Annotated in this window: 401 protein-coding genes, 3 tRNA genes and 2 riboswitches (2 of these 406 only partly in view); of the genes, 200 read left to right on the top strand and 204 right to left on the bottom strand. The window is 52.5% G+C overall.

Going from position 1 to position 461,373, the window contains the following annotated elements; translation table 11 throughout:
* The 3 genes in view from HU175_RS23410 to HU175_RS23400 are tightly spaced (at most 59 nt apart) and all read left to right on the top strand, a layout consistent with a single transcriptional unit that may run on beyond the window.
* On the top strand, positions 1–1,554 hold the 3' portion of the coding sequence (locus tag HU175_RS23410) for a M61 family metallopeptidase (protein ID WP_176568876.1). Its footprint begins 9 nt before the window's first position; the window shows 1,554 of its 1,563 coding nt (coding positions 10–1,563); its start codon lies beyond the left edge, outside the window; the stop codon is at positions 1,552–1,554.
* A 59-nt stretch (positions 1,555–1,613) separates the two neighbouring features.
* Positions 1,614–2,720, top strand: coding sequence for a glycoside hydrolase family 130 protein (locus HU175_RS23405; protein ID WP_176568875.1), 1,107 nt, complete (start codon positions 1,614–1,616; stop codon positions 2,718–2,720).
* A 26-nt stretch (positions 2,721–2,746) separates the two neighbouring features.
* Positions 2,747–4,258 carry an amidase gene (locus tag HU175_RS23400; RefSeq protein ID WP_176568874.1) on the top strand — a complete coding sequence of 504 codons (1,512 nt, stop codon included), beginning with the start codon at positions 2,747–2,749 and terminating at the stop codon, positions 4,256–4,258.
* 24 nt (positions 4,259–4,282) lie between these two features.
* Here HU175_RS23400 and HU175_RS23395 read toward each other — a convergent pair whose 3' ends face one another.
* Complete coding sequence (locus HU175_RS23395; protein ID WP_176568873.1) at positions 4,283–5,422, bottom strand: sensor histidine kinase; 1,140 nt, start codon at positions 5,420–5,422, stop codon at positions 4,283–4,285.
* Between the two features lie 182 nt (positions 5,423–5,604).
* Between HU175_RS23395 and HU175_RS23390 the strand changes: the two genes are divergently transcribed.
* Positions 5,605–7,992 (top strand): outer membrane beta-barrel family protein, encoded by a 2,388-nt coding sequence (locus HU175_RS23390; RefSeq protein WP_176568872.1) that lies wholly within the window; start codon positions 5,605–5,607, stop codon positions 7,990–7,992.
* Positions 7,993–8,003: 11 nt separating this feature from the next.
* Here the strand turns inward: HU175_RS23390 and HU175_RS23385 are convergent, their stop codons facing one another.
* Positions 8,004–8,783, bottom strand: coding sequence for a LytR/AlgR family response regulator transcription factor (locus HU175_RS23385; RefSeq protein ID WP_176568871.1), 780 nt, complete (start codon positions 8,781–8,783; stop codon positions 8,004–8,006).
* A gap of 230 nt (positions 8,784–9,013) precedes the next feature.
* Here HU175_RS23385 and HU175_RS23380 point away from each other — a divergent pair, with 230 nt between their 5' ends.
* Complete coding sequence (locus HU175_RS23380; protein WP_176568870.1) at positions 9,014–9,739, top strand: hypothetical protein; 726 nt, start codon at positions 9,014–9,016, stop codon at positions 9,737–9,739.
* A gap of 226 nt (positions 9,740–9,965) precedes the next feature.
* Entirely contained in the window at positions 9,966–10,409 is a 444-nt protein-coding gene (locus HU175_RS23375) for an energy transducer TonB (protein ID WP_176568869.1), read from the top strand.
* 17 nt (positions 10,410–10,426) lie between these two features.
* Here HU175_RS23375 and HU175_RS23370 read toward each other — a convergent pair whose 3' ends face one another.
* Positions 10,427–12,637 (bottom strand): TonB-dependent receptor plug domain-containing protein, encoded by a 2,211-nt coding sequence (locus HU175_RS23370; protein ID WP_176568868.1) that lies wholly within the window; start codon positions 12,635–12,637, stop codon positions 10,427–10,429.
* Positions 12,638–12,652: 15 nt separating this feature from the next.
* Positions 12,653–13,282 carry a hypothetical protein gene (locus HU175_RS23365; protein WP_176568867.1) on the bottom strand — a complete coding sequence of 210 codons (630 nt, stop codon included), beginning with the start codon at positions 13,280–13,282 and terminating at the stop codon, positions 12,653–12,655.
* 122 nt (positions 13,283–13,404) lie between these two features.
* Positions 13,405–13,611: riboswitch (cobalamin riboswitch) on the bottom strand.
* Between the two features lie 246 nt (positions 13,612–13,857).
* Between HU175_RS23365 and HU175_RS23360 the strand changes: the two genes are divergently transcribed.
* From HU175_RS23360 to HU175_RS23330, 7 genes are all read left to right on the top strand, one after another.
* Complete coding sequence (locus HU175_RS23360) at positions 13,858–14,427, top strand: DUF4256 domain-containing protein (protein ID WP_176568866.1); 570 nt, start codon at positions 13,858–13,860, stop codon at positions 14,425–14,427.
* Between the two features lie 59 nt (positions 14,428–14,486).
* Positions 14,487–15,896 carry a cobyrinate a,c-diamide synthase gene (locus HU175_RS23355; RefSeq protein ID WP_176568865.1) on the top strand — a complete coding sequence of 470 codons (1,410 nt, stop codon included), beginning with the start codon at positions 14,487–14,489 and terminating at the stop codon, positions 15,894–15,896.
* Between the two features lie 12 nt (positions 15,897–15,908).
* Positions 15,909–20,234, top strand: coding sequence for a cobaltochelatase subunit CobN (cobN, locus tag HU175_RS23350; protein WP_176569335.1), 4,326 nt, complete (start codon positions 15,909–15,911; stop codon positions 20,232–20,234).
* An 11-nt stretch (positions 20,235–20,245) separates the two neighbouring features.
* Positions 20,246–22,192: a magnesium chelatase subunit D family protein gene (locus tag HU175_RS23345; protein ID WP_176568864.1), complete on the top strand. Its 1,947-nt coding sequence runs from the start codon at positions 20,246–20,248 to the stop codon at positions 22,190–22,192.
* A gap of 99 nt (positions 22,193–22,291) precedes the next feature.
* Entirely contained in the window at positions 22,292–22,495 is a 204-nt protein-coding gene (locus HU175_RS23340) for a hypothetical protein (protein WP_176568863.1), read from the top strand.
* The gene (locus HU175_RS23335; RefSeq protein WP_176568862.1) at positions 22,474–22,869 is read left to right on the top strand and encodes a type II toxin-antitoxin system VapC family toxin; all 396 of its coding nucleotides are present in this window, start codon (positions 22,474–22,476) and stop codon (positions 22,867–22,869) included. Before HU175_RS23340 ends, HU175_RS23335 begins: the two co-directional genes overlap by 22 nt.
* Before the next feature lie 89 nt (positions 22,870–22,958).
* Positions 22,959–24,431, top strand: a complete 1,473-nt coding sequence (locus HU175_RS23330) for a cobyric acid synthase (RefSeq protein WP_228724256.1) — start codon at positions 22,959–22,961, stop codon at positions 24,429–24,431.
* A 19-nt stretch (positions 24,432–24,450) separates the two neighbouring features.
* On the opposite strand, the gene HU175_RS23325 is transcribed toward HU175_RS23330, so the two are convergent.
* A complete protein-coding gene (locus HU175_RS23325; protein ID WP_176568861.1) occupies positions 24,451–24,864 on the bottom strand; it encodes a putative toxin-antitoxin system toxin component, PIN family in 414 nt (137 codons plus the stop codon).
* Positions 24,861–25,103 carry a hypothetical protein gene (locus tag HU175_RS23320; RefSeq protein ID WP_176568860.1) on the bottom strand — a complete coding sequence of 81 codons (243 nt, stop codon included), beginning with the start codon at positions 25,101–25,103 and terminating at the stop codon, positions 24,861–24,863. The genes HU175_RS23325 and HU175_RS23320 overlap by 4 nt, the downstream gene beginning before the upstream one ends.
* Positions 25,104–25,278: 175 nt before the next feature.
* Here HU175_RS23320 and HU175_RS23315 point away from each other — a divergent pair, with 175 nt between their 5' ends.
* The 3 genes from HU175_RS23315 to HU175_RS23305 are packed head-to-tail and all read left to right on the top strand — an operon-like array spanning position 25,279 to position 27,777.
* Positions 25,279–26,292 (top strand): pyridoxal phosphate-dependent aminotransferase, encoded by a 1,014-nt coding sequence (locus HU175_RS23315; protein WP_176568859.1) that lies wholly within the window; start codon positions 25,279–25,281, stop codon positions 26,290–26,292.
* On the top strand, positions 26,280–27,227 hold the full coding sequence (gene cbiB, locus HU175_RS23310; protein WP_176568858.1) for an adenosylcobinamide-phosphate synthase CbiB: 948 nt from the start codon (positions 26,280–26,282) through the stop codon (positions 27,225–27,227). The genes HU175_RS23315 and cbiB overlap by 13 nt, the downstream gene beginning before the upstream one ends.
* Positions 27,220–27,777 carry an RNase adapter RapZ gene (locus tag HU175_RS23305; protein ID WP_176568857.1) on the top strand — a complete coding sequence of 186 codons (558 nt, stop codon included), beginning with the start codon at positions 27,220–27,222 and terminating at the stop codon, positions 27,775–27,777. Before cbiB ends, HU175_RS23305 begins: the two co-directional genes overlap by 8 nt.
* Here HU175_RS23305 and HU175_RS23300 read toward each other — a convergent pair whose 3' ends face one another.
* From HU175_RS23300 to hemA, 14 genes are all read right to left on the bottom strand, one after another.
* Complete coding sequence (locus HU175_RS23300; protein ID WP_176568856.1) at positions 27,778–28,347, bottom strand: cob(I)yrinic acid a,c-diamide adenosyltransferase; 570 nt, start codon at positions 28,345–28,347, stop codon at positions 27,778–27,780.
* Between the two features lie 48 nt (positions 28,348–28,395).
* Positions 28,396–29,622 (bottom strand): ABC transporter substrate-binding protein, encoded by a 1,227-nt coding sequence (locus tag HU175_RS23295; protein WP_176568855.1) that lies wholly within the window; start codon positions 29,620–29,622, stop codon positions 28,396–28,398.
* Between the two features lie 28 nt (positions 29,623–29,650).
* A riboswitch (cobalamin riboswitch) is annotated at positions 29,651–29,870 on the bottom strand.
* Between the two features lie 24 nt (positions 29,871–29,894).
* Complete coding sequence (locus tag HU175_RS23290; protein WP_176568854.1) at positions 29,895–31,079, bottom strand: acyltransferase family protein; 1,185 nt, start codon at positions 31,077–31,079, stop codon at positions 29,895–29,897.
* 31 nt (positions 31,080–31,110) lie between these two features.
* Positions 31,111–32,349, bottom strand: coding sequence for an MFS transporter (locus HU175_RS23285; protein WP_176568853.1), 1,239 nt, complete (start codon positions 32,347–32,349; stop codon positions 31,111–31,113).
* Between the two features lie 104 nt (positions 32,350–32,453).
* Entirely contained in the window at positions 32,454–34,151 is a 1,698-nt protein-coding gene (locus HU175_RS23280; protein WP_176568852.1) for a sodium:solute symporter family transporter, read from the bottom strand.
* Positions 34,152–34,357: 206 nt separating this feature from the next.
* On the bottom strand, positions 34,358–34,774 hold the full coding sequence (locus HU175_RS23275) for a hypothetical protein (protein WP_176568851.1): 417 nt from the start codon (positions 34,772–34,774) through the stop codon (positions 34,358–34,360).
* A gap of 116 nt (positions 34,775–34,890) precedes the next feature.
* Positions 34,891–36,159, bottom strand: a complete 1,269-nt coding sequence (locus tag HU175_RS23270) for an MFS transporter (RefSeq protein WP_176568850.1) — start codon at positions 36,157–36,159, stop codon at positions 34,891–34,893.
* A 63-nt stretch (positions 36,160–36,222) separates the two neighbouring features.
* Entirely contained in the window at positions 36,223–37,233 is a 1,011-nt protein-coding gene (locus HU175_RS23265; protein WP_176568849.1) for a hypothetical protein, read from the bottom strand.
* Positions 37,234–37,266: 33 nt separating this feature from the next.
* The gene (locus HU175_RS23260; RefSeq protein ID WP_176568848.1) at positions 37,267–37,767 is read right to left on the bottom strand and encodes an NADH-quinone oxidoreductase subunit B; all 501 of its coding nucleotides are present in this window, start codon (positions 37,765–37,767) and stop codon (positions 37,267–37,269) included.
* Between the two features lie 73 nt (positions 37,768–37,840).
* Positions 37,841–38,311: an NADH-quinone oxidoreductase subunit A gene (locus HU175_RS23255; RefSeq protein ID WP_176568847.1), complete on the bottom strand. Its 471-nt coding sequence runs from the start codon at positions 38,309–38,311 to the stop codon at positions 37,841–37,843.
* Positions 38,312–38,356: 45 nt separating this feature from the next.
* Positions 38,357–38,968, bottom strand: a complete 612-nt coding sequence (locus tag HU175_RS23250) for a porin family protein (protein WP_176568846.1) — start codon at positions 38,966–38,968, stop codon at positions 38,357–38,359.
* 154 nt (positions 38,969–39,122) lie between these two features.
* A complete protein-coding gene (locus HU175_RS23245; protein WP_176568845.1) occupies positions 39,123–39,683 on the bottom strand; it encodes a YqgE/AlgH family protein in 561 nt (186 codons plus the stop codon).
* 115 nt (positions 39,684–39,798) lie between these two features.
* Positions 39,799–40,392 carry a DUF4230 domain-containing protein gene (locus HU175_RS23240; protein ID WP_176568844.1) on the bottom strand — a complete coding sequence of 198 codons (594 nt, stop codon included), beginning with the start codon at positions 40,390–40,392 and terminating at the stop codon, positions 39,799–39,801.
* 110 nt (positions 40,393–40,502) lie between these two features.
* On the bottom strand, positions 40,503–41,780 hold the full coding sequence (gene hemA, locus HU175_RS23235) for a glutamyl-tRNA reductase (RefSeq protein WP_176568843.1): 1,278 nt from the start codon (positions 41,778–41,780) through the stop codon (positions 40,503–40,505).
* A 339-nt stretch (positions 41,781–42,119) separates the two neighbouring features.
* Here hemA and HU175_RS23230 point away from each other — a divergent pair, with 339 nt between their 5' ends.
* Entirely contained in the window at positions 42,120–43,313 is a 1,194-nt protein-coding gene (locus tag HU175_RS23230; RefSeq protein WP_176568842.1) for a sensor histidine kinase, read from the top strand.
* Between the two features lie 48 nt (positions 43,314–43,361).
* Here HU175_RS23230 and HU175_RS23225 read toward each other — a convergent pair whose 3' ends face one another.
* Complete coding sequence (locus tag HU175_RS23225) at positions 43,362–43,907, bottom strand: hypothetical protein (RefSeq protein WP_176568841.1); 546 nt, start codon at positions 43,905–43,907, stop codon at positions 43,362–43,364.
* 39 nt (positions 43,908–43,946) lie between these two features.
* On the opposite strand from HU175_RS23225, the gene HU175_RS23220 reads away from it, so the two are divergent.
* Positions 43,947–45,044 (top strand): acyl transferase, encoded by a 1,098-nt coding sequence (locus tag HU175_RS23220; protein WP_176568840.1) that lies wholly within the window; start codon positions 43,947–43,949, stop codon positions 45,042–45,044.
* An 81-nt stretch (positions 45,045–45,125) separates the two neighbouring features.
* Here the strand turns inward: HU175_RS23220 and HU175_RS23215 are convergent, their stop codons facing one another.
* Positions 45,126–46,277 carry a sigma-54-dependent transcriptional regulator gene (locus HU175_RS23215; protein ID WP_176568839.1) on the bottom strand — a complete coding sequence of 384 codons (1,152 nt, stop codon included), beginning with the start codon at positions 46,275–46,277 and terminating at the stop codon, positions 45,126–45,128.
* Between the two features lie 353 nt (positions 46,278–46,630).
* On the opposite strand from HU175_RS23215, the gene HU175_RS23210 reads away from it, so the two are divergent.
* Positions 46,631–47,578: an alpha/beta hydrolase gene (locus tag HU175_RS23210; protein WP_176568838.1), complete on the top strand. Its 948-nt coding sequence runs from the start codon at positions 46,631–46,633 to the stop codon at positions 47,576–47,578.
* A gap of 244 nt (positions 47,579–47,822) precedes the next feature.
* On the opposite strand, the gene uvrB is transcribed toward HU175_RS23210, so the two are convergent.
* Positions 47,823–49,844: an excinuclease ABC subunit UvrB gene (uvrB, locus tag HU175_RS23205; RefSeq protein WP_176568837.1), complete on the bottom strand. Its 2,022-nt coding sequence runs from the start codon at positions 49,842–49,844 to the stop codon at positions 47,823–47,825.
* 318 nt (positions 49,845–50,162) lie between these two features.
* On the opposite strand from uvrB, the gene HU175_RS24905 reads away from it, so the two are divergent.
* Both HU175_RS24905 and HU175_RS23170 read left to right on the top strand, forming a co-directional pair.
* Positions 50,163–61,616 carry an ExeM/NucH family extracellular endonuclease gene (locus tag HU175_RS24905; protein WP_228724255.1) on the top strand — a complete coding sequence of 3,818 codons (11,454 nt, stop codon included), beginning with the start codon at positions 50,163–50,165 and terminating at the stop codon, positions 61,614–61,616.
* Positions 61,617–61,823: 207 nt separating this feature from the next.
* Complete coding sequence (locus tag HU175_RS23170) at positions 61,824–62,792, top strand: Na/Pi cotransporter family protein (RefSeq protein WP_176568836.1); 969 nt, start codon at positions 61,824–61,826, stop codon at positions 62,790–62,792.
* A 51-nt stretch (positions 62,793–62,843) separates the two neighbouring features.
* On the opposite strand, the gene HU175_RS23165 is transcribed toward HU175_RS23170, so the two are convergent.
* The 7 genes from HU175_RS23165 to HU175_RS23135 form a co-directional block, all read right to left on the bottom strand.
* Positions 62,844–64,667: a cytochrome c peroxidase gene (locus HU175_RS23165; RefSeq protein WP_176568835.1), complete on the bottom strand. Its 1,824-nt coding sequence runs from the start codon at positions 64,665–64,667 to the stop codon at positions 62,844–62,846.
* A gap of 89 nt (positions 64,668–64,756) precedes the next feature.
* Positions 64,757–66,223, bottom strand: coding sequence for a hypothetical protein (locus HU175_RS23160; protein ID WP_176568834.1), 1,467 nt, complete (start codon positions 66,221–66,223; stop codon positions 64,757–64,759).
* A 212-nt stretch (positions 66,224–66,435) separates the two neighbouring features.
* Positions 66,436–67,929 (bottom strand): Fe-S cluster assembly protein SufB, encoded by a 1,494-nt coding sequence (gene sufB, locus HU175_RS23155; RefSeq protein ID WP_176568833.1) that lies wholly within the window; start codon positions 67,927–67,929, stop codon positions 66,436–66,438.
* Positions 67,930–68,134: 205 nt separating this feature from the next.
* The gene (locus HU175_RS23150; RefSeq protein ID WP_176568832.1) at positions 68,135–68,845 is read right to left on the bottom strand and encodes a hypothetical protein; all 711 of its coding nucleotides are present in this window, start codon (positions 68,843–68,845) and stop codon (positions 68,135–68,137) included.
* Between the two features lie 75 nt (positions 68,846–68,920).
* Positions 68,921–69,310: a DoxX family membrane protein gene (locus HU175_RS23145; RefSeq protein ID WP_176568831.1), complete on the bottom strand. Its 390-nt coding sequence runs from the start codon at positions 69,308–69,310 to the stop codon at positions 68,921–68,923.
* A gap of 66 nt (positions 69,311–69,376) precedes the next feature.
* Entirely contained in the window at positions 69,377–69,631 is a 255-nt protein-coding gene (locus tag HU175_RS23140; protein ID WP_176568830.1) for a hypothetical protein, read from the bottom strand.
* A 23-nt stretch (positions 69,632–69,654) separates the two neighbouring features.
* Positions 69,655–69,918: a hypothetical protein gene (locus HU175_RS23135; RefSeq protein WP_176568829.1), complete on the bottom strand. Its 264-nt coding sequence runs from the start codon at positions 69,916–69,918 to the stop codon at positions 69,655–69,657.
* Between the two features lie 88 nt (positions 69,919–70,006).
* Here HU175_RS23135 and HU175_RS23130 point away from each other — a divergent pair, with 88 nt between their 5' ends.
* Positions 70,007–70,819 (top strand): alpha/beta fold hydrolase, encoded by an 813-nt coding sequence (locus HU175_RS23130; RefSeq protein ID WP_176568828.1) that lies wholly within the window; start codon positions 70,007–70,009, stop codon positions 70,817–70,819.
* A 15-nt stretch (positions 70,820–70,834) separates the two neighbouring features.
* On the opposite strand, the gene HU175_RS23125 is transcribed toward HU175_RS23130, so the two are convergent.
* The 3 genes from HU175_RS23125 to HU175_RS23115 form a co-directional block, all read right to left on the bottom strand.
* Positions 70,835–71,179, bottom strand: a complete 345-nt coding sequence (locus HU175_RS23125) for a hypothetical protein (protein WP_176568827.1) — start codon at positions 71,177–71,179, stop codon at positions 70,835–70,837.
* Positions 71,180–71,435: 256 nt separating this feature from the next.
* Complete coding sequence (locus HU175_RS23120) at positions 71,436–71,936, bottom strand: GbsR/MarR family transcriptional regulator (protein ID WP_176568826.1); 501 nt, start codon at positions 71,934–71,936, stop codon at positions 71,436–71,438.
* 82 nt (positions 71,937–72,018) lie between these two features.
* A complete protein-coding gene (locus tag HU175_RS23115; RefSeq protein ID WP_176568825.1) occupies positions 72,019–72,663 on the bottom strand; it encodes a peptidoglycan DD-metalloendopeptidase family protein in 645 nt (214 codons plus the stop codon).
* A gap of 121 nt (positions 72,664–72,784) precedes the next feature.
* Here HU175_RS23115 and HU175_RS23110 point away from each other — a divergent pair, with 121 nt between their 5' ends.
* Together HU175_RS23110 and HU175_RS23105 are read left to right on the top strand one after the other, a co-directional pair.
* A complete protein-coding gene (locus tag HU175_RS23110; protein WP_176568824.1) occupies positions 72,785–74,281 on the top strand; it encodes a peptide MFS transporter in 1,497 nt (498 codons plus the stop codon).
* Positions 74,282–74,284: 3 nt separating this feature from the next.
* On the top strand, positions 74,285–75,193 hold the full coding sequence (locus HU175_RS23105; protein ID WP_176568823.1) for an Rpn family recombination-promoting nuclease/putative transposase: 909 nt from the start codon (positions 74,285–74,287) through the stop codon (positions 75,191–75,193).
* Positions 75,194–75,197: 4 nt separating this feature from the next.
* Here the strand turns inward: HU175_RS23105 and HU175_RS23100 are convergent, their stop codons facing one another.
* From HU175_RS23100 to HU175_RS23090, 3 genes are all read right to left on the bottom strand, one after another.
* Positions 75,198–75,533, bottom strand: coding sequence for a translation initiation factor (locus HU175_RS23100; protein ID WP_176568822.1), 336 nt, complete (start codon positions 75,531–75,533; stop codon positions 75,198–75,200).
* 76 nt (positions 75,534–75,609) lie between these two features.
* Positions 75,610–76,392 carry a LytR/AlgR family response regulator transcription factor gene (locus HU175_RS23095; protein WP_176568821.1) on the bottom strand — a complete coding sequence of 261 codons (783 nt, stop codon included), beginning with the start codon at positions 76,390–76,392 and terminating at the stop codon, positions 75,610–75,612.
* Positions 76,393–76,404: 12 nt separating this feature from the next.
* The gene (locus HU175_RS23090) at positions 76,405–77,880 is read right to left on the bottom strand and encodes a histidine kinase (RefSeq protein WP_176568820.1); all 1,476 of its coding nucleotides are present in this window, start codon (positions 77,878–77,880) and stop codon (positions 76,405–76,407) included.
* Positions 77,881–78,188: 308 nt separating this feature from the next.
* On the opposite strand from HU175_RS23090, the gene HU175_RS23085 reads away from it, so the two are divergent.
* Positions 78,189–78,770 carry a lactate utilization protein C gene (locus tag HU175_RS23085; protein ID WP_176568819.1) on the top strand — a complete coding sequence of 194 codons (582 nt, stop codon included), beginning with the start codon at positions 78,189–78,191 and terminating at the stop codon, positions 78,768–78,770.
* 64 nt (positions 78,771–78,834) lie between these two features.
* On the top strand, positions 78,835–79,374 hold the full coding sequence (locus HU175_RS23080; RefSeq protein ID WP_176568818.1) for a hypothetical protein: 540 nt from the start codon (positions 78,835–78,837) through the stop codon (positions 79,372–79,374).
* 13 nt (positions 79,375–79,387) lie between these two features.
* Here HU175_RS23080 and HU175_RS23075 read toward each other — a convergent pair whose 3' ends face one another.
* Positions 79,388–79,861: an anthrone oxygenase family protein gene (locus HU175_RS23075; RefSeq protein WP_176568817.1), complete on the bottom strand. Its 474-nt coding sequence runs from the start codon at positions 79,859–79,861 to the stop codon at positions 79,388–79,390.
* Between the two features lie 261 nt (positions 79,862–80,122).
* Between HU175_RS23075 and HU175_RS23070 the strand changes: the two genes are divergently transcribed.
* The 8 genes from HU175_RS23070 (at position 80,123) to HU175_RS23035 (ending at position 100,647) form a co-directional block, all read left to right on the top strand.
* Positions 80,123–80,671: a GNAT family N-acetyltransferase gene (locus HU175_RS23070; RefSeq protein ID WP_228724254.1), complete on the top strand. Its 549-nt coding sequence runs from the start codon at positions 80,123–80,125 to the stop codon at positions 80,669–80,671.
* A 102-nt stretch (positions 80,672–80,773) separates the two neighbouring features.
* The gene (cmk, locus tag HU175_RS23065; RefSeq protein WP_176568816.1) at positions 80,774–81,490 is read left to right on the top strand and encodes a (d)CMP kinase; all 717 of its coding nucleotides are present in this window, start codon (positions 80,774–80,776) and stop codon (positions 81,488–81,490) included.
* A complete protein-coding gene (locus tag HU175_RS23060) occupies positions 81,487–82,539 on the top strand; it encodes an NAD(P)/FAD-dependent oxidoreductase (RefSeq protein WP_176568815.1) in 1,053 nt (350 codons plus the stop codon). The genes cmk and HU175_RS23060 overlap by 4 nt, the downstream gene beginning before the upstream one ends.
* Before the next feature lie 114 nt (positions 82,540–82,653).
* On the top strand, positions 82,654–85,920 hold the full coding sequence (locus tag HU175_RS23055; RefSeq protein WP_176568814.1) for a hypothetical protein: 3,267 nt from the start codon (positions 82,654–82,656) through the stop codon (positions 85,918–85,920).
* Between the two features lie 747 nt (positions 85,921–86,667).
* Positions 86,668–96,249: an SdrD B-like domain-containing protein gene (locus HU175_RS23050; RefSeq protein WP_228724253.1), complete on the top strand. Its 9,582-nt coding sequence runs from the start codon at positions 86,668–86,670 to the stop codon at positions 96,247–96,249.
* Between the two features lie 5 nt (positions 96,250–96,254).
* Entirely contained in the window at positions 96,255–97,229 is a 975-nt protein-coding gene (locus HU175_RS23045; RefSeq protein WP_176568813.1) for a type IX secretion system membrane protein PorP/SprF, read from the top strand.
* 89 nt (positions 97,230–97,318) lie between these two features.
* The gene (locus HU175_RS23040; RefSeq protein WP_176568812.1) at positions 97,319–99,661 is read left to right on the top strand and encodes an OmpA family protein; all 2,343 of its coding nucleotides are present in this window, start codon (positions 97,319–97,321) and stop codon (positions 99,659–99,661) included.
* Between the two features lie 74 nt (positions 99,662–99,735).
* Positions 99,736–100,647 carry a type IX secretion system membrane protein PorP/SprF gene (locus tag HU175_RS23035; protein ID WP_176568811.1) on the top strand — a complete coding sequence of 304 codons (912 nt, stop codon included), beginning with the start codon at positions 99,736–99,738 and terminating at the stop codon, positions 100,645–100,647.
* Here HU175_RS23035 and HU175_RS23030 read toward each other — a convergent pair.
* Positions 100,644–101,111: a thioredoxin family protein gene (locus tag HU175_RS23030; RefSeq protein ID WP_176568810.1), complete on the bottom strand. Its 468-nt coding sequence runs from the start codon at positions 101,109–101,111 to the stop codon at positions 100,644–100,646. The two genes, HU175_RS23035 and HU175_RS23030, sit on opposite strands and share 4 nt — an antisense overlap.
* Positions 101,112–101,150: 39 nt before the next feature.
* The gene (locus HU175_RS23025; RefSeq protein ID WP_176568809.1) at positions 101,151–101,657 is read right to left on the bottom strand and encodes a low affinity iron permease family protein; all 507 of its coding nucleotides are present in this window, start codon (positions 101,655–101,657) and stop codon (positions 101,151–101,153) included.
* Between the two features lie 50 nt (positions 101,658–101,707).
* On the opposite strand from HU175_RS23025, the gene HU175_RS23020 reads away from it, so the two are divergent.
* From HU175_RS23020 to HU175_RS25160, 3 genes are all read left to right on the top strand, one after another.
* Positions 101,708–102,388 (top strand): TetR/AcrR family transcriptional regulator, encoded by a 681-nt coding sequence (locus tag HU175_RS23020; protein WP_176568808.1) that lies wholly within the window; start codon positions 101,708–101,710, stop codon positions 102,386–102,388.
* Positions 102,389–102,426: 38 nt separating this feature from the next.
* Positions 102,427–102,813 (top strand): hypothetical protein, encoded by a 387-nt coding sequence (locus HU175_RS23015; protein ID WP_176568807.1) that lies wholly within the window; start codon positions 102,427–102,429, stop codon positions 102,811–102,813.
* A 118-nt stretch (positions 102,814–102,931) separates the two neighbouring features.
* Positions 102,932–103,021 carry an SMR family transporter gene (locus HU175_RS25160; RefSeq protein WP_218037015.1) on the top strand — a complete coding sequence of 30 codons (90 nt, stop codon included), beginning with the start codon at positions 102,932–102,934 and terminating at the stop codon, positions 103,019–103,021.
* 187 nt (positions 103,022–103,208) lie between these two features.
* Here HU175_RS25160 and HU175_RS23005 read toward each other — a convergent pair whose 3' ends face one another.
* Positions 103,209–104,588, bottom strand: coding sequence for a thioredoxin family protein (locus HU175_RS23005; RefSeq protein WP_176568806.1), 1,380 nt, complete (start codon positions 104,586–104,588; stop codon positions 103,209–103,211).
* Between the two features lie 127 nt (positions 104,589–104,715).
* Between HU175_RS23005 and HU175_RS23000 the strand changes: the two genes are divergently transcribed.
* Positions 104,716–106,566 carry an ABC transporter ATP-binding protein gene (locus tag HU175_RS23000; RefSeq protein ID WP_176568805.1) on the top strand — a complete coding sequence of 617 codons (1,851 nt, stop codon included), beginning with the start codon at positions 104,716–104,718 and terminating at the stop codon, positions 106,564–106,566.
* 5 nt (positions 106,567–106,571) lie between these two features.
* Here HU175_RS23000 and HU175_RS22995 read toward each other — a convergent pair whose 3' ends face one another.
* Together HU175_RS22995 and HU175_RS22990 are read right to left on the bottom strand one after the other, a co-directional pair.
* Complete coding sequence (locus tag HU175_RS22995; RefSeq protein WP_176568804.1) at positions 106,572–106,967, bottom strand: HEPN domain-containing protein; 396 nt, start codon at positions 106,965–106,967, stop codon at positions 106,572–106,574.
* Positions 106,964–107,287, bottom strand: a complete 324-nt coding sequence (locus HU175_RS22990; protein WP_176568803.1) for a nucleotidyltransferase domain-containing protein — start codon at positions 107,285–107,287, stop codon at positions 106,964–106,966. Before HU175_RS22990 ends, HU175_RS22995 begins: the two co-directional genes overlap by 4 nt.
* Before the next feature lie 117 nt (positions 107,288–107,404).
* On the opposite strand from HU175_RS22990, the gene HU175_RS22985 reads away from it, so the two are divergent.
* Genes HU175_RS22985 through HU175_RS22975 form a run of 3 tightly spaced genes read left to right on the top strand, consistent with a single transcriptional unit; the run spans position 107,405 to position 108,567 of the window.
* Positions 107,405–107,659, top strand: coding sequence for a type II toxin-antitoxin system Phd/YefM family antitoxin (locus HU175_RS22985; RefSeq protein WP_176568802.1), 255 nt, complete (start codon positions 107,405–107,407; stop codon positions 107,657–107,659).
* A gap of 2 nt (positions 107,660–107,661) precedes the next feature.
* Positions 107,662–107,916: a Txe/YoeB family addiction module toxin gene (locus HU175_RS22980; RefSeq protein ID WP_176568801.1), complete on the top strand. Its 255-nt coding sequence runs from the start codon at positions 107,662–107,664 to the stop codon at positions 107,914–107,916.
* A 45-nt stretch (positions 107,917–107,961) separates the two neighbouring features.
* A complete protein-coding gene (locus HU175_RS22975; protein WP_176568800.1) occupies positions 107,962–108,567 on the top strand; it encodes a hypothetical protein in 606 nt (201 codons plus the stop codon).
* Positions 108,568–108,626: 59 nt separating this feature from the next.
* Here HU175_RS22975 and HU175_RS22970 read toward each other — a convergent pair whose 3' ends face one another.
* The gene (locus HU175_RS22970; protein WP_176568799.1) at positions 108,627–109,391 is read right to left on the bottom strand and encodes an NIPSNAP family protein; all 765 of its coding nucleotides are present in this window, start codon (positions 109,389–109,391) and stop codon (positions 108,627–108,629) included.
* A 147-nt stretch (positions 109,392–109,538) separates the two neighbouring features.
* On the opposite strand from HU175_RS22970, the gene HU175_RS22965 reads away from it, so the two are divergent.
* A complete protein-coding gene (locus HU175_RS22965; RefSeq protein WP_176568798.1) occupies positions 109,539–110,501 on the top strand; it encodes an alpha-E domain-containing protein in 963 nt (320 codons plus the stop codon).
* A 55-nt stretch (positions 110,502–110,556) separates the two neighbouring features.
* On the opposite strand, the gene HU175_RS22960 is transcribed toward HU175_RS22965, so the two are convergent.
* The 6 genes from HU175_RS22960 to HU175_RS22935 form a co-directional block, all read right to left on the bottom strand.
* Entirely contained in the window at positions 110,557–111,315 is a 759-nt protein-coding gene (locus HU175_RS22960; RefSeq protein WP_176568797.1) for a hypothetical protein, read from the bottom strand.
* 218 nt (positions 111,316–111,533) lie between these two features.
* Entirely contained in the window at positions 111,534–113,531 is a 1,998-nt protein-coding gene (glgB, locus tag HU175_RS22955; RefSeq protein WP_176568796.1) for a 1,4-alpha-glucan branching protein GlgB, read from the bottom strand.
* A 96-nt stretch (positions 113,532–113,627) separates the two neighbouring features.
* Positions 113,628–115,295: a putative maltokinase gene (locus HU175_RS22950; RefSeq protein WP_176568795.1), complete on the bottom strand. Its 1,668-nt coding sequence runs from the start codon at positions 115,293–115,295 to the stop codon at positions 113,628–113,630.
* Between the two features lie 195 nt (positions 115,296–115,490).
* Complete coding sequence (locus HU175_RS22945; protein WP_176568793.1) at positions 115,491–115,751, bottom strand: hypothetical protein; 261 nt, start codon at positions 115,749–115,751, stop codon at positions 115,491–115,493.
* A 38-nt stretch (positions 115,752–115,789) separates the two neighbouring features.
* Entirely contained in the window at positions 115,790–117,277 is a 1,488-nt protein-coding gene (locus tag HU175_RS22940) for a S8 family peptidase (RefSeq protein WP_176568792.1), read from the bottom strand.
* A gap of 29 nt (positions 117,278–117,306) precedes the next feature.
* Complete coding sequence (locus HU175_RS22935; protein ID WP_176568791.1) at positions 117,307–117,753, bottom strand: hypothetical protein; 447 nt, start codon at positions 117,751–117,753, stop codon at positions 117,307–117,309.
* A 307-nt stretch (positions 117,754–118,060) separates the two neighbouring features.
* Here HU175_RS22935 and HU175_RS22930 point away from each other — a divergent pair, with 307 nt between their 5' ends.
* From HU175_RS22930 to HU175_RS22915, 4 genes are all read left to right on the top strand, one after another.
* The gene (locus HU175_RS22930) at positions 118,061–118,672 is read left to right on the top strand and encodes an NADPH-dependent F420 reductase (protein WP_176568790.1); all 612 of its coding nucleotides are present in this window, start codon (positions 118,061–118,063) and stop codon (positions 118,670–118,672) included.
* 43 nt (positions 118,673–118,715) lie between these two features.
* On the top strand, positions 118,716–118,997 hold the full coding sequence (locus tag HU175_RS22925) for a GNAT family N-acetyltransferase (protein ID WP_176568789.1): 282 nt from the start codon (positions 118,716–118,718) through the stop codon (positions 118,995–118,997).
* Between the two features lie 178 nt (positions 118,998–119,175).
* Positions 119,176–120,180 carry an alpha/beta hydrolase gene (locus tag HU175_RS22920; protein WP_410528572.1) on the top strand — a complete coding sequence of 335 codons (1,005 nt, stop codon included), beginning with the start codon at positions 119,176–119,178 and terminating at the stop codon, positions 120,178–120,180.
* A 113-nt stretch (positions 120,181–120,293) separates the two neighbouring features.
* A complete protein-coding gene (locus tag HU175_RS22915) occupies positions 120,294–120,653 on the top strand; it encodes a nuclear transport factor 2 family protein (protein ID WP_176568787.1) in 360 nt (119 codons plus the stop codon).
* Between the two features lie 69 nt (positions 120,654–120,722).
* Here the strand turns inward: HU175_RS22915 and HU175_RS22910 are convergent, their stop codons facing one another.
* Entirely contained in the window at positions 120,723–121,316 is a 594-nt protein-coding gene (locus HU175_RS22910; protein ID WP_176568786.1) for a Crp/Fnr family transcriptional regulator, read from the bottom strand.
* Between the two features lie 262 nt (positions 121,317–121,578).
* Positions 121,579–121,992 carry a hypothetical protein gene (locus HU175_RS22905; RefSeq protein ID WP_176568785.1) on the bottom strand — a complete coding sequence of 138 codons (414 nt, stop codon included), beginning with the start codon at positions 121,990–121,992 and terminating at the stop codon, positions 121,579–121,581.
* Positions 121,993–122,201: 209 nt separating this feature from the next.
* Between HU175_RS22905 and pgeF the strand changes: the two genes are divergently transcribed.
* The 4 genes from pgeF to HU175_RS22885 all read left to right on the top strand — a co-directional run bounded on the left by pgeF (position 122,202) and on the right by HU175_RS22885 (position 126,129).
* On the top strand, positions 122,202–122,969 hold the full coding sequence (gene pgeF, locus HU175_RS22900) for a peptidoglycan editing factor PgeF (protein ID WP_176568784.1): 768 nt from the start codon (positions 122,202–122,204) through the stop codon (positions 122,967–122,969).
* A 68-nt stretch (positions 122,970–123,037) separates the two neighbouring features.
* Positions 123,038–123,280, top strand: coding sequence for a GlsB/YeaQ/YmgE family stress response membrane protein (locus tag HU175_RS22895; protein WP_176568783.1), 243 nt, complete (start codon positions 123,038–123,040; stop codon positions 123,278–123,280).
* A gap of 465 nt (positions 123,281–123,745) precedes the next feature.
* The gene (locus HU175_RS22890) at positions 123,746–125,077 is read left to right on the top strand and encodes a UDP-glucose dehydrogenase family protein (protein ID WP_176568782.1); all 1,332 of its coding nucleotides are present in this window, start codon (positions 123,746–123,748) and stop codon (positions 125,075–125,077) included.
* Positions 125,078–125,148: 71 nt separating this feature from the next.
* Positions 125,149–126,129, top strand: coding sequence for a UDP-glucuronic acid decarboxylase family protein (locus tag HU175_RS22885; RefSeq protein ID WP_176568781.1), 981 nt, complete (start codon positions 125,149–125,151; stop codon positions 126,127–126,129).
* A 120-nt stretch (positions 126,130–126,249) separates the two neighbouring features.
* Here HU175_RS22885 and HU175_RS22880 read toward each other — a convergent pair whose 3' ends face one another.
* From HU175_RS22880 to HU175_RS22870, 3 genes are all read right to left on the bottom strand, one after another.
* On the bottom strand, positions 126,250–127,656 hold the full coding sequence (locus tag HU175_RS22880) for a right-handed parallel beta-helix repeat-containing protein (protein ID WP_176568780.1): 1,407 nt from the start codon (positions 127,654–127,656) through the stop codon (positions 126,250–126,252).
* Between the two features lie 64 nt (positions 127,657–127,720).
* Positions 127,721–128,869 (bottom strand): carboxynorspermidine decarboxylase, encoded by a 1,149-nt coding sequence (gene nspC / locus HU175_RS22875; protein WP_176568779.1) that lies wholly within the window; start codon positions 128,867–128,869, stop codon positions 127,721–127,723.
* Positions 128,870–128,981: 112 nt separating this feature from the next.
* Positions 128,982–130,190 carry a saccharopine dehydrogenase family protein gene (locus HU175_RS22870; RefSeq protein ID WP_176568778.1) on the bottom strand — a complete coding sequence of 403 codons (1,209 nt, stop codon included), beginning with the start codon at positions 130,188–130,190 and terminating at the stop codon, positions 128,982–128,984.
* A gap of 392 nt (positions 130,191–130,582) precedes the next feature.
* Between HU175_RS22870 and HU175_RS22865 the strand changes: the two genes are divergently transcribed.
* Complete coding sequence (locus HU175_RS22865; RefSeq protein WP_176568777.1) at positions 130,583–131,014, top strand: hypothetical protein; 432 nt, start codon at positions 130,583–130,585, stop codon at positions 131,012–131,014.
* Positions 131,015–131,566: 552 nt separating this feature from the next.
* Positions 131,567–132,256, top strand: a complete 690-nt coding sequence (locus tag HU175_RS22860; protein WP_228724252.1) for a TetR/AcrR family transcriptional regulator — start codon at positions 131,567–131,569, stop codon at positions 132,254–132,256.
* Between the two features lie 72 nt (positions 132,257–132,328).
* Here the strand turns inward: HU175_RS22860 and HU175_RS22855 are convergent, their stop codons facing one another.
* Positions 132,329–133,624 carry an aminopeptidase P N-terminal domain-containing protein gene (locus HU175_RS22855; protein ID WP_176568776.1) on the bottom strand — a complete coding sequence of 432 codons (1,296 nt, stop codon included), beginning with the start codon at positions 133,622–133,624 and terminating at the stop codon, positions 132,329–132,331.
* Between the two features lie 133 nt (positions 133,625–133,757).
* Between HU175_RS22855 and HU175_RS22850 the strand changes: the two genes are divergently transcribed.
* The gene (locus tag HU175_RS22850) at positions 133,758–135,311 is read left to right on the top strand and encodes a S8 family serine peptidase (protein WP_176568775.1); all 1,554 of its coding nucleotides are present in this window, start codon (positions 133,758–133,760) and stop codon (positions 135,309–135,311) included.
* Positions 135,312–135,318: 7 nt separating this feature from the next.
* Here the strand turns inward: HU175_RS22850 and rfaD are convergent, their stop codons facing one another.
* Entirely contained in the window at positions 135,319–136,284 is a 966-nt protein-coding gene (gene rfaD, locus HU175_RS22845; RefSeq protein ID WP_176568774.1) for an ADP-glyceromanno-heptose 6-epimerase, read from the bottom strand.
* A gap of 271 nt (positions 136,285–136,555) precedes the next feature.
* Here rfaD and HU175_RS22840 point away from each other — a divergent pair, with 271 nt between their 5' ends.
* Entirely contained in the window at positions 136,556–136,972 is a 417-nt protein-coding gene (locus HU175_RS22840) for a 6-pyruvoyl trahydropterin synthase family protein (RefSeq protein ID WP_176568773.1), read from the top strand.
* Positions 136,973–137,019: 47 nt separating this feature from the next.
* Complete coding sequence (lpxB, locus tag HU175_RS22835) at positions 137,020–138,135, top strand: lipid-A-disaccharide synthase (protein WP_176568772.1); 1,116 nt, start codon at positions 137,020–137,022, stop codon at positions 138,133–138,135.
* 32 nt (positions 138,136–138,167) lie between these two features.
* On the opposite strand, the gene HU175_RS22830 is transcribed toward lpxB, so the two are convergent.
* Both HU175_RS22830 and hisB read right to left on the bottom strand, forming a co-directional pair.
* The gene (locus HU175_RS22830) at positions 138,168–138,752 is read right to left on the bottom strand and encodes a 1-acyl-sn-glycerol-3-phosphate acyltransferase (protein ID WP_176568771.1); all 585 of its coding nucleotides are present in this window, start codon (positions 138,750–138,752) and stop codon (positions 138,168–138,170) included.
* Between the two features lie 253 nt (positions 138,753–139,005).
* Positions 139,006–140,154 carry a bifunctional histidinol-phosphatase/imidazoleglycerol-phosphate dehydratase HisB gene (gene hisB, locus HU175_RS22825; RefSeq protein ID WP_176568770.1) on the bottom strand — a complete coding sequence of 383 codons (1,149 nt, stop codon included), beginning with the start codon at positions 140,152–140,154 and terminating at the stop codon, positions 139,006–139,008.
* 261 nt (positions 140,155–140,415) lie between these two features.
* On the opposite strand from hisB, the gene HU175_RS22820 reads away from it, so the two are divergent.
* From HU175_RS22820 to HU175_RS22805, 5 genes are all read left to right on the top strand, one after another.
* Positions 140,416–141,456 carry an NYN domain-containing protein gene (locus tag HU175_RS22820; protein ID WP_176568769.1) on the top strand — a complete coding sequence of 347 codons (1,041 nt, stop codon included), beginning with the start codon at positions 140,416–140,418 and terminating at the stop codon, positions 141,454–141,456.
* 2 nt (positions 141,457–141,458) lie between these two features.
* On the top strand, positions 141,459–142,769 hold the full coding sequence (pabB, locus tag HU175_RS22815; RefSeq protein ID WP_176568768.1) for an aminodeoxychorismate synthase component I: 1,311 nt from the start codon (positions 141,459–141,461) through the stop codon (positions 142,767–142,769).
* A 239-nt stretch (positions 142,770–143,008) separates the two neighbouring features.
* A complete protein-coding gene (locus HU175_RS25040; protein ID WP_317167768.1) occupies positions 143,009–143,533 on the top strand; it encodes a carboxypeptidase regulatory-like domain-containing protein in 525 nt (174 codons plus the stop codon).
* 18 nt (positions 143,534–143,551) lie between these two features.
* Complete coding sequence (locus tag HU175_RS22810; RefSeq protein WP_317167767.1) at positions 143,552–145,852, top strand: TonB-dependent receptor domain-containing protein; 2,301 nt, start codon at positions 143,552–143,554, stop codon at positions 145,850–145,852.
* Between the two features lie 36 nt (positions 145,853–145,888).
* On the top strand, positions 145,889–146,647 hold the full coding sequence (locus tag HU175_RS22805; RefSeq protein WP_176568767.1) for a GLPGLI family protein: 759 nt from the start codon (positions 145,889–145,891) through the stop codon (positions 146,645–146,647).
* An 89-nt stretch (positions 146,648–146,736) separates the two neighbouring features.
* Here HU175_RS22805 and HU175_RS22800 read toward each other — a convergent pair whose 3' ends face one another.
* On the bottom strand, positions 146,737–150,183 hold the full coding sequence (locus HU175_RS22800) for a ThuA domain-containing protein (RefSeq protein ID WP_176568766.1): 3,447 nt from the start codon (positions 150,181–150,183) through the stop codon (positions 146,737–146,739).
* 162 nt (positions 150,184–150,345) lie between these two features.
* Positions 150,346–151,158, bottom strand: a complete 813-nt coding sequence (locus HU175_RS22795; RefSeq protein ID WP_176568765.1) for an META domain-containing protein — start codon at positions 151,156–151,158, stop codon at positions 150,346–150,348.
* An 88-nt stretch (positions 151,159–151,246) separates the two neighbouring features.
* On the opposite strand from HU175_RS22795, the gene HU175_RS22790 reads away from it, so the two are divergent.
* Positions 151,247–152,149: an LEA type 2 family protein gene (locus HU175_RS22790; RefSeq protein WP_176568764.1), complete on the top strand. Its 903-nt coding sequence runs from the start codon at positions 151,247–151,249 to the stop codon at positions 152,147–152,149.
* Positions 152,150–152,228: 79 nt separating this feature from the next.
* Here HU175_RS22790 and HU175_RS22785 read toward each other — a convergent pair whose 3' ends face one another.
* Positions 152,229–153,464 (bottom strand): MFS transporter, encoded by a 1,236-nt coding sequence (locus HU175_RS22785; RefSeq protein WP_176568763.1) that lies wholly within the window; start codon positions 153,462–153,464, stop codon positions 152,229–152,231.
* A gap of 275 nt (positions 153,465–153,739) precedes the next feature.
* On the opposite strand from HU175_RS22785, the gene HU175_RS22780 reads away from it, so the two are divergent.
* The 7 genes from HU175_RS22780 (at position 153,740) to HU175_RS22750 (ending at position 159,524) form a co-directional block, all read left to right on the top strand.
* Positions 153,740–154,879 carry a Gfo/Idh/MocA family protein gene (locus tag HU175_RS22780; protein ID WP_176569328.1) on the top strand — a complete coding sequence of 380 codons (1,140 nt, stop codon included), beginning with the start codon at positions 153,740–153,742 and terminating at the stop codon, positions 154,877–154,879.
* A 65-nt stretch (positions 154,880–154,944) separates the two neighbouring features.
* Positions 154,945–155,331, top strand: coding sequence for a four helix bundle protein (locus HU175_RS22775; RefSeq protein ID WP_228724251.1), 387 nt, complete (start codon positions 154,945–154,947; stop codon positions 155,329–155,331).
* A 110-nt stretch (positions 155,332–155,441) separates the two neighbouring features.
* A complete protein-coding gene (locus tag HU175_RS22770) occupies positions 155,442–156,590 on the top strand; it encodes a Gfo/Idh/MocA family protein (protein WP_176568761.1) in 1,149 nt (382 codons plus the stop codon).
* A 33-nt stretch (positions 156,591–156,623) separates the two neighbouring features.
* A complete protein-coding gene (locus HU175_RS22765) occupies positions 156,624–157,001 on the top strand; it encodes a four helix bundle protein (protein WP_176568760.1) in 378 nt (125 codons plus the stop codon).
* A gap of 46 nt (positions 157,002–157,047) precedes the next feature.
* The gene (locus HU175_RS22760; protein WP_176568759.1) at positions 157,048–158,100 is read left to right on the top strand and encodes a sugar phosphate isomerase/epimerase family protein; all 1,053 of its coding nucleotides are present in this window, start codon (positions 157,048–157,050) and stop codon (positions 158,098–158,100) included.
* 131 nt (positions 158,101–158,231) lie between these two features.
* Positions 158,232–158,609 (top strand): hypothetical protein, encoded by a 378-nt coding sequence (locus tag HU175_RS22755; RefSeq protein WP_176568758.1) that lies wholly within the window; start codon positions 158,232–158,234, stop codon positions 158,607–158,609.
* A 48-nt stretch (positions 158,610–158,657) separates the two neighbouring features.
* Positions 158,658–159,524 (top strand): YDG/SRA domain-containing protein, encoded by an 867-nt coding sequence (locus HU175_RS22750; RefSeq protein WP_176568757.1) that lies wholly within the window; start codon positions 158,658–158,660, stop codon positions 159,522–159,524.
* A 717-nt stretch (positions 159,525–160,241) separates the two neighbouring features.
* On the opposite strand, the gene HU175_RS22745 is transcribed toward HU175_RS22750, so the two are convergent.
* A complete protein-coding gene (locus HU175_RS22745; protein ID WP_176568756.1) occupies positions 160,242–161,474 on the bottom strand; it encodes an MFS transporter in 1,233 nt (410 codons plus the stop codon).
* An 88-nt stretch (positions 161,475–161,562) separates the two neighbouring features.
* A complete protein-coding gene (gene msrA / locus HU175_RS22740; RefSeq protein ID WP_176568755.1) occupies positions 161,563–162,222 on the bottom strand; it encodes a peptide-methionine (S)-S-oxide reductase MsrA in 660 nt (219 codons plus the stop codon).
* 88 nt (positions 162,223–162,310) lie between these two features.
* On the opposite strand from msrA, the gene HU175_RS22735 reads away from it, so the two are divergent.
* Both HU175_RS22735 and HU175_RS22730 read left to right on the top strand, forming a co-directional pair.
* Positions 162,311–163,156, top strand: coding sequence for an AraC family transcriptional regulator (locus HU175_RS22735; protein ID WP_176568754.1), 846 nt, complete (start codon positions 162,311–162,313; stop codon positions 163,154–163,156).
* A gap of 109 nt (positions 163,157–163,265) precedes the next feature.
* Positions 163,266–163,670, top strand: a complete 405-nt coding sequence (locus HU175_RS22730; RefSeq protein ID WP_176568753.1) for a hypothetical protein — start codon at positions 163,266–163,268, stop codon at positions 163,668–163,670.
* A 71-nt stretch (positions 163,671–163,741) separates the two neighbouring features.
* Here HU175_RS22730 and HU175_RS22725 read toward each other — a convergent pair whose 3' ends face one another.
* The 6 genes from HU175_RS22725 to HU175_RS22700 all read right to left on the bottom strand — a co-directional run bounded on the left by HU175_RS22725 (position 163,742) and on the right by HU175_RS22700 (position 172,936).
* The gene (locus tag HU175_RS22725) at positions 163,742–165,256 is read right to left on the bottom strand and encodes a Gfo/Idh/MocA family protein (protein ID WP_176568752.1); all 1,515 of its coding nucleotides are present in this window, start codon (positions 165,254–165,256) and stop codon (positions 163,742–163,744) included.
* 154 nt (positions 165,257–165,410) lie between these two features.
* Positions 165,411–166,472 carry an NAD-dependent epimerase/dehydratase family protein gene (locus HU175_RS22720; protein ID WP_176568751.1) on the bottom strand — a complete coding sequence of 354 codons (1,062 nt, stop codon included), beginning with the start codon at positions 166,470–166,472 and terminating at the stop codon, positions 165,411–165,413.
* 89 nt (positions 166,473–166,561) lie between these two features.
* Positions 166,562–168,505, bottom strand: coding sequence for a KUP/HAK/KT family potassium transporter (locus HU175_RS22715; RefSeq protein ID WP_176568750.1), 1,944 nt, complete (start codon positions 168,503–168,505; stop codon positions 166,562–166,564).
* A gap of 601 nt (positions 168,506–169,106) precedes the next feature.
* Positions 169,107–170,486 (bottom strand): alkaline phosphatase family protein, encoded by a 1,380-nt coding sequence (locus tag HU175_RS22710; RefSeq protein ID WP_176568749.1) that lies wholly within the window; start codon positions 170,484–170,486, stop codon positions 169,107–169,109.
* A gap of 54 nt (positions 170,487–170,540) precedes the next feature.
* Positions 170,541–171,773: a metabolite traffic protein EboE gene (gene eboE, locus HU175_RS22705; protein WP_176568748.1), complete on the bottom strand. Its 1,233-nt coding sequence runs from the start codon at positions 171,771–171,773 to the stop codon at positions 170,541–170,543.
* Positions 171,770–172,936 (bottom strand): 3-dehydroquinate synthase, encoded by a 1,167-nt coding sequence (locus tag HU175_RS22700; RefSeq protein ID WP_176568747.1) that lies wholly within the window; start codon positions 172,934–172,936, stop codon positions 171,770–171,772. The genes eboE and HU175_RS22700 overlap by 4 nt, the downstream gene beginning before the upstream one ends.
* 205 nt (positions 172,937–173,141) lie before the next feature.
* Here HU175_RS22700 and HU175_RS22695 point away from each other — a divergent pair, with 205 nt between their 5' ends.
* On the top strand, positions 173,142–173,888 hold the full coding sequence (locus tag HU175_RS22695; protein ID WP_176568746.1) for an SDR family NAD(P)-dependent oxidoreductase: 747 nt from the start codon (positions 173,142–173,144) through the stop codon (positions 173,886–173,888).
* A gap of 6 nt (positions 173,889–173,894) precedes the next feature.
* On the opposite strand, the gene HU175_RS22690 is transcribed toward HU175_RS22695, so the two are convergent.
* Entirely contained in the window at positions 173,895–174,443 is a 549-nt protein-coding gene (locus HU175_RS22690) for a hypothetical protein (RefSeq protein ID WP_176568745.1), read from the bottom strand.
* A gap of 189 nt (positions 174,444–174,632) precedes the next feature.
* Here HU175_RS22690 and argS point away from each other — a divergent pair, with 189 nt between their 5' ends.
* The 4 genes from argS (at position 174,633) to HU175_RS22670 (ending at position 178,515) form a co-directional block, all read left to right on the top strand.
* Positions 174,633–176,417 carry an arginine--tRNA ligase gene (gene argS, locus HU175_RS22685; RefSeq protein WP_176568744.1) on the top strand — a complete coding sequence of 595 codons (1,785 nt, stop codon included), beginning with the start codon at positions 174,633–174,635 and terminating at the stop codon, positions 176,415–176,417.
* 65 nt (positions 176,418–176,482) lie between these two features.
* Positions 176,483–176,773: a hypothetical protein gene (locus HU175_RS22680; RefSeq protein ID WP_176568743.1), complete on the top strand. Its 291-nt coding sequence runs from the start codon at positions 176,483–176,485 to the stop codon at positions 176,771–176,773.
* 98 nt (positions 176,774–176,871) lie between these two features.
* Positions 176,872–177,489, top strand: coding sequence for a glutathione peroxidase (locus HU175_RS22675; RefSeq protein ID WP_176568742.1), 618 nt, complete (start codon positions 176,872–176,874; stop codon positions 177,487–177,489).
* 132 nt (positions 177,490–177,621) lie between these two features.
* Complete coding sequence (locus HU175_RS22670; protein WP_176569327.1) at positions 177,622–178,515, top strand: 1,4-dihydroxy-2-naphthoate polyprenyltransferase; 894 nt, start codon at positions 177,622–177,624, stop codon at positions 178,513–178,515.
* 12 nt (positions 178,516–178,527) lie between these two features.
* Here the strand turns inward: HU175_RS22670 and HU175_RS22665 are convergent, their stop codons facing one another.
* The 3 genes from HU175_RS22665 to ileS all read right to left on the bottom strand — a co-directional run bounded on the left by HU175_RS22665 (position 178,528) and on the right by ileS (position 185,138).
* Positions 178,528–180,861, bottom strand: coding sequence for a metallophosphoesterase (locus tag HU175_RS22665; RefSeq protein WP_176568741.1), 2,334 nt, complete (start codon positions 180,859–180,861; stop codon positions 178,528–178,530).
* A 78-nt stretch (positions 180,862–180,939) separates the two neighbouring features.
* Positions 180,940–181,353, bottom strand: a complete 414-nt coding sequence (locus HU175_RS22660; protein ID WP_228724250.1) for a hypothetical protein — start codon at positions 181,351–181,353, stop codon at positions 180,940–180,942.
* Between the two features lie 368 nt (positions 181,354–181,721).
* Complete coding sequence (gene ileS, locus HU175_RS22655) at positions 181,722–185,138, bottom strand: isoleucine--tRNA ligase (protein WP_176568740.1); 3,417 nt, start codon at positions 185,136–185,138, stop codon at positions 181,722–181,724.
* Between the two features lie 104 nt (positions 185,139–185,242).
* On the opposite strand from ileS, the gene HU175_RS22650 reads away from it, so the two are divergent.
* The 3 genes from HU175_RS22650 (at position 185,243) to HU175_RS22640 (ending at position 188,307) form a co-directional block, all read left to right on the top strand.
* Positions 185,243–185,503 carry a hypothetical protein gene (locus HU175_RS22650; protein ID WP_176568739.1) on the top strand — a complete coding sequence of 87 codons (261 nt, stop codon included), beginning with the start codon at positions 185,243–185,245 and terminating at the stop codon, positions 185,501–185,503.
* Between the two features lie 424 nt (positions 185,504–185,927).
* Positions 185,928–186,920, top strand: a complete 993-nt coding sequence (locus HU175_RS22645) for a nucleoside hydrolase (protein ID WP_228724249.1) — start codon at positions 185,928–185,930, stop codon at positions 186,918–186,920.
* A 28-nt stretch (positions 186,921–186,948) separates the two neighbouring features.
* Positions 186,949–188,307 (top strand): AGE family epimerase/isomerase, encoded by a 1,359-nt coding sequence (locus HU175_RS22640; RefSeq protein WP_176568738.1) that lies wholly within the window; start codon positions 186,949–186,951, stop codon positions 188,305–188,307.
* Between the two features lie 374 nt (positions 188,308–188,681).
* On the opposite strand, the gene HU175_RS22635 is transcribed toward HU175_RS22640, so the two are convergent.
* Positions 188,682–190,520: a glycoside hydrolase family 15 protein gene (locus tag HU175_RS22635; protein WP_176568737.1), complete on the bottom strand. Its 1,839-nt coding sequence runs from the start codon at positions 190,518–190,520 to the stop codon at positions 188,682–188,684.
* A gap of 46 nt (positions 190,521–190,566) precedes the next feature.
* Complete coding sequence (locus tag HU175_RS22630; protein ID WP_176568736.1) at positions 190,567–191,610, bottom strand: helix-turn-helix transcriptional regulator; 1,044 nt, start codon at positions 191,608–191,610, stop codon at positions 190,567–190,569.
* A 624-nt stretch (positions 191,611–192,234) separates the two neighbouring features.
* Here HU175_RS22630 and HU175_RS22625 point away from each other — a divergent pair.
* Positions 192,235–193,365 (top strand): slipin family protein, encoded by a 1,131-nt coding sequence (locus tag HU175_RS22625; RefSeq protein ID WP_176568735.1) that lies wholly within the window; start codon positions 192,235–192,237, stop codon positions 193,363–193,365.
* Between the two features lie 62 nt (positions 193,366–193,427).
* Positions 193,428–194,969 (top strand): RtcB family protein, encoded by a 1,542-nt coding sequence (locus tag HU175_RS22620; RefSeq protein ID WP_176568734.1) that lies wholly within the window; start codon positions 193,428–193,430, stop codon positions 194,967–194,969.
* An 80-nt stretch (positions 194,970–195,049) separates the two neighbouring features.
* On the opposite strand, the gene HU175_RS22615 is transcribed toward HU175_RS22620, so the two are convergent.
* From HU175_RS22615 to HU175_RS22570, 11 genes are all read right to left on the bottom strand, one after another.
* Entirely contained in the window at positions 195,050–195,472 is a 423-nt protein-coding gene (locus tag HU175_RS22615; RefSeq protein ID WP_176568733.1) for a hypothetical protein, read from the bottom strand.
* Positions 195,473–195,658: 186 nt separating this feature from the next.
* Entirely contained in the window at positions 195,659–196,294 is a 636-nt protein-coding gene (locus HU175_RS22610) for an MCP four helix bundle domain-containing protein (protein WP_176568732.1), read from the bottom strand.
* Positions 196,295–196,436: 142 nt separating this feature from the next.
* Positions 196,437–196,790 carry a TerB family tellurite resistance protein gene (locus HU175_RS22605; protein ID WP_176568731.1) on the bottom strand — a complete coding sequence of 118 codons (354 nt, stop codon included), beginning with the start codon at positions 196,788–196,790 and terminating at the stop codon, positions 196,437–196,439.
* A gap of 60 nt (positions 196,791–196,850) precedes the next feature.
* Positions 196,851–197,825: a hypothetical protein gene (locus HU175_RS22600; RefSeq protein ID WP_176568730.1), complete on the bottom strand. Its 975-nt coding sequence runs from the start codon at positions 197,823–197,825 to the stop codon at positions 196,851–196,853.
* Between the two features lie 394 nt (positions 197,826–198,219).
* A complete protein-coding gene (locus HU175_RS22595; RefSeq protein ID WP_176568729.1) occupies positions 198,220–198,609 on the bottom strand; it encodes a hypothetical protein in 390 nt (129 codons plus the stop codon).
* Between the two features lie 80 nt (positions 198,610–198,689).
* Positions 198,690–199,346, bottom strand: coding sequence for an RNA polymerase sigma factor (locus tag HU175_RS22590; RefSeq protein WP_228724248.1), 657 nt, complete (start codon positions 199,344–199,346; stop codon positions 198,690–198,692).
* 193 nt (positions 199,347–199,539) lie between these two features.
* Positions 199,540–199,647, bottom strand: coding sequence for an Hsp20 family protein (locus tag HU175_RS24900; protein ID WP_255433079.1), 108 nt, complete (start codon positions 199,645–199,647; stop codon positions 199,540–199,542).
* A gap of 8 nt (positions 199,648–199,655) precedes the next feature.
* Complete coding sequence (locus tag HU175_RS22585) at positions 199,656–199,988, bottom strand: hypothetical protein (RefSeq protein ID WP_228724247.1); 333 nt, start codon at positions 199,986–199,988, stop codon at positions 199,656–199,658.
* 54 nt (positions 199,989–200,042) lie between these two features.
* Positions 200,043–200,321: a hypothetical protein gene (locus HU175_RS22580; RefSeq protein ID WP_176568728.1), complete on the bottom strand. Its 279-nt coding sequence runs from the start codon at positions 200,319–200,321 to the stop codon at positions 200,043–200,045.
* A 278-nt stretch (positions 200,322–200,599) separates the two neighbouring features.
* On the bottom strand, positions 200,600–202,210 hold the full coding sequence (locus HU175_RS22575; protein WP_176568727.1) for a RagB/SusD family nutrient uptake outer membrane protein: 1,611 nt from the start codon (positions 202,208–202,210) through the stop codon (positions 200,600–200,602).
* A gap of 14 nt (positions 202,211–202,224) precedes the next feature.
* Positions 202,225–205,359 carry a SusC/RagA family TonB-linked outer membrane protein gene (locus HU175_RS22570; RefSeq protein ID WP_176568726.1) on the bottom strand — a complete coding sequence of 1,045 codons (3,135 nt, stop codon included), beginning with the start codon at positions 205,357–205,359 and terminating at the stop codon, positions 202,225–202,227.
* 571 nt (positions 205,360–205,930) lie between these two features.
* Here HU175_RS22570 and HU175_RS22565 point away from each other — a divergent pair.
* The 5 genes from HU175_RS22565 to rhaT all read left to right on the top strand — a co-directional run bounded on the left by HU175_RS22565 (position 205,931) and on the right by rhaT (position 213,118).
* On the top strand, positions 205,931–208,090 hold the full coding sequence (locus HU175_RS22565) for a bifunctional aldolase/short-chain dehydrogenase (protein WP_176568725.1): 2,160 nt from the start codon (positions 205,931–205,933) through the stop codon (positions 208,088–208,090).
* Positions 208,091–208,233: 143 nt separating this feature from the next.
* Positions 208,234–209,508 carry a sugar isomerase gene (locus tag HU175_RS22560; protein WP_176568724.1) on the top strand — a complete coding sequence of 425 codons (1,275 nt, stop codon included), beginning with the start codon at positions 208,234–208,236 and terminating at the stop codon, positions 209,506–209,508.
* A 124-nt stretch (positions 209,509–209,632) separates the two neighbouring features.
* Positions 209,633–211,033, top strand: a complete 1,401-nt coding sequence (locus tag HU175_RS22555; protein ID WP_176568723.1) for an FGGY-family carbohydrate kinase — start codon at positions 209,633–209,635, stop codon at positions 211,031–211,033.
* 12 nt (positions 211,034–211,045) lie between these two features.
* Entirely contained in the window at positions 211,046–212,062 is a 1,017-nt protein-coding gene (locus HU175_RS22550; protein WP_176568722.1) for a GntR family transcriptional regulator, read from the top strand.
* Positions 212,063–212,083: 21 nt separating this feature from the next.
* Positions 212,084–213,118 (top strand): L-rhamnose/proton symporter RhaT, encoded by a 1,035-nt coding sequence (rhaT, locus tag HU175_RS22545; RefSeq protein WP_176568721.1) that lies wholly within the window; start codon positions 212,084–212,086, stop codon positions 213,116–213,118.
* A 305-nt stretch (positions 213,119–213,423) separates the two neighbouring features.
* Here rhaT and HU175_RS22540 read toward each other — a convergent pair whose 3' ends face one another.
* From HU175_RS22540 to HU175_RS22530, 3 genes are all read right to left on the bottom strand, one after another.
* Positions 213,424–216,678 (bottom strand): TonB-dependent receptor, encoded by a 3,255-nt coding sequence (locus tag HU175_RS22540; RefSeq protein ID WP_176568720.1) that lies wholly within the window; start codon positions 216,676–216,678, stop codon positions 213,424–213,426.
* Between the two features lie 199 nt (positions 216,679–216,877).
* The gene (locus HU175_RS22535) at positions 216,878–218,329 is read right to left on the bottom strand and encodes a RagB/SusD family nutrient uptake outer membrane protein (RefSeq protein ID WP_228724246.1); all 1,452 of its coding nucleotides are present in this window, start codon (positions 218,327–218,329) and stop codon (positions 216,878–216,880) included.
* Positions 218,330–218,371: 42 nt separating this feature from the next.
* On the bottom strand, positions 218,372–221,548 hold the full coding sequence (locus tag HU175_RS22530) for a SusC/RagA family TonB-linked outer membrane protein (RefSeq protein WP_176568718.1): 3,177 nt from the start codon (positions 221,546–221,548) through the stop codon (positions 218,372–218,374).
* A 137-nt stretch (positions 221,549–221,685) separates the two neighbouring features.
* Between HU175_RS22530 and HU175_RS22525 the strand changes: the two genes are divergently transcribed.
* Positions 221,686–223,035, top strand: coding sequence for an amidohydrolase (locus HU175_RS22525; protein ID WP_176568717.1), 1,350 nt, complete (start codon positions 221,686–221,688; stop codon positions 223,033–223,035).
* 64 nt (positions 223,036–223,099) lie between these two features.
* On the opposite strand, the gene hemH is transcribed toward HU175_RS22525, so the two are convergent.
* Together hemH and HU175_RS22515 are read right to left on the bottom strand one after the other, a co-directional pair.
* Positions 223,100–224,164 (bottom strand): ferrochelatase, encoded by a 1,065-nt coding sequence (gene hemH, locus HU175_RS22520; RefSeq protein ID WP_176568716.1) that lies wholly within the window; start codon positions 224,162–224,164, stop codon positions 223,100–223,102.
* A 50-nt stretch (positions 224,165–224,214) separates the two neighbouring features.
* Positions 224,215–224,991, bottom strand: coding sequence for a hypothetical protein (locus HU175_RS22515; protein WP_176568715.1), 777 nt, complete (start codon positions 224,989–224,991; stop codon positions 224,215–224,217).
* 128 nt (positions 224,992–225,119) lie between these two features.
* Here HU175_RS22515 and HU175_RS22510 point away from each other — a divergent pair, with 128 nt between their 5' ends.
* A complete protein-coding gene (locus HU175_RS22510) occupies positions 225,120–226,061 on the top strand; it encodes a hydrogen peroxide-inducible genes activator (RefSeq protein ID WP_176568714.1) in 942 nt (313 codons plus the stop codon).
* Between the two features lie 2 nt (positions 226,062–226,063).
* Here the strand turns inward: HU175_RS22510 and HU175_RS22505 are convergent, their stop codons facing one another.
* Both HU175_RS22505 and HU175_RS22500 read right to left on the bottom strand, forming a co-directional pair.
* Positions 226,064–226,879: a hypothetical protein gene (locus tag HU175_RS22505; protein WP_176568713.1), complete on the bottom strand. Its 816-nt coding sequence runs from the start codon at positions 226,877–226,879 to the stop codon at positions 226,064–226,066.
* 45 nt (positions 226,880–226,924) lie between these two features.
* Positions 226,925–228,187 (bottom strand): protoporphyrinogen/coproporphyrinogen oxidase, encoded by a 1,263-nt coding sequence (locus HU175_RS22500; protein ID WP_176568712.1) that lies wholly within the window; start codon positions 228,185–228,187, stop codon positions 226,925–226,927.
* A gap of 227 nt (positions 228,188–228,414) precedes the next feature.
* Here HU175_RS22500 and HU175_RS22495 point away from each other — a divergent pair, with 227 nt between their 5' ends.
* From HU175_RS22495 to HU175_RS22465, 7 genes are all read left to right on the top strand, one after another.
* Positions 228,415–229,047, top strand: coding sequence for an anthranilate synthase component II (locus tag HU175_RS22495; protein WP_176568711.1), 633 nt, complete (start codon positions 228,415–228,417; stop codon positions 229,045–229,047).
* Entirely contained in the window at positions 229,028–229,804 is a 777-nt protein-coding gene (locus HU175_RS22490; RefSeq protein ID WP_176568710.1) for an alpha/beta fold hydrolase, read from the top strand. The genes HU175_RS22495 and HU175_RS22490 overlap by 20 nt, the downstream gene beginning before the upstream one ends.
* Positions 229,805–229,953: 149 nt before the next feature.
* Positions 229,954–230,622, top strand: a complete 669-nt coding sequence (locus HU175_RS22485) for a CBS domain-containing protein (RefSeq protein ID WP_176568709.1) — start codon at positions 229,954–229,956, stop codon at positions 230,620–230,622.
* A gap of 90 nt (positions 230,623–230,712) precedes the next feature.
* Positions 230,713–231,588 (top strand): NAD kinase, encoded by an 876-nt coding sequence (locus tag HU175_RS22480; RefSeq protein WP_176568708.1) that lies wholly within the window; start codon positions 230,713–230,715, stop codon positions 231,586–231,588.
* Positions 231,589–231,771: 183 nt separating this feature from the next.
* Entirely contained in the window at positions 231,772–232,782 is a 1,011-nt protein-coding gene (locus HU175_RS22475) for a DUF6089 family protein (RefSeq protein WP_176568707.1), read from the top strand.
* 36 nt (positions 232,783–232,818) lie between these two features.
* Positions 232,819–233,490: a DUF6089 family protein gene (locus tag HU175_RS22470; RefSeq protein WP_176568706.1), complete on the top strand. Its 672-nt coding sequence runs from the start codon at positions 232,819–232,821 to the stop codon at positions 233,488–233,490.
* Between the two features lie 153 nt (positions 233,491–233,643).
* Positions 233,644–234,435: a M23 family metallopeptidase gene (locus HU175_RS22465; protein ID WP_176569323.1), complete on the top strand. Its 792-nt coding sequence runs from the start codon at positions 233,644–233,646 to the stop codon at positions 234,433–234,435.
* Between the two features lie 10 nt (positions 234,436–234,445).
* Here the strand turns inward: HU175_RS22465 and HU175_RS22460 are convergent, their stop codons facing one another.
* The 4 genes from HU175_RS22460 to HU175_RS22445 form a co-directional block, all read right to left on the bottom strand.
* Positions 234,446–234,652 (bottom strand): hypothetical protein, encoded by a 207-nt coding sequence (locus HU175_RS22460; protein ID WP_176568705.1) that lies wholly within the window; start codon positions 234,650–234,652, stop codon positions 234,446–234,448.
* Positions 234,645–236,204: a CCA tRNA nucleotidyltransferase gene (locus tag HU175_RS22455; RefSeq protein ID WP_176568704.1), complete on the bottom strand. Its 1,560-nt coding sequence runs from the start codon at positions 236,202–236,204 to the stop codon at positions 234,645–234,647. Before HU175_RS22455 ends, HU175_RS22460 begins: the two co-directional genes overlap by 8 nt.
* Before the next feature lie 58 nt (positions 236,205–236,262).
* Complete coding sequence (locus tag HU175_RS22450) at positions 236,263–236,799, bottom strand: L-threonylcarbamoyladenylate synthase (RefSeq protein ID WP_176568703.1); 537 nt, start codon at positions 236,797–236,799, stop codon at positions 236,263–236,265.
* Between the two features lie 158 nt (positions 236,800–236,957).
* Positions 236,958–237,965 carry a nitrilase-related carbon-nitrogen hydrolase gene (locus HU175_RS22445; RefSeq protein ID WP_176568702.1) on the bottom strand — a complete coding sequence of 336 codons (1,008 nt, stop codon included), beginning with the start codon at positions 237,963–237,965 and terminating at the stop codon, positions 236,958–236,960.
* 253 nt (positions 237,966–238,218) lie between these two features.
* On the opposite strand from HU175_RS22445, the gene bshB1 reads away from it, so the two are divergent.
* Entirely contained in the window at positions 238,219–238,938 is a 720-nt protein-coding gene (gene bshB1 / locus HU175_RS22440; RefSeq protein WP_176568701.1) for a bacillithiol biosynthesis deacetylase BshB1, read from the top strand.
* Between the two features lie 356 nt (positions 238,939–239,294).
* Here the strand turns inward: bshB1 and HU175_RS22435 are convergent, their stop codons facing one another.
* From HU175_RS22435 to rpe, 13 genes are all read right to left on the bottom strand, one after another.
* Complete coding sequence (locus HU175_RS22435) at positions 239,295–240,323, bottom strand: hypothetical protein (RefSeq protein WP_176568700.1); 1,029 nt, start codon at positions 240,321–240,323, stop codon at positions 239,295–239,297.
* A 45-nt stretch (positions 240,324–240,368) separates the two neighbouring features.
* Positions 240,369–243,071 carry a hypothetical protein gene (locus HU175_RS22430; protein ID WP_176568699.1) on the bottom strand — a complete coding sequence of 901 codons (2,703 nt, stop codon included), beginning with the start codon at positions 243,069–243,071 and terminating at the stop codon, positions 240,369–240,371.
* A 113-nt stretch (positions 243,072–243,184) separates the two neighbouring features.
* Positions 243,185–244,588, bottom strand: a complete 1,404-nt coding sequence (locus HU175_RS22425) for a protoporphyrinogen/coproporphyrinogen oxidase (RefSeq protein ID WP_176568698.1) — start codon at positions 244,586–244,588, stop codon at positions 243,185–243,187.
* A gap of 77 nt (positions 244,589–244,665) precedes the next feature.
* Positions 244,666–245,427 carry a glycosyltransferase family 2 protein gene (locus HU175_RS22420; protein WP_176568697.1) on the bottom strand — a complete coding sequence of 254 codons (762 nt, stop codon included), beginning with the start codon at positions 245,425–245,427 and terminating at the stop codon, positions 244,666–244,668.
* Positions 245,428–245,629: 202 nt separating this feature from the next.
* Entirely contained in the window at positions 245,630–246,799 is a 1,170-nt protein-coding gene (locus tag HU175_RS22415; protein WP_176568696.1) for an acyltransferase family protein, read from the bottom strand.
* A 164-nt stretch (positions 246,800–246,963) separates the two neighbouring features.
* A complete protein-coding gene (locus tag HU175_RS22410) occupies positions 246,964–248,712 on the bottom strand; it encodes a hypothetical protein (protein WP_228724245.1) in 1,749 nt (582 codons plus the stop codon).
* Positions 248,713–248,724: 12 nt separating this feature from the next.
* Positions 248,725–249,636, bottom strand: coding sequence for a transketolase family protein (locus tag HU175_RS22405; RefSeq protein WP_176568695.1), 912 nt, complete (start codon positions 249,634–249,636; stop codon positions 248,725–248,727).
* Between the two features lie 50 nt (positions 249,637–249,686).
* Positions 249,687–251,690: an NAD-dependent epimerase/dehydratase family protein gene (locus HU175_RS22400; RefSeq protein ID WP_176568694.1), complete on the bottom strand. Its 2,004-nt coding sequence runs from the start codon at positions 251,688–251,690 to the stop codon at positions 249,687–249,689.
* 76 nt (positions 251,691–251,766) lie between these two features.
* Complete coding sequence (locus HU175_RS22395; protein WP_176568693.1) at positions 251,767–252,579, bottom strand: transketolase; 813 nt, start codon at positions 252,577–252,579, stop codon at positions 251,767–251,769.
* A gap of 33 nt (positions 252,580–252,612) precedes the next feature.
* Positions 252,613–254,436: a glycosyltransferase family 39 protein gene (locus HU175_RS22390; RefSeq protein ID WP_176568692.1), complete on the bottom strand. Its 1,824-nt coding sequence runs from the start codon at positions 254,434–254,436 to the stop codon at positions 252,613–252,615.
* A gap of 30 nt (positions 254,437–254,466) precedes the next feature.
* The gene (locus tag HU175_RS22385) at positions 254,467–256,509 is read right to left on the bottom strand and encodes an OmpA family protein (protein WP_176568691.1); all 2,043 of its coding nucleotides are present in this window, start codon (positions 256,507–256,509) and stop codon (positions 254,467–254,469) included.
* Positions 256,510–256,537: 28 nt separating this feature from the next.
* Entirely contained in the window at positions 256,538–257,944 is a 1,407-nt protein-coding gene (locus tag HU175_RS22380; RefSeq protein ID WP_176568690.1) for an alpha-amylase family glycosyl hydrolase, read from the bottom strand.
* A 44-nt stretch (positions 257,945–257,988) separates the two neighbouring features.
* Entirely contained in the window at positions 257,989–258,660 is a 672-nt protein-coding gene (gene rpe / locus HU175_RS22375; RefSeq protein WP_176568689.1) for a ribulose-phosphate 3-epimerase, read from the bottom strand.
* Positions 258,661–258,878: 218 nt separating this feature from the next.
* Here rpe and ligA point away from each other — a divergent pair, with 218 nt between their 5' ends.
* On the top strand, positions 258,879–260,963 hold the full coding sequence (gene ligA, locus HU175_RS22370; RefSeq protein WP_176568688.1) for an NAD-dependent DNA ligase LigA: 2,085 nt from the start codon (positions 258,879–258,881) through the stop codon (positions 260,961–260,963).
* A gap of 172 nt (positions 260,964–261,135) precedes the next feature.
* Positions 261,136–262,032, top strand: coding sequence for a 4-hydroxy-tetrahydrodipicolinate synthase (gene dapA, locus HU175_RS22365; RefSeq protein ID WP_176568687.1), 897 nt, complete (start codon positions 261,136–261,138; stop codon positions 262,030–262,032).
* Between the two features lie 70 nt (positions 262,033–262,102).
* On the opposite strand, the gene HU175_RS22360 is transcribed toward dapA, so the two are convergent.
* The 3 genes from HU175_RS22360 to HU175_RS22350 all read right to left on the bottom strand — a co-directional run bounded on the left by HU175_RS22360 (position 262,103) and on the right by HU175_RS22350 (position 267,388).
* Positions 262,103–262,291, bottom strand: a complete 189-nt coding sequence (locus HU175_RS22360; RefSeq protein ID WP_176568686.1) for a hypothetical protein — start codon at positions 262,289–262,291, stop codon at positions 262,103–262,105.
* A gap of 96 nt (positions 262,292–262,387) precedes the next feature.
* Positions 262,388–264,640: a carbohydrate binding family 9 domain-containing protein gene (locus tag HU175_RS22355; protein WP_176568685.1), complete on the bottom strand. Its 2,253-nt coding sequence runs from the start codon at positions 264,638–264,640 to the stop codon at positions 262,388–262,390.
* A 141-nt stretch (positions 264,641–264,781) separates the two neighbouring features.
* A complete protein-coding gene (locus HU175_RS22350) occupies positions 264,782–267,388 on the bottom strand; it encodes a M14 family metallopeptidase (RefSeq protein ID WP_176568684.1) in 2,607 nt (868 codons plus the stop codon).
* Between the two features lie 183 nt (positions 267,389–267,571).
* Here HU175_RS22350 and HU175_RS22345 point away from each other — a divergent pair.
* Together HU175_RS22345 and HU175_RS22340 are read left to right on the top strand one after the other, a co-directional pair.
* Positions 267,572–267,643: transfer RNA gene (locus HU175_RS22345), tRNA-Glu, on the top strand.
* A gap of 341 nt (positions 267,644–267,984) precedes the next feature.
* Entirely contained in the window at positions 267,985–269,328 is a 1,344-nt protein-coding gene (locus HU175_RS22340) for a tyrosine-type recombinase/integrase (RefSeq protein ID WP_176568683.1), read from the top strand.
* A 36-nt stretch (positions 269,329–269,364) separates the two neighbouring features.
* Here the strand turns inward: HU175_RS22340 and HU175_RS22335 are convergent, their stop codons facing one another.
* Positions 269,365–269,610, bottom strand: a complete 246-nt coding sequence (locus tag HU175_RS22335) for a helix-turn-helix domain-containing protein (RefSeq protein WP_176568682.1) — start codon at positions 269,608–269,610, stop codon at positions 269,365–269,367.
* 3 nt (positions 269,611–269,613) lie between these two features.
* Positions 269,614–269,946 (bottom strand): hypothetical protein, encoded by a 333-nt coding sequence (locus HU175_RS22330; RefSeq protein WP_176568681.1) that lies wholly within the window; start codon positions 269,944–269,946, stop codon positions 269,614–269,616.
* A 60-nt stretch (positions 269,947–270,006) separates the two neighbouring features.
* Here HU175_RS22330 and HU175_RS22325 point away from each other — a divergent pair, with 60 nt between their 5' ends.
* The 4 genes from HU175_RS22325 (at position 270,007) to HU175_RS22310 (ending at position 272,535) form a co-directional block, all read left to right on the top strand.
* On the top strand, positions 270,007–270,864 hold the full coding sequence (locus tag HU175_RS22325) for an RNA ligase family protein (protein WP_176568680.1): 858 nt from the start codon (positions 270,007–270,009) through the stop codon (positions 270,862–270,864).
* A gap of 98 nt (positions 270,865–270,962) precedes the next feature.
* The gene (locus tag HU175_RS24705) at positions 270,963–271,670 is read left to right on the top strand and encodes a hypothetical protein (RefSeq protein ID WP_218037014.1); all 708 of its coding nucleotides are present in this window, start codon (positions 270,963–270,965) and stop codon (positions 271,668–271,670) included.
* 63 nt (positions 271,671–271,733) lie between these two features.
* A complete protein-coding gene (locus HU175_RS22315) occupies positions 271,734–272,156 on the top strand; it encodes a hypothetical protein (RefSeq protein WP_176568679.1) in 423 nt (140 codons plus the stop codon).
* Positions 272,131–272,535, top strand: a complete 405-nt coding sequence (locus HU175_RS22310) for a hypothetical protein (protein ID WP_176568678.1) — start codon at positions 272,131–272,133, stop codon at positions 272,533–272,535. The genes HU175_RS22315 and HU175_RS22310 overlap by 26 nt, the downstream gene beginning before the upstream one ends.
* Before the next feature lie 55 nt (positions 272,536–272,590).
* On the opposite strand, the gene HU175_RS22305 is transcribed toward HU175_RS22310, so the two are convergent.
* Positions 272,591–272,941 (bottom strand): hypothetical protein, encoded by a 351-nt coding sequence (locus HU175_RS22305; RefSeq protein WP_176568677.1) that lies wholly within the window; start codon positions 272,939–272,941, stop codon positions 272,591–272,593.
* Between the two features lie 326 nt (positions 272,942–273,267).
* Here HU175_RS22305 and HU175_RS22300 point away from each other — a divergent pair, with 326 nt between their 5' ends.
* The 4 genes from HU175_RS22300 to HU175_RS22285 are packed head-to-tail and all read left to right on the top strand — an operon-like array spanning position 273,268 to position 279,672.
* Positions 273,268–273,762 carry a hypothetical protein gene (locus HU175_RS22300; RefSeq protein WP_176568676.1) on the top strand — a complete coding sequence of 165 codons (495 nt, stop codon included), beginning with the start codon at positions 273,268–273,270 and terminating at the stop codon, positions 273,760–273,762.
* Positions 273,759–275,774 (top strand): hypothetical protein, encoded by a 2,016-nt coding sequence (locus HU175_RS22295; RefSeq protein WP_176568675.1) that lies wholly within the window; start codon positions 273,759–273,761, stop codon positions 275,772–275,774. Before HU175_RS22300 ends, HU175_RS22295 begins: the two co-directional genes overlap by 4 nt.
* Position 275,775: 1 nt before the next feature.
* Entirely contained in the window at positions 275,776–279,081 is a 3,306-nt protein-coding gene (locus HU175_RS22290) for a hypothetical protein (protein WP_176568674.1), read from the top strand.
* A 45-nt stretch (positions 279,082–279,126) separates the two neighbouring features.
* Positions 279,127–279,672, top strand: coding sequence for a DUF4468 domain-containing protein (locus HU175_RS22285; protein ID WP_176568673.1), 546 nt, complete (start codon positions 279,127–279,129; stop codon positions 279,670–279,672).
* 55 nt (positions 279,673–279,727) lie between these two features.
* On the opposite strand, the gene HU175_RS22280 is transcribed toward HU175_RS22285, so the two are convergent.
* The gene (locus tag HU175_RS22280) at positions 279,728–280,075 is read right to left on the bottom strand and encodes a hypothetical protein (RefSeq protein ID WP_176568672.1); all 348 of its coding nucleotides are present in this window, start codon (positions 280,073–280,075) and stop codon (positions 279,728–279,730) included.
* A 115-nt stretch (positions 280,076–280,190) separates the two neighbouring features.
* On the opposite strand from HU175_RS22280, the gene HU175_RS22275 reads away from it, so the two are divergent.
* From HU175_RS22275 to HU175_RS22130, 30 genes are all read left to right on the top strand, one after another.
* Positions 280,191–281,384, top strand: a complete 1,194-nt coding sequence (locus HU175_RS22275) for an ATP-dependent Clp protease proteolytic subunit (protein ID WP_176568671.1) — start codon at positions 280,191–280,193, stop codon at positions 281,382–281,384.
* Positions 281,385–281,419: 35 nt separating this feature from the next.
* Positions 281,420–282,499, top strand: a complete 1,080-nt coding sequence (locus tag HU175_RS22270) for a hypothetical protein (protein WP_176568670.1) — start codon at positions 281,420–281,422, stop codon at positions 282,497–282,499.
* Between the two features lie 56 nt (positions 282,500–282,555).
* Entirely contained in the window at positions 282,556–283,149 is a 594-nt protein-coding gene (locus HU175_RS22265; protein ID WP_176568669.1) for a hypothetical protein, read from the top strand.
* A 1-nt stretch (position 283,150) separates the two neighbouring features.
* Positions 283,151–283,606: a hypothetical protein gene (locus HU175_RS22260; protein ID WP_176568668.1), complete on the top strand. Its 456-nt coding sequence runs from the start codon at positions 283,151–283,153 to the stop codon at positions 283,604–283,606.
* A gap of 20 nt (positions 283,607–283,626) precedes the next feature.
* Complete coding sequence (locus tag HU175_RS22255) at positions 283,627–284,802, top strand: hypothetical protein (RefSeq protein WP_176568667.1); 1,176 nt, start codon at positions 283,627–283,629, stop codon at positions 284,800–284,802.
* A complete protein-coding gene (locus HU175_RS22250; RefSeq protein WP_176568666.1) occupies positions 284,777–285,343 on the top strand; it encodes a hypothetical protein in 567 nt (188 codons plus the stop codon). Before HU175_RS22255 ends, HU175_RS22250 begins: the two co-directional genes overlap by 26 nt.
* A gap of 15 nt (positions 285,344–285,358) precedes the next feature.
* Positions 285,359–285,850, top strand: coding sequence for a terminase small subunit (locus HU175_RS22245; protein WP_176568665.1), 492 nt, complete (start codon positions 285,359–285,361; stop codon positions 285,848–285,850).
* Positions 285,851–285,852: 2 nt separating this feature from the next.
* Positions 285,853–287,235, top strand: coding sequence for a terminase large subunit domain-containing protein (locus HU175_RS22240; protein WP_176568664.1), 1,383 nt, complete (start codon positions 285,853–285,855; stop codon positions 287,233–287,235).
* Positions 287,232–287,381 carry a hypothetical protein gene (locus tag HU175_RS22235; RefSeq protein WP_176568663.1) on the top strand — a complete coding sequence of 50 codons (150 nt, stop codon included), beginning with the start codon at positions 287,232–287,234 and terminating at the stop codon, positions 287,379–287,381. Before HU175_RS22240 ends, HU175_RS22235 begins: the two co-directional genes overlap by 4 nt.
* Positions 287,382–287,383: 2 nt before the next feature.
* Positions 287,384–287,617, top strand: a complete 234-nt coding sequence (locus HU175_RS22230; protein WP_176568662.1) for a hypothetical protein — start codon at positions 287,384–287,386, stop codon at positions 287,615–287,617.
* Entirely contained in the window at positions 287,614–288,333 is a 720-nt protein-coding gene (locus HU175_RS22225; protein WP_176568661.1) for a hypothetical protein, read from the top strand. The genes HU175_RS22230 and HU175_RS22225 overlap by 4 nt, the downstream gene beginning before the upstream one ends.
* 98 nt (positions 288,334–288,431) lie before the next feature.
* A complete protein-coding gene (locus HU175_RS22220; protein ID WP_176568660.1) occupies positions 288,432–288,878 on the top strand; it encodes a hypothetical protein in 447 nt (148 codons plus the stop codon).
* Positions 288,869–289,336 carry a hypothetical protein gene (locus HU175_RS22215; RefSeq protein ID WP_176568659.1) on the top strand — a complete coding sequence of 156 codons (468 nt, stop codon included), beginning with the start codon at positions 288,869–288,871 and terminating at the stop codon, positions 289,334–289,336. The genes HU175_RS22220 and HU175_RS22215 overlap by 10 nt, the downstream gene beginning before the upstream one ends.
* Positions 289,337–290,347: a carboxypeptidase-like regulatory domain-containing protein gene (locus tag HU175_RS22210; protein ID WP_176568658.1), complete on the top strand. Its 1,011-nt coding sequence runs from the start codon at positions 289,337–289,339 to the stop codon at positions 290,345–290,347.
* Positions 290,340–292,757 (top strand): hypothetical protein, encoded by a 2,418-nt coding sequence (locus HU175_RS22205; RefSeq protein ID WP_176568657.1) that lies wholly within the window; start codon positions 290,340–290,342, stop codon positions 292,755–292,757. The genes HU175_RS22210 and HU175_RS22205 overlap by 8 nt, the downstream gene beginning before the upstream one ends.
* Positions 292,754–293,275 (top strand): hypothetical protein, encoded by a 522-nt coding sequence (locus HU175_RS22200; protein WP_176568656.1) that lies wholly within the window; start codon positions 292,754–292,756, stop codon positions 293,273–293,275. Before HU175_RS22205 ends, HU175_RS22200 begins: the two co-directional genes overlap by 4 nt.
* Positions 293,275–295,434, top strand: coding sequence for a hypothetical protein (locus HU175_RS22195; protein WP_176568655.1), 2,160 nt, complete (start codon positions 293,275–293,277; stop codon positions 295,432–295,434). The genes HU175_RS22200 and HU175_RS22195 overlap by 1 nt, the downstream gene beginning before the upstream one ends.
* A complete protein-coding gene (locus HU175_RS22190; protein ID WP_176568654.1) occupies positions 295,431–299,411 on the top strand; it encodes a discoidin domain-containing protein in 3,981 nt (1,326 codons plus the stop codon). Before HU175_RS22195 ends, HU175_RS22190 begins: the two co-directional genes overlap by 4 nt.
* Positions 299,412–299,416: 5 nt before the next feature.
* Positions 299,417–301,138: a hypothetical protein gene (locus tag HU175_RS22185; RefSeq protein WP_176568653.1), complete on the top strand. Its 1,722-nt coding sequence runs from the start codon at positions 299,417–299,419 to the stop codon at positions 301,136–301,138.
* Complete coding sequence (locus HU175_RS22180) at positions 301,135–302,334, top strand: hypothetical protein (protein ID WP_176568652.1); 1,200 nt, start codon at positions 301,135–301,137, stop codon at positions 302,332–302,334. Before HU175_RS22185 ends, HU175_RS22180 begins: the two co-directional genes overlap by 4 nt.
* A gap of 2 nt (positions 302,335–302,336) precedes the next feature.
* On the top strand, positions 302,337–302,768 hold the full coding sequence (locus HU175_RS22175; RefSeq protein WP_176568651.1) for a hypothetical protein: 432 nt from the start codon (positions 302,337–302,339) through the stop codon (positions 302,766–302,768).
* Positions 302,749–303,129 (top strand): hypothetical protein, encoded by a 381-nt coding sequence (locus HU175_RS22170; protein WP_176568650.1) that lies wholly within the window; start codon positions 302,749–302,751, stop codon positions 303,127–303,129. Before HU175_RS22175 ends, HU175_RS22170 begins: the two co-directional genes overlap by 20 nt.
* Positions 303,130–303,134: 5 nt before the next feature.
* On the top strand, positions 303,135–303,464 hold the full coding sequence (locus HU175_RS22165) for a hypothetical protein (RefSeq protein ID WP_176568649.1): 330 nt from the start codon (positions 303,135–303,137) through the stop codon (positions 303,462–303,464).
* Positions 303,439–303,714 carry a hypothetical protein gene (locus HU175_RS22160; RefSeq protein WP_176568648.1) on the top strand — a complete coding sequence of 92 codons (276 nt, stop codon included), beginning with the start codon at positions 303,439–303,441 and terminating at the stop codon, positions 303,712–303,714. The genes HU175_RS22165 and HU175_RS22160 overlap by 26 nt, the downstream gene beginning before the upstream one ends.
* Positions 303,696–304,358: a hypothetical protein gene (locus tag HU175_RS22155; protein WP_176568647.1), complete on the top strand. Its 663-nt coding sequence runs from the start codon at positions 303,696–303,698 to the stop codon at positions 304,356–304,358. The genes HU175_RS22160 and HU175_RS22155 overlap by 19 nt, the downstream gene beginning before the upstream one ends.
* A gap of 256 nt (positions 304,359–304,614) precedes the next feature.
* Positions 304,615–304,998, top strand: a complete 384-nt coding sequence (locus HU175_RS22150) for a hypothetical protein (RefSeq protein WP_176568646.1) — start codon at positions 304,615–304,617, stop codon at positions 304,996–304,998.
* 38 nt (positions 304,999–305,036) lie between these two features.
* Entirely contained in the window at positions 305,037–305,750 is a 714-nt protein-coding gene (locus HU175_RS22145; RefSeq protein ID WP_176568645.1) for a hypothetical protein, read from the top strand.
* Positions 305,751–305,798: 48 nt separating this feature from the next.
* Complete coding sequence (locus HU175_RS22140) at positions 305,799–306,248, top strand: hypothetical protein (protein ID WP_176568644.1); 450 nt, start codon at positions 305,799–305,801, stop codon at positions 306,246–306,248.
* 277 nt (positions 306,249–306,525) lie between these two features.
* Positions 306,526–306,909: a hypothetical protein gene (locus tag HU175_RS22135; protein WP_176568643.1), complete on the top strand. Its 384-nt coding sequence runs from the start codon at positions 306,526–306,528 to the stop codon at positions 306,907–306,909.
* 80 nt (positions 306,910–306,989) lie between these two features.
* Positions 306,990–307,556, top strand: a complete 567-nt coding sequence (locus tag HU175_RS22130) for an N-acetylmuramidase family protein (RefSeq protein WP_176568642.1) — start codon at positions 306,990–306,992, stop codon at positions 307,554–307,556.
* A 47-nt stretch (positions 307,557–307,603) separates the two neighbouring features.
* Here the strand turns inward: HU175_RS22130 and HU175_RS22125 are convergent, their stop codons facing one another.
* The 27 genes from HU175_RS22125 to HU175_RS21995 all read right to left on the bottom strand — a co-directional run bounded on the left by HU175_RS22125 (position 307,604) and on the right by HU175_RS21995 (position 322,681).
* The gene (locus HU175_RS22125) at positions 307,604–308,419 is read right to left on the bottom strand and encodes a helix-turn-helix domain-containing protein (RefSeq protein WP_176568641.1); all 816 of its coding nucleotides are present in this window, start codon (positions 308,417–308,419) and stop codon (positions 307,604–307,606) included.
* Positions 308,416–308,739, bottom strand: coding sequence for a hypothetical protein (locus tag HU175_RS22120; protein WP_176568640.1), 324 nt, complete (start codon positions 308,737–308,739; stop codon positions 308,416–308,418). Before HU175_RS22120 ends, HU175_RS22125 begins: the two co-directional genes overlap by 4 nt.
* 79 nt (positions 308,740–308,818) lie before the next feature.
* Entirely contained in the window at positions 308,819–309,124 is a 306-nt protein-coding gene (locus HU175_RS22115; protein WP_176568639.1) for a hypothetical protein, read from the bottom strand.
* A 332-nt stretch (positions 309,125–309,456) separates the two neighbouring features.
* Positions 309,457–309,750: a hypothetical protein gene (locus HU175_RS22110; protein WP_176568638.1), complete on the bottom strand. Its 294-nt coding sequence runs from the start codon at positions 309,748–309,750 to the stop codon at positions 309,457–309,459.
* A gap of 43 nt (positions 309,751–309,793) precedes the next feature.
* Entirely contained in the window at positions 309,794–310,036 is a 243-nt protein-coding gene (locus HU175_RS22105) for a hypothetical protein (RefSeq protein ID WP_176568637.1), read from the bottom strand.
* A gap of 42 nt (positions 310,037–310,078) precedes the next feature.
* Entirely contained in the window at positions 310,079–310,480 is a 402-nt protein-coding gene (locus HU175_RS22100) for a hypothetical protein (RefSeq protein WP_176568636.1), read from the bottom strand.
* Position 310,481: 1 nt separating this feature from the next.
* Complete coding sequence (locus tag HU175_RS22095) at positions 310,482–310,838, bottom strand: hypothetical protein (protein WP_176568635.1); 357 nt, start codon at positions 310,836–310,838, stop codon at positions 310,482–310,484.
* Positions 310,835–311,317, bottom strand: coding sequence for a YopX family protein (locus HU175_RS22090; protein ID WP_176568634.1), 483 nt, complete (start codon positions 311,315–311,317; stop codon positions 310,835–310,837). Before HU175_RS22090 ends, HU175_RS22095 begins: the two co-directional genes overlap by 4 nt.
* Positions 311,318–311,358: 41 nt before the next feature.
* On the bottom strand, positions 311,359–311,571 hold the full coding sequence (locus HU175_RS22085; protein ID WP_176568633.1) for a hypothetical protein: 213 nt from the start codon (positions 311,569–311,571) through the stop codon (positions 311,359–311,361).
* An 816-nt stretch (positions 311,572–312,387) separates the two neighbouring features.
* Positions 312,388–312,549 (bottom strand): hypothetical protein, encoded by a 162-nt coding sequence (locus HU175_RS22080; protein ID WP_176568632.1) that lies wholly within the window; start codon positions 312,547–312,549, stop codon positions 312,388–312,390.
* A 151-nt stretch (positions 312,550–312,700) separates the two neighbouring features.
* The gene (locus HU175_RS22075; RefSeq protein WP_176568631.1) at positions 312,701–313,189 is read right to left on the bottom strand and encodes a hypothetical protein; all 489 of its coding nucleotides are present in this window, start codon (positions 313,187–313,189) and stop codon (positions 312,701–312,703) included.
* 636 nt (positions 313,190–313,825) lie between these two features.
* Complete coding sequence (locus tag HU175_RS22070) at positions 313,826–314,245, bottom strand: hypothetical protein (RefSeq protein ID WP_176568630.1); 420 nt, start codon at positions 314,243–314,245, stop codon at positions 313,826–313,828.
* The gene (locus HU175_RS22065; protein ID WP_176568629.1) at positions 314,242–315,054 is read right to left on the bottom strand and encodes a DNA adenine methylase; all 813 of its coding nucleotides are present in this window, start codon (positions 315,052–315,054) and stop codon (positions 314,242–314,244) included. The genes HU175_RS22070 and HU175_RS22065 overlap by 4 nt, the downstream gene beginning before the upstream one ends.
* Positions 315,055–315,157: 103 nt before the next feature.
* A complete protein-coding gene (locus HU175_RS22060) occupies positions 315,158–315,553 on the bottom strand; it encodes a hypothetical protein (protein ID WP_176568628.1) in 396 nt (131 codons plus the stop codon).
* Positions 315,532–315,810, bottom strand: a complete 279-nt coding sequence (locus HU175_RS22055) for a DUF6948 domain-containing protein (RefSeq protein WP_176568627.1) — start codon at positions 315,808–315,810, stop codon at positions 315,532–315,534. Before HU175_RS22055 ends, HU175_RS22060 begins: the two co-directional genes overlap by 22 nt.
* A 48-nt stretch (positions 315,811–315,858) precedes the next feature.
* The gene (locus tag HU175_RS22050; RefSeq protein WP_176568626.1) at positions 315,859–316,134 is read right to left on the bottom strand and encodes a hypothetical protein; all 276 of its coding nucleotides are present in this window, start codon (positions 316,132–316,134) and stop codon (positions 315,859–315,861) included.
* Positions 316,135–316,199: 65 nt separating this feature from the next.
* Entirely contained in the window at positions 316,200–316,838 is a 639-nt protein-coding gene (locus HU175_RS22045; RefSeq protein ID WP_176568625.1) for an ERF family protein, read from the bottom strand.
* A 2-nt stretch (positions 316,839–316,840) separates the two neighbouring features.
* Complete coding sequence (locus HU175_RS22040) at positions 316,841–317,206, bottom strand: hypothetical protein (protein ID WP_176568624.1); 366 nt, start codon at positions 317,204–317,206, stop codon at positions 316,841–316,843.
* A gap of 11 nt (positions 317,207–317,217) precedes the next feature.
* The gene (locus HU175_RS22035) at positions 317,218–317,502 is read right to left on the bottom strand and encodes a hypothetical protein (RefSeq protein WP_176568623.1); all 285 of its coding nucleotides are present in this window, start codon (positions 317,500–317,502) and stop codon (positions 317,218–317,220) included.
* Between the two features lie 369 nt (positions 317,503–317,871).
* Positions 317,872–318,174, bottom strand: coding sequence for a hypothetical protein (locus tag HU175_RS22030; RefSeq protein WP_176568622.1), 303 nt, complete (start codon positions 318,172–318,174; stop codon positions 317,872–317,874).
* A 1-nt stretch (position 318,175) separates the two neighbouring features.
* The gene (locus HU175_RS22025; protein ID WP_176568621.1) at positions 318,176–318,991 is read right to left on the bottom strand and encodes a hypothetical protein; all 816 of its coding nucleotides are present in this window, start codon (positions 318,989–318,991) and stop codon (positions 318,176–318,178) included.
* A gap of 110 nt (positions 318,992–319,101) precedes the next feature.
* A complete protein-coding gene (locus HU175_RS22020; protein ID WP_176568620.1) occupies positions 319,102–319,701 on the bottom strand; it encodes a hypothetical protein in 600 nt (199 codons plus the stop codon).
* The gene (locus tag HU175_RS22015; RefSeq protein ID WP_176568619.1) at positions 319,698–319,952 is read right to left on the bottom strand and encodes a hypothetical protein; all 255 of its coding nucleotides are present in this window, start codon (positions 319,950–319,952) and stop codon (positions 319,698–319,700) included. The genes HU175_RS22020 and HU175_RS22015 overlap by 4 nt, the downstream gene beginning before the upstream one ends.
* Complete coding sequence (locus HU175_RS22010; RefSeq protein WP_176568618.1) at positions 319,949–321,307, bottom strand: replicative DNA helicase; 1,359 nt, start codon at positions 321,305–321,307, stop codon at positions 319,949–319,951. The genes HU175_RS22015 and HU175_RS22010 overlap by 4 nt, the downstream gene beginning before the upstream one ends.
* Positions 321,304–321,525, bottom strand: coding sequence for a hypothetical protein (locus tag HU175_RS22005; RefSeq protein ID WP_176568617.1), 222 nt, complete (start codon positions 321,523–321,525; stop codon positions 321,304–321,306). Before HU175_RS22005 ends, HU175_RS22010 begins: the two co-directional genes overlap by 4 nt.
* 2 nt (positions 321,526–321,527) lie before the next feature.
* Positions 321,528–322,418: a hypothetical protein gene (locus tag HU175_RS22000; RefSeq protein WP_176568616.1), complete on the bottom strand. Its 891-nt coding sequence runs from the start codon at positions 322,416–322,418 to the stop codon at positions 321,528–321,530.
* 17 nt (positions 322,419–322,435) lie between these two features.
* Entirely contained in the window at positions 322,436–322,681 is a 246-nt protein-coding gene (locus tag HU175_RS21995; RefSeq protein ID WP_176568615.1) for a hypothetical protein, read from the bottom strand.
* A gap of 152 nt (positions 322,682–322,833) precedes the next feature.
* On the opposite strand from HU175_RS21995, the gene HU175_RS21990 reads away from it, so the two are divergent.
* From HU175_RS21990 to HU175_RS21980, 3 genes are all read left to right on the top strand, one after another.
* Positions 322,834–323,499, top strand: coding sequence for a hypothetical protein (locus tag HU175_RS21990; protein ID WP_176568614.1), 666 nt, complete (start codon positions 322,834–322,836; stop codon positions 323,497–323,499).
* Between the two features lie 298 nt (positions 323,500–323,797).
* Positions 323,798–324,082: a DUF4160 domain-containing protein gene (locus tag HU175_RS21985; RefSeq protein WP_176568613.1), complete on the top strand. Its 285-nt coding sequence runs from the start codon at positions 323,798–323,800 to the stop codon at positions 324,080–324,082.
* The gene (locus tag HU175_RS21980; RefSeq protein ID WP_176568612.1) at positions 324,042–324,416 is read left to right on the top strand and encodes a DUF2442 domain-containing protein; all 375 of its coding nucleotides are present in this window, start codon (positions 324,042–324,044) and stop codon (positions 324,414–324,416) included. The genes HU175_RS21985 and HU175_RS21980 overlap by 41 nt, the downstream gene beginning before the upstream one ends.
* Positions 324,417–324,509: 93 nt before the next feature.
* On the opposite strand, the gene HU175_RS21975 is transcribed toward HU175_RS21980, so the two are convergent.
* Positions 324,510–328,247: a PAS domain S-box protein gene (locus HU175_RS21975; protein WP_176568611.1), complete on the bottom strand. Its 3,738-nt coding sequence runs from the start codon at positions 328,245–328,247 to the stop codon at positions 324,510–324,512.
* Between the two features lie 285 nt (positions 328,248–328,532).
* Here HU175_RS21975 and HU175_RS21970 point away from each other — a divergent pair, with 285 nt between their 5' ends.
* Genes HU175_RS21970 through HU175_RS21960 form a run of 3 tightly spaced genes read left to right on the top strand, consistent with a single transcriptional unit; the run spans position 328,533 to position 330,532 of the window.
* Positions 328,533–328,871, top strand: a complete 339-nt coding sequence (locus HU175_RS21970) for a PKD domain-containing protein (RefSeq protein WP_176568610.1) — start codon at positions 328,533–328,535, stop codon at positions 328,869–328,871.
* Between the two features lie 5 nt (positions 328,872–328,876).
* Complete coding sequence (locus HU175_RS21965; protein WP_228724244.1) at positions 328,877–329,713, top strand: hypothetical protein; 837 nt, start codon at positions 328,877–328,879, stop codon at positions 329,711–329,713.
* A gap of 15 nt (positions 329,714–329,728) precedes the next feature.
* On the top strand, positions 329,729–330,532 hold the full coding sequence (locus HU175_RS21960; RefSeq protein WP_228724243.1) for a hypothetical protein: 804 nt from the start codon (positions 329,729–329,731) through the stop codon (positions 330,530–330,532).
* A gap of 93 nt (positions 330,533–330,625) precedes the next feature.
* Here HU175_RS21960 and HU175_RS21955 read toward each other — a convergent pair whose 3' ends face one another.
* The 7 genes from HU175_RS21955 to HU175_RS21925 all read right to left on the bottom strand — a co-directional run bounded on the left by HU175_RS21955 (position 330,626) and on the right by HU175_RS21925 (position 341,188).
* Positions 330,626–332,014 carry a WG repeat-containing protein gene (locus HU175_RS21955; protein ID WP_176568609.1) on the bottom strand — a complete coding sequence of 463 codons (1,389 nt, stop codon included), beginning with the start codon at positions 332,012–332,014 and terminating at the stop codon, positions 330,626–330,628.
* A 77-nt stretch (positions 332,015–332,091) separates the two neighbouring features.
* A complete protein-coding gene (locus tag HU175_RS21950) occupies positions 332,092–332,664 on the bottom strand; it encodes a TIGR02281 family clan AA aspartic protease (RefSeq protein WP_176568608.1) in 573 nt (190 codons plus the stop codon).
* Entirely contained in the window at positions 332,657–334,042 is a 1,386-nt protein-coding gene (locus tag HU175_RS21945; RefSeq protein ID WP_176568607.1) for a hypothetical protein, read from the bottom strand. The genes HU175_RS21950 and HU175_RS21945 overlap by 8 nt, the downstream gene beginning before the upstream one ends.
* A 2-nt stretch (positions 334,043–334,044) precedes the next feature.
* Complete coding sequence (locus HU175_RS21940; protein WP_176568606.1) at positions 334,045–337,479, bottom strand: hypothetical protein; 3,435 nt, start codon at positions 337,477–337,479, stop codon at positions 334,045–334,047.
* Between the two features lie 18 nt (positions 337,480–337,497).
* Positions 337,498–338,988 carry a hypothetical protein gene (locus tag HU175_RS21935; protein ID WP_176568605.1) on the bottom strand — a complete coding sequence of 497 codons (1,491 nt, stop codon included), beginning with the start codon at positions 338,986–338,988 and terminating at the stop codon, positions 337,498–337,500.
* Positions 338,989–339,156: 168 nt separating this feature from the next.
* A complete protein-coding gene (locus HU175_RS21930) occupies positions 339,157–339,600 on the bottom strand; it encodes a hypothetical protein (RefSeq protein WP_176568604.1) in 444 nt (147 codons plus the stop codon).
* A gap of 82 nt (positions 339,601–339,682) precedes the next feature.
* Positions 339,683–341,188: a hypothetical protein gene (locus HU175_RS21925; RefSeq protein WP_176568603.1), complete on the bottom strand. Its 1,506-nt coding sequence runs from the start codon at positions 341,186–341,188 to the stop codon at positions 339,683–339,685.
* A 214-nt stretch (positions 341,189–341,402) separates the two neighbouring features.
* Between HU175_RS21925 and HU175_RS21920 the strand changes: the two genes are divergently transcribed.
* The 4 genes from HU175_RS21920 (at position 341,403) to HU175_RS21905 (ending at position 346,558) form a co-directional block, all read left to right on the top strand.
* Entirely contained in the window at positions 341,403–343,145 is a 1,743-nt protein-coding gene (locus HU175_RS21920) for an Ig-like domain-containing domain (RefSeq protein WP_176568602.1), read from the top strand.
* A 47-nt stretch (positions 343,146–343,192) separates the two neighbouring features.
* Positions 343,193–343,999: a 16S rRNA (adenine(1518)-N(6)/adenine(1519)-N(6))-dimethyltransferase RsmA gene (rsmA, locus tag HU175_RS21915; RefSeq protein WP_176568601.1), complete on the top strand. Its 807-nt coding sequence runs from the start codon at positions 343,193–343,195 to the stop codon at positions 343,997–343,999.
* 111 nt (positions 344,000–344,110) lie between these two features.
* Positions 344,111–345,463, top strand: coding sequence for a magnesium transporter (gene mgtE / locus HU175_RS21910; protein ID WP_176568600.1), 1,353 nt, complete (start codon positions 344,111–344,113; stop codon positions 345,461–345,463).
* Positions 345,464–345,667: 204 nt separating this feature from the next.
* Complete coding sequence (locus HU175_RS21905; protein ID WP_176568599.1) at positions 345,668–346,558, top strand: sugar phosphate isomerase/epimerase family protein; 891 nt, start codon at positions 345,668–345,670, stop codon at positions 346,556–346,558.
* 154 nt (positions 346,559–346,712) lie between these two features.
* Here the strand turns inward: HU175_RS21905 and HU175_RS21900 are convergent, their stop codons facing one another.
* The 4 genes from HU175_RS21900 to HU175_RS21885 form a co-directional block, all read right to left on the bottom strand.
* A complete protein-coding gene (locus HU175_RS21900) occupies positions 346,713–347,993 on the bottom strand; it encodes an acetyl-CoA hydrolase/transferase family protein (RefSeq protein ID WP_176568598.1) in 1,281 nt (426 codons plus the stop codon).
* Between the two features lie 88 nt (positions 347,994–348,081).
* A complete protein-coding gene (locus HU175_RS21895; protein ID WP_176568597.1) occupies positions 348,082–348,495 on the bottom strand; it encodes a DUF2267 domain-containing protein in 414 nt (137 codons plus the stop codon).
* Positions 348,496–348,580: 85 nt separating this feature from the next.
* The gene (locus HU175_RS21890) at positions 348,581–349,978 is read right to left on the bottom strand and encodes a GH1 family beta-glucosidase (RefSeq protein ID WP_176568596.1); all 1,398 of its coding nucleotides are present in this window, start codon (positions 349,976–349,978) and stop codon (positions 348,581–348,583) included.
* Positions 349,979–350,122: 144 nt separating this feature from the next.
* Entirely contained in the window at positions 350,123–350,524 is a 402-nt protein-coding gene (locus HU175_RS21885; protein WP_176568595.1) for a hypothetical protein, read from the bottom strand.
* Positions 350,525–350,893: 369 nt separating this feature from the next.
* Between HU175_RS21885 and HU175_RS21880 the strand changes: the two genes are divergently transcribed.
* The 3 genes from HU175_RS21880 (at position 350,894) to HU175_RS21870 (ending at position 352,684) form a co-directional block, all read left to right on the top strand.
* Positions 350,894–351,208, top strand: a complete 315-nt coding sequence (locus HU175_RS21880) for an ArsR/SmtB family transcription factor (protein WP_176568594.1) — start codon at positions 350,894–350,896, stop codon at positions 351,206–351,208.
* Positions 351,209–351,210: 2 nt separating this feature from the next.
* Complete coding sequence (locus HU175_RS21875) at positions 351,211–351,717, top strand: SRPBCC domain-containing protein (protein WP_176568593.1); 507 nt, start codon at positions 351,211–351,213, stop codon at positions 351,715–351,717.
* Positions 351,718–352,276: 559 nt separating this feature from the next.
* Positions 352,277–352,684, top strand: a complete 408-nt coding sequence (locus tag HU175_RS21870) for a DUF4332 domain-containing protein (RefSeq protein WP_176568592.1) — start codon at positions 352,277–352,279, stop codon at positions 352,682–352,684.
* Positions 352,685–352,693: 9 nt separating this feature from the next.
* Here the strand turns inward: HU175_RS21870 and cdaA are convergent, their stop codons facing one another.
* From cdaA to HU175_RS21835, 7 genes are all read right to left on the bottom strand, one after another.
* Positions 352,694–353,497: a diadenylate cyclase CdaA gene (gene cdaA, locus HU175_RS21865; RefSeq protein WP_176568591.1), complete on the bottom strand. Its 804-nt coding sequence runs from the start codon at positions 353,495–353,497 to the stop codon at positions 352,694–352,696.
* Positions 353,498–353,608: 111 nt separating this feature from the next.
* Positions 353,609–354,559, bottom strand: a complete 951-nt coding sequence (locus tag HU175_RS21860; RefSeq protein ID WP_176568590.1) for a ribonuclease Z — start codon at positions 354,557–354,559, stop codon at positions 353,609–353,611.
* A gap of 11 nt (positions 354,560–354,570) precedes the next feature.
* Entirely contained in the window at positions 354,571–354,981 is a 411-nt protein-coding gene (locus tag HU175_RS21855) for an STAS domain-containing protein (protein ID WP_176568589.1), read from the bottom strand.
* A 106-nt stretch (positions 354,982–355,087) separates the two neighbouring features.
* Positions 355,088–356,026, bottom strand: coding sequence for a phosphoribosylaminoimidazolesuccinocarboxamide synthase (locus HU175_RS21850; RefSeq protein WP_176568588.1), 939 nt, complete (start codon positions 356,024–356,026; stop codon positions 355,088–355,090).
* Positions 356,027–356,037: 11 nt separating this feature from the next.
* Positions 356,038–357,213, bottom strand: a complete 1,176-nt coding sequence (locus tag HU175_RS21845; RefSeq protein WP_176568587.1) for an acetyl-CoA C-acyltransferase — start codon at positions 357,211–357,213, stop codon at positions 356,038–356,040.
* A 19-nt stretch (positions 357,214–357,232) separates the two neighbouring features.
* A complete protein-coding gene (locus tag HU175_RS21840) occupies positions 357,233–357,925 on the bottom strand; it encodes a tetratricopeptide repeat protein (RefSeq protein WP_176568586.1) in 693 nt (230 codons plus the stop codon).
* Positions 357,926–357,977: 52 nt separating this feature from the next.
* Positions 357,978–358,940, bottom strand: coding sequence for a vWA domain-containing protein (locus HU175_RS21835; protein ID WP_176568585.1), 963 nt, complete (start codon positions 358,938–358,940; stop codon positions 357,978–357,980).
* Positions 358,941–359,105: 165 nt separating this feature from the next.
* On the opposite strand from HU175_RS21835, the gene HU175_RS21830 reads away from it, so the two are divergent.
* The 3 genes from HU175_RS21830 to HU175_RS21820 all read left to right on the top strand — a co-directional run bounded on the left by HU175_RS21830 (position 359,106) and on the right by HU175_RS21820 (position 360,513).
* A tRNA-Ser gene (locus tag HU175_RS21830) sits at positions 359,106–359,192 on the top strand.
* Between the two features lie 77 nt (positions 359,193–359,269).
* Positions 359,270–359,343 (top strand) — tRNA-Pro (locus HU175_RS21825).
* Between the two features lie 795 nt (positions 359,344–360,138).
* The gene (locus tag HU175_RS21820) at positions 360,139–360,513 is read left to right on the top strand and encodes a hypothetical protein (RefSeq protein WP_176568584.1); all 375 of its coding nucleotides are present in this window, start codon (positions 360,139–360,141) and stop codon (positions 360,511–360,513) included.
* Positions 360,514–360,607: 94 nt separating this feature from the next.
* On the opposite strand, the gene HU175_RS21815 is transcribed toward HU175_RS21820, so the two are convergent.
* The 5 genes from HU175_RS21815 to HU175_RS21795 form a co-directional block, all read right to left on the bottom strand.
* Entirely contained in the window at positions 360,608–360,751 is a 144-nt protein-coding gene (locus HU175_RS21815; RefSeq protein WP_176568583.1) for a hypothetical protein, read from the bottom strand.
* Between the two features lie 44 nt (positions 360,752–360,795).
* Positions 360,796–361,194, bottom strand: a complete 399-nt coding sequence (locus tag HU175_RS21810) for a response regulator (protein WP_176568582.1) — start codon at positions 361,192–361,194, stop codon at positions 360,796–360,798.
* A gap of 101 nt (positions 361,195–361,295) precedes the next feature.
* Positions 361,296–361,730, bottom strand: a complete 435-nt coding sequence (locus HU175_RS21805) for a response regulator (RefSeq protein WP_176568581.1) — start codon at positions 361,728–361,730, stop codon at positions 361,296–361,298.
* Positions 361,731–362,059: 329 nt separating this feature from the next.
* Positions 362,060–364,603: a PAS domain-containing protein gene (locus HU175_RS21800; RefSeq protein WP_176568580.1), complete on the bottom strand. Its 2,544-nt coding sequence runs from the start codon at positions 364,601–364,603 to the stop codon at positions 362,060–362,062.
* 121 nt (positions 364,604–364,724) lie between these two features.
* On the bottom strand, positions 364,725–365,147 hold the full coding sequence (locus HU175_RS21795) for a BLUF domain-containing protein (RefSeq protein ID WP_176568579.1): 423 nt from the start codon (positions 365,145–365,147) through the stop codon (positions 364,725–364,727).
* Between the two features lie 301 nt (positions 365,148–365,448).
* Between HU175_RS21795 and HU175_RS21790 the strand changes: the two genes are divergently transcribed.
* A complete protein-coding gene (locus tag HU175_RS21790) occupies positions 365,449–366,114 on the top strand; it encodes a type IV secretory system conjugative DNA transfer family protein (protein WP_176568578.1) in 666 nt (221 codons plus the stop codon).
* 69 nt (positions 366,115–366,183) lie between these two features.
* On the opposite strand, the gene HU175_RS21785 is transcribed toward HU175_RS21790, so the two are convergent.
* From HU175_RS21785 to HU175_RS21775, 3 genes are all read right to left on the bottom strand, one after another.
* Complete coding sequence (locus HU175_RS21785) at positions 366,184–367,038, bottom strand: oxidoreductase (RefSeq protein WP_176568577.1); 855 nt, start codon at positions 367,036–367,038, stop codon at positions 366,184–366,186.
* A 32-nt stretch (positions 367,039–367,070) separates the two neighbouring features.
* On the bottom strand, positions 367,071–367,910 hold the full coding sequence (locus tag HU175_RS21780) for an oxidoreductase (protein ID WP_176568576.1): 840 nt from the start codon (positions 367,908–367,910) through the stop codon (positions 367,071–367,073).
* An 82-nt stretch (positions 367,911–367,992) separates the two neighbouring features.
* Entirely contained in the window at positions 367,993–368,895 is a 903-nt protein-coding gene (locus tag HU175_RS21775) for a helix-turn-helix domain-containing protein (protein ID WP_176568575.1), read from the bottom strand.
* Positions 368,896–369,075: 180 nt separating this feature from the next.
* Here HU175_RS21775 and HU175_RS21770 point away from each other — a divergent pair, with 180 nt between their 5' ends.
* From HU175_RS21770 to HU175_RS21750, 5 genes are all read left to right on the top strand, one after another.
* Positions 369,076–370,074, top strand: a complete 999-nt coding sequence (locus tag HU175_RS21770) for an FHA domain-containing protein (protein WP_176568574.1) — start codon at positions 369,076–369,078, stop codon at positions 370,072–370,074.
* A gap of 141 nt (positions 370,075–370,215) precedes the next feature.
* Entirely contained in the window at positions 370,216–371,709 is a 1,494-nt protein-coding gene (locus HU175_RS21765) for a PP2C family protein-serine/threonine phosphatase (RefSeq protein WP_176568573.1), read from the top strand.
* Positions 371,706–373,307, top strand: a complete 1,602-nt coding sequence (locus HU175_RS21760) for a serine/threonine protein kinase (protein WP_176568572.1) — start codon at positions 371,706–371,708, stop codon at positions 373,305–373,307. Before HU175_RS21765 ends, HU175_RS21760 begins: the two co-directional genes overlap by 4 nt.
* A 38-nt stretch (positions 373,308–373,345) precedes the next feature.
* Positions 373,346–377,323 carry an FtsW/RodA/SpoVE family cell cycle protein gene (locus tag HU175_RS21755; protein WP_176568571.1) on the top strand — a complete coding sequence of 1,326 codons (3,978 nt, stop codon included), beginning with the start codon at positions 373,346–373,348 and terminating at the stop codon, positions 377,321–377,323.
* A gap of 20 nt (positions 377,324–377,343) precedes the next feature.
* Complete coding sequence (locus tag HU175_RS21750) at positions 377,344–378,342, top strand: FHA domain-containing protein (RefSeq protein WP_176568570.1); 999 nt, start codon at positions 377,344–377,346, stop codon at positions 378,340–378,342.
* On the opposite strand, the gene HU175_RS21745 is transcribed toward HU175_RS21750, so the two are convergent.
* Both HU175_RS21745 and HU175_RS21740 read right to left on the bottom strand, forming a co-directional pair.
* Entirely contained in the window at positions 378,339–381,119 is a 2,781-nt protein-coding gene (locus HU175_RS21745; protein ID WP_176568569.1) for a PAS domain-containing protein, read from the bottom strand. The genes HU175_RS21750 and HU175_RS21745 overlap by 4 nt on opposite strands.
* Before the next feature lie 114 nt (positions 381,120–381,233).
* On the bottom strand, positions 381,234–381,533 hold the full coding sequence (locus tag HU175_RS21740; protein ID WP_176568568.1) for a hypothetical protein: 300 nt from the start codon (positions 381,531–381,533) through the stop codon (positions 381,234–381,236).
* A gap of 760 nt (positions 381,534–382,293) precedes the next feature.
* Here HU175_RS21740 and HU175_RS21735 point away from each other — a divergent pair.
* Both HU175_RS21735 and HU175_RS21730 read left to right on the top strand, forming a co-directional pair.
* The gene (locus HU175_RS21735; protein WP_176568567.1) at positions 382,294–383,334 is read left to right on the top strand and encodes a glutamine synthetase beta-grasp domain-containing protein; all 1,041 of its coding nucleotides are present in this window, start codon (positions 382,294–382,296) and stop codon (positions 383,332–383,334) included.
* Positions 383,335–383,505: 171 nt separating this feature from the next.
* Positions 383,506–384,069 (top strand): hypothetical protein, encoded by a 564-nt coding sequence (locus HU175_RS21730; protein WP_176568566.1) that lies wholly within the window; start codon positions 383,506–383,508, stop codon positions 384,067–384,069.
* Between the two features lie 74 nt (positions 384,070–384,143).
* Here HU175_RS21730 and HU175_RS21725 read toward each other — a convergent pair whose 3' ends face one another.
* From HU175_RS21725 to HU175_RS21715, 3 genes are read right to left on the bottom strand one after another with little or no spacing between them, the layout of a single operon-like run.
* Positions 384,144–384,737, bottom strand: a complete 594-nt coding sequence (locus tag HU175_RS21725) for a DNA mismatch repair protein MutT (protein ID WP_176568565.1) — start codon at positions 384,735–384,737, stop codon at positions 384,144–384,146.
* 7 nt (positions 384,738–384,744) lie between these two features.
* Positions 384,745–385,275 carry a dCTP deaminase domain-containing protein gene (locus tag HU175_RS21720; RefSeq protein ID WP_176568564.1) on the bottom strand — a complete coding sequence of 177 codons (531 nt, stop codon included), beginning with the start codon at positions 385,273–385,275 and terminating at the stop codon, positions 384,745–384,747.
* On the bottom strand, positions 385,259–385,963 hold the full coding sequence (locus HU175_RS21715) for a dCTP deaminase domain-containing protein (RefSeq protein WP_176568563.1): 705 nt from the start codon (positions 385,961–385,963) through the stop codon (positions 385,259–385,261). The genes HU175_RS21720 and HU175_RS21715 overlap by 17 nt, the downstream gene beginning before the upstream one ends.
* Positions 385,964–386,082: 119 nt before the next feature.
* Between HU175_RS21715 and pepT the strand changes: the two genes are divergently transcribed.
* The 7 genes from pepT to sppA all read left to right on the top strand — a co-directional run bounded on the left by pepT (position 386,083) and on the right by sppA (position 393,656).
* Entirely contained in the window at positions 386,083–387,330 is a 1,248-nt protein-coding gene (pepT, locus tag HU175_RS21710) for a peptidase T (RefSeq protein WP_176568562.1), read from the top strand.
* Between the two features lie 78 nt (positions 387,331–387,408).
* Positions 387,409–388,368: an MBL fold metallo-hydrolase gene (locus HU175_RS21705; protein ID WP_176568561.1), complete on the top strand. Its 960-nt coding sequence runs from the start codon at positions 387,409–387,411 to the stop codon at positions 388,366–388,368.
* 151 nt (positions 388,369–388,519) lie between these two features.
* The gene (locus HU175_RS21700; RefSeq protein WP_176568560.1) at positions 388,520–389,158 is read left to right on the top strand and encodes a viroplasmin family protein; all 639 of its coding nucleotides are present in this window, start codon (positions 388,520–388,522) and stop codon (positions 389,156–389,158) included.
* Entirely contained in the window at positions 389,158–389,862 is a 705-nt protein-coding gene (locus tag HU175_RS21695; RefSeq protein WP_176568559.1) for a tRNA1(Val) (adenine(37)-N6)-methyltransferase, read from the top strand. Before HU175_RS21700 ends, HU175_RS21695 begins: the two co-directional genes overlap by 1 nt.
* Positions 389,863–389,931: 69 nt before the next feature.
* Positions 389,932–390,924 carry a glycosyltransferase family 2 protein gene (locus HU175_RS21690; RefSeq protein WP_176568558.1) on the top strand — a complete coding sequence of 331 codons (993 nt, stop codon included), beginning with the start codon at positions 389,932–389,934 and terminating at the stop codon, positions 390,922–390,924.
* Between the two features lie 186 nt (positions 390,925–391,110).
* Entirely contained in the window at positions 391,111–391,722 is a 612-nt protein-coding gene (locus HU175_RS21685; RefSeq protein ID WP_228724241.1) for an inorganic pyrophosphatase, read from the top strand.
* 164 nt (positions 391,723–391,886) lie between these two features.
* A complete protein-coding gene (sppA, locus tag HU175_RS21680) occupies positions 391,887–393,656 on the top strand; it encodes a signal peptide peptidase SppA (RefSeq protein WP_176568556.1) in 1,770 nt (589 codons plus the stop codon).
* A gap of 266 nt (positions 393,657–393,922) precedes the next feature.
* Here the strand turns inward: sppA and HU175_RS21675 are convergent, their stop codons facing one another.
* On the bottom strand, positions 393,923–394,666 hold the full coding sequence (locus tag HU175_RS21675) for a hypothetical protein (protein WP_176568555.1): 744 nt from the start codon (positions 394,664–394,666) through the stop codon (positions 393,923–393,925).
* A gap of 181 nt (positions 394,667–394,847) precedes the next feature.
* On the opposite strand from HU175_RS21675, the gene HU175_RS21670 reads away from it, so the two are divergent.
* On the top strand, positions 394,848–395,633 hold the full coding sequence (locus HU175_RS21670; RefSeq protein WP_176568554.1) for a UDP-2,3-diacylglucosamine diphosphatase: 786 nt from the start codon (positions 394,848–394,850) through the stop codon (positions 395,631–395,633).
* A 59-nt stretch (positions 395,634–395,692) separates the two neighbouring features.
* On the opposite strand, the gene HU175_RS21665 is transcribed toward HU175_RS21670, so the two are convergent.
* Positions 395,693–396,424 (bottom strand): carboxypeptidase-like regulatory domain-containing protein, encoded by a 732-nt coding sequence (locus HU175_RS21665; protein WP_176568553.1) that lies wholly within the window; start codon positions 396,422–396,424, stop codon positions 395,693–395,695.
* Positions 396,425–396,710: 286 nt separating this feature from the next.
* Here HU175_RS21665 and HU175_RS21660 point away from each other — a divergent pair, with 286 nt between their 5' ends.
* A complete protein-coding gene (locus HU175_RS21660) occupies positions 396,711–397,856 on the top strand; it encodes a TlpA disulfide reductase family protein (RefSeq protein WP_176568552.1) in 1,146 nt (381 codons plus the stop codon).
* A gap of 58 nt (positions 397,857–397,914) precedes the next feature.
* Here the strand turns inward: HU175_RS21660 and HU175_RS21655 are convergent, their stop codons facing one another.
* The 3 genes from HU175_RS21655 to HU175_RS21645 are packed head-to-tail and all read right to left on the bottom strand — an operon-like array spanning position 397,915 to position 399,962.
* Complete coding sequence (locus HU175_RS21655) at positions 397,915–398,748, bottom strand: phosphatidate cytidylyltransferase (RefSeq protein ID WP_176568551.1); 834 nt, start codon at positions 398,746–398,748, stop codon at positions 397,915–397,917.
* On the bottom strand, positions 398,729–398,947 hold the full coding sequence (locus tag HU175_RS21650) for a putative signal transducing protein (protein WP_176568550.1): 219 nt from the start codon (positions 398,945–398,947) through the stop codon (positions 398,729–398,731). The genes HU175_RS21655 and HU175_RS21650 overlap by 20 nt, the downstream gene beginning before the upstream one ends.
* Before the next feature lie 49 nt (positions 398,948–398,996).
* A complete protein-coding gene (locus HU175_RS21645) occupies positions 398,997–399,962 on the bottom strand; it encodes a CPBP family intramembrane glutamic endopeptidase (protein WP_317167763.1) in 966 nt (321 codons plus the stop codon).
* Positions 399,963–400,101: 139 nt separating this feature from the next.
* On the opposite strand from HU175_RS21645, the gene dusB reads away from it, so the two are divergent.
* The 8 genes from dusB (at position 400,102) to eutC (ending at position 408,576) form a co-directional block, all read left to right on the top strand.
* Positions 400,102–401,094 (top strand): tRNA dihydrouridine synthase DusB, encoded by a 993-nt coding sequence (gene dusB, locus HU175_RS21640; RefSeq protein ID WP_176568549.1) that lies wholly within the window; start codon positions 400,102–400,104, stop codon positions 401,092–401,094.
* A gap of 196 nt (positions 401,095–401,290) precedes the next feature.
* On the top strand, positions 401,291–402,025 hold the full coding sequence (gene pyrH, locus HU175_RS21635) for a UMP kinase (RefSeq protein WP_176568548.1): 735 nt from the start codon (positions 401,291–401,293) through the stop codon (positions 402,023–402,025).
* Positions 402,026–402,143: 118 nt separating this feature from the next.
* Positions 402,144–402,704: a ribosome recycling factor gene (gene frr, locus HU175_RS21630; protein ID WP_176568547.1), complete on the top strand. Its 561-nt coding sequence runs from the start codon at positions 402,144–402,146 to the stop codon at positions 402,702–402,704.
* 118 nt (positions 402,705–402,822) lie between these two features.
* Complete coding sequence (locus HU175_RS21625) at positions 402,823–403,221, top strand: hypothetical protein (protein WP_176568546.1); 399 nt, start codon at positions 402,823–402,825, stop codon at positions 403,219–403,221.
* 130 nt (positions 403,222–403,351) lie between these two features.
* Positions 403,352–405,949, top strand: a complete 2,598-nt coding sequence (locus HU175_RS21620) for a YfhO family protein (RefSeq protein ID WP_176568545.1) — start codon at positions 403,352–403,354, stop codon at positions 405,947–405,949.
* Between the two features lie 102 nt (positions 405,950–406,051).
* On the top strand, positions 406,052–407,434 hold the full coding sequence (locus HU175_RS21615) for an ethanolamine ammonia-lyase subunit EutB (protein WP_176568544.1): 1,383 nt from the start codon (positions 406,052–406,054) through the stop codon (positions 407,432–407,434).
* A gap of 3 nt (positions 407,435–407,437) precedes the next feature.
* Positions 407,438–407,761, top strand: coding sequence for a DUF4377 domain-containing protein (locus tag HU175_RS21610; protein WP_176568543.1), 324 nt, complete (start codon positions 407,438–407,440; stop codon positions 407,759–407,761).
* Positions 407,758–408,576 (top strand): ethanolamine ammonia-lyase subunit EutC, encoded by an 819-nt coding sequence (gene eutC / locus HU175_RS21605; RefSeq protein WP_176568542.1) that lies wholly within the window; start codon positions 407,758–407,760, stop codon positions 408,574–408,576. Before HU175_RS21610 ends, eutC begins: the two co-directional genes overlap by 4 nt.
* Here the strand turns inward: eutC and dprA are convergent.
* A complete protein-coding gene (gene dprA / locus HU175_RS21600; RefSeq protein WP_176568541.1) occupies positions 408,509–409,618 on the bottom strand; it encodes a DNA-processing protein DprA in 1,110 nt (369 codons plus the stop codon). The genes eutC and dprA overlap by 68 nt on opposite strands.
* Before the next feature lie 154 nt (positions 409,619–409,772).
* Here dprA and HU175_RS21595 point away from each other — a divergent pair, with 154 nt between their 5' ends.
* The gene (locus tag HU175_RS21595; protein ID WP_228724240.1) at positions 409,773–411,239 is read left to right on the top strand and encodes a PhoX family protein; all 1,467 of its coding nucleotides are present in this window, start codon (positions 409,773–409,775) and stop codon (positions 411,237–411,239) included.
* A gap of 26 nt (positions 411,240–411,265) precedes the next feature.
* Here the strand turns inward: HU175_RS21595 and HU175_RS21590 are convergent, their stop codons facing one another.
* Positions 411,266–411,634, bottom strand: coding sequence for a MerR family transcriptional regulator (locus HU175_RS21590; protein WP_176568540.1), 369 nt, complete (start codon positions 411,632–411,634; stop codon positions 411,266–411,268).
* A gap of 138 nt (positions 411,635–411,772) precedes the next feature.
* Between HU175_RS21590 and alaS the strand changes: the two genes are divergently transcribed.
* The 3 genes from alaS (at position 411,773) to HU175_RS25155 (ending at position 415,179) form a co-directional block, all read left to right on the top strand.
* Positions 411,773–414,436, top strand: a complete 2,664-nt coding sequence (alaS, locus tag HU175_RS21585) for an alanine--tRNA ligase (protein WP_176568539.1) — start codon at positions 411,773–411,775, stop codon at positions 414,434–414,436.
* Between the two features lie 121 nt (positions 414,437–414,557).
* The gene (gene mntA, locus HU175_RS21580; protein WP_176568538.1) at positions 414,558–414,842 is read left to right on the top strand and encodes a type VII toxin-antitoxin system MntA family adenylyltransferase antitoxin; all 285 of its coding nucleotides are present in this window, start codon (positions 414,558–414,560) and stop codon (positions 414,840–414,842) included.
* Between the two features lie 94 nt (positions 414,843–414,936).
* Positions 414,937–415,179, top strand: coding sequence for a DUF86 domain-containing protein (locus HU175_RS25155; RefSeq protein ID WP_410528569.1), 243 nt, complete (start codon positions 414,937–414,939; stop codon positions 415,177–415,179).
* Here the strand turns inward: HU175_RS25155 and HU175_RS21570 are convergent.
* Positions 415,133–416,095, bottom strand: a complete 963-nt coding sequence (locus HU175_RS21570) for an alpha/beta hydrolase (RefSeq protein WP_176568536.1) — start codon at positions 416,093–416,095, stop codon at positions 415,133–415,135. The genes HU175_RS25155 and HU175_RS21570 overlap by 47 nt on opposite strands.
* A gap of 664 nt (positions 416,096–416,759) precedes the next feature.
* Here HU175_RS21570 and HU175_RS21565 point away from each other — a divergent pair.
* Positions 416,760–419,951 (top strand): SusC/RagA family TonB-linked outer membrane protein, encoded by a 3,192-nt coding sequence (locus tag HU175_RS21565; protein ID WP_176568535.1) that lies wholly within the window; start codon positions 416,760–416,762, stop codon positions 419,949–419,951.
* Positions 419,952–419,977: 26 nt separating this feature from the next.
* Positions 419,978–421,627, top strand: coding sequence for a RagB/SusD family nutrient uptake outer membrane protein (locus HU175_RS21560; RefSeq protein WP_176568534.1), 1,650 nt, complete (start codon positions 419,978–419,980; stop codon positions 421,625–421,627).
* Positions 421,628–421,756: 129 nt separating this feature from the next.
* On the opposite strand, the gene HU175_RS21555 is transcribed toward HU175_RS21560, so the two are convergent.
* Positions 421,757–422,737, bottom strand: a complete 981-nt coding sequence (locus HU175_RS21555) for a GlxA family transcriptional regulator (protein ID WP_176568533.1) — start codon at positions 422,735–422,737, stop codon at positions 421,757–421,759.
* Positions 422,738–422,909: 172 nt separating this feature from the next.
* Between HU175_RS21555 and HU175_RS21550 the strand changes: the two genes are divergently transcribed.
* Together HU175_RS21550 and HU175_RS21545 are read left to right on the top strand one after the other, a co-directional pair.
* The gene (locus tag HU175_RS21550) at positions 422,910–423,332 is read left to right on the top strand and encodes a DoxX family protein (RefSeq protein ID WP_228724239.1); all 423 of its coding nucleotides are present in this window, start codon (positions 422,910–422,912) and stop codon (positions 423,330–423,332) included.
* Positions 423,333–423,386: 54 nt separating this feature from the next.
* Positions 423,387–423,788 carry a VOC family protein gene (locus tag HU175_RS21545; RefSeq protein WP_176568532.1) on the top strand — a complete coding sequence of 134 codons (402 nt, stop codon included), beginning with the start codon at positions 423,387–423,389 and terminating at the stop codon, positions 423,786–423,788.
* 178 nt (positions 423,789–423,966) lie between these two features.
* Here HU175_RS21545 and HU175_RS21540 read toward each other — a convergent pair whose 3' ends face one another.
* The 3 genes from HU175_RS21540 to HU175_RS21530 all read right to left on the bottom strand — a co-directional run bounded on the left by HU175_RS21540 (position 423,967) and on the right by HU175_RS21530 (position 428,685).
* On the bottom strand, positions 423,967–426,888 hold the full coding sequence (locus HU175_RS21540) for a PQQ-dependent sugar dehydrogenase (protein WP_176568531.1): 2,922 nt from the start codon (positions 426,886–426,888) through the stop codon (positions 423,967–423,969).
* 7 nt (positions 426,889–426,895) lie between these two features.
* Positions 426,896–427,870, bottom strand: coding sequence for a sugar phosphate isomerase/epimerase family protein (locus HU175_RS21535; protein ID WP_176568530.1), 975 nt, complete (start codon positions 427,868–427,870; stop codon positions 426,896–426,898).
* Positions 427,871–428,013: 143 nt separating this feature from the next.
* Positions 428,014–428,685 (bottom strand): M20 family metallopeptidase, encoded by a 672-nt coding sequence (locus HU175_RS21530; RefSeq protein ID WP_228724238.1) that lies wholly within the window; start codon positions 428,683–428,685, stop codon positions 428,014–428,016.
* Between the two features lie 283 nt (positions 428,686–428,968).
* Here HU175_RS21530 and HU175_RS21525 point away from each other — a divergent pair, with 283 nt between their 5' ends.
* Positions 428,969–429,640 (top strand): response regulator transcription factor, encoded by a 672-nt coding sequence (locus HU175_RS21525; protein WP_176568529.1) that lies wholly within the window; start codon positions 428,969–428,971, stop codon positions 429,638–429,640.
* 53 nt (positions 429,641–429,693) lie between these two features.
* Positions 429,694–431,061: an ATP-binding protein gene (locus HU175_RS21520; RefSeq protein ID WP_176568528.1), complete on the top strand. Its 1,368-nt coding sequence runs from the start codon at positions 429,694–429,696 to the stop codon at positions 431,059–431,061.
* Positions 431,062–431,126: 65 nt separating this feature from the next.
* Here HU175_RS21520 and HU175_RS21515 read toward each other — a convergent pair whose 3' ends face one another.
* Positions 431,127–432,140, bottom strand: a complete 1,014-nt coding sequence (locus tag HU175_RS21515) for an alpha/beta fold hydrolase (RefSeq protein ID WP_176568527.1) — start codon at positions 432,138–432,140, stop codon at positions 431,127–431,129.
* 205 nt (positions 432,141–432,345) lie between these two features.
* On the opposite strand from HU175_RS21515, the gene HU175_RS21510 reads away from it, so the two are divergent.
* The 5 genes from HU175_RS21510 to HU175_RS21490 all read left to right on the top strand — a co-directional run bounded on the left by HU175_RS21510 (position 432,346) and on the right by HU175_RS21490 (position 439,977).
* Positions 432,346–432,633: a hypothetical protein gene (locus HU175_RS21510; RefSeq protein ID WP_176568526.1), complete on the top strand. Its 288-nt coding sequence runs from the start codon at positions 432,346–432,348 to the stop codon at positions 432,631–432,633.
* A gap of 118 nt (positions 432,634–432,751) precedes the next feature.
* Entirely contained in the window at positions 432,752–433,843 is a 1,092-nt protein-coding gene (locus HU175_RS21505; protein WP_176569314.1) for an efflux RND transporter periplasmic adaptor subunit, read from the top strand.
* 25 nt (positions 433,844–433,868) lie between these two features.
* The gene (locus tag HU175_RS21500) at positions 433,869–437,075 is read left to right on the top strand and encodes an efflux RND transporter permease subunit (protein ID WP_176568525.1); all 3,207 of its coding nucleotides are present in this window, start codon (positions 433,869–433,871) and stop codon (positions 437,073–437,075) included.
* The gene (locus HU175_RS21495) at positions 437,065–438,501 is read left to right on the top strand and encodes a TolC family protein (protein WP_176568524.1); all 1,437 of its coding nucleotides are present in this window, start codon (positions 437,065–437,067) and stop codon (positions 438,499–438,501) included. The genes HU175_RS21500 and HU175_RS21495 overlap by 11 nt, the downstream gene beginning before the upstream one ends.
* Before the next feature lie 201 nt (positions 438,502–438,702).
* Complete coding sequence (locus tag HU175_RS21490) at positions 438,703–439,977, top strand: M20/M25/M40 family metallo-hydrolase (protein WP_176568523.1); 1,275 nt, start codon at positions 438,703–438,705, stop codon at positions 439,975–439,977.
* A 55-nt stretch (positions 439,978–440,032) separates the two neighbouring features.
* Here the strand turns inward: HU175_RS21490 and HU175_RS21485 are convergent, their stop codons facing one another.
* The 3 genes from HU175_RS21485 to HU175_RS21475 all read right to left on the bottom strand — a co-directional run bounded on the left by HU175_RS21485 (position 440,033) and on the right by HU175_RS21475 (position 443,620).
* Entirely contained in the window at positions 440,033–441,511 is a 1,479-nt protein-coding gene (locus tag HU175_RS21485) for a tetratricopeptide repeat protein (RefSeq protein WP_176568522.1), read from the bottom strand.
* The gene (locus HU175_RS21480; protein ID WP_176568521.1) at positions 441,511–442,875 is read right to left on the bottom strand and encodes a hypothetical protein; all 1,365 of its coding nucleotides are present in this window, start codon (positions 442,873–442,875) and stop codon (positions 441,511–441,513) included. Before HU175_RS21480 ends, HU175_RS21485 begins: the two co-directional genes overlap by 1 nt.
* Positions 442,876–442,963: 88 nt before the next feature.
* Positions 442,964–443,620, bottom strand: a complete 657-nt coding sequence (locus tag HU175_RS21475) for a DinB family protein (RefSeq protein WP_218037013.1) — start codon at positions 443,618–443,620, stop codon at positions 442,964–442,966.
* Positions 443,621–443,810: 190 nt separating this feature from the next.
* Here HU175_RS21475 and murI point away from each other — a divergent pair, with 190 nt between their 5' ends.
* From murI to HU175_RS21445, 6 genes are all read left to right on the top strand, one after another.
* Positions 443,811–444,647 carry a glutamate racemase gene (gene murI, locus HU175_RS21470; protein ID WP_176568520.1) on the top strand — a complete coding sequence of 279 codons (837 nt, stop codon included), beginning with the start codon at positions 443,811–443,813 and terminating at the stop codon, positions 444,645–444,647.
* 57 nt (positions 444,648–444,704) lie between these two features.
* Complete coding sequence (locus HU175_RS21465; RefSeq protein WP_176568519.1) at positions 444,705–446,336, top strand: ABC-F family ATP-binding cassette domain-containing protein; 1,632 nt, start codon at positions 444,705–444,707, stop codon at positions 446,334–446,336.
* A gap of 14 nt (positions 446,337–446,350) precedes the next feature.
* Positions 446,351–446,566 (top strand): hypothetical protein, encoded by a 216-nt coding sequence (locus HU175_RS21460; protein ID WP_176568518.1) that lies wholly within the window; start codon positions 446,351–446,353, stop codon positions 446,564–446,566.
* Positions 446,548–446,925, top strand: coding sequence for a type II toxin-antitoxin system VapC family toxin (locus HU175_RS21455; RefSeq protein ID WP_176568517.1), 378 nt, complete (start codon positions 446,548–446,550; stop codon positions 446,923–446,925). Before HU175_RS21460 ends, HU175_RS21455 begins: the two co-directional genes overlap by 19 nt.
* 106 nt (positions 446,926–447,031) lie before the next feature.
* A complete protein-coding gene (locus tag HU175_RS21450) occupies positions 447,032–447,379 on the top strand; it encodes a winged helix-turn-helix domain-containing protein (protein WP_176568516.1) in 348 nt (115 codons plus the stop codon).
* A gap of 110 nt (positions 447,380–447,489) precedes the next feature.
* On the top strand, positions 447,490–448,842 hold the full coding sequence (locus tag HU175_RS21445) for a dihydrolipoyl dehydrogenase family protein (RefSeq protein ID WP_176568515.1): 1,353 nt from the start codon (positions 447,490–447,492) through the stop codon (positions 448,840–448,842).
* Positions 448,843–448,896: 54 nt separating this feature from the next.
* Here the strand turns inward: HU175_RS21445 and pyrE are convergent, their stop codons facing one another.
* From pyrE to HU175_RS21395, 10 genes are all read right to left on the bottom strand, one after another.
* Positions 448,897–449,535, bottom strand: a complete 639-nt coding sequence (pyrE, locus tag HU175_RS21440; RefSeq protein ID WP_176568514.1) for an orotate phosphoribosyltransferase — start codon at positions 449,533–449,535, stop codon at positions 448,897–448,899.
* Positions 449,536–449,568: 33 nt separating this feature from the next.
* Complete coding sequence (locus tag HU175_RS21435) at positions 449,569–450,855, bottom strand: hemolysin family protein (protein WP_176568513.1); 1,287 nt, start codon at positions 450,853–450,855, stop codon at positions 449,569–449,571.
* 43 nt (positions 450,856–450,898) lie between these two features.
* Positions 450,899–451,129, bottom strand: coding sequence for a hypothetical protein (locus HU175_RS21430; protein WP_176568512.1), 231 nt, complete (start codon positions 451,127–451,129; stop codon positions 450,899–450,901).
* Between the two features lie 63 nt (positions 451,130–451,192).
* Entirely contained in the window at positions 451,193–453,877 is a 2,685-nt protein-coding gene (gene ccsA / locus HU175_RS21425; RefSeq protein ID WP_176568511.1) for a cytochrome c biogenesis protein CcsA, read from the bottom strand.
* Positions 453,874–454,143 (bottom strand): hypothetical protein, encoded by a 270-nt coding sequence (locus HU175_RS21420; RefSeq protein WP_176568510.1) that lies wholly within the window; start codon positions 454,141–454,143, stop codon positions 453,874–453,876. The genes ccsA (HU175_RS21425) and HU175_RS21420 overlap by 4 nt, the downstream gene beginning before the upstream one ends.
* Positions 454,140–454,337 (bottom strand): hypothetical protein, encoded by a 198-nt coding sequence (locus HU175_RS21415; RefSeq protein ID WP_176568509.1) that lies wholly within the window; start codon positions 454,335–454,337, stop codon positions 454,140–454,142. Before HU175_RS21415 ends, HU175_RS21420 begins: the two co-directional genes overlap by 4 nt.
* Complete coding sequence (locus tag HU175_RS21410) at positions 454,334–454,774, bottom strand: cytochrome c maturation protein CcmE (RefSeq protein WP_176568508.1); 441 nt, start codon at positions 454,772–454,774, stop codon at positions 454,334–454,336. The genes HU175_RS21415 and HU175_RS21410 overlap by 4 nt, the downstream gene beginning before the upstream one ends.
* Positions 454,775–454,799: 25 nt before the next feature.
* The gene (locus HU175_RS21405; RefSeq protein ID WP_176568507.1) at positions 454,800–455,036 is read right to left on the bottom strand and encodes a CcmD family protein; all 237 of its coding nucleotides are present in this window, start codon (positions 455,034–455,036) and stop codon (positions 454,800–454,802) included.
* 80 nt (positions 455,037–455,116) lie between these two features.
* Complete coding sequence (gene ccsA, locus HU175_RS21400; RefSeq protein ID WP_176568506.1) at positions 455,117–455,776, bottom strand: cytochrome c biogenesis protein CcsA; 660 nt, start codon at positions 455,774–455,776, stop codon at positions 455,117–455,119.
* A gap of 58 nt (positions 455,777–455,834) precedes the next feature.
* On the bottom strand, positions 455,835–456,488 hold the full coding sequence (locus HU175_RS21395; RefSeq protein ID WP_176569312.1) for a heme exporter protein CcmB: 654 nt from the start codon (positions 456,486–456,488) through the stop codon (positions 455,835–455,837).
* A gap of 109 nt (positions 456,489–456,597) precedes the next feature.
* Between HU175_RS21395 and HU175_RS21390 the strand changes: the two genes are divergently transcribed.
* The gene (locus HU175_RS21390) at positions 456,598–457,362 is read left to right on the top strand and encodes a sulfite exporter TauE/SafE family protein (RefSeq protein ID WP_176568505.1); all 765 of its coding nucleotides are present in this window, start codon (positions 456,598–456,600) and stop codon (positions 457,360–457,362) included.
* Positions 457,363–458,006: 644 nt separating this feature from the next.
* Here HU175_RS21390 and HU175_RS21385 read toward each other — a convergent pair.
* Both HU175_RS21385 and HU175_RS21380 read right to left on the bottom strand, forming a co-directional pair.
* Positions 458,007–458,825 carry a hypothetical protein gene (locus HU175_RS21385; RefSeq protein ID WP_176568504.1) on the bottom strand — a complete coding sequence of 273 codons (819 nt, stop codon included), beginning with the start codon at positions 458,823–458,825 and terminating at the stop codon, positions 458,007–458,009.
* Positions 458,826–459,108: 283 nt separating this feature from the next.
* Positions 459,109–461,373: the 3' portion of a putative Ig domain-containing protein gene (locus tag HU175_RS21380; RefSeq protein ID WP_176568503.1), read on the bottom strand. It continues 858 nt past the right edge of the window; only the last 2,265 of its 3,123 coding nucleotides appear in the window; its start codon lies off the right edge, out of view; the stop codon is at positions 459,109–459,111.

Genomic DNA, 461,373 nt, shown 5'->3' with positions numbered 1-461,373 from the left:
CGCCTGTCTGCCGACCGTACCAGTGCCCCGCACTACATCGCCGTTGAGGCTCAGCTAACGAACATTACTACGCCGACTGTTGAGTTGCAACTACCTGCCTGGCGGCCGGGGCGGTATGAACTCCAGCATTTTGCCAAAAATATTCAGCGGTTTGCGGTGGTCGATGGTACAGGAAGGCCGTTGCCCTTCTGGAAGACGACAAAAGACCGCTGGCTGGTGGAGATGGGAGGGGCTACGGAATTAATGGTACACTACAACTACTACGCTTTATTACCCACACCAAACCTACTTAATGCGGGCAGCAGCTTTATCAGCGATACGTTGCTGTACGTCAATCCGGTCAACCTCTGCCTCTACGCAGAAGGCCGCATCGACGACCCCTGTACGCTCGAACTGGCGATTCCAGATACCTGGACAGTAGCCTGCGGACTGAAGCAGGTCAATACCCGCACCTGGCAGGCTGACGATTTTTACGAATTAGTCGATTGCCCGCTGATTGCGGCTCCGGTGATGCAGCACGTTGAGTACAGCGTTGGCGATACGCTCTTTCACGTCTGGATTCAGGGGGGGCGACGGACCAACGGCGATCCTACCTTCGACGCCGACCGGATCATTCAGGATTTCACGCGCTTCTCCGAAAAACAGCTTGCCCTCTTTGGGGAGTTTCCCGAACGGGATTACCATTTCCTGACCATTATCCTACCGGTAGCGTACTACCACGGCGTCGAGCACCGCAACTCAACCATGCTGGTGCTGGGACCAAACGACGAGGGCGAAGGGCTGTATCAGGATCTGCTGGGTGTAGCCTCGCACGAGTTATTCCACGCCTGGAACATTATCCGAATTCGTCCAACGGAGTTACTGCCGTATGACTTCACGAAAGAAAACTACTTCCCCACCTGTTTTGTCGCCGAGGGCGTTACGACGTATTACGGCGATCTGATGCTGCGCCAGTCGGGCGTGTTTGACGATGCGGCTTACCTGAAAGAACTACAGGTGCTTTTCAAGCGCCACTTCGAGAGCAACGGCCGGGCGTTTCAGTCGCTGGTGGAGTCGTCCTGGGATCTGTGGCTGGATGGCTACGAGAAAGGCGTGCCCGATCGGAAAGTGTCGGTGTATCACAAAGGCGCTATTGCCGCACTGATTCTGGATTTGCACATTCGCCAACTGACCAACCATACCCACTCGCTGGATGACGTTATGCGGCAAATGTGGCAGCAATTTGGAAAACCGTTCAAGGGCTATACGTTGGGCGACTACCGGGAAGAGACCGAAGCGGTGGCCGGTGAGTCGCTGGGCTGGTACTACGACCTGTGTATTTTCGGCAATCAGCCGCTCGAAATGACCCTGAACAGCTATCTGGCCTGGGTGGGGCTTCAGGTTGTGTACGAGGAACCCACGCCCGACCAGCCCGGCGGTATTCGGTTGCTGGAACTGGACGACGAAGACGGACGACGACAACGGTCGCGGTGGTTTGAGGGGCGGGGCGTTGAACTTCCGAGCGAAGGTCCGGTGTCGCTGGAGCAGCCCGGCCAAAATGCCTTACTTAACTAGACAGGTAGAAAACGAGGTTCGACCTGCTTACTCATAAAACTTGTCAATTCTTTTCATTCATGCGTCGCCTTACTGTTTCGTACGTATTTCTCTTTATCACCGCCTGTCTGTCATCAGGATGGGCGCAGGTTGCTCCCGAAAAATCGTGGATGATCGGGCCATTCAGGAAGCAGACCGCCGATAATCCTATTCTGGACGCCAAAGCGAATACTACGTTTTTCTGCCCCATTCGAAAAGATACGGTTCGCTGGGAGGAAAAAGACGTATTTAATCCGGCCACTGTGGTACGTAACGGGAAAGTATATATGATTTATCGAGCCGAGGACACCGTCGGTAAACACGCTGGTACGTCGCGGCTAGGGCTGGCTAGTAGCGACGATGGCGTTCATTTCAAGCGGATGCCAAAACCCGTTTTTTGTCCGGCTAACGATGACATGAAAACCTACGAGTGGGAGGGGGGCTGCGAAGACCCGCGCGTTGTCGAAAGTCCGAATGGGGTGTACGTAATGACCTACACGGCCTACGATGGCGATAAGGCCCGACTTTGCGTCGCTACGTCGAAGAACCTGACCAACTGGACAAAACACGGAATAGCCTTTGACGAGTATGACAACGGTAAATACCGGAATCTCTGGTCGAAATCCGGGGCTATCGTCTGCAAACGGGTTGGTAGTAAGTTGATCGCTCATAAGATCAACGGCAAATACTGGATGTACTGGGGTGATCAGGCGCAACTGTATATGGCTACCTCAACAGATCTGATTCACTGGACGCCCCTGGAGGATGAAAAAGGAACACTGCTGGCCGCTGCCGAGTCGCGCCGGGGTAAGCACGACTCCCGCCTGATTGAACCCGGTCCCTTTGGTATGGTAACTCCCGCCGGTATTCTGCTTATTTATAATGGGATGAACGCGGACCAAAACGGCGACCCAAACCTGCCCAAAGGTGCCTATACGGGCGGTCAACTGCTTTTTGATGCGAAAGACCCAACCCGGCTGGCGGATCGCTCAGAGAATTATTTCATCCGGCCTGATCAACCTTATGAGATTACAGGGCAGGTGAATCAGGTTTGTTTTCTGGAAGGGATGGTCCCCTTCAAGGGCAAATGGTTTTTGTACTACGGTACGGCCGATTCGAAAATTGCGGTAGCTGAAGCCAAGCAGTAATGTAGATTTTCCTTCCTGACCTGTTCATGCCTACTCCATCTGCTGCCTTACCCTTTACTGACTACATCGCGCGCGATGCTACGGCGCTGGCCGAGCTGGTTCGTTCGGGTGACGCAACACCGGCTGAACTATTGGAAACGGCCATTGCTCGCGCTGAAGCTGTTAATCCACAACTCAATGCGATCGTGACGCCCCTCTATGAGCAGGGGCGCGTCATGGCCGAACAATCGCCTAACGATAAACCATTCGGGGGTGTACCATTTCTGCTTAAAGACCTCGAATTTGAATGGAGTGGAACGCCCATGAAATCGGGCAGTCGGGGGTACCAGAATTATGTTTCGTCGGCAGATAGCGAGGTTGTTAAACGACTTAAAGCGGCTGGACTCGTCTTTTTCGGCAAGACAAACACCCCCGAGTTTGGTCTGACGCCTTATACCGAATCGAAACTGTACGGACCGGCACGTAATCCCTGGAAGCTGACGCACTCGCCGGGTGGATCGAGTGGCGGGTCGGCTGCTGCTGTAGCGGCTGGCATCGTTCCGGCGGCTACGGCTTCGGACGGGGGCGGTTCGATTCGAATTCCAGCTTCCTGCTGTGGATTGTTTGGGCTAAAGCCCTCGCGGGCACGCGTTACGTTGGGGCCTCGCTTCGGCGAACTCTGGAACGGTGCGGTCGTGGGACATGCCGTTACCCGTAGCGTTCGTGACAGTGCCGCGTTGCTGGATGCGACGGCGGGTCCACTGGCGGGTGATCCGTATGGCATTGCCCCACCCGAGCGACCTTTCGTTGAGGAAGTAAGGCGGGAGCCGGGCAAGTTACGGGTTGCTTTTTCGACGCAATCACTGATGCCCTCGCAGACAACCGACGCTGAATGTAGTAAAGCCGTGCAGGAAACCGTCAAATTACTCGAAAGCCTGGGGCATACCGTCGATGAAATTCCGCTGCCGTACGAAAAGACGATCGTTACGGAAGCTTTCTTTTTGAACGTCCTGAGCGAAACGGCCGCTACGCTACGTGAACTGGGACACTACCTTGGTCGTCCCGCCCGACGTGACGACGTTGAACTGAATACCTGGGCGCAGGCCCGCCTGGCCGAAGGCTTCTCCGCGACGGATCTCGCTTTTCAGAAACGACGGTGGAATTCGTTAAACCGGACAATGGGACAACTGCACGAAACCTACGACGTATTCCTGACGCCTACGCTGCCCCGCCCGCCTATCGCCATTGGTACGTTCCAAAACACAGCATCAGAACAGCGCCTGCTTAAACTGGTCGATACAGTCGGGGGTTTGAAATACCTGAACGGTAGCAAAATGGTGGACGAACTGGCCGAGCGGTCGCTGGGCTATATTTCATTCACAGTTATCACGAATATGACGGGCCAACCATCCATGTCGGTACCGCTGCACTGGTCGCCCGATGGCTTGCCCATCGGCGTCATGTTCGCGGCCAAACTCGGCGACGAAGCCACACTGTTCCGCCTGGCTGGCCAACTGGAACAGGCGCGTCCCTGGTTTGACAAACGCCCAGCTATCTGAGCATTTCGAGATAGCTTTAGCCGATTAAGCCACGAACGGCAAGGTCAAATCAACGCTATACTGATCCAGGTCGTTGGTGACCCGCAGCGAGTGTGCTGGATATAATAAGTTCAATCGTTTTTGGACGTTCGTTAGCCCCAGCCCCCCGACGCTGGCTTCGGGCATTGCTGGTTTGCTGTTGCTGATGGTTAGCTGCAGGGCCGTCTCATTGACCGCGACGGTCAGGTTGACCCAGGATTTACGCGCACTCCGTTGCACGCCGTGTTTGAAGGCATTCTCCACAAACGGGATCAGCAGAAACGGAACGATCTGTACGCGTTCGTCGACTGTTTCGGGAAGTGATACCTGAATGTCAGCCCGTTTTCCCGTTCGGATTTTTTCCAGGGCTATATAATCCCGGATAAATTGAAGCTCCTTTTGCAGCGGAACGGTCGGTTCGGTCGTTTCGTACAGTGTGTACTGCATCAATCCCGACAATTGGTGGACCAGTTGAGCGGCTGGCGGGCAGTCTTCTTCCGTCAGCGAATAGACGCTGTTGAGCACATTAAACAGGAAGTGTGGGTTGATCTGGCTTTTCAGGTAGTTGAGTTCGAGCTGCATGTTTTGCTCTTTCAACTGCGCATTGTTCACCTGTGAGGACATGTTGTCATAGAGGCCCTTGAACGCCAGCAACAGTGATGGATAGGTGAACGAAAGCAGGAAGTTCCAGCCGAATAGCGAAGCATTGGCAAAAAGACCCAGTGGGCCATGCTGCTCCATACGATGCCACATGGTGACCGTGTTCGACCAGAAATTGGCGCGAAACGGGAGTATGGGCGTATTGTCCGGGAAGTTGACGGTTTGGTGAAGCCAGGCAAATCCCGCGTAGTTCGCCAGGTATGCAATGGTATAGGAGAGAAGAATAATCGCCAGTAATGAAACGGGCCTGAACCGGTAGAGATAACGGGGGAACAGCCAGTATCCCCAGCCGTAATAGATCAATAGCTGAAGCAGAAACTGACCGTAGGTGTACCACCGACCGATGGTACCATACTGGTACGTTAGGCCAGCGGACAAGCCATCTGCGCTGACCAGCACGTATAGCGTACTGATAATAATGCCGTGCAGGAGTATCCGGCGGATCGATGGAGTCAGGAAGGGAAGCTGGATAGCTGGAAATTTCATGCATCAAACATCGGGGGTTCCCCGCAAGTACCGGTTCTTTTTCGATGAAAACGCCAAATTTTTCGACGAAAATGGATTAGTACGCTTGGTCGAATAGGACGGCTGATTCGCCGAATAAAGGAAAGGCAGCCGGTGGGGCAGGGCTAGGTTTGCATCATCAATCACGCAACACAAACTGCCCCATGAACGCACGGCTAATTATCTTCCTCTTTCTTTTTTCAGTACAGGCACTGGCCCAACATCAACTAACCGGCCGGGTTACGGACACGGCAAAACAACCTGTTGCCTACGCAACCGTAGCCCTGCTGAGGGACACTGATTCAACGGTGGTTAAAGGGGCTATTTCTGATGAATCAGGTCTATTCGTGATGGACAAGCTCGCGTCGGGAACGTACCGCACACGTATCAGCGCTGTTGGATTTAAAGACGTTTATTCATCTGTCGTTACGCTAAGCGCCGAAACGGCGACGGCTGACGTTGGGCCCCTGATACTGGAAGCCAGTGCCCAAAACCTGTCCGAAGTTACGGTAAAAGCGCAGCCATCGCTGGTGCGTCAGCAGGCCGACCGGCTTGTTCTGAACGTAGAAGGCAGCGTCATTACGCGGGGTAACAAAGCCGAAGATCTGCTGCGGTACATTCCCCGCGTCCGGTACGAGGGCGGAGCAATCAGCGTAGGTAACAAATCGAATGTCCTCCTACAGGTCGATGGCCGGCAGATGGGCCAGGGAAGCCTGGCTAGTTTCCTGCAAACGTTCTCGGCAGAAGATATTGTGCGTATCGAGGTGATCACAAACCCGTCAGCCCGTTATGATGCCACCGTCGACGCCGTAGTCAACATCGTTACCAAAAAGAGCCGGGAGCAGGGCATAAGCGGTCGGTCGACGCTGACCTATTCGCAGGGGCAATACAGTCGTTCGTCGGCCAATGGATCGCTGACGCTCCGGCAGGGGAAATGGACCGTCTTCGGCAGCCTTAACGCGACGCTGCCGTCAACAGCCTATTCGACCCAAACTCTCGATCGAACCTTTCCCGGTGCCACCCAACAAAATACGTTACTGACGCTGAATACGTACCGGTCGCTGGCCACCAATCTAAATGCTGATTACGCTATTAATGCCCGGCACGTCTTGAGCCTGCGTTTAAACGGCAACTGGCGCCGGGGGAACACCGACACCGATACACGAACCCGCTCTACGGTGGCTGCCCTTGCCGACTCGACAATCCGTACGGAAAACTTCGGACGGGAAAAGGCGAACGTGTATGATCTGAACCTGAGCTACAAGGCAACACTCGGATCGGATAAGTCTAAGGAACTGACGGTATTTGTAACGGAATCATTGCTGAATAAGGACGCTTCGCAATTCATCAACTATCAGCGTATCGGCCTGAACGATGCGCCTGATGGGCCTGTAACCCGGCTCCGTATCCTGAATCCGAGTCAGCAGCGTAACCTGATTGGCCAGCTCGACTACGCTACCCCAGTACTAGGTAAAAAATGGCGGCTGGACGTGGGGACAAAGTACGTTTTCATCCGCAACGACAATACCCTTCAGCAGGACAACTTCGTCAACGGCCAGTACCAGTTTGATCCAACATACAGCCAGGCAGGACTCTACCAGGAGCATACCTATGCTGCTTATTCAAACCTGAGCCGGTCGTGGGGGAAAGGCTGGTCGTGGCAGGGGGGCTTGCGCATCGAACGTACGGAGCAGCACCTGGCCCAGTCGGCGCTGGCGCGTACCTATGCCGGTCTGTTTCCCAGCCTGGGGCTGAACCGGAGCCTGGCAAACGGTCACTCGTGGGGCGTTACGCTCAGTCGGAAAGTGAGCCGCCCCAGCCTGAGCAGCCTCGTTCCGTACCGTAACCTGATCGATCCGTACACAATCATTGAAGGAAACCCGATGATCCGGCCGTCTTTTGCGCACACACTGGATGCCTTTTACGCACTCGGTAGCCTGAACCTGTTCGCTAATTATTCGTACATCCGCGACCAGATCACAACGGTGCTACGCGCTGACCCGGCTACGTTACGGTATACGCAGGTGATGGACAACCTTCGGAACGGCAATGATTTTTACGTGGGAGCGACCTACGCCAAAAGCATAACGAAAACCTGGCAGACGAACACGACGCTGATGGGGATGGGCAACCAAACCAGTACGGCTATCAATGAGCTAAGTCAGTACCGGGCAGCGGGTTTATGGGTGATGCTTACTTCGTCGAACATCATTTCCCTGCCCCGCGACTGGAAGTACGAACTGACTGGGCAATACATGTCGCCCGCCCGGATGGGCCTGTTCACGCAGAAAGGATTTGGCGGGGTATCAATGAGTCTGACGAAATCGCTGCTGGCTAAACAGGTTAACCTGCGGATTGACGTGAGTGACGTATTCCGGACGATGACCAGCCGGCTGGAGTCGAACTACGGACAGGTAAACTTCACCATGCGGAGTTACAACGACAGCCAGCGCGTCAAGGTGTCGTTCAGCTACAACTTCGGCAAGAAGACCGTAAAGGCAGCCCGGGCGGGGAGTCTGGGTAACGACGAGGAAAAGAGCCGGATGCGTTAAACCGCTTGTCACTAGCCAATCTGCTCCCGTCGGATCCGCTCTTTAACGGCATCCCGATACCTCGGTCCGATGATCAGACTGTCGCCGGTCGATAGTCGGACCGAGTTGCCTTCCAGCACTTTGACGTGACGAAGCTGGATGATAAACGACCGGTTGATCCGCAGAAAGCGATCAGTAGGGAGAACTTCGGCCAGCTTGGTCATCGTGAGGTGCGTAACCACAAATCGATCCGGCAGAAAAACCTTGATGTAATCGCCCAGCGCTTCGGCATAGACCAGCTCATTGAGGTGAATCTGTTCGAGTTTCTTATCCGTTTTGAGATAGATAAAATCAGCCGCTGGTGGTTCCATTGTTGCCGGGCTGGGAATGGGCAGGCTGACCGAATCGGCCAATGAGTTGTTGGCTGGTGGGGCCTGTGCCGGTTTAGGTACTCGTTCCTTGACCCGGCCAATGGCTTTAAGAAACCGATCGAAGGCAATGGGTTTCAGTAGATAATCCACCACGCCCAGATCAAAACCTTCGATGGCATGATTGGGGTTTGCCGTGGTCATGACCACTAAGGGATGGGGTGACGGGTAGGCCTGTAGAAATTCCAGCCCCGTCATTTCGGGCATATTGATGTCTAGGAAGATAACCTCGGGCTGCTGAGCGGGTAGCTGCTCGAACGCGCTGATGGCATCATCGAAGGTGGCAATCAGCTGAAGCGAGGGAACACGACGGACGTACTTTTCGAGTAATTGCTGCGCTAGCGGTTCGTCTTCGATAATGGCGCAGCGGAGCGGACTAGTCATACAAAAAGGGCAGCGGAAATAGAATTACATAGCCAAAAATAAGGAAATGCTGTTCAACGAGCGTGGTTGTCTGGCAGAGTGCTGTCAGGAATCGACTATTTTTACAATGCTGTACAGCTCGCGATTGCCCGGAAGTTATAGTAAATACCCTGAAATCACCGTTAGAAATTGCCTGGCTGATCCTTTTTCGATTAAGTCTGAGAAATGTCAATTTACGCGCATCAACGATCATGAAAACGCTGCTTTACTCCGTCTTACTGGCGCTGGTATTATCCTGTAAAGGCATAGAGCCCGATACCGTAGCACCCGAATACCAGGACTGGTACACCCTTCGCGCTCCCGTTGATGCCGAGATTCAGGGCGTGTGGGGAAGCTGGGAGAAAACCCTGCTGATTGCGACAAGAACTAACGTATTCCGCTCAACTGACCAGGGGAAAAACTGGCAGGAGGTGTTACCCTTCCAAAGTCATGGCATGTTCAGCGTTGTTAAACAACAGGATACTCTGTTTACGATGACGGGTTTAGCGAACGGACAGTTTTTAACCAACGCCAGCAATTACAGTGTTGATGATGGCAAGACTTGGAAGGCTTATACGCGCCATAATCCAGCCTTTGAGATTTCCTCGTCTTCTGGTCAGGCGATCAATAAGTTTTCGATTAGCCCTGTTGTCAACTCGTCCGGGGTAAGCTACAAAATCAATCAGGTGTTCCTGAATGGTCCGACGGCTACGACCGGCATTTTTGAAACGCCGGGTATCGTTACGTCTGCTGGCCGTCGAATTGACCTGCCCCAATTACACCAGCTGCGTAGTCTGTATCTGGATAGTCAGCAACGACTATATATTTCCGCTACCGATGCCGTCTGTGGACGAGGACATTCGGGTGAGGGCTTCTCGTTTTGCAACAGCAAAAACGGGCGGGGTGTCGTCTACATATCCAAAACATCTCTACTCTGAGATGCCTCTCTCAAGCATTACTTTGGCCAGTTGAGCCTGTTTTGGAAGAGAATAAAGAAGAACAGGAGAATTGCTCCACCAATTAGTTTAGATGCTTCCGATTTATCCGTGTCCCACTGGGTGGCGTTCCAGTCGCCAGTCCAGAAAGCAACAATACCGTAACTCAGAACTAAGGATAGAAAAATCAGAAAAAAGATTCTCATCTCACCAGAAATAGACTTTTTGTATGCTAAACGATAACCCCCGAACTGTCTACTCCGTTTGGAAACGTTACGTACTGGCGGTCTGCCTGATGATGCTGACGCTGATGTGTTCCCGGAAAAATGTTGATCCGAACCCATCCGGACTAGTTGGTGAAGTGTACACCGTTGTCGATCAGCCACCGGCGCCGGTCGGCGGGCAAACAGGGTTGAATACGTATCTCATGCAGAATCTCCGGTATCCTGCCGCAGCACAGCGCGCCGGAATTCAGGGCAAGGTGATCGTGGGTTTTGTCGTGACCAGCACTGGTAAGATTACCGACGTACAAGTCACGCAGAGTGTAGGTGGCGGTTGCGACGAAGAAGCCGTGCGGGTTATTAAGGGCATGCCGGACTGGATTCCCGGTCAGAAAAACGAGCAGGCTGTCAACGTACGGACCAGCCTGCCCGTTTTATTTACGATCCTGTAAAAACGTACTTGTTCATCTCAAAACGAAAACCGGTAGCGGACCGACAACGAGCGACCGGGCAGGTTGTAGCCCCGTTTTTCGTAGTAATTCTCGTCGGTCAGGTTAGCGATCTGTAGTCCCAGCGTATGATGTTTAGCCAGCGTGTAGGATGCGCTCAGGTCGAGCACCAGGTATTCCGGATACTGGATCTCCGGGTTGGCAGCATCCGTAAAATCTGTGTCTTTGCGATGTCCTATGTACCGGCTCAATAAACGCAGCTGTAACCCCCTGAACGAATCGTATTCAAGACCAGCGTTCAGGTTCATTTTCGCTACGTTGGCAATGTCCCGCTGGGTAGCACTACCGTCGGTACTAACAAGAGTTTCGCTGTAACGAAGCATGGTTGTGGCGTTACCGAACAGCCGAAGCGAATACCGATAGGCGGTCAGGGCGCCAAAATCGTAGCTGATTTCCGATTCGATTCCCCGCAGGTCCGAGTCGGCCGCGTTGACGTAAGTAGCCCGCGCGACGATCACATCACCGTTGGCCTGTTTCTCGTTCACCTGCGTCACGATCCGGGCGATCCGATCGCGTACGTCCGTGTTGAAGTAGGTGACACCGGCCCGGAAACCCGCTTTGTGCCGACTGAACGTCAGTCCCAGGTCATAGCTGATGCTGTTCTCGTTGGTCAGATTGGGGTTGCCCGTCGTGATCGTGATACGCCCGGTCGAGGTGCGGGTTTCTGAATAACCGGCTACGTTGAACGCATCAGGCGTGACGAACGCCCGACCCACGGTTCCTTTCAACTGCCAACTGGGTGCCAGCCGCAACGACGCGCCCAGATTAGGGCTAACGAACGGATTGGTTGTTTTGCCCGGCTTGAACGTAGTGAGCAGGGGCGTTTCCTTGACGGAGAAGGTAATATCATCCACCCGCAGACCGGGCTGCAACAGGAAACGATCTCCGCCGAAGGCCAGCTGTCCCTGCGCGTAGAACGCCGACGACCGAATCGAGTAGTTGGGCTGCGTAGGCGCTTTTTCGGTAACGCCGTCGCTCCAGCTACGAGACGACGTACTGGAATTTAGATAATCGTAGCCAACCGTAAGCTGATGACCCCCCAGTTGCCAGTTATCTTGGAGCTGAACGCCCTGCCAGCGGTTCGCAGTATTTGACGACAGGAACGGGGTAACCGGCTTGCCCGATACGTTGGTTGTCTGGTTGAAATTGTTTTCGCCGGAAGCAAAGACCCGTAACGTCGGTTTGTGAGCCGCCAGTTGACCCCGCAGGGCAACCTCTCCCGCCTGCCGATTAACATCTTTCAGGCTGGCCTGCGTGGTGCCGTAGGTAATGTCGCCGGGTGATTCAACGTCGTCGGCAATGAATTTTTCGCCCCGTACGTCCACTCGCCAGTTAGTACTGATCTGATAGCCCAGCCTTAGCGAACCGGAATAGTAGGTGAGCTTGGTGTTGGGCCGGATCTGCCCATCGTCCTTGCGATCATCGATCGTTTCGGCCGGTTTGTTGCTGTAGTATTTTACGGCCTGATCGCCTTTTAACCAATTCCGGAACAGGTTACCTTTTCCGATTCGGTAATCCTGCGCCCGCCGGAGGTAGTTGACCGATGCATCGAAGTCGAGCCGGTTGGTTAGACTGCCGCCAACATTTCCCCCCGCCTGATATGTCTGGAACGAACCATACTCAGCGAAGGCATTGCCCCGCAGCGGTCCCGTGGAGCGCCGGGTGATGACGTTAATGACGCCCCCCATGGCCTGCGAGCCATACAGCGCCGATGCGGGCCCTTTCAGCACTTCGACCCGCTCTACGTTGTTGAGTCCAATGGTCGACAAATTCGTGGCCCCCGCCGGACGCCCGTCAATCAGCAGCAGCGTTCGCTGGTTCAGTCCCGAGAACTGCGGACGGAATCCCCGGATGCCAACGCCCGACGATAAGTTAGGATACTGAATGACATTGACAGCCGCTAGCTTCTTGACCAGATCTGTTACGTCGGTGGCCGGCGTTTGCTCGATGTCACGTCGGGTGATGATGTCGATTTGCTGCGGAACCCGGTCGCGACGGGTTTCCGAACGGGTGGCTGTAACGATCGTTTCTTCCAGCGCCCGGCTTCGTAGTGTGTCGGCAGGGATCGATTGCGCCTGTAAAGAGTTAAGTATACTAAGCGTTGCTGTTGCACCCAGACAAGCAAGGGTCTGGATCGAGCTACCTAGAACAAGATAGTAGCGGTGTTTCATGAATACTTGTTACGATTAAAGAATGTCGACCAGCGTGTAAATGCCGATCGCAATGGAGAAGATGCCCACCGCATAGTTGATAACCCGAACCGCCGTCTGCCACCGGTCGACTACTTTGGTCAGTGAAAAAGCCAGCAGGCAGCCGTAGAGAGTCATGGCGACGATGATGCCCGCGCTTTGCAGCACAATAATCCAAACGGCTGTGGCCGCATCGCTGGCCGCCAGCGTCAGAGCTACCGTGCAGGCACCGCCCGTACCGGCCAGGCCGTGGACCATACCGACCCAGAACGACCGGCTGAACGTAGTGGACGGTGCTGGATGTAAATGCTCGTGCGTCTGCTGGTGATTCCGCCGGATGGCCACAATCCCCAGCCAGATCATCAACGGGCCGACGGCCAGTTCGACCTGCTCGGCAATGTTGAGCGACAGCGCTGATTTGACCAGCAGCACCAGACAGGCAAACAGAATGAGGGTGAACGAATGGCCCAGCGCCCAGTGCGACGATCGCCAGATGATACGCCATATGTGATGCCCTCCTGACTTGCCTTTTTCGGAGGCCAGCACCGACACGGCGGCCATATGGTCGGGTTCGAAGGAGTGCTGCACACCCAGCAGTAACGAATCGATAAGTAGCGGATTGATCATGCGCTTGTTCGGTTGATGTGGTGGCAAACCCGTAAAAAGCGCGTACAAAAAGCAGGGGTGTCCGCCGGTTAGTAGGCGCACCCTATCTGACTTCCTGTCTGCCTTTCGTCCCGAAAGCACACCGGTTTATGACGTTTCTGGGCAGGTCTTCTGGCTCGTTCGATCCCAACGCCTTCCCATTCCTGATGAGGAACAGTGGCCTGATTGTCAGAATGTTTGTGTGAACTATACAGCAGCGGGGACTGCTCCGATTAACACTGACGGGCAGCGCGACGGATTCCCTTTTAAGCGCTTCCCGGCGGAAGCGCACCTAAAAACAGGGGCAAAAGTATAGTTTTCGCTGTACTTCTGTCCTATACGGACTGAGTTACTTTTCTTGACTCAATCGTTTTACGTTTCCCGCGAGCACTTATCTTATTCATCAACTGCCCTTTACAAAATAATCAGATTGTACGTTGATCAGAAAATGGCTCGCCTTTGCCTAAAGATGCATTGAGTTACGAGCTTCGTCTATTTCCTTTACAACCTTGATCATCGAGGCCCATCTACGACCCCTCGGAAGCAGAAAAGACATAATGACAACAGCCAACAAAAAGGAACTGTCGCCCGAACAGCGTGACGAACTACTCCGCCTTTTGAAAGCCCGTTTCGAGAAAAACAGAAACCGGCACAAGAATCTTGACTGGGCTGATGTACAGAAAAAGCTAGATGCCAATCCCGAAAAACTGTGGGTGCTCGATGATATGGAAGTGACCGGCGGGGAGCCTGATGTTGTCGGGTATGATTCGAAGACGGGGGAGTATATTTTTTATGACTGCTCAGCCGAGAGTCCCAAAGAACGTAGAAGTTTTTGCTATGATCGGGAAGCGCTGGAATTGAGAAAAGATAATCGCCCCGAAAATAATGTTGATGCTGCTGCTGCTGCCATGGGTGTCGAACTCCTGACGGAGGAGCAGTATCGGCAGTTGCAGCAGATTGGACCGTTCGACCTAAAAACGTCAAGCTGGATACAAACACCTGCTGCCATTCGTAAACTAGGCGGAGCTTTGTTTTGCGATCGGCGCTATGATACGGTTTTTGTGTACCATAATGGTGCTTCCTCATACTACAGCGCCCGAGGGTTCCGTGGTTCGTTACGGGTCTAGGGACGTAGTGAAAAGTCATTAGGAATGATGCCTGGACCAGTTCTCTAGCTGCTTGTTGAATGTCAAATCAGAGTATATTTTCTCAGTTTCTGCTGGCCGCTCCGGCCAGCGGTTCCGGTAAGACGACACTGACACTCGGGTTGCTTCGGGCGCTGGCGAATCGAGGATTACGGGTGCAGCCGTTCAAATGCGGTCCGGACTATATCGATACGCGGCATCATCAGACTGCCGCCAGCGGGGAGGCACATAGCGGAGTGCCGCCCAGCATCAATCTGGATTTGTTTATGTCGTCACCTGAACACGTAGTGGATTCCTACCAACGGTACGCCAGCGGTGCCGATGTGGCGATCACGGAAGGGGTGATGGGCCTGTTCGACGGGGCCGACCGGATGCAGGGTAGTAGCGCATCGATTGCCGAATTGCTGGATATTCCGGTCGTACTGGTTGTCAATGCGAAAGCGATGGCTTACTCGGTAGCGCCACTGCTGTACGGCTTCAAGCATTTCTATACAGGTATCAATCTGGTCGGAGCCATTTTCAATAACGTCGGCTCAGCGTCGCATTATCGGTTCCTGGCTGATGCCTGCGCCGACGTGGGCGTGGAACCGCTGGGTTACCTGCCTTCAAACCCGCGCTTCACCATTCCGTCGCGGCATTTGGGGCTGCATATTTCTGCGGAAACGGACTATGAACAGATCATTCAGGCTATTGCGGAGGAACTGCCTAAAACGATTAATCTGGATCGACTGCTGGCGGTTACCCAAAGACCTAACCCGAGCCCCCAATCCTACACCCCACCCCCCCAGCCCTCCGCCCAAAGCAACCTTCGCATTAGCGTCGCGCGAGACGAAGCATTTACCTTTACGTACGAGCAAAACCTGGACGTACTGGCTCGTTGGGGTAGGGTTACATTCTTCAGTCCTTTACACGACAAGGAGTTACCTGAAACAGACTTTCTATACCTGCCCGGTGGTTATCCCGAACTATATGCTCAGCAACTGAGTGAAAACATAGCCATGCGTACCAGTATAGGCGATTATTGTCAGGCAGGTGGCCTCACGTACGCGGAATGTGGGGGGCTGATGTATCTGAGTCAGTCAATCCAAACGGAGTCAGTTCAACGCAATAACAGTACGGCATGGCCAATGGTGGGCGTACTGAACATAACCACCTCTATGCTTTCTCCGAAGTTAACGCTCGGCTATCGCATCGTTGACTGGGATGGTATGACGCTAAAAGGGCATGAATTTCATTATTCGACGCAACAGGAGCCAATGCTCCAGACTTCCATAGCGTCGGTGACTAACGCCAAAGGTGTACCCGTCAACACAAAGCTTTACCGTACGCACAATACCGTTGCCTCCTACGTTCATTTGTATTGGGGCGACAAACCGGAATTTATTCAGCACCTGCTGTCTTCCTCGTTCCGTACCGACAATCACATAAAGCCCGAACTGGCAATCCAATAACTTATGTCTGAAATGAAACGCCAGCGGGTAACCCGGTCCGATGGGAAAGCCATCAACCTTGTGCAGCGTCGGGGGCATCTGTCGTACTGCTACAACGCCTGCTGCTGCGGCCGGGTTGATCGGGGGTACGCACCGATTCCGGTCGAGCTGTACAAGAGCGAATGGATGCGCCGAAAAATCCGTAACGTGGTGCACATGACCAAAGGCGGTTGTCTGGGGCCCTGTACGTTGGCTAACGTGGTAACGTTGCTGTTCGATGGGCACTCGGTCTGGTTTCATTCGATTAACAGCAACTGGCAGATCATCGCCATTTTCGACTATATTGATAGCATGATTGCCGCCGACGGGTTTCTGCCTCCGCCTACTGAGCTGTCGGAGTACGTCTTTCAGTTTTACACCTGGAAAGGTTCCGAAGCAGCTACCCAACTGGGCCAGCCAGCTATGCCGACAGGGGGGATTGTTTTTCTGACGCACGCTGATACGGATCTGTTGACGATGAACCGCGTGTTGCAGGAGTTGCCGGACGAGTTTCCGAAAACGTCGGGGATCAGCCTGCTCGCCATAAAAAGTGAAGCCCAGATGGCGCAACTCCTGGATCGGGAGATTGGGGCAGCTCAGATTATCATCCTGCGGATACATGGTCGACCAAGCAGCGTACCCGGCTTTAGCGAGTTGGTTCGCCGGGCGAAAGAGAAGGGCCAACACCTGATTGTCATCAGCGGTACAGGTGAACTGAACCCCGAATTTGCGGCTGTTTCGACCGTATCACCCGCTATTCTGCACGAAACATTAGCTTACGTCCAGGCAGGAGGGTACCAGAACCTAACGTCGCTGCTGTATTTTTTATCCGATCACCTGCTCATGACAGGCTTCGGAGCCGATGCGCCGATGCAGTTGCCCGAGCACGGCATCTACCATCCCGACCTGCCCGAAAACGCCGAGCTAACGGACTGGGTGCAACGTCATGATCCTGACCAGCCCACCGTCGGCATTACGTTTTATCGTTCACACTGGATCAGCGGCAACACGGCTTTCGTGGATGCGCTGGTACGTTCGCTCGAAGAGAAAGGCCTCAATGCGCTGCCTGTATTTACCTCCTCGCTAAAGTCGGTCGAGCCAAGCACCAACGAACCGGTTGCTTTCTCTTATTTTCAGGCCGAGCGGGGCGGCATAGCCATTGCTAACCTCATCAATACCATCTCGTACGCCATGACCGACGTGCGGACGGATGGCAACGAACTGTATCGCCAGCCGCTGGACCGTCAGCGGCTGGGTCGCCAGCTGACAACCTCACAGCAGGCCTTATTGCGACTAAACGTTCCTATTTTTCAGGCAATCACACCGGGTATGGCACGAGGTCCCTGGGAATCGTCGAGCCGGGGGCTGAACCCGTTGGATACGGCCATGAACGTTGCCATTCCCGAATTTGATGGCCGGATTATTACGGTACCGGTGTCATTTAAGGAGAAAGAACGTACCACGAAAGGGTACGTGCCACTGGACGATCGGGTGGAGCGCGTAACGGGACTGGCCCTACGATTTGCCCGCTTGCGTCACTTGCCGAACGCGCAAAAACGGGTAGCGTTTATCTTTACTAACTCGAACACAAAGGCCTCGCAGATTGGTAATGCGGTTGGGCTGGATGCCCCCGCGTCGCTGATGAATATGCTCTACGCGATGCAGGCCGAAGGGTACCAGATTGAAAACCTACCCGCTACGGGGACGGAATTGATTCACCAATTGATCGACCGTTGTTCGTACGGCCAAACGTATCTAACGCCCGAGCAACTGGCCAATGCCGCGGGTCAGGTGCCGGTGGCTCAATACGCTGATTGGTTTAAAGAACTCCCTGAAGCGATTCAGAAGAAGATAGAAAAACAGTGGGGACCGCCACCGGGTGAAACCTACGTTCACAACGGGCACATCGCGCTGGCGGGTCTCGACCTGGGCAACGCTTTTGTGGCGTTACAGCCCCCCCGCGGCTACGGCATGGACCCCGATGCTATTTACCACCAACCCGACCTGCCACCGACCCACCATTATTACGCCTTGTACCGCTGGCTCCGCGACGACTGGCAGGCCGACGCGATTGTGCACGTTGGCAAACATGGTACGCTGGAATGGTTACCGGGCAAAGGGATTGGTCTATCGGCTAACTGCTTTCCTGATGCGTTATTGGGTGATCTGCCGCTCTTTTATCCGTTCATTATCAACGATCCCGGCGAAGGCTCGCAGGCGAAACGACGGGCTCATGCGGTTGTTATCGACCATCTGACGCCCCCCATGACCTCCGCCGACAGCTACGGTGAACTGGCTCAGTTGACACAATTGGTTGATGAATACTACCAGGTTGAAACGATGGACCCGGCCAAGTTGCCCTTGCTGCAACGGCAAATCTGGACGCTCATCAAACAAACCAATCTGGACATGGACCTCTCGGCCATGCTTAGCCGCGACCACGGCGACCATAAACACGATTGGGACGACGAGATGACGCCCGAGGGTGTACCAGTTAGCTTAACTGAAATGGACGGCAAAGACGTAGCGCACCTGATCGAGGACATTGACGGCTACCTCTGCGAACTGGGAGCGGCTCAGATTCGCAATGGCCTGCACACGTTGGGCGAGATGCCGATGGGTGATGCGCTGGTCGACATGCTGCAATCGCTCACCCGCTTACCTAACGCGTCGGCACCGAGCCTGTCCGCCGAAATAACCCAGCTGTTCGGCTTCGACCTGCATGATTTACAAACCGCCAAAGGTGCCCGGCTCGCAACCGTACCCGCGCCCTTTACCGAGTTAGCTGGTCGTCCTGTAGTGACCGCTGCCGACGCGCTGGAAGTGATGGATGAGTTGAGCAACCACCTACTCCGGGTAGCGCAACAGCATCGGTTTCGCGTTGATAAGATCGACCAGATTCTATTCGAGACGTTCAACGAGTCGCCCGCACAGCCCAAATTTGACGGTGTTCGGCAGGTGTTGACGTATGTCTGTGAGCACCTGCTGCCCAATCTGGCCCGTACGGACGACGAGATTTCGAACCTGCTGCATGGGTTGTCCGGCGGTTATGTACCGGCGGGGCCCAGTGGTGCCCCCACGCGGGGTATGGCGCACATCCTGCCAACGGGCCGTAACTTCTACGCCGTCGACCCGCGGGCGCTACCCTCACAGGCGGCCTGGGAAGTGGGGCAGCAACTCGCCCGCGAAGTCCTCGACCGGCACTGGAAAGAAACGGGCCGCTATCCCGAAAACGTGGGTATCAGCATCTGGGGCACCAGCGCTATGCGGACTAGTGGCGACGATGTCGCTGAGGTGCTGGCGTTGCTGGGCGTTCGGCCCGTCTGGCAGGCTGAAAGTCGGCGGGTGACGGATGTTGAGGTAATTTCGCTGGAAGAACTTGGTCGGCCCCGCATCGACGTAACGACGCGCATCAGCGGCTTTTTTCGGGATGCGTTTCCCCATCTGATCGACCTGCTCGACGACGCTATACAACGCGTTATCGCGCTCGACGAACCCCTGGAGCAGAACTTTATTCGCAAGCATTACCTGGAAGAGCTAGCCCAATTGCAGGCGCAGGACATGTCGCTTGACGAAGCCGAAGAACGGGCAAGTTACCGTATTTTTGGCGCAGCTCCTGGCTCGTATGGTGCCGGAATTTTGCCGTTGATCAATGAAAAAAACTGGCATTCTGATGCTGATTTCGCCCAGGCGTACGTCAACTGGGGTGGCTATGCGTACTCCCGAACGGCTCAGGGGACCGATGCCCGGACCGAGTTCAGACAGCGTTTGTCGAGCGTAGAAGTAGCGCTCCACAACCAGGATAACCGCGAGCACGACATCTTTGACAGCGACGACTACCTACAGTTTCATGGTGGTATGATTGCGACAATCCGCAGTCTGACCGGCCAGCAGCCGAAGCATTATTTCGGTGACTCGCAGAATCCGGCCCAGCCCGTCGTACGCGACCTAAAAGAAGAAACCCTTCGCGTGTTCCGTTCACGGGTCGTTAACCCCAAATGGATCGAGAGCATTAAAAAACACGGATACAAAGGGGGGCTTGAACTGACTGCTACCGTCGATTACCTGTTTGGGTACGACGCTACGGCGCAGGTCATTGATGACTGGATGTACGAAAAAGTCGGCGAGACCTACGCCCTGGATCCGGCCATGCAGCAGTTTTTTGCCGAAAGCAATCCGTGGGCACTCAACGCCATTGCTGAACGACTCCTCGAAGCCGCCCAGCGTGGCATGTGGGCCGAGCCGTCGCCCGAAATGCTGCGGGCTTTGCAGGAGGTCTATCTAAAAAGCGAAAGCCTACTGGAGGTGCGGAGCGAATAAAATCTTACACAATGAATTACCCATTTTCGGCCCTGGTTGGTCAACCCAAACTGAAACAGGCGCTGCTGCTTTGCGCGGTCAATCCGGGCATTGGCGGGGTGCTGGTTCGGGGCGACAAGGGAACGGCGAAGAGTACGGCGGTACGGGGCCTGGCAGCCGTGATGCCTTCCATCCAGCGGGTGGCGGGCTCGCGCTTCAACTCCTTACCCGACGAGCCGTTTGACGAGTGCGAAGCCTGCCAGCAATCCGATTGGCGGGTGGAGGAAATAGCCGTTCCGTTTGTTAACCTGCCGCTCGGCGCGACTGAGGATCGGGTGCTCGGAAGCTTAGATCTGGAGGGCGTCCTGGTTGAGCGAAAAAAGAAATTGCTGCCGGGTTTACTGGCGTCAGCCCATCAGGGGATCCTGTACATTGATGAAGTAAACCTGCTGGCCGATCATCTGGTTGATAGCCTGCTGGATGTCGCGGCTATGGGCGTGAACACCGTTCAGCGGGATGGTCTTTCGATCAGCCACCCGGCCCGGTTTATGCTCATCGGCACGATGAATCCCGAGGAGGGCAGCTTACGACCGCAGTTTCTTGATCGGTTCGGTTTGGTTGTCGACGTAACGGCTCCCCGCGACGTGACCGAGCGAACCGAAGTCGTCCGTCGACGGATGGCGTTCGAGGCTGATCCAGAATCATTTGCCAGACAATGGAGTGGAGAGCAACAATTATTACAGGCCCAGCTCCAGAAAGCCCGACTGTTGCTCCCCTCTGTTCGGTTGGCCGATGGCTTGTTGACAATGATCAGTCAGCTTTGCACGGACTTGCACGTAGCGAGCCTGCGGGCCGACCTGGTTATGTATAAAACGGCCAAAACGCTGGCGGCTCTGGCCGGACGTCTGGACGTAACACCAGATGATATTCGGCAGGCAGCCGAATTAGCCCTACCGCATCGGCAGCGTAAAAAGAACGCCCAAAGCAATTTAACCGATACCACTAAACTAGACGAGTTACTTCAACAGAACTTACCTCGCCAGCATTCCGGTCCTGCCCAACCTCAATCGGATTCATCAGCGCCTTCATCACTGTCGTCCGGCGCCGAAACGCCTGATAGTGGCGTACCTCCCAGCGCTACTGAGCCACAGTTGGAGCAAACGTTTGGTGCGTTACCTGATGTTGCTTCACCTACGCTCGTTACCGAACCAATTAAGCAACGAACATCCACGCCCGAGGGACAGCGGAGTCAGATGAGCGACACAGTACGAGGCAATGCGCTGCGGGCGGTTCGTGATCCGGCCCCTACCGATCTGGCTGTCACCGCAACCTTACAAAGCTCTTTCATGCGTAGTGCTGATGACTGGACGCTCACGCGCGACGATCTGCACCAGACGATACGAACCGGCAAAACAGGTAACCTAATTCTGTTTGTCGTCGATGCGTCGGGATCGATGGCAGCTCATCGCCGGATGGAAGCTGTAAAAGGATGCATTCTCAGTTTGCTACAGGACGCCTATCAGCACCGGGACAGCGTGGGCATGATTGCCTTCAAGGGCGTTGAGGCCCAAGTTTTACTACCTCCTACCCGCGACGTCGAACAGGCTGAACAGGCGTTGCACCAGCTGCCCACTGGCGGGCGAACGCCTTTACCCCATGCTCTCCAACTGGCGGGCGAGGTTATTCAGCAGACAACTCAATCGGGAAACGCTAAGCCGTTCTTGGTCCTTCTCAGCGATGGTAAAGCGAATGTCCCACTGCCAGGCGGTGGTGATGCCTGGCAGCAGACGATCCAGCTGGCCACGCAGTTGCGGGAGCAACAAATCTCGGCGTTGGTGTTGGATACCGACACTGATTATCTGCGATTAGGACGAACGGCAGACCTGGCCATAGCCTTAGGTGCCGATTGCCTCTCACTTGACGACCTATCATCGCAGACGCTTACGGAGACGGTGAAGAGCCAGGTTTATCCGAATTAGTGAAGGTAACCTTCACGGCAAGTACCAACGAAATTGATAGCTTTTTTGCCCCTTATTTATGTTGTAGTTTTGTTTCGTGCAGATTTAATCAGCTAGACTATGAATACGCTTGAAATCGAACTTGTCAATCAAAAAGCGTTGAAGCTCCTACAGGATATGGAAGAGCTAAACCTGATACGGGTGTTGAAAAAAAAATCGGGGGTGTCTGCGCTACGTAAACAAATTCAAACCAGAATGAGCGAGACAGAAATAGATAATCAGCTCCTGTCAGTCCGCGCCGAATGGAAGAGAAATATATCATAGATAGCAGTGCGGTTATCAAATACCTGAATGAGACGTTCCCTGTGGCGGGTATTCATTTCATGGATGAACTTGTTGATCGAGAGTGTGTAATATCTTTTGTTTCCGAAATAGAGTTGCAGGTTTGGCAACCGTCTAACCCTGCTGACTCAGCAGTGTATTCTGCCTTTGTCTCCGGTTCAACTATCCTTGGTATTTCACCAGCTTTGATTCACGAAGCCATTCAAATCCGCAAAACGTATAACATAAAACTTCCCGATGCGCTCATTGCAGCCACGGCTATCGTAAATAACCGGATACTTGTCGCCGATAACGACAAAGACTTCACTAAAATAGCCACGCTTAGGTACATTAATCCCAGGACTATTGACCAGTAGGCATAAACCAAGTAAGAACAAGCCACACTGTTGCTCCATTCTACCGGCTAGCATGTTCATCATCTCAGTACATCGTATTGGCTACTCCATTGTCTAGACTTCGCCCCATCATGTTCGTTGGTACGGCCTCTGACGTTGGGAAAAGCGTTATCACGGCCGGATTTTGCCGGATCTTTAAGCAGGATGGCTACCAGCCAGCCCCGTTTAAAGCGCAGAATATGTCGCTGAATAGTTATGCGACACCCGATGGTCTGGAAATCGGCCGGGCACAGGCGGTGCAGGCAGATGCCGCCGGAATCGCTTGCCATACTGATATGAATCCGGTCCTGCTCAAGCCAACCAATGATAAAAGCTCGCAGGTCATCTTAAACGGCAAACCTGTTGGGAATCAGTCGGCTTATGAGTATTTTATGGGCAATGACCGCGCCCAGCTGTTTTCCGCTGTGAAAGAGGCATTCGACCGGCTGGCGGATCAGTATTCGCCAATTGTCATGGAGGGGGCTGGTAGTATTTCGGAGCTCAATCTCAAACACCGTGACATCACTAATCTCCGCATGGCTCACCATGCTGGAGCCGCTACGTACCTGATTGGTGACATTGACCGGGGCGGGTTATTTGGTAGTGTGTATGGCACCATCGCTCTGCTGACCCCCGACGAACGCTCCCTTATTAAAGGCATCATTATCAATAAATTCCGAGGTGACGCCCGGCTGTTTGACGATGGGCGGCGGATGCTGGAAGAATTGACCGGCGTTCCGGTGGTTGGTGTACTGCCCTATTTTCGAGACATTTTCATCGAGCAGGAAGACTCGGTATCGTTGGAGAAAAAGTTTCGTTCAACCGTTGCGGGTAAGGTCAACGTAGCGGTCATTCTTCTGAAACGGTTGTCCAACTTCACCGATTTCGACCGACTGGAGCGAGACCCTCGGGTGAATCTGTTCTACACAAATCAACCGGATGATATTGCAAAAGCCGACATTATTGTCCTGCCCGGCAGCAAGAACACCATCGAAGATTTGTTGACGATCAAAAATAACGGCGTAGCGTCGGCGATTGTAGCGGCTCATAAGCAGGGTAAAACGGTCATCGGCATCTGCGGGGGATACCAGATGATGGGCGAAATCGTTGAAGACCCGGATCATCTGGAAGGCTCGATTGAAGTCCTGCCTGGTTTAGGCTTGTTACCCGTCCGTACGGTAATCCAGCCTACCAAGACCACGCAGCAACGCCAATTCACGTACCGTCAGTCGACGGCTTCGTGCCTGGGTTATGAGATTCATATGGGACAAACTACCGTTAACGGCCAGCCGAGTCCCGTTGCCCAACTGGATAACGGCGATCCTGACGGTTACTTTCTGAACCGTCGCTGCTGGGGTACCTACCTGCATGGTATTCTGGATAACGATACGGTTGTCAACGACCTGCTGGCTGACTACGCATCCTCGTCGAGCGAGTCTAATTTCAACTTTCAGCAGTTTAAAGAACAGCAATATGACCGATTGGCTGACGTAATCCGAGAGCATATCGATATGGAGCAGATTTACGCGTCGCTGCGATACTAATAATTCTTGGTCGTTAATATTATCGATTCAGGATTTGCCTGAATTCTTCAAACGAGCAGATGGGTACTGGAGGGAAACGATTCTCGTCTCGTAGCAAGTTTAGGATGTGGTGATCGTCGGATACTAACCAGTCAGCGCCAGCGGCAATAGCACAGTCTATGAATTTGTTATCGTCGGGGTCATCTTTGATCTGCTCAAAACGGAAGTATGGCTCCTGCCTCAGGTGGTTCGGAGCCGATAGTAAGAGCGAAGTAACTAACTCGGCCGCTGTAGGACTAAAGTAATACGCTGTCATCTCAGCGTATTCAAGCATGATTTCATTACTGACTACCCAGGTGAATTGTCCAGCTTCGAACGCATTATACAACCAGCGATATGAACCGTTGCGGGGAACTGATCGAAGTAACCCGTTTGTATCAACAACAACCTTCACTTAGTATCCCGGATTTGACGTAGTCGCTTGGTGCGGTTATCGAACATCATTTTCGCTTCGAGTTGCTCTAGGCTCACATTCTTCTGCTCCATAGCCTGTTGGGCTTCGTTTTCAAGCCGCTGCCTAAAATGCTGCATAAGCGTCTGACGCATCGCCAACACTTCCGTTTCGCTCATGTCAAAGCTAAATAGCTCCAATAGAGCTTGTTGAGCTTTTGTTAGTCGTTGGGCTGCAATCATAGTAGAACGGGGTGAACTTACACAAATTTATTACGAATGACCTGTAGGTTGTTAACAGCCTATCTAAATAAACGGCGTAAATCATTAAAAAATTAAGTGCCGCTACGTGCCCCTGCTTGAATGTAGTATTTTCATGACCTATTACGTAATTGCTTCGCTTGTCGAAGCCTGATTTATGCTCCACGGACATGGCGACGATCGCTACCGCTACGCAACTGATGTTCGCGCCGACTTTAGCACGAACGTCTGGTACGGAGGTGAACCAACTGGGTTGAAGGAATACCTTTTCAGCCAGTGGGATAGCATCAACCGCTACCCGGAAGTACTGGCCGAAAGCCTGGCCCGGCAGATCGCTTATCACCATCAGGTTGACACCGATCAGGTACTAGTCAATAGTGGCACTACCGAAAGTATCTACCTGATTGCGCAGGCCTATGCCCGCCGAACAACAACCATTGTGATACCCACCTTCGCTGAATACGAAGATGCCTGCCGGATGCATGGGCACTCGCTGCATTTTATGAATTGGGATCAGCTAGCCCAGTTACCCCAAATGACGAGCGATCTGGTATTTATCTGCAATCCAAACAACCCGACCGGTGCCGTTTTTGGACAGTTGGCGGATTGGATCGCCCAAAATCCACAGACGCTGTTTGTTGTTGATGAAGCTTTCATTGAGTTTACCGATCAGCTTGACACTGCTATTTCGTTGTTGAATCAATTCAGTAACGTAGTCATCATGCGGTCGCTGACGAAAGCTTACGCTATTCCCGGCTTACGACTGGGCTACGTCGTTGGCTCGTCGTTACTAATTGATCGATTGAAGGCCGTCAAACAACCCTGGACGGTAAACGCGATGGCCCTGGCCGCCGGACGGCATATTTTTGACAATTTCGATTCTGTTCAACTGCCGCTGAGTCAGTTGCTGGCGGATAAACAACTATTCATAAATGCGTTGTTACGTAACTCGGCAATACAAGTTTACGATAGTGGTACCCATTTCTTTCTTGCCCGAACCCAGAAAGGTACAGCTGCTCAGTTGAAGACGTATCTGATCGAAAACCACGGTCTATTGATTCGGGACGCGAGCAATTTTCGGGGTTTGGAAGCGGGTCATTTTCGGGTTTGTACGTTATCACCCGAAAAGAACGCTTTACTCCTTGACGCGCTGACAGCATGGAACAATTAGGGCTCTTTGCATTACCGCTACTGCTGGGCTATGTGCTGGACCTGATAGTTGGTGATCCTGACAACTGGCCGCACCCCATTCGAATCTTTGGCAACCTAATTGCCAAGGGGGAGCGGCTTCTTAACAAAGGAAAACTCCGATTCTGGAAAGGAGCCGCCCTGGCCCTTAGCTTGTGCATACTGGCTTGCTTATTTTTTCTTGGCCTGAACCAACTCACGTTGTCCATCCATCCGGCGCTGTTTGTGCTCACCAATGCCCTTTGGGTGTGGTACGGCCTCGCCAATCACAACTTGATCCGTGAGGGGAAAGCCGTTTTTCGGGTGTTGGAACAGGAAGGTGTAGAGGCTGGCCGTCGACAACTGTCGCGGATTGTGGGTCGTGATACATCACAGCTAAGTCCACAGCAGATTCGGATTGCGGTGCTGGAAACGATGTCCGAAAACCTCAGCGACGGTGTTATTGCACCACTGTTCTTCTACGGGCTGGCGGGCGTTCCGGGAATGATGACCTACAAAATGATCAATACGCTGGATTCAATGATTGGCTACCGGAGTGAGCGGTACGAACAGTTTGGTAAATTTGCCGCCCGTCTGGACGATGTAGCTAATGTCATCCCTGCCCGGTTGACGGCGCTACTCATGGTGTTGGTTACGGGTAGTAAGCGCGGATTAAAGTTTGCGTTGCGGTACGGTAATCGGCATAAAAGCCCCAACGCGGGTTATCCCGAAGCTGCCCTCGCTGGGATTCTCAATTGCCGCTTTGGTGGGCCGAACATGTACCATGGTGTACTAGTCGAAAAACCGTATATCGGTGAACTGGATCGCCCTATTGCACCAAACGAAATTGACCAGGTAAGTCAAATCAACCACCGAACCTGCCTGCTCGTGGTGACTGGTCTGGTGGGTCTTCATTACCTGTTACGTATCTATGGCTAGATTTATTATCTCCGGCGGACCCGGCGCTGGCAAAAGTACCCTGCTCAATGCCTTACGCACCGCCGGTTTTTTATGCGTTGACGAAGTATCCAGACAACTGATTCAGGAGCAGGTCATGCTTAGCAGTAGCTGTCTGCCGTGGATCGATCTGGACTGTTTTGCCAAGTTGGCGCTCCAGCGAATGATCGACCAGTATGAAAAGGCTTCTACCGATGATGATACGTCCATTACGTTCTTCGATCGGGGTATTCCCGACATAATCGCTTACCTGCGAGTGGGCGGCTTACCGGTCGAAGAAGCCTGGTATCGGGCTGCCGGGCAGTTTCCTTATGATCCACTGGTGTTTATGGCTCCCCCCTGGGAAACCATTTATGTGAACGACAGCGAGCGCTGGCAAACGTTTGAAGAAGCCTCAGCGCTGCACCAGGCGCTGGTTGAAACGTATCAGGCACTTGGGTACAAAATTCAAGAGTTGCCCCAAACCAGCGTAGCCGACCGCGTTACGTTTGTTCGTAACGCGGTCGGCCTTTTACCACGGTTTGCTTCCTGATTACTTAAAGCGTTTGTAAAGAAAGAGTTGCCATTTCTCTTCGGCCACACCAGCTTTGTCCATTTCGGCACGGGCCAGCGTGAAAAACAGATCCGACAACCGGTTGATATAGGCCGGAATGGCATCGTGTACGTCGTCTGTCTTTATGAGTGATACCAACCGGCGTTCGCCCCGGCGAATCTGCGTGCGCGCTACGTGGCAGAGGGCTGAAATCTCGTTGCCACCCGGTAAGAGAAAATAATCTGATGGCGACGACATGCCCGCTTCCAGTTCATCGATCCACTGTTCGCAGAAATCCGAGCCACCTTCCGGCATGGGGTTGGTATTGACTTTCTTGGCGGTGGACGGCCGGGCCAGATGGGACATCATGTCCATTAAATCCTTCTGAATCTTGTGCAGGTTCGGTTGCCACGGGTGGTCATTGCCAAGCTTGACCCGTAGCAGACCGATGGTGGAATTAGCTTCGTCCAGTGTGCCGATGCAGTCAACCCGGACATCGTCTTTGTCGACCCGGCTGCCGCCGAAAAGTCCGGTCGTTCCTCTGTCGCCTTTTTTTGTGTAGATCTTCATGACTTATTGTCTGTTACGTAATAATGGACTCAGTTCCGGCAGCGCCTGTTAGTTCAACTGTTTGTAATAAACCAGCTGGTGTTTGGGAAGTAATTTGGGGTGCATAATTTTGATCAAGTCGGCCAGTACCACGTGCGGGTTTACAGCGCCCGATTCCCAGTAGTCGTTGGCGCCCCGGTTGTTCATGCGCTTGCCGTAGCTGTACATCTGACCCGATTTAAAGGGGGCGAAATCGGCATACCGACTGTCTTTGGCCAATACGTCTTTTTTTGAGCTCACGCCGTTCAGACCGATGTTGAGCCAGTAATCAGCGTTGAGGGCAATGGGATAAACCGCTTCAAAATTCAGGGGTAGACTACCCGTTGTTCGTCGGTTCGACCAGGGGTAGCTACCGCCCGCGTCCAGGAAGAAGCGGGTAATGTAGCTATCGCCGTCGGGTACGAACCAGGCGTCTTTCGCGTTCATCCCGCTGATGATGCTGGGTTTACTGGCAACGTTTCGTGCCAGGGCCGCCAATCGGTTGTACTCCCGTTCGACCTGCGCAAATTTTTGGTTAACCAGCGCTTCTTTGTTGAGCAGGGCCGCCATCAGCTTTACCCATTCGGCCCGCCCCAGAGGGGTCGTTTCTACCCATTCCGAATTGATTAGCACGGGGACTCCAGCATTACGTAATGTCTGATACCGGTTCATTTGTGCGGTTGGGCTGCCTGTTGCCATCAGCAGGTCAGGTTGCAGGCTAACCAGTTGTTCCTCGTTCAGCGTCTGGTCGTGGCCAACTTCCTGCACTTTCCCCGCGTCGATACGCTGGATGACTTTAGGCGACGATACGTATTTCAGATTACCAAGTCCAACAATCTGCTCTTCGGCCTCCAGAAAACCGGCTAGGCCAACGTGCATAGAGGACATGAGCACCATACGTCGAAGCGGAATCCGGATAATCTGGCTGGGTGCATACCCTTTGGGCGCGGGTGTGCCCCGTTGCACCAGTACGTAACGCACTGTATCGGTCTTTTTTTCGAATGGGCTAATAATGGAAACCAGTTTATAGTTTCCAAAATATTGGATGGTGAATCCACGGGCGTAACGAACAGTGATCCGGTCTGGCGTGACCCGGTTGGATGCTGATCTTTTGGATGGTGCAATTGATTGATTCCGAACGGCCGATGGCTGGGCAAGCGTAGAGAATCTGGTCAGACTAACCAGAACGAGACAATACAGAAAAAGGCGGGCTAAATGCGTACGCTGCCCGCTACTGGAGAGATTTTTAGAAAACATACATCGATGAGCCTTTCTGCCGAAAGCTATTGATCAACGCGACAAAGGCAGGTCTTCTGACTTCCCCAGCGCCCCCGCCTTCCCATTCGATGCCGAACAGTGGCTAAGTAATGGAGCGCCTTGATTGTGGGGTTACAGCAGCGGAGACTGTTCCGGATTTTCACCGAGTCGGCAGGCCGACGGATTCCCTATTAAAACAAGTTCGTTTCAGTCAGAAACGAACTGTTACCTCTGTGCTTTATACGGCAAAAGTACAATAAATAAGCAGACGCCTATACCCGCTCCGGGTTAGCAACTTTGACGGGTTTATCACCGGGGGCAAAACGGTCCTTTAGTTTCAGGAACTGCTTCTCGAAATACTCGTAGGACAGCCAGGCTACCAGCGTCGTGAGGGCATAACTGGATACGTAAAGCATCACCGAAAAGCCTGTGCTGTAGGGTATGAACTGCCGGATAACATACAAGCAAAGGACGATAACAACGGGGTGGTACATATAAACGCCGTACGAAATCTTGCCCATGAATGTGCAGAACCGGTTTTCGAGGTTGATGATCGAATTCGGATTACGCGCCAGGTTCATCAGCAGAAAGACGAAAAACAGGGCGTACCCTTCGTAATTCAAACCCGGAATCCGGTAGCCTGTTGCCAGCAGATAGACCAGTATAGCGTACACAACCACCTGCACCCACTTCTTATATAGAAAGGTTAGAACAGGATGCTCAATGAAGATCAGGTAAGCACCGATGCCGCCAATCGCCATTGCGCCGATGCGAAAATGCGCCAGAAAATCGGAAAGAAGCAGTTGGGTAGTTCCGGCGGTGGGCTGTATTGAGCCAGGACCGAAACGTATCCAGAAAAAAGCTCCTGCCAGGATGAGGGCAATACTGCCCAGTATCAATAGCGTTCGGCGTGGACGTACGCTGCCGATCAGCCACGGCCAGATCAGGTAAAACTGCTCCTCGACACCAATCGACCAGGTGTGGGAGCTGAACGGCATTTCGTGGTACAACGTAATGGCAATGTTGGGCATTACCAACAGGAAAAATCCCAGCTTGGGCCAGAAGTAATCGTAAGTGTGCTCCGACCAGCCCGGTACGTATAGCGCCGGAATATGAGGAAAGACAAAGAAGCTCAGCCCGATAATCAGGAAATAGAGTGGCCAGATGCGCAGAATCCGGCGGACGTAGAAATTACCCGTGGCAATCCGGCCTGCGTATTGCTTTTCGGCCAGGAGCAGGTACGTAATAAGAAAGCCACTCAGCACGAAAAATAACGCTACCCCCAGCCGACCAGCCTGGTAAATCTGCGGATACTCGTTGGTGCGGTCAAAGGCGTCCGTAAAGCCAAAGATTGATTTGAACTGCTCGATGTGGTGAAATACCACTGCCGATGCGGCAATAAAGCGAATGCCGTTGAAACTAGGGAAGTACACCTGTGCCGGGGAGGCTGGACGCATGGTGTTGGGCAATTGGTTGAAAAAAATAGACCTAAAGTTCTACATAATCCAAGTCTTTGCCAAATGTCTCGTCGAGTTGGGTGAGCGACCAGAAGCCTACCGCGAAGCAAACTGCCGATACAACAGCCCCAGCGCCAAGTACGCCAATAAGCGGTTTCATAGCCTGAAAAGCAGGAATGGAGATCAGCGTTGTGGCCCGTACGTTGTTGGCTACCGACGTGGTAGCTGTTGAACGCAGGTTCGTGCCGAAACTCTCGGCGGTGATGGTCAGGAACATAGCGATGTAACCGATCCCAAAACCCATACCCATGCAGATGGCATAAAAAGCATCTGTCGTTTTGAGAATACCTGAGAGATAAACACCCACAAAAACCAAGGTCAGCCCCATCATCAAGCCGATTGCCTGTCGACGTGAGCGGAGGTACTGGCTGAAAATACCGCTCAGCAAATCGCCAACGACGATACCAATGTAGGTAAACATGACGCAACGACCCGGCGGCACGGCGGCTTCCAGCCCCATCGCCTGGGCAAACTCGTTGCCGAACGTTGCCAGCAGGCCAATGACCAGATAGGTTGGTAACGAAATTCCCATGCAATAAACGTAACGCATCAGCCGCTCACGCGGACTAAACAACGACCAGAAGTTGCCCCGGCTCGTAGCGGTTTGCTGTACGCGGGTAAACATGCCCGACTCAAAAATGCTCACCCGTAGCAACAATAGGCCCAGCCCCAGGCTACCACCGATGAAATACGTCGTACGCCAGGTATACAGCGTAACGGTGAAGTAGGCCACTACCGCTCCAAACAGGCCAACGCTGGCCACCAGCGAGGAGCCATAGGCGCGCAGTTCCTTGGGCAAAATCTCATTAACCAGCGTAATACCGGCACCCAGTTCACCCGCCAGACCAAAACCGGCTACGAAGCGTAACACCGAATACAAGGTGGGGTCGTGGACAAATCCGCAGGCAATATTTGCCAGCGAGTACGTCAGAATCGAGCCGAATAATACCGACAACCGCCCCCGCTTGTCGCCTAGAATACCCCACAGAATCCCCCCCAGCAACAGACCGGCCTGCTGGAAATTCAGAATCCGCCCCCCAATCAGCGAAACGTCTGTATTCGATAAGCCTAGTTCCTGTAAGCTCGGTACGCGGACAATGTTGAACAGCAGTAAGTCATAGACATCGACAAAATAGCCCAGGGCAGCCACAATAACGGGCAGTGAAAACAAGGGACGGAGCGAAACGGAAGGCGGGGCGGGTTGGGTCATGCTGAACTGCGAAAATGAAAGAATAAAGAACCGAAAAGAGCCTCAAAAATACGTGCCTTTACCAGCATGTATTTTTGAGGCTCCCAACGAAAACCAGCGACTAACTACCAGAACCGGACGTAGAGCGCCGAGATGATGAGCATCACAACCGTAATGAGCGCGACATGATTTGGGGCCAGACGGAACATGCTGGCGTCGATCTGAAACGCTTTTTTGCTGATCGCTGGGCCGGCTAGACTAATCGCCACCATCAGCAGAATCGTAAATACGAACGTCCAGCCCATGCAGATCAGAAAGGGAATCTCGTAACCACCATTACCAGTTGGGTAAGCAGTATAAAGAATTGTGTCATTCCCGAATAGGGCAGGAGCGTAGTTGTTGAATAGAATCGCCAGCGCAAAGCTGGCCAGAATACCGATTACAGCGGCTGAGCCGGTTGTCCGCTTCCAGAAGAAACCGAGAATGAAGACAGCAAAAATACCGGGGCTCAGGTAGCCCGTATATTTCTGAATAAATGTAAAACCACCTTCGGCGCCAATGCCCAGTGTATCCTGCCAGGTCAGACCGATCGATACCAGCATCGCAGCCAGAATCGTAACCCGGCCGGCCCAGACCAGTTGTTTTTCGGAAGCGTCCTTGCGGATATATTTCTGGTAAATATCCAGGGTGAAAATCGTCGAAATGGAGTTGGCTTTGCCTGCCAGTGAGGCCACGATAGCGGCTGTCAGGGCGGCCAGCGACATGCCGCGCAAACCCGATGGCAGGAACGATAGAATCGCCGAATAAGCGTTATCGGCCAGAAGCACACCGTTCGGTGCCATTTCCTGTTGCAGGCTTCCGTTCTTGTACAATACGTAGGCAGCCATACCAGGAACCATAACGATGAGCGGCATGAAAATCTTCAGGAGAGCCGCGAAAAGAATACCTGTCCGGGCCGTTTTCAAATCGGCCCCCAACGCCCGTTGCGTAATGTACTGGTTACAACCCCAGTAGTTCAGGTTCACGATCCAGATACCGGCAACGTACATGCCAATGCCCGGTAGCGTCAGGTACTTGTTGATGTCGGCCTGCGACGCGTTCGGACCTGGCTTTTCGTAGATCATGTGAAAATGGTCTTCTGCGTCGTTCATCATGGCTTTGAAACCAGCAATAACGTCGTTGCCGAGGCCAAACTTTTCGCTCACCAGCGTCATCGCGATGTACGTCGTTACCAGACCACCAATGACCAGTACCAAAACCTGGATAACGTCCGTGAAGCCAATTACTTTCATCCCGCCCAGCGTAATCAGCAGGGCAAAAATGCTGAGGCCGATAACGATGGCGTGAAAGTAATCCGGTCCCGCCAGGTTACTGATTGCCAGTGCACCTAGAAACAGAATTGATGTCAGGTTGACGAATACGTATAAAAAAAGCCAGAAAATGGCCATAATTAGACTGACAGTCTCGTTGTAACGCGTCTTCAGGAACTGCGGCATGGTGTAGATGTGGTTCTTGAGGTAGATGGGCATGAACCACACCGCCACAATGATGAGTGCGATAGCCGCCAGCCATTCGTACACCGCTACGGCTACCCCGAAGGTGAAGCCATTTCCCGACATGCCGATAAATTGTTCGGCCGAGATGTTCGACGCAATCATGGATGCGCCAATGGCCCACCAGGTGAGCGATCCTTCGGCCAGGAAGAAGTCTTTGGTATCGAGGTTGGTCGACTGCTTTTTCTTGTAAATCCAGTATCCGTAGGAGGACACCCCGATAAAATAGAGAAAGAATATAATGTAATCAATCAGGCTTAGCTGGTTCATTGCGGCACGCAGAAATGAGTTTGGATAATAAGCGGTAAAAAAGCAATTATTTCTTGAAAAAGACGAGATTTAGCAAAATCATTTCCTAATAATTCTGTTTTCTGCCGATATGTCATACACATGAATACGGTTTGTTTGTAGAGCCGGCAGACAATAAAAAAGCACGGAACGAAGTCCCGCGCTGGTAAGCCAAAAGAAAAGAGTATTTACTTCATCGTGACGAAACGGGTAGCCGTTTGCTGAACCACCGTTGGCGTGGTCAGGTTGAACGTAACTTCCTCGGTCTGATTTCCGCTCGATAGCCGGAACGTGTATTTCCCGTCGGGAATTCCGCTCAGATCGAATTGCTGACGATACGTGTTACGTTTGCCTGCTTTTTGGGGGAGCGTTTCGGAGAATAACTGTTTGCCGCGTTCGTCGTATAATTCAACGTTGATTTTGTCGGTCAGCTTAAACTTCTCAAGGTGTAACCACACTTTAGACGTCGCAGCAGCCGGATACATGACGGCTGCGAATGATTTCTGAGCGGATGGTGAGCCATCAATTGGGCTCGCCGATGCAGCAGTGAAGATAGTAAATGCTACAAGTAAACTGCTGGTAATCAGACGGAAGTAAGTTTTCATGGGAGTGCGATTTAGTTAGTGTTACAGAACTGAATTCACTCCAATGATGCACTTGACCAGGCGTAACGCTGCCGTTTAGGAACAACGGCCGATTCGGCTGATGGACGGCGAAAAGCTTAATCTTCCAGGTAATTCAGGTCCTTGCCGTGCGTCTCAGGTATGCTGGCAATGGAATAAAAACCGATGAGAAACGCGATTAGACCAACGACGGCGCCCGAATTGATAACGCCTATGGGGGACTTCAAGACCTGATACGTCAGCGTCATCGGAATAACCAGCCCCCGTACCATATTCGGAACAGTCGTGGCAGCTGTGGCGCGGAGGTTGGTGCCAAACTGCTCGGCGCCAATGGTAACAAACATGGCCCAGTAACCAATACCAAAGCCCATAACCAGGCAAAGACCATAGAGCAGTGTGGCTGTCTTAATGCCGAAAAACAGATAAACGACGCTGAAGATCAACGCTATGCTCATGAGTACGGCAACGCCTTTTTTCCGGGAGTGCAGTGCGTGACTAATGAAACCGCTGCTCAGGTCGCCAAGGGCCAGACCAACGTAACACCACATGATGGCGAGACCCGGCTGAATTTCGTCGGGAATTCCCAGCGCGACCCCGAATTCGTTTGAGAAGGTTGACAGAATACCGATGACAAACCAGGTCGGCAAACCAATGCCGATACAGCGTAGGTAACGCCCCAGCCGATTCGCGTTGGTGAAGAAGGAAAAGAAGTTACCGCGGCTAACGCCTACCTGCCCCGTTACGTCTTTGAAGATACCGGATTCAACCACACCAACCCGCATCAGCAACAGGCCAACCCCCAGTAAACCACCCACGAAAAAAGCCATCTGCCAGTCGAACAGCTTTACGGTAAAGTAAGCCACAACCGCCCCCGACAAACCGATTCCGGCAACCAGGGAGGTACCAATGGCCCGTTTTTCCTTCGGCAGAATCTCGCTGACCAGCGTAATACCCGCTCCCAGCTCACCCGCCAGGCCCACGCCCGCAATAAAACGCATGATGGCGTAGTACGTAGCCGGGTCCATGAACGTAACGTTTTTAACGAAGCCGCAGGCAATGTTGGCAATGGAATACGTCAGGATCGAACCGAATAAAACCGACAGGCGACCTTTTTTATCGCCAATGACGCCCCAGAGAATACCGCCGATCAGCAAACCGCCCATCTGCCAGTTCATTATGGCTGTACCGACCGAGGAAATCTGTTCGGCATTCAGACCGAGGTCCTGTAAACTCGGCACCCGAACAATTCCAAACAGAAGCAAATCGTAGATGTCAACGAAGTAGCCAAGGGCCGCTACGATAACGGGTAAACTAAATAGACCAGCTTCGACGGTCTCGGATTTTTGCGGAATAGTTGGAACAGCCATGCGGCAGAATTAATTGAAGACATTCAACAATTCTGCAATAATACGAAATGACCAAAGAAAGCACTACTCCTTGTCGGTTGGTGTACCCGTCTCAGGAGAGTACATGCCGGCACTGTCCGGGGCGGGCGAGTCACCGGATGCGTCATCGGCAGCGATTGCTGTATAGGCGGACTCATGAGTAGGAATAACCGTCGGTACGGGTCGAGCGACGGGTGCCGGCTTTGGCAGAATTTTATACACGTTGTAGGCCAGTCCCAGCGACCAGACTTTCAGGGCTGCCCGAACGAAAATAACAGCCTGCTGTACCAGAAAAAGCAGGCTAATCGTCAGCCAGCCACTCATCGTTACATGCTCTTCAACCAGAAAATACAATCCGAAAACAGCTGTACCGATCAGAATCAGCAACCAGTAAAGACCATACGTTTTTCCCGGATTTTTCAGAACCAGCCGACCGGCGCGACCAAAGGCCCGAAAGGCACGTTGATCGTCCTCTTCAAAAAGAATCACCTTTGCGTAGTCACCGACACAAAGTAGCAGTGTCGTTGTGAGCATGAACAGCGCAAAGGCAGTGATACCAATCCAGAACTGACCGCGTTCGGTGAGGGGATCGCTCACGGCCATGATTGCCAGACTGCCCGCAAGAACCCAGATGATGGTGTTGACCAGCACAAAGAGAATTGTAACGCCTGCAACTTTCAGAAACCGGCCAAAGTAGTGGCTACAGGCCTGCCAGAACGTACCAATATGAAACCGGGAGCCTGCCTGAGCCTGGCAGAAGAGGATACCCCCTGAGAAGAAAACGCTCAGGAAAAGATGGAATACACCCAGCCAGCGACCAACGCTAAAGAGCGGGTATAGCGTTTGCTGACTCTGCCGCATGAAATCGGAAAAGACAGTATAGTCGAAGCCATCCAGCAGCTTTATGAACTCCAATGAGTCGTGATATTCCGATTTAAGCGTGTTGTAAAACGGTAGCGCGGCCAGTAAACCGAGCACCAGTGTCACAGCATACAGAAACCCCACCAGCCGCAGCAAGCCGAGGAGTTGGCGAAAAGATACAGACAGGGCGTTCATGGGTAAGGCGCCAGAAGAGTAGAGTTCGAGGAGTTATTCCGCCGAATGTACAACATCTTTGGCTCCCAAGAGCGGATGTTCAGTTCTGATTTTTTCCTGTAGTTTCAGGAAACCATCGATCAGCGCTTCAGGGCGGGGGGGGCAACCCGGCACGTACACATCCACCGGAATGATTCGGTCAACGCCTTTCACGACGTGGTAGCCGTGCTGCCAGTAGGGACCGCCACAGTTTGAGCAGGACCCCATCGAAATAACGTAGCGGGGCTCGGGCATCTGCTCATACAGCCGCCGGATACGATCGGCCATTTTGTAGGTAACGGTGCCCGACACGATCATAATATCCGACTGGCGGGGGGAAGGCCGGGGGAAAATGCCAAACCGCTCCAGATCATAAGACGACGCAAACGACTGCATCATTTCGATGGCGCAGCAGGCCAGGCCAAACGTCATGGGCCACAGCGATTTTTCCCGTGACCAGTTCAGAAGTTCTTCGGAGTGCATCAGAATGATGCCCGCGTCGCCGGATTTATCCATGTCGATCGATTACGTAAAACAGCGTCCTTCTAGGCAACCACAACTGAGCGTGGATCGGTTCCTGATCAGAAGTCTAGCGTCGTTCGTATTTTTTGTTGACTTGCTCGTAGAGAGTAGTTGGAACGCGCGTATCTGTAGTCGGAGTTTTTGGCTGCGGCTTCACCCAGTCCAGGTACCCTTTCACCCACACGTAGGCTAAACCCAGCGCTAGAATACCAACAAACAGAAACGCTTCAGATAAGGCAAACCAGCCCCAGAGCCCATCCGTTTCAGCGATCAGGTCAGCCCGTCCGAATACAGTAGCCCAGGGGAACAGAAATACCAACTCCACATCGAACAGCACGAAAACCAGCGCAATAACGTAGAAGCGGATGTTGAACTGAATGTTGGCGTTACCAATCGGTTCCTCGCCCGATTCATACGTACTGTTTTTCTCCACGTTTGGGCGATCCACACGTAGCAGTTTTGCGCCGAACAGAATCAGGCTCAGGAAGGCAAAAGCCGCCAGAATAAACAGCAGAATAACGCCAAAGTCAGACAGCATAGGCCGGGTGAGACTAGTGATGGGCCTGGTAAACAGAGGCCGTTCTTACTTCTTTTTCTTCGGGTACAGGTTGTACACGATGGATGCCTGCAACTGCCGGTTCAGGTACGTTGCCTGCGCCACGGGCGATACGTTGGCAAATCCGTACACATACCGTACGTGCAGACTGAATTTGTTCAGCATATCCAGAAAATCGTAATGCGCACCGACGGCCAGGCTCACATCGTATCGGTTGCCGGGTCCGTTGGTCTTTCCGGCGTTCAGAGCATAGCCAAGTTCCGGGCCCGCCTGCAAGGTCAACCCCTCGGTTGGAATGTACCCCAGTAGCAGCGGGACATTGACGTAATAGTAGTTGATGGCAGTGGTCGTACGCTCGGTTTGACCCACAATGGGAGTTTGAAACGTAGCGCCTTTCATGGCCAGCAGAAGTTCGGGCTGCGCCACAAATTTATGGTATCTATACCGATACATAGCCCCAATGTGCGGTTGCAGACTCCGTTTGGGAATGTTGGCATTAACCCCTGTAATATTAATCTGACTGAGGGCTGCACCAATTTTTAAACCGAAATGACCACCGACCGGATTGTCACTCTGAGCGCTGGAAAGAAGCGGGAAAGTAAAAAGAGAAGAAAGAAGAAGTAGTCGAAAAAAATGCATACAGGCTTTGATTGGAAGATAATTCACCTTCCGATAACGCGTGATCTTAGGAAACATTGGACGATTTGCCGGGGCCAATCCATCTGATGCTGCCAAACTGCCCGTAAAATTGGTTAAAAAAAGTTAAGAAGCCGCTAACCCCTCTAGCCGAAGGTTAGTTGAGCCGGGGATCGACGGGGTAGTGGGCAATGGATTTGTATTCGCCACCCATCCGTTTGAGCACCCCGCGCCAGAACTGATCAACGGGCGTATCGAACAGGAAACTGGCATCGGCCTGGCTGATGATCCACGATTTTTTCAGTAATTCATCGGCTAGCTGACCCTCGCTCCAGCCCGAGTAGCCAATAAAAAAGCGGGCATCGCGCTCGGTCAGCGTTCCCAGATTGACGGCGCGCTTAATCTGCTCGAAATTGCCGCTCCAGTATAAGCCTTCTGCGATCCGGATGGAATCGTCGATAAGGTCGGGGCGACGGTGAATAAAATGCAGGGTGTTTTGCTGAACCGGCCCGCCAATGAATAGCGGGAGGTCAGCCTGAACTTCGTCGATTACATCACCCAGATGAATATCCGTTGGCTGGTTCAGAACCAGCCCGAACGTACCGGCGTCGCTGTGTTCGCAGACCAGCACAACGCTGCGGTCGAAGTTATTATCGCCCATGAATGGCTCAGCAATTAACAGGTTGCCATTTGTGATGCGAGGAGCTTTTGCGTTCATAGGTAGACGAGTGTTTAGGTGTCACATGGAGGCAAAACGGGAAGCTGATGTGTCTCTTCCCGTAGATCAGATATCCAACGTAGGGGTATTCTCAAAAACTGTACCCGAATCGGCGCTATCTCGTGAAAATAAGACCTACTTTTTTACCGGACAACTGGCTCAACAAAGGGAGTAGCATTCGGTTAGCGTTCTGCCGGGTCTGCTCCAGGATTCCACCATCAAGCGCCGATTGCCGGATCTGTTTTTCGGCCTGCTGGTAGGCGTTGTCCACCAGTTTAGATTCCTCCAGAAAGGTAAACCGTGTATCGTACACTTTGGAATGATCGTGGTTGATACGCCAGTTGCATAGTTCCGGTGCTGGCAGCCGAATCGTTAACGAATCATTCTCAAGTACAATATCACTGGGCTGTATCTTCGTCAGATCGACGCAGCCAGTGGCCTCTCCTTCAACGACCAGAATGGCATTGCCATTGGGCAGAAAGGTGTTAATCTGTTCGTGTTCAACGATATCTTTGAACGTATATTTGACCAGTTCCAGTTTGCCCAGCGCCGTCACTTCTTTCAGGACGATACGCTGCGTTGTCGTGTCGTTCCGCCGGAAACGGCTCAACGCGTCGCTGCCGCGAACCAGTTCCCAAAGCGCAATCAGGCCAATCACCAGCAGCACAACAATAAATAACCGAAGTAAGGTACTAAGCAATCTGGACATTAAGCGCGAAACAAACCTGACGATAGTGGTAAAATAAGAACTCCCAAATCAATAACGATTTGGGAGTCCGGAACGTGTAAAAAAACGCTTTATCGTATACCTTACGCCAATCAGGCGGGTTGTTTTTCGAGGTCAAAGAGATCGTTTAATACGTCGATCAATGTTTCGGCTTCTCCGCGTTTGCAGGCTGCTTTGAGCTGCAGTACAGGTAATTTGATGATTTTCTGCATAATACCCCGTGTAATTTTGTCGATTTTCTCCGACTCGTTGGGGGTGAGGTGCTTCATGTGCCGGGCTACTTCGTCGCGACGAATCTGCTCCAGCGCGTTTTTCAGTTTGTTGATCGTCGGCGAAACAATCATCTCTTTCGACCAGTCACCAAATTCACTAACCGCCTGATCGATGATTGCTTCCACCTGCGGAATAGCGGCCAGCCGCTGGTTCAGCGCTTCGTCAGTCCGGTTGCGGATGTGGTCAATGTTGTAGACCAGCACGCCCGGAATCTGCTCGACAGTGGCATCAACGCTACGGGGTACCGACAGGTCAATGAAATATTTGTAAGTCAGTACGTTGATCTCGCTGAGCGAAGCCGGCGTAAAGAGTGGCTCGTCGCGCATTACCGACGAGATAATCACATCGGCCCGGCGAATCTCGTTCGTAAGGTCAGCAAAGTCAGCCACCCGAAAACCGTGTTCAGTTGCGATTGCTTCCGATTTTGCCAGCGTGCGGTTACAAAGGGTAATGTTGCTCAAATCCTGACCGGAAACGGCATTTGCTGCCAGATTCTTGCAGACATCAGCGCCAATCTCACCCAGACCAACGATCAGCACGTTCGGGCGGTGGTGGTTCCCAACCAACTCGTCGATGAGTTCAACGGCTGCGTACGAAACCGAGGCCGCTCCGTCACGGAATGAGGTTTCCTGAGCAACGCGCTTGTTGGTAAAGAAGATGGTATGCATCAGCCGGTGCAGGAATGGCCCCGCCATATCCAGATCGGCCGACCACTGATAGGCTTGCTTTACCTGATTCGGGATCTGCATGTCGCCTACAACCTGCGAATGCAACCCAACGCACACTTCAAACAGATGCCGTACAGCCGCATCGTGCGTGCCGAAGAACTGAAAATAGGGTACGTACTGGTCAGTATCCGTCAGCCCTTTTTCGATAAGCAGGAGCTGAGTAATCTCAGTATTGAGATCCTGCTCAAACGCATAATATACCTCCGTACGGTTACAGGTCGAAACAACCAGCAAGTCCGAAAGCCCAAAAAAGTCGCGCAGGCGCAGCATGAGCCGCTTAGCTTCGTCTTCGTTGAGTGCAATTAGCTCCCGAACACGGAGAGGTGCCGTTTTATGGGATAGGCTAATCGATTTGAACGTATCTAACATTTCAGAAAATCACAAGGAACGGCAGTTGCCAATACAAAAATACGGCGCAATCCCGGAGATAGAAACGCCGGTCTGCGTTGGTTATACTATTTAGAAAGTATCCAAATAACTTTGATCTTTCTTCCCTCAATCCTATTTATCTGATTAACACCGCTCATCGAGTCCGCGTTCTGCGTTTGCATCAAAATTGACCGTTTTTTCGTTTACTAAGGGGGTAAATTTGCCAATTGGACAGTTTTGCACTTGGCTGGGTTTAATGAGCGAAAGGCCAGTGTGTTACCGAAAGGGAACAATGCTTTTAGTCAACGGTCGTTGGTTACCCTCACCACACAACACAGTATGCTGAAGTCATTTGATATTTACAGCCAGAATAATATTCTCAAGATCATTGTGGCCCTCAACCTGCTGCTGGTCGGAACCGGATCGTTGCTATACACAAACCGCCTGATTCGGCAGTTGGAAGATCGGGAGGAGCACTATGTACAGTTGTACGCTAAAACCATTGCTTACTTGGTTGATCCGGCCCACTCCGACGCCGGTGATCTGACTTTTGTGACCAGCGAGATACTGGAAGCTAACCGGTCAATTCCAGCTATTTATGTAAATCCGGACGGGCAAGTGGCTCAACGTCGGAATATTGATACGCCGGAGGGACTCAGTGAGGAAGAAGATAACAAGTTTATCCGGCAGAAAATCGCTGAAATGCGTAAGAATCACATTCCATTGCCTGTTGATATGGGCAATGGTGTGCGGGGATTAGTCTACTATAATAATTCTAAGCTGCTACGTAAGTTAACTTATTTCCCTTACGTGCTCTTAGCCATTCTGACTGCACTGGGTGTGCTGGCTTACCTGGCGTTCAGTTCGTCGCGCCGGGCCGAGCAGAACCGGGTTTGGGTGGGACTGGCCAAAGAAACGGCTCACCAACTGGGAACACCCATGTCGTCGCTCATGGCCTGGGTGGAGTTCTTTCGGTCCGATCCCGACCAGTATGATACGTCTATTACGGACGAGATCGAAAAAGATGTCATGCGTCTGGAAACGATTACGGCCCGTTTCTCCAGCATCGGATCGGTGCCCACGCTGAAAGAGGAAACAATCAACGAAGTCGTTAAACAATTCGCCGACTACCTGTCGAAACGGATTTCGACGAAAGTAAAGATGAGCGTAGCCAGCCAGATTCCGGCTGGTCAGCAGGTGAGGATCAATAAACTGCTGTTCGAGTGGGTCATCGAAAATATCTGCAAAAACGCCGTCGATGCCATGAAAGGCGTGGGCGAACTGCGGCTGAATATGCTATTGTTACCAAACAAACAGGTGGCTATCGACATCACTGACACCGGGAAAGGGATTTCGAAAGCAAACATGCAGAAAGTTTTCTCGCCGGGGTTCAGTACTAAAACGCGGGGGTGGGGGCTGGGCCTGACACTGGCCAAACGAATTGTTGAAGAATACCACGACGGGCGGCTGTTTGTCAAAAGCTCCGAGGTGGGAAAAGGTACCACGTTCCGAATTGTGCTGGATCAGGCATAAAAAAAAGTCTGCCGGTAGGGGCAGACTTGTACGTCAAAAATGATCGGCTTAGCGCTGGAAGGGAACGGTAACCGTGTCGGTTTCGATGACGTTGCTCACGTTTAAATCCCGGTCTCGAATCTGAATCTGGAACTTAACCGGATAAAGCCGGAAAGAGGTCCCATACTGAAATGTCGAGTTGAAATCCAGCGTTCCCTCAATCGGTCCTGCCGGCCGGCCCTTGGCCAGGTTGGGGAAGATCAGTGTCTGGTTGACAGCGAGAGGAACTTCTTCATAGCGGTTATTCACCAGTCGCAGGGTCGTAATCTTGTAGTTTCCCCAGCCGCCGTTAGACGCATACCGGGCCGAGTCGGCTTTGGCCAGAGGTAAATCGTTACCCAAGTTGCCATCGCCATCGCGGAAACCAATGGTAATGACGACCGAATCCCGGCGGCTCTGCCCAACGCCCGTTCCCCCTGCCAAATTCTTGTAGGGGAAAACGGCGACACTGGTAATTTCTGGTGTATTGGAATAATTAGGCTCGTTGAAACAGCCCATTGCCAGCAGGGCAATACCCAGGATAAAAAGATAGGGTTGAATTTGTTGCCGTCGCATACTGTTGTACTCGTGTTGCAATAAAACGCTTTTACTGTTTTGTCTTTTTTATCAACGCTTCCGGACGACGTATTCGCCCGGCGGCAATCGCTCCGCGAACAGATTCTGACCGTTACCGACACTACGTTCGATGAACTGACGCTAGCGGTGTTTCAATACCAGGCTGCGTACAACCCTGTGTATCGCGAATATCTTCGTTTATTGAATAGCTCGCCCGCTACGGTGACAGAAATTCGTCAGATTCCGTTCATGCCCATCAGCTTTTTCAAGACCCATTCTATTCTGACAGGGTTGCAAGCCGATAAAGATATGTTGGATGCTCCGCTGACGTTTGCCAGTAGCGGGACAACCGGTCAGCAGACGAGTCGCCATCTGGTTGTCGATCCTGAGTTATATGATGCCGTCAGTGTCCGGATTTTCGAGGAGACGTATGGCCCCCTCCGCGATTTCCATATCCTGGCGTTGTTACCATCCTATCTTGAACGAAATAATTCGTCGCTGGTGTATATGGTTCAGCGATTTATGGCGCAGATAAATCCTGACAATACTGGTGGGTTCTATTTGAACAACTATTCTGAATTAACGACTGAATTGCGCCGGCTGGCAAGCCAGCGTAGCGAGGAGTCTGATTGGAGAAAGCGGGTCCTGCTGATTGGAGTAACATTTGGGCTGCTGGACTGGGCCGAGGATACTCAAGAAGATTTGTCGTTCCTGAAAGAGTTTGGTTCGGACCTGGTTGTTATGGAAACGGGGGGAATGAAAGGTCGTCGGAAAGAACTGCTTCGGGAAGAGGTACACGAAATCCTGAACCGGCAACTGGGGATAAAAACCATTCATTCTGAATACGGCATGACCGAGCTGCTCTCGCAGGCGTATTCGATGGGCAGCGGAGTTTTCCGCAACAGCGCTACGTTACGGGTGCTGTTGCGTGATATAAACGACCCTTTCTCGATGTATGACGAGGGAAATGAGCGTCGGTCGGGGGGAATTAATGTTATCGACCTGGCCAATCTGGATTCCTGCTCGTTCATCGAAACGCAGGATCTGGGGCAGTACGTCGAAACCGACGGTAGTTTCCGTGTTATCGGCCGCTTCGATAATTCCGACGTGCGAGGATGCAACCTGATGATTTCATAAGGAGCGAATGAGTGAAAGAATGAAAGAGCGAATTAGGCGTCAGCAATCTTTCGCTCTTTCATTCTTTCACTCATTCACTCTTTATGCATATAGCTTGACATCTTCCAGCGTGATATCGTCTCCGCACATGATGACCAGACGCTCGACTACGTTACGTAGCTCGCGGACGTTACCGGTCCAGGGCAGCGACTGCAGGTAGGCCATAGCGGGTTGCGTCAGATTTTTTACCGGCGAGCCATACTCCCGTGCGATGTCGTGCAGAAATTTATTCGCCAGCAGGATAATGTCCGACCGGCGTTCAGCCAGGGGCGGTACGTGAATGACAATGACACTTAGGCGGTGGAATAAATCTTCACGGAAATTACCATTGGCGATCTCCTGACGCAGGTCTTTGTTGGTAGCCGCAATGACCCGTACGTTGACTTTTACCTCCTTATCGCCCCCAACACGGGTAATCTTACTTTCCTGCAGAGCACGCAGTACTTTTGCCTGTGCCGACAGACTCATGTCTCCGATCTCATCGAGAAACAGCGTTCCACCGTCGGCCTGCTCGAACTTGCCCGTCCGTTTCGCACTAGCTCCCGTAAAGGCACCTTTCTCGTGGCCAAATAGCTCACTCTCAATGAGTTCGCCAGGTATTGCTGCGCAGTTCACTTCAACCAGGGGCATATTGGCCCGGTTGCCTTTTTCGTGAATCTGTTTAGCTACCATCTCTTTACCTGCTCCGTTGGCGCCGGTTATCAAGACCCGTGCTTCGGTAGGTGCTACGCGATTGATGGTGTCCTTGACGCGCCGGATCGGCTCTGACTCGCCAACGATTTCGTTGATCTTATAGATCTGTTTCTTGAGCGTTTTGGTTTCCTGAACCAGTTTGGCGTGCTCAATGGCGTTGCGAACCGTGATGAGCAGCCGGTTCAGATCGGGTGGTTTGGTGATAAAATCGAAGGCGCCCCGTTTTGTTGCTTCAACGGCGTTATCGACGTTACCGAACGCTGAAATCATGACAAACTGAGCGTTGGTGCCCATTTCATTTGCTTTGAGCAGCAGTTCCAGACCGTCCATTTTGGGCATCTTGATGTCGCATAACGCTACGTCGTAGGTTGTGCGGGAGATCATATCAAGCCCTTCTTCGCCGTCTTTGGCTTCGTCCACATCGTAGCCTTCGTATTCTAAAATATCGCGTAGAGCTGCCCGAATGCTTTTCTCATCATCCACGATAATCAGTTTGGCCATAAAGAAGCGATATTATTGAAGTATGGGTTAGTATACCCCGAAAGTAGGCGTTTTACTGATCTAACTACAATCGGATATGACCAAAAAAATGTTTATTTTGACGTAATGGGATCGATCTGGTGCGAAACGACAATTTATTAGTTGCGTAATCGACTCCGATAGAAACCTATGAAAGACGAGTTGTAACTAATAAAGTAACTCAACACATCTCGATTCTATCCGAAAATTAATTCATTTTGGGAAAGATTGTATTCACTTCTCCACCAGATCTGTAAAAATAGATGCACCGAAGGGTGTTTTCGTTCGTTACGTCAATATACCCGTTTGTCCCAGCTTCAGGTGACTCTACCCCCATGTTTGTGCGAAGTTTACTCATAAATCTTTTACTGTTGCTGGTGCTGATCGACGTATCGGCACAGTCACGTCGACGTCAGAAACTGACAACTCCTCAGGAAACCGGCCCCGTTCCAGTTGTGACGCCCCCGCAGATTCGTCTTCTGGAAAGTATGCAGTTGAATAGCTCTTTGTTGAATCGGCCGGTCAAGTATTCAATTTATCTGCCACCCGATTATTACGTATCGAATCGACGCTATCCAGTGGTGTACTTATTGCATGGCTATGGCGACAATGAAACCAGCTGGGTGCAGTTCGGAGAAGCCAATCGCATTGCTGACGAACTGATTCAGTCGGGCGAATTGCCCCCCATGATTATCGTCATGCCCGATGCAGGGGCGAGCTGGTATATCAATGATTACCAGAGCAAGGTACGTTACGAAGATATGTTCGTCCAAGAATTCATTGCCCATGTCGATTCGATGTACCGCACCCGGCCCCAGCGGGAATACCGGGCTTTGTCGGGTTTATCGATGGGTGGGTATGGCTCGCTTGTATTGGCCATGCATCATCCGGACCTGTTCAGTTCCTGTGCCGCTCTGAGTGCTGCTGTTCGTACCGACGAAACCTTTGCTGCCGTACCCGATGAGCGTTATAATACAGTCTACGGTCCCGTTTTCAGTGGTCCTGTAAAAGGAGAGAACCGGCTGACGCTCACCTGGAAACGTAACAGTCCGATCGTACTCGCCAGGTCGGCGCCCGAAAATGACCTGAAACGGGTTCGCTGGTACCTGGATTGTGGGGACGACGATGCGCTTTCCATGGGGAACGCGGTACTGCACCTGGCCTTCTTAGAGCGCAAAGTAGTTCATGAATACCGGGCTCGCGACGGTGCCCACACCTGGCCTTACTGGCGAAGCGGTTTGCCAGATGCACTGAAGTTCATTGGAGAAGGGTTTCGACGGTAAACAAACGAAATTTGTTAGGCTAATTACAGTTGCTTAGGGTGGAGCAGGAGCCGTTGTTAACGAAACGATTAGCCGTAAAATACAATGAGGTAATGCTAGTACCGGCCGGGCTAGCGTGCCCCGGTTGCATTACCTCAAGGAACGGTCGAGGTTATCACCCCAATCGCTATAAAAACCAATAAATCTGGCTGAAAATCAAACGGTTCTACGTAAAAAGCGTAGACGTTCCGCTTGATTCAGGGGCCTACGCCATCTCTTTCTTTAGCTTATCGCGTAGCTGAAACAGTTCGTCGCGTAGACGGGCGGCTTCGAGGAAGTCGAGGTCTTTAGCGGCCCGTTCCATCTTGGCCTGGGTTTCGTTGATGACTTTTTCCAGATCATTTTTACCCATGTACTGAACCACAGGATCAGCAGCGATGCGAATATCTTCGGGTTCGACGTAATACTGTTTCGCTTTCGAATCGGCTACTTTGGTTTGTCCCATAATGGCTTCGCGTGATTTCAGCACGGTTTGTGGGACGATGCCATGATCCGTGTTGTACTCCATCTGGATAGCCCGGCGACGGTTGGTTTCTTCGATGGCCTTCTGCATGGACCCCGTAATAGTGTCGGCATACATAATTACCTTGCCGTTGGCGTTCCGGGCGGCCCGACCAATGGTCTGAATCAGTGATCGGATATCGCGCAGGAAGCCTTCCTTGTCGGCGTCCATGATCGCTACCAGCGATACTTCGGGCAAGTCAAGGCCTTCTCGTAGCAAGTTCACACCAACAAGTACGTCGAAATTTCCCAGCCGCAGATCGCGTAAGATTTCCACCCGGTCAAGAGTTTTGACTTCGGAGTGAATATAGCGGGTTTTGATACCCACCCGCTCTAGGTATTTGGTCAACTCCTCCGCCATTCGCTTGGTCAGCGTCGTCACCAGGACCCGTTCGTTATTCTTGATCCGGGCATCAATGGATTCGAGCAGGTCATCAATCTGATTCAAGCTGGGCCGTACCTCAATTTCGGGATCAAGTAAGCCCGTTGGGCGGATAAGCTGCTCAACCACAACGCCTTCGCTCTTGCGTAACTCGTAATCAGACGGAGTAGCCGATACGTAAATGGTCTGACCCGACAAATCTTCAAACTCCTGGAAGGTCAACGGTCGGTTGTCCATAGCAGATGGCAGTCGGAAACCGTAGTCAACCAGCGCCGTTTTGCGGGAGCGGTCACCGCCCCACATCGCCCGAATCTGCGGAATCGTTACGTGGCTTTCGTCGACAACCAGTAGGAAATCGTCCGGGAAATAATCGAGCAGGCAGAACGGCCGCTGACCAGGCTGGCGACGGTCGAAGTAGCGGGAGTAATTCTCAATACCCGAGCAGTACCCCAACTCGCGCATCATTTCCAGATCGAACTCGGTACGTTCCTGAATCCGGGACGCTTCCTGCTCCCGGAACTCTGATTCGAAATACCGGATCTGGGCGACCAAGTCATCCTGAATCTCATGAATGGCATTATTCAGCGTATCGCGACCCGTCACGAAAAGGTTTGCCGGGAAAATCGTAACCAACCGCTCTTCGGAAATCTTCTTCCCCGTCGATGGGTCGATGCGCTGAATGGTTTCAATCTCGTCGCCGAAGAAAATAACCCGGTACGCAAAGTCTGCGTAGGCAACGTAGAGATCGACGGTGTCTCCTTTGACCCGGAAATTTCCCCGCTGGAAATCCCCCTCGGTGCGGCTGTAGAGAATACCAACCAGTTGGTGCAGGAACTGATTCCGGCTCATCTGCTCGCCAACCCCGATGCGTACGACATTCCGCTTGAATTCTTCGGGGTTGCCCATGCCATAAATACACGACACCGACGCGACCACAATGACATCGCGCCGTCCACTCATCAGGGCTGACGTAGCCGACAGACGTAATTTGTCGATTTCTTCGTTGATCGCCAGATCTTTCTCGATGTACGTATTGGTCGTGGCGATGAACGCTTCGGGCTGATAATAGTCGTAGTAGGAGATAAAATACTCGACGGCGTTATCGGGGAAAAACTGCTTGAATTCGCCGTAGAGCTGGGCGGCCAGCGTTTTGTTGTGGCTCAGGATCAGGGTGGGACGGTTGAGCTGAGCAATCACATTGGCAACGGTGAACGTCTTACCGCTACCCGTTACCCCGAGCAATACCTGCGACGGTTCGCCCTCTTTGAGACCCGCCGTTAGCTTCTCAATGGCTACGGGCTGATCGCCGGTTGGCCGAAATTCTGAAGTTATGTTGAAGTTCATCAGTGCTGCTTGGAATCTGGCTAATTTACGAATAAACGAGCAGGATTGCAAAGCAGTTTCGATTCCTGGAAGGTAGCCGGCTAAGGCATTTTCAGTTGCGTGATTATCAGGTTGCAACGGGCTACTAGTCACAGGCTGCAAGCGTAAACCAGCACGGTAATATTAGGGAATTGTAAATTATGCAAGTTTCATATTAACAGATTGTTAAGTAACGGGATGGTGTAGAAAGGGCTACTAATTTTGCCGCGCCCTGGTAATCTGACGAAGTAATTCAATACCATCAGATTACCAGGACATCAACTAACTCAATTCCTTTATATGAAGCACTTTTTACCAAGCTGTGTTTTGCGGGTTTGTCGTCTGTTTCTACTACCTCTTCTGGCTATCAATGTCGGCTGGGCGCAGACTACGCTCGTACAATGGAACTTTAACTCAAATCCGCCCGACAATGCCCCGGCGACGGGAACCACGGCACCGTCCGTTGGTGTAGGTACCCTAACCAATGTTGGGGGAACATCATTTACGTATGCTGCTGGTTCTGGGTCGACCGATCCAATTACAACGGACAATTCCGGGTACAGTATCTCAACTTTCCCGGCAGCTACGGCTCGGAACAAAACCGCCGGGATTGAATTCCGGACAAGTACAACAGGGTTCCAAAGTTTGACTATTTCCTGGGATCAGCGTTTCAGTAACACTGCCGCCAATCGTTCTCGTCTACAATATTCTGTTGATGGTGGAACAACCTACACGGATGTAGCCAATCCGCTGACCGTTACGGCGGGAGACCGGTTTTACAATGGTAATGCATACGATCTATCCGGAGTTGCCGGCCTGAACGACAAGGCAGATGTTCGTTTTCGAATTGTTGCTGAATTTTCAACGCCCACGGCTAATCCAACCAGCTACACAGCGGCTGCGCCTACATCGGCCTATGGGACATCGGGAACCTGGCGATTCGATATGGTAACCGTTCGGGGAACTGCCCTACCAAAACCCGATTTAACCGTTTCTCTTGCGGGACCTGTTTCAGGGACTATAGGACAGCCAGTCACCTATACGCTGGTTGCCAGTAATGGGGGAGAGGCAACAGCTACGAACGTACCGCTTTCGTTTACCTTACCCACGGGCGTTACGTATAGCAATGCAGGAACTGCGAATAATTTTACGGCTTCACAAACGGATGGCGTCGTACTCTTCACCGGAGGAGAAATTACGCCAGGTAACAGCGCGACGCTGACTGTTACGGTGAGTCCGCAGGCCAGCGGTGCTGTGACGATACAACCCGGCGCGGCTGTTGTCGATCCTGCTAACACGATTGCTGAAAGTAACGAAACGAATAATAGCTCGACCGCGACGGTGACAACGACGGTCGAAGCGGCCAACCAGCCACCAGTTGCGCCTGCGTTTGCTAATCAGACAGGCGTTGTAGCCGTACCTTATTCATATACGGTTCCTGCTTTTACGGATCCCGAAGGGCAGGCGATTTCGTATCTAATAACGGGCGTGCCGGCTGGCTTGAGTGCCGATAATACTACATTGGTTATCAGCGGTACACCTACCGTAACGGGAGCTTCGACCATAACCGTAGTGGCAACCGATGCGGCTGGAGCCTCAACCAGCGCTACGTTCGGACTAACAATCAACGCAAACCAGGCACCTGTTGCCGCTACGGTTAGTGATCAGACCGCTACGGTCGGGACGGCATTCAGCTATGTCGTTCCTGCTTTTACCGATCCTGAGAACCAATCGCTAACGTACACAGCAACGGGACTGCCCAGTACGCTTACCTTCGATCCGGCTACCCTGATTATCAGCGGTACGCCCGATGCGGCTGGAATCTTACCGGTTACTATTACGGCAACCGATCCAGCCAGTAACACAGCCAGTGCATCTTTTACCATAACGGTAGCGGCTCCGGCGCCCACTCTGGCAGCTACGCCAGTCAGCCTGGCCTCGTTCAGTACAACGGTTGGTACAGTTTCGGCGGCTCAGACCTATAACCTGTCGGGAAACAACCTGACGGCAGACGTAGCGGTGTCGGCCCCAACTGGTTTTCAGGTAAGTTCTAACGGTACTACGTTCCAGAACCAGCTGACGCTGACACCCGCTTCGGGCGCTGTAACGGCTACGATTTCGGTACGTCTGACCGGCGCTACGCAGGGAACGTTTACAGGAAACATAACCAACAACAGCGGAGCCGTGTCTTCGGCGGTTGCGGTTAACGGAACCGTATCGGCAGCTCCGGCTGTGAACGGTCCCGTGCCGGTGCCACTGGCTTCGCAGCCTAACTTTACGTACACCGAAACTTTCGCGGCCATCAGCACCTGGGCAAACAGCTTCACGGCTGGTACCGGCGCGAACCGCTTTGCCCCAGTAGCAGCGGGCGGAACGGGAACGATTCCTGACCCAAACCGGATCACTGCATCATCTGCGACGTTTGCGTCAGGTACATCAGGTGGCGTGCAGAAAGGTACCGAAAACCTGGTGTTGCTTTCTACGGGCTCATCTGACAACACAAGCAGCACGGCGGTTGACTTCCTGGTTGACTTCACAGGTGTAAGAGCGGGCCGGTTAAGCTTTGATGCGGCCGAAGTCAACAACTCAACCGGCAACCGGCCGGGTAGCCTGAAAGTGTACGGCTCTACGGATGGCACGACCTTTACGGACTTGGGAGCTACCTTTTCCGTCATCAACAACGTAGCCAGCACGACAGCGATTTTGGTAACGCTGCCCACTACGTTTGATAACGTAGCCACGGCTCGTTTTCGCTTCTACTACTATAATGGAGGTCCCAGCACAGGTTCGGTCAGTGGATCACGCCCGAAAATTTCGATCGATAACCTGACCATTACGGGTACGCAACTGTCAACCAATCCGGCACTGACCGTATCGCCAACTACGCTGGTAGGTTTCAGTACGACGCAGGGAACGCCTTCGGCTCCACAGACGTACACCGTAACAGCCAGCAATCTGGTGGCCCCTATTACGGTGACGGCTCCGGCCGGGGTTGAAATCAGCCTGACCGCCGGGACGGGCTACACCACCGCTCTGTCGTTACCCACCACGACATCATCAACGACGGTGTACGCTCGTTTGACCGGTACAACAATTGGTGCAGTGAGTGGAACCATTACCAATACCAGCAACACCACGCTGACCGCGTCGGTAAGCATTAGTGGTCAGGTCAATGATCCGAACACGCCAGTGCTGGCCGCTACGCCAACGACCCTGTCGGGTTTTTCGGCCATTCAGGGGAATGCGTCAGAAACACAGACATTCTCGATTACGGCCAACAACCTGGCCGGGCAGACTATTACGGTAACAGCCCCCACCGGTTTTGAGCTAACGACAGGTTCGGTTTACAGCACCAGCCTGACGGTTACGCCGACGGCCAACGCCAGCACGATTCCGGTAACGATCCGGACCACGGCGTCGGCACCAGTCGGTACCGTGAGCGGAAACGTAGCCATCACGAGTGGTGCGCTGCGTGCCAATGTGGCGGTGAATGGTACAATCAACCCTACCGTAGCCATTACACGTATTTCATCCATTCAGGGTAGCGGCTCTACGTTCAATACAGCGTTCGGCGGTAGTCAGACCATCGAAGGGATCGTCACCCGCACGTTCGCCGGTTCGAGCCGGCTGAATGGTTTCTACGTTCAGGAAGAAGATGCCGATAGCGATGGTAACCCCGCTACGTCGGAAGGGATCTTTGTCTACGACCCTAGCGGTTTGTTCACCGGTAACGCTGGTGATAAGATTCGGGTGACGGGAACCGTTGGTGAGTTCACCAGTTCAAATGGTGGCAACAGCAGCAGCCTGACCCAGCTGACTACGCTAACCAGTGTTATCAACCTCGGGGCCAGTACGCTGCCGACGGCTACGCCGGTGCAGTTTCCGGTAACGAACGTATCCGATCTGGAGCGGTACGAGGGGATGCTGATAACGGCCAGTGCTGCGTCGGGTAATCTGACGGTTACGGAGTATTTCCAACTGGGTCGTTTCGGTCAGGTAGTACTGGCGGCTAACGGAGCCAGCAACAACCCCGGCACCGATGCTCGACTGGATCAATACACTCAGTTCAACGCGCCTAGTGTGAGCGGTTACTCGGCTTACCTGGCCGAAATCGCCAAACGCCGGATCATCCTGGATGACGGTAGTACGGCGCAAAACCCCGATCCAATCATCTTCGGTCGGGGCGGTAACCCGCTTAGTGCATCAAATACATTACGGGGTGGGGATGAAGTGGCCAGTATTACAGCGGTTCTGGATGAACGTCTGGAAGGATACCGGCTGCAATCAACGACCGGCGTTAACTTCCTGCCGGCGAATGCGCGACCAACGACTCCGCCTGCCGTTGGCGGCTCGCTGAAAGTTGCGGGCTTCAACCTGCTTAACTATTTCAACGGTAACGGTCAGGGCGGGGGCTTTCCAACATCCCGCGGAGCCGATACGCAGGCTGAGTTTACCCGGCAACGTAACAAAACGATCCAGGCGATTGTCCAGTCGGGCGTTGATATCTTCGCACTCAACGAACTGGAGAATGATGGATACGGTGCAACCAGCGCCATTCAGGATCTGGTGAACGGCGTCAATGCCGTAGCCGGTCCGGGTTCGTTTGCGTTCATTAATCCGGGTACCAGTATCTCGAGCGACGAGATTACGGTAGCTATGATTTACAAACCAGCGAAAGTAACGCCCGTTGGTGCAGCCGCTACGCTGACCACCAGCGCTGCGTTCACTACGGTGGGTCGTTTCCCGCTGGCACAGACGTTCCGGGAGAACGCAACCGGTGGCGTATTCACGGCGGTGGCTAACCACTTCAAATCGAAAGGGTCGAGTTCGGGTGGAGCGGGTGATGCTGATGCCGGAGACGGGCAGGGACAGTCGAACGGCACCCGGACCCGTCAGGCGCAGGATCTGGCAGCCTGGCTTGCTACGAACCCAACGGGAACTACCGATCCGGACATTCTGGTGCTGGGTGACCTGAACGCGTACGCGCAGGAAAATCCGTTAACGGCACTGGCCAACGGCGGCTTCACCAACCTGCTGCCCAATACGTCGTATTCGTACGTGTTTGATGGTCAGGTAGGTTCGCTGGACCACGCCCTAGGCAGTGCCAGTCTGCGGGCGCAGGTAAGTGGTGCCGAGAAATGGCACATCAATTCCGACGAGCCCAGTGTGCTGGATTACAACGTTGAGTTCAAAACGACCGGTCAGGTTAGTTCGTTATATAATGCTGATCAGTTCCGCACATCAGATCACGATCCGGTTATTGTTGGCCTGTCGCTGACGTCGCCATCGGCTCCGCTGGCGTTGACACTGACGGCGACTCCGTCAAACCTGCTGACGACTGAGACAACAACGCTGTCGGCGGTTGTAACGGGCGGCTCCGCGCCGTACAGTTACACGTTCACGGGCCCCGGTACGGTTACGCCGAACGGAAATACGGCCTCGGTATCGGCTATACCTACGGGAGTACAATCCTTTACGGTGATTGTCCGCGATGCCACTGCGCCAACGAGCCAGACTGCATTTGCTACGGTAAGTGTGATGGTAACGGCTCCGAATCAGGCTCCGGTAGCGCCAACCGTTTCCAGCCAAACCGCAACGGTTGGTCAGGCGTTCAGCTATACGGTACCCGCCTTTACGGATCCTGAAAATCAAACGCTGACCTATACCGCAACGATCAATCCGGCCAATGGTCTGGTGTTCAATCCAGCTACGCGGGTTATTTCGGGTCAGCCAACGACGACCGGCGTATCAACCGTTACGGTAACGGCGACTGATCCGGGCAGTCTGTCGGCGAGTACGACCTTCACCATTACGGTGAATCCTGTACCAAACACCGCGCCGACGGTTGCGAATGTAATACCATCCCAGACTGCAACGGTTGGTCAGGTGTTCAGCTATGTCATTCCTGCGAACACCTTTGCTGATGCCGAAACGCCGAGCGCGTTAACGCTCAGTGTAACGGGTTTGCCGGCTGGGTTAAGCTTTACCAGTCCGAATACGATCTCGGGTACGCCAAGTACAACTGTTGGATCACCGGTTTCGGTTACGGTAACGGCTGCTGATCCGGGTAATCTATCAGCATCGACAACGTTCTCGCTGTCGATCAATGCGGCCCCGGCTGGTTTGATCCGCATTACGGAGTACATGTATAACGGTACGCCCGGTGAATACGTCGAATTGACGAACGTAGGTAACGCGCCAGTCGATATGACAGGCTGGAGTTACGACGATAATACCCGTACGGCGGGCTCGTTCTCGCTCAGTGGTTTCGGTATTGTGCAGCCGGGCGAATCGGTTGTCTTTACCGAAGCCGACGCTACCGTTTTCCGTACGGCCTGGTATCTGCCAACGTCGGTGAAGGTGGTAGGCGGCAGCAACCAGAACCTGGGTCGCAGTGACGAGATCAACATTTATGATGCCACTGGCTCGCTGGTGGACCGCCTGACCTACAACGATCAAGGGATTGCCGGTTCGGTACGGACGGCTGACATCAGCGCCTGGACGGAGCGTGCTAATCTGGGTCAGAACCTGGCTGCCACCTATAAACTGTCAGTCGTGGGTGATGTACAGAATTCGTATTTGGCCACAACCGGTAACCTGGGTAACCCAGGCGGCTATTTCATTCCGCTGAATCGCGTTCTCGTGGTGGAATCAGGTGCCAGCACGACAGTTGCCGAAGGTGGGGCAACGGATACGTATACAGTAGCCCTTAACAGCCGTCCATCAGCAGACGTGACGGTAACGATTAACGCGGGTAGTCAACTGACAACGAATCCCGCTGCGTTAACCTTTACGCCAGCCTCCTATAGTACCGCTCAGACGGTAACCGTTGCAGCTGTGGATGATAATCTGGTTGAGGGAACTCATACGGCGCAGATCATACATAACACAAGCAGCGCCGATGTTGCCTACAATGGCATCGCCACTAATCCAGTTAGCGTTACGATTACGGACAACGACAATCCGGTAACGGCTGTACCGGCGATTCAGGTAGCTGCATCGACAACACCGTACCTGAGTCTGTCGGCGACGGGGGCTGGTTATGTGAGCGGTGTTATTAACGATCCGACGGATCCTGCTGCTACGCTCGGCATTAATTTCACCCTGAGCGATACCGATACACCGGTTAGCAGCCTGACCGTAACGGCCAGCAGCAGCAACTCGGCTGTAGCTTCTACGCTGACACTGACGGGAACGGATGCTGCGCGTAACCTGAAGATCACGCCAGCCGGTGTTGGGTACTCGACGATCACTGTAACCGTAACCGACGGAGTTAACAACGGCTCGTACGTTGTCAACTATGCCGCTTCGGCTGCTGCGTTAACCCCGTCAACGACGCGCTTTCATACGGGTACCAGCGATGCATCGACCGCGATCCGGATTGATGATAACTACATGCTGGTAGCCGACGATGAGAACCAGGTGTTGCGGTTGTATAACCGTCAGAATTCGGGCTTGCCGGTTGCTGGTTTTGATTTTACCTCGTCGCTGGCCCTGACCGACATTTCGGGTGGGGTACCGCGTGAAGTGGATCTTGAAGCGTCTACGCGTCTGGGCAACCGCATTTTCTGGATGGGTTCGGAAAGCAATGCCGATGGTGGTAACGACCGGCCTAACCGGAATCGGGTATTTGCCACGGACGTGGCCGGTACGGGTGCTGCTGCAACGCTGACTTACGTTGGTCGGTATGACTTCCTGCGCAATGACATCATTGCCTGGGACGTAAATAACCGTCACGGTAAAGGAGTCAACTATTATGGTCTGGCTGCCAGCGCTGCTGCGGGTGTTGGTTCGAAACAGACAACTGGTTTCAACATCGAAGGTGTAGAACTGGCTCCCGACAACGCAACGGCTTACGTATCGTTCCGGGCTCCGCAGGTTCCGCCAACGGATCGTAAGAATGCACTGGTCATTCCGGTAACGAACTTCACGACGCTACCTGTATCGGGTAACGGTGGTACGCAGGGAAGCGCAACTTTCGGTGCGCCAATCGAACTTGATCTGGGAGGACGTGGTATTCGGGAGATTCGCAAGAACGCCAACAACGAATACATTATTATTGCCGGGGCTGCCGGTGACGCCGGAGCCGCGCCTAATGATTTCCGCCTGTACACCTGGACAGGTAATGCTGCCGACGCTCCAGTAATACGGACGACTGATCTGATGGCGCTGAACGCCAATGGAAGTTTCGAATCCATTGTTGAGGTGCCCAGCCCGCTGATGGATGCCAGCGCAATTCAACTGCTGGTTGATAATGGAGATGCTGTATTCTACAACGATGGTGTAATTGCGAAGGAACTGACTCAGAATAATTTCAAGAAGTTCCGATCGGAAATCGTACCGCTGGGAGCCGCTGTCAATACAGCGCCAACGGTTGCCAATACGATCGCTCCGCAGAGCGCAACGGTGGGTCAGGCTTATACCTTATCCCTAGCTGGTGTGTTCACTGATGCTCAGACGCCGAATGGGCTGACCTTGGCGGTAAGTGGTCTGCCGGCAGGCTTGAGCTTCGTAGCACCGGCTACGATCTCGGGCACACCATCGGTGAGTGGAGTAAGCACCATCACCGTGACGGCCACTGACCCAGGTAGCTTGTCTGCCAGCACCAGCTTCACCTTGACAGTGAGTCCTGCCCCGGTGGTCAACACGCCACCGACCGTAGCGAACGCAATTGCTCCACAGAGCGCGACGGTGGGTCAGGCTTATACGTTGTCTCTCGCTGGTGTGTTCACCGATGCCCAGACGCCGAACCAACTGACGCTGTTTGCGAATGGTCTGCCAGCGGGCTTGAGCCTGTCGGGTACGACCATCAGCGGTACGCCATCGGTGAGCGGAGTAAGCACCATCACCGTGACGGCCACCGATCTAGGTAACCTCTCCACCAGCACCAGCTTCACCATTACGGTGAGCCCTGCCCCAGTGGTCAATACAGCGCCAACGGTGGCAAATGTAATTGCTCCACAGAGCGCGACGGTGGGTCAAGCTTATAGGCTGTCTCTGGCTGGTGTGTTCACGGACGCCCAGACGCCAAACCAGCTGACCCTGTTTGCGAATGGTCTGCCAGCAGGATTGAGCCTGTCGGGTACGACCATCAGCGGTACGCCGTCGGTGAGTGGAGTAAGCACGGTGACTATCCTGGCTACCGATCCAGGTAACCTCTCCACCAGCACCAGCTTCACCTTAACGGTGAGCCCTGCCCCGGTGGTCAACACGGCTCCAACGGTGGCGAACGCAGTTGCTCCACAGAGCGCAACGGTGGGCCAAGCGTATATGCTGTCTCTCGCTGGTGTGTTCACTGATGCTCAGACGCCGAACGGGCTGACCTTGGCGGTAAGTGGTCTGCCGGCAGGCTTGAGCTTCGTAGCACCGGCTACGATCTCGGGCACAACATCGGTGAGTGGAGCAAGCACCATCACCGTGACGGCCACTGACCCAGGTAGCTTGTCTGCCAGCACCAGCTTTACCTTAACGGTGAGCCCTGCTCCGGTGGTCAACACGCCACCGACCGTAGTCAACACAGTTGCTCCGCAGAGCGCAACGGTGGGTCAAGCGTATACGCTGTCATTGGCAAACGTCTTTACTGATGCCCAGACGCCGAACCAGCTGACGTTGTTTGCGAATGGTCTACCAGCGGGCTTGAGTCTATCGGGCACGACTATCAGCGGTACGCCGTCAGTGAGTGGGGTGAGCACGGTGACTATTCTGGCCACTGATCCGGGCAATCTCTCCACCAGCACCAGCTTTACCTTAACGGTGAGCCCTGCTCCGGTGGTCAACACGCCACCGACCGTAGCGAACGCAGTTGCTCCACAGAGTGCGACGGTGGGTCAGGCCTACGCGCTGTCCCTGGCCGGTGTGTTCACCGACGCTCAGACGCCAAACCAACTGACGTTGACGGTTAGTACACTGCCAGCAGGTCTGAGCTTTATGGCACCGGCTACGATCTCGGGCACACCTTCAATGAGTGGGACAAGCACCATTACCGTGACGGCCACTGATCCAGGTAGCCTCTCTACCAGCGCCAGCTTCACCTTAACAGTGAATCCAGTTGCTGTGCCACCAACCCAGCCGTTTGCCTTGACTGGGGTGACGACGGTGAGCTGCGAAAGCGTATCGGCAGGCGCCCGCCGGGTGAGCTTTGTGCCCCAGTACACGGGTCTGACAGGTGAGCCGGTGAGCTTCTCGGTCGTCAACGAACTGTCACCGACAATGGCCGCCGGTCCTTACTCGCTGCAGTTGTACACGGACAATCCGGTTATTACACTGGTAGCCCGCCAGGGGGCGGTGGTGAGTCAGTTCAGCTACAACTGGCTGGCCAACTGCGGGGGCACAACTCCGCCGGTCAACACGGCCCCAACCGTAGCGAACCCAATTGCGGCACAGAGTGCGACGGTGGGTCAGGCGTACGCGCTGTCCCTGGCCGGTGTGTTCACCGACGCCCAGACGCCAAACCAGCTGACCTTGTCCGCGAGTGGTCTGCCAGCGGGCTTGAGCCTGTCGGGTACGACCATCAGCGGTACGCCATCGGTGAGTGGGGTAAGCACCATCACCGTGACGGCGACCGATCCAGGTAACCTGTCATCGAGCACCAACTTCGTACTGACGGTAAGCCCCGCCGGTACCACTCCGCCAACCCAGCCGTTTGCCCTGACTGGGGTGACAACGGTGAGTTGCGAAAGCGTATCGGCAGGCGCCCGCCGGGTGAGCTTTGTGCCCCAGTACACGGGTCTGACAGGTGAGCCGGTGAGCTTCTCGGTCGTCAACGAATTGTCGTCAACGACGGCCGCCGGTCCGTACTCGCTGCAGTTGTACACGGACAATCCGGTCATCACGCTGGTAGCCCGCCAGGGGGCGGTAGTGAGTCAGTTCAGCTACAACTGGCTGGCCAATTGTGGGGGCACAACTCCGCCGGTCAACACGGCCCCAACCGTAGCGAATCCGATTGCGGCACAGAGTACAACGGTGGGTCAGGCCTACGCGCTGTCCTTGGCCGGTGTGTTCACCGATGCCCAGACGCCAAACCAGCTGACCTTGTCCGTGAGTGGTCTGCCAGCGGGCCTGAGCCTGTCGGGTACGACCATCAGCGGTACGCCATCGGTGAGTGGGGTGAGCACCATCACCGTGACAGCTACTGATCCGGGGAACCTCTCGACCAGTACCAACTTCGTACTGACGGTAAGCCCCGCCGGTACCACTCCACCAGCCCAGCCGTTTGCTCTGACTGGGGTGACGACGGTGAGCTGCGAAAGCGTATCGGCAGGCGCCCGCCGGGTGAGCTTTGTGCCCCAGTACACGGGTCTGACAGGTGAGCCGGTGAGCTTCTCGGTCGTCAACGAATTGTCGTCAACGACGGCCGCCGGTCCGTACTCGCTGCAGTTGTACACGGACAATCCGGTCATTACGCTGGTCGCTCGCCAGGGGGCAGTGGTGAGCCAGTTTAGCTACAACTGGCTGGGTGTCTGCGGTAGTGGCAACGCTCGTGTGACTGCTGAATCAGTAGAGCGCCTATCGGTACTTGTACTTGGTAACCCGACACCAGCCGAAGCGGTAGACATAGAGATTCGGGGTGTGGCTGGTCAAGCAGTTCAGGTTCAGCTAATTAATGGCCAGGGGCAACCGGTGAGTCAGCAAACTATCGAGCAGGCCGGTGCGGTTGAACGCCCAACAATTCGACTGGGTAAAACGGCTGGTATATATCTGCTCCAGGTTAGCACGGCAACGCAAAAACAGACCGTGAAGATTGTGAAGCAATAGAATCACGTAGACTCCTGGCAGTCAGGAGATCACTGTAAAAGAAACCTTCCCGCAGGCCCCGGTTCAGCAGACCGGGTGCAGACGGGAAGGTTTTGTTTGTAGCTGATCAGGCAGGCGAGCCTGGGTTTGATAACAAATGGATAACATGAGATCGGCTTGATCCAGAACTGTGCCGCGTAACTTTAAATAACGCTAGCCAATACGTGTATGCCTTATCTGAAGATTAGTCTATTGGTGCTGGCCGGTCTGGTCCTGTTTCTGTTTGCACTCAACTACCTGGCTGATGGCTTGAAAGCTATTTCGGGTGAACGACTGCAAGGCTGGCTCAGGAAGTTTACACAGAACGTTTTTACGGGCATCCTGACGGGATTGGTCGTCACTACGTTGCTGGATTCGTCATCGGCTGTCATTATCATGACCATTGCGCTGGTAAATACGCAGGCCCTTACGTTTCGGCAGGCAATGGGCGTTGTGCTAGGGGCTAATATTGGTACAACCTTTTCGTCTCAGCTGATCGCTTTCGATATCGGCCAGTGGGCGGGTGTACCGATGGCTATCGGGTTAGCCCTTCTGTTACTGGCTAAACGGGATATTGTAGCCCAGTGGGGTCAGGTATTGCTGGGGTTTGGGATGTTGTTTCTAGGCTTATTTCTGATGGAGGAAGCCGTTCAGCCGTTAAAGGGATTGCCGCAGGTAGTGAACTGGATGAAAGAACTGGCCGATCCCCTTCGGGGAGCGCTGACGGGGGCCGGAATAACGGTCCTGCTGCAATCCTCATCGGCAACGGTCGGTATGGCGGTGGTGCTGTCCGGTCAGGGGCTCATGCAACTACCGGCTGGTATTGCTCTGATGATGGGGGCCGAGTTAGGAACCTGTTCCGATACGTTAATCGCGTCGTTGGGCCGAACGCGGGCTGCCCTTCGGACGGGATTATTTCATCTGGCGTTCAATTTTATTTCCATTATAACCGGATTGTTGGTGATTGAGCCATTTACCCATCTGGTGGAATGGCTGTCGGCGGGCGCACCAGTTGAGCGGCAACTGGCCAATGCCCACGTGCTGTTCAACGCACTGGGTGTTCTGGTTATCGCACCGTTTGTCCCCTGGCTAGCTGATCACTTTGAGCAGTGGATTCCCGACGCGAAAGAAAAATCGACCGTTGCTGCCGCCAGTTAGTACCTGAGTTATCAGGTGGAACGAAGTGTTGAAAACATACGTAGGAGATTGTCAAAGCGCTTTCATAAACGCGACCAGAGCGGCCTGCTCAGCTTTGGTTAACGCTAATTTACTATCGGGCAGCGTCTGGTTGGGGATACCGAATCCTAGTCCATTACCGCCCCCTTCATTGTAAAAATCAACAACCTGTTCAAGCGTCTGGTAAACGCCGTTGTGCATGTACGGTGCCGTTTTAGCCGTCTGCCGTACGGTTGGCGTCTTAAAGGCATACCGGTGCGGGTCCATCGTTGTCGTGTGAAACTTACCCAGATCCGGATCAAGCTGCCGATTGGCCGACGTAGCGGGCGTACCCAGCACTTCGCTTTCCGTTTTCTCGTAGGCCGGGGGTACTGTGCCGTTGAACAGCGGATAAAAATGGCAGGTCGCGCACTGCGCTTTACCCATGAACAGGTTGAAACCCAGCTTTTCCTGATTGGTCAGGCTGGCCGTCTGCCCTCTTAAGTAACGATCCACCCGTGAGTCGAAATAGGTGAGCGAGCGGACATAACTGGCCAGCGCATTTTTAAGGGTATGCTCGGTAACACCCTCTTTGTAAGCACTGGTAAACTGACGCCGGTACGTTTCCTGATGCTGCAATTTTTTTACCGCCACCGGCAATGAACCGTGCATCTCCGATACGTTCTGAATCACATCGCTGGCCTGGTCTTCCAGAAAAACAACTCTGGAGTCGGTGAACTGCGTGGCCTGCAGGGCCGAATTCATTAGTGTAGGGGCGTTACGTCGAACGCGTTGGCCGCCAATGGCCAGGCTGCGAGATTCGCCGTCGGTAAAGGCCTTGTCGGGCTGATGGCAGGTGGCGCAGGTGCGTTGCCCATCACCAGATAGGATTGGGTCATAGAACAGCAATTTGCCGAGTGCGATACGTGCCGGTGTGGCCCGATCATCGATTGAATTGACAAAATGGTTTGGATTGAACGCATCAGGGTCGGAGAGGGTCCGGGCGGAAGGAGAGAGTAGCCGACTTTCCTTAAATACGGGAATGGACAGGCGCTGCTGAGCATCCAGCAGCAGGGCGCTGAGGACGTTTGCGTGATGCGTGATGAAGTTTAAGCGGTCAAACTGGTTGAAGTCTGGCGCCTGTTTCAGTTGATCAATAGCTCCGGTAAACGTACTGTCTAGCCGACGGGCAAGTTGGGTATCGTGGTCACCCAGATTGTAGAAAGACAGATGGTGTTGCAGGCTCGCCAAAGCCTCACTGGCTTCGGGCAGGGAGTGGTGCGAAACAGGCGAGTCGAAGCCCGTAATACTTAACGAAATCAACCGGAATACTTCGAGCCGCATCCCATCGAAGACGTGGCTATCGGTCAGTTCATTCGTCGTGGCTACTTTCCCAAGTCGACCGACGTTTGATACCAGAACAGAAGCCTGCTGAATGGCTTTTTCCTGCTGCGCTGGATTGTAGGGAAACAGCAACTCTTCCAGCACCTGAAAGCCTTCGGGCTGCTCGACTTTTCGGTCGGCTTCATCCACTTCCGGAATGTTCGCGCCGTTGATACTTTTGGCCGTTTCCGGAAAATACAGTTCTGTCAGAAACTCAACGCGTTTGTAACGGAGCCTAGCCCGCCGGAACTGTTCCTGCAGAACGTCGGCTGACTGACTATGCTGAATACTCCGCTGCAGTTGGTGGACGGCGGAATCCAACTGAGCAATGTCATTCAGGTACTGCGTCTTTACCTGTTCCAGCGGTGTCTGTCGGGGACGTAGGTAGCCGTACAAACCAATGAGCCAGAGCAATACGGCTGCCGACACAACAAGCGGCCAGGCTCGAAAAGACGGTTTTGCGTTGGGTATAGGCTGCGTTTCCTGGGTAATCATAACCGAAACAGGGCAAATGAACTGGTAAGTAAAAGTAAACACCTGGCCAGACGAAGCCAGCCAGGTGCTTGATACTACGTAGCGGGCGCCTAGCGGGCTAAGCCTTTGATAACGATAAGCTGGCTCGCCTGATTTTCATTGAGCCGTTTAGAACCCCCATCAACACCTTTGTATTTCTCGCCGGTCCAGGTGTGCGACTGTAAACCAACGGTGAACGTGTTAGGAATACCAATGATGTCAGACACGTCAATCATACCGCTGATCTCCCATGAACCGATCGATGACGTACCACCTACGTTATATTTAGCCGCGTCGGCTTCGGTCCGGCGGTGATCAATAACGAAAACTGGTTTCAGTTCACCCGATTTCAGGTTATACTGGTACAGATACGCATCGTGTTTCTCGTCGCCGTATCCGTTCGGGTCTTCCTGAATATAAGCATAATTTTCCGTAACGGTGATGTTGTCAGGATCCTGGAAAGTTTTGGCTACACCATTCCGGTCGTCGCCGTCCAGCAGCACTTCCAGCATACCTTTCGTCGGGTCGGCAGCGTCCATCGTGATTTTATACACCCGGCCGTATTTAGAGCGCGAGTAATCGGCATTGGCGCCACTGGTATTCTGGCCTGTTACGGTGAAATACACGTCACGACCTTTGGCCGCATCAGTTCCCTTGCCGTAGTCAACGTCCTCAACCCGGCCAAATTTGATGGCTTTCAGGTCGTTTACTTTCTCGTTGATCTGCCGGCCCGTCAGGGTTTTCTGGTTGTCAATTTTAGCAAACTCAACGGGGTATTTCGTGCCGACTTTCATGTCCATTTCCCGCTGGTTTCCGTCGGTACGCTTCAGCATATACAGCGAACCGTTCTCCAGATCACCAACCGTATTCGACATATACATGGCGATCTGTCCACCGTAGGTGTCCGAATCATCGTCGCCAATGACCACGATCGTTTTGCCGCTGTACGCCGTTTTAGGCAGCGGAACGGCGTTTTCCGCGCTCCAGCGACCCAGACCCGCTACTTCTTTCGTGATACCCGCCGAGCTGACATCGGCATACGGATTCAGCGCGTGTGTCCGGGACTCCTGACCGCTTTCACCGCAGGTAATAAACGTCGGACCAAAGCCGTGCTCAGCGGGCGTTGCCAGCGTAGCCGAGCACAACCGCCACTGACCGCCGTCTGAATTAAGCAGGTATTCGCCTTTAACGGGCTTGAAGGTTTTGTCCAGGATCAGGCGCGATACGGCAAAGTTATCTTCATTGTTCACCAGCATAGTGTACGTACCATCTGGATTTTTTAGCAGACCCGCGCCATCGGCCGAACCACCAAATACATACTTGGGCGACTGTTCCAGTACGTCATCGCTGCTGACGAGCGAATATAGGTTAACGTTTTCGAAGCCGGGCTGCAGCTTGGCCAGTACGGGTGTTACCGACCGATTTTGCAGCACGATGTCCGACTGGGGAACGCCCGGATTGGTATGGTCGGCGCAGGAGGCTACCGCAAAGAGCGACAGCAACACCGCCGAAGAAAGGTAAAGATTGGTCAAACGCATAGACATTGGAGGATTAGTTACCTGAATCAGTGACAAAAGTATTGGTCAGCTTTTACCCCAATGTGAAGGCGGTGTTATCAGTTTACGATCAACGAGTTACTAGAAATAACATAGAAATGATGGATTCACTGCTTTACGTACTACTGTAGAATAAATAAAAATAGCCCCTGCCGACGGACAGGGGCTATGTAGGTAATCTAGTTCGAATCGAATTAACCAACTGAGCCTTCCAGGCTAATTGCCAGCAGTTTTTGAGCCTCAACGGCGAACTCCATGGGAAGCTGGTTCAAGACTTCTTTCGCGTATCCGTTGATGATGAGGGCGACCGCCTGCTCAGTTGGGATACCGCGCTGATTGCAGTAGAACAGCTGGTCTTCGCCGATTTTCGACGTAGTAGCTTCGTGTTCAACCGTAGCCGATGGGTTGTTAACTTCCAGATACGGGAAGGTGTGCGCTCCGCACTTATCGCCCAGCAGCAGCGAGTCGCACTGCGAGTAGTTCCGGGCGTTTTCGGCGCGCTTCAACACCTGAACCAGACCCCGGTACGAGTTCTGGCTCTTACCCGCCGAAATACCTTTCGATACGATCCGGCTTTTCGTGTTTTTGCCGATGTGTACCATCTTGGTACCCGTATCGGCCTGTTGCATGTTGTTGGTGACAGCAACCGAATAAAACTCGCCAATCGAGTTGTCACCTTTCAGAATAACCGATGGGTATTTCCAGGTAATCGATGAACCCGTTTCTACCTGCGTCCACGAAATCTTGGCGTTCGGACCGTCGCAGATGCCTCGCTTGGTTACGAAGTTATAAATGCCACCCACGCCGTCTTTGTCGCCCGGGTACCAGTTCTGAACGGTCGAGTATTTGATTTCGGCGTCCGCGTGCGCTACTAGCTCAACAACGGCCGCATGGAGCTGATTTTCGTCACGCATCGGTGCCGTACAGCCTTCCAGATAGCTTACGTACGACCCTTCGTCGGCGATGATCAGCGTCCGTTCGAACTGCCCGGTTCCGGCGGCATTGATCCGGAAATAAGTCGACAACTCCATTGGGCAGCGAACGCCTTTCGGAATGTAGCAGAACGAACCGTCGGTAAAGACAGCCGCGTTCAGCGCAGCGAAATAGTTGTCTTTCGCCGGCACGACTGATCCCAGGTATTTCTTCACCAGCTCAGGATGCTCGTGAACGGCTTCTGAGATCGAGCAGAAGATAATGCCCCGCTCGGCCAGATCTTTCTTAAACGTAGTCGCTACCGAAACAGAGTCCATAACGGCATCGACAGCAACTTGTGGCCGCTCGCCCATAGACGTATCGCCGATCGTTGGATCAACGACACCCGCCAGTCGTTTCTGCTCGCTCAGCGAAATGCCGAGCCGGTTGAACGTATCCAGCAGTTCGGGGTCAATCTCGTCGAGCGAGTTGACGGTTTTCTTCTGTTTAGGAGCCGAATAGTATTTAATCGCCTGGTAGTCAATCTTAGGATATTTGACGTTTGGCCAGTGCGGTTCGGTCATTTCCTGCCACATTCGGTAAGCCTTCAGGCGGTTTTCAAGCAGCCATTCGGGTTCGTTCTTTTTGGCAGAAATAAACCGGATAATATCTTCATCCAAACCCACCGGAGCCTCGTCGGCCTCAATCAGGGTTTCGAATCCGTATTTATACTCGGAATTGGTTATACTTTCTAAAATCTCAACGTCCTTGCTCATAGTCAGTTGGTCGCGTGGTTAATTGCGCCGATGCAGTACTGTTTTAACAATTGGCCAGGTAGGTACGTTCCGGGCAGTCTGGACAAATATCGTAAACTTTCGCCTATTCCGTCTATCGACGGGGCGTCTGCGCTAGTTTAGAGCGATTACAAAAAACGCCATCACGGTTGGGTGATGGCGCTGGAGGATGTGAGCGTAAGAAGGGCTAACGGGCCGTTACGTTGATTTTGCTGTAGTAGAGCGTAGTGAGCCCTTCAAAGCCGGAGTCGGTGCCAACAATCAGCCAGAGTTCACCGTTGGCATTGGTTCGAACGGTAATTGGTGCGTTGGCATTGGTGCGGGTAATGAGTTGATACCCTTCGGTATCGTTGCCTGTGCCGACGTTGCCCAGCAGCGTCAGATTTTCACCATCCTGCAACTGATTACCCTTATCGACGTTTTCCAGTGTGTACTGACCATCTTGCAGAACCTTTTTAGGTTCGAACGAAACCCCACCGGCTTTTAGATAGACACTGCCGCCCGGCGATCCGCCAATACCAATGGAATTGCTGGGATACTGGGACGCCAGTTCAATATCGAAGATGAGGGAGTAACTGGTATTTGGTAAAAGTCCCGACAGTTTTTTGGTCACGTACATAAACGCATCATCGCTGCGGTTCATGCTGCTGAGCATCAACGACTGGCGCGTCGTGTCGAGTGGGGCCGGTAATTTGCTACGCCCAAATTTGAACTCCATAATGCTGTCCTGCGCGGTGCTGTAATCAACGATGTCAGCTGTCCAGCTATCGGTGCCTGTCTGAAAATAGGATTCATACGGCAGGTCGGACGGAACTACTGCATCGTCGGGCGTATTACAGGCGGAAAGGAAAAATAAACTACTTGCCAGAGCGGCTGCTTGAAACAACGTTGACTTCATTACGTACTAAATTGGTTTGTTCTGATGACCCTGCCGGATAACCATTCGTTGGAATCAGAACGAAAATTTGTTGATTTAACGGTTCCTTTCTACTGGCTCCAGTCCGCGTAGCGCCAGATAAAAAGCGATGAGGTAAATCATCTGCGTAGCGGCACCAGCCCAGTCCTGTTTGAGGGTCGTTCCGAAAAGCAACGCGCTGATGATCAAACCACCCAAGAAATAGCCCCACTTGATTGTCCGACCACCCAGCAGAATCAGGAGGCCCGTTGCGATCTCAATGAAAGGAAGGGCAAATAAAAAGCCGCGCGTTATAGCCGCGGGGAGAATCGTTTCGGCAAAGCCGGGAGCCATTTTGGCCACAAAGCCATTCAGCTTAGGAAGGCGGGTAAGGCCGTGCATCAGCATGTTGATACCGATGCCGAGACGAATGACGAGCTGGGCTAATTGATTAGGCGAGAAATTCATGGTAAACGTAAAATGCAGGTTGAAACACTCAGTCCTGCATTTTACGCATCGTTTCAGACAAAACGACTAATTCCCGTCTATTTCTACATCGCTGTTCGCTACGTCCTCCTCAGCTAGTTCGTCGTCGTTGATACCCGTATCGGGCGTATCGGAGTCATTGACCTCTTCCTTAATCGGCTCTGGTCCCTGCGCGGTTACAGGGCTCATGTTCTCAACCTGCGCCACGCCCGGACTGGCTTCTTCACCCTGTGCCAGCAGTTGAGCGACACCCTGGTTGTCGTCGTCGGCCGGGTTATATTCGTTCTTATTAACTGGATTCATGCCATCGTTGGTTTATAAGTTCGTTAAACACTTCCTGAACGGGTTACGTGGCCGCCGAGGGCGTAGTTGTCGTCCTGGTGATGATCGTGTTCGCCGGTGGGGTCGCCGTCTTCATCAGTCGGCTCGTCGGTCTGTTCACGTTCTTCGTCTTTATCGTTGATCAGGTCGCCCTCATCGTCAATGGCGGCACCGCTCTGGTTGCGAAACGTATTGGGATAAAGATGGGAAAGGCGCGATTGTGCTGGCGTTGCGTTGTCTATAGTCGGAAAATCGAGTACTGCCTCCATAACGTTACGATTTAGTTTGTAGCTAAATTAACTCGCCGAACTGGCTAAAAGTTAAAGACATTCCTGTACCTTACCTTTTTCGATTCGCATGAGCTTTTTCAGAAAAATACTTCTCGTCATGGCCTCGGTGCTAGGGTCCCTACCGGGGCACGCGCAGGCCAACCGGGACCCCTTGTTCGTCTCATTTGACAAGACGAAGATTCACTATGATGTAGTCGGGGAAGGGCAACCCGTTGTCCTGCTGCACGGGTTTCTCAACACGGGCGAGACCTGGAAACGGTCTCCACTGCGACAGGCTCTGGTCGATGCGGGTTTCAAAGTCGTTACGCTTGACCTACGTGGAAATGGGCTGTCAGACAAACCCCACTCGGCAGAAGCGTACCAGGACAACGCCGAGCTAAAGGACGTAACAGCCCTGATGAAACACCTCGGACTGACGCAATACGACGTAGTAGGCTACTCCCGGGGGGCTATCCTAACTGCCCGAATGCTGACGCTGGATAAACGGATTCGCCGGGCAGTGATGGGTGGCGTCAATGCCGACTTTACCGATCCTAACTGGCCGCGACGTAAAGCATTTCAGGAAGTTTTCACGGATTCCAGCACCCATCCGGAGTTTAAAGGTGCGGTGCGTTACGCCCAAAAAATAGGTGCTGATCTGACGGCTATGGCCCGGTTGCAGGAATTTCAACCGTCGACCCCGTTAACGGCTCTGGCGCGGGTACGTGTTCCGGTGCTGGTGGTTAACGGAAAAGAGGACGCTGATAATCCGAAGCCGGAAGTTCTGGTCAACGCGATACCCGGCGCCAAACTGGTCATCGTTCCCGGCGATCACGGTGGTGCCATGCACAGACCGGAGTTCGCAAAAGCTGTGGTTGAGTTCCTGACAAGCAAGCGCTGATTGGGACGCTGAGCGTCAGACATAGTCGGAGTAGCGCCTGAATACCATGAATCCACTTAGACTGTTCGCCACCAGACTAATGGACGGATAGAAAATCCACAAAGCAAAATTGGACGCACTGGCACCGAGAGAGAAAAAAACGCCCACGAAGGTGTTGTACAGGATTAGCCAGATTGCCAGAGCCGTCAAATGACCAAGGAACCAGCCAATGCTAGTATCAATGGTGTTTTCGTCGCTCATAGACGAGATAAAGATGGTATTAATGAGTTGACAGACGTAATAGGCAATCACGCCATCAACGATGCCACCGGGAATAGAATAGTCTATGTGTGGTCCCCATTTTACCCAGGCGGTCATCATGAAGGGTATGGTTGCAAGCCAGATTTTGGGGCGAGTGAAAGCAGATTGCGCTCGAAAAAACAAGTAATAGGATACAGTTACGAAAACCGGAAACGTAATAATTGCGGACAAACCTGTCATACAACTGGCCCAGTGAGCAACTACGGGGGCAAAGACCCAATACTGATAGGGACGTTTGTCTTCGGACGAAATTTCAAAATAGTTTTCCATAATTATGAACTTTCAGAAATTATTGAAATGTAAAAACAAAAAATAATCACTTAAAAACTTTCATAAATTGACTCATTAGCCAGTTTTCTTCAGCCTTAATAACGGCATTCAGCGTGGAATCAGCAAAACCAACAACGTTACTTAGACCCGTCATAACCCGCTGAAATTCCTGCGCTTCGGGGGTGTTAGTAGGTATAGACTTCAGCTCGTTCAGCACCTCGACAACAGGAGTGATTTCCCGGCGACGGCGCTCCTTCGCCACTTGCCGGGCTACTTTCCAGATGTCTTTTTCCGCCCAGAAAAACTCTTTCCGTTCACCAGGTTTGAGTTGCTTAAAGATCAGTCCCCAGTCCATGAGATCCCGTAGCGTCATACTGGCGTTCCCCCGCGAAATTTGAAGTTGCTCCATGATTTCTTCAATGCTGAGGGGAGTCGGGGCAATCAGCAACAGCGCGTGTAACTGCGCCATCGAACGGCTGATACCCCATTGCGTGGCCAGCGTACCCCAGGTATGAATGAATGTATCTTTCGCTTCCTCAAATGTCATGGAACAAACGTAATTCTTTCTTTTCAAACTTTCAAAATATTTTGAAAGTTTGAAAAGAAAATTGTTTTGCAACAAAGACGGTTTAGGGTAGCCCTGGAATGGAGAGCAGTACGTTTGGGTTGGGGCAGATAGCCAGAAATCGCTCCCGGTCAGCTACCGAGCAAACGCCGGGAAAGTCACCTTTGCGACCCAGCATATCGGTCATGAGCTGAAAGTGTAGATGCGGTGGCCAGTCGCCGTTTTCGGGGTAGGGGCCAACCTCAGCTATTTTCTCTCCAGTCCTGACAGACCTGCCTTCGTATAGACCATTCAGCGATTGTCGCGTCAGGTGACCGTACAGACTGTACAGCGGTCTACCGTCGACCTCATGTTCCAGAATAATTGTTGGTCCGTAGTCGCCGAACCCGGTATTATCCTGAAAGCTATGAACGACGCCGTCCAGCGGAGCAAAAACGGGCGTACCGGCTTCAATCCAGAGATCAATCCCCAGGTGGATTTCGCGGGGTTCGGCCGGTTCCTGCTGGAAATGCGGACTACGTCGGTAAATGACCCGGTGCTCATTATAACCGCCCACACCAACCACTGCCTGGGCCGCTTTTAATTTGCTGAATACGTAATCCGTGAATGACGCCGTGTCGGTCAGGGCCAGGGTAGACAGCTCAGGATTGGTGGCTGAGAAATCAAGAAACAGCAAACGATCTTTTTGAAAATCAACGGGTAAGAGCATACAGGACTACGGTTGGCAGCGCAAGTTAGTTGCCGGTTTCGACCGGCGTCGGTATATTTACAACTATTTTGTTTGTCTATACTCTACTTTATTTCGTCAACCGACCACTTAACCGATACCCATGGAAGCTACGATTGATAAACCCAGTACCCGTTCCGGCCACCCGACAGGCCTGTATGTCCTGTTTTTCACCGAGATGTGGGAACGTTTCAGCTACTACGGTATGCGGGCTATTCTGCTGCTGTTTCTGATCGATAACGTTCGGGGCGGAATGGGCCTGACAACCAGCGAGGGGGCGGCCATCTACGGTATTTATACAGCTTCGGTTTACCTGCTTTCGCTGCCGGGGGGCTGGATTGCCGACAACCTGCTGGGACAGCGTAAATCCATCTGGTATGGCGGGCTGATCATCATGCTGGGGCACATTATTCTGGCTTTCCCATCCGACAAAGCCATTTTCTACCTCGGGCTCGCTGTGGTAGCGATGGGTACCGGGCTGCTGAAACCAAACATCAGTACCATCGTTGGCGAACTGTATCCCGAAGGGGGAGCGCGCCGGGATGCGGGCTTTTCGATCTTCTACATGGGCATCAACCTGGGCTCGTTACTGGGTATTACCATTGTTGGGTATCTGGGCCAGAAAGTCGGCTGGCATTACGGCTTCGGCGCAGCTGCGGTGGGGATGGGATTAGGAATGATCACATTCCGTACGCTGGGACAACGGTATTTAAGCCAGCACGGGAACGAGCCTCGAAAAGCCGAAACCAGCGAGGCTACAACATCCGGCGGCAGCAAAGCTCTGATTGGATTTATGGGCGCTGTCGTGGCCATACTCGTGGCACTCCAACTGACCGGCGTTCTTGACCTGACAACGGCACAGGGCCTGGCGCAGGCAATGGGAGCTATTATTTCGCTGACGGCGCTGGGCTATTTTGCCTACATTCTCTTGGCAGGCGGTCTGGATACGGTCGAGACAAAACGAGTCTCCGTCCTGTTCATTTTCTTCCTGGCTGCGGCTGTGTACTGGGCTGGCAATGAACAGCAGGGCTCATCGCTGCAAATCTTTGCGGATCGGCATACTGATCTGACGTTCTTCGGCTGGCAGATTCCATCCAGCTGGTTTCAGAACCTGAATTCGGGTTTTATTCTGCTGTTTTCACCGGTGCTGGCCGGCCTGTGGATTTTTCTGGCGAACCGAAATATCAATTATTCTGTGCCCGCTAAAATGGCAACGAGCCTGTTGCTGCTGGGTATGGCCTATGTCGTGATGATCTTTGCGTCTGAACAGGCAATTACCGGGGTTCGTACGTCGCCCTTGTATTTAGGGTTCACTTATTTACTCTTTACCCTTGGCGAACTGTTTCTAAGCCCGGTAGGATTGAGTTCGTTTACCAAATTAGCTCCCAAACGCTACGCCAGTCAATTGATGGGGATCTGGTTCGTAGGGTCATCGCTGGGTAACCTGGTTGCCGGGTTGTTTGCGGGTGGTTTTGACGAAGAAAACGTAGCACAGATGCCTTCGTTGTTTCAGAGTGTAGCGATCTTCTCGCTCGGGGCTGGTGTTCTGCTGCTGCTGTTTGTCAAGCCACTACGGAAGTGGATGGGTGGCATTCAATAGGCCATGAATAATCCGCACGACAAACTGTTCAAAGCCACTTTCTCGCATCCGGAGGTGGTTGCCTCGCTCATCGAGGACCTGTTTCCGTCGGAACTGAGCAGGCATCTTCAGCTAGATTCTCTGGTGTTGACAACGAACTCATATATCGACGATGAGCTGAATGAGCACTTTGCGGATCTGGTCTATGACTGTGCGTTTGATGACGGCATAACCATTCAGATCGCGCTGTTGCTGGAACACAAGAGTTACGTCGTTGCCGAACCACATCTGCAGTTGTTACGGTATTTAGGCAACCGCTGGCAGCAGGACAGTGAACACCGTCGCAAATTGACGCCTATCATTCCAGTGATCATTTATCACGGAACGGATGCATGGCAACAGCAACCATTCGCTTCGTCTCTGGTCGGAACGAACAGTCTGCTACAAACCTTCTTCCCGGAATTTGATTATGTTCTTATCAATCTGACTGCCCTGAAAGAAGAGCAGATTTTCGCTTTTCGGAATCGCTTCTTAGCGCTGTCGGCTGCGTTAATGAAACACCGGCAGGACAAGCGTTTTGATGAGTACGTTCGTCAGAACATTCGCCCATTGATGCAGGGGCTGGCGGATAATGAACTGGCTGGAGTTGTTATCCCGACGTTTCTGTATTTACTGGAAACAACCCGCTTGACCGGAGACGATATTGTTCTTATTTTTAGTACCGTATCCAAACAAACTGAAGAGGCCGCTATGAATGGAATTGAGAAACTGCATCAGGAAGGCTGGCTTAAAGGCCACGCAGAAACCGCTCGTAAGTTCATCAAAGGAGCGCTGAAGCTGGGTATGGACGCTAAAACCATCGCTGATACGTTCGAAATGGATATTGCTGAAGTATCGGCCATCATTGAGAAGATCCGTCAGGAAAAGGCCTGAACGATCAACCTCCTGCCTTTTTCGCTTTATAGCCTTTGCCGGTGAGCCACGTCAGTACTTTATCGCGGTGGTCGCCCTGGATTAGAATTTCGTTGTCTTTTACTGAGCCGCCTGCCCCACAGGCGGCTTTTAGTTGCTTGCCTAAATCGGCTAGATCAGCGTCGGTGCCGATGAACTCCCGAACCGCCGTAACAACTTTGTTCCCGCCGAGCTTGACGAGCCAGATCTTTAGGTTCTGCTGCACCGGAGCCAGCGTTTCAGCCTGGGGTGCATCGTCGGACTGGTAGTTGAAATCGGGATCGGTCGAGTAGACAATACCGGTGAATTTTTTCTTGCTCATCGCCGTAACGTTTTCGGCAAAAATACACGCTTTCCTCAAATCAGTAGTGGGCTGTCAATCGGTATGCTACTCGCGATCAGAGTTCGAGGAGCTGCCGAACCGTATCGACATAGGTGCTGCCGGTAGTCAGGCGGGTGGTTTTCTTATCGGTCATGACCAGTTGAAATTTTCCGTCGAAATGCTTATGGACTTCGCTGATTTTGTGCCGATTGACCATGATGGATCGACTGACGCGCACGAACGTATCGGGGAGCTTTTCGGCCAGTGTGGTCAGTGTATAGTTCGTCAGGAATTTCTGACCGTCCAGCGTTGCGAGAAAAACATACTTGTCTTCGGCTTCAAAATAAGCAATGTCGGAGAGCGGAACCAGCCGGATTTTGTCGCCGGTTTTTACCGATATGGAGTAAATCTCTTTCTTGGGCTGCATCTGCGCGAGCAGCCGCATGACGTTTTCCGTCGAAACGGCCGTTCCGGTTGACGTGTGGTCATTACGTTCAACCAGCGTCCTGATCTTCTGCACCGTTCGAGTCAGGCGGTCGGCTTCGATAGGTTTGAGCAGGTAATCTACGGAGTTCTCCTCGAACGCCCGAATAGCGTACTGATCAAAGGCAGTAGCAAAAACGACCAACGGCATAGTCGTTAGGCGTGATAGCATCTCGAACCCATTCAGCAGTGGCATTTCAATATCCAGGAAAATCAGATCAGGTTGCCGGGCCTCCACAAGCGTCAGACCTTCGGCGCCGTTCGCGGCCTCGCCAACAATGGCAAAGGTGTCGGAATGTTTCGCCAGCAGGCGCCGTAACCGGCTAATGGCCAACGGTTCATCGTCAATGAGGATTGTTTTTAGTGGGAATTGCATAATGTAAGTTCGCTAAACTGCGGTAAAGGAAGCTGAGGTAGTTGCGCGCACCTTATTCATACGAATCGACAGGAGTACCTGCTTGATGGGCCAGTTCTGAAGCTCGACCCGAGCGTCATCGCCGTATAGCAACTTCAGCTTGTCCTGAATGCTACGCAGGCCATAGCCACCACCCATATCGTCGGGAAAGGCGGGTCCGTTATCGTGGACGCACAGGTGTAACTCCTCTTTTTTTTCGTAAATCCGGACATCGATACGGCCGGCATCGGCTCGTTTAGCTATACCGTGTTTGATGGCGTTCTCGACGATAGGCTGGAGCAGAAACTGCGGTAGTTTCAGATCGTTCAACGCCGGATCGCTGACTTCGACGCTGAACACCAGCCGGCTACTAAAGCGAACCTGCTCAACCTGGAGGTACGTTCTGACCATTTCCAGCTCGTCGGTCAGCGAAGCAAATAGCTCCCCGTTACGTCCAGTTGAATAGCGAAAAAGCTTCGACAGCAGGAGGGTCATTTCCTCGGCTTTGTCCGGATCTTCGTGCACCAGGCTGGCAATGCTGTTGAGGGAATTATACAGAAAGTGCGGGTTGATTTTGGCCTGCAGTGCATCCAGTTCTGCCCTGGTTTTTAGCTTCTCCAGATTAAGCAGCTGGAATTCCTGTTCCGATAGTTTGCGGGTAAGCTGACGCCCCTGTTGCAGTACGTACAAAAAAACATTGGCAACCAGAATGTTGCCTAGCGCATAAATGGGCCAGGGCGCATCAGCATCAAAATAATCCGGTCGAAGGGCAAGCTGATCAACGAACGTTTTGCCCAGGAAGAGAAACAGGATCGTGTTGATCACGAAAAAATTGAGCAGAACGGCTATACTGACGAGTACATGGCGTTTCCAAGCTTCCGGATACCGGCGGGTAAGCCAGCCAGATAATGACCAGGTAATCAAGAAACAGAGTATACCATCAATGCAGTTCTGGACAATAATATACCGATATAATCCCGCAATGGTGCGGTCCTGGGCCCTCAGGATCAGGTTCGTAAAGTAGATGATGCCGCTGCATCCATATACCAGTAAAGCACCAAGCAACGCACCGATGAGCGTACCCCAGCCGGGCTTTTGCAGAATGGTAGTCAACGTAATGGGCTCAGGCCGAATGGGTCTTTCCGGCTTGTAGGCACTACGGCCCGAAAAATTGAATCTGGCTCCTTCGACATTGGCACCGTCCAGGTTTACGTTTTGTAAACCGGAAAAGCTAAAATTGGCTTCGTACAGATCGGCGTCAGTAAAATCGGCTCCTTTCAATTCCGAGAAACTCAGATTGGCTTCCCGTAGAATAGCCCCCCGGAAATTGGCTCGCGACAGGTTGGAAAAACTCAGATCGGCCTTGGTTAAGTCAAGCCCGCTGAAATCAAAGTCAGACAGGTCGGAAGCCCGCATACTGACTCGCCGACCGTTGCGGCCCATGGTACCAATTAATTGTTCGCGCGTCATGAATTTGTAACGGAATCAGACTGTTAGCTACCCGCAGCCGGATGCCTCAGATGAGGTACGCATTCGGTACGTTGGCAGCGCACGGGCCAGCAGAGTTAAATATAGTGTTTTTCCGGACGTTGGCTGGTAATAGCCCCTACGTTGTCAGCCGTCCGATTTTTGATCCGACAGCTATGAGGTAAAACTAGTGACGATACGGCCCGGAAATGCGCCTTTTCTGACCAACTTCCCAAAACGGGGGGTGAACCAGTGGCAGGTTAGGATGAAGTTATTTTGTAGTATTGACCCGTCAAACGAAATGCACGTATATGAGCAGCCGCGATCAGATTCTCAGCCGGGCCCGGCAAAACAAACCCGACCTGTTGCCACTTCCGGAAGTACCTACCTTCGTTGACGAGACCGATGATCTGATTGACCGGTTTCAGAAAGCGCTGGCGTTCGTTGGCGGAACACAGCTCGACCTGGCCGATGGTATGTCATTGAGCGATCAGATCCGTCAGACGTTCCCTGATGCCAGACGGATTACTTCGTCGCTGGAATTGCCTGGTATTGAGCTGGTAGCGATTGATGCTAATACGGAGAAAACTGTGCTCGAACAGGTCGATCTGGCCATTCTGGCGGGCGCGTTTGCCGTGGCCGAGAATGCCGCCATCTGGCTGCCGGAAGCCAACATGATGAACCGGTCTCTGCCGTTCATTACGCAGCACCTAGTGCTGGTAGTGGCGAAAGACCAGCTTGTGCCCAATATGCACGTGGCTTACCAGCGTATCGACCGGGCGTCGCTTTCCTATGGTGTATTTATTGCGGGACCATCGAAAACCGCTGACATTGAGCAGTCGCTGGTGGTGGGTGCCCACGGCGCCCGGAGCCTGATGGTCGTGTTGGTATAGGCTAAAATACTGGGCTTAATTCATCGGCTCAGCATACAAATTTGTGCAAGTTACTATTATGAAAATGAAGCTCAGACAAGCAATTGGAATGGGTCTGGCCGTGGGCCTGATGGCCTGCAATCGTGCGGAAAAATCAGCCGATACGCCGACCGGAGCGCCCCTGTACATCAATACGGCCGTGCGCCCTTTTTCGGATGCCAAACTGGCTGATACGATGACTGTTTCCCTGAATGGAGAATCAATCCTGACGGGGCAAGTCTATCTGCAGATCAGAAATCATACGGGCAAGGACATCTACACCGCTACGTTTCCGGCAAGTAATCTGGTAACACACGCTGGTCCTGTTGACCCAAGTCAAGACGAGGAGGTGGTAACCAAACAGTTGAGAGCCTTTTTTCGTGATGAACATTTTTCATCGGCAACCGCTGTACCGCTGACATCGTCAACCCTACCCGATTCGTTAAAAACTGCCTGGAAGGCCGTGCAGGCTGATTCTGGCGCCGTGTGTTTTTCGTATCCGGCTGGCGGTACATCGGAAAACCGGATCGCCTATGCCAAACGTCTGGGAAAGGTAATCAACGTAGAAACTACCGCTGGTAAATAGCTTTCAGACGCGATTAAACCGACAGGGCTTCCAGGGTCAGTAACCAGGCTGTCAGGTTGAGCGCCAGACGGACGTAGTTCAGCCGAATCCATGCCTGAACTAGGCGACGGGGGTTGGCAATAGGCTGGACATCGGCCTTCTGAAACCGGATGGCCGTTGGAATAAAAAAGGTGAACGTACTTAGTCGTTCGACAAGCGTCAGTAACGTAGCGGCAAGCCACCAATCGTGTTTGGGCGGGGCCGACTGCCAAGCAACGACAAGGTTGGCCAGGGTAAGTAGCGTAAGCGGGCCGGTGCTGACAAACGCCCAGAAGCTGCGCCCCACGTCGGTTTGCCGCATAGCGTCTACATTGATGGAATAGCTCGACGTAGCTGTTTTGGGAAACCAGCGGGGCAGAATGATTTTTGTCTCATATAGCCCGGCGCCAAAGGCGGTACCCAGGTTGATGATAAACAGGAACAGCAGAAGATCTGGTACGTAGCTCATGAACAGACGGTAACTAAATCGGGGCAGGTTATAGCCTCAAACCTAGCCGCTTGAGTAACTCAGAACCCGAAAATGAGCGCAAATCCGACAGAAACGCGGACGAACAAAGTAAACCAGCTGATGAATTGACTTCCTGCAGAAGGGCTTGATGAGAGACTGGCTACCAAAGCAGACTGTTTCTGTTTTAGCTTGTTCTGGTATTCATCAACATTTAACCACGAATCAGGTTACTACTCTGACACCGTATCCATTACGCTTTCTTTGACAACTACGTTGATCACGTTCGCACTGTCTACTGGCCGACTCCGTCCCTGGCGTGAGGGCGACGAAGATTCGTTGTCCAGACACGCCAGCAACCGCCATATCTGGAATAATGTCCGCGATTTCTTTCCTTATCCCTATACCCCCCGCGACGCGCATTCCTGGGTACGATCCAACAAATCGTATCATCAGCCCACGAACTTTGCCATCGAAATAGAGGGACAGGCTGTTGGGAATGTCGGGTTCACCGTCAAGGACGACATCTATCGTTTCAACGCAGAGATTGGCTACTGGCTGAGCGAAGATTATTGGGGTCGGGGAATCATGAGTGAGGCTGTGCCCATCGTGACCCGGTATATTTTCGACCAGTTTCAGGTCAACCGGGTGTTTGCCTGCGTCCTGTCGGGCAATATGGGCTCAATGCATGTTCTACGGTCGGCGGGCTATCGGCACGAAGCGATTTTACGGCAGGCAGCCACCAAAAATAACCAGTATTTCGATGAACATATCTTCGCAATTCTCCGCGAGGAATGTACTGGCAATGAGTAAGATGCTGAAATTACCCGGAGGGTGATGCGTATGCATTAGCGGACCCTGGCCCATTTTGTGGTTATTTTGTCAAAAATTTGCCGCACTGGCGGACTAAATTTCATGCCCAAGATAGTTATTGCCATTGATGGCTATTCCAGCTGCGGTAAAAGTACAACCGCTAAGGCCGTGGCCGCCCGAATGGGATACGGTTACATCGACACCGGAGCCATGTACCGCGCCGTTAGCCTGTATTTTATTCGTGAACGGATCTCCCTGTCCAACCAGCGGGAAGTCCTGGCCGCTTTGGATGCTATTCATATTACGTTCAACCACAATAAACGCACGGGCCGGAACGAAACCTGCCTTAATGGGCTGAACGTCGAAGAAGAAATCCGGAAGATGTACATTTCTAATATCGTCAGCGAAGTAAGTGCCATTCCGGAAGTGCGCTGGGCAATGGTCGCGCAGCAGCAGAAAATGGGCCGTCGGCGGGGTGTTGTCATGGACGGTCGTGACATCGGCACGAAAGTATTTCCGGATGCGGAGGTGAAAGTCTTTATGACAGCCGATACGTACACCCGCGCCCGGCGTCGGCAGGAGGAACTGCTCGAAAAGGGGGAAATGGTTAACCTCGATGAAATTATTCAGAATCTGGAAAAGCGCGACAAGATCGATACGACCCGCACCGAAAGCCCGCTTGTTCAGGCGCCCGATGCCGAGTTGCTCGATACGTCGCATATGACTATTGAGGAACAGGTTGACTGGGTGATCGAACGAGCCGACCGCCGACTGGCCGAAATTCATCGGTTGTCGGGCAGCCAAACGAAGAAGGCATGAACGCCGATTTTCTCATCGTAGGACAGGGAATTGCCGGATCGGTACTGGCCTGGACGCTCGACCAGCGGGGCTGTTCCGTAATTCTGGCTGATGATCCGGGCCTGCCTTCGGCCTCAGCCGTGGCTGCGGGTATTGTTAACCCCCTGACGGGGCGAAAACTCGTCCGGACCTGGAATGCCGATGAGCTCTTCCCCTTTCTGCACCAGTTTTATCGCTCCATTGAGCAGCAGCTGGGCGTTCAGTTTTTTCATTCCAAAACCATTTATCGACCGTTTCGCTCCGACGACGAGCGGAAGACGTATCAGGAGCTCACGGCTGACCCGGCAGTACGTCCTTACGTGACGGAGTCGCCGGAAGATGCGTCTTACAGCCAGTGGATTAATAACCCGTTTGGCGGGCTGAGTGTTGCTCAGGCGGGTTGGGTGGATCTGAACGAATTCGTCCGGCTGATCAAAGGGTATTTCATTCAGAAAAATCAGTATTACGAAGGTCGCGTTGAGCAGACCGATCTGGTTGTTGGCGATACGTCGGCGGCCTGGAAAGGGATTACGTTCAACCGGGTTATTTTCTGCGACGGTGTGCAGGCGCAGCAGAATCCGTTATTCAACTGGCTGCCCTTCAATCCGGTAAAAGGCCAGATTCTGACGGCCCTGGTGGATGGCTATTCTATTCCCGACATTGTCAACCAGGGCGTGTTCATTCTCCCCGTCCGGCCCGGTCTGATCCGAATTGGCGCTACGTACAGCTGGCACGATCTTGACTGGGAAATCAGCGACGACGGACGAGAATACCTGGAAGCAAAGGTGCGGGCCGTCCTGAAAATTCCGTACGAAATTGTTAATCAGCAGGCGGGAATCCGGCCGTCGACCAAAGACCGTCGCCCCTTTGTCGGACTCCATAAGGGCAAGCCGGTAGCGGGTATTTTCGGGGGAATGGGCACCAAGGGTGTATCGCTGGCCCCGTACCTGGCCGAGCAGTTTGCCCGGCATTTACTGGACGGTGAAGAATTAGATTCGGAAGCGAATATTAGCCGTTGTGTTTCGTTATAGTATCGTTACGTAAATTACTGGCAATTTCGGGCTGAATTCGGGCAATACATTGCTGTTTTAAAGACTGAAAACCAGTCGGGCCGGCGAACCGGTCAGTTGCTATTACCGATTGTTATGCGAAACAAATACTTTCTGCTGTTGGCCCTGCTGCTGGGGGGAATGCGCATGGGCGTGGCGCAAAACTATCCATCGCTCGAACGGTTCGGAAAAAACCGGATTCAATACAAGAACTTCGACTGGAAGATTGTCCGTACGTCGAACTTCGAAATCTATTACAACCAGAACGGCAGCCAGATCGCAAACCTGACGGCGCAGTACGCCGAGTCGGAGTTTGACCGCATCACTGAAATGCTGGGCTACACGCCTTACAATCGGGTCAAGATATTTCTCTTTAATTCGCCCCAGGAGTTAGCGCAGAGCAACATTGGTCTGACAACGCAGGGCGGCCTGAACAGCAACGAAGTAAATCTGTCGAAATCCCGCATCGAACTGGCATTTACGGGCGATCAGACTAGTTTTCGCCGGCAGATCGTACGCGACATCGCGATGCTGTTCGTCTACGATATGCTCTACGGCGGCAGCCTGAAGGACGCCCTCCAAAGTTCCCTGTTGCTGACCCTGCCCGACTGGTTTATGCCGGGTATTGCCGCGTACATCGCCGACGGCAACAGCATCGAACTGGACGATTACATGCGCGACGTGTCCCTGACGCACCCGGTCAAGAAACCTCAGCTGCTGTCGGGTATTGAGGCCGAACGGATCGGTCAGTCGATCTGGAATTACATCGTACAGCGTTACGGCCGGGACAATATTTCCAACATCCTGAACCTGACCCGGATTATCCGCGACGAAAATCGTAGTATCTCAAGTACGCTCGGTATTACCTACGCCCGGTTCCTGCGGGAGTGGCGCGACTACTACGCGGGTATGGCCAACACCGTAGCACAGGCCTACCAGGCTGGTGCCCCGGATTTTCAGATCAAAATAGGCTCGCTCGACAAAAAAACGGTACTGACAAGTCTGAAACTCAGCCCGGACAAACAATTTTTTGCGTACTCGGTGCTGCGCGACGGCAAATTCAGCGTAGAGGTCGTCAACACGTCGAACCGGAAACGAGTCGGCGTTCTGTCGGGAGGGTACCGGCTTGATGGACAGGCTGACCGGACGAGCACACCACTGCTGGCCTGGCAAAAGGATAACCAGTTGCTGGTAATGACGAACGAGCTGGGGAAAACAAATCTGTATCAGTTCATCAATTTTGAGAAGAGTCCTAAGCAAAAATTCAAGCGTCAGGTAAATGGCCTGTCGCAGGTGGTCTGGATGGATGCGTCGGATGATGGGGGCAGCCTTATCCTCAGCGCCGACCGGCAGGGGCAGAACGACCTGTTTCTGTACAGCATCAACCGGGGGTCGTACCAGCAACTCACCAACGATCTGTACGACGACCTGTATCCGCGGTTTGTTGGCCGGAACGCCCAACTGGTTGTGTTCAGCTCGAACCGTCTGCAGGATACACTGGGCGTGGACAAAGGATCGTACAAAACCATGCGTGAGCAACTAAGTCTGTTTACGCACGAAGGCAGCGCCCGTAACTTAAACGTAGAGCGTCTGACCGATTCACTCTCGTACGCTACGCAGCCCATTCCAGCTGGCGAAAACACGGTGTATTTCCTCAACGAGGTCAATGGTATTCGGAATATATACCGGCTCAACGCTGAAAGCGGCTCAATCAGTCAGGTAACCGCGCTGCAACAGAGCATCAATCAATACGATCTGATTCCCAGTAACGGTGGGTTCGTGTACAGCAGCCTGCGCAATGGTGAAGAATATATCGGCTACAAGGCCGAGCTTAACCTGAATCAGCGCCTGGCTACAACGCCAACTCCGCGTAGTGCCACTATGCGTCAGTCGGCGGTAGTTAGTAAAGGACGCGCTGGCCAGACAGCTCAGGCGGTTAAAGTTGACACTACGGCTCAGGTTGCCAAAAGGGATACCGTGCCGCAGCCTGCCACCCCCGATTCGACACGTAGTAAACTGGCGCTGGCGCCGGGCGAGGTTGATACCGATAATTATACCTTCGATCCGGATGTTGTGAAAGCCACCGAGAATCGGCAACGCCGGATTACGGGAGCCACGGCCAACCTGACCCCGACGCTGCCCCGCAACCGGCGCCGGGAAAACATCACCATTCGCGGACCCTTCAACTATAAAGGTCAGTTTGGCGTAAACGATGCCCAGTCGAACTGGCGGGTTGATCCGTTGCTCGGCTTCGGTTACGCGCAGGACGTAACACTGACAGATCTGCTGGAAAATCACATGATTCGGGCGGGGGGCTTTCTGTCAACAGCGGCCATGCTGCGCAACAGCAACCTGTTTGCCGAATACATGAACTACACGCACCGGATCGATGTGGGGGCGCGGGTCGAACGCCGGACGCTATTCGCCGATGGGATTGGTCTTACCCAGAAATACCGGTTCAACCGGGTCGATCTGACGGCATCATACCCGCTATCCGTCAACAGCCGGTTCTCGCTCTCGCCGTTCTACGCCATTACCCGTCTGATCGACATGACGACCACGGCCGAGCCGGATCGGGTATCGGACTACGCTGGTCTGCGGGCTGAGTTTGTGTTCGATAATACGAAAGCGGGTGGTCTGAATACCATCATCGGTACCAAGCTGAAACTCCGTTTTGAGGAATATGCGGGCATCCGGTCGTCGGCCGAAAGCTTCCGACGGCTCTCGCTCGATCTGCGACACTACCAGAAAATCCACCGTAACCTGGTACTGGCAACCCGCTTTGCCCTGAGTCAGTCGGGGGGACCGGCGCCCAAGAAGGCAACGCTGGGCGGTATGGAAAACTGGATTGCGGCTAACCGGCTGGAGCGCGTAGCCTCCAACCCGCTGCTGGTGCCGAATGATGTGCCCGCCGAAATTCCGTATGATTACCGGGATGTTTTCTTCCTCGACTTTGCCGCTCCGCTGCGTGGTTTCCGGCAGGGCAAGCTGACAGGTAATAGCTACATGCTGTTCAACGCCGAACTCCGCCTGCCGTTTATCCAGTACTTATACAAAGGAAATATTACGTCGAATTTTCTGCGAAATCTCCAATTGGTAGCCTTCACCGATATTGGTACTGCCTGGGCGGGTACGGGCCCGTTCAGCCAGCAGAACAGCCTGAATACGGAGATCGTAGGTGGCGGTAGTATTCCCTTCCGGGCCGTTGTAACAAATTTCAAAAATCCATTCCTAATCGGCTACGGCGCGGGCGTCCGGACGACATTGTTTGGGTATTTCGTTAAGCTGGATTATGCCTGGGGCCTTGAAGACAAAGTAGTCAATTCGCCGATTGCGTACCTGACGCTGGGTTACGATTTCTAAGCAGAAATCTGAGTCTACAAAAGCCGCAAAGCCACTCCCTGATCGGAGTGGCTTTGCGGCTTTTAGCTGTCCAGTGTTACACAAAAGGTCAATTAACGCATAATTAATAAATTTAGACTTCCCCAATGGTTACATCCTGGTTGGCATAATTTTCGCAGTTGGGATGCGACTCATGCCAGTTCGGATAATTTTCTCCAGATTAATCGCGCTGACTGGATAAGCTGTGGTTTCCTTCCTCCTTCCTTGGGCTAACCCTTTAAAATAGGGGGTTTGGCATAGTTTTCGATGATTTCAGGCTGACCAGTACCGTCTTGTCTTTCACAGAAAAAGCAAGCTGCGACTTGTCATGGGTTTGCAGGCTCTATACCTCCCGACAAAGGAGGGGGGCTGCATTAAATAACGCCCCAAACTAAGTACCAGATGGCAGTACTCTCTACGCTACGTTCTTTATATAGTACAAGCACTTCCCGACTCATAGCCTCTTGGTTGTGGGGCTGGACTCTTTTTCAACGTACAATGCATCTGCTGCTTCGGGTTCTGGGCGATTCAGGCCCGGCGGGTCGGCTCGGCGCTCCGGGGTTGTCGGCTTCTCTTCCCGCTTCCTCTTCTCAACTAGCTGCATCTACTCCGTGTCCTACAGCTTCGCTAGTGTCGCCCCAATCGACACTGGCGGATGCCGTGAACAGTTTACAAAACCACCGTACTTATTTCAATTCATCATGCACTACGCGTTCATCCAGACGGTCAATGAATGAGTCAATTCTACGAAGCAACCTGCCATACGAACCATTAGTCCGGCCAATGGCCGATGGGGCGGAGGTTTTCAGGAAACGTCCTGACCGGCAACCCGCATTTATCGACAATCTGCTTGATCGTCTGTTGGGTCTGTTCAGAATGCTCCCCGCCCTACAGGGCTTTTGTGCGTTCTGGGCTGTCCTGCTAACCGGACTTGTTACATCAGCCCAGGCGCAGGACATGCAGACTATTGATCTGAGTCTGCGCCAGAGTATTAGCAATCAGAGTCCGGCTATTGGCAACGCTGTCGCGTATACGCTGGTTGTTGCTAACGCGCCAGGGTCGGTTGCGGCTACCAACGTGGTGGTTAAGACTGATCTGCCGGCAGGCGGGGTTACCTACATACCCGGCTCGGCAAATATTCTGCGCGGTGGTGGATCGTATAATGACGCAACCGGCACCTGGACGATCAACAGCATTGCTCCCCTCGATTCGGCGGTGCTGGTTATCAGCGCTACGGTGCAGGAACGCGGGGTTTGGTTCAGCAAAGCCGAAATCATCGGTGCAGGACAGCAGGATTTCGATTCGACGCCGAACAACCAGCACTTGCTCGAAGACGATTATAGCTCGGTCTGTTTCTCGGTGCCGCTGCTCTGGTATCCGGGTGACGAATACACCATTACGATTCCAACTGGCTATAACCAGATTGTCTGGTATCGCAACGAAACACCGATCAGTACAACAGCTGTTTCCGCTGACCTGGCTCAGGTGAACAGTGATTTTTCGCTGACAATCAAGAGCCCCGGTACGTATCGGTTCGTTATGTATATGGATGGCTGCCCGGTGTCGAACTGCTGCAACATTCAGGTTGATGCGGCTCCAGTGAGCAGCGTGGGCGACAAAGTTTTTGCTGACCTGAACAGAGATGGTCTGCAACAAACGAGTGAACCTGGTATTTCGGGGGTAAGTGTATCCTTATTAGATGGGACGGGGCAAGTTGTGGCAACGACAACAACGAATGCCTCGGGCATTTACAGCTTTACCAGTTTGACGCCGGGTGTTCCGTACTCAGTGAGTTTTGCCACACCAACCGGTTACGTCTCAACCAGCGCGCTGGTCGGCACAGACCGTACGATCGATTCAGATGCTGATCCGATCACTGGCCGAACCGCGAGCTTCACGTTGGCACCGGGCGAAAACAATACGACTATCGACGCTGGTTTCTACGTACCGAGTGCCAGTCTGGGAGACTTTGTCTTCTACGACAACAACGGAAATGGAGTTCAGGATGGCGGCACCGAAACGGGTGTGTCGGGCATTCGTGTATCCTTATATATAGACGGCCAGGCAACACCGGTAACCAGTCAGCTTACAGACAGTAACGGTAAGTACCTGTTCACGAATCTGACACCGGGCACCGGCTACTACGTTGTCTTCGACACAACGGGGCTGGGCGCCCGTAACCTGAAGCTGACGCTGGCCGGGCAGGGGATCGACGGTACGAACAGCGTTGCTGATCCAGTCACCGGTCGGACACCCGTGTATGTGCTGTCTCCGGGCGAAGTTCGCCTGACGGTTGATGCTGGTTTAGCACCACGTTGCCCAACGAACTTTAACCTGATCGTTTCGTCGAACACGACGGTCTGCGTTGGAGGAACTGCCCAACTGATCGCGTCGACATCAGCGCCGGGCGCTTCGATTCGCTGGTATCTGTCGGCAACGGGCGGCACCGCCATTGATACAGTGGCAAGTGGTGCTCCATTCACGGTCGTCCCGGTAGCGACGACGACCTATTACGCGGAAGCTGTATCGGCTGATGGTTGCGCCAGTACGCGTCTGCCAGTCACGGTGACCGTTACGGATCTGGCAGCACCAGTCATTGCCGGTACCGCTCAGAATGTCTGCCCCGCTACGTCGGTTAATCTGACAACGGTTCAGATCACAAACCAACTGCCTGGGCTGACTTATGAATGGTACACCAGCATAAACCGCGCTCCCGGAACGCAGGTAACGAATCTGACCTCGGTAGGCACCGGAAATTATTACCTCTTCGCCCGGTCGGCCGACTGCTACAGCGATCCGACGGTATTGTCGGTAAATATCATCGACTGTAACTGCCAGAACGTAGCGGGCGTAACCGTTGGTCCTGGCGTGGCCGTCTGCGCTGGCGACATCATTCCGCTGCGGGCGATCCTGTCCGGATCGGCCACAAGCGTAACCTGGTCGACAAACGGTTCGGGTACGTTTGGCAGTGCAACAGCGCTTGAAACGATCTATACCCCATCGGCAGCTGACCTGGTAGCAGGATCGGTACTGCTGACGGCAACGACTAACAATCCAGGCGGAAACTGCACGGCTTCCAGCAGCTCGCTCGTTGCCCGGATTAATCCCCGTCCAGTACCGCCAGTGGGCGTTGCCTGCGACGATACGCTGGTTTGTCAGGGCAGCAGCACCAAACTGATTGGTTTTGCACCGGGTGCCCGGATCAATTGGTATGATCAGAACAACCAGTTGATTGCAACAACCGAAAGCGGAGAAAAACTGCTCGTTACGCCAGCCGGAATTGGCGCCGTCGTTTACTCGGCCGAAGCTATTAATGCAGACAACTGTGTTAGCAGCCGCACCTCGCTGACGATTACGGTTGGGCAGTGCCGGGCCGATCTGGCAGTGGCCAAACGCGTTGTGACGCCAGGACCCTACGCGCTGGGTCAGAAAGTAACCTACGCCATTACGGCCTCGAACAACGGACCAATCACCGGTACGAATGTAACGGTGCGCGATGTGCTGCCAGCTACGCTGACCTATGTTAGTTCAACGCCAGTCGGCGAGTACAATCCGGCTACGGGTATCTGGACGGTTGGTGCGTTGACATCGGGATCCAACCGGAATATTTTGATCGAAGCAACGATCAATTCGACCGGTACGCTACGTAACACGGCTACCATCAGCGGGGATAACAACGATCCCGGCAAAATGACCAACGATACATCCACGGCGGTTATCCTGATTGATCAATGCGTCGTTCAACCACCAGTTATTGCCAGCTCGGCCAGCGAAATCTGCCGGGGAGCTATGGTGACGCTGCAAGCAACGGGTTGTGCCGGTGGAACGGTTCGCTGGTCGGATGGTCAAACGGGTCTTTCGGTCAGTGTATCGCCAACGGCAACGACGATCTACTCGGCCACCTGTATCGTTGGGCGTTGCGTGAGTGCCGCGTCGAACCCGATCACGATTCAGGTCAACGATCCGCAAACACCAACCATTACGGCAAGTGCGGCAAGCGTGTGTGCGGGATCGTCAGTGACGTTGACCGCAAGCGCCTGTGCGGGCGGTACGATTCAATGGTCTACGGGGCAGACGGAAGCATCTATCGTGGTTACCCCAACCGTACGGACGACCTATACCGCGCAGTGCCGCGTCGGTACCTGCCTGAGCCAGTCAGCTACGCAGATTATCGAAATAACCCCAACGCTGGTTGCGCCAACGATTGCCAGCACAGCGACGGAGGTTTGTCCGGGCGAATCGGTTACGCTGACCGCCGGTGGCTGCCTGGGTACGCCAGTCTGGAGCACGGGTGCTACGGGAGCCAGCATCGTGGTTCGGCCAACGAATAGCAACAACAGTTATACCGTATCCTGCCAGAGCGGTGCCTGCACCAGCCCGGCTTCAGCGCCCGTCGTTATTAACGTCGTGAGTCCGACTATCCCAACTGTAACGGCCAGCGTTGACTCGATTTGCGCAGGTGGTCAGGTTGTGCTGACGGCAACGAACTGCAACGGTACCCTAGTCTGGAACACCGGTGCCACGGGAGCCAGCATTACGGTGAAACCAACCGCGACCACGAGCTACTACGCCCAGTGTCGGGTTCGTACCTGCCTGAGTGAAGCATCGCCATCGGTACCGGTTACGGTGCTGACCCCATCGGCACCAATTATCAGTGCAAACAAAACATTCATCTGTAGCGGAGAAGCCATCACGCTGTCGGCTCAAGGCTGCACGGGCACGGTGAAATGGTCGGGTGTGAACCTGACCGGTTCAACCATCACGTTCATGCCGACAGAAACGAAAGAATACTACGCTACCTGCCAACTGGCTACCTGCACCAGCGACGTCTCGAATCGGATTCGCGTAACGGTCAACACAGCTGGTACGGCTCCGAGAATCACCGCATCAACGACGGCTACCTGCGACGGCGGAGTTGTATCGCTCTCGGCTACGGGCTGTAACGGTACGGTAATCTGGTCGGATGGTCAGACGGGACCGGTTGTGTCAGTAACGGCAACGGCCAGCGTCCACCAGTTCTACGCCGTATGTAAAGTAGGAACGCAATGCGGCAGCGGCCAGTCGAACGTCATTGATATTAACGTAACGCCATTGCCAGCACCGACCGTCGTGGCCAGCACCAGCGTAACCTGCGGTAAAGACCCCGTAACGCTGAGTGTGAGCAACTGCGCCGGTACACCAGTCTGGAGCACGGGCGAAACCACGTCATCGATCACAGTGACTCCTGGCGCAACAACAACCTACTCAGTCTACTGCCAGGTGGGCGCTTGCCGCAGTGCGACGGCCGGTACCTACACCATCACCGTGGTACCGGTTGCCGCCCCAACCATTGCTGCATCGGCTACGTCGGTAGCGCCGGGTGGTACGGTTACGCTGACGGCTACGGGCTGCAACGGTACGGTAGTGTGGTCGGCGAATGGCATCAACGGCAGCAACACGGGTACCAGTATCGTCGTGCAGCCAACGGGTACGCAGACCTACTACGCCCAGTGCCGCGTGGGTACCTGCCTGAGCGATCCGTCGACCTCGATCACGGTGACCACCAACACGGATTGTACAGTTAGCGCCGGTACGCTCGTTGCGGTGAGCCCAACGGTTTGTGCCGATTCGAACAGTACAACGGTAGCTGCCCGCGCGAACGGCGGTCTGGTGCAGCCAGCCGGTTACTCAGTACTGTACATATTGACGAAAGGGGCCAGCAAGGTGGTTGAACAAACCAGCGCGACACCAAGCTTCAACGTACCGGCTCAGTCGGCGGGTTACACAATCCATACACTGGTCTACAACGCCAACGCATCGGATAAAAACTACCTGGACGTATCGGCGATCCGGCCTGGCCTGTCAACGGCGCAGGACGTGTCGCTCCTGATTAGCAGTCGAAACCTCTGTGCCGCATTCGACGGAACAGGGGCTGCGGTAAACGTTCGTCACGTAGAGCCGCCACGCCTGGTAGCCGGTCCATCGCTGACGGTTTGCTACGGAACCACAGCTACGCTCGAAGCCCTCGGCTGCGACGGTGGCATCGTGACCTGGTCGGATGGTACCGTCGGTGCAAAAATTACAAAAGTCGTTACCAGCGATCTGTGGCTGATGGCAACCTGCACCATTGATGGTTGCACCAGCGAGGAGTCGGCCAGCATCGATGTCATTCTGGGGACACCAGGTACACCAACCGTTGCCGTGAGCAAGCCAAGCGTTTGCCCAGGCGAAACGGTAGTGCTGACCGCAACGGGCTGTGACATGGGAAGCTACATCTGGTCGGATGGCTCAACGGGCAACACGCTCACGGCGGCACCAACGGCTACCACTCAATACCGCGTGAAATGCAAAGTAGCTGGTTGCGAAGGCGACTGGTCACCATACAGCACCATCACGGTAGGCTCGCCAGCTCCGCCAACCATTACGGTATCGGGCGTGACGGGCAGCGGCAGCAGCGTAACCGCCTGCTTCGGCGCGCCAATTACCCTGACGGCGCAGGGCTGCGGACCGGGTTCGTACGTAACCTGGTCGAACGATCTGGTTGGAAATTCGATCACGATCTCGCTGGCCAAAAGCGGCACGTACACGGCTCGTTGCTGCAGCTCGGACTTCTGTAAGAGCGAGGCCTCGAACCCAATCACTATAACGGTACTGCCGAAAGTAGCAACGCCAACTGTGGCTGACCGGACCAACATCTGCCCGGCGACAACAGTGAATCTGGTATCGGGTGTAACCAGTAAAGTGAGCACAGCGGGTGGTGTCTTTGAGTACTACACCAATGCATCGTTGAGTGCCGACTCGAAAGTAGCGAATCCCGCCACCGTGGGTACGGGTACGTACTACGTCGTCGAACGGACAGTCAACGGTTGCTACGGCCTGCCAGCGATGATCCACGTGCTGATCAAATCCTGTGAAACGCCGATTGCCTGTGATCCAACCAGTCCGGCAACGGCCAACGCCGGTGCTGACGCGACCATCTGCGCGGCTAAGACGTACCAGCTGAACGGAGTGATTGGCGGTGCTAATGCCGTAGCGCACTGGACAACGAGCGGTACGGGTACGTTCAGCAACCCATTCTCAGCCAACCCAATCTATACGGCCAGCACCGAGGACGTTATGGTCGGCAAAGTCACGCTGACCCTGTCGGTGAGCCTGAACAATGCCGCCTGCCCGGTTGCGAAAGACGATGTTGTACTGACGATTGGCGGTATCAAATCGGTACCAACCATCGCGGTTATTGGTAAAACGACTTTCTGCTACGGTGATTCGGTGATTCTGCAGGCACCAGCCGGTGCTGCGGGGTACCTCTGGAACAGCAAAGCCACAACGCAGACCATTGTCCTGAAAAACAGCGGTACGTATAGTGTACAACTGGTGGATGCCAACGGTTGTACATCGGTGAAATCGGAGGATGTGGTACTGACCGCGTCGCTGCCTGCCGAAATGCCGGTGGTGCAGAACCTGCGGAATACCTGTCCGTCGCCAACGGTTAACCTGGCGAACGCGCTGTCGTACACGGCAGTGGGGCATTCGTATGAGTTCCGGGTGGGTAAAACGATAACCTCACCGCTGGTGATTCGGACGGATTCGGTCGGGGCCGGTACGTATTACGTGTTCTCGCGGTCGAACGCGGGCTGCGTCAGCGCACCAGCCGCCGTAACGGTGAGCATCTTCAACTGCACCGCCGATTCGCTGACAACCGATCTGGCCGTTACTAAAACGGTTAGCAAAACGGCCGTTCAGCAGGGCGAGATTGTAACGTATACCATCCGGGTAACCAACAACGGCAACTACACAGCGAAAAACATCGATGTACGTGACGTACTGCCGAAAGGACTGGAACTGGTGACCGAAAGCGGTATCGGTATCTCGGGTGGCGTAATCAACAAACGGATTGACAGCCTGCGGGCCAAACAAGCGTCGAGCTTTTCGTTCAACGCCCGGATTCTGTCGAAAGGCCGGATTGTCAATAAAGCCGAGATTACGTACTGCGACATGCGGGATAGTAACCCGGCCAACGATACGTCGAGCGTAACGGTAACCGACCTGACGCCCTACAAACCAAGCTTGATTGGTCTGGCGAAAGCGGTGACGGGTACCCCAACGCTGGTGGGTGATTCTTTGATGCGGGTAACGTACCGCTTCGTGGTGACTAACTTCGGCGACGATACCCTGCGTAACGTACAGGTGACGGATAACCTGGCTGGTGTCTTTGCACCGGGTCAGGTGGTGTCGACCAGCGTAGCTGCCGGTTGCACATCGGCTAACTGCCGGACGATCACGGTGAATCCGGCCTACACGGGCGCGGCTACGGCGAGCATGCTCACGTCGGCAAGCTATCTGCTGCCGGGTAATTCACAGACGTTCTCACTCGACGTGATTGTAAGACGCAGGGCGGGTGATACGACCCGGACCTACCGGAACCAGGCTGTGGCAACCGCCATGAACAGCGTAACGATGGTGTCCGATCAGTCGGTGAGCGGCAGCAGTGCCGATCCGGACAATGACGGTAACCCGAACAACAACAGTGGTTATACGTCATTCACGCTGGGCGCACCACAAATAAAAGGACCGGCTATTGCGCTGTCGCTGGCGGTGACCAACAACCAGAAACAAGCGGATAACAGTTACCTGGTACGATTCCGGGCGACGGTGAAAAACGTGGGTGATGTGTCGCTCTTCGGCCTCACGCTGACGGATAGCCTGTCGAAAGCCTTTGCGTCGCCGGTATCGTTCACCGTGATTGGCGTACCGAAAGTAGGCACTGGCAGCAACCTGGTTGCGAACAGTGGCTTCAACGGCAGCTCGCAGCCCAACCTGCTGACTGCGGCCAGCTACCTGTCGGCAGGTGAGCAGGATACGCTCATGTTCATCGTGCGGATTCTGCCAAACGGCAATAACGGACCGTTCTTCACCAGTGCTACCGTAACGGGCAAAACGTCGAACGGCAGCCAGACGGTACGCGACATTTCGAACGATGGTCTGGTACCAATCATGAATACGGCCAGCTCAACGGCGGTGCGGTTCAGCCTGCCAAGCGGATTACTGGGCGTCGCGAAATCGGTTGGCACACCCGTTGCTGTACCGGGTAGTGAAGGCGTCTACGACGTACCGTACACCATCCGCCTGCGCAACATGGGCAGCGTACCGCTGAAGAAAGTACAGGTAGTCGATAATCTGTCGGAAACGTTCCGGCGGGGTGCGCTGATCGTGGGCAATCAGATTGCGGTAACGGCCGACTCTGGTCTGCGTGTTGATCCAGCTTATACGGGTCAGGGCCTGATCACGAAAATGCTGATTGACTCGATGAGTACACTGGCCGTCGGTGCCAGCCGGGATCTGAAGTTTACGGTTCGGGTTGACGTGAAAAACGCCGACACGACGGTCTTCAACAACCGGGCAACGGCAACCGCCCTGACGCCAACGAACGAAGTTGTTCAGGATGTGTCGACCTCAGGTACCAACCCTGACCCGGACAACGATCTGGATCCACGAAACAACAATGTTCCAACGCCGGTTACGCTGAACTACCGGTCGCTGTTACCACGCATTGGGGTAGCGCTCGCCGTTCGCGACACCGTCCGCCAGGCCGATGGAAGCTACAACGTAACGTACCAGGTTGTGGTGAAAAACTACAGCGGAGTTACGCTGCGGAACGTCATGCTGACCGACTCGCTGGAGAAAGGATTCAACCGCCAAACCGGCGCTGTCTGCAAGGTGACGAACGCACCGGTAGCGATTTCAACGGGATGTACACTGCTGCTGAACCCACGGTTCAACGGTATGGAAGATACCCGACTTTCGCTCGACGACAGCACCAGTATGCTGGCTGCGGGTAAGGTCGATACCTTGATCTTTACGGTGAATGTGCTACCGGATGGCAGCAACAGCACCTTCTGGAACACGGTTCAGGTAACGGCGAAAGCGGGAACGGTACGGATCCGCGATACGTCGACCAATGGGCTGGAACCCGATCTGAACGGCAACGGCAACCCATCTGACAGCAACGAAAGCGAACCAACGCCGTTGACGCTGCAGGTGGCACCATCGTCGCTGTTTATTCCGGAAGGATTCTCACCAAATGGTGACGGCATCAACGATGTCTTCGTCATACGGGGAGCAGCCGGATTGACGATCAGTCTGGAAGTGTTCAACCGCTGGGGCCATATGATCTATAAAAACGAAGATTACCAGAATGATTGGGATGGTAAACCAAATACTGGTATCGTTGTGGGAGGAGATGCCAATGGAGTACCAAGCGGCACGTATTACTATGTGATCAAGCTAAGTGATGGACGCCGGTTTGTACACTATATGATAATTAATCGCTAAAACGAATGGGAAACCTTTCAGGAATAAAACGCTGGACCGTTGGGCTACTGCTGCTGTTTAGCAGTAGCCAGGTCTGGGCGCAGCAGGATAAAATGTTCTCGCAGTACATGTTCAACCTGATGGCGCTGAACCCGGCCTATGCGGGTAGCCGTGACGTACTGAGCATGTCGGCGCTGTACCGGAACCAGTGGTCGGGGCTGCCGGGCTCGCCACAAACGGGAACGTTCACAATGGATATGCCCCTGAACCGGGAGCGTATCGGAGTGGGGTTACAGATATACGGCGACAAAGTTTCTGTTTTTGAAGAAGCAGGCGCGTTTGCGTCCTATGCCTTCCGGATCAAAGCAGGCGAACGCACTACGCTGGCGCTGGGATTACAGGCCGGCGCATCCAGCTTCCGGGCTAATCTGACCGATGTACGCCTTACGCCGGACGGAACGACGCAGACCGACCCGGCGTTTTCGCAGAACGTATCGAAAGTGCTGCCAAACTTCGGAACCGGTATCTACATCAGCAATGACCGGGCTTACCTGAGTCTGTCGGTTCCCCGGCTGATCAAAAACCGGCTGAATGAGTATGACTCCGATCAGCTGCGTTCCCGCCAGGTCCGGCATGCCTATCTGGCTGCTGGGTTTGTGATTGGCGTGAGTCCGGCTGTCAAAATCAAGCCCTCTATGCTGGCGAAATACGCGGAAGGGGCCCCGCTGGGTTTCGACGGGAACATCAACGTCTGGTTTATGGACCGGTTCGCCATTGGCGCGTCGGTACGAAAAAACCAGTTCTCGAGCTGGACGCCCTATACTACCGATGCTATCGTAGGACTGCTGGAGATTCAACTGACCGACCAGTTCCGGTTCGGGTATGCCTATGACCATACCATGAACGATTTGCGCACGGTGGCACCAAGCTCGCACGAGATCCTGTTACGTTATGAATTTGGTTTCGGTAAAAACCGTATTCTGACGCCCCGTTACTTCTAAAATTCGGCCTAGTATTTGCTAGGGTCAAAGTACCTTCTTCATGAACTGGGGAAGGGCTTTGTGTTTGTACTCCTGTAACAGCCCGTACTATGAACTACCGTCTTTACCTGCTTCTGGGTATAGCCTGTCTGTTGGGTAAGCCATTACCATTACTGGCCCAGTCGCTCATTGCCGAAGCGAACCGCCAATTCAATCAGTCTTACTACGACAATGCGGCCGCGTTGTATGAGCAGGTGCTGGCAAAACCCAGTGAACTTTCCGACAAGAACCGCCTGACGGCGAAGATGAACCTGGGATACAGCTACCAGCAGCTGCATAACTCCAAAAAAGCAGAGCAGGTTTTTCGGGAATTACTCTACTCCGAATCAATTCCGCCCGAAGATGCTGACTGTTATCTACGCTACGCGCAGGCACTGGCCAGCAATGGTAAGTACAAGGAAGCCGAGATCGCGTTTGAGAAATACGGCAAACTGAAACAGCAGGAAAAACCAGAAGGCATTACGGATAACCGGTACGGTAATACGGATGAGTTGCTTCGGAAACCGGCTAATTACAAGCTTGATTTTTTGCCCTTGAATACGCAGAACGCCGAATTTAGCCCGGCGCTGTATCAGGGCGGGCTGGTGTTCGTATCAGCGGGCGGCAAGAAACGGCTGAAGAAAGCCTTCTCGCAGAAGAATACCCCTTTCCTGGATCTGTTTTTCCTCCCTGCCGACGAGCAGAACGCAAAAGGCAAGCTGAAGCAGGTGCCGCTGGGCAAAGATGCTTACACCAGTCCTACGGCCAACGACTCGAAGATGCAGGGAATCTACGCCGGTACCCAGCTGCATCTGGGCTATAACGAGCGCCCCACCAGCCGCTCCGAGCGTTTCTACGAAAGCCTCAATACCAAGTATCACGAAGGGCCAGCTACGTTTACCAAGGATGGGTCGCGCATTATTTTCACCCGCAACAACTACAACGAGGGGCGCTACCAGCAGAGTACGGACCGGATCAACAAACTAAAGCTGTACACGGCCAGCCAGTTGGATGGTCGCTGGAGCAAAGCCGAAGAATTACCTTTCAATAGTGATCAGTACTCGACGGGTCACCCCGCTTTGTCACCCGATGATCAACTGCTGTATTTTGCCTCCGACCGGCCGGGCGGGTTTGGCGGTACCGATATTTACGTATCGCGCTGGACCAACGGCAAATGGAGCGAACCTATTAACCTGGGGAAAGAAGTCAATACGAAAGGAAATGAGCTATTCCCGTTCGTTGATGAAACCGGTAATCTGTATTTCTCCTCAAATGGTCTGAAAGGCCTGGGCGGACTCGATCTGTTCTATGCGCAGCTGAACGGCAGTGACCAGGTGAAAAGCGTGTACAATCTGGGGCAGCCGCTGAATTCGGAAAAAGACGATTTTGGGATTGTAACGGATAAAAATCGGCAGACGGGTTACCTGAGTAGCAACCGCAGGAACGGGGGCGCCGATGACGATATTTATCGCTTCACGCGTCAGGGTTCGCTGTACCCCTGCCGGGAACTGACGGTTGGCGTGTTTGATGCTGATTCGAACACCCCTCTGGACAATACGATTATTGCGATCAACGCAGCAAACGGACAGGACGTAAAACAGTTGAAAACGAATGACAGTGGCTTACTGCGGTTCTGTCTGGATGCTGAAAGCGATGCTACGTTTCTGGCGAGCCGCGACGGGTATCTGACGAACAAAGTAGGGTTCTCGACGAAAAACCTGGCCGACAACCAGCCGGTACGGCTGGACATTTCGCTGGCAAAACCGCAGCTTCGTTCCAGTGAGGTATTTGGCCCTTCGACGACCACCTTACGCGGACGGGTGACGACACAGGCGACGCAGGCAGGAGTTGTTGGCGCGAAGATAAAACTCATCAACATGTGCGACGGGATTGTGCAGGAAACCACCACCGACGCCAACGGGCAGTACGAACTAATGGTCCTACCGGGCTGTGATTACCGCCTGGAAAGTAGTAAAGAGGGCATGGCTGCCCTGTCGAGCCTGATAACCAGCAAAGGCACAGGCTCCCCCGACTTAGTGATGTTCACCAAGGGCGATGTGGTCAAGATCAACAATATTCACTACGGCAAGAACAAAGCGACGATTCAGCCAGCCGCTGCTGCCGAGCTGGATAAAGTGGTTGCACTACTGAAACAATATCCGGCCATGACCATCGAACTCCGGTCGCATACCGACAGCCGGGCCACGACGCAGTATAACAAAACGCTGTCGACAAACCGGGCTAAGTCTGCTGTCGCCTACCTGAAATCGAAAGGAATTGCCCCCGCACGGATTACGGCAAAAGGATACGGTGAAAGCGAACCGCTCAATAAGTGCAAGGACGGCGTAACCTGCACGGAAGAAGAACACGAACAGAATCGCCGGACCGAAATCAAAATCCTGAGTCTGAACTAGCGGACTGGATCGTCGGCGTTCAGGTTAGGTTTTTAGGGTAAAAGCCTGCAATTTGTTGGCTATTCCGAACCGTTATGAAAATTCGTTACCAGGCAGGCATTTTTTTGGGCGCCGTATTGAGTCTTGTGTTGTCTCAGACGGCATCGGCCCAAAAAGAAGTGCTTTACTCGCAGTACCTCATTAATCCCATCAGTATAAATCCGGCAGCTGCTGGCAGCGCCGAAACATTTCAGCTGTCGGCCTCGCTTCGACGCAAATGGTTTGGCATACGGAATGCCCCACTCACGCAAACGGTAAGCGTCGACGGAGCGGTAGCCAATGGCCGGGTCGGGCTGGGATTTCAGGCGTTGAACGACCGCATGGGGTTGTTTGCGGCAACGGGAGCCTACGGGAGTGTTGCGTATCGGTTTAACATGCCAGCGCTGGCCAAACTATCCATCGGGGTACAGGGGGGCGTTAGCGTATTGCCTCTGTATGACTACAGCACAGCCGCAGCAATCAACCGGCCCATTGCCAGCCTGGGTCTGGGAATCTACTATAAAGGCGACCGCTTTTTCGGCGGACTTTCGGTGCCGGAATTGGTTGGCCGGGCGCTGGATCTGTCGGAACGCTACTTATACCAGAGCGTACGGCCTGTGATGCTACAGGCGGGTACCCGAATTGATCTGAGTGACAAAACCGTACTGATTCCGTCGGTACTGGTATCCAAAATCGCCGAACGATCGCCGGGCGTTGATCTGAACGCCCGTGTCTGGATCAATGAGCAACTGGGCCTGGGCTTATCGTATCGCTACAACAGCCCTGGGTTGGTTTCAGCCAATTACCTGTATGCGCTGGCTGAGTTTCAGATAAGCAATGCGATACGGTTAGGCTATACGTTCTATTCGCAGACGCCTGAGAATCCGACGGCTAACCTTTATTTTCAGCCTAGTACGCACGAGGTAACGCTACGCTTCACGCCGAATGCCCTGACGTTTACGTACTAATCGGCCGCTTGCTTTCGGTTTTTCAACTTCCGAAACTGGCGCAGTTTGGGTAAGTGCAGAGCATGGTCGGCCTGCGTGATCATCGATTCAATACCCCCGTAGCCAATAGCCCGGTGAACCAGTTCGCCGGTGGGCGTCATGAACAATGAGGTTGGGTAGCTCTGCACGCCATAGGCCCTTGCTACGTTCAGCCCTTCGCCAAACTCAGCGTTGACCTGGTAGCAGATAAAATACGTATTGAATTTCTCGCCTACTTTCGGATTGGGAAAGGCTTCCCGCGCCATACGTCGGCAGGGGGGGCACCAGTTGGTATAAATGTCGACAAAGATGGGTCGGTTCTGGAGTTTCGCTTCGGTCAGAACCTGCTGCCAGGAACCCTGAAAAAACTGGATCCCCGTTGGTTCTTCGGCGTGGACAGGAAGCAGGAGAAGACAAAAAAGAAGCGTAGCCCAGGCGTAGTTCATGGACTAAAGGTAGGCAATATTGAGGCAATGAAAGGCGTATCAGGCTGCTGTTAGCTGGTTGCCGTTTGGTTTCGGGCGATGTTTGCGGGTCTGCTGCCGTTTTTCCAGTTCTTCAACTTTCTCCTCGTGAATCTCCTCGGCTTCCTCAACGGAGTGCGATTCTGATAAGGTAGCTTCGGCCTTCGCTTTTTCGGCTAAGCGGCCAAAAAATTCGTGGAGGGAACGTAACTCGGCTTCGCTGAGGTCTTCTATGTTCAGGAGTCGGTTGCTGGCTTTCCGGTTAACCGCGATCAGTTCGTTGAGCTTGATCTGCATGGCCATCGAATCCTTGTTCTGCGATTTCTGGATCAGAAAAACCATAAGGAACGTAATGATGGTCGTTCCGGTATTGATGATCAGCTGCCAGGTATCAGAGTAGCCGAAAATAGGCCCCGTAATCAGCCAGATGATGACGGTTAGCAGGGCAATGATAAAAGCCGTTGATGAACCCGTGGCGCGGGTGGCTTTGGAAGCAAACGTTTCGAAAAACTGCGTGAATGATTTCATGGTGGTAAGGTAACTGTTAGGTGTACCATAAACGATTCTGGCGCAGCTTTGTGGTATTAATTCGTTTTAATGTATTTACCCCCGTTTTCCCGAAAGGGGTCAAGAAAAAACAAGATTTAAAAAATACTTACCTTACAAAGGAACCATATGGTCGGTTTCTTTGTAAGGTAAGTATGGAGAATAGCAATAATTATAAACGAAAGAAGGAGCCACAAGAAAATCGACAGCTCATCCTAGAAGCGGCTACAGACATTATCAATCGTAAAGGGATTGAGAGTATGAGCTTAGATGCGGTGGCCAGGATGGCTAACCTTAGCAAGGGAGGATTGATGCACCACTTTCCCAAAAAAGAAGCACTTATTGATGAGTTGTTTCAGAATCGGCTGGACCAATTCACTCAAGCTTTCAAGCAGGAACTAGCCCTTAATCGGTCGTCCGCTATCGCTTTCTTAAAGACAGTTGTCAATGAAGAGTTTGATGAACAACAAAAGCGGTCGTTAAACGTGATGACCCAGGCTTGTTTCAACAGTGAGTATTACCGGCAATTGTTCAGCCAATGGTACCGGGAACATGTGATTGCTGATCCAAACGATACTTCGGTTGCCAATCTAACGGCTATTCTGGTTGCAGATTCGCTGTTGCTATCTAACGTATTTGAATTTTATCAGATCAGCAGTGAGCAGAAGCAACGTCTTGTCGCCTACTTGGAAAAGCTGGAAAGGGATTTATAAAGTCCTTTTCATATCTCAACTATTTACCAAAAACAACCATGAATCTTTCTCATAAATCCGACAACAAATCAACCACTCCTTTGCTGGACAAACACCTGCTCTTCAGCCTGATAATAACAGTGTTTACCAGCGCTGTGATCCTATATGTGATTAAGACCACTGAACGTAATCACTTGCTTCACCTCAGTTATTTCGTGGCCTCGATGGCAGCTAGTCTACTTGGTGTAATTGAGCCACGTAAAGGATGGTTATTAGCCATAGCACAAGTCATTCTTCTGCTGGTTGGTTACTACCTGATTAGTCCTGCTGCTACTGAAAGTGGTCGGATAGAAATTGAACACTTTGGCCTTTATGGGGCAATCATTCTGACGTTTATCGTAAGCTTGCTCGGCGGCTTTGTGAAGCGTGCCTTGAGTAAGTCATAAAAGCATTAACTGCCTTGTCAATCAGAAATACTTATTTTTAGCTATCGCAATAGTAAGCAAAGACATTGCTACTACGGCTCTCAATGCATCGCAGCAATTCACCAAATTATAGCCTAGCGTGGTGTGGGCGATCGGCTATTTGCTAGCGTTTTATTTTTTAAGCTTAACGTTGCGTAATATGCCCGTTAGTGTAGCTTATGTCTTTTGAGCCGGGCTATACAAGTATCGCTTGTCCTAGAGATTAAAGCAGTTGGTAGTACCCCTTGTGTATTGCTCTGCTCTTCAAACGCTCCTTTTTTGCTACATACCTTCTAAAAGTAAATGGCGGATTTTACGGTCCGCCATTGTGATATGAAATATTAATGCCCCCATTAACATGGGTGGCACTAAAGGAGCTATCGCTGTCTAATTTCGGCCAAGCTCTTTTCGTAATCGTCGAGGTCACCGCCCTCTGCTTTTACCAGTGCGATCGCTTCTTGCTGCGCTTTAATTGCCTCAGCTTTGTGGCCCAACTTACTGAGCAGATGAGCATAGGTGTCCAGATTTGCTCCACTTCGGCTGTAGACCAGCGATTTTGCTGACCAGGCCAGCGCCTGTCTCAAATCGGCCTGATCGGATAAATGCTGATAATAGTCCCACGCCAGGCTATTCAGCTGGGTCGCGATCCGGTTTGTTTCGGCATTTTGCATGCTGGCCGCGTACTGTTTGAACTCCGCCTGTTGTTTGGCTGAATCGGGCATAAAAGCGGACTGCTGCTGAAAACGTTTTAGGAGAAGTTCATCCTTGGCTTTCAGCGAATCGGCGGGAATTGCCAGCAGGCGGGCACCTTCCTGAGCCGCGAGCTTCCGGTAGCCATCCATGTCCTTGGTTTGGAGGTAAAACGTCCGGCGGTACGTGCTTTCCCGTTCATCGGCGCTAACGTTACCGTCAATAGGCACAACCGCCGTCAGCCGCCGACGATTGCGGAGCATGGCGTCAAGCAGACGTTCGTCGGCTTTCTGAATGGCTTTCTGATAGTCTTTTCGTTCGGCCCGTTGCAGTCCGCTGATGATTGGGCGGGCTAATGCCATTTTATCCTGGTCCATTCCCAGTTTGGGAATAGCCTGAATGAGGAGATCATAGGCTTTTGAATTGGTTGACCCAATATTGCCGCTAAGAATGGTCAGGTTCTCGACCGAAAACCAATCGGCGTCGGGGACCAGCTGCATGTACGATTCCAGCGCTTCCGGATCAGGCAGGCCAACCTGACCCCGCTTGGTTAGATAAAGGGCCACAAAAGCCGGGTTGTTCTTGTTGCTGGCGTAGTGTTTCTCCAGCGCTGACAGTGGATTTGGGTCAGCCGCTGCCGCAATGGCTTTGTCGGCTTCCGTCAGCATGGCCTCGATACCGCCGTAGCCAACAACCCGGTGGATGAGGTCACCATCGGCCGACACGAACAGGGTCGTTGGGTAGGCAGTAACCGTGTACTTTCTGGCGATCTGAACACCTTCACCCCGTTCGGCGTCGAGCTGATAACTGATAAAATTGGCGTTGAATTTTTCGCCAACCTTCGCGTCCGGGAAAGCCTGTCGGGCCATCTGCTTGCAGGGACCGCACCAGGTCGTGTAGATATCGACGAAGATTGGTTTATTCTGCTTTCTGGCTTCGTTCAGGACTGCCTTCCAGGAGCCTTTAAAAAAACTGATGCCCGTTGGGCCTTCGGCCTGTACCGTAAACGAGGCTGTAAGCAGGACAAAAAAGAGGGCGCGGTTGAGCCCGTAACGTAACCGTTTCATAGAGGAGTGGTTGCTATAAAGTAAGAAGGTGAACAGGGCAGAAATATAAGAATATATGATCGTTGGTGGTTGCCGTTCAGGAAATTTTCAACGAACTAAACCCCGCGTCTACGTGTCTTTTTTATGTATGACAACAAAGACTAAATCGAATGCTAAGACCGCTGATACTAAGCCAGACGTGAGTTGGCGCGAACGCTTTGCCGCGCTTGGAAACCTGCCTGCTTTTTTTCGCCTGATATGGGAAGTGTCGCCGGGCCTGTTCCTGGGAAATGCCTTCCTGCGACTCATCCGGGCGGCCGTGCCAGCGGCTACACTTTACGTCGGTAAACTGATCATTGATCAGGTGGTCGCCCTCACGAATAATACGGGTTCGGATGATACAACTTTCCTGTGGTGGCTCGTAGCCGCCGAGTTCGGGCTGGCCGTTTTGTCGACGGCGCTGGGCCGGGCCGTATCACTCATGGATGGTTTGCTGGGCGATCTGTTCGCTAATCAGATTTCCGTCCGCTTGATGGAACACGCGGCTACCCTTGACCTCGAACAGTTTGAGGATGCTACGTTCTATGACAAACTCGAACGCGCCCGGCGCCAGTCGACCGGACGAACGGTACTGCTGTCTGGGGTATTCGGCCAAATACAGGAATTGATCTCGGTGGGTTTTCTGGCGGCCGGACTAGCCGTATATAACCCCTGGCTGTTGCTGCTGATTCTGATTGCTGTGACTCCCTCGTTCATTGGCGATAATTATTTCAACCAGCGCAGTTATTCGCTGTCCCGCTCCTGGACGCCCGAACGACGGGAACTGGACTACCTGCGCTACGTAGGGGCCAGCGACGAAACGGCCAAAGAGGTTAAGATTTTTGGTCTATCCGATTTCCTGATCGACCGGTTCCGGAGCCTTTCCTGGGAATATTTTACGAAGAACCGCACGCTGGCTATCAGCCGGGCGGGTTGGGGAACGATGTTAACCATACTTGGAACGGCGGGCTACTACGGTGCCTACGTCTGGATTGTGGCGCGGGCGGTTAACGGGACAATCTCACTGGGCGATCTTACGTTTCTGGCGGGTTCGTTCCGGCAGGTGCGCAGTTCGCTGGAGGGAATTCTACTTCAGTTCAGTAGTCTGACGCAGGAGGCTATTTACCTGCAGGACCTCTTTGATTTCTTTGCTATCAAACCGTTGATCTACTCGCCTGCTACGTTCCGGCCTTTTCCGAATCCCATTCAACAGGGCTTTACGTTTGAGAACGTCGGTTTCAAATACACGAACTCAGAGCGCTGGGCGGTGCGAGACCTGTCGTTTACGCTCCGGGCCGGTGAAAAACTGGCGCTAGTAGGCGAGAACGGAGCGGGCAAAACCACGCTGGTCAAACTACTGGCCCGGCTGTATGACCCGACGGAGGGGCGAATCCTGCTGGACGGCTACGATCTGCGTGAGTATGACCTGACCGTATTACGTCAGAATATTGGCGTTATCTTCCAGGATTACACCCGATTTAAAATGTCGGCCGGGACCAACATTGCCGTTGGGGACGTGAGCGAACGGATGAACCAGTCGCGGATCGAAACGGCCGCGCAGCAGTCGCTGGCCGATACGGTCATTGCCAAGCTGGAGGGCGGTTACGATCAGCAGCTGGGACGCTCGTTTGGCAAAGGGGTTGAACTCTCGGGTGGAGAGTGGCAGAAAGTAGCCCTTGGTCGCGCCTACATGCGCGACGCCCAGTTGGTTATTCTGGACGAGCCCACGGCCGCCCTCGACGCCCGTGCCGAATACGATGTATTCCAGCGATTCGCCAAACTAACCGAAGGTCACTCGTCGGTAATCATTTCGCACCGCTTCAGTACGGTCCGCATGGCCGACCGCATTCTGGTGCTTGATAAAGGAACGTTGCTCGAGATCGGCAGCCACGACGAGCTGTTACGTCAGGATGGTCGCTACGCCGAGCTGTTCAAGCTGCAGGCGCGGGGGTATCAGTAGCAGGGCTACTGGCTAACAATCTTGTCGATATATGCTTTTGTCAGTAAATAAAACTGACGAGCATTATCGAGCGATTGTTTGGCTTCCTCCATAGATATATCGGTTTCCAGGTCATAGTCACCTGCCTGACGGAGTTGGAAAGCAGCCTGTATCCAGTTAATCGTTTCATGGGGAAAGCGAGCCGTGCGAATAAACAATTCGTGAAATTTACCCTGTGCGCCAGAGTGCCGCTTCGTCTGCACTCCCTCTGTGTATAGAAGTGCTGTTAGACAGTAAAAAATAACGTAATAAGCTCGATTTGCAGTTGCTGTAGTGAAGCCGCCATCTAGGTTATGGACGGATTCTTCGAGTGTATCTTCCGCTCGCTCAAGGGCGAGTTGAGCTTCGTATAATTTGCTCATAACTGGATTCCTTCATTCCGGATAGCTTCGTAAACACCCTGCCCGGATGTATTTAGCTTTTGTTCCGAGACTGGTAATACAGAAATTAGAAGCCCATATTTAAGGCTAAGCTCAGCGCTGAGGGGAGCCAGACGAAATATTTCTGCTGATGGGCGCGTAGCTGGATCTTTTAATACGATAGCAAAATCTACGTCAGATTCTGGCTGAAAGTCACCTCGTGCATAGGAGCCAAACAAAATCAGACTAGTCAACTGACTGCCGTAGATTGCTTGCAAGCCTTCTTTGAATTCGCTTCCCAGAGTGTCAAGAGGAGTTATCATAGCTGTAAGGTGTTAGGCTAAGTTATAAAATTCGTCGTATCACGAAGACCCGATAGTTAATAATTTAAAATTCTCGTAAATAAGTACGTATTTTTGTACGTAATCACGTAAAGTAACATGCAGGTAGTCAATTACTCCGAATTTCGCCGGTCAATGAAGGCCAAGCTCGATCAAGTCAGTGATGATAATGATATGATTGTGATCAATCGCAGCGAAAACAAGAACGTTGTGTTGATCTCGTTGCGGGAATACAACTCGTTAAAGGAAACACTTCACCTGCTGAGTTCAGAAAACAATCGCAATCGCCTGATGAGCGCCGTAGAACGTGCAAATTGGGGAGAGCAGGAGGACCACGACCTGATCGACGAATAAGGATGAATCTGTCGTGGGATAAGAATGCGCGGGAAGACTATGTATATTGGCAGCAAACCGACAAGAGTGTGTTGCGTCGCATTAACGAGCTCGTTAAAGAATGCATGCGGACGCCGTTTGATGGGAAAGGGAAACCCGAACCCCTGAAGGAAAACTTATCCGGCTTTTGGTCGCGTCGCATTACAGATGAGCACCGGCTCGTTTACCGCGTTGAAGCAGACCGGCTTCATATTATTCAATGCCGGTTTCACTACTGATCTGAACTGCTTTTTCAATACGTTCCCTATAAATCACGAACCTTCATGAACGCTCAATTTCTATTCACTATTGCCTTACACGGGCTGTATATTAATGCGATGGCCCAGACGCCTGCGGTTCCTTCGCCTGAGGTGCAGATAAAAACGGCGGTGCTGGCCGCTCCGGAAGACAAACGCGCCGGGGCAGCTATTTATGGTTACTCGGCAAAGAACGAATTTGTGCTGTTACGCAAGGGCACGAATGAGCTGGTTTGCCTGGCCGATGATCCTCGCCAGAAAGGACTCAACGTTTCCTGCTACCACCGCGATCTGGAACCCTTTATGGAACGCGGCCGGGTGCTGAAAGGCGAAGGCAAGAAACCCGACGAGATTCTGAAAATTCGCGAACAGGAAGTGAAGGATAAGAAACTGAAAATGCCGGATCATCCATCGTCGCTGTTTTCGTATACAGCTAAAGCGGAAGACTTCAACGCCGAAACCGGTGATGTAAAGAATGGCTATCTGCGTTACGTAGTCTACATTCCGTACGCTACCGCCGAAAGCACCGGTCTGCCGCTCAAACCCGAAGCACCCGGGATGCCCTGGATTATGGATCCCGGTACGCACCGCGCTCATATTATGATCAATCCACCCGCGGCAGCTGATAAATAGTCAATACAAAAGGGCTCCTATAACGCGCAGGAGCCCTTTTTGCGTTGACAAAGAGATGATTAGCGAATTGGCGAATAATCCGTGGCGTTCATGTAAACGGATTCTACTTTATCGGTCAGCTTACCATTCGCTTCCGATTCCTTGAGTGCTTTCTGCCAGGCAGGGTCATTGCCAAAGTCCTTGAAATGTTGTTTGCCTTCGGCTTCGCTGGGGTGAGCCAGGATATAGAGCAGCCGTGGCTGAACGCCTTCTTTTTCCTGCGTGATCCAGTAGCCAATGTGCGTCATGTCGTGTTTGCTGAACAGTTTCAGCGTATGATCCCGGAAGCGAGTAAGCAGAGCGTCCAGTTTGCCCGGCGCGGCTGTGTAGGAGCGTAGCTCGAATGTCCGCGGCTTCTTGCCTGCCTTTGTTTTAATGGCTAGTGACAGATCTGACTCAGTCATGAAGATCTGATCGACGTGGTTGACTAGCTTGCCGTTCTCCTCAGACGCATCGCGTGCCTTGATCCAGTCCGGATCACTGCCGAACGCTTTCCAGGAGGCATCGCGGGCTTCGCGGTTTGGATATGCCAGGATGTAGATGAGTTCCTTCCGGCTGGTGTCGGTGGGCGTCCAGTAGCCAATGTTTTCCATGCCATGTTTGGCGAACAGCTTCGTCGTGTGCTGCCGGAATCGATCGACAATAGCTTCGTACTTTCCAGGATTTGGGTAGTAAATACGCATCTCATACAGACGAGAATCAGGCTTTGGGGGGCGGGGTGCACCCATACTTGTGGTGCTGGCCAGTAGTGTGCCGCACAGGATTAAGAAATAAAGTTTTAACATAAAGCAGTTAATAGGAATAAAGAGGTAAAATAACCTATTTTTTCAGGATTATGGATGAATGAAGGGGCGATCGTTAGCGAAATATTGCAAAACTGCGTGAACGACCTATTTTTGTTGATTACCCATGCTAGCCCACTTACTTCGTTTATGCTAAGCCGCGTCGCCAATTCTATCTACTGGATGCATCGTTACATCGAGCGGGCCGAGAACTACGCCCGTTTTATGAGCGTGAATTTTAATCTGGAACTGGATCTTCCACCGAACGTAGATCAGCAATGGGAACCGCTTCTGACGGCTACCGCCGACAATTACCTTTTCTTTAAATATTACCAGCAGCCCACGCGGGAGAACGTTATTCAGTTTTTGACGTTCGATAAACGGAACCCGAACTCCATCGTAGCCTGCCTGAGTAACGCCCGCGAGAACGCCCGGACAGTACGGGAAACGATCTCGAAGGAAATGTGGGAACACCTTAATCAGTTTTACCTGATGGTGCGGGATACGGCTCCCAAGCAGCAGTTAGGCCAGAGTCAGACGCAAAGCTTTTTTACCGAGATTCGGAATAGTATTCAGTTGTTCTACGGCATTATCGATGCGACGATTACCCGTAACGATGCCTGGCACTTTGGACGGCTGGGCCGATTTCTGGAACGGGCCGACAAAACGTCGCGCTTTCTGGACGTGAAATACTTTACGCTGCTGCCCGAAGTGGAATCTGTAGGATCGACACTCGATCTAATGATCTGGTCGGCAGTGCTACGGTCGGTAAGTGCGTATAATATGCATCGTCAGCAATACCGCTCGCTGACGCCTTCCAGCATCGTTGAGTTTCTGATTCTGGATAAAATGTTTCCCCGCTCGGTGGCCCATTGTGTTCGACAGGCTGAGCTGTCGCTGTATGAGATTTCGGGCAATAATATTGCGCAGGGATTCGGTAACGCGGCCGAACGGGCGCTCAGCAAGCTCCGCACTGATATTGAATTTACCGAGACGACTGACATCTTTAAGATGGGACTGCACCAGTATCTGGATAATTTCCAGACGCGCACCAACGAAGCGGGAACGGCTATTTTCGAAACGTATTTCGATCTGAAACCGGTCGAAGTATAGATACAGGATAACACAGGACGGGATAGGTTGAGAGCCAACCTATCCCGTCCTGTCGTTAGTAAAACAGCGGCAACGTAACGGCCAGATAGGGCATACCCGTCCGGTTGCGGAATCGATTGTTATTGGCTACTACATCCCGGTTGACCATGCGCATTTCGGTGGTCTGCCACTGATAGCCGGCTTTGATAGCGACGCGCTGGCTGACGAAGAAACGAGCGAATACTTCGGTTGAAAGCGACCCTTGATCATTGTCGCCAAGCAGACGCAGGTTTCCTCTGGCCGGGGAGCCATCTTGTATAGCGTTGCTTCCGCTGAACGGTTGTGTCCTTGTTGAATCGATATTGAAACGACCATTCGCGGAGCGATAAAGACCCGTCCGGCGTTTGCCTACGGTAAGACCCAGCAGATCGGCGCTACCACCCAGTTCCACCCAGCCCAGATTGATGCGGCCCCGAATACCGAAGTTAAGGGACGTAGCAGTCATATAATCAAAACGGACGTTATCAATATTCTCGCTGACGAGCGGAGCCCCCAGTGCGCCCAGGCCCGACTTGCCGCGGGTGAGCCGGGAGGGAGCGGTGTAGAAATCAATGTTATCGCCGTAAAAGGCGCCCAGTCGTGCTGTCCAGCCCAGCGAAAAGACCTTACTTTCGCCAAGGCTGATCAGTTGGTAGTAAGCGATGGATGGGTTATATCGGTTTTTCGTGTAAGCCATACCCAGGTCGAAACCACTACTTAGCCGGGCGGCCACGGGCGATTGCGCAAAACCAGAGAGGGAAATTAGGGTCAACAGGGTGGCGAGAACTTTCTTCATGCAGACATTTACTGATCTTGCGCGCAAAGATAGACGAATTGATTGAGCGGAGGCACCCGTTGCTTGATTCGTTGCCCGAATCTACCGTTTTACTATTCAGTGACGTACCAACGACTTGAATCAGTATAGTCACTGATCAAAAAGCAGACGGTACCATGATGAAGCATAACACCTCATACTCATGGTACCGCCTGCCTTTCTGATTATCTACTGCTGTATTAGCTTCGTTTCAGCACGACAGCTCCCAGCGGGGGGATGTTGAGCCGTAGTGACTGAGGGCGGCCCTGCCAGCCTGTTTCTTCGCTTTGCATGGCGTTGGTATTACCGACACCGCTACCATGAAAATCAACAGAATCGCTGTTGAATACCTCGTAGTATGTACCAGCCGTTGGAATACCGATGCGGTAGTCCAGTCGCGGCATGGGCGTCATGTTCAGGACAATGAGCAACGTATCGTCCGGGTTTTCGCCTTTCCGCACGTAGCTGATGACACTGTTCTCCCGATCGGTCGTGTCGATCCACTCAAAGCCTTCGGCCGAGAAGTTACGCTCATGCAGGGCAGGCTCGTTGCGATACAACTGATTTAGAGCACGCACGCAATTCGCCATGCCTTTGTGGGGAGCAAACTCCAGCAGGTGCCAGTCCAGGCTACTGTCGAACTTCCACTCCGACGTTTGCCCAAACTCGCCACCCATGAATAGCAGTTTCGTGCCCGAGTGCGTAAACATATACGAGAACAGGAGCCGCAGGTTCGCAAACCGCTGCCATTCGTCGCCCGGCATTTTACCAATCAGGGAGTGCTTGCCGTACACCACTTCGTCGTGAGAAAGTGGCAGCATAAAATTCTCCGTATAGGCATACACCGTACTGAATGTCAGCTCGTCCTGGTGGAATTTTCGGTAAGCCGGATCGCGCTCGAAGTACCGTAACGTGTCGTTCATCCAGCCCATCATCCACTTCATACCGAAGCCCAGGCCGCCCATGAATACCGGCCGCGAGACGCCGGGAAAAGCGGTCGATTCTTCAGCAATGGTCTGCGTATCCGGGAATTCCAGGTACACCGCTTCGTTCAGCTCTTTGAAGAGCGAGATAACTTCCAGGTTTTCCCGGCCGCCGAAGATGTTCGGTTCCCATTCGCCTGCGTTACGGGAATAATCTAAGTACAGCATCGACGCGACCGCGTCGACCCGGAGGCCGTCGGCATGGCAGCGGTCCAGCCAGAACAGGGCGTTCGAGAGAAGGAATGACCGGACTTCCGGCCGGGCGTAGTTAAAGATATAACTCTTCCAGTCCGGATGGTAGCCCTTCCGCATGTCCGGGTGTTCGTACAGGTGCGATCCGTCAAACTCATACAGACCGTGCGCATCGCCGGGGAAGTGGGAGGGAACCCAGTCCAGAATAACGCCAATACCCGCTTGGTGTAGTTTTTCGACCAGCGCCATGAATTCCTGCGCGGTACCAAACTGGCTGCTGGGCGCGTAGTAACCCGTGATCTGGTATCCCCACGAAGGCGCGTACGGATACTGCATGACCGGCATAAACTCGACGTGGGTGAAACCCATATCCTGCACATAGGGAACCAGCGCATCGGCAATCTCGCCGTAGCTCAACTCACGCTCGGGATTCGATGGATCACGACGCCAGGATGCCATATGGACTTCATACACCGAAATAGGCGCGTTCAGGGCATTTTTGGGGCCGCGGTTGGCCATCCAGTCCTGATCCTGCCATTCGTAGTACGTATCCCAGACGACCGAGGCCGTCTGGGGGGGAACTTCCCAGAGGTGCGCATATGGGTCGCCCTTTTCCAGCTCGCGACCGCTTTCGTGGACGATGAAATATTTGTAGACTTCACCCCGACTAACGTTCGGAACGAAGATTTCCCAGATACCCGATGAATCCCAGCGGACATTGAGCGGATTGCTTCCTTTGTTCCAGCCGTTGAAGTTACCGATTACCGCTACGTACTTTGCGGAGGGAGCCCAGACGGCGAAGTACGTACCTACGACGCCGTTGTGTTCAACGACGTGCGAACCGAATTTTTCGTATAGCCGGTGGTGTTTACCGGCCCGGAATAAATGAACATCGAAATCGGTGAAGCGGGAATAGTATTCGCTCGTTGGCTGAGGAGTATCTATAATCTCAGTGGTTGGTTGCTCAACAGTAGCCGGTGGAGTCACTTCGGCTGCGGGTATTGCAGTTTTACGTTTTGCCATGTGTTAGTAATCTCTTCGTTAGTGAACGCAATAAGGGTTGGAAAGTTAGAAAAAGTACCAGGAAGTACTTAGCTGACGCATGCCGGCAATAGCCGACTAATCCAGGATTTTCGTTTGCAGCATGGGTACATCATCGCGCTTTTGATTCTCGCTCAGTCGGATTTTTTCAATTTCGCGGATGACATCAATAATACCTTTGAGGGGTATTTTTACCCAGGAGGGGCGGTAACTAATTTCATAGCCCAGTTCATAAACGGCTTTCTCCAGCAGATAAATCAGCAGCAGAAAGTTGCTTTCGTTATTGTTATGAAAGAGCGGATGTGGGGTGCCGATAGCGTCGTAATACGCATTCAGATACGTATCGCGAATTAGCTTGAACCAGCGATCGGAAATGCGTTGCAGGTACTCGGCGCTAAGTCCTTCGGTTTCGGCCGAATTAAACAGCTTGGCCGAAACGGCGTAGTGATACGATCGAATCATGCCCGCTACGTCCTTGAGGGGGGAGTGTTTAACTTTCCGGTCCGAAATGCTGCTTTCCGGTTCACCCTCAAAATCGATAATGACAAAGTCGGAGCCGATGCCAACGTTGGGTGTATTGATCGCGAGAACCTGCCCCAGATGGTAATCGCCGTGAATCCGGACACGTAACGAGTCCAGTGGACGATTCCGGAAATCGTCAACAAAGGCTTCGATCATTTCGCGGGCTTCCATAAACACCCAGGCCAGCTTCTGCGCCTGCTCGTCGAGTTTGGTGTAGTTATCGACCAGCAGCGCGTACCGCCGTTCGAGCAGATCCTCAAAACGCTTGATCAGAAACTGCCGATACTCGTCCGTGAATGATTCAGGAGCAAACGTATCGTCGGCCTCGGGTTTATAAAGTGCCAGGTGCATCTCGCCGGTTCGCTGCCCGAGCAGGGCGACCTGCTCGAAAACGTCCTCCCGAATGGCGAACAGGCGCTGGGGAACAGCATACAGAAAATCGTTCAGGAAGTCACCGGTCTGCATCCAGGAGTCCTTATTGTTCGGCACCATGCGCTGCACCATACCCAGCGTTACGTCGGGAACGCCGGTTTGCTGCCAGCTCAGGCTACCCCCGAAGGCCGGAATATGCCGGAAATCGCTCTCGTCGGTCAGAAAGGCGACCATGTCAACCTCCGGGTTCGTTTCTTCGAATAATTTCCGGTAGAGTTTCAGGAAATACTTCTCGCCGAAGATCATCGCCGAATTACTCGAATCGACCCCCAGCACTCGCGACGGCAGAAACTCATCGCCCTCGTCCAGTCCTTTCCCGCGCTGGAATGTCAGCTGCCCGTCCGGTTGCGCCAGCTCCACATTCTGATAAATATTGGCGAAGATCGTTCGCCGAAACCGCTCATCATGAATGGCGTCGATCAATACACCCGGCTGGCTACCTATCACAACCTCGCCAATACGCCCCGTTTCCGGAATTGACGCCAGATTAAACGAAAACGTTTGGGCCAGGTCATCGGCAACAAACGTAACAGGTAGCAGGTACCGCTCGGGTTCGCCATCGGTATACGTTGCCCGGAGAATCAATAGATAAGCAACGTCATCGTCGGGTAGAGGAAGTGTATGAACCGTATCGATCGAAAAGCCACTCTGCTGACGCGCTTTACCCGCAAACCACCGGCATATATTGACAAAAGGAGGAATCAGCGTCTGCGAAAAGTTAGTCCAGAACGTAGTATCCTTCGACAAATCTTTCCAGGGGGTAGATGAGGTAACAGGCGTAAGGGTAGTCATATAGCATAAACGGTTGAGCCGGAGAAGGTACTCAGGTTCGGCTCCATACGATTCGACAAAGTCAAAGCTCTTTCAAGAAAAACAAAATCAGGCGGGTAATGTTGGCCCGGACCAGCGAATGAGGTCTTTGCCACGCAAAAAAGCCAGCCCTGAATCCTCAGGGCTGGCTTGGGTATGTACAAAAAGATTGTGTTGTTAAGACTTCGGTGGTTTCTGAACCGCAGGCCGGGTGGTTGGAACTGTATAACAGCTTTCTTTGCTAACGGTCCACTGAGGGAGTTTACGGGCCAGTTCGTTCATCACGGTTTCTTCGTTTCCTTCGACCAGCAGCGTTTTCCGGCTGGCGTCAACTAACTGTGTCTTCGACCGGATCAGTTTCATATCGTCGGCTGGCAGCGGGGGAATGCCCTTAAAGTTCAGTATATATCGACCGTGTGCCATAGCCTTGAGTGTCATTACGTTGCAATTTGTTATGCATAGTTAGCCAACAAATTTTAGACTAACAACATTCCAGTGCCTTCAAAGGTTGAGCCGAAGCCCATCGATTGTACGTGTTCAGCCAGTAACCGAATCATGGCTTCAGCGCGGGCTGCGCTACGGGGCTGCGCCAGTACATTGGGGGAGGCCGACAACAGCCGGGCGGCAACTCCCGCTGCCAGTGGACAGGCCATCGACGTACCGCTCATGGGGGCATACCCGCCCGGTACCGACGAAATGATGCCTACACCCGGTGCGATAAAGTCCACTTCAGGGCCAATATTCGAAAAGGCAGCCACGAAGTTTTTTCGGTCAGTCCCGAATGGAGCCTGTACGTTGGGCGCATCCGTTGTATTTGCCGGAAATGTTCCTTTTCGACCCATGGCACCGACCGCTAGGGAGAGCGAGTACGAAGCGGGGAAACTAACCGGCTGGCGACCGTCGTTGCCCGTAGCTACGAAGCAGATGGTTCCGTTTTCGTGCGCAAAACTGATGGCGTCTTCAGTGGCATCATCGCTCGGCCCACCGCCGAGGCTCATGTTGATGATGTCGCAACCGTCGGCCACGGCCTGCTCAATCGCCTTAATAATGGCAAAGTTCGAGGCCCCCGGATTATTCTGGCTGAATACCCGGTAAGCGTAAAGCTCTACCTCGGGCGCTGCCCCGCGAACTCCCGTTGGGGACGTACCGTGGGCGGCAATGATACCCGCGACGTGGGTACCGTGCTCGTCAACGTCGGCAAAATTGCTGGAATCTTCACCGGTTACGGTGCTGAGCCCACCCGCAACGGTGAGATCAGGGTGCGGTCCTACACCCGTATCGATTACACCAACCCGAACGCCTTTGCCAGCCGGCTGTCCTGTTACCGCGGGTGGGTAGAAGAACGTCTTGGCGTCTCTATAATCGAGCTTGACCGGCTGAAGCGTAATGATATCGTTCGTTTTAATAGCCAGATTCTGTTTCCAGAAACTCCAGTGCCCGGCTTTGGGGTAGATATAGATCTGGTCGAGGGTACGGTTGCCGATGTTTCTGAATTGCACTACGCCCTGAGCATTGGACGTCGCCTGTTCGCCTTCCCGCTGCTCAAAATTCGTGAAGGCTACCACAACAGCATCTGCAATTGGATTTCCGGTTTTTGCATCGTTCAGCAGAAGCTTTACGGTGACTCGCGCCTGTCCCTGCAGGGGCTTAACCTTATTACGTACCTCCTGCATCCAGCGCTGCGGGTAATAAAATACTTCGGGAACGATACGTACACCCGGCAGCTGGGCGCGCAGATCAGGTAATTCATCGGCCGCAACCCGGACCAGTTTGGCCCCGCTATGGCGGGTAGTGTCGAGAACGACGGCCTGCGAGCTAAGGTCGCCGTCGAGTACGTCGTCCAGATGAGTATCTACTGTCAGTCGGGAGAATGCCTGCCGGGTAGAGGTGGCAAGCGATTCGGCCGAAAAGCGCATGTCTGTTTTGGGCAACAGAATGTAATTCTGAGTGGGAGACTGGGCCATGATGAAAGCAGGAAGAGGTTGTGAGAATGCTATCGATTCAGCACAATTAACGCAATCAGGGTGTAAATGGGTATCAATATTGAGCCAATGAGCCGGATAATGGCTTCGTCCAGACCAAGCAGACCAAAAGGGCCGCCCAGACTAATGGCATAAACAACAAAAGCCCCCGCCGACAGGCCAATCTGCCGCCAGCTGCTCACTTTGCCGACGTACCGCAGGTAAAAAGGATTGATGACCGCCAGGAGAATAAACACTACCCAAAGCAGCCAGGCGTATACGGTTGGGTGGGCGGAGGGGAGAACGCTGCCCCGTAGTAATCCATCAATGGTGATGTAGGCACTGATGACCTCCACCGGCATCAGTTTTAGAAACTGCGTCTGGTAACCATCGGTTACGTCATTTCGGGGTAACGTTGGTCCATCAGCGAACGGGCCGGAGGTGGGTCTGTTCGATCGGGTAACAATCGTGCGATTCATGGACAGGTGGTCAGGTTGGAAGTGGTAAGTTGCCTAAAATCTGGTGATTCGCCAACAAAAAAGCCGGACCGATAGGGTCGGTCCGGCAGCAATGAACAGGTGGGATGAAACGGGATGATACTTAGTGGCTGAGCGGGGCATCTTGATATAGATCAACATCTTTAATTACCATAACTCAACATCCGGATGGAGCGGCCCATTGTAAGTTTGCCGAAGGAGCAACGTGAAACGGGCGGTCAGAGGAATACCGGTACCGAAGCGCAACAATTTTTATTTTCATTGAACTCAATAGTTTACCTCAGTGATTATGGACCACATTATCGGCATTATCGGAGCAGGGCACATTGGACGCGGCCTGGCCATCCATCTGGTCAAAACAACCTTCCCGGTGTTGATCGCCAACAGTCGGGAGCCGGAGTCGCTGAACGAACTGGTCGCTTCAATCGGCGGGTCTTTGAAGGCCACCGGGCTGCAGGAAATCATTGCGCAGGCCGACATTCTGTTTATCGCCATTCCCTGGTCACAGCTGCCCGAATTGGCCGGTGAACTGAAAAAGTATAGCGGAAAGATCATCGTTGACGCTACCAACAATATCGTTTCTTTCAACCCGTTTGTTCTGGCCGATACGGCGGGTAAAACAACAGGAGAGTATGTGGCCGCTTTATTCCCGGCCCAGCGAGTGGTAAAAGCGTTCAACACTCTGGCGGCTGCTATACTTACCCAGCCAGGGTCGGGCGACGCCGGGCGTACGGTCATTTTTATCAGCGGTGACGATAGCGATGCGAAGCGGGAAGTGGCCAGCCTTATCGAAGTCATGAGTTTTGAACCGATCGACATCGGCACATTGAAGGAAGGCGGTAAACTACAGGACGCTGGTGGGGCTTTGTCCGGAATTGAACTGATCCGGATAAAAAACTAAGCGTGAACTCTTATTTAGTGCAACAAGGAACAGGGATCTATGCATGGACATTCAGCACAAAGACAACGGGAAAATGGGGGTTTTTTACGTGGAAGCCGACGGCATGACAACGGCGGAAATGACGTACCTGTGGTCGGGCGACCGACGTATCATTATTGACCACACCGGCGTAAGCGAGGCCCTGCAAGGCCAACATATCGGCAAACAGCTGGTAGAGGCCGCCGTGGTATTTGCCCGGCAGAAGCAGCTGCGCATCCTGCCGCTATGTCCGTTTGCCAAAGCTATGTTTGACAAAACGCCTGAGTTTCAGGATGTGCTTTTTTGAGGGCTAGGTAGACAATTGAGAACATAAAAGACGTATCGTCCAAAGGAAGCGCCAAAGACCACCGTCTTTGTTGATTTACATCAACCGCGCTTTTTACCACACCATACTACCCAGGGAATTGACGAACCCTGGTTCTACGCCATTATCCGAACATAACCGTTTACTTATCATTAACACGATGACTAACACCATGAGCACCAGCGCCCAGGAGCGACCTTTCAAAGGCGAGCAGGACCCCCAGATTTTTTTGGAAGTCAGAACGTTTTTACAGGCTTTGAACGCGGGTGATGGCCAGCCGCTGGAAACGTTGAGTCCTGCCGATGCCCGGCAGGTGCTGACCGGTGCCCAACAATCGGTTGAGGTCGATTACGCCGGCATCACTGAAAGCGAAAAAACAATTTCCCAGAACGGCTACCAGGTAACTATTCACATCGTCAAGCCCGCAGGGGTCCGGGATGGAGCACCGGTTTTCCTTTTCATTCACGGTGGGGGCTGGGTGTTGGGCGATTATCCGACGCACCGCAGACTTGTGCGCGATCTGGTCGTGGCCAGCGGTGCCGTAGCCGTGTTCCCTGATTACACGCCGTCGCCCGAAGCCCAGTACCCAACCGCCATCAACGAAATTTATGCTACCCTGCAGTGGGTCGCCGAAAATGGAGCAGAAATTGGCGTAGACGGCAGTAATCTGGCCGTAGTGGGCAACAGTGTCGGCGGTAATATGTCGGCGGTCATGGCCCTGATGGCCAAGCGTAACAACGGTCCCAATCTTAAACTGCAAGTATTGCTGTGGCCGGTTACAAATGCCGATTTCGATACCGAATCCTACAATCTGTTTGCCAACGGTCGGTTCCTGACCAGGAACATGATGAAGTGGTTCTGGGACAACTACCTGCCCGATGCCGCCAAACGAAACGAACTATACGCATCGCCCCTCCAGGCGACTGCCGAAGACCTGCAGGGCCTGCCACCAGCTCTGGTGCAGACTGCCGAAAACGACGTGCTGCGGGATGAAGGCGAAGCCTACGCCCGCAAATTGAATGAAGCTGGCGTGCCGGTAACGCTCACCCGCTATGGCGGTATGATCCACGACTATGGTCTGCTGAACCCCATTGCCAGTGCACCAGCCGTACAAACCGCCCTGTTGCAGGCGGCTGCGGTGATCAAAAAGGCGTTGCAGGCGTAATCTTCTATGATGACCATGCGCCTTTTCATGGCTATACACCGACGTTCTGAACGCTCTCTCAAACTACGTTTGAGAGAGCGTTCAGAACCAGTTTACCCAACCAAATTCCACGTATGGATACCCAATTAATCAACCGTTTACAGGATACCCACCTGGCTATCTGGAACGAAAAAGATCGTACCAGGCGCGACGCGATGATGCCCGCTATCTACGCAGCGGATATCAGGATGTACGATAAGGATTTCACCCTCACCGGTACTGAGGCCATCTCTGATTTTATCGACAAACTGTTTGCCGACGACGCCAACTTTACGTTCAAGGCCGAAACGGCTATCGTCAATACGCAGCATGGTGCCCGGCTATTCTGGACTATCCAGACCGGCCCTCAACCCAATGTGCTGACCGGTATGGATTTTTTCATCGTTGAAAACGAGAAAATAGCGCATCTGTTCGTGTTTATGGATCCTCAATAACCCCGTCGGTTGGAACGACGCTGTTAAGCAAAAAAATGCGTCGATGTAAATCGACAGGCTCCGCGAAAGCTATCCTTGTTTTCTCACTGCCTGGTGCCGAATGCGACTAAGCGTCTCTTTCGTAATACCCAGATAGGAGGCTATGAGATGCTGGGGAAACCGCTGCAAAAACTCAGGATACAACCGCATCAGTTCTTCGTAGCGGACGTCGGCCGTGTAGTTAATCGACGCATGTAATCGCTTCTGAGCGGCCATATGCTGATTGTCATCCAGTTTTATCCGCATTTCGTTAAAGGCTGGTATGTTGTTGACCCGCTCGTAATAGTCATTCGTTTTCGGTAGAAGCAGTAATTCAGTCTGCTCCCAGGCATCGATGTTGTAGATAGAGGGTACCTCCTTGTGAAAGCTTTCCCGGTCAGATGTCCACCAGTTTTCAATGCACAGATTCAGGACGTGTTCATACCCTCTTTCGTCAACGGTATACTGGCGCGTAGCACCTTTTACGATAAAGGCGATGTATTTGCAGACTTCACCCTCCTGAAGCAGAAACTGTCGTTTTCGTAATTGTTTAGGTATGAATGCTTCTTCGATTAGGCCGATATCGTTTTTAGTGAGGGGGCTGGTCGATCGCTCCTGAATGTATCGGATGAGAGAGGTAAACATTAAATGGCGCAGTGGCTGTTATTGACAAAGATAGGATTCGATGAGCGTGAAAAGTTAGGAAAAGCGGTTTTCGGGATGGCGCCGAAGTTTTGTGCTGCATGCGAATGCGGGGCTGATCCGGCAATTAGCTACTATGCTCAAAACTATGGTGGCTGGTCAGTAGTGGTAAGTTGCCTAAAATCTGGTGATTCGCCAACAAAAAAGCCGGACCGATAGGGTCGGTCCGGCAGTAATGAACAGGTGGGATGAAACGGGATGATACTTATTTGCTGGCCAGTACGTCAGTCTGCACCAGGCGTTTGGGCACTTCTGGCTGATGGGTTGTCAGCGTGACGCTTTTACTGGTGGTACTGGTACCATCTGTGATATCCAGTTGATAGACGCCATCTTTCAGGCTGTCGACGTTGAAAGCCAGACGGCAGTTTTCGGCTTTCTTACCCAGACGTTGTGTGTACAAGGCTACACCTTTGTCGTTTTTCAGTTGAATCGTGACGACACGACCGGTTTGTTTATCGAGCGCAACATGCAGTTTACCGTCGTTGGATGTGTAAATACCCGATTTGAAAGAGGCCGAGTCCGTTGGCTGTTCGGGGTTGGTCGTGCCGGCGAATGATGCGAACGATGTAGCAACGCCCAAGGTCAGGGCAACGATGAAGGATTTAGCGAACGATTTCATGACTATGGAATTTTAAGTTGTGTATCTGATTTAAACCCGCCGTATTTCGGCTGATTGGTGAAACAAAGTTATATGGTTGCTATGGTACTATGTATTGCAAACTACCGGAACGGTTGCTGCGTAGGATGAGTGGACAGAAAAATGGACGACTGAGGGAATGGTCTGATCAGATTGTACCTTTGAGGGCGAAATCAGACGCTAGTATCACCATGCCGCAGACTATCGAATTAACTGCTTCTTATGTAAGGCCCGCTATTTTTTCGCTGTTTCCGGAGCTGGTCGGGGCCGAAAGCACCCGGCATGGAGGAGTGAGTCCTGAGCCGTTCTCTTCGCTTAACCTGGGAATCAATACTGCTGACGATATAGCGAATGTAGATGAAAACCGCCGACGCTTCCTGTCGGCTATTGGTGCCGAAGAGTTTGGATTTACCTCGTCGTATCAGGTGCACGGGCTGGAAATTCTGCTGGCCACCGAAGCTGGACGTTATGAAGGTTACGACGCCTTGGTGACTAACCAGCCGGGCCTGCTAGTGGGAGTGACGGTTGCCGACTGTGTACCTATATTGGTATATGACTCGGAGAAGCGGGTGGTAGCGGCTGTTCATGCTGGCTGGAAAGGCACAACAGGAAAACTGGTCGCAAAAACGATAAGCCTTATGAAAGACCTGTTCGGAACAAACCCCGAAGCTTGCTACGCCTATATCGGGACCTGCATTGACGAATGTTCGTTTGAAGTAGGCCCCGAGGTCGCCGATTTATTCGAGCCTGCCTTCCGCCGGGCGCAGTTGGGGACGGTTAAAAGCTACGTTGATCTGAAAGCGGCTAATCGGCAACTGCTTCTGAATGCGGGCGTACCGGCCGCGCACATTGAGGTATCGAGTTATTCGACCGTGTTAAACAACGACTCCTTTTTTTCGCACCGCGCCGAGCACGGCCAAACAGGACGAATGCTGGCAGTCATTGGCGTAAAGAAATAAACAAAACACGCCTTAGACGGTTATTATCATTGATTTAACAATCAGTTCACTCAACGAAAAATAAAGTCATGGGAATCTTAGTAACAATACTGGTAGGGGCCATTGCCGGTTGGCTGGCTGATCTTGTTTTTAAACGGTTTTCATTTTCACTACTCGTCGAAATCCTGCTGGGTATCGCGGGTGGGTTTGTTGGCGGCTGGATCTTCGGTGCTGGCGGCAGTTTCCTGGATAGCGTACTGACATCCTTTGTCGGGGCGGTAATTATTCTGGGTATCGCAGCGCTGATCAAGGGAGCGCGCAGAACGACCTAGTTTGGTCAATCTGGTTTGTACTTTTTTATTTCAGTACCAAGAGGGAGAACACACATCGGTGTTCTCCCTCTTTCGTTATAGTAATATTATTAGATTACTTAGTTTTTTTCTATTCTGTTGTTTGAACTAACCATGCCATTAAATAAACCAATAGCTGACAATTAACCTGTTTTCATAGGGTAGTACGCTCCGATAAAATTTGGTTAAATGAGTTATTAAAGTGACTATTTACCCGAAACTGGAGTCTTTATGTAACAGGGAGGTTGTCAAAGATGAGAAAAGCGGTACATAATACATGAGAGCCTGACGAGAGGTTACGCTGTGACCAATTCTATTACCAGTCAGTCAGTATTACTGATTAAGCGTAGGGTATCATTGAAAAACTCCTATTTTTGCGAGAACCAGTTGATGATTCTCAGAGCATTGATTTGTATATAATAATCGCAACTATTTAATCTTCGATTTATGAAATTGGCAGTCGTTGGGACCGGATACGTGGGTCTCGTTACGGGTACCTGTTTTGCCGAAACCGGTAATCAGGTGACGTGCGTTGATATTGATGAGCGGAAAGTTGAAAAACTTAAGAATGGTGTTATCCCTATCTATGAACCAGGTCTGGATACACTGTTTCACCGGAACGTTGAAGAAGGGCGGCTGCTGTTCACAACCAGCCTCGAAGAAGGTATAAAAGGAGCCGAAGTGATCTTCCTGGCGCTGCCAACCCCTCCGGGCGAAGACGGTTCGGCCGATTTGAAGTATATCCTGAAAGTCGCCAGCGACCTGGGTCCAATCATGGAGCAGTACGCCGTGATTGTTGACAAGAGTACGGTTCCGGTTGGAACGGCCGAAAAGGTGCACGCGCACATCGCCGACAACGCGAAAGTTGATTTCGACGTAGTGTCTAACCCCGAGTTTCTGCGGGAAGGTGTTGCCGTCGAAGACTTCATGAAGCCCGACCGCGTAGTTATCGGTACGAAATCCGAGCGGGCGAAAGGCGTTATGAACCGGCTGTATGCTCCGCTGGTGCGCCAGGGTAACCCGATCATCTTCATGGATGAGCGTTCGGCCGAAATGACCAAATACGCAGCCAACGCGTTCCTGGCGACGAAAATTACGTTCATGAACGAGATCGCTAACCTGTGTGAGCGGGCGGGGGCTAACGTGGACGACATTCGTCGGGGTATCGGAACCGACAGCCGGATTGGCAAACGCTTCCTGTTTGCCGGAATCGGCTACGGGGGCAGCTGCTTCCCGAAAGATGTGCAGGCGCTGGCCAAAACAGCCAAGGATTTCGATTACGATTTCAAAGTGCTGAAATCGGTGATGGAGGTTAACTACGAACAGAAAACAAAACTGGTTCCGCAGATACTGAACCATTTCGGTGGTGATCTGAAAGGTAAAACCATTGCTGTCTGGGGGCTGGCCTTCAAACCTTATACCGACGATATCCGGGAAGCACCGGCACTGGATAACATCAAGGCGCTGGTCGATGCGGGGGCGAAAGTAACGGTGTACGACCCTGAAGCGATGGACAACGTACGCAATCAGATCGGAAACATCGTTACGTATGCACACACGCAGTACGCGGCTCTGGATGATGCAGATGCGCTGGTTATTGTGACGGAATGGCCGCTGTTCCGCACGCCGGACTTTGACAAAATGAATCTGTTGCTGAAAAATAAAGTGATCTTCGACGGCCGCAACGTGTACGAAACTGAGCACATGCGCGATCAGGGATACACGTATTACAGCGTAGGGCGCGAGACTATTCTGGCTCCAGTAGAACAAAAAGTTTAGTTTATTCGTCAAAACGGCAACCCCGACGGGTTGCCGTTTTGACGAATTATCAGCCGAAAACCATAGATTGAATGAAGCGTATTTTAATCACGGGCGGAGCCGGATTTCTTGGATCGCACCTCTGCGACCGATTTATTAAGGAAGGCTACCATGTTATTGCTATGGATAACCTCATTACGGGGGACATCCGCAATATTGAGCACCTGTTCCATCTGCCTAATTTCGAGTTTTATCACCATGATGTGTCCAAGTTCATCCACGTACCGGGCGAACTGGATTACATTCTGCACTTTGCCTCTCCGGCCAGCCCAATCGACTACCTGAAAATCCCGATCCAGACCCTGAAAGTTGGTTCGCTGGGGATTCACAATTGTCTGGGCCTTGCCCGGGTGAAAGGCGCCCGCGTGCTGATTGCCTCTACGTCGGAGGTGTATGGTGACCCAACGGTCCACCCACAGCCCGAAGAGTATTGGGGGAACGTTAACCCAGTCGGCCCACGGGGTGTGTACGACGAAGCCAAACGTTTCCAGGAAGCGATCACGATGGCGTATCATACGTATCATGGACTGGAAACCCGTATCGTACGGATTTTTAACACGTACGGTCCCCGTATGCGCCTGAACGATGGCCGGGTACTACCAGCCTTCATTGGACAGGCGTTGCGCGGTGAAGACCTGACGGTATTCGGTGATGGTAGTCAGACTCGTTCGTTCTGCTACGTCGACGATCTGGTTGAAGGAATTTACCGCCTGTTGCTGAGCGATTACCCGCACCCTGTTAACATCGGTAACCCCTCGGAAATTACGATTAAGGAATTTGGTGAAGAGATCATCAAACTGACTGGAACGTCGCAGAAGCTGGTTCTCAAAGATCTTCCCAAGGACGATCCAAAACAGCGCCAGCCTGATATTACAAAAGCGAAAGCTATTCTGGGCTGGGAGCCACAGGTTCCCCGCGCTGAAGGATTGCGGATTACGTACGAATACTTCAAGAGCCTGCCGGAAGAGGAATTGTACCGGGCGGCTTACCACCGGGAGTTCGTTAAGAAATAAAAGAAAGGACTATACCTTTCCTTTATTTCTTAGTAAATTTACTGGCTAACTACCTCGTACAGTTAGCTTTTAGCTGTCTGATAAAAACCTGCAGCCCATATTGGGCGCAGGTTTTTTGTTTTACTGTTTAACCTGCACAGGCGCGGCTACGCGGGCAGCCGTTACGTTCTGTTGAGCTTTGCCGCCCCAGGTACCATTGCTCTGCCGATGAACTACGTTGGGTGTCACATTCTGTTCAATAACGTTATTTGAATTGACATCACCCCAGCAGTCATCGTTTATTCCGGTTTTAAAACCGCGAATGGTATTGTTGGTGACGCGGTTATTCTTGGACGGAAACTGCGCAGAGCGGTAATACATAAAAACGCCCCCCCGCTCATTCAGCCCCGAGCCGTCCGTTCCTGCATGGACAATTGTATTACCAGAAACTTCGCTGCCGCTCGACCCTTCCAGACTAACACCTATGGGACTGATGCCTGACAGAAGCGGGTTGTTAATGATCCGGAAGCGGTTGTTTTCCAGAACCCGAATAGGGACGCCATTCTTTCCTTCTGTAACAATGCGCATCCCCTGTACCAGAACGTCCTGAACAATACCTGATCCGACCGTAGCAAGCCCACAGGCATCGGGACCTTTGGTGCTGATGCTGCCGCCAATGAACGAAATGTTTTTGCTGAGCCCTTCGGCACAGAGACCAATGCCATTACCGTAGGCTGCGCCCTGAACCACTCTGTTGTTGACGAATTTGATATTCTCGCTGGCGAAAAAAGTGGCCAGGCCATGATTCTTACAATCTCGAACAACGTTGCCTATGGCAATTGAGTTGAACGAGTTTTCGAAATCAATGCCCACATCTCCGCACACCGCCACGTTGTTGGTCGTTACAGTAATCTTTCTGCCTTTGTAGCCCCAGATTCCACCGCCGTCGACCTTACGAACGATATTATTACGGATCGCTATATTTTCGCAGAATCCGTTCGTGTCATCACCCCACCATTGAATACCGTGCTGAGCATTCTCGACCCGGCAATTGGCAACCTGCACGTTCTGGGAAATAACCAGGTGGATTCCCTGGAACTGATCGATTCCCTTTGCTCCGCAGCCGGTAACGACCATATTGCGCAGAATAACCCCTTTGGATTTGACGACGTGGATTCCCTGTTCGGCAACTTCCTTAATGCGAAGTCCGTTGATGATTAGGTTATTGGCCTGGCTGGCTAGAACGCCCATGCCTTTAGTCCGTACTTTTCGATTGCCATCAACGACGCCCGTTCCCGTCAGCGTAACGCCTGCCTGTAGCTGAAGTACGGGTAGCGCTGTAGTTGTCGGTAAGCCACGCAGAATCGTTTTGGGACCAATGGTCAGCTTTGTCTGTTTAGATACGTTCAGCGTACTTACGTTAAACGTGCCTGCTGGCAGCGTCAGCGTCTTACCCGCATTTTTATTGAGCAGTTGCTGCAGCGTTTTCGTATTATCAACAACGCTTGGAGAAGCAGAAATAAACAGAAAAATGAAGGCTAGTATCATAAAGCGTTTAGTAGGTGATATATAGAACCGGTCTGACAAGTCCAGAATTTACCTGTTTGTCAAATTAACTCAGCCGATCTTTAAAACTCTCATAACCATACGACCGAACCAGCCGGAATGTTTCATCTTCCTGCCAGATTCCAATACTGGGAAGGTTGACCCCATTAAAGGTTGTGGTCTTGACCATGGTGTAATGAATCATGTCGTCGAAAACGATGACATCGCCCGGCTGAAGTGGGTTGTCAAAGGAATAATCGCCCATAAAATCACCCGCCAGACAGGTCATACCACCCAGGCGGTACGTATGTTTACCGGCAACGGGTTCCTGATAAGCACCCAGAATACGCGGTTTGTAGGGCATCTCGAGAGTATCGGGCATGTGGGCCGCAAAGGACGTATCCAGAATGGCAACCTGAATGCCCTGGCTGTCCAGTACGTCCAGTACCGTCGAAACGAGCACGCCCGTTTGCCAGGCAATAGCCGAGCCAGGTTCCAGAATGACATCGACGTTGTATTTCTCGCGGAAGGCTGTCAGTAAGCCAATCAAATGCTCCGTATTATAGCCTTCGCGAGTCATCAGGTGCCCACCACCGAAGTTGACCCATTTAACCTGATGCAACAGATCGCCAAAGCGAACTTCGAGGGCGTTGAGGGTGCGTTCCAGGGTGAATGAATCATTCTCACAGAGCGTGTGAAAATGAATGCCCTCCAGCCCTTCCGGGAGTTGGTCGGGCAATTGGTCGCGGGTGGCGCCCAGTCGCGAACCCGGTACGCAGGGGTTGTACATATCGGTAGCCACTTCCGAATATTGTGGGTTAACCCGAATCCCGCAGGAGACGGGTTTGCCGGCTACACGATCTTTGTACCGTTCCCACTGGCTCCAGGAGTTGAACGTTAGGTGGCTGCTACGTTCCACCACTTCGTCGAACTCATCATCGCGGTAGGCTGGTATATACGCGTGCGCCTTAACGTTCATGTACTCGTTAACGAGTTTGATTTCGTTCAGCGAACTGGCCGTTGCCCCGCTCAGGTACTCGCGTACTAGCGGAAATGCGCTGAACATCGAAAAGCCTTTAAGGGCCAAGATAATGGTAACGCCCGCTGCTTTCTGTACTGAATCGATCAATTCAAGGTTTCGGCGCAGATTCGCTTCTTCCAGGACGTAGCAGGGCGAGGGGATTGTATGAATATGTTGTACTAAGGTAGTTTGCATAAGACAAAGGTACGGTCTCTATATTCTCAACTGATTTGACCGACGCTGGTTTGCGGGGTAAAACGAAAATCCCGCCAGAGAGACGGGATTTTTAAAGAAGAACAATAAACGCTTAATACTCGTGCGGCAATGGGATATTTACGCGGTCCTGTACGGGTAATCCCTGTTTGTTCATCTGCTCGATGAACGGATCCGGATCCAGCTCTTCGCAGTTCCAGACGCCTGGTTTCATCCAGACACCCGTCAGCATCAGCATAGCACCGATCATAGCCGGAACGCCGGTGGTGTAGCTCACGGCCTGGCCTTTCACTTCTTTGTAGGTTTCGGCGTGGTCGCAGTTGTTCCAGATGTAGTACGTCCGTTCCTGGCCATCTTTCACACCCTTAATCTGACAACCGATGCTGGTCTGACCCGTATAATTCTCTCCGAGGGTTTCGGGAGCGGGAAGAACGGCTTTCAAAAATTCCAGCGGAACGATGTCCATTCCCTGAAATTTAACGGGATCGATGCGGGTCATACCCACGTTCTGGAGCACCTCCAGGTGGGTTAGATATGCCTGTCCGAATGTCATCCAGAAACGAGCCCGTTTCAGGGTTGGGAAGTTTTTAACCAGCGACTCCAGCTCTTCGTGATAAAGTACGTACGACTCACGAGGACCAATCTCCGGGTAGTCAATCGGCTTGTGAATGCTCATCGCCGGAATTTCGACCCACTCGCCGTTTTCCCAGTAACGACCGGGCTGCGTAATCTCCCGGATGTTGATTTCGGGATTGAAGTTGGTTGCGAAGGCTTTCCCATGGTTCCCGGCGTTGCAGTCGATGATGTCCAGATAATCCATCCGGTCGAACTGATGCTTGTTGGCATAGGCCGTAAACACCTGCGTAGCGCCGGGGTCGAAACCGCAACCCAGCAGCGCCATCAGGCCCGCCTGCTCGAAGCGCTCCTTATAGGCCCACTGCCAGCTGTATTCAAACTTCGCTACGTCTTTTGGTTCGTAGTTTGCGGTATCCATGTAGTGAACGCCCGCTTCCAGACAGGCATCCATGATTGGAAGATCCTGGTAGGGAAGTGCTACGTTGATAACCAGTACCGGATTGAAGGAACGAATCAGGGCTACCAGTTCGGGCACTACGTCTGCATCGACCTGGGCCGTCTGGATCGTTACCCCGTGCATCTCCTGAATTTCGCTGGCAATCCGGTCGCATTTACTTTTCGTGCGACTCGCCAGCATAATATCCGTGAAGACCGTACTGTTCAGCGCGCATTTGTGCGCAACGACACTACCGACACCACCCGCTCCGATAATGAGCACTTTTGCCATTGATCTGCTAATTAGAGTTCAAAATTCTATTCGTGCCGCAAAGATAGGGAAAGTCCGACAGTCACTATCCCCCTAAACGGTGGGGGCCATCACAAGTTATTTTTTCCTTAACATTAGGCGTATCAAATGCTAAATCACAATAATCTACAGTAGGTCAAACTACCTTTTTGGTCATGCTGACCGAGGAAGTATGATTCAAATAATCGGGTGTATTTTCAGCGACCCACTTAGCGATAAAGCCTTTTATCAAAGCCCTTTATCACTCCAACTGCTTATGAAAAGCCGTTCAATACGACGTATCGTACACGAAGGGGGAAGGTTTATTAAAAAATATTAAACAAATTATTAGTAGACTAGTTTTATAGGGAAAATGACACCTTGCGTAAAGCATTATGAAGCTGAGCTCCTCTACCGGCACCTTCGAACTGGCCATCCTGGGATATGGTCATAAATCGTCAAACTGGCGCGATCGTAATCGGTTGCAATGCCAGGTATCAACAAACTGGTTAAAACAGGTTGACAGTCAGTCGGCACCCCTGCAAACTTGGGAAGTGGGTCGCCTGCTAAGCGGACTACGGTCACTTTGGGACAAAGCCACTACGCATCTGGTAATGACATTCGCTGAATCAGGGCTGAGTCTCGAAGCGATTGCTATGCCCAATGATAAGTATCGGCTACAGATTCAGTTGAATAATGCACTGATGCCAAACTGGCATGCATACCCTGATTTTCCCTTACAAATGGATATGTTGCTGAACCGGCCACAATTACAAGCCGCCATCAACGACCTGGCTAGTCAGGCTGCCATTTATCCAGAGCGGTAGAAAATCGACCGTACAAACAATTTTGTTAGCAAGTCCTGAGCGTTGAATACCTCAGGACTTGTCTTTTATAGTGAGTTCACTTACCTTTCAGACGTATATTTACTACCGTTCATTCATTTTTTCCTCTATACCTATTCGTACGTCAGAATAGCGCTGATCATTGTGGTAGCGTGAAGGAGACTAAAAAGTTTGGGACAAGCCTAGTAGGGTTGTAATACGTAGGAAAAAGAGCTAACTGATCGGGTTATTATGTCAGGTAGACAAGTCAGCAACGCAGAACGAAATGTCAGTTGACTACCTTTTCGAACCGTGATTTACTTTCTCAATTCTGGCTACCTGCAGTTACTCTGTAAAATCAGCCAGCCACCACCGTCAGTCAGTTAGTAAACCAATTCATCAATTTTCATAACCGTTGGTAACGTTACCGCTTGGTAACATCGATCGTATTACACATATTTGTAGTATAAGCTACAAATTTTGTAGAGTTATGTTTGGCCTTAGGCCTGGTTCAGTGCATTATCACCTAATTACTATAAAAAAAACGGTCACAATATGAAAGTTGTCAAACGCAGAAATCGCCAGATGACTATGGAGCGTATCCTGCGTGCCATGGGCGAAGTTATGGCTGAGCGGGGTACCGAAAAAGCGGGTATCAATGCGGTTGCCGAACGGGCAGGTGTCAACAAAGTACTGATATACCGGTACTTTGGCGGTTGGAATGGCTTGCTGGAAGCGTACGTACAGCGGGGCTTTTTTCTGTCAATGTTCAACGAATCGTTCCTGGATTCGGTACCTGCTAATCTGCCTGCCGATGGACGTAGCAAGATCTGGTCGGACTATACCATTCAGTTTATGCGCGAGTTTCGCGGCCGGAAGCCCTCACAGGAACTGATCCGCTGGGAAATGTCGAACGGACAGACCGAACTCGCACGCCGGCTCGCCGAATTTCGGGATCAATCTTATAAAAACTTAACAGAGAAGCTGGCTCCTTTTTCTGAATTTGACCCGATTGCGATCACCAGTCTGATGATTTCGGCGGTGACGTACATGGTACTGACCAGTACGCAACGGGGGCAGATTGGAGATATTGATCTGACTTCTGATTCCGGCTGGGAGCGTATCGAAACGGCCATCCGTCGAATCTACGCTGGCCTGAGCATTGCGCTGGAGCGCGAAAATACGAAGTTACAAGGCGTGCCCCCTGCTCAAAATCAAAGTGTGCAGGCGGTTCAGGCTGCGTAATAGGATATACGTAGTACTCAGTCAGGGGCTATTTCGTGAACAATACTTTTGGCATGAAATAGCCCCTACTTTTTAGGTATTCATAAGGTCCTCGATATGGTCAGCTTCCAGCGGAATGTTGGCCATCAGATCGTCGCAACCGGCCTCGGTAATGACAACGTTGTTTTCCAGACGAATGCCCAGTTTTTCGGCGGGGATATAGATACCCGGTTCGACGGTGAAAACCATGCCCGGTTCCATCCGGCGGTATTTGTTACCCACGTCGTGCACATCGAGACCCAGGAAGTGTGACGTGCCGTGCATGAAATATTTTTTGTAGAGCGGAGCGTCCGGGTCCTGTTTCGCTACGTCATGCGCATCGAGTAAGCCCAATCCGATCAGTTCCGATTCCATAATCTTACCAACCTCCCGGTGGTATTCGTCCCAGAGGTTGCCCGGGCGTAGCATCTGCTTCGATTCGTTCAACACGCGAAGCACGGCGTCGTAAACTGCCCGCTGGCGCTGGGTGAAACGACCATTCACCGGAACCGAACGGGTCATATCGGCATTGTAGTTGGCGTATTCAGCGCCAATGTCCAGCAGAATGACATCGCCATCCTGACACTGGGCGCTATTGTCGATGTAATGCAGCACGCAGGCGTTGGCCCCCGACGCGATAATGGGCGTGTAAGCTGCCCCCCGCGACCGGTTCATCAGATACTCGTGCATCATCTCGGCTTCAATCTCGTACTCCCAGACGCCCGGTTTGATGAATGTCAATAACCGGCGGAACATTTTGTCTGTGATGTCGATGGCCGTTTGCAGCAGTGCAATCTCCTGAGGAGCCTTGATCGCCCGGAGCTGGTGCATGAGCGGGGCCAGTCGCTGCAAATGATGCAGCGGGTATTTATGCCGGAATTCGTCGATGTAGCGGGCATCCTGCGTCTGTACGACTATACTGGCGCGGGTATGCTCGTTTGTATTCAGGTAAACGTTTTCCGCTTCGAAGATCATCTGCCCGAAAATCTGCTCGAACTGATGCGTCCAGTAAACCTGCTTCTGCGAAATACCCGTCGTTTGTTCGGCTTCTGCTTTAGTCAGTTTATGCCCTTCCCAGATCTCGATCAACTCACTGGTTTCGCGCAGAAAAAGCACCTCCCGGAATTTTGGGTCTGGATGGTCCGGAAACAGCACCAGGCGGGTTTCTTCCTGATCGACGCCCGTCAGGTAAAACAGATCGTTATTCTGCCGAAAAACCATAGTGCCGTCGGCATTGGTAGGCATAATGTCGTTCGCGTTCACCACCACCAGCGACTTAGGCTTCAGTAAAGCCGTTAGTCGCTGCCGATTCTGAACGAAAAGCTGATTGTCAATGGGTAAATAGCGCATAGCATACCGGCCAGAGCCGCCTTTCTAATTAGTTTTGCAAAGTAAACCCAAAAGCTCAAGAGTTTTCAGCCGTTTTCGCGTTTACATAGCCAGGCCATTCCTGGCTCAACTGACCGAAATCGCGCGTTTTTTTATGTTAATTCGCCTGTTCATCCTTTTCTGTGTGCTGTCGCTACGTTGCCCAGCGCAGTCTATCTATTCATCAGCTGCCACTTCAGACTCCAGATACTGGATTCTGCTCACGGGTAAAGAGCAAACAGATAAACCAGCCCTGTCGGCCCAGTCGATGGCCCGGCGGGTTGCCCAGAATCTGCCCCTTGACGAAACGGACTTACCCGTATCCGGCCAGTACATTAAGCAGCTTCAGCAGACGGGTGTAGCGGTTGCTGCCCGCTCGCGCTGGCTGAATGCCGTATCAGCGCGGTTAACGCCTGAGCAGATAAAGAAGGTGCGCCAACTGCCATTTGTGGTCGGTATTGAGCCAATCGATCCGGCTCTCGTTATTACGTCTTTGGGGAAGCCGGACCGGGTTCATCTAGCGCCGGTTATGCGGCAGATCCAGGCCAGTGATTTTATGGAAGCGGGTTTGAGCGGGCGTTTCGTGACGATTGGCGTGATCGATGCCGGTTTCTTCGGGGCCGACTCTGTTAACGCGCTCAAGCACGTTTTCGAGCGGCAGGGGGTAAAGGAGATTCGGGACTACGTCCGTAAAAACAGCGCGCCAGTCAACCTGCTCCGGACGCTGGAATCCATGTCCGATACGCACGGCACGGAGGTTATGGCAGCCATTGCCGGAAATGATGCAGTCGACACCATCCAGTACGGACTCGCTACGGACGCTACGTTCTATCTGGCACGCACGGATCAGGGCAACCGCGAATACCGGGGCGAAGAAGACAACTGGGTGGCGGCTATGGAGTGGATGGATAGCCTGGGCGTTCGGCTGATTAATACATCGCTGGGCTACGCCAAAGGCATGAGCAATCCCAGAGAGAATTATGAGCCCAGCCAGATGGACGGGAAAACAAGCCTGATTAGCCGGGCGGCCCAACTGGCGGCTGATAAAAAAGGAATGCTCATTATTGTGTCAGCGGGGAACGAAGGTGACGACCGGCAATGGCGTGTGGTCAGTACGCCAGCCGATGCGAAGGGTGTGCTGGCGATTGGCGCGACCAATGCCAAGCTCTGGAACCGGATCGGCTACAGTAGCATTGGTCCCGAAAGTCTGCCGTACCTGAAACCGAACGTATCGTGTTTCTCGCTCTACGGTACGTCGCTGGCGGCTCCCATCATCACCGGCTTTGCCGCCTGTATCATGCAGGCGAATCCGAAATTGACCAACAAAGAGGTGATGGCGATTATTGAAAAATCGTCGCACCTGTATCCGTACGGGAATAACTACGTGGGCTATGGGGTGCCCCAGGCGTCGCGGGCACTTGCGTTGCTGCGCAATCAGCCGCTGGCAACGACCAGTCGTTCCGTAAAAGCGCAGGGGAGATCGGTAGAGGTGCCCGTGCCGTCCGCCGAAACGCTGATTTCAGTTTTTCACAAGAAAGACGCTACCCACGTACTGAGTCAGGATTCGCTGAAACCCAACAAAGGAAAACTTACCTTACGCCGGGGAAAAGACGAAAAGCAGACGACGGTAGACTTGAAAAATGAAGTGATCGAAGTGATCTGGGAGTAACGATTTTCTAGAGATACGCGTCCTTTTTGAGGTAGTTGACGACGTAATCGTGGATGCCTTCTTCCAGCGAGCAGAACGGCTTATCGTAACCGATAGACCGTAGCTTGGCCATGTTGGCCTGCGTGAAGTACTGGTACTTATCCCGGATGTCGACGGGGGTATCGATAAAGCCAATGTTGGGTTCGAGGTCGAGCGCCCGGAACGTATTGGCGGCCAGGTCGTAGAAGGTGCGGGCTTTGCCACTGCCCAGGTTATAAATCCCCGAGTTGCGCCGGTGATGCATCAGAAAGCTGCAGACCGAAAGCACGTCTTTGACGTAGACAAAATCCCGCATTTGCTCGCCGTCGGCAAACTCCGGATTATGCGACCGGAACAGGTTCATCTTTCCCGTTTTCAGAATCTGCTGATACGTGTGAAAGATAACCGACGCCATCCGGTCTTTATGGTATTCGTTAGGACCGTAGACGTTGAAAAACTTCAGACCCGCCCAGAAGAAGGGTTGCCGTTCCTGCTCCAATACCCAGATATCGAACCTATTTTTCGAATCGCCGTAGGGGTTAAGCGGCTGCAGTTGCGGGATGATCGACTCGTTATCATCGTACCCATGTTCGCCTAATCCATACGTAGCGGCCGAAGAAGCGTAGACGAGAGGTATCTGGTAGTCGATGCAGCGATTCCAGATTTGCTTGGAGTATTCGAGGTTGAGGTGCTCCAGGATATCCCAGTTAAATTCCGTCGTATCTGTGCGGGCACCGATGTGAAAAATGAACTCGACTTCCTGATAGTTCTGGTCCAGCCAGCCGAAAAAGCCTTCCCGGTCAACGTATTCCTGGATTCGTTTATCAACTAAATTGGCTTGTTTACGAGGGTCCGAAAAATCATCGACGGCAACGATGAAATTGAAATTTTCTGCATTTAACTGATTGATCAAACAGCTTCCAATAAAGCCTGCAGCCCCCGTAACGATAATCATATTTTATTGGCCGTAAACGTTTTGGTTTCTATAAAGAGGTAAATATCAACTAGAATAAATCTAAATTGGCTGTAAAGATACAGCTTTAGATAGGTACAAATGAATAGCCTATTTTCGGAATAATTTGCATTTTTTTAAGGTTGCTTTGGTGCTATATCAAGCAGTCTGACTTTTACCAAACCATTTTATAAGGCCTGGATAGTTCGTATCTTTGCACCCAATTTTTTCACCGGCGTTTCTGGCAACCGCCTTTTATAAATAAACCAGACGAATGGTATATATAAATCGAATTGAGCATTTTAACGCGGCCCACCGGCTTTATAACCCAGCTTGGTCGGAGGAGCGGAACAAAGAAGTTTTTGGTCCCTGCGCCAACATTAACTGGCACGGGCATAACTTCGAATTAATCGTTACCGTAAAAGGCGAGCCAGACCCCGATACGGGTTTTGTGATTGACCTTAAGGTACTGGGCGACATTATCCGGCGGGAAGTGATTGAAAAAGTTGATCACAAAAACCTGAATCTGGATGTCGATTTCATGCAGGGAAAAATGGCGAGCTGTGAGATTTTTATCATGGAAATCTGGAAAATTCTCGAACGCGCTCTGAGTGAGGTGACCGAAGCGCACCTGCATCAGCTTCGTCTCTACGAAACCCCAAAAAACTTCGTGGATTACTTCGGCGAGTAGGTAGCTGCCGCCCTCAATCGCCCTCAATGGCTCCATCTCAACAACCAATGACTTACTACCTGATTGCCGGTGAACGTTCGGGCGATTTGCATGGAGCCAATTTAATCAAGGCCATTCGCGAGCGCGATCCGGCGGCTCAGTGTCGGGCTTACGGTGGGGAGCAGATGGAAGCCGCCGGGGCTACGCTGGTACGACATTACCGTGACATGGCGTTCATGGGTTTTCTTGAAGTCGTGAAAAACCTAGGTACCATCCGGCGCATTATGCGCGAGTGCCAGGCCGATCTGCTGGCGCACCGCCCTGACGTACTTATCCTGATCGATTATGCTGGTTTCAACCTGCGAATGGCGCGTTTTGCCAGGAAGCACGGTATCCGGGTGTTCTATTACATTTCACCGAAAGTCTGGGCCTGGAACCAGCGCCGGGCGCTGAACATCAAGGCTAACGTCGACCGGCTTTTTACGATCCTGCCGTTCGAAACCGAGTTCTTCGCGAAATATGAATATAACGTCGATTACGTTGGAAATCCGCTGCTCGACGCCCTGGCTGCTTTCCAGCCTGATCCAGATTTCCGGCAGGAAAACGGCCTGGATGAGCGCCCTATTATTGCGCTCCTGCCCGGTAGTCGGCACCAGGAAATCACGTCGATTCTGCCGACGATGCTGGCTAGTACCCGCGGATTCGACACGTATCAGTTCGTTGTGGGAACGGTGAGCAACCTGCCAACAAGTTTGTACGACGCATTGCTGGCCGATTATCCGCACGTCCGGCGGGTGAATGATGCGGCCTATGATCTGCTGCATCTGGCAACGGCTGCGCTCGTTACGTCGGGAACGGCCACGCTCGAAACGGCGCTGTTCAACGTACCACAGGTGGTCTGCTACAAGACAACATTTATCTCGTATGCGATAGCCCGGCGATTGATTGCTGTTCCGTTCATCTCGCTCGTCAACCTGATTGCGAATCGTGAGGTGGTGAAAGAGCTGATTCAGGCAGATCTGACGCCAGCCAATGTGGCCAATGAATTGCGTGCTGTTTTACCAACCGGCGTAAAACGGTCTGATCTGCTGGCTGGTTATACCGACGTGCAGGAAAAAATGGGAGAGCCCGGCGCGTCCGAACGAGCCGGGCGGGCTATGGTGCAGGCACTACAACAGGGGTAAGTCAGTTTGCCTCGCTGGGCATTACGTACAGATCAGGAACGCGTTACCGGTTTCTCGATAACGCCCGTTTTCTCCCACTGCGTCAACCAATCTTTCTTTTCGCCCTGAACCGTAGAGAAGAACTCGTAGAAAGGAAGCATATCCCGTTCGTAATCGCCCGTGACATAGAGCGGCTCGCTAAGGAGAATGAGTTTTCGGGGCCAGTCGAAGCCAACCAGAATGAGAGGAACGTTCGCCTTCAGCGCGATGTAATAAAAGCCTGTTTTTAAACGCGAAACGTTGCTGCGAGTACCTTCGGGAGCGATGCAGATATGAAGTCGGTCGCTCTGGTTGAACGCATCGACCGTAGCATCAACCAGATTGTGCGCTTTGTCGCGGTAAACGGGTTTGCCACCCAGCAGCCGGAACAGCCAGCCGGAATACCAGGTAAATAAGGAGCTTTTGGCGAGGTACTGAATCCAGATATGGATCGTAGGACGAATGCCGAGTCCAAGCAGGAAATCCCAGTTTGTCGTATGGGGGGCAACAACCCAGATTGCCTTGGGCACATTGGGAACGGGACCAGCAATGCGCCAGCCCCATACGTTGAATAACCAGCGGGTCAGAGCGCCAAGCATGGTACTGAAAAAGAAAAAGTAAGTGGTTAGAAAACAGTGGATTATTCTATCAGCGACTGGTTTCTAACCACCGGCTTTCTAGTAATTACGATCCTTACGAACAAGCCATTTGCCGGTGATATAGGCAGCCGTCAGCAGAACAACGTAGAAGAGGATTGTTAACGGAGTTGATAAATCCATGTCAGTAGTCAATTGAATTTGCCACAAAAGTACATCGTAAAAACGGTTTGCCGAAGGGTTTACCGTCCCATTTTTACAAAACCCCCTTGGTACTGGGAAGGTTGTCGAGTTCGTTAATATCGCGCCGAACGGCCATTTTGATCGCTTTGGCGAAGGCTTTGAAAATTGCTTCGATCTTGTGGTGTTCGTTGTCGCCTTCTACTTTGATGTTAAGGTTACAAAGCGCCGTATCTGAAAACGACTTGAAGAAATGGAAGAACATTTCGGTCGGCATATCCCCAATTTTTTCCCGCCGAAAATCCGCATCCCAAACCAGCCAGGGGCGTCCTGAAAAGTCGATGGCTACCTGCGCCAGTGCTTCGTCCATCGGTAGTAGAAACCCATAGCGGCTGATGCCCCGCTTATCACCCAGCGCGCGTCGGTAGGCTTCGCCCAGGGCCAGCGCCGTATCTTCGATCGTGTGGTGCTCGTCGATGTGCAGATCGCCGTTAACGCGGATCGACAGATCGGCACCCGAATGTTTCGTCACCTGATCGAGCATATGGTCGAAGAAACCCAGCCCCGTGTGCATGTCAGCGCGGCCGGTACCGTCCAAGTTCAGCTCCACGCGAATCTGAGTTTCTTTGGTGTTACGGTCCACCGTGGCCGTCCGGGCGGGTAGGCGCAGAAAGGTATAGATCTGGTCCCAATCGTCGGTGGTGAACGCAATAGCGTCTTTCATTTCGTCGGTCATACCGCTCACATCCGCCATCTGTACCGCCGACAGGCCGCCCGGTGGCAGAAAGAGGATCGCTTTTGCGCCCAGATTGACAGCCAGTTGCACATCGGTGAGCCGGTCGCCAATAACGTAGCTGTTTGCCAGGTCGTAGTTTTCCGAGAAGTACTGCGTCAGCATGCCGGTACCGGGCTTGCGGGTCGTTGTGTTCTCGTGCGGAAAGTGGCGGTCGATATGAACGTCGGCAAAATTTATGCCCTCGCCGGCAAACGTGGCCAGCATTTTGTTGTGAGCAGGCCAGAACGTGTCTTCGGGAAAAGAGGCTGTCCCCAGGCCATCCTGGTTGGTTACCATGGCCAGTTCGTAGTCGGTTTCCTGGGCTATTTTACGCAGAGCCGAGAGAACTTTAGGAATGTAATCGAGTTTGGCGAGAGAGTCTACCTGTTGATCGGGCTGTGGTTCGACTATCAACGTACCGTCCCGATCAATGAACAAAACTTTTTGCATACTTGCGTCTAGAGAAGACACAAAGATAGTTTTCTGGTGGGTTCCACGCGAAAATGTGTTAATTTTGCGCAATAGATTCTATCTGCCGCTATTTAGAAAAACCACGACCAGTTCTGCTTTTGTTTATTAAGTTCATTTATACAAAGAGCCTGCCCGTAAATACGATTGTTTAGCTGTAAGTATCCATACCAAAAGCCTATCTAATAATAGACATCTTAAAAATTTCTCACCTACAATTTATTGTTTTCTTAAAGTTAACGTATGTCAGCAGAATCATCCCGGTTGACCCGGATTGGCGTTTTTTATGACGGAAACTATTTTTTACACGTAAGTAACTACTACAATTATTCTCACGAACGGCGCAGTCGCTTAAGTATCTCCGGGCTGCACGCATTTATCCGGCAGCAGGTTGCCAAAGAAGAGAACGCTAATGAGCGCCTGTGTCAGATTGTCGACGCCCACTATTTCCGGGGGCGGCTCAACGCGCACGAAGCAAACCAGCGCGGGAATCAACTGTTTTATGATCGCCTGTTCGACGATATTCTGATGTCGGAAGGGGTTATTACGCATTACCTGCCCGTTAAAACATACCAGGGGTACCGTCAGGAAAAAGGTATTGATGTCTGGCTTGCGCTGGAAGCCTACGAACTAGCGTTGTACAAGAAATTCGATGTGGTCGTGCTGATTACGTCTGATGGTGACTATGTACCACTCATTCGCAAACTGAACACGCTGGGTTCGCGCATTATGGTGCTGAGCTGGGACTTTGAATTTCTGAACGAGCAGGGCGAGAAACAGGTAACGCGCACGTCGCAGGATCTGCTGGCTGAAGTGTCGTATCCAGTGCCGATGCACGATAAAATCGAGGCTGGTATTCGTAAAAAAGAGACGACGATCCAGAATCTGTTCGTTAAGCAGGCGGTGAAGCCAGCATTTGTGGCACCCGCTGCTCCGGCACTGAATACGGGTAGCTACGAGGACAGTGACGATAATTACGATACCGACTACACGACGGGGGGCAGCAGTCTTTTCGACGATTATGATACGTCGGACGAGCCGAATTATAACCTGGCCGATGGGATTGATCCAGACCCAACGGGCCGAAAAATCAGTACGATCCGTAGTCTGAAGAGCGGCTACGGCTTCGTCAATTATCCGCCGAATAATCTCTTTTTTCATTACACCAGCCTGGTTGATACCGATTTTGATGAGCTGAATCTTGATGATGAGATTGAGTTTACGGTTGGGCAGAACCCGGAAGGAAAAGACATTGCCGTTGACGTTCGTCTGCTGCGGTCGTAAGGATGGAATTTGTTCGGTTGACGATTGACAACGTAGCCGTATGGCGCTCACGGGCGCTCGCCTGGGCGGTTGCGCAACCAACCGAGTTTGTCGCTCTTCTGAACAACAATCATATTCAGTACCCGAATGACCCGTTTCCAAACCGACTCTTTGTCGGGGCGAAACGGGTCATTTCGTGTAAAGACGCCAGCCAGACTGCCCCCGATATTTTTCAGCAACTGTACGATGCGCAGCAGGAGCGCCCTTCCTACTGGATTGGGTACGTTGGGTACGACCTGAAAAACCAGCTTGAGCAGCTCACCAGCCGCAATCCACGCCGACTTACTTTCCCCGATGCTTACCTGATTGAACCCGCCTGGATAATTGACTTTCTGGAGGAGGAAATCAGCATTCAGGGGGAGGGGGCGCAGGACGTACTACATGCCATTAAAATAGTTGACACAACAAGCCTTACTCCAGAGGGCCAACCGTTGGAAAAGCCGCTGATTCAATGCCGCGTTTCGCCGGAAACGTATCAGGATAATGTGCGCCGAATTCAGGAGCACATTGTTGCCGGCGATGTGTATGAACTGAACTACTGCATCGAGTTCTTTGCAGAACAATGCCGACTCGATCCACTGAATACGTATCAGGCGTTGTGCCGCCGGTCGCCCATGCCGTTTTCGACTTTCCTGAAACTCGGTGATCAGTACGTTATGGGAGCATCACCCGAACGATTTCTTAAAAAAGAAGGTCGGCGGATTCTGTCACAACCCATTAAAGGTACCATCCGCCGGGGGCATACCCCTGACGAAGACATCAGCTTAAAAAGTCAGTTGCTGAATTCCGAAAAGGAGCGGGCCGAAAACCTGATGATCGTTGATCTGGTACGAAACGACCTGGCCCGCAGCGCCGAAACGGGCTCGGTGCAGGTCGATGAGCTGTTTGGCATCTACACCTTTCAGTACGTTCACCAGATGATTTCCACTGTATCAGCACGATTACGTAACGACGTTTCCTGGGTGGATACCCTGCGAAATGCGTTTCCCATGGGAAGTATGACCGGTGCCCCCAAGATCCGGGCGATGGAAATTATTGATGAGCTAGAGGTGAGTCGGCGCGGGGTGTACTCCGGCGCCATTGGCTACGTAACGCCCGATAATGATTTTGATTTCAATGTCGTGATCCGAACGTTACTCTATGACGCCCGGCAACAATACGCATCCTTTTCGGTAGGAAGCGCCATTACGTATGACGCCGATCCAGCGCAGGAGTGGGCCGAGTGTCTGTTAAAAGCCAGTGCAATTCGGCAGGTACTGACGGGACAGTCGTAGCCAGTAAATCATTTCGTGTAAAAAAATGGGGAGTTTTGTGTGGAATTACCCTTCTTTTTTACTCTTTCTCGACAAAGCGATGCAACGGTTTGTGCAAAAAAGGTCTCTTTAATGAGGCAATTGACCGTTTACGAAATAAACTACTATAAACGTAGTTAAAAAACGTTAACGACTCAATGAGCATATGCTACATTGTTTAGCTTTGCCAATATCCCAATTCAACCTTTCCTTTTCTTCTTATGAAAAACCTCTTCTGGTTGCTGGCCGTATTGTGTCTGGTAACAGTTGGCGTACGCGCGCAAACGCCCGGCGCAGCAACCCGCTTCACAATGCAGGGTACGGTCGTCGATACGTCGGCCGCCCCGCTTCCATCCTCAACGGTGATGTTATTAAGCCCCAAGGACTCGTCGATGGTCAATTTTGGCCGTACGGATGAGAAAGGGGCTTTTTCGTTCAAGAATCTGCGCGCAGGCAATTACATTCTGAAAATCTCATTTGTGGGTTACATCCCCTACAACCTGCTGGTGAAACCCACCGGCGAAGCAGTCGTTAACCTGGGCCAACTGAAGCTCAAGCCCATTACCAAAGAACTGTTCGAGGTGGTAGTGCGAACGGCGAAAGCTCCGCTCACCATCAAGGGCGACACGATTGAGTACAATGCCAGCTCGTTCAAGGTACCACCGGGATCTACCGTTGAAGATCTGCTGCGGAAGCTGCCAGGGGTTCAGATTGACCAGGACGGTAACATCCGGGCGCAGGGCTAGGAGGTAAAACGTGTTCGGGTGGATGGAAAAGACTTTTTTGGTGGTGATCCCAAGCAGGCTACCAAGAACCTGCAGGCCGAAGCCATTACGAAGGTGCAGGTCTTCAACGACAAAACCGAACAGGCTAAACTAACGGGCGTTGACGATGGGAAAAAGGAAAAAACCATCAACCTGGAACTGAAGGAAGAATTCAAGAAGGGCGGATTTGGAAAAGTAACGGCCGCGGCTGGTCCGGCTTCCAACGGCGTATCGCCCCGCGCCGAGGTTAAAGGGAATTACAACAAGTTCAACTCGAAGCACCAGTTTTCGCTTGTTGGACTGGGTAACAACACGAACCAGCAGGGCCTCTCGCGGGAAGATTATCAGGATTTCCGGGGCAGCAACGCCTATAATTCGAACCAGAACGCTGACTTTGGTTTTAGCGGTAGTTTCTTCTACTACTCCGATAGTGGCGACGAAGGACTGGGAATTCCAGTGAGTGGCCGGCAGGGAGTCGGGTTCTCCAACAACGCAGCGGGTGGTGCTAACTACAACTACGATACCAAAAAGAAGAAAATAAGCGGGAGCTATTATTACAACCAGACCCGTATCGAACTGGACGCTCAGCGGAACCGGGAAAACATTCTGCCGCAGGGCAATTACACGACCGACGAAGCCAGCAATCAGATTAATTTCAACGGGAACCACCGGGCCAGTTTGCGGTATGAAGCTCAACTCGACTCGTCGAGCACGCTGGTCTTTTTGAATAATACCCGTTACGGAACCGGCAACGCGAATCTGTTCCGGCAGCAGAATATTATTCGTGGGGTGGGTGATACTACGCGTAACCTGACCAGCAACCGGAGCGAACAGGATCAATTCGCCATGTCGAATTCGCTGATCTACCGCCTGAAAATGAAAAAGAAAGGCCGGAGCTTTGCGGCCAGCGCTACGTACGAAGTGAACTCAAATAACTCGTCGCTGCTGCTGAACTCAGTTAATACGTACACATTGGCCAATCCGGCTAACAGGATTCCGAACGTGCGGCAGGATCAGTTCAACGATGTGCTCCGGAGTGAATACAAGGCCAGTCTGCAGTTTGTGGAGCCGTTTGCCAAGCGATTTACCTGGGAAACGTTCTACAATTTCAGCCTGCGCTACGATGAAGTGGACCGCGACGTATTTGACTTAAATCTGGGGGACAGTCGCCCCCGCAACGATAGCCTGAGTTTGTATTACAAAAACAATTATATCTATAACCGGCTGGGCAGCAGTGTACGCTATTCGTACAAGGGGTTGAACGTATCGGTGGGTGCGGCCGGGCAGCGCTTTACGCTCGACGGCGAATTTGCCCGTGATCAGACAGACCTGAACCGGCAGTCGATTAACCGGGTATTTACGACGTTGATCCCCAATGTTAATCTGAACTTTGATCTGAAAAATAACCGGTACCTGTATGGTGGCTATAACGTAAACGTGCGAATTCCAACCTCGCGTGAATTGCAGCCGGTTGTTAATAACAGCAACCCACTGTTCATTAACAAAGGTAATCCAGACCTGCTTCCGGAACTGGGACACAATGTCAACCTGGGCTTCAACTATTTCAACCCGGGTAGTTTTATCAATGTCTATATCGGCGTGAACGCTACGAAATACGTGAACCAGATTGTTAGTAGCCAGGATACTGACTTGCAGACGCTGGTGACAACGATCATGCCTGAAAATATATCGGGTGGCCGTAACCTGGGGTCTTATCTGGGTTTTGGCTTCCCGCTAAAGAAAACCAAAGCAACGCTTGATCTGAACGGGAACCTGAATTTTGGTAACAATCCAACCCGAATCAACAAAGTTTTAAACGAAACCCGCAACCAGAACTACGGAGCAGGGGCGAGGTTGAGTCTGACGCCAGTTGAGTGGCTGACGTTCTACGCCAATGCGAACCTGAACGTAACAAACTCCCAGTTTTCGATCAATACCAGTCAGAATCAGACCTATATTAGCAACAACTTCGGTGGTGATCTGACCCTGAAACTGCCGCACGACTGGTACATCAACAGTAACCTGAATTACCGCGTCAACCGGAATGCCGTGCTGAATTTCGACCAGCGTATTCCAATTCTGAACTCGTCGGTTTATCACATTCTGGGCAAAGCGAAGCGGGCCGAAATACGTCTATCGGCCTACGATATGCTCAACCGGAACGTAGCCGTCTCGTTGAATCGTGGGGCTAACTACACGCAATCGGAAACTATCCAGACGCTGGCCCGCTACTTCACCATTGGACTTACCTACAATATGCGGGGCGTTCAGGCCAAAATGCGCCGGGATGGCTTCTTCTGATTTACCTGACAACCAACTTACTTTATTCGTTTTACGATGAAAAAAATCTTTTTATTCCTGTGTCTGCTGAGTGGTCTACCGTCGATGGCACAGAAGACCGAGGGTAAAACCGAGGGTATCGTTACGTACGTTCGGAAGGAGTACTGGCTGAAAATTTCCAATCGACTGACGTTCCTGAGCCAGGAGCAGAAAGACCGGATGGCGCAGACCTGGAAGAATTTCGAGGAAGATAATAAAGGCATAAAAATGAAACTGGCCTTTAGTCCGAACGAAAGTCTGTACACCTACAATAGTGATGAGCCCGAAGAGGGGGGGTACTCCTGGCGTAAATCCGAATTTTATCTATACCGGAACTTTGAGCAGGATAAGAAAACGGATATCATTGAAATGCTAGGTCGGACGTACTCCGTCGAGGATTCACTGCATTCCCCCCGCTGGAAAATAGGCAATCAGATCAAAGAAGTGGCCGGTTACGTCTGCATGAAAGCCGAAACCGAAGACCCGATCAAGAAGCAGAAAATAACGGCCTGGTTCGCGCAGGACATTCCCGTTTCGGCGGGGCCGGAGCGAATTAATGGCTTACCGGGCTTGATTCTGGAACTGGACATTGACGATGGTGCCGTAACGATCGAAGCCATTAACGTAACGTTCCGCCCGCTGACTCCCGCTGATCTGAAACTGCCTAAACTGAAAACGCGCAAAATCAATGATGTGGCCTATGATGGACTGATCGATAAGCACATCAAAGAACAAACCACCGCTCACCAGAATCCATATTGGGAGATTCGGTACTAGAAAGGATAGTAGTCAAACAAAAATCCCCGGCCAGTTCTGGCCGGGGATTTTTGTTTCTCGTGTTTATGTCGTCTTGGAAGACAAAACTGTCATTTCCCCTGCCCGGAGTCGCCACCGGCTGACTGCATGAACTGGATTTTGTCCAGGGCAAACAGAGCTTTGGGGCCAGCGCTTGGGTTAACAAAAACGAAATAGAGCTTGTGCATACCACTGACCGGTTGCTGGAAGGCGATGTTCACGGGGCCCATAGTGCCTGTTTTTACATCGGCCTGGCCCAGTAACGTACCGGTAGGCGAGTCGAGCCGGGCTTCGAGTTTGCCACCCGCCGTCTGATCGCTGGCGTTGAACACATTTGCCGACAGGCCCTGAATACCGGTCATGTCCAGATCGTCGAAGGCAACGAAACTACCCGATTTCAGACCAATGGCAGCGGGTCCAAGCTTCGGAATGTCGTACTGGTAAATATCTTGCTTGGCATCAGCCGAGGTAGCTTTCAGAACCGGAGACCGCAGAGCTACCGATTTTGAACCCGTGATAGGTCCAATAACGCCGTTACCCCGGTCGGTATAGGTTGCCGTGAAGATATACGAGCCGTCTTTCTTCTGCTTGGCCGGAACATAGTTGCCTGCCAATGGCTGGCGGTTTGCAGATTTCTCGTCGGCCAGCGACAGGATGTACTGTACGATGGTTTCAGCTTCGTCAACTTTCAACTGTGGGTGGGCGCTCATGGCCTGTTCGCCCCAGACACCGCCACCACCTTTGATGATTTTCTGCGCCAGCTGGCTCACCGCGCGGTTATTGCCTTTGTACTTCTTCGCTACGTCGATGTAAGCCGGTCCCACTGATTTCTTATCGATCGAGTGACAGGCTTTACAATCCGACAGGTCCATCAGCCGTCTGCCAGTCGAGAAACTGGTGTTCATCTGATGGCCCTGCGCCAGAATCGTTTTATCGAACCCTTCCAGATAATCGACAGTCACCGTCACGTCTTCAGGGCTGATGCCTTTTGCCAACGATCCGTCTTCCTTGTCGCTTACTTTCGCTTCGTACTGAACCGGCTTGTCGACAAAGTAGAACGTCTTGTTGCCCTTCAGCGCTACGTCCACTTTAGGCGTTTCGTTACCGACCTTCACCTCCAGTTCTTTCGTCGTTACGTTACCTGCCGCATCCGTCACTTTCAGCACAGGATGGTAAACGCCCGGTTTGGTGAACGTAATGGTTGGGTTAGCCTGCTTGCTTTTCGGTAAGCCCTGCCCGAATGTCCATTCGTACGTCAACGCGTCGCCGTCGTAGTCCATCGTGCCTTTGCTGTCGAACTTCACAGCTAGTGGAGCCGCACCAACGGCTTTGCTAACCGATGCTTCGGCAACGGGCTTACGGTTTCCAGCGTTGTAAGTAATACGCGATAGGCGAGCGTCGGCGTTCCGGGCGAACCAGTTGGCACCGTATTCCAGTACGTACAGCGAGCCGTCTTTGGCAAACTGCATGTCCATGGGGTGGCTATATTTCGTGCCTGGCATAAACTCTTCCATCTTCACGAAATCACCTTCGGGGGTCATCGTAACCGGATGAATCCAGTCGCGCATCCAGTCGTAGGCAAAGAACTTACCGTCGTAGTGCTGCGGGAATTTTACTTTCGAATCGGCAGGGTAATCATCGTAGTAATAAACGGGTCCACCCATGGCATTACGTCCACCTTTACCAACGATTGGGCCAAACTCGGGCGAATCAGCGTAAGGGTAATAGATGTAGGCTTTCTGAGCCGGGGGCAACTCGCGCAGACCCGTATTCAGCCTTGAATAGTTAATTGGTTTCGCCGGATCATTGGCTGGACCCGACGTGCTGTCGGCGAAGTTGAACTGGCGATATGGCTTGTTGTCGGCCACGAACAGCGGCCAGCCGTAGTAGCCGGGTTTCCGGGCCTGGTTTACCTCATCATAACCGCGGGGGCCGTATTTCTCATTATTCTCACCGGCGTCGGGACCTACTTCGCCCCAGTATAGATAGCCGGTGCGCTGGTCAATTGAAATCCGGTAGGGATTGCGGTGCCCCATGGTATAGATCTCAGGCCGGGCGCCCTGCGTTCCTTTGGGGAACAGGTTACCGTCCGGAATGTCGTAGCCTTCGGTATCACGGGGTTTGATCCGGATGATCTTTCCCCGGAGGTCATTGGTGTTGCTCGAACTACGTAACGCTGTCCATTTGGTGCGGCCGGGCCGGTCATCGCTGGGCGAAAAACCTTTGGACGCGAATGGATTCGAATCATCTCCCGTGGAGAGGTACAGGTTCCCCTGCTTATCCCAGGCAATCGAGCCGCCCGTATGGCAGCAATCGTCCTGTCCACCAATACGATCAACCGGAATACGTAACAACACCTGCTCCGTGTTTAGCAGCAACGTATCGCGCGCATCATCGTATTTCATTCGAACCAGCCGCTGGGCCGTATCGGGTTTCGTTGGCGAGTAGTATAGATACACCCATTTGTTCTGCTCAAACTTGGGATCGATATTCAAGCCCATCAGGCCGTATTCGCGCTCGGAGTGAACCGGAATACGGGCCGCTATCTTGGTCGTCTTCGTCGTTGGGTTATAAACCTTAACGTCGCCTTTCCGCTCAGCAAACAGCACTTTGCCATTGTCCAGAACGGCGAGCTCGGTAGGCTCGTCCAGCGTAGAAACCAGTACGTCTTTTGTGAAGCGGTTTTCTTCCGGAAATGGCTGCGTTTTGACCTGGCTGTATTTCAGCTCATTGGTCATTACCGATTTCAGACCCGCCAGCAGGTGTTGCACAAACAGGGGCTCCGCGTAGGACTCGTCGGTGTGACCACCCCCCGTGTAGAACGTTTTACCGCCGTCAAAATCCCGGTACCATATGAAGGGGTGATCGTTGCCGTTGGCCCCCCCCTGGTACGAGCTTTCGTCCAGTTTCGCCAGGACTTTGATGCCTTTGGCGAAACTCTTGTAGTTATACAACTCGTCGAACCGCTTCCAAACATCGGGTAGCATCTTGGTCGACGGGTGGTTTTTGTCCACTACGTCGATGTTGACGTTCTGCTGTTTGGGATGGCTGAGGAAATAAGCACCAACAAGCTGGTTGTACCAGGGCCAGTCGTACTCGGTGTCAGCCGCAGCGTGAATTCCCATATAACCGCCACCCGCTTGGATGTAACGCTCAAAGGCAGCCTGCTGTGGGTCGTTCAGAACGTTACCGGTGGTGCTCAGCCAGACAACGGCGCTGTAGCGCTTGAGGTTTTCATCCGTGAACTTCGAGGCATCCTCGGTAGTATCAACAGCGAAACCGTTTTCCTGACCTAACTTCATCAGCGCGCGTTTCCCTGCCGGAATAGACGCGTGACGAAACCCTGCTGTCTTGGAAAAAACCAGTACACGATTCAGCGCAACGGCTGGCTGCGTAGTAGCTTTTGCTGACGTACTGGCCGTACTTTTTCGGGCCGGTGTCTGCGCCCAGCCGGGCACAGTACTCGCCAGCATGCCTGCCAGTAACAAAGCCTGGGAGGATAGCCGTAAATGTTTCATATAAAGAAAGGGTTATGCAAAAAATAAGTTGGGGAAGCGACTGCAAAGGTACGCGTTGATTAACTTATTTAGGTAGATAATTGACTTTTATTGGGAAATATACGAACAAAAAAGCGAATATTCAGCTATACATAGTCGCTTTCTGGACTACTTAATAAAGACTTAATCTACTTTCCTAAACGTCATCACTGACTCGTCTCCCCGGAAGAAAATCAGTTTTCGATCACCCACCTGATACGTCAGGGGGGCATCAAGCGCTTTGACAAACGCGCTTTCCAACTGGCCGCCATCACCCAGGCAGGCCATGCGGGTCGTTATGATAGGACCAAAACGAATACGCCGGGTGTCGGCCCGGACGGGACCACTCATGCGGTTACAACCCGTAGTGCCCGTTACGCGTCCTTCGGTTAGGGAAAGTTCCAGGCGGGGCAGTTCATTGCGGGAGCCAGTCGCTTTTACGGGGGTATCGCCCAGCGCGGTCAGCACCCAGTTATCCTGCAACAAGGCCAGGCGCTGGAGAGAAACCCCACAACCCGAATACGTTTTCGAGCGGAAGCTGATTTCCACGCGGTAATCCATCCGCTTGCCCGAGCGCTTGTCGATACAGCTATCGAGCGCAAACAAAATCCGGAGCTGATCGTCACCCACGGCCGCGTTGTACCGGAACGAGCCATCTGAATCGGCCAGTCGTTCTGGCACCTGGCTGACGACCGAATCGGTTGGTGAGAACCGGAACCGAACCTGGTTGCGGGAGGGGTTAACGATCAGTGACCAGTCGGGGTCGTAGCCCATAGCTATAAGCTGATTGCCTGCCATCAGATGGCCGCTGTAGTCGGGTAACTCGTCATAAGAAGCCAGCTTCGTACTCTTGAGCAGTTTGGCCGAGTCGGTTGGGGTTAATGTTGCCCGGAGTTGTGAGGACGGGCGTCGGCAGGCCACGGCAAGAACCAGCAGACAAAATAAAAAAGCGCGCATAATGTAGCGTAGTTAGGGGGCTATCAGAGCCCATCTATAAACAGTCTGCTTCCGGGAAAGGTTACGCTGTGAACGCGACACAATAGCTATGAAAAAGGGATGGATGATTGCACTTGGGGTGGTACTACTGCTAATAGTTGCCATTGCTACGTATGTCTGGTACACGGGAACCCAGCAGGAGAATGGGGCGTATTACGGTACACTGAAGCCCCGGCTGGAAATGAGTACGGTCGATATTACAAATATTGACGACGATCAGATTGATATGATGATGAAGCTGCTGGTGGACAATCCGCTGCCGGTTGGCTTTAAAGCCAGCAAACTACGCTATACGGTCTACATCGCCCGAACGCCTGTTGTTGAAGAAATCTATGAGAAACCCATTGAGGTAAAGTCGGGTGACAGTACGGTGATTGCATTACCCGCTAAGCTGCTCATCAGTAAGCTGAATACGGTGCTGAAAACGCTCGAAGAAAAAGGCATTGATAGTACAACCTACGGCGTTCGGGCGGTGTTCGATCTGGATGTACCGGTTCTGGGCGAACGAACGTTTACGCAGTCGTTCGAGACAAAGCGCCCCACGATCTACGTACCCAAAATCAAGGTGGAAGACGTTGATTTTGGTAAGCTGGGTCTCAAACAGACGGATGTGGCGGCCAAGGTGAATGTGCAGAACAAGAACGTTTTTCCGCTGACAATAGCCGATACGCGATACACCGTTTCCATTGACGGTAAAGAGATTGCCGATGGCTACCAGCCCGATCCAATCCGGATCAAACAGCAGGCGACAACGCCCGTCGTTTTTCCGGTAACAGTGAAGCCCGGCCAGACACTGGGCCTGCTTCCCAAGATGCTGTTCGACAAAAAGGATACTCCGTTTACGGTCACGTTCCACTGCAAACTCATCAGCAAGGACGGTGATCCGTCATTCAACGAAAGCAAGATGAACGCAACCATCCGCGGGACGCTGGCCGATTTTAAGAAAGATTAGCTTGTTCTTTAAGTTACAATAAAGCCTCGCCGTCGGAATTGACAGCGAGGCTTTTTAATCTGAAATAAATAAGAATGCTTTATAGCTGTGGCTGCTCAAGCGATACGCTCTCATCGACCGCTTTCCGATTCCGCATGACGAAGAACAGAATTGCGAAAGCAACAATCAGGATAAGCGGGAAGACGATCATGTGGCCGAGCGTTGCCTGACCCGTTGCCAGATCAGCCGTTTCGGCGGTCAGACCGCGTTTAGCGGCTTCCTGATCCAGCCAGCCGCCGATAACGGGTTGGAAGATCGACGTCGCGAACATGCCCATACCGCCCATGATCGACAGACCGAAGGCACCGGCTTTCGGAATGTATTCGGCCACGAAACCCAGCATGGTTGGCCAGAAGTAACAAACGCCAATGGCGAAGACAATGGCTGAGAAGTAGACCATGCTGCCCGTTGCCTGGCTCATCAGATAGATACCGATGGTGGCCATGATCGACGAACCCCAGAGAACGCCCGTTGGGTTTAGCCGATGAATGATCGGACCGGCAAAGTACCGACCAACGGCCATCAGACCCGTTACCAGCGCCAGAATGATCATTGGGTTAGCTCCCGCGTTACGCATGATAGGATCGATCCACTGCTCTGGGCCAAACTCCGAAATGGCCGTAATGGCCATGCAGGCCAGCATAAACAGATAAAGGGGAGACACCATCGCTTTCAGGTTTTCGCCCGTCGATGCGGCTCCTTCTACTTTGCTGTCAGGAAACGACTGCGCAAAGAACATAAACGCATAAATCAGAGCTGGAATCAGGATTGAGCCGATTTGCAACTGCCAGCCAAGGCCAGCTTCGGTCATAAATTTCGATACCAGGCTACCAATTACGATACCACCAGGGAACCACATGTGCAGGCGGTTCAGCATTTTGGTTTTCTGACTGCCGCTGAACATATCTGTGACCATTGGATTACAGGCGGCTTCGGCCATCCCGTTACCAAAACCAACGAAGAAGGTCGAGATCAGCAGACTCCAGAAGCCGCTGGCCGTAATGGTCGTTACCAGACCAATAATGTGAGCCGCGAAGGCAAACCAGACGATTCGTTTAGGCCCCAGTGCGTTATACAGCGGACCACCGAAGATCATGGCGATGGGAAAACCCAGAAACGCCATCTGGTTGACGTAGCCCAGCTCTTTCGCGTTCAGGTTGAACTCGGTACCGAGCTGTGTCAGTACACCCGCCCGAATAGCAAAGGCCATGGCGGTGGTAATGATCGCAAAGCAACTGGCATTAAACAGCCGCGAACGATTAATGGTTAAGTCCATTTCTGCAGGAGAGGGGGTTTATTAATTAAGGTTTGATTTTTACACGAAACGACAAACTACGTCACAAACTACTAAGTTTGGAACCGTTTTCGTGCAAATTTTCCGCAAAATAAGAGAAAATAGTTAATTTTCTGCCCTGAAATAGGGGCCACAACAGGCTAATTGTTTCTCTATTTACTGTCATCTTTGCCTCGTCATCCGGCCCCGTTTATGGCCGTCGGGAATTATACTTAACGAATAAGCAATCATAATTACTCATGCACAGAAAATTGAGAATGGGTATGGTCGGAGGGGGGCTCGATGCCTTCATCGGAGCCGTTCATCGTCGGGCTGCCACCATGGACCACGAAATTGAACTGGTCTGCGGAGCGTTCAGTGCCAATCCTGAGAAGTCAAAAGCTACCGGTCATTCCCTGTACCTGCCACCCGATCGTGTTTATGATACGTTCGAGGAGATGATACGTCGTGAAAAGGAACTGCCCGAGGGCGAACGCATGGATTTTGTGTCGATCGTTACGCCAAACCATCTTCATTTTCCACCGGCCAAGCTCGCTCTCGAAAACGGTTTCCACGTTGTGTGCGACAAGCCCATGACGATTAATCTGGAAGAGGCAAAAGCGCTGGCTAAAATTGTTGAGGAAACAGGTCTGCTTTTCTGCCTGACGCATAACTATACGGGCTATCCGATGGTGAAGGAGGCCCGCGCCATGATTAAGGCGGGTAAGCTGGGCGAGATTCGTAAAGTGATTGTTGAATACCCACAGGGCTGGCTGGCTACCATGACTGATACGTCGGGGAATAAGCAGGCCGACTGGCGGACTGACCCGTCCCGCTCGGGAGCGGCCGGTTGCATGGGTGACATTGGTACCCATGCCGAGAATTTGGCTGAATACATTACGGGTCTGAAAATCACAGAAATGTGCGCTGACCTGACGACATACGTACCAGGTCGCCAACTCGACGACGATGGTAACGTCCTGCTTCATTTCGAGAATGGTGCTAAAGGGGTACTGCACGCCAGCCAGATTGCCAACGGTGAAGAGAATGACTTTAACATCCGAATTTATGGGGAGTTAGGCGGGCTGCAATGGTTCCAAATGGAGCCTAACACGCTGATATACAAAACCAACGAAGCGGGCGCACGTCGTATCCGGACGGGTGTTGGTGAGTTGTCGCCCGAGTCCAAGGCCGCTACCCGGATTCCGGCGGGTCACCCCGAGGGCTTCCTGGAAGCGTTTGCCAATATCTACCACAACTTCGCTCTGACGCTACGTGCCCGGATGAACGGCGAACAAGTCGATCCGATTTACCTGGATTTTCCTGGTATTGAGGAGGGAATCCGCGGTCTCGCCTTTATAGAAACGTGTATTGCTTCCAACGACTCGACGGAGAAGTGGACGAAGTTTAAAGAGTGAAAGTGCGAATGAGTGAAAGAGCGATACACTCCAGCGAGAACTTTAATGAGTTTAGCGATTTGGTTATGGAAGCGCTTGCAGATTATAGCCAGCATACCAAGACCCAGTTTCTAGATGACATTGAACGGCGATTGACAGGCTTTATGGTCCGTTGTGTAAAGGTCTGTCGTACGCTTCCCGATACATATGAAGGACGACATTTTGGGCATCAACTCTTACGCTCGTCTTCTTCGGCAGCAGCCAACTTCCGAGCAGTTCGTCGGGGGCGTAGTCAAAAGGAATACTATGCCAAGCTAAGTATCACGCTGGAAGAACTGGACGAATCATTATTTTGGTTGGAAACGATTATTACTCTTGAACTCATCTCTGAAAACCGTCTATCGGACCTGCTTGACGAAGGCAGTCAACTGGTGAAAATTTTATCTAAATCCCGTAAAACAGTGAGCGACTGATAACAAAGAGCGAAAGAGCGAATGACCGGGCCGCCGGTACGGTGAAAGAGTGGTAATAGACTAATCTTTCGCTCTTTCGCTCTTTCGCTCTCTCGCTCTTTAAAATCCTCATGCAAAAAATTAACGTTGCCGTTGTTGGCACCGGATTCATCGGACCCGCTCATATTGAAGCACTGCGTCGTCTTCCGAACACGAATGTTCTCGCTCTCTGCGAGGTAACCCCTGAACTGGCTCGCCAGAAAGCTGATCAGCTTGGCATCGAACGGTCGGCTACGTTCGATGAGATGCTCAAAATGGACGACATTCAGGTTGTTCATATCTGCACACCCAACTTCCTGCACTACTCACAGTCGAAAGCGGCTCTGCTGGCTGGTAAGCACGTTGTCTGCGAAAAACCGCTGGCAACCAACCTGGACGAAGCCGCCGAACTGGTTGAGCTGGCGAAAGAAACCGGTCTGGTGAACGCCGTTCACTTTAACCTACGCTATTACCCACTGGCTCGCCAGATGAAAGCGATGCGGGAAAATGGTGATCTGGGCGATGTCTATTCGATCATCGGCTCGTACCTGCAGGACTGGCTGTTCTACGAAACCGACTACAACTGGCGTCTGGAACCAGACAAGTCGGGTGATTCGCGGGCCATTGCCGACATCGGCTCCCACCTGATGGACATTACGGAATACATCACGGGCCTGAAAACCGTTGCTGTGATGGCCGATTTCAATACGATCCACAAAACCCGGAAGAAGCCGCTCAAACCCGTTGAAACGTACTCGGGCAAGATGCTCCAGCCGGACGATTACGCGGACGTCCCCATCAACACGGAGGATCACGCCAACGTACTGCTTCGTTTCGACAATGGTAACCGGGGTGTTATTACGGTATCGCAGGTATCGGCCGGACGTAAGAATCAGTTGAAACTGGAGATTGCCGGTTCGAAGAAAACCTTCGCCTGGAATTCGGAAGCCCCTAACGAAATGTGGATCGGTAACCGCGATGGCTATAATGAAAGCCTGATGCGTGACCCTGCCTTGGTGTATCCGGATGCTCGTTCGCTCATTACGTTCCCCGGTGGCCACAACGAAGGCTTCCCCGATACGTCGAAGCAACTCTTCAAAGAGGTGTACGCTGCCGTTGCCGAAGGCAAACAGCCCGAAAAACCAACGTTTCCAACTTTCGCCGACGGCTACCGCGAACTTCTGATCTGCGAAAAGATTCTGGAATCAAACCGGAAGCAGGCGTGGGTTACCATTGAGTGATTTAGTGAATGAGCGATTGTGTGAAATACCCGTATGGAACAAGTTAGGCTGGACAAAGGTGAATTTGCGGATAGTATTGAACAACGCTTAAAAACATTTATGCTTCGTTGTGTACAAGTTTTTCGGGCACTTCCTCAATCGTATGAATCACAACACTTCGGTAAACAATTGGTTCGTTCATCGTCTTCATCGGCAGCCAACTACAGGGCAGTTCGGCGAGCGCGTAGTCAAAATGAATTTTTTGCCAAAATAAGTATAGTTGTCGAAGAATTAGACGAGTCGCTTTTTTGGCTTGAGATGCTAATATTCACGGAAATATTATCAGAAAGTCGACTGAGTGTATTGATGGATGAAGGTTATCAGTTGTTGAAAATATTATCAAAGTCCAGAAGTAGTACTGGTCATAACTGAGAAGCTTTTCGCTCAATCACTTAATCACAAATCACTCAATAATAGGATGAAAACAATGAAAGGTCCGGGCATATTTTTGGCCCAATTTCTGAGTGATCAGGCTCCGTTCAATACGCTGGAGTCGATCGCAAAATACATGGCCGACCTCGGCTACAAAGGAATCCAGATACCAACGAGTGATCCGAAGATTTTTGATCTCAAACAGGCCGCCGAAAGTCAGACGTACTGCGACGAGCTAAAAGGTAAGCTGTCGGATATCGGTGTTGAGGTGACCGAACTGTCGACCCACTTGCAGGGGCAGTTGGTGGCTGTGCATCCGGCGTATGGCACGATGTTCGATGCCTTTGCGCCATCTGAACTAGCGGGTAAACCCAAAGAGCAGCAAGCCTGGGCCGTCGATCAAATGATCATGGCGGCAAAAGCATCCAAAAATCTGGGGCTTAAAGCGCACGTTACGTTCTCAGGCGCATTACTGTGGCCGTTTATGTATCCCTGGCCACAACGACCGGCGGGACTGGTAGAAACCGGCTTTACCGAACTGGCAAATCGCTGGACGCCCATCCTGAACGCTTTTGACGAAGCGGGGGTCAACGTAGGGTACGAGCTGCACCCCGGCGAAGACCTGCACGACGGCGTTACGTTCGAGATGTTCCTGGACAAAGTGGGTAATCACCCACGGGCCGGTATCAACTACGATCCGAGCCACTTCCTGCTGCAGCAGCTCGATTATCTGCAATTCATTGATTTCTACCACGATCGGATTTTCGCCTTCCACGTAAAAGATGCCGAGTTTAACCCGACGGGTAAGCAGGGCGTCTACGGTGGTTTCCAGGGCTGGGTTGAGCGCGCCGGACGCTTCCGTTCGCTGGGCGACGGTCAGGTTGATTTCAGCGGGATCTTCTCTAAGCTAGCGCAGTACGACTACGACTCGTGGGCGGTGCTGGAATGGGAATGTGCCCTGAAACACCCTGAGCAGGGCGCGGCTGAAGGGGCTCCGTTCATCGACAGCCACATCATCCGCGTAACCGAACGCGCTTTCGACGACTTCGCGGCCACCGGAGCCGATGAGGGATTCAATAGGAAGGTGCTGGGATTGTAGACTAATAATCGATTTCAAAAGCAGAAGGCATCAGGAGCAATTCTTGGTGCCTTCTGCTTTTGAAATCAAACTGTTTGAACTCAGGGTTATTAAAGAAAACGGTATATTTACAAAAACACCACCGTTTGACTATGACTGCCTTAGAATTGAAAACGTACGAAATTTTCAAGAGCAAACTCGGTGAAGAAGAAGCTGGTACTGTGCTACAATTCATTGATGAAAAAGCACAGGAAAAAGTTTCAGCGCAGAAAGATGCAGTCGCGTCAAAAGATGATTTTCGAAAGCTGGAACGGGAAGATTCCCGTTTAGAACAGACATTAAAAGCAGAGACGTCGCGTCTGGAAAACAGAGTAGGAGCAGAAGCAGCGAGGCTCGAATCGTTGATTAAGTCTGAGACTGCCCGAATTGAAACTGTAATTGAACGTGGTTTGAAAGAGCAACTCAAATGGCTCATTGTGCTGCTATTTGGCTTTGCCTCGTTGATTATTACTGTGATCAAATTGCTTTGATAATACGCACCTGGGTAGCTGTCTAGGTCATCTTTCTGTTAGCAAACAATGCCCACCCGCATCTTCGGTGATATTCCCGGCATACCGGAAGGGAGTGAGTTCGATAATCGGATTATGCTTTCTCAATACGGTGTACATCGGCCTCGTCAGGCTGGTATTAGCGGGTCGCAGACGGAAGGCGCTGACTCAATAGTGCTGTCGGGTGGATACGAAGATGATGAAGACCTGGGCGACGAGATTATTTATACTGGCCACGGTGGACGTAGTATAGAAACGGGGCTACAGGTGGCCGATCAGCAACTGGCGCGGCAGAATTTGGCATTGGCAATTAACTGCCAGCGAGGACTACCGGTGCGCGTTATTCGGGGTTACCATCATCGCTCACCTCATTCACCAATTGAAGGTTATCGGTACGACGGACTATACCGAGTCGATTCATACTGGCGGGAGCGGGGCCGATCCGGCTTTTTTGTATGGCGCTTTCGGTTAGTGAAGTTGGTAACAGTTAACGCAACCAATCAGGTCAATGAAGAGCAATCCGCTTACGGCATGACAAAGCGAGTTGAAACCACTGTTCAACGAATCGTTCGAAATACTGAGCTGGCTATTCTGGTCAAAGAAATTTATGATTACCAATGCCAGGTATGCCGTACGCAGGTTATGACAAGCGCAGGTTTATACGCTGAAGCCGCGCATATCCAGCCGCTTGGCCGTCCACACAACGGCCCCGACACACTGACGAACTTATTATGTCTATGTCCTAACCACCATGTTATGTTTGATTTTGGCGGCTTCGGCATTGCTGATGATCTTAACTTAATTGGGCTCGACGGGCAGCTGTTTCAACGATCCAACCATAAGGTATCAGCTCAGTATCTTCAGTATCACCGCGAGCACTTTCTTCTGAGCAATTAATAGCCAGACAACAAACGGCTTACTTCCCCAACGATACGTTCAGAGAGAGTTGGAAACTGGGTTGAGTCCAGTTGTAACAAACCAATCGCCCTGCTTTAGCGACACCTTCTAATGACACACGTCGGCTGAGGGGGTATTCTAAGTCGAAGGTCGCACTTACTTTCGCTTGTCTATATATCTCCGGCTCAGGGCGGTCGCCATCAAAATCCCAATCCCAGGCCTGGAAGCGTCCGTATAAGACGCCTACCTCAGTAAAATCGGAGACAAAGCCTCCGTTCCATAAACAATAGCGGGCAAACGTCCCTATTTCCTGACGGTCTGAAAGTAGGGAATGGATCTCTCCCTGAATACCGATCCAGGTTCGGTTTGCCACAAAGTGTCCAGCTTTGGCCGTTCCACCCAGTAAAGTCGGTCCCAGACCAACGAACCAGCGACCTTTCTAGTGCTGCGATGCAGAAACCGCTTTCCAGTCAGAAACGGGTATCTTGGCGCCAATCTGACCAAAACTAGCAGTACAACAACAGCGTAGTAAGGCGGAAAGAAGAACGTATTGATTTCTTATAGAAGAAGGAGAACAGGTGGTAGTAGAAGCCACAAAAATATGCGCCTGAGCGGCTTCCGAAAGCCGTTGTATAGTTGAATTAAAAACAGATTAAAGCGAACTACCCCGGCGATGTTCAATCGCCGGGGTAGTTTGTCTAAAAACCTGGATATATTCTAAAACTGCTTGACTGATCGGGAGAGACCGGCCGAAATAAGCAGCATAACCGCTACCATACCCAGACCGTAATACAAACCAAAGCCTTCGGCAACGAAGCCAATAGCAGGTGGCCCCGCCAGAAAGCCAATGAAGCTGAACGTAGCGAACGTAGCGAGTCCGGCGGCAGGCGGAATACCCGGCACCCGCATCGATGCCCCGTAGAGAATGGGAGCACCCAGTGAGCAGCCAATGCCCAGCAAGGCAAAGCCAAGCAGCGCAGTAGGCGGATAGGGCAGGAAAATGGCAATAGATAAACCAACGGCGCCGAGGATACCGCCAATCTGGAGCCAGCGACGAGCGCCAATCTTGGGGATAATAGCATCGCCCAGAAACCGGAAGGAGGTCATCATCAGCGAGAAGCTGGCAAACCCCAGCGCAGCAATCTGCTTGCTGGCTCCCAGCGTTTCGTGCAGATATACGGCGCTCCAGTCAAAAGCAGCTCCTTCGCCCATCGCCAACGCCAGACCAATCAGGATCATCAGCATCAGATCCAGATTCGGTTTGATGAATGATGAGCCAGCTTTCTCTCCCGACTCAGTTCGGCTGCTGGACGGAATCTTCGTCAGGATAGGCTGTACCGCGATCGTCAAAATCAAAATGAGGATTGATACGGCTATGATGTGAATCGCAGGTGGAACATGCAGGGCAATAACAGCCCCCGCTACGCCAGCACCTAGCAGCCCACCCAGACTCCACATGCCGTGGCAGGACGACATGATCACAATCCCCTCGGCGCGTTCCAGATTGGTAGCCGCCGTATTCATAGCTACGTTGATGAGTGCAGCGGCCAAGCCCAGCAGAAACAGCCCAAAAGCCAGGACGATCGTATTCGGCGCATTGACCGGAATACTGATGGCCAGTACCAGTACAATGGCCGACCAGAAACAGGCCCGCGCTTCACCCAGTTTGGCGATAATCCAGCCCGTTAAGGGATTCATAATCAACAGACCAACTGGTTGGGCGAACAAAATAAGTCCCAGCGCTGCGTCAGACAGATGTAGTTTCTCTTTGACGTAGGGAATATGAGCTCCCCAGCTCCCAAACAGAATATTATCGGAGGCAAAGACTAAACCGATAGCCAGCGCCCGGGGATTCAGAAAGAAAGTAGTAAAGTTCTGGACAAAGCGATTCCAGCTCGATCGACCGAGCCGAAAGAAAGGACGTGGCTGCGTAGGATTTGCGGTATTCATAACACAAAAATAGCCAGCAGTTGCTGGCTATTGAATTATCTATTGACGGCAATTAATGCTGTATTGACCAGCTATAGGCAACACAGTCTTAATTCATGGTCAATGCGTTATTATTTTTTAAATGCCCCGCCATGGCTTTACGTAGCTTTTCTACTTTTGGCAACGAAACGTGCTGAATGTAGGGCTGATCGGGGTGAAGCGCGAAATAGTTCTGATGATAATTTTCGGCGGGGTAAAAGACCGAAATCGGAGTGACTTCCGTAACGACCGGCTTTTTGTAGTGCTTCGACTCGTTCGTACGTTTGATCGCATCCTGAATGGCTGCTTTCTCGGCAGGAGTGCGGTAGAAGGCCACCGAGCGATAATCACGACCTACGTCCGGACCCTGGCGGTTCAGCGTCGTTGGATCGTGGCCAGCAAAGAAAGCGTCCAGTAGCTGGGGATAGCTGATCACTTTAGGATCGTAATAGATCTGAACCGATTCGGCGTGACCAGTGCGGTCCGTACCAACTTCTTCGTAAGTTGGGTCTTTAGTGATACCGCCCGCATAGCCTGAAACGACTTCACGAACTCCTTTCAACTGGTTCATGCCTTCTTCCATCGCCCAGAAGCAACCGCCCGCAAACGTGGCTACGGCCTCACCGGGTTTTAGTGCTGGCAGTTTAGCGGGCGCCGTATCCTGCGATTGACCTTGTACACAACCGACCAATAAAAGTAGGCTAAGCACATACATATGGATTCGTTTCATCTGATCTGTTGTTTACAACTCGTATGATATATTAACGTTTAGAATGGGCTCCTGGTTTCCCGATTCCTTCGCTGAGTAGCTAAGCTTTATGAAACTTCAATTCGAAAAACTTGAACCCGAAACGGGCAGTTCTTTCCGGTTCGCTCACCATACCGAACCGAATGCCTGCTGGGTGCACTGGCATTATCATCCGGAGTACGAAATTGTGTACATTCCCGGTGGAACGGGGCCTCGTCAGGTGGGAACGCACCGATCCCGGTACGAAGCCGGAGAGTTGATATTTATTGGCCCTAACGTACCGCATCTTGATTTTAGTCACGGTTGTGTAGAGGGTTACGAAGAAATCGTCGTTCAGCTTCGTGATGACTTTCTGGGGGAAACGTTTTTGCAACGGCCCGAGCTGAGTGCTGTCCGGCGACTTTTCGAACAGGCGCACCGAGGATTAACATTTGGTACGCAAACGCGGCAACAGGTAGCCCCCCTGCTGGTCGATATGATCGAGCAAAGTCCCTTCGACCGGCTGCTGACGTTGTTACGTGTTTTGCAGGTGCTTGCCTGTGCGGCAGACGGTGAATGGCTTCACACGGATGGAATTCAGTTTGCCATCAACCCTAAAGAGCAGGAGCGTATCAACCGGGTATGCCACTACGTTGAACAGCATTTCGAGAGTCCAGTTGACGTGCGCGTAGTGGCCGACCTGGTTAATCTAAGTGTACCGGCGTTCTGTCGTTATTTCAAGCGGATGACGCGCCTGACCTTCACGGATTTTGTCAATGAATACCGGGTGAATCAGGCCCGCCATTTACTGCAATCCGCCCGGCCCATATCTGATATCGGATTTGCGGTTGGGTTCAATAACTTGTCGCACTTTAACAAGACGTTCCGGGAGGTAACCGGACAGACGCCAAGTGCGTATCGGAAGGCGCTGATCTGATACCGAATAACAGAAATAGGCAGAAAATATTCTACTTAATCCGTATAGTTACAATTTTCAGCTTTATTTTTAATAACTGGTTTATCTTCTTTCCGTAACTGATTTGTGTATGCAGCGTACTCAATTAAAAGAATTTTATGGCTACGGCCTTATTTTATTCGTACTGACCCTGGTGCAGGGATATTCTGTTTACCTGGCTACTACGACCGATCTGATACTTAGCTGGCAGCATTACCTCGGGTTTGGCGCTACGTTTCTGGCGGGTTTACTCTGGTTGTTTCGCAAACCGCAGTACCTGTTTTACGCGCTTGGACTTACGCTGGTGCTTGGCTACGAAAACCTGATTGGCTTTACACCCTCGCTTGATTTCACGGCTACGCACTATTACATAAACAGCGTAGCACTTCCTGTTTCTTACCAGGATTTCTCGATGTATATGCTGCTGATCTGGGGCTACGTAGCCAACAACCGGCTTCGGACAATAGCGCAGTCTCTCTTTATGCGTCGCGCTTGATCGCAAGGACTTACATAAAAAATGCCTGCTCCCTTAAGGGAGCAGGCATTTTTTATAACTACACGTATTACTTAGGCGTTCAACGACCAGCCGTCGCGGTACTTGCGGGAAACGAACTGGTTTGCCTCGTCGAAGTTGGTGATCTTCATGTTCTTACCATCCCAGGTCATGCGTTTCCGGCCTGGATACGTAAAGCCTTTACCGTCGGCTTTCGGCGAACGCAGCATGTAGCTGCGGATAGCCAGGTTCCCCATCAGAACTGACTCCGTCAGCGGACCCGCGAAATCAAACGACGAGGTCAGCGCCTTGTGTTCTTTGCTGTTAAAGCCAGCTTTGCAGGCTTCGGTCCAGTACACCTGGTGACCGTTTTCGGGAAGCGCGACACCGTTCGGGCCACTTTTAGGTTTTGGATCACCAACGATTTTCTGACCCGACTTCGAGTAGAAGATTGGATCATCACCGTACATGCCGCAGGCAATCATGCCTTTGTCGCCGATGATGAATACACCGTTTTCGCCACCTTCCGGGAAAGGTTCACCTTCTGGCAGCATGTCAGGACGGAACGGACGAATACCACCATCCGACCAGGTCATCGTTACCGCTGATTTATTTTTCGCCGTGGCTGGAAACTTCAGCTCAACACGTGACGATGGTGGGCAACCTTCGGGAATGTATTCAGGCGTCCAGTCTTTCAGGAATACGGCGCCAACGCTGGTTTCTACTTCGGTTGGATAACCAAGGCCCAGCACCCGGAACGGTACGTCCATGACGTGACAACCGATGTCGCCCAGTGCTCCGGCACCGAAGTTCCACCAGCCGCGCCATTTGAACGGATGGTAAGCGGGCGTGTAACCCACTTTCTGCGCGGGTCCGAGCCACAGATCCCAATCCAGGTCAACGGGTGTTTCCCCGGCTGGCTGTGGAACCGGAATACCCTGAGGCCAAACGGGCCGGTTAGTCCATAGATGAACCGTGTTAACCGTACCGAGCAGACCCTTATCGAACCAGTCGACCATCTGCTTCTGCTGTGGGTTCGACGAACCCTGGTTCCCCATCTGCGTCACCACTTTATACTTGCGGGCTGCTTCGGTCAGCATCCGGGCTTCGTGGATGTTATGGGTCAGTGGTTTCTGCACGTAAACGTGCTTACCGCGTTGCATAGCGGCCATGGCTACGACCGCGTGAGTATGGTCGGCTGTCGATACCGTAACGGCATCGATTGTTTTACCTTCTTTATCCAGCATCTCGCGGAAATCTTTGTACCGCTTTGCGTTGGGATGCTTGGTGAAGTTTTCTTTTACCCGGTTCAGACCCCAGTCAACATCGCAAAGTGCCACAATGTTGTTCGCGCCGTTGTTGAACGAATTATTCGTGTCGCTAAATCCTTTACCGCCGAAGCCAACGCCAGCAATGTTCAGCTTATCACTTGGCGCGATAAATCCTTTACCACCCAGTACGTGGCGGGGGACAATAAGAAAGCCCGCGGCTGCCAGCGCTCCGGACTGGAGAAACTGACGGCGGGTGGTGCCGGCACTCCCCAGTTTTTCTGGCTGAGCGTCGGACGTTGAGTGATCAGACTGGTTCATATAGAAAGGAGGTCAATGTATTCTACAAAGAAAAGCGTCCTTACCTGTTTTTATACCCGGCAAGGACGCTTTTTTAAAATTATTTAATAACATCTTGGCTAAGATGGAGATTCCAGGCAACCGTAGAGCTAAGGAAATGGAATCTATTTGACTATTACTTCAGTATCGGTTCCAGAGCGGCCCGGTTCTCGTTTAGCCACTCGTGAATATCAGTTACGATTTCGCGGATGCCCAGTTCGGGTTTCCAGCCGGTCATTTTCGTGACTTTGGTATTATCGGTGATGTACAGCCGAATGTCAGCCGCCCGGTTTTCGGTGACCTCGGTAATGGGGATTGTCTTGCCCGTTACTTCCTGGCAAACTTTGGTCAGCTCCTGAAGCGACGCACTACTTTCTGTGCCGCCACCCGCGTTCAGAACCTCGCCGTTCACCTTATCCAGGTTGTGCAATTCCCAGTCGATCAGACGGTATAGATCGGCGATGTGCAACATGTCGCGGGTTTGTTTTCCCGTACCACCGTAGCCGATGTAGGCCAGCTTCTGCTCGAAATAGTGCTTGGCAATCCAGAGTACCATGACGCCCTGATCGACTTTACCCATCTGCCAGGGCCCGGTAATAACACCACAACGGTTTATGACCGTTTTCAAACCGTAGAACTCATTGTACTCCTGAATCAGCAGTTCTGACGCCAGTTTGGTGGTACCATACAGCGACCGGGCTCCGTCGAGCGGGAAATTCTCGGCAATACCTTTTGACGAAACCCCCGGAACGGGTTGATCATCGGTCAGGACGAACCGCGTATCGGCCTCATCGAAGTTCAGCGTTTCGATGGTTTTGATCGGGTAAACGCGGCTTGTCGATAGGAAGATAAAGCTGGCTTTGTGCTTTAGGGCGTAGTTCAGAGAGTTGACCGTCCCGAACAGATTGGTGTTGATCAGGTAATCGGGCGTACCGTCCAGACCAGCCAATACTGACGGCTCAGCCGAAGCTTCGATAACCGTATCGACAGCGGGTAAAGCATCAAAATCTTCCTTGCTTCGGATATCGCCGTGCAGGAACTCGATCCCCGCTGCTTTGAGCCGGGCAAGACTCAACTCCGACCCCCGTCGTTTGAGATTATCAAGCGCAAAAATTTGATAAGATGGGTAATTCTGCTTCAGCGAAATGGCCAGCGACGAGCCAACAAATCCGGCACCGCCGGTAATGAGGATTTTCATGAATAAAGAGCGAAAGAGCGAAAGAGCGAAAGAGCGAAAAAATGACTGGCGCTTGCCTTCACTCTTTCATTCTTTCGCTCTTTCACTCTCTAGGTGGCTATCCGTTTTAGTTTGACGTTTTCTACGGGGCGAATGACGAGAGGAACCTTCTCGATTTTGACCGAACTGCTGTCCAGACCAAACCAGCGATCTTCGGACGTAGTGAAGCTTTTGATATTAAAATACAGGTTCATGATGAACCGCTCGCGGGTAGGAAGTTCGTTCTCGAACGAGAGGAACTTCTCCAGCACGACGAAGCGAAAATCACCGATTACGTTCTGGCGACTCAGCGATTCGTACCGGCTGGTAATATCCACCTCTTTGTTTTTCACCATGTCCTCAATCACCTTCCGGAAGAACAGGTTGATCCGTTGTTCTACCCGGAACCCTAGCTTGAACGTTACTTTATAGGCATCGTCCGGGGCGATGGTATTTACTTTATACTCCATCGTATAGGGATCGTCGGTCGTGTCAACGTGCACAAACCAGTATATATCCGCGCGTTTGGGGCGCTTCTGGAAGATGGAATAAATGATTTTCGATTCAATCTCCGACTGCCGGGCCGCGTTGCTCATGAAGACGAGGTGCGTCGCGTATTTCGGAATACTAATGTCGCGACTCAGCTCCTTAATGGACTGAATATATTGATCAATCCGTACGTATTCGGTCAGTCGAAGTTTGATCTGGAAGGCCTGCAGCCAGATATACATAATGCTGGCTATTGATGCGCCGATCAGCACAGAAACCCAGCCACCGTGCGGGAATTTGATCAAATTCGCTACCAGGAATGATCCTTCTATGCCCAGATAAACCGTTAGAAAGAGCACAACCCCCCAGGCCTGGTATTTATGAGTATACAGGTAATAGGACATCAGCAGCGTCGTCATCAGCATGGTGATGGTGATGGCGAGACCATAGGCGGCTTCCATATTCGACGACTCCCGGAAATACAGGACCACCCCTACGCAACCAGCCCACAGCAGGAGGTTAACGCTGGGTACGTACAACTGCCCTTTCTGTACGCTGGGGTAGCGCAACCTGACTTTCGGCCAGAAATTGAGCCGGATAGCCTCGCTGATGAGCGTAAACGATCCACTGATCAGGGCCTGACTGGCAATCACCGTAGCGGCCGTGGCAATAACGATCCCGATAGTCAGGAACCAGGAAGGCATTACCTCGTAGAAAGGAATACGGGTTTGAAGAACCTGCCCCTCAATACTCAATAGCCAGGCACCTTGTCCCAGATAGTTCAGGATCAGGCAAGTTTTAACAAAAATCCAGCTCACCCGGATGTTGCCCCGTCCGCAATGGCCCATGTCGGAGTATAGCGCTTCGGCTCCGGTAGTACAAAGGAAAACAGAACCCAGCAGCCAGAACCCATCCGGATACTGCGTGAGCAGCCACCAGGCATAGTAGGGATTCAGTGCGGCCAGAACACCCGGCGCATGAATGATCTGGGCAAAACCAAGGGTTCCCAGCATCAGGAACCAGACCAGCATGATCGGCCCAAACGCCGTACCAACAACACTGGTGCCGAAAGCCTGAATCAGGAATAGAACCGTTAGAATCGCAATAACGATAGGGACCGTTTCGATATTGGGGTAAATCAGCGTTAACCCTTCAACGGCCGACGATACTGATACTGGGGGTGTAATGATCCCATCGGCCAGCAGGGCTGAACCTCCGATAATGGCCGGAACCGTAAGCCAGCGGGCATGACGACGAATAAGGGCGTAGAGCGCAAAAATTCCACCCTCTCCCCGGTTGTCCGCACGCAGAATCAGGATTACGTATTTAATGGTAGTTTGCAGTGTGAGCGTCCAGATAATACAGGAGAGAGCCCCTCGAACAACGTCGCCCCGGACAACATTTTGTGCACCAATAATAGCTCTTAGTGTGTAGAGTGGTGACGTACCAATGTCACCGTAAATAATACCCATGGCAACCAATAAACCGGCCGCCGTTACGGTGTCTAAATGTTTCTTATCTTCCATACAACAGGCTTGCGCCTTGTTATTTGCGAGGTCGTATAACGGAGCAAAGATAGACTATGTTTAGATTCCCCGATGATTGTGAAGGGGAAAGTTAACGTCCTGCTCGGTTTACTACGAATAGATCACTTGTTTGCGCAAAAAGTGCCCGGTATTCAGCGAGTAAGCATCCAAAGTCGCTGGTATGAAATATAATCTGAATTTGATGCAGACGAGAGAGGGCAGGCGGGGAGCCGTAGAAAAACGGTACCTGTTTAGAGCTAGCTCGGCGAAAGTAAAGAAAGTAGCTTTGCGGAAAATGTTAAAAAAGAACTGCCACTTTATCTGTCTAAATTACACAAGTAAAATTGGTTAGTTACGTGTCTGTTAAACCGCTGTTAATCAATAAATGTAGGCAGATTTGGGGATGGTCGCGTTAATGAGATACAAGGATGCTAGAGAAGTAGATGCGGCAGCCAAAATGATACCAGAAAAAACTAAAACAACAGAATTAAGCGTATATATTGGCTTACCTGATAGCGATATCAGGGGAATTAGTTAATTAGGTGTGTTTAGCAGACAGCCCGTTCTATGAGCGAGCTGTCTCTTATTTTACACACAAATCCTAACTGGCAAGCACTTCTGCCGACATAATTTCCCAGATCGAATCATAAACGGCCGTTGGCGATAGTCGTTTGCCAACATTCTGACTGCTCACAAAGACCGGATGATATTCGGGAGCGGTCCCGACGCGGCCATGAGAACCTTTCACCAGCGTTGCATCCAGCGAAATAATATTCATCAGATAGCGGAAGCCTAGTTTCTTACGGGCTAGTTTGTACCCAGCCTTAAGTTTGATGAATGGATTCGTCTGATCCATAAACATCTCAGCAGGATCATAACCCGGTTTCTGATGGATAGCCACCAGCCGGGCAAAGTCCGGCGCGCGGGCATCGTCGAGCCAGTAATAATACGTAAACCAGCTGTCGGCATCGGCCATGACGACGAAATCGCCGGAACGCTCATGGTTGATATGGTATTGCTTCTGCTGTTCTTTGTCCAGGATCAATTCAATACCCGGCGTTTTTTCGAGAATAGCCCGAACCTGATTATAAACCTTGGGATCATTGATGTAGACATGCGCAATCTGGTGATCGGCGACGGAAAAAGCAGGTGATGCCCCCGCATCGAACAACTCCAGTCCCCGTTCTTCGCGGTACCGGATCATACCGGCTTCGCGCAGAATTCGGTTCAGGTGAATAGGCTTGCTAACGTTAGTGATACCATATTCGGACAGGATGATGACTTCGGCGCCCTGCTTTTCGTAGTGCTCGATAAGGTCGCGGCAAACATCGTCGATCTCACGCAGGTCCTTCGCATTTTTGTTTGCTTCCTGACCTACTTTTTGCAGGCAGTAATCCAGGTGCGGCAGGTAGATCAGCGTCAGCGTCGGGTTGTGCCACTTATCGACCAGCATCGACGCATCGGCAATCCAGCGGCTGCTGGCAATGGTTGTGGCCGGACCCCAGAACTGAAACAAGGGGAAGGTACCAAGCTCTTTCTGGAGCCGGTCGCGCAGGTCGCCGGGCTGGGTGTAGCAGTCAGCCAGCTTCATGCCATCCGACGGATACTGCGGGCGGGGGGTAGCCGAAAAATCGGCGGTGGAATACATATTGTACCACCAGAACATTTTCGACACCGTAAAATTAGGATCGATTTTACGAGCCCGCTCCCAGATTTTCTCGCCTGAAACGAGCTTGTTCGACTGCTTCCAGAACTGCACTTCTGAGGCTGTGTGGTCGTACCAGCCGTTACCAACAATACCCGTTTCGCTGGGCCATTTGCCCGTTACGTAGGTCGACTGCACCGCTGTCGTTACGGCAGGCAACATGGGGTCAATCGTCGCCTGGTGTTTGCTGGCGAACCACTGTTTCAGAAAGGGCGTATGCTCGCCAATGAGCGAGTACGATAAACCAACTACATCGATGACTACGGTCTTTTTCATACGTTTGGAGGAATTATTAGCGTCGACGAAACGTCCAGACGACCACACTGCAAGCTAGTTAGCTAACTCGGTCGTTAGTACCCAGCCCAACTCACGTTCGATGGAATCGACAAGGTCGAGTTTAAGGCTGTCCGGCAGTACGTCCCAGGTGTAGGTTTCAACTTCAAGCTGGTTCGTAAACCGTCGTTCGTTCTGCAGCGTGAGTACGTTCCAAATATCGTCCTGCGTCGACTGTAAAACACCATATTCCGACACAAAAATTGGTACGTGAAAATGGGCCCGCCACTCTATATGCGTATCGTCAAATGCTGCCAGCGCATCGGGTAAGTCCGCAAAGCGCAGTAACTCACCCGATCGGGTGCGGGCAATGACCTGATGCAGATACGTTGGCTCGTCGAAGCGGGCGAATGCCTGCCGGACCGCTTCCCGCCCGCCGGCATCTTCCGGAAATTCTGCTTTCAGAGCCGCACTTACCTGAATTTTACCAACCCGTAAACCAAATTCTTTCAGCTTGGCCAGCACCTCCGCGGGTTTTTCGTATCCAACGGCTACGTGGCATACGTCGAAGCAAAGCCGGATGTGTTCGCAGATAGCGGCTTCGGCTTCTTCGTCGGTCATGCCAAACTGTTCGGTCAACTGCTCAATGCCCATAGGCAGGAGATAATCGGTATACCACGTAATGAACTCGTCTGTGGTTTCGATAACGCCGTCGGGTTCGGGCTCCAGATCCAGGTGCATCAACCGGTCGGTCTGCTTGCGGAGCTGAATCAGTTCGGCAACTACTTCCAGTACATTCTGAGTGGTTTGCGAGAAAATATAATCCCGGGCGGCCGGCTGATTCCACTCAAACCAGCGACGGTAGGAGAGGGGTGAGGTCGAAATACCACCCTGGATCGCGTTCCCTAATTCATCGACGGGCAACAGCACCGACAGAATCCGGAAGAGTCGCTTGGTGTATTCAACCCGCGCTTCGGTTGTCCAGTCAGGTGCGTGAACCTGATCTTTAACGACGGTATTGTGAAAACCACCGAACGGAAATCCGTTCATGGTAAAGACGTAGCAGTCGTTGTCGGCCAGCCAGTGCTGAAAAGCAACCAGATTTTCGGGTTGTTCTAACTCCTCGCTGGCCTGATTCGCCAGACGGAGACCCAGCCCAAACGGCTGATCGGGCGAGAGCCGTTGCTTGACGGCTGGGATGGCCTCCTGCAACGCCTGGAAATGATCGGCCCAGCTTTCGCCAGCGTGAATATTCGTGCAATAGCCGAGGTGTCCTAAAGGCGTTTTCATGCGGCTTGTGCGTAAGATTCCTGTTCTTTTAAGGTGCTGATGGCCTGCCGTACGCCGTCCGGGTCAATCTCGTGAACTTCAACTCCCTGACCAATACCCTGCAGGAGCATGATGGTGAGCTGACCGCCCAAGTGCTCCCGAAACTCGGACAGACCTTTCAGAATTCCGGCGCTGTCGTCCGTGTCGAGCATGGGCTGGTATAAGACGAATCCCAGGGTACGTAGCGTCGTCAGGACCCGGTTCGTATCGGCATCGGTCAGCCAGCCAAGCTGATTGGAGTAGAGCGTATCGAGGGCAATACCGATGGCAACAGCCTCGCCGTGACGTAGCTCGAAGTTGGTAAGTTGCTCCAGTTTGTGCGCGCTCCAATGACCAAAATCCAGCGGCCGCGACGAGCCCATTTCGAAGGGGTCACCGCCGGAGATATGCTGCATATGCATGTCGGCGCAGCGGTGAATCAAATACTCCATAGCGGCCATATCGCGACGAGCCAGCGCCTGCGCGTTAGCCTCAATCCACGCAAAGAACGTATGATCTTTAATCAGCGCCACTTTGATGGCTTCAGAAATGCCCGCTCGCCAGTCGCGGTCGTCGAGCGTGGTCAGAAACTGGCTGTCGTTGAAGACCGCAACGGGAGGAGCAAACGTACCGAGGAAGTTCTTTTTACCCCGGTAATTGACCCCATTCTTGACCCCAACCCCCGAGTCGTTCTGCGACAGAACCGTCGTTGGAATCCGGATATGGCGAACGCCCCGGTGCGAAATAGCCGCAGCGTAACCAACCATGTCGAGGATAGAGCCTCCTCCGATGGCAACGACAAACGAATGACGGTCGATACCGTACCGATCAACGGCGTCGACCAGTTCACGAACCAGGTTAGGGTCGTTTTTGGCCGCTTCACCGCCGGGAAGGGTAATCAGTTCCGGAACCAGATCGACCGACGGAACCCGCTCGGTGATGTATGTTTTAATGGCTTCCGGTAAATTGTTATGAGCCGCTACTACGCCTGAATCAAGCACAAAAAGTACTTTTTTTCGGGTTACGCCCGTAGACTGTTGGTCGAAAAAAGTAGCGAGTACGTCGTTGGCCGGGTTAAAAAGCTGATCAGTAAAAAACACACTGTACGAAAAACGTACACTAAACGCTTGATTCAGGGTATTCATGGATGAGATAACGAGAGAGAACGAAACGGCTTCATCATTCAAAAATACAACCCAATCATTTATAGTTCATTCTTTTTGCGCGCTGGCAGTAAATACCACTGTTTTCGTGGATTTGTCCAACCAAAGGCTGCACCTGATGGGAAAACATTTGCCAGACGGGTATTGTCTTACTTTTGCACATCCAGTTACGACCAACTATTAGTTTATGATTGCATTAATTACCGGCGCTACCTCGGGGATTGGCCGCGCCACCGCCGAAGCCTTTGCTGATCTTGAATACCGGCTGATTCTTTGTGGCCGTCGCCAGGAACGGCTGGACGAATTGAAAGACCAGCTGACCGCCAAAACCGACGTAATGACGCTCACCTTCGATGTGCGCTATTGGGACGAGGTTGACGAAGCCATCGACTCGCTGCCCGATGAGTGGAAAGCGATTGATATTTTGATAAACAATGCCGGCAACGCTCACGGCATGGGCCCCATTCAGGAAGGCGATATCAACGACTGGGATCAGATGATCGACGGCAATGTCCAGGGCGTACTGTACGTATCCAAAGCGGTTACACCTGGTATGGTAGCGCGCCGAAAAGGCCACATTGTAAACCTGAGTTCGATTGCGGGCAAACAGACGTATGCGAATGGAACCGTTTACTGCGCCAGCAAAGCCGCTGTTGAAGCCATCAGCACCGGTATGCGTCTGGACCTGACGCAGCACGGAATCAAAGTGACGAATATTGCGCCCGGTGCCGTTGAAACCGAATTTTCAATGGTACGCTTCCGGGGCGATTCCGAGCGGGCCGGGAAAGTGTACGAAGGCTTTGCGCCCCTTAAGGCCGAAGACATCGCCGACACCATCGTCTATGCCGTTACGGCTCCAGCGCACGTCACCATTGCCGACCTGACTATTCTGGCCAGCGCTCAGGCAGCCGCTACAACCATTTACCGGAAATAAAGAACGTTAATAATTGTCCTGCTCGTAGCGTTGGTAGGGGATAGTGGGTATCTTCCCTTTGATGATGTCGTCCTCCTGAAGCTTTTTGACTAGTTCACGGGCAGATACCTCCTGCGAGCTAGTGGTAGTGGTAATGATGGCTTTCCAGAATGGTTTATTGGTGGATAAGTCAATCATTTCGGCATAGAACTGACTGTGGCTATCAATAGATTTACCAGAACCGGTCGTAAAACTGCGGTCGAAATCAAGCGTTAACATGACGTCACTCTGACAGGTTTGTTGTTGCTTTTGAATGGTTTCTTTTGGGTCGTCGAACGAAAGTGGCGTAACGGATACGGCGCACACTTGATAGCCGGTTGGGAATGCCGCCTTAAGTTCATTCATGTATTCGGGGCGTGAAAGGGGCAGATAGGTCACCACCAGAATTCGTTTGAAGTCCGGCTTGGCTTCTGGTTTAACGTTTGACTGGAAATAGGCGGTTACGCAGCTGGTGAGGCAGAGGGCACAGAAGGTAGTAAGAATAGCCAGACTCTTCATGGCTGAGTGGTTGATCATGTGAAGACAGTTCAGGGCGAAACTAAAAAATTGGAGCGCTGCTTGCCGAAAGAAGCCGGAAATAATTTTGCCCGATACGTTTGATCAGGATAATGAACAGAGTCGGCAGAAACAGCGATCGGCCAACAAGCCCGTACTTTTCGTATTTTTGCGTTCAGAAATCGCCGGTTCGCGCGATTCTACCAACCGATGGATATTCAGGAACAGTTAAAAGGTGCCATTCAGCGCGCCATTGCCGAGTTGTACCAGCAGGACGTCAGCGACGTCCTATTGCAGCCCACCAAAAAAGAATTCGAAGGTCTTTATACGTTTGTTACGTTCGCACTGACCAAAGCCCTCCGCCAGCCACCCGCGCAGATTGGACAGGCTATCGGTACGTGGCTTACCGAAAACAGCCCTATTGTCAGCCAGTTTAACGTTGTTCAGGGGTTTTTGAACATCAGTATTGCCGATGCCGCCTGGGTGGAGGTGTTGAATGATATTGCGGCTAACGCCGAGTTTGGTCAGTTACCGAAAAAAGAAGAGTCGGTAATGGTCGAGTTCTCCTCACCGAACACCAACAAACCGCTGCACCTGGGTCACCTGCGGAACAATTTCCTGGGCGATTCGGTGAGCCGGATTCTGAAGGCCTGCGGCTATGACGTCGTGAAAGCCTGTATTGTTAACGACCGTGGTGTTCATATCTGCAAGTCGATGCTCGCTTACAAACTGTACGGTAATGGGGAAACCCCCGAATCGTCGGGCATGAAGGGCGATCACCTGATCGGGAAGTATTACGTTCTGTTCGATAAAGCCTACAAAGCTGAAATCGAGCAGCTGGTAGCGGAGGGCGTAGCCAAGGAGGGAGCCGAGAAAAAGGCTCCGCTGATGCTGGAAGTGCAGCAGATGTTACGGCTCTGGGAGCAGGGCGATCCCGAAACGGTAGCGCTCTGGCAGAAGCTGAACAATTGGGTATATGCCGGTTTTGAGGCTACGTACCGGAGCATCGGCGTGAGTTTCGATAAGACCTATTACGAATCGAACACCTACGTACTGGGTAAAGAAATCGTGGAAGAAGGCCTGCAGAAAGGCATTTTCTACCGCAAGGAAGACAGTTCGGTATGGATCGATCTGACCGAGGAAGGACTTGATCAAAAACTGGTGCTGCGCTCCGACGGTACGTCGGTGTACATGACCCAGGATCTGGGTACTACCGATCTGAAATACCAGGATTTTCATAATGACCGCCAGATCTGGGTGGTGGGCAACGAACAGGACTACCACTTCAACGTCCTGTTTGCCATTCTGCGCCGGCTGGGGCGGCCGTACGCCGATGGACTCTACCATCTGTCATACGGTATGGTCGACCTGCCAACGGGTAAAATGAAATCACGGGAAGGCACCGTCGTAGACGCCGATGACCTGATTCGGGAAACGACCGAAGCGGCTGCTACGGCTGCCGACGAAGCCGCCAAAGGCAAGCTTGATGAATTCAGCGCCGGGGAAAAAGCCGATCTGTTCCACATGCTGGGCCTGGGCGCGCTGAAATATTACCTGCTGAAAGTTGATCCGCAGAAACGAATGCAGTTCAATCCGGCCGAGTCGGTAGATCTGCATGGGCATACGGGACCGTATATACAGTACGTACACGCCCGGATTCAGTCGGTAGTGCGGAAAGCAAAGGAACTGAGCCTGTCGCTGGATGGGCCGGTTACACCAACCGAGCTGGATGATGTGGAACAGCAACTGGTGTTTCTGCTGAGTCAGTACCCGCAGCGAGTGGCCGACGCCGGGGCGGATTACGCACCGTCGTACATCGCACAGTATGCCTACGAACTGGCCCGGACATTCAACCAGTTCTACGACAAACTGTCAATTCTGAAAGAAACGGATATGGTCAAGTTGCAGAATAGACTGGTGATGGCACAGGCCATTGGACGGACAATCCGTTCGGCGATGGAGTTACTGGGGATTTCGGTGCCGGAAAAAATGTAATCAGTGCGTGCTGGGATGGTTTGTATCCTGCTTACATTCAGGGCGTAAACCAAAACCTTCACGAAATGAAACGAGAAATTACCCGTCTGGATGTCATGTCCGTTGCAATTATGTACGGTGCCTCGCTGGCCCTGTTAGGCGTGTTGTTTGCCCTGCTCTTTTTTCTGTTTGGATCCATAATGGGAAACAGAATTATGGGGGGTATGATGGGAGGAAGTGTGGCTGTGCTTATTTTCTTTCCGTTGTTCTACGGCGGAATAGGGCTGGTTTTCGGGGCCATTTTCGCGTCCATCTATAACGTGCTGGCCCCGCGGGTAGGCGGTGTTAAGATGTATATCCGCGAATCGGCGGATTGAAAATTTTGCTTAGGTAGATGTACTAAACTATTTTTTTTAACAATCCGTTGAGGTGTACGTCGGCAGGTAGCCAGACAGTTGCCCAAACCTAGTTTCCCATGAAAAAACACGTTTCGCTTACACTGGCAGCCGCAGCGCTGATCGTTCTCTCGTCGGGGTTTATCTTTAGAGACCTTGTCAAAGACATTCTCAGCGACAAAAACGAAGTCGCCGTTGCGCCCGCTGAGCATGCAGCTCCCACAAAAACGCTGTACGATTTCACGGTGAAGTCATTGGATGGCAAACCCGTAGCTCTGAGTGGTTTTAAGGGCAAGAAAGTTATTGTGCTGAATACAGCCTCGAAATGCGGCTTTACGCCACAGTATGCCGACTGGGAGAAGTTCTACAAAGAGCATGGCGATAAAATCGTCGTATTGGGTTTCCCCGCCGGCAACTTCGCCAACCAGGAACTGGATAGCAACGAAGAGATCGCGTCGTTCTGCAAAAAGAACTACGGTGTTTCGTTCCCCATGTTCGAGAAGATCAGTGTGAAAGGCGACGATCAGGCTCCGCTCTACAAATGGCTGACGACCAAAGATATGAACGGCTGGAACGACAAAGCACCCACCTGGAATTTCTGCAAATACGTTATCAACGAGAAAGGCGAACTGACTCACTTCTTCGGCTCGAAAGTAAAACCCGAAGACGACGAGTTTAAGAAAGCAGTAGGAATCTAACAATGGTGAATGAGCGAATGAGTGATTGACCGGGCCGCCGGTGCGGTGAATAGGCTGGCGCAAGAACTAGACATTCACCGCACCGGCGGCCCGGTCAATCACTCATTCGCTCATTCGCTCAATAGTACCATGATGAAAAATTGGCTTGCGGCTGCCCGGCCGCGCACGTTGCCACTGTCGCTGGCTAGCATCATTTTAGGGAGTTTTCTGGCGGTGGCTAGTCGGCATTTTAGCTGGACGATTACACTGCTGGCGGTGTTGACGACCATTTTTCTTCAAATCCTCTCCAACTTCGCCAACGACTACGGCGATGCGGTATCGGGAAAAGATACGGAGTTGCGCGTTGGGCCTCGTCGGGCGGTGGCCACCGGCGACATTACCCGAGAAGCTATGCTCCGGGGCATTATTATTACGTCGATTCTGTCGCTTATTAGCGGTATTGGTCTTTTAGTATTGGCCTTCCGGGATGCCGACGCGACTGTCTTCTGGTTCTTTCTGATCCTTGGTTTACTCAGTATTGCAGCCGCGGTGGGCTACACCAACGGTAAACGCCCTTATGGCTACGCGGGTTTCGGCGATATTGCCGTCCTGATTTTCTTTGGCTGGGTGGGCGTGCTGGGAACGTACTTTCTGCACACACTGTCGTTTCATTGGTTGTTGCTATTACCCGCTACCAGCGTTGGCCTGTTCGCCACGGGCGTGCTGAATGTCAACAACATTCGCGACATTGAGACCGACACGATGACTGGCAAGAAGTCGATTCCGGCGCGGCTAGGTTTGCCCCTGGCTATTCGCTACCACTGGGGTTTGCTGCTGACGGGTATGGTCTGCGCGCTGGCCTATTCCTTCCTGACTGATGCCCCACTAACGGGTTATCTTTACCTGCTTTCCTTTCCGCTCTTTGTGCTGAACGGCCGAGCCGTCGCTACGCATAAGAAGCCCGCCGAACTCAACGCCCGACTGGGCCAACTCGCGCTCTCTACCTTGCTTTTCGTGATTCTGTTTGGTGTTGGGCAGGTGCTGTAGCTAACGCTACGTTTATTGCCGCAGTACTTTTCGTGTAATCACCTCTTTACCGACCTGAATCGTTAGCAGGTACGTACCGTTAACCTCGGGTAAGGTAATTGCTTCCTTAAATTGGCTCGCCAGCCCTGTCTGCTTTTGATAAACGGTTCGGCCCTGTACGTCGCGCAGATTCACGGCGATTTCCTTCCGTTGCGGAATCGACAATTCTACGTACACAACGTCCTGCGTTGGGTTTGGAAAAACACGCAACTGTCCACCCGCAAACGGCTCCACTTCGGTAGGAATCAACACGGTTACCAGAGCCTGCCCCGAACCGGTACCCACTCCGCAACCGTTTTCGACGGACGTAATGGTATACTGCGTTGACTGACCTGGCTGAACGGCAATGAACGTTGGCGACGCAGTTGCGGAATAAGCCGTGCCGTCTGACAACGTTCCCCGCCAGGGACCGCTACCCGTTAAATTAAGTAAAAGCGTGGCTGACTGCCCCTGCGTTACGGTTGCCGAGCCCGTGATCGTTGCCGTTGGCAGCACACTGATAGCAATGGCTTCACTAGGAATCAGCTCAGCGTATGACATGTTGCGGGGCCGAATCCGCAGCCGGTAACCAGAACCGGCTGCCAACGTGGCGGGTAAGTTTGCCTGCAAACTGCTGAGCGAACCTGAGCCGATAACCTGCTCGCTGATGAAGTTGCCAGCGGCATCCGACAGCAGCACATCGTACTGCCAGCCAGCGGCTTTGGTCGTGTTTTCGGGCGTAGCGGTAACGGTAATTGCTTTACCCGCGCAGGCCGAAGCTGGTGCTTTCGTCGTCAGTCGAGGTTGCGCCTGTACCGTTACGGTATATTGATCCGTCAGGCACTGTCGACTATCGCTTACCGTAATCGGGAACGTACCTGATCGGTTTGCTACATAGCGAATGGTACGGCTGCTTTCTCCGCTCGACCATTTATAATCGCCTGTTTTGTCGAGCGCCACGGGCCAGGAAGCTGCTAACTGAAGCGTATCGCCGTATTCGCTGGTAATCGATGCCGTTTTACTCACTTCTTTCATAATCGTAAACTGATCTTGAACAACGCCGTCGGCGGCAATGAACTGTGCATCGATCCGGTTGTCAGATACGTCCAGAATCACCGATCCGCCTGCTGTTCCCTTTGTACCCGCAACCATCGCCGGTAGCGGATAGTCGGGCTGTTGCGGCCCCAGCGCTCCGCCCGAGCCGTTCACGACGTACACAATACCTTCGCCTTTGGTCAGCACCGGGCAGGAGTTGGGTGTGCCGTCGTAGCGTGCCGTTGTGCCTTCGGCCAACTGCGTGTTCCGATCGAACGTATTGGCCAGACCGCGGTGGTTTTTGATCCGGTACAGTCGCTCATAGTTGTGGCTGTGCCCGTTCATAACCAGATCGACCTTGTACCGTTCCAGAATGGGCGTAAGCCGTTCCCGGATGAGTTTCATGGCTAGTTCGGTATCCGAATCGTGGCCACCCTTGCTGTAGGGCGGATGGTGAAAAAAGACGATCGTCCACGGTTGTTTGTTAGCCGCCAGATCGCGTTTGAGCCATTGCACCTGCGTACCCGTCGTGTCGTAGAGCCGATACAGGCCAGCTTCGTTGCCCTGCGAGTCAAGAGAAACCATATGGACGTTACCATAGTCGGCCGAGAAGTACGCCTGTGACCCCGACGGTACCCCACCCGATTCACCCCGTTGCGGCATGGAAAACAACTTGTAATAATCAATGTTGAAGTTGTTGCTGTTGTCAGCGTAGTCGTGGTTACCGGGCGTCATGAAAAACGGCGTGTTCCGAAAATTTGGCCCGTACAGACTGAAAACGTACTGCTGAAACTGATCGTCTGTACCGCAGCAATAGGCATTATCGCCGAGCCAGAGCCACAGATCGGCCGGGCGGTTAGCTGTTGCATTTCGGAAGGCCTTATACACATTACGCTGATTCTCCGATCCATCGCCGAAATCACCCAGCGCCCAGATGCGGAATGGACGTTTGTCGCCGGTGGGGATGGCTGTCTGGACGTAGTAGTCCGCGCCGGAGGCCAGTTTGGTTTCGTCCTGGCCGATGGCGTAGGCATAGCGCGTGGCGGGTTGCAGACCGGTAATGGTCACCATGTGTTCCTGCGTTGGCTGCGTTTCCCGCTGGCTATTGGTAAGCTGACTGGCAGTAGGACCGAACCAGACCCGGCCAATTGTCGGCTGGCTCGTGCGCCACCGAATCTGCACAGAAGTAGGCGTAACAACCTGCAGATACGGCCCCCGGGTCAGGGTCTGGGCGTAGGTAGTAAGGCCGGTCAGCAGGCAGAGCAAACCGACCAGATAGCGTGATGATTTCATTGGAAATAGAGGTGTCACCACAAAAATAAAAAAGCCGATAGGGGAATCCTATCGGCTGGTAATCAGTGGAGAAACTGACTAGGCTGATTGCCCGGCTACGGCCAGGAGAGACTGGTGCATACGAAGCAAATGCTTGACAGGCCAGTCGCTTTTGTTATACGCTTCCAACTGGGCAATTTTGATGAGTAACAACCGCTCCATACGCCGACGGTCGCTGGAGGCCAGATCCTTCATGTGCGGAGGTAACTCATTCAGAATCTTGTGAAGCTGGGTGCAGGCCGTTACGGAAATGGTGAAATAGGTTGCCAGCCGTTCAACGTCTGATAGTTTCCAGAGGTCCGGTTTCGCACGTCGACTCCGGATGGCGTTGCCACTGATACCAAGTGCAGCGCCCAACTGTTCATCGTTGAGCGGACATTCCCGCAGGCGCCACATTACGGACTGGTAATTATTGGCAAACGTGTGTAAGATGTCGCGTAAATGTTCGATCAAAGCAATGCAATCGTTTTAAGGTAACAGGCTGGCAGACAAGCTACGAGCCAGAAGAATTACGTAACGACGCTAATCTTAACGAACCGCTTTCCTGTGCATCAATACAGCGTACCGCCCGGCAAAGACCGGTACGCTGCAGACGACTAACTACCTGGAATTTTGCTGTCTGATAAAGATTGCTCGTACTATCGCATGTTACAAGTTTCATGCCATCAGCCAGAATTTGAGACGGACTGAACTAAGTGCTGAGAATTAATGGAATGGCACGCTTTTAGTAAGACATGCCCACCAGACTTAATCTGTCAAAAACAGAATAGCCGCTGATAAATCTACCAGCGGCTATTCTGTTTTAATTGAAAACGTGCGTGTTACGATACCGAAATCTTAACGCGTAGCGTAAACTCGTCCATGTCGATCTCGACGGCTTCGCCGTTCAGACCGGTGACTAGGTTCAGCGCTACGGCCTGCACTTCCTGACGGATGTAGTCGCTGTTGATTTCGACCGCTTCGGCAAGCTGCTCGTTGTTCCGTTCGAGGTCGATCGTGATTTTATCTGTTACGTCGAAATCGAGGTCTTTGCGCAGGTTCTGAATCCGGTTCACGAAGTCGCGGGCGATACCTTCCCGACGCAGTTCGTCGGTTACCGTTACGTCGAGCGCTACGGTCAGGCCGTATTCACTCGCGACCAGCCAGCCCGGAATATCTTCCGTCTGGATGTCAACGTCCGATAGGCGGAGATCGAACTCACCCAAATGCAGCGCATCCGTCTGCTCCAGCGTTTTTAGCTCGCTGTCGGTCATGGCCGTGATGAGTGCGGCTACCTCCTTCATCTGCTTGCCAAAACGAGGGCCGAGTGCCTTGAAGTTTGGTTTCACCCGTTTCTTCAAGATGCCGCTGGCGTCATCCACAAACTCGATGGCTTTCACATTTACCTCCGACATGATCAGGGGCGCTACGTGTTCGATCTGCCGACGCGTATCCGCGCTCAACACTGGGATCAGCACCCGGCTCAATGGCTGGCGAACTTTCAGCTTGTGCCCTTTCCGCAGCGAATGAACCAGCGAGGAAACTTCCTGCGCCAGTTCCATCGACGTTTCCAGCTCGTTGTCGATCAGAGTCTGATCCGCTTTCGGGAAGTCGGTCAGGTGAACGGACGTATCACTATTACTTAAATTACGGTACAGCCAGTCGGCGTAGAACGGCGAGATTGGTGCCATTAACTGCGTCACTGTCGTCAGACATTCGAATAGAGTTTCGTAAGCCGCCCGTTTGTCGGTCGTTAGTTCACCCGCATCCGATGATCCGGCCCAGAAGCGCCGGCGCGCCAGCCGGACGTACCAGTTCGACAGTTGGTCGTTCACGAACGACTGCACCGCCCGACCCGCTTTCGTTGGATTAAACGTATCGTACTGCTGCTCAACTTCCAGAATCAGCGACTGTAACTTGGATAGAATCCAACGGTCGAGTTCCGGGCGTTCGGCTACGGGAACCGTGCGCCCTTCGAACGAGAATTTATCCAGGTTGGCGTAGAGCGCGAAGAAGTTGTAGGTGTTCGATAACGTACCGAACAGCTTCCGTTGCACTTCGCCCACACCGTCGATGTTGAACTTCAGGTTATCCCAGGGCTCGGCGTTGGTGATCATGTACCAGCGCGTCGCGTCGGCGCCGTACTTGGCCAGCGTTTCGAACGGATTAACGGCATTACCCAGCCGTTTCGACATTTTATTGCCGTTCTTGTCAAGGACAAGTCCCGTCGATACAACGTTCTTGAACGCGACCGAATCAAACAGCATCCCGGCGATGGCGTGGAGCGTAAAGAACCAGCCCCGCGTCTGATCGACCCCTTCCGAGATAAAATCAGCCGGGAACGCCTGACCGTTATCAACCTTCTCTTTATTCTCGAATGGGTAGTGCCATTGCGCGTAGGGCATGGCGCCCGAATCGAACCAAACGTCAATCAGATCTGGCTCGCGCTGCATCACTTTACCCGATTCCGAAACGAAATAGATTTCGTCCGAATAGGGGCGGTGCAGGTCGAATGTTGATTGATTGAATGAGTGAATAAATGAATTATTTGCGTCGAGGTAGGATTGGTACTCGGTTTTGCCTTCCCGAACCCATTCGCTCATTCGCTCATTCGCTCTTTCGCTCATTGACACAAGTTCTGCAACCGAACCCACGCAAACTTCCTCGCCGGACTCGCTGCGCCAGATCGGCAGGGGCGTACCCCAGTAACGGCTGCGGCTGAGGTTCCAGTCGACCAGGTTTTCGAGCCAGTTGCCGAAACGGCCGGTACCGGTACTTTCGGGTTGCCAGTTGATGGTTTGGTTCAGTTCAACCAGTTTATCTTTCTTCGCCGTTGTCCGGATAAACCAGCTATCCAGCGGATAGTAGAGAATCGGCTTGTCAGTCCGCCAGCAGTGCGGGTAAGGGTGTTCGTATTTTTCTACCCGGAATGCTTTGTTTTCCTGCTTGAGCTTGATCGAGATCAAGACGTCTGTCGGCTTAAAGTCCGGATCTTCGCGTTCTTCGTCGGAGTAGTATTCTTCCTTAACGTATCGGCCAGCGAAGTCCGTGATTTCAGCCACGAAGCGCCCCTGCTTGTTTACGATCGGTACATCTTTGCCCGTCTCGTCCTGCACCATAATGGCGGGGATACCAGCGGCCTGTGCCACCCGGAAGTCATCCGCCCCAAAAGTCGGTGAGGTATGCACGATACCCGTACCGTCTTCCGTCGTCACGAAATCACCCAGGATAACGCGGAACGCCGGTTTTGATGACTGCACGTAGGGCATCAGCTGCTCGTATTCGACACCTTCCAGATGCTCACCTTTGAATTCAGACAGAACCGTCCAGGGAATGATCTTATCGTTTGGCAGATATGCATCAAAAGCCGGATCATTGGCCGAATCAACTTTCGCTTTGTCACTAAACCAGCGACCCACCAGCGCTTTCGCCAGTACGACGTTGATCGGCTCGAACGTATACGCGTTGAACGTCTTGACCAGTACGTATTCGATGTCCTTGCCAACCGTCAGTGCCGAATTGGCCGGGAGCGTCCAGGGCGTTGTCGTCCAGGCCAGGATATGAATGTCAGCATCCGACGAATCGAAGAATAAAAAGGCCGATTTACCCGTCGGCTTTACCTTAAACTGGGCCACGATGGTCGTGTCGCGCACGTCCTTATACGTGCCCGGCTGGTTCAGCTCGTGCGAACTCAGACCCGTACCCGCTTTCGGCGAATAGGGCTGGATCGTGTAGCCTTTGTAAAGCAGGTTCTGATCGTACAGTTGTTTGAGCAACCACCAGACCGACTCAATGTATTCGTTTTTGTACGTTACGTACGGATTCTCTAGATCGACCCAATAGCCCATTTTCTGGGTCAGGTCGTTCCACTGGTCTGTAAACCGCATCACCGTTTCGCGGCATCGGCGGTTGTACTCTTCGACGCTGATCGTCTTGCCGATGTCATCTTTCGTAATGCCCAGCTCTTTCTCTACCTGCAGCTCAATAGGCAGGCCGTGCGTATCCCAGCCGCCTTTCCGCTCAACCTGAAAGCCCTGCATGGTTTTGTACCGGCAGAAAATATCCTTGATTGTCCGGGCCATAACGTGGTGAATACCCGGAGCGCCGTTCGCAGAAGGGGGACCTTCGTAAAACGTGAAGGAGGGCTTGCCGTCGCGGATGGCGACCGACTGCTCGAAGACCTGGTTCTGGTTCCAGTATGTTAAGACCTCGGCTGCCAGCTTGGCGTAGTCGAGGGAGTCGTATTGCTGATAAGTCACGCCAGATAGAATCAAACGGCGCGCGGTTCGCGCCGGAAGGTGGCTAAAAAAATAAGTGCAAAGATACGAAAATCGCTGGGGTCGGCGACCTGCGTTCTCTGAAAGTGGAGAACGTTTTTCCGGATGAAAACGATCACGTACTATACTACGACCGATTTACCTTCCTGAAGCTGGGGCGCTGCTGGCAGCGCCCGCGGGGAGTTGAAAGTACCTGCCCCTCAATTTACGGCGGACAAAACCTGGTAGTGGGGCGCCCGATTCGTACGCGTCAATCAATACGTCTTCTCGGCGTCGGCTATATCGAATCAGCCGAGCGAGACCGAAGCCTGTCGGAAGAAGCCCTGGAGCGCTACTGGCTAATGTAATCGGAAGGATCTCATTTTTTTGTCCTAGGCTAATTAATGCGACGGCCCCACCGACAAACAATCCCGCACCGGCTCCGATAACTGCCAGCGAACCGCCTACTGCTCTTGTTACCCGCCCACCCGCTCGTTTGTCGTCAAATAGGCGCTGAATGGTTTGAATGGTATCTGCCTTCGTGTAGGAGTAGGGTATAGTCTGGCCGATTGATGGTTCAGGTAAGACAATGAATAGAACAAACGGCAACCACGTTGGTCGAAAGACCTGCGTGCTGCGAGCGATGAAAAGCCGAACGCTAGTTAACTTCCAGATCATGGCGCTGACAGTAGATAATGTCGATTCGAGAAGTTGTTGCGTAGAGGGAACTACTGGGAAGTCAGTCAGTAGCTTGGTCTGATTCTACTCTTTTGTGGTTTTACCCACCTTAGTATGCGACGACTGCTTCAACGTATTGGTGTTCAACTGATGTTCATTCTTGCCGCCAGCATACTGACGGCGACAGCGCAGCAGCAAACCCGTACTCCTGTACGAGAAACCCGAATGAAGGTAATTTTTGACTGTGATCTGGGCGACGACATTGATGATGCGTACGCGCTGGCGCTGCTCTGCGCTAGCCCGGATCTGGAAGTATTGGGTGTAACGACCTGCTACGGACGTACTGACGATCGGGCCCGACTGGCTTGTCAACTCCTTTACGACTGGGGGCTGGACAGTATTCCGGTAGTCATGGGGCGCGACACCCGGCAGATGAACGAACGCGCCAACTGGTACGCCGATCAGTTTCATTACGCCAAAAACTTCACCCACAAGAAGCCGATCCAGCAACCCGCAGTCGATTTTATTCGTGAACAACTTCGCAAGTATCCCGGTCAGGTGACGGTCATTTCGGTAGGGCCGGTGCAGAATATGGCCGATTTAATCAAACGCGATCCGGAAGCGCTGAAGCTGGCCAAGCGCGTAGTGGCCATGTTTGGGTCCTTTCACATCGGCTACAACGGCTCGCCCACACCCGATAAAGAATGGAACGTATTTGTTGATGTTCCGGCGGCCAAGCAGTTTGTGAATTGTGGTGTCCCGATCACCTACGCCGGCCTGGACGTAACGACCTTCGTGAAAGCTGATGCCGCTTTTCGACAGAAATTGCTGATGCGGCAAAGCCCATTGACAAGCGCGTTATGTGGCTTACAACCCCTTTGGAACTACGACCGGGACCCGGTTCTCTACGATGCGGTAGCCGTAGGTATGGTGCTCTGGCCCGACCTCTTCAAAACGCAGCCGGGGCACGTAACGGTCGATGATGCGGGCTACACAAGGCTGGTCGCTAATCAGACACCCAACGCCGAAATTAGCACGTACATTGATACGCCCAAATTCCTCGAACGACTCATGCGAGTGTATATGACCCAGAACCTGCGCCGGTAATCAGCCACCTTTTTCGACCGTTTGACTTATGAGCAAGTACGTATTTCTGGCTAATTGCCTGCTGATGAGCGTTGGCCTGGCGCAACCAGGATGGGCACAGAAAAAAACGGATGACCGAGCACGGATCGCGGCCGAGATGGAAAAATCGGTGCAGACGGAAATGCTCAACCGCTGGTATCCGCGGGCCGTCGATACGCTGTACGGTGGTTTCCTGAGCACCTTTACCTACGACTTTAAGCCGACGGGGCCGCAGGACAAAATGATCGTAACGCAGGCCCGCCATACCTGGACCACTGCTAAAGCTGCCGAGCGGTATCCCGCCGTAGCTCATTACAGAAGCAATGCCGCACACGGTTTCCAGTTTCTGCGGGACGTCATGTGGGATAAGCAGTACGGCGGTTTTTACAACCTGGTCGACCGGCAGGGTAATGTAAAAGGCAACGGCGAGAAAGAAGCCTACGGCAATGCATTCGGGCTTTATGCGCTTAGCGCGTATTATCACCTGTCGAAGGACACGGCGGCCCTGAATCTGGCGAAGAAGTCATTCGCCTGGCTTGAACAGCACAGCCATGATCCCGTGCACAAAGGCTACTTCCAGAACCTGCACCGGGATGGTACGCCCATTAAACGGGATTCAGCTACGCCCTCTACGTCCACGGTGGGTTATAAAGATCAGAACAGCTCGATCCATCTGCTGGAAGCCCTGACTGAACTCTATGCGGTATGGCCCGATCCACTGGTACGCGAGCGGCTGGACGAACTGCTTCATCTGGTTCGTGACGTGATTACCACGCCCAACGGGAATTTGGTCTTGTTCCTGCAACCCGACTGGACGCCTGTTTCGTTTCGGGATTCGTCGGAAGCTGTTGTACTGAAGCACCGCTACGTAGATCACGTGTCGTTTGGGCATGATGTCGAAACGGCTTACCTCCTGCTGGAAGCGTCGCATTCACTGGGTCTAAAAAATGACACCAAAACTCTGGCGGTGGGTAAGCGAATGGTTGACCAGGCGCTGCGAAACGGCTGGGACAAACAAGCCGGTGGGTTTTACGACCAAGGGTATTACTTTAAAGACAAGCCCGGTATGACCATTATTCGCGACAGCAAAAACTGGTGGTCACAAGCTGAGGGACTGAACACACTGCTACTCATGGCCAACCGCTTTCCAAACGATCCCATGCGGTATTTTGATCAGTATAAACTCCTGTGGACGTACTGCCAGACATACTTGATCGACCATAAGCACGGCGATTGGTACGAAGAAGGGCTCGATAAAAATCCCGAACGGAAGACCGCTCAGAAAGGGCATATCTGGAAAGCGGCTTACCATACCTACCGGGCGCTCACCAACTGCGTCGACCAGTCGCAGCGTAAAAAGAGTGAGTGATCTGCTAGATCCGTGTTGGACTACCATCTCAATCCTCTCTCCTGTTGCTAATCTTTTAGGCGTGTAGATATCACCCCCCCTAGCCCCTCCTGTAAAATTAGGAGGGGGCAGGGGGGGCTTGCGGCAAAATAAGTTCGATTCACCACCTCGTGAAACCCCAACCCCCCTCCTAAAATCTAATCCTGTAGGGGTTTCGCTCTGATCACCCCTAGCCCCTCCGCAACGGCGGCCCGGCTAAAACAGGAGGGGAACAAGCAGAAGTGACCTTTTTCGCCCCCTCCTAATTTTCTAGGAGGGGGTAGGGGGTGGTCAGAGCTAACCACCGACAAGATTAGCCTATAAAACCAGGTGGGGCAGGGGAGTAAAAATGAGGCCTAAAAAGCCCGGCTGTCTTTGCCGGCCATCGCCATCTTGATGCCATGAGCCGCACAAACAAAGGACGAATGCACAAATGTCTGCGGGAAATTGCCCAGCATCTCGCCCGTCTTGACACCCGCTTCCTCGCTGAAATAACCCAGGTCGTTCTGGTATTTCAGTCCTGCTTCGAGAATGGCTTTAGCTTTGGGTAGATTACCCGCAATGGCATAATGGTGTGACATCCAGAACGTACCAGCCAGGAACGCGCCTTCTTTGCTCGAATCAAATTCTTCCAGGTGACGCCAGTACAGGTTGTCGCGGCAGTAGTTGGTTTCGAGCGCCTGAATCGTCGCTTTCATTTCGGGGCTGTCCGGCTCGACGTACGACCAGGGAGTAAACAAGGCCGTCGCAATATCAACATCTTCTGAACCTGCGTAAACAGCAAAAGCACCTTTGCTGGTCAGGCAGTGGTCGTACACAAACTTCCGGATTTTGGTGGCTGTCTCTTTCCAGTACGTCGCCTGAGCGGGGGTGTCAGCGTACTTCGCCATAAACTCCAGCCCGCGGGCGGTGTAGGCCTTGCCGGTTGTGTACTGCTTTGTACTTGATTCCTCCCAGATACCGTTGTCTTCACGCTGCCAGTTTTCGGCCAGGAAGTCAGCGACTTTGCAAACAGCGTCCCAGTGCTGCTTTTTGCCGAATCGGTCGTAAATCAGTTTGGCCGCGAGCAGTACGTTGGCGTCGCTGTCAAGCTGAAGTTGCTTGCTGGCGGTATTGCCGATCTGCACGGGCGTGCTGGCTTTATAGCCAGCCAATTCCAGGTGTTCGGCGCTGGAGATAATGTCTTTTTCAACGCTGTAAAATGGCGATAGGTTGTTCTGCTTGTTTTCGCCCAGGGCACCACACATGAACGACAGAAAATTTTCTTCCACTTCGCCCACCTCGTCAACCTGTGCCAGCGCGCCCGTAATCAAGGCTACGTCCCGCATCCAGACGTAGCGGTAATCGTAGTTTCGCTCACCGCCAATTACTTCCGGGAGCGACGTCGTGGCCGCGGCAATGATACCGCCGGTTTTTTCGTACGTCAACTGCTGAATCGCCCGGATCGAGTCGTTGACTTCGTTCTCGTAGGGGCCTTTGTACACCAGCAGCGACGCCAGATGCGCCCAGGTTTTCCGGGTCTGCTGTAGTAAGTCGTTCAGAAGCCAGGGCGTTACGTCGGTCTGGCTTTCACGTTCGTCGATGAGGACAGCCCAGCCGGTTTCGCCAGCCGGAATAGTGAATAGCAGCCCGTTGTCGTCCTGCGTCAGCGGATGCGATGTTTTCAGGCAGAGCTTAACCGAAGGAAATGCCGCCGAACGAGTATCCTCAGACAGGGTCGGGATACTGTCCCGTAGCCCAAAATCGGGTTTGAGCCGGATGCGGTTGATAACGTCAACAGGGGCCGTCGAAAACTGCCGACAGATACCGTTGATCAATGCCGCAGCGGGTTCGACCTGAGTTTCCTCATCCTGAGCTCCTCGGGTCGCGCCAGACCGGGTCGCGCCAGACCGGGTCGCGCCAGACCGGGACTGAGTTGGCATCCAGTCTGTAATGGAAAACGGCTGTCCGCCAATCGTAAAATTAGTGGTTAGAATACTGCTACGGTCTTCGTACCCCCGGCTGACAAACGTCTTGCTTTCGGCGTCAACTGACCAGTAGCCACCTTTTTGTTCGTCGAGCAGAAGTGAAAAGACAGCGTCGTTGTCGAAGCGGGTGGGGCAGTACCAACTGATTGTCCCCTGTTTATCGAGCAGCGCGCAGGTTTGCTGATCGCTGATAACGGCTAAATCCCTGATCTGTGGTTGGTGAATCATAACGATGTATTTACATCAATAACTCCGAAAACAGGGATTGTGGTTTTCAACTGGTGACATCTTCTGGCGGAAGAGGAAGCTTAGGATAATTGGCGGCCCCCGTTCCGAGCCGTTGCTGAATCGTTCGGCGGAGCCGCTCGGGTTCCAGGACGGTGATGTATTCGCAGAAGGACAGGATTTCGCGCTCCAACTCAAAGTTGTGCTGCACCAGCAACTGAATGACAATGCCGTCCTTGGTCCGTTCCAGTACCTGCTGCGAATGGTGAAGCGGTTTTGTTTCGACGTAGGGGGCCTGTAGCTGGCTGACAAAGAGCTTCACCCGCATAGGCCGTAACGTTGGACTGACCGTTGCGCCGATAACGTCCCGGTAGTAGGTTTCCGGATCGAGTTGCTGGTTTGGGCGGTACGTAACGTCGGCAGCCGGTTCGACGGCGATTATTCGGTCCAGCGCCAGGTTCATGACGTACCGTTTGCCATCGCAGACGCCTACCGCAAACCAGCGGTTTTTGTACTCTTTCAGCCACCATATGTGGAAAACGATCTGCTGGGAGTTCCGGGCCTGAAAGGATTGGTACGTCAGCCGCAGAGCCCGCTGTTGAATAACGGCCTGGTACAGTTCGTCCAGCCGGTGAATTCCCTTCAGGCTTTCGTTTTTCTCAAAATCAATCACCGGAACTGATTTCTGCGCGGTTGAATACACCTGCCCCTCCAGCTTCTGTACGACCTCGTTGAGCGCTGTAAAATGCGAGAACCCCTTGAACTGCTTCAGGACTTCCACCGCTTCGTTGATTCGGGTCAGGTCACTATCCGACAAGGGTATGTTAGTGATGCTATACGTTGGGTCGCTATACGTATAATACTTTTTGTCGACCACAACGATGGGCGCATAATAGCCCAGTTTATCACTGCGCATCAGTTGCAGATCGGCCTGAACGGTGCGTCGACTGATGCCTTTGTCGATGCCTTCGTACTCATAGAGCGCTTCCGAAACCTTCTCGATCAGGTTCTCAAGTGTCCACTTGTGCTGCCGATTGCGCAGGCAGGCATCCAGCGTTTTATAGCGAATGAGGGCGTTTCGATTGGCGGGCATCGGATTCGGATAATTTTTTAGGAAAGTTGAAAAAAAATCTGAACTGCGCAAAAACACTGCGCAGATGCCGCCAACCTTTGTCACGGCGGTTCGGAAACGGGCCGTCGCGACAGGAACAGTCGTATCAAACCTGACGCGGGTGTCAAAGCCCCGTAGTGTCGTAGCCCCTGGCTGATTCGATATGCTGTTGGTAATGACGGGTTGCTGTCGATACAGGCAGGTTCGACTCCTGCGTCAACGGGTATAACGTTGATCCGGTGGATGGGAAGATGACCACTTCTAAAAATGGTCTCCAGCGAAGACGGCCACTTCTAAAAAGGCCACCACAGAAATCGGTTGGAAGCTATCCCGCTACGTTGCTGGCTCGTCCATCTACGTAACAGTTTAGCCCGAGCCAGCAGGCCGACACCGCGTTTGCGGACGTACCGGTACTTGCGCTGTACTTATGATTCGATCCGTTTCTCCAGCCCTGGCAAATGCCAGCACCGAAGGACAAATCGATTCGCTAAATGACGCAAAACCCGGTACAGCAACAGACGCTAACCCGGCTTCCGCCCTGACTGAACGGATAGCTTCAAACTGACTTTACCAACGTGAACACACTACATATTAATCGATACGAGCATGAAAACGGTACACATTCAGACCTGGCAAATCGGACTGGTCTTCAAACAGGGAGGCTTTAAACGACTGTTATCGGAAGGGACGCACTGGCTCTGGCCGGGCGAAACGGTACATACCTATAACCGGGGGGAGCGGCTGCAGAATCCGCCAGTCGATCTGGCTATCCTGATGACGTACCCGGACGTAGCGGCTGTACTGGATGTGATTACGGTGCCCAATAACGAAATCGCGCTGCAATATGAGCTAACCGACTCGGTTCGACTATTCCGCGCGGTGCTACCAGCCGGGCGATGGGCGTTCTGGAAAGGCGTCAAACAGTACGAATACGTCAAAGCCGATCTGAGCCAGATCGTTATCCCGGATACTATTGCTTTATCATCACTTCTATCCACATCATTATCTTCTTACGTTCGGTCGTTTACGGTCGAAGCGCACGAACGGGGCGTCCTGTTCATCGACTGGAAATTTGACCGGATCGTAACGCCGGGGACGTATCACTGGTGGAAAAATAGCACGCCCATCCAGGTCGTTAAGGCCGACACGCGCCAGCAACAGATGGAAGTGTCGGGGCAGGAAATGCTGACCAAAGACAAAGCGTCGCTGCGGCTGAGCTTCTACCTGCAGTACCAGGTTGGGGACATCATTAAGGCACTGGTGGAAAACCGGGAGTACGATAAGCAGCTCTACGTCGCCGTTCAGTTGGCTTTGCGGGAATATGTTGGCGGTCTGACGCTCGATGAACTGCTGGACCGCAAAGGCGAACTCGCACCGTTTGTGCTGGCTGCCACAACGCAGAAAGCCGCTCAACTGGGCGTTGATCTGCGGGGCGGTGGCGTTCGCGACATTATCCTGCCGGGCGACATGCGCGACATTATGAACCAGGTACTCATGGCTGAAAAGAAAGCGCAGGCCAACAGCATCATGCGCCGGGAGGAGACCGCGTCGACCCGCAGTCTGCTGAACACCGCCAAACTGATGGAAGACAACGAAATGCTCTGGAAGCTGAAGGAAATGGAGTACGTCGAGAAGATTGCTGATAAGATCAATTCGATCTCTGTGTCGAACGATGGCTCAATGGTCGATCAGCTCAAGCATCTTTTCGTCCGCGAACGCGCGACTAAAAAACCTTAACTCTGAAAACGTATCAGTCTGTTGGTGCTGTCTGTCAGACCCCTACGAAACCACTTTCTCCAATGGAACCTCTAATTATTATTGACGATATTCTGACGCTAGGACCAATTCCCGACGAGTTACACTCGTCTTTCCTTCGTGTTGCCAACGGCCTTATACAACGGGCCGACTACTCCAAAGAAAAAGTAATGGGCATGCTGGCACAACTGCTCCGGGACCCGAAGAAGTTTGCGTATTCAAAAAACAAGGTGACGAATCTGGCCCGGCAAATTTATGACCTGAACAAACAGGGGATTTCCGTTCCACTTAGCGAAGCAGGCGCAACCTATCTGCCGGCTGAGCCAGCGCCTTACGTATTGGACACTGCCGAGAAACAGGCGCAAAGTGCGTTCGACCTACGGCCGGAACCATTGCCCTATGCTGTATTCGGAGCGGATCAGATCGAGGAAGGCGCGTTACTACAGATGCGCACGGCGGCTAGTCTGCCTATTTCGGTAGCGGGGGCGCTCATGCCCGACGCTCACCAGGGGTATGGTCTACCCATCGGGGGCGTTCTGGCGACGGAAGCCAATACCGTCATTCCCTACGCGGTAGGTGTTGACATTGCCTGCCGGATGTGCCTGTCGGTATTCGATCTGCCACCGGCTTTTCTGGAACGGGAATCGCAGCTGCTGAAAAAGTCACTGGTGGAGCAGACTAAATTCGGAATCGGGGGCGAAACCCGCGCAAAGTTCGACGAGAGCGTGATGGACTTACCCGAGTGGCAGGCTACCAAAGTGATTCGTGACCTGAAAGACAAAGCGTATCGTCAACTGGGCAGTTCCGGCACCGGCAACCACTTTGTCGAGTGGGGGATCATCGACGTTTACGAACACGAAACGAACGCTGATCAGGCGGGACTGACGCTGCCACCGGGTTCATACCTGGCACTACTCTCGCATTCGGGTTCACGAGGCTTCGGGGGGAACGTAGCGAATTATTATTCCAAACTAGCCATGCAGAAGACGCGCTTACCAAAAGAAGCCGCTCACCTGGCCTGGCTTGATCTGGACACCGAAGAAGGACAGGAGTATTGGATCGCGATGAATCTGGCTGGTGAGTACGCATCGGCAAACCACCACGAAATCCACAACAAGCTGGCAAAAGCACTGAACGAACAACCGCTGGTAATGATCGAGAACCACCACAATTTTGCCTGGAAAGAGCAATTAGCGGACGGATGTGAGGTGATTGTTCACCGCAAGGGGGCAACCCCTGCCGGGAGCAACGTATTGGGTATTATTCCGGGATCGATGACACAGCCGGGCTTTGTCGTTCGTGGATTGGGTAATGCCGATTCGCTGAATTCTGCCTCACATGGAGCGGGTCGCCTGATGTCGCGCACCAAAGCTTTTTCATCCATTACGCGGCCCATGCTGGATCAGGCGCTTCGGGAAGCCGGAATTCAATTGATTGGCAGTGACCTGGATGAAGCGCCGATGGTGTACAAGAACATCGAAACCGTAATCGATGCTCAGCGCGATCTCGTAGCGGTGCTGGCGAAGTTTTCGCCTAAGATCGTCCGCATGGCCGATGCAAACCGGAAAGAAGGGCGGGAGGATTAATAAACTAACGGGGTGTTTGTGGAGGTACATCAGCCTGACCTGACCTCCACAAACGCCCCGTTGTTACGTAGCCAAACAGCTTATTTTTTGGTCAGTTCGTTCCGAACGGATGTTTTCAGATTGACAAGAACCTCCTTACAATCGGCAAATTGCTCGGGGTCGCCGTAGTCGGTCCGGTCGCGGTTCCAGTTGTTGATGGAACCGTTGAGCAGATCGGAATAGGTTTCGTCAACCCCCGGTTTCCGTTGTTTCAGCGTAGCAATTTCGCTGCGGATTTCCTTGATCTCATTGGCAACCCACGCCCGATTTGCAGCGTACCGGGTTTTCCATTGGGCATATTCCGCATCACGAGCTTTGGCTTCAGCCTCAGTTGTTGGTGTCTGGCTGGCCGCACTGGATGAAAGAGTGTTCCCTGACGCAGTAGATGATGCAGGAGTCGTCGTTTGGGCCGACGTCACACCAGCCAGTGACAATAAACCAGCGAGTAAGAAAAAGCGAATCATACGTAGTACGTTTTTCGAGTGTACAAACTTACTAAGGTTATTTCCGGCGGGCAAACCAGTATTGATGTAAACTGTAAGGATGGGCTGATTGCTGGGACGCAGTATAGTTATATCTAGCTGTTATACTGTCTTGATCGGAACGTAAGCAGAACGGGAATGCCAAATCGTTCCCGTTCTGCGCCTTTGTTAAAAGCGATACCAGAACAAACTCAGCCCGATCAGCAGCACCAATCCGATTTGTAACGCCGTAAGGACATAGATGTAATTGGTCTCTCCACGTGATTCAGCCAGTAGTTCTTCACCAACCTGAACCTGTAGATTAGCCAGCTCATCGAGCGTTTGAGCTACCTGCCCAAAGGCTGTACTACCACTACCGGCAAACAGAGCTTTTTGGGCGGTCTGTTGATCAAGCAAATGAGTTGATAACTCCCCTTCCAATTGATTATAAACGGCTAGCTGCTGTTTCAATAAGCGCAGTTGTTCGGCCTCCTTAACTGTCAGCGAGGTCTTACTAAATTCTGTCAGTAAAGAATCCGTTCGCCGGTTGAGTCGGTTAAGTGATGCTCCTGTTGCATTTATATCCGGTTGGGGAGTTGCCAATACGTAGGTCTCTAACAGCAGTCGTTTGCGATAAACAGTTGCCGTTAGATTGACCAGCATGTTCGTTGGTAACAGTCGATCTTCGAAGATGGAAGAGGAGGTTTCCTGAACGTTATGAGCCCGCCGGCGACTCAAGAAGATACTGGTCAGAATCAGACCTATTAAATAAATAATCAGCAAGACAGAGCGCGTGCGCGAACGAGTGTTGGCAGAAGGTGTCATGATGTATGAAGGTTGACATGTGCGATTGACGTTAATAAGATTGACAGAATCCCTTCCGGTACTGTCGTAGTGCAGTAGACTGAGTGGTAGTCAATTGGGTACGTATTACGGTAACAGGCGGTAAGGAACCAGGTGAGTATCCTTAAATCCGTTGTAATTCCCGCCAGAACTGGCGAATGAAAGACCGCTCTTCTCGTGATATACCTTCGTGAGCCCGAGCCACGCGTAGTAAGATAGCAATGAACCGCTTTTTAGTCTGTGCGTTTAATTCAATGCGTTTATCGCTCATCCGGCGCAGGCTAAATGCGCGGGCCTCACCAACAGTCTCACCCGCGTTATCCCGTAAAAAACAGGCACAGATGGCTAAGTCGCTATACGGCTCATCAGCCAGCAGATATCGAACAGTCTGCGCTTCTTTTCTATGGAAATCTCCGTCTAGCTTGGCTAGCGCATAAACGACGCTACCTAATCCCAGGGCTACATCAGGTGAATACATATCGGTTGAGTTTAAAAGGGTACATAAACAGGGGACATTCACTGCGGGTAGAAACAGCGATCAGGCGTAAGCCTGAGCAGCCAGATGATGAAACACCCGCTCGTCCAGACGATACCGATCGTTGAGTGTTAGGCTGCTGCGGCTGGTAAACAAGGCATAATTGACAGCATTGTACAATAGCCAGTAGGAGGCTGGTTTGTCCAAGAGTCGTTCTTCCAGCCGCAGCCGATCGCGAGCCTGTTTAGCTAGCTGAACAGGGACAGGCAATTGCCGAAGAACGTGCTCATAATTTCCCACTATGTTTGTTTGCTGAAAATGGTCATATACGGTAGCCGTTAACGTAACGCCCGTTGCTAGATGATCGAGCAGTAACTCATTCAGTTGCTGCTGAAAAAGCGGGATTGTTAGCGCACTTTGATGAAGCTTACGAATGTCCGGTGCTGTCCGTAGTGATCGGGAAGAGGACGGCGTCTTGACCGCCGGTGTTTTTATCGGCCCCTTTGCCAGATGACCCAACCAGTTTTGATAGGTAGCCAGGTCGACAAAAGTATCAGCCCAGCCCAGCAATCCGTTCTGACAAACGTTGCGGTACACGCTACTGCCCAGATGCGTTGCCGGATCTAATAGAGCCGTCAGCGGTTTCCCCTGAATACTGAATGGTGTTTTCCCATTGTAGCTATTGGTAATAGTCAGGCTGCGCTGTAATTGCTCACTGCCTACCGACAGTGATGAAGGCAAGATAATGCTGATACTAAACTCACCTGTGTTGGTGTGTTTAATCAGGAGCTGGTAATCCGGAATTAGCTCATCAACGACTTCCTGGATAGCTCGATTGGGGATAATCGTATAATCAGCGCTCTGAATACCAAACAACGTTTTACGCCCGCCCGCCCGTTGCCCCACGATTAGTTTTTGGCGGTCGGTAGCGATGATGTCGTAATCAGGTAATAGATCCGCCAGCAGCACCGGCTCTATCGGAAAACAGATGTCGTCCCAGGATGTCGTTATCTCCGGTTGTGCGCTGATGTACGTCATTTTTTACGTTTTTATTTTTACAACTGTAAATTTAAAATAAAAGTTGCTCATAATCAAGGTTAATCCTTGTTGAGAGTGTTAACGGTTTGCCAGCTCAATGTAGAGAACCTTAGCTAAGTCAGTTTTGATCGAAGACTACAAAGTGGAAGAATAGGGGCATTGACCAGACAATCTGGTTGAGGCCGTAGTCATCATTGCATAAATGGCTACCGTTATATTATTTGGCAGTGTTTCTACAGCCTGGAAAGACAAAGAGATGATTATAAAGGAGAGACACTTTGAGAAATGAGGGTAAAGGCGTAAGATACCGTAGATGAATAAAATGAATAACTGACTACGCTATTAATGAAGTATACTAGCTTGGGGACTGGTATGAGTTGAGATTAACGCCAGCTTATTCCCGATCATTCGATTTGTCGTTACCCCATCGGTCTTCGCCCTGCCAGCGGTTGCACCAGTGCTGACGCGCCTGAGCTTGTTGTTCGGGGGTCATTTTCTGCCAGCGCTCGGCCATTTTTCTGCGCCATTTTGATTTAAAATCTCCACCGTCAACTCCCGGTTGCCCGTGGTTTTTCCAGCCGGCAGGCCCGCGTCCGAAACCACCAAACAAAATCCGACTGAGTACCAGCAAACCCAGTGCCTGCCAGAACGTAATGGTCGATACGCCCGTAATATCGGGGAGAAGCGCGTTCCAGAGCGTTTTCACGGCAAAGCCAGCCAGCCCCGCAAACAGGATGGCGAACATGGCAATACGTAGTGCCTGACGAAAACGGGGTCGATTCATCGGATAGTAGAAAGTAAAACGTTCCGGTTTGTTAAGGAAGTTAGTAACGGCAAAATTACGGCCTTTTGCAGGGAGTCGGATTAGTCGATTGAAAAATCGTCGTAGAGGTTGCGCAGGCGTTTGCGGAGATGGAGCACGGCATACCGCTTCCGGGACAGTAGGGTGTTGAGAGGCACCTTCCAGGTGTCGGCCATGTCGTTAAAGCTTTTTCCTTCGAGTTCGTGCTGCACGAATACCTCGCGCTGATCGCTGGGGAGTTCGGCCAAGGCATCCGTTAAGGCATCCATAAACGTCTCGCGAAAAAATTCACTCTCCGGACCACCCCCGTCGACTACCGCCAGCCACTCCATGAGTACGGGTGAGTCCGGATCATCGTCGCCGACGGGCTCATCCAGCGAAATCGTGCGGGTACTGTTGGACCGGTCGCGCCGGTACCAGTCACTGATTTTATTCCGGGCCACCGCAAATAGCCACGACGCTACGCGCTCAATGGGGTTAGCCAGCTCGTAGGCTTCCAGTAGCTCCATGAATACGTCCTGCATGACGTCTTCGGCATCTTCCGGCGCGGGCAGTCGTTTGCGGATAAATGCCAGCAAGCGCCCCTGCTCCCGGCGAATGGTATCGCTGAGCTGACGGGCGTCCGGCCTGGAACTGCGGGCAGATGGTTGCTGATCGTTCGCGTTCATGGCCAGCGCCAGGCGGTAATTGGTCGGTATGTTGGCAGATAAGGTACTCACGGCTGACACCGGAAATCGGCGACTGAAACGGGGAGAATCATAGGCATAAGGAAAATTCGACGCAACGAGTGCCCAACATCGCTGGTTTCGGGATGGATGGCGCCAAGCCAGGCCAGATGGAGCTATGTTTTGACAGGATTGCAGGACAATAGCTCTCCTGAAATCCTGCAATCCTGTCAAAACAAGCGTGTCGTTAGGCTACGTTAATCGTCTGCGCCGGGGCGTTGGTTTCCGGATTCTTTGGGAGTGTGACCCGAAGAATACCATCGGCATAGCTGGCCGAGATACCATCCGTCAGCACCTTGCCGTTTAGTTGGAACGACCGTTCAAAGCCAAGCTGGCTGTATCCTGGTACGTGTATTTGGCCGACGTATCGGCAGTTACTTCCGGGTGAGCAATCCGCAGGACGTCGTCTTTCACCGTGAGTGTTACGTTCTCCTTCCGAAGTCCGGCCGCGAAGAGCGAAATAACGTATTCCGAGCCGTTTTCTTCAATGTTTACGGGAGGCTGACCAAAAGCGCCTGCCTGACGCGCCCAGAAGCCGCCGAACTTGCCGCGACCCCAGGGACCACCAAATTTACCCCGGCCCATTGGGCCACAATTACCTTTAAATTCAGATTGATACGCTTGTTTAGTATGCATGACTCTTGTCTTTACGTGTGTTTGTTCAATTCGTTACTGTTCAAATTGGCCGGCTTAGCCGATGGGAATAATCCGGTCGTAGCTGGCCGTGACAGGAATTGCCTGGTAAGCAGGCGTTGGGTTGTCGATCGAAATGATCTGTGGTTGCTGCCACCGTCCCCGACCAAGTTGCGCACCAAAGAAGCGGCTGGCGATGTAGCCACCGACTATCCGGAGCGTAAGCCCAACGGCCAGCACGACCAGGACAAGTTTGATAAGAAGTGATACCAGAAAAAGGGCCAGGCCTGCGACCAGCGCTATACCGGCTATGCGCCAAATAACCATACGATTCATTTGTTTAGAGATGTTTAACCTGAAGCGGCAGGGACAGGATTAGCGTAACATTGCATGCCATGCGTCAGCTAAATAGTGCACCTGCTGCTCTTAGTAAGGTAGTCGCCAAATGAAGGGTAGATATTTTAAGCCCTCGTAAAGTTTTTTGAAAAAATGCCAGGAACCGGTGTGAACAAGTGAAAAAATAGAAGCTAAAATCTGGAACTTATAGAGTGAATGAAAAGCAAAAAGGACCTCCCAGTTGCTGGGAGGTCCTTTTTAGGGAACGTTACGCAAACTTAGTAACCAGGATTCTGCTGAGTCGCTAACACGGGGTTATTGTTGATCTCTTCCAGCGGAATTGGCCACAGGAACCGGTAATCGCTGTAGGGAATAGCTGGTTCTGTCGGAAACGTCGTGGTTGCCGTGTTGGTATACAACGGAGCGAAGTTCGTAATGCTGATAGCCGCTTTCGCCGGGATACCCGCTGCTTGACGGAACGTTGCGTCCGTCGACAAACGATGGATGTCCAGCCAGCGCAGACCTTCGGCCAGGAACTCTGGACGGCGCTCGTTAATGATCGCACGAGTCAGTTCGTTACCCGAAGCAAAGCTGGCGGCCGTGTACTGATTCGCAGCCGTCGTTACCGAACGGTTTCGAACAGCGCTCAACAGGGCCACTGCCCGTGTGTCGACAGCACTACCCGAACGCGATAGCGCTTCGGCCAAATTCAGCAGCACCTCGGCGTAACGAATGATTGGAGCGTTCTCCGTCCGTGTCGTTGCATCCGGGTATTTACGGGTGAAATACCCACCTTTACCTGACGACGAAGCGGGATCGGCCGCTACGGCGGTACCCGTTGCTTTCCGAAGGTCACCTGCTGGGAAGAAAGGCTGGTTCCACAGAATTGGGCTGATCAGGATAATACCCCGACCACCGAGCGAGCTGGCAGTGTACATGGCCGCCGGAGCACCGTTGACACCGGCGTTGTCCACGTCGTTGTTCTCCATCGAGAAGATCGACTCCGAATTTGATTTGTTCGCCGAACCGAATGCGCCCAACGGTGAGCCGGTCAGTGCATAGGCGCCGATCGGGCTGGTGAACGGTGCCGCCGTTGGAACCAGTTTATTGGCTTCCCGGATTACTTCGGCCCAGTTGTTCTGGTGTAGCCGCACGCGGGTTTTCAGTGCAATAGCAGCTCCTTTGGTAACACGGGTGATCTTGAGGTTACCGGCTCGGGTGTCGGGCAGTTTTTCTTCGGCGTAATTCAGATCTTCGATGATCCGGTCATAGCATTCAGCTACTGTGTTACGTCCCTGCTGAATCGCTTCATTTACACTGGCACCGCCCGTTACCGGTGTTGTCCGGTAAGGAACACCCCCCGCAGCTGCCGTTGGGTTATCACCAAACGGGCGCGAAAAGTTAACCAGCAGATAGTGGTGCGCCATAGCGCGTAGGTACCGACACTCAGCTACATAGGCATCGATTTGTGCCTGAGTTAATGAAGCCGATGGCTGAGCCGTTGCCAACCCCGCGATAACGACGTTAGCCCGGTTGATCATGGCATAGGCATTCTGCCAGTAATACACATTGTTCGGTTGGTTAGCGTCATACGTGCTCTGGTAGGTGATACCGTAGAAGGTAGCAGCCAGCGCCATGTCTTCTCCGCGTGCATCACCCTGTTCCAGGTGAGCCGCGCCGAAGTTGTAGCCCCGAACGGCGCCACCCGCGTAAAAACCAGACTGACCTCCGTCGTACACACCAGCTACCGCCAGGGCAATACGCTCTGGCGTCTGGAATGCCGTCGTCTCAGATAGCGCGGTCTGAGGCTGCAGATCCGTAACAGTACAGGCGGTCATCGTTAACGAGACCCCCAGCGCTACATATATAGATGATTTCTTGAAATTCATGGATGTACTCTTGATTATAAGCCGACGTTTAAGCCAAACGTAATCACCCGCAATTGTGGGTTGGTGTTGTAATCAATGCCGAACTGATCGTTCGTATCGCCGTTTGCGTTCAACTCTGGGTCCAGGCCTTTGTACTTAGTGAAGGTGAAGGCGTTCTGGATCTGAGCGAATACCCGCAGGCTGCTGATTGGGAAAGCGCCCCGGTTCAACAAACCTTTAGGCAGTGTATACCCAAGTACGATGTTCTGGATACGGATGAAATCACCATTTTCCACAAAGCGGCTAATGGCGCTGCCCGTCTGGTTAGCCTGGGCGGTACGCGACAGGTATAGGCGAGGTACGTCTGTTACGTCGCCTTCGCGCTGCCAGCGGTTCAGAATTTCGCGACCGTTGTTGTTGAAATCCTGGTTCAGCAGGGTTTCCTGACGGGTTACGTTCATGATCTTGTTGCCACCCGAATACCGAACGAACAGTTCCAGATCGAAACCACTGTAGCTGAACGAGTTAGTAATACCACCGTAGAATTTCGGGTTAGTAACACCCAGAATTTTCCGGTCGGTGGTTGCATTCAGCGTAGCAGCTTGACTGGCGGTAGCCGATGATGGATTCGTAGCATCGTAGAATGCATAGTTACCCGATGACAGAATCCGCTGAACGATGGTGCCATCAGCTTTGTAATACATTGGGTTACCATTGGTCGAGTTAACGCCAGCGTATTCATAGCCATAGATCGAGCCGACGGAATAACCTACCCGGTTGATGTTGTAGGTGTAAATGATATCCTGATCAACACCCGCGTTGTTTTTGTTCAGCGCCAGGATTTTGTTGTTCAGCGTCGTATAGTTGGCGTTGATATTCCAGCGGAAACCACCTTTGTTGATAGCCTCGAAACCAACGGCCGCTTCAAAACCCTGGTTATACATCGAACCGACGTTCCGGTTGATCGAGTTGTTCGGAATACCCAGCGAGCTAGGTGTTGGGGCAGCCAGAATCAGTCCGTCGATGTTGTTCCGGAAGTAATCGAAGCTGGCGGTCAGCCGGTTGTTCAGGAAACCAAAATCAACCCCTACGTCAACTTTCTTACTGCGTTCCCAGCGTAGGTCATTATTGCCCGCCTGGCTGAAGCCAATACCGTTCTGCGAACCATACTGAGCCGCACCGAAAATACCAACGTATGGGAACGAACCAATTTCCGTGTTACCTACTTCGGCGTAGCTGGCCCGGATTTTCAGATCGTTCATGACACGGGCAACGGCCGAGTTTTTATAGAAGTCTTCCTGAGCAATGCGGTATCCAACAGATCCGCCCAGGAAGGTACCCCGGCGGTTAGCCAGTGGCAGCGATGACAGACCATCGTTACGAGCACTGAACGAAGCCAGGTATTTGTCGCGGTAGCTGTATTGCAGACGACCAAAGTATGAATCGAAACCGCTCGGTGTGAACGAACCACTTGACGTCTGTGTCGCGTAGTTACCCGTGATCAGACCGTTTTGCAGAAAGAAACGATCCGAAAAATTCTGCCCACCAGCGGTGAACGTCGAAACTGTTGTTTTCTGATACTCCGTACCCAGTGTCAGGTTGACGTTGTGTCCGCCGAAATCGCGATCGAAGTTCAGGACGTTCTGGATGTTCCAGCGCAGTACTTCGCGTGAGGTCTGGCTAACAACACCATTTGAACCACGACCATCACCGTGACGAGGGTCATACGATAACAAGGTACGAACGCCGGTGTAGTCGGCACCCACCTGCGAACGCAGGCTCAGGCCTGGGAACGGAGTAATATTCACGTAGCCGGTTGGGAGCACGCGGGTTGTCGTGGCACCCAGTTTGTTGTTATCGATAACGAACCGGATGTTGGTGTAGTTGTTGTCGATGTTACGCGTGTTAGCGCCCGAACCCAGAATAGCACCATCAGGCGAGATGTTATAACCCGTTGGGTTGTTGTCATCGTAAACCGGTACGTTCGGGAACAGACGGGCTGCGCCGGTCAGGTTACCTGACAGAGCATTGGTACCTGTGTTCAGACCGTTGTTGATCGTGCGCGCTACCTGAACTTTAGCACCTACCGACAGGTATTTATTGATGCTATGGTCGATGTTGGTCAGGAACGAGAAACGCGTCTGATCGTTTGGCCGGATAGCCCCAACCTGTTTGTTGAAGCCCAGCGAGTAATAGTAGCTGGTTTTTTCGCCACCACCCGTTACGCTCAGGTTGTAATTGTTCGATGAGCCCTGGCGGAAGATTTGATTCTGCCAGTCGGTGTTCGTGTTGTTTGCGTCCAGAGCCGCAATAACGCCACCGCCCGCGTTCGCGCTTTTTTCGTTGGCAATCTGAACGAATTCCTGGGCGTTGAGCAGGTCAAAGCGCGTAAAAGCGTTGGTAACACCACCCTGGATGTCGAGGTTTACCCGAACACCGCTATTTTTCTTGCCTTTTTTGGTCGTGATCAGGATGACACCATTGGCCGCCCGCGAACCGTAAATAGCCGTGGCAGCACCATCTTTCAGGATATCATACGACTCAATATCCTGTGGGTTGATGTCACCTAAGGGGTTCGTTGGCGTCGTGCCACTCTGGTTCCCCGTAATAAGAGGGACACCATCAACAACGATAAGTGGGCTGGCCCCCGACGAAATCGAGTTCACACCCCGAATCCGGATAACCGGCGCCTGACCGAGGATACCCGATGGCGTCGACACCTGAACACCAGCTGCCCGGCCGGCTAGCTGCTGGTCGAAGCTGGGCGTTGCCAGGTTGGCAATCGTAGCACCTTTCACCTCCGAGATCGACGATGTAACCCGCTGACGCTGCTGCGTACCGTAACCGATAACGACCACCTCGTTCAACTGCTGCGAATCACCTACCAGGACAACGTTTACCGTAGACCGGTTACCAACGACGACCTCCTGAGTAACATACCCAATGAAACTAAAAACCAGCGTTTTACCCGCTGCTCCGTTGACGCGGTAGTTACCCTGCGCGTCGGTTGTTGTACCTTGACTGGTTCCCTTAATCTGTACGCTCACGCCGGGAAGGGCTGAGCCATCATCTGATGAAGTGACGCGGCCGCTGACCCCTCCGTCCTGTGCCAAAAGAGGCAGACAGAACAGGATCGAAAGCAACCAGCTTCCAAATAAAATTTTCTTCATTGATTAATAAAGATTAAAAATTGATTAAACCCTATTGAACAGGGAAACAAAGATAGGCGAAGAAAATGCATGATGTATTCGCTACGAACGGAATTTTTGTTTCTTTTCTAAGGTGCTTAATAAATAAAATAAGGCATTTTTGAGTAGTAACGTACAATCGGTGCTTTATTAAAGATTTCATTATCCACTTATTATCTCACAAGTGGTGACATAGCACTCCTACAAAACAGTGAAAACAGATAGAAAGCCTTCTAGACGTAGTGGAGACAGGAAAGGCTTTATATATCTGTTGGCTGGCAGTACTAAGGATTGCCTCACCCGTTTTGGCCCCCACCGTCCTGCGCTTGGAATTAAACACAAATGGTACTAGCGAACACTACTTATTAGTAGGAGCGTGAGACAAAGCCCTTTTGAAGAGAATAAAAAGCCTTATTTACGGCCGTCCCAAGCCGACGGGACGTAGAAGCGAGTAGGTAGGTAGAGGAAACCTGTCCGAATCGCTCTGCCTACTTTTAGGCCGAACGTATAAGAGATCCGGCAACAGACAAGATGTTGCCTATAGAACGAGACCATGGTAAGTAATTCCAATACACTAGCCGAACGTCGGTCGGCATCCGATTTCAAACACGTCAGTTATTTATGGGACGACGCGAAAGCCGCTGACCTAGCGGGGGATGAAGTTGCCCTGTTTATCTACCGTTCCAATATCCTGGGGGCGGATCTGCGACTGACGAACTACGGCGGGGGCAATACCTCCGTGAAAATTGTTGATAAAGATCCGCTGACCGGACAGAACGCCGATGTAATGTGGATCAAAGGTTCCGGGGGAGACATTGGCACGTTGACCAAGGCGGGTTGTGCGGCTCTGTACCTGGACCGGCTGCGGAGTCTGGAGAAGGTCTATCGGGGACTGGAGTTTGAAGATGAAATGGTTGAGCTATTCAACTACTCAATCTTTGATCTGGCGTCGAAAGCGCCATCCATCGATACGCCATTACACGGTTTTCTGCCGTTTAAGCATATTGACCACCTGCACCCCGATGCTGCCATCGCTATTGCGGCCGCCAAGGATGGCAAACGTATTACCGACGAATTGTTCGGCGGTGAGGTTGGCTGGGTCGAGTGGCAGCGGCCCGGTTTCGACCTGGGCCTTAAGCTGCGGGCCTGTCTGGACGAAGCAGCCGCGCGGGGCGTTACCCTGCGAGGCATTATGCTGGGTTCACACGGCCTGTTCACCTGGGGCGATACGTCCTACGACAGCTACGTGAATACACTGGAAGTGATTGAGCGCTGCGCGGAATACCTGGAAAGTAACTTTGGGAAAAACCGGCCTGTGTTCGGGGGACAGAAGCTGGAAAGTGCATCGCCAGACAAGCGGAAGAAACAGGCGGCTCTGCTCGCTCCGGTGCTCCGGGGTTTTTGTTCGTCCGAACGGACAATGGTTGGCCATTTTACTGACGACGAACGGGTACTCGAATTCATTAACTCGGAAGATTTAGCAAAGCTGGCGCCAATGGGTACGAGCTGCCCCGATCACTTCCTGCGTACTAAAATCAGCCCGCTGGTGCTGGACCTGTCCTCCGAGGAGGACAGGTCGGACGTAGCAGCGCTGAAGGAGAAGCTGGCCCCGGCCTTTGCTACGTATCGGACCATGTATGCGGAGTACTACAACGCCTGCAAACATCCAAACAGCCCGGCCATGCGCGATCCGAATCCGGTGGTGATTCTGTATCCAGGGGTGGGGATGTTCACCTTTGCCAAGGATAAAACCACGGCCCGGCTGGCATCGGAATATTACATCAATGCCGTTAACGTCATGAAAGGGGCAGAGGCCGTGTCGGAATATACGGCATTGCCGCGTCAGGAAGCGTTCAATATTGAATACTGGCTGCTCGAAGAAGCCAAACTGCAACGGATGCCAAAGCCGAAAGCTTTGTCGGGACGGATTGCGCTGGTAACGGGTAGCGCCGGTGGTATTGGTAAAGCCATCGCGAAAAAGTTCGCCGAAGAAGGGGCCGTGGTCGTGCTGAACGACATCAACGAAGACCGGCTGGCTGGCGCAAAAGATGAGTTTACCAAGAAATTCGGACGCGATGCCGTAGCCACGACGTTGTTGGACGTAACGAACGCCGACAGTATTCAGGCTGCAATGGAGGCTGCTTCACTAGCCTTTGGTGGGGTCGATATCATTGTCAACAACGCGGGGATCAGCATTTCCAAACCCATCGAAAACCACACGTTGGCCGACTGGGACAAGCTGTACGATATTCTGGTGAAAGGTCAATTCCTGGTAACGCAGGCTGCCGTTGCCGTAATGCGGAAACAGGGCATCGGGGGTGATGTTGTCAATATCGTCAGCAAAAACGCGCTGGTGTCGGGACCCAACAACGCAGGATATGGTTCGGCGAAGGCTGCCCAACTGCACCTGAGTCGACTGAACGCGGCCGAACTGGGTGGCGATCATATTCGCGTCAACGTCGTGAACCCCGATGCTGTCATCGCCGATTCTAATATCTGGGCGGGCGGCTGGGCCGAAGGTCGGGCAAAAGCTTATGGTATCACCGTCGAGGAGCTACCGGCCTACTACGCTAAACGCACGCTTTTGAACGAAGCCATCCTGCCCGACGATGTTGCCAACGCCTGTTTCGCCTTCGTGGGTGGCCTGCTCAGCAAATCAACTGGTAACGTACTAAACGTCGATGGCGGTGTCGCTATGGCGTTTGTGAGATAAAAAAGGAGCGCTCCGCCGTTGCGGAAGGGAAGAGAGGGAGAAAGGAACAAGAAGGCGTTCATAGGCGAAAATCCTTTCTCCTTGTTCCTTTCTTTCCTTTCTCCTCCCTTTCCTCCTTCCTGTTCCCTTTTCTCCCTTTTCCTATGACCCTCGATCCGAACATTATCTCCGATTACAACAGCCGTCATTTGGCTGCGCACCAGCGCAAACTGTCCTACTGGACGCAGGAAGTAGCGACGGCGGAACCAATCATTCAGAAACTGATCGACTTTCAGATCGCTATTCCGAGCTGGGCGCTTGGTACGGGCGGTACCCGCTTTGGCCGCTTTGGGGGCGGGGGAGAGCCGCGCAGTCTGGAAGATAAAATCGATGACGTTGGCCTGCTGCACGCCCTGAACCGGGCCAGCGGAGCCATTTCGCTGCACATCCCCTGGGATATTCCGACCGACGTAGCGGCTATTCAACAGCAGGCGTCTTCGCATGGGCTAGTGTTCGACGCCGTCAATTCCAATACGTTCCAGGACCAGCCGGATCAGTCCGTAAGCTACAAATTCGGCTCACTCCAGCACGTCGACCGGGTTGTTCGCCAGCAGGCGATCGACCATAATATCGACGTGATTCGGCACGGTATTGCCCTTGGGTCAAAATCGCTGACCGTTTGGCTGTCGGATGGGTCGTGTTTCCCGGGGCAACTTAACTTCCGCAAAGCTTTCGAACGAACCCTCAGCGGTTTGCAAGAAATCTATGCCGCCTTGCCTGATGATTGGAAGATGTTCGTTGAATATAAAGCGTTCGAACCCAATTTCTATTCGATGACGGTTGGTGACTGGGGCAGCAGCTACCTCTATGCCAACAAGCTGGGGCCGAAAGCCTATACGTTGGTTGACCTGGGTCATCACCTGCCCAACGCCAATATCGAACAGATTGTGGCGATTCTGCTGAATGAAGGCAAGCTCGGTGGTTTTCATTTCAACGACTCCAAATATGGTGACGATGATCTGACGGCGGGTAGCATCAAGCCTTATCAACTTTTCCTAATTTTCAACGAGTTGGTCGACGGCATGGACGCCCGGGGCATGAGCCATACCAAAGATCTGGGCTGGATGATCGATGCCAGTCACAACGTAAAAGATCCGCTGGAAGATTTGCTGCAAAGCGTCGAAGCTATTCAACTGGCTTATGCCCAGGCGCTGCTGGTGGACCGAACGGCGCTAGAAGAAGCCCGCGACGCGAACGACGTGGTAACGGCGCAGGAGATTCTGCAGGACGCTTTCCGTACGGATGTTCGGCCATTGGTCGCCGAAGCCCGGTTACGCGCTGGAGGGGCCTTGAATCCGCTAGGCCTATTCCGCCAACTCGACGTCCGCCAGCAACTCATCAACGAACGCGGCCTCAAAACCGTAGCGACGGGGCTGTAATTAAAGGGCGAAAGAATGAAAGAGTGAAAGAGCGAAAAATGGCTGACGCATAAATCGCTCTTGCGCTCTGCTTTAATAGTCTGATTTTATCCTTTCGCTCTTTCACTCTTTCATTCTTTCGCCTATGCCCTTTACCGTCATCGCTGTCATTGATGTTGGCAAGACCAACAAGAAGCTGTTTCTGTTCGATCAGCTGTACCGGATTGTGTGGGAGAAAAGCCAGCAACTGCCTGAAAGGGTGGATGAGGATGGTGATCCCTGCGAAGATGTCGACGAACTGACTCGTTGGGTGAAGGACGCGGTCGATGAGGTACTGGCGTTGCCGCAGTTTGCCGTACAGGCGCTGAATTTTTCGACTTACGGGGCCAGCTTCGTATATCTCGATGCCGATAGGAAACTAGTCGGTCAACTGTATAACTATCTGAAACCCTTTCCTGAATCGTTACGTCGACAGTTTGTGGAACAGTACGATCCGGCGGGGGAACTGGCGCTACAGACGGCATCGCCCCTGATGGATAGCCTGAATTCAGGCCTGATGCTGTACCGGATCAGGCATGATAAGCCGCAACTGTTCAGGCAGATTCGCCACGCCCTGCACCTGCCCCAGTACTTGAGCCATCTGTTTACTGATGAGGTCGTGTCAGACGTAACGAGCATCGGCTGTCATACACTGCTCTGGAATTTTTCCCGGCAGCAGTACCACGACTGGGTTGTGGCCGAAGGGCTCGACCGCCTGTTCGGCCAACTGTATCCCGCTGATCAGGTAGTGGGGACTATTGCCGGAACCCAGGTTCACGTTGGCGGGGGGCTGCACGACTCGTCGGCGGCCCTGATCCCGTATCTGGCCTCGTTCCAGGAACCGTTTCTCCTGATCTCGACCGGAACCTGGTGCATCAGTCTGAACCCGTTCAACGCCGAACCACTCACGGCTAATGAGCTGCAAAATGACTGTCTTTGCTATCTACAATACAAAGGGCAACCCGTTAAAGCCAGCCGGTTATTCGCGGGGTATGAGCACGAACAACAGATGAAACGACTAGCAGTTCATTTTGGCGTAGCACCGGATTATTATAAACAAGTACGTTATAACGAGGCCCTGGTTGAACAGCTCCGTCAGGCCGAGCCAGGACGTCAGCAGACTAAGGCTGGAGTCATTCTTGACTCCGGTTTTGGCGAACGGGAGCTGGGGCTGTTTCCGGATTATGAAACGGCGTATCACCAGTTCATGATCGATCTGGTGGCCGCGCAGGTGGCGTCGACTGACCTGGTGCTGACCGACAGGAGTGTTCCTCTATCACGCATTTACGTCGACGGTGGGTTTAGTCATAACCCGCTGTACATGAATTTACTGGCGGCTGCTTTTCCGCAACACGCCGTCTGGGCGGCTTCGGTAGCGCAGGCAACGGCACTGGGCGCGGCACTGGCTATCCATAATGAGTGGAACCCCATGCCGGTCCCTGCCGATTTGATTACGCTACGTCAGTACACGAGAACTCCGTCTTTACCCGTGCAGACGTCGGTTTAGTTTTTGTAATCTATGCTCCAGCAAATCGCCATCAATGACTTTTCGAGTACGCCCAAGTACGTTCAGATTTATAACTCGATCGTGGAGGGAATTCGGAACAAAGACATTCTGCCGGGCGATAAACTGCCGTCTATTTTTGAGGTCTGCGCCGAATTCGACGTATCAAAGCGCACGGTGGAGCGGGCCTATGATCTGCTGAAAGAAAAGAAAATCATCGATTCTGCCAAGGGTAAGGGTTCGTATATCAGTGAGCTGGAGTTTGACCGGCAACTCAAGGTTTTTCTGCTGTTCAACAAGCTCAGTGCCCACAAAAAACTCATTTACGATGCCTTTGTCGAGGAACTCGGCCCCGACGTACCAATCGATTTTTTTATCTACAACAACGAGTTTCGGCTGTTCAAGAACCTGTTGCTGAATCACGCTCATGGGTACACGCATTACGTTATCATCGCCCATTTCTTCGACAGCGACGAGCGAGCCATTGATCTGCTGAACACCCTGCCCAAGCATAAACTGATTGTGATGGATAAGCTAATTGGCGGGCTAACCGGCAAGTATTCGGCGGTGTATCAGGATTTTGAAAATGATCTCTACCAGGCGCTGCGTGACGCGCTGCCGCTTCTGGGTAAGTATACCACGCTCAATATTCTCTTTCCGGCCTATACGTATCACCCGACGGCGATCCTGAACGGATTTCATCGCTTCTGCTCGGAGTATGGTTTCGGAGCGCGAGTGGTGCATGATCTGCAACAGGTGGATGTTCAACCCGGAAATGCGTTTATCAACCTGGTCGAAGAAGATCTGGTCATGCTGATCAAATGCATCAAAGACACGCCGTACCAGGTTGGGCAGGAGGTTGGCATTCTATCGTACAACGAAACCCAGCTCAAAGAAGTCCTTCTGGATGGTATTACGGTGATCTCAACTGATTTTGCTCAGATGGGCCGTACGGCGGCTCAACTCGTCCGGGGCGATACGATCCGGCAACTCAAAAACCCTTTTCGACTCATTGTTCGCAAATCCCTTTAATCGTTTACTCCCTAAACCTGTATGACTTCGTTACTAGGCGTTTTTTTTCATGCACTCGGCGGCTACGCGTCCGGGACGTTTTATATTCCATTCCGACGGGTAAAAGGCTGGTCCTGGGAGAGCGCCTGGATTGTTGGCGGGCTGGCTTCGTGGATTATTGTCCCCTGGGTGATGGGATCGCTGACAGTCATCAACATGACCCAAGCGATCAGTAACGCCGATGGGTCGACACTGGGCTGGACGTTTCTGTTCGGGCTGCTTTGGGGCATTGGCGGCCTGACATTTGGGCTGTCGATGCGGTATCTGGGCATTTCGTTAGGTATGGCTGTCGCACTGGGGTATTGTTCGGCCTTTGGTACGCTGGTACCACCGCTCTGGGAGGGCAAATTCGATGAACTGCTCCACACCCGTTCCGGGCAATTTACGTTGGCAGGGGTAGCCGTTTGCCTGCTGGGTATCGCCGTTTGCGGCCGGGCGGGTTTTCGGAAGGAGCAGGAACTGGACGCCGACCAGCAGAAAGAAACCGTGGCCGAGTTCGACCTGCGTAAAGGAATTGGCGTGGCGACCGTATCAGGGATTCTGAGTGCCTGTTTTGCGTTCGGCCTGACGGCGGGTAAACCTATTGCTCAACTGGCGCTCCAGAACGGTACGAACCCCCTGTTTCAAAACAATGCCATCTATCCGGTGCTGCTGCTGGGCGGCTTCACAACGAACCTGATCTGGTGCCTGATCCTGAACCGACGGAACAACAGCTTCGGCGATTATCTGGCCTCCGACAAGCCGCTGGGACGAAACTACTTCTGGGCTATCCTGGCCGGAACGACCTGGTATTTTCAATTCTTTTTCTACGGTATGGGCGATGCCTACCTCGGCGAAGAGTTCCGCTTTGCGGGCTGGACACTCCACATGGCGTTTATTATTACGTTCAGTACCATCTGGGGACTCGCTCTGAAAGAGTGGAAAGGGGCCAGTCCCGCCACGTACTGGGTTGTATACACCGGACTGGCGCTCATTATCCTGTCTACCGTACTGATCGGAATGGGTAGCCAATTTTGAGCGAAGTGGACAAAAGATGCCGACAAATTAACTTTGCGGCAAAGTTAATTTGTCGGGTAAATAATCACATTTTCTGTCATCCCGACGCAGCCGGGCGGCCGGTGCCGAGGGATCTTTGGTAGAAGGAGTTCTTAGGCATATCACCGAAGATCCCTCGGCACCGGCCGCCCGGCTGCGTCGGGATGACAGAAAATGTAACAAGCCGCTTATCAGCTTGACTTCGTTTTAGAAAAATATCAACGTAAGAAGGCCGGTTCCTAGGAACCGACCTTCTTACGTTGGGTAGATAGATTGTTACTGTCAGCTTAGAACGAATACCGGCCACCGAGTTGCATCTGCCAGCGCGATCCCAGCGGGTCAATTGAGTAAGGCGTCGTTGGCCGACTCCAGGTATAAGTCGGATCACCCGATGTCGGGTTGCTGGCCGGAGTCAGACCGATCGAGGCCGTCGAGTTGAACGTATTGGGCGAGAAGTAGTAATAGCCCAGCTTCTTATCGACCAGATTCAGGAAGTTCAGAATGTCATAGGAGAACTGAAGCGAATGCCCGTTCTGCAGCTTGATTTCGTGCAGGAAACGCAGGTCCATCGTGTTGTTCCAGGGCGTCCGGCCACCGTTACGTTCGGTAAACTGTCCCATCCGGCTGCTCAGGTACTTGTCGTTCTGAACAAAAGCCATAAAGTCCTGCGCCTGCGTGCTGTTTGGAATTAGCCGTTGCGCTTCGATCAGATCTTTCGGAATGTACGCCAGGCTGTTCGCCTGTCCGGTCCCATCGATAGTCCGGTTCACAAAACCCCAGGAATAAGGTGATCCCGACTGGAAGGAGTAGAATAGCGTTACGGTCGTGGCGTTGCTTGGATTCCAGGTACGGCGATAGTTCACCGTACCAACAATGCGGTGGCGGATATCGAAGTTCGAGTAGGCCAGCGACGGGTTGTTCGGGGACAGCGCCTGGTTCAGCTGCCAGTTCGATTCCATCGAGTTGCGAATCCCGTTGGTCAGGTCGAACGCTTTGCCATACGTGTAAGCCGCCGAGAAACCAAAACCCGCCGAGTAGTTCTTCTGGATTTGCGCCGTCAGGTTGTAGCGATACCCCTGGTTGGTATTCGACAGCAGGTAAGCATTGGCGAAGTTGTTATCGATTCGCTGCGCACCGGCCGCACCCGTCGACGATACATAGATTGGCTGCTGCTTCTGCGTGTCGTAGCTGTAGTAACGGACCACGTCTTTCGTGTTGACCTGCTGGAATTTTAGGTCATGAATAACTTTCGTGTATAGGCCTTCGAGCGTAAGCTTGTAGCCGGCGATGGTATAATCAACAGCCAGATTCGCCCGGAACATCTGCGGCATTTTGAAATTGTTGTCGATCAGGTCAACTTGTGTCCGACGGACACCGCCGTTGGCCGAATTGTTATTGATGGCCAGCGCACCGCCCGGCGTTAATGGATCGCCAACGAGTTTGGTCGATGCCGTTGCGTTGTTGTTAAAGTCATACGCTCCGTAGCCAACACCGTTGTTGTAGAAGGCATAACCCAACCACGCAAACGGGATACGGCCCGTGAACAGTCCGGCACCTCCACGAATCACAACGCTCTTGTCGCCCCTGGCGTCGATGTATAGGCCCAATCTAGGGGAAATCTGAATATTGTTTAGGTACGAGTTGGTGATTTGATTCAGTGGGGTGTAGGTGTATGTCGTACCGTAATTTGGATCACCGGCCGAGGATGTTACCTGCGAACTCAACGTCGGTTTGTTGGGCAACCCTGTGTAATCAAGACGAATACCCGGGGACAGTTTGATGCGATCGGTCACCTGAATATCGTCCTGCGCATAGAGGCTGAAGAGGTTGACGTTGAAGTGCGCGTATGGATTGTTGAACTGGGCATCCAGGCTGTTACTGGCGTCGCCGAACGGGTACGAACCCCGCACCCGATTCGGCAACTTAATCAGAAAGTTCTGCACGCCATCGCGAGCGGGCGTATTAGTCGTCGTATTTGCCGCCGTACCCGCATACGAGATTCGACCGTTAGGCGAGTTGACAAAACCGTAATCGATGGTGTACAACTCGTTGTGCGTACCCACCGTGAATGTGTTGATGCCTTTATAGAACGTAAAGTTGTCGGTAATTTCGAACGTCTTCTGGCGCAGGTTGAATACTGACGCTTCACGGTCATTCCCCAGGAAGATTGTACCGCCGTTATAGGCAATTTCTACCTGCGGGAACGTACGTACGTTTGATAGCGTCGTGCGGTAATCGTGTACCGTCGAGTAGCCCATGATCAGGCTGTTTGATGCGCGACCACCGAGCTGCGTTTTCAATTCGGCAACCGTGCTGCTCTGGTTGTTATTCTGACGGAAGTCGATGCTGCCGAAACGGAAGTTAGCCGCGTCGCGCTCCAGATTGGTCGCTTCTGAGAAGACCGTGTTATTCCGAATGCTCAACTGGTTCTTGGCGTTGATATTCCAGTCGAGTCGGTTGAAGAATTTCGTGCTTTTCGAGTAGATCGAGTAATCCCCGTACGAACCTGCGTCGAGGCCGTAGGTGGTTTTGACAAAATCTGAAATCTGCTGAGCGACGGCCACATCTTTGATTAGCGACGACGCCGAACCGGCCTGAAACTGGACGGGGTCCTGGCGGTTGGTGATTTCTTCGTTCGTGAAGAAGAACAGTTTGTCTTTGATCAGCGGTAGCCCAACCCGGAAACCTGTCTGGTACTCGTGGAACGTACTGGGTAGCTTTTCTTTTGCCCCAGCTGCGCCGTTCCAGGTACCTGTCAGGGCGGCATTGCGACCGAAACCGTAAACTGAACCCGTTACTTTATTCGTACCACTGCGCGTTACGGCATTAACCGAGCCCCCCAGAAAGTTACCCAGCCGAACGTCAAAGGGAGCCACGGCTACCTGAATGTCCTGGATAGCATCAAGGCTGACGGGGTTCGTGCGCGTACTCGAACCGGGCTGCCCCGATGTACCAGTCGAGCCGCCTAGCGACGGGCTAAAGCCAATAGCGTCGTTGTTGATTGCGCCATCGATGGTGACGTTGTTATAGCGGAAGTTGGTTCCGGCAAACGAGTTCTGGTTGTTGACCTGAGGTGTTAGTCGGGTCATGTCGGTCAGACTGCGCGAAATAGTCGGCAGTCGGCGGATGGTCTCGCTGCTAACGTTGATACCAGCGCCCTCGCGTTCACCACCCCGGTTACCTTTCACCACTACTTCCTTCAGCGTGGCGCTGGCATCTTCCAGCACAATGTTCAGCGTAGTCGTTTCCCCCAGTGGTAGCGTAACGTCAGAGCGGGTCGCGGTTTTGTAGCTCACGTAAGAGACAGAGACTTCGTAAGGGCCACCCGCGCTCATGTTGTTAATCCGGTAGCGGCCATCTGCGTCGGTAACGGCAGCGTACTTCGCGCCCGTAGGGGTATATAGCGCCTGGACCGTAGCGCCGATCAGGCTTTCTTTCTTAGCATCAGTGACGCGGCCACTAAGGGCACTAGTCGTCACCTGAGCCCAGGTTATTGTAGTGACAAATAAGCAGATAAGTAGAGTGAAGCTACAGCGTTTCATTCGAGAGTCGACTTGTTGACGCTGCAAATTTCACTGAGTAATATTGCCTATATGTTATCCTATTGTTACGAAGTATGGTAAGTTGATTAAAAGTTAATTAATGGTCTGGTAAACAGTGGATAAATGATGGAATAACGTAAAAAAACAAAAATCCTGACCACAAACGTAGTCAGGATTTTCTGTATGAATACCAAATCAATTAAAGTGGGTTCTGTACAATGGCTTTGTTCGCGTTGATTTCCCGTTGCGGAATCAGGAACTCCCACTGATTATCACCAGCGGCTACGTCGAAAATTACCGCTACTGCTGAGCTAGCGTTGGTACCGGTTCGGCTCAGCGGCTGGTTCAGACGTTTCAGATCAGTGAACCGGAAGCCCTCGCCCCACAGTTCAATACGACGCTGGAACATAATTTCGTCGGTCAGCGCTGTTCCCGTTTTGGTCGACTTGACGTACGATGGGTCACGCTTGCTAACCAGGTCAAACAGGACCGTAGCAGCCTGCGCGTTGTTACCCTGTCGGGCCAAAGCTTCGGCTTCGATCAAATACATTTCCGAAGCGCGCATGTATGGTATGTCACCCATGGTGCTGGTCGATGGCGTACCCGGCAGACGGAATTTCTGCGTCATGTAGGCTACGCGAACCCCTCCCGTCGGTACGATCGAGTTAGCTGCCGTTGGGGCTTTTACCCACATCTTCGACCGGACGTCCGTCGCCGGGATCTGATCGTAGATAACGCGGTTGACCACCTTCGGGTCAAGCCGGATAACTGTCGAGTTGAAGTTGGACGAAATGTAGGAGAAGAACGCCCCAAAATACTCCGTCTGATCTTCGAGGTGATCGAAGCCCCACATCCATTCAGCGTTCTGAATGTCCGAGAAGCCTTCCTGATACTGAGCAACCGTCATCGGCGTATAGCTCTTGCGAGCTTCGTTCGCGAATTTAGCCGCATCGGCCCAGTTCTGTTGCGCTAGCGCTACCCGCGCCTGAAAGCCCTTGATCACATCCAGGTTGATGTGCGATTTATACGTGCGGCTGGCAGTCAGTAACGTAGCGGCTTCGGTTAGATCTTTATTGATCTGGGTATACACTTCTTCTACCGTAGCGCGGGGGAGTCCTTCGGTCGTTGGCGTCAGTATCAGCGGCACAGCCAGCTGTGCATTTGGCTTGGCAGCCGCATCATAGCGTTTGCCATAGAGCTGAACCAGGTTGAAGTAGGAGAACGCTCGTATACCCAGTGCTTCCCCTTTAAGCTGATTGCGTTCGGCCTGCGTACCCGTTGCGTTATCGATGTTAGTAATAGCAATGTTCGCGTTACCGATTAACCGGTAGTACAACTGGTAGGGCAACTGGTTACCAACAGATGTGGCGTTACGGTGTGCTTGCCAGCGTGTTTCACTGACATGCCAATTGCTGGCTGTATTGGGAATAATTACGTCTTCACCCAGTATATCCTGGATAATCATCATAGCCGGATGACCGAAGTGCCCCTGCGAGTCAAGGTAACGCACGATCATGGCCCGGTAGATACCGTTGATAGCCGCCGTTGCGTTTTTGGTGGTAGCGTATGCCGCACCAGCGTCAATACTACCAGTGGGAGAGGTCTCTAAATAATCTTTTTCGCACGATGCCGTTAGCAGACCTACTGCCATCAGTATCGTTAAATATCTTTTTTTCATTGACTTGTCAGAATCTTAAAGGCTGAATGAAATACCTAATACCAGACTTTTGGCCGGGCTGTACGCATTGCTGGTTACACCCGTAAAGTTTTGCTGTACGTTCATTCCCTTCCGGCGCGACAGGAAGAATACATTTTCGCCACTCAAATACACTTGGGCGTTTTGCAGGAATGCTTTACGCGACAATGCATCGGGAATAGCATACGACAGCGTAATCGTACGAATGCTCAGGTAACTGGCATCGATGAGCCAGCGATCCGACGCGGCATTGAAATCGGAGGTACGGGCTGCGTCCATTCGCGGAACTGTCGTGATGTCGCCGGGTTTCTGCCAGCGGTTCAGGATGTCCATATGTTTGGCGTTACCATAATCACCTGCGCTCATTAGCGCTGCATAGGCACCATCGTAGATTTTACCGCCTAACTGGTACACAAACAGCGCTGACAGCGAAAGACCTCTGTATTTGAATGTGTTCGTAATACCTCCCGTTAAAGCAGGAATCGACGTACCAGCATAACGATAGCGGGCGTTGTTGACGTTAGTTGTCAGTGTATCGCCTGCTTCAGTGATCGTAGAATTAGTAGCTACGTAATTCATCGCTCTGTACCACACTTCACCCGTTGTCGGATTCACACCTTTGTACTCACGTAACCAGTAATCATAAATGGAATGCCCCACCGCCAGTTTCTTGGTACCGTCAATAATTTCAGGCGTCTCTTCCGGCATTTTTGTGATTTGATTCTTGATACGGGTTGCGTTCAAATCCAGGCGCCAGGTGAAGTTTTTCGTACGTACCGGTTCCAGACCCAGTTCAAGTTCGATACCGCGGTTATACATCGTACCAATGTTCCGCGTAACGGTCGTGATTCCTGTTGACAGGGGAAGAGGGACGGCAAAGATCAGGTTAGACGACCGGCGATCGAAATATTCAACCGTACCCGAAACCCGGCCGTTGAAGAGACCAAACTCCAGACCTACATCAAACGCGTTGCTCGATTCCCACTCCAGGCTCCGGTTGCCCAGGCTCGACTGCAGGATACCCGCTTCGGACGCGTTGTTCCAGCCCAGATTGTACAGCGGTTGCCAGGCGTAGTAGCTGATAGCTGCTCCGTCGGCTGTGTTACCACCACCATCGTTACCCGTTTGTCCGTATGAAGCGCGCAGTTTCAGGAGATTAATATTCGGCATCGATTTGATGAAGTTCTCCTGATCCAGACGCCAGGCACCACTCACCGAATAAAAGTTCCCCCAACGGGCGTCGGTGTAGAATTTGCTGGAACCGTCGCGACGGGCCGAGAATGACACAAAGTATTTCTGATCATAGTCGTAGTTGAAACGGGACAGGTAGCCTTCAATCCGGCGGGTGTTGTAGACCGACGACAGGTTGGTTGTGGTCGTGAAGTTCACCAACTCGTAGTTGCCATCCAGAATCTGCTGCGAGCGCGAACCCTCCAGGTTATTGTCATTTACCTGAAAATTTTCGTGCCCTACCAGTACGTCAAAATTATGCTTGCCAATCGACTTATCGTAGGTAAGCAGTTGGTTCAGGTTGAAGCTTGAAATGTTTTGGAATTCGTGCGACGCACGACCCGCTGGTGCACCGTCACCAACGATGGGGTTACCAAAAGTGTAGCCATTGTAGTTCGTAATGTCGGTACCCACGTTCGTCGAGAATTTGAAGTCCTTCAGGAAAGAGATCTCGGCGTAACCACGGGCGCTCAATACGTTCCGGCGGAAGTAGTTCTGGTTCAGAATCGTTTCCGCGACCGAGTGACGGCCGCCAAAGGCCGGACGTGCCGGTAGACCCCGCGCCGTCAGGTTCCCCAGATCCCATACGCGGCTCCCATCGGCGTTCGTGAGAAACTGACCCGGATTGGCCGGATCGTAGGCGTAAACCGGATAGATCGGACCAATGTTGCGGGAGAAAAAGAAGGGGTTGACAAAACTGGTGCTACCACCGGCATCTGCCTGGTTCGAGCGTGTAATCGTAGCCGAGATATTAGCTCCCGTTTTGAACCAGGGTTTTACCTGCGAATTAACGTTTAGGCGACCCGTGAATCGGTCGTAATCCGAGCGTATCAAGTACCCTTTGTCGTTCAGGTATGATACAGACAGGAAATAATCAGACTTGTTCTGACCACCCGATACGCTAAAGTTAATTTCATCACGGTTACCCTGGCGCATCATGGGATTCTGCCAGTTGAAATCATCGGCCGAATAAAGCAGTGTTGCATTTGGATTAAGCTGCCCATCCGTATTAACGACCTGGTTATTTGGTACGTTATAGACATTGTAGCCAACCAGGCTAATTAACTGATCGGTTGCCTGCTGGTTTGCTGTAGCAAGTGGTACTGGATTGGTGGCCCGGTAAGCAACGCTGTTTCGGTACGTTTCCCACATCAGCGGATAATAATCGCCGATGCCCACGCGCTGGTATTCGGGTAGACCCCGGGTGCTGATTCCCTTGGTATAACGGACGTTAATAACGCTGCGGTCTTTCTGGCCTTTCTTCGTCGTTACCACCACCACGCCGTTTGCCGCCCGGGCGCCATACAAAGCCGTAGAAGCTGCGTCTTTCAATACCGAAATGCTCTCGATATCGTTCGGGCTGATGTTGGCAATGCTACCCGAGTAGGGAACACCATCGACTACGTAGAGCGGATCGTTACCCGACGAGATCGAGCCAAATCCCCGAATGCGGATGTCCGGAGCCGTACCGGGCTGACCGCTGCCAGCCGTGGTCTGAACACCTGGCGTGGCACCTGACAGGGCCTGTACTACGTTCGTGATGGGTCGAACCTGAATCTGATTGGCCGAGACCGTACCAGCCGACCCCGTAAAATTGGCCCGCTTGGCCGTACCGAAGGTTGTTACGATAACCTCGTCCAGATTAGCCGCGTCGGGTTCCATCTTGATCGAAATGGTCGACTGATTAGCCACCGTAATTTCCTGAGATCGGTAGCCGATGAAGCTAAAAACAAGCCGACTACCGGGCGCAGTGTTCAGCCGATAATTACCGTCGGCGTCACTGGTGGTACCCCGTGTTGTACCTTTTACCTGAATGCTCACGCCTGGGAGACCTGAACCATCTTCTGATGAAGTGACTTTGCCACTGATCGCAATATCCTGCGCCAGAACCGGCAAACAGAACAGTACGGTAAGCAGCCAACTTCCTAATAGAAGTTTTCTCATAAATGTACTTGATGAATTGTTTTGAGCTGTAGAAATTAAGGCTACAAAATTAATCCAGTATTAATACGAATCAATATTTTATTTTGGTTTATATTTAATTTTCAATCTTTACTTCTAAAAATATAATTATTTATAAAATGAGATTAAAATACTTAAATATTGTACTTTTTTGTGCATGTTCAGTCTGTAGCCTGTCGTCATTCGGGCAGATAGCAGCCCTGGGTACCCGTATGGATAAAATGGCTGAAGGGCTTGAGAAAAAGGTAGTTACCTGGCGTCGGGACCTACACGAACACCCTGAACTAGGTAACCGGGAGTTTCAGACAGCGGCTAAAGTGGCGGCCCATCTGCAATCGCTGGGTATGGAGGTAAAAACCGGGGTTGGCAAAACGGGCGTAGTCGGTCTGTTAAAAGGAGGCAAACCGGGTCCCGTTGTGGCACTACGGGCCGACATGGATGGCCTGCCCGTAACGGAGCGAGTTGACCTGCCTTTTAAATCGGCGGTGAAAACCGAATACAACGGTCAGCCGACAGGCGTAATGCATGCCTGCGGGCATGATACCCACGTAGCGATGTTGATGGGCGCTGCCGAGATACTGGCATCAGTGAAGAGCGATCTGAAGGGAACGATAAAATTTATTTTTCAGCCGGCCGAAGAAGGCGCTCCCACGGGCGAAGAAGGTGGAGCGTACCTGATGGTGAAAGAAGGCGTACTCGAAAATCCGAAAGTAGACGCCATTTTCGGGCTGCATATTAATTCGCAAACTGAAGTTGGGACGATTAAGTACCGGCCCGGCGCTACCATGGCGGCTGTCGATTCGTATGCTATCAAGGTGAAAGGGAAACAAACACATGGGGCGTCGCCCTGGTCGGGTGTTGACCCGATTGTAACGGCGTCGCAGATCGTAATGGGGCTCCAGACCATCGTGAGCCGCAATCTACCCCTGACTGAAAACGCGGCCGTTGTGACGGTTGGTGCTATTCACGGTGGTATCCGGCAAAACATCATTCCCGAAGAGGTGAGTATGATCGGTACGATTCGTTCCCTGGATGCCAATATGCAGAAAACGATACACAGACGTATCAACGAGATTGCTACAAACATTGCCGAAAGCGCGGGCGCTAAAGCCGACGTAGACATCAATATAATGTACCCAGCTACGTATAATGACCCAACGTTGACTGATCGTATGGTCCCGACGCTGGAAGCCGTGGCGGGTAAAGCAAACGTGAAAATCACGCCCGCGCAGACGGGAGCTGAGGATTTTTCGTTCTACCAGGAAAAAATTCCGGGCTTCTTTTATTTCCTCGGCGGCATGAGTAAAGGCAAAAAAGTAGAGGAAGCCGCTCCGCATCACACCCCTGATTTCCAGATCGACGAGAGCTGTTTTGTGCTGGGCATGAAATCCCTCTGCCACCTGGCCGTTGACTACATGGAACAGGGTGGTAAGTCGATGGCTAAAGCGACAACCGCTACGGGTAGATAAACTTACTGGCGTAATAAAAAAGGGATGGCCCAGTAGTCATCCCTTTTTATTACGGTTTGTCTCATTATGCTGTTTTGACCAGGTCGACCAGCGTTTCGATCCAGATCGGGCTATCATTCAGGCTTTCGACCAGCTGCCAGTGCTGACCACCGTGTTCTTCGAACATTTCCTTATATTCGACGCCTACCTCGATTGTCGTTTCCAGGCAGTCGGCTACGAAGGCAGGCGAGAATGCCAGGACACTTTTAACACCTTTGCCCGCTAACTCCTTGATAACATCGTCGGTGTAAGGCTTAATCCACGGATCACTGCCCAGCCGCGACTGAAAGCTGGTAGTGTATTTACCCTCGGGAATACCCAGTTCTTTCACCAGACGGCGGGTCGTTTCGAAACACTGTGCCCGGTAGCAGTGCTGGTTCATGGCGTGCAGCGAACCGCAGCAATCACCAAACTTGCAGACGTTATGCGTTACGTCCCCTTTCCGGATCTGACTCTCGGGCAGACCGTGGTAGCTGAATAGGATATGCTCGTAATCATAACTCGCCAGGTACTTGCGGCCTAACTGGACAAAGCCTTCGATAAACTTGGGGTGTTCCAGAAAGCGGTTAATGAATCGAATTTCGGGAATGACCTGCCAGTCCTTCACAATGTCCATCACTTTCTCGTAGACTGAGCCGGTTGAGGCCGACGCATACTGCGGGAAAAACGGTATGACGATAATGTTGGTCAGGCCCATCTGCTGAAATTCCCGCAGCCCCGCTTCGATGCTGGGGCTCTGGTAACGCATGGCCAGTTTGACGACATAGTCGTCGCCCAACGATTTCTGGAGTTCCTTCTCAACGATATGACCGTAATATTTCAGCGGAGAGCCGTTTTCGTTCCAGAGCTGCTTATAAACTTTGGCTGATTTGGGCGCCCGAAAGGGAACAATAATACCGTTGATGAGCAGAAAACGGGGAATAAATGGTATATCGATGACGCGCCCATCCATCAGAAATTCGCGGAGGTATTTGCGAACATCTGGCACCGACGGGCTGTCGGGGGTACCCAGATTAACAATCAACACCCCCGTTTTGCCAAACCGAGTTGGTGTAACGACAGTAAGTGCTGGTAAAACAGATGCTTCCATGCGGGGAAAACAGGATTCGAATTAAGTTAGTTGCGGTGAAACGTATTACATTAATGAGCCTGTGGGTAACGGCTCAGATCGGTCCGGGTAAAATCGCTGAATACCTCGCCGGGCAGCCCCGTAAACACCATGATGTTCGTTATATCGCGCTCCCCCCGCTCGCCGGAGAGCAGGATACTGCCGTATTGTGCGTAATCGAGCCAGGGAACGGTAAACATCGGTTGGGTATCGGTGGCTTTGGCGAAATGCGCCCACTGATTCACGAGGTGCTGCTGCGGATCGACCCACACCCAGAATTTGTCGGGAGCCTGCCGGAAGGTCAACTGCAGTAGATCGGAGGGTTTTCCGGCTTGATTGGGGCGTTTGCCCAAGTATTTGAGCGTTACGCCGGGGTCTTTTAATTTGAAGGGCAGCACCAGCCAGTACGTATCGTTCAGCCAGCGGTTCTTGCTTTGCCGCAGGTAGAAAGTAAGTGAATCGGCCGCCAGAATTTCATGGCCCTGCCGAAAAACGCGGCCCCGGTCGTTATTGACATTAAGCAGGACCGTCTGGTCATCCTGCAGATTATCGATCCGGACCAGCCCATTCCACTTGTCCCATACCAGCCGGCGAAGGCTTTGAAACGTCCAGGAAATCAGGTGTGTGTCTTCCCAGGCCTGTCGTCCACCCATGGCCGCCATTACCTGATCGGCAATCTGAATAGCGCGGAAGTCGGAACCGGCCCGGTTGAAACCCGGTGCAGCCGGATTGGGCGAGTTCGAGGTTTGGGCCAGTGCAGCGGCTTGGCTAAGCGCCAGGAAAACAACAACGAGTAACCGTGTTTTCATATGCGTCAACGATTCTGCGACAAAATTAGAACAGGAATCGTCTTCTTTAGTTTGATGCAATTTAGATTTGTATCAATTTTATTGATAATACTAGGCATCGGTGCTGTTGATAACCTTATTCGTGTAGCATGACTCTGTCCCAACTCGATTATATTGTTGCCGTTGATACGTATCGTCATTTCGCGACCGCAGCCGACGCTTGCCACGTAACGCAGCCAACGCTGAGTATGCAGATCCAGAAACTGGAAGATGAGTTGGGCGTATTGGTGTTCGATCGGTCCAAACAGCCGGTTGTACCGACGGAAACCGGAAAAACTATTCTGGCGCAGGCGCGGGACGTATTGCGGGCGGCCCAGCGGATTCCTGAGATCGTCAGCGAATCGAAAGAAGATTTCCGGGGCGACCTGCGCATTGGTGTTATCCCGACGCTGGCCCCTTATCTGCTGCCGTACTTTATCACGGATTTTGTCGAGAGGTATCCGGCGGTATCGGTGCAGATTCAGGAACTGGTTACGGAACAGATCATCGATCAGTTAAAAAACGGACTGATCGACGTAGGGCTGGTGGTGACACCCCTGTCGGAGAATGGCATTACTGAAATGCCGCTGTTTCAAGAGCCGTTTGTGGTCTATACGACTAATTCGCATCCGATGGCCAAGAAAGAAACGGTGAATGCCGGTTCGTTGGAAACCGATGGCCTGTGGCTGTTGACCGAGGGTCATTGTTTTCGCAGTCAGGTCATGAATCTCTGCGGAACAGATCGTCTGCCAACGAGCCACGCCGGACTACGCTACGAAACCGGTTCGCTGGAAACGCTGATCAAGCTTATCGACCGGCAGGAAGGATTCACCTTATTGCCTTACCTGGCTACGCTTGATCTGGACCCGGTCCGGAAAGAACGCCTGCGCTCTTTCGATTCTCCCCAGCCGGTGCGGGAGGTAAGTCTGGTAACGCATCGGAGTTTTCTGAAACGACGTCTGATCAACGCCCTGCGGGATGAAATTCTGTTACGGTTACCCCAGGAGTTGCTCAAAAAACAGCAAACGGGGCGGGTCGTAGCACTTTCCTGAACTTACGGCTGATTGTTAAGTTTCTTACGACCCTCACGTTCCAGTTGCTGGTAGGCAGGCGCAAAATCAGCCCCGTCTATCATTGCCTGGCTTAGTCTGGCAACGCCCGGCGCCCCAACAAGGCGTAACCAGCGGGCTACTTCCTCGGCGGCTGTCTGGTAGGCAAGCATAACGTGCCGGTAATTGCCCCCGAAAAAATCCTTGGTTGTTTCAAGCTCCGTGAGTTTTAGCATCGGCGTCCGATAGAAATAGCGTCTCCGCAGGGGGGGGACATCCTCGGCCGATAAGCTGTCTGTCTGCCAAACCGCCGGATCAGTAAATCGATAGTCGACCATGAGGGCCAGCCCCTCGTTGAACCACTGCGGAATCTGGCGTTTGACGCGCCACCAGCCCAGCCGGGCAAAAAGCTCATCGTGACACAACTCGTGGGCAATTACGTCCGGATTGTTGCCGTCGGGTCCCAGTACGAGGTAGGACGTTCCCCAGGGGGTTCCCAGGCTACAGCCGGCTCCCTCCCCACCCAGGCAGTATTGTTCGTAAACCTCCTGCTGGGGGCAGTAAATCAGAATAGCCTTACCTTGTCTGCCTCCCCAGAACGCTCGGATACGTTGCCGGGCCGTAGCCACGTGTTCCCGGAGCTGGCGCAGCTGCCGCGTTGTTGCGTTGGTATGAACGTGCAGTTCGGTTGAGTCGGGCAGGCGGATGAAATCAGTCGACCGGTCTATCCATACGCAACGTATCAGATGAGGATACAACAGCGCGAACGCTACGGGAACCGCAATAAACAGGGGTAATACGTAACGAACCAGTACGCGCATAGAGTAAGCAATCGATCAGGCAACCAACAGAGTAAGGAGGGAAAGTTAGCCCTCTTTGTGAATAATCAATTCGGCAACCTGCCGTCCGGTCTGCATAGCCGCGTTGAGTGACGGGTAGGCGGTCCAGTCTCCGCACTGATAAAGGTTGTTGCCCAGTTGCAGGGGTTGATGCACGGAATAGGGCGTGTAGGCCGGTAGTGCCTGCGGAATATGATACGCGCGCAGATAACGCCATTGGCTGACCTCTTCCCCGAACCAGGTTGTGAGTTCGCGGAAAATACGTTCTGTCAGCGCTTCTTCATTGACCGTTTCCAGTCCCTGCGTACTCACCGAAATCAGTGACTGCCTGGCAGGAGCGTAGCCCGGTGCTACATCACTGACAACGGCCAGATTATGCACGGCCGACGCCCGGTGTGGGTTCAGCATCAATAGTTGCTTGTTATCAGGACTGACCGGGGCGGCAAAATACGAACAGGTCGTATGAGTAAACGCCTGTTGTGAGGGAATGGCATGACCAGTAAGGCGGGCTGCCTGCGCGGCATCGACGGCCAGAATCACGTGATCGGCCGAAAGGGTTTGGCCGTTGCCGAGCGTGAGGGTGCGACCCTCCAGTCGGTCTACCGGGCTGTTCAACCGCAGTTGATCGGGTGAGAGACGGCCGGTCAACTGCGTCGGAATGGCACCGATCCCCTGCGCCGGTACGGCGGCTCCGCCCGTAAAAAACATCCGGAAACAGAACTCAAAAAAATTGCTTGACGTATTGAGTGCATCTTCCAGAAAAACACCGCCGAAGAAAGGTCGGAAGAAACGGTCGATGATCTGCTCGGAGAAGCCGTTTGCCCGCAGGAACGCCAGTGTCGTTGTGGGCGTCTGGTGAAACAGATCGTCCAGAGGAAGTTCCTGCGTTTTGCGGAGCAGCTCGATAATGCGCAATTTATCGCCCATCGTACCTACCGGTGAGACCAGTGTCTGAAATACAGAAGTCGGTTCCTGAAACGGATTGACCATACTGATCCAGGCGTTCGGCTTGTCTGTATCGGGCTGGCGAATCAGCGCTCCCGAGCGAAATCCTTTCAAATCAAGGGCGGTGTAGTTCAGCAACCGCCGGGCTTCCGGGTAAGCCGTAAGCAGAATCTGAAAACCTCGATCGAGCCGAAATCCATCCACCACGTCCGTTCTGACCCGACCACCGGCAGCATCGTCTGCCTCGAGGAGTAGGGCATCAATACCCGCCTGCTTTAGATAGACAGCACAAGTAAGGCCAGCCATGCCAGCGCCAACAATGATAACGGGGTAATCGGTAGTCATAGGGCAAATGGTTTGATTCGATACCGTGAATAAACGCCAAAATTAATGACTGTGCTTTCCGGAAGCTTCAGCGCAGCCAGAGTGGAGGTGGTATTTTTTTTATAAAATTTGCATTTTTTGGATTTAATAAAAAGATAATATATTGTTAGTCAGATAGTAGCTATTTTAAGTTGTTGATTTTTTTGGCAAAGCATTAATTTTGTGGTGTTCGTTTGTGTTATAGCAGTATGAACCTGCTGGTGATCGATAATTTTGACTCGTTTACCCATATGCTCGTGGATTATCTGCATCAGGCAGGGGCCACGTGTCGGGTGGTGCGAAACAATGCGTCGATGCAGGCGTTTGACGAGGAACCCGTTGATGGCGTCGTGCTGTCGCCGGGGCCAGGAACACCCCGGCAGGCAGGTCAGTTACTGGATCTGATTGCCCGGTACCAGGGAAAAGTTCCGATACTGGGTGTGTGTCTGGGGCATCAGGCGTTAGGTGAATTTTTCGGAGCCAGGCTGCAGCGGGCGTTGCAGCCAATGCACGGAAAAGTGTCGACGGTGCGGGTACTCGAGCAACAGGACGTACTGATGCGGAACATACCCGCTACGTTTAAGGTAACGCGCTACCACTCGTTGCTGCTGAAGGATTTGCCAGCATCACTTGTACCGCTGGCAGTGACCGATGGGGGAGAGTTGATGGCGATGCGGCACCGGTCGTTACCCATCTGGGGCGTACAGTTTCACCCCGAGGCCGCCCTGACCGAGCACGGCCTCCGGCTGCTGAAAAACTGGATTGAATTTGTGTTATTAACCAGAAAAAACGTGTCCACCGCGTTAAGAAGGCTAGAAGAGTATGAACTATCAAATTCGTGAGGAGGCTGGCTTCCGGTACGTAGACGAAGGCCAGGGCGAAGTACTGTTGTTACTGCACGGGTTATTTGGAGCCCTGAGCAACTGGGATAGCGTAATCACCACCTTTTCGGATCGGTACCGGGTAATCATTCCTATGCTGCCTATCTACGAAATGCCCATCCGACAGGCTAGTCTGGAAGGCTTAATAGCATTCATCGAAAAATTCGTTGCCCAGAAAGACCTGACCGATATGACGCTGCTCGGCAATTCGCTGGGTGGTCACCTGGCGCTTCTCTACGCGTTCAAAAAACCCGACCAGGTTCGGCGGCTGGTGCTGACCGGCAGCTCGGGTCTGTTCGAAAACGGCATGGGCGGCTCGTTCCCGAAACGGGGCAGTTACGACTACATTGCCGAACGGGTTGCCTATACCTTCTACGATCCGAAAGTAGCGTCGAAAGAACTGATCGACGAAGTTTTTGAGATTACAAGCAGCATTCCTAAATGCATGAGCATTGTAGGAATTGCCAAATCGGCCCAGCGGAACAACGTAGCGAAAGATCTTTATCAGATTCAGGTACCAACCCTGCTGGTCTGGGGACTGAACGATACGATTACGCCAGCTGAGGTAGGACACGAATTCAACCGCCTGATTGCCGATTCTGAATTGCATTTCATCGATAAATGCTGCCACGCACCTATGATGGAGTGCCCTGATCAATTCAATGCGTTGCTGGAAAGCTGGCTCGTTCGCCACCCGGTAACCGAACTGGCGGTGTAACCAGCGCCGAAGACAGGGGCTGGGCAGGCGAAAAAGAAGGATGATTTGCGGCCGTGCGCTGTGAGGAACCGGCTTTTTCGTTAAGTTTCGGAAACTAAGGCGAATCGTCTGTAGTTTTTTCAAGTACCGTTTCCCTAAGCTAATCGATTATGCTGGCTGCCGAACTTATAGACCCGATGCTCCCGGCCCTGAAACCAACCGACACCGTTGGGCAGGCGCTCGACTGGATGCAGGAACATCGTATCGGACAACTCGTCCTCACCGATCAGGCCGGATATCAGGGTATCGTCAGCGAAGAACTGCTGATGGACGTAGTAACCGACGAACAGCCCCTGAGCAGCGTCATGCACCTGTTTGATCAACTGTTCGTTTATGAAGGGCAACACCTGTTCGAGATCCTGGGCATGGCACTCAAGAACCGGATGGACGTGGTGGCGGTCCTCAGCGAAGGCGGTGAATTTACGGGTACCATCTCAACGGCCGAGTTGCTGAAGCAGTTTGCCAGCGAACTTGGCGTGCAGGAAACTGGCGCTATTCTGATCCTGAATCTGAACGAACGAGACTATTCAATGGCCGAAATCAGCCGTCTGGTAGAGTCGAACAACGTCAAGATTATTAGTAGCTATTACGCCAGTGCCGCCTACGGAATGCCTGACCGCTCCCGCCTGACGCTGAAACTCAACCGACGCGAAATTGCGCCGGTTGTATCGACACTTGAACGATTTGGCTATCAGATCGAAGCAGCCTTTGCCAACGCTCCGGTGGAAAGTATCGATCAGGAGCGGCTTGACTCGCTGCTGCGGTATTTAAATACGTAAATCAGCAACGGGCATTGGGCGAGGGGAGAAGGGAAAACAGGAAATACCTTTTACCCTTCTCCCCTCGCCCAATGCCTTTCGCTCTTCTTCATGAAAATTGCCATTCACGGGCGCAACTTTCCCGAATCGGCCCGGCCTTACATTCAATCAATGTTTGACGAGTTGGCCAAGCGTCAGGCCGAGGTCATCATTTCGCAGGATTACCGCGATTTTCTTGATAATGCGGGCGTTACGCACTACAGCCAGGATACGTACAGCATCGACGAAGGCGTTTCGGACGCCGATTTTATCTTCAGTCTCGGCGGGGATGGTACACTTCTGGATGCCGTCACGCACGTTGGACCGCACCAGATTCCAATTATTGGCATTAATATTGGACGGCTAGGTTTTCTGGCGACTGTAGCGCCCGCTTCGGTTCGATTAATGATCGATGCGCTCTTTAATGAGCAGTACTCGATTGATGAACGGACCCTGGTGAGCGTTCGATCGAGCCAGGATATTTTTGGCAAGCTGCCGTTTGGCCTGAACGATTTTACGATTACCCGGACGCAGACATCGTCCATGATTACGGTTCATTCGTATCTGGATGGTGAATTTCTGAATTCATACTGGGCGGATGGACTGATTATTTCTACGCCGTCCGGCTCGACCGGCTATTCGCTGAGTTGTGGGGGACCGGTGCTGTTGCCGCAGACCAACAATTTCATTATCACGCCGATCAGTCCACACAACCTCAACGTCCGGCCTATGATTGTCATGGACTCCTGTCAGTTGTCGTTTGAAGTGGAAAGTCGGAGTGGGAATTTTCTGGCGGCTCTGGATTCCCGCTCGTTTACGGTCGATACGTCGGTGCGAATCAGCGTGCAGAAAGAGTCATTCAAAGCTCGGCTGGTTAAACTGAACGACGACAATTTTCTGAATACGCTGCGGAGCAAACTAAATTGGGGCTGGGATATCCGGAATTAGTGGATTAAATTTTCATTTGATCCTTTGTGCTGAGTCGGGGCTGACAGAATTGATGTATTTTGCCCGCACATTGAGCTGACAGGCTTATAAATTTTAGTGTCTGAGCCAATAAAATATACTCGGCGGCCGTTTCCGAAATGGCTGGCTTCGGGCTCAGATGGTTGATTCACGTATTTAACGCATATGAATAAATATAAGTATCTGGTAGCAGGCGTGGCCACAGTTCTGGCGCTGGCTGGCTCTGCTTCCAGCGGTCTGGCTCAACGAAAACCCAATACCCAGTTTACGCCGTACTCATCGGTTTCATTTGGCGCCGGTTCATCGCATTACTACGGCGATCTAGCGGGCTATAAACGGCCTATTCGGGCTACGTTTATCCTCCCACGCTGGAACGTTGGCCTGGGCTATACCCGCCAGTTCACGCCTAATTTTGCTGCTCGTGCTTCATTTACCTGGGCGCGTATCACTGGCGATGACTATACCTTTTACCGGGATAGAATTCAAAATTATCTGGTTCAATATACCCGTAATCTTCATTTTAGAAATGACTTAAAGGAGTTTGCCGTAACGGGTATTTATAACTTCATTCCGGATGGACGCAGCCCCGAACGGCGGGCTAAGATTACACCCTACCTCTTCGCTGGTATCGCACTGGTAGCCCACAGCCCTGAAGCCCGTACACCCGCAGCTCCTAATAATGAACCATATGCCGCGCAGGAGTGGGTAAAATTACAACCTCTGCACACCGAAGGACAGGGACAGCCCGGGCGCGACAAGCCTTATTCGCTGGTAACGGCTTCGATCCCAGTTGGCATCGGCGCTCGCTATCGGATCAATGATATGTTCAACGTTGGTGTTGAGATCGGATTCCGTTATACGTTCACGGATTATCTGGATGATGTAGGCGGTCCTTATGCTGATCCTACCAGTCTGGAAGGGCTGGCTCGCGTAATGGGAGATCGGCGTTTTGAACAGAATGCCGCCCGATACAAAAACAATCCGCCGAACCGCTACCAGGTGTTGACTGATTTGTTTACGAACGGTTCACCCGATCTACAGGCTGCAATTCAGGATGCATTAACAACTCAACCTGCTCGGGGGGCTGATGGATACCTGAACGATGGATACCTGCTGACTAACATTTCTATTCAGTACGTTATCCCCAGTAAGATCAAGTGTCCACCGATCCGATAAAAGCCTGAGTCAGCATTTGTACTTGCGTAGGTATTTATGAATCAATTACACTATAAACTAGCCCGGCTGCTTGTAGCCGGGCTTTTTATCAGCACGACAGCGCAGGCGCAGAAAATAGAAGTGGGGGGGGGACTTGGTGGGATGCTGTACAAAGGAGACGTATCGCCCAGTCTGAACCCACGGTTTATTGCGCCGGGTGCCAATCTGTTCTTTCGCTATAACGCAACCCGATCGTTCTCAATGCGGGCCGGCATCGGACTAGGCGTGCTACGTGGGTCCGATCGTCTGAGCAGTGATCCGTTTCAACAGGCGCGGGATTTTTCTTTCCGTACCAATCTGGGCGAAGCAACGGTCGATCTGGAATACAATTTCCTGAATTACAAATCTTCTCCCAAAGTAAAAAACTGGACGCCCTACGTGTTTGGGGGCGTGGGTATCTGTAATTTTCGCAATGACGTTATCCGGGCCAGAGGAGTGCTGAGCTTCCCGCTTGGTGTTGGTTTCAAATACGAGATCAAACGACCCTGGAGTGTTGGCGTTGAATTTGGAACCCGGTTCACCAACAATGATTACCTCGATGCGCTGGGAGAACGAACGTTCGGGACGACAAACAATAAACTGGCGCAGGGCAACCCGGCCCTGCGGGATAGCTATACGTACACGGCGATCACGCTGAGTTACACCTTCTACAAACTCGTCTGTCCCTGATACGACTGCCGGTTGATGGCGGAACAATACCGTTTTATACGCAAAGACCACCGGATTAACCATCAGCTACTTCACCTGTCGCACTACTTTGCGTATTTTTGGCGTATTGAATAAGCCACATTCGATCCGGTGAAGATTGACGTAACTTCGTGCATGCGGTTAATGGGTATTTTAGGGGCAGTGCTGATCGGAGGGCTGAATGCCGCTTCGTCGCAGGTCATTACCCGCAATTCAGACGAGCCCACCCTGTACACTTACTGCCAGCACTTTCAGTCGCTGTATACCCAAATACGTGAGGAAAGCATTACACCCGACTCGGCTCGGCTGGAATTTAGTCAGATTATGCATGGCCTGCAGGAGCGTTTCCGTAGTCGGGCGAACGCCAGTCAGGATTCGCTGCAGCGCGATAGTCTGTACCGGAGTGGGCGCTACTTCGCTTTTCCGATCCGGGGATATGCTACCAGTGCGATCGGGGGCACACATGGCGAAGGCTATCGGGGCAAAGGATTCGATCTGTTTGACTACAACGTACGGGGCAGCCACCCGGCGCAGGATATTTTTATCGCCGACCGCAATCAGGATGCGCTGGACGACCGAACCAGTAAACCCGCCGATGTACTGGCGATGAGCAATGGGCTGGTGCTGGCCATTGAAACCGGCTGGAAGCCGGGCTCTGAGTATCGGGGTGGCAACTGGATATGGGTGTATGACCCAACCCTCCACGGCTTATTCTACTACGCTCACAATAACGAAATCTACGTAACGCCCGGGCAGTGGGTGCAGGCGGGGCAGAAGCTGGCCGATATGGGGCGAACGGGCTACAATGCCTATAAGACCCGCTCGCCGACCCATCTACACCTTATGTATTTGCAGATTCAGCCGAATGGACTGCCCGAACCTGTCAATACGTACCCTTGGTTGCTAACCGCGCAGGTATCCAAATAAGTCGGCAGCTCTACGACTCCCGAACTAGATTTACGCCCGTAATCAGGAATATCATTCCGACAATGAACGGAGCAGCTGCCTCGCCGTGCGATACGCGCAGACCTAGCACGGGCTTCCCGTCAGACAGGAAGGCGATCAGGGCAAACAGGATGACGACTACACCCAGGATGGTGAGCGATGCGCCGAAAAAGCGCCGGAAATTGGTATTGTTATCCATTTGATTCAGTATGCTGATTTTCAGTAACTATTGGTTGAATTTCATCAAGTTTCTTAACCACCGTTAGACCGCGTTTTTTCCCTTCCTCAATAAGCATTGGAAAAGCGCCTTCAAGGGTGTTGGGCACGAGTCCATCCAGGATGGCTTCCCGGAGAACGGTTTTCAGTTCCCCGACTTCTTTGGATGGGGTTAGATTAAAGGCTTCCATAATCAGCTCGCCCGTGACGACAGGCTGGAAATTACGGAGTTTATCCCGCTCTTCCAGATCGTGGAGCTTCCGTTCAACCTTGTCAAAATTGCGGAGGTGTTTCTGCACTTTTTCGTAATTCTTCGACGTAATATCCGCCCGGCAAAGCGCCATCAGACCGTCCAGATCATCACCGGCATCGACCAGCAATCGACGTAATGCTGAGTCGGTTATCTGTTCTTTCGTCAGCGCAATGGGACGCAGGTGCAGACGGACGAGCTTCTGTACAAAGCGCATGTGCTCATTAAGGGGGAGCTTCATCGTCCGGAAAATGCCCGGTGTCCAGCGTGCGCCCAGGTCTTCGTGACCGTGAAAGGTCCAGCCTGCTTTCTGGTCAAAACGCTTGGTAGCCGGCTTGGCAATGTCGTGTAATAAGGCCGCCCAGCGTAGCCAGAGTTCGTTGTCTCGCAGCGAAGCTGGTGCGTTCGTCCGGTTCGCTACGTTGTCCAGCACCTGCAGGGTATGGTAAAAATTGTCTTTGTGCCCCTTCCCCTCAATGGTCTCAACACCTTTCAGCACAACGAGTTCCGGGAATATGCGGTCAAGCAAACCAGCGTGGTAGAGAAGTTTGAAGCCGTAAGAAGGTGTAGGCGACAGAAGAATTTTGTTCAACTCATCGGTAACTCGTTCCCGCGAAACGATGCTGATGCGTTCGTTCATGCGAACAATGGCGTCGAACGTATCAGGCTCAATGTCGAAATTAAGCTGCGCGGCAAAGCGGATGGCCCGCATCATTCGTAAGGGATCGTCGGAGAACGTAATGTCCGGATCAAGCGGAGTGCGAATGATTTTTCGCTTGATGTCGGCCAGTCCGTTGAAGGGGTCGAGCAGTTCGCCAAAACCGACACCCGACTGCTGGTTGAGGCTGATACCCATAGCGTTGATCGTGAAGTCACGCCGATTCTGGTCGTCTTCGAGCGTACCATCTTCAACGATGGGCTTGCGCGAATCACTGCGATATGACTCCTTGCGGGCGCCAACAAACTCAACTTCCCAAGCCTGTTCAGAGCTGGAATCACGCTTCGGAAAGGATTGGCCAGGTTGGACCTGGCCCGGGGAGGTTCGTAGCATGGCCGTACCAAAACTAGGAAAAACTGATACGTTGGTGTGCAGCGCTTTTCCCACGGCTTCGGCCAGGGCAATGCCACTCCCGATGCAGACCACGTCAATATCTTTGGAAGGACGTCCCATAATGAGATCGCGAACGAAGCCACCAATAACGTAGGCGTCGACGCCCAGCGTGTCGGCCTCGTGGGCGATCCGGCCAAAAATGGGGTTTTTATGTAAGATGTCGCTGAAATTCATGCGCTTGTGTACCAGGCCGACTGCGCATCATGATGAGACAGCAGGTCTGGACAGGTAATTATTTTCTGATGAACCGAACCCCACCGTCAACGTTCAGAACCATAATACGCGGGCGCTCCAGCTTGGAAGGAAGGGTGCCGTAATAACCAGCTACGGTATCTTTAGGAAGCTGCGCTACGTTCAATGTTTCGAAGGGTATCGTAAGTAATCCCCGGCCAAAACCACCAATCAGTCGCTGCACTTCCTCGTTCAGGCTGCGTCGGACGGCAATGGTACCGGCCTGGTTGTCCGTGTTTGTAGGCCACAATCGCCCTGAAACGTTCTTCCCCTGATCGTACACAACCGTCAGAGGACTATCGGCAAACTCGACCAGATCAAATGCTACGTCGGGCAACTGCGCTACGTACATACCAAGCTGATCGGTGTTCTGGATAAGGATGGTTGGATAAAAACCAGTCGGTAAAAGCGGGAGCAAGGTATCAACTGCCGAATCGTTGGTTGGGTCGGCAGCAATCGACCAGCCTGTTTCGTCGGCCAGAGCAATCAGATGCCCCTGTCGGAGCTGGTAGGCGGTATCGCGGATGCTTAAGGTCATAGCTAATTAACCCGCAAAAATACAGCAAGTTTAGATAAACACCGTAGACCGGCTAGTTTTCGACAGTCGTACAGCCGAAAGTTTTCGACAGGATTACGGGATTCCCGGGAATTATAAAACCTAAACCAATTCTACAAATCCTGTAATCCTGTCAATTTTTAGCTATAGAGTTTTTTGATAACTTCCTGTTGGGTACGAACGAAGAAGGCACGTTCGGCGGGTTGGCTCAGGAGCGTATCGGGTGGGTAAACGCTGTGCTGGGCGTAGCTGTTGGCGTAAAGCTCATAGCGTTGCCGGGCCAGCAGATTGGCCAGCGCAGGCCGCTGACGAAACTCCCGCAACGCGGCCAGATCAATATCAGCATTGGCAACCAGGCTTTCGCCATAAGCCGCTTCGGCCAGGACAATTCCTTTGTGGTCGACGATTCGGGAGTGACCGTCGGTGGTTTCGGCGGGTAAGGGACTGCCCGATACACCAGCTGAATTAGCGGATACGACATAGGCCATATTTTCAATTGCCCGCGCCTGCTTGGCTATCTTACGGGGAGTCTGCAACGGACTGGCAATTTCGGAAGCGGAATGGAGCAGTACTTCGGCCCCGCGCATGGCCAGACAACGCGCAACTTCAGGAAACAGAATATCGTCGGAAGACAGACAGGCCAGATTTCCGATATTCGTTCGGGCAACCGGAAACAGCGAATCGTATCCGTACGCATCCAGGTAAAGCTCCCAAACATCGTGTGGGGTAGGAGCGTACATCGCATTAAGCTGCCGATACCGCAGTAATACGTCACCATTCGGGCCAATAATGAAACTGGTCTGGAAGTAAAGCTCCGGAAAGAAGGGGTCCTGTTCGTAGGCATTACCTGAGAAATACACCTGCTGCCGCTGTACCATCGCGCTCAGCGCTTCATAGATGGGGCCATTAATCTCTAAAGCCGCTTTCTCGCGCCATTCGTGAATTGTTTCGCGGGTTGGAATACCGGTTAGAAAAGATTCCGGCGCCACAATCAGCAGCGTATCACGCCCAATATGGCCAATGGAGGCTGCTATCTGAGTTTCGATTCGTTCGATTGAACGAAGCATCATGAATTCGGCTTCGTCGCGGGTCTGGCTATTGGTAATCGACTGGCAGTTTAGTTGAAGGGCAAGCGCTTTGTAGGACATTGCTGGGAGGATACGTTAGATGTGCTGCAAAAAAGTGGAGTTAGATGAACGTGAGTTTATGGGCAGAACGGCTGCAAAATACCACTTTCAGCCTAATTTGACGTGTTTTAGAGCGGAAAGTCAGCCAGAGTGTGTAATTGAACCAGCACTTTCTTGTTTGAATTGAGCGGATTTGAGGGATAAAGCGAAACTTTCGGCTCCGCTTTCGCGTAAAATCGGGAGGGGTGTTTGAAAACAGCCTCTATTACCCTACATGACTGTTGACGTACTGGCCATTGGTGCCCACCCCGACGATATTGAGATGACAAGCGCGGGGACGATTTTTTCGCTTATTTCTCAGGGAAAAACGGTTGCCGCTATCGACCTTACCCAGGGTGAACTGGGTACCCGTGGTACGCCCGAAATCCGTCTGCAGGAAGCGGCCGAAGGGGCACGAATCATGCAGTTATCAGCCCGCGAGAACATGGGTTTCCGGGATGGATTCTTTCGCAATGATGAGGAGCATCAGAAGGCGCTCATTCCAATGATTCGGAAGTATCAGCCTAAAATTATACTGACCAATACGCCCGACGACCGGCACCCGGATCATGGTCGGGCGGCCCAATTGGTAACGGAAGCCTGCTTTTATGCGGGGTTGCGGCAGATTAAAACGGCAGACGAAAACGGCCAGCCGCAGGAAGCGCATCGCCCGATTTACATCTACCATTTCATCCAGGACCGCGCCCTGAAGCCGGATTTTGTTGTTGACATTTCCCCGTACTGGGAACAAAAACTGGCGGCCATTAAAGCTTACAAAAGTCAGTTCTTCAACCCGGACAGCACAGAGCCCCAAAGTTACATTTCGGGTGAGCCGTTTATGAAGTTCCTGGAAGCCCGCACCCGCGAACACGGCCACATGATCGGGGCTGAGTTTGGCGAAGGCTTCATCAGCAAACGGATGCTGGGCGTAACGAATTTATTTGAGCTGGTTTAGGTACGAGAAAGGCAAAGTCAACTCTTGAATTTATAAAAAGGGTAGGATTTTCGTTAGGTGAGCCGTTTGGCAAAACTGATGAAATCCTACCCTTTTATGTTTGACAGGTCGAGTTTTACCGGGCAGGTACTGGCCGTCTGTCTGACGAAAATTAATTCCGCAAATACTTGAGCAGCGCCAGAATGACCAGTACGCCTATAGTCAAACCCACCAGATACGATAAAACAGACAGAATGATAAAGAGATTTTGTAGAAACGGGAACATAGCTGATTTCTGTTACTAACACAACGTAAGGCAACAGTCATCGTAAAGCAGCAAAATCATAACAGACTACTGCTACGTCTCCCTATACCCCTTACAAAATTCTCTGTTTATCCGCTGGACGTGTATGCAAAAGATCTGTTACTCGATCCAGCCATAAAGCGCGTCCGGTGCAGTTCCAGTGCGTATCGCCCTGTGCGTAGGGCGACTGGGAAGCACTTTTATACGAACTATAGACATCAACTACCGGAACCTGTAAGTTGGGGTGCTGTTGCACGCGCTCGATCAGGTGGTTATAAGCGTCCCGGTCCGGTTCCAGGATACTCGCTTTATTGGGAATGATCGATAGATAAACGGCGTCAAAACCCAGTCGTTTGTACCGCGCAGCCGTTACGTTGACGCTGTCAACAAGGGTATTGAGTTCCTGATCTGACAGGGGAGCAAACGACGAATTGAGTTTTTTACTCGTATCGGTATCCAGATTGGTGAAGACGTGCTGTTTGTCTTCGGAGAGACTCACGTTACCCGTAGTGCGGTTAAACCAGTCCAATGTCAGATGCGCTTTCAACTCTTTGAACCAGAACGCCCAGGCACCGCTGAATAACGTCGATTCCAATCGCTCCTCTACGTCGATCCGGTGAAACTCCTGTCCCAACTGCCGGTATAAAGTAACCTTGGGCGGGGCCATTCTTGTCGTGTCGGACTGGATAACCAGTTCATTGACGGGGTGTGTAAAATGTTCGCGGAAATGGCGCTCAACCGTTTCGATAAGCAGAACATTCCGTTTTGCTGGATTTAATTGAGCACGTTGCGGATGTTCCCAGGCCGCGCGCTGGTAATGACTCACTGGGAAATCATCCTTACTCAGGCGTTGTGGCTCGGTAAAACTATCACCAATAATGTACAGGTGCGTGCTTGACGTATCACTTGACAGGTGACTAACCGGACAAGGTACGGCTTCTTCCTTGAACTGAGGAAGCGCCGACATGCGGTAGAGGTCGCCGTATTTGTAGTCATCGGCAACAACGCCAATATCGTAGAGCCAGTGGGAAACAGTTGTCGACAAACCTCCTCCCCAAAGAATAAGCGCTACAGCCAGCGCGATGTAACGAACGAATCGCATGGTAACGTACTAAAGACTTTTATGACTGACCGGCAAACAACGTGATTACCGGAGCCGGATGCTATACAATAGAACTGACTGTCGGGAGCTACTCAGCGCAAAGAGCTCATTCGTGCGCTCATCGAACTGTAGCGTAATTGGAAAATCGCTCGGAATTGGTCGATCACAGGCCAGTTTGCCGTTCAGGTCGTATAGGCTCGTAAAATTACCCGATTTTACGCTGATCAGTTCAATACCCGCTCCCAGGCGGTGGTAGCGTACGTCGTTTTGACCCGATAGGAGCGCCCGCACCTCGAAACGCCGACGTCCCTGCTGGTCCAGAACGGCAATTTCCGTATCGGTGGTACGCAGTAATAACCAATCAGTTTGATCAAGATCAGGTAAGAGCTGGAAAACGCCGTTACGGACAGGACGATAAAGCTGGGTTCGTTTGGCAATCATGCCCGTTTGTTTCAGCGCCAGCAGTTGACCTTCATCCGTGATCGTATGAATATCGTTATCCGTTTGACCGGTTGCTACCAGCGCTGGACCCGCAAATTTAACCTCAGGTTCGTCTGGTTTGGTACGTTCAATACGTACCGGAAAATGCGGAAGTTCTGTGCCGTTCTCCTGCCAGAAATGCAACGTGCCATCGGCCTGGGCGGCCAGGATATGCATGCCTGTTGGTTTGGGCACAACCTGGAAAGGCGGCAGCAAAGGCGCTTGCTTCGACGAGGTCATAATGCGGACGAAAGCCTGTTTCTGGCGGTCCAGCGCGTAAATATGTCCATCGTCATGGCTAACCAGCGCGGCCAGGTTTCGCTGCTGGCTGCCCCGGGGACGAATCAGGTAGGTAGGGTTGACGCCACGGGGCAGGGGAATACGCTGGAGTCTGGCGTCTGGCTGGCCTGGATCGGTAACGTAGAGCGTCCGGTCGGTCATAAACAAATACTGAAGTCGACCATTGTTGAGAAAATCAACCGCCAGCGTGTTGCTGCGAATAGGGCCATCAAGAGACTGCTGCCCCGTTTTTTCACCGTCTGGTGTCACCAGCCAGAACTGATTGGTGTTTGTGTGGGCATAAAACTGGGCCGCGCCTTCGCTCAGGCTCCCCGTAGTCACGGGGGCTGATGCCAACGCAGCGTCGAGTTCGGTTTTCTTGACGAGCAGAAGTTTGTTCAGGAGGGCCCGGCTAGCCCGGCGGGTTGTGCGGCCCAGGACGACCGTAGAGAGGATTTTTTCGTTGCCATAGCTGGCCTGGTACGCCATGTTCTCCAGATTAACTAGTGCTGGATCTGGGTGGTCGAGCAGGTTTTGCCAGCCCAGCGGCCACGAGGCTGGAATAATTGTTTCGGCGCGGGTCAATCGGGCAAACGCCGTGAAGTTAGCAGGACGTAGCGTGCCTTTCAGCAGATCGAGCTGCCGTTCGTCGGAGGCCCAGGTTGCCCCCCGCTGAATCTGCTGCAGGTAGTCCAGCATCGTCTCCTCGCTGTTAGCCACAATCAGTGATGAGCCGTGCTGCGTGATCCAGCTTTGCGAAAAACCGCTGAAAAGATTACTGAATAATGAGGCCGGTAGCTCGGGTACCTGCAGTAACAGTGTTTTGTGGCCCAGAAAATTGCGCGGAGCCTGGGGTCTACCGGCCCCCGCCAGAAAAGCAGCCTGCTGGTAAGCGGCTACGAGTTGTTTTCCGTTTTGGGATGTAAGCACTACGACTTGCCGGAGTCCACCCGTTGGCGATTCCATCCGACAGAGCATAATATCAGGGCCCAGCGACTTGTAGAGTGGGGCGGTGGCCGGTTCAATCTGGCTGAACCGCTCTTTCAGAAAGTCGCTGGAGGCTGAGCCGAGTAAGCGGCTTAGCGAACGGCCAAATCGGGTCGCGTCGCTGATACCGATATGGTAGAGCGTAGCCGTTGTGCGCGGAATCAGGTTAGCGGCCTGAATTCGCCGGGGGGTCTGACCCGCAAACAGGGCCGCCACGTCACGACGACCGCCAATATCATCGACAGCGTAACCGATCAGATGGGATTGGGAACTCGACCGCCGAAACAGCAGGTTCATCTGCTCCGGCAGAAACAGCTTAACCAGCGAGCCAACGTTGCCGAACAGCGACTCCAGCACTTCGGGACGTACCGACAACCCCGCTAATAGATCCGTCCCCGTCTCAAAAGACGGCGTAGGCTGCGTGCTGGGGAACAGCCGGTTCATGTTGCGCGCTACGTTCTCGGTCAGAATGCCGGACGCGCTGCCAATCAGGTAGGTATCTGTAAGGATAAACGAGCCAATGGGATCACTTGAACGCGACACCAGATCCAGGATTTTCTGTCCCGAGAATGTATGGTTCAACACCCGATACTGGCGCGGGTCGGGGTTGGTCAGATGTTGGAGAAACGCTTTGTCAGCATCGTTGAGCGGTATGTAAAAGATAAAATCAAGATTATTTCGGGTAATGGTGTGAAGCGAATAATGAACGTCTTTCCCGGTTATAAACTTTAGAACGGTGGCGGTGTCAGCCGTGGCGTACAGAAACCGGTCGAGCCGTTGGCGGGCTTCGTCAAAAACTGGAATCTGACGTAAGGCGATCTGGGTGCGCAGTGCCTGCCGCGACGTGGTATCCTGCAGCCGGTCGCTGGCAATGACCAGTAGCGCGCCTGGGGGAACAAGCGATCCGACGGTATGTTCGGCGGAGAACAGAAGCCGGTATCCCAGCCAGCCACCGACCAGGGCTACAACAACAGCGAGGCCAATCCAGATCTTTTTGTTCATAAGGGCTAAAGCACAGAAGCACTGATTCAGGCGCTCCGGCGGGCGTGAGGTGACTGGGCACCGCAGCTGCCTGATCGACTAAATCAGTGCTTCAAGTTTACTGAAAAAAGCAATTATTTCCCCCACATTGCGTTGGCCGTTTCGGGGAAAGGCAACGTCAGCTCTGGTACGTTGGTAGCGACCCGGTTGGCCCACTCTACCCCCTGCATCAGCGAGTGATCCTGGTTACTTACTTCGTATTTCCAGGCACCGAAGCGACCGCGGGAGTAAATACCAAACGGCTCCAGTTTAGGTAATACCGCTTTCAAAATTCCGTCCCGCTCAACCGACGGGGTTGGGTAGCCATAATCGAATGCCATGTGGAACGTAGATACTACGTCGTCGGCCGATTCGATCAGTTCGTCTTCCAGCAGCGCCCGAATCGTGTCGTCGATCAGCGTTTCCCGGTTAACGGGTTTCGCGGTCGATTCGCTGGTTTCGGTCATCAGCGACCAGTACTGCTCGCCGTCTGCCGAATCCGCCGGAACGTTGTTCGGGCTGTAGTTCGAGAATACTGTAACGCGGTAGTACGGGCTGTTCGACTCCGGAAAGTACATCCAGCACATCGTCTCAAGACTTTTCTTTGGCTTGCCTTTCAGACCGATACCCACTACGTTGGTCGAGGAGTGTTTCAGTCCCTGTGCGGTTTGCACCGTTTCAGGCGCAAGGCCTTCTACACGCTGGGTGAACAGGTCCAGCGGTATGGTGCTCATCAGGTATTCGTACTGAATCTCTTCTCCGTTGGCCAGCACGATCTTTTTCTCCGGACCGATAACTTTCTCGACAGTGGTGTTCAGTTTGATATTCTCCCGGCCAACCAGATCGCCGACGGCCTCCCAGATACCGCCCGTACCCCCATGTTTCGGGAACATGAACGTACTGTTGGGCCCCCAGGAGAAGTCATCCTGATCAAAGATAATGTTTTTTGTAACCCGGTTCAGATCGGTTACGGCTACCCGCTCACCAACCCAGACCGCGTTCATTTCCTCGGTAGGATACGCCCATACTTTAAAGTTGTAAGGGAACATGAACGTTTCGGCCAGACCCGGTCCGAACGTTGCCAGAATCCACTCTTTGAAGTTAGCGGGTTTCTTGTTGGTCGGGAACTTATAGTTCTGGATAATGCCTTCGAGGCATTTCCACATAGTTTCCGGCGTCAGGTATTTGATATTGTTCTGGAATGGGTAGGGAACAAACCGCTTTTCAATCCAAACCCAGGACTCCCGCTGATGACTGAGCCAGCCATCTTCACCCAATGCTTTCTGCATCAGGTCGTCGAAATACTTGTAGTGCGAAAACTGAACGTGACCGCCTACGTCCCAGGTAAATCCTTTTTCATCGACGAAGCTTTTCGATAAACCACCGATCCGGTCTTCTTTTTCCAGAACGATAAAGTCTGTAATACCCAGTTCTTTCAGGCGATATGCTGCTCCAAGACCCGTTGGCCCGGAACCAATAATAACATACTTATAATTCATGGATTGAGCGTTAGCAGACAATTGTGTTGTATTTCGTTAAAACGTAACAGCTTGGTAATGGACGCATTGGCTGGCCGTTAAGCCGCAATGGGTTCCGGTTTTTTCAGGGCTTTTACTTTATTGCTCAGGTCAAGCCGGAACTGAGCAAGCTCCCCGAAACTTTGAATACAGACTTTCAGCAGCTTCCATTTCAGGATCGACACGGTACCGGTCTGTCGCTCCTTATGTGTGATGGGAATATCGAACGTGCTGAAGCCCGCTTTTTTGGCCATCACAGCCAGGAAAATATTCGGCGCAAACGGCGTTGGCTTCGGCAGTTGATTCAGCAGCTTGCGCAGGAACGAACCACGGATCAGACGGAACGGGATGTTACTGTCCATAATGTACGTTCCGTAGATGGCCGCAATGCTCAGCCGCAGAATACGGGTAATCAGTAATCGGGCAGGGGCGTCGTAGCGCTCCTCACGATAGCCCAGAATAAACGGCGACTCGTTCCGCTTTTCCCAGAGCTTGATAAAATCATCGGTGATGAACTGATCGTCACTGTCCGTCTGAAATACGTATTCCGAGTCTAAAGCAACTGCCTGCCAGTACCCGTTAACAACGGCGTTGCCATGACCACCATTGGCCTGATGGACAACAACCAGTTTGGGGTAGCGTTCTTTGATCTGGTCAAGAATAGCACCGGTATTATCCCGCGAACCGTCGTTGACAACAATCAGGCGGGTATTTTGCGTAGGAAACTGACGATTCAGCAAATCAGTCCACTGCTTGACGACGGCTTCAATAACTTCTTCTTCGTTATAGGCCGGCATTACAATTGACAGCAGGAGGCTCATGCAGTGTACTTTAAAAGGTTGGCGACAGTTCAGCCGTCGAGTTAATAAACGTTGACAAAAGGATTGAGCCAACGAAGTTTACCATCATTACAAACTGCGCAAATATAGGAAAATGTTGATCGCTGGCAGTCGATCCGAATAGGACTTTATTCAGCGGGAATACGGAAAATAAGCTGAATTTTAGGATTTGTCGGGTCTGGTGTCAATAAGTGAACCGATCTTTCAGACTATTAATCGGTTTTTCGATGACAAACCAGGAAATTGTGGCCAGCGCAACCGTCAGGAATAGAAAAAAACAGAACTCGAAAAAATAAGTGCTGTTCAGAACCGGCAGTACGTCCGTAATCCGGCGCCAGGCCCGTAGCGTAAAATGGGTTGGCTGAGTGTGGTAAGCGTTGTAGACGAAATTATGGAACAAGTAAATCCCGTAGCTGATCCGCCCCATGTATTGGCTGACCGCGTTCTCGAGCAGCCATTTCATTGGTCCGCCAAAACCCAGCACTGCCCGCCCGATCAGAAAAAAGCCAACCAGCGAACCCGCCAGCCGCTCCCATACATTGGACATGACATTATGATGTCCGTAGACCCGTATCGTACTGGGTGCATCGGGCAGTACGTCAATCATATACACAACCAGCCACAACAGCAGAATACTGGCTATCAGCCCCAGGTTGTTGCGGAAAAAACGCTCGAACTGCTCCCGCTGGTAGAGCCACCAGTAGGCCATAATGGCCCCTAGACCAAACGAATCGAGGCAGGTGGGGGTGCTGACGTAATTGACAAACCAGGGCAGATGTGCCTGATCGACAGCGTAGCGTAAGGCCACTGCGCCAATAATCATAACCATAGCCGTCGTGAGCACCCAACGCCGGGGCACAAAAAACAGCAATAGCGGAAAGAACAGATAAAACTGCTCTTCAACAGCCAGCGACCAGAGATGGTCGACGGTACCCAGCCAGGTCATGTTGTAAACGATGTAAATGTTGGTGGCGTAAAGTGCCAGCCAGCCAATCGTTTTCCGGACCGGAGGTTCGTTGAGCGCGTAGAGGACGAACAGCGTGAGGTAGTAAATGGGGAAAATACGGACCGTCCGACGGATGTAAAAAATTTTGAGGTACTTACCCAGTCCACCACCGGGTTGATTGCTGAGTTTGTCTTTGCTCGACAATAGAATCCGGGTAATCAGAAACCCACTCAGGACAAAAAAGATGGTGACCCCCAGGGCACCCAGTTCCAGTTGCAGATCAACCCGACCCGCCAGCCAGTGATCACATAAAACCAGTCCGACCGCGATGAAACGCACACCATCCAGTTGCAGGAGGTGATTCAAAGCAGGGCGGGACGTAGTGGGGGATAAGGTTTCGTTTACCATTGTTCACTAAATCCTGCGAGCGGACTGGTTGACTGTTTCCACTGAATTCGCAGGGTATGTATGGGGTGATTAGCGTAGTTTTATAAGAAAAATAGAGTCAGAGACTGAGCGTTAGACAACGCTAAAAACAGCCACAATATACGCACTCTACCGCGTTTCCGTTACTACCAGTTTTTCTTGAACGTATCTGTTTGGGTTGTCTGTACAGTAATCGACTGATTCGTAGGGTGCATCACTGCCTGCCCGTTTGTGGTTGTCAGCACAAAGAGCTGGTAGGTACCTGCTTCCAGCTCGGGCGTCAGAATGTCGGCACTGAAACCTGCTGTAAACAGACGTTGGGGCAAAAAACGGGCCTGAGTGACAGTCTGCCGCTGTTGCCAGACCGGAAAGATATACACGCGTTTGGCCGACCGGGCGACAACGAAGTTGCCGGGATCCTGCAGAGCAGGTGTCGGAACCGTTTTGTTCGTTATTCGGTAGCCCAGCGGAATGGGGGCTACTGATAACACGTAGGCCGGTCGGTCAGCTTGCCGGTACAGCGTAGCTTCCTGTCCGTCGTAAAAAGCAGGGGCGGGGTCGGTGTAGTGCTGGCTGACCGAGTCGCGGCTAAGGGTAGGCGTTGGACCGACGTGTGTCCAGTTAAACTGATTGCTTAACAGCCATTGTCGCCACCAGAGTGTCTCATCCAGCGCTGTCAGGTACGACAAGCCTGCTAGTAGAAAACTACCCGCCAGACCACCCACGAAAAGCATCCTGGATCCCGTTTTAGAGACCTGAACAACGCCGTATGTGTACAGCAACGCCAGCAGCGTGAGTGCATAAATCTTATACCGGCTGGTGATAATCAAGTCTGCGCCGAAGCCCGTCCGCGACCAGGCAACAACAGCGGAGGTCATCAGCAGAAAGGCCGCCGACCCCCAGAAAAACAACGTATTGGCAGGGATAACCCGGGGATGACCCGCTGCCGAGCGACGGAAACGGCCGGGAACTGTCAGGATGGCTGAACGGTAGGTCCAGAAACCAATGCCCAAAAAAATCAGTGTCAGCAGCACCAGGGCGCTACCCAGCAGGATGCTGTTACGTAGCGCGGCTGTACTCGTCAGGATTTCAGCTGCCGAACCATTGAAGGCCAGCCAGCATTTAATGACTGCTGTTATCGGACCCCGGGCGGGGGGATTGCCTTCGGGCTTTTCAAAACCGGTGAAATACAGCACTACTGCCAAAATAGCCCCACCTGACCACCATAAGAGCTGGCGCAGCCGTGTTGGTGACCCGGCAATTTGTAACGCCAGCAGGACGAAACCCAGCGGCCAGATCGCCATACCGTTGCCACTGGTCAGCGTTGCCAGCATCGCCAGCAGAAAAGCGACGCCCCAGCGATTGGTATAACTCAGAAAATAAAGACTTCCCAGCACCCACAGCACCACCGAAAAGTTCTGGAGAGCCGCCATACCCCAGTACATATTTTCCCACTGCGACAGGTTAAAGAGCAACAGGGAAACCGGCAGGGCGTACAAAACGGGTCTCTTCTCGCGTCGAAGTATGGCAACAAACAGAGCGAGCAAACCCACCAGGCTTAAGTTGCCAATCAGCATCAAATGCCGAAAATTGAGTTTTCCCGTCAGCTGATAGTCGAGCAGCGTAACAATCCGGTCGTAGACGATCCGGTGCTCGTTGTGTTGTTTGAAAAGCAGATAAATCTTGTCCGAAAGCGCGGATTCCCTATCGAAATTGAACAGAAATTCCCGTAGTGCATGGTCATCCCACTTGGCCACGTTGACCGCATATACCTGCCAGATCCCAAAGAAGATCAGAACAGGTAAGGCCAGAAGCACGTAACTCAGCCCGGAACCCATTGGGCGCGAAGGGGCTGTGCTGGCAGGCGTGGAGGGTATGGACGTAGTAGGCTGCAAACGACAGGTACCTTAGTTGAACGTAAAGCCTGATAATTGGCGGGCAATATTAGCCGGATCAAGTCCTGACTGCTGCTGGTGGTATTTCTGATCGCCGTAAAGCCCGTTGGGGTATCCCTGTGCCGACAAACTCACAAAATGGCTGGGAGCAGCCCCGTCGGCCAGGAGCTTGACGGACAATTGCTGCGCCAGTCCTCCCGTTGATACGTGTTCTTCAACAACCAGCATCGGTTTCCCGGCCCAACGGTGAGCCAGTTCTGCAGGCAGGTCGAGGGGAAGGTTGGTGGCCGTAAAAACGTCGAACTGGTTCGCCAGGAGTTCATCCTGCAGCGCCGTTAGCACGTTGGCCGCTACAGGGCCTAAGGCTACGACCGTACCCAGCGATTCTGTACTACGAGCTATGTGTTTGAACGTACCAATCGTTTCCGAATCATCAGGGGTTTTAGGCCCGGCACCCAGCCGTAGGTAAGCCGGACGGCTTTCGGCCAGAATCTGGCTGAGCATAGGCGCTACTTCATCGGCGAAAGCCGGAATGTACGTATTGACATTCTGCAGGCCACTCAGACAGGCCAGATCTTCGATGGCATGGTGCGTACTGCCCATAATGCCGTAGCCATATCCACCGCCGTTGCCCACCAGAAAAACGGGCATGTTGTGCAGGCAGACATCGTTCCGGAACTGTTCCAGGCAGCGATATACGGCAAACGGAGCAATGCTGTAACAGAACACTTTATAGCCACGGTAGGCCAGACCGGCCGCCATTCCTACCATGTTCTGTTCGGCCACACCGGCGTTGATGAACCGGGGACCGAGTACGTCGGCTACGTTTTCGAGTGCGCTGTAGCCCAAGTCGCCCGTTATGAAAATCAGTTTATCGTCTTCCTGCGCCAGCTGTTCGATGGCGGCTGAAAATTCTTTACGCATAGCCCTTAACAGACCAGAATCTGTTCGTTTATCGATGAAGTAGCAGTCGCTTATTTGTTGCTACGTTGCTCAACCAGAGTTTTTATTTCTGCCGCTGTCCGGTACGTTTTTGCTCCCTTTCGTACCGAGGTCCGGATGAACTTCGGTCGTTTTTTCGTTTCCTCAAAAATCTTGCTGATGTATTCGCCCAGGAACGAAATACCCAGCAGGTTGATGCCGCCGAAGAACATGATCAATACCAGAACGGTCGAAATGCCGTATGGCGTATTTGGATCGAAATTCAACAGCCGAGCCATGATCTGCCAGACGATCCCCAGCATCGATAGGCCCGTCAGGACAAAACCCGCGTAGGTCATCAGTTCCAATGGGGCAAAGCTGAACGAGAAAATGGCTTTCTTAGCCCACCAGATGTTCTTGGTCCAGTTGTTGGTCGATACGCCAAACATACGTTCCGGCCGGACGTAATCTACGCCTGTCTGTTTGAAGCCGACCCAGGCCCGAAGCCCTCTCAGAAACTGCTCGGTTTCGGGCAGGTTCACCAGTTCGCGTACGACTTTCCGGTCAATAATCGAGAAATCGCCTGCGTCGACCGGGATATTAATGTAAGCCGTCCGTTTAAACAGGCGGTAGAATTGCTTGTAGAAAAAATGAACGTGAGCGGGCATTTCGCGCTGCACCCGAACGCCATATACCACGTCGAAACCTTGCTGCCACTTTTCGTAGAAGCTCGGAATGACTTCCGGCGGGTCCTGCAAGTCCCCGTCCATCAGTACAACCATGTCGCCTGAGGCAATCTCCATCCCGCTCAGGAAAGCTGACTGCGAGCCGAAGTTCCGGGAGTGTTTAATGGCAATTACGTTCGAGTCTTTGGCGCAGATGGCTTCCAGCACTTCGTCCGTATTATCCGGCGAGTTGTCGTTCACGAAAATGATCTCGTACCGCACCTTCATTTCGTTGAAGGTTTTCACCAGCCGTTCGTACATGTACGGGATAGCCTGAGCATCCCGGTAACAGGCAATGATGGGCGAGATGACCGGATTCAGCGTGGGCGTTTTGAAGGCTGGAATGACCCGTTCTTCATACTGGTGAGCCACCTGCCAGTCAGCGGTTTTGCGTAGCCCATCGCTCAGGCTGGTCGTGGCCTGCCAGCCCAGATCGGCCTGGGCAGCCGTCGCATCACCGTACCATTCGGCCAGGTCCCAGTTCCGGTTGGCCATACTGCCCCACACGGGTTCCTGCGTAATGCCAAACGTCTGCCGCGTTACGTCGACCAGCTCACGCATGGTCGTTTTCGTTCCGGTAGCGATGTTATACGAACGGCCGCTGATTTCGGGACTGACCCGCAGCGCTGCCTGCACGAACGCGTCGACGCAATCATCGACATACACAAAATCACGGCTGATATCGGGCGAAACCAGGGGGGGGAATTTGCCGTTCCTGGCTTCTTCCACCAGCCGGGGAATCAGCCGATCAGGTTCTTCCCAGCCGCCGTAGATCGAATAGAGTCGCAGATTCAGCGTTTTAAGCTGGTGAAGTTTCGCGTAATAGTCCAGCGTATAAGCGGCCGAAACTTTAGAAACGGCGTAGTGGCTGTTTGGCTCAACGGGGTCCGTTTCTTTCGGAGCCGTACAATTGAAGCCATACTCCGAACTGCTGCCAGCGTGGATATAGGCCATGTCTGGCGTACAGTTCTCCAGAATGTTGACCGTACCCAGTACGTTGGTTTCGTAGGTGAGCGTTACGTTCTTCTGCTTGCTGTAGGCACCATAAGCCGCCAGGTTGAAGATCGTTTTTGGCTTAATCCGGCCAAAAACATCCTGAACTGACGTATTTGATAGAATATCGCAGTGAATAACGTTTTCGGCGGGAACGTCCAGCAGCTTGAGCCGCCAGGCTTTGGTGGCGTCGTGGGTTAATGCGTAAACATCCTGACGCGTACGGAAAAGCTGTTCGAACAGGTTCGCGCCGATGAAGCCGCTGGCGCCGAAAACAACGATTGGGCCCTGAAGCCGACTAATTTTATCTGGTAGCAATGTTGGGGCAGACTGATTCATTCAGGCTGCAATATTAGGAGAAAAGGTCGGATGTGCCTGTGTCAACCCACCGTTTACTAGTGAATGGAATAGGAGATCAGGCGAGTGAAGTAAGCAGATAACGTTCCTGAACGTCCTGTTGTGCCTGTTCATACTGGGCGGCCGTCATTGGTAGGTAGTGCCATTCCAGCCGGTTTTCCATGTACGATACGCCCTTTCCCTTAACCGTTTGGGCAACAATCACTTTCGGTTTACCGCTTGTCGACGCCATCAACTGGTCCAGCGTTGTCAATAAGGCGTCAACATCATGGCCATCTACCGTAACCGTTTCAAACCCCATGGCTTCCCAGGTGCGAACGTCGGCTGTATCGCCCATCACCTTGTCCGTCTGCCCAAAACCCTGGAGCCCATTCTTATCAATCAGCACGATGAGGTTATCCAACTGGTGCTGAATGGCGAAATGAGCGGCTTCCCAAGTGGTCCCTTCGTTGGTTTCTCCGTCGGACATCAGCACGAAAACCCGTGAGTCGTCGCCCTGGAGTTTCCCCGCCATGGCGATACCCGTGCCGATAGGCAATCCGTGACCCAGTGAACCCGTAGCAAACGGAATGCCCCGGTGTTTGCGGGGGGCCGGGTGAGCAGGCAGCGTCGTTCCGTTCTGGTAGTACGTTGCCAGTTCTTCGTCCGAAATCTCGCCCAGATGGTGCAGACAGGCGTAAAGCGAAGCAGCCGCGTGTCCCTTCGACAGCAGGAAAGTATCCTGTTCCCGTTTGCGCATCACCAGCGTCGCAATCATTAGATCGACGCAGCTCAGCGAACAGCCGATATGGCCAGCGTTGACCTGATGATAAAGACCCAGAATTTTCAGCCGAAGCTGGCCCTGTAGCTGGTGGTGATCTGTCGTTTCCATAATGTTCGTAAGCTTGTTGAGGTATGACTACTGTTACTGACCGTACCGATAAGTCGTTCCTTTGAGATCAAAAATAGTAATTTTCTTGCCGGAGTTGCCCTTGACGAGTACAATCCGGTCGTGTTCGTTTGGATCGATACGCTGAATATAAGTTGCGTCCTCCGGGAGGTAAACGTTCACCAACTGCGCATCTAGCAAGGAAACCGGTGAATACGTCTTGTCAATCTTCTCCGAGTAAATAACACGCTTCTGGTTTGGGTACAGAATGGTGTCGCCGGGGGCGTAAAGTTCTTCGAGTTTCTTCGCCGACGACCAGTACGGATTGGCAATACGCGGTTTATCGAAGTAGGTGTACTTGGGAGCTATGTCGGCGTAAATATTTCCCAGCAGCAGAACGATGAATAGTGCCTGAACTGCTAGTACGGCTGCGATCGGCAGGCTGAACCAGGGACGTAGCTTGGGCAGTTGCAGCAGCCCCATCGATACCAGTATGCAAACGTACGGAAATGAAAAGCCCGAATACCGCTGTGTAATTCCGAACGTGTGCCCCGACCGCCAGGCCATAAACAGCAGGAAAAACGTCGGAATAAAGGTCAGCAGGAGCAGCATGACTGTCAGATGCTGCTCTTTCGATTTGATTTGACTTGCTACGTATTGACTGATGAGATAGATGAACGGAATCGCTACCGACAAAACCAGCAAATGCAGCGGCTCGACCGAATAAACAGGCAGGCCAATCAGCAGCAGGATGGGTACGGCGACATACACCCAGACTGGTGGCTGGCTGATCCGGGCGTAGCGGTGTATGATAAACGTAGCGCCCGCACCCAGACCCAACGCCAGCGCCGAATTGCGGATTCCACCCAGCACCGCGCCCAGCCCGTTCGTAAAGATGAACAGGTCTGAGAAAATTGGTACAGCCCGTTTGGCGATGTTCGGAATGGTAGCGGGCAAAATAACCCCAAAGGGACTGCCCATGGGGTTGGTCAGGGCAATGTTTCGGTAGAAATCGCGCTGGTAGTTAAGGGTATAGAACGTGTATTTTCCTCCGCCGAAAATAAACCAGAGTGAAACCAACCCCAGCCCAGTAGCACCGGTAACGGCCAGGGTAATCCATGCCCGTCCATTACGTAAGTATAAAAGGGCGTACAGGCCGTGACATAGAAAGACCGTAACCGTGAGATAATGGCACAGCACCGCCGTGATAAAAACCAGGCCGTAACACAGGTAAAGTACCGGTAGAGAAAGCCCCCCGGAGGCAGCCGGACGAACGACGAGCTGGCTGGTTCGGACACGCTCCATAATGAGCAGAAACCAATGAGTCGCCAGCAACGTCATGAAAAACGTCATGGAATAGTTGCGGGCAATGTGGCTATACGCCACAAAGAAGGGCTCGATGGTGGCAATGGCAGCACTCAGCAGGGCCAGCCTGGTCGATTCCTCATCGCCCAGAAAGCGGAAGTGCCGTCGGACAAAGACGAACAGGAGACCGATAATCAGGACGCTGAAAATAACCGAGGGCATACGTAACGATGCATCGCTGCGGCCGAAGATTTCCATCCAGAGCCAGACAACGCCGTAGTAAGCCGGGCTGTTGCCAATATCCCCCCGAATGTTAGCTTCGATGAAGTCGGAAAACGTTTTGGGTTTCCAGAACTCAGCCGGGGTAAAATAAGGCTTATCAAAAACGTCTTTCTGGTTAAACCCTTCCAGAACAACGCCCTGACTGACCAGTAACGTCGATTTTTCGTCAAAATAGATACCGTACGTATCCAGACGATACAAACGAAGCGCTAGCCCCAGAACGAGCAGGATACCCAACAAAACGTTGGAGTTACGGGAGGATAAACTAAACATTGCCCCAAAACTAAAGGCAAAATCCGGGTTTTACAGCTTTAAGATTGTGAATTCGACCCGTCGGTTCATTTTACGCTTCTCTTCGCTTTCGTTGCTGGCCACAGGTTTGCTGGGGCCCCAGGCTTTTGTCTGAAGTCGACTCTCGGCAACACCTTTACCTGTCAGATACTCTTTAACCGCCCGAACCCGGTCTTCGGAGAGCTTCATGTTAGGCTCCCAGTCACCCTGGTTATCGGTATGCCCTTCAATTAGAAGCTCCATTGTGGGGTATTTATTCAGCATCTCCACCATGTAATCCAGTTCCGTATCGGCACCCGGCAGCAGGGTGTACTGGCTCTGCTGAAACAGCACCTCCCGCATCGTAATTTTCTTACCGGCTTCGATCTTGGTTAGGTATAGATTCTTGCGAATGTCGCGGAATCGCTTTTCCCGGCTCAGGTCAAGCGTTTCCGTCGTGGGGAAATAGCCCTCCTTGATCGCCTTGATGACGTAACTTTTCTTGGTCGGCACAATGAATTTGTACTCGCCCGTTTCAGGATTGTAGTCGACCTTGGCGGTTTCTTTTTCTTCGCCCGGAACGCTGGAAATGACTTCTGAAGTAATCGGTTTTTTGCTCTGCGCGTCCAGAACAACGCCCGAAATGATAGCGACTGGATCGGGTTTGATGCCCGGATATAGCTTCAGTCGGAAAATGTCGTCTTCGCCCATGGAACCCGCCCGCGAGCTTAGATAGGCATAATCGCCCGAGGCTGGAATTGTGAAATACCCGTCCCACTCGGGTGTATTAATGGCCGCTCCCAAGTTTTCGGGTTCACTCCAGTTCGTCCACGTATCATCCAGCCGACGGGTGACAAAAATATCACCGTTCCCGTAGCCGGGGTGCCCGCCCGACGTAAAATACAGAGTCCGGTTGTCGGCCGCCAAAAACGGTGAACTCTCAAAATCGGCGGAGTTAACGACCCTGCCCAGCGTAACCGGCTCGGCCCAGGTACCGTCGGGCTGTCGGAAGGCGGCATACAGGTCGCGGTTACCCTGCGTGTCCTTGCGCTGCACCGCCAGTATGATAACCCGGTTGTCGGGCGAGACGCAGAATTCCAGCTGGTTTTTATCGTGGAGGTTATAGTTGTTGGCGATCTTACACTCAACGGGTTGCGACCAGCCCGCCTTGGTCAGTACAGAACGGGAAATTCCGAACGATAACGTACCGTCCGGCTGATACACATTGATGAGATAGGCTGTCCGGCCGTCCGGCGCCATGCCGCTGATGGCATTATCGCCGGTAGTGTTGATGGGCGGACCAATATTAACCGCTTCGCCCCAGCTTCGGGCGGTGGCATTGTAATTGGAATACCAGACATCCTGATGGTCGTAGGCGCCGAGGTTGGCTTTGTTGAAATTTCGGGTAAAATAAAGCGTCTTGCCATCGGGCGAAATGACCGGCGCCACTTCCTGACCCGGCGAGTTGATCGCTGTGCCCAGGTTTTCTTTCTGAATGTCTTTGGGCGTATCGGGCGATACGTTGATACCAATCGGAACCGGCGTTGTTTCTTCCGAAATGCCGATGGCGTCGATCTGATTCGGGCCGGGAATAGCTGCCCCGTTCAGTACTACTTTAAGTTCCTGGCTGGCAAATGAATAGTCGGTTGGGAAGATGCGTAGTGCCGTTTCGCTGCGGGCAGCCCCGCGGCTCTGGTAAACGGAATGTTCGGTGCCTTTCTCGTCAATCAACAGCACCTGCGTTATGGCGCCGGGGTTTATGTTTTCGATGATAACGACCTGCCGAACGTGCTGCGGTTTGGCAAAAGCTACTTGAACCCACTCGTCGTTGACGCCATCGGCCGAAGCGGGGGCCCAGGCGCAGGGTGTTTCGCCAAGTTGAGGTCCTTTGCTGGGTGTGCCCAGTACCTGCGAAGCCCGGTACTGCTCCCCGTTCGTTTCGCCTTTCTTTTCCGATGAAACACCGACAACCCGACTGGCCCATTGCACCGATACGCGTTCGGGTGGTGTAGTGGGCAATGCTGGCTTACCGGCGGAAAGAAGTGCCAGGCTGAAAAGAACCGGAATAAGCTGCATAGACGTACGTTCGGATTACTGAGTCGTGTTAATTGGTGAAAACCCGGTATTCCCAGGGTTTAAGCGTAATCGTCTGGTCGGCGCGTAGTTCGGTGGATTGGTGGCTGAATACGTCGGTGTACATGCCTTCGTAGCCGTTGCCCGATACATGTACGGTCTGTTCCTGACTGCTCAGGTTCAGAATAACGGCTACTTTATCGTTGTCGAGCTGGCGGTAAAATGCGTACACCTTGTCGTCATGATCCGTCGAAATTTTAACGACTTTGCCACCGTCACGTCCGTTCCAGAGCGCCCGGTTTCTATGTTTGAGTGTAAGTAATGCCTTAAAGAAATCATTTTTTTGGTAGTTCCCCCAGGCAATGGTGTCTTTTTCGAATAAAGATAATCGTTTATCCAGATTCGACTCCATGCCGTTATACACCAGCGGCATCCCTTCGAGCGTACAGCTCAACACAATAAAGGTGTTGGCGGCTGGTCCGAAAGCTTCGTCCAGCGTATTGTGCCAGGCGTTTTCGTCGTGATTCTGGGTAAACAGCATCTGGTAATACCAGGGAGGAAACCGCTGCTGGTTAGCTTCCCGCAGTGAATCGATTTTGTCCGCCGTTCGGGCCCCTTTGGCAATGGCTTTCATCATGTTATGCATGCTCCAGCCGTAGTTCGCGTTGAAATACTTGAACTGCGCCGGGTCGTCTTCCCATTCGGCCAGCATAAACACGGGTTTAATCTTGTCCAGCTTGGGCCGGATCTCCGCCCAGAAGTCATTCGGGACGTACCCGGCTACGTCGCAGCGGTAGCCATCAACATCAAACTCTTTCACCCAATACTGCATGGCGTCCATCATGTTCAGGCGCATTTCAGCATTATCGTAATTCAGGTCGATAACATCCGTCCAGTCGGTTGGCTTGCCGGTAGCGGGGTCGACCGGCGCCACAAACTTGCCGTTAACCTGAGTGTACCAGTTGGGGTGGAATTTGACCCACACATGGTCGCGGCCCGTGTGGTTGGCTACCCAGTCCAGAATGACCCGGAGCCCCAGCGCGTGCGCCCGGTTGACCAGCGATTTAAAATCCGCCATGGTACCGTAGTCCGGATTGACGGTTTTGTAGTCGGCAACGGCGTAGGGGCTACCCAGCGTGCCTTTTTTGCTGGTCTGGCTGATCGGGAAAATGGGCATCAGCCAGATAATATCGACTCCCATCTCTTTCAGACGGGGCAATTGAGCCTCAACGGCCTTGAACGTACCTTCCTGAGAAAACTGACGGATGTTTACTTCGTAGATCGACGCATATTTTGCCCATTCGGGGCTGGGGGGCGCGGCTGTGATCGATGTATCGCCCGTGAACGTAGTCGATGCGTCCTGGTTCTGGTTCGTATTCTTGCAGGCCGTTGCCAATAAAAACAGGCAGAGTATAACGGCCAGATGTGATTGCTTCATGAATTTCTGGTTACGGGTCAGCGAGGGGGAGATAGACGGAGGACTCAGGCCATCGCTGGCTGCTGACTGGCTTTTAACTGGCGGATAACGGCGGCCGGATCGCTGGCGCCAAAAACGGCACTGCCCGCTACCAGAATATCGGCACCGGCGTTCAGCAGCGACCGGGCGTTGTCGAGCCCAACGCCCCCGTCCACTTCAATCTGCGCGCTGGACTGCCCGGCCAGCAGAAGCTGCTTCAGTTTAGCAATTTTAGGTAAGGTCTGTGGGATGAATGACTGCCCGCCAAATCCCGGATTGACCGACATAATCAGCACGACATCAATGACCTCCAGTACGTCTTCCAGCAACGAAACCGGCGTGTGTGGATTCAGAGCTACCCCGGCGCGGCAGCCCAGCTCCCGGATACGGGTAAGCGTGCGGTGCAGGTGGGGACAGGCTTCGTAATGAACGTGAATCGTTGACGCGCCACCCTTGGCAAACGGCTCCAGATACCGGTCGGGCTGATTGATCATCAGGTGTACGTCCAGCGGTTTCTGGCAGTGCTCGTGCGCTACTTTCAGGAGCGGAAAGCCAAAGGAAATATTGGGTACGAACTCACCGTCCATTACGTCAAAATGCAGCGCATCGGCTTCACTCTGGTTAATTAAGTCAAACGCCTTGTCCAGATGGAGGAAATCGGCGGCCAGCAGCGAAGGAGCGATCTGTGGTTGCGACATAGTCGGTGAATTAAGCAGCGGTACCAAATTGTTGAATCATTAGAAAGGTAGAACCTGCCAATGACTGGATCGTTATTTTTTTATCTCGTAAAAGTACTTTTTTTTGGCCGAATGGAGAAACAAAACCAATATTGTCGGTAGGGAGTTAGGTCTGATTTAGAATGGGCAACGGTTATCGGCCAGCCCCACCAACTCCGCCGAATTATTGGCTTTTGTATATGACACCCCAGGAACGCATTCGTGAGTTGACGGCTCAGTTAACCTATTATAATCATCAGTATTACCAGGACAGCGTATCAGAGGTCGATGATTTTACCTTCGACCAATTGCTGCAGGAACTGACGGATCTGGAAAAACAATACCCTGACTTTCGCCTGCCCGATTCCCCAACGGCCCGCGTCGGAGGAACCATCAGTAAAGAATTTCCGACGGTATATCACCGCTTCCCGATGCTGTCACTGGGTAATACGTATTCGGAAGAAGATCTGATAGAATTCGATACCCGGGTGCGCAAGGGGCTGCGCGACGAGCCTTACGAGTACATCTGCGAACTGAAATTCGACGGTGTAGCATTGAGCATGACCTACGAAAATGGTGTGCTGGTGCAGGGAGCTACCCGTGGTGATGGCGTGCGGGGCGATGACATTACGCACAATATTCGCACGATCCGCTCGCTGCCCCTGCGGATTAGTCCGGGGAAGGGGCACATCAGCGTACCGGCTCTGTTTGAAGTACGGGGCGAAGGGTTTCTGCCCTTGGCGGAGTTCGACCGGATCAACAAAGAGCGTGAGGATATTGGCGAACCCCTGCTGGCCAATCCCCGGAATGCGGCTTCCGGTACGTTCAAACAGCAGGATTCCGGGGCGGTCGCCCAGCGCCGACTGGACTGTTACCTGTATTCGTTCCTGGCCGATCCTGATCCGTCGGGCGAAGCCATCTTCCATACGCACGAAGAAAGCCTGATCGCGCTGCGGGAATGGGGCTTTAACGTATCGCCGACCTGGAAAAAATGTACAACCATTCGGGAGGTCATGGAATACATCAACGAATGGGATACGAAACGTTTCGAATTGCCGCTGGGTACCGATGGTATCGTGATCAAGGTAAATCGCTATGACCAGCAGCGCGAGCTGGGATACACGGCTAAAAGCCCGCGCTGGGCGATTGCGTTCAAATACAAAGCCCAGGCCGCCAGCACGACGCTCAACGCTATCCAGTACCAGGTTGGCCGTACGGGGGCCGTTACGCCGGTCGCCATGCTGACGCCGGTATTGCTGGCGGGAACCATCGTTAAACGGGCATCACTACACAATGCCAACGAAATCGAACGGCTGGGCGTGATGCTGCACGATACGGTTTTCGTGGAAAAAGGAGGGGAGATCATCCCGAAGGTGACGAGCGTAGACCTGAGCCGACGCCCTGCCGACGCGCAGCCCATTGTTTACCCGACGGAGTGTCCGGCCTGCGGTACACCGCTGATTCGCAAAGAAGGCGAGGCCCATTTCTATTGCCCCAACGAAAAATATTGCCCACCCCAGCGGCAGGCTCGCTTTGAGCATTTTATCCAGCGCCGGGCCATGAACATCGAAAGTCTGGGCGAAGGAAAAATTCAACTGCTGATCGACCGAAATCTGGTCCTGAACCCGGCCGATCTGTATGATCTGACGAACGGGCAATTACTGGGTCTGGAGAAGACCTATACGGATGAGGATACGGGCAAAACGCGCACGGTGAAATTTGGCCAGAAGACCGTCGACAATATCCTGACGGCCATCGAACGCTCGAAAGCGCAGCCCTTTAGCAACGTCTTATTTGCGCTGGGGATTCGCTACGTCGGCAATACTACTGCTGAGAAGTTGGTCGATTACTTCGGTTCGATGGATGCACTCATGGTCGCCAATCGGGAGCAGTTGCTGGCCGTCCCGGATACTGGTCCCCGCATTGCCGACAGCCTGCTGGAATGGTTTGCTGATGCCGATAATGTACAACAGGTTGAACGGCTGCGCGCGGCCGACCTGCAGTTTGTCGGAACCCGTAAAGAAGTTGTGGCAGAGGGTAATACGCTGGCAGGAAAGACGTTTCTGTACACCGGGACCTTTGCTGGTTTCGACCGGGAGGAACTGGAAGCGAAGATCGCGGCTAACGGGGGGAAGCTGCTCAGTGGTGTGTCCAAGAAACTGAACTACCTGATTGTGGGCGAAAACGCCGGCCCCTCGAAGGTAGCCAAGGCGCAGCAGCTTAATGTACCGATGATTAACGAATCGGAGTTTCGGTCCATGCTGGGAGACACAGAACATAGCTAACAGACAGGAGTGCTGCCTGGCCTCCGGGCGGATTAATTGAATCTTCAGTGAAGTAAAATCCGTTTAATCCCGTAATCCTGTCCAAAAAACTTGTCCCATACACATGCTGGGCGCGTAACGGTTTACCCGGTAAATTCCCCTAACTTTGCGTACCAATATGGTTCACAGCAATATGAGCACTCGTTTCCACGGTACCGGCGTCGCCATCGTAACGCCGTTCAATGCCGATCAGTCTATTGACTTCGACGGCTTCGGCCGCCTTGTCCGGCACGTCTCCGACGGGGGAGTCCGTTATATCGTTCTGCAGGGTACCACCGGCGAATCGCCAACGGTGACCAAGCCGGAGAAGAAACAACTGCTTCAGTATCTTAAGGAAAATAACCCAAAGAGTCTGCCTATTGTCTACGGCGTTGGCGGTAACGTAACGTCCGATGTTGTGTCTGGTATGAAAGACATTGACTTCGAAGGCGTCGATGCGATTCTGTCGGTTTGCCCATATTACAATAAACCCGGTAAACGGGGTGTCATTGAGCATTTTACGCGTGTGGCCGATGCCTGCCCGGTACCGGTCATTCTCTACAACATTCCGTTCCGGACAGGTATCAACATGTCGGCCGAAACGATCTGTGAACTGGCGCAGCACCCCAACATCATCGGGGTAAAAGAAGCATCCTGCGTGATTGAACAGTGTATGGAAATTGCCCGCGATAAACCGGACGATTTTCTGCTGATCTCGGGCGATGACGTACAGGCGGTGCCCATCATCAGCATTGGGGGTGTTGGCGTTATGTCAGTTATTGCGAATGCATTGCCCGCTAAATTTTCGGGCATGATCGAAGCGGCTCTGCGGGGTGATTTCGCGTTTGCGCAGAAAGAACTTGGTCATTTCCTGCGGATCGATCCGCTGCTCTACGAAGAAGGCAATCCCGTCGGCGTAAAAAATCTGCTGGAAATTATGGGTCTGGTTTCGAACGAAGTCCGGTTGCCGCTGATGAAAGCATCCGACGATCTGAGCGAACGTCAGCGGGTTGTTTTGCAGCGCGATGGTTTGCTGGAACTGGTAGCATAATCCATTCCCTATTTCCGAATAAAAAAGCCCGACTTCACGAAGTCGGGCTTTTTTATTGCGTACACATCGATTAGGATCGGCCTCCGCCAAATAACTTGGCGACCAGCCAGATCACGACGCCGATACCGACAACTACCAGAATAACTCCGGTATACACACCGCCTTTGAAAATATCACCAACCAGTTCACAACTGGTCAGAAACAACGTCATGAACAGGGCAACAAATGCGATTGGGAAGAAACGAAGTAATGCTTTCATAACATGAGTAGTTTTAGTGTAGTATGCCATTCCGCCTATCGTAGCGGGTTGCTCAAATAACTGGTGGCCAGCCCGGTTTGTTTCACCCAATTTTTGTTAGAGATTCCACCAGTAGGTCCACTTCAGCACCAGCGCCCGATTCTTAACCGAGAAGAAGCCCGGTACGTCCTGACCAATCTGCATAGCGTTGGGCAGGTAATTATCCGTATACACCAGGAAGAAATCGGACGCTGGTTTATAACGCCACTGAATCCGGGCGTTGACGTTCATATTTTTCTGCTGCTCGTTGTACTGCACAAAGGTGGTCAGGTAGAGCGTATTCGTCAGGGTCAGGTCGAAACGGGGGCTTACCAGCCAGAACGTCGTCCGTCCCCAGGGCTGGGGCAGCCGGATGTCGTTGTAACTCACGCTGGCGGCTAAGCTGACGTAAGGCTGAAACCGGTAGCCCACGTCAGCAGTGAGGTTCAGGCGGGTACCATTGGCGTAATAACCGCCGTAGCGGGTTGAGAAGCCGTAGGTAAACACACTCTGTGGTTTTGAGACAAAGCTAGTGCCCCAGGCTGTCCAGCGATGCGATGTACCGGTGGCCAGCGTTTCGCGGCCGGTGTTGGTCGGGTCGAAGGGCTGGAGAAGCCGCACGTAATCGGAAGCCACCCATCCCGTGAAAATACTCCGACTCCGGAACGTAACGGCATAACTGAGCAGGTTTTCGTTGTCGCTCTGCTTCCAGACCGTATCGAAAAAATAGGTCGAAGTCAGTGTAGGCCCGTGGTTCAGGACGGGACTAGCTGTAGGCAGGAACGTGTAGCCAAGCGTGGCAAGACTACGTTCGTATCCCCGGCGTGGTACGTAGCCGGCTTCGGCGGTGTAATTGCGGCCCACGGATTCCAGTTGCCCACCCAGTAGCCATCGGCGGCTGGTGTACTGAAGATTCGCGGCATAGACTTCGTCATTCCCGGTGGTTTGTTCTGGAGATAGGCCCGGTGTTTCGGGCGTAGTAACCGGCTGAGGGCTGAAGGATTTGATGTAAAGCGCTTTTCCACTCCAGAGGTTGTTGGCCGAAGCCAGGTTGTATTCGATTCCCAGGTTGCGGTTATAACGGGAGTACAGCGTTTTATTCGCAACCGACTCATAGTTGATTGCTTCTTTATTGACGAACATAATCCCGATGTTGGACCGGGCAAAAACGCGTCGCTGCAACGCCAGCACGGCAAAATTCTGGGCGGGCAGTCCCGTCGCATCGACGTGGCCGGTTTGCATGTCCATGACGCCCAGGCGCCAGTCTTTGTTGAGTTTGCCACTCAGTCGGGCACCGAAACGGATCGGCACCCCACCCAGGCCAATCCGGCGGCTGAAAAACGGACGGATGGTCGAATAGCCGAAGTTGGCAAACTGATCGCCGTTTTCCAGAAAGAACTGCCGCTTCTCGGGGAAGAACAGTTCGTAGCGGTCGAGGTTCGTTACCTGCTGGTCAACGTCGACCTGCGAGAAATCGGGGTTAACAGTCAGATCGAGGTTCAGCGACGACGTAACGGCTACTTTGGCGTCAAGCCCCGCATTAAATCGATTTTCGGTTGGGATACCACGCTGATAGTCGCGGTTCAGACCCGTCAGCGCGTAAGGAATTAGGGAAATGTTAGGGCCTGGCTGCGGTGGGGCCTGATCCCAGATCAGCACACCCGTCAGGGCCAGCGCGGCCGTAGGAAACTGCCGCTGGATGGGTGTCCAGGACGATTTTTCGGTGGTTTTCAGGTCCTGGCGACTGAAGTTGATACCCCAGCGCGTAATGCCTTTCTTGTAGCGGATCGTTTTGAACGGAATCGCCATTTCCAGAACGTAGCGGTCCGGGTAGTTCTTCACTATGGAGAACCATTTGTTGTCCCAGCTCAGGTTGGCTTTGCTGCCCTCATAGATCAGGCCATCCCACTGCGCTCCGGCGGCATTAGTGCCGAACGTGAACCCATTTGTCTGGTCATCGAAGGTATCCATGAACAGAATAAAATTGTCATTTTTGGGGAAGGCCCAGTCCCGCCGGAGCGATTCGACCATGTACGGACCTTCGACGTTGCCATGGTAGCAGACGGCACTCAGGTAAATATTCTGCGCGTCGTAGGCCATTCGAACGTCGGTGCGCACGTTGGCGCGACTGGTATCCATCGGCAGGACCATCCAGAAATTGGTGGCCACTTCGGCGGTCTGCCAGGCGGGTTCATCCACAGCCCCATCCAGCACAATAGGCGACGTAGCACGACTGATATGAAGCTGGTAATTTTCGTTTTTCTTCTGAGCCAGGCTATAGAGGGGAGTCAGCAATAGGTACCCTACCAAAAGGTTAAGTAAAAGTTTCACCAAGGAGGACGGTTTGTGATTTGGGAAAGAGGTTCATTATTAGCAGATTACCGCTGCTTAATAATGCAGAGACGCAATGACATGGCGATCATTGCGTCTCTGCATAGTTACGAAAAAATACTGACTTGTCGGGAGTTTTACTTAGTTACCGACCATGAATACGGCGTTGCTGAACAGTAGCTTCCCATTGTACCAGAAACCCCGGAACAGTGGATCATCGGCCAGGTACACAATGCTGCCGCGCCCGTAGCTCTGGACGCCCATCAGCAGGGTATTTTTGAGTTTGTCTTTGGCGTTTTTTCCAGAGAAACCCGCTACGTAGTTGTTATCTTTCAGGTAACCAACGTTCCAGCCGTCCTTCAGGAAATCGAAATCGTAGGCGCTCTGAACGAGTGTATAGTAACCGCCTTCCAGGCCAAAACCCAGCGGGTGCGTTGTGTCGATGTTGACGCGGTAGATACTGCCAGGAATATCGTCCGAAATAGCACTCCGTTCACGATCGGCGTAGATTTTGGTCGACTCGCTCAGAATATCTTTCTTGGCTTTGTCTTTCTCAGCGGCTTTGCTTTCTTTTTCTTTCAGCGAGAACCCTTCTTTACCGGCCAGAAATGCAGCGGCCCGCTCCATCGCGATCAGTTTGCCGCCCGCCCGGACCCATTCCCGGATGGAGGCCAGTACCTTGTCGTTGAGAAAACGACCGTAGTTGTAGTTGGTCGGCAGAATCAGCACGTCCAGTTTATTCCACTCAACCGAAGCAAGCGAATTGCCGTCGAATAACGAGATGGGGTACTCTAACTCCTGATCGAAGAACTGCCAGACCTCACCTGCCGATGGGGGAGGAGTACCATCGCCGATAACCAGCCCCACGCGAGGTGCTTTGAGGCTGCTGACAAAGTCAGAACCAAAGTCGGAACCTTTCGCTACGAAACCCGTCTGAACGGGCGTTAGCGTAACGCCACAGCGGCTGGCTTCCTGCTGCACTACCGCGTCGAAGCGGTCGCCGAAGCGCTCGTTACCCGCCCGGGCGATAATGAGCGTGCCAGACGGATAATTTCTGTCTTCCAGTTCAAACGGTTTCTCGGCGGCCCGGACCCGAACCTGCTTTTTCATCAGACCCGCCAGCAACTGCGCCGACGGAGCCGACTGCCAGGCTACTACGTAAGCATACACCTTCGCACCCGATGCCATTGTAGTCGCTTTGGGGGCAGTTGGAGCGGTACCACCTGTGCCGATGCGGGAGTTCAGCCCGTAGGTTTGCAGGCCAAAGGCGTACGGCAACGACCAGGCTGTGATGTCATACGTAGCTGAGTCTTCCAGTTTCGAATTGGGTTCGAACAGAATTTTTAGCAGGGTTGATTTCGGCTGGTAGGCGCTGATAACCATATCGCCCGCAGATACCGATACGTTCTTGTCTTCTTTCTGGCTGGTATAATTGAACCCCGATACCTTCTGCGCTTTATCCGCGTAGCCATAGGTGATCCTGTTCCGTTCCAGCAACTCCTGCAACGATTTCAGACGCCCGGCGTCGCCGTTTGATTTGATAACATAGCTCTTGTAGGGTCCTGTTGGCGAGTTACGCGCTTTATCGAAGAACTGGCCAAACTCTTTTACCACCTCATCCGACCGGTCAGCAACCGATTCGAGTGTAGCGATGCTGGCTGCTACATGGTGGTCGATCCGTTGGCGGAGCGTCAGGGTGTCGCCATCCCGGCGCTGAATGGCCAGACCCGCCCGGCTGTTGCCGCCCTGCTCGTAGGTCATGCCGATGGCTCCGTTATAGGTTGGGTAGGTATCGCCGTAGCTGGGGTAAAACAGGTCGAACCGCTCGCGGGTGTAGTATAGCCAGCCGTTTTTGTCGAATGCCTTGCTGCAATACTGTCCGATCGTTTGCTGGAACTGCCGCTGAAAAGGGGTAATATCTTCGTGGTAGGGTTTTGCCGACGGCGCGAAATAATATGGGCTCTCGTAGCCCATCTCGTGGAAATCGCCGTGCAGATGGGGCATCCAGTTCTGATAAACGGCCATACGCTGCTGGGTGATTTCCTGCGTCTGCCAGGCCCAGTCCCGGTTTGGGTCGAACAGGTAGTGCGTATAGCGTCCGCCCGGCCAGGGTTCGTTGTGCTCCCGCGCCGAAGGCGTTGGATCGGGATTACGACCCATCATCTGGTTGTACCAGTTGACGTAGCGGTCGTGGCCGTCGGGGTTCAGACCTGGGTCGAGAATAATAATCGCCGAGTTCAGGATTTTCTGCGACAGAGCCGACTGGCTGCTGGTTGGACTCACCAATTGGTATAGTACATCCATGAACGCTTCGGAACTGACAGCTTCGTTACCGTGAATGTTGTAGCTAAGCCAGGCAATTGCCGGTTGCTTCGCGCTGGTGGGTTGTCCGTCCAGCATCCCGATGCGTTTGAGGTTGTTGGCCCGGATTTCGTCCAGCCGGTTCATATTCGCTTCGGACGAAACAATGATGACGGCCATCTGCCGACCTTCGTGGGTAGTCCCATACGGCACTACTTTTACCCGCCCGGGCACCTGTTTGGCTACCTGTTCAGCGTACGCTACGACACGGTAATGGGGTGTAAACCGTTCGCCAACTTGGTAGCCGAGAAATTTGGCGGGTGAGTCAATAGTACCAGTACGGGACTGACTGGCTGAGGGGGGCGTTGCAGAAGAGGACGTTGCCGTCTGGGCCGACACAGATAGTGAGGTGAACAGCAGGCCCGCTAGCAGCGGAATGTATTTCATGGACTACTGGAGTAAAAAGAGAGAAAGCAATCCTGACAAAAATAAGCTGAAAACGATCCTGAACTATTTTTTGAAAAATTTTTCGGTCAGGTGTTGCATTAATAAAACTTCGCCTTACCTTTGCACCACGATTCGCCACCACGACAGCTGAAAAAGCTAAAACGGTGGGTCTTTCAACAAGACGGCCGATTCGTCTAGCGGTTAGGACATCGCCCTTTCACGGCGGTAACACGGGTTCGATTCCCGTATCGGTCACACAGTCCACTGATCAGCGCAAAGCTCGCCTTCCCGGTGGGCTTTTTGCGTTTACAGCCAATCCCATTTCCCGGTAGTTCGATTCCGGCAGCGCCAAGCGCCAATCTTTCAATCACTTATTCTCCGGTAGCTATCCGGTAGTTCTTCGGTAGCCAGTCGCTAATCCAGCGTCACTAGGTGGTTACACTCAGATTCGCTGTAAGAATTACTAAACAGCCCGTAAAAATACCCGGCACCGGCCCGCCGAACGGTAAAAACGATACGCTGCTATTATCATATATCATATAGGCGGTGTTGAGGGCATTCACCCTTATATCCATGCTTATGTTACTCAAAAAAGAATGCCGATTTCGGTACGCTTCCGCCTGTGGCCACCCCGCCGGGGCAAAACCTATTCCAACCCGCACCCCCTACGGGTCAACATCACCGTCGACGGCATCGAAGATCCGGGCTTCGGGGCGCTCTGGCCGCTCGACGGAACGGGCGAAAAGCTGATGGTTGACCCGGCTAAATGGCGGGTAAAAGAGCAGAAGACCACGCTCCGCGACGATTCCACCAACGATTCCCTGGTGCTCCTCAAAGCGCACATCATGGACATTTACCGGCGTCAGCGCCAGACGGGGCCGCCCACCACCCAGTCGATTCGCCACGAGCTGACCACTGGCAGACCTCCGCTCTGGCTGGAGCCGGACGGCTGGCAGTTCCACGCGGGGCAGCACAGGGAGAAGAAGCTCGAAACGCACCAGCCAGCCGCCCCCGCCAGCTACTTTGCCGCCCAGCTCACCGAAGACACCGATTTAGGTGAAGCCTATGCCGCCTACGTCATTGGATTGCGATTAAAGAAAGGAACAGCGGCCGCGCTGTCACCCATCACCATTGGCCGGTGGGATCGGGGCATGCTGTTACTGCAGCTCTGGCGCGAGCAGACTGATCAACCCCTGCCCGCCGTTGGCAAGGTAACCGTCGGCTGGGCGAAGCGATATCACGCCTGGCTGCAGGTGATTTCGGAAAACGACCAGAAAATAAAGCCCACCAGCATGACCCAGGCCAGCCGCTTTGTGCTCAAAATAGGGGAGGTGCTGACCTGGATGCTGGACGAAGGCTGGCTGGTAGCCAACCCCATTGCCGCCGTGAAGTGGCCGCGCGCGAAGGATAAGGAAGTTCGATTCCTGACGCCCGACCAGCTAAAAAAACTATTTCAAACGAACTGGAAAGGAACGGAAGGCGATGCGCTCTGGTGGTTCTGCCTGATGTGCTGTACGGGCTTGGACTACCCCGATGCCATTGCCTATGCCCGCAGCCGCAGCACCTATGAAACCGAGGGGCCGTCCGGTTGGAAAATCGTCGGACGAAGAGCCAAGCCCCCCTACAATCAGTACGAAGTGCCGCTGCTGGATGAGGTTCGTTTACTGTTTGAATCGCGTCCGGCCGGGCCGGTTGATTATTCTCCTCAGTGCGTCAATCGCCACACCGGGCGCATTGAGCAGCTTCTAGGCATCAAGTGGCGCATCACCGCCAAGACCGCCAGAAAAACGTTTACCTGCCTGATGCTGATGAAGGGATACATGAGCAGCGAGGTAGCCGGGATGCTTGGCCACAGTTCAACCCGGACTACAGATCGTTACTACTACCGCATCAACGGTGCTCACGTCGATGCGGGTATGAAGCGGGTAAACGGAAGGTAGGAGCGGAGAAGCCCGGCCCTGACCCGCCGGGCTTTTTCACAAAAGCGGCTCCCCCTCCCCCGTCAGCACGTAGCGGATGTTGAGGTCGGGAAACGTGCGGGCGAGCTCGGAGAGCTTTTCCGCGCCAAAATACATCTTATCGTTGATGTGCTTCGAGAAAAACGAAGGGTGACGGCCCATTTTAAGGGCGGCTGAGGATTGCGTTTCGCCCAGCGATTCCAGGGCCTGCTGGAGCCATTTGCCTTGCACGAAACCGGCGGATTTGTTTTTGGTCGGGGGCATGGGTTAGGGGTTGTGGCGGACGTGGGCGGGGCCGTCAATGGTGACGGTGGGTTTGTCCAGGCGTTGGCCGGTGACGATGTAGTGAACGTCTAAGCTTGGGTCGAACTTCCAGAACGCTTCTAAATACTCCACGCGAATAGCACCCATGTCACGCTTCGGGTTCAAAATGTTCTTCACCGTCTCAATCCCTAACCCGGTAATTTGCGCCCATTCATCTTTCGATTTATTATGTCTGGCTAGTTCGTCAACCAATCGTTGCTTAAAGGGTTTCGCGTCTATTTCCACCGGGGAATCAGTTTCTGTATTCATGGCAAAGGTGTTAAAAATAACACTCATTATTTGTTTGAAAGTTAAAATTAACTACATTTGACTTAGAAACAAGTAAGAAATAACACCATGTCGTTCACAAAATACCCCCACTTAGAGAGGTTCGGCGCAACTGAAGTTCATCAAATAGAACTTGGTGAGTGCTACGTTTTTCCTAAGATCGACGGCACCAATGCGTCGTTATGGATTGAAGATGGCCAGTTGCAAGCGGGTTCCAGAACGCGCCACTTGACGCTGGAGCAGGATAACGCCGGATTCTATGCATGGGCAAAGGAACAGATAAACCTACTGGACTACTTTGCCGAAAATCCGAACCATCGCTTGTTTGGTGAATGGCTGGTACCCCATTCGCTGCGAACCTACCGGGATGCGGCATGGCGTAACTTTTACGTGTTCGACGTAGCGATTGACACGCCGGAAGGGTTGGCGTTTTTACCCTACGAGTCTTACCGGGTTCAACTTGAAGCGCATGGGATTGAATATATCCCAGCAATTAGCAAGATCAAAAACGCGTCGTATGAGCAGCTAGTGGCGCAACTGGCTAAGAATGTCTACCTGATCGAAGACGGAAAGGGGGCTGGTGAGGGTATCGTGATTAAGAACTACGACTACAAAAACCGCTCAACCGCCAAACCTGGGCAAAGATCGTCACCTCTGAATTTAAGGAGAAACACGCTAAAGTTATGGGTGTTAGTGAGGTCAACGCCCGTAAGATGGTCGAAGAGGATATTGTCGAAAAGTACGTCACTAAAGCCCTTTGCGAAAAGACGCTGGCTAAGATTGAAACCGAATTGGGCGATTGGTCAAGTAAATACATTCCACGTCTACTCAACACGGTGTTTTACGATCTGGTGCGTGAGGATAGCTGGCAGTTCATTAAAGAACACAAAAACCCTAGCATCAATTTTGGCACTCTCCAGTACCTGACTTTTAACAAAGTCAAGCAACATCTACCGCAGGTATTTTAACCCCCCCCCGCTGCCGGTAGCCGCCGCCCGGAAAAACGCTATACAGGAGAAAGAGATATGGAATCAAGAAAGCTAGAAGTCCAACCGGGCGATACAATAACCAGAACGGCGCAACAGGCCGTATCACTGGCGGCCCTCGAAAAGGTGCAGGTCAATTTTGTGTTCAATGGCGTTACTTGCTTGGTTGATAAGGCCAGTGACCCTGAATTGGTAGTGCGTGACTACCACAACAGTTTTTATCTAAACTGGAAAACGATTGGCCCCAACTACGACGCCGAATATTCTCCAGAAATTCAACAGCAACTCCAACAGGCTAAAGGAGAATCCGAGCGTAAAGCCGCCGAACGGCGCGCCGAGCTTGACGCCAAAGACCTCAGCCAGCGCGAGAAGGTAGAACAGGCGATTGGTGGCGTTGAGTTGTCGCTCACTGATAAAGCCAAATGGGATAGCTGGAAAGCGAACAATGACGACGACTACGGACGCGGCATCTTTGCTTTTGCTGAGGTATGGGGGCGGCTCATGCAGATAGAAATTGCAGCAGGGTTATCGGTTGCTGACGCAGCCCACAAGATGCAGTACGAACCAAGCTATTTGGGCATTACGGGATTCATGTTCGGCGCTGCCGTGAATGTTCTCTCTCAGTGCTGGGAACATGGCGAAGCGTTGCGCCAATGGCACAATGAACGCTGGGGGCGTAAAGGCGCTGATGGCGTGGTAAATCCTGCTTCGTTCTCGATTAAGCCTATGCCCCGCGCCGGGATCTAAAACCACTACTACTAACCCCCTCGCCCCCGAACACACGGACGGCGGGGATAGATGAAAAGAAAAATGAAACCTGACGAACAACAGCGACCCAGTTGGCATGAGTTAGCGTATCATGAAGGTAGCTTTTTGCGAAATCGTGCCGGACAAATTCGGGCTAACATCCTGCGCAAAACGCGGTGGCACAAGGTTTTTATCGTTTATGGCTATCATCAAGGGCAATATACGTACTCGACCGCCTTGCAGGCAGAATCGCTATTAGATGCTTATCAACAACAGGCAAAGTCGTCCGGTTTTCGGGAAGGGTTGGAGAGTTTATCTGGATTTAGTCGGCGCGTCAAAATTTCTGGGCTGATGCGCCCGTGCGCCTACGGACAGGCAAGTGATATGCCCGCGCATGTGCTTACGCGTATGGCCCAAGAATGTAGCAAGGCTAATTGTCCAGAGCCTGTCTTGTCCGAAAATGGTCAATTTTTATTGTTTGCCTAACCCCCTCGCCGGGGCTGGTAAACCAAAACGAAGAGAAGAAAGGATGAGACCAGTTGAAGAAGTAGCAAAGAAAACATTGGGTCTGTATGATTACCGAGCCCAGCAAAGCCTTGAAGCGACGAAAATCGTTGATGCGACCAGCATCTGCCCGCAGGCCAAGCGTTGCGTTATTAAGTACGCTAACGATACGAGGGGTCTGATCGCTCAGATCTGCAATTGGTATTCGCCTGATGATGACTTGGGTGGCCAAGTTCATTACTTCATTAGTGCTATGACGCCCGTGCAGCTTGCCGATGATGTTGTGTTTGAACGTACCGCTGTGGGTATGCGTGTTGAGCCGATCGTGCTTGCCAGCTTCATCTACCAGAACCAGCCATGACAACCACCGACCTATCCATCCAGCAAATTGCGGCCTATTTGGGGGTAAAATGCAGCTAAACTTCTTCCGGCTCTTTTAGGCTGTTTCTCCAGGCTTGAACTAAATCGCGTCGTGATGCCTCAACTAGATTTTCCAAATCCCAGCAGACATTCTTTGTCTTTTGTAGGGCCATATCGTATCGCTTACCCATTGCTACCCGGTCAACATCGGACAGAACCTTAAGTAGGCGCTGAAAGCTATAGGGATCAACAACTAACACAATAAGGTTGTAGTTGCTCGAATTTGGCGATGCTTCCCCATTTTCGTAAAGCCGCCATTGGTTGGGACCAAATCCACAAATTCGGGACATATCGGTAGCAGATAGTCCATAAAATTTACGTACCGCTTTAAGGTTTAAGTTACTCATAAATAGCCGATTATTTACACTATAAAGTTAGTGAAATACTTTGAAAATCAAAGAGTTATCGCCATTTTTAATAGTCTAAAATAGACAGCCCGATCAAGTGCGGCAAACACAAGACCGGGCCTACCACTAACAATAATCAGCTATTGCGCAATCACTACAAACGCTAACCCCATGCCCAAACAACCCACGCCCGAATTGACGCCGGAATTGCTGGAGCAGCAGTTGATAGAGTTTTACGACGTGTTTCCGGATATGAAGTAAAAAACCTCAATACCTTTCCAGTTCCTACCCCCTTGCTCATATAGCGCACCGGCGAACTTCGCCCTGTGCCAACAATCCCCAGCCTTACCACCCCCACCGGAACGTTTGATTTAACGTTCGACGCTACCTTTCAGGGGGTGCTCATTACGCCCACGACCCCCAGCGTACCGGGGGAGTGCCGCACGCCCGGCGCGTTTCTGACCTGGCAGTCTCCGACCGGTTGGCCTTACTGGCTGTTCGACGGGCCAATGAGCACCGACAAGACCGTTTCCTCGCGGGGCGATGCCCGGCAGGCGGGACTTACGCTGGCTACCCAAAAAGAATCGGCTTACGTTATTACCGCCCGCACGTCGGGGCTAACCGCTGAGCAGGCCGAAGCCGTTGCCACTATCTACGATTCGGTAGCGGTGTATCTACTTGCCCCCGACAAAGACGGCGTATTTCATCAGGTGCCGGTCACGATTGATCCCGGCACGTTTCCGGTGCACACCTCACGCAGTGCCACCCATACTCTCTCTGTTACTTTTACCCTACCGGCCCGGAGGTCCCAGCGCCGATGATTGTTGACGGACTCTATCTCAACGGCGTCTGGGTGGCGGAAGCAGAACCTGCCTTGAATTTTCAGGCGAACGATCTCACTAAGCCCGATACCATCCAGACCAGCTACTCGCTCTCATTCAGCCTGCCCGATACCCTCACGATTCGGGATCTGACCGAAAACGCCGAACAGCTCGACGCGGGTGGTAAATACCCCTACGCGGTGTTTAAGGCGAAGCTGATCTTCGACGGGGTTGATCTGATGCCCGGCGCATCGGCCCGGCTTGAATCCTTTCAGGGCGGCTGGAAAGTGCAGCTCTTTCAGGCGACACGCAGTTTGTTTGATGCCCTGGGTGACCGCTCCATTCGTACCCTGAACCTCGACCGCTATAACCATCCCTGGACTGTCGCGGGCATTTCGGCGCTGGCAGGAGCTACGGCGGGGGCGGTGTACCCCGTCATTGATTACGGCAACTTTGATAAAGACACCTTTGCCTCGGATGCCCTGTTTCCGTCCGTCTACGCCCGCACGATCATTGAGCAGATGCTCACCGAAACGGGTTACCGTCCGGCGGGCGAATGGCTGAACGATCTGCTACTCAACCGGATCGCCCTGCCGTTTGTGGATGACGAACCCCAAAGCCACGACGAGCAGTGGGTGACGGATCGATCAGCCCGCGTGACGGTAAGAAACTCGCTGCAGATGTCGGGTTCTGGGAAGACCGAAGTACTCTACGAGTTCAACCAGGACAACGACCCGGATAATTACTTTTTCGACGGCAAGCAAAACAACTTCAATACGTCTCTGAAAGCCTACGTCTGCGACCGGGCCATGAAACTGCGCGTTCAGGCCAGCCAGACGTTCAAGCTAAAGGTTACGACGGGTGCGGTCGAAGTGCTGTTGATCGTTGAGCGCAACGGGCAGAACGTCGCACAGGTGGGTGACAACTATTCAGGGGTGTACAACATTACGTTTTCCGCCCAACAGACAATCAGTCTTGACGAGACGATTAACTGCAAGGCGGGCGATCAGATCCGGATTCGCTTCATTCTTCGCCGTCGCACCCTCGTCGGCCGGTTTATGGTGCTGGGCTACATTGACCCGACCACCTGCTGGGCATCCTTTACGCCCGATCCGAAACTATACCCCGGCGACGACTGGCTGGTGGCCCGCAATTTGCCCGACATGGCGTGTACCGAGGTGCTTAAATCAATCGCGCTGCTGTGTTCGGCTACCTACGCCGTGGACGATGTACGCAAAACGGTAACCCTTATTCCCCTGAGCGAAGTTGTTGCCAATACCGACAAGGCCGTGGACTGGTCGACCCGCGTGGAGGAATCCGAAGAGCCCGAACTGCTGGTAACGCTGGAACCCTACGGGCAGGTGAACAACGTTAAGTGGAAGGCGCTGGATAAGGTCAGCACCTACGGCGACGGACAGATCCGCGTCGACGCCCCCAACCTGCCCACAACGGCTGACCTGTTCGAACTACCCTTTGCGGCCTGTCTCAACTCCGAAAAGGCGCTGACCGGTTACGGTAGCCCCGTCACCATCCCAACGCGCACGATCAAAAACGGAACGCTGGAACGGTCAGCCACTACGCCCCGTCTGGTACTGATTGAACCGGGCAAGACACTGACCGCCAAAGCCAACGTTACGGCGGAAGGCATCCCAGATGAAGTGAAGCCCGTAACGCTTACTGCTTGCTGGTGGGCTGACCGGCCACTTGGTGCCAACGCGGGCAACAACGCCTACTCTCTGACTTTCGATCGGGTCAGCTTTGTTCAGCGTGAACAGACGCTCATTCAGCGCTATTTTAAGGGGCTAACCCGCGTACTCAGACGGCCCCGCGCCCTGACGCTCTCGATGATGCTGACGGCGGACGACGTGGCCAGTCTGGACCTGACCAGGCCCGTACGGCTTTCATTTGTCCGGGCCGGTTCGCTGCAACTCTCAAACCACGTTTTCTACCTCAATAAGATTTCTAACTACGTACCGGGCTACCCCTGCCGGGTTACGCTAATTCCTTACTAGCATGGCAGACGAAAGGCCCGATGAGGTACTGATAAAAATCCGGGTATCGGAAGAGGAGGTCGAAAAAAAGATTGTCCAGATCCGTCAGCAACTAACGGCCCTGAAGGCAGAGGAGAAGCTGCTCCAAAAACAGTACCAGGAAAGCGCGATCGAATCCGACAAGTACGAGGCCGCGATGGAAGGCATCGTGCGGCAGCGGTCGGCCCTGACGGCGTCGCTACGTGAAAACCGCAAAGAGATGGACAACAACCGCAAGGTCGTAGTCGAAGCGGAAGGTTCGCTCATATCCCTACGGGCCAACCTGTCGAATCTCAATAAAGCCTACGATAGTTTATCCCGCGCTGACCGGGAAGGGGCGGCCGGGGGAACCTTGCAGAAGCAGATCAACGCGACCAATCAGGAGCTGCTCGAAGCCGAAAAGCTGACCGACCGCTACCAGCGTCAGGTGGGTAACTACGCCGTTGTGGCCAAGTCCATTGAGCCGCTGATTGCTGAACTAATCAAACTTCAGGAGGAGCAGAAGGCGCTCGACAAAGGCTCACCCCAGTACGAGGCCGTTGGTAAGCGCATCATCGGTTTTCAGCAGCAAATCAACCGCGTTGGCGCCGAATCGGGCAAAACGTTTGACGATGTTCAGGATAAAGTAAAAACCTATGGCGAAGCAATCCGCACTACGACTACCGAGTTGGTTAAACTCGAAGAAGAACAAAAAGCCCTGGGTCAGGACGGCGGGGAAGCCTACGAACGGATTGGCTTTAAAATCGCGGGCCTTAAGCGGGAAATTTCAACGGTGGCCGATGAGGCCAAGCCAGCCGCTTCCGCTTTCGATGTATTGAGCGAAGTAACGGGCGGTTTTGGGGGTCGGCTTGATCAGGTAAAAGGGTTTCTGAGCAATGCAAAGACCGGCCTGTCTGCCTTCAAGGGGGGGCTGACCGGGATTAAAGCGGCTATTGCCGGAACGGGGATTGGTCTGTTGGTGCTGGCCATCGGGGCGCTGATCACCTACTTGACTAAAACGCAGGTAGGGATGGACTTTCTGTCTCGCAAAATGGCGGGCGTCGGCGCGGCTGTTGATGTCGTGGTCGGCACGATTGCCAGGGCGGGGGAAGCGCTCACTAAAGTTTTTACCAACCCCAAAAAAGCGCTGCTTGATTTCTTCGACGCCTTCAAAGGGGCGGGCGACGCGGCAGCGGAAGCCTATAAGCTAGGTCAGGCCATCGAACGGCAGAATCAGATCATCCGGGATTCCGAGCAGCAGGTCCTTTTGGCCCGCGCTCAGAACCGGGCCGAAATTGAACGGTTGAAATTAGCCTCCGAAGACGTTACAAAATCCACGGCCTCGCGCTCCAAAGCCGCTAAAGCCGCCTTCGATTTAGAGAACGCGACGCTGAAAACGCAGATCGCCCTGCAGGAGCAGCGGATAAAAAACATTCAGGCTGAGATCAAACTACGGGGCAACCTGGTCAGCAGCGAAGACCGGCAGAAGCTCATTGATGCCGAAATCGAACTGGCTGACATACGGGAAGAATCGTTCGGCAAGCAAACCGAATTAAACAACTCCCTGAACGCCATTAACGCCGAAGCTGCTGCCAAAGCGAAGGAAGCCGCCAAACAAGCTGCTGATAATGCCGTGTACCTGGCAGAGCTACGGGTGCTGCAGGCCAGGCAGGCAGGCAAAGACACCCTGAAACTGGAAGAGGCCTTAATCGTTGCCCAGGGGAACGCCCAAAAAGTCGGGCTCGCTAAAAACTCGAAGCAGCGCCAACTCATCGATGCCCAGACCAACAAGGCGATTCTGGACAAACGAATCGAGCACGCGGCTGAACTGCTGAACCTGGAGATTGGTACCCGCAAAGCCGAAATATCGGCCACCCTTGCCTTAACCCAGCGGGGCAGCAAACAGGAGCTGGACCTACGCATTGAGCAGATCCGGCAGGAAAGCCGTCAGCAGCAGGTCGAACTTGAAAAACAGTACAAAGCCCGGCAACTTAACGAAACCCAGTTCCGCGAACGGCAGAGTGATATTGTGCTGAACGCCGAACGGGCCATTGAGGACGCCCGTGCTCAGTTTGCCCAGGATCAGGTGCAGAAACAGGCCGCTGCTGCCGAACGTCGCCTGCAGGTCGAACAGGATTTTGGCGACCAGTCCCTGAAAGTAGATATTGAAATCGCCCGCAAGCGGATTGATTTGGAAGAGAAAACCCAGGTTGATTTGCTGGATTTGCAACTCAAGTACGGCCAGATCACCGGCGAAGAATACCTCAACCAGATCAATGCTGTTCAGGCCAAAGCCCTGGCCGCCCGGAAGGAGAATATGCGTCAGGAGAAGGAGCTGGAGCATAAGAATAACCTGGAAATAATCGATCAGAAGATTGCCGATACCAAAGCGGGTACGATCAAGTATTTTAAACTTCAGAAGCAGCGACTGGCCGAAGAGCAGAAGGCCGAACTGGACGCGGTAAAAGGCACTGAGGAGGAAAAGGAGAAGGAGAAGGAGAAGATCCGGGCCAAATACCGCACGAAGAACAAGGAGCTTGAAGTCCAGACCGCCGAAGATATTGCGGGCAACATATTACAGGCTACCCAGACAGCATCCTCCACCCTGTCTTCGTTTGTTGAGGCCAGCGTTCAGCGGCAGACCAAAGCCCTGGACGATCAGCAGGAAGCGCTCTTAAGTTCGGCCGCCCTGACCAGCGACCAGCGGGAAAAGATCGAAAAGGACTTCCAGAAAAAGCGGGAAAAGATCGAAAAGGAAGCCGCCGAAAAGCGCCGGAAGATTGCCAGCATTGAGAATATTATCGCCACTGCGCAGGGCATCACGAACGCCTTCAAACTACCACCTCCGTTTAACTTTATTACGGCGGCTCTGGTGGGCGCTACAGGTCTTGCCAATCAAATCCTGATCGACAACCAAAAGTTCGCCCGCGGGGGGTACTACCGTTCCGACAACCGGGGCGCTTACGTACAGGGGCCGGGAACGGGCACCAGCGATAGCATCAATGCCCGAATCAGCAACGGAGAGGCCATCATCAATGCCCGCTCTACTCAGAAGTTCTATAAGGAACTGTCAGCGATCAACGTTGCGGGCGGTGGCCGGGCGTTCCCTGGCCTAACGGCGAACCGGCTCTCCACCCAGAACATGACTCCCACCTACAACCTGGGGGGGGTGAGCCTGACAACCGATGCCGTAGCGATTGCGAGGGCCGTACGGGAGGGTATGAAAGACGTTAAAACGGTGGTTTCTGTTGAAGCGTTTGACCGCGTTCAGAAGGACATCAGAAAGGTTGAGGTGCAGGCGGATTTGTAAGAAATAAAACTTCGTGCGTATGTTAGGGCTAAAAACCCTTACGCCATGAAGTTCTTCCTTACATTATTACTTCTATCTGTTAGTTATCTGTCCCATGCCCAAGGCTCACTCAGCGATGTTATGCCGGTTAAGTCAGGTGCCGTCGAATACTCTGACGTCGTGCCAGTGCCCAGCGAGTCGAAAAATCAACTCTTTGATAAAGCAAAGCAATGGATTGTTACGTACTATCCAAGCGCTACCGAAGCGCTGCAACTAGCCGATAAGGACGGCGGCATGTTAATTGCCAAAGGTTCACTTTACACACCCTGGCTGTTTAATATGACCTACCGGTCAGACGGTTACCTGAACCACGCAATCATTCTGGAGATAAAAGACGGGCGTTACCGATACACGGTCAACGATTTAACGGTTAGCGCAAGCCATCCGTCCGCACGGTCAATGGGTCGCTACGTCTGGACGATAGCCGAATTTATGGAACGTCCCATGCTAAAGCGAAACAGCATCAAGTACGCGGTTAAAGCTGATGAAAATATTAAGGCCATGCTCCAAAATCTGGAGCAGGCCATGAAGGCAAAGAAGTCGGACTTCTAGCAAGCCCCTTTCTACCCAAAAACGCGAAAGCCTCACTCAATCAGTGGGGCTTTTTTTATAGCATTGACTTGTGCTCGCTGATGAAGGTATTGATCAGCGAGCGCGTCTGCTGGCTGACCGTCGTGCCGTTCAGATCACAAATCGCCTTGTACTGGCCTAGCTTGTGATCCTGCATTTCTACCGATAAGAACGAACCGCTGTGCCGTCCCGGCTGGATTACCCGGCCCTGGGGATACTTCGCCCGCTCGGTGTACTCCCGCCGGGCTGCCATAATGATCGCCCGATCGGCCGGGGTAACCTCTTCGCTATAGTACCAGTGATGGCACTTTTCAACTTCCAGGGCTTTTTTTATTCCGTCGCCTGACTTTACCCGTATTAGTAGCCGTTCGAGTCGTTCGTCCACAGTCAATCAGTGGTTTAGTTGGAAAGGTATTGAGCTTTTCAGTGCCTGAATATACAGATAAGCGTGGTACTTATCAACTTCGTTGCATTGATTATCCGCTACACAATAGCCCCCAATGCCGAAGATTGTCAAGATTAACCTTAGTGGTATCATCATGCCTGACGAGTGGGTAGAACCCGGCGATCCGCCGTGTATTTCCCTCACGAAACTGCAGCGACTTGTTCAGGCTGCTGGGCAGGCTGATGGCTACGACATCTTTCTTAAAACCCCTGGCGGGGTTATGGAAGAGGGCTGGGCGATGTACGATTACATGATCACGTTACCCAACCTGCGAACCATTGCCGTCGGCATGGTGGCCTCAATGGGAACTATCCTACTGTCAGCGGCCAAAGAGCGGCTAATGACTCCCCACGCGCAACTGCTCTTCCATCTGCCGAACTACGGCGATGGCCTGCCGCCGGGCAACCGGGTCAGCTATGCAGCCTACTTAGATAAACTGGCCTTTGAAGAACAGCGGTGCATTGAATTGTTTACCGCCGTAACGGGCAAATCCGAATCAGTCATTGCTGGCGTCTTTGCCGACGGCGAAGACCACGAGTTTACCGCCGAAGAATCTATTGCGTTTGGCTGGGCTACCGGCCTCTATATGGGCGCTGCTGTTCAGGCAAGTCGCTCGCTTCACCGCCCCATCTACGCCCTACTGAAAGATGGCAAAACGGGGCTTTCTCTTTCAAAAAACAACTCATCCAATACAAACATGGCAAAACGCAACACCTTGCTGGTAGCAGGGCTAAAGGGCCTACTTGGCCTTATGGAAGGCAAACAGACGACCAGCTTAACCGTGAACACCGTTGACGGCAAGGTGCTCGATATTGATGCCGCCGGGGAAACCTATGTGATTGGCGACGCGCTGGCCTACGAAGACGGCACCGAAGTACCAGACGGCGAATACCTGCTGTCCGACGGATTTACAATTGTCGTTGCCGCTGGTGCTATCTCGGATATTATTGATCCGGTGACGGACGAAGAACAGCCCGAAACGCCCGAACCAACCGCTGAGGCCGCGCCCGAAACAATCACAATCAGCAAAGCAGAGCACGAGAGACTGCTTGCCCTTGACACTACTGTGTCTTCGCTGAAGTCAGAGCACGAGCAGTTCAAAGCCCGCGTCACCTCTGTGCTAAAGGGCATGGAATCCGCCGACCCTGTAACGGCCCGCGTGAACGAAACACCGATTGACAAGCGGGTGCCGGAAGCGCCCGAAACGGCCGCTGACCGCAAAGCAAAGCGCCTGGCCAACCGCAAATAACCAAGCATTATCAGACAGCTAAACTTAAATAAACAATGGCATTTACCCCCGACGCGAGCTTTACCTACCAGGGTCACGAAGCCGCTGAATTAACGCTCCGCCCGGCCGTAGATCGCCCGGCGTTGTCGAAGTACTTTGCGATCACGGAAGGACTGAAAGGTCGCCTGATCGTGCAATTCCTGGAACGGGTTGGCCTGATTACGACGGTCGACCCCGGCTGCGGATTAGGAGCCACGACGCGCAACACCCGCAAGACCAACAAAACGTTTGCCCCGGTCGATCTGAAAGCCTGGTATCAGGAGTGCTGGAAGGTGCTGCGGGGACAGGCCGAAGAGTGGTATCTGAACGCTGGTAACGACAAGAAGAATCTTGGCGACACGGTGTACGGGGACTACTGCATTGACATGCTGGAGTACGCTATCTACGAAGATTTGCTTCGCATGGCCTGGTTTGCTGACCGCAACATGACGGAAGCCAAATTGACTGCTTCTTACGCAGCCGCTAGTGGTGACACCTTGACAGCGGCCCAGCTCGTGCCGTACTTCAAGACCTTCAACGGGGCATGGCGTAACGTTGAGCTGGGCATTGCGGCTCAACTAACCAAGCTGGTGCCAATCGCTGCCAACAACCCGACGGGCGATCAGGTGCTTGATCCGAACGACGTGCCCGCCATCTTCCAGGCCATGTTCTCAGCGGCCGATCCCCGGCTGTACAGCCAGCCAACGGCTAATAAGCTGTTTATGGTATCGCACAGCATCTTCGACGCCTGGACGATCTACCGCGAATCGAAAAATCTGGATCTGGCTTACGTAGCTCAGGCTGACGGCGTATCGCTGCCCACCTTCCGGGGCGTTCCGATCATGGTTGTTCCCGAGTGGGATGAGTTTTTGGGCGGCTACTTTAAAAAGGCTGGCAAAATTGACCGCCCGCACCGCGCGCTATTGACCGTGAAAGGCAACCTGCAGCTTCGCTTCGACGCGACGCCGGTTGACGATTCGGGTAGCGCGGGCCTTGAAGTTTGGTCGTCGCAGGACACTGAACTCTGGAACGCCCGCCAGACGTATGCCGCCGATATGCAAATTGCAGACGACGCCCTCGTGGTCGCAGCTTACTAATTGTCTCACCGGGCGGGCCAAGACAACTCTTGGTTCGCCCTAACTACTCTTACTATATGAGCTGCGTATCTGTCTCTGCCTTAACGCGCGATCTGGTCAATTCCTGCCAACCCAACGGGCAGGGCCTCTACGAGAAGATGTACGTCTTCACGCGCGACGAACTGCTGTCCTATACCACCGACACGTCGGCTACCGACCCGGCGGTTGGCGCAAAAATCATCACCGCCCTGACACTGAAGACGGGCAAAAAGCTAAAGCGCTGGGAGGGCTATAAGCTATCCGCCCAGGGTACGCAGGGCTTTTCTGCCAACGATAACGGCAATAGCATCACCCACGGTTTTCGGTTCATGGTGTTCGATAACAGCCCCGAAGCCGACGCCGAAATCGATAAGCTGACCAACCGCACTGACCTAGTGGCGATCATCAAACAACAGGGTGAGTTCGGCCGCTGGAAGCTGATGGGTTTTTCGACCGGCATGTCAATGACCAACCTGACCAACGACTCCAACGACGCCAACAACCCCGGCCAGTTTACCCTGGAGTTCCAGGCGGCTCAGGAGAAAGAAACAGCCAAGACGCTGCGCCACAAGACGGCGACCCTGGACGACACCGCCGATTACCTGGAAACGCTGGCGACGGCGACCGCCTAATATGGAGCCGATTACTTCGGACGACGAATTAGCGGAAATTATATCCGCTTGGTACGGGCAAGGCATTCTCAGCGACGAGAACCTTGCCCGGCTAAAAGCACGGTATCTGCTGGATCTCGGTGCAACGACCTGTACGTCCTGCCCGAACTGGAAGAACGACATGCTGACGCACTTTCGCTTGCACCTACGACGCATCAATAAAACCATCATGGCAACGACCACCAACAAATACATGGTGAACCCGGAAGTGGGTTCGTTTCATTCGCCTTCCCACGGTACGATTTTTTCCAACTCCCCGGCCGCCACGACCGGCGTCACGCCCCTGAACGACGAAGCCGCCGAAGCGCTGCTGAAAATGGATGAGGGGTACAAGGAGTTAATCATCCTGAATCCGGACTACAAAGCACCGGCGGCATCCACCGGGGAAGCCAAAAAAAAAGACGACGACAAAAAGTAATCACCGCCAACCGCTAGTGCATGGCAACCCTTCGCAAATCGAAGCCGACTAATAAGAAAGTGCCCGTCACCCAGTCTCGCACCGTGACGGGCTTTCTTGATTGGGGCTGGGATAACCTCTACCCGCAAACGCTGCTGGACGTAATCGACGAATCCGACACGGCGTCGGCGGCGATGTCCGTTCGGGCTGAGTTCATTGAGGGCAACGGCCTGAAGGATTTGGCCCTGTCCGAAATGATCGTCAACCGCAAGGGCGAAACGTTCGATGATGTTCACGCGGCCAACTGTTCGGGCGTCGCTGACCTGGAAGTGATCTGTCTGCACCTTAGCTTTAACGCGCTGGCCGAAATCGTTGGGATGCAGCACGTACCGCCCGAACAGGTGCGGTTCATGGCCCCCGATGATCTGGGTAACATCACGCGGGCGGGCATCTTTCCCTATCTCGGCTCGACCCTGTTTCCAAAACGGGCGAAAGAGCACAAGGTCGTTCACCTCTTCAACCCCCGAAAGGAGGTTGTGTTCGCCCAAATCGAAGAGGCTGGCGGTATTGAAAAGTATCAGGGTCAACTGGTTCACGTCATTGCCGGAACGCGCCGGAAGGGTGAGGTTTACCATACGCCAAGCTACGCGGGCGGGTCGGTGATGTTTGAAGCCGAGAAGGAACTGAGCACCTACTACTACCGGGTGGTGACGCAGGATTTTGCTACCTCTGGGGTATTCAAGACACTGAAGAAAAGCGACGCTCGGGATGAGGGTAATCGTGATGAAGATTCAATCCAAAACCGATTGACGCAACATCAGGGCGCCGAAAACGCAGCTAGTATCGTCTGTATTGAAGCCGATACCATTGAGGAATTGGAAGCGATGGAGTTCATGCCGACAAGCGGATCAGACCTGTCTAACCGCTACACGGCAATGGGCGACTACGTAGCCGAACACATTAGCCGCCGAACCAGGGTGCCTAACGAGTTGATGGGCGTTCGTAAGTCGACGGGTGGTATCAGCTTCACCCAGATTCAGATCAAGTTGTTCTCCCAGCTCATGCAGCAGACGGTCAACCGCTACCAGCGCTCCATCAGCCGCGTCTACGCCCAAATCTTTGCCCATTGGCACCGGCCGCTGGGTGACCGGGATTTCACGATTGAAAACCTAAACTACTTCCCCGACGACGATGGAACCGCTGCTATCGCTGAATGATATTGAGCAGTACATCGGCCCGCTGCCCGTTTCGGTGAAGATGCCGGGCCGGGGTGAGGGGCCGGGCATTGCTGAAAAGCTCACCCCGATCGTTAGTCAAGTTGCCGAGGGGTGGCTGGCTGACGTGCTCGAGTCCGCTACCATCACCGCTTACCGGACGATACTTGCCAATGACGCCTTCGCGCTTGGCCCCGACGCATTCACTCCCACCGAAACGCTTACCGCCGAACAGTTCGTGAACGGGCGGCTCATTCGTAAATTCATGACTTACGCGGTCTGGAGCATCTACCTGACCCGCGCGAACGTCACGTTGACTCAGACCGGCTTTGTCAACAAGTCGCGCGATCAGTCGCAGGATTTGAGCACGAGCGAACGGCTGACGCTGGTGAAGCAGTACGAAGGGCTAGCGAGCCGGGTTGCCCTGCAGCTCTCCAAGATCAACTGGAACTTAGATCAGGCATGCCCGCCCGCTTCGGGGTTTTCAGGTAGGCCCACGATTCGCAAAGCACAACGCCGAAGCCCTAGCCGGCTTGGGAATTAATTAGTATATTTAGGTATGGCTTTTACCGCTCCCAAAGGCAACAGGTATGCGCTTGGTCATGGACGACCGGCTAAGTATGCCAATGCTGAAGAGTTAGAACAACGTATAGAGGAGTACTTCGAATACTGTCAAGGCGAATACGAAGACCAAACCGAAACAGTTAACAAACGTAAGAAAAATAGCGAGACTGGCAAGATGGATACCATACCTACCGAAGTCTCAAAACGTGTCTGTACTCGCGCCCCCGACCGGCCTAAAATAACTACCCTCGCCCTCTTTCTTGGCTTCGAGTCAAGATCAACGATGTATGAGTATTTGAAGCGTGAGAGTTTTTCGTACCCGTTAAAACGCGCGCTAATGATCATTGAGAGCGAATACGAAGATATACTGCCTTTTGCCAAAGGTGGTGGGGTTATTTTCGCTTTAAAGAACATGGGCTGGGAAGATAGGACGCAAGTTGATAGCACCGTCGAAATCAAACAAATCACCGGTATGCAGGTGCTGTGACCATGCAGCTTCAATTCAACACATTCGGCAACGAGAAACAAAAAGACGTCTGCAGGCTCTGGCAGGATAACGATGTCACCGACATCGTTTACGGCGGTTCAAAAGGATCGGGAAAGAGCTACCTCGGCTGTTCGCTCATCTTTGGCGATGCTTTCACCTACCCCGAAACGCATTACTTTATTGCCCGTGACTCGTTGACCAATATTCGAAAGTTTACCATCCCCTCTATTCACGAAGTCTTTGAACATTGGGGCATCGGTCAGCAGTACTATGACTACAACGGGCAGGATAACTACTACACTTGCTACAACAAAAGCCGTGTCTACCTGCTGGACGCCAAGTACCTTCCCCGCGATCCGCTTTACGCCCGGTTTGGCTCCATGCAGATGACCCGCGGCTGGATCGAAGAAGCCGGGGAGTTCAAAGAAGCAGCCAAGAATAACTTATCAGCATCAATCGGTCGCTGGAAGAACGATGTTTACGGACTTACCCCTAAGCTACTGCAGACCTGCAACCCGGCCAAGAACTACCTGTATAAGCAGTACTACCGCAAAGCAAAGGACCGGGAGCTTGAAGCCTGGAAACGGTTCGTGCAGGCACTACCACAGGATAATAAACGGCTACCCGCGGGTTACCTGGAGAACCTGCACCGAACATTAAGCGTCAACGAGAAACAGCGCCTGCTCTTTGGTAACTGGGAGTACGACGACGACCCATCGGCGCTGATTGACTACGACAAAATTCTGGATCTTTGGCAAAATGAACACATTGGGGGCGGGCGTAAGTTCATCACCTGCGACGTGGCCCGCTATGGCCGTGACACGACGAAGATATGCGTTTGGGATGGGTGGCGCGTCATTGCTTACCGAACCATCAAAGGGGCCTCGGTTCCGGAAGTAGCCGCGGCTGTTCGGGTTATGATGACTGAGTACAGCGTTCCAGCGTCTCAGGTCGTGGTCGATGACGACGGGGTCGGCGGGGGCGTTACCGACACGGTAGGCTGCAAGGGTTTTGTCAATAACGCCCGACCGATGGAAGAGCGGACCCCCGACGGTAAGCAGACGCCGAACTACAATAACCTAAAATCACAGTGCTATTTTCGATTGGCCGACCGTATCAACCAGGCGGGTATTTATATTCTGCCGAACGTCATGAGTGAGAAGGAAGTAGAAGACACCGTTGAAGAATTGGAGCAGGTCAAGCAGCGCGATATGGACGCGGAAGGCAAGAAGGCGGTTATCAGCAAAGAAGACGTTAAGGAATTGATTGGACGGTCGCCAGATAACTCCGATGTGCTTATGATGCGAGAGTATTTTGAGTTAAATTCGCCTGTGGTCAGCACCGCCCGAGCGTACCGGCCACAGGTTAGACAACGACGGTTATGACCAACACCCGCTGCGCCATGCCCTCGCCCCGCTGGTACGTTAAGCGTTTCGGGGCATTTCTGACCTGCTATCTCGTTCGGCAGGAACTACGCGGGCATTACGTCTGGGAGTGGGGCGATAAGTGTTGTGAACTAAGTTTGAATTAGGCATGGAAGACATCAAACTGGCAGTTGGCAGATCAGGGGGCGAACTGATCGAATTTAGCGCCTACAAAGACGACGCGCCAACCTCCTACTGGGGAACAGTGAAGATGCGAAGCACAGATATTGTGTCTAAGCAGATTCACCTCGTCGCCAAAACGTTAAACGAATGCGGCCTTTCTGTTGCTTTTGTTCAAAACGTAGCCCCGCTGACGTATTATTTCTCAACCAAGCCTGCATGACCCGCTTCAACGCAGACGGTTTACGCTTCACCCTCCCTGATTCGTGGGACGAGGTAACGCTGGAACAGGCGTTCCGGCTCGCAGACGGGGCTTCTGTCGTTCATGCGCTGTGCATTCTCTCTGGCAAGACCGAGGCCGACTTCCGCCCCCTACAGGCTCCAGACCTGGCCGGTATCGTGCAGGAGCATCTGGCGTTTCTTAGCCAGACCCCCGACTTCAAAGCCTTACCCGTACCAACCACACTTACCGTATCGGGTAAAACCATCGTTCCGCCCACCAAACTTGGCGCTCAGACCACGATCGGGCAGAAGTGGGACATCGACCACGAACTTGAATCCATCGGCACAGACGAAGAAACAGACCTGTTTGCCGTGGCCCCCGCGCTGCTTTCCATTTACCTCTCCCCCCTCATCACCGGTCAGCCCTACACCGACATCGAAGAGGCCCGGACGGTGCTACCCGCCCTCTACGCGCTGCCCTGCACCGAGCTTTTACCCCTCGCTGCTTTTTTTTTGAGCAGTTGTCAGCATCCAATGCTCTCTGGCAGAGTCTTTTTGCAACCTGTGCCACCGAGGGCGATCCAACCGCTAAAGCCGCTGAACAGCTTACGCCGGGCCTGTCAGCGTTTGATACCGACTTTGCCGTCCTGGAACTGGCAGAAATCGAGCGCATCCCCCGAAAAGACGCTTTTCAACTCCCCCTCGACCAGGCGCTAAGGCACCTATTGGCCAAAGCAAAAAAAGCTCAATACCTTTCCAACTACCAGCGCCTGTCAGCGCCCCCGAAAGGGAGGTAACACCCGTAATTTCGGGCTGTGCTGGAACAACTCGACCAACTTACCGCCCTTCTGGCCCCGGAGCTTACCGCTGCCGGGCTTCCGGCGTTATCGTTCGCCTTTGGTACGGAGAAAGAGCTGAACATCCTGGCCGACCACCAGGGCGACTATGCCCTGTTATTCCACGAGGGCTACACCTCGGGCGGCATTACCCGAATCGGTAACGGTTCGCTCCGGTACGATTACGCCCTCTCACTATTGATCCTTTATCCATCGTCTTTGTCCGACGGGCCGGATAATAAGCAGCAGACCCTTGCGATCCTTGCCGCCCTGATGCAGAAAGTTTTTCTCCGGCTCGACGGCATGGGCGTCGTGCAGGGTGCCCGCTTCACCAGCAACCTACTGTTCAACCTCACCGACCGCAACTACGATGCAGTCAGGCTCAGCCTCACCCTTACTCCCCCCACCATCGGCGTATGCTTATAGAGCTGGAACCAATTCTGGAAGGTGTCGGTGCGGGGCTGGTGAACGATCTGGCTGTTTCGCAGCGTGAGGAGGGACTCCGGGCGTCGGGCTACTCGATTGCTAATACCCACGCCGTCGTCACCCGCGAGGGTAAAAGCGTGGTGCTGTCCGTCATTGGCCCGGCCTACTGGAAAGAGCAGCAGTACGGGCGTGGGCCGAACCGGCGTAAGGGTAGGCCATCCAGCCGGTTTGTTGAGACCATTCGCGAATGGATTCAAATCAAGGGCATCCCTATCCCCCTGGCCGCTGCCGGGGCGATTGCCTACAAAATAGTGAACGAAGGCATCAAAGTGCCCAACCCTCACAACAAGGGGCGGGTACTGTCGCGGCCCTTCGATCCGGTCAAGGTGAAAGTCCGGGTGCGCGGTGTGCTGCCCGCCTACGGTAACCAACTCGTTAAATCCCTTCTCTTCGACTAGATGCTGCCCGGTCCCGATACCTCCCGCTTTACGCTCACGGCGAGCACCCCGACCGGACAACCGGTAGCGGGGGCATCGGTGCGCATCTTTACGATGGGTGGTCAGGACTTCTCGGATTACTTTTTTCGGGGAGCTACCGCGCTCACCGACGCACAGGGCGTCTTTACGATTCTGGTGCAGAACGTGTTTGTGCCGAACCCGTACGTGATTAAAGTCACCAAGCCCGGCTACGCGCCCTACAGCTACCAGACGCCCGCCCTCTACTTTGGCTACGGCGAATTTTCGGCCACGCTCGAGCGCACCAGCCAGGGCACAGCCGGATATAGTCTGATTGGTTACGGGGGCGGGTTTAAATCGCCAGCCCTTCCTTTACTGATTGGCGCCGAATCCGACGCGGGGGCCGACTGGGAGCTGATTCGCTTCTCGATGACGCATCTTGACGGCCGCACCTCGGTAGCTGAAGCGCAGGTCGATCCGGCAACAGGAACCGCCCTAGTTGACTTGCGCAGCCGCGTTAGGCTCCACGCCCGGCCGAACCTGGTCCCCGACGGCGAAACGCTTTTGCCTGATCCCGACTTTTCGGATTTTGTCACCGTCTCAGCTACCTCACTCACCGATCAGGGGGAGCTGCCCATCAACGTGGGCCTCGCCTACTGGGTGGCGAGTATCATCCCCCCGCCGGGCGAAGACGATCTGTCACTCTACGGCAACCGGCGGTGGATAACCCTTTTGCCAGAGCCCATCATCTTTCGGGGGTACTATTTCGATACGATGCTGTGGCTGCCCTATCTAACGGAAGGCGATTCAGGGACGCTCATTATCGAATACCTCAACGGGGCCTTCGAGGTGGTGGGCGCCCCGGTTGAAGTGCCCATGCCCGTCAATAAGCAGGTGTACCGGATTCGGCTCAACGCCCAGCCGGACGCCGAAGTCATGCACGTCCGGCTACGGGTCGAAGATGAAACGGGCAACCGCATTACGGACGTTTTAACCTGTCATTATCGTGCTTAAGCCCCTCAACGCCCTGGGCACGGATATTGCCCAAATCAAAAACGAAAGCCAGACCGGCGCGAACACCGCCCCGCGCGTTGGTGGTGCGCTGGAAAACCTAAAAGATTCAGGCATCTTCGAGTACGATCCTGCGGCTAGTTACGTGACCGGGCAACTCGTCTGGCAGGAAGGCGTTATCAGTAAGGCCCTGACGGCCGTTACTCCCAACCAGCCACCGAACAGCAGTGACCCCACGATCCGGGCCAAGTGGAGTGCTCAGATTGCGGGCAGCAAGGAGCTGATCGTACTGGGCAACCAGAAGCCGGTCAGCGCCAACGCGCTCGCTGAACTGCTGGCGACCGGACCAGCGCCGGGCGGTGATGTACCCCAGGCCACAACAGCCGTAGCCGGTAAGGCCCGGATTGCGACACAGGCGGAATTTGACGCGGGTACGAGTAATGATTTGATCGTTACCCCGCTTCTGGTTAAAACGTACCTCGATACGTTTCTTGGCGATCTGGCTGATCTGAGCCCCGACGACGAGGACGGACTGAACGCCTTGCTGGGTAAGCTGTTTCGTGACGCGGATATAACGACCCTGACGGCGATTGCCACGATCATAAAGCCCTATATCGGGGGCGGGTCGGGTGGCACGCAGAGCCTGGACACGCTAATGGGTTACGTCACCAGTAAAGACATATCCGTTGGTGGCATCATCCGAAATAAAGAGCCGGTTGCCGTTAATGACTTTTTTGGTCTGGTTGCGTGGTACTACATTCAGGGCATCGGCTACGCGCAGGAGCGGGTAACGCTGGACCGGTTAAAAGAACTGGTTGGCACTGGTAACGGCTCCGGTGGTTCGGGGTTATCCGACGAAGACATTGAGAACCTGTCGCAGTACGGCTACCTCTACGACAAGTGGCTGGAGAGCGACCAGACGGGGCCAAAACCAGTAAAGCCAACTCTTTCTGGCGGCTCAGGTGGGGGCACGAACCCACCCGCCACCACAGCGACCATCAACGCCAACCTCTCCAAGTACGAAGCCGACGGGCCGGGCCTTACAATCCAGGCCAACTGCTCCAATGGGGAAAACTTCATGGGTCAGGTTACGGGCGTGAACGGGGCGGCTGTACCGGATTCGACCTGGCATCTACTCAGCCGGATCGACGGCAACATCCAGAACGGCACCTACGCCTTCCCCTACGCCAACCTGCCCACCGGCGGCATTCTCGAACCCGGCGACTACATCGCCAACGTCCGTATCGGTGTGGATAACGCCACGATCGTGCCTAAACCGTTTACCGTTGTCAGCAACGTGCCAGTGCCGCTCAACGGTGCGGAAAACTTCCGGATCGTGGGTAACGCCGGTCCGCTGGAAGGGGTTCAGGGTGAAGTTTACGCGCTCGAACGGCGGTGGTCGGATAACACGTGGCGCACCTTCAGCGCACCCGACGGCTCAATCATCTATTCACCCGACGCACCCGGGGGGGTGGCTTTTGGTGAGTTTATCGATGGGGGTATTCGCAAAGGGGCGCTCTCAGCCAACGCCGATGCGATTACCCAGGATACGATCATTACGCTGATTTTCTTTATCGGCTTCAACGTTCAGCGTCAGGTTACGCTGAAAAATACCAGCGCCAGCGCGCCGGTCAAGAAAATAAACTTTGTCAGCAGCTCGGACGTATCGGGCGTCGGCCGGGTGGGCGTGGCCAACGTGACCGTCCCTGTTCAGGCGGTACGGCAGTTCTTTATCGTGCAGAACGGCGTTGACGCCTTCGTTGGTGTATCGGACATACGGGATGCAGTGCTAAAAGCGGGCAGTTATGATCCGACCGGCGCTACGGTTGAAATCATCTGGGGTGCATTCCCCTACAGCAATACCGGCACCTACAAAGTCATTGAAGCATGGCGTCCGGCGGGCGTTGCCCAGGAACCCTCTGACCCCAATGACCCCAACGCTTTTGTGCGCAACCCGCCCTATACGGTCGTAGTGGGCACGCCACCAGGCGGTGGCGGGGGTGGTGGAAACCAGGAAACCACGGAGTGGGAGTACGACACCGATGCTACGCCCCCCAACACGGCGCAGCGAATTGAGTACCGCTTCGTCAAATCCGGCGGGGTTAACGGCAACTACGACCGCCTGGAGTTCCGCATGGCTGACACCTATCCGGACTCTCCCATGTACATTGATTTACAGCTCGCTTCCGGCTCCTACAATTTTGGGCGGGGCTTCCAGCGCACCAGCACGGTTGATTCAGAAACCGGCTCGGCGCTTCGCATTGCGCTCTATGATACCGGCAGCTACGCGGGCAAAAACCTTAAAGTCGGCATTTCGCAGCAGACCGGCACCGGGGCCACGCTTCTCTTCCAGTATAACATCGTTGTGCCGACCACGACCATGACCGGCTACACCAGACTATACCCAGCATGATAACTGACGAAATCATCATCCTACGCAATGGCAAAACCATCACGAGCGAAGAGCTGGTGATGTTGATTGCTGGCGAGCTTGTAAAGCAGGGCTACGTCATCACTAAGCCCGACCAACCCGCTACCGAGCCGGTAAAGCCGGTTGATCCGGTCGTTTTACCCCCCGCCGAAGAGGTGGATATACTGACCGCTGACGAGATCGCCCTGCTGGGTAACAAGGTCGGAGATAACCTCTACGAAGGCGTGGATCAGGACGTGCGGTATCTGGTGGCAGAGGGTAAGCTATGGCCCAAATCAACGCCCACCAATCAACGAACCAACGAAGACGGCGACTGGGCGGTGCCCGCGTCGTACCGGTTGCCGGCCGGATGGGGCTGGCGTCTGGCCAAAGACGGCGCCTATGCTATCGTACCGTTTCCAACAAAACAGCCCGGCCCGCCCTGGCTCACGCCCGACCAGCCCGCTACCGACGCAAAAGAAATCACTGAATGGGAGTTTGACCAAAACCAGACAAACTAATGGCTATCTCACCCGTCGCCGTACGCCGTAAATACCTGGGCAAACTCCAGCGCGGCAATGCCCAGCGCGACACCGACAAATATCCTGCGATCAACCAGACCCTGCTGAACGATATTCGCAGTGGGCTACTGGATATTATACTGACCGATGGAACCCTCATTCCGGCCAACACCACGACCGGTTTTGACTTCACCTACAACTTTACCACGTCGGGCTCGGACTTCAACGGAACGCCGTTCGTTAAAACCCCGGCTCCCCGCCTGACGCCGGTCGTGCAGAGCCGCCCCCGCGCGAGAGGCAACAACTACGACTTCCCCCTGCAGACGGCGCTGAACACGGTGCTGTTCGGGCGGATTCCGGCTTTTCAGGTAGCGGACGGGATGATCGTCGTTTACGCGGGCGTTCAGTTCAATGACGTCTCTTTGCGCCCCCTGGTTACCAGTCGGGGCTACAACGCCGTGGGGGACAATATGCCCGACCGGACAACGATTTCCGACCGGGGGGTATACCTGCTGGCTTCCCTGTTCGATCAGGCCCAAAGCCTGGTTGATTACTATAACCAGTATGACCCTGGCAACCCCAACAAGTCCTGGCTAGCCGATTGGGCAGGCCCGAACCACTACCTGATTGATAACCAGAATGCCGCCCGCGAACTAGGGGCGCTCATGCAATCCACCTTCTCGCAGGGCGAATGGGCAGCCGTGAACGGCAAGGGGCCGTTGGCGCTAAATCCCGACTTTGAGGTCAATAATGCCAACCCCCGATCGGGCAACAGCCGCGAAACCCAGCACCAGAACATGGTCGGCTACGTGATGGAAGGGGCCAAAATTCGCGCCCAGCAGAACGGGCAGCCCGCCCCGTTGCTGATCCCTTACGACTGGAGCTACCTCTCGCCGTTTCATTTGATCCGGTTTGAGGGTGACCAGCCCGCGTCCGGCCCGTACTATGACAACGGCGGCAACGCGCTTGCTATGTCCGACCACGAGCCGGGCGTTCCGGCATATTTGAACCACAACTTTCTAAGCCCCGTCTTTTTGGGGGGGAGCAAGAATGCACCCATTGCCGCCAATACCCCGATGGCGCAGTACATCAAAAATACACCTGGTTCAGCGGCTGGCAGTGCTGAATACTTTCACTACACCTACGACGACCAGAGCTTTTTTCAAAAAGACGCGGACGGTAACTACCTCACTGAGCAGTTTCAGGGCAAAACGGTGCTCGTCTACCGGACCGATTCGCGCACGACGACCATCATGGGTCAATCGGCGCACATTCTGGGATCTACACAGTACGGCAAGGGCGAAGCGTTCGATCTGGTATACGAGTGCTACGAGCGGGTAGCCGTGGCGATAGCGGATTATAAAACCCGCGCTGGGGGCGTTCATTTGCCCACCTCAGCCATGCGACAATCCGGCTGGGAAAACCTGAAGCTTATGCAGTGGTGGCGCTACGATAGGGAGTTTAAAGACCTGGAAAAGATCCCCGCCGGACAAAGCTACGACGTCACCGAGCTAAACACCGAACCCCTGAACCCCCACGCGCTGGAAGGCGACGTGATAGCCCAGTACTGGCTTCGTGACATTTTACGGCCCTGGATGGGTCCGCAAAAATCAATCGATCTGGGACAGAATTACGATGCAGCCCCCGGCTTTCCGGAACGCAGCCGGGCCAAAGGGGCCTATGAAGTCTTTTCCAAAGCCCTGCAGCGCTGTTCGGTCTTCAACTGGGTGAAGTCGGTCCCTCACCAGTGGGTAATCCCCCGCTACCTGATCAAAAATCAGAACCTACGTCCTGACGTCAACGAGCGGTTTGAGAAAAAACCGCTGGTGTTCTCGCTCATCGTGCCCAACTACAACGGTAAAACCTACCTGTTGACCTACGGGCGCTACGTAGCCCAGGACGTGGACCGCTCAACCGGTATGCGAATCTGGCTGGACAAAGGCACAGGCCCAATCGGCAACTCCTACGCGATTACGCTGACCGGGCGCGATACATTTCTCGACGTCTGGGAAGTACCCTCGGAATGGGCCACGGCGCAACCAGCGCACGTCAAGTATCAATTCACCGATATGACCGGCGAAAAGCAAACCTGGTCCGGCGACTACCGTCAACCCGTCATTTATTCCAATCATCCAACCCCGCCACTGCTTGCGCTATGAGAACGTTAAGGTTACTTATTTTCCTGCTGCTTCCCGCCCTCTGCTTTGCCCAGCCGCCGGGTGGGTATCAGATACCGCCGGGGGGCATCCCCTACCGGCAAAACCAGGTGCAATACCTGGGGGACTCATTGCAAATCAACCGCCAACGAGTTGATGCCATCCGCAACGCCCTGGGCGTAACAAACACCAACCTGAACCAGGGTCTGTCGGGCCTGTCACAGAGCATTCTGCAGCGGCCGACGTTTACCGATGTGTACACCCGTCAACAGGCAATCGACGCCTTTAAGCCCAAAACCTACCAGCCCATTATTCAGATTGGCACGGTGACGACGGCACCCTCGGGAACACCGGCCAGCCTGTCGGTGGTGCAGAATGGCGACGTAACGACCATCAACGCCACGCTTCCCAAAGGCGATCAGGGAGCGCCGGGTGGCAGTCAGCAGAACGCTGTAACGTCGGTAAACAATACCACGGCCGTTGGTGGGAACGTAAACCTGAACGCGGACAAAGTACCCGCCGGGGTAACGAACATCTACGCCGTACCGGGCGAATACGGGCGGTCGATCAAGCGCACGAGCGCTGATTTGACCGGCACCGTAAACGAAGCCGCTACGCTGCAGAACCTGATCAACCAGGGGGGCGGCAAGGTGGTACTGACGGGTAAGCTTTACATCAACAATCAGGTTCTGATTCGGGGCATTAACAACCTGGTTATAGAAGGCCAGCAGGACACCATCATCGTGGGGCCGAACCTGGGTGAAGTATTCTTTGTCGACTCCTGCCAAAACGTGTCTATCACGGGCATTACGTTCATTCGGGCAGCGGGCAATACGAACACCCCGATTTCGATCCACGTCCGGAACTCGCGCAACATCAACGCCAGCTACAACAACTGCTACGGGGTGCTGGGGCCGCAAACGTTCCGGCTCACCTACTCCCAGGCCACAATCAATAACATCTGCTACAACGTCACTTTCAACAACAACACGATCAAAGGGACGGACGCGGGCGTCTACGGCGGCTTTGCCACGCTTTTGCAGTTTGTCGACGGGGGTTCTGCCAGCTACAATACCGTTGACGATGTCGTGAACGGCCCCGGCTGGTGGGGTGGCGACGGCAACTACCTAAACGGGCAGAACAACAGCACGAACACGGCTACCAAGTGGGCCAGGAACCTGACCTTTATCGGCAACACCGTCAGCCGTACCAACCGATTAGCCGACCACGGTGGCTCGGTATGGGGGTCGATGGGCGAAAACGTCACAGTGGCTAGTAACACCGGCTTTCTTTCCAACGACGTGCTGTTTGACGACGAAGCGGGCAGCAACAACACGTTCGCCAATAACACGGGTGGCGGGGCTAAAAACGCGGCCCTTGCGGTTTTTTACGGCTCAGAGAACACGCAGTTTCTCAACAATACCATCCGGCAGGGGCCGAACGACGGCAACGGCCTGCACGTCTACGGCAATCTGGTGGCCAGGAACCTGACCTTATCGGGCGGCTCCATTACGACGCTGAACCCCACGGTCGAAGCAGTTTTTAACGAGGACGGGCTACTGGACGGCTTTACCTGGGGTAACGGACTATCCATTTACGCCACCTACCGCGCGGTAAAACTACAAAAGCCCAACAACGTTAAGGTATCGGGCGTACTCAGTATTACCTCTGCCGTTCAAAACGTAACGGGCGCGGGTGCTAACTCAGCGGTCTACGTGCAGGGGGGCACTAATATTGATTTGCGGGGCATGACGCTGACCTACTCCGGAACTGCTACGTCCGGCGTTCGGGCCGTTTATCTGGGTGACGGCGGGTCCGGCAACCTGATCGGCGCAAACGTGGAAAGTATTATGGCTCCCAGCTTTCCCGGCGGCATCTACAACGACCAGTTCAACGGGGGCTCGGGCAACCGGTTCGCCAACAACAACGTCGTTGACATCTTCAACAACGCGGGCAACATCATCCGACGCGGCAACTACAAACCTGACGGCACCATTTTGGACGGATTAGACCTCACCGTTGCCAAAATGTTTCAACCCGACCGGCAGGGCTCTGGTGCCAAATACATCACGACCCCCAACAACGACTGGCCGTCTGGCTGGTACACGGTCAACAGTACATCCATGCCCTCGGGCAGTGTAGCGGATAACTGGTATATGCTCCGCAATCACCACCAGAACAGTGCGGGAACCGACGCGGGCGGCTACTGGTGGGATTTAGCCTACAAGTTCGGCGGCAACGGGCAGGTCTACACCCGTGAGGTGAACGCTGGAACGCCGGGCCCGTGGTATCTGCTGGGGTCTGGTACGGGTGGCGGTTCGGCTACGACGGATGCTTCCCAGCTTACCAGCGGCACGCTCTCTGACGCCCGGCTCAGTACGAACGTCATGCAGAAAAACACCTACGACCCGGCGGGTAATGGCATCGTGGATAACGCCGAAGCACTCGGTGGCAATGGCCCTGGATTCTACGCCAAGCAATCGGACGTGGTTTCACTCTCTGCCGCCAACACGGGCGATCAGACGCTTTCGCTGTCGGGCAGTACCCTCAGTATTTCACGCGGGAATAGCGTAACACTATCAACCGCACCCACCGGCGGTGCAGGCGGCTTTCTCTCCGGCACGTACCCGAACCCCGGCGTAAACAGCACGGCGCTGAACACGGCCATTGATGCGTACCTCAGCGCCCTGCCCGGCCGGGTAGCGGGCAGTAACCAGCTAATCGGGCGCGATTCAACGAACGCTTTGCGGTATTTCAGTTTTGCGGGGGTCGCATCAACCGCGCCCGCCAACACGACCGCCGATTATTCGACCACCGGTACGGTCATTAGCGACGGTGGCGGCTCATTCAACAATGACCCCAACAGCTTTCCGGCGGTGGTGTTCGATAAGAACATCAACACCTTCTACAACGCGGCCAACGGTGACGCAAACAAGTACGTCGGACGCGATTTAGGGGGCGCGTACAGTGTCAATACCGCCCGCATCCTGGCCCGGCAGAGCACGGGTGGTTTTGGGGAACGGACACGCATCAACGGCGCTCAGGTGCAGTACAGCGCGGACGGTAGCAACTGGACAACGGTGCCGAATGGTACGATTTCGGGCGTCACTGAGAGCAACTACACCCAGTACATCACCATCAGCTTTACGGCCATTACCGCCCGCTACTGGCGGCTGTTCTGGTCAGCATCGGGCAGCTACGGTAACGCGGCTGAATTTGAAATACGCAAAAACGATCTATCTATGTATCTCTTACTCTTGCTTAACCTGCTCCTTGGTGGCTTACTCAAACTGCGCCGGGCGCGGGGGGCTATTGTTGTCCTCCTGCTGCTTCCCGCCCTCTGCCGCGCTCAGGTGCCGACCGTGGCGGACCAGAACTATCTGCAGCAGTCCATTGCAGCTAAGATTGACGTAGTGGGTACTATTGCTGATCTAAAGGCGAAACCCCTGACGAATCAAAATATCGTTGTGCTCGTGCAGGGCAAAACGACGGCTACCGACGGACAGGGGGCGTTTTACCGCTGGATGCCCCTGTCTACCGACGCGGAAGACATGACGTTTCTTAACGTCGTCATCAGCTCGCTTGCGACTACTGGTCGGTGGGTTAGGTTGAACGTGCGCAATCTGCAGCTACCCCACGGGGTGCTGGCCATGAGCGGAGGTCTGAAAACCTTTTACGCGAGTGGCCTTACCAATGTTTCCTCAGAGTTCGTGGTAAACCTAACCTACGAGGGGACCGCGACCGGGACGCCTATTTTCTCGCAGATTCTGGAGAACACGACGGTAGCCACGCCAACGACCTACGCATCAACCAATGACATCGTAACCGGTGCGCCCATTTCCGAAACGGCAAAAACGACCACCTACCACTACATCAAAGGAAACAACATTATTCTGTCGGCGCTGGGCACCATAGGGGCCAATACGTTCATCAATGCCCCGACAGGTACGAAAGTCCGGGCTACCATAACCGGCATTTAACGACTATGAAAACAGCCAAACTACTCCTCTTCCTTCTGCTGATTCAGGCAGCCGCACTTGCCCAGCTACGCCCAGCTCCGGGGCCGGTTACCCTGAAATACCGGCAGGGTAATACCAATACGCTCAACCTGATTGTATCGAGCGCCGGGCAGGTCATCACGCCCAGCCAGAGCACGACGGTGACCGCCGAAATCCGCAGCTCGGAAGCCTCACCTAACCCCGTGGCCAGCCTCCCCTTGCAACGGGTGGACACGACGGATTACCTGTATGCGAACCTGCCCAACCTTGCTCCCACGCGCTACGTACTGAATTTGAAGCTGGCCTACGCGAATGGGCGGGTGTACCGGTCCGGCATCTGTTACATCGAAATCGTTCCGGCGGGCAATATCATCTCCGTGCCGGACGTGACGGGCCTGAACGTGACGCTCGATATGCGCACGCAGGTGCTGGATATTAAGCTCGACGCGGGGCCGGCGGTGGCGCTGGTGCAGTACTACGCCGAACTCGCCAGACAGAGCGCCATCAACGTAGCTGGTGTAGATAGTTTGGTTGCTCCGATCGGCGTGCAGGTCGCAGCGGATCGGCTGCTCGCACAGGCAGCCCGGAACCGGGCGGACAGTTCGGCTACGGCGGCCGGATTCGCAAAATCTGGGGCTGAACAGGCCCGTGACCAGGCGCAGGGTTACGCCACCAGTGCCGGCAATGCGTCAACCAGTGCCAACACCTCAGCCACCAGTGCAGCCAATTCGGCCACGTCGGCCAACACGTCGAAGAACACAGCTACTACGCAGGCCAACAGTGCCAGCTCCTCAGCCGGTCAGGCGGCATCGTCGGCAACGGCAGCCGCTACGTCGGCCGGCAATGCCCTGTCGTCGGAGCAGGCAGCAGCGGGTCACAAGAATGCGGCCGCAACCTCGGCCACCAGTGCATCCACATCCGCGGGGCAGTCGCTCGCATCGGCGAACAGTGCATCCACATCAGAATCGAACGCCCTGACCTATCGGAATGCGGCTGCTACGTCCGAGACGAACGCGCAGACGTATCGCAACCAGGCCAGCTCCAGTGCGACCAATGCCGCTACCTCGGCCACGTCGGCGAGCGCGTCAGCTGGTCAGTCGGCCGCTTCAGCGACGCAGGCGGGCAACAGTGCGACAAATGCCGGACAGTCGGAAGCCAGTGCGCTGGTCTCCAAGAATGCAGCAGCTACGTCCGAAGGTAATGCCCTGACGCATAGAAACGCGGCTAACACGTCGGCCACGTCGGCCAGCACCTCAGCGGGGCAGGCGCAGGCGTCAGCTACGCAAGCTGGCACCAGTGCCACCAATGCGGCCACGTCTGAGGGTAACGCCCTGACGTATCGCAACCAGGCGCAGTCCGCCCGCGACGCTGCCATCAGCGCCGTGCAGAACGTAACAGTCAATCTCGGCAACGTATCGACCTCGGCCACCATCGACATGTCGGCCGCGCCTAACACGTTCGTGTACGGCACACTGGTCGGTAACACGACACTGACGATCACAGGTGTTGGGCCAGGTCGCTCGCTGTATCTGGAGTTGATCCAGGGGGGCGCTGGTGGGTACACGGCTACGTTCCCATCGACGGTCAGGTTTCCGGCTGGCAGCGCAGTCGACTGGAACACGACAGCGGGACTCTATAACGCTTTTTCGCTGGTCGGTCGGCCTAGTCAGGGCGGCTTTACACTCACCGGATTTTACTCGAAACAATGAGACTGCTAACCATTCTTTTCCTGTTGCTGTGCATCTCAGCACACGGACAGATGAGCGTAACCCCTGTGATGCAGGGGTTCACACCCTCGCTGGTGCTGGATTTCACGAAAGGCACGCTACCCGCTGGCCTGACGTTTACGCGCAACTCGATTGCGACACGGGTGAATGCGTCGGGGAACATTGAGACAGTGGCGAACGATGTGCCTAGGTTCGATTACGATCCCGTTACGCTGCAGCCAAGGGGAATTCTGATCGAGGAGGCCAGGACGAATCTGGCAAGACTATCGGCAGATTTCGATAATGCTGTTTGGTCGAAAGGCAATGATGCGAATCCTCCATCTTCCGTTGTGGCTAACGTAGCTATTGGACCTGACGGTACCATGTCGGCAGATCGGTTTGTACCAGGCGTTTCCGGCAACCCTGCTAATCAGGCTTCTTTTGTCAATTCGAACCGGATATTTCAGGAGGTCAGTAGCAGTGCCAGCACTACGTTTACCAACAGCATCTACGTTAAGACCGACGCGGTCAATACGCAATGCGCTATTATGGTGGTCACGTCAGGAACGAATAATATCATTTCGTCAACCACCATTACCACGAGCAGTAGCTGGCAACGTATCAGCACGACGGGTACAACGAATGGGAATCGCTACGTATTCGTATCCTCTCAGCCGGTTTTGATCTGGGGGGCTCAGGCAGAAGTGGGCTTCTTCGCCACCTCCTACATCCCCACCACGAGCAGTAGCGTGACCAGGGCGGCTGAGTTTTGCTCTCTCTCGGTTGGGTCGTGGTACAATCCTTACGAAGGATGTTGGTTAGTTAGGACGACTATTCCGCCCCCAGAAGCAAACTACAGACGTATAGTTGCCTATCAGGACGATCGTGACTTCTTAGAAACTTATAATAATGGGAGTACAGGGACGAGCGCCTACAACGGGGAAGCTGGCTTCGCGAAATTTGGCACAGTGCCGACGGATGGTTTCATCAACCACGCAATGTACTACAATCAGTCTGGCAGTGCTGTAACCAGACAGGGATTAACTCCTATAACCAGCACCAGGCTGTTTGGGGTGCCTACGTTAATCTATCTAGGTTGCCGCAACACAGGAAGCGGCATACTTAATGCACACATCGCCAAAGTTGTCTATCGCCCACACGCGCCATCTAATTCCTACTTACAATCCCTTACTCAATAGCTATGTACCAACTCGACAGCGCCGAAAAACTGCGCGCCAACTGGAAATACCTGTCTGCTGAAGAAATCCAGCAGCTGCTCACCGACGAGATCGTCGACATCATCTTTACCGCCATTACCAACATGCAGGTGCAGTATCGCACCTACTCAGGCCGGGTCGACGTAATCGCCTACTACCGCTACGTGGCGACCGGCGAAACCATCGTGCAGAAGTCAGCCGAAACGCTGAACGTTTCTCCGGAGACAGCCTATATGGTGGCCGGCCTGGTGGTCATGCAGGAGCCGGGCGTACAGGTTATGTTGGTGAGCGCCAACAACGGTGTTATGCCGGAGATCAAACCGCCCCTTGCGCCAATTGTAGTCGAGATCCCGTCTGATCCGGAACCGATCGACGAACCACAACCAGCGCCTGAAGATGAAACAGCTACGGACTAATTTTCTGTTGATGCTGGTCGCCCTCGTGCTGGGGGCGATCCTCATTGTGCCGGGCGTTGCCACGACGTTGTACCGGGCTTTGCGTCGCTGGAACAATCAGACGCCGAGCGAATACGCAGCCGCGTCGTTTCTGGCCGTCGCGCTGGCGATTGATCGGGCGGGTAACGTACTCTGCCGGGATCTGTTCGACATGATTCTGGTGAAAAAAGTGGGCTATCCGTTTGGGTTATGGCAGGATACAATCAGCAAGGTGCTGGGCAAAAACAAGGAGCTTGGTGCGCTGAGCTGGGGCGGGCTATGGTTGGCGAACCTGCTCAATGCGATTGACCCCAACCACGTAGAAAACGCAGCAAACGACTAACTGATATGGCAGAGACAACGCAGATACCGCCCCTGTTGGAGCTAACCAGAAAGCAGGTGGCCATACTGAACATTGTGAAGCGGGGACTTGACAGCATTTCACGCTATTCCGCGACAACGACCACCGCGACGGGATTGGCTACCTATCTGGCCAACAGCAAGATCAATATCCTGCTCCTCATCGTTGCCGGGGCACTGGGCATGACTTCGTACATCATCCGCGACCTGATTAGCTACACTGTATCGATTACGCAGGTGAAAGACCCGCTGCCGATCACCGTCACGCAAACCACGATCAATCCTATTTCCGATGATACACCAACTGCAACAAATTAAAAAAGGCGTTCTGAGCGCCCTAGCCCGCTTTCCGCTCCTGAAATACCTGTTTTTTGCGGGGTTTCTTTTTATCGTCTATACGGTTTTTGCCACGACCATGTGGCGAAACCGGGCGAAGGAAGTGGGGGTACTGGAAGCCAAACGCGATACACTGGCAGAGGATAACCAGCGCCTCAGCCAACAGGTAAACAACTATCATAACCTGCTCGACAGGGCTACTATCTACACCCGATGCGACTCGTTACGCTGATCGTCGGCTCCGTACTCGTGCTGGGTATGCTGACGCTGGGCTGGTTTCTGATTCAGGCGAACCGGGAAAACACCACGTTGCGCGAAAGTCTGAACGTCGCCCTGTCGGCTATTTCTTCGCTAAAGTTGGACATTGCCGACATGAAGCAGAAACAGGCAGAGCAGAACGAGAAGGTGGCCAGGGCCGACGCTGACCGGGAAAAGCGGGACGCTGAAACCCGCGCCACCGTCGGGGCTATGTCCGCGATTGCCCAGCAAATGCTAGCCGTTCGGGGGCTGGTCGAAAACCGGTTGTTAGCTCCGGAGCGATTAGCTGACACCAGCAAGGGAGGGCTACGGGTTGATTCGGCGTTTGTGGCAGCGGTAGCGGGTCAGGGAGTGCTACTCGAACAACGTACAACTGACCTACGGGATGCTAACCAAACCATTCAGAATAAAGACGGGCAAATCAGCGATCTGGAGAAAGTAATCAACAGGACGGGTAAGGGCATCGCGGATGCAAGGGCTGAAACGCAGGACCGGGTGGCAGAACTAAGCAATGGCATTATCCGGAAGCTGACCAACAGCGGCAAGATTCGGGAGAACCGGGCAGCGGATAAGCGGCTGATGGGGTTGCAGGATTCGCTAACGGTAACGAATCCGTGACCTTTAAACCTATCGAATTCGAGACCTTTAGTTTGTGCAACTATAGAATTCCATACGTGCATCAAACGCGTTTCGTGCAAACAAAAAAGCCCCGGAATTCCGAAGCCCTTTGCAAACCCTAACCCATATGTCTGTATTTCCTTTTCTTCTCTAAATATACTCAATCTGTAGCAGATATTCCACGCCGAACCGTAATTTTTTGCCGTTGAGTAAACGGCTCAACACATTGAGAAACAATAAGATGCCCCTTGATGTAATGAATAAGCTAGTTGTTGTATTTTGGGGGCTGGGTATATGGTCAGCAACGATGCTTGGTCAGCTATTTGCGAGCCTATCGGGGTGGGCAGGTTGGGGGCTGTTCGGCTGGGCGTTCATGGGGTCAACGGCGCGAATCATGTGGCAGGAGTATAAGAAGAAAGGCCCGAAAAAGTCGAACCGTCAACGCTTCTTTCTCTTTGCGATCGGTATGTTTATCGCCATGACCTTCACCGATATTGCCGTGAACTGGGCGATCGTAAAAGCCTTTAGTTTAGAGAAGCCCCACGTTGCGTTCCTGCTGGCTTTTGGCGCGTATTACCTGTGCGATCAGTTCGACAAACGGGCAGAAAAAGACGACACATTTGATAAACTAGGAAAGTGATGTATCTATTGATTCTGAGTCAACTCGGATTAATAACAATGGCAATCTGTACGCCAGACATTGTTAGCCAGCAGAACCAGAAAAGCGACCGGCTGCCGGGTTTCGTGATCTTCATCATGTGGGCCTACGCCGGGGCCTGTGCGCTGGCCTTTGGCGACGTACTGACGCTGGGCACCCCCAATCCGAACTCAACAACATGCGCAGTCAGGATCACAGGGGGACTGCTGTTTTTTGGAACCTCGCTCCGGTTTCGCTATAAAGATGCCTACCAGTTCCCTGATATGGTCGAGCGCGTCGTTAACACCGTCCTCGGGGCACTGATTGGTATTTTTATCCTTGGCTCCCTGACCTACGGGGCACTCAACTACCGGCAGTACGGCGGGGGGGAGGATAGTAAGATAGCCTCAATAGAAGGAAAACTGGACCGCAATAGCCGCGTACTGCTCAACGACACGGCCCGCACGGCCCGGCTGGTACGCCAGAACGATTCGCTACTGACGCTGCTTAACGACCAGCGCAAAGCCAACCTGGGCCTGACCACGCAGGTTTCCGGCCTGACCGGCCAAATCTCCGACCTCTCCCGTCAGCTTTTCAGGCTGACCCGCACCCTTCGTCAGATTGATACGCGCATCGAGCGTCAAGCCAAAAGCCCCGTCATTCCCGTGGGCAATATCCCGCCCCGCTTCGTACTGCCCGACACGATGGACACGCGCAAGGTGAAGCAGATTCCATCGAAGGGGAAGCGCAAATAAATCTTCGCAATCGCTTGGCTGTCAAGTGAATAGATGGTAAATTGAAGTATGGAAGCAAAGAAAGAGCAGACGCGCACTATAGCGCAGCGCCTACATGATTCTTTTCTAATACAAGACAGCGTAGAGGATATGCTGCTTGGGTTGTTCGAGAAATACGAACCAGAAGTTTACGAAAAGATTGATTTCACAATTGGCTCTGACGATTACGACAACAGTATTGAAATATATTTCAATACCCCAATGCCTTATCCTTGGGAGCCTTGTCATGCTTTGCGAAAAGAAATCCACGCTTGGGGATTCTCAACGGTATACTGGAATTTCAAAGCTGATAAGGATCTAGGAGAGTATGAAGAAGTTCGGGGTTATGAGCCACGGCATGTTCGAGATAGCAAGCAATGGATACCGACAAAGTACGGCTATGTTGATAGCCGATTCAACGAAAGTGAATGGACCGTCTATACAGAACAGTTGAAGGCCAAACAGCCAGCTATCGCATGACCCGCTACACCGCCCTCTCCACCCTGCTTTCCCGCCACCCCCTGCTGTGGTCGTCAGAAGGGCGGAACGGTGGGGGAATGTAAACAATATTGGGGCGGCCGCAGCGCTAACGTTCGACAGACGAAAACTACCCCCGGAAGGTATCTAGTAGCGTAAAAGCGTGGAGCGACTGGCGACGGCTGGTTTGAGGTTCGAAACTCAGGACGCAAACGAGAGAATATGGAAACAGGGTATTAGTAGCGGAGCGAAACCCAGGCCCCCCTTAAATCATATAGCCATGACCAAACGTAAACAAACCCTTTCCGACGTCGACCCCGGCGACAAGCTGACGAATCCGGGTACTGGTAGAAACTCCAGGTCTGACAAACTCGTCAGCACCCACGTACGGGAGCTAGGCGAAGCGAAGTTGCAGGAGCAGCTGGCGGGGGGCGAGCAACTGCCAGACGACGTTGTCGCAACGATTTCAGCCCTTTGTAGATCGTTGATTCGGCTGCGAAACCAGGGGCTGACGAATGACGGAGACAATGCCAGATTAGAAGATGGACTAGCGTTACTTAAGAAGTATGTAAAACCGACTACGGAAGGGAGGGTAGTACAGAGTAATCAAAAGCCAAGCGGCACAATCTACGGGCCGGGGCCGAACAACCCACCACGGCCGTAACCACCAACGCCCCAACCAGCGGGGGCCAGTCAGGGCGTAGCGTAGAGAAGACGTTTCAAGAGCTAAGATACGAAAAGGCCATGAGCAAACCCAAACTTACCGCTGCCGACTTCCAGCGGGCCGCTACGGCATTAGGCGTTGACGTAGCCACGATTCGGGCCGTTACCGCCGTCGAATCGGGCGGCAGCGGATTCCTGTCTGACGGACGGTGTGTTATCCGCTACGAGCCGCACATCTTCTCAAAATACACCAAAGGGCTGTACGATAAGCCTTATCCGGAACTGTCCTACCCCCGCCTGAAACCGGGCTATCCGACCAGCGTCAATCATTCGTGGGAGCTGTTTAAGAAAGCCGCCACCCTCAGCCCCTCAGCCGCGACAATGGCCTGTAGCTGGGGTATGTTCCAGCTTATGGGATTTCACTGGACAACGTGCGGGTGCGCGTCAATCAGCGAATTTATCCGGCTCATGGAAGAATCGGAAGGCGCGCAACTGGATCTGTTTATCAGCTTCATTCGCTCGATGGGACTCTCTGACGAGCTACGCCGGAAGGATTGGGCTGGCTTCGCCCGGGCGTACAATGGAGCGGGCTACAAAATCAACCGCTACGACGTTAAACTATCTCAGGCGTACAACCGCTACGCCTAGAGAGAGAACGTGGCAGAGGGCGCCAGTTTGCAGGGCTGAGGGGTGGGTTATTCCTTCTTGGATTTCGGTTTGTAGCCAGGCGGTTTCTTCCAAAGCGGCTTACGGTTGCCTTTTGCCCGGCTTATGTATTCGTAAACGGTAGCTTTGGAAAGCCCGGTTTGCTGGGCGATTTCATCCACAGACATTCCGCCCGCCCGAAGCGCACTAACCTTGTCGGTAGTAGGACGTTTTTCATGCTGCAAAGCTCCGCCCTTATTTGTGGAGACAACTCCGTTTTTTGCGAGATATTTACTAACTGTCGGAACAGGGATCCCTATCTGCTTTGCCAACTTCTTAATACTGCCCGCCTTCCGCAGTTCCGCTGCCAAATCCTTCCCCTCCAGTGGCTTCTCGGCAGGGCTGGGCGCGTACGCCTTTGCAATTTCTATCCCATACCGCTTTTTGTATTTAGCAACGGTTGCCCGTTCAATCCCCATCAACCTAGCGATTTCGTTCTGGTGTTTGCCCTGGCTTGCCAGCGTCCGTATAGTCTCAATCATCTTTACTGCCTTTTCGCTTGGCCGAAACGGCGTTTGTTTGCGAGGGCGCCGAACGAGCGTGATGCCGTGCTTAGTTGCTAACCGGCGGAGATGCTGTTCAGGCCGCCCGAACTGAGCAATCAGATCGTCAACCGGCGTTAGGGGCGCTCGTTCGATAAAAAGGGCAAGGTTAAGGGGCTCTCGTGGCGTACGTATAAACTTTTCTTTAGCTTGGCGAGGTAGGTATTTCCGAATCGTTGCTACGGACTTAAACAGCCGTTTAGCGATTTGTTCGGCAGTATAGCCTTGTCCGTGCAAGGTTTCGACAATCTCTTTCAGCTTCATTTCGTCCGCAGTCTATCCCAAACCTTGTCCAGTAATTCTTTTTCTGCCCTCATTTCTGGCGTAAATGATTTGGGGTCATACTGCTCAGCAGCCTGCAGGGGCTGTATTTGTTCAAAGGCTGCATCTGCCAGTAGTTGCCGCAAGTCCGGGCGAGAATCCAGCCACGACAGTACACGGGTAGCATCTTCCAGAAAAGCCGTGGCCCGGGGCCGAGTAGCCAAAATGCCTGCTACATCTGGCGAAAATCGATATGGACCTTTTGGCTTGCCTTTCGTGCCGGTGCCAGAGCGATTCGAGCCTGTTTTTGTTATTTCTTCCATACCTTTGTTGTCTACGCTACTGGTTACGTAAGAGTTTTCTAGTAGTTGCGCCCGACCCTGCAAGGTCGGGCGCTTTTTGTTAAATAGTGTAGGTGGCCCAATTCCTACTTTTTAAGGCGGACTTAAAGCCATAATCGGCTGTACTATAAATTCTGCCTACCGAAGAAGAGGCGATATATATCTTGCCCTCCTCTAAAAGTTCCCGAATTGCCGCGTTTACGGTTCGAATTCCGAACCGGTTTTCTTGCCCTGGTACCTGAGCAAAACCGCCTGGCACGGTGGTGTCCAGGTACCAGGTACTGTTGTAGATAAACTCCTGGCTACCATAGCCAGATTTTGAAAGGATAACACTTTTTGCGTTGTCGATTGCGATTGAATTAGCCATGACTGTAAGAGTTTTTAAGTGAAGGGGCTGCAACCCCTGCCGTTAACCTTAACGACATATCAAAGGTACGACACAATTTCTAATTGTCAATACATTTAGAGAAAATAATTTATCGATTGATTAAACGGCACCCCCAACAAAAAAAGCGCCCAGCATTAACCGGGCGCTCGTACCTTTGCGGGCATGGAAGGAGACTACTGCAACAACGCTGACCACATTTATTTACGCTTGAATGGCACCGTCTACCGGCGGGACGTGGGGAAAGGCTGGGTCGTCGTACCGGAACCGGAAGGGCTGGTATTTTGGCCCCTGCATGAGAAGCAGTGGGCGGCCTACGCACCGGCGCTGAGAGATTCGGGCTTTACGTTTGAATAATAAGGATCTGGCTCTGCCTTTTCAAGTGCTTCTCTGATCGCCGTTTCAAACTTTTCTCGAACAACTTCATCCGCTATCAAGCCCGACACGTTACGAATAATTTTCAGTGTATTAAGCAGGTGCTGTGCATTCATAGCTAGTTGATGCCCAACAATAGCTTCGTAGCCCCCGCCCGTTTCCGCCTTGTATAAGAGGCAATGCCTGCCAACTGAAATCATTTTTGGGTCAATCCCCTCTTTTGGTACGTTCATCGCTTTCGTTGTCGCTTGTTTCCCGCACGGGCGGGGGTGGTGGTTAAAAACTAGGCCCTCTTCCGTCCCAACGGTCACCATCGGCAACGACTGAACCGGAGGGGTCAATATAAATATCTCCGTTGATGCATTTCTGCCCGTTTACACGTATCGTGCTAGGGCCTTGGATATGAATACCATAAGCCACCAAATAGGCGTGAATGGCGGTAGCTACCTCATCGCCAGTTAAATCGATCTGAACGCCGGGGCCTTGCTCTGTTTTGCCTTCTCCAAATTGAATTCCCATACCTCTTCTTTCGTTTTACCCGCCCCTTCCGGCAGCGGGTGGTTAGTTAATTAGCTCTGGTTCGACTTTGCGCACCCGTTTCTGATTTATCATGCCAGACATTGCTTTGTCGCTGCTGGCTTCGTAGACCTCTCCATTCTTGTAGGCAAGTAGCAGGGCGTTGAGCCGATCAATTTCACTAGGGCTCATGCTGGCCATGAGATAGGCTGCATTTTCTACAGTTCTGACCAGGGCGTTGAACTGCAGTTCCTCTTCCTCGCTGATACCCTTGTACATCTGCGATACGAACTTTTCCAACTCATCGGTCAGGCTGTTGACCTTTTGCTTGGTCGCATGTTTGTACAGCGTCGTTTCTTTCAAATCATCGCAGACGCCTAACAGGATTGTCTTACAGGCTACCGCCAGAAGTGCGGACTTGTGGAGTTTTTCGGTTGATGGTTTCATATCAGCAGTGCGCAAATAGCGCGTCGTTGGTTTTAAGCTCGTGGAGCAGAAATAGCTGGTAGTTTTCGTCGAGCAGAGAGAAGAACGTAAGCAGATTACGGTCTGCGTTGACGTAGCGTTCAGCGAAATGAGCACCTAATCGTTCACCAAACAGGTACACCAGCATCCGGTGGTTGATGCTATTGGAAAGCCGGATCAATTGGTTCACCTGCTCGTTGTAGTAGAAAGTGCCATTCTCAGCCATTTCTTCGCGGTAGCGGTCTGGATTGCGCTGAAAAGCAGCAAAGAACATTTCATACCGGGTTGCCCCCACCCCCTCAGTCGGGCGGTGGGCGGGCATATGGGGTGCGTGGGTCATGCTGTAAACGGGATTAAGAGCTCCGGGTTGGCATAAACATTCCCTACTATCGTTAGGTGGTTATGCGTATCTCGGTAGATGAAATTGCTGTAATGGAACACGTCGCCTTTGTAGGATGAGATAGGGTACAACGAGTTTTCGACAATCCTAAGATCCAAGCTTGGGGTGAACTCAACGACTGCAACTCGCCAATACCTTCCGTTACTACAATCATCCCATTTGACTAAATCACCCTCGTAGATTTCAATGCCGTTTTTGTCTTTCAATCCGGTTGACTGCATCAAAGCCATTTTCGGAGTAGGCTCAAATGAATACCAGCGAGGTCCGTAGACGTCGTTGTCGTAATCCTCTTGCCCTACGTGAGCTGCCGCCATATTGCCTGATTTGTCGTAGCTGAACTTTACTACATCTGTCCTATTGTCGTCGCCTGGATACCACATCCGTTCGCCGTCCCAAGCCCTGAATTTTATTTCCCTCATCTTTCTCTCGTGTTATGCCCCGCGCCGGGGGCGGGTTGGGGTTAGTGTAGCTGTGGGAGTTGTTTCCACGCCTTTTCTTTGATGTAGATGAGAGCCGCAACCGACCAACGATCTATAATTAGATTGTTAATTCGTTTGCATTCTTCCGAGCCAAACTCGCCCGTTGCTGCGTCCTGTTTGATCATATCCACGTAGTAAGGCACTACGTCGTCACGTTTCATTTTCTTGATGCTTTCGCTGGTTAGTGCTTCCATCGTCTTGTCTTCCGGCCGTACCGCTGCCGGGCGGGTTTAGAAATTGAAATCTTTGAAAGTGATATCGCCAGCGTAGTTGCGATTCATTTCAAGTACGCAGCACTGGATTCTGGTACCGGGGAAAGTTTTACGCGGCAAGTGGGTGACAGACACTAAGCCGAACGATTTGATATCACGAAGTCGTCGCTCCGAATTGATGATGACAAACCAAGGAAGCAGGGCGATAACTCGATCTGATAATTCCATGCAAGCCTGTAGGTACCGGTACCCCTCTTGCATTGGCGTGAAGGGTGGGTTCATCACTACAGCATCGTATTTGATATCATGCCGCATAGTCCAGAAGTCGTCTTCTGGTGCGTAAACAAGAGCGCCCCTGTTCTGAATTGCGTGTACTAGGTTGCCAATTCCGGGGGTTGGCTCAAGTACAGTAGATATCCAGTTCGGCAGGAGGTCGGCCATGTAATTACAGACCGCCGGGGGCGTTTGAAAATCTGAACTTATAACAAGTGGTTCTGATATCATCATTCTCTTATCGCTGGCTATGCCGCCCCACGATCGGGGCAGGCGGGGTGGTTATTTCTTGGCTGGCATTTCCTCCCAGACTACTACGTTACATTTCATGTCGATGGTAAGACCTAGCTTTCTTTTACAGCCCTTGCACTTCATTGTTATTACACAGTTCTTAGACTTGCTGTACCTTGCGTACCAGTCCTTCTCTTCGTGTTCTTTGCCGCAAATCGGGCAGGTAAAATCGCTTTCGCCATAAGAAACCAGCGCTACGCTGTCGCCTATTCGTATTACTTCTGTTGCCATACTTCACTTGCTGAGGTTTATCCAGATACTTGATTGGCGGGGCGCGATACCCTTCCGTTCGGCTTCGCGCTGGGCATGAATAGCGATGGCTGCAATCATGGCCACGATGGCAGCAGCCCAAACAAAGCTGACCCAGGCGTCGTAATTGGTGCGGGGTTTGTTCATTTCTTTGTCGGTTGAGGTTGGAGAAAGTAAACGGTCAAATAAAGGCAGGTGAGTTTAAGACAGGCCGGCCCGCCAAGCAGGGCGATGATTAGCCCCATCAGCCAGGCGACAAGAACCCAGTCGTAGACGTATCTGACCTTATCCCAGAAGCTCATTTGCGTAGCGTTAGAAGCACCAGAACCACCGCACAACCGACCGCGATGCAGCCAAACAGAATCGGGGCGATATAGAACAGGAACGCCGTTAAGGGGATCGTTCCCCCGATCAGCGCCCAGTCTACCCAGCGCGGGTAGGGTACGCCTTCCTCGCTCTCCTTGCAGTGTTGCGGCACCTCGAACGGCTCAGAATATACGTTGCGGTTTCGGCCGGGTCGTTGGCGCATAACCTCGGCCCCTTCGTTCAGCACCCGATTGAGCCACGAGCGCGGGTCGATCGGCTCAATATCTTCCGCCTTTTCGGGCTTCTGTAAGCTATCGGCGACCTCATCGGCAAACAGGGCGGCATCGAACCGGGCGGGCATAGCGATTAAACGGAGCCATAATAGGCGCTGAATCTCGTAGATGTTCTCTAGCAGTTCCAGTAGCAGGTAGCGAAGGCCGTAGCGGCTCTGGCGTTTGGTGCGGGGTGCTGTTGTGTTCATGGTTTGGAGGGGGTTTGGCTTTGGAAGTAATCCTTTCGTACTGTATCTGCTAATACTTGGTAGCCAATAGGAAGGGAGGGTATTAGCTCATTGCCCTTTGCTAGAGCCTCTTCTGAGGTATCGAACTTCTAATCGTACCTGAGTGGAATTGAAATATGTAGCCCGTCCGACGCGGGGGTGGTCTCTTTTTGCTTCTAATCGTACCTGAGTGGAATTGAAATGTTGATAGTCGCTGGCACGATCAGGATTTAGTGAGACTTCTAATCGTACCTGAGTGGAATTGAAATGGGATACGAGACAGCTCCTTACAGCTATCGCCCTCTTCTAATCGTACCTGAGTGGAATTGAAATTCCTCTTATCTCTCCCGCGTTGACCCGGCGGGGGCGGGGTTAGAATGGTTCGTCTGCATTGCGTTCAGGTAGCTTCCCGTCCAGAAACAGCAGGAGCATTTCAGCCATCCCATTTGCGTGAAATGCGATTGTGTGTCTGTCGTTTGCGTAGTGAACTTTTGTATGCCCGTGCGCGCCAGACCTGCCAGTTGGCGTAGTTAATTTTATAATAGCCTGAGCCTGATTCCTCATGCGCTCTGCTGGCGTGATGATATTTTTCGATGCCTCCATTTTTATTCTCGTTCTTTAGATAAACTTCTTCCCCTCCCCATCCCACCCCGCCCCGATGCGTTTGGCCTTATTCCAGAGCCGGGCGCGGTGGGTCTCGCTCATGCAGGCGATCCAGTACCTGTTCGTAATCAGGTGATTCAAATCGCTGGCGTAGCGGGCGTCGTGTAGGTGCCGCTCCAGTTCATAATCCCCCATCGGAGCTTCGTAGCGGCCTGACTTCTTGCCCAGCTTACCATTTGGGTTCCAGGTCAGCCGCAAACTGATCGCGAACGCCTTCAGCGCTTTGTAATCCCGCTGCTCAAAGGGCGTCTGTTGTTCCCAGGCTCTGCGTGCCACCGTCAGGGCGTTGGCTTTCCACTCAATATCGACGCTGCTGTTCTTGGCGCAGAACAGGGCAAAGTCGGGGGCGGTCGGGGGTGGGGCGGTCGGGGTCATGCGAAAAGGGATTGCTGGCGTTTGGTGACGGGTAAGAAGTTGCTGGTAATCACTTCAGTTTTGACCTTCCCGGCCTTTTTGCCGGTGACGCCAATTGCCTGTTGAATCTGGTGTTGGTGCCAAACCTGACCGGCTAGCAACTCAGCTAATTCCGGCTCGGGGTAGCTACTCAAAACGAACTTTCCTTTGATTGTTGTCAGCGTATGTAGCAATTCCTCCCAGTTGGCGCGGGTGTAGCCTTTGTAGTGACCGCAATCGCTTGATACGTAGGGCGGGTCTAAGTAGAACAGCGTGTCTTTAGCGTCTTTCAGGGCGATCACCGACAGGGCGTCACGGGAGAAGATTTCGACGGAGGCAAGGCGTTCCGAAAGTAAAGTGGTGAACTTCTGCTTACTATTATGCGTGGTCTGGGCTTCATCGTGGTCTTGAGCAAAGCGAAAACCAGCAAATAATTTATGGCCAAAACTCATGTTCGTCTGCACCCAAAACGCCCAGGCAAACGCCACCTCATCGGCTTTGGCTTCTTTCAGAATCTTACCAGCGAGTCGGTACACCGACTCGCTGTGCAGAGTTGATTGCACCCGATCGTTCAGTTCATCAAACCGCGCCTGACACACCCGGTAGAAGTTAATCACCCGGTCGTCAAGGTCGTTGATGGACTCCAGCGCCGACGGCCTCTTTGCCCAGAACACCGCCCCGCCACCCACGAACGCTTCCACGTACCGGGCATGGGGCACCTGAAGAATGGGCAGAATGGTGCTGACCAAATTTTGCTTGCCCCCGTAGTAGCTAATGGGCGTTTTTGCCATATTCCTTGTTGTTTACCTCCCCCGCCGTCCTGGCCAGGGGCTACTTCTTGGTGCGAAAGAGAGGAGGGCGACCAGGAGCCGCCCTGTCTCGAACCACACCTAATTATATTTCGCCGTCGCCGTTGCCGTAGCCGTTGCCGTAGCCGTTGCCGTAGCCGTTGCCGTTGCCGTTGCCGTAGCCGTTGCCGTCGCCGTCGCCGTTGCCGTAGCCGTTGCCGTTGCCGTTGCCGTAGCCGTTGCCGTAGCCGTAGCCGTTGCCGTAGCCGTTGCCGTCGCCGTTGCCGTCGCCGTAGCCGTAGCCGTAGCCGTTGCCGTTGCCGGTCCGCTTCGCGGCTGCTAGGATGTAGTTTTCGTTGCCCCTGAATTTGGGTAGCAGCTCTTCCACTGTACCCGCCCACACGCCGGCCCGTTTACAGGCACTCACTACCCCGTCATGGCAGGCTCCCGCATCAATCACATCCCCATAGGTCAGGAAGTCTATTTGCAGTGGCTGTTCCATTTTTCGGCAGCGGCTTCTGTGATGGCAAACACGCCCGTTACTTTGTGCAGCACCAGAATATCGGCGGGGCTGGAAATTTTACTGGAACTGGTAGGGCCAGTCTGGCACAGCTCATGCAAACCTTTTGTTGTTCCCCAGTAGATGGCCATGCGGCAGTTTTTCAGATCCGTCAGCGTTGTAGCGGTCAGGTCAGCAGTTTCGGCTACTTCGGCGTACCATACGCCACGGTGTTCGGTAGTAATCAGAACTTGTTTCATGGGAATTGATTGGAGATATAGAATTGAAAATGAATTGGTTGCTCTATTTTATCCCTGCCACGCGCAGGGGTTGCTTCTAACTTCTCGCAGCAAATGCAAATGCTTTTCAGCGTCCTCCTGATGGAGTGTGTCGTAGTGCTTGGTCCACCCGTCGTGCGGGGAGGTGTAGCAGCCTCGCTCGATTTTTATCTTCCCGCCCCCTACCGTCAGCCGGTGTACGACGCCCGTGCTGGGCAGCTTGCCTACCCACACGCCGGGTTTCAGCAGTTCCTCTTTGCTATTGAGGTTGGGTCCGGTGTCGGTGGTGGGGAGTAGGCCGGGCATGGACTGTAGTGAAAGAGTGGGGGCAGCAGGGCCACCTCCGTCTGTTGGTTAGATTCAACCTATCCTTATGTAAAATTTTTAGCGTCTTTATCGTAGTTGCAGCCCAATGCTTTGGCACGTTTGGTCAACATTGCCCAAACCTTTTTAAAGTCGTCGTCGCCAAACTTGCTAGCCGCTACATCTTTTTTCAACCGGTTCAAATCAGCGGCACCCCTGCAGGCGTCGGCGGCCATTTGCCATTCATCAAAATTCACGTTCGATGAAGAGGCTGACTGTTGACGTTGTTGGGGCTGAGGCTTCGCGTTCCGGTCGCCAATAGCCGCTTCAGCGTCGTCGTCATCGGTCACCACGCAGAGAATAGCAGCCAGCGAGTAGCGACGGGCGTAGGTTATAGCAGATCCCATTGCCTGGGGATCGTTTTGCTGTTTGGCGACTACCGGACAAGCTGACCGTTCGATCTCCGTGCCGTCCTTGTAGCGGACAATCGTTTCAACAATCGGAAATCCGTTGTCGCTGATCTGAATGGGCTGAGTGACGTAGAAGCCGTTATTGTGGAGGGCGTCCTTAACGGCGTCGTAGACAGATGCGAAATCAGCAAATTTCGATTTAAAATGGGGGTTGACGCTATCCTTGATAGCCGTCTTAAATTCTGATTGAGCCTTTAGAAAGGCTTCAAATGCTGCGGTTGTCGTTGCCTGTTCCATGATTAGAATCCTTTAGCCGATACCTCATCCCAGAAGTCCACCTCGTTACGCAGGTCGGTCAGTCGCATCATCAACTTGATCGCTCCATCAGTCACGCCCGAAAAAATCACCGGCACGTTGCAGGCGTAGTTCACGTCAGTAGGCAGTTCAAAGTGGATGAATACCTCGTCAGAGGGCGCGAGTCGGCCCGCCTTGATGTTCGACACTTCGCAGCTAAACAGGGTAGTGAGCGAGTGCTCATACACCCAGGCGTTGTTGAACTCGTCGGCATCGCTGGCAATCTGGTCGACCGGATCAATCACGATCGTGCCGTACTCGCCCTTTGTCACGATGCAACAGGGCTCGATGTCTTTTGGGTAGTTGCTCATTGTGGTAATGCTTAAATGAGTGAAAGCGCCCGAAGTCCATGCTCAGTAATGAAGCAGGTTGGCTCGCCTTCGTAGGGTTCGCCGGCACCCGCCAATCCTTTTTTGATGCAGCTACCCAGTGCGCCACGAAGCGATTTACTTTCGTTCGTCGCAGAGAACGAGTAGATTTCATGGGTCGTCATGTAGGCGTAGTCTGTAGGATCGCAATCCTGATATTCAGAGCCGACGATATTTCGCAGAACCTTTTCTTCCAGTTCTGTCAGATCGATGTGGGATGTTGAAGTAGTCGCGTTCATTTGTCGTAAGGTGTTGGCGTTTGTCAGATCGACCCAGGACGGCGGTGGTTTGTGGGGCCACTATGTATTCCTCTATGCCCTGTTGCTGATTTGCTTATGACAAAGGTACACAACATTAGACAATATCCAACAACATTATAAAAAATAATTACGCAACAAGGCACGATAAAATTAACGTGTTGTGTAACAGGGCATTACCCCTTGCCTTTCCCCTCTCTCCTTCGTATTATTCGCTCGATTACATGCACAGAGATGTGTTACGGAAATTGCCGACCCGCTGCTGGCGATTGCTGGTGGCGGGTTTTGATCGGGCCAATAAAAAAAGCCCACCCCGGCGTGGGGTGGGCTTATAAATAAAGTGAAGGCTATTTAGACTTCTGCCTGGTCGTATATTGTCCAACCATCGCCATCAGGCATAGCAATATCTCTCATATTCCTAAAAGCGGCTGGTATTGATTGCCAAAATAAAAAGACTCCGCCCTTCCAATCGTGAACAGCGGTGAGTTCGGCAATCGTTGCTTCATCCAATGAGTCCAGCCATTCACAAGTTCGATCTGGCTGTGATCGGTCGGCGCATAAAAGAATCACGTTTCTATGTACGGCAATTTCGTCATAGTCGCGACTAACTTTATCTAAAGTATCTTGAATTGTTCTGAGGCTAGCGGTTTTCATTTTAATCAATATTAAAGTATTCGTGAAGGAATAAAATTTTATAAGCAATTGGCTTCTCGCTTAAATATGTTACTTCGACATCAACTACAAATGCTTTCGTTAAAGGATTTTCACTCATGGAAAGCATTGAACTTTTTAATGCTTCAGATGCGAATACAACCTTTACCGCGCGATCGGAAATGTTTGATATTATACCTTTATCGCCACTTTGACTTTTGGCGTCATTTTTTGCCACGTGCCACGTGAAAACTTGACGATCAAAGTAATTTTGCTGGGGTTGTTTTGTTGCTTCGATTTCTCGTTGAATACTATTTTGTGCCGCATTGGCCTCTAAACTATTTAGGTTTAGAATAACCGTCATAGGAGCATTAATATTGATTACTCCAACATTTATCTGCGATCCAGTATCTTTAACAATAGGCTCTAAAAACTTTTGAGCGTTCTTTAAATCAACAATGTCAGTCGACGCTAACGCTCGGCTTACATCTTCTTCATTTATTCCAGGCTTGCCAATGTAGAGGTAGTAGAGCGCTTTAAGGTTAGTTGCGAAATCGACCATTGAGTTTGTGTACTCAATGAACGGCAGAGCTAGTGGTAGATAATCTGCTATTTCAGTTACAATGCTACCTGGCCGTATTTCTTTAATAAATAGCCTGGACTCAACACCCGCATCAAGCAAAGGGTTTTTATCAATAAAGCGAGTGTAAAGGCTACTGAGCGCAAGCATGGATTGTGAGTAATCCACTAGCTCAACCGGTTGAGTGTTTTTAATCTCAACAATAAGGCGGGTGTCGGACATGGTTGTGGGGTTAGCCATGCAATAACTTAGTTGAGGTTGAGAAGTCCAAACAGATAACGGTAAGATAAGTTTAAAACATTCGCCGGGATCATCGCGCCCCGGCGAATTGCCTTTTAAAACAACATTTACTATGAACTGGGGGTGATTGTGCGCACGATAGGGCGCGGCACTTCGATTTCTTTCAGCTTCTGGATCAGTGTTATCTCAGTCAATCCGTGACGCACTGCCTGAATCTGGGCTTCAAGTTCAGCCTCTTCCAGGGTATCATAGAAAACGGCCTGAGTGGCAATGATATAGCCATAGACGGCTTCTTTTCTAATTTGACAAGGCAAGGAAATTGGCCGGGCGTCTGCAATCTGCGGAGTAATAAAGGTCAACTCTCCTTGTTTTGGCTCCGCGCTCGGTGGCACTTCAGGCAAACAGTTCTGACGCTCTTTTTTGCGCTTATAGTTTTCGCTGTCGTAGCTTTTGTTTGCCAGCTCGAGCTGCTCACCAGTTACTTTATAAAGCGCAAAGGTGGCCTCGTAAATGCCGCGTCTATGTTGCTTGATAAGGCCCATGATAACTAACAGCATAAGGGTTCGGTTAACCAGCCATGGTTCCAGGTCGTGTTTTTCGATTAGCTCCTGACGGTTCAATAGCACCTCTTCGCCAAGCAAAAGCACTGTTTTGAGCCCCGCTGCGATTCGGTTAAATTCGGCAATTCGTTGTGTTGCGGTAGATTTCATTTTGCCTTTTTTGTTGATTGTAGAAACTCATTGTACGCTGCCTGTAGCCCCTCGTACCCTTCGTAGCAGATCACATCCGGCAACTCGTCGACAAAGGCGTCCTTCTGCTCCTGAGAACCGCCCTTCACCGCCTGGGTAGCATCTTCACCGTCCATGCACGATTTGGCGCTGGTATAGATCTTCTTTCGCGCCCTTTCGTGAATGGGTGGCAGCTTGCCGTAATACGGCCGGGTATCGTCAGTAGTATTCATTGTCCAAAATGTGAGTAAGGCTTAATCCGGTTGGTGGCCAAATCGTAATGCAGCGAGATTGCTTCCTCTTCGTTGTGGGTTGAGCCGTTGCGATTCTTTGCCACGATGTTGTACAACAGATTCTGGTCGACGCTACCGCCGTCACCGTCCTTTGCCGCGTAATAGCCGGGGCGGTAGAGAAAAACAACCGTGTCGGCGTCCTGCTCAATCGAGCCTGACTCTTTCAGGTCAGAGAGTTGGGGTCGTTTATTGGGCCGTTTTTCGACCTCACGCGAGAGTTGGGCCAAAGAGACAATGGGTATATCGTTCAGGTTCGCCAGATCCTTAATACCCTCGCTGACGTTGGTAATTCGGGTGCGTAAATCTTTGTCTTCAGTCCGGATCAGTTGCAGATAATCAATAAAAACCACGATGCCGGGATACTGTCGGGCCAGCTCGTTGGTTTTAGCCTTGATGTGATCGAACGAGCGGATAGACTTGCTGTCATAGACGAACAGAGGAGCGTCACCCATTCGGCCCGCTGAGTCGTAGAGCTTGTTGATGTTGACCGGGCCGTCGTCGCGGGTCAGGCCCGACAAGATTTCGCCGTTTTTGTACTGCGTATCCAGCGACAAAAACCGCCTGGCCATTTGCAGCCGCTTCATTTCGAGCGAGAAAATAACGACCGGGTGCTGCTGCACAACGGCAATATTATACGCCATCTGCACCTCTTCCGCAGTTTTGCCCATCGCGGGCCTTGCGGCAAGGATCGTGGACGTAGAGCCGTGCAACCCCTTTGTATACTCATCAACTTCCCGAATCAGCGTCTTTACGCCCGTGATCGGGTCCAGATTCTCAGCCGCCTTTGCTGCCAGATCAACGGCTTCATTCAATACAGCAGCAAAGGGTGTATCCGATAGGCTCACAAACCGGGAACGTACCTGCTGCGATTTCTTTTCGATGCTATCAATCAACTCCAGAGGGTCGGTCGTTGGGTGCTGTAGATCGGCCAGTGCCTTGCTGTAGAGTTTCATGGCTACCCGGCGGGCCGATTCCCCCACCAGCCAGTAGCAGGCGCGAGCCAGATTGCCGGTAAACGTTTCGGCTTCGGGAAACAGGCTGGTTAAAAACTCAATCCAGCCCGCCGGATCGCCTTTTAAAAAGCCGTGTTTGGCCTGTAGTTCGTTGTTGACCGAAACGACGTCCGTGTCCTGATCCAGCCGGTTTAGCTCCAGCATAGCCGCGTAGGTTTTCTGGTTTTCGGGCGTCGCAAATACGTCGGGTTTTTGGATAATAGCCGCTACTTCACGGATTGCCCCAACGGTGGTCAGGCAGACGGCCAGGATTCGCTGTTCGGTTTCAAGGGTAGGAATCATTTGTAGTACTTCATTAAGCGGTCAATAGTCTTGATTTGCAGATCAGGCTTGCCGTGCAGCGGCTTTACGGCGGTCAGTGTTGCTTTATCGGACTCGCTGAGTTCGGCGGCTTCCGGCTCCTGACAGGGGAGTTTCGGGGTTGCCGGGAGGCTGCTGCCTGCCCGGAATCTTGGTAAGCCGGGGCCTAGTGGCTGGGTGCGGGTTGGTTTAGAAATCATAGCTAATCGGGAGTAGCTGATTTGAATTTTGCGGTAGTGGCAGGAGCCATTGAAGAAGTTGGTCCGAATCCATTTTTGCCGGGGGCTACTGGCTTAAAATCTGCGTGGTATCGAGAGTTAGCGCCTAATCCAACCTGTACCGTAAGCCAGTTTTTGAAGTGCGATTGCAACGAATCAATTCGGATGATCTGTTTTGCCTGGGCGAAGCCTATTTGCTCGTCAAAAAAAGCATCTAACAGTGCGTAATAATAATCCGGCTTTATGCGTAAAGGCATACACAGATTGTCTCTGAATTGAGTGGCCTTTTTTACGGCAATCCTAACCTCGTTTATTTTGTTTTTTAGCCGCTCAAACTCTTCATCAACAACATCAGTTTTTTCGGCTTCTGGTTGTTGTTGGTCTTTTAAAGAGTTTTCTAAAGGGTTTATTAATGGTAACGGTTCGCCCTCTTGGGCAAATGAGATTTGACTATCTGGGCAAATCTCATTTGACTCTTTAGGCAAATCATTTGCCCGTTTGGGAAAGCCATTTGCCCGTTTGGTCAAATGGGAAATTTTGGGCATAAATTCTATCTCCAGCAACTCACAAGCCTTCTCGGTAAGCGCGTACCATTTCGTGCGATCCTGTTGAAATTTATTGTAGTTGCCCGTCTTTAGATACCCGTCTTTCTCCAGGCCGTCAAGTGCCGTTCGAATCTCTTTTTCGCTCAGATATTCCCAGACTTTAGCAAAGCCGGATATTGAATTGTAAAGCCACACGTGGCCATCGTGGACATGTTGTTCGTCCACAGAGTTCTTGCCATGCCAGTAGCCAAAATTGGTCAGGATAACCGCCTTTCGTTCGCCTACCGCTTTGGCAACCCTCACGGTAAAGGAGTGAGATAAGCTGCTCATTGGCGCGAGTTGATAAGCTACAGGCTGGGTACGTAATCGGGGCAGATTTGCGAGATAGGAAGACCGAAGTATTCTTCATTCAGGGCTACTAATTCCCGCTCAACGTGAATATCCGGGTATCCTTTGTCTACAACTTGATAAACAACGTTGTTCGTGTAGTCTAGGCCCATTATAGACTTTAACCCTTTGGCTATCAGCCGTTCAGCCACCTTTTTGGCGTAGCCAAACTGCTTGGGCAGTTTGGCCGTTAAATAGCCGAACATAATTTTTCTTTCCGCATTATTTGCAGGTTTCGCAGGGATGTCTACATTTGTCATATCTTGTTAAAATTGGTTAGACATTGTTGTCTAATTTTGCTGTTAGCAAATTTAAGCAACATTAGACAATATCCAACAACATTATAAACAAATTGTATATGCGAACGTCAGGAGACAATGAAGAAATGCAGCAAATGGCCAATGCCCGGCTATGGGCCTGCATCGAGGAGGTGGGCGGAATAACGACGATAATGGATGCGACAGGCTTAAGTCGTCAAACATTATATGGCATTAAAGACAATCGATCAATGCCTTCTGGCTTGACAATAGGTACTATACAGCGGGCCGTGCCTGAGCTTGACGTTAACCTTTTATATGCAGAGGGTAAAGAGCTATCTTGGAGAAAATCACAACCGGCGGGGCTTGTTCGCTACACAAACAGCGATCCCGACCCAACAACGCCAGCCCCAGCCGCCCCCGGCGTCAACTGGCACAAGATGTACGAAACTGAGCGGGCCGAAAATATCCGGCTCAGTAAGGCCAACGAGCGGCTAACGGAGAAGAACGAGCGGCTTTATTTAACCCTGTTGGAAAAAAACGGCATTATGACCGACCAGGAAGGGTCAAAGATTGAGTCAAGTAGTCAGACCACCGCATGGGCTGAGGTTCGTCAAATGGAAGAGGAAGCGCGGGAACGGATGCAGGTAGATGGGTACGTTCGTTATCAAAAAAACGAAGCTACTGTTAAACCCATGCATTCAGCTAAAGTGATGGCGTTGCCTGTCACTCGCGTGGATCAACAGGACGACGCTAACGCAGCCTAAGCGGGCTACTTGTCAGAACGGGCTCAGGGCCGGTTCAGTGGATTATTGGCAAATTCCGGTAGCGTTCCGGTAGCATTTGTCAAATAACAAAAGTGTGTATTGATTCCCAGGAAGTTAGGGACGGGTTCGATTCCCGTATCGGTCACTAACATTCCACTGAAGGAAGCACCAAGCCCGCCCACAAGCGGGCTTTCGTGTTTTTTAACCTTGTTGATGTAACGCCGGAGCTCTTGACTCACTGAGTCGAGAGCTCCGGCGTGCTTATTTTGACAAATACAGACTTTTTGTACATTTACAGATGCCCAAGTTTCTGGAAATGTATGGTTGGCGTTTCTTCGCCGTTATGTTCGATTTGTTAAACGAACCCTTTCATATCCACGTTACAGATAAAGGCAAGAAAGAATGTAAGTACTGGGTTATTCCAGATGGCCACATGCAACTGGCTTACAATCGTGGGTTTTCGACTGCTGATCGAAACAAGATAGAACGCGCTATAAAAGAAAACTTGCCAACTATTCTCAACCAGTACAAAACCTATTGTGATGAAAACAATATCAAGCCTACCTACAAAACACTTAGGTAACACTGGAAAAGTAATAGGAGATACGAAAGTATCTAATCCGAAGCCTTCGACTTCCCAAACTCCTGGATCGGCTACTATTAAACACCCCTTAGAAATACTTCCAGAATTTCTCCCAGATTTAGTTGCTGTAAGCGTAAAGGATACTGACGTGTTGTGTTCGTTTGAAGACGGCCGTACCTTATCGTTTCCCTTACAGTGGTCCGACAAGCTCAGTAAGGCGACAACCGCTCAGCGCCAAGCTTTTGAGTTCAATGCCCATTTCATCTTCTGGGACGACCTGGATGAAATTATAGGCGTTCGAAATATTCTCCTGGGCAACAAGCTCCACTGGTAATACGCCGATACGTTGGTAACACGGGTTCGATTCCCGTATCGGTCATCATCTGAAAGTGATGGTAAGTAAAAAGGGGCCGTTCAGCCCCTATTTTTATTTCTGCCATGTTTCCTTAAACTCCGTAAAGGCTTTCTCCAGAGCCTGTAGAGCTTCATTCAGCCCACTGGTGTCGTTGACTTTCAATTTGCCTTCTGCCGTACGGGAAATGTCGGCGACGCGGGCAATACCGATAGTTCCGGCGCTGCCTTTTAACGTATGCAGATGACTTTTTACGGTTGGAATATCGCCCAGCGCATAGGCATCAACGGCTCCCGTAACCAGTTCGGTGGCTTCCGTAACGAATTCTTCCATGATGCTGTCGACCAGTTCCTGACCACCAATGTCGCGTAACTGCCCGACGATCTCTTCATCAATGACGGGCAAGGCTGGCTCAGCTGTGGCCACAGCCGGTTTAGTGGCAGGAACGGGCTGGGCGCTACGCTTCGTCCGACTAGCATCCGAAATCTCCTTGACCTTGGCGATCAGGCTTTGCGCCCGGATAGGCTTGGCAATGTAATCGTCCAGCCCCTGGCTGATAAATCGCTCCCGATCCTCGCGCATGGAATAGGCCGTCATCGCCACAATAGTGGGTAACTGTTTGCCGAACCGGTCTCGCAAACGGCGTGTGGTTTCAACGCCATCCATGTCGGGCATTTGAATGTCCATGAAAATGACGTCGAATGGGGGGATGGGAGCTTGGGCAGCGGGTTGCGGGTTAATTTCTTTCTGATCATCGTTTACCCTGGTCCCCAGGCCCTCTGCCCGATGCGCGACTTCCTGGATTGCCGCGGCACCGCTATCAGCCGTGGTAACTACACAGCCGGCTTTGCGCAGAATTTCGCTGGCAACCTTACGGTTGACGGCATTGTCATCAACCAGCAGTACGTTGGGGTGATAATCGCTGAAGAAGTTGGCCAGTGAGATTTCGGCCACTTCGGTAGGCTGTTGCGATGGACTAATGGCCGTTTCTTTTAACTCAATCGTGAACCAGAACGTACTACCCTGGCCAACCTGCGAATTAACGCCGACTTCACCCTTCATGAGGTGTGCCAGTTCCTTGGAAATCGACAGGCCAAGTCCCGTACCGCCAAATGATTTCCGCGATGACGTATCGACCTGGCTGAATGAGTTGAACAGGAGGTTGATGTTCTCGGGCGAAATCCCGATACCGGAGTCGGTTACGTCGACGCGAATACGGTTAAACTTGCCTCGTTTGCTGAGTAACGTAGCTTCTACCCGGACGACGCCGTTCTCCGTAAATTTGATGGCGTTGGAGGTCAGGTTGGATAAAATCTGCAATAGCCGCGTCTGATCGGCAATAACGAAGGTTGGCAGATCGGGTCCGAGCTGGTACGTCAGCGTATTGTTTTTGGAGTGCGCCTGCTGGCCGAAGAGCGCAATCAGCTTGTCAAAAATCTCCCGGAAAGCCACCGGCGATTCGTGCAATACCATTTTCCCCGCTTCGATCTTCGACAGGTCAAGAATATCATTCAGAATATTCAGCAGCGTTTCCGACGAGCGTTTGATCGTTTTCACGTAGCTCCGCTGTTCTTCGTCCAGCGACGTATCATTAAGCAGGTCAATCATACCGATCACCCCGTTCATGGGCGTCCGGATCTCGTGGCTCATATTAGCCAGGAAACGCTCTTTGACCTTCAGCGACCGCTCAGCTTCGTCTTTAGCCTTGACCAGCTCAGCCGCCTGACGTTTCAACTCGGTAATGTCGCGGGCCAGCACAGCCACGACCGAGTAATCGCCCTGGTCATCCTGGAGCATCAGCATGTTGAACATGAACTGACGTACCGTGCCGTCTTTCCGGCGCATACTCACCTCGAAATTCCGCAGGCTGTGGTTGCTGCGCAGTTTGATAAGCGCCCGGAACAAAACCTGTTTGTCCACAAAATACTGGAGTGCATCCTGTCCCAGCACCTCATCGGGGGCGTAACCCATGCGCTTGAACACCGACGGGCTGATCATCGTGATGCGCCCCTGCCGGTCAACGCGTACGTAAATATCCTGCAGGTTTTCAAAGATACCCCGGAACTTCTCTTCGCTTCGGCGGGTGGCGATTTCGGCCCGTTTCCGGTTGGTAATATCCCGGGCAATGCACGAAACCTCTTCGATAACACCCCCCGCGAGCGTTATTGGGTTGAGGTGACATTCTAGGAAGGTTTCGCCTTTGGACGTAACAAAATGCATTTCGAAACTCTGGGCAATGCCCCGGAAAGCGCGCCGGTACCGCTCTTCCAGCAGACGCTGGTTATCGACGCCAATCATCCGCCAGCTTAGCTTCGAGGCACTCGTCTGCAGGGTAGGCGCTTCTCCCAGCTGAGCCTCGATCATCTGGACGTAATTGCGGTTGAAGGAGGTTAACTGCAGTCCTTTGTTAACTGACCAGATCAGGTACGTACTGCTGTCGAAAATGGCGTTGAGCCGGGCATTCTGCTTGTCCAGAATGGTTTCGTACTGTTTCCGGGCAATGGCGAGGGCGACTTGACCCGAAATGAACTCGAGCAATTCCAGGTCGCGGGGACCGTATGTCTGGGCGTTGTCGTACGATTTTACGCCGATTATCCCCGTAATCTCATCACCAATCCGGAGCGGAGCCGTCAGCATCACGGCGGGCTGAAGCTGGTTATACAGATCGATATGGTGCGCGTCGGCAAGTTGTCGAATGTCCTGTTCGTACAGAAACAGCGGCTTGTTCGCCCGAATTGTGTACTCGGTCAGGCCATTTCCCAGCTTGCGCTTGGTGAACCGCATATGGCCGTTAAAATACTCGTCGACGTAGTATGGAAACGACAGGTACGATTTGCCGGAATCGTAGAGGGCAATAAAAAAGTTGCGGGCGTCAATGATGTGCCCCAGCTCCTCGTGAATTTTCTGATACAGCTCGTCCAGCGTTGGCGCGTTGATCGTCCAGTTAGCAATGCTGTAGTAGAGTTTCTGCGATTTTTCGGCCCGGATTTTTTCGGTCGTATCGTGCATGATACACCGAAACGCCGTTGGGCGACCGTTGTCAAACCGGCAGTTGATACTACCGGAAAGGTATAAGGTGCGGCCGTTCTTGGCCTGAAAAACAGTTTCGACGTACGGTAATTTTTCGCCCAGCTCAATCCGTTTCAACATCGCCCAGGTACTATTAACGGCATCGGGGTGCAGTATGTCGTTCAGATTAAGGGCCGATATTTCGTCGGAACCATAACCCAGAGCTTCCCGCCAGGCCCGGTTAACGAATATAAATTTACCGTCGAGAGTCAGGAGCTGGATAATATCCGACGTATTGTCGACTAGGTCCTGCAACTGCGCGTTGGTATTCGACAGGGCCGAAGCTACCCGCCGTTTATTCGTTACGTCTTCCGCAATGATGGTGAACGAGGCCGCGTCTGTCGCCGGCGCTCGGTTGGCAATGAACGAATTAAGCCGAACGTTACGTAATGCCCCGCTTCGGGTAAGCAGGTTAACATCCTTCGATTCGGGCAATACCCCCCGGCTTAAAGCGTCTTCCAGTTCGAGTTCCAGGCGTGCCCGATCGGCGGCCGGAACGAATATGTCAAAGAAATTTTTGTCGAGAATGTCCTCTGCCTGCCAGGCCGTTACGCGGTAGGTATAGGGGTTGATGTAACTCAGTGTTCCGTCTTGTTCGACCGTAAACACGATCAGATTCAGCTGATCGTAGGTTTGCCGAACGTCGGTTGGGATGCCCGACTGAATGAGGGTCTGACCATCCGTTCCGGAAGAAAATGTAGCCGCGTTGGTTGACGCGTCGTTACGCAGAGAAGACCGTTGCATAATAAGCCTGAACTAGATTCGCCAATCTGGGGAAGTGGCAGGTAAACAATGGAATAAGTGTCAGCAGTGGCGCGATTTGTGATGGAGAAATAACACCAGGCAGCACCATCTGATACATATTGGGGTTGACCTGAAGGCGAATAGGTAAATTTACAAAAAAGATGGGTTTTCGTCAATTATACTATCGCCGGATGCCGTAAGCCGATGCATCATTTTCCGTTATCGGATGGTATGCTTGCGTAAGTATCACGAACTTTACCGGACCATAGGTGTATAGTCGATCGTATGTTACAACGTGTAATCTGGTTCTTTCTTTTCGTTCTGCTGGCGGGTTGTGAACCATTTGATCTGGAACGGAAAAATTTTCCTGTCTGCTCTACACCAAGAGCGGCCATCGGTGTTGTCAAGGATCGGCTGGACGTTACGTTCTTTCTTCAGGACCCGGAAGGGACTATTGATATTGCCACCTGGGACCCCGGCGATGGTAAAAACGTGATCCGAACGGGCAGCCGCGTTACGTACAATTACGAAAAAGCGGGTAGCTACACCGTAAAACTGGTGCTGGTCAATACCTGCGATGATAGCTACACTATAAGTCAGGAAATAACGGTTACGCCCAGATAGTACCGATGAACGAACGTATTATGCGCCACGGTTTCTTCCTTTTCTTGTTCTTCGTACTAACGCGGTCCGGACTGGCTCAGCAGCGAATTGACAACGTGCGCATTCGGGTAACCGATTCGCTGGAACTTGAAGTTCGCTACGATCTGCTCGAAGCCCGACCGGGTGATTCGATCTACCTGCAGGTGCGCAGTCGGCTGCGGGGAGAACTGTTTATCCTGCCCCGTTTTCTGCGGGGTGACGTTGGCAAGCGCGTACTGGCTGGATCGGACCGGCGTATTGTCTGGAACGTATTGGGTAACAGTTACAGCCTGAACGAAGATATTCAGGCAACCGTACTGATCAAATCACCCCCACCACCTCCCAATCTGCCAAAGGGGAAATCCCGCCAGGAGGCTGATCAACCAGGTGTAGCTGTGGGGAATCGCCAGCGCTATGCTGGGCCAGCCTGGGCGTTGCTATCGGTAGTGGCGCCGGGAGTCGGTAATATGTTTGTACAGACCCCCCGACCTAGAATAGGCCTTCGACCTCTCATTACGCTGGGCTGTTACGGGTTGATTGGCTATGGGCTGATGGAACGGCAGAAGTCGCTGGATGTGTACGATAATTATCTGGATCAGAAGAATATAAGAGCGGGCGAACCGTATTATCAGGAGGCCAATCGGCACCACCAGCGATATTATTTAGCGACGCGTGGCGCTGTATTAGTCACCGCTATTGATGTAGTGCTTACTTTTGTGAGAGGTTTACGAAACAGTCGGCAGCCAAATCAGGTCTCCGGACTTGTGTTGCGACCAGGTCTGCAGGCAGGCCAGCCAACGGCTGTGATGACGTATTCGTTCTGAGGAAGTCGTAACTACATGATACCGTATTTTTCGCGCTGTTCAGTAGCGCTGTTCATTGGGGTTATCCTGGCTGGCTTTTCGGCTGTTGGTCAGGCTCCGGACTCTGGCCCGCAGCCAACCATTCAATCGGCCAGCAGCAATTGGCAGCGCGTGTCGATTGCTGCTCCCGAGCGTCCGCGTGCCGACCCGGCTATCCTGACCTCTACCGTTTACCGACCTACCCGTACATCCGCAACCAACCCTGATGGGTATCGCCCGGCCTTTACCGGCGATTTTGCCACGAACCGGAACGGGTGGAAGGCAGGCACTGAACACGATTATCAGTACACCATTGGTAACGGTACGTATGACATTAAGAAGCTGAACGTGTATACCCAGCAGGCGGCATTCAGTTTTGTTGAGCTGCCTGCCAATATTGACCTGAATCAATCGAGCCAGTTCACCATCAAAGTCGATGTCGTGGCCGATTCGGGACGGGTGCCAACTGGAGGAATTGTGTTCGGCGTGAAAGACTCGCTGAACTATAACGCTTTTACTACAAATCAGGCGGGAGAGGTTGTTATTGTCCGGGTCGTTAACGGACAACCGCTTAGTGATTATATGTCGGCTATTCCCGTTAAAGCGGGTGTACCGCTCGACAAAAACCGGAACCGCCTGAGTATTCGGCGGAACCGGGGTGCGCTGCGCTTTTACGTAAACGAACAAGAAATACGTAGCAGTCCGTACGAATTCAGATTATTATCCGGAAACGGCATTGGTGTGACGTCCAGCGGTTACTGGACATCGTTTCAGAAGTTAAGCGTAACCACGGGACTATAAGACAAGTTTATTTTTTGACAGGATTACAGGATTACACATCCGGTTAATCCTACCAAAAAAGCATTCAGTTGAACTAAGCTTGTCATCAATCAATCAGGGATTACGCACCTGCTCGCCCGAGCGGTTGATGGTGATGAGCTTTCCATCCTGAAAGACCTGGGCCATATTGCCGCGAAAGGGCGTAACTGCTTCGTATTCGGGTTCGATTACCCACTCGTCGTCCGCATCGACGTAGCCCCAGCGACCATTGACCCGAGCCCGGCGCCAGCCCTGTTCATCTGCTCCCAGTTCTACTTTATCGTAAGGCTTGTTGCCAAACGTTTCTTCATATTTACCCTGCCGGGCGTCGGCTAGTGATGGTACCGGCTTGCTGGCTGTCCGAGCAGGCGTTGCCGACTCGGTGGGTTCGCTTGAACCGGGTTCGTCGACGACCGGTGCTGGTGACGAGCTGGTTTCTGTGGAGCTGTCGTCGTCACCGGATGTTTCCGGTGGTGTCGAACGGGCGGCCGTACTCGCAGGAGGCAATTTGTTCCAGCGGCTACGGGCTTCAGATCGTTCAGGTTGTGCCGTACGCGACTTCCGTTCCGGTTCGGTCGGTTGGGAGCTGTTCGTGTTCTTAATGAACCAGTAGATCAGCGCCAGCAACACTACGGCAAACAATACGCCGTAAATACCACTACGATCTCGTTTGATAACTTCTACCCGAACGGTACTGAGGGGGGTGTTGTTGGCGTCAAACAAGGTATAGTCGGTTGTTTTTGACGGTTTCACCCAGCCTCGGTTCTGGGGCGACAGCCCTTCGCCTAAATCATCAATCGTAACGGCCAGCAGGTTGGCTACGTCCCAGGAAAGCGTGACTGTTTGCCCGCTGTACACACGAGCGGGCGACGCCGTGAACGAGCGAACAACGGGTGGATTCTCGGGCGGTCGCGTGATCTCAGATCTATAGACCGGCGCGGGCTGAGTGATGGATACGACCGTCTCGGGCGCTGGTTTTGAGGCCGGCGGTTCGGGTTGCCGGATGGGTTCCGGCTCGGGAACGGGCGTGGGTTCGGGATCAGGAATAACGGGTTCCGGTTCCGGCGTGACCGGCTCGGCCGGAGCCGGTTTTTCTTCGCTAACAGATTTTGCCGGAGCCGATACCAGAGTCTGCTGCTGAAGCACGGTCGGTACCCACCGATTCCGAACGAAATCGGGGGAGAGATTCAGCGACGTAGCCGCGTTGAGGATCTGATGAAGATCCTGCTCGATCAGGTGGCTGCGTGAGGGTTGGGCCAGCCGGGCAATGCGCGCCCGGATATTGTCATAGAGTAGACTGTTGTTGGCAACCTCCTGGCTAATCTCCGCGGCTCGTTTCAGCGCTGATGCCAGAGGAATGCCTGCGGCCTGTGCATCCTGAAGGTAACTGGTACGCTGCCAGGCATCGGGACCATCCAGTACGATGGTTTCTCGGAGTCGGTCAGTGAGTTCAGTTTCCGTCATGGGTTGCGTTCATTGGTAAGAGGTTGCGTTATCGGGGAATCTGCAAAACAAACACCCTATCCGATAAACACCAAAGTTCAGTCGAACGTCACCACGTTTCGGCGGTAATCCACTGAAATTTTACCGAATTGCGACAGGGCCGACTGACCCAGCAGGAGCGGAGCCTGCGCGCTGCCGACGATGTTGGCGTTTACATTCTCCAGTACCCGGTCGCCAATCCGCACCGATTTCAGGCGAACAATGGCCCCCGGTGAGATGTCGCCTTTTGCATCCTGAAACCGCGACTGACCAATAATGTCCGACTCGCTGATGGCCCCCTGACGGTACAGTTTTTCCGCTTCGGTTGATGACATGGAAATCAGGCTGGCCCCCGTGTCGAGAATAAACTTCATCGGTACGCCATTCACCGTAACGGGCACTTTGTATACACCGTTTTCTTTCTCCATCGCTACCTCGGTCGGTCCGTCGCCGATCTGCGTCAGCGTGGGGCTGGTCGATGCGGGTGGGGTGGTTGCCGATTCACGAACTGGCTGTTCCGTGCGCGTCCGCTTGCCCCGGCGGGGCTGGTGACTGCCCGATCGCGAGCAGCCCGAACAGCCGGCGAGATAAAGCATAACGAACAAGGAAAGCAACGCCAGCAGCTTATTCATAGCGAATCAGGGCTTTGGTTTTCACGCGCCATACGCCATTTTCCAGGACTGCTTCTCCGTCCCGGCGCATGATGATTCGGGTGTGCGACGACGAATAACTGTTTTCGCTGTCGCAGGCGGGTTCGATCATGTAATTCCGGTACGTCAGAAACCGGGCGACCCGACCCGGTTCGGCTTCAAACCGGAAGGCTGCTACGGCTGGTTTATCCGCACTAACGCTGAACCGGTAAGCTGACTCAGGCGATAACGTAGCGGATTTCTGATTACTATCGAACTGCCCGTTTGGGTCCGGCGGTGGACAGTAAAATACTTCGTTCTTCGCAATCACTGGCGTAGAAGCAACTGGCGTCATGGGGGCCATTGGCTCCATTGGGGGCATAGCCTGCAGCTGGGAAGGCGGGGGTGCAACTGGCTCGGGAATGGGCTCAACGAGTGACTCGTTTGAACGGGGTAGCTTAGGAGCTGGGGATACTGGGGCTGGTGTAGCCTGCATTTTTAGTTGCCGGATAGCAGCAACCGGGTCCGAATTTGTACCTAGTTCGGTCAGCATGGCATTGTACGTAGCCAGGTTCTGCTTAATCTGAGGGCTGAGTTCTGAACCCGAATGGCGAACCGTGTTGCCCCCTCCTTTACGGAGCTTATCGTTCTCCCGGCTGAGCTGATCCGTCTGGTGTTTCAGATCCTCAATTTCGGCTTTTGATCGGCGACCCAGCAGCAGAAAGGTAGCAGCGGCTCCTGCCAGAAGCCCAATAATGGCGCTTATAATACTCATCCAGCGTTGTTTTTCCTGTTCGTCTTTCACCGCCCGTTCCAACTGGCTGATGCGCAGATCCGCGGGGGCAATTACGTTTTCTTCCTCTGTCTGGGCAGCCACTGTGCCCTGGGCGTCTGGAGTCACCTGAGCTGGAGCTTCGGCCGTAGCTGCTGCCGGAGGGAGCAGGGCGTCGACTTTAGCCAGAATCGCTGACTGAACCGCTGGACTCAACGGAGCGCCGTAATTCCGGTCGTTTTTGTAACGGGAATAGAACCGGGCAAATTCTTGCCGGATAGCCTTGTTGGCATCGGCAGGTGACATTGTCAGAAAAGGAGCCGTACTTTTCAGGACGCTTAACTCTTCCATCTTTACCCCAACGGCGTCCCAGCCGCCTACGCTACGGATAATCTGCTGCGCATCACAGTTGTCGCCACAGTCCTGAAGCTGGTTGAAAATAACCTGTGCCTTCGGCTGACTGATTCGGGAGAAGACGGCCTTGGCAACGTCTTTCGTCAGCGTATCGACCGCCTGTACATTTGGATTGGGTGTCTGCGCCGTTACGAGCGACGCAGACAAGAGCAATCCAAGAGCTACCGGAATAATCGCATGAGGTTGTGTCCGCATAATTACGCCAGCGCGTTGGCCAGTTTATTAATCGCTCCGATGAGCGGATAGAAAAACAGCGTTTCTTCAATCGGCGCAGCCAGGGCGTCGGCCATGCCGGTGTATTCGGCAGCAACGTCGCTTTCTTTGCGCTGAATACCGTCCATCAGCGACGTGTCCAGATGTGTCCGTAATTCCTGCTGCGCAATAGCCAGCGACCGGGCCGATACGTTCAGGTTCCGGATAAAGCTGAACTGCTGATTCAGCGAGAAGAAGAAATCGATGAACCCATTTGTCTCTTTGAGCAGCGAATCAACGACTTCCGGTTTGCGCAGATCGGCGTAGGTCAGCGCCGGAAACTCATCCTCGAACGTAGCGGGGTAGATGTAGCTGATCGCTTCCGTGTCGACCGGGCGACTGTTGCCGGGCTGCATCAGGGCTCCCTTGCAGGTTACTTCTTTCGGCCCTTTCCGTTCGTAGAACAGGGTCAAACCACTCAGATCGTATGGTTGGTCGTATACTTTCTCGAAGACAGCGCGCGCCAGTTTCCCCAGCATCTGATCGTCGGAGCTGATGATCGTCAGCAGCTTCGATCCGGTTCCGCTGAATGTAATGGCACCCGGCAGACCGATGTTTTTGTGCTTCATCAGGCGCGCTACGTGGTATAGCAGCGCGGTGTAGAATAGTACAAAAACGATCTTCATGTCTTCGTCCTTCGCCAGCATGCCGTTGAACGACAGCATACTTTTCGCCTTGACGTCGTTGCTCTTCTCGATCGAGAACCAGAACGCCATGATGTCTTCCGAGCGGTTGGTTTCCAGTATGCGTCGGTTGTTGTCGCTGAGGTTGCCCAGGCTCTGGCTATCCAGCAACGTCTGAATTCGGTCGGCGTATTTTCTGACGAACCCGTTGTGACTGGCAGCCCCGTACTCGCTGAACGCATCGCCGTAAATGGCGTTACCGGCGAACCGGAACGAGGTCAGCAGGCGGGGTTCGTTTCGTTCGTAGACCACTACGTCCGACGTGCCTCCGCCAATATCGACGTTGATCACCGGCCGGGCCGATGCGCTGAGCGTGGGGTTCTGCTTGTAATAATAGAACGGCGCGACGGACTCCGAGACTTCACGTAGTCGACCGGCCCCCCCGCCGATATAGCGTTCGTACAGACTCTGCCAGTCGCTACGTAGCTGACTGACGCGGCCGGGCGTCATGCTGGCCGGGAAGAACCAGTAGACGGTCGTCTGAGTCAGGTTGCCGCCTTCGGTCAGTACTTTGTTTTTGATCAGCATCAACAGCTCTTCCAGGAAGGCTTCGACCCGTCGTTCGGTCTGGTTATTATCTTTTGCCCACTTCAGATTGGTCGTGATCCGGTTTGAACCGGCGGGTTGCCGCTCCACGTAAAACGGAATATTGAAATCAGCCAGGGCCTGGGTCTGCTGGTTAAAACTCAGGTTCAGTGGCTCGGCAATGGCTGTCCGAGTTGGGAAACTATCGGGCTTGCCGGGACCAATGGTTGGCGGTACAAACTCCAGATCGTAAAGCAGGAACAGCTCGAACAGGGCTGGGTTGTATTGTGCCGGGGCCACCAGTGTAGCGACCTGGGGCGTTACGTCGGCTACGTCAAAAGGACGCGGTGTGCCGCCGTCTACGCTGTACTCGATATGCGTGTTGGTGGTTCCAAAATCGACCGAAAACGAAAACTGCTTGCTGCCACCGTTGTATTCGTTCCAGCGGGGAATGATGATGCCATTCAACTCCTTACCGTCGGCGCGGATGTTCGTCTGGATGTAATCGAACTCCTGACGTAGTACGTCGTACACGCTCGAACCGTCCGTATTCTGCTGGCGAACCGTCCGCTGGTGCGTCGACTCCGGCTTGACAGCTACGTTGTCATGCTCCTGAAAATAGGTCAGTTGATACTGGTTCTGGCTGTCGAAACCGGATTCGATCAACTGCACCCGATAATCGGCGGGTACCGTTACCGAACCCGACCGGACAAACGGGAAGATGTTGATTGTGAACGAGTTTTCCAGAATGATTCCTTCGTTCGTAAGTTCATTTGGCGAGGTTGCGCTGCCAACGACAGGCGCATACACTCGCTCGAACGTAACAAACTGATTGCCCGGCTGACCGGGGGCCGTTACGGGAATGTCGAGCGTTACGTTGATGCCGTTTCCCTGCGGGATCATCCGTAGACGGACTTTACCCGTTAGTAGATCGTCGACGTCGAAAAAGTCGAAGAAATCTTTCTTCAGCGGCAGCAAAAAGCCTTTGTCTGTAGCAGGCGTTTGCAGGTTGCCATCGTAGAAACGGCCCCGATCCGTGGGGAACGGTAGTCGAATCAGGTAAGGCTCCAGAAAATCACTGACCGTCAACCAGGGGTAGTTGCCCGGTTGCCCCGGCAGCGACCGCAGGTTCTCCTTCCAGGACTCGCGTACGTAGTACGGCACCGACGTATTCGGATTCCACTGCGTCTGCGGTACATACGTAAACTGCCGGAAAAAACGGTTCTGCAACGCCATCGGGCGCGGCTGATTCGGGTGCAACCGCGCGTACTTATCCGATTTGATAATGAAATCGCTGACCTGATCGATGGCTCGTACGTCGGATTTCTTCTTGCGCAGGGGGAAACCCAGCACTTCAACGATGTCGCCGGGGCCAGTTGTTAGTTCATCGAAGTCAGCGTCGAATTTCTCGCGGGTCAGCAGGGGCTGTCCGTTCGGTAATTCGATGTGCTCGTAGAAAAGGGTAGGGTTGTGCTGTTGTAACAGCGCCCGGCTGCGGTTCAGGTAGTCGTCTACTTCCCGGAAACGCTCCCGGAAGTTCGGCATGAACTGCTTGATCGCGTACCAGAACTTCTGGTACTCAATATCCCGCTGGTACAGGGGCGTTGTTGCCTGATCGAACAAACGGTCGTTACCCATCGATACATCGACCCAGCTCAGGTCATTCCCCGAACTGAAAAACAGGGTTTTGGGCGACGTACCGCCCACCACGCGACCCCGGTAGCTCAGCACGAACAGCCGGTTAATGTCGTTGAAGTTATACTCCGGTGCGTCCTGGTCCAGAAACAATTTTAGGGCATCGCCCAGCCGTCGGTGGCCGGTATTCGATGAATTACGCAGCTGGTCAAGGTTGGTCCGTACGTCGAACGGGGTAATCGTTACGTACGTTTTTAGCTTGTCGTAATTGAAGAAAAGCTCGCCCACGTCCAGACAGTCGGATACCACCCGCTGATCGTTGATGGTACCGCTCAGGTCCGGGCGTAAAGACAAATTCAGAAAGGCCGACCGAACCAGGTCCATGCGCGCAAAGGGGCTGGGAATGGACGTTGGCTGTTTGATGGTCTGGCCGCCCTGCGGGTCGCGGATGGCCGCAATCTGGTCGGTACCCATTGGGCGACTGACGTACCAGTGTAGGCCCGGCGTTGGGTTATGTAAGCTAAGTGTCGTAGGCATAAAGTTGAGCGATGGGGGTTAGTAGTCCATAACTTTCGGCAGGCGTTCGCGTACGAAGCGGTCGGTGCCCTCCGAGAACAGCTGGATGAATTTATCGGGCTCACTAACGTAGGCTTTTCCTTCCGCCGTTTTATTAAGCACCTGATCGAAGTCGTTGACGATGTCCAGCTTTACGTCCGACTCACCACCAAAGATCCCTTTCTTTTTGGGTTCGAAGCCGCGTACCGTATGGCCCAGGTTGCCCGCGTCAAGCAGGAACGGCTCGAAACCCCGTTTATTAGCGCCCATCTCCGACAGCCATTGCCGAAAGCCCGTATCGAAGTTTTTGACGCTGTTGAAAAACGACGAGTTAACGAAGGATGTCGAAATAGGCGGATTGGCTTTGGCCCACTGTACACTCCCGGCTGCCGACTTGAGCCTCTGGCTTAGGTATGTACTGAACAAGGCCATCTTGGCCAGTGGTAGGTTGATGATCTGCCGGGTTGCGGCCGCCAGATTACCGAGCTGGAAGGTCGTGCCGTCCTGTTCCACGCCGAATTCTTTGAAGACCGGGTTGTTAGGGCGGCCGTTGCTAACGGCTAGTTCGCTGTCGCTCATGTTCATAAAATCGACCATGGCCAGCGCTGAGGCCATTTCGACAAAATGCGCTTCGTTTTTCTGGCCGCCCGCGCCGGGATCGTAGGCGTAGGCTTTGGTCTGATCGTCGCCGATATAATATAGCGCGTTGACCGACGGGTTAACACCTTTCTGGTAGTAATTCAGTGCGGCTTTGGTCTTGGCGATAAACGAGGCCGGGTCAATCAACTTGTTGTCGTTGGTCGTCAGGCTGAAATACGGCATCACCGTAACGGCTCCAATTTTAGCGTCGCGCAGGAAGGCCGGGTTTGAGATCTGGCCGATGGACTGAGCCGCCCGAATATTTTTGAGCAGAATCGGGAAACCGGCCGCGCCAGTTCCCCCGAAAATCGAACTGATGATGAAGATGCGGTCGTTAGCGCCGAAATTCTCAGCAAAGGCCTGAAACACATCCGAATACCGAAACTGGTTCAGGACCGTACTGCCGATATTGGGGTTGCCGACGAAACCGATGTCCATCTTCGTTTCCAGATTTTCTTCCGAAAACAAGAGCCCGGCCAAGGCCTTTGCTGGAGCGTCCAGGCCTTCGTAGTTGATGTAATCCCGGAATTTCTCCTGCTGCACCCCCTGAAGTTCAAAGACGTACGTATCGGCGATGGTTGCGTTACCACCAATTGCCCGATTCAGCGTTTTAATTTCGGTGCTGAAAAAGCCTTCAGTCGGCTTCGTTTGCAGCCCCGCCCGAATGTTACCGTACTCACGAAGTAATTCTTTGGTACGCAACAGATCATCGTTCGTGGCATGGGGGTCCAGCACGATAGGGATGATCTCGTCGGTGTTGTTCATTTTAACGCCCGACGCCAGCAGCATCGTTAGTGCTTTCAGCACCCGCGAGCCGGTTCCGCCGATGGCGAACACAAATAATTTAGCCATAAGTTTTTGGTTTGTGTGGTTTACCCCACGGCAGCGGTCCTTTCCATTTTCCGCCAGTTACCACCCCCTGCCCCCTCCTAAAACAGGAGGGGGTTGTCAGAGCAAAGCCCCTACAAGATTAGGTTCGGGCGATCCGCCGTCGCGGCAGGGCCAGAAGTGAGATTAATATTATTTCGATGGCCACAGCATAGGCCGGTGTTTGGCATTTTTGCTGAAGTTTTTCATAATCATCGAGATCACGAAGAAGATGATTGCCGTCAGTAGCGCCATTTCAAAAGAAAAACTCAGGAACGTACTGACCCCCTGGTCAAACAGATAACCCTGTTCCGGATCGGCTTCGTCGCGCGGAATCTCCTGACCAGCCTTTTGATAGCAGGTGACGAGCGTAATGATGAACAGCAAAACGGCGCTCACGCCCATCATGGTCAGCCAGTGCTGAAGACCACTGAAGCTAACCCGGTTGAATGGCCAGATGTAAAAGGCAAAGGCGACAACAAACGCCAGTCCGATTGCGGTCCAGGTCAGGGGCGACAGCAGTTCTTCCTGATACAGATCTTCCAGCAGGCTGCTGTTTACGAACAGGTTATAAAAATTATAGAGCGATTCTTCCATGAGTGAGAATGAGTGAATGAGTAATTGAGCGAATGAGTGAATAATTGGCTGACGCAAAACATTCACTCAATCGCTCAATCACTCATTCTAAATTGAGTGTTAGCGTGAAATATTCGGTTTGGTTGTTGGGGTTGTAGGCGCGTTCGACGCCCTGTAAGAGGTTTTGCAGGCCAAAGGTAGAATTGGCGTCGGGGGCGGCATCATTAGTTGTCGTGGTGTTCGCAATCCACTTTGGTGGAAACTGCCGACGCAGGCGGATTGTCGCGGTACGTTTGCCGCGAGCGGGCTGCGACGAGGTGAGCAGCAGTTTGTGCGTCGTGCCGTTCGCGCCCGAATACGTTTGTACCGACGATACCTTGAAATTGTCTTTACCTTCGACTACGTACTGGCTCGCATCAGTCAGCAGCGAAGCGGGCAGACGTAACGCCGACAAATCGACGGCGACGGGAATGGCCAGTTGCTTATCGGACACGTCGGGTTGTACATCATCCAGCGAGTGAATCGCCTTCGCTTTCTCCCGCACTTCTTCGCTGGATTTTTTAAAGCGGCCCTTCTTCGCTGGATCGCTAACCAGGACGGTGTAGTAGGGCGTGGTTGCTTTCGTATCCCGACCGAAAAACCAGGAATTTTCGTAATCCGGCAGCCGGTCGAACTGGCGAATGGTCTGGTAAGCCGGATCGCTATAGAATTTCTGCATGGCTTCGTTACGGCCGATCAGGCAGAGATAATACGGCCGCTGCCCTTTGTAGGGATGCTTGGCGTTATTTGAACTGTAATACACCCCGTCAAAATCAGCGGTTAGTTTCAGAACCAGCATCGAATGGGTATTGGCGAAGGGCGTAAAGACCGTTGTCAGCAGCGAACTGGCCGCATCGAGCGTTTTCTGGGCGCTCATCCCGGTCAAGCTTGGGTCGGAGTAAATCAGGTCCGACGCCAGCACACTCAGGTCGCTGCCCGACGTTTCGGTCAGAATCGTCCGGAAGATTTTCTCGAAGTCGGTACTCGTCGTTTTTCCTTTGGTTTTGGCAACCGTGAAGATGTTTTTCTCTTTGAAAAACTGCGGCAAGGATAGGCCCAGCGGGTTTACTTCGGTATTAACGACGAAGAGCTTGCCCTGGTAGGGGGCGGTGGCCTCAAAGTCGGTCAATACGTCGTTGAGCGCCCGTTTGAACGTACCGTTGCCACCCGGTGCATCGTAAGGGAACATACTGCCGCTGGCTTCGAGGTACAGCCGCAACCGCAGGGGTTCGCTCACGGCAACGGCACCCGACAAAGCAATAGTGGGTTCTTTACCTTCTTTGGCCAGCTTGCGATACGTCCGGTTGCGTTTGACAAAAGCGATCAGCGCCGACTCATCAATCTTGCCGTCGGGCGTTAGCAGAGCCTTGGTTTTCTTATCGTCAACGAGGGCGTCCGTTTCCTGCTCGATGTATACCCGGAGCGCGTCGGCTTCGTCCTTGTCAATGTTTTCATCATCGAGAGCATCGCTGACCTGAGTATCCAGTTTTTCGGCGGGACTGGAACAGCTCGTCAGCCAGACGGCGGAAGAGATCAGGAGTGAAAAAAGATAAAAGCGGACGCGGAGCATGAATGGTTTTGGGGTAATAACGGGTTGGTTATGCAGTGACAGATACCGTGGATTTACTCATTCACAACTGACTTGAGCGCCAATAGGCCTGTCGGGTACCTTAAATTTTCCTAAATTTCTTTCTAAACGTAACGAAAGGCATACCCATTTTATGACAGCCGGTACAGTTTAACGATGAACGGACGTTTACCTTTGTAGCCTTAGTGTACCTGATATGACGTTCCGCCATTTCTTTTTTAGTCTTCTCTTTGCCCTTCCGATCCTGCTACAGAACTGCGCGCAGGTAGCCCAGCCGCCCGGTGGGAAAAAAGATACGCTTGCCCCAAAGCTCGTGAGTAGTATTCCTAAAATGCGCCAGTTGAACTACGAGGGAAAAATTGTGGAGCTGGAGTTTGATGAGTACGTTAATACCGAAAACCTCCAGCAGAAGGTTACAGTGACGCCCCAGGACAGCAATACGTTCATTGCAAAGTCGCTGCCGCAGGGTGTTCGACTCACGTTTTCCCGACCGTTTCAGAAGAACACGACCTACACCATCAACTTTGCCGATGGGATCAAAGACATTACGGAGCGCAACATCGCTAAAGACACTAAAATCGTCTTTAGTACGGGGGGAACAATTGACTCACTCAACTTAAGCGGCAACGTAGTGGATGACGAAACCCGGCGGCCGTTGCTGAATTTTCTGGTAGGGCTATTTGCGTCGACGGATACGTTACCCATTACCCGCAAACGACCGCAGTATTTCGCCCGGACGGACAGCAACGGAAACTATCGCATTGAGAACATCAAAGCAGGGCTGTACAAAGTATACGGCTTTGACGACAAAGACCTGAATCTGGTGAATAATACGCCAAACGAGCGGGTCGCCTTCCGGGATAGTGTCCTGAACCTCAATCGAAACTACACGGACGTTAACATGGTGGCGTTCCGGGGGTCAACCAAACCCCGGGTAACCCGGCGCGAACGTACCGACGAAACCCTTGGCCTGGAACTCAACAGCGGGATTGCTTCATACCGGCTGACGTATCCCGGCAAAAGCGCGGCTTCCTCCACTGACAGTACAAAATCGACAACAGCCGCCGTGGATTCGGCCGCGGTGGACTCGGCGGCCGGGTCCACGGCGGCAACCGTGAAGAATAGTGGCGATACGTTGATTTCGTTTCTGGAGTCACCCAAGATGATACGTATTTTCCGGCCCGCCACCCGGGCTGCCAACGATACGATCAATATCGTCATCGTAGCCGTCGATTCAGTAGGGAACCGGACGGATCTGAAAGAACGTGTTTATTTCTCCCCGCTGAAAACGCGGGAAAAAGATCGTAAACCGCTGAACGTTCAGGTCCTGCCGCAAACCCGAGAGCCCATCGACAATAACCTGGACTTCACGCTGACCTTCACTAAACCCGTTCTGCGATTCGACCCGGAAAGAATCATCATCGGCCCGGATAGTACCAAACCACTTCAGCTAACGGCCGAGGACTTGAAATGGACCAACAATTTCTCGCAGCTGTCGATCAGGCGATCGACGAATTTAAAGGATACATTGCTATTCAAGCTGGGAAAAGGTGCCTTTATTAGCGTGCAGGGCGATACGTTGGCCGCTTACGTCGCTAAATACACGATAGCCGAAGAAGATACATACAGCCAGATTGCGGGTAAGATTAATCCGTCGGCGGCTATTCCGCCCGGAGCGAATATCATTGTTGAACTGCTGGACGAAAAATATATCGTACTACGTACATCCAGAGGAGCGTCGAGCTATGACTTTTCCCGACTTAAACCTGGTAAGTACCGCGTTCGGTTGATTGTTGATGCCAACAAGAACGGCAAACGGGACATCGGTAATGTGCAGAAAGGTATCCAGCCCGAAGTGATCATCTACCAGCCTGGTAGCGAAGAAGACGGAACCATCCGACTTCGGCAAAACTTCGAGCTAACTGATATTGATTTTTAGTTCGAATCGACCCGTACCTTTGCGCTCAAATTTAACGCGCCCGTATTGTGTCTGTAAAACCTAAAAAAGAACTTGGTCAGCATTTTCTGACTGATCTCAGCATTTCCCAGCGTATTGCTGATCTGCTGACGGGGCATCCCACCGTCGAGGGGCAGGCCTATACCAAAGTGCTGGAAATCGGTCCGGGCATGGGCGTCCTGACGCAGTTTCTGCTTCAGGATAAACGATTCGAAACCTACGTTATCGAAATCGACCGGGAATCCGTCGATTACCTGAACCAGAATTTTCCCGCCCTCGAAGGCCGTATTCTGGCGTCTGATTTTCTGAACATCCGTACCGATCTGCTGCCGACAAAACAAGTTAGTACCGAGCCGTTTGCCGTGATCGGCAACTTCCCGTACAATATCTCTACCCAGATTCTGTTCCGGGTACTGGACATCCGCGAGCGGGTGCCGGAAGTGGTGGGTATGTTTCAGCGGGAAGTAGCGCAGCGGATCGCGTCGGGGCCGGGCAATAAAGACTACGGTATCCTGAGCGTGCTGCTCCAGGCCTGGTACGATATCAAATACGAGTTTACGGTACCGCCGGACGTATTCAACCCTCCACCAAAAGTGTTTTCGGGCGTGATTTCACTACGTCGGAACAACGTAACCGACCTGGGGTGCGACGAGCGGAAGTTTATGCAGGTCGTTAAACACGGCTTTGGGCAACGCCGGAAAACGTTACGTAATTCGCTGAAACCGCTGAACCCATCAGAGGCTGCGCTGGCCAGTCGGTTCATGGACAAACGCGCCGAACAACTTAGCGTAGCCGAATTCGTTGAACTAACGAAATTGATGGAAGAAAAAGAATAAAAAGGAGGAGGGGGAACGGTACGCCGTAGCGGGAGAGGGAAGAAAGGGAAAGCAACTAGAACCTTTCCTCCTTTCCTGCTTCCTCCCCTTTCCTCCTGTCCTCCTTTCCCAATGACATTCGAACTGACTAAAGAATATCTTGAGCAACTCCAGACTGCCATCGAAGCGGGTGATGATACCCAGCTTCGGGCGGAGATGGAAGAGCTTTATCCGGCCGATATTTCGGAAATTCTCTACGAACTGGAACCGCAGTCCGCTCATTACTTACTGAGTTTACTTGACCGGTCGGTAGGGGCGGAGATTCTGGCGAATCTCGATCCCACCGACCGGACCAGTCTGCTGAAAACCTTTACGTCCGAAGAACTGGCGCCGTTTATCAACCAGATGGATTCGGATGACGCCGTAGACGTATTGAATGAACAACCCATTCAGATTCGGGAGGAGGTCATCGGGCTGCTCGAAGACCGCGAACAGGCCCGCTTTATTCTTGACTTACTCCATTACGACGACAGCGTAGCGGGTGGGTTGATGCAGAAAGAGCTGATCAAAATCAACGTTAATTTAACCGTCAATGCCTGCATCGAGGAGATCCGCCAGCAGGCCGAAGACGTTGAGAATGTCTACGCCGTTTACGTGGTCGACGACCAGGGAAAACTGCTAGGGCTAGTGTCGCTGAAAAAGATCGTGCTTGCCCGTAAGACAACCAAGATCGCCGATATTTACGAAGACGACATTGTCTTTGTCGAAACGTACCGTCCGGTCAATGAAGTTGCCGAGGTGATGCGACGGTATGACCTGGACACTGTTCCGGTGGTAAACATTCAGCAGCGGCTGCTGGGCCGGATCACGATTGATGACATTGTCGACGTCATTACTGAGCAGGCCGAAGAAGACTTTCAGGTGATTTCCGGTTTGTCGGGCGAGGTCGAAGAAGATGACAGCGTCTGGGCGCGGTCAAAAGTGCAGCTTCCCTGGCTCGTTGCCGGGGCGGTGGGAAGTCTCTTAGCGGCTACGGTAATCAACGGTTTTCAGAGCGAACTGGGTAAAGTTGCCGCACTGGCCGCGTTCATTCCCATCATTGGCTCAACGGGCGGAAACGTTGGTATTCAGACCTCTTCGCTGATTTTACAGAGCCTGGCCGATACGGCGGGACTGAGTACGACGCTGGGCCGACGGCTGTTCCGGACCCTGCTGGTGGCCATCATCAACGGCATGGTCGTCGGGTTAATTGCTGGTACGTACACCTTCCTGATCGGCGAGCCCCGGCTATTTTTTGTCGTCGCTACGTCCCTGCTGGCCGTAGTGCTGCTGGCCTCCTTCATGGGAACCGTAACGCCCCTGCTGCTCAACAAAATAGGGATAAACCCCGCCGTAGCCTCCGGTCCGTTTATCACAACAGCAAATGATCTGATCGGCATCGGCGTCTATTTCATGATTGCGCAGGCACTCCTGTCGGAGTTGTAAATGAGCGCACCAGCGCCGATATACCCTTGTTTCTAGGGTTGAATTGAAGCGGTCAAGCGTTTCTAGTTATTATACTTGCTCCGAAACAGACAAAAAAATCTCAGTATTGCCCGATTTTATGTGAGTCGAAATTAAACTCTACGTACCTTTCGCCTATCTATGGTACGGGCGTTAGCTACGTGCCGAATAACCTGATCATCTCACATGAATAACAAGTCTAAAATTACCCGCCAGGAGTTTCTGCGCCTGGGTGCCCTGGCTGCTTCAGTGGCTATGCTACCGTCTGCGAATGTATTTGCCGCGGCTCCCAAACAGGTTGGTCTACAGCTCTATACACTGCGCGAAGCCATGGGCAAAGACCCGGATGGCACACTGAAAAAAGTAGCTGAGATCGGTTACAAGGAAGTGGAACCATTTGGCTATAACGACGGCAAGTTCTTTGGAAAAACGCCGAAAGAGTTCTCGGCGCTTCTGAAAGATCTGGGCCTGAAAGCGCCAAGTGGACACTACACGTCGGGCAAAACGATGCCGAACATGAAAGGCAGCCTGACAAACGACTGGCAGCGGGCCGTTGACGATGCGGCAGCTATTAGTCAGAAATACATGGTTTGCGCCTACCTGTTCCCGCAGGAACGTACCAAACTGGACGATTACAAGATGTTCGCCGAGCTGTTCAACAAATCGGCCGAGACGTGTAAGAAAGCCGGTATCCAGTTCTGCTACCACAACCACGATTTCGAATTCCAGGAAATGGACGGTCAACTGCCTTACGACATCCTGGCTAAGGGCACCGACTCGAAACTGGTGCAGTTCGAGTTGGATCTGTACTGGGCTACGTTTGCCAAGCAGGACCCCGTTGAACTGTTCAAGAAGCACCCTGGCCGGTTCCCGCTATGGCACGTAAAAGACATGGAAAAAACGGCCGAACGGGCGTTTGCGCCGGTGGGAACGGGCTCTATCGATTTCCAGCGCATTTTCGACGCGAAGAAAACGGCGGGTATGACCCATTACTTTGTGGAGCAGGATGTCTGCAAACTTCCTCCACTAGAGTCAATTGCGATCAGCTACAAGAACATTGAGAAGCTGAAAGTGTAGCTGTAGACGGGCGTTCGCCATCAGTTTTTGTCATCCCAAACGAAGGAGGGATCTTAAAGCGGCCTAGCTTGAGAGTTAGGAAGCGTTAAGATCCCTCCTTCGTTTGGGATGACAAAACAGTATGTATTGTTTTGATAAATAGAGGCACTTGCGTTTAATACCGTCCGAACCGCTCGTGCGCCTGCCGTTCCAGCGCTTCGCGGTGGTCGGGGTGAGCGATGTTGATAAGAGCACGGGCGCGCTGACGTAGGTTCTGCCCGTACAGATCGGCGATGCCGTATTCGGTGACGATGTAATGCACGTGGGCGCGGGTGGTCGTTACGCCAGCTCCCTCTTTTAGGAAGGGAACAATCTTGCTCTGACCAGTTCTTGTGGACGAAGCCAGCGCAATGATTGGTTTGCCGCCTTCCGACAGCGATGCGCCCCGCACAAAATCCATCTGACCGCCAACGCCCGAGTACTGGTACGTACCAATGGTGTCGGCGCAGACCTGACCGGTCAGGTCTATCTCAATGGCCGAGTTGATTGCCGTTACTTTTGGGTTACGCCGGATGATGGCCGTATCGTTGGTATAGCTCACCTGTTTCATCGTGACCATCGGGTTATCGTCGACGAAGTCATACACCCGCTTACTACCCATGACAAAGGTGGAAACAATCCGGTGGGGTAATACGGCTTTGTGCTCCCCGGTGATAACACCCCGCTCAACCAGATCGAGCACCCCGTCGGAGAACATCTCCGTATGAATTCCCAGCCCTTTGTGGTGGACCAGTTCGGCCAGCGTTGCGTTCGGAATCCCGCCGATACCGAGCTGCAGCGTAGCGCCGTCGTCGACCAGGCTGGCTACATACTGGCCAATTTTACGATCCGTAGCCGTAATCTGCGGCAGGGATACCTCGTAGATCGGCTCATCTACTTCGATGGCTGCATGAAGCATCGACACCGGAATCAGGCCGTCGCCGTGAGTACGGGGTACGTTGGGATTGATCTGCGCCACCACGTACTTGGCCGTCTGAATAGCCGCCAGCGAAATATCGACCGACGGTCCCAGTGAACAGTAGCCGTGTTGGTCGGGGGGCGATACCTGAATCAGTGCTACGTCAATCGGCAGGATATTGCGCCGGAACAACAAAGGAATTTCACTTAGAAACACAGGCACGTAATCGCCGATACCCTGATTGAGCTGCTTCCGCATGTTAGCTCCGATAAAGAACGAGTTGGGCTTAAATGAACCCTGATATTGTTCTTCCAGGTAAGGGAGTGGCCCCTCGGTATGCATGTGGCAGATTTCAACGTCGCGTAGCTCACCAGCCCGCGCGACCATTGCCCGGATCAGGACATGGGGCGTTTGGGCGACACTATGAATAAAAACCCGGTTGCCGGACTGAATACTAGAAACGGCCTCTTCGGGCGTGGTAATGGGTAGGTGTATCATGAAAGAGGAGCGTAATAAAAAAGTGTAAACCGGAGTGGGTCAGCCTACGCCGAAACCCGCTCCGATTTACACAAAAATTGACTGCTGCCTATTGAGGGGCGTTCTGTGATGACAGGACGCTATCAAACAGTGGCGCGTAATCGTCCGACAGGGTAATCTTGATTTTGTGCAGCTCGCCTTCAGTAACCATCGGACCGAAGACCTGCATGAACTGATGCGTGTACTGCTTACCGGTTTCATTGTCGACGCCCAGTTTGTCGGCAACCCGTTCGTAAAACTCGGTTAATTTGAACCGTTCGCCCTGGTCACGGTCTTCGGGACTAACCTCGCGAATAATATCGAGGAGCGGAGCGGGTAGTTGAGCACCTAGATTATCGGCCGCATTGCCAGCCAGGTGTTCGGTAAGCGTGTGCAGAAAAGCGCGGGTTATATCCAGTACTTCCTGTTCGGTCTGAACGCCCAGTTTTTCTTTGGCTGCATGAATAAATTCGGGATACTGCATAACGTTGATCAACTTAGTTGGTTCGTATGCAGACAACTCCCTGATCAGGAAAGGGGTTTGGAAAATCAGGTTAAAGTTGGGCAGGCTAGTACTCAATTGCCGCTGATTCCGGCGTTATCAGCAACTGCCGAAACCACTGCCCCGATGCCTTGACGATACGTTGCTGCGTTCGGAAGTTGACGTACACCAGCCCGAACCGAGGCCGGTATCCTTCGGCCCATTCGAAATTATCCAGGAAGGTCCAGACGAAATAGCCCGCCACGGGAATGCCATCCTGCTGGGCGCGTAGTACCTGATGCAGACATTGCCGGTGGTAGTCCGTTCGGGCGGGATCGTGGACGACGCCGTTCTGCACCGTATCGTAAAAAGCAGCCCCGCTCTCGGCGATGTACAGCTTTTTGATACCATCGTAACGGGCAAACTGCTGAATAATCTGGTACATACTTTCCGGGTTCACTTCCCAGCCCATTTCGGTAATTTTCTCAATGCCCCGCCGGAGGGGCGATACGTCTTTGGCCCATAGATAAGGCATGAAGTAGGACGACTCGACAACGGCTCGGAAATAATGCTGTAAGCCGATGAAATCGAAGTCGAAGGCCAGTTTCTCCATATCACCGGGTTTCGCTACTCTTTTCGGAATACCAGCCAGGAACGGCAGATCCTTGTCCGGATAACCCAGGCCGAGCGACGGCTCGATGAATAGCCGATTCAGCAGCGCATCGACACGAATAGCAGCCGCCTGATCGCGGGCCGAATCGGTAAACGGGTGTACTGGCGAACAGGAGAACGTAGTGCCTACCTGCGCATCAGGTACGTTCTGCCGGACAAGTCGGCCCCCTTCAGCCTGCGCCATAGCCGTGTGGTGAATGGCCGGAAGCAGACTCCGGAAACTACGTCGGCCGGGCGCGTGCTGCCCCGTAAAATAACCCAGCACCGAAAAGGCCAGCGGTTCGTTCAGCACGATCCAGTTCTTTACCTTATGCCCAAAAGCTTTAGTGACAATGTCGACGTATTCGGCAAACCAGACCAGGATCTGGCGGTTCGGCCAACCGCCCTTATCCTCCAGTGCCTGCGGCAGGTCCCAGTGATAGAGCGTAATCCAGGGGGTCATGCCCAGCGCCAGGCAGTGGTCGATCAGACGGTCGTAAAAAGCCAGCCCCGCTTCGTTGAGCCGCCCGCCCTGCTGGGGACCAATCCCGTCGGGCAAAATTCGGGACCAGGATACGGAAAACCGGAACGCATCAAACCCTAACGACTTATGGAGTTGTAGATCTGATTCGTAGCGGTCGTAGAACTCGCAGGCCTGATCGGCATGTTCACCCGTTTTTACTCGTCCTTTCTGGTGGCAGAACGTATCCCAGACAGAAGGGCCCCGACCGTCGCGATCCACGGCCCCTTCGATCTGATAAGCCGCCGTGGCCGTTCCCCACACAAAATTCTCCCCGAACGCATGGCGGTCAAAAACGGGCGTGTCAACTAACATACGTATTCTGTCAGGTAAACTAACTACTGATGACTAGGTCAAAAGTAAGCCCCGGAACAAAAAAGGCCGGGGTTTGTGAAATAAATTAACATTTACTTCACAAACCCCGACCAGCGTTATTTTACGTTAGCTCCAATAGGCAACTTAATATCCCCGACGACCGTAGCTGTAAGCGTTATTACGTCGGTTGTTTTGTTGCAGAGCGAACAAGCGCTCACGTTGCGATCTGGTCAGCACCGACAGGAACTCGGTACGTTTCTGCTCGTTGAACCGGCGGTAGCCTTCGGGCGTCATCCGCGTGCGGGCCATTTGTTGATCGTAACGATCTTCGATTCGGTGTAACTCACGTTCCTGTTTGCGGCTCAGGCCGACCAGGGCATTCAGGCGTTCGATTTTCATTTCGTCCTGGAATTGATCCCGGTCGTAAGCGTAGCTGCCTCCGCGAGGGCCACGGTTATCGAAAGGGGCAGAATATACACGTTGCGCCATGGTTGCGCTGGTGGTCATCAGAACAAATGCAAAGGCGGCAATGATTGTCTTTTTCATGATCGGCATTGTTTAGTGTTTACTGGTTGTTAGAGGCAAAACCGCCCTCAGCGTTTAATCAGGCCTGTTAATTATCCGCTAAATGCCCATTTGCTCCTGACGAATGGATAAAAGAAGGGGCCGAATGCCTTGGTCAAATACCAATGCTGGTAGAGGCTTTGTTACGTTTATTGGCGAAAAGACTGGTCAATAACTGGACCTGTTGCCGTGTTGCGAACTGCCACTGAACGCTCCATCGGCACGATTAAAGGAGACACTAGTTCTGCCGGTTAGTTGATTTCTGCCGGTTTAAATTGAAAAAATAGCGAAACCGAATGGTTGCGCGTATATTTGCAACCATTCGGTTTCGCTAGGTGAATTGTAAACAAGATGAGACGAGATATTTTTCAGGCTATAGCCGATCCCACAAGGCGGGCAATCATTACCCTGATTGCCGTGCAGGCGATGACACCCAGCGCTATTGCTGACAACTTCAATACGACCCGCCAATCGGTTTCCAAACACCTGCGCATACTCACTGAATGTGAACTGGTGAAACAGGAACAGCAAGGCCGGGAGATCTACTACTCACTCGAAGTCGAAAAAATAAAAGAGGTGGATCAGTGGGTAAACCAGTTCAGAAACATGTGGGAAACCCGTTTTAATCAACTTGACGACGTATTATCAACACTTAAAACAGGATAAAAATGAATGATTTCGCCGTTGACAGAAAAACAAAAACAGTAACCTTTTCCCGCGAATTTAATGCGGGTCTTTCGCTGGTATGGGATGCATACACCAGGCCGGAAATTCTGGATCAATGGTGGGCACCCAAACCCTGGACCTCAAAAACGAAATTTATGGATTTCGAAGTGGGCGGCCGACGGTTTTATGCCATGGTAAGCCCCGGCGGAGAAGAGCATTGGTCAATTCAGAAGTATACGTCCATTAGCCCGAAAACCAACTTCAAATTGTTGAATGCGTTTGCGGACAAAGATGAAAATCCAGAGTTACCCGGCTCTGAGTGGGATTTAACGTTCAGCGAGCAAAACGGGAAGACAACCGTCCGTATCAGCATTTATAATGAATCGCTTGACCGCCTGGATAAAATGCTTGCCATGGGCTTCAAAGAGGGAACGGCTATGACGCTGAGAAACCTTGAAGAGCTATTGGCCATTTTATTGCAACAAAGTGAAAAGCATGCCAATGGTTGAGTTTGTCTAGGATACAATACGAACTCTCCCCTGTGTTGGGGGGCACTGCGAATGCCGGTTATCACATCATTTTTGGTAATGGTGAAACGGAAAAGTCACTTTTGCCTGGGGCAGGCGTTTACGTGGAGTTTGGGCAGCGATAACGAGACTAAAATAAAACTTGAACAACCATAGCTAACCAGCTGGCTATGGTTGTTCAAGCAGTAATTCACAAAATGCTATTCCAAGAAGCCCTTTTCTGTACATTTACAGGTAGTACTGATAATTACTTTAGCTGGGTATCCGCTTGCCGATAACCCTTTGTTAACGAATGACATTTGCCGAGTATCTAACGCAGAAGAAGATTGATGCCGACCGGTTTAAACAGGCCGAACCGGACCGATACACACAGTGGGAGCGGGAGTTTGAGCAGGTACATCCAGAAAGTTTTACCGTTCAAAAAAAATTTCTCATTAACGATACCCGTAGAAAATATCTTGTGCGACAATAAGTCTGTTAGACGGTAGGTTTCAGACCCGTTTAATCATCAGTTTCAGTTAACATTCTAAATGTCTTGTCCATGAGCGTTACACTGGGGGAACTTCGGGGATTAACGGATTCGGTTCTGAAAATGCTGAAAAAACAGGGGATTATCGATACTGCTGCTCTGTTGGAAGCCACCCGCACTCCTCGACGACGTGACGAGCTGGCGGCTGATACGGGGTTGAGCGTCGCCCTGCTGCTACAGTTGGCCCGCCGGGCTGATCTGACCCGCATTAAGGGCGTTGGACGGGTGTACAGCGACCTGCTGGAAGAGATACAGGTGAACAAGGTGAACGACCTGGCTAGGCAGGACGCCAACGAGCTTCATCCGCAGTTGATCAAGGTCAACGCGGTCCGGCAATTTACGCAGCGGCCACCGTCGCTGGAGCAGATCCGCGACTTTGTGGCGCAGGCAAAAGCACTGCCCGACGTACTGGAGGAGTAAACGCAGCGCCTAACGTCTGTTTTCGCGGAGGTAATTCTCCAGCCGGTTTTCCAGCTCGGTCAGCGACAGGTTGGCGTGCAGTTCTCCGTTTGTCGCCAGCGACAGACGTCCGCTTTCTTCTGAGATCGCAATAATAGCCGCGTCTGTAGCCTCGCTCATACCCAGCGCGGCCCGGTGCCGGAAACCCATCGCGGGTGGCAAATCGTCGTCTTCCGAAACGGGCAGAATGCAGCGGGCAGCCAGAATTTTTCCGCCACTGACGATAACGGCCCCGTCGTGAAGGGGGCTATATTGACTGAAAATAGCCAATAGCAGCAGTTTTGATACGTTGGCATTGACGACCTCACCCGACTGAATGAATTTTTCCAGATCGTCGTTCCGCTGAAGCACCAAGAGTCCGCCCGAGAACTCGGCACTGAGCGTTTTACAGGTTTCCAGCAGGGGTTTCAGGGGGGTCTTGGAGTCGCCCGTATGGGGCTTGCGCAGAACCAGCCGTCGAATCCAGCGATTGTTGACAAAGTTGGTCGATTTGCCAACGAACAGCAGAAAGCGCCGGATTTCGTGCTGAAAAATAATGATCAGCGCCAGGGCTCCCACGCTGATAAAGTACTCCAGAATAGTCGTGAGCAGATGCAGACCTAATGCTTTAACCAGCAAATAGGTGAAATAAACCAGTAGGTAACCAATAAAAACCCGGCTCGCAACGCTACCCCGGACGAGGTTATAAATCTGATAAATAAGCAGGGCAACTAATCCAATATCGATCAGGTCAAGCCAGCCGATATCCAAAAACCCCAGGCGAAAAGCCAGCATGCATCAATGGGTAATGTTCGGCGGTAAATATACAGATATATCCGGCCTGTCTACTCGGTTACTCTATCCACTGGTATTGGGGAATTAACCGTTCATCGCAGGTTCCCCTGATCAGACCGCCCAGGTCTCACCCTCAACGGCCAGGTACGTTTCCGGAAAAACCGACCGGGCCTCGTCCACGAAGTTATCAAACGCCTTATAGCGTGACGAAAAATGACCGATCAGCAGCCGTTCGACTTGGGCCTGGGCCGCCAGTGTTGCCGCCTGTCGGGCCGTGCTGTGGTAGACCTCAGCGGCCCGCTGGGCATTATCTTCCAGAAAAGTAGCTTCGTGATACAGCAGGCTGACCCCGTGCAGTAAGGGAGCCAGTTCCGCTACGTAGCGCGTATCGGAGCAGAAAGCGTAGGAGCGGGGCGGTAGGGCAGGTTCGGTAAACTCATCCGCCTTGTACAGAATCTGACCGTCAGCGTCCAGAATATCCTGCCCGTTTTTGAGTTGTTTCAGGTAATGAACCGGTACGTCGTCGGGGAGTTTTTCTCGCAGCAGGTGCGGCTTGTGAGGCTTCTCCCGAAACAGATAACCGCTGCAGGCAATCCGGTGCTGGAGCGGAATGGACGTGGCGGTGAACAGCGGATGATCGAGCAGGAACGTCGATTCTACCGGATCGACCGCCTGAAAATGCAGCTTGTAACCCAGCCGCGAGTCAGACACCCGGAAGATCGTCGTTAGCACTTCATCGAGCCCCTGCGGACCAAAGAGGTACAGATCTTCCGTGCGCCCCCCCAGATTCATGGTCGACAGGAGGGGAGCCAGGCCGAAATAGTGGTCGCCGTGGAGGTGACTGATGAAAATATACCGTAACCGACTCGTCCGGATTCGCTTTTCCAGCAAACGCAGCTGAGTCCCCTCGCCACAGTCAATCAGGATGTAATCATTACCCACCGTCAGTAACTGGGCAGTTGGATGAAGCTGCAGCGTAGGCGTAGCAGAGCCAGCCCCCAGAATGGTGAGGGAAAACGGCTGGTTCGTGGTACGTTGATTATCGGGTTCGTGAGCGGCCATTACTAACAAACTTAATCGTGACCAAAGGCGCTGCCGGTATCAAACTCGTCATCGCTTTCGCTCCGGAAATCATTTTCCAATTCATTCATAAAGACGGCGTCAACCGCTTCCTCAACCGTGGGCAGAATAGTCAGATCGCCCAGGTTTGACGCATCAATCTCATCGATCAGATCTTCGTTTTTCGTGACCAGAATTAGCAGCCCTTCTTCGTTGGTACACTGGCGGTTAACCTTGCGTATGGCGCTGATACCCGATTCATCGATGGTTTCGACCGAGGCCGCATCCACGATGATATTGCTGTAGCCCTCCCGAAACAATGAGCGACTCAGGGTTTCAAACGTCGTGGGAATCTCGCTTTCAAACGCTGATTCGGCCAGCCGGACGAGCGCATACTGTTCGTTTTTTTCAATTGTATAGTTCATAGTTTCTCAGATGTAGATCAGGCTCCGGCCGGACTAGCAAAAGAAGTATTCAGGTTTGATAAACATGAATACTTCAGGCCGCTTCAATAGCCTTTATTGTCGAACCCTAATTTGTCGTTAGAGTTTTAAGAACGTTGGATTCAATCCGTTGGAGTGGGTCCGTATCCTCAGCGGGCTGGAATGTTTTTCCCGTTACGGTTTCGTATAATTCAATGTACCGGGCTGAAATCTGATTCAGCCATTCGTCGGACATAGTAGGAACGGTCTGTCCCGTCTTTCCCTGAAACCCGTTGGCAATAAGCCACTCCCGGACAAACTCTTTCGAAAGCTGTTTCTGCTGTTCCTGCGCCTGCTGCTTTTCGGCATACGTATTGGCATAAAAATAGCGTGACGAATCAGGCGTGTGTACTTCGTCGATCAGGTAAATTTTACCGTCCAGTTTGCCGAATTCATACTTGGTATCCACCAGAATCAGTCCCCGTTCGGCAGCCATGTCGGTACCCCGAGCAAAGAGCGCCAGCGCATAATTTTCCAGTTGACTATACTCGTCTTCACTGACAATACCCTGCCGCAGAATTTCTTCCCGACTGATGTCCTCGTCGTGGCCTTCGTGCGCTTTGGTGGTCGGCGTAATAATGGGCTGAGGAAGCCGGTCGTTTTCGTGCAGCCCGTCGGGTAGGGAAACGCCACACAGGGTCCGGTGTCCGTCGCGGTACTGACGCCAGGCATGACCCGCTAAATAACCACGAACAACCATCTCGACGGCAAAGGGCTCGCAACGCAGGCCAACGCTGACGTTTGGATCCGGTACGTTCAGCAGCCAATTGGGAACAATGTCGGCCGTCGCTTTCAGGAAATGCTGGGCCGTCTGGTTCAGCACCTGGCCTTTGAACGGAATTGGCCGGGGCAGAACAACGTCAAAAGCCGAAATCCGGTCCGAAGCGATCATGATCAGTTTGTCGGGGAACGAATAAACATCCCGGACTTTACCCCGATAAAAAGCAGTCTGACCAGGAAATTGAAAATTTGTCTCAGAAATTGGCACGAGTAAAGAGGTTATAGTTTTTCAATGACAATGGCCGACGCACCTCCGCCACCATTGCAGATCCCTGCTACACCATAGCGGGCGTTGTGTTGACTCAATACGGTTGTGAGTGTGGTTACAATCCGGGCTCCGGAAGCACCCAGCGGATGCCCCAGCGCCACGGCCCCGCCCAGAACGTTTAGTTTCTCCTGCGGTACGTTCAGGATATGACTGAATGCCAGCGGCACGACGGCAAAAGCTTCGTTTACTTCAAAAAAATCAATGTCGGCTAGCGTCAAACCCACCCGTGCCAGCGCCAGCGGTACGGCTTTCGCCGGGGTCGTTGTGAACCACTGCGGTTCCTGCTCGGCGTCGGCATAGGCCAGAATCCGGGCCAGCGGTTTCAGCCCCAGTTCGTCGGATTTCCGGCGACTCATCAGCACCAGCGCCGACGCGCCATCGCTGATGGGCGACGAACTGGCGGCCGTTACGGTACCATCGCTCGAAAAAGCGGGTTTGAGTTTTGGTACCTTATCATACACCACGTTTGTGTATTCTTCGTCCTCGCTCACCGTAACAGTTCCCTTACGACCGACTACGTCGACCGGCACAATTTCTGCACCAAACTGGCCCGACTGCGTACTGGCTTCGGCGCGTCGGTAGGACTGGACCGTAAAGGCATCCTGCGTTTCGCGGCTGATACCATATTCCAGAGCGGTACGATCGGCAAATACACCCATTGCGCACTGATCGTAGACATCAACGAGGCCATCACGAGCGAGTCCGTCAACCAGTTCAGCATTGCCGTATTTATAACCGAAACGAGCCTGGGGTACGTAATACGGTACGTTCGACATGCTTTCCATGCCCCCGGCCACAATTACGTCGGCCTGCCCCAACTGGATTGTCTGAGCCGCCAGCATGATCGCTTTGGCACCCGACGCGCAAACTTTATTGATCGTCGTGCAGGGAATGGTAACCGGCAAACCCGCTTTGAGGGCGGCCTGCCGGGCGGGGGCCTGACCAAGATTGGCCGACACAACATTACCCATATAGAGTTCCTGAACCTGCTCTGGTTGAACCCCCGCCCGATTCAACGCCCCGCGAATGGCAAAGGCTCCCAGATCAATGGCGGAGAGGGGAGACAGGGCGCCCCCGAAACTTCCGATGGGAGTTCTGACGGCCGAAACAATGACAACTTCATTCATAATCTTTCTGTCGTTGAGTCTACCAGCGGTTCTGACCCGCCGGGGAGGTGGTTGTTGCGGGCCGGGCCGAACGCGTCAGGGCGTAAGGCAGGTCGTCGTTCTGCATGGCGTCAAGGAGTTGCAGAGCCTGGGCTTCGCTCAGGTTCAGCCGCTGAAACCGACGTAACAACTCATCCTGCTCGTCGGATCGTTCGACCTGCTGCTGACTCATCGACTGGGTCGAACTGGCCTGTTGCTGCTGCCGGCTGGCGGGCTGCTGTCTGGGTTTCCCGGCTAGCCCTTTTCCGGAAAACGTCTTCTTTACCAGTTCAAAGTTATAGCGCGCCGGTTCATTGTTGGCATCTTCGAGCAGAGCCTGCTGAAACAGAATCAACGCCGTAGCACTATCCTCCTGAATGCAGGCAATAACACCGAGCTGGGTAGCCGCCACAGAACGTAACCCCGTTTTAGCCGAACGCAGTAAAGCCTCGTATTGGGGCCGGGCCTTGTGGTACTGCTTCAGCTGGAAATACGTATGACCCATATTGAGCCGCACCGCCGGATCGAGAGTCGTTGTCCGGATCAGCGAGGTGTATAGCGTTAACGCTTCCTGATAGTAGCCCGCATCATAGGCTTTCTGCGCCTGTTGCCGTGCCTGGTTATTGCGCGAAATCTGGTTCGATAACAGTGGGTTTGTTAACCAGGACCAGGCAGCGATGAACAGATAAATCATACACACATAAACGGACAAGTCGTCAAAATTAAGCGGAATCGCTGAGAAGCGCTCACAATCGGAACGTCCGGAAGGTAACCAAAAGGTCGATTATGATCAGACCCAGCGCGATCAAGAGAAAATAATAGTATTTATTCGTCGAAATAGCGATCTCCTGTTGGTTGGTAAACGGCCCTTGTAGGGAGCGTAGTACACTGGCCAGCTCATAGACGTAACGCCCGTCGGCATCCGCTTCAAGGTAACGTCCCCGGCTGTCGCGCGCCAGGTTCTGCAGAAAAGAGCGGTTCAGATGGCTGTGTACAACCTGATTGTCGTCGTCCCGGACGAAATCGAGCCCATCCCGAATCGACGCACCAGCGTCGGTGCCGACCCCCACCGTTATCAGCGGAATATTATCCTGCCGCAGACGATTCAATTCGGTACGTTCGCAGGGGCCAAAGTTTTCGCCATCACTGAACAGGATGAGTGCTTTGGTGCTCTGCCGGGTCGTGGAGTCAGTGACGAACTTCTGCCGGGCCAGCGCAATGGCACTGCACAGGTCCGTTCCCCCCGACGAGGCTGGGTTAGGCTGAATATGCTGAACAAACTGTTTGAGTGCACTATGATCAGCCGTGAGGGGCGACAGCACAAAGGGCTCCGTCGCGGTTAGGATTAGCCCAAACCGGTCGGCAAGCAACGTATCACTTAGTTGCTGCACGTCATACTTAACCCGTTCGAGCCGGGTGGGTACTACGTCATTGGCGGCCATTGACCGCGATACGTCCACGATCATAAAGACATCGCGGGCGGTGGTGTCGAGTTTTTCGCTGGCTTCTCCGAAGGACGGACCTAACAGCGCGATAAGCAAAAGGACCAGGTAGCTGCCCCGCAGAAAAAATTTAGGGACTACGCCCCAGGCCGACGTATTGAGCTGCCGGGCCACCCAGAAAACGCGTGCTATATACAGTACGTAGAGCAGCAGGAAAAGGCCAATAAAAATAAATTCGGTGGTTGAAAATTGATAAAGCCAGTTCATACAAATGCTAACCAGACTGAGACAGAACCAGATGCTGATCCTGGCGCGATGCGTTGCCGGGGCAAAAATACGGCTTCGAAAAAGATTTTAGAACTTACCTCTTGACGAAAACGATGAATCGCCCTATCTTTGTGTCCCAGTCGTCCGGAAGCGGGCTATTGATCTGGAGAGATGCCTGAGAGGCCGAAAGGAACAGTTTGCTAAACTGTCGTACTGGTAACGGTACCGAGGGTTCGAATCCCTCTCTCTCCGCCGGGAAACTTGAAAAAAGTTTTTCATGAGTCATTAGGAATATCAAAAAAAATGATTACCTTTGCACTCACAAAATTCGGGGTGTAGCGTAGCCCGGTATCGCGCCTGCTTTGGGAGCAGGAGGTCGTAGGTTCGAATCCTGCCACCCCGACATCAAAACCGTCAAGTCTACTTTTTGATTTGACGGTTTTGTAATTTAAAGGAATGGTCCCGTAGCTCAGCTGGATAGAGCATCTGCCTTTAAGTTAGGAGCCATAGGATGGGAAACTGCCTATGGGATGTTGTCAAAGTCGGCGAACTCTTTCACATGACAACGCCGAGCCAAGCCCAGTTTCTGTTGGGAAGGTGTAGAGACTAGACGGCAACCACCTACGTTTCTGGTTACCGGAAATACGGTGAAGACATAGTCCAGACCACGAATGCATAAAATAATTCATGCAGCAGTGAAAACTGTAGTTGGTACGCTAAGCAGACGGTCAAGCGTTCGAATCGCTTCGGGATCACACTGATTAATAAAGGGTTACGTCTTGGTTTAGACGTAACCCTTTATTCGTTGAGGTGGTTTTAGGGTATGTATAGTTAGGAAACGACAAGAGCTTTCGCTGCTCCTAAAACAGTCTGAAAGTTACACATGGTTTTGTGTAGCTCTTTAAGATAGTCAGAGTAATCTTAATAGCCTCTGAACGTCGTCTGCATACTGGTAAAATCAGAAATTTTACTGTCAATCGCAGTCCTGCCTCCTGGCAGGATGAATACCAACCACTCAGGCAATATGGCGTTGATAATAAATAGACTGACCAGAAGCCGAACTGCTGTTCGTTGGCACTCGGCGACCGTTACCAATTAATTTACTGTTAAACTGGCTGAATCTAAAACCCTTATAGATAGACACCGAGTTATGGTGCTGGTTAGACTATCCTAACCTCTTAACAAATAACTCAAAGTCATGAAAAAAGTAATCATGCTGGGAACGATGCTGGTTGGTATCGCCACCTTCAGCGCTCAGGCGCAAACAACAACGGGCTCTACCAACAGTGGCAGTAACTCGAGCAGAACTACAAGTTCTTCGACTATGCAAAACGGGACTTCGACTAACAATCGCAGTTCAAGATCAACCATGAGCTCGGGTACTACCAACTCCGGCTCGATGAACAACACACAGATGGGCAAAGGTCAATCTGGCTCGATGAATAGCAACTCGTCTTCAAGCAACGGAAACACGATGAAGACCGATGGCAGCATGCCTACCCAGGGAGGGTCCATGAACCGGAGTAGCAAGCAGAGCAAAACCACAAAAATGAAATCGACTACGTCTAAATAGCCTGGCTGATTTTCTGACAGTCAGTATTTTATTAGTAGGTAGTTCCTAAGTGATTAAACCAAGAGTCGACTAAAGAATTTAGTCGACTCTTGGTTTACTGAGTATTGAGACTGATCCGCGCTGTAAGACTCACCTCCGGAAAGAACGTTTCCAGCGGCTTAATGATGATGTTATACGCCTTCAACGTCCAGTGTACTTTTTGCCCCTCAATAGGTTTGCTCGCCGAAGCAGCAAGCATACTGAATTTGCGGCATTTAACGGGTTACTCTCTTCGGTTCGCTTTTATAGCCACTGCTTAACTACAGGAGCGATAGCCTGCTGATACTGTTCGCTCGTGAAGGGTTTAGTAATAAAACCGTCAGCCTGCAACTTAGCCGCTTGCTGCTTATCACTCTCCTGATCGGAAGTAGTTAGGATAACCACCGGCAAATCAGCGTAGCGCTCATTCTGCCGAATTCGTTCCAGTGCTTCCAGGCCGTTCATAATAGGCATATTCAGATCCAGTAACACCAACCGGGGTAAAACGCTGGCCTGATTGAGCGCATCGATCAAGGCCATACCGTTACCTATGGTCTTAAACTTATATTGGGGCGCTTCGCGCTCAAGCGCTAGCTGGGTTAGAAAGCAGTCGTCTTCGTCATCGTCTACCAAAAAGACGTAGTCAGTCGTTTGAGGCTTCATGTAGCGTTATTGATTCACGGTACTAACACCTCATTAGGGGCAGGGGTTCGCTAGCCGCCTGTATAGGCGTCAAGTAATGAGCAAAAGTGCCACTGGCACGATCAGTCATCCTCGGTGAATCGGTTAGGGTGTAGACAACTTGACCAATAGTTAACGATAGCAGATAACTGCGTTCTAATTTCGGCTATACTCTCTTTCTTCTCAAAATAACCCTGAATCGTTAAGTTGTAAGCTTCCTCTACCTGCCGACGATAGATGGGGTGCGTGAAGAAGATAAATGGAATGGCTCGTTTGCGAAGCTGTGGGTCATCTTCAATTTGCCGTCGAAGCTCGATACCAGTCATACGGTGCAAGCTCACCTCGGAGATAATTAGAAAGGGACGCTCCTCGGTCGTTCGTAAATAGTCGATGGCAGCTTCGCCGTCCGAAAAGAAGCGTATTGTACTGTCCGGGGCTAACTCATGAAGAATCGGGGTTAGCAAAAGTTGATCATCTTCATCGTCATCAATAAAGATAATAGGTCCATTCACTTCCATGTTGCTTTTAGGTTGTATGGAAGGCTAACAGCCGAGGACGCCAATAGTAACCAAAGTTTATCGAACGGGCGTACTCAGGACACGCTCAAGCCGATTCTCTGATAAGCTGTATCAGAGTAAAATGTCCAATTACTGGTAAAGTCAGCGATCTCGTCAATGGATGCATTCATTGATTTCCAATTGATCAGCCTGGCAGTGTATTACCTGGGAATCGATACGTCACGCGAGGGAAATGGCGCCTGGAAGTCGACAGATAGAAAAAATCAATCGGTCAGAATACGTGTATCTAACTGCTCTATAAAAGGAGCCAAACGCTGTTTGGTATCTTCTCATTGAAAGGGTAAAAATACCGAGAAGGTAGCCCCCAGACCGGGTTCGCTATTTGCCGTGATAGCTCCACCGTGATTCTCAACCACGCGTTGACAAATGGCCAGACCAATGCCTGTTCCTGCGTACTCATTCTTACCATGTAGTCGCTGAAACACCCGAAAGATGCGATCTCTGTACTTTGACTCAAAACCAATACCGTTGTCGATCACCTCTATCCGATAGTAGTGAGTTGACATTCGGGAGGGCACTACGTCCTGTGGTAAGGTGGATGCTGCCACCACCTCGCAACGGATGACGATAAGCGGGGCTGTCGCTGCTCGTCGAAACTTAAGGGCGTTGCTCAACAGGTTTTGAAACAACTGGCCTAGTTGCGTTGCATCCCCTTTTATACGGGGGAGCACGGGGATTTCAACCTGGGCTCCGGCCTGGTCAATAGCCAGATCCAGCGTGTCCAGTACTCGGGCCATGATCTGCTGCAGCGACACCTCGTCAAAGGTTTCCTGTTGGGTTTTGATCCGTGAGAACGTCAGTAGATCGCTGACCAGCCTGGACATGCGGCTACCGGCATCCACCATGCGTTGAAGCAGGTAACTGCTTTGCTCATCAAGCGGCTGGGTAGGTTGTTGCAGCAGCAAATCCCCGAACTGCTGAATCTTGCGCAGGGGCTCCTGTAGGTCGTGACTGGCCACGTAGGCAAATTGCTGCAAATTATCATTGGAGCGCCGGAGGTCCTCGTTAGCCTGCGTTAACTCCTGGGTCCGCTGGTCCACCCGATGCTCTAACTCCTCCGACAGAAGCCGGTAGCGTTGCTCACTTTGCAGGAGGGCCTGTTCGGCCTCCGCCCGGTCAACAGCAATGATCAGTCTGGCGCATACCTCATCCAGCAATGTCAATTCATCAGCGGTCCAGGCATGAGGCTGCTGATAATGGATAAACAGTACGGTCTTAGTTCCAGTGGTGGTTACCAAAGATCTGCTGGCTGTGGCAGCTAGTCCTAGTGCTCGATGAGCTTCCTTCTGCTCAGCGGTGAGTGCTGGGTCACTGACCACATCAGCGCGAGCGGTATTCCCTTCTGCCAGAAGATCCGCCAGTAGGTTTCCATACTCAGTAGAGCAGTGTTGCCCCTGCCAGTCAGCTACGCCATTGGTGTAATTAGGCAGTACCACAATCGTTTCCCCGTCGCGTTGCTGCTGGGCGTAGCTTACCCGGTTAGCGCCTAAATAGGTACCCAGTTGACCGGCAACGGTATGGTAGATCGCTGTGGGACTGCTCAACGCGCGGAGCTGGTCAGTTAGCTCCAGCAGAAAGGTTTTTTGCGCTTCGCTACGTTGAATGAGCTGTTGAGCCAGTACCTGCTGGGTAACGTTCGTTGCCATGACCAGAACAGCGTAGACGTCTCCCGGCTCGTTAAACAACGGCTTGGCCGTGAAATCAACGTAGTAGGTTCCTGGTAAGCCGCCAATCAGCAAGTCAGCCCGGGCACCCTGAGCAGAGTAGGTCACACCTGTATCAAACAGATCCTGCAGGATAGCCGGGAACGGTTGGTTTTTTAATTCGGGCAGCGCTTCGAGCAGGGGCAGACCGATTACCTGCTGGCCCTGTTGGAAAACGGCCAAGATGGATGCGTTAGCTACCTCGATCCGCAGGTCACGACCCATCAGCAAACAGGTGGCTACCGGCGCTTCTTCAATCAAGGCCCGAAAACGGACTTCACTGCGTTGCAGTTGCCGGAGCGCCAGCACCTCCTTGGTAACGTCGGTAGCCGTATTGATGAGTCCGATCAGGGTGCCGTCCTGGGTATAAACCGGATTGTAGGAAAAGTTAAACCAGGCATCCTGCCACTGCCGATCCACCATCACCCCCGTTTTGGGCCCATGACTGTGGTAGGCTTCACCGGTATCATAAACGCGCTGTAAGAGGTCCTGCAATGGCTGGTTCACCAGCTCGGGAAGTACTTGATAAAGCGATTGACCCATCACGGACTCGTCCTTACCCCATATTTCGAGCATCGGTCCGTTGACGGCGTCAATAACCAGTTCCCGGCCCACAAAGAGAACCGTGGGGGTAGGAGAGTTGAGTACGATACTGCGAAAGCGAGCCTTACTTACTTCTAGCTGTTGATGCAGCTGCACCTGAACGGTGATGTCACGGGCTACCCCCGACAGGCGGTAAGCGGCCCCAACAACGTCGACATAAGCCCGGCCCTGGCAGTGCAGCCAGCGGACCTGTCCATCCTGTGCTCCGGTGGTGCGAAACTGCATGTCGTAGTAGCCCGCCGAGGAGGGATCGAAGGCGTCCCTCAATGCCCTGTCCACACGCTCCCAGTCCTCCTCGTGTACCAGCGAAAGAAACTGGCTATAGGCAATCGTATCACCACCCCGGAAACCGTAGAGTTCCTGGCAACGCTCATCCCACCACACCTGCTGTTGGCCAATGTCGAGGTGCCAGGTACCTACCTGGGCTGCCTGGATGGCATACCGTAGGCGTTCCTGCTCGGCTTGATTACCAAGTGAGAATGGGAAGTATGTTGATGAATCAGTCATGAATGGGAATTACTCAATGCATCACTCACTACATAAACGATCTGCAGAGTAGTTTAATCCCCTTTCTGCGAAAATTAGTTGACAAGTGGCCTTTTAAGTGTACTCGCGAAAACGCCAACCGTTATTCGTCGGTTGCCTGGCGGTGGTTAACGTCGAAAAAGCGTTTAAGCATCCGTAATATAACTGGCCGGTCAGGATCGTGGGACGCTTCCCCGTCAATAATATCCGCTACCTCTTCATACTGCCGGGTAGTCAGCGTCTCATAGCCCATAAACCAGTGATCAAACAGCCGCTGGGCAATGTGATGGCTGATGACGGTTCGTACGTTAGTGTGGCGGGGGTCAATCTGGATGCTCTTATACAAACCTTCTACGGCTTCCTGCTGGCCCTCGAGCACTTGAACGATGTTGCCGTTGACGTATAACAGCACACCGGTGATACCCAATCGGGCGTTCTTATTCCGACTAAACTCCACAATGTCGAAAATGTCGTGTTCGGAGGTTGACTCAACGGCCGTACTGAAATAAGTGATGCAGTAATCCATGCTTACGCTAGGGGGGGACTAATAAAGAAACAAAGTTACAACTCAGGTTTATTGGAAAAAATCAGCCGGGCTAATAGCAGTTTTTTTGATCAGGCAGGTACGGTAAGCTTCATGGAGTGGGTAGGTACCTTAAAACACGGCGATGCTATAAGTTTGTTTTATTCGGCCAACAGCCGGGTTCTGTTGCCGCAGACCGGCCCCGCCAGCCAAACCCAATTTTCGACCACAGTTCTTAGTGAATGCTTGATGCAATTCGTTGGATAATACATTAGTTATAAGCGAGTTATATAACTTTCTGTCGATGCCCGAGCGGGATACACGGCCGAGTGCGCTGGCGACGGCCTACTCGTACCTATCGGCCTTTTTGAGCGAAGACGTGAACAAAGCGACCAGTACGTCGACGCTGTCGCTGGAGGATTTTCGGGACGGGAAACCGATGACGATCTACTTGATCCTGCCGCCCGATAAGCTGATCTCGCACCGGGCGCTGATCAAGCTTTGGATAGGAGTGCTGCTGAAAACCATTACCAGCCGTCAGACTATTCCTCATCAGCAGACGCTGTTCCTGCTCGACGAAGCAGGGCAACTGGGGCACTTTGCGTATCTCTACAGCATCATTACGCTCTGCCGCGGCTATGGCCTGAAATGCTGGACTATCTGGCAGGACTTTCAGCAACTCGAAGCCAACTACCCGAACGACTGGCAGACGCTGATGAACAACTGCGGGATGGTGCAGTATTTTGGCGGGAAGAATTACCAGATTGCCCGCAAAGTGGAGTCCATTACGGGCATACCGGCGGCCCGGCTTATGCAGATGGATGCCGACCAGCAATTGCTGATGATGGATGGACTAACCTTCCTGTCCCGTAAACTGGACTATCTGACCGACGGGCAGTACAAAGATCGGTTCGACCCTAATCCGTTCTATCCCAAATGTTCCTCAGCGGATGGGCCGGGCGTACGTTGAAAGCTCAGTTGACGAACAAAAAACGGGCCTGCTTCACGTAGAAGCGGGCCCGCTATGATTAAGCCTGATTTATGCCAAAGCTGGCGCGTCAAAACCAGTTGAAGTGGTTACGTTTTTCCAGGTAGTCATCTCCTGTTGTAACGCAGTAATTTTTCCCGTGGCCGTATCGAAGGCATCCTGACCCAGGAACAGATGCAGGGGCGGATTTGGCTCGTCGGCCAGGCGGATCAGAATGGCAACGGCTTTCTCGGGATCACCCGGCTGATTGCCATTGATCTGCTCCTGGTGTGCCTGCTGCGATTCCCGAACGGACTGGTAGGCGTCGATGGGATTGGCGGGCGTGCCGAGGGAACCCGATGTAAGAAACTCGGTCCGGAAATAGCCAGGGGAAACGATCGTTACGTGGATGCCAAAGGCTTTCGCTTCGGCCGCCAGCGCTTCAGAGAAGCCTTCTACCGCAAACTTAGTCGCACAGTAGACGCCAAATCCGGGGAAGTTACCGACGAAACCGCCGATGGACGAGAGGTTGATAATATACCCTGACTGCTGGCTACGTAACTGCGGCATGACGTGTCGGATGACGTTGAGCGGACCAAAAACATTTACGTCAAAGTTAGTCCGGGCTTCGGCGTCGCTCAATTCTTCGAGACTGCCGAGCTGCCCGTACCCCGCATTGTTGACGACAACATCGATCCGGCCAAACTGCTCGATGGTCTGATTGATGGCCTGCGCTACGCTGCTTTCGGTCGTCAGGTCAACGGCGAGTGGTAAGAAATTATCAGCTGTACCTACGGCCCGGCTCAGGTCATCGAGCCGGCGGGAGGTAGCCGCTACGTTGTGCCCAGCGGCCAGCAATTGTTTAACCAGCGATAGGCCAAGGCCTTTAGACGCACCGGTAACGAACCATACTTTTTGTGTACTCATTGTTGTTGAGAATCTGTTGTGGAAGAAATGGACTAGGCGGAGAAATCAGTGGATTTCGTCAGCGTCTCGTTGGCCGTAAACTCATCGCGCAGCCGCTCGACTTTGTTCATGGCCCGTTTGTAGGCATCGCTGCCCAGCAGTAAATACAGGGGTGGATTCGGGGCCTCACTGATCTGGATCATCGCAGCCGCGGCTTTCTCCGGATCGCCGATCTGGTTACCGTTCATGTGCTCGTACTTACTGTGTGACGCCCGAACGTCGGTGTACGCGTCGATGGGATTTTGGGCCAGCACCAGCGATTCGGGCGTGAGAAAGCTGGTGCGGAATGCACCCGGTGCCACCACCGTCACGTGAATTCCGAACTGCTTCACATCGTCGGCCAGCACTTCCGAGAGGCCCACAATAGCGTATTTGGTGGCTCCGTAAATGGCCCAGCCGGTATTGGCCGAAATGCCCGCAATAGAGGAGATGTTAATGATATGTCCCGATCCTTGGGTGCGCAGATGGGGCATGGCGTGCCGGATGACGTTGAGCGTTCCAAAGACGTTCACGTCAAAACTAATGCGAGTCTCTTCGTCGGTCAGCTCCTCAATACTGCCGCCAATGCCGTAGCCTGCGTTATTGACTAGTACGTCAAGCCGACCGAAGGTTGACAGCGTTTGATCGATGGCTTGCTTAACACTTTGCTCGTTGGCGAGATCGACTTGTAAGGCTAAAAAATTAGGGGTTGTCTGGCCAACGGCCTGGTTAAGATCCGTTACGTTTCGGGAGGTGGCGGCTACGTAATGTCCCGCTGCCAGCAGCTGATTGACCAGCGACAGGCCCAGGCCTTTGGATGCGCCAGTAATAAACCATACTTTTTTGTTGTCCATACGTCTGTTCGTTTTGGTACGACAAAAGTAGCGGGACAAGAGCGGGCAGGGCTTGCGTCAGACAAACTGATACTTGCAAAATTCAAACAGTTCGGTAGGCAGTAGGGGTAAGCTGGGTCTGTTTCTTGAAGAAGTTGTTGAAATGGGCTGGTTCTTCGAAGCCGAGGCTATAGCTGATCTGGGCAACGTTCCAGTCTGTATGCTTGAGCAACGCTTTGGCTTCGCTCAGGAGACGCCCGGCAATGTGGTCGGTGGTGGTACGGCCGGTCGTTTCCCGGATGGAGCGGTTGAGGTGGTTGACGTGCACGGACAGATGATCCGCGAAATCTTTTGCCGACCGCATCATAAAACGCTGACTGGGCGATTCAATCGGAAACTGCCGTTCCAGTAGCTCCGTAAAGACCGCTGTCATCCGTGACTTGGCGTCAGGATGCTGGTATAGCGTTTCCGACGGTCGCATTTTTAGCGCGCTGTGGATTAGCTCGGTGAGATAGCTCTGCAAGAGGTCATACTTGTAGCGATACTCCGAATTGATCTCATCCAGCATTTTCTGGAACAACTGACTGATCTGCTCATCCTGCTCCTGGGTGAGCGAGTACGCTGGCTTGCCTCCGGGCAGAAACATGGGCAGCTCATGTAAGCTGCCCCGCATCCGCTCATTGAAGAAAGCCTCCCGGAAAATGCAGAAAAAACCTGTTTTGTCGTCAGACAGCGATGCCCAGGTGTAAGGCACCTGCGGATTAAAGAAAATCAGCGTAGAACCTTCGATCTCGATGCTTTTGTCGGCATAATGATACACGTTTTTCCCCCGGATCAGCGAGATTTTGTAGTAATCCCGGCGACTGTAATTCATGGGCGGTGCTCCCGGTACAAAGCAGTCTTCCAGCCGGAACACGTTGAAGTGTGACAGATCGTACTGAAGGTTATCCGGCATCCAGTTGAACTTCTTCTGGTAAAACTCTTCGATCGACTCGGTGCTTATCATGGCGTAAAGTTACGAAATTCAAAGAAATCAGCGCGTGGGCTCGCCAGTACGTCGGGCAGAGGAAAGGTGGTCGTAAACAAAGACCGCATTGAAACGCTTACAATAAAAGCACTCCTGACCTCAAACGAAACCGGGAGGGCGCATCGTTAGGAAGGCAATCTGTCCGTAATTCAACCCTGTATGGCCAATCAGTCCGGTGGCTGGCTCCGGAAGTTGGGTGACCTGCTTGTTCCCCCCAGCCAGACAACGGCGGCCCCCGCGCCAGCCGTTACCAACACACGTATCTTAAACGAACTCGTTGCCTGTTTCGAGGATTCTATCTCGCAGGAATCGGTAGGGGCAAGTATGCTCTTCAACGCGCATTTTCTGATTATTCTGCACCCGGATGTCTACGAGGATCGATTGAACGCGTTCCCGGTCATTGTCAACGAAGCCGTCAGTGCCTTTAATCAGTTTATTGATGCGCACAAAGCCAACTACGGTCGAGTATCTCCGGTTGCGTCGAGCTGGTTTTTTAAATTCGGAGCCGGGCGTGAATTCAATGGCGAAGCGGTCGAACCGGCCGACGTTCGGGTGGTAGGTGCCCTCACCGGGATTCTGTCGGGGAATCAGGCCCTGGCGTCGGGTGCGGCTCCCATGCACGTAACGCAGCGGGTGCAACAAACGAACCGCTACGAGAAAATTGATGTCGACCAGCGGGCGTTTCTGCACATTGATTTTCGCGAGCCGGGTGCGTTTGTGGTTAAGTTCTCGTTCGAGGCACCCGCAAAACCGATCGGTCAGATAAACAGTACCGTAAATCAGCAACCATCACTGCCGCGCAGCCTGGAAGATGGACTCGCGCAGATTCGGTATTACGTATCCGACAAAAATCAGGATGCGACGTACCTGATGCGCGACCGCGAGATTGTGATAGCCCGTAAGGAGGCCGACAACCAACAGTTTTCAAACTATCTGCTGCTGGAATCAGTCTATGTATCGAACCCCCATGCCCGGATTCGGTACAACGAAATAACGCAGGGGTTTGAGCTGGCCTCGTTCAGCCGGAACGAAACCCGTATCAACGAACGCGTGGTGCCCCGGAGCGAACCCGCCAATCCACAGTGGCACGAACTGCCCGATAAAGCGCAGATCCTGCTGAACAGCATGGTCACGCTGCAGTTTAACCGTAACCTGTAAGGTAATGATCGACTTTTTGCTGGTGGGCGTGCTGTTCCTGCTGGTCATCTTCCTGGTGATCCGGCATTTTCAGGACCTGCCCCGTTAACCTAGCGGGTACTGTAACCAACAGATTACCCGATCAACTTTAGCTGTTTCTGCATGCATACACTAACCATCGCCGGCCAGACTGATGTCGGCAAACGTCGTCAGGACAATCAGGATACGTTTATCTGTACTTCGCTTTGGGCAGAAACGAGCGCGCTATTGGTCGTGATTGATGGCGTAGGCGGCTACGCGGGTGGGGAACGGGCATCGGCAATTGCCAAAGAATCCATTCAGCAGTATATGGCAACGCCAAAAGGCGATACGTTGACGATGTTGCGGGAGGCTTTGGTGTTTGCTAATAATCAGATTGATGCCGAGCGCCAGCAACACCTGGAACTGGATCAGATGTGCTGTGTGCTGACGGCTGCCGTGGCCGATGCCGCTGCGGAAAAAGTGTATTACGCACACGTAGGCGATACGAGGCTGTATCGGTACCGAAACGACGAACTGGAGAAAATAACGTTCGATCACTCGCTGGTGGGCGAGCGCGAGGATGCTAACGAACTCTCCGAAGCAGAGGCTATGGAGCATCCGCACCGAAACGTAGTACTGCGAACCGTCGGCTCCGAACCCCATCGCGTCGACGACGAAGATTTTATTGAGTCGAACGAAACGGATTTCCTGCCGGGCGACCTGTTACTGCTATGCAGTGACGGTCTGACCGACATGCTGACCCGGTCGCAGATTCGGGGGATTTTGAACCGTCCGCTGTCGCCCGAAGAGCAGATTCGGGATCTGATTCAGCTGGCTAACCAGCAGGGTGGAAAGGATAATATTACGGTCGTTGTGGCGAGGCAGTCGGGCGAAGAAACCGGATCGATCACAACGGGAGCGACTTCCGTACCCGACAAGCAACCTAATCCAGTCGTGAGCGCGTCGACAACACCGATGATCGCCAGTAAACCAGACGTAGACGATAAAGGTACGTCTGGTTCTGGCCGGTGGGGGCTAGGGCTGGGCGCGCTGGTAGCCATTGCACTGATTGTGGCGCTGATCTGGTACCAGAATCAACCCGATAGCCGACCCCCACGTCCTGTTGCGGTCGACAGTATTAAAATCAGTAACGAAGGCATCGCCCGCGTGACCGGATTCACAGCGGTGACGCCCACGGATGCGGCCTTTACGGCGGCCGATACGTTACTGGACTCGCTCAAACTAGCCGCTTACGGACGTACCGATCATCGATTAGTGCTCCCGGCCGATACGTTTCGGCTTCGGGAACCGTTACTGCTGACAGATTCGATGCTGGCCGTCATTGGCGACGGCCAGCTTACGGTGCTGATGCCGATCGACTCAACGAAGGCTGCGCTGGCCGTGCAAATCAACCGATCGGGAGCCGTTCGCCTGGAAAATCTGGTGATCAGCGGTTTTAAAACCGGCATCGAAGCGGCTAGTGGCGGGCAGCTTATTGCCAAGAAACTGTACTTCGCCGACGTGGAGAAACCAATGCTGGCTACGGTGCAACAAGATAGTATTTCGAATGCGGTGATTTCCCTGACGGTCAAAGAATCAGTGGTTGCACCCGTTAAATCAAAACGTTCACGATGACCACCGTTCCATTTAGTACGTTATTTCCGGGCTATGAAATTCTGGGCGAACTCGGACGTAGTAATGCCCGGGTGCTGAAAGCCCGGCATCTGGCAACGGGCGATCTGGTGGCAATCAAACACTTTGCCCTCAATACTGACGCCGAAACGCTCCGGCGGTTTCAGCGCGAATCGGAGATTATGACCGGTATTCAGCACCCCAACGTCGTAAAAGTGCGCGAGGTGCAGCTGGAAGCCGAGATGCCGTATATTGTGATGGAGCTGATCGAGGGCGGCAGCGTACGGAATCTGTTACAGCAGCAGGAACGACTCGACCATGCCACGGTAATTCGGCTGGGCTTGCAAATGGCGAGTTCGTTCAAAGCCATTCACGCGGCTGGTATTATTCACCGCGATATCAAACCGGAAAATATTCTCTACCGACTGCTCCCCAGTGGCGAGCTGCATTTTCTGTTGACCGATTTTGGGGTCGCCCGGCTGCATGAACAGTCCAGCACCATTACGGGTCAGTCACTGCTGACCTACGAGTATGCATCGCCCGAGCAGTTCAACAACCCAAAGAGCGTTGGCTTGGCCACCGACTACTACTCGCTGGGCGTCGTACTGTACGAATGTCTGACGGGACGGGTGCCGTTCAGCATGGCCGAACATGCGGGTATCGTTACGTTCATGACGCAGGTGTTAACCGAAACACCCGTACCGCTGGCAACGGTCGATTCATCACTAGCGCCCTTCACGAACGCGGTTGAGCCGCTGCTGGTGAAAGATGCCAACGCCCGGCTCCGCGACGCCGATGAACTGACCTGGCTGCTCAAACAAACCGAACTGGCCCTGTTGCAGGCCCGGCGTGCGCCCGTAGCGACGATGCCAGTAGCGGAGAACGTAACCCAGGTTGCGCCAGTGAGAACGGCCGCTGCCGGTCCCGAACCAAGACAGGCCACCACATCGGTAAATACGGTCAATGAAGCACCGCCATTCTGGACTACGTCAAAATTGATTGTCCTGACGCTGGCGGTGTTGCTGGGTGTCGCTGGGGTATACTATGCCTTCAAGTCAGCCGACAAGACTGAAACGGGAACGCTCATGAGTGGCCCGGTGAACGACGACCTGGTGACCAGTGATGCCGTCGCCGATTCGATACGTCGGGCGGAAGAGGAAGCCGAAGAACAGGAAAGATTACGTCAGGAAGCTATGGCGGCCGCGAAAAGCCTGTCCGTCAAAGCGACGGATTTTAAGGTGGGATTCTTTGGCGGTATCAAGGATGTGCAGCTTCAACTGAGCAACCCCAGCCGAATTGCTTTTACTTACGTGCTGGTGCGGGTGGACTACATCAAAGACCAGGGGGGCATCTATAAGTCCGAAAAAGTTTATTTCAACAACGTAGAGCCGAATTCATCGCCTATGCGTGCTGCTCCCAACAGCGACCGGGGAACGAAGATCAGATGCAAAATTATTGATTACAGGTCGCCGAGTATTCCCCAGCCGCTCGATGAGCTGACGGTGCCCGATGTTGATAGTGAAGTACCCACTGATACCAGTGTATCGACCGACTCAACCGCTAAGACTGATACCACCGAGGAAACGGGTTTACTGCACTGAGCGGCCCCACTAACGTTCATCAAACTTAATTATCTGGTTTGCCCACGAATTCACCCCCGACGTCCAACCGCGTTTACCTGCTCGCCGTAACGGCTGTGTTGTTACTGCTGTTTGGCCGTTTATACATCAATTTACTACCTGAGTTGCAGAAAGCCCGTGAGGCCGTGGCAAGTGGTCAGGCGCTGATTCTGGAACCGGGCCTTAAACCTGAAGCCATCCAGCGGTTGCTGCAGACAGGTAATTATTATACCGACCCCCGCGACGCCCGGCTGGTTGCTGATTCGCTGGCTGCCAAACTGAATCAAAACGACGCGCCGGATAATTTGGGCGCGATTAACAAACGACAGTTTTCCATTGTGACACCCCTTGCCTGGCGTAGTACCATCGGCGGGGCCGATTTCCAAAGTCGGCTGCAGGTATCGCGCGAGCAGATGGGGTTCGACTCGGTGCTGTACGTCCGGGAGCGCAAGAATCCCCGAGCCTACGGGAGTAACGTTAGCGCTGGTTCGGGGGATGCGGAAATCTCGGGACGGGTGCAGAACAATGACGAGCCGATGGCGGACGTACTGGTGCAGCTGAAACGCCACCCGGCAACGGCCCAGCCCGATACGTTACCCGACCTGCTGACCTATGCCCGTACAGATGCCGAGGGGAAGTTTTCGTTTACCGGCTTAACGGAAGAGGCTGGCTATAGCGTGGTGCCGCTCAAACCGGGTTTTGAGTTCGGGAGCCGACGGGGAACAAGTAAACTATCGGGTAGCGAAACCTACACCTTTACCGCGCGGCCCCACCAGATCCGGCTTATTGGAACAACGGTTTACAGCCAGCTTAAAACAGATCACGCATTGCTGGTTCGGTCGCCGGGGGCGTTTACCTGGCGGTTCTGGGGCATCGTCGCCTTGTTTACAGGACTCTTCTGGGCGGTACAGGGCTTCTGGTCGTTACGTCGTTTTCAAACCGATCCGTTGCTTTTGCCCATTCTAATGCTGCTGACGGGCTTGTCGGTGCTGACCCTGCTTGCCATCCAGAACCCGTTACAGGATATTCTGTACGCGAGTCAGACCATACAGGGCGTTGCCCTTGGATTAGTGGGAATGGCGCTTGTATCGCAGCTGAATATTGGCCGTTTCTACGCGGACTGGCGTTTTGACTGGCTCGCTACGTACCGAACCCGTAATTCGGTTGGCCTGTCGGGCTGGACCTGGCTGGTACTGGCCATCGGACTGGCGCTACTGACGCTGCTGGCGGGCACAGGCCCGGAGGGCAGTGGCGTACGGGTAAACCTGTCGATCCTGGGGCTGACGTTCCAACCGAGCGAAATCACAAAATATCTGCTGCTCTTCTTTTTTGCGGGTTTCTTTGCTGCCAATGAGCAACAGATTCGCCAGTTGCCCGACCTGCGCTGGCGCTTTGCGGTCAGCTTTGGCGCGCTGGCAGGGGCGGGGCTGCTGATGCTGCTCTACCTGCTACTAGGCGACATGGGACCAGCGCTGGTCGTATGCTTTACGTTTCTCCTCTTCTATAGCATTGCCCGGGGAAATCTGGCCGTAACGCTGGCGACGGGGCTGGGGTATGGGCTGGCGTTGTGGCTGTTGCCGGGTGCTATCGCTACGTTAGCTGCCTTGCTGGTATTGATTGGCTATTTATACTTCACCGGGCAGGCTCGCTCCCAGTCAGGACTAGGCTGGGCGGCTCTGCTTACCGAAGCGCCCGTCCTGCTTTTGCTCGTCATGGCCATGTTTGCCTTCGGTGATTTGCTGCCGTTTGTGGGTGACCGGCTAGCTGATCGGAAAGCCATGTGGCTGAGCCCCTGGAACAATGATGTGTACGGCGGAGATCACCTGGCGCACGGGTTCTGGACGCTCTCGTCGGGGGGCTGGACGGGACAGGGGCTGGGAAAAGGATTTGCCAGCGCCATGCCTGCCGCGCATACCGATATGATTCTGCCGAGTATGGGCGAAGAACTGGGCGGCTTGGGCGTGGTCTGCGTGTTTCTGCTGATGGGTATCCTGCTGCATCGTACCTTTCTGCACGCCCGGCGGGCCGGTCAGCCGTTCAGCTTTTTTCTGGTGGCCGGGATTGCCATTGCCACGGGTGTCCAGTTCCTGATTATTGCGGGTGGTTCTATTGGTCTGTTGCCCTTAACAGGGATCAGCGTTCCGTTTCTGAGCTACGGAAAAATCTCGCTGATCGTTAATCTCGTGGCCATGGGTATCGTATTTGGCGTGGCCAGTCGACCGGGGCAGGCCGCTCAACGCGAGTACCTGGAAAAACATTACGATCTGGTACTAATGGCTGGTATTGCCGGTTTCCTGATCGGCGTAGCGGTGCTGATTGGCCGGCTGTTGCCCATTATCGGCTGGAAAGGCAGCGAATACATCGTTCGTCCGGCGCGGGTTATCACCCGAAACGGCGATCCAGTGTATAGCTACAATCCCCGTATCGGGCGACTAGTACGCGAATTAGCCGCTGGTACGATCTACGACCGCAATGGGCTGGTGCTGGCTACTAGTACGCCGGGCGAGGTTACGAAACAAGCAACTAAACTGCGTGAGAGTGGCTTGAAAGCGGCTGACCTGACGACGCTTACGCAGAAACGGCAGCAGCGGTACTACCCGTTTGGTGAGCAGATGTTTTTTTGGGTGGGCGACCTGAATACGCAGCTTTTCTGGGGGCAGAGCAACGGCTACTACGCCGAGGCAACGCATTTGAGCGAACTGCGGGGTTTCAACAGCCGACCGCGCAAAAGTGAACTGGTAGCGACGGACTACCGGGCTGATCGATTTAGTCCGTCGGTAGAGCAGACCCGAACGCTGGCGATCTATGACTATAGCGAACTGGCCCCAGCCCTGCGGGCCGGACTCGATAGCAAGGAGGTGGCCCAGCGAAAAGCGCAGAACCGGGACATGAAGCTGAGCGTCAACGCCGAACTCCAGGTAGCGCTGCAGCAGGGGTTGGCCCGGTCCGAGTACCGAAACAAACGTATGTCGGTGGTGGTGATGGATGCCAGATCGGGCGATTTGCTGGCGTCGGCCATGTACCCGCTGCCAAACCTGAAAACTCCGGAAGCCATGCTGCTGCCCGACCGCGACCGGCAGAAACTATCGTACCTGGTAACCGAGCGGGATCTGGGGATGACGTACCCAACCGCACCCGGCTCAACGGCGAAAATCCTGACGGCTATGGCGGCTCTGAACAAAGAAGGCATTGCCGCGGCTCAAACCAGCTATCAGATTGGCTGCGACGAGATCATTCGGCGGGGTGCCCGCGAGTCGGAGCCTTGTAACGAGTCGGTTGATATGCGGAAAGCCATCGTTCGGTCCAGCAATGTCTATTTCATCCGGCTGGCCAATGAAGAAAAACTCGATACCCAACTGGCGGACCTGTATCTGGCTACGGGGATGAACATCGATTTTGTGGGCGGTTATTCGTTTTCGGATACGCACACCGACGAAGAGCAGTTGAAAATTCGTAAGCACTGGCAGGATTCTGCTTTCGCCGTTCGGCGACAACTGTATAAAAGTACCCAGTACCCACGCCGATACCGGAGTGAGTTTTCGGGCCTGGCCTGGGGGCAGGGGCAATTAACGGCGACTCCGGCATCGCTGGCCCGGATGGCTGGGGTAATTGCCAATAATGGCCTGTTGCAGCCTTCCCGTTACGTATTGAGTCTGGCCGGGAAAGCGCAACCGATTGCACCGGGAGAGCGGCTGGCCCGACAGCCTGCCTACGCCGAGGAACTGACCGATTTTATGATCGATCAGTCAAACACGGGCCGATCGAAAATCAGTGTAGCTCGGGTGGCTGGTAAGACCGGCACCCCCGAACGGATGGTACGTGGCGTCCGGCGTAACGATGGCTGGTACGTTTTCTTTGCACCCACGCCCGATGGTCGCTCCCGAACGGTAGTCAGCATCCGTATCGAACTTGGCGAATCGTCGGTTGATGCGGTTCAGCTGGCTAATACTATTGTGGCTCCAATTCTGAGGGAGCGCGGCTATCTGGGGAGCTTTTAACACCTTGACTAGAGAAGAAAATGGGTATTCTGGATAAACTTAAAGAGGCTTTTGGCTTTACACCCGCCGACGCTTCCCGCGACCAAAAAATAGCTGAACCGACCCCAACAGCCGAGACTAGTTCAACAAAACGTCCATCTGTAGAGACTCGGTCAGAAGAGACTCGGTCAGAAGAGACTCGGTCGGAACAATCGAAAGAAAAACTGAGTCCTAATCCGGGACCATCCAGTCCGGGACCATCCAGTCTGGGACCACCGCCAGCGGCTCTGCGACGCGATGCGGTGCTTCGGTTCGTGGTCGAAAAACTGCGGCCTTACCAGAATGAGTCGGCCACGGCGGTGATTGGCTTACGGTTGTTTGTTGCCTATCAGAGTCCTGAAGAAGCTGACGAATACAGCGTGGCGTTGTGGGAGAATCAGCCGGGCCGGTTCCAGCAGGAACTGAACCGGCTGCTGCTGGATAATTACATTACGCTGCCCAGCAACTGGTCGCTGACCTGTACGTTGGTAGCCGGAGTGCTTCCACCAGCCACCTATCAACAGACTAATCTGGGTTTGACCATCGTCCGGGATGATACGCCCGCCGACGGTCCGGCTCCAGTGGCCCGGCTGAAAGCGGTGAAAGGTCAGCTGGCCCAGGAAGAATATCGGCTTGATCCAGCCGAAAAAAGCAGCTTCTGCATTGGCCGGGGGAGAACGACCGAAACGACTTCGGGCCGGGTACGAACGAACGATATTGTAATTTTGAATCCTGACGATCCTGGGTTTAATCCGGAGCGGGGTGGTACTAACGGAGCCGTCAGCCGGGCGCACGCAACAATACGCTACGATGCTGCTAAACGACGCTACGTACTACTCGTCGATCCAGGTGGTTTGCCGGCCAGCGGGAATAAAACCAAACTCTTTCACGCCAATGATCAGATGGAGCGGGCCGACATTGCTGGCTTGAGTTACCCGCTGCTGGATGGCGATCAGATTGAACTGGGGGGAGCTGTCAGTCTGCTGTTCTCGCTGGATTAAGCGGGCAGATAAACTGAGAACGTAGCGCCCTCGCCGGGTTCGCTCGTGGCCAAAATCATGCCGTTGTGATTATCGACAACCTTCTGCACAATGGCGAGTCCTATGCCCGTGCCGGCGTATTGACTGCGGTTGTGCAACCGCTGGAAGACCTGAAAGATGCGACTTCGGTACTGTTCATCGAAGCCAATGCCATTGTCTGATACCTGAATTCGGTAATATGAAGCCACCGGGCGCGCTGGTCGTCCAACAGCGGGAAGTTCGTCGCCGGTAACCTGGTCAACCTTGATCGATATAACGGGTGGCTGACCATTACGGCGGAACTTAATGGCATTCGACAACAGGTTTTGAAACAACTGCCGGAGCTGCGATTCGTCGCCGGTCACGGTGGGCAGGGGAGGCCGGTTGATTGTTGCCCCCGACTCCAGAATGGCTACGTCCAGGTCGCTCATAACCCAGCTTATGACCTGATCCAGCGCGACAGGCCGCTGAATCTTCTGGTCGCTGGTTAGCCGAGAATAGGCCAGCAGATCTTTGATCAGAATGGCCATCCGCGTTGAGGCACTCTGCATCCGGCCCAGCAGATCGACGCCCGTTTCGGAAAGTGTATCAGCGTACTGGTCTTTCAGAATATTGCCAAAGGATTCAATCTTTCGCAGGGGTTCCTGCAGATCATGGCTGGCTACGTAGGCAAACTGCTGCAGGTTCTCATTGGAACGTCGTAAATCCAGGTTCAGCGCTTCCAGCTTTAACTGCGCCTGCTTTAGTTCTGTAATATCCAGGAACGATAATACGATAAACCCATCTTCGCGAACGCCCTGTACCTCATACCAGATGTCGTATCCTTCATGCACGTAGTGGTTCTGAAAGCGCAGGCTGTTGCCGTTCTCGCTTTCCGCCAATGCTTTGTACTGCAGCCAGAGACCGCTGGCGGCAATGCCGGGAAAAACCTGATGCATGGTTCTACCGATCAATTCTTCCGAGCGTCGCCCCGTCAGGCGGAGGGCCATCTGGTTCATCAGCTCGTACCGGAGATCGATTACGTCGCCAGTTGCTTCGTCACGAACGATTGAGTACAGGCTAATGGCTGTCAGGGCGCTGTCGGTAACGAGTCGTAATTGTTCGGCCTGCTGGTTGACCCGGTCTGTTGCCTGCTGCAAGTCCTGAGTCCGGGTCCTGACCTGCTGTTCCAGCTCCTGTTCCGTTCGACGCTGGCTGGTTACTTCCTGGGTCGTACCCATGATGGCGTAGGCAGTACCTTTCTCGTCAAACAGCACTTGTCCCCGCGAATGCATGATCCGATCGAGACCTGACCGGCGGTTCTTGAGTTCGTATTCGATGTCCAGCAGGTTCGGTTGGGCCGGATTCGCATTGCTGATAAACTGGGTAAACCAATCGTGGTCAGGTACACTTTGAAACAGGTCTTCGAGACTGACTGGATCATCGGGCTGGACCCCGAGCCATTCTTTGATGCGTTCAGAAACTACCCACTCTTCGGCAATTAGACTGAAACGCCAGGTGCCGAGCTGAGCCAGGTCGACGGCCATGCGAAGACTTTCTTCGGTTTCTTTTAATTCCTGACGGGCCTGCACTTCGGCCGTAATGTCCTGAATAATACTGATCAGGCAGTTGGGCGTACCGTCGGGATTCCAGACGATAGCCGAGTTGAGTCGCGCCCAGATAATAGTGCCGTCCTTGCGGATGTAGCGTTTGTCCAGTACGTAAGACGGGATGTCCCGGTTCCGGAGCTGTTCGATTAGTTGCTTGTTGAGCGCTAATTCATCAGGATGGCTTATAACCGAAAAATGCACGCCGGTTAGCTCGGCTGGTTGATAGCCAACCATATCGCCAAACTTCCTGTTCACCAGCTGAATAGTGGCCGTAGGGTCGAGAACTGCTACCCCAACGGAAGCGTTGTCGAACGCTACCTGATAACGCCGACTATCGCTGTGCAGGGCTTCCTGCTGCTCCTTTTCTACGGTGATATCCTTTTTTATGCCTGCAAACCGGTAAGCTGTATGATGCTGATTAAAGTCGGCTTTTCCCTGGGCATGAATCCACCGCAACTGACCCGTCTGCTGATGAATAATTCGGTAATCAATGTTGAAATAGGCTTGTTTGTCGGGGTTCAATGCATCCTGAAATGCACTGAAAAAAGCGCTTCTGTCCGCTGCATGAACACAGGACAAAATAACATCCGTTGTGATAGACAAACCGGCAGAGAGACCAAACATGGCCCGGCAACTGCTATCCCAGTGCATGATGTTGTCAATCGGGTAGAAGAACCAGGTGCCAAACCCCGTGCCCTCAAGAGCCTGCTCCCGCTCCAGTTGATGCTGGTTTGAAACGTCAGTCATGGAGCCAATCAGCCGGGTCGTATTGCCGTGCCGAACGGACAGGTAAGCCTGCGTATGAACGGGCGAATATGTACCATCTGCCCGCCGAAATCGATACTCTGCAGACCAGTTTGGGGCGCCCTCCTTAATTTTCTGCTGAACCGCAGTCAGAATCCGGTCCCGGTCGTCCGGATGAATACGGGAAGACCAGGCGTTGATCCCGGCCGTTTCCACGTCGGCCGTTTCCACGTCGGCCGCTTCCACGTCGGCCGCTGTCTCCCAGGAGATGGAGCCAAATTGATGATAAAAATTGTCATTCCACCAGATCGTGTCATTAACCAGGTCCCACTCCCAGATCACGTCGTGAGTGGCTTTGGCTACTAACGCAAATCGTTCATTAGCTAAAGCCAGATCTGCGTCTAATGAATTGGTGTCACTTGTCATGTTGGTTGCTTCGTCGAACGAAAAGCAAATATCTTACTTTCGTAAAGGGAAGCAGTGCCGTTTGCGCGAATTGCGGCTATAGAGCCGTAAATTATGCGGTCTTCTGGCCGGCGGTCAGTATCGATTGCTGATGATAGGATTGCCTGCCTGCTGGCGAATGACTAACTCAGGATTCGTGGCCTCGTAGTGCATGATCGCCCTGTGGCCTGCTTCGGCCAGTTCATAGCGGATGGTTGCTGTATCGACCGTAGCGACAATCAATTGATTACTAAGTAAAAAGTGAAGATAACTCTTAATCATCGGGTGCTGGAAGCCCGTGACTAGGTCCAACTGATCGGCTGTCATAAGCTGACGAATCGCAATCAGAACCCTGTATTGCCCAAAAGTGAGTGTTTTCGTGAGTGAATTCGGCATTTTTGAATGCTGGTAGGATTTCTCCGAGTTAAACAGATCCAAACAGAACGCTCAACCAGATACTATCTTATTTGTCGTACAGATCATATAAAAGTAGGATTGATTATACATTTATGGTAAACCTTTATCGTACTTGGCAAGTATTGGACCAAACTCATTAGTACAGGAATTAACTGCAATATTCCGATCAGGTAATCCCGCTTGTCGGGAAGTTTTCCTGGCTTTCTGGAGTAGCGTTGATGAGATTGTTTTATTGGTTAAGCGATACTGCGATTCAACTGGTTGCCGTCCATCATGAACAGGCCCGTCGTTGATGCCTGCTTCGTTATGAAGAGAAATCAAAATGCATACCAATTGAGCAATGTTTACTAATTGTTACTCTAATGTGTTATTTGGTATCAGTGCTATGGATCGGCAGAATCCTTCCGTTACGGGGCGGTAAAAAGCCAGTTTTTAGGTAGGGGAATAGTAGTCTGGTGACGATGCCTATTATTTTATGGGTGTATTTTTAGTGCATTCTGATCGTAAACCACTAGCGGTATGATAGGATGTAACTACATTGATTAATTGTCTGTAAGTAGATTTGCAGGCATTATTGGGGAATTGTGCACCGAACGAATAATTAGTATAATATTTTCGGAGAAACAGTAAAAAATAGGGTGAAGACTATTATCGACAGATAGAAATATTTGTTTGCCCCTTTATATTTGCTGAGTATATCAAATACAATCTAGATAAATAGATAACTCACCCGTACATCATGGCAAAGTCGAAGTTAGAGTACATTTGGCTCGATGGGTATAAACCCACGCAAAGTCTGCGTTCCAAAACTAAAATCGAAGACGATTTCTCTGGGAGCCTTGAAGATTGCCCAATGTGGTCGTTTGACGGTTCGTCAACCGAACAGGCTCCAGGTGGCTCATCTGACTGTTTGTTGAAACCTGTTTTTATCTGCCCTGATCCGCAGCGTAAAAATGCTTATCTGGTTATGTGTGAGGTGCTTAACTCAGATGGTACCGCTCACCCGACGAACGGTCGGGCAACCATTGAGGATGACGATAACGATTTCTGGTTTGGTTTTGAACAGGAATACTTCCTGTGGGATATGGAAATTGACAAGCCACTTGGTTTCCCGGCTGAAGGTTTCCCTACCCGTCCACAAGGTCCTTACTACTGCTCGGTTGGCGCCCAGAATGCCTTTGGCCGAAATATTGTAGAAGAGCACCTCGACGCCTGCCTCGATGCTGGTTTGAACGTTGAAGGTATCAACGCTGAAGTAGCTACCGGCCAGTGGGAATTCCAGATTTTTGCCAAAGGTGCTAAAGAAGCTGGCGACCAGATCTGGGTTGCTCGCTATATGCTGGAACGTATTGGCGAATCGTACGGTGTGTCGATCAACTGGCACTGCAAACCACTGGGCGACACCGACTGGAACGGCTCGGGTATGCACGCTAACTTCTCGAACACGGCTCTGCGTACGGCTGGTAACAAAGCAACCTATGACACGATCTGCCAGGCATTTGGCAGCTCGCCTGAGGTTATCAAAGCGCACATCGATGTGTATGGTGCCGATAACGAAATGCGTTTGACGGGTAAACACGAAACCCAGTCGATCGACCAGTTCTCGTACGGTATATCTGACCGCGGTGCGTCGATCCGTATCCCAATCGCTACGGTTGAGCGGGGCTGGAAAGGCTGGCTGGAAGATCGTCGTCCCAACTCGGCGGCTGATCCCTACAAAGTAGCAGCCCAGATCATCAAAACGGTTAAATCGGCTGACATTGCTGAAACGGTAGCGTAAGCAACGATTAGCTCTTTATAAAGAAAGCCTGTCTGCGTCATCGTAGGCAGGCTTTTTCTGTTTGGAGGATACCCCGGAAAGCAAAAGTGGGGTCAGCAGCCAAGTTTGTAGCCCTATCCTATGGCACACGATTTCTGTCATTCATTGGGGAATAAGCCGTAGCTTTGTCGTATGGCAAACTACAAGAACGAAGGATTTGATCCTAAAGAAATAAATGAGCTGAAGGAAGAATGCCGTCAGGAAGGGCAGTCGTTCATCTATGTAGAAGACGAAGACCTGGACGTGCTCGAATCGGGGGAATGTGTTCATATCCAGTTCCCCGGAACGTACGAAGGTCAGGAAGTTATCTATGACGCACTGGTCTATACGTTACGGTTGCACCACAGCAGCCTGGTGTATGAGATGGCGCTGGAGCAGGTTCGGAAAACGTTTCCAACCTACGTTCCGCCCGAAGATCGTGAGCTTGGCTACACTATTGCTCCTGAGCTGGAAGAAGAAGCTGAAACGGCATTAACCGAAATAATCGAAGAGATTGAAGAAACCGAAACCGTTAAGGTGAAGGAAAACATCGACGTTGATACCGACTTTGAATACGGCATCAGCCTGGATGTGTGCATCAATGTCGAAGAAATCACGGACGACGTTGTGGAAGAGTTCGTTCAGGGCTTCAACAACAACACGCTGTCGCTGGACGATACGTTATATTCGTTCACGAGCGAAGACGAAGAAAATTAAAACCGGCTAGCCCGGACGAGTTTACCAAACGTTCGGTGGGGCAACCTGCCGGACGTTTGGTAAACTCTTCTTTATTATTTTATGCAGCTATTAAAAGCTATTTGTGACCAAGATTCTAAATAGTCAAAGTTCTCATTTAGTTCTGATATAGATGCCCATTGGCCATCCATCTTATCTATTTCAATTACGTCAACATCAGATGTATGCGATTCAACTCTGAACAGCAAGCCTAGGTGCACTTTCCCTACTTCTGATATATCATCGTTTATAAATCCAAGAAAAACGGGAGGTTCGAAAGAAACAATTCTTACTTCTTCGTGTAACTCTCTTAATAAGCCCCCTAATATTATATCTTTTTCTTTATTGTAATCAATAGGGTTTATGTGTCCACCAACTCCTATTGACATCTTATTATGAAGTCTAGCCTCTGTCTGCTTTGTTTTCCTTTTTAGTAATAAATATTTCTCTTGATAAGTAATTAGAATGTATGGGATAATTTGTTTAAAAGACTCATCATTCTCTGCCGAGGCTCTGTTAACCTCAGTACAACTATTTAATATTAGATCGTACATTTGACTAGACTTCTCATCGAAAAAGCCAAATGGTTGTTTATCTAACAAAAACTGAATTTTCTTTCTGGGAACAGCAATAATTATTTCGTCTGTCATAGAGTGGTTATGGGAGTTGGATTGTAGGCTTGTTTGCATTTTGATACTTACCGTTATAGGCATTTACGTGCTTAGTTGAAGATTTCAATAAGAAGAGTGAACCTACTTTCTGTCGAGCAAGTATTCTTATTCTCATATCCGAAAGATTGCAAATTTCGAACGTAATTTTTCCTGAGAATCCAGGGTCTATTTGTGAATCACTGCAGTGAAGTGAAACGAAAAGCCTTGCTAGAGAGCCTTTCGTTTGTAACATTCCGAAATATCCTATTGGGATATTTATAGTTTCATAAGAACAAGCTAAAATAGATTGATGGGGCTCTAATATTACACCTGATTGCGTGTCAATTATCTCTTCTTGAATCCAAGATTTTGGAATGGGGTTTCCGTACGTAACGATAGAATTATCAGTAGGAATAATTCTTATAATATTGCAGTCAAGAGTTAAACATATAGATGTTTGATCAAAGCTGTTCTCCGACCCAATAACAATATTATGTTGCCTTATTAAAGCCTCTAAATTTTCACCTACTATTATCATTTTTTGTAGAGTCTACTTTTGGATTACTCTGTTCAACTTGATACAATATAAAGTTTCTGTTTGTTACACCTATTGAAACAGATACTAGTACAGATAGTAGTATGCTTACAATAGATATTACAATGGGTAGCCAGTCTTTATTTGCTTTGACATATGATATTATTTTTTGTTTTCTATTTGTGTAAGTATTATTAACCTGAGTATTATTGTCATAATCTTTTAATGGATTAGTTTTATTAGATTCCATTTGAAAAAATACACAAGAACATAAAGGTTGTCCTTTCTTTATGAGAATCTTCTTTCTGCTACCATTGTATAAGCCAATATTTAATTTTCCTTGAAATCCAGGATTGATTTTGCCTGATGAAATAAATGTACCTTGATATATTTGATGGCCTTTTCCAATGACTATTCCAAAAACATTTAGAGGTAAACAAATTCTTTGTTCTGTTTCTATAAGTATCGCGCTAAAAGGTTCGATATATACTCCATCTTCAGGCATAATGTAATATTTACCACTATCCTGAAATAAAAACTTGTTTCCTACTGATAAATCCAACGATGAAGGACCATCTTCGATATTATCAATATGAGGAGAGATATATATAAGACTGTCACTAGATTTTAAGTTACTATTGTATATCTTCCAGTCTTTTGTAAGCCTTGTTTCTAAGTCAACTACTGCCATAAATAATTTATAAAGTAATTAAAGAGGGCTTCTTCAGTGCAAAAGTAATGTAAGTCAACTTATAATTGATAGATTTATTACATATGAAATTTTAGATTTCTTTTTATCTTCTTTACTCAATGCAGCACTACCAATTCACCGCCCTTGACCGCTTCCTGCGGTACGTTCAAATCGATACGCAGTCGGATCCGCAGTCGGCAACGAACCCCAGTACCGAAAAGCAGAAAGATCTGAGCCGGATGCTGGTTCAGGAATTGATCGACATGGGTATCGAGGATGCCGAACTGGACGAGTGGGGCTACGTGTACGCAACTATTCCGGCAAACACGGATAAGACTAACGTGCCGACCATCTGCTTCTGCTCCCATGTCGATACGTCGCCGGATGTAACGGGCGCGGGGGTAAAACCTATGATTCATACCGAGTGGGCCGGTGATGATATTATTCTGCCCGACGATCCGGCGCAGATCATCCGGGTCGCCGATCATCCTGATCTGCTGGAGCAAGTAGGTAACGACATCATCACGGCCAGCGGGACAACGCTGCTGGGAGCTGACAACAAGGCCGGCGTTGCCGAGATTATGGACGCGGCCCATTATCTGCTCACTCACCCAGAGGTGAAGCACGGTAAAATTCGATTGCTTTTTACGCCCGACGAAGAGGTAGGACGAGGAACCGAGAAAGTCAATATTGCGAAGCTAAACGCCGATTTCGGCTACACCATCGATGGGGAAGCGTTGGGGACGCTGGAGGATGAAACCTTCTCCGCCGACGGCGTAACGATCACGATTCAGGGTGTCAGTACACACCCCGGTTTTGCGAAAGGCAAGCTGGAAAACGCGATCAAAATTGCCGCCGATCTGCTGGCGCTGCTGCCTAAAAACGCTATCTCTCCCGAAACGACCGATCAGAAAGATGGTTTTATCCACCCAACCCGGCTGGAAGGTAATCAGGATCAGGCGGTGCTGGACTTTATCATCCGCGACTTCAACGAGGGCGGGTTGCACGAAAAGGAAACGTACCTGGAAAATCAGCTTAATGACGTATTGAAAAACTATCCTGGTTCGTCGGCGCAACTGGTGGTAAAGGAGCAATACCGGAACATGAAAGAAGTCCTGGATCTGCATCCGGCGGTGGTCGATAATGCGCTCGAAGCGATCCGTCGATCGGGACTGAATGCCGAACGGCGTAGCATCCGGGGTGGTACGGACGGTTCTCGATTGTCGTTTATGGGGTTGCCCTGTCCCAACATTTTTGCCGGTGAACATGCCTTTCACTCGCGGCTCGAATGGGTATCAGTACAGGACATGCAGAAAGCCGTGGAAGTGATTGTTAACGTAGCGCAGGTCTGGGAAGAACGTAGCTAGTGCGCGCTGAGCCTTTGAAAGGGATGCTGAACAATCTATTGTTTTGGTAGGTTGAATGGCAAACTAATCTCAACGCGCATGGAAAGTCAACTTGAACTCGATACACCAGTAGGAACAGGTCTGTCGTCACCGTACGATGTCACGGCTGACGTAGCCGGCCTGAAAACGTTGTTTGTTAACGTATTCTTTATCGGCGAACCGGGTCCGGGAAATCCCTGGGTATTAGTTGATGCTGGTTTCTTTGGCTACGCTGACTCAATCCGGAAAAAAGCGGAAGAACTGTTTGGGGCTGGTACCCGGCCCAAAGCTATTGTGTTGACGCACGGCCACGCCGACCACGTTGGTAGCCTGAAAACGCTCCTGGAAACTTGGGATGTACCGGTCTACGCACATCCGCTTGAGCTGCCTTACTTACAGGGTAAGTCAAGTTATCCGCCACCTGATCCTGGTATTGGTGGGGGCGGCATGGCCTACATGTCCTGGGTATTCCCAATTGGTCCAATGGATTTTGGGGATAAGATTAAAGTGATTGCCAGCAACGGACAAATTCCGGAACTACCCGACTGGCGGGTGATTCATACGCCGGGGCATGCGCCGGGCCATATTTCGCTGTTCCGCGATCGGGACCGTACGCTCATTGCCGGTGACGCCTTTGTAACGACAAACCAGAACGCAATTACGGCCGTTGCCACGCAGAGCGAAGAGTTTCATGGACCGCCGGCTTACTTTACCTGCGATTGGGAAGCGGCTCAGAAGTCGGTTGAGTTGCTGAATAACTTAAATCCCAAAGCCGCTGGTACGGGGCATGGCGTGTCTGTACGGGGGCTTGACCTCGAATTAGGCTTGAACAGGTTGGCGCACGACTTCAAGAACTTATCGATTCCGTCGGAGGGACGTTACGTAAAGCAACCCGCCATAACTGACGAAACAGGTATCGTAGACATGCCTACGCCAACGTCTTACAACGTAGCGAGGGCTATTGGTGTTGGTATGGTTCTTAGCCTGGTGGCCTTTTTCTTCTGGCCGAACAAGCGATAAAACAACGTAATAAACGAAATTACTGAGCGGGCTAACTCACAAGTTAGCCCGCTCAGTGCGTAAGGAGCGGCAAGGTCCCAGCCCGACCGAAGCCAAAGGGAAAGCATCCGATCCGGCAAATAGTCGTTACTTTTGCGGAAAAACGGAAGAAATGGCTGCGAAGAAACCCAAGTTTTATGTTGTCTGGAAAGGTCGGGAAACAGGCGTTTACGATTCCTGGGCCGACTGTCAGCGGCAAACGGCGGGTTTCGACGGGGCATTGTTCAAAGCGTTCGACAGCAAGCCCGCTGCCGTCAAAGCATTCAAGGAAAAGCCCCATATGCACATCGGTCAGGGACCGAAACCCGCTGGTAAACAAGGGAAAATTTCGGAGTTGGTTGGCCAGCCCATCGAAGACAGCCTGGTTGTCGATGCCGCCTGGAACACGGCGACCGGCGATATGGAATACCAGGGCATATACCTGGCTACCCGGCAGAAACTCTTTCTGAAAGGGCCTTACGCCGATGGAACGAATAACATTGGGGAGTTTCTGGCGATCGTTCACGCACTGGCCCTTTTGCATCAGAAGAGCAGCAATATTCCCATTTATTCCGATTCGCGCACGGCGATCAGCTGGGTAAAAAACAAGCGGGCCAACACGAAACTCGAAGAAACAGGACGTAATGCCGAGCTGTTCGACCTGCTCGAGCGGGCCGAAACCTGGCTGAAATCGCATCGCTATGCCAACCCGATTCTGAAATGGGAAACAACCGTCTGGGGCGAAAACCCAGCGGATTTTGGTAGGAAATAATGTTCCGGTTCAAACAATTCACTATTCGGCAGGAGCGTACGGCCATGAAAGTTTGTACAGATGCCTGCGTGCTGGGTGCCTGGGCTGCCATTGACGACGTACCAAACGCCCGAATTCTTGACATCGGTACCGGAACGGGCCTGCTGGCGCTGATGGCCGCGCAACGAAACGTAACAGCGTTGATTGATGCCGTCGAGGTCGACCCGGCCGCAGCCGGACAAGCCACGGAAAACGTAGCGGCTAGTCCGTTCGCTGATCGGGTGACGGTATACAACACCCGCATTCAAGATTTTGAATCAGCACAGCGCTACGATCACATCCTGACGAATCCGCCGTTTTATACCAATCATCTGCGTTCACCCGATGCCGCCGTGAACCGGGCCCTGCATACCGACGATTTACCGTTTTCTGAACTGCTGGAAGCCGTGAATCGACTGCTGAAACCCGGCGGGGAATGGTGGGTCTTGCTGCCGCCTTACGAAGCAACCAAATTGGCCGAACTAGCTGCCCCGTATGCGTTGTTACCGGTTCGTAGGCTGGCGTTGCAGCATAATGCCCAGAAACCGGTTTTTCGAGTGCTGACGGGTTTTGCCTATGGGCAGGCGCCTTGTCGGGATGAAACACTGGTTATTTACGAACCGGATGGGCGAACATACACAGCTGCCTTCCAAAGTCTGCTTCGTGCGTTTTACCTGATATTCTGAATACCTTTGTGCCTGCCCCGCCGTTACTTACCAGAGATTGAGTAACCTGAGGAAACGGTATCACTTTTCATGACTGAATCGATTCAATTAACCGTTCTGATCCCCCTCTACAACGAAGACGAGTCGCTGCCCGAACTGCATGACTGGATTGTGCGGGTGGTGACGGAACAGAACTACACCTACGAAATCCTGTTCGTGGACGACGGCAGTACCGATGATTCCTGGAACGTTATTGAACGTCTGTCGGTACGTAATTCGCACGTACGCGGAATTCGCTTCACCCGCAACTATGGCAAGACGACGGCGCTGCAAACCGGATTTCAGGCCTGTCGGGGTCAAGTAATCATTACGATGGACGCCGACTTACAGGACAGTCCCGATGAGATTCCCGAACTCTACCGGATGATTACCGAAGACAAATACGATCTGGTGTCGGGCTGGAAGCAGAAACGTTACGATCCGATTACAAAGACCCTGCCGACTAAATTGTTCAACGCCGTGTCGCGCTGGATTTCGGGCGTACAACTGCACGATTTCAACTGCGGCCTGAAAGCATACCGGCAGAAAGTAGTGAAAACCATCGCGCCCTCGCTCTACGGCGACATGCACCGGAACCTGCCTATTGTGGCAAACTGGAACGGTTTTAGTAGGATTGGTGAGAAGGTGGTGCAGCACCGGGCGCGCAAATATGGTACAACCAAGTTCGGGCTGGAGCGTTTTGTAAATGGCTTCCTGGACGTATTGGTCATCGGCTTCGTGCATCGGTTCAGTAAGCGGCCCATGCACTTCTTCGGTACGCTCGGTACGTTGTCGTTTTTCATTGGCTCGGTGCTGGCCATCTGGTTGATTGTTGAGAAACTGATCAATATTTCGCAGGGTGTCAAGTTTAGAAATGCGACCGATAACCCCCTGTTTTTCTTTGGCTTGGTAGCGATCATTCTGGGGGTCCAGCTCTTTCTGGCGGGCTTCATTGGCGAGATGCTTGTCCGGCAGAGTATGCACCATTCGGGCGAGCACCAGATAGCCGAACGAATCGGATTTTCGGGCCCCGTGTCCGTTTAAGCGAAAAAATACAGACTGTAGTTTTCAACGTGTATATTTACAACCGTTCCGTTTTTTCTGCTGCGTTTCTGATGACAGAGCAGCAGAAAAAACGGAATCATTATTTTATCTGTCATCGACTGGATTATTCCAGGTTTTTCTTTTACTTGTATGCAAGCTTTTTCCGAGCCAACTCAATCTGACCAAATGGCAAAGACTCCTTCTAAAGCACACCCCTGGCATGGCATTTCGCCGGGTGAACATGCGCCCGATATCATTACTGCGTTCATTGAAATCGTACCGACCGACACGGTAAAGTACGAAATTGATAAAGAGACCGGATATCTGAAAATCGACCGGCCACAGCAGTACTCCAACATCATTCCTGCCCTATACGGCTTTATTCCCCGTACGTTCTGTGGGGATGAAATTGCGAAACTGGCGTCGGAACGGGCTGGGCGGGAAATTCCGGAAGGTGATGGCGATCCGCTGGATATCTGTGTGCTGACCGAGCGCGAGATTACCCACGGTGACATCCTGCTACAGGCTATCCCCATTGGTGGTTTCCGCCTGATCGATAAAGGTGAGGCCGACGACAAGATCATTGCCGTGCTGAAAGGTGATGCCATGTACGGTCAATTCCGTGAACTGGCTGACCTGCCCGAAGGCATCGTAAAACGCCTGCGTCACTACTTCCTGACCTACAAAACGCTGCCCGATGAGCCTGCCGTCATGGAACTGGCTGCTATTTATGGCCGCGAAGAAGCCTGCGAAGTTATCCAGGCATCGATGAATGATTATGACGCAATGCCTCGCTAGTCGACGTGCTGACAATTAATAGGAACGACCCGGCTGAGCCGGGTCGTTTTGTTATACGACCACTTATCCGGTCATTGGCGCATTTAACATTTATCGAACCCGGTCGCCCCGGTTTCGGTGTAAATTTGTTTATCGTGTATTGATACACCCAAGTCCTGTGACTCATGCGACAGTTTTTTAAATATGTTCTGGCCACTATCGTTGGCTTAGTGTTGTTTTCGGTCATCTGGTTTTTCCTGTTGATTGGGTTTAGTGCCGCGGTGTCATCGACGTCAAACCGCTCAACGCAGGTCAAAAGCAACTCGGTACTGAAACTTGATCTTGATGATCCGATCGAAGAGCGCAGCAGCGAAAATCCGTTCGCTGAGATTGGCGCCTTTAGCGGTCCAAGTAATGCAGTTGGTCTGGTTGAACTGAAAAAGGCCCTGCTGAAAGCCAAAACCGACGACAACATTCAGGGTATTTACCTGAAAAGTGAACATCCCCAGGCGGGATGGGCCTCGGTTGAAGAGATTCGTAACGCCCTGATCGACTTCAAACAGTCGAAGAAGTTCATCTATTCCTACGCCGAAACAATGGACGAAAAAGGCTACTACCTGGCGTCGGTTGCCGATAAGGTGTATCTCAATCCGGCGGGGGATATGGAATGGAACGGGCTGGATGCCGAGTTAACGTTCTTCAAGGGAACATTGGATAAACTGGGCCTGAAACCGGAGATTTTCCGCGTAGGTGAATTCAAAAGCGCTGTTGAGCCGTTCATCCGCGAAAACATGAGCGAACCCAACAAACGGCAGGTGACATCGTTTCTGAATTCTATCAACGATCACATGCTCGTTCGGATCGCGCAGAGCCGTAACCTGCGGGTTGACTCGCTGAAACGCTACGCCGACAATCTGACAATTGAGCAGCCGAAGGACGCCCTGCGTACAAAACTGGTTACGAACGTAGCGTACGAGGACGAACTGGACGCCCTGCTGCATAAACAACTGGACGTTGATGCCAAAAAGAAGATTAACTACGTATCGCTGAAAGATTATCAGGATGCTGAGGATACGAGCGAAACGGACAACAGCAGTAAAAATCGGATTGCCGTGATTGTTGCTTCCGGTGATATTGTATCGGGCAAAGGGGGCGAGAACAACATCGGCTCAGAAACGATTGTAGAGGAACTGAAAAAGGCTCGTCTGGACAATAATGTAAAAGCCATTGTGCTGCGCGTAAACTCGGGTGGGGGCAGTGCGCTGGCGTCGGATGTAATGTACCGCGAAGTAGAACTGGCCCGCAAAGCGAAACCAGTAATTGGTTCGATGTCTGATTACGCTGCGTCGGGGGGCTATTACATGCTGATGGGCTGCGACAAAATCGTAGCGCAACCCAATACCATCACGGGGTCTATCGGTGTCTTTTCTCTTTTGTTCAACACCGAAAACTTCTTCAAAGACAAATTAGGCGTCAGCTTTGATCGGGTGAAAACGAACGAAAACGCTGATTTTCCGTCGACAACGCACGAAATGACCCCGTTCCAGAAACAGTCGCTGCAACGGCGGACCGAGCAGATCTACGCGGAATTTACGAGCAAGGCTGCAGCCGGACGCAAAATTCCCGTTGATAGTATCCGTGCCATTGCCGGAGGCCGGGTCTGGACGGGATCGCAGGGTAAAGCCATTGGCCTGGTCGATCAACTGGGTGGGCTGGACGATGCCGTTAAACTGGCAGCCCGGTCGGCTAAACTGAAGGAGGGTGATTATCGCCTGAAATACCAGCCGCGTAAAAAACCGTTTATCGAGCAAATCATTACGTCGCTGACGGGCGGTGAAGAAACCAAAATTCAGGCGCAGCTTGGCGAGCTGGCTCCGTACGTAACCTATCTGAAAAAGCTCAAAACCCTGGAAGGAATCCAGGCTCGTCTACCGTTCGAGATAAAAATTCGGTAATCATTGGCAGGACCGATTTAAGGAAAAAGTATGAATTTGCCTGATTAGTAATGGGTTAATTCCTGCTTTCCTTACCAAAGGGTTTCTGCCTGGCAAAAGTTGGTTTGTAGTCTATCAGGCCTGCGCAGTTTCTGTGCAGGCCTTTTTTATGTACCCTTTCTAACCGGATAATTCGCCGGGCAACTGCTGTGTTGCAGTTAATACAGAGCGCAAAAAAAGGGGATGCGAAAACCGCATCCCCTTCGCCATATAAGCAACTTTGTTTCTTACAGGAATTTCTTGTATTCCCCTTCAGAGATTTTTTCCAGCATCGCTTCCGAAATGGATTCGGCGCGATCTTTCCGGGTAGCCGCTGAATCTTTCGATTCTACGCGTACGCTGAAAATGTGGTTGATGTACAGCACGTGCATCGTACCCGTGTTAGCATCCCACACCGCTTTGTCGCCCAGGCCCGTAACTGCAGCAAACCGACCTGTATTAACGGCTGGTTCGGCCATTGGCGTTGGCAGCGATACCGAGTCAGATTCGGTTGCTCCGTCTGCCGATGCATCCGTTTTTGCATCAGCACTGGCTGTAGCTGTTTGCTCTGGGTTTTCCATCGCTACGGGTTCCGGCTTCTCAATAGGAGCCTCTGCCGCCTTAGGTTTGTTCTGATAACGAACGTCGAACTCGTATTCAGCGCGGAAAATCGATTCAAACGGACGCTGGCCCACAAAGGATAAATCTACTTTGTTACCAGCCCACTCGAACGAACAACCTTCTTCTTCGTGCCCTTCGGTGATCGCAACATCCTCTGCTACACCAAAGGCGCCCCGGATGTATTCTTCACCCAGCATGTGGCAAGGCTCCTGGTAATAGCCTTCTGTACTCAGGATTTGAACACCGACTACGCGTCTCGCCAGTTCGGGGCTTCCTGTACCGGCTGCGTCGTTGGCGTCATCAGTATTGCTGCTCGTTCCACAGGCCAGACAAAGAGCGGGTAAAACCAGTAATAGAGTTTTAATTTTCATGATGTATCGTCGAAAACCCAAAATTAGTATTTCATTAGATACAAACTTCGCCGGTTGGATGTTTAGACGCGTTATATTTTGACCGACTGGGCTACCAGACCTTAAATTCAAAAGATCGCTAGCCAGCGGGCGTGCTAGCATCCCGATCGCTCCGTAAGTTTGTGGCTGATTATTTTGCTGCATGTCCACAATTGACACCATTCCGCTGGCTTCCGGCCAGAAAGCGTATTTCGCATCCGATTTTCACCTGGGTGCCCCATCGCCCGAACAAAGCCGTATTCGTGAACAGGCAGTTGTTGCCTGGCTGAATCAGGTCAGTGCCGATGCCGGGGTCATTTTTCTGGTGGGCGACGTATTCGATTTCTGGTTTGAGTACAAACGCAGCATTCCCAAGGGGTTTATCCGGTTGCAGGGCAAGCTGGCCGAACTGACCGACGCCGGTATACGTATCGAGCTGTTTACGGGCAATCACGATATGTGGATGAGTGATTATTTCACCAAGGAAATGGGCATTCCGGTCTATCGCGAACCCAGAGCGTATAAAATCGGAAATAAGCAGTTTCTGGTTGGGCACGGCGATGGTCTTGGACCTGGCGATTACACCTACAAACGCTTAAAACGCGTATTTGAAAGTGGTCTGGCTCGTCGACTGTTCCGCTACGTTCACCCGGATTGGGGCATTGGACTAGCCCAGGCCTGGTCGCGCCGGAGCCGGATCAGCAACGAAGAAAAAGGAGAGGAATTTCTGGGCGAAGACCGCGAGTGGCTCATGCTGTACTGTCACGAAGTTGAGGCCGTTCAACACCATGACTACTATGTATTCGGGCACCGGCATTTACCGCTTGATCTGGCCGTTTCTTCCACAAGCCGGTACATTAACCTGGGCGAATGGGTACATGCCAAAACGTACGGCGTTTTTGACGGAAATAAGCTTGCCCTCAAAACCTGGTCGTCTGCGTCCATATAAAAACACAAAGAGGTCGCCTGAAACGAGCGACCTCTTTGTGTTTTTATAAAACTACGCTATCAGTTGCTATCCTGTAGCAAAATATCTTTTCGGGATACGTTCTCGCGGGGGGCCTTGTTGAGTTCACTTCGCCATTCCTTGTTTTTCAGATCACCTCGCTTAACGGATCGAATGAAATTGGCCCACGCAAACGGGTTCGTGAAGGCAAACGTAGGGACCTGGCTACGTCCAATGATGGATTCGCGCCCAAAGAATTGATTGTTGACAAAGTTCTGGTGATTAGCCAAGGCGCCCATCGGCATCGTAGCGGCCTGCCGCATTATGGCGGCCGGGTCCATGTTTTTAGCCAGGTTCTGCCGCTCTTTTTCGTCGGGCAGAGTCAAATTAACGAAGGCTTCCTTAAATAGTTCTTCGGTGGCATAAGGATAAACTTTTACCTCGGCCAGTGTTTTCACGTCCTCCTGCAAGGCTACGACGGCCGAGTATGTCTGATCGCTTATTCGGCGGGGAATGATGTGATACTGTGTCCGGAATCCCACATAGCTGAAAATGACACTGTCGCCGGGAAAAACGGGCAGCGCAAAATACCCGTTGGGCGCCGATAAGACGCCACGTCCAGCTTTGGGAATGTAGATATAAGCACCGGGCAGGGCTTCGTTTGACTTACCTCCCGTGATAAACCCCGTAAACGTTATCTGCCGCTCCTGGCCCTGTGCGCGGGTTTTGGTGAACATACCCGCCAACAGCAACAGGCTCAGCCCCAGCAGTACATAAATTCGTATTTGCTTCATGCCGACCGACCTGGAAACAGGCCCTTTTCTACTTAACCACACAAAATAACGAATGATTTACAGGTCAGCCGCATTTACCTCAATAATTTAAGAATAATTAAAGGAGCGGGCCGAGAGGTTAAGCGACGTTACCACTGCTGAGTAACGACAGAATAGCCGCCAAAATAGGCCATTTGATAGCCTTTTTTTGTTTATAAATATAACTATTTTTATCTAGTTGACTCTTTGCTACTTTAGCAAAGCCTTCTAGCTATAATAGTATCACGCACCTTAAACCGTTTACACAATGACTATTGATTCGATATTCTACCTGAATAAGTTCAGGTTAGGGTTCTATACGTCGCTGCTTTTATCAGGGCTGTTTGCCCATGCTGCGATGGCCCAGACAAAACAGTCGCAAACGTTTACCCTGATGGGGGAGGTTCTTCCATCTGTAACCGGAACTGTGTATTTGCTTAAGCAAAATGACGTAGCGATTGACTCTACCCGTATCAGGCAGGGACAGTTTACGTTCAAAGGAGCTTTGGAAGATCCCGGGTTGTACTGGATCAGGATAAATACTGACGATCTGAGCTACCCCGTCTTTTTAGAAGCGTCACCAATCCGCATGAAATTGAAAGACAAAGGGACCGCTCAGGTATCTGGCTCCAAGCTGCATGATCAATGGGAAAGCTACAACTCGGGATTCATCGACCCGATTCGAGAGCAGTTAATCACGCTCTTCGAGCAGCGGAAGGCAGCGACCCAAAAAGGCGATACGGTGCTATTTAATCGGTTAATGAAACAGAATGACTCGGTAAGCATCTCTTATGGCACTCGATATCGGAAAATAATTGAACAGAAGCCCTACACTTTTTTTAATTTACACCTATTGCAGGAATCGGGTATGGATGATGCCTATGTCGTGAATATGCTCAATGAGTTCAGACCTCAACTGGCTACGTATCGTACGTTTCAGGCGCTGGAACAGGAAATGGCAAAACGGGCAGCAGGGCGGGAAAAAACAGCTATTGGTGTAGATGCCCCACTGTTCGTACTGCCAACAAGTAAAGGAGGAACCAGTAGTCTGGATTCGGTTCGTAAAAGCAATAAACTAGTACTGCTCGATTTTTGGGCGAGCTGGTGTGGTCCCTGCATCAAAGAATTGCCTTCATTGAAAGCACTTTACAACCAGTATGCAAAGGAAGGGCTGGAAGTCATTAGCGTTTCTCTAGACAAAGACCCCGCTCAGTGGCAGCAGGCGATTAGGCGGCATAGTCCGCCTGGTCTTCAATTATTGGCGACAGACCAAAGCCAGATAATGGAGAAGTACGCTGTTATTGGGATTCCACACACTTTTTTGATAGACCAATCAGGTAAAATTCAAGGTGATAATCTCCATGGGGAAGAACTAACCAAGAAAGTTGCTGAGTTGCTCGGCGAAAAGCGCTGAGCAAATAAAACGGGTTCTTGTTGACGCCAACAAGAACCCGTTTTTGTACAAGGTCAAATCAGGCGAATAGCTTCAGGAACGTAATGATGAAGGGAGCGGCCAGCAGGAGCCCATCGAAGCGATCGAGGAAACCCCCGTGACCGGGAATGCTGCTGCCCGAATCCTTGATCGCGATGCTACGCTTGAAAAGTGATTCGACCAGGTCGCCGTAGGTGCCCGTCACGACGATAATGCCGCCCACGCAGTACCACTGCCAGGGCCGTAGCTCGGGGGCATAGAAGGCAAGGCCCAGCGCAATCAGGCCCGCAGCGGCCGCGCCACCCAGCGCCCCTTCCCAGGATTTCTTGGGCGATACCCGCTCAAACAGCTTTCGGCGACCAAAGTACGTACCGGCAAAATAGGCCCCAATATCGCTGGCCCATAGCAGGAGCAGACAGCCCGTAATGATCATGGGGTGAAATGAGCTATTGCGGAGTGCCAGAATGATCAGCAGCGCGAACGGCATCGCAACGTAAATAATGCCCAGGAAGGTGAAGCCAATGTTGGTGAACGGCTTCATATCGCGTTTTTTATACAGCTTGATCAGGAAGATCATCGACGAGGCCGGGCAAATCAGAAAGTAATTGCCCATACTAATCTGATCCGTTTCAATGAAATAGGCCAGGACGCAGATCATGACGCCAACCAACGTACCGTAGGCGGTTAGCGGCTCAAAGCCGTCCAGGCCCAGCAGCCGATAAAATTCCCGCTGGGTGAGGGCACTGATGACGCAGAACAGGAGCGCAAAGGTCCAGGCATCATACCAGATCATAAACAGAATAAACGGAACCCCCACAATGGCCGCAATGACCCGTTGCTGGAGGTTACTCATACTAGCTAAACGTTGCTTCATTCTCCAGAATTACTTTGGCCAGAATGGCATCCTTGCCCATGACGTGTACTTCACTTTTACCTAATCCTACTGCCGGGTAACTACTGCTCTGCCGGTTGATCACAACGGCGGGAATGTCGTGTTCCAGCAGCAGCGCTTTCGCCAGCTCGGCCCGGTGAGGGAGAGGGGTCGTATAAATTGATTCCCAGTTTTCAGTCATTGATGATTGCACGTAATTCGGTCAGTTTAGAAAAGGAAACTCTGCGCCATCAGGGGTTGGCTGATGAATGAACCTTATCTTTCTGATTAAGTTGGCGAAAATAATAGAGCAGGCCAGCCGTGAGCGCCAGCGACGCCAGCGCCGTAGCAATCGGCACCGTATCAGGGCTCTCGATATCCATCGAAATTAGTTTCTGCTGGTACAGATAAACCATCAGCACCGTGAACCCATTGTTGACAAAGTGAGCCAGAATAGGCACCCAGAGATTGCCCGACCAGAGGTAGAGGTAGCCGAACAACGCGCCTAGGAGCATCCGGGGAACAAAGCCCAGAAACTGGACGTGGATCGCACTGAACAGGGCGGCCGCAATCCAGATACCGGCGTGGGCGTTGCCTGTCCAGTACGTCAGGTTACGCTGCAGAATACCCCGAAAAAGCGTTTCTTCACCAATGGCTGGGATAACGGCAATGACCAGTACTGCAATCAGCAGCTGGCCGGGATTGTTGAACGTCGTAAGGTATTTGGTAACGCCTTCCAGGCTTTTTTCCTTGTCCCGAATCCACTGCTCCAGCGGGGCCATCGTCTGGGGGAGGTGCACATTCTGATTCCAGTCGATGATGAGCCCGTCGAAGGGCATAAAAGCCACCACAATAACGGCTACGACGGCCAGAACCGTTAGACTAGTGACCGGGTGTGGGTTGAAAACCGACCAGGTCTGGCGCTCAACGGCATACCAATAGAGCAGGGAGGGAAGCAGAAATGTACCCAGGTGATTGACGGCCTGGAGCATCATGAGTGTGTACCACCCGTCTTTTATGGAAACCGGATTGGCCGCCAACGTTGTGATGTAGTCTCTGGCTTCGGCGGGCCCAAAGCCCTGACTGACCATAATCAGCAGTAGAATCAGTAAAGTACTGAGCACCCCGCCGATTAGTACGAAACCAATGAGCATGATCAACCCGCCAAGGGTTGGGGGCTGCGGAGAGGTATGATTTGGTACGTAGATTGATGGCATATTTGGCGTAAATTTACTGAAGCATTCCCATAATCCGCAAAAAGGAACTATTTGGCTCTTGGGATTGTGCTAAAACCTTAGCGTCAGGGACGGGATAACCGACCACTATTCGTTCGCAACGTATCTGACTGAAAGCATTATGGTTAAAATTGGCAATATAGAACTACCGGATTTCCCGCTATTGCTGGCCCCTATGGAGGATGTCAGCGATCCGCCCTTCCGGGCGGTTTGCAAGGCAAATGGGGCCGATTTAATGTATACTGAGTTTATTTCGTCCGAAGGGTTGATCCGGGATGCGGCCAAGAGCGTGCAGAAACTGGACATCTTCGAGTACGAACGTCCCATTGGCATTCAGCTTTTTGGCTCGGACGTAGAAACGATGGGTTCCTGTGCCGAAATTGCCACGCGGGCTAACCCGGACTTGATTGATATTAACTACGGCTGCCCGGTCAAGAACGTAGCCTGCCGGGGAGCGGGAGCGGCCTTATTGCAGGATATACCCAAAATGGTACGTATGACCGACGCCGTTGTGAGGGCTACGCACCTGCCTGTAACGGTGAAAACCCGGCTGGGCTGGGACGACAGTACCAAGAACGTGGAAGATGTAGCCGAACGACTACAGGACATCGGCATTCAGGCGCTGACAATTCACGGCCGGACGCGTGTGCAGATGTACAAAGGCGAGGCCGACTGGACACTCATTGGGCGTATCAAAGACAACCCCCGGATTAAAATCCCCATCTTTGGCAACGGGGATATTGACTCACCCGAAAAAGCGCTGGAATATAAAAATCGCTACGGGGTCGATGGTGTCATGATTGGTCGGGCCAGCATTGGCCACCCCTGGGTTTTTGATGAAATCAAACACTTTGTTCGTACCGGCGAACACCGGGCGGCACCGACCGTTGCGGACCGGGTTGCCGTTTGCCGGCAGCATCTTGATTTTTCAATCCGCTGGAAAGGTGAGATTGTTGGTCTGTTCGAAATGCGTCGTCACTACGCCAACTATTTTAAGGGCTTACCCGATTTCAAACCGTTTCGACAGCGCCTGGTAACAACGGATACCTATGCCGAAACCAGCGCGGTGCTGGACGAGGTGTCAGAACGGTACGCCGAAGTCGTTGCCGTTTAATTGACAGTTGATGTGATAAATCCAGGGCCGTAGTTTCGATCGAAACTACGGCCCTGCCCGTTTATGGTCATCGAGCGCAAAAGGTCAGTAAGCGAATGGTTATGTCGGGAGAGACGTAGCCAATCCCTCGGTTTCCGGTTGAGTGCCTGTTCCGGTTTTCGGCCTTTTCCATATCTTTGCCGCAAAATTCCCTTTCATGACATCGCAAACAAAGTACAAACGGATCCTGCTCAAACTGAGTGGAGAAGCGCTGGCGGGCCCTAGTGGCTACAACATTGACCCAGCCGTATTGGAAAAATACAGCCAGGAAATCAAGCAGGTAGTTGATCTGGGGGTTCAGGTTGCTATTGTCATCGGCGGAGGAAATATTTTCCGGGGAGTTTCGGGCGAACGATCCGGAATCGACCGGGTGCAGGGTGACTACATGGGTATGCTGGCTACGGTTATTAATGCAATGGCTATCCAGAGTTCGCTCGAAAAGCATGGCATGTACACCCGCGTTATGTCGGCGATCAAAATGGAGCAGGTCTGCGAACCATACGTTCGTCGCCGGGCGGTACGTCACCTGGAAAAAGGACGCGTCGTCATCTTCGGGGCCGGTACCGGCAGCCCTTATTTTACGACGGATACGACGGCCAGTCTGCGGGCTATCGAAGTTGAAGCCGATGTTGTCCTGAAAGGAACGAAAGTCGACGGCATCTACACCGCCGACCCGGTGAAAGACAAAACCGCAACGCGCTATACGACAATCTCGTTCGAGGACGTTTACGAGAAGAAGCTGAACGTAATGGACCTGACGGCCTTTACGCTCTGCCAGGAAAACGACCTGCCCATTATCGTTTTCAACATGAACGATTCGGGTAGCCTGATGAAAGTAATTATGGGCGACAGCGAAACCGGAACCCTGGTTTCGTCGAAAAAAGAGCAGTAAAGAGTCCGGGTTATCGAGTTTACCGTTAACCGGCCTTTCGGAAAGCCGGCAATCGTAGACTTTTACGACCATAACCTATCCAGCTTTACAACTCATAACGTTTCAACTGTACAGAAAAATGGAAGAGATCGAGCTATATCTCGACGATGCAAAAGACACGATGGAAAAAGCGCTGAAGCACTTATCCATTGAACTGACCAAAATCCGCGCCGGTAAAGCCAGTACCCAGATGCTGGATGGTATTCAGGTCGAATATTACGGTGTGATGTCGCCCCTGAATCAGGTTGCCTCGGTAACAACGCCCGACGCCCGTACGATTGTGGTGAAACCTTTCGAGCGGAAGCTGATCGGTGAGGTAGAGAAAGCCATCCGTAACTCGAACGTTGGCCTGGCACCCAATAACGACGGCGAACAGATCCGGCTCAGCGTTCCTCCCCTCACCGAAGAGCGTCGTCGTGACCTCGTGAAGCGGGTAAAGCAGGAGGTCGAAGTGGCCAAAGTGAATGTGCGCAACATCCGAAAAGACACCAACGACGGTATCCGTAAACTGACGAAAGACGGCGTATCGGAAGACGCCGTGAAGATTGGTGAAGAGCGCGTCCAGAAACTGACCGATTCGTTTATCGCCCGGGTTGACGAAACATTCGTCGCCAAAGAGAAAGACATTCTTTCGGTCTAACGCGGAAAAAAACTTATTTGCCAGCCGAACCCTGCTAAACGGGGTTCGGCTATTTTTTTATTCGTATTTTACCGCTGGTCTGCCCGGCCTTTTCATTCTCTCAACAGCCCGTACCGTTATGAGTGATTTAAGCGACTTTTTCAGGAAAACGCCCCCGCAGGTTATGTGCCACCAACTCGCACAGAAGAATGCCCAGATTCAGGCGCAGATGCAGGAAATAGGCGATGCGTATGCGGAGGAATTAAAAAAATACCGGCAGCGGCTGCGGGACCGGAATCGGTTACGTCGGCAACTGGACGACCAAACCGACCGGACCAATCTGGAACCGGACGAGGAGATTGAGCGGGAAAAAGCCGTTCAGCAACTGACGAACGCTATTGCCGCCATCGACGTAACGGACCCGCAGAGTTTGAAAATATACTGGGAAAAAAAACAGCTTTTGGCGGAGCAACTGCGCGTCAATGACAGTCAGATCCGTCAGTTCCTGCTGGCGTATGCGCAGACATACCTCAACTAATAGGGCTGGTAACCCCGGCTGAAGCAATCTGGCACCCAACTGCTGCGTTTAGAACTACTAGATAGCCGAAGACGGCTTCCCCCCATTTGCGCGTAAACCTCTATCTTTGGGCTACGTACCAGTTTTTTGTATGAATCAACCAACCCTCTCTCAACCGCATAAGCGGAACAACTTTCTGCCGCACCTGATTGCTGTGCTGGGGCTACTGCTGCTGGCCATTGCTTATTTCTCGCCGGTTATGCAGGGCAAAACTTTGTCCATGGCCGATGTGCAGCAAAGCACCGCGTCGGCCCGCGAAATCCGGGATATTGCCCAGCAAACTGGCGAAAAACCGCTCTGGACCGACGCCGTGTTTAGCGGGATGCCCGGGTACATGATCGATTTTAATTACCCAAACATTTGGGTGTATAAGGCCACAATGGCCGTTATCAACGTATTACCGAATACCGCAAACGTCGTATTCGTGCTGATGCTCAGTACGTATCTGCTGCTGGTTGTGCTGGGTTGTAATCCCTGGCTGTCGGCTATGGGCGCCATTGCCTATGGCTTCGGAACCTTTGGTATCGTCAGCCTCGAAGCGGGGCACATTTCCAAAATCTACGCCATGGCTTATGGATCAGGTATCCTGGCGGGGGTGATATTATGTCTGCGGGGGCGCTACTGGCTCGGCGCTGCATTGACAGGTTATTTCTTCTGTATGGAGCTGGGGGCCAACCACATCCAGATTACGTACTACCTGTTCATGGCCATTGGCCTCTACGTTCTGATCGAAGGCATTGCGCTAGTGAGGGCAGGACAGACCAGGCGGCTGGCGATGGGCCTGACCGTTCTGGTGCTGGCGGGGGTATTAGCGGCTGGTAGTTTCGGTAAACGGCTGCTGATCATGAATCAGTACACCAAAGAAACCATCCGCGGTACATCGGAACTGACCGAAAAGACGACCAACCCCGACGGCAAATCGGCAGGGAACGTAGCGAAAAGCGGTCTGGACAAAGACTATGCGTTCAGCTACAGCTATGGTAAAGCCGAAACGCTGACCCTGCTCGTGCCAAACGCATTTGGTGGTTCGTCGGGCGGTGGTTTGTCAACTGATTCAGAATTTTATAAAACGCTGACCGAAAAAGGGGTTGATCCGGCTTCGGCCAAGCAGTTTGCAGAATTAGGAGCGCCTACCTACTGGGGCGATCAGCCTATGGTAGGTGGACCGGCCTACGCGGGAGCGGTGCTGCTGTTCCTATTTGTTCTCAGCATGTTCGTAATCCGGACGCCCATCCGCTGGTGGCTGCTCAGCGCGGCTGTCCTGATGATTGCGCTGGCGCAGGGAAAAAATCTGGCTATTGTCAACTATACATTGTTCGACTACCTGCCGTATTTCAACAAGTTCCGGGCAATGACCATGGCGCTCTGTCTGGCGCAATTATTCCTCGGTATTGGTGCGGCTCTGGGTATTCAGACAATCGTCAACCAGAAACTGACGTTCGCGCAGATTAAGCAACCGCTGCTGATCAGCTTCGCGCTGACGGGCGGATTGGCGTTGGTATTGATACTGCTGGGCGGTTCGCTGTTCTCGTTTCAGACACCCACTGATCTGGATTCCCTAAGCCGGTATTTCGGCGAGGCTGCTAAAGATTTCCAGACGGCACTGATCCGAGATCGACAGGCGCTGTTACGTAGTGACGCCATCCGGTCGTTTATCTTCATCGTACTGGCCGCCGGGGCCGTCTGGGCCTTTGTAACGAATAAGATCAAAGCGGGGATTTTCTATCCTGTACTGCTGGCGCTGCTGGTCGTCGATCTGTTTGGTGTCGACAAACGGTTCCTGAACAATGCCGACTTCGTATCGAAGACACAAGTTGCCGAAGTGTTCCAGCCAACGCCCGCCGACGAGCAGATTTTGCAGGATAAATCGCTGGGATACCGGGTGTTCGACCAGACGGTTGACTTCATGAACAGCAACCGGACATCGTATTTCCACCGGTCGATTGGTGGGTACCACGCGGCTAAACTGCGCCGGTATCAGGAGCTGGTTACGTACGCCTTCCAGCCGAATACGCTCAATATCCTGAACATGCTGAATGCGAAGTATGTAATTCAGGGAGGCCAGCCCGACCCCGCCAACCCACAGCAGCAGTCGGGACCCGTCGCGCTGCCGAATCCGGAAGTGATGGGGGCAGCCTGGTTTGTGGGTAATGTGCGGCAGGTAAACAACGCCGACGAAGAGATTGCCGCTATGAAAACGCTGAGTACGCGCGATTCTGCCGTAGTTGATAAGCGGTTTGCCACGGAACTGGGTAACCTACCTGCCGTTATGGATCATACTGGCAGCACAATTCAGTTAACCAGCTACCGGCCCGACAAACTGGTGTATCAGGCGAATGCTACCCGAGATGGGCTGGCCGTTTTCTCCGAAATCTATTACCGGGGTAACGAAGACTGGCAGGCAACCATTGATGGCAAACCGGCTCCGCACCTACGAGCCAACTACGTCCTGCGCGCCATGCGGATTCCGGCCGGGAAGCACACGATTGAGTTCACGTTTTCCCCACCGCTGAATACACTCGGTAATACCATTGACCTTATCTTTAACGTACTGCTGATTGCCCTGATCGCGTTCGTGATCTTCCGGGCCACCCGCAATCGACAGACCGAGCCGGAGCTGGTTCCCGAACCGGTTATTCCGTTCGTACCGGAGTCGCCGAAAGCCGGCCCGAAAACAAAAACCCGTTAACAATTCATTTCCCCTGATAGGCCATCGAAAACCTGTCAGGGGAAATTTTTTGCCACATAGGCTTCTCTACTCTGAGTCCCATTACGTACCTCACTCGTCCGTATGCCGTACCGCCATACCGTTCGCCAGAAAAATTACGTATTCAAAGATTTGAAAACGCTACTGGCGCGGGCGACTCCGTTACGGTCGGGGGATCAGTTGGCGGGTGTGGCGGCTGAAACGGCCGAGGAACGGGTAGCGGCCCAGATGGCGCTGGCCGATTTGCCGCTGACAACCTTTCTGAATGAGAGCGTTGTGCCTTACGAGCAGGACGACGTAACGCGGCTGATTATCGATTCGCACGACGCATCAGCTTTTTCACTAGTTCGGCATCAGACGGTCGGCGAACTGCGTAATTTTCTGCTTTCCGAAAAAGCCGATGCCCAGACGCTGACCGGTCTGCAGATGGGCCTGACGCCCGAAATGGCCGCGGCTGTATCGAAGCTGATGCGCAACCAGGATCTGATTACGGTAGCCGCCAAGTGTGAAGTCATTACCCGGTTCCGGAATACGCTGGGGCTGCGCGGCCGCTTGTCAACACGTTTACAGCCAAACCATCCTACTGATGATCTGCGCGGCATCGCGGCCAGTCTGGTCGATGGACTGCTATACGGTTCCGGCGATGCCGTGATTGGCATCAACCCTGCCACCGACCACGTGCAGACGACGGTTCAACTGCTGAATATGCTCGATACCGTGCGGGAGCGATTTGCGATTCCGACGCAGACCTGTGTACTGAGCCACCTAACCACAACCATTCAGGCCATTGAACAGGGCGCTCCCGTCGATCTGGCATTTCAAAGCATCGGCGGGACCGAAGGGGTTAATGCGTCGTTCGGTGTTAGTCTGGCGTTGTTGCAGGAGGGACTAGAAGCGACCCGCTCGCTCAATCGGGGCACCGTTGGGCAGAACGTCATCTACTTCGAAACGGGGCAGGGGAGTGCGCTCTCGGCCAATGCGCACCACGGCATGGACCAGCAAACGGCCGAAACACGCGCTTATGCCGTGGCGCGGGCGTTTGAGCCGTTGCTGGTCAACTCGGTCGTGGGATTCATCGGACCGGAGTATCTCTACGATGGTAAACAGATTATTCGCGCCGGCCTGGAAGACCATTTCTGTGGGAAACTGCTGGGGCTACCAATGGGCGTTGACATTTGTTACACGAACCACGCCGAGGCCGATCAGGACGATATGGATACGCTGCTGACGCTGCTCGGTACGGCTGGCGTTACGTACATTATGGGCGTACCCGGTGCCGACGATGTTATGCTCCACTACCAGAGTACATCCTTCCACGATGCACTTTATCTTCGGAATGTGCTGAACCGTCGACCAGCGCCGGAATTTGAGCAGTGGCTGCTGCAGATGGGCATTATGAATGATCAATTGCAACTCTTGCCAGCTCAATCGGGTCATCGTCTGGTAGAATCTGTATCCTCATTCTAAGTTATGGCTATTATACGAGTACTCACATTGCTCTTGCTTCTGGCTGGTTCAGCCTGCGATAAATCGGTGGATCCTGAAACGCTTACGCTGCAAATCGATAGTCAGTATCAGGATTGTGTGGGGGTAGGGCCGAGAAAATGCCTGCGGGTAAAAGAGAATGACGCATCGAAGTGGCAATTATTCTATGATCCAATAGAAGGGTTCATACATGAACCCGGTTACAGTTATACAATACAGGTAAGTCGGGAGGTTATTCCTGATCCACCAACGGACGGCTCATCGTACCGGTACAAACTGATTCAGGTCGTTAATCAACAAAAGCAATGAGCGAGGCCACCGACAGGCTGGATATGAGCGATCCCTGGGCGTTCCTGAGTCAGCATACGGCGGCCCGTATTGCGCAGGGACGAACCGGTCATAGTCTCACAACCAGCGCCTTGCTTCATTTTCAACTCGATCACGCTCGCGCCCGCGACGCTGTTCATGCCCAGTTGGCTACCGATACGTTACTGACCAGTCTGAACGCCCTGCAAGCTGATGCCCTGCTGCTCCACAGTCAAGCCACTGACCGACAGACATACCTGAAACGCCCTGATTTAGGTCGACAGTTAGCCTATGGGTCGATGATACGGCTGGCCGAGCTGGATAAAAGGCCCGTTGTCGATCTATGTATCGTCATTGCCGATGGCTTATCGGCTTTTGCGATCGAGCAGCATGTTGTTCCCCTGCTGACTAGTTTACTGCCGCTATTCCGGTCGCAGAACTGGCAGGTTGCTCCGCTATGCGTCGTCGAGCAGGGGCGCGTTGCGGTGGGCGACGAAATTGCGCACGCTTTTGGGGCCGAACTACTGCTGGTCCTGATCGGCGAACGTCCGGGGCTGTCCTCGCCCGACAGTCTGGGGGCCTACCTGACGTACCAGGCTCGACCCGGCATGACCGATGAACTGCGGAACTGCGTGTCGAACATACGGCCGGAAGGCTACCCCTATGAGCTGGCTGCTCAGAAACTGCTTTACCTGCTCACCGAAATGAAGTCGCGACGCCTGTCGGGAGTGGCGTTGAAAGACGAGATGCCTACGCATAGACTGGGGCATACGTCTTCCCCGGCAGCGATCGAACAAAGCCCCGAAACTCCAGATTGAGCAGCACCGACGCCAGACGGCTCATCGGAATCTGCGCCTGCCAGCTCAGATCGTCAATGTGCAACGTAGCAGACTGGCGAAGCAAGGCCAGAATCTGACTTTCTTCCTCCGTAATGTCGAGCGGTAAAGCAGGTGGGATGCCTTTGGGCGACGGCTCTGTTACGGGCGCATCCCAGTTCATGGCCTCGATCAGGTCGCGTGGGCTGGTGTAGATCTGAGCTTTATTTTCCCGGATCAGCTTGTTGCAGCCCGCCGAAAATGCCTGGTTTAATTGGCCGGGTACAGCAAACACATCGCGGTGGTAGTTATTGGCGTACTCCGCCGTGATGAGCGCTCCTCCTTTTGCCGCTGCTTCAACTACTACAACGGCGTCGCTGAGCCCGGCGATAATCCGGTTTCGGGCCGGAAACAGATGCGCGTCGGGTTTAGTGCCGGGGGTGCTTTCGGTAAGTAAACCACCCTGGACAAGCATTTCCTGCGCCGTTTTCTGGTGGATATTCGGGTAAATAATATCAAGACCGCTGGCCATAACGCCAATGGTGGGTAACCCGCTGGTCAGGCTAGCCCGGTGCGCGGCAATGTCGATGCCGTAGGCCAGACCGCTAAAAACCGTAACGCCATAAGGAACGAGTGCTTCGATCAGGTCGGCGGTGATCCGTCGGCCATAATCGGTAGCCTGCCGGGTGCCAACCAGGCCAATGGTCCGGGGGGCATTCAGGTCACCAGAGCCGCGGAAATACAGCATGGCGGGCGCATCGTACAGATTTTTCAGCCGGGCCGGGTAGTTTTTGTCGGTGAAGAATAAACTATGGGCATCCAGCTTTTCCAGTTGTTTGATTACCTGCTCGGCGGTAGTCAGTACGTCGGGTTTATGAATGGCACGGGCGGTTACTTCGCCGATTCCCGGAATCTTCAACAACCGACCAAGGGGAGCCTGGAATACGTCGGCGGCTGATCCGCAGTAACTGATTAATTGGCGAATGAGGATACTACCCACGCCGGGAACGAGCGTCAGGGCGACCTGGTGTAAGTTATGAGTCACGAAGCGTACGGTAGGGATTAATGAGCCAGTTTACGTATATTTAGGCACATCATAAAGCGACTTTGTGTTTCAGACTTTATTTTGTTATTAGAAGGTAGGTATAGAAAGTGCCGGTACCAGCAGTGAAGTCGGCAGCGATAGTGTCAACCAGGTCATGCAATTGAAAAAAGTCTGTTTGCCGTCAGTAATGGCGGGTATTTTATTGGGCATTGCTGCCTGTGGCGACCGGGCCGAACCCGGCGTTGTTCAGTCCGATGTTGTGCTCAAGAATCAATCGGTAACGCCCGTGCTGGCGAAACTGATGCCTGGCTTTGAGAACGTTGACCTGTTTTCGCTCATCAGCAGTGACGATACGCTGAAGCAGTCGCCATCGTACGTATTTGGCGGGTCGGCGGATGGCGAAGGACTGCTGAAAAACACTGATGGCACGTATACCATGCTGGTAAATCACGAAGATAACTTCTCCGTGTCACGGCTGATACTGGACAAAACATTCAAACCCGTCAAAGGCGAATACCTGTTGAATTCTGACGGGAGTCAGTGGCGCTTGTGTTCGGCTACAATGGTTACGCCCGAGGTACAGGGTTTTGGACCAACCTTTCTGACCTCTGGCGAAAGCGGAGAAGAGTCACGCATTCACGCGCTTAATCCATACGCTGATGTCAGTACGGCCAGTACGTCCAAAGAGGTAGCGGGCCTGGGGCGGTGGAGTTCCGAAAACGCGGTCCCGCTGCCGCAACTGGCTTTTCCCGGAAAGACTGTCATCATCATCGGTGAAGATAATTCCGACGTGACGGGTGGGCAGGTGGCCATGTATGTATCCAACACTGTCGGTGATCTGGAAAATGGGACGTTGTACATGCTGAAGCGTACCGACGGTAATCAGAAAGAGATGGACATGAAAGTCGGGACGAAATACCCGGTTGAGTTCGTCAAAATCGAGAACCACAAAACGCTGACGGGCAACCAGATCAACGGTCGGGTAAACGAACTGCAGGCACTTAAATTTGGCCGGGTTGAGGATGTTGATTTCCGGAAAGGAAACAAAGCGACCAACGCTCGCGAGGTGTTTTTCACCGTGACGGGGCAGGGCATTGGGGGACCCAACGCCGACTACTCCCGATCCATGTACGGCCGGATTTACCGGATTACGCTGGATGCTGCCGATCCTACAAAAGGTGCGCTCGAGGTGATGCTGGATGGCGACGACCGGAACGGTGTCGCCAAAACGTTTCAGGACCCGGACAACATCACCGTAACAGAGAATTACGCGTACATTCAGGAAGACCCAAACGGGTATGGCAACGAAACGCACGATGCATACCTGTACCAATTTAATCTGAACACGGGCGAACTGAAGCCGGTCTTTATGATCGATCATCGCCGGAACGAAGCTGATGCGGCCAAATACAATGTTGGGGCTCCGTCGCGGATTGGCGGCTGGGAAATCAGCGGTATGATCGACGTATCGGACGTAATTGGCGTCCCTAATACGTTCACCGTCGGTCTGCAGGCGCATACCTGGGTGGGTAATCGCTACCGGGGTGTGGATGGCGGCTCGAAGCGGGCGGGCGAAAACCAGGCTAGCCAGATTATTGTGATCAAAGGGTTACCGCGCTAATTAACTTCCCTTGCCAGGCAAAGCGCTTACGAAGGCTCAGCAGGTTGAGCCTCGGCCTGGGGCAGCTCGTCGAGCGAGTCGCGGAGCTGCTGCAGGAAATCCTTAATTTCAACAAGTTTGGCCGTAACGCGGGCGTTTTCGCGACGACGGACATTACGGTTTTCCAGATATTTCTGCGCTCCCTGCAAGGTCATGCCCTGATTATCAACCAGGTCCAGGATTTCGCGCAGGTGGTCGATGTTCGCCAGCGTGTAGGACCGTTCGCCGGAATCCGGATTTACTTTGGGGCTAAAGGACGGAAACTTCTTTTCGTAGTAACGGACCTTCGACATATTGATGCCGACCATATCGGCTACCTCTTTGATCCCGTAATACAATTTCCCCGACCCATTCATTTGACAAACTTGCTGACGTTCCTCTAAACATGCAAGTTTTGCCGTAATTTTGCGATACACTAATTTTGTTTATTAAGCGGTCGTTTCTGGTGGACTAATGCCTTGACAACCAGGAAACGCTACGCTCTTTTGTTTGCTATGACTTCCCACGAAATACGCCGTCATTTTCTTGAATTTTTCCGATCAAAAGAACACCTGATTGTTGCTTCGGCCCCGCTCGTCGCCAAAAACGACCCGACGCTGATGTTCAATAACTCGGGTATGGCTCAGTTCAAGGATTTTTTTCTGGGCAATGGTACGCCCCCGTCAAAGCGTGTCGCCGATACACAGAAGTGCCTACGGGTATCGGGGAAGCACAATGACCTCGAAGACGTTGGTTTTGATACGTATCACCACACCATGTTCGAAATGCTCGGCAACTGGTCGTTCGGTGATTATTTCAAAAAAGAAGCGATTCAATGGGCCTGGGAATTGCTGACCGAGGTCTACAAATTGCCCAAAGACCGGCTGTATGTATCGGTCTTCCAGGGCGACGAAAAAGACAATGTTCCGTTCGACCAGGAAGCATTTGACCTCTGGGAGCCAATTGTTGGTAAAGACCGGATCATTTACGGCAACAAGAAAGACAACTTCTGGGAAATGGGCGATACGGGGCCCTGCGGTCCCTGCTCAGAAATTCACGTTGACCTGCGCTCTGCCGAAGAGGTAGCCGAAACGCCGGGTAAAGAACTTGTCAACGCCGACCACCCACAGGTCGTTGAGATCTGGAACCTGGTATTTATGCAGTTCAACCGCAAGGCTGATGGGTCGCTGGAGCCGCTGCCAGCCCGCCACGTTGATACGGGTATGGGCTTCGAGCGGTTGTGTATGGCCATCCAGCAAAAAAAATCGAACTATGATACCGACGTTTTCTCGGGCACAATCAACGTCATCGAAGAACTGTCGGGTGTGAATTACTCGGCTGGTACGGGTATGCAGGACGTAGCGATGCGCGTGATTGCCGACCATATCCGGGCTGTGTCGTTCGCCATTGCCGATGGACTGGTGCCGAGCAATAGCAAAGCGGGTTACGTGATCCGGCGGATTCTGCGCCGGGCCATTCGCTATGGCTATTCGTACCTGGGCATGACCGAGCCGTTCATGACCAAGCTGGTGCCAACGCTGGCGATGCAGTTTGCCGACGTTTTTCCCGAACTGAACATTCAGCGCGATTTTGTAGCGACGGTGATTCGGGAAGAGGAAATTGCGTTCCTGCGTACGCTGGGAACGGGCCTGGGTCGTCTGGACCAGATCATTGCGGATACGAAAGCCAGTGGCAGCGAATCGATTGCCGGTGAAACGGTATTTGAACTGAACGATACGTTCGGTTTCCCCGCTGACCTGACGGCGTTGATCGCCCGCGAGAAAGGCCTATCAATCGACGAAGAAGGGTTCCAGAAAGCGTTGCAGGAACAGAAAGTTCGGTCGCGTAAGGATGCTGCCATGTCGGCGGGCGACTGGATCGAACTAACGGAGCTGGACGACAAAGTACAGTTCGTTGGGTATGATCAGCCCGAAGCCTACGCCCAGATTGTGAAGTATCGCAAGATTCAGAACAAACAGGGAACGCAGATTCAGGTCGTGCTGGACAAAACGCCGTTTTACGCTGAATCTGGTGGTCAGGTAGGGGATACGGGTACACTCGAATTATTTGCCAGCTCCGACCAGATTGGTACGTTAACCGTACTGGACACCAAGAAAGAGAACGACTTGGTAATTCATATCGTCCAAGACGTAAGGGGCATTGATGATCTGCTGACCGAAGCCGATTCGGTATACGCCGTAATCAACACCACTCGTCGTGGCCTAACCGCCAGCAACCACTCGGCGACGCACCTGCTGCACTCAGCCCTGCGCGAGGTGCTGGGTACACACGTCGCGCAGAAAGGTTCGTACGTTGGTCCTGATGCTCTGCGGTTCGACTTTTCGCACTTCAGCAAAGTAACCGACGAACAACTGGCCGAGGTAGAACGTATTGTGAACGAGAAAATCCGGGAGGATATTCCGCTGGATGAGAAACGGAACGTCCCCATCGAACAGGCAAAGGGCATGGGTGCTACGGCCCTGTTCGGCGAGAAATACGGTGATTTTGTACGCGTTATAACGTTCGATCCGAACTATTCGGTTGAGCTTTGCGGAGGAACCCACGTCTACCGCACGGGACACATCGGTCTATTCAAATTTACGGGCGAAGGATCGGTATCGACCGGCGTTCGTCGGGTGGAGGCCAAAACGGCGCTGGGTGCTGAAACGCTGGTGAACGAGCAGATGGCGATTGTGTCGGAACTGAAAGAGGTGCTTAAAGCGCCGAAGGACGTCGTGAAAGCCGTACAGGATCTGCTGGCTGAGCGGGCCACCCTGCAAAAGCAGATTGAAGTTCTACAGAACGAAAAAGTACAGCAGGTGAAAAATCAGTTGCTGAATAAGATAGAAACCGTTGAATCGGGTTACTCTCGTCTGATTGAGCGCGTGGACGTACCGTCGGCCGATGCCCTGAAACAACTGGCGTATGACCTGAAAGCGAAAGTTGACAACCTGGCGTTGGTACTGGGGGCCGATATCAACGGCAAACCCCAACTGGCCGTTATGCTGCCTGATACGTTAATTCAGGAACGCAAACTGAACGCGGGTCAGGTGGTGAAAGAACTGGCCAAAAACATCAAAGGTGGTGGCGGTGGGCAGCCGTTCTTCGCTACGGCTGGCGGCTCCGATTCGTCGGGTCTCGATGCGGCCCTGGCGCAGGGAAAAGAAGTGCTGAACTAAAAGGTAACACCAATAACAAATCGCCTGATTTCTGTGAAGGAGTCGGGCGATTTGCGTTTGAAACCAGTTATATTAGTAAAGCTGACTTATTTCAATAACTTTCCAGCCAATCAGTTCGCTCATGTTCTCAGAACTCGCATCCTATTTTCAGCATCAACCCGTCAAACGCGCATACGTGTTTGGGTCAACGGCACGGGTTGAACAGACGCCTGAAAGCGACATCGATATACTTGTCGAGTTAGATTATGAGGACGGGGCTGACTTTTACCGATTTCTGGATATGCAAGAGCAGTTATCCGCATTACTGCACAAAAAAGTTGACCTAGTAAGCGCCAATGGCCTTTCTCCATTCGTCAAGCCATACATCGATCGGGAAAAGCAACTGATTTATGAAAAGAACGCTTGATGACAAAGCCCGCTTATTGCACATTCTTCAGGCGATTGGCTAAGTAGAGGAATTTCTGGCTAACCGCTCCAAAGATACTTTGTACACAGATTCCATGCTTCGGTTCGCCATTGAGCGACAACTGGAAATCATTGGTGAAGCTGCTAACCATTTATCAGAGTCGTTAAAAGGTACTATGCCCGAAGTAGAGTGGCGTAAAATTATTGCCTTTAGAAATTTCGTTACGCACGAATACTTTGGGATTGACTTGGAATTACTATGGGATATTGCTACTAATAAACTTGCTCCGCTTAGGTCAAGCGTCGAACAACTATTAGCAAGGCAGTTTCCATCGTAACAACACCATACTGCTTAGGATGGATTGGATCTCGGTTTTCATTAATAAACTTAACCATCGACCGGAAAGCGCGTCGAGCTTCGGGGAGCCAGGCTAGTAGCATAAAGACGTGAAACATACCGGGATATTCGTCAAGGTGAATAACCTTTCCGGCCTCCCGCATTTTCTGCACAAAATTCCGGGCTTCGTGCACCAGAATGTCCTGCGTACCAATCAAAAGCAGGGTAAGTGGTAATACGTTCACATCGCCGTAGAGGGGCGAAAGTAATGGATTGAGTGGGTCAGACTGCCGGATGTAGGCGTCGCTGACGTACTGCGCAAAAGCCATCGACAAAACCGCATCCGTTACTGGCTGATCGTCGGGGCAGAGTTGACTCAGATTTACCGCTGGCGATAGTAAAACCAGTTTCCGGGGAAGTTGAGCGCCTGCTGCATGAAGAGCGTACGTCACGGAGAGGCAGAGGTTACCACCTGCATTATCGCCTGCTACTACCCAATTACTGGTACTGCCCAGACGTTGCTGATGCTGTAGTTCCTGAATTACGTTTGAAATAGCGTTCAGTGCTGTCGGGAAAGGATAGTCCGGTGCCAGGTTGTAGGGTATAAACAGCACTGCGTATTGCAGCTGCCGACTCAGTTTATTGCACAACTGCCATTGCCGCTTCTGCGGACCGATCACAAAGCCACCGCCGGGTAGATAAATGATAACCCCGTTTGTGCAGTACGCTGGATTTAGCCAGTAGCAACGCACCCCCGCCAGCGTTTCCGGCTGAAAGTTCAGTCGCTTAGGCGTACGAAAATCACCACGCGTATAGAACGGAAAACGGGTTGTGTACAGTGCCAGTTTGGGCAGTCTGACCAGCCGGAATAAGGTCAGGAGCAGCCTGCCCTGCCAGCTACGTTGCTTTGATGTCATAGCACCGGCAAATTAAGGCTTGTCGGCTAGTTCGTGAAACTAATGAAACACGCGATAGCCAGTTTGTCGCTCGATCATTACGTTGCCTGCCCACGTTGACAAAATTGAGCGTGCCTGTAAGCTCCGGTATCTCAGCTGGGAAGACTGTCCGGCATCATCCTTCCTAACAGACGTATAGCCAATTCAGCGCCTGAAAGTCATAACTAACAAAGCCTGTCCAGCTATAAACGCTGTATTAATGAAGCTTCAGAAAACAGGTGGACAGATTAGTTACAATCTTTTACCGATCATTCAGACGCGATCAAACGCGTCGAAACCTATAAAGATAAAATAAGTATAAATGCTTAAGTAAAACAGAGTTGATTAGACGTAGGTGATGTGCTGTAAGTTGTATTATTTAAATATTTAAAAGTTTTATAGTCCGAAAAGGAGGTTTAGTCTATCTATTAGTATACGTGCCAAATGCCTAATAATATCTTATATGAAATTTATCTATGGTACATAAAACTAAGCTTATGGACAGTTGAAGAATAATATTTTACTGATTTTATGTATAGATAAATAAATAATTGTGTAATAATTTCTACACAAAATTTTGAGTTGTGTTTGCGTCCATATACATTTGTTTAAACCTGTTTGACTAAGTAGTTTAAATTTCTAGTATATGACGAAACGTTTACTGTTGAGCTTATTTCTGGTTTGCTCAACCTGGGCATTAAGCTGGGCTCAGGGACGGACAGTTACCGGGAAGGTAACGTCTACTGAAGATGGGAATCCGCTACCGGGCGTATCAGTCGTTGTAAAAGGAACAACGACCGGAGCGGTTACGGATGCCGATGGTAAATACTCGCTAGCCGCGCCAACGAGAGGCAATCTGGTGTTTTCGTTTATTGGGATGCTGACCAAAGAGGTTGAGCTAGGAGGGAGTTCCGTGATAGACGTAAAACTGGTGTCGGATACCAAACAGCTTTCCGAAGTTGTTGTAACCGGGGTAGGGGTTGCTACGGATAAACGGAAAATCGCAATCTCGGTTGAATCGGTTTCGGCTAAAGACCTGCCTCAGACGCCGTCAGCCTCGGTTGACCAGGCGCTGATCGGTAAAATTCCGGGTGCCCAGATCACCAGCCGTGGTGGTACGCCGGGGGCCGACGTGAACATCCTGTTACGTGGTATCAACACCATCAACCGGGGAACGCAGCCAATGATCCTGATCGATGGTATCCAGATGGGAGCGACCAGCCTGCAAACCATTGACCTGAACTCGATCGAGCGTGTTGAAGTCGTGCAGGGCGCTGCTGCTGCTACGATCTACGGGGCACAGGGGGCTAACGGCGTTATTCAGCTGTTTACCAAAAAAGGTAAGAACGGCCAGTTGAACATCGATATTTCGTCCAGCATTGCACAGAACACCTACCTGAACGTTGGGGGAGTAAGCAAAGCGAAATTCCATGCGTTTGCTACTGATGCCAGCAACAACATCATTGGTTCGTCGGGACGACCTATTACGTTCGATGCAACGAATGGTATTTATACGGAGAACGTACAGTATAACTCGACTGATCCAACAGCTACCAACAGCAAAGCGTACGATGCCAACTTACAATACCACGATCACTTCGCTTATTTCTTCAAGCCAGCGAATACGACAAACAACAGCATCGCTATTTCGGGCGGAAGTCAGAAAGCTGACTTTGGTATATCGGTATCCAACAGCCACCAGGAAAGTAACATCCTTAACAATGGCTACTGGGACCGTAGCAACCTCTCGGCGAACATCGGTACGCAATTAGCCAAAGGCCTTTCGCTGCGTTCCATCACGCAGTTGGCGTACACGAAAAGTACGTTGAAATCCAACGACCGGACTATCCTGTACAGCATGTTGAACGCCTATCCGCTGGCTGATTTCTCCCTGCTGACCACCGACGGTTCTATTCCGTATAACATGAACCAGACGATTGGTATCAACGCATCGAACCCATCGTACCGGCAGGCATACACCCGGAATAATGACAACAAAGTTGACATTATCCAGAATCTGAACCTGAATTACAAGTTTCCAAAGTTCGTTGAACTGGACGCTAAATATGGTCTGAACTTCCAGACGCAGAACCGTGATCTGGAGTACATGAACCAGGCCAATAATGCGAACATCAAATACTGGCTGGCCCAGGGAACGGCGACGTACATCTCGAACTACAACTCGAACAACAGCGGTGATCTGACGAAGTATGTCAACAACAAAGTATTCCAGAACTTTCTGGCTACGGCAACGGCTGTTTTTGACCTGAAAGAGGATTTCGCATCGCGTCTGCCCATCAAATCGGTAACGCAGGTTGCTTTCGACTATCGGAACAGCAAGAATAAAGAATATACGAGTGCAGCCCTGGGCCTCCCAGCTGCTTACGCGCCTTATAACGCGGCAAACACTACGTCCTGGCGGGTATATCGTGATTACACCGAACCCTTCATTACGTACGGTTATCTGGTGAACCAACGGCTTGAGTACGGCGACTTTATCGGTATTTCAGGCGGTTTTCGGAGTGATTTCTCGTCGGCCTTCGGCGGAGGTTCCAAGCCATTTACGTTCCCTCGTGGCGATGCATACCTGCGTCTGTCGTCGCTGAAATTCTGGGAAAACAGCCCAGTCAACAACTTTCTGCCAGAACTGAAACTACGGGCGGCTTATGGTCAGGCTGGTATTCAGCCACAACCTTTTGACCGGTACGTAACCATCACGCCAATGACTGTCGGCAACACAACGGCGTTCTACTACGCGAACCAGCAGCCTAACCCAGCGTTAGGAGTAGAAGTATCGGAAGAACTGGAACTGGGTACCGACATGGTATTCAGCCTGTTTAAAGGATCGAGCTGGTTAAATGCCATCGCCCTGTCGGCCACGTACTGGGATCGGAAAACGAAAGATGCGATCTATCAGGTTGACGTAGCCCCTTCGGTTGGTCTGGGTAAATTGACAGACAACGCATTCACGCTAGGATCGAATGGTCTGCAGATGTCGTTGAACTCAACGGTATACAACGGCACGGCGTTCAAATGGAACACGACGGTTAACTTCGGTAAGCAGTCGTCTAAAATTCTGGCGGTTCGGGGCGGAGCGCCCATTGTGGTCACGTCAAATGCGGGTAGCACGAACTACGTTCTGAAAGCCGGCGAGAAAATTGGACAGTTGTATGGCTACAAAACCATTGGTAGCGTTGACGCCCGTGATCCAAATGGGAACTACTTCATCCCAGTAGCCGAGCAGGAAGCCTACACCGTAGCCAGCAACGGTTTCGTGGTGAACAAGGCAACGAAACAGCCTTATTTCACGGCCGATAAATTCAGTTTCGGTGATCCAAACCCGAAATTCAATATGTCGTTCATCAATGACCTGAGCTACAAGAACTTCCTGACATTCAACGTTCAGGTTGACTGGCTGCAGGGTAACCACCTCTACAATCAGACAAAAGAGTGGATGTACCGCGATGGTATCCACAGCGATTACGCCAATCCGTTCACGATCGACGGACAGACGGGTGCCTGGACAGCGTTCTACCGGGGTGTGTACGCCCAGCGTACGGCTAACGGAACGAAAGATTACTTCTACGAAGATGCGTCGTTCGTCCGTCTGCGTAACATTTCGGTCGGTCTCGATTTTGGCAAACTGTTCACCATCCCTGGCGTGAAGCGTCTGCAACTGGTGCTGTCCGGCCGTAACCTCTGGACGCTGACCAAGTACACCGGTTTCGATCCGGAAATCAGCTCGGGTACGTCTAATTCAGCCTGGGACCGCGGAACGGATCACAGTACCATGCCAAACTTCAAGTCGTATCAGGCCGCGTTAAACATTGGATTCTAAGGAAACTTATTACAAAAATTGATCGAATGAATAAGTTAAAACTATATGGATTAGCGCTGGCACTGACCGGACTGCTGGTATCCTGCAAAGACCAGCTGGATGTTCAGAACCCAAACCAGCCTTCGTCGCCGGCACTGAAAACTGAATCGGGATTGATCTCGTTCGGTGAAGGGTTCTATATCACGGGTTTCAAGGATGTGAAATACTACGATGGCGTACCGGGCTATTTCTGGTCGGGTGCTATCGGGAATCACGAACTGATGGGCGACGTCATCGGCACCGATATCGCCAACGTGTTCATCAACCAGATTGGCGCGCCCAACCAGGTTACGCTCGATGACGGTACCGTATTGCTGAACCCGAACTCGCCGAACAAACAGATTGATTTTCTGCGGATTACGGCCAACGTAAACTCGACGGGTTTCCAGAACTCGACCTATTACGAATGGGCGTACATGTACAACATGAACAACGCGGCCAACACCCTGCTGACGAACATCGACGGGGTTACGTTCTCGGGTGAAGCTGAGACGAAGAAAAACGTCTTGAAAGCGTGGGCGTATTGGTGGAAAGGCTACGCCTACGCCCGGATTGGCTCGATGTATTATGCGGGTGTCATCAATGACAAGGCAAACGGCGAAGCCCTGAACGGTACCAATGGCAACTACGTAGCGAAGGAAGCCATGATTGCGGAATCGAACAAAAACTTCGACGCGGCTATTACCGCGCTGAATAGCTTAAGCGTTACCGCCGATTATACGGCAACTATGCAGGGCCTGATTCCAAGCTTTAACCGGGTTGGTAAAGGGGGTGTTCTAACGCCTGCCATGTGGGTACGGAATATCAACACGATGAAAGCCCGGAACATTTTGGTGAACACCCGCGTGGCTGACATGACTGCAGCGCAGTGGGCCAGTATTCTGACGCTGACCAACTCGGGGATCACGGCTTCGGATCTGGTATTCACGGGTCGTTCGAACGCAACCAGCGATTTCCTGTCGCCAACAGCTGGTACCGTATCGGCGAAAACGACGGGAGCGAACAACACCTACAAAATTTCGGAGCGTCTGATCCAGGATTTTAAAACGGGTGATCTTCGGCTGTCGAACAACTTCTCAAGAAGAAGCTCTGCCTACATCGGTGAATCCTCGCGGGGTAATGCCTTCTTCACGCGCTGGACACTCATTAATCGGGGCGCTGCCGGATCGGAAGGGAATGCATCGGTTATTACGTTCTCGAATACGAACGCGGGTGGCTACGAGCAGTACCTGGCCAGTTCGTACGAAGAGAATCAATTAATGAAAGCCGAAGCGCTGATCTACACAAGCAACATCGAAGGTGGCCTGGCGCTGATCGATGAAGTTCGTAAGTACCAGGGCGCTGGCCTGACGGCCGTGGCTGGAACAAGTCTGAGTCTGGCAGCGGCTAAGGAAGAACTGCGTCGCGAGCGCCGGATTGGTCTGCTGTTCCGGGCGCTATCGTTCTACGATGCACGCCGTTGGGGCTTGCTGGAAACAGGTCGGACGGGCGCAGTTGCGCTGAACCGCACCGGTGCTGTCAGCACAAACGCAACAATCAACTATGGCTTCCTGGATTACTGGGATGTGCCGGATAATGAGATCGCTTATAACCCGCCAGCGGCTGGTAGCGCTCCTACGAAGAATCCTAAGCAGTAAACTTAGGGAGCTGTATTAACCCTATTGAACCAACTGGTAAACTCCCGGTTTTGACAGCGCTTCGCTGCGAACCGGGAGTTTCTTTTACGAGAATACGTCTTCCGAAACGATTGCTTTCGAATTGGTGGATCAACCAATCAAGGCTTCTCGATTATACTTCTGCCGGTACTCGATGGGCGACAGACCCGTGATTCGTTTGAACGTACTACGAAAAGCTTTTGGATCGGTATAGCCCACGCCGTACATAACCTCATTGATATTTTCGCGGGACGATTCCAGCCGCATTTTAGCCGCTTCGATCTTAACGCGCTGGATGTATTCAACCACCGAGTTGGCCGTTGCTTTTTTGAAGCGTCGTTCCAGATTCCGGCGGCCAATGGCGAACAGGCTGGCTAACTGATCGACCGTAATACGTTCCTCCAGGTTGTTTTCAATATGTTCCTGCGCCTTCCTGATGGCTTCGTCGCCGTGCTCTTTCTGACCGTGAAAGATGATGAATGGCGACTGGCTGTTCCGTTCGATTTCGATCTGGAAGGCTTTCGACATAAACACCGCTACGTGCCGTCCCGCGTGTTTTTCGATCAGGTATAAAATCAGATTCAGGTAGGAGAAAGCCCCCCCGCTGGAATAGAGCCCCTGTTCGTCGGTGATGATCCGATCTTCGACCAGCTGAACCTCCGGGAATAAATTTTTGAATTGATGGGCTGCCATCCAGTGGGTAGCACACTGACGGCCGTTCAACAAACCGGTTGACGCCAGAAGAAAAGCGCCGACGCAGAGACTGCCTACTTCGGCGCCCCTCTGGTACTGATCAACAATCCAGGGAAGAAACGCCTGATTCGTCTCAATGCTCCTTTGCAGATCGCCGTCCAGGGCAGGAATGATGATGAGGTCGGTCTTCCGAATTGTACTGGTCTGCGCGTCGGTGAACACCGTGTATTTGCCACCGGCCGCCGGTACGGACTCCGTCAGGCCAACCAGTTGTACGTTGAACAACGCTGATTTTCCAACGCTCTTCAGATATTTGTTAACCTCTGTAAGCACCTGGCGAGGCCCTTCGACGCTGCCTAAAACAGCACCCTGCGGGACCAGAATCGATACGTGTTTCATGGAGTGAAAATATAGCAAATACCTGTCGCAAATTACCCGGAAAAGGTCGCAATCTGCCCCATTTACTGCTCGAAAAACGCGCAACTTTGTCAGGTAAACAACGCCGGAATAACAGGTAAATTACCCGGTCAGACTGGCGTTACTCACTACCGTTTATATTCCTTTAACTACCATGGAAACAAGTGCAAATCTACCAAGGGGGCAGTCGGAACAACAAACCGGCATGACACCGAAAACCATCAAAATCGTCTACTGGATCCTGACGATTCTCTTTTCTGTGGCGATGCTGATGGACGGCATAGCGGGTGTTGTCCGCGAGGAAACCGGCCAGCAGGTTATGCGACAACTGGGCTACCCGGTCTACATTCTGACCATTGTGGGCACGGCGAAAATTTTGGGCGTAGTGGCTCTGCTGCAACCCTGGTTTCGGACAATCAAAGAATGGGCGTTCGCCGGTTTTACGATCAACTTCGTCGGGGCCATGGCGTCCTGGGCGGTTGTGAGCGACGACCGGACTACGCTGCTGCCGCCCCTGTTCATGCTGGTTTTCCTGTTCGTACTCTACTATTTCTGGACCAAATACGAGCCGCGATAACTCCTAAACCCATCACTGTTTTTGAGTTAACAAACCTCTAAACAACACTTACAAATGGCTAAGATGATCTTTGTAAACCTGCCCGTTAAAGACCTGAACAGATCGGTCGAGTTTTTTACCAAACTTGGGTACACCTTCAACGCGCAGTTTACGGATGAGAACGCAACCTGCATGGTGCTCAGCGACACGATTTACGTAATGCTGCTGGTTGAGGATTTTTTCAAAACGTTCACCAATAAGGACCTTACGGATGCCACCAAAAGCACGGAGGTCATCCTGAGTCTGTCGGCCGAAAGTCGGGAAGCTGTCGATGAACTGGTTAAAAAGGCCGTTGATGCCGGGGCTACCCTCATCAAAGAACCCATCGACCAGGGATTTATGTACGGCCATGGTTTTCAGGATCTGGATGGCCACCTCTGGGAAACCATGTGGATGGATCCATCGGCTGTTCACTAAAGCGCTGAACTGACACTTCTAAACAGGCCGGCCCGACGAACGTTCGTCGGGCCGGCCTGTTTTAATCGTGCAATTTGTTATTCCGACGAAGCAGAAATCGTAAGCTCTCCTTCGTTGAAGGTCAGGATAGATTAAGATTCATCCTTCGTCGGAATGACAAAAAAGAGCTCAAGCGAGCTTACTTGTCGCTGTTCAAAAATTTGATGTTCGCCAGCGACATGAGTGGCTGAATGGCTTTAGCCTGATCATTCTTGAAAACGAAATAAAGATCATGGACACCTTCGGTCGGCTTCAGCGTTAGGAAGACCGGTGGGCGAGCAAAGGGATTCGCCGGAGCGGGGGCTTTTCCGCCAGCCGCCCCCGGTGCACTGCCCGCGCTGGCGCTGGTGCTGGCTGGCTTGGCACTGTTGCCGGACTCCATCTGAGCCATCAGTTTGGCCATGTCAACCTCAGGGGCCAGTTCAATAACTTTCTCGGCAATGATTGGCCCCGTGGGCGAGTCGATTCTGACTTCAATGGTGCCTCCCGCGCTGCCTTCCCGCCGTTGGGCAGTGGCATCCAGTTGCAGCCGCTTGATCGTGGTCAGATCAAACTGGCGGAAACCCAGGTAGCTTTTGGCGTAGGCCATGATTTTTTCAGCCCGGTCGCTTTTTACATCGACGCCCTGTTTGATGGGCGCAGTTGTTACGTTGACCTGGGGACTCCGCAACACAATCATCTGCTCCGACGTTTGCGAGGGAACTGGTTTGGCGGCTTTCTGAAGCCCACCCCGGTCGGTATAGGCCGCCCGGATCAGTACAGAGCCCTTGCCGTTGTCGCCTTCGGGTAATTTAACGACATAATCTCCCTGCAGGGGAAGGCTGCTGAGGGTTTTCTGGTCAATGTTGAGAATGTAATGAACCAGCGTCTGCGCATCGGCCACCGACATGGCCGGATGCCCTGGCATCGCTACGTCGCCCCAGGTACCTACGCCCCCCTGCCGAATTTTCGTAACCAGCTTATCAACGGCGCTGGTATTGCCCCGATACTTTGCCGCTACCGCCGTGAACGCTGGTCCTACTGATTTAGTCGCAATCTGGTGACAGACTTTGCAGTCGCTCTGGTTGATAAGCGCCTGCGCGACAGCAAACTGCGTGGATGCATCGACGCTACGTTGCGCCTGCATCACTTCGGCGTAGTCGAAACCCTCTGAGGTGTAGTTGATGCTCATCGCCACCCGCGCCGGACTGATCTTGCCGGGAACGCCCTTAGCCGTTGACACCGTTGCGCCGGCCAGACCACCATCTTCCTTGTCGGAAACATTGACCGCGTACTGAATGGGCTGATCCGGGAAGAAGAACGTTCGGTTGCTGCTCAGGTTGAGCGCTACGGCTGGCGCTTCATTACCGGCAATGATACGGATTGACTGGCTGTTGGCCGCTCCGTGCGAGTCGGTAACGGTTAATTGCGCCGAATAAACGCCGGGTTTGTCAAACGTAACAGACGGACTCATGCCCGTCAGAGTACGAGGAGCCATACCGGGGGAGGTAACTTTCCATTGGTAGGTTAGGGCGTCACCATCGTAATCTTTGCTGCCATCGGCGGAAAGAGTTAGTTGCAGGGGTACGTTCCCGCCCTGCCTGCTGGCCGAAGCCTGCACCAGCGGTTTACGATTGCCGCCGTTATACTCGATACGTACCAGCCGGGCGTTGTCGCTCTTGCGGAACCAGTTACTACCGTATTCCAGCACATACAGGTCGCCGTCAGGACCGAATTTCATATCAATCGGCTCAACAGGATGGTAGCTGGGGAGGATGCGTTCCATGCTTTTATAGTTACCGTCGGCATCCATCGTAATAGACATGATCCAGCCCCGGGAAAAATCAGTCGCCAGCCACTTGCCTTCGTAATACGCCGGCCAGGGACGTTTCGCACCTTTAAAATCGGCCTGGTGGTAGATCGGTCCACCCGTTGCCGACCGCGAGCCGGTGCCCACCAGCGGAAACTCCTCCGACGCCCCGTACGGGTAGTAAATAAACGACGGCGCGACGGGTGGCAACTCGGTCAGACCGGTGTTGTTAGGCGAAGAATTAATGGTTTTGTCCGGGTCTTTTTTTGCCAGCGGCTTCTGGGCTGCATAGTCGTAGACCGGAAATGCCTGCCGGTTCCCCACGAACCAGGGCCAGCCGAAGTTACCAGGCTTACGCCCCTGATTCAGCTCATCGTACCCCCGCGGACCAATTTCTGAGTCGTTTGTTGCGTCGGGACCCACCTCGCCCCAGTACAGGTAGCCCGTCTGGCTGTCGATGCTGATGCGCCAGGGGTTCCGGTGGCCCATCGAATAGATTTCGGGCCGGGTTTTGTCCGTGCCTTTGGGAAAGAGATTGCCTTCTGGAATCGTATACGTACCGTTAGCTTCGGGATGAATACGCAGAATTTTTCCGCGTAGATCGTTGGTATTGCCCGCGTGCCCCTGATCGTCCCAGCTACTACGGCCTTCCCGCTCGTCGGTCTGCGCGGCCTGCTGGTTGCCAGTGTTGTTGCCAACCGTCAGGTACAGATTCCCGGTCCGGTCCCACGTCATACCGCCCCCCGTATGGCAGCATACTTCGCGTTGAGTGGGTACTTCCAGTACCACTTTCTGCGACGATTCGACCAGTTTGTCGTCGCGCAGTTCCCAGCGGGTCAGGATGTGTTTTGACTCGGTGGGATGGGCGGAGTAGAGATAAATCCAGTGGTTCTGCTCAAAGTCAGGATCGAGCGATAACCCCATCAATCCCTCTTCGGCCTCCGATACCTTGCCTTCTTTGGATGTATATTTGGTATTGACCGGGATAGTGGCAATCAGGTTAACCGTTTGGGTCGTTGGGTCGTATTTCTTGAGGCCTCCCTTGCGCTCAATGATGTAAGCTGTGCCGTCTTTAGTCACCTCAAACGTCATGGGTTCGTCCAGATCTTCAGCCACAACAACGGGCGTAAAGCGGGTTTCGTCGGGTTTGCCGGATTCGTCCTGCGCCATAAACGAGGCTAAACCGGTGAGCAGCAGCGCAGAGGCTGCCAAAGAGGCCGTATTCCGCCAGCGGGCAGGCCACTTCTCAGATACGTAGTTGTTAGGTTTCATCGTTGTGTCAGGCCAGAATTTTTTTCAGGTTATTGTAGCTCGTTGTGATGCTGGCGATGGGGTCCGCAGCCATGTCCTGTTCAACAAAGAAGTATGTCAGCCCCGCCGTTTTCGCGGCCGCAAATGCCTGTTTAAAATTGACGATACCGTTACCTACTTCGGTAATGGTCTTTCTATCGTCCTTGATGTCTTTGATGTGCCAGAGCGGGAATCGGCCCGGTTGCTCCTTAAACAGGGCAACGGGATCTTTTCCGGCCTTGACGGCCCAGGCCAGGTCTAGCTCCATCTTGACCAGGTCCTTATCGGTTTGCGACAGAATCAGTTCATACGGTGTTTTGGTACTCCCTTCTACTGCATCAAATTCGGTTGCGTGGTTGTGGTACGCAAAACCAATACCTGCCTTCTTGCAGGCTTCGCCGGTTTTCTGGAATACCTCGATGGATTTTTTGATCTCGTCCATCGTGGCGACGGGCGTGCTGGCGCAGACCAGATAGGAGAGTCCCCCCTCGGCCGCCTGATCGACTAACTGCTGATAGTTATCGCGGAGACTAAGCATAGGCGGCATTTTAGAGAAATCCATAGCCGGACGGGCTGGTTGCTGTCCAGCGCCGGCCGGTGGTCCTCCCGCTGGTGGAGTGGCGGCCGGGCGGGGACGGAACGGCGCACCCATAGCGTGGTGGGCCCGCCATTTCATGCCCAGGTCTTCAACCAGCGCCTTAAATTCCTTGGCCGAGTAACCGTAATAGTTCTGGCCGGGTCGCAGACTAAAAGCGGATTCCACTTCCTTGTAGCCCGCAGCGGCAACTTTTCGAAGGGTTTCTTTGGGGTCTTCGTTCATGGCTCCAAACAGCGTGAACAACTGAATGCCAATCGGGTACGTAGCTGTCGGTAAAAGGCCCTCTGCGTTAATGAACTGAGGCAAGGCAAGACCGCCCAGCGTTAGAGCGCTGACCTGATGAATAAATCGACGTCGGGTAGTCATAAAAAGGATAATAAGCTGCTTAGGAACTGGTTCGTACGGCTCGATGGCCGGGCTGTTCCTTAAAGCAACAACCATTTTGTAACCAGAAAAAATGGAATAGATAAAAACGGAGGGAACACCGACAGATTCCTGATTTTAACCGACTAACCAATCTGGACGAGAAGGCCGCTTAGAAGAAATGCAGCCCACCCCTTGCCCGTAAACGTTACAATCATACTCAACACCGACGCCGTAAATGGTCCCGGTTTGCAAACGATAACCCCCTGCTCGAACCCCGGCAGGTTGTGAAGCGCAAAGACCCGGTCAGGCGTGACCCGGTCAGGAAAGATTCGGTCTGGCGTGACCCGGTCTGGCGTGACCTGATCAGGGGGAATAATATCAAACAGCGGATCATTCAGAACGGCTTGGGCGCCCTGTCCGGTTTCTTCGGCGGGCTGGAACAGTAGATAAACCCGGCCCTTGAGGGGTTTCCCGGTCAGTAGTGAGGCAACACGGGCCAGGATAGTGGTGTGCCCATCGTGGCCGCACTTGTGTGAAACACCGGGCTTTGTCGATTGATGGCCGAACGTATTGACCTCCTGAATGGGTAGCGCATCCGTGTCGGCCCGGATCAGTGTAACCGGCCCCGTCGTATCCGTGCCGTACTGCAGTAGCAACCCCGTACCACCGACTTCGCGGATAAAAACGGGATTAAATTGCTGGACAAATGTTTTAATCCGTTGCTGGGTCTCTACTTCCTGACCCGATACGTCCGGGTAGCGGTGTAGCTCCTGCCGAAACCGGATAAACATGTCGCTGCTGCTGGTTACAATCATACGTTGTGCCTCTATGCTATTAAATACGGCCTTTCTTGATTGCCGGGCAAGTCTGTTTAAGCCGTCTGGTACCTGACTCGGCCAGCGCTCTTTGCGTAGGCAGTGGGGAGCGAACCCGATACGTAGCATACCGATACACGTAGCTGAACTGCTGCCCGATCCGGGGGCAGCGTGCTGAGAGGAACACCGGCCCGGCCGGAAAACAAATCTTGAGTATCTTTGCCTGACGAGTCGAGGACGAACACAAAGGCCGGCAGCAGGCCCCGATCAATTTACAGATTTCATGAAAGTCCTTTTGGTTGAAGACGAAGAGCGGTTGGCATCCTTTATTCGCAAGGGCATATCGGCAGAAGGTTATGAAGTCGACGTCGCTTTTGATGGACGTACCGGCCTGTCGCTGTTTCGTCAAAATAGCTACGACATCATCATCCTGGATGTTAATCTGCCGCACATCAATGGCTTTGAGCTGTGTCGGCTGATCCGGGAGGAGAACGAAGCGGTACCGGTGCTGATGCTGACCGCCCTGGATAGTCTGGCCGACAAATCGGATGGCTTCAACGCGGGGGCCGACGACTACCTGGCAAAACCCTTCGAGTTTCAGGAACTGCTACTACGGCTCAGGGCGCTGACGCGCCGAAACGGTTCCCGGCCGAAACAGGTGCTTCAACTGGCTGATCTGGAACTGAATCTGGATGCGAAGACTGTAACGCGGGCCGGCAAACGGATCGACCTGACAACCCGCGAATACGCTCTGATTGAATACCTGATGCTGAATAAGGGTAAAATCATTTCGCGGGTAGACATCGGTGAACGGGTCTGGAGTCTGAATTTTGATAACAACACGAATATTATTGACGTGTATATCAGTTACCTGCGTAAGAAAATCGACAAGGATTTTTCGCCGAAACTGCTGCATACCATTGTCGGTATGGGGTACGTCCTGCGCGAAGATTAGTCGTTTCCTCGGCGGATTGTAACGCGTACCAAAGGCCGCTACTTGCTGTTTCCATGCTTATTCGCAATCGCCTGACGATTATCTTCACCCTGCTGGCTATGGCTATCCAGGTCACGCTGTCGCTGCTGGTGTGGTATTTTTATTCACTCTACCGGCAGGAGGAATTTTACAGTCGGCTGGAAGCTAAAGCCCGGGTTACCGGGCGAGTGCTGATCTCCCGTCGGCACCTGCACGACGATTTCTTCAAGAACATGGTCCGTACCGACCTGCTGTCTATCGTGGAGGAGCAGATCAGTATTTACGATAGTCGGCATAACCTGGTCTTTACCAATCGCACGCTGAAGGACAGCGATTATTACAAAGAGAAGATCGAGAACCTGGTAACCAGTAATTCACTGGTTGAATTCAAAAATGGTCATCTCGAATCGATCATGCTGTTGTTTCAGGATCGGGGTCAGCGGTTCTATATTTTTGCCTCAGGCTACGACCGGATTGGTTTTGCCAAACTGGGGACACTGCAGCAGATTCTGCTGCTCGCTAACCTGCTTGGGTTTGCCTTGATTGTACTGGCTGGCTGGTATTTTTCCGGACGGGTGCTGAAGCCTATTTCGCAGATTGTGGACGAAGTCGAGCAAATTACGGCCACTCGGCTGGATAAGCGTGTCGACGAGCGAAACCGACGCGACGAAATTGCCCAGCTGGCTATGACCTTCAACCAGATGCTGTTTCGACTGGAGGATGCGTTTGTGTCTCAGCGCAGTTTTGTGTCTCATGCGTCTCACGAGTTACGTACGCCACTGACCAACGTTCTGGGAACGCTGGAAACCTCTCTTCGGTATGATCAAAATCCAGCCGACTGGCGTGACAGTATGGAGATCGCCGTCGACGAACTGAAGCGGGTGATTGCTCTGACAAATGGGTTACTGGGCCTCGCCAAGGTTACAGGCAGTACCCTCACGCTGACCAGCACGCAGGTTGACGATTGTTTGTTGACGGCCCTTGGGCAGATTCAGTCAAAATATCCGGGTCGTAACCTGCCGCTTCAATTCGTGACAACTGAAGAAGAGGCATTTACGATAAAAGGGAACATGATGCTGCTGATAACGGCGTTTCTGAACGTACTCGACAACGCCTGTAAGTATTCCGACGATGCGGTTTCCGTGCTTTTGGAAGCAAGGAATGACCAGATTACCGTAGTCGTAACTGATAAGGGAGTGGGCATTGCCGAAACGGACGTTGCCCATATCCTGACTCCGTTGTACCGGGGGAAAAACGTAGGTAGTGTCCCCGGTTATGGCATCGGCCTGGCCGTTACGCAGAAAATCGTAGAGTTACACCAGGGAAGTTTACAGATTGCATCCAGCGTCGACCAGGGAACTACCGTTACCATGATATTGCCGCGTTACAACCAAACTGCCTGATCGAGCAGACTCGTTTGCGGGAAACGTATAACGTATTGCCTGTGCGTCGATGGGTAAGCACTGACTTACCTCTTGGTCTTTAGAAAGGTCAACAGCGGCTGGAAGTAACGGTCGTCCTCCGTCCAAAATGGGACGTGACCTGCTTGCGGATAAAAAGCTAAAGTGGCATTCGGTAAACTTGCCTTCATGCGAGTCATGTCTGTAGCCGTAAGAGCGTGATCCCGACCGCTACCCATTACTAAAACAGGTAACTGGAGCTGGCTTAAGAATGGCCTGAAATCCCAATCATTGATTTCCTGCGACTGCCAAAAGTAGCGGTACACGTCTAGGTTTTTTCCGATCAGTGTATCCGGTGAGGAGTAGAGCGGTTGCAGCGCTGGGGTTACGTCCGATTTGGCTAGGTTAGTGAATTGATTAAACAACTGTCCGGATAAGCTATCGTATCGATTCGCCAGTTGACGAAATATGGCTGACGTACTGTCAATCGACTGCATTTGTTGAGTAATCTGTTGACCTTCAGAGTTATGCGATAGTAAGCTGTCCAGACAGTCGCCTGCATTTTGGATTAAACCAGACCAGCTATCCGTCATGTTGGATACAATAACACCCTGTAACGCGGTTGGATGCTGCTTAGCGTATTCCAGGGCAATCAGGCCACCAAACGAATGGCCTAACAGGTAAAATTTTTTTAAACCTAGCTGCTTACAGACGCTGTCTATATCCCGGATGTAATTTGCTAGATTCCAGTAGTTCGAGTCTTGCGTTCGATCTGATAAGCCACAATCGACCATGTTCAGAATATGGACGCGAACACCCCGCTCAGCCAGGTTATGAAGAAAAGGTACGTATCCCTTATGGCTATCACCGGGTCCGCCGGGCAAAATGAGTAAATCCGTGTCGCCGGTGCCGGCTTCTTCTACCCAAAGCTGATACTTGTTTTCTACAGGTAAGAGCCGCCCCTGTCCTTGTTGCCTTGCCTTACTGAGTAGTGAGTCGGTTACCTGAGCGCTGCTCATGGAGTGGCAGCACAGGATCATAAAGAGGAGCTTTAATAAAGTATTTACGCGGTGTATTGCCACAGGTCAGCCAGTTTACTAAGAAGAAGCTGCAACGAGCCGAAGTTTACTTATTTGAGCTTTAAATAGTACTTTTTAGTTATAGAAGAGGTTTTTGAGCTTGGAAATGGGGGCGGCTATAGTACCTTTTTAACAACTTATAAATTTCCTTCTCACGTCGTTCTAATGTCCTGGTAGTTGATTTGTGTCAGTTAAGATAGACACCAGTATGCAACGCCGGACTTTCCCCTCGATTTTGCTATACAGCTTTGGGCTGGCACTGGCTCTTTCGCTGGTGTTCAATGGGTTTCTATTGTATAAGCAGAGTCATCAGCAGAATATGTATGAGTATGAACTGAGCAGCTCGGCCCAGCCACTCGACCAGATCGTATGGCAGCAGCAGCTTTCGGATTGCCAGCGGACTAATCGACAGCAGGACAGCCTGATCCATCGGCTGGAGCAGGTGTCCAACGCCCCCCCCGGCCAGTCAATCGCCGTTCAGCAGCCTGCTCATTAACCAAAATTTTAACAACTCTACCAGGTAAACGAAGCCAAACCGGAACGAGCTAATGCCAAACACAGCAACCTATTTTACCAATAAACCAACGCGGCTGATGCCCACCGCTTCAACGAAGATGAATCCCAAGAAAATTTTAATGCTCATGAGCTTGTGCGCCCTGGTGAGCGTTACAAGCTGCACAAAACACGAAGAAGAAAAAGAGGAAGAAGCCGTAGAATATCAGGTCACCAGCCCGCTCCTGACCGACACGACGATTACGAAAGAATACGTTGGTCAGGTTCGGTCGATTCGTCACATCGAGATGCGGGCGCAGCAGCGGGGCTATATCCAGAAAATCTTCGTCGATGAAGGACAACTGGTCAGAGAAGGACAGATGATGTTCCAGATCATGCCCAAACTGTACGAAGCTGAACTGCAGAAAGCACAGGCCGAAGCCAATTACGCTGATATTGAGTATCAGAATACCAAAAAACTGGCCGACAGTAAAATCGTGGCGCCAACTGAACTGGCGATGGCCAACGCTAAATTCAACAAAGCCAAAGCCGACGTATCGCTGGCCGAAGCGCATCTGGGCTTCACCAAAATCAAGGCGCCGTTCAGCGGTATCATGGACCATTTCCAGGTGCGGCTGGGTAGCCTGGTCGACGAAGGCGATCTGCTCACCACCCTGTCGGACAACAGTCAGATGTGGGTGTATTTCAATGTGCCGGAAGCCGAATACCTCAACCTGAAGGAAAAAGCAAGTGAGGCCGATCTGAACAACGTCAGCCTGAAAATGGCAAACAATAAGCTGTTCCAGTATCCCGGTAAAGTACAAACCATCGAAGCTGACTTCGACAACGAAACGGGTAACATCGCTTTCCGGGCCACCTTCCCAAACCCCAAAGGGCTGCTGCGGCACGGCGAAACGGGTAACATCGAAATGAAAGTGCCCATCCGGAACGCCATGATCATTCCGCAGAAAGCTACCTTCGAGGTACTGGAAAAGAAATACGTCTACGTGATCGACAAAGACAACAAAGTGCGGTCGCGGGAAATCAAGATTGCCGCCGAAATGCCCCACATTTTCGTGGTCAGTTCCGGTCTGAACAAAGACGACAAGATTCTGCTGGAAGGCTTGCGTCAGGTGAAAGAGAACGAGAAGATTGCTTACAAATTCGAAAAGCCTACTGCGGTTATTTCGAACCTAGGATTGTACGCCGAATAACCAGCCAGTCTAAAACCAAGAAGACATGTTCACAAAATTCATCCGTAGACCTGTATTCGCTATCGTGATCTCGATCATGATCGTCTTTATTGGTGTACTGGCTATCAAGAAATTACCAATTTCTCAATTCCCGGATATTGCGCCGACTACGGTCAATATCTTTATTGACTATCCCGGATCGAGTGCCGACGTACTGGTCAAATCCACGCTGATTACCCTGGAACAGGCCATCAACGGGGTGCAGGACATGCGCTACATCGCTACCGATGCCACCAGTGCCGGTGAGGCCACGCTCCGGATCATTTTCGAACCGGGTACCGACCCCAACGATGCCGTTGTCCGGGTGAAAACACGGGTTGACCAGGTGATGCCGCTGCTGCCCGAACTGGTGCAGCGGGAGGGGGTTATCATTACGCCGATTCAGCCCAGTATGCTGATGTACGTTAACCTCTATTCGAAAGAAAAGAGCATTGACGAGAAATTCCTGTTTAACTACGCTACGGTAAAAATGATCCCCGAAATCCAGCGGACGAAAGGGGTTGCCCGGGCGCAGATCTTAGGTAGCCGCCGGTACGCCATGCGTGTTTGGCTGGACCCAGACCGGATGCGGGCCTACAATGTCTCCGTCGAGGAGGTAATGAAAGCCATGGGTGAGCAAAGTATTATCGGGCGACCGGGTCGACTTGGACAAAGCTCCGGTATTGCGGCTCAGTCACTCGAATACGTGCTTACGTATAAAGGACGATACAGCGACCCGAAAGAATACGAAGGGATCATTATCCGGGCCAACTCGGCAGGGGAAAGCATTCACCTGCGGGATATTGCCCGCGTGGAGTTGGGTAGTGAATTCGTTAACATTTACTCCAACCTGGATGGACACCCATCGGCAGCTATTGTATTGCGGCAGAACTATGGTAGTAACGCCAGCGATGTAATCGAAGAAGTAAAAGAGAAGCTGGAGGTAATGAAAGAGTCGTTCCCGCCGGGGGTGGACTACAAAATCAGCTATGACGTATCACAGTTCCTGGATGCGTCGATCGAGCAGGTAATTGATACGTTGCGCGATGCCTTTATTCTGGTGGCTCTCGTCGTATTTATCTTCCTTGGCGACTGGCGGTCAACGCTGATTCCGATCCTGGCGGTGCCGGTATCGTTGATTGGGGCGTTCTTCGTCATCCAGGCGTTTGGGCTATCCATCAACCTGATTACACTCTTCGCTCTGGTACTTGCTATTGGTATTGTGGTCGATGATGCCATTGTGGTGGTGGAAGCCGTGCACGCCAAGATGGAAGAAAAACCACGGCTAACACCCTTTGGCGCGGTTCGCGAAGTACTGGGTGAGATCAGCGGAGCTATCATCGCGATTACGCTGGTGATGGTGTCGGTATTCCTGCCGATCTCGTTCATGACTGGCCCGGTTGGTACGTTCTATCGGCAGTTCTCGATTACAATGGCTTCTTCCATTGTGATTTCGGCCCTGATCGCCCTAACGCTGACACCGGTGCTGTGTGCCATGCTGCTGAAAAATCACCACGGCCACCCACCGAAGAAAAATATCCTGACCCGCGCAATCGATGGATTCAACCGGGGCTTCGATAAAATGACGGGCTGGTACGTAGGTATCCTGCGCCTGATCGTGAACCGGCGCGTGGTAACGTTCCTGGTACTGGCGGCTTTCTGCGCGGGTATCTTCTTAGAGAACCAGATTCTGCCAGCCGGCTTTATTCCGAACGAAGACCAGAGTACGATTTACGCCATTATCCAGACCCCTCCGGGTACTACGCTGGAAAAAACCAATCAGGTTTCTCAGTCGCTGCAGAAAATATGCGAAGAGGTGCCGGGTATTGAGTCGGTTTCGTCGCTGGCGGGTTATGAAATCATGACCGAAGGCCGGGGTTCGAACGCCGGTACGTGTCTGATCAACCTGAAACCCTGGTCGGAGCGTGACAAGAACGTAAAAGAGATCATGGAAGAACTGGAAGGTAAATCGAGAAATCTCGGCGCGACCGTTGAATTCTTCGAGCCACCAGCCATCCCGGGTTTCGGTACGTCGGGTGGTTTCTCGATGCGTCTGCTGGATAAAAACACCGATACGGATTACAGCGAATTCGATAAGGTCAACAAGCAGTTCATGGAAGATCTGGGCAAACGCCCCGAACTGACCGGTCTGTTCACCTTCTTTGCAGCTAACTATCCGCAGTACGAACTGGAGATCGACAATCAGCTGGCCATGCAGAAGGGCGTATCGATCGGAAAAGCAATGGATAACCTGAACATCCTGATCGGTAGTACGTACGAACAAGGATTTATCAAGTTCAACCAGTTCTTCAAAGTGTACGTGCAGTCCGATCCTGCTTTCAGACGGCTGCCATCGGATATCCTGAATCTTTTTGTCAAGAACGACGCGGGCGAAATGGTACCTTACTCGGCGTTCATGAAGCTGAAAAAAGGACAGGGGCCGAACGAGATTACTCGGTTTAATATGTACAATTCGGCGGCTATCCAGGGGCTTCCTGCCAAGGGATACACAACGGCCGATGCCATCCAGGCTATCCGGGAAGTGGCGGCCAAAACGCTGCCGAAAGGGTACGATATCGCGTTTGAAGGGCTCTCGTACGACGAAGCTATTCGCGGTAACGAATCGCTCTACGTATTCCTGATCGTACTGGCCTTCGTATACATGGTGCTTGCTGCTCAGTACGAAAGCTTTATCATACCGCTGGCCGTTGTTTTCTCGCTGCCTGTTGGGGTATTCGGTTCGTTCTTCATGCTGAAAGCGATGGGACTGGAAAATAACATCTACGCCCAGATCGGACTTATCATGCTGATTGGGCTGCTCGGCAAGAATGCCGTACTGATTGTTGAGTTCGCCGTCCAGAAACGACAGGAGGGCGCCACCATTCTGGAAGCCGCAATCGAAGGGGCCAGAGTCCGTTTCCGCCCGATCCTGATGACCTCGTTTGCCTTCGTAGCCGGTTTGATTCCGCTGATTGTGGCTACGGGGGCCGGAGCTATCGGTAACCGTACTATTGGTGCGTCGGCCCTGGGCGGTATGCTGTTCGGAACCATCTTCGGTGTTGTTATCATCCCTGGCCTCTACTACATATTCGGCAGTCTGGCCGATGGTCGCAAGATGATCAAGGATGAAGAAGAGGGATCACTAACCGAAGAGCTGGTTCATTCTGTAGACAGTTTCCCCCACCTAGAAGAAAGTGAAATCAATGAGAAGTAAACAAATCGTCACTTGGTTAGGGGTTACCTTGTCGATCACCCTAATCAATACCGCCTGCAAAACCCCGGCTTTAGTCACCAAAACAGAGAACAGAACGGTTCCGGCTGCTTACGTCAACACGACGGACACAGCCCGTACGAATGGTCCGGTTGCCTGGTCGGAGTTTTTTACCGACCCCAACCTGGATACGCTGATTGCCACGGCCCTGCGAAACAACCAGGAACTGAACATCACCACGCAGGAAATTGCCATCACGCGTAACGAAATTCAGGCTCGCCAGGGGGAATACCTCCCCTTTGTGGGCTTGCGGGGCGAAGCCGGGCTGGACCGGCCGGGGCGGTATACGCTTCAGGGAGCAACGGAAGAGGCTGTTACTATTAAAGAACGCCGGACACCCGATCCGTTGCCCAACTTTCTGGTCGGCGCTTTTGCCAGCTGGGAAGTCGATATCTGGCGGAGACTACGTAACGCCAAGCAGGCAGCGGTGCTCCGGTATCAGTCCAGCACCGAAGGGCGGAACTTCATGATCACGAATCTGGTCGGTGAAATCGCTACTTCGTACTATGAACTGCTGGCCTATGACAACCAACTGTCGATTCTGAAAGAGAACATCGATATTCAGAACAATGCCCTGCGGATCGTGCGGCTGCAGAAAGAATCGGCCCGGGTGACCGAACTGGCGGTGCGCCGATTCGAAGCCCAGGTGCTGCACACCCGCGAGATGCAGTACTCGGTTCAGCAACGTATCGTGGAAACCGAAAACCGGATCAACTTCCTGGTAGGTCGGTATCCGCAGCCTGTCGTTCGGAATTCGCAGTCGTTCGTTACGTTGACCCCGGCGGTTGTTCGCGCCGGTGTGCCATCGCAGCTGCTGGCCAACCGCCCCGACATCAAACGGGCGGAGCTGGATCTGGCCGCTGCCAAGCTGGACGTACAGGTGGCCCGGGCTAACTTTTATCCACGACTGGATATTACGGCCGGCGCTGGTTTCGAAGCCTTCAATCCGATGTTTCTACTATCGACTCCCCAATCCATTCTGTACTCACTGGCGGGGGGGCTGACTGCACCGCTGGTGAATCGGTTGGGCATAAAATCTGCCTATTCCAGCGCCAACGCCCGGCAGACGCAGGCCGTCTACAACTACGAACGGACGATCCTGAATGCTTACGTAGAAGTGGCTAATCAGCTCGCGAACATCAGCAACCTGGAAAACAGCTACAACCTGAAAACACAGGAAGTAACAGCCCTGACACAGTCGACCGATATTGCCAATACGCTGTTCGGCAATGCGCGGGCTGATTACATGGAAGTTTTGCTAACGCAGCGGGATGCACTGGAAGCGCGTTTCGATCTGGTTGAAACAAAGATGCAACAGATCAATGCTACGGTAAATATTTACCGTGCCTTAGGGGGCGGCTGGAAATAACCGAAAGCTATTCACTGCACGTACCGTATATCGGTGCCGAGATACCGCCAGGTGACCATTGGGTTGCCTGGCGGTCTTCGTTTTTAGGCGAAGAAATAACTGACATTGGGCCAGAAAACAGAATTGTTCTTAGTCAAGCGCTTTCCTGCTGGTTGCCTTCTCCTTATTTTAGCCACGAATACAATCCTGTGAATCGTACCCATGAAAAAACTTGTCCTGTTCTTGCTGCTGGGCGGCTGTTCGACCTATGCTCAGTCACTGACCAAACCCGAATCAACGCTGGTGGCAACGGTGAAAAAACAGATGCCGGAAACCGAAGCGTTTCTGGAAAAGGTCGTCAACATCAACAGTGGCTCGCTCAATAAAGAAGGCGTTCGGCAGGTGGGCAACCTGATGGGGGACGAATTCAAAAAGCTGGGCTTTACCGTCGAGTGGGTTACGTTACCGGATTCGCTCAACCGGGCGGGGCACCTGGTGGCTACCCGGCAGGGCAAGAAAGGGAAAAAGCTTTTTCTGATTGGTCACTTAGATACGGTGTTTGAGAAGAGTCTGCCGATGGAGCCGTATACGCACACCAGCGACTCGACAATAACGGGGCAGGGCGTGAACGACATAAAGGGTGGTGATGTCATGATCATTGCCGCGCTAAAAGCCATGCAGCAGCAGCAATTGCTGGATGACACCAATATCACAGTCTATTTGACGGGTGATGAAGAAAGTGGAGGGGGCATGGCAAGCCGCCTGGATTTTATCGAGCGGGCTAAAAGGTGCGATCTGGCGCTAGCCTTCGAAACGGCGCAGGGCCTTAATCTCGTCACGACTGGTCGGCGGGGATCGAGTAGCTGGACATTGGATGTACGAGCGCGCTCAGGCCACTCGTCGCGGATTTTCAGTGACCTGGGCTACGGAGCCATCTACGAAGCTGCCCGAATTCTGACCGAGTTTCGGCGGGTGTTGGGGCAGGAGCAGTACCTGACCTTTAACCCCGGCCTGATCGTGGGTGGGGCCGACGTAAAATACGACGACAAAACGGCCGAAGCGCGTGCTGTCGGCAAAACGAATATTATTGCTGGCTCAGCGCTGGTAAAAGGCGATTTACGGTTTCTGGGCGAAGCGCAGAAAGAAAAGGCGCGTGTCCGGATGCACGAAATCGTGAGCAAAAGCCTGCCGCTGACTGGTTCGAAAATTACGTTCGTGGATGGTATTCCGTCGATGGAGCCAACTGCCGCCAACGACAAGCTGCGTCTGGAGGTGGATAAAGTTAGCCGGGACATGGGGCTTGGTCCCGTTGCTGCTGGGGATCCGGGTTCGCGCGGGGCGGGTGACGTATCGTTTATCGCCGAATACCTGCCCTGCATTGATGGTTTGGGTGCATCGGGCAAAGGGGCGCACAGCATTGAAGAAACCATGAACAGCAAGGAGTACCCGCTCCTGATTCAACGTACCGCCGTGCTGCTGTACCGCCTGACGCGGTAAGGTATGCCGTTTCTCTCCGGTCCACAGCTATCTGGGCTGGAGAGAAATTAATGTATTAAACAGATTGAATCAGCTCATTGTAACGTTCGTTACCTATCTGTTCACGGATGGCGTCAAGAGCTTTTTGGACGGTCTTAATGCTTGGAGATTTAAGTTGTTTAAATAATTCAAGCGCTCTTTTTAAAGAACTGATAGCTCTTTTAATGTCTTGACCCCAATCAAGATAAAGATCACCAATATTTAATAATGCTGTCGCCATACCGCTCTTATTATCTATTTGCTGGTTTATTTCTAGACTTTGCTGGAAATATTTTAAAGCGTTTTCATAGTTTTCGTAGGTATAGTGAATTAATCCAATGTTATTTAAATTGGATCCTATTCCTTTTTTGTCTCCTATACGCTGCCTAATAATAAGGCTTTCATGAAGACAGGCCAAAGCGTTTGTATAATCTCCTTGAGAGGTATAGACTTGACTAATATTATTAAGAGCTAGACCTTGACCACGTAAGTTTCTGCTGGCTATCTGAATATTTAAACTGTGTTGGAAAATTTCTAATGCTTTGTCGTATTCCCCAAGATGTGTATAAATATTACCAATATTACTTAGCGTTACACCTTCTTTCTCTTTATCTTGAGTTAAAGATAAACTTCTCTCCAAATATTCTAACGCAGTGTTATAATCTCCCCACACGTAGTATATTTGGCCAATGTTGTTTAGTATGCTTGCCTCTAAGTCACTATCTCCAATATCGTCCTGTAACGCCAAACTTTGTTGAAGATAACTCAAGGCCAAATCGTAATTGCCTATTGCATCATGAATTTGACTTATATTGTTGAGAAGTATACATTCCTCAAATGTATTTCCTATTTTTCGAAAAATAGTAAGACTTTTTTGATAATATTCGTTTGCTTCTGTATAATCAAATAAATCATAAAAAATTCTTCCTATCTGGAATAAATTAGACGCAAGTAGGAAATCGTTTTCTGAATATATAGTATCTATTTGTTGAAGAAGTCTATTGATTTCTGTCTGTTTTTCTTCTTTCGTTTGTCCTCCTAAAGACGACATTTCCTCTAAATAAGCAGGTTGAAATGAGCCTACCTCTTCTAGCTTATCTCGATGAAAATCCAATTCAAGAGAACGTAATGACCACCAATCAGGAACTTTATAGGGAACTTGAGCAAATTCATTAGGTTCGATAAAGCAGACAAAAGCAATATTCAAACGGGCAAAGGCATCACGACGCTGATTGAAGGCAACGCAGGTATCTTCATTACCTGACTGAAATAGCCAGCCAAAATCAGGAATAAGGATAATGCCATCTTTTACCCCCGTAATGTCGTCAGCTATTTGTCGGTACTCTTTACCTGTCAACCGTAAGACTGTGGTGCGGATTGGATACAAAGACTCTATTCGGGCGGCAATCTCTTTGTAGAGACTATAGCGGTTGTGGCCGATCAGAATAAAACGGAAGGTTTCCTGCCGGAGCGCATTTGTCAGTAGACGTAAATCGTCATCAAATTGAGCTTCCATCAGACTTGATCGAGTACGCGGTGTTGATACAATTTTGAAGTTTCTAGTAGTGGGTTTACACGTTTGTAGGTCCCATCGTTGTATTCGAAAATAATTTCTTTCTCCAGCAAATTTTGAATCGAACTATCGAACCCAATTGGGTGACCAGCTTCCAGATCAGCTCTTAATTTCTTCAATAATTCAAAATCAGTAGTTTCTAAGTAACGAGCAGTGGCATTACCGAGCTTCTCAATAGCGCGCTCCATATTCTCGCGGGTTATTTTTCCAATAGAGATATCCGCTAACCAGCCAGCCTGCTCAATGATGCGAAGTAACTGACGGGGTGACCCACCACTATAACGAATAGCAAGATGAACTGTATCCATAGAGTCAAAAAGTGCTTCGTTGACTCGTTTACAGACGAATTCTTCAAATCGCTCAATCGCTGCTGTTATTTCACTGCCATCCCGGTCTACGATTTTAATAAATGGAAACGTAATGATTTCGCTGAAGTTGCGAATACGCTGTTCCTCTTTCATCAGTTCGATGGGTAGGGTAAACAGCGTATTAGCCCTGATCTGACGAATTCGGTTTGACTCATCCATAATGATGGCCCGTCGAGTTTCGGCACTCATGGTTTTTTCCAGACCATCAACGATAAACAAAATCTCCTGTCCTTTCCCCTCGCGACGGAGTTGCTCATTAACCTGCTCGATAAACGTATTGAACTTAAGCGAAAAGTCTGGGAAACGATTCTTAATGTTAGTCCGAATAGCCATAGCTCGCTCGTAGCTACCAGACAACCCTAATTTTAGTTTTGTGGTTACGCCAATCAGCTTACCGAGCAGACTGGTAATACTAAATGAGTCGTCGTTGCCAACTTCTAACTCTACATTACCTTCTGCTTTTAGATTGCGGTTAATTTCATTGACCCGTTCTTGAAACCAAACATTCATGCTATCGAGAATGGTATCGTCGATAGCTAAATCAACATCAGCCGCTTTAGAAAGCAATTTTTCTAACTGGAAGATGAGAATGTCCATGTACTGTACTTTGTCCATGTCCAGTTCTTCGTCTACGTTACAGGTGACGACAAAAAAGCATTCAGGCGAATTAAGCTGCTGTGCGTATTTTGCCAGTTCTGATGTTTTCCCTGAACCACGCATACCTGCTAAAAAAAGCAGTGTCTTGTTATTACGGTTAGGCTGATAATTAAAATAGTAATGACCATTGCGGGGTGTTACGTTTAGAATACGTGTTACATCCCGCGATTGGAAATCACCTCTTAAATGTTCAAAATTGACGTAGAAAGCATCTTCCGGCGTAACTGGCTCAAATTTGTTAACGGCGGCATCAATTTCGTCTAACTGGTTTGCTTTCTGCATATGTTCACTAACAAGCTTACAGTGCAAAATTACCTGATTTATTATTTACCTAGACAGAATCAAACAGGCAGATGTTCGTTTTGGTGTATCAGTCCTTCGCCGGCTTAGCCCCCGGCAGGCGGCTTTTGAGCCAGGTGATCTGGCCCCGGTGGTTCGATTCGTGTTCGCAGACGTGAAACCACTTCCAGTATGTATTAACCGGTTGTTGTTTCGACCAGACTGGGTCAAGGGCCAGCAGCCAGGCATCGTCTTTGGTTTTGAGTTTGGCCAGGGTCTCTTCCCGAACGGCCGTGATCTTGTCGATGTAATATTGAGCGTCGTGCCCTTTGATTTCTTTGCGGCCGGCCTCATTCAGTTCCATGGCTGCGCCCCATTCCTTCTTTTCGGCCGCGTTCATCTCCTGCCGACCTTCGAACGTATTGATCTGGTAGAACTTATCTGTCGCGCCGAGGTGCATCACCAGCGCGCCAATGGTATTGGCGTGCCCGTCGAACAGAAAATCGAGCTGGGCAACGGTCAGATTCTTGATAGTATTGATGATTGTCTCACGATTATAGCGCAGCATCGAAACCAGCGTACCAATCATAGGCGAATAGCCTTCTACCGGACCAACGACGAGTAGGTTGTTTTCGGGAGGGAAGCCGGTTGCCAGAGCAGGAGCGGGCAGAATACCTGATACGGCCAGGCCAGTGGCAGCTGTCAAACTGCTGTTCATGAATTGACGCCGGGAGAGGGAATTTTTCATGTTGTACGGAAATAAGGATGAAGGAAGTAGGCAAATCGAAGGTACCCTTTTCAATCGTGATTGGAGAACCTCTGGGCTTACTTTTATTCAATGGACAGCTACTAGCCGTGAACCCAACCGGCTAGTAGCTGAGTTAGTAAGACAATGATTTATAGCCAGCTGCTGGCTCGTTAGCGGCACTTTCAGTTTTATGCATCAACCCATTGGCGTATTTGACTCGGGCTACGGCGGTCTGACCATTCTGCGCGAGATTGTCCGAAAACTACCCGAATACGACTACATGTACCTGGGCGACAACGCCCGTACCCCCTATGGTACCCGCTCGTTTGAGACTGTGTATCAATACACACTCGAATGTGTGCGACATCTGTTCGCGCGGGGCTGTCGGCTGGTGGTGCTGGCCTGCAACACGGCATCGGCTAAGGCGCTGCGTAATATTCAGCAGCTCGACCTGCCCCTAATGACCGAAATGGGACCTGACGGGCCAGATCGGCGCGTCCTGGGTGTAATCCGACCCACAACGGAGGTGATTGGCAACTATTCGCAGAGCGGACACGTTGGTATATTAGCGACCCGCGGTACCGTTACGTCGGAATCGTATGTCGTAGAAATCGAGAAATTCTTTCCAGGACTGAACGTATTTCAGGAAGCCTGCCCCATGTGGGTGCCGCTGGTTGAGAACGGCGAGTTTGCCAGTCCGGGTGCTGATTACTTCGTGAAGCAACATATCAATCGGCTGATCGATAAGTCACCAATCATTGATACGCTGTTGCTGGCCTGCACGCATTACCCATTGCTGATTGACAAGATCAGACAGGCTGCTCCGGTAGGAGTGACGATCGTTAGTCAGGGCGAGATCATAGCGGATAGTCTGACGGATTATCTGCAACGGCACCCGATCCTGGAGGAACAATGCAGTAAACATGGCCAGCGGACGTTCCTGACGACCGATTCAACCGTCGATTTTGACCGCCAGGCGGCCATCTTTTACGGGGAGTCCATTCGCTCGGTGCAACTGACGCTCTAGGCATCCCCGTAAGAATTTCGTACCTTTGTATTACTAATCTAGAACAGAAATCACCTAATGATCAACGTATCCAACGTCTCGCTCCGCTATGGTAAGCGGGTGCTGTTTGACGATGTTACCATAAAATTTACCTCGGGCAACTGTTACGGTGTCATTGGCGCTAACGGTGCGGGTAAATCAACGTTTCTGAAAATCCTTTCGGGCGAAATTGAACCACAAACCGGCTCGGTCAGCATGACCCCCGGCGAACGGATGTCGGTGCTGAATCAGAACCAGTTTGCCTACGACGAATATCCCGTTCTGCAAACGGTCATCATGGGCAACAAACGCCTGTACGATATCATGCAGGAAAAAGACGTGCTCTACGCGAAAACGGACTTTACGGATGCCGATGGCGAACGGGCCGCTGAACTTGAATCCGAATTTGCCGAAATGAACGGCTGGGATGCTGAGTCGGATGCCGCCAGCCTGTTGTCGGGTCTGGGTATTAAAGAAGACCTGCACTACTCGCTGATGAGCGACCTGAACGGCTCCGAGAAAGTGCGGGTACTGCTGGCACAGGCGCTGTTCGGTAACCCCGACGTACTGCTGCTTGACGAGCCGACCAACAACCTCGACGTAGAGTCGGTTAGCTGGCTCGAAAACTTCCTGGCGAACTTCAACAACACGGTGATTGTAGTAAGCCACGACCGGCACTTCCTGGATCAGGTCTGCACGCAGATTGTAGATGTTGATTTCAGCAAAGTGAAGCTATTTGCTGGTAACTACTCGTTCTGGTATGAATCAAGCCAACTGGCTCTGAAACAACGCCAGGATCAGAACAAAAAGACCGAAGACAAACGGAAAGAACTCGAAGAATTCATCCGTCGTTTCTCGGCCAACGCGTCTAAGTCGAAACAGGCAACTAGCCGCGCCAAACTGCTGGAGAAACTCACGATTGATGACATTCAGCCGTCGTCGCGGAAATACCCGTACGTTCACTTCAAACCCGAACGTGAACCCGGTGATCAGATTCTGACGGTCGAAAACCTGACGTATACGTCGGAAGACGGTACGAAGTTGTTCGAGAATCTATCGTTTACGGTGAACAAAAACGACAAAATCTTCCTCTACAGCCGCGATGGACTGGCTGTTTCAGCGCTGCTGGATATTCTGGCGGGTGAGCGGAAAGCCGATTCTGGTACGTTCCGCTGGGGGATTACGATTACGATGTCGTACTTCCCGAACGATACTGAGAAAGACAAGTTCTTCCAAACCGACCTGAACCTGGTTGACTGGCTGCGTCAGTACTCGGAAGAGAAAGACGAAAGCTTTATCCGGGGTTTCCTGGGCCGGATGCTGTTCTCGGGCGAAGAATCACTGAAGAAAGCTACGGTCCTGAGCGGGGGCGAAAAAGTACGTTGTATGCTGTCGAAAATGATGCTGTCGGGCGCGAATGCCCTGATGCTCGATGAGCCAACCAACCACCTTGATCTGGAGTCGATCGAATCGCTGAACAACGGCATGATTGATTTTAAAGGCCCCATCCTGTTTACATCGCATGACCACCAGTTCGTACAAACGGTTGCTAACCGGATTATCGAATTAACGCCAGCCGGTATTCTCGACAAACTGATGACCTACGACGAGTTCCTGACCGACGACCGCGTTAAGCAGCAGCGGGAAGAACTCTACGCGGCTGTGGCCTAATTAGATAAATGCTTATGCAGACGTTCACTATTCGGGTAACTAACCCACATACTGTTAGGCTAATTGAAGAATTAGCCGCGCTACAGCTATTGGAATTAGTGGAGACACCAGACCGTAAGGACTCGCGTAAACTATCAGAACGGATGGTTGGGAGTATTACGCCCGAACAGGCTGAGCAGATGCGCAAAGAATTAGCTGAGAGCCGGGACGGATGGGAGCGAAATTTCTGATTGATACGAATGCAATCATTGATTTTTCTGAAGGTAGACTGTCAGAATTAGGACGTAGTTTTCTGATTAGAATCATTGAAGACGAGCCCTGTATTTCGGCTATTACGAAGATTGAATTACTTGGTTTCTCTAGCGTTAGTCAGGCCATTATCGATTTCACGGATGTGGCTGTGGTTTATGGATTGACCGATGCTGTAGTGGATCGAACAATCGAACTGTGTAAGAAACATAGAATCAAACTGCCAGATGCCATTATAGCAGCTACTGCCTTAATTTATGAGATGACCCTTATTAGTCGAAATGGAAAAGACTTTCAGTCAATAGACCAACTGACTTGTCTTGATCTGCATAAATTATAGTTGAAGATAGTACGAAGCTATAGCCCAATCAGTTTTTATGCATTCGCAAACCACCGTTTACTACCTTCGCGGGTACGAACGGTGGTTTTTTATTGGACAAACCAGTATGAGAAATTTACGGGTAAACGGACGAATCTGGCTCGAAGCCGACGAGCGGTTTATGGGCATTGGTCGGCTCGAACTGCTGGATCATATTGCCAGCACGGGTTCGATCAACCAGGCAGCCAAAGCCATGCAAATGTCGTACAAGCGAGCCTGGGAACTGGTGCAGTCTATGAACACCCAAGCCGATAAACCGCTGGTGAGTACACAAACGGGTGGCGAAAGGGGGGGAGGTACGGTGATAACACCCGAAGGCGAACGCTATCTGACGTATTATCGGAACTTACAGGCGCGTTTTCAGCAGTTTCTGCAAACTGAAACGCAGTCGCTGGCCACACTGGTGTCTGACTAATTGGTATCATACCTGTACGCAGCGGTAGAAGTAAAGCGCAAAATCAGTTTTTTTAGCCAAGCAGCAACAGAATTGGTTACATCTATAAATTGCCTTCGCTTCTCGTATTTATGCAGACATTTGACGTTGTGATTATTGGTACCGGTTCGGCGGGAAAACAGGTCGCTGAAACGGCGCGGGCCGCTGGAAAATCCGTAGCTATTATTGATAAATTGCCTTTTGGCGGGACCTGCTCGCAACGAGGCTGTGATCCTAAGAAAGTACTGGTTGGCGCGGCCGAGATTGTGGCTCGTTCGACCGATCTGAAGGGGAAAGGTATTACCGAAAAGGCCGTAATCGACTGGTCTGATCTAATGGCCTTCAAAAAGACGTTTACCGACTCTATTCCTGACAGCACAGAAAAGAAGTTTGCCGACCAGGGCATCGCCCAGTTTCACGGCGTAGCATCGTTTACCGCAAAGAATCAGTTAAAAGTTGGCGACGAAACGCTGGAAGCTACGCATTTTGTGATTGCGGCCGGAGCAGCCCCGCAACCGCTCAACATTCCTGGCGAGGACAAACTAATCGACAGTACAGGTTTCCTTGAGTTATCTCAGCTACCCGACGAAATTGTAATGATTGGCGGGGGATACATTGCCTTCGAATTTGCCCACATTGCCGCCCGGGCTGGTGCTAACGTAACCATCATTCACCAGGGAAAACGACCGCTTGAACAGTTCGATGCCGACTTAATTTCCCTGCTTACAACAGCTACCGAAGACATTGGCGTTCGTGTACTGCTGGATGCTAAGGTAACAGAAATCGATGGTAACGGCGACCAACTGACGGTACGGTATGAACAGGATCATCAGCAACTATCTGTAACAACAAAACTGGTCGTGCATGCTGCCGGCCGGGTTGCCGATGTCGCCGATATTGGGCTTGATAAAGCAGGAGTTGAGGTGAGCAAAAAAGGCGTAGTGGTTAACGAGTACCTACAGTCGGTGTCCAACCCGGCTATCTATGCCTGCGGTGATGTTTCTGATAAAGGCAAACCACTCACTCCTCTGGCATCATACGAAGGCGGCATTGTTGGAAGCAATATCCTGTCCGAAAAATCGAAGAAGTACACCGATAATCCAGTACCATCAGCCGTCTTTACCTTGCCCCCACTGGCCGCTGTCGGACTAACCGAGGAACAGGCTACTGAGCAGGGCCTGGACGTTACCGTAACGTATCAGGAAACGAAAGACTGGTACACATCAAAGCGCATCAACGAACCCGTTTCAGCCTTCAAAACACTGGTCGATAAAAAGAGCGGACTAATTGTAGGGGCTCACGTCTTAGGAGCGGGGAGTGACGAGCTGATCAACGTTTTCACACTAGCCATGAAATATAAGATTTCTGCGAAAGAGCTGGCAGGCACGTTGATGGCTTACCCAACACATGCGTCAAATTTGTCGTCGATGTTGCCAGATGAGTAACCCGGAAACCCTGGCAAAGCTGTCAGCCTTGCCAGGGTTTAACTGAATCCGTTTTTACTTCCCCCACTCGGCTGGGTTCTGGCGCCAGGTCGATAAGGAGTCCAGCGCGTTGGCAGGGATGTAGTTCAGGGCCTGGGCTTCGTTGAGTAACTCATCGTAGTTGCTCAGACAAACCAGTTCGACTTTACGGTCGGCGAAGTTCTGATCGGCAATCGGAAAGCCGTAGGTGAAAATAGCCGCCATCCCCAGTACCTCGGCACCTGCTTTGCGCAGCGCGTCGACTACCTTCAGCGAACTGCCGCCGGTCGAAATCAGGTCTTCAATTACAACTACTTTCTGGCCTGCATCCAACTGCCCTTCGATCTGTTTGCCCATGCCGTGTGCTTTGGGCTCGGGACGAACGTAGCAGTAGGGGAGGTTTAGTACATCAGCGACCAGAACGCCTTGTGGGATACCGGCCGTAGCTACGCCCGCAATGGCTTCTACGTCCGGAAAACGCTCCCGAATGGCAGCAGCCAGTGCGTTTTTAATAAATGTACGAACGTCAGGATAGGCCAGTGTAACGCGGTTGTCGCAATAGATGGGCGATTTCCAGCCCGAACTCCAGGTAAACGGACTATCGGGTTGGAGCCGTACGGCTTTTACGGTGAGCAGATGCCGGGCAACGGCCTGTTGGGTAGTCAAATGATCCACAGTAGTGCTAGAAAGCGGATCGGTATGCAGATCTTAGTCCGGTTGTCTGCCTGTAAAGTTCACCCGGACTGTGTCGATACGCGTACCGTCCATCGAAATAATAGTAAACGTAAACGGAGAAAATTCAATCACATCGCTAACGCGGGGTAAATCCTCGTTGGCGGCCAGAATAAGCCCCCCCAGGGTATCATAATTACCTTCGGGAATGTTCCAGCCATATTTTTCATTCAGGTCATCAATCTCGTGCCGGGCACTCAACAGCCAGGTATGGTCGTCCAGTTTTCGCTCTACCCAGTCTTCGTTGGTATCAAACTCGTCCTGAATTTCGCCGAATATCTGCTCAACAATATCTTCCACGCTAACCAGTCCCGATGTGCCGCCGAATTCATCTACTACCAGCGCCAGACTTTTGCGTTCGGCCAGAAACCGGAGCAACAGATCCTGGGCGAGCATCGTCTCCGGAATAACGATCATGGGTGTGATGATCGATTCGATGCTGGTTGGTTTCTGGAAAAGCGCCAGTGCATGGCAGTAACCAAGCACATCGTCGATGGTATCCCGATACACAATGATCTTGGAGTGTCCACTCTGCTGAAACGCCTGCTGGAGTTCGTCAATCGAATCGTCGATAGCGACGGCGGCAATCTCCGTTCGGGGTACCTGACAATCGCGGACACGTACCTCCCGAAATTCGATGGCATTGTTGAAAATGCGCGAATCGACTTCGACTTCCTCGGACGGATCTGCCGTCTGGTTAAACTCCTGGAGATACTGATTAAGATCAGTCAGGCCGAAAACGGGACGGATTTCCGGGTTTTTCTTGCCCAGCACGTACCGGATAATGAACCGGGCCGTACGAACCAGCAACCGGACAATGGGAGCAATACCTTTGTAAAGCACCCAGAGCGGCACGGCCAGTTTTTCAAGAAAACGGTCGGGGTGAATCAGCGCCAGGCTTTTGGGCAGGTAATCGGCCAGGGGCATGAAAACAACCGTCAATAAAACTGTTTCGATGACGATCAGCCAGAACGGATGCGTATACGAATCGGGCAGCAGATCAATCAGAATTGGATTGAGAATCAGGACGCCGAGCACCCCGTATAATACCAGAAACAGCGTATTGCCGCTGAGGGTCGTACCAATAAACAGAATCGGGTTTTTAAGGAAACTGGAAACCAGTTTCTCGCCCAATGGGCCCTGCTTGCCGTGCAGCTCGAAATACAGCCGGTTAACGGAGAGATACGCCATTTCGACGGCCGAGAAGAACCCGGCCAGGACCAGGGTCAGCAGAGCTCCGAAAAGAAGGGCGTAGGCTTCCAAATGGCGGAATGATTAGTTGACAGATACGGACGAATACGTCAGCTTATTTTTTCTTCTTTTTCTGGCGATCGGCCGCCATTTGTTTGATCGTTGGCGAAACCTCTTTGCTGCGTTCAATACGCCGGTTACGAATAAACTGGAACAGCAGCAGAAACGCCAGACATAACATTAGCAGCCAGTAGCTGTCTGCGAACGTAGTACGCTGGTACTCCGCAATCCAGAGAATGAGAAAACCGACCGCAGCGGCCAGCGTAAGCGTTTCAGGAAGCTTCATAAGCGAGTAAGCCGAACGGCTGACGTAAACCGGCTACGTCAGCCGTTCAGTAGTCTGATTCAATTAAGCCAGACCCTTTTGTTTCATTTTCGAGAAGTCGCGGTACCGTCGGATGGTAGCCATCAGGAAACCAATAATCACCAGAAGCGTACCAATCCAGAGAATATTGATCAGCGGCTTTTCGTATGCTTTCAGAACAATATAATCGCGCTTCGTCTGGTTGACGGCAAAGGTAAATTTACCGCTTGCCGGGTCGATTGCGTTCAATTGAATCCGAACCCCCAGTTCATCGCTCGTATCGGCCCGGCGACCCACCATCCGATCTTTAATGATGAACGCCGGTTTCAGAATATGTTCACCGTTTTTATCCAGCACACGGATGTGTGCGCGAACGGCGGCATCATTGGGACCGATTTCCATGCCTTCAACATCGTTGGTCCGGATTACATTGTCCAGAATGGCGACGTAGTCGTTCAGGAAGAACGTATCTTTAACTGCTATTGTGTAGTTTTCCGTCTTACCCCAGCTTCTCTCTGAACTTGGATCTGGGACCGATGATACAAACGTATACATATCGCGGTCCATTTTGTGACGAATGTCCGGCGAGGCTAACAGACCCATTCGATCATTCGCCTGCGCCCGTGGGTAGAGCGTAAAGATCTTGCCGCTGGGCTCCCGATACTCGACTTCATAGTACGTATTCTCTGGATACAGCGCCAGCGTATCCCCCTTTTTGTAGTACAGTTTGCCGTTCTGCTCGATGTCCTGCTGGGCAATACCGTGGAAATCGCCGTCTATTACCGACACCGCTTTCTGGGGAAGATACCCCGGCACGTCACGGGCTTCGATCCGGCGGCCCCGGTACGTGAGCTGATAGGGACCCATTTGCTCGCCCTGATTCAGCCACAGTAGCTTATTTTCTTTATTCTCTTTGTTGTCGTTCTTGGTGAACTCCTCCTGATTCGAGATCGCCAGGCCGCTGTTATTGATCGAAATGATCCGCGAATAACCCGCCGAGTAAAGAACGCCCAGCAGCATCAGCGCCATGCCAATGTGGGCAACAGCCCCCCCCGACAGACGATAATTACCGCGAATAACCCCCAGAACGATGGTTGTATTAGCCACCAGTGCAAACACCGCGGCTACCAATAACGCCATGTAAACAGGATTGGTGATCGATCCAAAGGCGATAATACCTGCGCTGATCAGCAACGTAATGATAGCCGGCGTAGTGAGTGCGTCCCACTTCTTGTTGTCCAGCTTACGCCACCACATATACTGGCCGACGCCCGTGAGCAACGCAATAACAATGAAAAACCAGATCTGGAATTTACTGTAGTGCGCCACCTGATCGGCGGGGAGAGCCAGATTTGATACTTTACCGAACGATTCGAGAATCTTGTTGTACACTGGAATCGACGTAGTAGCTGTTACCTGAAAAGCGGCCAGACAGAGTACTGTAGCGCCGATAAACAGCCAGAACTCTTTAGTGTATACCGATGCTTCCTGCTCATCGCTGGGTATAAATTTCCACTTACTAACCGCCAACGCGACTGAGAGCACTAAGAACGCTAGCATGTAAACCAGCAGTTGCCCCGAGAGACCTAGATCAGTGAACGAGTGTACCGATGCGTTACCAAGAATACCGCTCCGCGACAGGAAAGTTGAGTAGAGAATCAGAAGGAACGTAGCAATCGTCAGGATAATCGCAGTTTTCAGACCCGTTGAGCTCTTCTTTGCGATCAGCATAGTGTGCAGCGCACCAACCAGCACCAGCCAGGGTACGTAGACCGAGTTCTCGACGGGGTCCCAGTTCCAGTAGCCGCCAAAGTTCAGAGTTTCGTAAGCCCAGTAGCCGCCCATCATAATAGCTGTACCTAGAATCATACCACCGGCCAGCGTCCAGGGGAGGGCAGGACGAATCCATTCGAGGGGTTGGTTGCGCCACAGACCGGCGATGCAGTACGAGAAAGGAACCAGCGTTAAGGCGTAGCCCAGGAACGTCGTGGGGGGGTGGATAACCATCCAGTAGTTCTGCAGCAGCGGGTTCAGGCCGTTGCCGTCTTTCGGGACGTAGTCAGGATTCATCGTGAAGATAGGCGCATCGGGCATTGCTTCTTTCAGCAGCAGGAACGGCGAGGAACCAATCTTAAGCCAATCCCCGAATACAACTCCCAGAATCATCGACGCCAGGAAAGCCTGTACCAGCGCAAAGATGGTCATCATGGGGGCTTCCCATTTACTACCACTGGTTTGAATCAGAATACCGCCCAAGACCGCATTCCAGAACAGCCAGAGCAGGAAAGAACCTTCCTGACCTTCCCAGAAGCACGAAATCATGTAGTGCACCGGCAGCGCCAGCGACGAGTGACTCCAGGCGTAATGGTACTCGAAATAGTGATTGTAGATAATGTAAAACAGCGAAGCCGCAATACCAACTACAGCCGCGCCGTGGATGTAGAACGCCCAACGGGCCAGCGTCCGCCAGTCGTCTTTCGTGGCTGCTGTCGCATTGGCCTTTTCGCCCGTCGATACGTTCCGGCGGGTTTTGGGCTTCTGCACGGTGAGCGTATCTCCCGATTCGTATTCCAGAACCGCTTCTTCGCTCCGCTCAGCGGTGGGTTGTGCCGCCAGCGCCCGGCGCAAACCGAGTGACGACAGGAAATAAGCCACCGTTGCCACCAATGCCGTAACAAACGACAGAATGACGAAAAAATGGCCGAGTTGACCGATTGTAGTGTGTATCATTGACTAATTATTCTATCGTATTCTGAATGATGACCAATCCAGAACCAGACAAAAACATTTTCTTCGGGCTGGATAGCTAATGCGCGATAATTTTCTCCGACTCGTACGGACCAGAACTGCTTTCTTCCTCCCAAACATTTAAAATGCAACGATGGATGAAAAGGGTCATTCTCCAACAACTCGTAATTCTTGTCTGCTAGTTTTTTAATTGCTGCTGGCAGTTGTTCATAACGCTTCCAGAAACGATCGAAAGTTCTGTGCGTCATAACGGCTTGGTTAAGCCTTGCTTGTATTCATGCGTTAGTTCGTCAATAAGGGCGTCGAAACGACCATTTTTTAAATCTGCTTCGATCTGCTGATCCCAACGATCCTGAATAAAATCAGAAAGCCGACTCAAAAGGCTATCTAGCTCTTCACTGGGCAGTTCTTTTGCGGCTGCTTCGATTTCCTGAACGCTCATAGTTGTGCCGTTTTGACTTCGTGTTCGGTGGTTTCCAGCTTACCGTCCTGGTATTTGGATGGACATTTCAGCAGGATCTTGTTGCACTTGAAGTGATCACCTTCCATGTTGCCGACTACCACGATCTGCTCAGAACGATCGAAGTCCTGTGGTTTAGGACTGTTGTACACGACCCGCTCCGAATGATTATCGTTATCGATGAGCGTGAACTCAAAGTAGTTCGGGTCGATTTGAGGGTTGTAGACGACATCCGTTACGTGTCCCTGAGCGTCTTTAGGCGCTTTGCCGACAATGTGAATTAGTTTGTCGTTGCCGTCCTTTGCCAGCTCAGATGCCTGCTTGAAGTTGACATACGCACTAGCGTCACCGGCTGTTGAGACAATGATGCCAATGGCAATCGCGATGACGATGATACCGAGGATATGGGTAATTTTCATTGGAGTACGGAAAGGACAAGTTTGATTAACTAATACCCTGCGCTTTACGACGCGTATTGCTGGTATGAGAAGCTACTTCTTTTTCCAGCTTGCCGAGCTGGCTGTCGAGCCGGATCAGGTAAATGATAATACCCGCAAAGACGGCCGCAATCACAGCGACCACAACCCAGATTTTACCATCGGCCCGCAGTTGATCGGCCATAGCGACGCCTTCTTCAACGGGTTGCTGTAAGGCAGTCAGGACATTCGTAAATAAACTCATTGGCTTTAGCTAGGTCAGGTTAGTCAGCCCTGACGTTCGCGGGCGGACTAAGTAATAAAGTAACGAAAAATAATACTAAATCATTCCTCCAGGGCCGCCCGAAGACGACGCATCCGAACGCGTAGTTCGGTAATCCAGACGCCCAGTAGCGTGAAACCGATGACGGCCGGGTAAAATACCATGCGCATCCGGCTGTCCATGTCGTACTTCCCGAAAGCTGGGTTACCACCGTTGCCGGGATGCAGCGAATCGGTCAGGCGGGGGACGATGAAAATAAGCGGAATGAAAACAGCAAAGGCAAAAATGTTATAGACGGCCGAGATTCGCGCCCGGCGCTGCTCGTCGTCGAATGAGCCGCGCAGAATTAGGTAAGCGAAATAAAGCAGCATGCCTACAGCGACGCTGTTCAGTTTTGGGTCATTTGGCCAAGGCTCTCCCCAGGTAAAATTAGCCCAGAGCGAGCCCGTCAGGCAGCCCAGCAGCCCGAACAGAATCGACGTATTGGCAAATTCAACCGCAATCAGATCATCGTCAAACTTGCCCGAGCGCAGGTATTTGATTGAATAAATAGCCGAGGTCAGCAGGAGAACAATCATACCAAACCAGAGCGGTACATGAAAATACACGTTCCGGATACTCTCGTTCAGAATGGGTTGCCGGGGTACGGTACCCAGCAGACCCTGCAGAATAACGTAGCTTAGAATCAGGACGGCGAGGGCCTTCCACCAGTTTTTTTTCATAGCAGTGCGCCGGTTGCCCGGCAATCATATTGGTTGGACAGTACGTCCGGAAAATCGTTTAACTCCGCCACAGAAACGGAAACAGCAACCAGGACAGGGTGAGTACAATGGCATCAATCGCCAGCACAATCCCGGCTTCGTCCCAGCTCACGCTTCGGTCGAGTCCGTCCATGGCATTCTTGGAGATTTCCAGCAGCATCAGCAACAGCGGCAGAATGATCGGAAAGCTCAGGACCGCCATCAGCGTCGCCGGGTTTTCGGCTTTGCTGGCAATACCCGAAACCAGGGTCAGCGACGACGAGAAGCCGATAGCGCCCAGCACAAGACTGACCAGGTAAAGGCCAATGTCTTCTACCGGATTGCCCAGTACGAAAGCATACACCCCAAAGCCCAGCAGTGCCAGAACCAGCATCAGAATCGTGTTGTAGGCGATTTTAGCCAGGATGATCTGCTGCGGACTCGCCAGGGTATAGTAATACAGCTGGCGACCGGCGCGTTCCTGCACAAAGCTCTTAGCAATAGCATTAATCGCGCTGAATAACAGGATGATCCAGAACAGCGTGTTCCAGACGATAGGCGTTAGTTTACCGCTACGGGCGTTGAAACTCAGGTAACAAACAAACACCGACCCGACGATATACAGCAGCATGCCGTTGAGCGCGTAGCGTTGCCGCCACTCCAGCAGAAATTCCTTCCGCATCAAAGCACCCATCTGACGTACTGATTCCACGAGATTAGTTTGTTTCAGACCGCAAATTTACATCAGAACCCGGAAAGAGTAAGGAAAAGGACTGAACAGTTTTTGGTTACTTTTGCCGCCAATGGATTATGAGTTGATTGGTACGCTTTGTGGCTTTGCGTTTGTGGCCGGGTTTATTGACGCGATTATCGGTGGGGGCGGGTTAATTCAAACGCCAGCTATATTATTCAGCCTGCCGCAGTATCCGGTCCCGGCGCTGATTGGCACGACAAAAATTCCGTCGCTGGCGGGGAGTACAATGGGCGCTTTTCAGTATAGCCGACGCGTAGCGGTTGTCGGGCGCTTTATCGGCCCCATGATGGCGATTGCGTTTGGGGCGTCCTGGCTGGGTTCACTTACCCTGACGCTCGTGCCCAACTACTTTATGAAACCGCTGGCGCTGGTTATCCTGATCGGGGTTTTTATCTACACGCTCACCAAGAAAGACTTTGGCCAGATGCCCCTGCGCGTAGTATCGCCCCGGCAACAACAGATACGGATGTGGCTAATGGGAGCTATCATCGGTTTCTACGATGGCTTTTTCGGTCCGGGAACGGGGAGTTTTCTGGTGCTGGGATTTATTGCGCTGATTGGCTTCGATTTTCTGAAAGCCAGCGCCCATGCCAAGCTGGTCAACGCGTCGACCAATCTGGCCAGCCTGCTGTTTTTTGTCAACAAGGGCGTGATTCTCTACTCGGTTGCTATCCCGATGGCCGTCGCCAATCTGACGGGGGCGTTCCTGGGTGCCCGGCTGGCCATTCTGAAGGGCAACTCATTTATCCGAATCTTCTTCCTGATCGTCATTGCGGTTACGATCCTGCGCTTCGCCTGGGATTTGTGGCGCTGACTGGCCCCTGATTCATCGCGCGTACGAATCGCTCAAACTGGGTTCGCTACGAATCAAGAAGTACATAAGTTATCTCGAATGTTGTCTCTGAAAGCGGCCGAAGACAGGCTGGGATGATTTAGATTTACGTTGTTATAATCGCCCGTACTTGTCTGTTCGTGATAAAAAAGACCCAGGCCGTCGTTAGGGTTGATTATTAAGATGGCTATCTGCGACGGATCGATATACTAAAGTACAGCTCGACAAAAGAGCCGCCAATAATCTCCCTGAATAGGCGTTTTTTGAAACGGTATTTTGCATGAAGTTTGTACTTTGGCTAACATAACATCACTTATACAACAGTAATCATGTCGAAACTTCCTTACGCAAAGTATCTATTCAGCATTTGGGTAGTAGCCATAACGCTAGCCTTGGTAGCCAAGTTTATCACCGCAAATGCGCTTGTTTTGATTCCCTTGTCACTGGGTCTGTATTGGATTTTTGTACGAGGCTTCGCCAAAATAAAGGGCCTTCACTAAGCACAGGATATCAGTTTATTCCCTTTACATAAAGTTAGTTATAGAACGAGTCTGGGAAATGTACAATGCTTGAGTGTAGATCAAAATAGTCATACGTTGTACTTTTTGAAGCGATGTTGTATTTACTTAGAAGGTTTCGTAAGTAAAGGTTATTTGAGCAGTAATCTTTCGCCCACCATCTGAAAAGTCAGTTTGTTGAACAGGTAAGCCTTGACTGTTGTACTTATATCGACTGGGAAATATTTGTGTGACATATTTTGTTTCTGTGACGTTGTTTCGACTGTATTGCTGAACCGCCCAGCGATAACCTTCAAGCTGGCCTCCAGATGATGTTGCCAAGCTATACGGTGTTATCAAGCCGTAGTAAGGATTTGGCTTATCATCATACGTATAAAAATATGGATAATTAATCCGGGATGGGGGGCCTGGAGCTTCAGTGGTAATATTATCGCCGGTGTATTCGTAACTGAAATATCCGCCAACGAATCCATCGAGCGCTGCCCTCTGGATCAGGGTTAACTGATTCGTTGCATCAAAGAAGTAGTGTCTATAGTAAGCGAAGGACTCAACCCCATTTGGAAAAAAATACGTCACGGTGGTAAAATCCTTACTGTTTGGCTTGAAAAGAAAATCGACGCGTTGGGCATAGCTGTTGCGAAGGGGGGTAGACGTGGAAGGTCCGGGTCGATACTCAAACTGCTTATAGCGATTCTGGTCATCATACAGCACTGACCCTACACTGCCGTCTTCGCGGGTGAAGGAGACGAATCGGTTGTGGACATCATAGTTATACTCAACCCTACTCCCCGATACACTATCATTGGTCGCTTTTAAGCGAAATCGTAAGGGTGATGTGGGTGGTTGCAGTTGATGATCAGAGCACGTAGCCAGAACAAAGCCTAACAGTATTAATCCTACTAAATTACCAAGTGCTTGATAGCTCACCTTAGAATCAGATAAATTATACACAATAGTACAATAATTATACTGTATTGATAAGTATTTTGAATACCTAATCATTTATATGCGATTAATATCGTTGCCTTAAACGGGTAGTCATTACTGTTGTATAAGTGCCATTACGTTGGTCAAAGTACGTTTTTACTTATACGTTGGCAATCTCAAAAAAACCTCCTTTAGAGAAACACAAATCATCCCGAACGCTTGCCGTCCACCCATGGAGACAAGATTCGGGATGATTTGTGTTTTTGACTAACGAATAAACGGTTTACTGCCGAATAATTTTTACTGTTTTCTGCTGCATATCGGTACCAACGTACAGTAGGTAAATACCTGGCGAATGCCCGACAGAAACCCGCTGGCGACTGGTGCTGTCGTTCGTTTTAACATACTGGTCGCTAATCAATGCCCCCCGGCTATCCAGTACGCGGAGTTGCAGCGATGGACCTTGTACACCCGTTACATTAAATTCGACGAACTCGCTTGCCGTTGGGTTTTCCAGGACGATGACCTGCAACGTGACGTCGGCTGCGGCTAAGCGGGCACCCGCTGAGCAGGGGGCCGGGCGTACCCACTCCAGCGTTACCTCCGACGCTGGTTCGCCAACGTAGCGGGCCCGCAGCGTGAACGGCTTGACATCACCGGCGGTGCGCAGGTCTTCGTTAAACGGATGGGTCGGGTTGGTGCTCCAGCCCGTGATTCCCGGCACCGAGTAATATTCTACCGTTTTTCCCGGCGCTACGTTGACCACCTGAAAGGTAAAGATGCCCGTTGCGCAGTTATAAGCTGGTTCAACTAGTCTGAAATTGCCGTTGGTAGCGCCACAGGCACCCGGTAGGTCGAAGGTGTAGCTGACCGTTGTGCCGCTTTGTGTAGCCTGGATAACAATCGGTTTGGGGTCGGCCCGCAGTTCGGCTTCAACAATACCAGATGCATCCGCGGGGGTAGTGCGGGCAATGCCGATGGCGAAATACGTTACAGGCGTGCCATCACCTTCAACGGTCCGGAACGTAATGGCGCCTGTTCCGCAGTCATATAACGGAGCAATGAGCGCCAGCGGACGCGTGTTCCCGTTGGGGGCTACCGTCAGGGTAAACATCGCCTGCGCCGATAGATTCCCGGCGTCAGTAGCCACGATGGTTACGGGGAATGTTCCGGCCTGCGTAGGTGTGCCGCTGATCCGTCGGTTGGCAGCGTCGAATGTCAAACCGTCGAGCAGACCTGTAGCCGTGTACGTCAGCACGTCGTTGTTGGGGTCTGAGAAGGTATTGGCTGGGAACTGGTACGCGAAATACGTGCCGCGCTGGGCAAACTGGTTTTCGATAGGGATAGCCAGTACGGGCGGCTGGTTGCCGTTGCTGCCCTGGCAGTATGCCCGGAAATCAAACAAATACGTCACTTCGCGACCGCTCTGCCGTGCTTTCAATAACACCGTTTTTGAGTTTTGATCGGCCAGGACGGGCGCGTCCAGAAACTGGTTCGGGTTTGGATTCCAATCGGTAATGCCGATGCCCTGATACTCAATGCGGGAGCCGTCTCCGCCGGTTGTCTGGTACGTCAGGGCACCCGTCTGACAATTAAATAAAGGCTGTACCAGCGCCAGCGGCTGACCAGTCGCGATGGCTTGAATGGCCTGGTCGGCCTGCACAAAACCGTAGCCGGTCCGGTAATCAAAGCCTACGTCAAAACCAGGCGTGAGCGGGTCGTCCATGTCCAGCGCCGTTTCTTCCAGCAGACTTAGTACGCTGCTAGGAGCGAGGCTATTTCCGGCGCGTTCCTGTAGCAGCGCAGCAACGGCCGCAACGTGGGGGGCCGAAGCCGACGTACCGAAGAAGTTAGGAAAGCCGTCGCCTTCAAAGTCGTCGCCAAAAAAGGTGTTATTGCCGCCATTAGGGCCGGTAAGTTCCGGTTTACGCCGGGTGATTCCCGTAATCCCGTTGATCCGAGCACCCGTCGTGGTAAACAGCGTTGGTGTGCCCCCCGCCGACGAAAAATCTTCGACAAGCGCCGTGGTGAGCGAAGAATTGAAGGCGGGGGTGTTTGTGTAGCGAGCGGCCGCCACGGCAATGGCCCGGCTGGCGTTGCTGTGGCCGAACGTGGTTGAACTCTGGGTATCGTATTCAACATCAACGGTACTGCCGAAGTTGATCCATTTGATCAGCCCTGGATCGGGACCTTCGTATTTGACGAGGACAAGGTCGATGCTGATCGGGGCGTTTGAGGTATTAGCGTACCCCGTAATCTCAACCGGGTCGCCCCCAATGTTGGCGTTCGCTGCCGACAAAAACGGAATCAGCATGCCGTTGTAATACACCAGCAGATCCATGTCGGTACGTGCTCCGGCCCCGCCACTGACCGACGCGAAGGGATCATCCCATTGAAAACCAATAATGACCTGACCACCGGCCGGAATCGTAATACGCTGGTAAATGTCTCCTCCGCCGAAATTATGGGCGTTGCCCAGCAGGCCATAGGTTGGATGAGTTAACTGACCACCGTTCCGGTACGTGCTCTGGTAGGACGATCGCCCGGA

The organism is Spirosoma sp. KUDC1026 (assembly GCF_013375035.1).
Taxonomy (GTDB): domain Bacteria; phylum Bacteroidota; class Bacteroidia; order Cytophagales; family Spirosomataceae; genus Spirosoma.
Note: the sequence above shows the minus strand (reverse complement) of the source record. Positions and strands in the feature narration are given on the sequence as shown.

Bases quoted from the DNA above. Each gene is read 5' to 3' on its own strand.
- HU175_RS23405 (WP_176568875.1), top strand. From the start codon at position 1,614: ATGCGTCGCCTTACTGTTTCGTACGTATTTCTCTTTATCACCGCCTGT.
- HU175_RS23400 (WP_176568874.1), top strand. From the start codon at position 2,747: ATGCCTACTCCATCTGCTGCCTTACCCTTTACTGACTACATCGCGCGC.
- HU175_RS23395 (WP_176568873.1), bottom strand. From the start codon at position 5,422: ATGAAATTTCCAGCTATCCAGCTTCCCTTCCTGACTCCATCGATCCGC.
- HU175_RS23390 (WP_176568872.1), top strand. From the start codon at position 5,605: ATGAACGCACGGCTAATTATCTTCCTCTTTCTTTTTTCAGTACAGGCA.
- HU175_RS23385 (WP_176568871.1), bottom strand. From the start codon at position 8,783: ATGACTAGTCCGCTCCGCTGCGCCATTATCGAAGACGAACCGCTAGCG.
- HU175_RS23380 (WP_176568870.1), top strand. From the start codon at position 9,014: ATGAAAACGCTGCTTTACTCCGTCTTACTGGCGCTGGTATTATCCTGT.
- HU175_RS23375 (WP_176568869.1), top strand. From the start codon at position 9,966: ATGCTAAACGATAACCCCCGAACTGTCTACTCCGTTTGGAAACGTTAC.
- HU175_RS23370 (WP_176568868.1), bottom strand. From the start codon at position 12,637: ATGAAACACCGCTACTATCTTGTTCTAGGTAGCTCGATCCAGACCCTT.
- HU175_RS23365 (WP_176568867.1), bottom strand. From the start codon at position 13,282: ATGATCAATCCGCTACTTATCGATTCGTTACTGCTGGGTGTGCAGCAC.
- HU175_RS23360 (WP_176568866.1), top strand. From the start codon at position 13,858: ATGACAACAGCCAACAAAAAGGAACTGTCGCCCGAACAGCGTGACGAA.
- HU175_RS23355 (WP_176568865.1), top strand. From the start codon at position 14,487: ATGTCAAATCAGAGTATATTTTCTCAGTTTCTGCTGGCCGCTCCGGCC.
- cobN (WP_176569335.1), top strand. From the start codon at position 15,909: ATGAAACGCCAGCGGGTAACCCGGTCCGATGGGAAAGCCATCAACCTT.
- HU175_RS23345 (WP_176568864.1), top strand. From the start codon at position 20,246: ATGAATTACCCATTTTCGGCCCTGGTTGGTCAACCCAAACTGAAACAG.
- HU175_RS23340 (WP_176568863.1), top strand. From the start codon at position 22,292: ATGAATACGCTTGAAATCGAACTTGTCAATCAAAAAGCGTTGAAGCTC.
- HU175_RS23335 (WP_176568862.1), top strand. From the start codon at position 22,474: ATGGAAGAGAAATATATCATAGATAGCAGTGCGGTTATCAAATACCTG.
- HU175_RS23320 (WP_176568860.1), bottom strand. From the start codon at position 25,103: ATGATTGCAGCCCAACGACTAACAAAAGCTCAACAAGCTCTATTGGAG.
- HU175_RS23315 (WP_176568859.1), top strand. From the start codon at position 25,279: ATGCTCCACGGACATGGCGACGATCGCTACCGCTACGCAACTGATGTT.
- cbiB (WP_176568858.1), top strand. From the start codon at position 26,280: ATGGAACAATTAGGGCTCTTTGCATTACCGCTACTGCTGGGCTATGTG.
- HU175_RS23305 (WP_176568857.1), top strand. From the start codon at position 27,220: ATGGCTAGATTTATTATCTCCGGCGGACCCGGCGCTGGCAAAAGTACC.
- HU175_RS23300 (WP_176568856.1), bottom strand. From the start codon at position 28,347: ATGAAGATCTACACAAAAAAAGGCGACAGAGGAACGACCGGACTTTTC.
- HU175_RS23295 (WP_176568855.1), bottom strand. From the start codon at position 29,622: ATGTTTTCTAAAAATCTCTCCAGTAGCGGGCAGCGTACGCATTTAGCC.
- HU175_RS23290 (WP_176568854.1), bottom strand. From the start codon at position 31,079: ATGCGTCCAGCCTCCCCGGCACAGGTGTACTTCCCTAGTTTCAACGGC.
- HU175_RS23285 (WP_176568853.1), bottom strand. From the start codon at position 32,349: ATGACCCAACCCGCCCCGCCTTCCGTTTCGCTCCGTCCCTTGTTTTCA.
- HU175_RS23280 (WP_176568852.1), bottom strand. From the start codon at position 34,151: ATGAACCAGCTAAGCCTGATTGATTACATTATATTCTTTCTCTATTTT.
- HU175_RS23275 (WP_176568851.1), bottom strand. From the start codon at position 34,774: ATGAAAACTTACTTCCGTCTGATTACCAGCAGTTTACTTGTAGCATTT.
- HU175_RS23270 (WP_176568850.1), bottom strand. From the start codon at position 36,159: ATGGCTGTTCCAACTATTCCGCAAAAATCCGAGACCGTCGAAGCTGGT.
- HU175_RS23265 (WP_176568849.1), bottom strand. From the start codon at position 37,233: ATGAACGCCCTGTCTGTATCTTTTCGCCAACTCCTCGGCTTGCTGCGG.
- HU175_RS23260 (WP_176568848.1), bottom strand. From the start codon at position 37,767: ATGGATAAATCCGGCGACGCGGGCATCATTCTGATGCACTCCGAAGAA.
- HU175_RS23255 (WP_176568847.1), bottom strand. From the start codon at position 38,311: ATGCTGTCTGACTTTGGCGTTATTCTGCTGTTTATTCTGGCGGCTTTT.
- HU175_RS23250 (WP_176568846.1), bottom strand. From the start codon at position 38,968: ATGCATTTTTTTCGACTACTTCTTCTTTCTTCTCTTTTTACTTTCCCG.
- HU175_RS23245 (WP_176568845.1), bottom strand. From the start codon at position 39,683: ATGAACGCAAAAGCTCCTCGCATCACAAATGGCAACCTGTTAATTGCT.
- HU175_RS23240 (WP_176568844.1), bottom strand. From the start codon at position 40,392: ATGTCCAGATTGCTTAGTACCTTACTTCGGTTATTTATTGTTGTGCTG.
- hemA (WP_176568843.1), bottom strand. From the start codon at position 41,780: ATGTTAGATACGTTCAAATCGATTAGCCTATCCCATAAAACGGCACCT.
- HU175_RS23230 (WP_176568842.1), top strand. From the start codon at position 42,120: ATGCTGAAGTCATTTGATATTTACAGCCAGAATAATATTCTCAAGATC.
- HU175_RS23225 (WP_176568841.1), bottom strand. From the start codon at position 43,907: ATGCGACGGCAACAAATTCAACCCTATCTTTTTATCCTGGGTATTGCC.
- HU175_RS23215 (WP_176568839.1), bottom strand. From the start codon at position 46,277: ATGGCCAAACTGATTATCGTGGATGATGAGAAAAGCATTCGGGCAGCT.
- HU175_RS23210 (WP_176568838.1), top strand. From the start codon at position 46,631: ATGTTTGTGCGAAGTTTACTCATAAATCTTTTACTGTTGCTGGTGCTG.
- uvrB (WP_176568837.1), bottom strand. From the start codon at position 49,844: ATGAACTTCAACATAACTTCAGAATTTCGGCCAACCGGCGATCAGCCC.
- HU175_RS24905 (WP_228724255.1), top strand. From the start codon at position 50,163: ATGAAGCACTTTTTACCAAGCTGTGTTTTGCGGGTTTGTCGTCTGTTT.
- HU175_RS23170 (WP_176568836.1), top strand. From the start codon at position 61,824: ATGCCTTATCTGAAGATTAGTCTATTGGTGCTGGCCGGTCTGGTCCTG.
- HU175_RS23165 (WP_176568835.1), bottom strand. From the start codon at position 64,667: ATGATTACCCAGGAAACGCAGCCTATACCCAACGCAAAACCGTCTTTT.
- HU175_RS23160 (WP_176568834.1), bottom strand. From the start codon at position 66,223: ATGCGTTTGACCAATCTTTACCTTTCTTCGGCGGTGTTGCTGTCGCTC.
- sufB (WP_176568833.1), bottom strand. From the start codon at position 67,929: ATGAGCAAGGACGTTGAGATTTTAGAAAGTATAACCAATTCCGAGTAT.
- HU175_RS23150 (WP_176568832.1), bottom strand. From the start codon at position 68,845: ATGAAGTCAACGTTGTTTCAAGCAGCCGCTCTGGCAAGTAGTTTATTT.
- HU175_RS23145 (WP_176568831.1), bottom strand. From the start codon at position 69,310: ATGAATTTCTCGCCTAATCAATTAGCCCAGCTCGTCATTCGTCTCGGC.
- HU175_RS23140 (WP_176568830.1), bottom strand. From the start codon at position 69,631: ATGAATCCAGTTAATAAGAACGAATATAACCCGGCCGACGACGACAAC.
- HU175_RS23135 (WP_176568829.1), bottom strand. From the start codon at position 69,918: ATGGAGGCAGTACTCGATTTTCCGACTATAGACAACGCAACGCCAGCA.
- HU175_RS23130 (WP_176568828.1), top strand. From the start codon at position 70,007: ATGAGCTTTTTCAGAAAAATACTTCTCGTCATGGCCTCGGTGCTAGGG.
- HU175_RS23125 (WP_176568827.1), bottom strand. From the start codon at position 71,179: ATGATGACCGCCTGGGTAAAATGGGGACCACACATAGACTATTCTATT.
- HU175_RS23120 (WP_176568826.1), bottom strand. From the start codon at position 71,936: ATGACATTTGAGGAAGCGAAAGATACATTCATTCATACCTGGGGTACG.
- HU175_RS23115 (WP_176568825.1), bottom strand. From the start codon at position 72,663: ATGCTCTTACCCGTTGATTTTCAAAAAGATCGTTTGCTGTTTCTTGAT.
- HU175_RS23110 (WP_176568824.1), top strand. From the start codon at position 72,785: ATGGAAGCTACGATTGATAAACCCAGTACCCGTTCCGGCCACCCGACA.
- HU175_RS23105 (WP_176568823.1), top strand. From the start codon at position 74,285: ATGAATAATCCGCACGACAAACTGTTCAAAGCCACTTTCTCGCATCCG.
- HU175_RS23100 (WP_176568822.1), bottom strand. From the start codon at position 75,533: ATGAGCAAGAAAAAATTCACCGGTATTGTCTACTCGACCGATCCCGAT.
- HU175_RS23095 (WP_176568821.1), bottom strand. From the start codon at position 76,392: ATGCAATTCCCACTAAAAACAATCCTCATTGACGATGAACCGTTGGCC.
- HU175_RS23090 (WP_176568820.1), bottom strand. From the start codon at position 77,880: ATGACGCGCGAACAATTAATTGGTACCATGGGCCGCAACGGTCGGCGA.
- HU175_RS23085 (WP_176568819.1), top strand. From the start codon at position 78,189: ATGAGCAGCCGCGATCAGATTCTCAGCCGGGCCCGGCAAAACAAACCC.
- HU175_RS23080 (WP_176568818.1), top strand. From the start codon at position 78,835: ATGAAGCTCAGACAAGCAATTGGAATGGGTCTGGCCGTGGGCCTGATG.
- HU175_RS23075 (WP_176568817.1), bottom strand. From the start codon at position 79,861: ATGAGCTACGTACCAGATCTTCTGCTGTTCCTGTTTATCATCAACCTG.
- cmk (WP_176568816.1), top strand. From the start codon at position 80,774: ATGCCCAAGATAGTTATTGCCATTGATGGCTATTCCAGCTGCGGTAAA.
- HU175_RS23060 (WP_176568815.1), top strand. From the start codon at position 81,487: ATGAACGCCGATTTTCTCATCGTAGGACAGGGAATTGCCGGATCGGTA.
- HU175_RS23055 (WP_176568814.1), top strand. From the start codon at position 82,654: ATGCGAAACAAATACTTTCTGCTGTTGGCCCTGCTGCTGGGGGGAATG.
- HU175_RS23050 (WP_228724253.1), top strand. From the start codon at position 86,668: ATGAATGAGTCAATTCTACGAAGCAACCTGCCATACGAACCATTAGTC.
- HU175_RS23045 (WP_176568813.1), top strand. From the start codon at position 96,255: ATGGGAAACCTTTCAGGAATAAAACGCTGGACCGTTGGGCTACTGCTG.
- HU175_RS23040 (WP_176568812.1), top strand. From the start codon at position 97,319: ATGAACTACCGTCTTTACCTGCTTCTGGGTATAGCCTGTCTGTTGGGT.
- HU175_RS23035 (WP_176568811.1), top strand. From the start codon at position 99,736: ATGAAAATTCGTTACCAGGCAGGCATTTTTTTGGGCGCCGTATTGAGT.
- HU175_RS23030 (WP_176568810.1), bottom strand. From the start codon at position 101,111: ATGAACTACGCCTGGGCTACGCTTCTTTTTTGTCTTCTCCTGCTTCCT.
- HU175_RS23025 (WP_176568809.1), bottom strand. From the start codon at position 101,657: ATGAAATCATTCACGCAGTTTTTCGAAACGTTTGCTTCCAAAGCCACC.
- HU175_RS23015 (WP_176568807.1), top strand. From the start codon at position 102,427: ATGAATCTTTCTCATAAATCCGACAACAAATCAACCACTCCTTTGCTG.
- HU175_RS23005 (WP_176568806.1), bottom strand. From the start codon at position 104,588: ATGAAACGGTTACGTTACGGGCTCAACCGCGCCCTCTTTTTTGTCCTG.
- HU175_RS23000 (WP_176568805.1), top strand. From the start codon at position 104,716: ATGACAACAAAGACTAAATCGAATGCTAAGACCGCTGATACTAAGCCA.
- HU175_RS22995 (WP_176568804.1), bottom strand. From the start codon at position 106,967: ATGAGCAAATTATACGAAGCTCAACTCGCCCTTGAGCGAGCGGAAGAT.
- HU175_RS22990 (WP_176568803.1), bottom strand. From the start codon at position 107,287: ATGATAACTCCTCTTGACACTCTGGGAAGCGAATTCAAAGAAGGCTTG.
- HU175_RS22985 (WP_176568802.1), top strand. From the start codon at position 107,405: ATGCAGGTAGTCAATTACTCCGAATTTCGCCGGTCAATGAAGGCCAAG.
- HU175_RS22980 (WP_176568801.1), top strand. From the start codon at position 107,662: ATGAATCTGTCGTGGGATAAGAATGCGCGGGAAGACTATGTATATTGG.
- HU175_RS22975 (WP_176568800.1), top strand. From the start codon at position 107,962: ATGAACGCTCAATTTCTATTCACTATTGCCTTACACGGGCTGTATATT.
- HU175_RS22970 (WP_176568799.1), bottom strand. From the start codon at position 109,391: ATGTTAAAACTTTATTTCTTAATCCTGTGCGGCACACTACTGGCCAGC.
- HU175_RS22965 (WP_176568798.1), top strand. From the start codon at position 109,539: ATGCTAAGCCGCGTCGCCAATTCTATCTACTGGATGCATCGTTACATC.
- HU175_RS22960 (WP_176568797.1), bottom strand. From the start codon at position 111,315: ATGAAGAAAGTTCTCGCCACCCTGTTGACCCTAATTTCCCTCTCTGGT.
- glgB (WP_176568796.1), bottom strand. From the start codon at position 113,531: ATGGCAAAACGTAAAACTGCAATACCCGCAGCCGAAGTGACTCCACCG.
- HU175_RS22950 (WP_176568795.1), bottom strand. From the start codon at position 115,295: ATGACTACCCTTACGCCTGTTACCTCATCTACCCCCTGGAAAGATTTG.
- HU175_RS22945 (WP_176568793.1), bottom strand. From the start codon at position 115,751: ATGACACTCAAGGCTATGGCACACGGTCGATATATACTGAACTTTAAG.
- HU175_RS22940 (WP_176568792.1), bottom strand. From the start codon at position 117,277: ATGGCCCAGTCTCCCACTCAGAATTACATTCTGTTGCCCAAAACAGAC.
- HU175_RS22935 (WP_176568791.1), bottom strand. From the start codon at position 117,753: ATGAATCGCACGATTGTTACCCGATCGAACAGACCCACCTCCGGCCCG.
- HU175_RS22930 (WP_176568790.1), top strand. From the start codon at position 118,061: ATGGACCACATTATCGGCATTATCGGAGCAGGGCACATTGGACGCGGC.
- HU175_RS22925 (WP_176568789.1), top strand. From the start codon at position 118,716: ATGGACATTCAGCACAAAGACAACGGGAAAATGGGGGTTTTTTACGTG.
- HU175_RS22920 (WP_410528572.1), top strand. From the start codon at position 119,176: ATGACTAACACCATGAGCACCAGCGCCCAGGAGCGACCTTTCAAAGGC.
- HU175_RS22915 (WP_176568787.1), top strand. From the start codon at position 120,294: ATGGATACCCAATTAATCAACCGTTTACAGGATACCCACCTGGCTATC.
- HU175_RS22910 (WP_176568786.1), bottom strand. From the start codon at position 121,316: ATGTTTACCTCTCTCATCCGATACATTCAGGAGCGATCGACCAGCCCC.
- HU175_RS22905 (WP_176568785.1), bottom strand. From the start codon at position 121,992: ATGAAATCGTTCGCTAAATCCTTCATCGTTGCCCTGACCTTGGGCGTT.
- pgeF (WP_176568784.1), top strand. From the start codon at position 122,202: ATGCCGCAGACTATCGAATTAACTGCTTCTTATGTAAGGCCCGCTATT.
- HU175_RS22895 (WP_176568783.1), top strand. From the start codon at position 123,038: ATGGGAATCTTAGTAACAATACTGGTAGGGGCCATTGCCGGTTGGCTG.
- HU175_RS22890 (WP_176568782.1), top strand. From the start codon at position 123,746: ATGAAATTGGCAGTCGTTGGGACCGGATACGTGGGTCTCGTTACGGGT.
- HU175_RS22885 (WP_176568781.1), top strand. From the start codon at position 125,149: ATGAAGCGTATTTTAATCACGGGCGGAGCCGGATTTCTTGGATCGCAC.
- HU175_RS22880 (WP_176568780.1), bottom strand. From the start codon at position 127,656: ATGATACTAGCCTTCATTTTTCTGTTTATTTCTGCTTCTCCAAGCGTT.
- nspC (WP_176568779.1), bottom strand. From the start codon at position 128,869: ATGCAAACTACCTTAGTACAACATATTCATACAATCCCCTCGCCCTGC.
- HU175_RS22870 (WP_176568778.1), bottom strand. From the start codon at position 130,190: ATGGCAAAAGTGCTCATTATCGGAGCGGGTGGTGTCGGTAGTGTCGTT.
- HU175_RS22865 (WP_176568777.1), top strand. From the start codon at position 130,583: ATGAAGCTGAGCTCCTCTACCGGCACCTTCGAACTGGCCATCCTGGGA.
- HU175_RS22860 (WP_228724252.1), top strand. From the start codon at position 131,567: ATGAAAGTTGTCAAACGCAGAAATCGCCAGATGACTATGGAGCGTATC.
- HU175_RS22855 (WP_176568776.1), bottom strand. From the start codon at position 133,624: ATGCGCTATTTACCCATTGACAATCAGCTTTTCGTTCAGAATCGGCAG.
- HU175_RS22850 (WP_176568775.1), top strand. From the start codon at position 133,758: ATGTTAATTCGCCTGTTCATCCTTTTCTGTGTGCTGTCGCTACGTTGC.
- rfaD (WP_176568774.1), bottom strand. From the start codon at position 136,284: ATGATTATCGTTACGGGGGCTGCAGGCTTTATTGGAAGCTGTTTGATC.
- HU175_RS22840 (WP_176568773.1), top strand. From the start codon at position 136,556: ATGGTATATATAAATCGAATTGAGCATTTTAACGCGGCCCACCGGCTT.
- lpxB (WP_176568772.1), top strand. From the start codon at position 137,020: ATGACTTACTACCTGATTGCCGGTGAACGTTCGGGCGATTTGCATGGA.
- HU175_RS22830 (WP_176568771.1), bottom strand. From the start codon at position 138,752: ATGCTTGGCGCTCTGACCCGCTGGTTATTCAACGTATGGGGCTGGCGC.
- hisB (WP_176568770.1), bottom strand. From the start codon at position 140,154: ATGCAAAAAGTTTTGTTCATTGATCGGGACGGTACGTTGATAGTCGAA.
- HU175_RS22820 (WP_176568769.1), top strand. From the start codon at position 140,416: ATGTCAGCAGAATCATCCCGGTTGACCCGGATTGGCGTTTTTTATGAC.
- pabB (WP_176568768.1), top strand. From the start codon at position 141,459: ATGGAATTTGTTCGGTTGACGATTGACAACGTAGCCGTATGGCGCTCA.
- HU175_RS25040 (WP_317167768.1), top strand. From the start codon at position 143,009: ATGAAAAACCTCTTCTGGTTGCTGGCCGTATTGTGTCTGGTAACAGTT.
- HU175_RS22805 (WP_176568767.1), top strand. From the start codon at position 145,889: ATGAAAAAAATCTTTTTATTCCTGTGTCTGCTGAGTGGTCTACCGTCG.
- HU175_RS22800 (WP_176568766.1), bottom strand. From the start codon at position 150,183: ATGAAACATTTACGGCTATCCTCCCAGGCTTTGTTACTGGCAGGCATG.
- HU175_RS22795 (WP_176568765.1), bottom strand. From the start codon at position 151,158: ATGCGCGCTTTTTTATTTTGTCTGCTGGTTCTTGCCGTGGCCTGCCGA.
- HU175_RS22790 (WP_176568764.1), top strand. From the start codon at position 151,247: ATGAAAAAGGGATGGATGATTGCACTTGGGGTGGTACTACTGCTAATA.
- HU175_RS22785 (WP_176568763.1), bottom strand. From the start codon at position 153,464: ATGGACTTAACCATTAATCGTTCGCGGCTGTTTAATGCCAGTTGCTTT.
- HU175_RS22780 (WP_176569328.1), top strand. From the start codon at position 153,740: ATGGGTATGGTCGGAGGGGGGCTCGATGCCTTCATCGGAGCCGTTCAT.
- HU175_RS22775 (WP_228724251.1), top strand. From the start codon at position 154,945: ATGGAAGCGCTTGCAGATTATAGCCAGCATACCAAGACCCAGTTTCTA.
- HU175_RS22770 (WP_176568761.1), top strand. From the start codon at position 155,442: ATGCAAAAAATTAACGTTGCCGTTGTTGGCACCGGATTCATCGGACCC.
- HU175_RS22765 (WP_176568760.1), top strand. From the start codon at position 156,624: ATGGAACAAGTTAGGCTGGACAAAGGTGAATTTGCGGATAGTATTGAA.
- HU175_RS22760 (WP_176568759.1), top strand. From the start codon at position 157,048: ATGAAAACAATGAAAGGTCCGGGCATATTTTTGGCCCAATTTCTGAGT.
- HU175_RS22755 (WP_176568758.1), top strand. From the start codon at position 158,232: ATGACTGCCTTAGAATTGAAAACGTACGAAATTTTCAAGAGCAAACTC.
- HU175_RS22750 (WP_176568757.1), top strand. From the start codon at position 158,658: ATGCCCACCCGCATCTTCGGTGATATTCCCGGCATACCGGAAGGGAGT.
- HU175_RS22745 (WP_176568756.1), bottom strand. From the start codon at position 161,474: ATGAATACCGCAAATCCTACGCAGCCACGTCCTTTCTTTCGGCTCGGT.
- msrA (WP_176568755.1), bottom strand. From the start codon at position 162,222: ATGAAACGAATCCATATGTATGTGCTTAGCCTACTTTTATTGGTCGGT.
- HU175_RS22735 (WP_176568754.1), top strand. From the start codon at position 162,311: ATGAAACTTCAATTCGAAAAACTTGAACCCGAAACGGGCAGTTCTTTC.
- HU175_RS22730 (WP_176568753.1), top strand. From the start codon at position 163,266: ATGCAGCGTACTCAATTAAAAGAATTTTATGGCTACGGCCTTATTTTA.
- HU175_RS22725 (WP_176568752.1), bottom strand. From the start codon at position 165,256: ATGAACCAGTCTGATCACTCAACGTCCGACGCTCAGCCAGAAAAACTG.
- HU175_RS22720 (WP_176568751.1), bottom strand. From the start codon at position 166,472: ATGAAAATCCTCATTACCGGCGGTGCCGGATTTGTTGGCTCGTCGCTG.
- HU175_RS22715 (WP_176568750.1), bottom strand. From the start codon at position 168,505: ATGGAAGATAAGAAACATTTAGACACCGTAACGGCGGCCGGTTTATTG.
- HU175_RS22710 (WP_176568749.1), bottom strand. From the start codon at position 170,486: ATGAAAAAGACCGTAGTCATCGATGTAGTTGGTTTATCGTACTCGCTC.
- eboE (WP_176568748.1), bottom strand. From the start codon at position 171,773: ATGAAAACGCCTTTAGGACACCTCGGCTATTGCACGAATATTCACGCT.
- HU175_RS22700 (WP_176568747.1), bottom strand. From the start codon at position 172,936: ATGAATACCCTGAATCAAGCGTTTAGTGTACGTTTTTCGTACAGTGTG.
- HU175_RS22695 (WP_176568746.1), top strand. From the start codon at position 173,142: ATGATTGCATTAATTACCGGCGCTACCTCGGGGATTGGCCGCGCCACC.
- HU175_RS22690 (WP_176568745.1), bottom strand. From the start codon at position 174,443: ATGATCAACCACTCAGCCATGAAGAGTCTGGCTATTCTTACTACCTTC.
- argS (WP_176568744.1), top strand. From the start codon at position 174,633: ATGGATATTCAGGAACAGTTAAAAGGTGCCATTCAGCGCGCCATTGCC.
- HU175_RS22680 (WP_176568743.1), top strand. From the start codon at position 176,483: ATGAAACGAGAAATTACCCGTCTGGATGTCATGTCCGTTGCAATTATG.
- HU175_RS22675 (WP_176568742.1), top strand. From the start codon at position 176,872: ATGAAAAAACACGTTTCGCTTACACTGGCAGCCGCAGCGCTGATCGTT.
- HU175_RS22670 (WP_176569327.1), top strand. From the start codon at position 177,622: ATGAAAAATTGGCTTGCGGCTGCCCGGCCGCGCACGTTGCCACTGTCG.
- HU175_RS22665 (WP_176568741.1), bottom strand. From the start codon at position 180,861: ATGAAATCATCACGCTATCTGGTCGGTTTGCTCTGCCTGCTGACCGGC.
- HU175_RS22645 (WP_228724249.1), top strand. From the start codon at position 185,928: ATGCGACGACTGCTTCAACGTATTGGTGTTCAACTGATGTTCATTCTT.
- HU175_RS22640 (WP_176568738.1), top strand. From the start codon at position 186,949: ATGAGCAAGTACGTATTTCTGGCTAATTGCCTGCTGATGAGCGTTGGC.
- HU175_RS22635 (WP_176568737.1), bottom strand. From the start codon at position 190,520: ATGATTCACCAACCACAGATCAGGGATTTAGCCGTTATCAGCGATCAG.
- HU175_RS22630 (WP_176568736.1), bottom strand. From the start codon at position 191,610: ATGCCCGCCAATCGAAACGCCCTCATTCGCTATAAAACGCTGGATGCC.
- HU175_RS22625 (WP_176568735.1), top strand. From the start codon at position 192,235: ATGAAAACGGTACACATTCAGACCTGGCAAATCGGACTGGTCTTCAAA.
- HU175_RS22620 (WP_176568734.1), top strand. From the start codon at position 193,428: ATGGAACCTCTAATTATTATTGACGATATTCTGACGCTAGGACCAATT.
- HU175_RS22615 (WP_176568733.1), bottom strand. From the start codon at position 195,472: ATGATTCGCTTTTTCTTACTCGCTGGTTTATTGTCACTGGCTGGTGTG.
- HU175_RS22610 (WP_176568732.1), bottom strand. From the start codon at position 196,294: ATGACACCTTCTGCCAACACTCGTTCGCGCACGCGCTCTGTCTTGCTG.
- HU175_RS22605 (WP_176568731.1), bottom strand. From the start codon at position 196,790: ATGTATTCACCTGATGTAGCCCTGGGATTAGGTAGCGTCGTTTATGCG.
- HU175_RS22600 (WP_176568730.1), bottom strand. From the start codon at position 197,825: ATGACGTACATCAGCGCACAACCGGAGATAACGACATCCTGGGACGAC.
- HU175_RS22595 (WP_176568729.1), bottom strand. From the start codon at position 198,609: ATGAATCGACCCCGTTTTCGTCAGGCACTACGTATTGCCATGTTCGCC.
- HU175_RS22585 (WP_228724247.1), bottom strand. From the start codon at position 199,988: ATGCATACTAAACAAGCGTATCAATCTGAATTTAAAGGTAATTGTGGC.
- HU175_RS22580 (WP_176568728.1), bottom strand. From the start codon at position 200,321: ATGAATCGTATGGTTATTTGGCGCATAGCCGGTATAGCGCTGGTCGCA.
- HU175_RS22575 (WP_176568727.1), bottom strand. From the start codon at position 202,210: ATGAATTTCAAGAAATCATCTATATATGTAGCGCTGGGGGTCTCGTTA.
- HU175_RS22570 (WP_176568726.1), bottom strand. From the start codon at position 205,359: ATGAAGAAAATTTTATTTGGAAGCTGGTTGCTTTCGATCCTGTTCTGT.
- HU175_RS22565 (WP_176568725.1), top strand. From the start codon at position 205,931: ATGGTAAGTAATTCCAATACACTAGCCGAACGTCGGTCGGCATCCGAT.
- HU175_RS22560 (WP_176568724.1), top strand. From the start codon at position 208,234: ATGACCCTCGATCCGAACATTATCTCCGATTACAACAGCCGTCATTTG.
- HU175_RS22555 (WP_176568723.1), top strand. From the start codon at position 209,633: ATGCCCTTTACCGTCATCGCTGTCATTGATGTTGGCAAGACCAACAAG.
- HU175_RS22550 (WP_176568722.1), top strand. From the start codon at position 211,046: ATGCTCCAGCAAATCGCCATCAATGACTTTTCGAGTACGCCCAAGTAC.
- rhaT (WP_176568721.1), top strand. From the start codon at position 212,084: ATGACTTCGTTACTAGGCGTTTTTTTTCATGCACTCGGCGGCTACGCG.
- HU175_RS22540 (WP_176568720.1), bottom strand. From the start codon at position 216,678: ATGAAACGCTGTAGCTTCACTCTACTTATCTGCTTATTTGTCACTACA.
- HU175_RS22535 (WP_228724246.1), bottom strand. From the start codon at position 218,329: ATGGCAGTAGGTCTGCTAACGGCATCGTGCGAAAAAGATTATTTAGAG.
- HU175_RS22530 (WP_176568718.1), bottom strand. From the start codon at position 221,548: ATGAGAAAACTTCTATTAGGAAGTTGGCTGCTTACCGTACTGTTCTGT.
- HU175_RS22525 (WP_176568717.1), top strand. From the start codon at position 221,686: ATGAGATTAAAATACTTAAATATTGTACTTTTTTGTGCATGTTCAGTC.
- hemH (WP_176568716.1), bottom strand. From the start codon at position 224,164: ATGGAAGCATCTGTTTTACCAGCACTTACTGTCGTTACACCAACTCGG.
- HU175_RS22515 (WP_176568715.1), bottom strand. From the start codon at position 224,991: ATGAAAACACGGTTACTCGTTGTTGTTTTCCTGGCGCTTAGCCAAGCC.
- HU175_RS22510 (WP_176568714.1), top strand. From the start codon at position 225,120: ATGACTCTGTCCCAACTCGATTATATTGTTGCCGTTGATACGTATCGT.
- HU175_RS22505 (WP_176568713.1), bottom strand. From the start codon at position 226,879: ATGCGCGTACTGGTTCGTTACGTATTACCCCTGTTTATTGCGGTTCCC.
- HU175_RS22500 (WP_176568712.1), bottom strand. From the start codon at position 228,187: ATGACTACCGATTACCCCGTTATCATTGTTGGCGCTGGCATGGCTGGC.
- HU175_RS22495 (WP_176568711.1), top strand. From the start codon at position 228,415: ATGAACCTGCTGGTGATCGATAATTTTGACTCGTTTACCCATATGCTC.
- HU175_RS22490 (WP_176568710.1), top strand. From the start codon at position 229,028: ATGAACTATCAAATTCGTGAGGAGGCTGGCTTCCGGTACGTAGACGAA.
- HU175_RS22485 (WP_176568709.1), top strand. From the start codon at position 229,954: ATGCTGGCTGCCGAACTTATAGACCCGATGCTCCCGGCCCTGAAACCA.
- HU175_RS22480 (WP_176568708.1), top strand. From the start codon at position 230,713: ATGAAAATTGCCATTCACGGGCGCAACTTTCCCGAATCGGCCCGGCCT.
- HU175_RS22475 (WP_176568707.1), top strand. From the start codon at position 231,772: ATGAATAAATATAAGTATCTGGTAGCAGGCGTGGCCACAGTTCTGGCG.
- HU175_RS22470 (WP_176568706.1), top strand. From the start codon at position 232,819: ATGAATCAATTACACTATAAACTAGCCCGGCTGCTTGTAGCCGGGCTT.
- HU175_RS22465 (WP_176569323.1), top strand. From the start codon at position 233,644: ATGCGGTTAATGGGTATTTTAGGGGCAGTGCTGATCGGAGGGCTGAAT.
- HU175_RS22460 (WP_176568705.1), bottom strand. From the start codon at position 234,652: ATGGATAACAATACCAATTTCCGGCGCTTTTTCGGCGCATCGCTCACC.
- HU175_RS22455 (WP_176568704.1), bottom strand. From the start codon at position 236,204: ATGAATTTCAGCGACATCTTACATAAAAACCCCATTTTTGGCCGGATC.
- HU175_RS22450 (WP_176568703.1), bottom strand. From the start codon at position 236,799: ATGACCTTAAGCATCCGCGATACCGCCTACCAGCTCCGACAGGGGCAT.
- HU175_RS22445 (WP_176568702.1), bottom strand. From the start codon at position 237,965: ATGTCCTACAAAGCGCTTGCCCTTCAACTAAACTGCCAGTCGATTACC.
- bshB1 (WP_176568701.1), top strand. From the start codon at position 238,219: ATGACTGTTGACGTACTGGCCATTGGTGCCCACCCCGACGATATTGAG.
- HU175_RS22435 (WP_176568700.1), bottom strand. From the start codon at position 240,323: ATGCGATTCGTTCGTTACATCGCGCTGGCTGTAGCGCTTATTCTTTGG.
- HU175_RS22430 (WP_176568699.1), bottom strand. From the start codon at position 243,071: ATGAACAAAAAGATCTGGATTGGCCTCGCTGTTGTTGTAGCCCTGGTC.
- HU175_RS22425 (WP_176568698.1), bottom strand. From the start codon at position 244,588: ATGAATTATAAGTATGTTATTATTGGTTCCGGGCCAACGGGTCTTGGA.
- HU175_RS22420 (WP_176568697.1), bottom strand. From the start codon at position 245,427: ATGAGCCTCCTGCTGTCAATTGTAATGCCGGCCTATAACGAAGAAGAA.
- HU175_RS22415 (WP_176568696.1), bottom strand. From the start codon at position 246,799: ATGGTAAACGAAACCTTATCCCCCACTACGTCCCGCCCTGCTTTGAAT.
- HU175_RS22405 (WP_176568695.1), bottom strand. From the start codon at position 249,636: ATGCGTAAAGAATTTTCAGCCGCCATCGAACAGCTGGCGCAGGAAGAC.
- HU175_RS22400 (WP_176568694.1), bottom strand. From the start codon at position 251,690: ATGAATCAGTCTGCCCCAACATTGCTACCAGATAAAATTAGTCGGCTT.
- HU175_RS22395 (WP_176568693.1), bottom strand. From the start codon at position 252,579: ATGGAAACGACAGATCACCACCAGCTACAGGGCCAGCTTCGGCTGAAA.
- HU175_RS22390 (WP_176568692.1), bottom strand. From the start codon at position 254,436: ATGTTTAGTTTATCCTCCCGTAACTCCAACGTTTTGTTGGGTATCCTG.
- HU175_RS22385 (WP_176568691.1), bottom strand. From the start codon at position 256,509: ATGCAGCTTATTCCGGTTCTTTTCAGCCTGGCACTTCTTTCCGCCGGT.
- HU175_RS22380 (WP_176568690.1), bottom strand. From the start codon at position 257,944: ATGAAGCAATCACATCTGGCCGTTATACTCTGCCTGTTTTTATTGGCA.
- rpe (WP_176568689.1), bottom strand. From the start codon at position 258,660: ATGTCGCAACCACAGATCGCTCCTTCGCTGCTGGCCGCCGATTTCCTC.
- ligA (WP_176568688.1), top strand. From the start codon at position 258,879: ATGACACCCCAGGAACGCATTCGTGAGTTGACGGCTCAGTTAACCTAT.
- dapA (WP_176568687.1), top strand. From the start codon at position 261,136: ATGAGCACTCGTTTCCACGGTACCGGCGTCGCCATCGTAACGCCGTTC.
- HU175_RS22360 (WP_176568686.1), bottom strand. From the start codon at position 262,291: ATGAAAGCATTACTTCGTTTCTTCCCAATCGCATTTGTTGCCCTGTTC.
- HU175_RS22350 (WP_176568684.1), bottom strand. From the start codon at position 267,388: ATGAAATACATTCCGCTGCTAGCGGGCCTGCTGTTCACCTCACTATCT.
- HU175_RS22340 (WP_176568683.1), top strand. From the start codon at position 267,985: ATGCCGATTTCGGTACGCTTCCGCCTGTGGCCACCCCGCCGGGGCAAA.
- HU175_RS22335 (WP_176568682.1), bottom strand. From the start codon at position 269,610: ATGCCCCCGACCAAAAACAAATCCGCCGGTTTCGTGCAAGGCAAATGG.
- HU175_RS22330 (WP_176568681.1), bottom strand. From the start codon at position 269,946: ATGAGTGTTATTTTTAACACCTTTGCCATGAATACAGAAACTGATTCC.
- HU175_RS22325 (WP_176568680.1), top strand. From the start codon at position 270,007: ATGTCGTTCACAAAATACCCCCACTTAGAGAGGTTCGGCGCAACTGAA.
- HU175_RS24705 (WP_218037014.1), top strand. From the start codon at position 270,963: ATGGAATCAAGAAAGCTAGAAGTCCAACCGGGCGATACAATAACCAGA.
- HU175_RS22315 (WP_176568679.1), top strand. From the start codon at position 271,734: ATGAAACCTGACGAACAACAGCGACCCAGTTGGCATGAGTTAGCGTAT.
- HU175_RS22310 (WP_176568678.1), top strand. From the start codon at position 272,131: ATGGTCAATTTTTATTGTTTGCCTAACCCCCTCGCCGGGGCTGGTAAA.
- HU175_RS22305 (WP_176568677.1), bottom strand. From the start codon at position 272,941: ATGAGTAACTTAAACCTTAAAGCGGTACGTAAATTTTATGGACTATCT.
- HU175_RS22295 (WP_176568675.1), top strand. From the start codon at position 273,759: ATGATTGTTGACGGACTCTATCTCAACGGCGTCTGGGTGGCGGAAGCA.
- HU175_RS22290 (WP_176568674.1), top strand. From the start codon at position 275,776: ATGGCAGACGAAAGGCCCGATGAGGTACTGATAAAAATCCGGGTATCG.
- HU175_RS22285 (WP_176568673.1), top strand. From the start codon at position 279,127: ATGAAGTTCTTCCTTACATTATTACTTCTATCTGTTAGTTATCTGTCC.
- HU175_RS22275 (WP_176568671.1), top strand. From the start codon at position 280,191: ATGCCGAAGATTGTCAAGATTAACCTTAGTGGTATCATCATGCCTGAC.
- HU175_RS22270 (WP_176568670.1), top strand. From the start codon at position 281,420: ATGGCATTTACCCCCGACGCGAGCTTTACCTACCAGGGTCACGAAGCC.
- HU175_RS22265 (WP_176568669.1), top strand. From the start codon at position 282,556: ATGAGCTGCGTATCTGTCTCTGCCTTAACGCGCGATCTGGTCAATTCC.
- HU175_RS22260 (WP_176568668.1), top strand. From the start codon at position 283,151: ATGGAGCCGATTACTTCGGACGACGAATTAGCGGAAATTATATCCGCT.
- HU175_RS22255 (WP_176568667.1), top strand. From the start codon at position 283,627: ATGGCAACCCTTCGCAAATCGAAGCCGACTAATAAGAAAGTGCCCGTC.
- HU175_RS22250 (WP_176568666.1), top strand. From the start codon at position 284,777: ATGGAACCGCTGCTATCGCTGAATGATATTGAGCAGTACATCGGCCCG.
- HU175_RS22245 (WP_176568665.1), top strand. From the start codon at position 285,359: ATGGCTTTTACCGCTCCCAAAGGCAACAGGTATGCGCTTGGTCATGGA.
- HU175_RS22240 (WP_176568664.1), top strand. From the start codon at position 285,853: ATGCAGCTTCAATTCAACACATTCGGCAACGAGAAACAAAAAGACGTC.
- HU175_RS22235 (WP_176568663.1), top strand. From the start codon at position 287,232: ATGACCAACACCCGCTGCGCCATGCCCTCGCCCCGCTGGTACGTTAAG.
- HU175_RS22230 (WP_176568662.1), top strand. From the start codon at position 287,384: ATGGAAGACATCAAACTGGCAGTTGGCAGATCAGGGGGCGAACTGATC.
- HU175_RS22225 (WP_176568661.1), top strand. From the start codon at position 287,614: ATGACCCGCTTCAACGCAGACGGTTTACGCTTCACCCTCCCTGATTCG.
- HU175_RS22215 (WP_176568659.1), top strand. From the start codon at position 288,869: ATGCTTATAGAGCTGGAACCAATTCTGGAAGGTGTCGGTGCGGGGCTG.
- HU175_RS22210 (WP_176568658.1), top strand. From the start codon at position 289,337: ATGCTGCCCGGTCCCGATACCTCCCGCTTTACGCTCACGGCGAGCACC.
- HU175_RS22200 (WP_176568656.1), top strand. From the start codon at position 292,754: ATGATAACTGACGAAATCATCATCCTACGCAATGGCAAAACCATCACG.
- HU175_RS22195 (WP_176568655.1), top strand. From the start codon at position 293,275: ATGGCTATCTCACCCGTCGCCGTACGCCGTAAATACCTGGGCAAACTC.
- HU175_RS22190 (WP_176568654.1), top strand. From the start codon at position 295,431: ATGAGAACGTTAAGGTTACTTATTTTCCTGCTGCTTCCCGCCCTCTGC.
- HU175_RS22185 (WP_176568653.1), top strand. From the start codon at position 299,417: ATGAAAACAGCCAAACTACTCCTCTTCCTTCTGCTGATTCAGGCAGCC.
- HU175_RS22180 (WP_176568652.1), top strand. From the start codon at position 301,135: ATGAGACTGCTAACCATTCTTTTCCTGTTGCTGTGCATCTCAGCACAC.
- HU175_RS22175 (WP_176568651.1), top strand. From the start codon at position 302,337: ATGTACCAACTCGACAGCGCCGAAAAACTGCGCGCCAACTGGAAATAC.
- HU175_RS22170 (WP_176568650.1), top strand. From the start codon at position 302,749: ATGAAACAGCTACGGACTAATTTTCTGTTGATGCTGGTCGCCCTCGTG.
- HU175_RS22165 (WP_176568649.1), top strand. From the start codon at position 303,135: ATGGCAGAGACAACGCAGATACCGCCCCTGTTGGAGCTAACCAGAAAG.
- HU175_RS22160 (WP_176568648.1), top strand. From the start codon at position 303,439: ATGATACACCAACTGCAACAAATTAAAAAAGGCGTTCTGAGCGCCCTA.
- HU175_RS22155 (WP_176568647.1), top strand. From the start codon at position 303,696: ATGCGACTCGTTACGCTGATCGTCGGCTCCGTACTCGTGCTGGGTATG.
- HU175_RS22150 (WP_176568646.1), top strand. From the start codon at position 304,615: ATGAATAAGCTAGTTGTTGTATTTTGGGGGCTGGGTATATGGTCAGCA.
- HU175_RS22145 (WP_176568645.1), top strand. From the start codon at position 305,037: ATGGCAATCTGTACGCCAGACATTGTTAGCCAGCAGAACCAGAAAAGC.
- HU175_RS22140 (WP_176568644.1), top strand. From the start codon at position 305,799: ATGGAAGCAAAGAAAGAGCAGACGCGCACTATAGCGCAGCGCCTACAT.
- HU175_RS22135 (WP_176568643.1), top strand. From the start codon at position 306,526: ATGACCAAACGTAAACAAACCCTTTCCGACGTCGACCCCGGCGACAAG.
- HU175_RS22130 (WP_176568642.1), top strand. From the start codon at position 306,990: ATGAGCAAACCCAAACTTACCGCTGCCGACTTCCAGCGGGCCGCTACG.
- HU175_RS22125 (WP_176568641.1), bottom strand. From the start codon at position 308,419: ATGAAGCTGAAAGAGATTGTCGAAACCTTGCACGGACAAGGCTATACT.
- HU175_RS22120 (WP_176568640.1), bottom strand. From the start codon at position 308,739: ATGGAAGAAATAACAAAAACAGGCTCGAATCGCTCTGGCACCGGCACG.
- HU175_RS22115 (WP_176568639.1), bottom strand. From the start codon at position 309,124: ATGGCTAATTCAATCGCAATCGACAACGCAAAAAGTGTTATCCTTTCA.
- HU175_RS22110 (WP_176568638.1), bottom strand. From the start codon at position 309,750: ATGAACGTACCAAAAGAGGGGATTGACCCAAAAATGATTTCAGTTGGC.
- HU175_RS22105 (WP_176568637.1), bottom strand. From the start codon at position 310,036: ATGGGAATTCAATTTGGAGAAGGCAAAACAGAGCAAGGCCCCGGCGTT.
- HU175_RS22100 (WP_176568636.1), bottom strand. From the start codon at position 310,480: ATGAAACCATCAACCGAAAAACTCCACAAGTCCGCACTTCTGGCGGTA.
- HU175_RS22095 (WP_176568635.1), bottom strand. From the start codon at position 310,838: ATGACCCACGCACCCCATATGCCCGCCCACCGCCCGACTGAGGGGGTG.
- HU175_RS22090 (WP_176568634.1), bottom strand. From the start codon at position 311,317: ATGAGGGAAATAAAATTCAGGGCTTGGGACGGCGAACGGATGTGGTAT.
- HU175_RS22085 (WP_176568633.1), bottom strand. From the start codon at position 311,571: ATGGAAGCACTAACCAGCGAAAGCATCAAGAAAATGAAACGTGACGAC.
- HU175_RS22080 (WP_176568632.1), bottom strand. From the start codon at position 312,549: ATGAACAAACCCCGCACCAATTACGACGCCTGGGTCAGCTTTGTTTGG.
- HU175_RS22075 (WP_176568631.1), bottom strand. From the start codon at position 313,189: ATGAACACAACAGCACCCCGCACCAAACGCCAGAGCCGCTACGGCCTT.
- HU175_RS22070 (WP_176568630.1), bottom strand. From the start codon at position 314,245: ATGACCCCGACCGCCCCACCCCCGACCGCCCCCGACTTTGCCCTGTTC.
- HU175_RS22065 (WP_176568629.1), bottom strand. From the start codon at position 315,054: ATGGCAAAAACGCCCATTAGCTACTACGGGGGCAAGCAAAATTTGGTC.
- HU175_RS22060 (WP_176568628.1), bottom strand. From the start codon at position 315,553: ATGGAACAGCCACTGCAAATAGACTTCCTGACCTATGGGGATGTGATT.
- HU175_RS22055 (WP_176568627.1), bottom strand. From the start codon at position 315,810: ATGAAACAAGTTCTGATTACTACCGAACACCGTGGCGTATGGTACGCC.
- HU175_RS22050 (WP_176568626.1), bottom strand. From the start codon at position 316,134: ATGCCCGGCCTACTCCCCACCACCGACACCGGACCCAACCTCAATAGC.
- HU175_RS22045 (WP_176568625.1), bottom strand. From the start codon at position 316,838: ATGGAACAGGCAACGACAACCGCAGCATTTGAAGCCTTTCTAAAGGCT.
- HU175_RS22040 (WP_176568624.1), bottom strand. From the start codon at position 317,206: ATGAGCAACTACCCAAAAGACATCGAGCCCTGTTGCATCGTGACAAAG.
- HU175_RS22035 (WP_176568623.1), bottom strand. From the start codon at position 317,502: ATGAACGCGACTACTTCAACATCCCACATCGATCTGACAGAACTGGAA.
- HU175_RS22030 (WP_176568622.1), bottom strand. From the start codon at position 318,174: ATGAAAACCGCTAGCCTCAGAACAATTCAAGATACTTTAGATAAAGTT.
- HU175_RS22025 (WP_176568621.1), bottom strand. From the start codon at position 318,991: ATGGCTAACCCCACAACCATGTCCGACACCCGCCTTATTGTTGAGATT.
- HU175_RS22020 (WP_176568620.1), bottom strand. From the start codon at position 319,701: ATGAAATCTACCGCAACACAACGAATTGCCGAATTTAACCGAATCGCA.
- HU175_RS22015 (WP_176568619.1), bottom strand. From the start codon at position 319,952: ATGAATACTACTGACGATACCCGGCCGTATTACGGCAAGCTGCCACCC.
- HU175_RS22010 (WP_176568618.1), bottom strand. From the start codon at position 321,307: ATGATTCCTACCCTTGAAACCGAACAGCGAATCCTGGCCGTCTGCCTG.
- HU175_RS22005 (WP_176568617.1), bottom strand. From the start codon at position 321,525: ATGATTTCTAAACCAACCCGCACCCAGCCACTAGGCCCCGGCTTACCA.
- HU175_RS22000 (WP_176568616.1), bottom strand. From the start codon at position 322,418: ATGAGCAGCTTATCTCACTCCTTTACCGTGAGGGTTGCCAAAGCGGTA.
- HU175_RS21995 (WP_176568615.1), bottom strand. From the start codon at position 322,681: ATGTTCGGCTATTTAACGGCCAAACTGCCCAAGCAGTTTGGCTACGCC.
- HU175_RS21990 (WP_176568614.1), top strand. From the start codon at position 322,834: ATGCGAACGTCAGGAGACAATGAAGAAATGCAGCAAATGGCCAATGCC.
- HU175_RS21985 (WP_176568613.1), top strand. From the start codon at position 323,798: ATGCCCAAGTTTCTGGAAATGTATGGTTGGCGTTTCTTCGCCGTTATG.
- HU175_RS21980 (WP_176568612.1), top strand. From the start codon at position 324,042: ATGAAAACAATATCAAGCCTACCTACAAAACACTTAGGTAACACTGGA.
- HU175_RS21975 (WP_176568611.1), bottom strand. From the start codon at position 328,247: ATGCAACGGTCTTCTCTGCGTAACGACGCGTCAACCAACGCGGCTACA.
- HU175_RS21970 (WP_176568610.1), top strand. From the start codon at position 328,533: ATGTTACAACGTGTAATCTGGTTCTTTCTTTTCGTTCTGCTGGCGGGT.
- HU175_RS21965 (WP_228724244.1), top strand. From the start codon at position 328,877: ATGAACGAACGTATTATGCGCCACGGTTTCTTCCTTTTCTTGTTCTTC.
- HU175_RS21960 (WP_228724243.1), top strand. From the start codon at position 329,729: ATGATACCGTATTTTTCGCGCTGTTCAGTAGCGCTGTTCATTGGGGTT.
- HU175_RS21955 (WP_176568609.1), bottom strand. From the start codon at position 332,014: ATGACGGAAACTGAACTCACTGACCGACTCCGAGAAACCATCGTACTG.
- HU175_RS21950 (WP_176568608.1), bottom strand. From the start codon at position 332,664: ATGAATAAGCTGCTGGCGTTGCTTTCCTTGTTCGTTATGCTTTATCTC.
- HU175_RS21945 (WP_176568607.1), bottom strand. From the start codon at position 334,042: ATGCGGACACAACCTCATGCGATTATTCCGGTAGCTCTTGGATTGCTC.
- HU175_RS21940 (WP_176568606.1), bottom strand. From the start codon at position 337,479: ATGCCTACGACACTTAGCTTACATAACCCAACGCCGGGCCTACACTGG.
- HU175_RS21935 (WP_176568605.1), bottom strand. From the start codon at position 338,988: ATGGCTAAATTATTTGTGTTCGCCATCGGCGGAACCGGCTCGCGGGTG.
- HU175_RS21930 (WP_176568604.1), bottom strand. From the start codon at position 339,600: ATGGAAGAATCGCTCTATAATTTTTATAACCTGTTCGTAAACAGCAGC.
- HU175_RS21925 (WP_176568603.1), bottom strand. From the start codon at position 341,188: ATGCTCCGCGTCCGCTTTTATCTTTTTTCACTCCTGATCTCTTCCGCC.
- HU175_RS21920 (WP_176568602.1), top strand. From the start codon at position 341,403: ATGACGTTCCGCCATTTCTTTTTTAGTCTTCTCTTTGCCCTTCCGATC.
- mgtE (WP_176568600.1), top strand. From the start codon at position 344,111: ATGACATTCGAACTGACTAAAGAATATCTTGAGCAACTCCAGACTGCC.
- HU175_RS21905 (WP_176568599.1), top strand. From the start codon at position 345,668: ATGAATAACAAGTCTAAAATTACCCGCCAGGAGTTTCTGCGCCTGGGT.
- HU175_RS21900 (WP_176568598.1), bottom strand. From the start codon at position 347,993: ATGATACACCTACCCATTACCACGCCCGAAGAGGCCGTTTCTAGTATT.
- HU175_RS21895 (WP_176568597.1), bottom strand. From the start codon at position 348,495: ATGCAGTATCCCGAATTTATTCATGCAGCCAAAGAAAAACTGGGCGTT.
- HU175_RS21890 (WP_176568596.1), bottom strand. From the start codon at position 349,978: ATGTTAGTTGACACGCCCGTTTTTGACCGCCATGCGTTCGGGGAGAAT.
- HU175_RS21885 (WP_176568595.1), bottom strand. From the start codon at position 350,524: ATGAAAAAGACAATCATTGCCGCCTTTGCATTTGTTCTGATGACCACC.
- HU175_RS21880 (WP_176568594.1), top strand. From the start codon at position 350,894: ATGAGACGAGATATTTTTCAGGCTATAGCCGATCCCACAAGGCGGGCA.
- HU175_RS21875 (WP_176568593.1), top strand. From the start codon at position 351,211: ATGAATGATTTCGCCGTTGACAGAAAAACAAAAACAGTAACCTTTTCC.
- HU175_RS21870 (WP_176568592.1), top strand. From the start codon at position 352,277: ATGAGCGTTACACTGGGGGAACTTCGGGGATTAACGGATTCGGTTCTG.
- cdaA (WP_176568591.1), bottom strand. From the start codon at position 353,497: ATGCTGGCTTTTCGCCTGGGGTTTTTGGATATCGGCTGGCTTGACCTG.
- HU175_RS21860 (WP_176568590.1), bottom strand. From the start codon at position 354,559: ATGGCCGCTCACGAACCCGATAATCAACGTACCACGAACCAGCCGTTT.
- HU175_RS21855 (WP_176568589.1), bottom strand. From the start codon at position 354,981: ATGAACTATACAATTGAAAAAAACGAACAGTATGCGCTCGTCCGGCTG.
- HU175_RS21845 (WP_176568587.1), bottom strand. From the start codon at position 357,213: ATGAATGAAGTTGTCATTGTTTCGGCCGTCAGAACTCCCATCGGAAGT.
- HU175_RS21840 (WP_176568586.1), bottom strand. From the start codon at position 357,925: ATGATTTATCTGTTCATCGCTGCCTGGTCCTGGTTAACAAACCCACTG.
- HU175_RS21835 (WP_176568585.1), bottom strand. From the start codon at position 358,940: ATGAACTGGCTTTATCAATTTTCAACCACCGAATTTATTTTTATTGGC.
- HU175_RS21820 (WP_176568584.1), top strand. From the start codon at position 360,139: ATGAAAAAAGTAATCATGCTGGGAACGATGCTGGTTGGTATCGCCACC.
- HU175_RS21815 (WP_176568583.1), bottom strand. From the start codon at position 360,751: ATGCTTGCTGCTTCGGCGAGCAAACCTATTGAGGGGCAAAAAGTACAC.
- HU175_RS21810 (WP_176568582.1), bottom strand. From the start codon at position 361,194: ATGAAGCCTCAAACGACTGACTACGTCTTTTTGGTAGACGATGACGAA.
- HU175_RS21805 (WP_176568581.1), bottom strand. From the start codon at position 361,730: ATGGAAGTGAATGGACCTATTATCTTTATTGATGACGATGAAGATGAT.
- HU175_RS21800 (WP_176568580.1), bottom strand. From the start codon at position 364,603: ATGACTGATTCATCAACATACTTCCCATTCTCACTTGGTAATCAAGCC.
- HU175_RS21795 (WP_176568579.1), bottom strand. From the start codon at position 365,147: ATGGATTACTGCATCACTTATTTCAGTACGGCCGTTGAGTCAACCTCC.
- HU175_RS21790 (WP_176568578.1), top strand. From the start codon at position 365,449: ATGCCCGAGCGGGATACACGGCCGAGTGCGCTGGCGACGGCCTACTCG.
- HU175_RS21785 (WP_176568577.1), bottom strand. From the start codon at position 367,038: ATGAGTACACAAAAAGTATGGTTCGTTACCGGTGCGTCTAAAGGCCTT.
- HU175_RS21780 (WP_176568576.1), bottom strand. From the start codon at position 367,910: ATGGACAACAAAAAAGTATGGTTTATTACTGGCGCATCCAAAGGCCTG.
- HU175_RS21775 (WP_176568575.1), bottom strand. From the start codon at position 368,895: ATGATAAGCACCGAGTCGATCGAAGAGTTTTACCAGAAGAAGTTCAAC.
- HU175_RS21770 (WP_176568574.1), top strand. From the start codon at position 369,076: ATGGCCAATCAGTCCGGTGGCTGGCTCCGGAAGTTGGGTGACCTGCTT.
- HU175_RS21765 (WP_176568573.1), top strand. From the start codon at position 370,216: ATGCATACACTAACCATCGCCGGCCAGACTGATGTCGGCAAACGTCGT.
- HU175_RS21760 (WP_176568572.1), top strand. From the start codon at position 371,706: ATGACCACCGTTCCATTTAGTACGTTATTTCCGGGCTATGAAATTCTG.
- HU175_RS21750 (WP_176568570.1), top strand. From the start codon at position 377,344: ATGGGTATTCTGGATAAACTTAAAGAGGCTTTTGGCTTTACACCCGCC.
- HU175_RS21745 (WP_176568569.1), bottom strand. From the start codon at position 381,119: ATGACAAGTGACACCAATTCATTAGACGCAGATCTGGCTTTAGCTAAT.
- HU175_RS21740 (WP_176568568.1), bottom strand. From the start codon at position 381,533: ATGCCGAATTCACTCACGAAAACACTCACTTTTGGGCAATACAGGGTT.
- HU175_RS21735 (WP_176568567.1), top strand. From the start codon at position 382,294: ATGGCAAAGTCGAAGTTAGAGTACATTTGGCTCGATGGGTATAAACCC.
- HU175_RS21730 (WP_176568566.1), top strand. From the start codon at position 383,506: ATGGCAAACTACAAGAACGAAGGATTTGATCCTAAAGAAATAAATGAG.
- HU175_RS21725 (WP_176568565.1), bottom strand. From the start codon at position 384,737: ATGACAGACGAAATAATTATTGCTGTTCCCAGAAAGAAAATTCAGTTT.
- HU175_RS21720 (WP_176568564.1), bottom strand. From the start codon at position 385,275: ATGATAATAGTAGGTGAAAATTTAGAGGCTTTAATAAGGCAACATAAT.
- HU175_RS21715 (WP_176568563.1), bottom strand. From the start codon at position 385,963: ATGGCAGTAGTTGACTTAGAAACAAGGCTTACAAAAGACTGGAAGATA.
- pepT (WP_176568562.1), top strand. From the start codon at position 386,083: ATGCAGCACTACCAATTCACCGCCCTTGACCGCTTCCTGCGGTACGTT.
- HU175_RS21705 (WP_176568561.1), top strand. From the start codon at position 387,409: ATGGAAAGTCAACTTGAACTCGATACACCAGTAGGAACAGGTCTGTCG.
- HU175_RS21700 (WP_176568560.1), top strand. From the start codon at position 388,520: ATGGCTGCGAAGAAACCCAAGTTTTATGTTGTCTGGAAAGGTCGGGAA.
- HU175_RS21695 (WP_176568559.1), top strand. From the start codon at position 389,158: ATGTTCCGGTTCAAACAATTCACTATTCGGCAGGAGCGTACGGCCATG.
- HU175_RS21690 (WP_176568558.1), top strand. From the start codon at position 389,932: ATGACTGAATCGATTCAATTAACCGTTCTGATCCCCCTCTACAACGAA.
- HU175_RS21685 (WP_228724241.1), top strand. From the start codon at position 391,111: ATGGCAAAGACTCCTTCTAAAGCACACCCCTGGCATGGCATTTCGCCG.
- sppA (WP_176568556.1), top strand. From the start codon at position 391,887: ATGCGACAGTTTTTTAAATATGTTCTGGCCACTATCGTTGGCTTAGTG.
- HU175_RS21675 (WP_176568555.1), bottom strand. From the start codon at position 394,666: ATGAAAATTAAAACTCTATTACTGGTTTTACCCGCTCTTTGTCTGGCC.
- HU175_RS21670 (WP_176568554.1), top strand. From the start codon at position 394,848: ATGTCCACAATTGACACCATTCCGCTGGCTTCCGGCCAGAAAGCGTAT.
- HU175_RS21665 (WP_176568553.1), bottom strand. From the start codon at position 396,424: ATGAAGCAAATACGAATTTATGTACTGCTGGGGCTGAGCCTGTTGCTG.
- HU175_RS21660 (WP_176568552.1), top strand. From the start codon at position 396,711: ATGACTATTGATTCGATATTCTACCTGAATAAGTTCAGGTTAGGGTTC.
- HU175_RS21655 (WP_176568551.1), bottom strand. From the start codon at position 398,748: ATGAAGCAACGTTTAGCTAGTATGAGTAACCTCCAGCAACGGGTCATT.
- HU175_RS21650 (WP_176568550.1), bottom strand. From the start codon at position 398,947: ATGACTGAAAACTGGGAATCAATTTATACGACCCCTCTCCCTCACCGG.
- HU175_RS21645 (WP_317167763.1), bottom strand. From the start codon at position 399,962: ATGCCATCAATCTACGTACCAAATCATACCTCTCCGCAGCCCCCAACC.
- dusB (WP_176568549.1), top strand. From the start codon at position 400,102: ATGGTTAAAATTGGCAATATAGAACTACCGGATTTCCCGCTATTGCTG.
- pyrH (WP_176568548.1), top strand. From the start codon at position 401,291: ATGACATCGCAAACAAAGTACAAACGGATCCTGCTCAAACTGAGTGGA.
- frr (WP_176568547.1), top strand. From the start codon at position 402,144: ATGGAAGAGATCGAGCTATATCTCGACGATGCAAAAGACACGATGGAA.
- HU175_RS21625 (WP_176568546.1), top strand. From the start codon at position 402,823: ATGAGTGATTTAAGCGACTTTTTCAGGAAAACGCCCCCGCAGGTTATG.
- HU175_RS21620 (WP_176568545.1), top strand. From the start codon at position 403,352: ATGAATCAACCAACCCTCTCTCAACCGCATAAGCGGAACAACTTTCTG.
- HU175_RS21615 (WP_176568544.1), top strand. From the start codon at position 406,052: ATGCCGTACCGCCATACCGTTCGCCAGAAAAATTACGTATTCAAAGAT.
- HU175_RS21610 (WP_176568543.1), top strand. From the start codon at position 407,438: ATGGCTATTATACGAGTACTCACATTGCTCTTGCTTCTGGCTGGTTCA.
- eutC (WP_176568542.1), top strand. From the start codon at position 407,758: ATGAGCGAGGCCACCGACAGGCTGGATATGAGCGATCCCTGGGCGTTC.
- HU175_RS21595 (WP_228724240.1), top strand. From the start codon at position 409,773: ATGCAATTGAAAAAAGTCTGTTTGCCGTCAGTAATGGCGGGTATTTTA.
- HU175_RS21590 (WP_176568540.1), bottom strand. From the start codon at position 411,634: ATGAATGGGTCGGGGAAATTGTATTACGGGATCAAAGAGGTAGCCGAT.
- alaS (WP_176568539.1), top strand. From the start codon at position 411,773: ATGACTTCCCACGAAATACGCCGTCATTTTCTTGAATTTTTCCGATCA.
- mntA (WP_176568538.1), top strand. From the start codon at position 414,558: ATGTTCTCAGAACTCGCATCCTATTTTCAGCATCAACCCGTCAAACGC.
- HU175_RS25155 (WP_410528569.1), top strand. From the start codon at position 414,937: ATGCTTCGGTTCGCCATTGAGCGACAACTGGAAATCATTGGTGAAGCT.
- HU175_RS21570 (WP_176568536.1), bottom strand. From the start codon at position 416,095: ATGACATCAAAGCAACGTAGCTGGCAGGGCAGGCTGCTCCTGACCTTA.
- HU175_RS21565 (WP_176568535.1), top strand. From the start codon at position 416,760: ATGACGAAACGTTTACTGTTGAGCTTATTTCTGGTTTGCTCAACCTGG.
- HU175_RS21560 (WP_176568534.1), top strand. From the start codon at position 419,978: ATGAATAAGTTAAAACTATATGGATTAGCGCTGGCACTGACCGGACTG.
- HU175_RS21555 (WP_176568533.1), bottom strand. From the start codon at position 422,737: ATGAAACACGTATCGATTCTGGTCCCGCAGGGTGCTGTTTTAGGCAGC.
- HU175_RS21550 (WP_228724239.1), top strand. From the start codon at position 422,910: ATGGAAACAAGTGCAAATCTACCAAGGGGGCAGTCGGAACAACAAACC.
- HU175_RS21545 (WP_176568532.1), top strand. From the start codon at position 423,387: ATGGCTAAGATGATCTTTGTAAACCTGCCCGTTAAAGACCTGAACAGA.
- HU175_RS21540 (WP_176568531.1), bottom strand. From the start codon at position 426,888: ATGAAACCTAACAACTACGTATCTGAGAAGTGGCCTGCCCGCTGGCGG.
- HU175_RS21535 (WP_176568530.1), bottom strand. From the start codon at position 427,870: ATGACTACCCGACGTCGATTTATTCATCAGGTCAGCGCTCTAACGCTG.
- HU175_RS21530 (WP_228724238.1), bottom strand. From the start codon at position 428,685: ATGATTGTAACCAGCAGCAGCGACATGTTTATCCGGTTTCGGCAGGAG.
- HU175_RS21525 (WP_176568529.1), top strand. From the start codon at position 428,969: ATGAAAGTCCTTTTGGTTGAAGACGAAGAGCGGTTGGCATCCTTTATT.
- HU175_RS21520 (WP_176568528.1), top strand. From the start codon at position 429,694: ATGCTTATTCGCAATCGCCTGACGATTATCTTCACCCTGCTGGCTATG.
- HU175_RS21510 (WP_176568526.1), top strand. From the start codon at position 432,346: ATGCAACGCCGGACTTTCCCCTCGATTTTGCTATACAGCTTTGGGCTG.
- HU175_RS21505 (WP_176569314.1), top strand. From the start codon at position 432,752: ATGAATCCCAAGAAAATTTTAATGCTCATGAGCTTGTGCGCCCTGGTG.
- HU175_RS21500 (WP_176568525.1), top strand. From the start codon at position 433,869: ATGTTCACAAAATTCATCCGTAGACCTGTATTCGCTATCGTGATCTCG.
- HU175_RS21495 (WP_176568524.1), top strand. From the start codon at position 437,065: ATGAGAAGTAAACAAATCGTCACTTGGTTAGGGGTTACCTTGTCGATC.
- HU175_RS21490 (WP_176568523.1), top strand. From the start codon at position 438,703: ATGAAAAAACTTGTCCTGTTCTTGCTGCTGGGCGGCTGTTCGACCTAT.
- HU175_RS21485 (WP_176568522.1), bottom strand. From the start codon at position 441,511: ATGGAAGCTCAATTTGATGACGATTTACGTCTACTGACAAATGCGCTC.
- HU175_RS21480 (WP_176568521.1), bottom strand. From the start codon at position 442,875: ATGCAGAAAGCAAACCAGTTAGACGAAATTGATGCCGCCGTTAACAAA.
- HU175_RS21475 (WP_218037013.1), bottom strand. From the start codon at position 443,620: ATGAAAAATTCCCTCTCCCGGCGTCAATTCATGAACAGCAGTTTGACA.
- murI (WP_176568520.1), top strand. From the start codon at position 443,811: ATGCATCAACCCATTGGCGTATTTGACTCGGGCTACGGCGGTCTGACC.
- HU175_RS21465 (WP_176568519.1), top strand. From the start codon at position 444,705: ATGATCAACGTATCCAACGTCTCGCTCCGCTATGGTAAGCGGGTGCTG.
- HU175_RS21460 (WP_176568518.1), top strand. From the start codon at position 446,351: ATGCAGACGTTCACTATTCGGGTAACTAACCCACATACTGTTAGGCTA.
- HU175_RS21455 (WP_176568517.1), top strand. From the start codon at position 446,548: ATGGGAGCGAAATTTCTGATTGATACGAATGCAATCATTGATTTTTCT.
- HU175_RS21450 (WP_176568516.1), top strand. From the start codon at position 447,032: ATGAGAAATTTACGGGTAAACGGACGAATCTGGCTCGAAGCCGACGAG.
- HU175_RS21445 (WP_176568515.1), top strand. From the start codon at position 447,490: ATGCAGACATTTGACGTTGTGATTATTGGTACCGGTTCGGCGGGAAAA.
- HU175_RS21430 (WP_176568512.1), bottom strand. From the start codon at position 451,129: ATGAAGCTTCCTGAAACGCTTACGCTGGCCGCTGCGGTCGGTTTTCTC.
- ccsA (WP_176568511.1), bottom strand. From the start codon at position 453,877: ATGATACACACTACAATCGGTCAACTCGGCCATTTTTTCGTCATTCTG.
- HU175_RS21420 (WP_176568510.1), bottom strand. From the start codon at position 454,143: ATGACGCACAGAACTTTCGATCGTTTCTGGAAGCGTTATGAACAACTG.
- HU175_RS21415 (WP_176568509.1), bottom strand. From the start codon at position 454,337: ATGAGCGTTCAGGAAATCGAAGCAGCCGCAAAAGAACTGCCCAGTGAA.
- HU175_RS21410 (WP_176568508.1), bottom strand. From the start codon at position 454,774: ATGAAAATTACCCATATCCTCGGTATCATCGTCATCGCGATTGCCATT.
- HU175_RS21405 (WP_176568507.1), bottom strand. From the start codon at position 455,036: ATGAGTTTATTTACGAATGTCCTGACTGCCTTACAGCAACCCGTTGAA.
- ccsA (WP_176568506.1), bottom strand. From the start codon at position 455,776: ATGAAAAAAAACTGGTGGAAGGCCCTCGCCGTCCTGATTCTAAGCTAC.
- HU175_RS21395 (WP_176569312.1), bottom strand. From the start codon at position 456,488: ATGGGTGCTTTGATGCGGAAGGAATTTCTGCTGGAGTGGCGGCAACGC.
- HU175_RS21390 (WP_176568505.1), top strand. From the start codon at position 456,598: ATGGATTATGAGTTGATTGGTACGCTTTGTGGCTTTGCGTTTGTGGCC.